This window comes from Pontibacillus sp. ALD_SL1, from assembly GCF_017355605.1.
The window spans coordinates 1,323,616-1,784,988 of record NZ_CP062974.1 but is presented as its reverse complement, the minus strand read 5'-3'; the positions used below and the strand labels follow the sequence as shown (position 1 = coordinate 1,784,988).

Annotated in this window: 467 protein-coding genes, 2 pseudogenes, 2 riboswitches and 1 other annotated feature (2 of these 472 cut by a window edge); of the genes and pseudogenes, 94 read left to right on the top strand and 375 right to left on the bottom strand. The window is 39.6% G+C overall.

The genetic code is table 11. The features are described from left to right. From mutL to smc, 117 genes are all read right to left on the bottom strand, one after another. Positions 1 to 1,286 carry the 5' portion of a DNA mismatch repair endonuclease MutL gene (gene mutL, locus IMZ31_RS08950; RefSeq protein WP_371825497.1) on the bottom strand. 559 nt of this gene lie to the left of the window's left edge, so the window shows 1,286 of its 1,845 coding nt (coding positions 1-1,286); it begins with the start codon at positions 1,284 to 1,286; the stop codon falls past the left edge of the window. Positions 1,287 to 1,320: 34 nt separating this feature from the next. Further along, the gene (mutS, locus tag IMZ31_RS08945) at positions 1,321 to 3,921 is read right to left on the bottom strand and encodes a DNA mismatch repair protein MutS (RefSeq protein WP_207530151.1); all 2,601 of its coding nucleotides are present in this window, start codon (positions 3,919 to 3,921) and stop codon (positions 1,321 to 1,323) included. 181 nt (positions 3,922 to 4,102) lie between these two features. Then, positions 4,103 to 4,663, bottom strand: coding sequence for an outer spore coat protein CotE (gene cotE / locus IMZ31_RS08940; RefSeq protein ID WP_036778884.1), 561 nt, complete (start codon positions 4,661 to 4,663; stop codon positions 4,103 to 4,105). 215 nt (positions 4,664 to 4,878) lie between these two features. Continuing rightward, on the bottom strand, positions 4,879 to 5,307 hold the full coding sequence (locus IMZ31_RS08935) for a YlbF/YmcA family competence regulator (protein ID WP_188649877.1): 429 nt from the start codon (positions 5,305 to 5,307) through the stop codon (positions 4,879 to 4,881). Continuing rightward, complete coding sequence (miaB, locus tag IMZ31_RS08930; protein ID WP_207530150.1) at positions 5,308 to 6,867, bottom strand: tRNA (N6-isopentenyl adenosine(37)-C2)-methylthiotransferase MiaB; 1,560 nt, start codon at positions 6,865 to 6,867, stop codon at positions 5,308 to 5,310. A gap of 157 nt (positions 6,868 to 7,024) precedes the next feature. After that, positions 7,025 to 8,200, bottom strand: coding sequence for a glycine C-acetyltransferase (locus IMZ31_RS08925; protein WP_207530149.1), 1,176 nt, complete (start codon positions 8,198 to 8,200; stop codon positions 7,025 to 7,027). 22 nt (positions 8,201 to 8,222) lie between these two features. After that, a complete protein-coding gene (gene tdh / locus IMZ31_RS08920; RefSeq protein WP_207530148.1) occupies positions 8,223 to 9,263 on the bottom strand; it encodes an L-threonine 3-dehydrogenase in 1,041 nt (346 codons plus the stop codon). Positions 9,264 to 9,418: 155 nt separating this feature from the next. Beyond that, positions 9,419 to 10,345, bottom strand: coding sequence for a dipeptidase (locus IMZ31_RS08915; protein ID WP_207530147.1), 927 nt, complete (start codon positions 10,343 to 10,345; stop codon positions 9,419 to 9,421). A 228-nt stretch (positions 10,346 to 10,573) separates the two neighbouring features. Beyond that, on the bottom strand, positions 10,574 to 10,834 hold the full coding sequence (gene spoVS / locus IMZ31_RS08910; RefSeq protein WP_036778868.1) for a stage V sporulation protein SpoVS: 261 nt from the start codon (positions 10,832 to 10,834) through the stop codon (positions 10,574 to 10,576). Between the two features lie 108 nt (positions 10,835 to 10,942). Beyond that, positions 10,943 to 11,740, bottom strand: a complete 798-nt coding sequence (locus tag IMZ31_RS08905) for a TIGR00282 family metallophosphoesterase (RefSeq protein WP_207530146.1) — start codon at positions 11,738 to 11,740, stop codon at positions 10,943 to 10,945. A gap of 132 nt (positions 11,741 to 11,872) precedes the next feature. Then, the gene (gene rny, locus IMZ31_RS08900) at positions 11,873 to 13,435 is read right to left on the bottom strand and encodes a ribonuclease Y (protein WP_036778863.1); all 1,563 of its coding nucleotides are present in this window, start codon (positions 13,433 to 13,435) and stop codon (positions 11,873 to 11,875) included. Between the two features lie 322 nt (positions 13,436 to 13,757). Continuing rightward, positions 13,758 to 14,795 carry a recombinase RecA gene (gene recA, locus IMZ31_RS08895; RefSeq protein ID WP_207530145.1) on the bottom strand — a complete coding sequence of 346 codons (1,038 nt, stop codon included), beginning with the start codon at positions 14,793 to 14,795 and terminating at the stop codon, positions 13,758 to 13,760. 165 nt (positions 14,796 to 14,960) lie between these two features. Continuing rightward, on the bottom strand, positions 14,961 to 16,211 hold the full coding sequence (locus tag IMZ31_RS08890) for a competence/damage-inducible protein A (protein WP_207530144.1): 1,251 nt from the start codon (positions 16,209 to 16,211) through the stop codon (positions 14,961 to 14,963). Between the two features lies 1 nt (position 16,212). Continuing rightward, entirely contained in the window at positions 16,213 to 16,791 is a 579-nt protein-coding gene (gene pgsA / locus IMZ31_RS08885) for a CDP-diacylglycerol--glycerol-3-phosphate 3-phosphatidyltransferase (protein WP_207530143.1), read from the bottom strand. Between the two features lie 85 nt (positions 16,792 to 16,876). Continuing rightward, a complete protein-coding gene (locus IMZ31_RS08880) occupies positions 16,877 to 17,863 on the bottom strand; it encodes a helix-turn-helix domain-containing protein (RefSeq protein WP_207530142.1) in 987 nt (328 codons plus the stop codon). 18 nt (positions 17,864 to 17,881) lie between these two features. After that, entirely contained in the window at positions 17,882 to 18,673 is a 792-nt protein-coding gene (locus IMZ31_RS08875; RefSeq protein ID WP_036778849.1) for a DUF3388 domain-containing protein, read from the bottom strand. 502 nt (positions 18,674 to 19,175) lie between these two features. Next, positions 19,176 to 19,433, bottom strand: coding sequence for a DUF3243 domain-containing protein (locus IMZ31_RS08870; protein WP_207530141.1), 258 nt, complete (start codon positions 19,431 to 19,433; stop codon positions 19,176 to 19,178). An 83-nt stretch (positions 19,434 to 19,516) separates the two neighbouring features. Then, positions 19,517 to 20,236: an elongation factor P 5-aminopentanone reductase gene (ymfI, locus tag IMZ31_RS08865; protein WP_207530140.1), complete on the bottom strand. Its 720-nt coding sequence runs from the start codon at positions 20,234 to 20,236 to the stop codon at positions 19,517 to 19,519. Positions 20,237 to 20,247: 11 nt separating this feature from the next. After that, positions 20,248 to 21,537, bottom strand: a complete 1,290-nt coding sequence (gene yfmH / locus IMZ31_RS08860) for an EF-P 5-aminopentanol modification-associated protein YfmH (protein ID WP_207530139.1) — start codon at positions 21,535 to 21,537, stop codon at positions 20,248 to 20,250. Beyond that, positions 21,537 to 22,823 carry an EF-P 5-aminopentanol modification-associated protein YfmF gene (gene yfmF / locus IMZ31_RS08855; protein ID WP_207530138.1) on the bottom strand — a complete coding sequence of 429 codons (1,287 nt, stop codon included), beginning with the start codon at positions 22,821 to 22,823 and terminating at the stop codon, positions 21,537 to 21,539. Before yfmF ends, yfmH begins: the two co-directional genes overlap by 1 nt. Positions 22,824 to 23,017: 194 nt before the next feature. Continuing rightward, positions 23,018 to 24,601, bottom strand: coding sequence for a sodium:solute symporter family protein (locus IMZ31_RS08850; RefSeq protein ID WP_207530137.1), 1,584 nt, complete (start codon positions 24,599 to 24,601; stop codon positions 23,018 to 23,020). Further along, on the bottom strand, positions 24,601 to 24,714 hold the full coding sequence (locus tag IMZ31_RS24745) for a symporter small accessory protein (RefSeq protein WP_371825491.1): 114 nt from the start codon (positions 24,712 to 24,714) through the stop codon (positions 24,601 to 24,603). The genes IMZ31_RS08850 and IMZ31_RS24745 overlap by 1 nt, the downstream gene beginning before the upstream one ends. 279 nt (positions 24,715 to 24,993) lie before the next feature. Then, the gene (locus tag IMZ31_RS08845; RefSeq protein WP_207530136.1) at positions 24,994 to 25,950 is read right to left on the bottom strand and encodes an ABC transporter permease; all 957 of its coding nucleotides are present in this window, start codon (positions 25,948 to 25,950) and stop codon (positions 24,994 to 24,996) included. Continuing rightward, positions 25,951 to 26,997 (bottom strand): ABC transporter permease, encoded by a 1,047-nt coding sequence (locus IMZ31_RS08840; protein ID WP_207530135.1) that lies wholly within the window; start codon positions 26,995 to 26,997, stop codon positions 25,951 to 25,953. After that, entirely contained in the window at positions 26,997 to 28,526 is a 1,530-nt protein-coding gene (locus IMZ31_RS08835) for an ABC transporter ATP-binding protein (protein ID WP_207530134.1), read from the bottom strand. The genes IMZ31_RS08840 and IMZ31_RS08835 overlap by 1 nt, the downstream gene beginning before the upstream one ends. A 221-nt stretch (positions 28,527 to 28,747) precedes the next feature. After that, a complete protein-coding gene (locus IMZ31_RS08830; protein ID WP_207530133.1) occupies positions 28,748 to 29,905 on the bottom strand; it encodes a BMP family lipoprotein in 1,158 nt (385 codons plus the stop codon). Between the two features lie 104 nt (positions 29,906 to 30,009). Continuing rightward, positions 30,010 to 30,735 (bottom strand): GntR family transcriptional regulator, encoded by a 726-nt coding sequence (locus IMZ31_RS08825; protein ID WP_207530131.1) that lies wholly within the window; start codon positions 30,733 to 30,735, stop codon positions 30,010 to 30,012. Between the two features lie 250 nt (positions 30,736 to 30,985). Then, positions 30,986 to 33,319 (bottom strand): DNA translocase FtsK, encoded by a 2,334-nt coding sequence (locus tag IMZ31_RS08820; protein ID WP_207530130.1) that lies wholly within the window; start codon positions 33,317 to 33,319, stop codon positions 30,986 to 30,988. Positions 33,320 to 33,531: 212 nt separating this feature from the next. Then, positions 33,532 to 33,753 carry a YlzJ-like family protein gene (locus IMZ31_RS08815; RefSeq protein ID WP_207530128.1) on the bottom strand — a complete coding sequence of 74 codons (222 nt, stop codon included), beginning with the start codon at positions 33,751 to 33,753 and terminating at the stop codon, positions 33,532 to 33,534. Beyond that, positions 33,750 to 34,493: a ClpP family protease gene (locus IMZ31_RS08810; protein ID WP_036778823.1), complete on the bottom strand. Its 744-nt coding sequence runs from the start codon at positions 34,491 to 34,493 to the stop codon at positions 33,750 to 33,752. The genes IMZ31_RS08815 and IMZ31_RS08810 overlap by 4 nt, the downstream gene beginning before the upstream one ends. Positions 34,494 to 34,960: 467 nt before the next feature. After that, a complete protein-coding gene (dapA, locus tag IMZ31_RS08805) occupies positions 34,961 to 35,836 on the bottom strand; it encodes a 4-hydroxy-tetrahydrodipicolinate synthase (protein ID WP_207530350.1) in 876 nt (291 codons plus the stop codon). Between the two features lie 17 nt (positions 35,837 to 35,853). Next, positions 35,854 to 37,074: an aspartate kinase gene (gene dapG / locus IMZ31_RS08800; protein ID WP_207530127.1), complete on the bottom strand. Its 1,221-nt coding sequence runs from the start codon at positions 37,072 to 37,074 to the stop codon at positions 35,854 to 35,856. A 166-nt stretch (positions 37,075 to 37,240) separates the two neighbouring features. Further along, complete coding sequence (gene asd, locus IMZ31_RS08795; RefSeq protein WP_207530126.1) at positions 37,241 to 38,293, bottom strand: aspartate-semialdehyde dehydrogenase; 1,053 nt, start codon at positions 38,291 to 38,293, stop codon at positions 37,241 to 37,243. A gap of 104 nt (positions 38,294 to 38,397) precedes the next feature. Continuing rightward, positions 38,398 to 38,982: a dipicolinate synthase subunit B gene (gene dpaB / locus IMZ31_RS08790; protein WP_036778812.1), complete on the bottom strand. Its 585-nt coding sequence runs from the start codon at positions 38,980 to 38,982 to the stop codon at positions 38,398 to 38,400. A gap of 2 nt (positions 38,983 to 38,984) precedes the next feature. After that, entirely contained in the window at positions 38,985 to 39,878 is an 894-nt protein-coding gene (gene dpaA, locus IMZ31_RS08785) for a dipicolinic acid synthetase subunit A (protein ID WP_207530349.1), read from the bottom strand. 585 nt (positions 39,879 to 40,463) lie between these two features. Continuing rightward, entirely contained in the window at positions 40,464 to 40,700 is a 237-nt protein-coding gene (locus tag IMZ31_RS08780) for a YlmC/YmxH family sporulation protein (protein WP_036778810.1), read from the bottom strand. A gap of 56 nt (positions 40,701 to 40,756) precedes the next feature. Next, entirely contained in the window at positions 40,757 to 41,977 is a 1,221-nt protein-coding gene (locus tag IMZ31_RS08775; protein WP_207530125.1) for a M16 family metallopeptidase, read from the bottom strand. 40 nt (positions 41,978 to 42,017) lie between these two features. Then, positions 42,018 to 42,974, bottom strand: a complete 957-nt coding sequence (locus IMZ31_RS08770) for a polysaccharide deacetylase family protein (protein ID WP_371825490.1) — start codon at positions 42,972 to 42,974, stop codon at positions 42,018 to 42,020. 450 nt (positions 42,975 to 43,424) lie between these two features. Next, on the bottom strand, positions 43,425 to 45,542 hold the full coding sequence (gene pnp, locus IMZ31_RS08765) for a polyribonucleotide nucleotidyltransferase (protein WP_207530348.1): 2,118 nt from the start codon (positions 45,540 to 45,542) through the stop codon (positions 43,425 to 43,427). 119 nt (positions 45,543 to 45,661) lie between these two features. Beyond that, positions 45,662 to 45,931, bottom strand: coding sequence for a 30S ribosomal protein S15 (gene rpsO / locus IMZ31_RS08760; protein WP_036778804.1), 270 nt, complete (start codon positions 45,929 to 45,931; stop codon positions 45,662 to 45,664). Positions 45,932 to 46,076: 145 nt separating this feature from the next. Next, the gene (gene ribF, locus IMZ31_RS08755; RefSeq protein ID WP_207530123.1) at positions 46,077 to 47,009 is read right to left on the bottom strand and encodes a bifunctional riboflavin kinase/FAD synthetase; all 933 of its coding nucleotides are present in this window, start codon (positions 47,007 to 47,009) and stop codon (positions 46,077 to 46,079) included. Between the two features lie 29 nt (positions 47,010 to 47,038). Next, positions 47,039 to 47,947, bottom strand: coding sequence for a tRNA pseudouridine(55) synthase TruB (gene truB, locus IMZ31_RS08750; protein ID WP_207530122.1), 909 nt, complete (start codon positions 47,945 to 47,947; stop codon positions 47,039 to 47,041). Between the two features lie 163 nt (positions 47,948 to 48,110). Next, the gene (gene rbfA / locus IMZ31_RS08745; RefSeq protein WP_036778795.1) at positions 48,111 to 48,461 is read right to left on the bottom strand and encodes a 30S ribosome-binding factor RbfA; all 351 of its coding nucleotides are present in this window, start codon (positions 48,459 to 48,461) and stop codon (positions 48,111 to 48,113) included. Positions 48,462 to 48,491: 30 nt separating this feature from the next. Continuing rightward, entirely contained in the window at positions 48,492 to 48,770 is a 279-nt protein-coding gene (locus IMZ31_RS08740; RefSeq protein WP_036778792.1) for a DUF503 domain-containing protein, read from the bottom strand. Next, positions 48,767 to 50,926 (bottom strand): translation initiation factor IF-2, encoded by a 2,160-nt coding sequence (gene infB / locus IMZ31_RS08735; RefSeq protein WP_207530121.1) that lies wholly within the window; start codon positions 50,924 to 50,926, stop codon positions 48,767 to 48,769. The genes IMZ31_RS08740 and infB overlap by 4 nt, the downstream gene beginning before the upstream one ends. A gap of 4 nt (positions 50,927 to 50,930) precedes the next feature. After that, positions 50,931 to 51,245: a L7Ae/L30e/S12e/Gadd45 family ribosomal protein gene (locus tag IMZ31_RS08730; protein WP_207530120.1), complete on the bottom strand. Its 315-nt coding sequence runs from the start codon at positions 51,243 to 51,245 to the stop codon at positions 50,931 to 50,933. A 1-nt stretch (position 51,246) separates the two neighbouring features. Beyond that, a complete protein-coding gene (gene rnpM / locus IMZ31_RS08725) occupies positions 51,247 to 51,516 on the bottom strand; it encodes an RNase P modulator RnpM (RefSeq protein WP_207530119.1) in 270 nt (89 codons plus the stop codon). 12 nt (positions 51,517 to 51,528) lie between these two features. After that, complete coding sequence (gene nusA / locus IMZ31_RS08720) at positions 51,529 to 52,635, bottom strand: transcription termination factor NusA (protein ID WP_036778782.1); 1,107 nt, start codon at positions 52,633 to 52,635, stop codon at positions 51,529 to 51,531. Between the two features lie 14 nt (positions 52,636 to 52,649). After that, positions 52,650 to 53,126 carry a ribosome maturation factor RimP gene (rimP, locus tag IMZ31_RS08715; RefSeq protein WP_188649804.1) on the bottom strand — a complete coding sequence of 159 codons (477 nt, stop codon included), beginning with the start codon at positions 53,124 to 53,126 and terminating at the stop codon, positions 52,650 to 52,652. Positions 53,127 to 53,338: 212 nt separating this feature from the next. After that, positions 53,339 to 57,637 carry a PolC-type DNA polymerase III gene (locus IMZ31_RS08710; protein ID WP_207530118.1) on the bottom strand — a complete coding sequence of 1,433 codons (4,299 nt, stop codon included), beginning with the start codon at positions 57,635 to 57,637 and terminating at the stop codon, positions 53,339 to 53,341. A 66-nt stretch (positions 57,638 to 57,703) separates the two neighbouring features. Continuing rightward, the gene (locus IMZ31_RS08705; protein WP_207530117.1) at positions 57,704 to 59,413 is read right to left on the bottom strand and encodes a proline--tRNA ligase; all 1,710 of its coding nucleotides are present in this window, start codon (positions 59,411 to 59,413) and stop codon (positions 57,704 to 57,706) included. Between the two features lie 27 nt (positions 59,414 to 59,440). Beyond that, positions 59,441 to 60,697 carry an RIP metalloprotease RseP gene (gene rseP, locus IMZ31_RS08700; protein WP_207530116.1) on the bottom strand — a complete coding sequence of 419 codons (1,257 nt, stop codon included), beginning with the start codon at positions 60,695 to 60,697 and terminating at the stop codon, positions 59,441 to 59,443. Between the two features lie 16 nt (positions 60,698 to 60,713). Continuing rightward, a complete protein-coding gene (gene dxr / locus IMZ31_RS08695) occupies positions 60,714 to 61,859 on the bottom strand; it encodes a 1-deoxy-D-xylulose-5-phosphate reductoisomerase (RefSeq protein ID WP_207530115.1) in 1,146 nt (381 codons plus the stop codon). A gap of 27 nt (positions 61,860 to 61,886) precedes the next feature. Continuing rightward, the gene (locus IMZ31_RS08690) at positions 61,887 to 62,681 is read right to left on the bottom strand and encodes a phosphatidate cytidylyltransferase (RefSeq protein ID WP_207530114.1); all 795 of its coding nucleotides are present in this window, start codon (positions 62,679 to 62,681) and stop codon (positions 61,887 to 61,889) included. Positions 62,682 to 62,696: 15 nt separating this feature from the next. Beyond that, entirely contained in the window at positions 62,697 to 63,461 is a 765-nt protein-coding gene (locus IMZ31_RS08685; RefSeq protein ID WP_207530113.1) for an undecaprenyl pyrophosphate synthase, read from the bottom strand. 159 nt (positions 63,462 to 63,620) lie between these two features. Further along, positions 63,621 to 64,178 (bottom strand): ribosome recycling factor, encoded by a 558-nt coding sequence (gene frr, locus IMZ31_RS08680; protein ID WP_036778761.1) that lies wholly within the window; start codon positions 64,176 to 64,178, stop codon positions 63,621 to 63,623. A gap of 2 nt (positions 64,179 to 64,180) precedes the next feature. Continuing rightward, positions 64,181 to 64,903, bottom strand: coding sequence for a UMP kinase (gene pyrH / locus IMZ31_RS08675; RefSeq protein WP_036778758.1), 723 nt, complete (start codon positions 64,901 to 64,903; stop codon positions 64,181 to 64,183). An 82-nt stretch (positions 64,904 to 64,985) separates the two neighbouring features. Beyond that, on the bottom strand, positions 64,986 to 65,870 hold the full coding sequence (gene tsf / locus IMZ31_RS08670) for a translation elongation factor Ts (RefSeq protein ID WP_207530112.1): 885 nt from the start codon (positions 65,868 to 65,870) through the stop codon (positions 64,986 to 64,988). 156 nt (positions 65,871 to 66,026) lie between these two features. After that, a complete protein-coding gene (gene rpsB, locus IMZ31_RS08665; RefSeq protein WP_036778753.1) occupies positions 66,027 to 66,758 on the bottom strand; it encodes a 30S ribosomal protein S2 in 732 nt (243 codons plus the stop codon). A 152-nt stretch (positions 66,759 to 66,910) separates the two neighbouring features. Continuing rightward, positions 66,911 to 67,441, bottom strand: a complete 531-nt coding sequence (locus IMZ31_RS08660) for a hypothetical protein (RefSeq protein WP_207530111.1) — start codon at positions 67,439 to 67,441, stop codon at positions 66,911 to 66,913. A 29-nt stretch (positions 67,442 to 67,470) separates the two neighbouring features. Further along, on the bottom strand, positions 67,471 to 68,868 hold the full coding sequence (locus IMZ31_RS08655) for a flagellar assembly protein A (RefSeq protein WP_207530110.1): 1,398 nt from the start codon (positions 68,866 to 68,868) through the stop codon (positions 67,471 to 67,473). A gap of 17 nt (positions 68,869 to 68,885) precedes the next feature. Beyond that, on the bottom strand, positions 68,886 to 69,662 hold the full coding sequence (locus tag IMZ31_RS08650; RefSeq protein ID WP_207530109.1) for a FliA/WhiG family RNA polymerase sigma factor: 777 nt from the start codon (positions 69,660 to 69,662) through the stop codon (positions 68,886 to 68,888). Positions 69,663 to 69,683: 21 nt separating this feature from the next. Then, positions 69,684 to 70,022: a hypothetical protein gene (locus IMZ31_RS08645; RefSeq protein WP_207530108.1), complete on the bottom strand. Its 339-nt coding sequence runs from the start codon at positions 70,020 to 70,022 to the stop codon at positions 69,684 to 69,686. Beyond that, positions 70,022 to 70,507: a chemotaxis protein CheD gene (locus IMZ31_RS08640; protein WP_207530107.1), complete on the bottom strand. Its 486-nt coding sequence runs from the start codon at positions 70,505 to 70,507 to the stop codon at positions 70,022 to 70,024. Before IMZ31_RS08640 ends, IMZ31_RS08645 begins: the two co-directional genes overlap by 1 nt. After that, positions 70,497 to 71,138 (bottom strand): chemotaxis protein CheC, encoded by a 642-nt coding sequence (locus tag IMZ31_RS08635; protein WP_207530106.1) that lies wholly within the window; start codon positions 71,136 to 71,138, stop codon positions 70,497 to 70,499. The genes IMZ31_RS08640 and IMZ31_RS08635 overlap by 11 nt, the downstream gene beginning before the upstream one ends. Before the next feature lie 5 nt (positions 71,139 to 71,143). After that, on the bottom strand, positions 71,144 to 71,611 hold the full coding sequence (locus IMZ31_RS08630) for a chemotaxis protein CheW (protein WP_207530105.1): 468 nt from the start codon (positions 71,609 to 71,611) through the stop codon (positions 71,144 to 71,146). Positions 71,612 to 71,630: 19 nt separating this feature from the next. Continuing rightward, positions 71,631 to 73,724 (bottom strand): chemotaxis protein CheA, encoded by a 2,094-nt coding sequence (locus tag IMZ31_RS08625; RefSeq protein WP_207530104.1) that lies wholly within the window; start codon positions 73,722 to 73,724, stop codon positions 71,631 to 71,633. Between the two features lie 7 nt (positions 73,725 to 73,731). Continuing rightward, positions 73,732 to 74,805: a protein-glutamate methylesterase/protein-glutamine glutaminase gene (locus IMZ31_RS08620; protein ID WP_207530103.1), complete on the bottom strand. Its 1,074-nt coding sequence runs from the start codon at positions 74,803 to 74,805 to the stop codon at positions 73,732 to 73,734. 7 nt (positions 74,806 to 74,812) lie between these two features. Then, complete coding sequence (locus IMZ31_RS08615; RefSeq protein ID WP_207530102.1) at positions 74,813 to 75,670, bottom strand: MinD/ParA family protein; 858 nt, start codon at positions 75,668 to 75,670, stop codon at positions 74,813 to 74,815. Continuing rightward, positions 75,663 to 76,796, bottom strand: coding sequence for a flagellar biosynthesis GTPase FlhF (gene flhF / locus IMZ31_RS08610; protein ID WP_207530101.1), 1,134 nt, complete (start codon positions 76,794 to 76,796; stop codon positions 75,663 to 75,665). The genes IMZ31_RS08615 and flhF overlap by 8 nt, the downstream gene beginning before the upstream one ends. Then, positions 76,793 to 78,826 carry a flagellar biosynthesis protein FlhA gene (flhA, locus tag IMZ31_RS08605; protein WP_207530100.1) on the bottom strand — a complete coding sequence of 678 codons (2,034 nt, stop codon included), beginning with the start codon at positions 78,824 to 78,826 and terminating at the stop codon, positions 76,793 to 76,795. Before flhA ends, flhF begins: the two co-directional genes overlap by 4 nt. A gap of 18 nt (positions 78,827 to 78,844) precedes the next feature. Then, complete coding sequence (gene flhB, locus IMZ31_RS08600; protein ID WP_207530099.1) at positions 78,845 to 79,927, bottom strand: flagellar biosynthesis protein FlhB; 1,083 nt, start codon at positions 79,925 to 79,927, stop codon at positions 78,845 to 78,847. Beyond that, a complete protein-coding gene (gene fliR / locus IMZ31_RS08595; protein WP_207530098.1) occupies positions 79,928 to 80,710 on the bottom strand; it encodes a flagellar biosynthetic protein FliR in 783 nt (260 codons plus the stop codon). A 2-nt stretch (positions 80,711 to 80,712) separates the two neighbouring features. After that, positions 80,713 to 80,982, bottom strand: coding sequence for a flagellar biosynthesis protein FliQ (fliQ, locus tag IMZ31_RS08590; RefSeq protein WP_036778720.1), 270 nt, complete (start codon positions 80,980 to 80,982; stop codon positions 80,713 to 80,715). 21 nt (positions 80,983 to 81,003) lie between these two features. Continuing rightward, positions 81,004 to 81,669, bottom strand: coding sequence for a flagellar type III secretion system pore protein FliP (gene fliP, locus IMZ31_RS08585; RefSeq protein WP_207530097.1), 666 nt, complete (start codon positions 81,667 to 81,669; stop codon positions 81,004 to 81,006). Then, entirely contained in the window at positions 81,662 to 82,339 is a 678-nt protein-coding gene (locus tag IMZ31_RS08580) for a flagellar biosynthetic protein FliO (protein ID WP_207530096.1), read from the bottom strand. The genes fliP and IMZ31_RS08580 overlap by 8 nt, the downstream gene beginning before the upstream one ends. Positions 82,340 to 82,351: 12 nt before the next feature. Beyond that, entirely contained in the window at positions 82,352 to 82,714 is a 363-nt protein-coding gene (locus tag IMZ31_RS08575) for a response regulator (RefSeq protein WP_036778714.1), read from the bottom strand. Between the two features lie 20 nt (positions 82,715 to 82,734). Beyond that, complete coding sequence (gene fliY, locus IMZ31_RS08570) at positions 82,735 to 83,955, bottom strand: flagellar motor switch phosphatase FliY (protein WP_207530095.1); 1,221 nt, start codon at positions 83,953 to 83,955, stop codon at positions 82,735 to 82,737. Further along, positions 83,945 to 84,946, bottom strand: coding sequence for a flagellar motor switch protein FliM (gene fliM, locus IMZ31_RS08565; RefSeq protein ID WP_207530094.1), 1,002 nt, complete (start codon positions 84,944 to 84,946; stop codon positions 83,945 to 83,947). The genes fliY and fliM overlap by 11 nt, the downstream gene beginning before the upstream one ends. A 34-nt stretch (positions 84,947 to 84,980) precedes the next feature. Then, complete coding sequence (fliL, locus tag IMZ31_RS08560) at positions 84,981 to 85,397, bottom strand: flagellar basal body-associated protein FliL (RefSeq protein ID WP_242705682.1); 417 nt, start codon at positions 85,395 to 85,397, stop codon at positions 84,981 to 84,983. A 1-nt stretch (position 85,398) separates the two neighbouring features. Next, positions 85,399 to 85,614: a flagellar FlbD family protein gene (locus tag IMZ31_RS08555; RefSeq protein ID WP_207530093.1), complete on the bottom strand. Its 216-nt coding sequence runs from the start codon at positions 85,612 to 85,614 to the stop codon at positions 85,399 to 85,401. Between the two features lie 59 nt (positions 85,615 to 85,673). Then, positions 85,674 to 86,471 (bottom strand): flagellar basal body rod protein FlgG, encoded by a 798-nt coding sequence (gene flgG, locus IMZ31_RS08550; RefSeq protein ID WP_207530092.1) that lies wholly within the window; start codon positions 86,469 to 86,471, stop codon positions 85,674 to 85,676. A gap of 90 nt (positions 86,472 to 86,561) precedes the next feature. Continuing rightward, positions 86,562 to 86,939 carry a TIGR02530 family flagellar biosynthesis protein gene (locus tag IMZ31_RS08545; protein ID WP_207530091.1) on the bottom strand — a complete coding sequence of 126 codons (378 nt, stop codon included), beginning with the start codon at positions 86,937 to 86,939 and terminating at the stop codon, positions 86,562 to 86,564. A 38-nt stretch (positions 86,940 to 86,977) separates the two neighbouring features. Next, on the bottom strand, positions 86,978 to 87,427 hold the full coding sequence (gene flgD / locus IMZ31_RS08540) for a flagellar hook assembly protein FlgD (RefSeq protein ID WP_207530090.1): 450 nt from the start codon (positions 87,425 to 87,427) through the stop codon (positions 86,978 to 86,980). A gap of 9 nt (positions 87,428 to 87,436) precedes the next feature. Then, positions 87,437 to 88,930 carry a flagellar hook-length control protein FliK gene (locus IMZ31_RS08535; RefSeq protein ID WP_207530089.1) on the bottom strand — a complete coding sequence of 498 codons (1,494 nt, stop codon included), beginning with the start codon at positions 88,928 to 88,930 and terminating at the stop codon, positions 87,437 to 87,439. 34 nt (positions 88,931 to 88,964) lie between these two features. Further along, the gene (locus tag IMZ31_RS08530; protein ID WP_207530088.1) at positions 88,965 to 89,537 is read right to left on the bottom strand and encodes a MotE family protein; all 573 of its coding nucleotides are present in this window, start codon (positions 89,535 to 89,537) and stop codon (positions 88,965 to 88,967) included. A gap of 10 nt (positions 89,538 to 89,547) precedes the next feature. Further along, positions 89,548 to 89,991 carry a flagellar export protein FliJ gene (fliJ, locus tag IMZ31_RS08525; RefSeq protein WP_207530087.1) on the bottom strand — a complete coding sequence of 148 codons (444 nt, stop codon included), beginning with the start codon at positions 89,989 to 89,991 and terminating at the stop codon, positions 89,548 to 89,550. Further along, positions 89,988 to 91,310, bottom strand: coding sequence for a flagellar protein export ATPase FliI (fliI, locus tag IMZ31_RS08520; RefSeq protein WP_305849406.1), 1,323 nt, complete (start codon positions 91,308 to 91,310; stop codon positions 89,988 to 89,990). Before fliI ends, fliJ begins: the two co-directional genes overlap by 4 nt. After that, on the bottom strand, positions 91,311 to 92,069 hold the full coding sequence (gene fliH / locus IMZ31_RS08515) for a flagellar assembly protein FliH (RefSeq protein ID WP_207530086.1): 759 nt from the start codon (positions 92,067 to 92,069) through the stop codon (positions 91,311 to 91,313). Further along, the gene (gene fliG, locus IMZ31_RS08510; RefSeq protein ID WP_207530085.1) at positions 92,062 to 93,075 is read right to left on the bottom strand and encodes a flagellar motor switch protein FliG; all 1,014 of its coding nucleotides are present in this window, start codon (positions 93,073 to 93,075) and stop codon (positions 92,062 to 92,064) included. The genes fliH and fliG overlap by 8 nt, the downstream gene beginning before the upstream one ends. A 12-nt stretch (positions 93,076 to 93,087) precedes the next feature. After that, on the bottom strand, positions 93,088 to 94,692 hold the full coding sequence (fliF, locus tag IMZ31_RS08505; protein WP_207530084.1) for a flagellar basal-body MS-ring/collar protein FliF: 1,605 nt from the start codon (positions 94,690 to 94,692) through the stop codon (positions 93,088 to 93,090). Positions 94,693 to 94,763: 71 nt separating this feature from the next. Beyond that, positions 94,764 to 95,066 carry a flagellar hook-basal body complex protein FliE gene (fliE, locus tag IMZ31_RS08500; protein ID WP_207530083.1) on the bottom strand — a complete coding sequence of 101 codons (303 nt, stop codon included), beginning with the start codon at positions 95,064 to 95,066 and terminating at the stop codon, positions 94,764 to 94,766. 23 nt (positions 95,067 to 95,089) lie between these two features. Continuing rightward, complete coding sequence (flgC, locus tag IMZ31_RS08495) at positions 95,090 to 95,545, bottom strand: flagellar basal body rod protein FlgC (protein WP_207530082.1); 456 nt, start codon at positions 95,543 to 95,545, stop codon at positions 95,090 to 95,092. A 2-nt stretch (positions 95,546 to 95,547) separates the two neighbouring features. Next, positions 95,548 to 95,940: a flagellar basal body rod protein FlgB gene (gene flgB, locus IMZ31_RS08490; protein WP_207530081.1), complete on the bottom strand. Its 393-nt coding sequence runs from the start codon at positions 95,938 to 95,940 to the stop codon at positions 95,548 to 95,550. Positions 95,941 to 96,291: 351 nt separating this feature from the next. Continuing rightward, positions 96,292 to 97,071, bottom strand: a complete 780-nt coding sequence (gene codY / locus IMZ31_RS08485; protein ID WP_036778675.1) for a GTP-sensing pleiotropic transcriptional regulator CodY — start codon at positions 97,069 to 97,071, stop codon at positions 96,292 to 96,294. Positions 97,072 to 97,094: 23 nt separating this feature from the next. Further along, positions 97,095 to 98,489, bottom strand: a complete 1,395-nt coding sequence (hslU, locus tag IMZ31_RS08480) for an ATP-dependent protease ATPase subunit HslU (RefSeq protein ID WP_207530080.1) — start codon at positions 98,487 to 98,489, stop codon at positions 97,095 to 97,097. 15 nt (positions 98,490 to 98,504) lie between these two features. Then, positions 98,505 to 99,080 carry an ATP-dependent protease subunit HslV gene (gene hslV / locus IMZ31_RS08475; RefSeq protein WP_188656004.1) on the bottom strand — a complete coding sequence of 192 codons (576 nt, stop codon included), beginning with the start codon at positions 99,078 to 99,080 and terminating at the stop codon, positions 98,505 to 98,507. Continuing rightward, positions 99,073 to 99,987: a tyrosine recombinase XerC gene (gene xerC / locus IMZ31_RS08470; RefSeq protein ID WP_207530079.1), complete on the bottom strand. Its 915-nt coding sequence runs from the start codon at positions 99,985 to 99,987 to the stop codon at positions 99,073 to 99,075. Before xerC ends, hslV begins: the two co-directional genes overlap by 8 nt. Before the next feature lie 545 nt (positions 99,988 to 100,532). After that, positions 100,533 to 102,614: a type I DNA topoisomerase gene (topA, locus tag IMZ31_RS08465; protein ID WP_207530078.1), complete on the bottom strand. Its 2,082-nt coding sequence runs from the start codon at positions 102,612 to 102,614 to the stop codon at positions 100,533 to 100,535. Between the two features lie 175 nt (positions 102,615 to 102,789). Beyond that, the gene (gene dprA / locus IMZ31_RS08460) at positions 102,790 to 103,437 is read right to left on the bottom strand and encodes a DNA-processing protein DprA (protein WP_242705681.1); all 648 of its coding nucleotides are present in this window, start codon (positions 103,435 to 103,437) and stop codon (positions 102,790 to 102,792) included. A gap of 314 nt (positions 103,438 to 103,751) precedes the next feature. Next, positions 103,752 to 104,654, bottom strand: a complete 903-nt coding sequence (gene sucD / locus IMZ31_RS08455) for a succinate--CoA ligase subunit alpha (RefSeq protein WP_188656008.1) — start codon at positions 104,652 to 104,654, stop codon at positions 103,752 to 103,754. 16 nt (positions 104,655 to 104,670) lie between these two features. Beyond that, positions 104,671 to 105,831: an ADP-forming succinate--CoA ligase subunit beta gene (gene sucC, locus IMZ31_RS08450; RefSeq protein WP_207530076.1), complete on the bottom strand. Its 1,161-nt coding sequence runs from the start codon at positions 105,829 to 105,831 to the stop codon at positions 104,671 to 104,673. Positions 105,832 to 106,161: 330 nt separating this feature from the next. Further along, positions 106,162 to 106,437 carry an EscU/YscU/HrcU family type III secretion system export apparatus switch protein gene (locus IMZ31_RS08445; protein ID WP_207530075.1) on the bottom strand — a complete coding sequence of 92 codons (276 nt, stop codon included), beginning with the start codon at positions 106,435 to 106,437 and terminating at the stop codon, positions 106,162 to 106,164. Then, positions 106,434 to 108,281 carry a hypothetical protein gene (locus IMZ31_RS08440; RefSeq protein ID WP_207530074.1) on the bottom strand — a complete coding sequence of 616 codons (1,848 nt, stop codon included), beginning with the start codon at positions 108,279 to 108,281 and terminating at the stop codon, positions 106,434 to 106,436. The genes IMZ31_RS08445 and IMZ31_RS08440 overlap by 4 nt, the downstream gene beginning before the upstream one ends. 16 nt (positions 108,282 to 108,297) lie before the next feature. After that, positions 108,298 to 109,077 carry a ribonuclease HII gene (locus IMZ31_RS08435; protein ID WP_207530073.1) on the bottom strand — a complete coding sequence of 260 codons (780 nt, stop codon included), beginning with the start codon at positions 109,075 to 109,077 and terminating at the stop codon, positions 108,298 to 108,300. A gap of 113 nt (positions 109,078 to 109,190) precedes the next feature. Beyond that, on the bottom strand, positions 109,191 to 110,045 hold the full coding sequence (gene ylqF, locus IMZ31_RS08430; RefSeq protein WP_207530072.1) for a ribosome biogenesis GTPase YlqF: 855 nt from the start codon (positions 110,043 to 110,045) through the stop codon (positions 109,191 to 109,193). A gap of 15 nt (positions 110,046 to 110,060) precedes the next feature. Next, positions 110,061 to 110,618, bottom strand: a complete 558-nt coding sequence (gene lepB, locus IMZ31_RS08425) for a signal peptidase I (protein WP_207530071.1) — start codon at positions 110,616 to 110,618, stop codon at positions 110,061 to 110,063. Between the two features lie 95 nt (positions 110,619 to 110,713). Further along, positions 110,714 to 111,058 carry a 50S ribosomal protein L19 gene (gene rplS / locus IMZ31_RS08420; protein WP_207530070.1) on the bottom strand — a complete coding sequence of 115 codons (345 nt, stop codon included), beginning with the start codon at positions 111,056 to 111,058 and terminating at the stop codon, positions 110,714 to 110,716. Positions 111,059 to 111,191: 133 nt separating this feature from the next. Further along, positions 111,192 to 111,923, bottom strand: coding sequence for a tRNA (guanosine(37)-N1)-methyltransferase TrmD (gene trmD / locus IMZ31_RS08415; RefSeq protein WP_207530069.1), 732 nt, complete (start codon positions 111,921 to 111,923; stop codon positions 111,192 to 111,194). Continuing rightward, positions 111,923 to 112,444: a ribosome maturation factor RimM gene (rimM, locus tag IMZ31_RS08410; RefSeq protein ID WP_207530068.1), complete on the bottom strand. Its 522-nt coding sequence runs from the start codon at positions 112,442 to 112,444 to the stop codon at positions 111,923 to 111,925. The genes trmD and rimM overlap by 1 nt, the downstream gene beginning before the upstream one ends. A 9-nt stretch (positions 112,445 to 112,453) precedes the next feature. Continuing rightward, the gene (locus IMZ31_RS08405; protein WP_207530067.1) at positions 112,454 to 112,843 is read right to left on the bottom strand and encodes a YlqD family protein; all 390 of its coding nucleotides are present in this window, start codon (positions 112,841 to 112,843) and stop codon (positions 112,454 to 112,456) included. A 122-nt stretch (positions 112,844 to 112,965) separates the two neighbouring features. Beyond that, positions 112,966 to 113,193, bottom strand: a complete 228-nt coding sequence (locus IMZ31_RS08400) for a KH domain-containing protein (RefSeq protein ID WP_207530066.1) — start codon at positions 113,191 to 113,193, stop codon at positions 112,966 to 112,968. 14 nt (positions 113,194 to 113,207) lie between these two features. After that, entirely contained in the window at positions 113,208 to 113,480 is a 273-nt protein-coding gene (rpsP, locus tag IMZ31_RS08395; protein ID WP_036778634.1) for a 30S ribosomal protein S16, read from the bottom strand. A 537-nt stretch (positions 113,481 to 114,017) separates the two neighbouring features. Continuing rightward, positions 114,018 to 115,364 (bottom strand): signal recognition particle protein, encoded by a 1,347-nt coding sequence (ffh, locus tag IMZ31_RS08390; RefSeq protein WP_036778632.1) that lies wholly within the window; start codon positions 115,362 to 115,364, stop codon positions 114,018 to 114,020. Between the two features lie 13 nt (positions 115,365 to 115,377). After that, positions 115,378 to 115,701 carry a putative DNA-binding protein gene (locus IMZ31_RS08385; protein WP_207530065.1) on the bottom strand — a complete coding sequence of 108 codons (324 nt, stop codon included), beginning with the start codon at positions 115,699 to 115,701 and terminating at the stop codon, positions 115,378 to 115,380. 87 nt (positions 115,702 to 115,788) lie between these two features. Then, positions 115,789 to 117,051 carry a signal recognition particle-docking protein FtsY gene (ftsY, locus tag IMZ31_RS08380; protein ID WP_207530064.1) on the bottom strand — a complete coding sequence of 421 codons (1,263 nt, stop codon included), beginning with the start codon at positions 117,049 to 117,051 and terminating at the stop codon, positions 115,789 to 115,791. A gap of 25 nt (positions 117,052 to 117,076) precedes the next feature. Next, positions 117,077 to 120,637: a chromosome segregation protein SMC gene (smc, locus tag IMZ31_RS08375; RefSeq protein ID WP_207530063.1), complete on the bottom strand. Its 3,561-nt coding sequence runs from the start codon at positions 120,635 to 120,637 to the stop codon at positions 117,077 to 117,079. 136 nt (positions 120,638 to 120,773) lie between these two features. On the opposite strand from smc, the gene IMZ31_RS08370 reads away from it, so the two are divergent. After that, on the top strand, positions 120,774 to 121,004 hold the full coding sequence (locus tag IMZ31_RS08370; protein ID WP_036778623.1) for a DUF1128 domain-containing protein: 231 nt from the start codon (positions 120,774 to 120,776) through the stop codon (positions 121,002 to 121,004). 195 nt (positions 121,005 to 121,199) lie between these two features. Here IMZ31_RS08370 and rnc read toward each other — a convergent pair whose 3' ends face one another. The 9 genes from rnc to sdaAB all read right to left on the bottom strand — a co-directional run bounded on the left by rnc (position 121,200) and on the right by sdaAB (position 129,259). After that, positions 121,200 to 121,889, bottom strand: coding sequence for a ribonuclease III (rnc, locus tag IMZ31_RS08365; RefSeq protein WP_207530062.1), 690 nt, complete (start codon positions 121,887 to 121,889; stop codon positions 121,200 to 121,202). Positions 121,890 to 121,969: 80 nt separating this feature from the next. Beyond that, positions 121,970 to 122,200, bottom strand: a complete 231-nt coding sequence (gene acpP / locus IMZ31_RS08360; RefSeq protein ID WP_036778618.1) for an acyl carrier protein — start codon at positions 122,198 to 122,200, stop codon at positions 121,970 to 121,972. An 89-nt stretch (positions 122,201 to 122,289) separates the two neighbouring features. Continuing rightward, positions 122,290 to 123,030: a 3-oxoacyl-[acyl-carrier-protein] reductase gene (gene fabG, locus IMZ31_RS08355; RefSeq protein ID WP_207530061.1), complete on the bottom strand. Its 741-nt coding sequence runs from the start codon at positions 123,028 to 123,030 to the stop codon at positions 122,290 to 122,292. Positions 123,031 to 123,033: 3 nt separating this feature from the next. After that, positions 123,034 to 123,975, bottom strand: a complete 942-nt coding sequence (fabD, locus tag IMZ31_RS08350) for an ACP S-malonyltransferase (RefSeq protein ID WP_207530060.1) — start codon at positions 123,973 to 123,975, stop codon at positions 123,034 to 123,036. Further along, a complete protein-coding gene (gene plsX, locus IMZ31_RS08345; protein ID WP_207530059.1) occupies positions 123,972 to 124,982 on the bottom strand; it encodes a phosphate acyltransferase PlsX in 1,011 nt (336 codons plus the stop codon). The genes fabD and plsX overlap by 4 nt, the downstream gene beginning before the upstream one ends. A gap of 2 nt (positions 124,983 to 124,984) precedes the next feature. Continuing rightward, on the bottom strand, positions 124,985 to 125,560 hold the full coding sequence (gene fapR / locus IMZ31_RS08340) for a transcription factor FapR (protein WP_207530058.1): 576 nt from the start codon (positions 125,558 to 125,560) through the stop codon (positions 124,985 to 124,987). Between the two features lie 78 nt (positions 125,561 to 125,638). Continuing rightward, complete coding sequence (gene recG, locus IMZ31_RS08335; protein ID WP_207530057.1) at positions 125,639 to 127,675, bottom strand: ATP-dependent DNA helicase RecG; 2,037 nt, start codon at positions 127,673 to 127,675, stop codon at positions 125,639 to 125,641. Between the two features lie 5 nt (positions 127,676 to 127,680). Then, entirely contained in the window at positions 127,681 to 128,574 is an 894-nt protein-coding gene (gene sdaAA, locus IMZ31_RS08330; protein WP_207530056.1) for an L-serine ammonia-lyase, iron-sulfur-dependent, subunit alpha, read from the bottom strand. 22 nt (positions 128,575 to 128,596) lie between these two features. Next, positions 128,597 to 129,259: an L-serine ammonia-lyase, iron-sulfur-dependent subunit beta gene (gene sdaAB, locus IMZ31_RS08325; protein WP_207530055.1), complete on the bottom strand. Its 663-nt coding sequence runs from the start codon at positions 129,257 to 129,259 to the stop codon at positions 128,597 to 128,599. Between the two features lie 235 nt (positions 129,260 to 129,494). On the opposite strand from sdaAB, the gene IMZ31_RS08320 reads away from it, so the two are divergent. After that, on the top strand, positions 129,495 to 130,772 hold the full coding sequence (locus tag IMZ31_RS08320; RefSeq protein WP_242705680.1) for an NCS2 family permease: 1,278 nt from the start codon (positions 129,495 to 129,497) through the stop codon (positions 130,770 to 130,772). Positions 130,773 to 131,307: 535 nt separating this feature from the next. Here the strand turns inward: IMZ31_RS08320 and IMZ31_RS08315 are convergent. Together IMZ31_RS08315 and IMZ31_RS08310 are read right to left on the bottom strand one after the other, a co-directional pair. Beyond that, the gene (locus IMZ31_RS08315; protein WP_207530054.1) at positions 131,308 to 132,978 is read right to left on the bottom strand and encodes a DAK2 domain-containing protein; all 1,671 of its coding nucleotides are present in this window, start codon (positions 132,976 to 132,978) and stop codon (positions 131,308 to 131,310) included. A 37-nt stretch (positions 132,979 to 133,015) separates the two neighbouring features. After that, on the bottom strand, positions 133,016 to 133,378 hold the full coding sequence (locus tag IMZ31_RS08310) for an Asp23/Gls24 family envelope stress response protein (protein WP_036778594.1): 363 nt from the start codon (positions 133,376 to 133,378) through the stop codon (positions 133,016 to 133,018). A 301-nt stretch (positions 133,379 to 133,679) separates the two neighbouring features. Here IMZ31_RS08310 and rpmB point away from each other — a divergent pair, with 301 nt between their 5' ends. After that, complete coding sequence (rpmB, locus tag IMZ31_RS08305) at positions 133,680 to 133,868, top strand: 50S ribosomal protein L28 (RefSeq protein WP_036778593.1); 189 nt, start codon at positions 133,680 to 133,682, stop codon at positions 133,866 to 133,868. A 108-nt stretch (positions 133,869 to 133,976) separates the two neighbouring features. Here the strand turns inward: rpmB and spoVM are convergent, their stop codons facing one another. The 16 genes from spoVM to IMZ31_RS08225 form a co-directional block, all read right to left on the bottom strand. Next, complete coding sequence (gene spoVM, locus IMZ31_RS08300; protein ID WP_019376515.1) at positions 133,977 to 134,057, bottom strand: stage V sporulation protein SpoVM; 81 nt, start codon at positions 134,055 to 134,057, stop codon at positions 133,977 to 133,979. A gap of 40 nt (positions 134,058 to 134,097) precedes the next feature. Beyond that, entirely contained in the window at positions 134,098 to 134,766 is a 669-nt protein-coding gene (locus IMZ31_RS08295; RefSeq protein WP_207530053.1) for a thiamine diphosphokinase, read from the bottom strand. Between the two features lie 173 nt (positions 134,767 to 134,939). Continuing rightward, positions 134,940 to 135,593: a ribulose-phosphate 3-epimerase gene (gene rpe / locus IMZ31_RS08290; protein WP_207530052.1), complete on the bottom strand. Its 654-nt coding sequence runs from the start codon at positions 135,591 to 135,593 to the stop codon at positions 134,940 to 134,942. A 3-nt stretch (positions 135,594 to 135,596) separates the two neighbouring features. Further along, positions 135,597 to 136,478, bottom strand: a complete 882-nt coding sequence (gene rsgA, locus IMZ31_RS08285) for a ribosome small subunit-dependent GTPase A (RefSeq protein ID WP_207530051.1) — start codon at positions 136,476 to 136,478, stop codon at positions 135,597 to 135,599. Then, the gene (pknB, locus tag IMZ31_RS08280; RefSeq protein ID WP_207530050.1) at positions 136,479 to 138,512 is read right to left on the bottom strand and encodes a Stk1 family PASTA domain-containing Ser/Thr kinase; all 2,034 of its coding nucleotides are present in this window, start codon (positions 138,510 to 138,512) and stop codon (positions 136,479 to 136,481) included. Next, complete coding sequence (locus IMZ31_RS08275) at positions 138,512 to 139,267, bottom strand: Stp1/IreP family PP2C-type Ser/Thr phosphatase (protein ID WP_207530049.1); 756 nt, start codon at positions 139,265 to 139,267, stop codon at positions 138,512 to 138,514. Before IMZ31_RS08275 ends, pknB begins: the two co-directional genes overlap by 1 nt. 295 nt (positions 139,268 to 139,562) lie before the next feature. Further along, positions 139,563 to 140,912, bottom strand: a complete 1,350-nt coding sequence (gene rsmB / locus IMZ31_RS08270) for a 16S rRNA (cytosine(967)-C(5))-methyltransferase RsmB (RefSeq protein WP_207530048.1) — start codon at positions 140,910 to 140,912, stop codon at positions 139,563 to 139,565. Next, a complete protein-coding gene (gene fmt, locus IMZ31_RS08265; RefSeq protein WP_207530047.1) occupies positions 140,905 to 141,852 on the bottom strand; it encodes a methionyl-tRNA formyltransferase in 948 nt (315 codons plus the stop codon). The genes rsmB and fmt overlap by 8 nt, the downstream gene beginning before the upstream one ends. A gap of 18 nt (positions 141,853 to 141,870) precedes the next feature. Then, complete coding sequence (gene priA, locus IMZ31_RS08260; RefSeq protein ID WP_207530046.1) at positions 141,871 to 144,282, bottom strand: primosomal protein N'; 2,412 nt, start codon at positions 144,280 to 144,282, stop codon at positions 141,871 to 141,873. Beyond that, positions 144,279 to 145,484, bottom strand: coding sequence for a bifunctional phosphopantothenoylcysteine decarboxylase/phosphopantothenate--cysteine ligase CoaBC (coaBC, locus tag IMZ31_RS08255; RefSeq protein WP_207530045.1), 1,206 nt, complete (start codon positions 145,482 to 145,484; stop codon positions 144,279 to 144,281). The genes priA and coaBC overlap by 4 nt, the downstream gene beginning before the upstream one ends. Before the next feature lie 51 nt (positions 145,485 to 145,535). Next, entirely contained in the window at positions 145,536 to 145,736 is a 201-nt protein-coding gene (gene rpoZ, locus IMZ31_RS08250) for a DNA-directed RNA polymerase subunit omega (protein ID WP_084599247.1), read from the bottom strand. Next, the gene (gene gmk, locus IMZ31_RS08245; RefSeq protein ID WP_207530044.1) at positions 145,733 to 146,353 is read right to left on the bottom strand and encodes a guanylate kinase; all 621 of its coding nucleotides are present in this window, start codon (positions 146,351 to 146,353) and stop codon (positions 145,733 to 145,735) included. The genes rpoZ and gmk overlap by 4 nt, the downstream gene beginning before the upstream one ends. Positions 146,354 to 146,363: 10 nt before the next feature. Beyond that, complete coding sequence (gene remA, locus IMZ31_RS08240; RefSeq protein WP_036778562.1) at positions 146,364 to 146,627, bottom strand: extracellular matrix/biofilm regulator RemA; 264 nt, start codon at positions 146,625 to 146,627, stop codon at positions 146,364 to 146,366. A gap of 87 nt (positions 146,628 to 146,714) precedes the next feature. Beyond that, complete coding sequence (locus IMZ31_RS08235) at positions 146,715 to 147,596, bottom strand: YicC/YloC family endoribonuclease (protein ID WP_207530043.1); 882 nt, start codon at positions 147,594 to 147,596, stop codon at positions 146,715 to 146,717. A gap of 126 nt (positions 147,597 to 147,722) precedes the next feature. Continuing rightward, positions 147,723 to 149,015: an NCS2 family permease gene (locus IMZ31_RS08230; protein ID WP_207530042.1), complete on the bottom strand. Its 1,293-nt coding sequence runs from the start codon at positions 149,013 to 149,015 to the stop codon at positions 147,723 to 147,725. A gap of 195 nt (positions 149,016 to 149,210) precedes the next feature. Further along, entirely contained in the window at positions 149,211 to 151,871 is a 2,661-nt protein-coding gene (locus tag IMZ31_RS08225; protein ID WP_207530041.1) for a calcium-translocating P-type ATPase, SERCA-type, read from the bottom strand. A 92-nt stretch (positions 151,872 to 151,963) separates the two neighbouring features. Here IMZ31_RS08225 and IMZ31_RS08220 point away from each other — a divergent pair, with 92 nt between their 5' ends. Further along, positions 151,964 to 153,682, top strand: coding sequence for an Rqc2 family fibronectin-binding protein (locus tag IMZ31_RS08220; RefSeq protein ID WP_207530040.1), 1,719 nt, complete (start codon positions 151,964 to 151,966; stop codon positions 153,680 to 153,682). Positions 153,683 to 153,784: 102 nt separating this feature from the next. On the opposite strand, the gene IMZ31_RS08215 is transcribed toward IMZ31_RS08220, so the two are convergent. The 45 genes from IMZ31_RS08215 to IMZ31_RS07995 all read right to left on the bottom strand — a co-directional run bounded on the left by IMZ31_RS08215 (position 153,785) and on the right by IMZ31_RS07995 (position 202,347). After that, on the bottom strand, positions 153,785 to 154,057 hold the full coding sequence (locus tag IMZ31_RS08215) for a hypothetical protein (RefSeq protein ID WP_207530039.1): 273 nt from the start codon (positions 154,055 to 154,057) through the stop codon (positions 153,785 to 153,787). Between the two features lie 71 nt (positions 154,058 to 154,128). Next, on the bottom strand, positions 154,129 to 154,770 hold the full coding sequence (gene pyrE / locus IMZ31_RS08210) for an orotate phosphoribosyltransferase (RefSeq protein WP_207530038.1): 642 nt from the start codon (positions 154,768 to 154,770) through the stop codon (positions 154,129 to 154,131). Beyond that, entirely contained in the window at positions 154,757 to 155,473 is a 717-nt protein-coding gene (gene pyrF, locus IMZ31_RS08205) for an orotidine-5'-phosphate decarboxylase (protein ID WP_207530037.1), read from the bottom strand. Before pyrF ends, pyrE begins: the two co-directional genes overlap by 14 nt. Further along, complete coding sequence (locus IMZ31_RS08200; RefSeq protein ID WP_207530036.1) at positions 155,445 to 156,380, bottom strand: dihydroorotate dehydrogenase; 936 nt, start codon at positions 156,378 to 156,380, stop codon at positions 155,445 to 155,447. Before IMZ31_RS08200 ends, pyrF begins: the two co-directional genes overlap by 29 nt. Then, positions 156,380 to 157,147 (bottom strand): dihydroorotate dehydrogenase electron transfer subunit, encoded by a 768-nt coding sequence (locus tag IMZ31_RS08195; RefSeq protein ID WP_207530035.1) that lies wholly within the window; start codon positions 157,145 to 157,147, stop codon positions 156,380 to 156,382. The genes IMZ31_RS08200 and IMZ31_RS08195 overlap by 1 nt, the downstream gene beginning before the upstream one ends. Continuing rightward, the gene (gene carB / locus IMZ31_RS08190; RefSeq protein ID WP_207530034.1) at positions 157,141 to 160,353 is read right to left on the bottom strand and encodes a carbamoyl-phosphate synthase large subunit; all 3,213 of its coding nucleotides are present in this window, start codon (positions 160,351 to 160,353) and stop codon (positions 157,141 to 157,143) included. Before carB ends, IMZ31_RS08195 begins: the two co-directional genes overlap by 7 nt. Beyond that, a complete protein-coding gene (locus IMZ31_RS08185; RefSeq protein ID WP_207530033.1) occupies positions 160,332 to 161,438 on the bottom strand; it encodes a carbamoyl phosphate synthase small subunit in 1,107 nt (368 codons plus the stop codon). Before IMZ31_RS08185 ends, carB begins: the two co-directional genes overlap by 22 nt. Further along, entirely contained in the window at positions 161,416 to 162,705 is a 1,290-nt protein-coding gene (locus IMZ31_RS08180; protein WP_207530032.1) for a dihydroorotase, read from the bottom strand. Before IMZ31_RS08180 ends, IMZ31_RS08185 begins: the two co-directional genes overlap by 23 nt. Further along, the gene (locus tag IMZ31_RS08175) at positions 162,665 to 163,591 is read right to left on the bottom strand and encodes an aspartate carbamoyltransferase catalytic subunit (protein ID WP_207530031.1); all 927 of its coding nucleotides are present in this window, start codon (positions 163,589 to 163,591) and stop codon (positions 162,665 to 162,667) included. The genes IMZ31_RS08180 and IMZ31_RS08175 overlap by 41 nt, the downstream gene beginning before the upstream one ends. A gap of 171 nt (positions 163,592 to 163,762) precedes the next feature. Continuing rightward, positions 163,763 to 165,139, bottom strand: a complete 1,377-nt coding sequence (locus IMZ31_RS08170; protein ID WP_207530030.1) for a solute carrier family 23 protein — start codon at positions 165,137 to 165,139, stop codon at positions 163,763 to 163,765. Between the two features lie 159 nt (positions 165,140 to 165,298). Then, entirely contained in the window at positions 165,299 to 165,841 is a 543-nt protein-coding gene (pyrR, locus tag IMZ31_RS08165) for a bifunctional pyr operon transcriptional regulator/uracil phosphoribosyltransferase PyrR (protein WP_207530029.1), read from the bottom strand. A 197-nt stretch (positions 165,842 to 166,038) separates the two neighbouring features. Then, the gene (locus IMZ31_RS08160) at positions 166,039 to 166,944 is read right to left on the bottom strand and encodes an RluA family pseudouridine synthase (RefSeq protein WP_207530028.1); all 906 of its coding nucleotides are present in this window, start codon (positions 166,942 to 166,944) and stop codon (positions 166,039 to 166,041) included. Continuing rightward, entirely contained in the window at positions 166,941 to 167,405 is a 465-nt protein-coding gene (gene lspA, locus IMZ31_RS08155; RefSeq protein ID WP_207530027.1) for a signal peptidase II, read from the bottom strand. The genes IMZ31_RS08160 and lspA overlap by 4 nt, the downstream gene beginning before the upstream one ends. Positions 167,406 to 167,557: 152 nt before the next feature. Beyond that, positions 167,558 to 170,311: an isoleucine--tRNA ligase gene (ileS, locus tag IMZ31_RS08150; protein ID WP_207530026.1), complete on the bottom strand. Its 2,754-nt coding sequence runs from the start codon at positions 170,309 to 170,311 to the stop codon at positions 167,558 to 167,560. 86 nt (positions 170,312 to 170,397) lie between these two features. Beyond that, positions 170,398 to 170,629 (bottom strand) — a binding site (T-box leader). A gap of 49 nt (positions 170,630 to 170,678) precedes the next feature. After that, the gene (locus IMZ31_RS08145) at positions 170,679 to 171,194 is read right to left on the bottom strand and encodes a DivIVA domain-containing protein (protein WP_188654810.1); all 516 of its coding nucleotides are present in this window, start codon (positions 171,192 to 171,194) and stop codon (positions 170,679 to 170,681) included. Positions 171,195 to 171,341: 147 nt separating this feature from the next. Further along, on the bottom strand, positions 171,342 to 172,115 hold the full coding sequence (locus tag IMZ31_RS08140) for a YlmH family RNA-binding protein (protein WP_207530025.1): 774 nt from the start codon (positions 172,113 to 172,115) through the stop codon (positions 171,342 to 171,344). A gap of 112 nt (positions 172,116 to 172,227) precedes the next feature. Beyond that, complete coding sequence (locus IMZ31_RS08135; protein ID WP_188654988.1) at positions 172,228 to 172,494, bottom strand: YggT family protein; 267 nt, start codon at positions 172,492 to 172,494, stop codon at positions 172,228 to 172,230. A gap of 8 nt (positions 172,495 to 172,502) precedes the next feature. Next, positions 172,503 to 172,964 carry a cell division protein SepF gene (locus IMZ31_RS08130; protein ID WP_242705679.1) on the bottom strand — a complete coding sequence of 154 codons (462 nt, stop codon included), beginning with the start codon at positions 172,962 to 172,964 and terminating at the stop codon, positions 172,503 to 172,505. Positions 172,965 to 172,979: 15 nt separating this feature from the next. Next, the gene (locus tag IMZ31_RS08125) at positions 172,980 to 173,660 is read right to left on the bottom strand and encodes a YggS family pyridoxal phosphate-dependent enzyme (RefSeq protein ID WP_207530024.1); all 681 of its coding nucleotides are present in this window, start codon (positions 173,658 to 173,660) and stop codon (positions 172,980 to 172,982) included. Positions 173,661 to 173,678: 18 nt separating this feature from the next. Beyond that, the gene (gene pgeF, locus IMZ31_RS08120) at positions 173,679 to 174,488 is read right to left on the bottom strand and encodes a peptidoglycan editing factor PgeF (RefSeq protein WP_207530023.1); all 810 of its coding nucleotides are present in this window, start codon (positions 174,486 to 174,488) and stop codon (positions 173,679 to 173,681) included. A gap of 75 nt (positions 174,489 to 174,563) precedes the next feature. Next, positions 174,564 to 174,833, bottom strand: coding sequence for a YlmC/YmxH family sporulation protein (locus tag IMZ31_RS08115; protein ID WP_207530022.1), 270 nt, complete (start codon positions 174,831 to 174,833; stop codon positions 174,564 to 174,566). Positions 174,834 to 174,964: 131 nt separating this feature from the next. Then, the gene (gene sigG, locus IMZ31_RS08110) at positions 174,965 to 175,744 is read right to left on the bottom strand and encodes an RNA polymerase sporulation sigma factor SigG (protein WP_036778499.1); all 780 of its coding nucleotides are present in this window, start codon (positions 175,742 to 175,744) and stop codon (positions 174,965 to 174,967) included. 311 nt (positions 175,745 to 176,055) lie between these two features. Further along, the gene (gene sigE, locus IMZ31_RS08105) at positions 176,056 to 176,775 is read right to left on the bottom strand and encodes an RNA polymerase sporulation sigma factor SigE (protein ID WP_036778497.1); all 720 of its coding nucleotides are present in this window, start codon (positions 176,773 to 176,775) and stop codon (positions 176,056 to 176,058) included. Between the two features lie 26 nt (positions 176,776 to 176,801). Next, complete coding sequence (gene spoIIGA / locus IMZ31_RS08100) at positions 176,802 to 177,725, bottom strand: sigma-E processing peptidase SpoIIGA (protein WP_207530021.1); 924 nt, start codon at positions 177,723 to 177,725, stop codon at positions 176,802 to 176,804. Between the two features lie 600 nt (positions 177,726 to 178,325). Beyond that, positions 178,326 to 179,689 (bottom strand): IS3 family transposase gene (locus tag IMZ31_RS08095; protein WP_371825481.1). Its coding sequence is split into 2 segments (ribosomal slippage): positions 178,326 to 179,227 and positions 179,227 to 179,689, totalling 1,365 coding nucleotides; the frame shifts between segments, so codons are not numbered across the junction. 251 nt (positions 179,690 to 179,940) lie between these two features. Next, a complete protein-coding gene (gene ftsZ, locus IMZ31_RS08090) occupies positions 179,941 to 181,110 on the bottom strand; it encodes a cell division protein FtsZ (RefSeq protein WP_207530020.1) in 1,170 nt (389 codons plus the stop codon). 74 nt (positions 181,111 to 181,184) lie between these two features. Beyond that, positions 181,185 to 182,474: a cell division protein FtsA gene (ftsA, locus tag IMZ31_RS08085; RefSeq protein WP_188654824.1), complete on the bottom strand. Its 1,290-nt coding sequence runs from the start codon at positions 182,472 to 182,474 to the stop codon at positions 181,185 to 181,187. 201 nt (positions 182,475 to 182,675) lie between these two features. After that, positions 182,676 to 183,044 carry a small basic family protein gene (locus IMZ31_RS08080; protein ID WP_188654826.1) on the bottom strand — a complete coding sequence of 123 codons (369 nt, stop codon included), beginning with the start codon at positions 183,042 to 183,044 and terminating at the stop codon, positions 182,676 to 182,678. Next, complete coding sequence (locus tag IMZ31_RS08075; RefSeq protein ID WP_207530019.1) at positions 183,044 to 183,763, bottom strand: DUF881 domain-containing protein; 720 nt, start codon at positions 183,761 to 183,763, stop codon at positions 183,044 to 183,046. The genes IMZ31_RS08080 and IMZ31_RS08075 overlap by 1 nt, the downstream gene beginning before the upstream one ends. Positions 183,764 to 183,768: 5 nt before the next feature. Next, the gene (locus IMZ31_RS08070) at positions 183,769 to 184,470 is read right to left on the bottom strand and encodes a DUF881 domain-containing protein (RefSeq protein ID WP_207530018.1); all 702 of its coding nucleotides are present in this window, start codon (positions 184,468 to 184,470) and stop codon (positions 183,769 to 183,771) included. Continuing rightward, entirely contained in the window at positions 184,454 to 185,245 is a 792-nt protein-coding gene (locus IMZ31_RS08065) for a cell division protein FtsQ/DivIB (protein WP_207530017.1), read from the bottom strand. The genes IMZ31_RS08070 and IMZ31_RS08065 overlap by 17 nt, the downstream gene beginning before the upstream one ends. Positions 185,246 to 185,362: 117 nt before the next feature. Next, positions 185,363 to 186,271 carry a UDP-N-acetylmuramate dehydrogenase gene (gene murB / locus IMZ31_RS08060; protein WP_207530016.1) on the bottom strand — a complete coding sequence of 303 codons (909 nt, stop codon included), beginning with the start codon at positions 186,269 to 186,271 and terminating at the stop codon, positions 185,363 to 185,365. A 302-nt stretch (positions 186,272 to 186,573) separates the two neighbouring features. After that, complete coding sequence (spoVE, locus tag IMZ31_RS08055) at positions 186,574 to 187,689, bottom strand: stage V sporulation protein E (RefSeq protein WP_207530015.1); 1,116 nt, start codon at positions 187,687 to 187,689, stop codon at positions 186,574 to 186,576. A 64-nt stretch (positions 187,690 to 187,753) separates the two neighbouring features. Beyond that, entirely contained in the window at positions 187,754 to 189,112 is a 1,359-nt protein-coding gene (murD, locus tag IMZ31_RS08050) for a UDP-N-acetylmuramoyl-L-alanine--D-glutamate ligase (protein WP_371825489.1), read from the bottom strand. After that, entirely contained in the window at positions 189,100 to 190,086 is a 987-nt protein-coding gene (gene mraY, locus IMZ31_RS08045) for a phospho-N-acetylmuramoyl-pentapeptide-transferase (RefSeq protein ID WP_207530013.1), read from the bottom strand. Before mraY ends, murD begins: the two co-directional genes overlap by 13 nt. Positions 190,087 to 190,128: 42 nt before the next feature. Continuing rightward, positions 190,129 to 191,490, bottom strand: coding sequence for a UDP-N-acetylmuramoyl-tripeptide--D-alanyl-D-alanine ligase (murF, locus tag IMZ31_RS08040; RefSeq protein WP_036778443.1), 1,362 nt, complete (start codon positions 191,488 to 191,490; stop codon positions 190,129 to 190,131). Positions 191,491 to 191,507: 17 nt separating this feature from the next. Next, complete coding sequence (locus tag IMZ31_RS08035; RefSeq protein ID WP_207530012.1) at positions 191,508 to 192,974, bottom strand: UDP-N-acetylmuramoyl-L-alanyl-D-glutamate--2,6-diaminopimelate ligase; 1,467 nt, start codon at positions 192,972 to 192,974, stop codon at positions 191,508 to 191,510. 70 nt (positions 192,975 to 193,044) lie between these two features. Continuing rightward, entirely contained in the window at positions 193,045 to 195,003 is a 1,959-nt protein-coding gene (locus tag IMZ31_RS08030) for a stage V sporulation protein D (protein ID WP_207530011.1), read from the bottom strand. A gap of 84 nt (positions 195,004 to 195,087) precedes the next feature. Next, a complete protein-coding gene (locus IMZ31_RS08025) occupies positions 195,088 to 197,355 on the bottom strand; it encodes a penicillin-binding protein (RefSeq protein WP_207530010.1) in 2,268 nt (755 codons plus the stop codon). 15 nt (positions 197,356 to 197,370) lie between these two features. Further along, positions 197,371 to 197,751 carry a cell division protein FtsL gene (ftsL, locus tag IMZ31_RS08020; RefSeq protein WP_036778431.1) on the bottom strand — a complete coding sequence of 127 codons (381 nt, stop codon included), beginning with the start codon at positions 197,749 to 197,751 and terminating at the stop codon, positions 197,371 to 197,373. Beyond that, positions 197,748 to 198,707: a 16S rRNA (cytosine(1402)-N(4))-methyltransferase RsmH gene (rsmH, locus tag IMZ31_RS08015; protein ID WP_188654849.1), complete on the bottom strand. Its 960-nt coding sequence runs from the start codon at positions 198,705 to 198,707 to the stop codon at positions 197,748 to 197,750. The genes ftsL and rsmH overlap by 4 nt, the downstream gene beginning before the upstream one ends. Before the next feature lie 46 nt (positions 198,708 to 198,753). Then, the gene (gene mraZ, locus IMZ31_RS08010; protein ID WP_207530009.1) at positions 198,754 to 199,185 is read right to left on the bottom strand and encodes a division/cell wall cluster transcriptional repressor MraZ; all 432 of its coding nucleotides are present in this window, start codon (positions 199,183 to 199,185) and stop codon (positions 198,754 to 198,756) included. Positions 199,186 to 199,366: 181 nt separating this feature from the next. After that, on the bottom strand, positions 199,367 to 200,992 hold the full coding sequence (bshC, locus tag IMZ31_RS08005) for a bacillithiol biosynthesis cysteine-adding enzyme BshC (protein WP_207530008.1): 1,626 nt from the start codon (positions 200,990 to 200,992) through the stop codon (positions 199,367 to 199,369). Positions 200,993 to 201,076: 84 nt separating this feature from the next. Beyond that, positions 201,077 to 201,460 (bottom strand): DUF3397 domain-containing protein, encoded by a 384-nt coding sequence (locus IMZ31_RS08000; protein ID WP_242705678.1) that lies wholly within the window; start codon positions 201,458 to 201,460, stop codon positions 201,077 to 201,079. After that, positions 201,457 to 202,347, bottom strand: a complete 891-nt coding sequence (locus IMZ31_RS07995; protein ID WP_207530007.1) for a ketopantoate reductase family protein — start codon at positions 202,345 to 202,347, stop codon at positions 201,457 to 201,459. The genes IMZ31_RS08000 and IMZ31_RS07995 overlap by 4 nt, the downstream gene beginning before the upstream one ends. Before the next feature lie 335 nt (positions 202,348 to 202,682). On the opposite strand from IMZ31_RS07995, the gene IMZ31_RS07990 reads away from it, so the two are divergent. Further along, complete coding sequence (locus IMZ31_RS07990; RefSeq protein ID WP_207530343.1) at positions 202,683 to 203,165, top strand: N-acetyltransferase; 483 nt, start codon at positions 202,683 to 202,685, stop codon at positions 203,163 to 203,165. 29 nt (positions 203,166 to 203,194) lie between these two features. Here IMZ31_RS07990 and IMZ31_RS07985 read toward each other — a convergent pair whose 3' ends face one another. The 4 genes from IMZ31_RS07985 to IMZ31_RS07970 all read right to left on the bottom strand — a co-directional run bounded on the left by IMZ31_RS07985 (position 203,195) and on the right by IMZ31_RS07970 (position 206,368). Next, positions 203,195 to 203,674: an RsfA family transcriptional regulator gene (locus IMZ31_RS07985; protein ID WP_207530006.1), complete on the bottom strand. Its 480-nt coding sequence runs from the start codon at positions 203,672 to 203,674 to the stop codon at positions 203,195 to 203,197. Between the two features lie 1,017 nt (positions 203,675 to 204,691). Next, positions 204,692 to 205,453, bottom strand: a complete 762-nt coding sequence (locus IMZ31_RS07980) for an enoyl-CoA hydratase/isomerase family protein (RefSeq protein WP_207530005.1) — start codon at positions 205,451 to 205,453, stop codon at positions 204,692 to 204,694. A gap of 180 nt (positions 205,454 to 205,633) precedes the next feature. Continuing rightward, positions 205,634 to 205,807: a 50S ribosomal protein L32 gene (gene rpmF, locus IMZ31_RS07975; RefSeq protein ID WP_188654864.1), complete on the bottom strand. Its 174-nt coding sequence runs from the start codon at positions 205,805 to 205,807 to the stop codon at positions 205,634 to 205,636. A 48-nt stretch (positions 205,808 to 205,855) separates the two neighbouring features. Then, positions 205,856 to 206,368, bottom strand: a complete 513-nt coding sequence (locus IMZ31_RS07970; protein WP_036780823.1) for a YceD family protein — start codon at positions 206,366 to 206,368, stop codon at positions 205,856 to 205,858. 258 nt (positions 206,369 to 206,626) lie between these two features. Between IMZ31_RS07970 and IMZ31_RS07965 the strand changes: the two genes are divergently transcribed. Together IMZ31_RS07965 and IMZ31_RS07960 are read left to right on the top strand one after the other, a co-directional pair. Then, positions 206,627 to 207,844, top strand: a complete 1,218-nt coding sequence (locus tag IMZ31_RS07965) for a nucleotidyltransferase (RefSeq protein WP_207530004.1) — start codon at positions 206,627 to 206,629, stop codon at positions 207,842 to 207,844. 47 nt (positions 207,845 to 207,891) lie between these two features. After that, positions 207,892 to 208,266, top strand: a complete 375-nt coding sequence (locus tag IMZ31_RS07960; protein ID WP_207530003.1) for a hypothetical protein — start codon at positions 207,892 to 207,894, stop codon at positions 208,264 to 208,266. A 105-nt stretch (positions 208,267 to 208,371) separates the two neighbouring features. Here IMZ31_RS07960 and IMZ31_RS07955 read toward each other — a convergent pair whose 3' ends face one another. Both IMZ31_RS07955 and IMZ31_RS07950 read right to left on the bottom strand, forming a co-directional pair. Continuing rightward, positions 208,372 to 209,400, bottom strand: a complete 1,029-nt coding sequence (locus IMZ31_RS07955) for a SepM family pheromone-processing serine protease (protein WP_207530002.1) — start codon at positions 209,398 to 209,400, stop codon at positions 208,372 to 208,374. After that, on the bottom strand, positions 209,387 to 210,184 hold the full coding sequence (locus IMZ31_RS07950) for a patatin-like phospholipase family protein (RefSeq protein WP_207530001.1): 798 nt from the start codon (positions 210,182 to 210,184) through the stop codon (positions 209,387 to 209,389). Before IMZ31_RS07950 ends, IMZ31_RS07955 begins: the two co-directional genes overlap by 14 nt. Before the next feature lie 167 nt (positions 210,185 to 210,351). Between IMZ31_RS07950 and ylbJ the strand changes: the two genes are divergently transcribed. Further along, the gene (gene ylbJ, locus IMZ31_RS07945) at positions 210,352 to 211,563 is read left to right on the top strand and encodes a sporulation integral membrane protein YlbJ (protein ID WP_207530000.1); all 1,212 of its coding nucleotides are present in this window, start codon (positions 210,352 to 210,354) and stop codon (positions 211,561 to 211,563) included. A 24-nt stretch (positions 211,564 to 211,587) separates the two neighbouring features. Here the strand turns inward: ylbJ and coaD are convergent, their stop codons facing one another. From coaD to IMZ31_RS07930, 3 genes are all read right to left on the bottom strand, one after another. Further along, a complete protein-coding gene (coaD, locus tag IMZ31_RS07940; RefSeq protein WP_207529999.1) occupies positions 211,588 to 212,070 on the bottom strand; it encodes a pantetheine-phosphate adenylyltransferase in 483 nt (160 codons plus the stop codon). Positions 212,071 to 212,082: 12 nt separating this feature from the next. Further along, positions 212,083 to 212,682: a 16S rRNA (guanine(966)-N(2))-methyltransferase RsmD gene (gene rsmD, locus IMZ31_RS07935; RefSeq protein ID WP_207529998.1), complete on the bottom strand. Its 600-nt coding sequence runs from the start codon at positions 212,680 to 212,682 to the stop codon at positions 212,083 to 212,085. Positions 212,683 to 212,958: 276 nt separating this feature from the next. Beyond that, a complete protein-coding gene (locus IMZ31_RS07930) occupies positions 212,959 to 214,380 on the bottom strand; it encodes a stalk domain-containing protein (RefSeq protein ID WP_207529997.1) in 1,422 nt (473 codons plus the stop codon). A gap of 105 nt (positions 214,381 to 214,485) precedes the next feature. Between IMZ31_RS07930 and IMZ31_RS07925 the strand changes: the two genes are divergently transcribed. Continuing rightward, a complete protein-coding gene (locus IMZ31_RS07925; RefSeq protein WP_207529996.1) occupies positions 214,486 to 214,875 on the top strand; it encodes a DUF7147 family protein in 390 nt (129 codons plus the stop codon). A gap of 39 nt (positions 214,876 to 214,914) precedes the next feature. Here the strand turns inward: IMZ31_RS07925 and IMZ31_RS07920 are convergent, their stop codons facing one another. From IMZ31_RS07920 to IMZ31_RS07895, 6 genes are all read right to left on the bottom strand, one after another. Then, the gene (locus IMZ31_RS07920; RefSeq protein ID WP_036780847.1) at positions 214,915 to 215,193 is read right to left on the bottom strand and encodes a YlbG family protein; all 279 of its coding nucleotides are present in this window, start codon (positions 215,191 to 215,193) and stop codon (positions 214,915 to 214,917) included. Between the two features lie 431 nt (positions 215,194 to 215,624). After that, positions 215,625 to 216,065 (bottom strand): YlbF/YmcA family competence regulator, encoded by a 441-nt coding sequence (locus IMZ31_RS07915; RefSeq protein WP_207529995.1) that lies wholly within the window; start codon positions 216,063 to 216,065, stop codon positions 215,625 to 215,627. A 67-nt stretch (positions 216,066 to 216,132) separates the two neighbouring features. Then, positions 216,133 to 216,366: a YlbE-like family protein gene (locus tag IMZ31_RS07910; RefSeq protein ID WP_188654884.1), complete on the bottom strand. Its 234-nt coding sequence runs from the start codon at positions 216,364 to 216,366 to the stop codon at positions 216,133 to 216,135. Between the two features lie 11 nt (positions 216,367 to 216,377). Next, entirely contained in the window at positions 216,378 to 216,806 is a 429-nt protein-coding gene (locus IMZ31_RS07905; protein WP_207529994.1) for a YlbD family protein, read from the bottom strand. Between the two features lie 72 nt (positions 216,807 to 216,878). Next, a complete protein-coding gene (locus IMZ31_RS07900; protein ID WP_207529993.1) occupies positions 216,879 to 217,949 on the bottom strand; it encodes a CAP domain-containing protein in 1,071 nt (356 codons plus the stop codon). A gap of 116 nt (positions 217,950 to 218,065) precedes the next feature. Continuing rightward, positions 218,066 to 218,494, bottom strand: a complete 429-nt coding sequence (locus IMZ31_RS07895) for a CBS domain-containing protein (RefSeq protein WP_207529992.1) — start codon at positions 218,492 to 218,494, stop codon at positions 218,066 to 218,068. A 494-nt stretch (positions 218,495 to 218,988) separates the two neighbouring features. Here IMZ31_RS07895 and IMZ31_RS07890 point away from each other — a divergent pair. Beyond that, positions 218,989 to 219,354, top strand: a pseudogene (locus tag IMZ31_RS07890) (YugN family protein); the annotation flags it as partial. Positions 219,355 to 219,540: 186 nt separating this feature from the next. Here the strand turns inward: IMZ31_RS07890 and mscL are convergent. Continuing rightward, a pseudogene (gene mscL / locus IMZ31_RS07885) lies at positions 219,541 to 219,921 on the bottom strand (large conductance mechanosensitive channel protein MscL); the annotation flags it as partial. Between the two features lie 144 nt (positions 219,922 to 220,065). Between mscL and ytvI the strand changes: the two are divergent. Further along, positions 220,066 to 221,124 (top strand): sporulation integral membrane protein YtvI, encoded by a 1,059-nt coding sequence (gene ytvI / locus IMZ31_RS07880; RefSeq protein ID WP_207530342.1) that lies wholly within the window; start codon positions 220,066 to 220,068, stop codon positions 221,122 to 221,124. Positions 221,125 to 221,177: 53 nt separating this feature from the next. On the opposite strand, the gene IMZ31_RS07875 is transcribed toward ytvI, so the two are convergent. The 8 genes from IMZ31_RS07875 to cyoE form a co-directional block, all read right to left on the bottom strand. After that, positions 221,178 to 221,693 (bottom strand): GNAT family N-acetyltransferase, encoded by a 516-nt coding sequence (locus IMZ31_RS07875; RefSeq protein ID WP_207529989.1) that lies wholly within the window; start codon positions 221,691 to 221,693, stop codon positions 221,178 to 221,180. A 370-nt stretch (positions 221,694 to 222,063) separates the two neighbouring features. Then, the gene (locus IMZ31_RS07870; protein WP_207529988.1) at positions 222,064 to 222,525 is read right to left on the bottom strand and encodes a DUF420 domain-containing protein; all 462 of its coding nucleotides are present in this window, start codon (positions 222,523 to 222,525) and stop codon (positions 222,064 to 222,066) included. 80 nt (positions 222,526 to 222,605) lie between these two features. After that, positions 222,606 to 223,496: a cytochrome c oxidase assembly factor CtaG gene (ctaG, locus tag IMZ31_RS07865; RefSeq protein WP_207529987.1), complete on the bottom strand. Its 891-nt coding sequence runs from the start codon at positions 223,494 to 223,496 to the stop codon at positions 222,606 to 222,608. 171 nt (positions 223,497 to 223,667) lie between these two features. Further along, entirely contained in the window at positions 223,668 to 223,985 is a 318-nt protein-coding gene (gene ctaF / locus IMZ31_RS07860; protein ID WP_207529986.1) for a cytochrome c oxidase subunit IVB, read from the bottom strand. A 3-nt stretch (positions 223,986 to 223,988) separates the two neighbouring features. Then, the gene (locus IMZ31_RS07855) at positions 223,989 to 224,627 is read right to left on the bottom strand and encodes a cytochrome (ubi)quinol oxidase subunit III (RefSeq protein ID WP_207529985.1); all 639 of its coding nucleotides are present in this window, start codon (positions 224,625 to 224,627) and stop codon (positions 223,989 to 223,991) included. Further along, positions 224,624 to 226,483, bottom strand: coding sequence for a cytochrome c oxidase subunit I (ctaD, locus tag IMZ31_RS07850; RefSeq protein WP_207529984.1), 1,860 nt, complete (start codon positions 226,481 to 226,483; stop codon positions 224,624 to 224,626). Before ctaD ends, IMZ31_RS07855 begins: the two co-directional genes overlap by 4 nt. 24 nt (positions 226,484 to 226,507) lie before the next feature. Further along, complete coding sequence (coxB, locus tag IMZ31_RS07845; RefSeq protein WP_207529983.1) at positions 226,508 to 227,599, bottom strand: cytochrome c oxidase subunit II; 1,092 nt, start codon at positions 227,597 to 227,599, stop codon at positions 226,508 to 226,510. An 86-nt stretch (positions 227,600 to 227,685) separates the two neighbouring features. After that, entirely contained in the window at positions 227,686 to 228,627 is a 942-nt protein-coding gene (cyoE, locus tag IMZ31_RS07840) for a heme o synthase (protein ID WP_207529982.1), read from the bottom strand. Between the two features lie 697 nt (positions 228,628 to 229,324). On the opposite strand from cyoE, the gene IMZ31_RS07835 reads away from it, so the two are divergent. Beyond that, the gene (locus IMZ31_RS07835) at positions 229,325 to 230,254 is read left to right on the top strand and encodes a COX15/CtaA family protein (RefSeq protein ID WP_207529981.1); all 930 of its coding nucleotides are present in this window, start codon (positions 229,325 to 229,327) and stop codon (positions 230,252 to 230,254) included. Between the two features lie 42 nt (positions 230,255 to 230,296). Here IMZ31_RS07835 and IMZ31_RS07830 read toward each other — a convergent pair whose 3' ends face one another. The 5 genes from IMZ31_RS07830 to glsA all read right to left on the bottom strand — a co-directional run bounded on the left by IMZ31_RS07830 (position 230,297) and on the right by glsA (position 237,297). Continuing rightward, positions 230,297 to 230,692, bottom strand: a complete 396-nt coding sequence (locus IMZ31_RS07830) for a VOC family protein (protein WP_207529980.1) — start codon at positions 230,690 to 230,692, stop codon at positions 230,297 to 230,299. Positions 230,693 to 230,806: 114 nt separating this feature from the next. After that, a complete protein-coding gene (gene pyc / locus IMZ31_RS07825; RefSeq protein ID WP_207529979.1) occupies positions 230,807 to 234,250 on the bottom strand; it encodes a pyruvate carboxylase in 3,444 nt (1,147 codons plus the stop codon). Beyond that, entirely contained in the window at positions 234,217 to 235,464 is a 1,248-nt protein-coding gene (ftsW, locus tag IMZ31_RS07820) for a putative lipid II flippase FtsW (protein WP_207529978.1), read from the bottom strand. Before ftsW ends, pyc begins: the two co-directional genes overlap by 34 nt. 212 nt (positions 235,465 to 235,676) lie before the next feature. Next, positions 235,677 to 235,958: an Fpa/YlaN family protein gene (locus IMZ31_RS07815; protein WP_036780890.1), complete on the bottom strand. Its 282-nt coding sequence runs from the start codon at positions 235,956 to 235,958 to the stop codon at positions 235,677 to 235,679. A gap of 406 nt (positions 235,959 to 236,364) precedes the next feature. Then, positions 236,365 to 237,297, bottom strand: a complete 933-nt coding sequence (glsA, locus tag IMZ31_RS07810; protein WP_207529977.1) for a glutaminase A — start codon at positions 237,295 to 237,297, stop codon at positions 236,365 to 236,367. Between the two features lie 82 nt (positions 237,298 to 237,379). On the opposite strand from glsA, the gene IMZ31_RS07805 reads away from it, so the two are divergent. After that, positions 237,380 to 237,871, top strand: coding sequence for a molybdopterin-binding protein (locus IMZ31_RS07805; protein WP_207529976.1), 492 nt, complete (start codon positions 237,380 to 237,382; stop codon positions 237,869 to 237,871). A gap of 47 nt (positions 237,872 to 237,918) precedes the next feature. Here the strand turns inward: IMZ31_RS07805 and IMZ31_RS07800 are convergent, their stop codons facing one another. Continuing rightward, on the bottom strand, positions 237,919 to 239,247 hold the full coding sequence (locus IMZ31_RS07800) for a PhoH family protein (RefSeq protein ID WP_207529975.1): 1,329 nt from the start codon (positions 239,245 to 239,247) through the stop codon (positions 237,919 to 237,921). A 121-nt stretch (positions 239,248 to 239,368) separates the two neighbouring features. On the opposite strand from IMZ31_RS07800, the gene IMZ31_RS07795 reads away from it, so the two are divergent. Then, complete coding sequence (locus IMZ31_RS07795) at positions 239,369 to 239,974, top strand: YhcN/YlaJ family sporulation lipoprotein (protein WP_242705676.1); 606 nt, start codon at positions 239,369 to 239,371, stop codon at positions 239,972 to 239,974. 3 nt (positions 239,975 to 239,977) lie between these two features. On the opposite strand, the gene IMZ31_RS07790 is transcribed toward IMZ31_RS07795, so the two are convergent. Continuing rightward, the gene (locus tag IMZ31_RS07790) at positions 239,978 to 240,319 is read right to left on the bottom strand and encodes a hypothetical protein (protein WP_242705675.1); all 342 of its coding nucleotides are present in this window, start codon (positions 240,317 to 240,319) and stop codon (positions 239,978 to 239,980) included. Positions 240,320 to 240,455: 136 nt separating this feature from the next. Here IMZ31_RS07790 and IMZ31_RS07785 point away from each other — a divergent pair, with 136 nt between their 5' ends. Then, positions 240,456 to 240,659 carry a YlaI family protein gene (locus IMZ31_RS07785; RefSeq protein ID WP_084599348.1) on the top strand — a complete coding sequence of 68 codons (204 nt, stop codon included), beginning with the start codon at positions 240,456 to 240,458 and terminating at the stop codon, positions 240,657 to 240,659. A 36-nt stretch (positions 240,660 to 240,695) separates the two neighbouring features. Here the strand turns inward: IMZ31_RS07785 and IMZ31_RS07780 are convergent, their stop codons facing one another. After that, positions 240,696 to 241,076, bottom strand: a complete 381-nt coding sequence (locus IMZ31_RS07780; protein ID WP_036780904.1) for a YlaH-like family protein — start codon at positions 241,074 to 241,076, stop codon at positions 240,696 to 240,698. Positions 241,077 to 241,224: 148 nt separating this feature from the next. Here IMZ31_RS07780 and IMZ31_RS07775 point away from each other — a divergent pair, with 148 nt between their 5' ends. Next, positions 241,225 to 241,407, top strand: coding sequence for a DUF5325 family protein (locus IMZ31_RS07775; RefSeq protein ID WP_207529974.1), 183 nt, complete (start codon positions 241,225 to 241,227; stop codon positions 241,405 to 241,407). Between the two features lie 37 nt (positions 241,408 to 241,444). Here the strand turns inward: IMZ31_RS07775 and IMZ31_RS07770 are convergent, their stop codons facing one another. The 3 genes from IMZ31_RS07770 to IMZ31_RS07760 form a co-directional block, all read right to left on the bottom strand. Then, on the bottom strand, positions 241,445 to 242,014 hold the full coding sequence (locus tag IMZ31_RS07770) for a YczE/YyaS/YitT family protein (protein ID WP_207529973.1): 570 nt from the start codon (positions 242,012 to 242,014) through the stop codon (positions 241,445 to 241,447). Between the two features lie 73 nt (positions 242,015 to 242,087). Next, positions 242,088 to 242,891, bottom strand: a complete 804-nt coding sequence (locus IMZ31_RS07765; protein WP_207529972.1) for an inositol monophosphatase family protein — start codon at positions 242,889 to 242,891, stop codon at positions 242,088 to 242,090. 303 nt (positions 242,892 to 243,194) lie between these two features. Next, positions 243,195 to 243,383, bottom strand: a complete 189-nt coding sequence (locus IMZ31_RS07760) for a hypothetical protein (protein WP_207529971.1) — start codon at positions 243,381 to 243,383, stop codon at positions 243,195 to 243,197. A 190-nt stretch (positions 243,384 to 243,573) separates the two neighbouring features. Between IMZ31_RS07760 and IMZ31_RS07755 the strand changes: the two genes are divergently transcribed. Beyond that, a complete protein-coding gene (locus tag IMZ31_RS07755) occupies positions 243,574 to 244,209 on the top strand; it encodes a YktB family protein (RefSeq protein ID WP_207529970.1) in 636 nt (211 codons plus the stop codon). Positions 244,210 to 244,406: 197 nt separating this feature from the next. Further along, entirely contained in the window at positions 244,407 to 246,233 is a 1,827-nt protein-coding gene (gene typA, locus IMZ31_RS07750; protein ID WP_207529969.1) for a translational GTPase TypA, read from the top strand. A gap of 191 nt (positions 246,234 to 246,424) precedes the next feature. On the opposite strand, the gene IMZ31_RS07745 is transcribed toward typA, so the two are convergent. Then, entirely contained in the window at positions 246,425 to 246,703 is a 279-nt protein-coding gene (locus IMZ31_RS07745) for a UPF0223 family protein (RefSeq protein ID WP_207529968.1), read from the bottom strand. A gap of 11 nt (positions 246,704 to 246,714) precedes the next feature. Beyond that, positions 246,715 to 247,671, bottom strand: a complete 957-nt coding sequence (locus tag IMZ31_RS07740) for an NAD(P)H-dependent flavin oxidoreductase (protein ID WP_207529967.1) — start codon at positions 247,669 to 247,671, stop codon at positions 246,715 to 246,717. Positions 247,672 to 247,808: 137 nt separating this feature from the next. Here IMZ31_RS07740 and IMZ31_RS07735 point away from each other — a divergent pair, with 137 nt between their 5' ends. Then, positions 247,809 to 249,281, top strand: coding sequence for an aminotransferase class I/II-fold pyridoxal phosphate-dependent enzyme (locus tag IMZ31_RS07735; RefSeq protein ID WP_207529966.1), 1,473 nt, complete (start codon positions 247,809 to 247,811; stop codon positions 249,279 to 249,281). A 106-nt stretch (positions 249,282 to 249,387) separates the two neighbouring features. Here IMZ31_RS07735 and IMZ31_RS07730 read toward each other — a convergent pair whose 3' ends face one another. Both IMZ31_RS07730 and IMZ31_RS07725 read right to left on the bottom strand, forming a co-directional pair. Beyond that, entirely contained in the window at positions 249,388 to 249,495 is a 108-nt protein-coding gene (locus tag IMZ31_RS07730) for a GapA-binding peptide SR1P (RefSeq protein ID WP_188654949.1), read from the bottom strand. Positions 249,496 to 249,818: 323 nt separating this feature from the next. Further along, positions 249,819 to 250,730: a polysaccharide deacetylase family protein gene (locus IMZ31_RS07725; protein ID WP_207529965.1), complete on the bottom strand. Its 912-nt coding sequence runs from the start codon at positions 250,728 to 250,730 to the stop codon at positions 249,819 to 249,821. Positions 250,731 to 250,880: 150 nt separating this feature from the next. Between IMZ31_RS07725 and IMZ31_RS07720 the strand changes: the two genes are divergently transcribed. Together IMZ31_RS07720 and IMZ31_RS07715 are read left to right on the top strand one after the other, a co-directional pair. Beyond that, on the top strand, positions 250,881 to 251,942 hold the full coding sequence (locus tag IMZ31_RS07720; RefSeq protein WP_207529964.1) for an FUSC family protein: 1,062 nt from the start codon (positions 250,881 to 250,883) through the stop codon (positions 251,940 to 251,942). 75 nt (positions 251,943 to 252,017) lie between these two features. Continuing rightward, entirely contained in the window at positions 252,018 to 253,562 is a 1,545-nt protein-coding gene (locus tag IMZ31_RS07715) for a glycine betaine uptake BCCT transporter (protein WP_207529963.1), read from the top strand. Between the two features lie 60 nt (positions 253,563 to 253,622). Here the strand turns inward: IMZ31_RS07715 and IMZ31_RS07710 are convergent, their stop codons facing one another. Then, positions 253,623 to 253,874 (bottom strand): hypothetical protein, encoded by a 252-nt coding sequence (locus tag IMZ31_RS07710; RefSeq protein WP_207529962.1) that lies wholly within the window; start codon positions 253,872 to 253,874, stop codon positions 253,623 to 253,625. A gap of 159 nt (positions 253,875 to 254,033) precedes the next feature. Here IMZ31_RS07710 and IMZ31_RS07705 point away from each other — a divergent pair, with 159 nt between their 5' ends. Continuing rightward, entirely contained in the window at positions 254,034 to 254,429 is a 396-nt protein-coding gene (locus IMZ31_RS07705; protein WP_207529961.1) for a hypothetical protein, read from the top strand. Positions 254,430 to 255,070: 641 nt separating this feature from the next. Here IMZ31_RS07705 and lpdA read toward each other — a convergent pair. The 5 genes from lpdA to IMZ31_RS07680 form a co-directional block, all read right to left on the bottom strand. After that, positions 255,071 to 256,477, bottom strand: a complete 1,407-nt coding sequence (gene lpdA / locus IMZ31_RS07700; protein WP_207529960.1) for a dihydrolipoyl dehydrogenase — start codon at positions 256,475 to 256,477, stop codon at positions 255,071 to 255,073. A 4-nt stretch (positions 256,478 to 256,481) separates the two neighbouring features. Continuing rightward, positions 256,482 to 257,777 (bottom strand): dihydrolipoamide acetyltransferase family protein, encoded by a 1,296-nt coding sequence (locus tag IMZ31_RS07695; RefSeq protein ID WP_207529959.1) that lies wholly within the window; start codon positions 257,775 to 257,777, stop codon positions 256,482 to 256,484. Between the two features lie 27 nt (positions 257,778 to 257,804). Beyond that, positions 257,805 to 258,782, bottom strand: coding sequence for an alpha-ketoacid dehydrogenase subunit beta (locus tag IMZ31_RS07690; RefSeq protein WP_207529958.1), 978 nt, complete (start codon positions 258,780 to 258,782; stop codon positions 257,805 to 257,807). A gap of 3 nt (positions 258,783 to 258,785) precedes the next feature. Further along, positions 258,786 to 259,865, bottom strand: coding sequence for a pyruvate dehydrogenase (acetyl-transferring) E1 component subunit alpha (pdhA, locus tag IMZ31_RS07685; RefSeq protein WP_036780944.1), 1,080 nt, complete (start codon positions 259,863 to 259,865; stop codon positions 258,786 to 258,788). Positions 259,866 to 260,298: 433 nt separating this feature from the next. Next, entirely contained in the window at positions 260,299 to 261,069 is a 771-nt protein-coding gene (locus IMZ31_RS07680) for a YkyA family protein (protein WP_242705674.1), read from the bottom strand. A 246-nt stretch (positions 261,070 to 261,315) separates the two neighbouring features. Here IMZ31_RS07680 and def point away from each other — a divergent pair, with 246 nt between their 5' ends. Then, positions 261,316 to 261,870, top strand: coding sequence for a peptide deformylase (gene def, locus IMZ31_RS07675; RefSeq protein ID WP_207529957.1), 555 nt, complete (start codon positions 261,316 to 261,318; stop codon positions 261,868 to 261,870). 280 nt (positions 261,871 to 262,150) lie between these two features. Here def and IMZ31_RS07670 read toward each other — a convergent pair whose 3' ends face one another. Together IMZ31_RS07670 and IMZ31_RS07665 are read right to left on the bottom strand one after the other, a co-directional pair. Beyond that, positions 262,151 to 262,933, bottom strand: a complete 783-nt coding sequence (locus IMZ31_RS07670; RefSeq protein ID WP_207529956.1) for a Cof-type HAD-IIB family hydrolase — start codon at positions 262,931 to 262,933, stop codon at positions 262,151 to 262,153. Next, positions 262,908 to 263,816, bottom strand: coding sequence for a DMT family transporter (locus IMZ31_RS07665; protein WP_207529955.1), 909 nt, complete (start codon positions 263,814 to 263,816; stop codon positions 262,908 to 262,910). The genes IMZ31_RS07670 and IMZ31_RS07665 overlap by 26 nt, the downstream gene beginning before the upstream one ends. A gap of 477 nt (positions 263,817 to 264,293) precedes the next feature. On the opposite strand from IMZ31_RS07665, the gene IMZ31_RS07660 reads away from it, so the two are divergent. Both IMZ31_RS07660 and rnjA read left to right on the top strand, forming a co-directional pair. Further along, the gene (locus tag IMZ31_RS07660; RefSeq protein ID WP_207529954.1) at positions 264,294 to 264,503 is read left to right on the top strand and encodes a DNA-dependent RNA polymerase subunit epsilon; all 210 of its coding nucleotides are present in this window, start codon (positions 264,294 to 264,296) and stop codon (positions 264,501 to 264,503) included. Positions 264,504 to 264,506: 3 nt separating this feature from the next. Then, complete coding sequence (rnjA, locus tag IMZ31_RS07655) at positions 264,507 to 266,174, top strand: ribonuclease J1 (protein WP_207529953.1); 1,668 nt, start codon at positions 264,507 to 264,509, stop codon at positions 266,172 to 266,174. A gap of 681 nt (positions 266,175 to 266,855) precedes the next feature. On the opposite strand, the gene IMZ31_RS07650 is transcribed toward rnjA, so the two are convergent. The 6 genes from IMZ31_RS07650 to IMZ31_RS07625 form a co-directional block, all read right to left on the bottom strand. Next, a complete protein-coding gene (locus tag IMZ31_RS07650; protein WP_207529952.1) occupies positions 266,856 to 268,583 on the bottom strand; it encodes a pyruvate oxidase in 1,728 nt (575 codons plus the stop codon). Between the two features lie 121 nt (positions 268,584 to 268,704). Then, positions 268,705 to 269,376, bottom strand: coding sequence for a potassium channel family protein (locus tag IMZ31_RS07645; RefSeq protein ID WP_036780961.1), 672 nt, complete (start codon positions 269,374 to 269,376; stop codon positions 268,705 to 268,707). Positions 269,377 to 269,532: 156 nt separating this feature from the next. Beyond that, a complete protein-coding gene (locus IMZ31_RS07640; RefSeq protein ID WP_207529951.1) occupies positions 269,533 to 270,546 on the bottom strand; it encodes a cytochrome d ubiquinol oxidase subunit II in 1,014 nt (337 codons plus the stop codon). Further along, the gene (locus IMZ31_RS07635) at positions 270,543 to 271,895 is read right to left on the bottom strand and encodes a cytochrome ubiquinol oxidase subunit I (RefSeq protein WP_207529950.1); all 1,353 of its coding nucleotides are present in this window, start codon (positions 271,893 to 271,895) and stop codon (positions 270,543 to 270,545) included. Before IMZ31_RS07635 ends, IMZ31_RS07640 begins: the two co-directional genes overlap by 4 nt. 438 nt (positions 271,896 to 272,333) lie before the next feature. Beyond that, positions 272,334 to 274,163 carry an ABC transporter ATP-binding protein gene (locus tag IMZ31_RS07630; RefSeq protein ID WP_207529949.1) on the bottom strand — a complete coding sequence of 610 codons (1,830 nt, stop codon included), beginning with the start codon at positions 274,161 to 274,163 and terminating at the stop codon, positions 272,334 to 272,336. Positions 274,164 to 274,175: 12 nt separating this feature from the next. Beyond that, positions 274,176 to 275,933, bottom strand: a complete 1,758-nt coding sequence (locus IMZ31_RS07625) for an ABC transporter ATP-binding protein (RefSeq protein ID WP_207529948.1) — start codon at positions 275,931 to 275,933, stop codon at positions 274,176 to 274,178. A 743-nt stretch (positions 275,934 to 276,676) separates the two neighbouring features. Here IMZ31_RS07625 and IMZ31_RS07620 point away from each other — a divergent pair. Next, positions 276,677 to 277,504, top strand: coding sequence for a mechanosensitive ion channel family protein (locus IMZ31_RS07620; protein ID WP_207529947.1), 828 nt, complete (start codon positions 276,677 to 276,679; stop codon positions 277,502 to 277,504). Positions 277,505 to 277,529: 25 nt separating this feature from the next. Here IMZ31_RS07620 and IMZ31_RS07615 read toward each other — a convergent pair whose 3' ends face one another. The 8 genes from IMZ31_RS07615 to IMZ31_RS24640 all read right to left on the bottom strand — a co-directional run bounded on the left by IMZ31_RS07615 (position 277,530) and on the right by IMZ31_RS24640 (position 284,031). Then, the gene (locus IMZ31_RS07615) at positions 277,530 to 278,819 is read right to left on the bottom strand and encodes a hemolysin family protein (protein WP_371825488.1); all 1,290 of its coding nucleotides are present in this window, start codon (positions 278,817 to 278,819) and stop codon (positions 277,530 to 277,532) included. Positions 278,820 to 278,943: 124 nt separating this feature from the next. After that, positions 278,944 to 279,192, bottom strand: coding sequence for a YkuS family protein (locus IMZ31_RS07610; protein WP_188656206.1), 249 nt, complete (start codon positions 279,190 to 279,192; stop codon positions 278,944 to 278,946). A gap of 83 nt (positions 279,193 to 279,275) precedes the next feature. Further along, positions 279,276 to 280,391 (bottom strand): N-acetyldiaminopimelate deacetylase, encoded by a 1,116-nt coding sequence (locus IMZ31_RS07605; RefSeq protein ID WP_207529946.1) that lies wholly within the window; start codon positions 280,389 to 280,391, stop codon positions 279,276 to 279,278. A 57-nt stretch (positions 280,392 to 280,448) separates the two neighbouring features. Then, positions 280,449 to 281,168, bottom strand: a complete 720-nt coding sequence (gene dapD, locus IMZ31_RS07600) for a 2,3,4,5-tetrahydropyridine-2,6-dicarboxylate N-acetyltransferase (protein ID WP_207529945.1) — start codon at positions 281,166 to 281,168, stop codon at positions 280,449 to 280,451. Positions 281,169 to 281,239: 71 nt separating this feature from the next. After that, positions 281,240 to 282,670, bottom strand: coding sequence for an MDR family MFS transporter (locus IMZ31_RS07595; RefSeq protein WP_207530337.1), 1,431 nt, complete (start codon positions 282,668 to 282,670; stop codon positions 281,240 to 281,242). Between the two features lie 128 nt (positions 282,671 to 282,798). Then, positions 282,799 to 283,248 (bottom strand): cyclic-di-AMP-binding protein CbpB, encoded by a 450-nt coding sequence (gene cbpB, locus IMZ31_RS07590; RefSeq protein ID WP_036780983.1) that lies wholly within the window; start codon positions 283,246 to 283,248, stop codon positions 282,799 to 282,801. A 110-nt stretch (positions 283,249 to 283,358) separates the two neighbouring features. Further along, positions 283,359 to 283,829, bottom strand: coding sequence for a DUF3993 domain-containing protein (locus tag IMZ31_RS07585; protein ID WP_207529944.1), 471 nt, complete (start codon positions 283,827 to 283,829; stop codon positions 283,359 to 283,361). A gap of 76 nt (positions 283,830 to 283,905) precedes the next feature. Then, positions 283,906 to 284,031, bottom strand: coding sequence for a hypothetical protein (locus IMZ31_RS24640; RefSeq protein ID WP_256438026.1), 126 nt, complete (start codon positions 284,029 to 284,031; stop codon positions 283,906 to 283,908). Positions 284,032 to 284,317: 286 nt separating this feature from the next. Here IMZ31_RS24640 and IMZ31_RS07580 point away from each other — a divergent pair, with 286 nt between their 5' ends. The 4 genes from IMZ31_RS07580 to IMZ31_RS07565 all read left to right on the top strand — a co-directional run bounded on the left by IMZ31_RS07580 (position 284,318) and on the right by IMZ31_RS07565 (position 288,011). Further along, on the top strand, positions 284,318 to 284,623 hold the full coding sequence (locus IMZ31_RS07580) for an ArsR/SmtB family transcription factor (RefSeq protein ID WP_207529943.1): 306 nt from the start codon (positions 284,318 to 284,320) through the stop codon (positions 284,621 to 284,623). A 15-nt stretch (positions 284,624 to 284,638) separates the two neighbouring features. After that, on the top strand, positions 284,639 to 285,547 hold the full coding sequence (locus IMZ31_RS07575) for a cation diffusion facilitator family transporter (protein ID WP_207529942.1): 909 nt from the start codon (positions 284,639 to 284,641) through the stop codon (positions 285,545 to 285,547). 277 nt (positions 285,548 to 285,824) lie between these two features. Further along, positions 285,825 to 286,067, top strand: coding sequence for a hypothetical protein (locus tag IMZ31_RS07570; RefSeq protein ID WP_207529941.1), 243 nt, complete (start codon positions 285,825 to 285,827; stop codon positions 286,065 to 286,067). Then, the gene (locus IMZ31_RS07565) at positions 286,068 to 288,011 is read left to right on the top strand and encodes an insertion element protein (RefSeq protein ID WP_207529940.1); all 1,944 of its coding nucleotides are present in this window, start codon (positions 286,068 to 286,070) and stop codon (positions 288,009 to 288,011) included. Positions 288,012 to 288,251: 240 nt separating this feature from the next. Here the strand turns inward: IMZ31_RS07565 and IMZ31_RS07560 are convergent, their stop codons facing one another. Beyond that, positions 288,252 to 289,193 (bottom strand): DUF2268 domain-containing putative Zn-dependent protease, encoded by a 942-nt coding sequence (locus IMZ31_RS07560; RefSeq protein ID WP_207529939.1) that lies wholly within the window; start codon positions 289,191 to 289,193, stop codon positions 288,252 to 288,254. Positions 289,194 to 289,427: 234 nt separating this feature from the next. Here IMZ31_RS07560 and IMZ31_RS07555 point away from each other — a divergent pair, with 234 nt between their 5' ends. Then, positions 289,428 to 290,267 carry a tyrosine-type recombinase/integrase gene (locus IMZ31_RS07555; RefSeq protein WP_207529938.1) on the top strand — a complete coding sequence of 280 codons (840 nt, stop codon included), beginning with the start codon at positions 289,428 to 289,430 and terminating at the stop codon, positions 290,265 to 290,267. Between the two features lie 47 nt (positions 290,268 to 290,314). On the opposite strand, the gene IMZ31_RS07550 is transcribed toward IMZ31_RS07555, so the two are convergent. The 4 genes from IMZ31_RS07550 to IMZ31_RS07535 form a co-directional block, all read right to left on the bottom strand. Next, positions 290,315 to 290,539, bottom strand: a complete 225-nt coding sequence (locus IMZ31_RS07550; RefSeq protein WP_207529937.1) for a hypothetical protein — start codon at positions 290,537 to 290,539, stop codon at positions 290,315 to 290,317. A gap of 213 nt (positions 290,540 to 290,752) precedes the next feature. After that, a complete protein-coding gene (locus IMZ31_RS07545) occupies positions 290,753 to 291,469 on the bottom strand; it encodes a cytochrome c biogenesis CcdA family protein (RefSeq protein ID WP_207529936.1) in 717 nt (238 codons plus the stop codon). Positions 291,470 to 292,017: 548 nt separating this feature from the next. Continuing rightward, positions 292,018 to 293,232 carry an EAL domain-containing protein gene (locus IMZ31_RS07540; RefSeq protein WP_207529935.1) on the bottom strand — a complete coding sequence of 405 codons (1,215 nt, stop codon included), beginning with the start codon at positions 293,230 to 293,232 and terminating at the stop codon, positions 292,018 to 292,020. Between the two features lie 148 nt (positions 293,233 to 293,380). Continuing rightward, on the bottom strand, positions 293,381 to 293,785 hold the full coding sequence (locus IMZ31_RS07535; protein WP_207529934.1) for a hypothetical protein: 405 nt from the start codon (positions 293,783 to 293,785) through the stop codon (positions 293,381 to 293,383). Positions 293,786 to 293,967: 182 nt separating this feature from the next. Between IMZ31_RS07535 and IMZ31_RS07530 the strand changes: the two genes are divergently transcribed. After that, complete coding sequence (locus IMZ31_RS07530; protein WP_207529933.1) at positions 293,968 to 294,603, top strand: PAQR family membrane homeostasis protein TrhA; 636 nt, start codon at positions 293,968 to 293,970, stop codon at positions 294,601 to 294,603. A gap of 80 nt (positions 294,604 to 294,683) precedes the next feature. Here IMZ31_RS07530 and fadH read toward each other — a convergent pair whose 3' ends face one another. Beyond that, a complete protein-coding gene (fadH, locus tag IMZ31_RS07525; RefSeq protein ID WP_207529932.1) occupies positions 294,684 to 295,451 on the bottom strand; it encodes a 2,4-dienoyl-CoA reductase in 768 nt (255 codons plus the stop codon). Positions 295,452 to 295,631: 180 nt separating this feature from the next. On the opposite strand from fadH, the gene IMZ31_RS07520 reads away from it, so the two are divergent. The 5 genes from IMZ31_RS07520 to IMZ31_RS07500 all read left to right on the top strand — a co-directional run bounded on the left by IMZ31_RS07520 (position 295,632) and on the right by IMZ31_RS07500 (position 298,656). Continuing rightward, the gene (locus IMZ31_RS07520; RefSeq protein WP_242705673.1) at positions 295,632 to 296,501 is read left to right on the top strand and encodes a metallophosphoesterase; all 870 of its coding nucleotides are present in this window, start codon (positions 295,632 to 295,634) and stop codon (positions 296,499 to 296,501) included. A 342-nt stretch (positions 296,502 to 296,843) separates the two neighbouring features. Then, positions 296,844 to 297,077, top strand: coding sequence for a hypothetical protein (locus IMZ31_RS07515; protein ID WP_207529931.1), 234 nt, complete (start codon positions 296,844 to 296,846; stop codon positions 297,075 to 297,077). 99 nt (positions 297,078 to 297,176) lie between these two features. After that, a complete protein-coding gene (locus IMZ31_RS07510) occupies positions 297,177 to 297,788 on the top strand; it encodes an SCO family protein (RefSeq protein ID WP_207529930.1) in 612 nt (203 codons plus the stop codon). A 108-nt stretch (positions 297,789 to 297,896) separates the two neighbouring features. Further along, positions 297,897 to 298,391 (top strand): YkyB family protein, encoded by a 495-nt coding sequence (locus IMZ31_RS07505; RefSeq protein WP_242705672.1) that lies wholly within the window; start codon positions 297,897 to 297,899, stop codon positions 298,389 to 298,391. A 64-nt stretch (positions 298,392 to 298,455) separates the two neighbouring features. Further along, the gene (locus tag IMZ31_RS07500) at positions 298,456 to 298,656 is read left to right on the top strand and encodes a hypothetical protein (RefSeq protein WP_036781009.1); all 201 of its coding nucleotides are present in this window, start codon (positions 298,456 to 298,458) and stop codon (positions 298,654 to 298,656) included. Positions 298,657 to 298,704: 48 nt separating this feature from the next. Here the strand turns inward: IMZ31_RS07500 and IMZ31_RS07495 are convergent, their stop codons facing one another. From IMZ31_RS07495 to IMZ31_RS07480, 4 genes are all read right to left on the bottom strand, one after another. Further along, positions 298,705 to 299,613, bottom strand: a complete 909-nt coding sequence (locus IMZ31_RS07495; protein WP_207529928.1) for a chemotaxis protein — start codon at positions 299,611 to 299,613, stop codon at positions 298,705 to 298,707. Between the two features lie 212 nt (positions 299,614 to 299,825). After that, positions 299,826 to 299,999, bottom strand: a complete 174-nt coding sequence (locus IMZ31_RS07490) for a PLDc N-terminal domain-containing protein (RefSeq protein ID WP_371825496.1) — start codon at positions 299,997 to 299,999, stop codon at positions 299,826 to 299,828. A 167-nt stretch (positions 300,000 to 300,166) separates the two neighbouring features. Then, positions 300,167 to 300,556, bottom strand: a complete 390-nt coding sequence (locus IMZ31_RS07485; protein ID WP_207529926.1) for a hypothetical protein — start codon at positions 300,554 to 300,556, stop codon at positions 300,167 to 300,169. 185 nt (positions 300,557 to 300,741) lie between these two features. Further along, positions 300,742 to 301,620, bottom strand: coding sequence for a patatin-like phospholipase family protein (locus IMZ31_RS07480; RefSeq protein ID WP_207529925.1), 879 nt, complete (start codon positions 301,618 to 301,620; stop codon positions 300,742 to 300,744). Positions 301,621 to 301,861: 241 nt separating this feature from the next. Here IMZ31_RS07480 and IMZ31_RS07475 point away from each other — a divergent pair, with 241 nt between their 5' ends. Further along, positions 301,862 to 303,025 (top strand): aminotransferase A, encoded by a 1,164-nt coding sequence (locus IMZ31_RS07475; protein WP_207529924.1) that lies wholly within the window; start codon positions 301,862 to 301,864, stop codon positions 303,023 to 303,025. 40 nt (positions 303,026 to 303,065) lie between these two features. Continuing rightward, positions 303,066 to 303,191, top strand: coding sequence for a DUF6254 family protein (locus IMZ31_RS24440; RefSeq protein ID WP_232299495.1), 126 nt, complete (start codon positions 303,066 to 303,068; stop codon positions 303,189 to 303,191). 7 nt (positions 303,192 to 303,198) lie between these two features. Here the strand turns inward: IMZ31_RS24440 and IMZ31_RS07470 are convergent, their stop codons facing one another. Continuing rightward, positions 303,199 to 303,390, bottom strand: a complete 192-nt coding sequence (locus tag IMZ31_RS07470) for an aspartyl-phosphate phosphatase Spo0E family protein (protein WP_242705671.1) — start codon at positions 303,388 to 303,390, stop codon at positions 303,199 to 303,201. A 544-nt stretch (positions 303,391 to 303,934) separates the two neighbouring features. On the opposite strand from IMZ31_RS07470, the gene IMZ31_RS07465 reads away from it, so the two are divergent. The 5 genes from IMZ31_RS07465 (at position 303,935) to IMZ31_RS07445 (ending at position 308,418) form a co-directional block, all read left to right on the top strand. Next, the gene (locus IMZ31_RS07465; RefSeq protein WP_207529923.1) at positions 303,935 to 304,276 is read left to right on the top strand and encodes a PilZ domain-containing protein; all 342 of its coding nucleotides are present in this window, start codon (positions 303,935 to 303,937) and stop codon (positions 304,274 to 304,276) included. 66 nt (positions 304,277 to 304,342) lie between these two features. Continuing rightward, positions 304,343 to 304,867: a signal peptidase I gene (gene lepB, locus IMZ31_RS07460; protein ID WP_242705670.1), complete on the top strand. Its 525-nt coding sequence runs from the start codon at positions 304,343 to 304,345 to the stop codon at positions 304,865 to 304,867. A gap of 408 nt (positions 304,868 to 305,275) precedes the next feature. Next, positions 305,276 to 306,430, top strand: coding sequence for a zinc ribbon domain-containing protein (locus IMZ31_RS07455; RefSeq protein ID WP_207529922.1), 1,155 nt, complete (start codon positions 305,276 to 305,278; stop codon positions 306,428 to 306,430). A 20-nt stretch (positions 306,431 to 306,450) separates the two neighbouring features. Beyond that, the gene (locus tag IMZ31_RS07450; RefSeq protein WP_207529921.1) at positions 306,451 to 307,629 is read left to right on the top strand and encodes a S1C family serine protease; all 1,179 of its coding nucleotides are present in this window, start codon (positions 306,451 to 306,453) and stop codon (positions 307,627 to 307,629) included. Between the two features lie 276 nt (positions 307,630 to 307,905). Next, a complete protein-coding gene (locus tag IMZ31_RS07445; RefSeq protein ID WP_207529920.1) occupies positions 307,906 to 308,418 on the top strand; it encodes a DoxX family protein in 513 nt (170 codons plus the stop codon). A 21-nt stretch (positions 308,419 to 308,439) separates the two neighbouring features. On the opposite strand, the gene IMZ31_RS07440 is transcribed toward IMZ31_RS07445, so the two are convergent. Both IMZ31_RS07440 and IMZ31_RS07435 read right to left on the bottom strand, forming a co-directional pair. Next, positions 308,440 to 308,970: a hypothetical protein gene (locus IMZ31_RS07440; protein WP_207529919.1), complete on the bottom strand. Its 531-nt coding sequence runs from the start codon at positions 308,968 to 308,970 to the stop codon at positions 308,440 to 308,442. Between the two features lie 21 nt (positions 308,971 to 308,991). Continuing rightward, positions 308,992 to 310,683: a sensor domain-containing protein gene (locus tag IMZ31_RS07435; RefSeq protein ID WP_207529918.1), complete on the bottom strand. Its 1,692-nt coding sequence runs from the start codon at positions 310,681 to 310,683 to the stop codon at positions 308,992 to 308,994. A gap of 231 nt (positions 310,684 to 310,914) precedes the next feature. Between IMZ31_RS07435 and IMZ31_RS07430 the strand changes: the two genes are divergently transcribed. Genes IMZ31_RS07430 through IMZ31_RS07415 form a run of 4 tightly spaced genes read left to right on the top strand, consistent with a single transcriptional unit; the run spans position 310,915 to position 314,907 of the window. Beyond that, entirely contained in the window at positions 310,915 to 311,661 is a 747-nt protein-coding gene (locus IMZ31_RS07430) for a carotenoid biosynthesis protein (protein WP_242705669.1), read from the top strand. Further along, complete coding sequence (locus tag IMZ31_RS07425) at positions 311,658 to 312,314, top strand: lysophospholipid acyltransferase family protein (RefSeq protein ID WP_207529917.1); 657 nt, start codon at positions 311,658 to 311,660, stop codon at positions 312,312 to 312,314. Before IMZ31_RS07430 ends, IMZ31_RS07425 begins: the two co-directional genes overlap by 4 nt. Before the next feature lie 14 nt (positions 312,315 to 312,328). Then, positions 312,329 to 313,441 (top strand): glycosyltransferase family 2 protein, encoded by a 1,113-nt coding sequence (locus IMZ31_RS07420; RefSeq protein ID WP_207529916.1) that lies wholly within the window; start codon positions 312,329 to 312,331, stop codon positions 313,439 to 313,441. Then, positions 313,438 to 314,907 carry a phytoene desaturase family protein gene (locus tag IMZ31_RS07415; protein ID WP_207529915.1) on the top strand — a complete coding sequence of 490 codons (1,470 nt, stop codon included), beginning with the start codon at positions 313,438 to 313,440 and terminating at the stop codon, positions 314,905 to 314,907. Before IMZ31_RS07420 ends, IMZ31_RS07415 begins: the two co-directional genes overlap by 4 nt. A gap of 30 nt (positions 314,908 to 314,937) precedes the next feature. Here IMZ31_RS07415 and IMZ31_RS07410 read toward each other — a convergent pair whose 3' ends face one another. The 3 genes from IMZ31_RS07410 to IMZ31_RS07400 are packed head-to-tail and all read right to left on the bottom strand — an operon-like array spanning position 314,938 to position 318,754. Further along, positions 314,938 to 315,786: a phytoene/squalene synthase family protein gene (locus IMZ31_RS07410; protein ID WP_207529914.1), complete on the bottom strand. Its 849-nt coding sequence runs from the start codon at positions 315,784 to 315,786 to the stop codon at positions 314,938 to 314,940. Then, positions 315,783 to 317,270: a phytoene desaturase family protein gene (locus tag IMZ31_RS07405; protein WP_207529913.1), complete on the bottom strand. Its 1,488-nt coding sequence runs from the start codon at positions 317,268 to 317,270 to the stop codon at positions 315,783 to 315,785. The genes IMZ31_RS07410 and IMZ31_RS07405 overlap by 4 nt, the downstream gene beginning before the upstream one ends. After that, positions 317,267 to 318,754, bottom strand: a complete 1,488-nt coding sequence (locus IMZ31_RS07400; protein ID WP_207529912.1) for a phytoene desaturase family protein — start codon at positions 318,752 to 318,754, stop codon at positions 317,267 to 317,269. Before IMZ31_RS07400 ends, IMZ31_RS07405 begins: the two co-directional genes overlap by 4 nt. Positions 318,755 to 318,957: 203 nt before the next feature. On the opposite strand from IMZ31_RS07400, the gene IMZ31_RS07395 reads away from it, so the two are divergent. Both IMZ31_RS07395 and IMZ31_RS07390 read left to right on the top strand, forming a co-directional pair. After that, positions 318,958 to 320,694: a B12-binding domain-containing radical SAM protein gene (locus IMZ31_RS07395; RefSeq protein WP_207529911.1), complete on the top strand. Its 1,737-nt coding sequence runs from the start codon at positions 318,958 to 318,960 to the stop codon at positions 320,692 to 320,694. 437 nt (positions 320,695 to 321,131) lie between these two features. Next, positions 321,132 to 321,242 (top strand): YjcZ family sporulation protein, encoded by a 111-nt coding sequence (locus IMZ31_RS07390; RefSeq protein ID WP_084599356.1) that lies wholly within the window; start codon positions 321,132 to 321,134, stop codon positions 321,240 to 321,242. 54 nt (positions 321,243 to 321,296) lie between these two features. On the opposite strand, the gene IMZ31_RS07385 is transcribed toward IMZ31_RS07390, so the two are convergent. The 4 genes from IMZ31_RS07385 to IMZ31_RS07370 all read right to left on the bottom strand — a co-directional run bounded on the left by IMZ31_RS07385 (position 321,297) and on the right by IMZ31_RS07370 (position 326,408). Next, positions 321,297 to 323,273, bottom strand: a complete 1,977-nt coding sequence (locus IMZ31_RS07385; RefSeq protein ID WP_207529910.1) for an EAL domain-containing protein — start codon at positions 323,271 to 323,273, stop codon at positions 321,297 to 321,299. A 46-nt stretch (positions 323,274 to 323,319) separates the two neighbouring features. Further along, on the bottom strand, positions 323,320 to 324,684 hold the full coding sequence (locus tag IMZ31_RS07380; RefSeq protein ID WP_207529909.1) for a TrkH family potassium uptake protein: 1,365 nt from the start codon (positions 324,682 to 324,684) through the stop codon (positions 323,320 to 323,322). Positions 324,685 to 325,122: 438 nt separating this feature from the next. Further along, a complete protein-coding gene (locus IMZ31_RS07375; RefSeq protein WP_207529908.1) occupies positions 325,123 to 325,560 on the bottom strand; it encodes a YwpF-like family protein in 438 nt (145 codons plus the stop codon). Between the two features lie 299 nt (positions 325,561 to 325,859). Then, a complete protein-coding gene (locus tag IMZ31_RS07370; RefSeq protein WP_207529907.1) occupies positions 325,860 to 326,408 on the bottom strand; it encodes an HD domain-containing protein in 549 nt (182 codons plus the stop codon). 169 nt (positions 326,409 to 326,577) lie between these two features. Between IMZ31_RS07370 and IMZ31_RS07365 the strand changes: the two genes are divergently transcribed. From IMZ31_RS07365 to IMZ31_RS07355, 3 genes are all read left to right on the top strand, one after another. Continuing rightward, complete coding sequence (locus IMZ31_RS07365) at positions 326,578 to 327,333, top strand: SDR family NAD(P)-dependent oxidoreductase (RefSeq protein WP_207529906.1); 756 nt, start codon at positions 326,578 to 326,580, stop codon at positions 327,331 to 327,333. A 230-nt stretch (positions 327,334 to 327,563) separates the two neighbouring features. Continuing rightward, positions 327,564 to 327,887: a hypothetical protein gene (locus IMZ31_RS07360; protein ID WP_207529905.1), complete on the top strand. Its 324-nt coding sequence runs from the start codon at positions 327,564 to 327,566 to the stop codon at positions 327,885 to 327,887. Between the two features lie 76 nt (positions 327,888 to 327,963). Continuing rightward, the gene (locus IMZ31_RS07355; protein WP_207529904.1) at positions 327,964 to 328,587 is read left to right on the top strand and encodes a DedA family protein; all 624 of its coding nucleotides are present in this window, start codon (positions 327,964 to 327,966) and stop codon (positions 328,585 to 328,587) included. Between the two features lie 62 nt (positions 328,588 to 328,649). On the opposite strand, the gene IMZ31_RS07350 is transcribed toward IMZ31_RS07355, so the two are convergent. The 5 genes from IMZ31_RS07350 to IMZ31_RS07330 form a co-directional block, all read right to left on the bottom strand. Continuing rightward, a complete protein-coding gene (locus IMZ31_RS07350) occupies positions 328,650 to 329,174 on the bottom strand; it encodes a hypothetical protein (protein WP_207529903.1) in 525 nt (174 codons plus the stop codon). Positions 329,175 to 329,415: 241 nt separating this feature from the next. Beyond that, the gene (locus tag IMZ31_RS07345; protein WP_207529902.1) at positions 329,416 to 329,571 is read right to left on the bottom strand and encodes a hypothetical protein; all 156 of its coding nucleotides are present in this window, start codon (positions 329,569 to 329,571) and stop codon (positions 329,416 to 329,418) included. A 222-nt stretch (positions 329,572 to 329,793) separates the two neighbouring features. Beyond that, positions 329,794 to 330,744: a magnesium/cobalt transporter CorA gene (corA, locus tag IMZ31_RS07340; RefSeq protein ID WP_207529901.1), complete on the bottom strand. Its 951-nt coding sequence runs from the start codon at positions 330,742 to 330,744 to the stop codon at positions 329,794 to 329,796. Positions 330,745 to 330,760: 16 nt separating this feature from the next. Next, positions 330,761 to 331,252, bottom strand: coding sequence for a GNAT family N-acetyltransferase (locus IMZ31_RS07335; protein ID WP_207529900.1), 492 nt, complete (start codon positions 331,250 to 331,252; stop codon positions 330,761 to 330,763). Positions 331,253 to 331,462: 210 nt separating this feature from the next. Continuing rightward, positions 331,463 to 332,176, bottom strand: coding sequence for a VOC family protein (locus IMZ31_RS07330; RefSeq protein WP_207529899.1), 714 nt, complete (start codon positions 332,174 to 332,176; stop codon positions 331,463 to 331,465). A gap of 173 nt (positions 332,177 to 332,349) precedes the next feature. Here IMZ31_RS07330 and IMZ31_RS07325 point away from each other — a divergent pair, with 173 nt between their 5' ends. Next, positions 332,350 to 332,844, top strand: a complete 495-nt coding sequence (locus IMZ31_RS07325; RefSeq protein ID WP_207529898.1) for a DUF2512 family protein — start codon at positions 332,350 to 332,352, stop codon at positions 332,842 to 332,844. A gap of 49 nt (positions 332,845 to 332,893) precedes the next feature. Here IMZ31_RS07325 and IMZ31_RS07320 read toward each other — a convergent pair whose 3' ends face one another. From IMZ31_RS07320 to IMZ31_RS07295, 6 genes are all read right to left on the bottom strand, one after another. After that, positions 332,894 to 333,811: an MBL fold metallo-hydrolase gene (locus IMZ31_RS07320; protein ID WP_207529897.1), complete on the bottom strand. Its 918-nt coding sequence runs from the start codon at positions 333,809 to 333,811 to the stop codon at positions 332,894 to 332,896. A 430-nt stretch (positions 333,812 to 334,241) separates the two neighbouring features. Continuing rightward, on the bottom strand, positions 334,242 to 334,541 hold the full coding sequence (locus IMZ31_RS07315; RefSeq protein ID WP_036781081.1) for a rhodanese-like domain-containing protein: 300 nt from the start codon (positions 334,539 to 334,541) through the stop codon (positions 334,242 to 334,244). 19 nt (positions 334,542 to 334,560) lie between these two features. Then, positions 334,561 to 334,929, bottom strand: a complete 369-nt coding sequence (locus tag IMZ31_RS07310) for a rhodanese-like domain-containing protein (RefSeq protein WP_242705668.1) — start codon at positions 334,927 to 334,929, stop codon at positions 334,561 to 334,563. Between the two features lie 77 nt (positions 334,930 to 335,006). Continuing rightward, on the bottom strand, positions 335,007 to 335,573 hold the full coding sequence (locus IMZ31_RS07305) for a class I SAM-dependent methyltransferase (RefSeq protein WP_207529896.1): 567 nt from the start codon (positions 335,571 to 335,573) through the stop codon (positions 335,007 to 335,009). Positions 335,574 to 335,784: 211 nt separating this feature from the next. Further along, the gene (locus IMZ31_RS07300; protein WP_207529895.1) at positions 335,785 to 336,564 is read right to left on the bottom strand and encodes an ABC transporter permease; all 780 of its coding nucleotides are present in this window, start codon (positions 336,562 to 336,564) and stop codon (positions 335,785 to 335,787) included. Continuing rightward, positions 336,557 to 337,576 (bottom strand): ATP-binding cassette domain-containing protein, encoded by a 1,020-nt coding sequence (locus tag IMZ31_RS07295; RefSeq protein ID WP_242705667.1) that lies wholly within the window; start codon positions 337,574 to 337,576, stop codon positions 336,557 to 336,559. The genes IMZ31_RS07300 and IMZ31_RS07295 overlap by 8 nt, the downstream gene beginning before the upstream one ends. Before the next feature lie 133 nt (positions 337,577 to 337,709). Between IMZ31_RS07295 and IMZ31_RS07290 the strand changes: the two genes are divergently transcribed. Further along, complete coding sequence (locus tag IMZ31_RS07290; RefSeq protein ID WP_207529894.1) at positions 337,710 to 337,940, top strand: hypothetical protein; 231 nt, start codon at positions 337,710 to 337,712, stop codon at positions 337,938 to 337,940. A 34-nt stretch (positions 337,941 to 337,974) separates the two neighbouring features. Here IMZ31_RS07290 and IMZ31_RS07285 read toward each other — a convergent pair whose 3' ends face one another. Then, positions 337,975 to 338,331, bottom strand: a complete 357-nt coding sequence (locus IMZ31_RS07285) for a hypothetical protein (RefSeq protein WP_207529893.1) — start codon at positions 338,329 to 338,331, stop codon at positions 337,975 to 337,977. A gap of 509 nt (positions 338,332 to 338,840) precedes the next feature. Here IMZ31_RS07285 and nfsA point away from each other — a divergent pair. Together nfsA and IMZ31_RS07275 are read left to right on the top strand one after the other, a co-directional pair. Beyond that, on the top strand, positions 338,841 to 339,581 hold the full coding sequence (gene nfsA, locus IMZ31_RS07280) for an oxygen-insensitive NADPH nitroreductase (protein ID WP_207529892.1): 741 nt from the start codon (positions 338,841 to 338,843) through the stop codon (positions 339,579 to 339,581). A gap of 66 nt (positions 339,582 to 339,647) precedes the next feature. Next, on the top strand, positions 339,648 to 340,379 hold the full coding sequence (locus IMZ31_RS07275; protein ID WP_207529891.1) for an NAD-dependent protein deacylase: 732 nt from the start codon (positions 339,648 to 339,650) through the stop codon (positions 340,377 to 340,379). A 75-nt stretch (positions 340,380 to 340,454) separates the two neighbouring features. Here the strand turns inward: IMZ31_RS07275 and IMZ31_RS07270 are convergent, their stop codons facing one another. From IMZ31_RS07270 to IMZ31_RS07260, 3 genes are all read right to left on the bottom strand, one after another. After that, a complete protein-coding gene (locus IMZ31_RS07270) occupies positions 340,455 to 341,678 on the bottom strand; it encodes a cation:proton antiporter (protein ID WP_207529890.1) in 1,224 nt (407 codons plus the stop codon). Between the two features lie 205 nt (positions 341,679 to 341,883). Then, the gene (locus IMZ31_RS07265; RefSeq protein WP_242705666.1) at positions 341,884 to 344,259 is read right to left on the bottom strand and encodes a penicillin acylase family protein; all 2,376 of its coding nucleotides are present in this window, start codon (positions 344,257 to 344,259) and stop codon (positions 341,884 to 341,886) included. A gap of 100 nt (positions 344,260 to 344,359) precedes the next feature. After that, positions 344,360 to 344,896: a hypothetical protein gene (locus IMZ31_RS07260; protein WP_207529888.1), complete on the bottom strand. Its 537-nt coding sequence runs from the start codon at positions 344,894 to 344,896 to the stop codon at positions 344,360 to 344,362. Positions 344,897 to 345,050: 154 nt separating this feature from the next. Here IMZ31_RS07260 and IMZ31_RS07255 point away from each other — a divergent pair, with 154 nt between their 5' ends. From IMZ31_RS07255 to IMZ31_RS07245, 3 genes are all read left to right on the top strand, one after another. Further along, the gene (locus tag IMZ31_RS07255) at positions 345,051 to 345,644 is read left to right on the top strand and encodes a TetR/AcrR family transcriptional regulator (protein WP_207529887.1); all 594 of its coding nucleotides are present in this window, start codon (positions 345,051 to 345,053) and stop codon (positions 345,642 to 345,644) included. Continuing rightward, entirely contained in the window at positions 345,637 to 346,074 is a 438-nt protein-coding gene (locus IMZ31_RS07250; protein WP_207529886.1) for an OsmC family protein, read from the top strand. The genes IMZ31_RS07255 and IMZ31_RS07250 overlap by 8 nt, the downstream gene beginning before the upstream one ends. Before the next feature lie 145 nt (positions 346,075 to 346,219). After that, positions 346,220 to 347,218 (top strand): aldo/keto reductase, encoded by a 999-nt coding sequence (locus tag IMZ31_RS07245; protein ID WP_207529885.1) that lies wholly within the window; start codon positions 346,220 to 346,222, stop codon positions 347,216 to 347,218. A gap of 60 nt (positions 347,219 to 347,278) precedes the next feature. Here IMZ31_RS07245 and IMZ31_RS24635 read toward each other — a convergent pair whose 3' ends face one another. The 4 genes from IMZ31_RS24635 to IMZ31_RS07230 form a co-directional block, all read right to left on the bottom strand. Then, positions 347,279 to 347,407: a hypothetical protein gene (locus tag IMZ31_RS24635; protein WP_256438025.1), complete on the bottom strand. Its 129-nt coding sequence runs from the start codon at positions 347,405 to 347,407 to the stop codon at positions 347,279 to 347,281. Positions 347,408 to 347,529: 122 nt separating this feature from the next. Continuing rightward, complete coding sequence (locus tag IMZ31_RS07240) at positions 347,530 to 348,864, bottom strand: FAD-dependent oxidoreductase (protein ID WP_207529884.1); 1,335 nt, start codon at positions 348,862 to 348,864, stop codon at positions 347,530 to 347,532. 144 nt (positions 348,865 to 349,008) lie between these two features. Continuing rightward, positions 349,009 to 350,028 (bottom strand): NADP-dependent oxidoreductase, encoded by a 1,020-nt coding sequence (locus IMZ31_RS07235; RefSeq protein WP_207529883.1) that lies wholly within the window; start codon positions 350,026 to 350,028, stop codon positions 349,009 to 349,011. 231 nt (positions 350,029 to 350,259) lie between these two features. Further along, the gene (locus tag IMZ31_RS07230; RefSeq protein ID WP_207529882.1) at positions 350,260 to 350,790 is read right to left on the bottom strand and encodes a DNA topology modulation protein; all 531 of its coding nucleotides are present in this window, start codon (positions 350,788 to 350,790) and stop codon (positions 350,260 to 350,262) included. A 186-nt stretch (positions 350,791 to 350,976) separates the two neighbouring features. On the opposite strand from IMZ31_RS07230, the gene IMZ31_RS07225 reads away from it, so the two are divergent. The 3 genes from IMZ31_RS07225 (at position 350,977) to IMZ31_RS07215 (ending at position 353,133) form a co-directional block, all read left to right on the top strand. Further along, the gene (locus IMZ31_RS07225; RefSeq protein WP_207529881.1) at positions 350,977 to 351,858 is read left to right on the top strand and encodes a LysR family transcriptional regulator; all 882 of its coding nucleotides are present in this window, start codon (positions 350,977 to 350,979) and stop codon (positions 351,856 to 351,858) included. 169 nt (positions 351,859 to 352,027) lie between these two features. Next, positions 352,028 to 352,453, top strand: a complete 426-nt coding sequence (locus tag IMZ31_RS07220; protein WP_207529880.1) for a CidA/LrgA family protein — start codon at positions 352,028 to 352,030, stop codon at positions 352,451 to 352,453. Then, on the top strand, positions 352,450 to 353,133 hold the full coding sequence (locus IMZ31_RS07215; protein ID WP_207529879.1) for an LrgB family protein: 684 nt from the start codon (positions 352,450 to 352,452) through the stop codon (positions 353,131 to 353,133). Before IMZ31_RS07220 ends, IMZ31_RS07215 begins: the two co-directional genes overlap by 4 nt. Before the next feature lie 62 nt (positions 353,134 to 353,195). On the opposite strand, the gene IMZ31_RS07210 is transcribed toward IMZ31_RS07215, so the two are convergent. Continuing rightward, positions 353,196 to 354,680, bottom strand: coding sequence for a BCCT family transporter (locus IMZ31_RS07210; RefSeq protein ID WP_305849404.1), 1,485 nt, complete (start codon positions 354,678 to 354,680; stop codon positions 353,196 to 353,198). Between the two features lie 283 nt (positions 354,681 to 354,963). On the opposite strand from IMZ31_RS07210, the gene IMZ31_RS07205 reads away from it, so the two are divergent. Then, on the top strand, positions 354,964 to 355,206 hold the full coding sequence (locus IMZ31_RS07205; RefSeq protein ID WP_207529878.1) for a hypothetical protein: 243 nt from the start codon (positions 354,964 to 354,966) through the stop codon (positions 355,204 to 355,206). 26 nt (positions 355,207 to 355,232) lie between these two features. Here IMZ31_RS07205 and IMZ31_RS07200 read toward each other — a convergent pair whose 3' ends face one another. From IMZ31_RS07200 to IMZ31_RS07190, 3 genes are read right to left on the bottom strand one after another with little or no spacing between them, the layout of a single operon-like run. After that, entirely contained in the window at positions 355,233 to 355,715 is a 483-nt protein-coding gene (locus IMZ31_RS07200) for a YtxH domain-containing protein (RefSeq protein WP_207529877.1), read from the bottom strand. Positions 355,716 to 355,739: 24 nt separating this feature from the next. Further along, positions 355,740 to 356,189 carry a DUF948 domain-containing protein gene (locus IMZ31_RS07195; RefSeq protein ID WP_207529876.1) on the bottom strand — a complete coding sequence of 150 codons (450 nt, stop codon included), beginning with the start codon at positions 356,187 to 356,189 and terminating at the stop codon, positions 355,740 to 355,742. Between the two features lie 23 nt (positions 356,190 to 356,212). Further along, a complete protein-coding gene (locus IMZ31_RS07190) occupies positions 356,213 to 356,632 on the bottom strand; it encodes a DUF948 domain-containing protein (RefSeq protein ID WP_207529875.1) in 420 nt (139 codons plus the stop codon). Between the two features lie 135 nt (positions 356,633 to 356,767). Between IMZ31_RS07190 and IMZ31_RS07185 the strand changes: the two genes are divergently transcribed. Further along, on the top strand, positions 356,768 to 357,613 hold the full coding sequence (locus IMZ31_RS07185; RefSeq protein WP_207529874.1) for a YihY/virulence factor BrkB family protein: 846 nt from the start codon (positions 356,768 to 356,770) through the stop codon (positions 357,611 to 357,613). An 80-nt stretch (positions 357,614 to 357,693) separates the two neighbouring features. Here the strand turns inward: IMZ31_RS07185 and IMZ31_RS07180 are convergent, their stop codons facing one another. Then, positions 357,694 to 358,122 carry a DoxX family protein gene (locus tag IMZ31_RS07180; RefSeq protein WP_207529873.1) on the bottom strand — a complete coding sequence of 143 codons (429 nt, stop codon included), beginning with the start codon at positions 358,120 to 358,122 and terminating at the stop codon, positions 357,694 to 357,696. Between the two features lie 168 nt (positions 358,123 to 358,290). Between IMZ31_RS07180 and IMZ31_RS07175 the strand changes: the two genes are divergently transcribed. Continuing rightward, a complete protein-coding gene (locus IMZ31_RS07175) occupies positions 358,291 to 358,620 on the top strand; it encodes a winged helix-turn-helix transcriptional regulator (protein ID WP_207529872.1) in 330 nt (109 codons plus the stop codon). 101 nt (positions 358,621 to 358,721) lie between these two features. Here the strand turns inward: IMZ31_RS07175 and IMZ31_RS07170 are convergent, their stop codons facing one another. The 6 genes from IMZ31_RS07170 to IMZ31_RS07145 form a co-directional block, all read right to left on the bottom strand. Beyond that, on the bottom strand, positions 358,722 to 360,065 hold the full coding sequence (locus IMZ31_RS07170) for a copper amine oxidase (protein ID WP_207529871.1): 1,344 nt from the start codon (positions 360,063 to 360,065) through the stop codon (positions 358,722 to 358,724). Positions 360,066 to 360,150: 85 nt separating this feature from the next. Beyond that, on the bottom strand, positions 360,151 to 360,465 hold the full coding sequence (locus IMZ31_RS07165; RefSeq protein ID WP_207529870.1) for a hypothetical protein: 315 nt from the start codon (positions 360,463 to 360,465) through the stop codon (positions 360,151 to 360,153). Positions 360,466 to 360,558: 93 nt separating this feature from the next. After that, on the bottom strand, positions 360,559 to 361,323 hold the full coding sequence (locus IMZ31_RS07160; protein WP_207529869.1) for an anti-sigma factor: 765 nt from the start codon (positions 361,321 to 361,323) through the stop codon (positions 360,559 to 360,561). Continuing rightward, on the bottom strand, positions 361,316 to 361,885 hold the full coding sequence (locus IMZ31_RS07155) for an RNA polymerase sigma factor (RefSeq protein WP_188655687.1): 570 nt from the start codon (positions 361,883 to 361,885) through the stop codon (positions 361,316 to 361,318). Before IMZ31_RS07155 ends, IMZ31_RS07160 begins: the two co-directional genes overlap by 8 nt. 182 nt (positions 361,886 to 362,067) lie before the next feature. Next, positions 362,068 to 363,243, bottom strand: a complete 1,176-nt coding sequence (locus IMZ31_RS07150; RefSeq protein ID WP_207529868.1) for a metal ABC transporter solute-binding protein, Zn/Mn family — start codon at positions 363,241 to 363,243, stop codon at positions 362,068 to 362,070. 130 nt (positions 363,244 to 363,373) lie between these two features. Then, complete coding sequence (locus tag IMZ31_RS07145) at positions 363,374 to 363,787, bottom strand: Fur family transcriptional regulator (protein ID WP_207529867.1); 414 nt, start codon at positions 363,785 to 363,787, stop codon at positions 363,374 to 363,376. Between the two features lie 246 nt (positions 363,788 to 364,033). Here IMZ31_RS07145 and IMZ31_RS07140 point away from each other — a divergent pair, with 246 nt between their 5' ends. After that, the gene (locus IMZ31_RS07140) at positions 364,034 to 365,017 is read left to right on the top strand and encodes a permease (protein ID WP_207529866.1); all 984 of its coding nucleotides are present in this window, start codon (positions 364,034 to 364,036) and stop codon (positions 365,015 to 365,017) included. Between the two features lie 14 nt (positions 365,018 to 365,031). Beyond that, positions 365,032 to 365,940: a TIGR03943 family putative permease subunit gene (locus tag IMZ31_RS07135; protein WP_207529865.1), complete on the top strand. Its 909-nt coding sequence runs from the start codon at positions 365,032 to 365,034 to the stop codon at positions 365,938 to 365,940. 34 nt (positions 365,941 to 365,974) lie between these two features. Here the strand turns inward: IMZ31_RS07135 and IMZ31_RS07130 are convergent, their stop codons facing one another. The 9 genes from IMZ31_RS07130 to IMZ31_RS07090 form a co-directional block, all read right to left on the bottom strand. Continuing rightward, positions 365,975 to 366,775 carry an SDR family NAD(P)-dependent oxidoreductase gene (locus tag IMZ31_RS07130; protein WP_207529864.1) on the bottom strand — a complete coding sequence of 267 codons (801 nt, stop codon included), beginning with the start codon at positions 366,773 to 366,775 and terminating at the stop codon, positions 365,975 to 365,977. A 152-nt stretch (positions 366,776 to 366,927) separates the two neighbouring features. Continuing rightward, positions 366,928 to 367,164, bottom strand: a complete 237-nt coding sequence (locus tag IMZ31_RS07125) for a hypothetical protein (RefSeq protein ID WP_207529863.1) — start codon at positions 367,162 to 367,164, stop codon at positions 366,928 to 366,930. A gap of 148 nt (positions 367,165 to 367,312) precedes the next feature. Next, on the bottom strand, positions 367,313 to 368,530 hold the full coding sequence (locus tag IMZ31_RS07120) for an MFS transporter (RefSeq protein ID WP_207529862.1): 1,218 nt from the start codon (positions 368,528 to 368,530) through the stop codon (positions 367,313 to 367,315). A 165-nt stretch (positions 368,531 to 368,695) separates the two neighbouring features. After that, a complete protein-coding gene (locus tag IMZ31_RS07115) occupies positions 368,696 to 369,277 on the bottom strand; it encodes a DUF2087 domain-containing protein (protein WP_207529861.1) in 582 nt (193 codons plus the stop codon). A 167-nt stretch (positions 369,278 to 369,444) separates the two neighbouring features. After that, positions 369,445 to 370,206, bottom strand: coding sequence for a sporulation protein (locus IMZ31_RS07110; RefSeq protein WP_207529860.1), 762 nt, complete (start codon positions 370,204 to 370,206; stop codon positions 369,445 to 369,447). Between the two features lie 154 nt (positions 370,207 to 370,360). Then, positions 370,361 to 371,794 (bottom strand): hypothetical protein, encoded by a 1,434-nt coding sequence (locus IMZ31_RS07105; protein ID WP_207529859.1) that lies wholly within the window; start codon positions 371,792 to 371,794, stop codon positions 370,361 to 370,363. 934 nt (positions 371,795 to 372,728) lie between these two features. Further along, on the bottom strand, positions 372,729 to 373,469 hold the full coding sequence (locus IMZ31_RS07100) for a LytR/AlgR family response regulator transcription factor (RefSeq protein WP_207529858.1): 741 nt from the start codon (positions 373,467 to 373,469) through the stop codon (positions 372,729 to 372,731). Between the two features lie 164 nt (positions 373,470 to 373,633). Further along, positions 373,634 to 376,582 carry an ATP-binding protein gene (locus IMZ31_RS07095; RefSeq protein ID WP_207529857.1) on the bottom strand — a complete coding sequence of 983 codons (2,949 nt, stop codon included), beginning with the start codon at positions 376,580 to 376,582 and terminating at the stop codon, positions 373,634 to 373,636. 256 nt (positions 376,583 to 376,838) lie between these two features. Then, positions 376,839 to 377,822 carry an NADPH:quinone oxidoreductase family protein gene (locus IMZ31_RS07090; protein WP_207529856.1) on the bottom strand — a complete coding sequence of 328 codons (984 nt, stop codon included), beginning with the start codon at positions 377,820 to 377,822 and terminating at the stop codon, positions 376,839 to 376,841. 144 nt (positions 377,823 to 377,966) lie between these two features. On the opposite strand from IMZ31_RS07090, the gene IMZ31_RS07085 reads away from it, so the two are divergent. Next, the gene (locus tag IMZ31_RS07085; protein ID WP_207529855.1) at positions 377,967 to 378,554 is read left to right on the top strand and encodes a TetR/AcrR family transcriptional regulator; all 588 of its coding nucleotides are present in this window, start codon (positions 377,967 to 377,969) and stop codon (positions 378,552 to 378,554) included. An 18-nt stretch (positions 378,555 to 378,572) separates the two neighbouring features. Here IMZ31_RS07085 and IMZ31_RS07080 read toward each other — a convergent pair whose 3' ends face one another. Continuing rightward, positions 378,573 to 379,229 (bottom strand): methanogen output domain 1-containing protein, encoded by a 657-nt coding sequence (locus IMZ31_RS07080; RefSeq protein WP_207529854.1) that lies wholly within the window; start codon positions 379,227 to 379,229, stop codon positions 378,573 to 378,575. A gap of 296 nt (positions 379,230 to 379,525) precedes the next feature. Then, positions 379,526 to 380,116 (bottom strand): energy-coupled thiamine transporter ThiT, encoded by a 591-nt coding sequence (gene thiT / locus IMZ31_RS07075; RefSeq protein ID WP_207529853.1) that lies wholly within the window; start codon positions 380,114 to 380,116, stop codon positions 379,526 to 379,528. Between the two features lie 87 nt (positions 380,117 to 380,203). Then, positions 380,204 to 380,304, bottom strand: a riboswitch (TPP riboswitch). Between the two features lie 401 nt (positions 380,305 to 380,705). On the opposite strand from thiT, the gene IMZ31_RS07070 reads away from it, so the two are divergent. Beyond that, positions 380,706 to 381,824, top strand: coding sequence for a S8 family peptidase (locus tag IMZ31_RS07070; protein ID WP_207529852.1), 1,119 nt, complete (start codon positions 380,706 to 380,708; stop codon positions 381,822 to 381,824). Between the two features lie 688 nt (positions 381,825 to 382,512). Beyond that, positions 382,513 to 383,709: an MFS transporter gene (locus IMZ31_RS07065; protein WP_207529851.1), complete on the top strand. Its 1,197-nt coding sequence runs from the start codon at positions 382,513 to 382,515 to the stop codon at positions 383,707 to 383,709. 80 nt (positions 383,710 to 383,789) lie between these two features. Here IMZ31_RS07065 and IMZ31_RS24630 read toward each other — a convergent pair whose 3' ends face one another. The 3 genes from IMZ31_RS24630 to IMZ31_RS07055 form a co-directional block, all read right to left on the bottom strand. Next, a complete protein-coding gene (locus IMZ31_RS24630; RefSeq protein WP_256438024.1) occupies positions 383,790 to 383,921 on the bottom strand; it encodes a hypothetical protein in 132 nt (43 codons plus the stop codon). A 17-nt stretch (positions 383,922 to 383,938) separates the two neighbouring features. Continuing rightward, positions 383,939 to 385,300, bottom strand: a complete 1,362-nt coding sequence (locus tag IMZ31_RS07060; protein WP_207529850.1) for a helix-turn-helix domain-containing protein — start codon at positions 385,298 to 385,300, stop codon at positions 383,939 to 383,941. Between the two features lie 386 nt (positions 385,301 to 385,686). Further along, positions 385,687 to 386,589: a C40 family peptidase gene (locus tag IMZ31_RS07055; RefSeq protein ID WP_207529849.1), complete on the bottom strand. Its 903-nt coding sequence runs from the start codon at positions 386,587 to 386,589 to the stop codon at positions 385,687 to 385,689. Between the two features lie 391 nt (positions 386,590 to 386,980). Continuing rightward, positions 386,981 to 387,088, top strand: a riboswitch (SAM riboswitch). A gap of 116 nt (positions 387,089 to 387,204) precedes the next feature. Here IMZ31_RS07055 and IMZ31_RS07050 point away from each other — a divergent pair. Then, on the top strand, positions 387,205 to 388,494 hold the full coding sequence (locus tag IMZ31_RS07050) for a Na+/H+ antiporter NhaC family protein (RefSeq protein ID WP_207529848.1): 1,290 nt from the start codon (positions 387,205 to 387,207) through the stop codon (positions 388,492 to 388,494). 182 nt (positions 388,495 to 388,676) lie between these two features. Here IMZ31_RS07050 and IMZ31_RS07045 read toward each other — a convergent pair whose 3' ends face one another. The 7 genes from IMZ31_RS07045 to IMZ31_RS07015 all read right to left on the bottom strand — a co-directional run bounded on the left by IMZ31_RS07045 (position 388,677) and on the right by IMZ31_RS07015 (position 397,008). Beyond that, entirely contained in the window at positions 388,677 to 389,540 is an 864-nt protein-coding gene (locus tag IMZ31_RS07045; protein ID WP_207529847.1) for an ABC transporter permease, read from the bottom strand. Then, on the bottom strand, positions 389,524 to 390,465 hold the full coding sequence (locus IMZ31_RS07040) for an ABC transporter ATP-binding protein (protein WP_207529846.1): 942 nt from the start codon (positions 390,463 to 390,465) through the stop codon (positions 389,524 to 389,526). The genes IMZ31_RS07045 and IMZ31_RS07040 overlap by 17 nt, the downstream gene beginning before the upstream one ends. A 59-nt stretch (positions 390,466 to 390,524) precedes the next feature. Next, complete coding sequence (locus tag IMZ31_RS07035; RefSeq protein WP_207529845.1) at positions 390,525 to 391,721, bottom strand: anti-sigma factor family protein; 1,197 nt, start codon at positions 391,719 to 391,721, stop codon at positions 390,525 to 390,527. After that, positions 391,708 to 392,268 carry an RNA polymerase sigma factor SigX gene (locus tag IMZ31_RS07030; RefSeq protein ID WP_207530329.1) on the bottom strand — a complete coding sequence of 187 codons (561 nt, stop codon included), beginning with the start codon at positions 392,266 to 392,268 and terminating at the stop codon, positions 391,708 to 391,710. Before IMZ31_RS07030 ends, IMZ31_RS07035 begins: the two co-directional genes overlap by 14 nt. Positions 392,269 to 392,548: 280 nt before the next feature. Next, positions 392,549 to 393,424: a DUF1028 domain-containing protein gene (locus IMZ31_RS07025; protein WP_207529844.1), complete on the bottom strand. Its 876-nt coding sequence runs from the start codon at positions 393,422 to 393,424 to the stop codon at positions 392,549 to 392,551. A gap of 195 nt (positions 393,425 to 393,619) precedes the next feature. Continuing rightward, positions 393,620 to 395,296 carry a BCCT family transporter gene (locus tag IMZ31_RS07020; RefSeq protein ID WP_207529843.1) on the bottom strand — a complete coding sequence of 559 codons (1,677 nt, stop codon included), beginning with the start codon at positions 395,294 to 395,296 and terminating at the stop codon, positions 393,620 to 393,622. A gap of 74 nt (positions 395,297 to 395,370) precedes the next feature. Then, positions 395,371 to 397,008, bottom strand: coding sequence for a BCCT family transporter (locus IMZ31_RS07015; protein ID WP_207529842.1), 1,638 nt, complete (start codon positions 397,006 to 397,008; stop codon positions 395,371 to 395,373). 297 nt (positions 397,009 to 397,305) lie between these two features. On the opposite strand from IMZ31_RS07015, the gene IMZ31_RS07010 reads away from it, so the two are divergent. After that, positions 397,306 to 397,845: a 3D domain-containing protein gene (locus IMZ31_RS07010; protein WP_207529841.1), complete on the top strand. Its 540-nt coding sequence runs from the start codon at positions 397,306 to 397,308 to the stop codon at positions 397,843 to 397,845. Between the two features lie 83 nt (positions 397,846 to 397,928). Beyond that, the gene (locus IMZ31_RS07005; protein WP_207529840.1) at positions 397,929 to 398,132 is read left to right on the top strand and encodes a hypothetical protein; all 204 of its coding nucleotides are present in this window, start codon (positions 397,929 to 397,931) and stop codon (positions 398,130 to 398,132) included. A 113-nt stretch (positions 398,133 to 398,245) separates the two neighbouring features. Here IMZ31_RS07005 and IMZ31_RS07000 read toward each other — a convergent pair whose 3' ends face one another. Both IMZ31_RS07000 and IMZ31_RS06995 read right to left on the bottom strand, forming a co-directional pair. Beyond that, entirely contained in the window at positions 398,246 to 399,346 is a 1,101-nt protein-coding gene (locus tag IMZ31_RS07000; protein ID WP_207529839.1) for a M24 family metallopeptidase, read from the bottom strand. Positions 399,347 to 399,360: 14 nt separating this feature from the next. Further along, entirely contained in the window at positions 399,361 to 400,767 is a 1,407-nt protein-coding gene (locus IMZ31_RS06995; RefSeq protein ID WP_207529838.1) for a sodium:solute symporter family protein, read from the bottom strand. Between the two features lie 738 nt (positions 400,768 to 401,505). Here IMZ31_RS06995 and IMZ31_RS06990 point away from each other — a divergent pair. Continuing rightward, on the top strand, positions 401,506 to 402,069 hold the full coding sequence (locus IMZ31_RS06990; protein ID WP_242705664.1) for a 3D domain-containing protein: 564 nt from the start codon (positions 401,506 to 401,508) through the stop codon (positions 402,067 to 402,069). A 266-nt stretch (positions 402,070 to 402,335) separates the two neighbouring features. Here the strand turns inward: IMZ31_RS06990 and IMZ31_RS06985 are convergent, their stop codons facing one another. Continuing rightward, positions 402,336 to 402,491, bottom strand: a complete 156-nt coding sequence (locus tag IMZ31_RS06985) for a hypothetical protein (RefSeq protein ID WP_207529837.1) — start codon at positions 402,489 to 402,491, stop codon at positions 402,336 to 402,338. Between the two features lie 382 nt (positions 402,492 to 402,873). Next, positions 402,874 to 403,296: a pyridoxamine 5'-phosphate oxidase family protein gene (locus tag IMZ31_RS06980; protein WP_207529836.1), complete on the bottom strand. Its 423-nt coding sequence runs from the start codon at positions 403,294 to 403,296 to the stop codon at positions 402,874 to 402,876. Positions 403,297 to 403,438: 142 nt separating this feature from the next. Between IMZ31_RS06980 and IMZ31_RS06975 the strand changes: the two genes are divergently transcribed. Together IMZ31_RS06975 and IMZ31_RS06970 are read left to right on the top strand one after the other, a co-directional pair. After that, positions 403,439 to 403,972 (top strand): ferritin-like domain-containing protein, encoded by a 534-nt coding sequence (locus IMZ31_RS06975; RefSeq protein ID WP_207529835.1) that lies wholly within the window; start codon positions 403,439 to 403,441, stop codon positions 403,970 to 403,972. A 417-nt stretch (positions 403,973 to 404,389) separates the two neighbouring features. After that, positions 404,390 to 404,752, top strand: coding sequence for a response regulator (locus tag IMZ31_RS06970; protein ID WP_207529834.1), 363 nt, complete (start codon positions 404,390 to 404,392; stop codon positions 404,750 to 404,752). 45 nt (positions 404,753 to 404,797) lie between these two features. On the opposite strand, the gene pgmB is transcribed toward IMZ31_RS06970, so the two are convergent. From pgmB to IMZ31_RS06955, 3 genes are all read right to left on the bottom strand, one after another. Continuing rightward, positions 404,798 to 405,466, bottom strand: a complete 669-nt coding sequence (gene pgmB, locus IMZ31_RS06965) for a beta-phosphoglucomutase (RefSeq protein ID WP_207529833.1) — start codon at positions 405,464 to 405,466, stop codon at positions 404,798 to 404,800. A 173-nt stretch (positions 405,467 to 405,639) separates the two neighbouring features. Next, a complete protein-coding gene (locus IMZ31_RS06960; protein ID WP_207529832.1) occupies positions 405,640 to 405,816 on the bottom strand; it encodes a hypothetical protein in 177 nt (58 codons plus the stop codon). Positions 405,817 to 405,913: 97 nt separating this feature from the next. Then, positions 405,914 to 406,306 carry a secondary thiamine-phosphate synthase enzyme YjbQ gene (locus tag IMZ31_RS06955; RefSeq protein WP_207529831.1) on the bottom strand — a complete coding sequence of 131 codons (393 nt, stop codon included), beginning with the start codon at positions 406,304 to 406,306 and terminating at the stop codon, positions 405,914 to 405,916. Positions 406,307 to 406,501: 195 nt separating this feature from the next. On the opposite strand from IMZ31_RS06955, the gene IMZ31_RS06950 reads away from it, so the two are divergent. Further along, positions 406,502 to 407,743 (top strand): YeeE/YedE family protein, encoded by a 1,242-nt coding sequence (locus IMZ31_RS06950; RefSeq protein WP_207529830.1) that lies wholly within the window; start codon positions 406,502 to 406,504, stop codon positions 407,741 to 407,743. 146 nt (positions 407,744 to 407,889) lie between these two features. After that, positions 407,890 to 408,378: a zinc-binding dehydrogenase gene (locus IMZ31_RS06945; protein ID WP_207529829.1), complete on the top strand. Its 489-nt coding sequence runs from the start codon at positions 407,890 to 407,892 to the stop codon at positions 408,376 to 408,378. Positions 408,379 to 408,418: 40 nt separating this feature from the next. On the opposite strand, the gene IMZ31_RS06940 is transcribed toward IMZ31_RS06945, so the two are convergent. From IMZ31_RS06940 to IMZ31_RS06910, 7 genes are all read right to left on the bottom strand, one after another. Then, positions 408,419 to 409,267 (bottom strand): SDR family oxidoreductase, encoded by an 849-nt coding sequence (locus IMZ31_RS06940; protein WP_207529828.1) that lies wholly within the window; start codon positions 409,265 to 409,267, stop codon positions 408,419 to 408,421. A 302-nt stretch (positions 409,268 to 409,569) separates the two neighbouring features. Next, the gene (locus tag IMZ31_RS06935) at positions 409,570 to 410,571 is read right to left on the bottom strand and encodes a hypothetical protein (protein WP_207529827.1); all 1,002 of its coding nucleotides are present in this window, start codon (positions 410,569 to 410,571) and stop codon (positions 409,570 to 409,572) included. Positions 410,572 to 410,635: 64 nt separating this feature from the next. Then, positions 410,636 to 410,839: a zinc ribbon domain-containing protein gene (locus tag IMZ31_RS06930; protein WP_036781246.1), complete on the bottom strand. Its 204-nt coding sequence runs from the start codon at positions 410,837 to 410,839 to the stop codon at positions 410,636 to 410,638. A 122-nt stretch (positions 410,840 to 410,961) separates the two neighbouring features. After that, on the bottom strand, positions 410,962 to 412,062 hold the full coding sequence (ddlA, locus tag IMZ31_RS06925; protein WP_207529826.1) for a D-alanine--D-alanine ligase: 1,101 nt from the start codon (positions 412,060 to 412,062) through the stop codon (positions 410,962 to 410,964). Between the two features lie 79 nt (positions 412,063 to 412,141). Then, positions 412,142 to 412,753, bottom strand: a complete 612-nt coding sequence (locus IMZ31_RS06920) for a trimeric intracellular cation channel family protein (RefSeq protein ID WP_207529825.1) — start codon at positions 412,751 to 412,753, stop codon at positions 412,142 to 412,144. A 123-nt stretch (positions 412,754 to 412,876) separates the two neighbouring features. After that, complete coding sequence (locus IMZ31_RS06915; RefSeq protein WP_207529824.1) at positions 412,877 to 414,058, bottom strand: MFS transporter; 1,182 nt, start codon at positions 414,056 to 414,058, stop codon at positions 412,877 to 412,879. A 13-nt stretch (positions 414,059 to 414,071) separates the two neighbouring features. Continuing rightward, positions 414,072 to 414,836: a class I SAM-dependent methyltransferase gene (locus IMZ31_RS06910; RefSeq protein WP_242705663.1), complete on the bottom strand. Its 765-nt coding sequence runs from the start codon at positions 414,834 to 414,836 to the stop codon at positions 414,072 to 414,074. 114 nt (positions 414,837 to 414,950) lie between these two features. On the opposite strand from IMZ31_RS06910, the gene IMZ31_RS06905 reads away from it, so the two are divergent. Further along, positions 414,951 to 415,802, top strand: coding sequence for a LysR family transcriptional regulator (locus tag IMZ31_RS06905; protein ID WP_207529822.1), 852 nt, complete (start codon positions 414,951 to 414,953; stop codon positions 415,800 to 415,802). 129 nt (positions 415,803 to 415,931) lie between these two features. Here the strand turns inward: IMZ31_RS06905 and IMZ31_RS06900 are convergent, their stop codons facing one another. Then, positions 415,932 to 416,588, bottom strand: a complete 657-nt coding sequence (locus tag IMZ31_RS06900; protein ID WP_207529821.1) for a peroxiredoxin — start codon at positions 416,586 to 416,588, stop codon at positions 415,932 to 415,934. Positions 416,589 to 416,777: 189 nt separating this feature from the next. On the opposite strand from IMZ31_RS06900, the gene IMZ31_RS06895 reads away from it, so the two are divergent. Then, the gene (locus IMZ31_RS06895) at positions 416,778 to 416,948 is read left to right on the top strand and encodes a hypothetical protein (protein WP_207529820.1); all 171 of its coding nucleotides are present in this window, start codon (positions 416,778 to 416,780) and stop codon (positions 416,946 to 416,948) included. Positions 416,949 to 417,071: 123 nt separating this feature from the next. On the opposite strand, the gene IMZ31_RS06890 is transcribed toward IMZ31_RS06895, so the two are convergent. Further along, complete coding sequence (locus IMZ31_RS06890; RefSeq protein WP_207529819.1) at positions 417,072 to 417,941, bottom strand: 5'-3' exonuclease; 870 nt, start codon at positions 417,939 to 417,941, stop codon at positions 417,072 to 417,074. Between the two features lie 149 nt (positions 417,942 to 418,090). On the opposite strand from IMZ31_RS06890, the gene IMZ31_RS06885 reads away from it, so the two are divergent. Beyond that, positions 418,091 to 418,285, top strand: coding sequence for a hypothetical protein (locus IMZ31_RS06885; protein WP_207529818.1), 195 nt, complete (start codon positions 418,091 to 418,093; stop codon positions 418,283 to 418,285). A 215-nt stretch (positions 418,286 to 418,500) separates the two neighbouring features. On the opposite strand, the gene IMZ31_RS06880 is transcribed toward IMZ31_RS06885, so the two are convergent. The 8 genes from IMZ31_RS06880 to IMZ31_RS06845 form a co-directional block, all read right to left on the bottom strand. Next, a complete protein-coding gene (locus IMZ31_RS06880) occupies positions 418,501 to 419,487 on the bottom strand; it encodes an agmatinase family protein (RefSeq protein ID WP_207530327.1) in 987 nt (328 codons plus the stop codon). Beyond that, positions 419,487 to 420,758, bottom strand: a complete 1,272-nt coding sequence (gene hutI / locus IMZ31_RS06875; RefSeq protein WP_207529817.1) for an imidazolonepropionase — start codon at positions 420,756 to 420,758, stop codon at positions 419,487 to 419,489. Before hutI ends, IMZ31_RS06880 begins: the two co-directional genes overlap by 1 nt. A gap of 14 nt (positions 420,759 to 420,772) precedes the next feature. Then, positions 420,773 to 422,440: a urocanate hydratase gene (gene hutU, locus IMZ31_RS06870; protein ID WP_371825487.1), complete on the bottom strand. Its 1,668-nt coding sequence runs from the start codon at positions 422,438 to 422,440 to the stop codon at positions 420,773 to 420,775. A gap of 158 nt (positions 422,441 to 422,598) precedes the next feature. Then, entirely contained in the window at positions 422,599 to 424,083 is a 1,485-nt protein-coding gene (locus IMZ31_RS06865) for a helix-turn-helix domain-containing protein (RefSeq protein WP_207529815.1), read from the bottom strand. Between the two features lie 15 nt (positions 424,084 to 424,098). Further along, positions 424,099 to 424,623 (bottom strand): hypothetical protein, encoded by a 525-nt coding sequence (locus IMZ31_RS06860; RefSeq protein WP_207529814.1) that lies wholly within the window; start codon positions 424,621 to 424,623, stop codon positions 424,099 to 424,101. A 25-nt stretch (positions 424,624 to 424,648) separates the two neighbouring features. After that, on the bottom strand, positions 424,649 to 425,152 hold the full coding sequence (locus IMZ31_RS06855; RefSeq protein ID WP_207529813.1) for a hypothetical protein: 504 nt from the start codon (positions 425,150 to 425,152) through the stop codon (positions 424,649 to 424,651). A 34-nt stretch (positions 425,153 to 425,186) separates the two neighbouring features. After that, positions 425,187 to 426,002, bottom strand: a complete 816-nt coding sequence (locus tag IMZ31_RS06850) for an alpha/beta fold hydrolase (protein WP_207529812.1) — start codon at positions 426,000 to 426,002, stop codon at positions 425,187 to 425,189. Positions 426,003 to 426,010: 8 nt separating this feature from the next. Beyond that, a complete protein-coding gene (locus tag IMZ31_RS06845) occupies positions 426,011 to 426,832 on the bottom strand; it encodes an AAC(3) family N-acetyltransferase (protein ID WP_207529811.1) in 822 nt (273 codons plus the stop codon). 247 nt (positions 426,833 to 427,079) lie between these two features. Here IMZ31_RS06845 and IMZ31_RS06840 point away from each other — a divergent pair, with 247 nt between their 5' ends. Next, positions 427,080 to 427,775 (top strand): phosphatase PAP2 family protein, encoded by a 696-nt coding sequence (locus tag IMZ31_RS06840; protein ID WP_207529810.1) that lies wholly within the window; start codon positions 427,080 to 427,082, stop codon positions 427,773 to 427,775. A 41-nt stretch (positions 427,776 to 427,816) separates the two neighbouring features. Here the strand turns inward: IMZ31_RS06840 and IMZ31_RS06835 are convergent, their stop codons facing one another. The 3 genes from IMZ31_RS06835 to IMZ31_RS06825 form a co-directional block, all read right to left on the bottom strand. After that, positions 427,817 to 428,515, bottom strand: a complete 699-nt coding sequence (locus IMZ31_RS06835) for a TVP38/TMEM64 family protein (RefSeq protein ID WP_207529809.1) — start codon at positions 428,513 to 428,515, stop codon at positions 427,817 to 427,819. Positions 428,516 to 428,595: 80 nt separating this feature from the next. Beyond that, a complete protein-coding gene (locus IMZ31_RS06830; protein WP_207529808.1) occupies positions 428,596 to 428,910 on the bottom strand; it encodes an MGMT family protein in 315 nt (104 codons plus the stop codon). A gap of 180 nt (positions 428,911 to 429,090) precedes the next feature. Further along, a complete protein-coding gene (locus IMZ31_RS06825) occupies positions 429,091 to 429,912 on the bottom strand; it encodes an SDR family oxidoreductase (protein WP_207529807.1) in 822 nt (273 codons plus the stop codon). A 169-nt stretch (positions 429,913 to 430,081) separates the two neighbouring features. Between IMZ31_RS06825 and IMZ31_RS06820 the strand changes: the two genes are divergently transcribed. Then, positions 430,082 to 431,605, top strand: a complete 1,524-nt coding sequence (locus tag IMZ31_RS06820; protein WP_371825486.1) for an HD domain-containing phosphohydrolase — start codon at positions 430,082 to 430,084, stop codon at positions 431,603 to 431,605. An 85-nt stretch (positions 431,606 to 431,690) separates the two neighbouring features. On the opposite strand, the gene IMZ31_RS06815 is transcribed toward IMZ31_RS06820, so the two are convergent. After that, positions 431,691 to 431,951, bottom strand: a complete 261-nt coding sequence (locus IMZ31_RS06815) for an alpha/beta-type small acid-soluble spore protein (RefSeq protein WP_207529806.1) — start codon at positions 431,949 to 431,951, stop codon at positions 431,691 to 431,693. Positions 431,952 to 432,097: 146 nt separating this feature from the next. Here IMZ31_RS06815 and IMZ31_RS06810 point away from each other — a divergent pair, with 146 nt between their 5' ends. Beyond that, on the top strand, positions 432,098 to 433,012 hold the full coding sequence (locus IMZ31_RS06810; protein ID WP_207529805.1) for a S8 family peptidase: 915 nt from the start codon (positions 432,098 to 432,100) through the stop codon (positions 433,010 to 433,012). A gap of 225 nt (positions 433,013 to 433,237) precedes the next feature. Here IMZ31_RS06810 and IMZ31_RS06805 read toward each other — a convergent pair whose 3' ends face one another. The 6 genes from IMZ31_RS06805 to dapF all read right to left on the bottom strand — a co-directional run bounded on the left by IMZ31_RS06805 (position 433,238) and on the right by dapF (position 438,165). Then, the gene (locus IMZ31_RS06805) at positions 433,238 to 435,178 is read right to left on the bottom strand and encodes an aconitate hydratase (RefSeq protein ID WP_207529804.1); all 1,941 of its coding nucleotides are present in this window, start codon (positions 435,176 to 435,178) and stop codon (positions 433,238 to 433,240) included. A gap of 184 nt (positions 435,179 to 435,362) precedes the next feature. Next, positions 435,363 to 435,779 carry a hypothetical protein gene (locus tag IMZ31_RS06800; protein ID WP_207529803.1) on the bottom strand — a complete coding sequence of 139 codons (417 nt, stop codon included), beginning with the start codon at positions 435,777 to 435,779 and terminating at the stop codon, positions 435,363 to 435,365. Positions 435,780 to 435,889: 110 nt separating this feature from the next. Further along, complete coding sequence (locus IMZ31_RS06795) at positions 435,890 to 436,258, bottom strand: hypothetical protein (RefSeq protein WP_207529802.1); 369 nt, start codon at positions 436,256 to 436,258, stop codon at positions 435,890 to 435,892. Between the two features lie 282 nt (positions 436,259 to 436,540). Next, complete coding sequence (locus IMZ31_RS06790; protein ID WP_207529801.1) at positions 436,541 to 436,765, bottom strand: DUF3892 domain-containing protein; 225 nt, start codon at positions 436,763 to 436,765, stop codon at positions 436,541 to 436,543. Between the two features lie 43 nt (positions 436,766 to 436,808). Beyond that, complete coding sequence (locus IMZ31_RS06785; protein ID WP_207529800.1) at positions 436,809 to 437,090, bottom strand: hypothetical protein; 282 nt, start codon at positions 437,088 to 437,090, stop codon at positions 436,809 to 436,811. 103 nt (positions 437,091 to 437,193) lie between these two features. Then, entirely contained in the window at positions 437,194 to 438,165 is a 972-nt protein-coding gene (gene dapF / locus IMZ31_RS06780) for a diaminopimelate epimerase (RefSeq protein ID WP_207529799.1), read from the bottom strand. A 269-nt stretch (positions 438,166 to 438,434) separates the two neighbouring features. On the opposite strand from dapF, the gene ytzI reads away from it, so the two are divergent. Then, positions 438,435 to 438,602, top strand: a complete 168-nt coding sequence (gene ytzI, locus IMZ31_RS06775) for a YtzI protein (RefSeq protein ID WP_207529798.1) — start codon at positions 438,435 to 438,437, stop codon at positions 438,600 to 438,602. Positions 438,603 to 438,728: 126 nt separating this feature from the next. Then, positions 438,729 to 439,424, top strand: a complete 696-nt coding sequence (gene rpiA / locus IMZ31_RS06770) for a ribose 5-phosphate isomerase A (RefSeq protein ID WP_207529797.1) — start codon at positions 438,729 to 438,731, stop codon at positions 439,422 to 439,424. A 42-nt stretch (positions 439,425 to 439,466) separates the two neighbouring features. On the opposite strand, the gene IMZ31_RS06765 is transcribed toward rpiA, so the two are convergent. The 5 genes from IMZ31_RS06765 to ggt form a co-directional block, all read right to left on the bottom strand. Next, the gene (locus IMZ31_RS06765; protein ID WP_207529796.1) at positions 439,467 to 439,889 is read right to left on the bottom strand and encodes an Hsp20/alpha crystallin family protein; all 423 of its coding nucleotides are present in this window, start codon (positions 439,887 to 439,889) and stop codon (positions 439,467 to 439,469) included. A gap of 128 nt (positions 439,890 to 440,017) precedes the next feature. Then, on the bottom strand, positions 440,018 to 440,680 hold the full coding sequence (locus IMZ31_RS06760; RefSeq protein ID WP_207529795.1) for a DsbA family protein: 663 nt from the start codon (positions 440,678 to 440,680) through the stop codon (positions 440,018 to 440,020). Positions 440,681 to 440,855: 175 nt separating this feature from the next. Beyond that, positions 440,856 to 441,386, bottom strand: a complete 531-nt coding sequence (locus IMZ31_RS06755) for a chromate transporter (RefSeq protein WP_207529794.1) — start codon at positions 441,384 to 441,386, stop codon at positions 440,856 to 440,858. Next, positions 441,383 to 441,934, bottom strand: a complete 552-nt coding sequence (locus IMZ31_RS06750) for a chromate transporter (RefSeq protein ID WP_207529793.1) — start codon at positions 441,932 to 441,934, stop codon at positions 441,383 to 441,385. The genes IMZ31_RS06755 and IMZ31_RS06750 overlap by 4 nt, the downstream gene beginning before the upstream one ends. Before the next feature lie 327 nt (positions 441,935 to 442,261). After that, a complete protein-coding gene (ggt, locus tag IMZ31_RS06745; protein ID WP_207529792.1) occupies positions 442,262 to 443,872 on the bottom strand; it encodes a gamma-glutamyltransferase in 1,611 nt (536 codons plus the stop codon). Positions 443,873 to 444,086: 214 nt separating this feature from the next. On the opposite strand from ggt, the gene IMZ31_RS06740 reads away from it, so the two are divergent. Together IMZ31_RS06740 and IMZ31_RS06735 are read left to right on the top strand one after the other, a co-directional pair. Next, on the top strand, positions 444,087 to 444,602 hold the full coding sequence (locus tag IMZ31_RS06740; RefSeq protein WP_207529791.1) for a ribonuclease H-like YkuK family protein: 516 nt from the start codon (positions 444,087 to 444,089) through the stop codon (positions 444,600 to 444,602). A gap of 30 nt (positions 444,603 to 444,632) precedes the next feature. Next, the gene (locus tag IMZ31_RS06735) at positions 444,633 to 445,142 is read left to right on the top strand and encodes a LiaF transmembrane domain-containing protein (protein ID WP_207529790.1); all 510 of its coding nucleotides are present in this window, start codon (positions 444,633 to 444,635) and stop codon (positions 445,140 to 445,142) included. Between the two features lie 84 nt (positions 445,143 to 445,226). Here IMZ31_RS06735 and IMZ31_RS06730 read toward each other — a convergent pair whose 3' ends face one another. After that, a complete protein-coding gene (locus tag IMZ31_RS06730; protein ID WP_207529789.1) occupies positions 445,227 to 446,117 on the bottom strand; it encodes a vanadium-dependent haloperoxidase in 891 nt (296 codons plus the stop codon). Between the two features lie 367 nt (positions 446,118 to 446,484). On the opposite strand from IMZ31_RS06730, the gene IMZ31_RS06725 reads away from it, so the two are divergent. Continuing rightward, the gene (locus IMZ31_RS06725) at positions 446,485 to 447,405 is read left to right on the top strand and encodes a DUF1002 domain-containing protein (protein WP_207529788.1); all 921 of its coding nucleotides are present in this window, start codon (positions 446,485 to 446,487) and stop codon (positions 447,403 to 447,405) included. A gap of 83 nt (positions 447,406 to 447,488) precedes the next feature. Here the strand turns inward: IMZ31_RS06725 and IMZ31_RS06720 are convergent, their stop codons facing one another. The 6 genes from IMZ31_RS06720 to IMZ31_RS06695 form a co-directional block, all read right to left on the bottom strand. Further along, positions 447,489 to 447,839 carry a cupin domain-containing protein gene (locus tag IMZ31_RS06720; RefSeq protein ID WP_207529787.1) on the bottom strand — a complete coding sequence of 117 codons (351 nt, stop codon included), beginning with the start codon at positions 447,837 to 447,839 and terminating at the stop codon, positions 447,489 to 447,491. Positions 447,840 to 447,851: 12 nt separating this feature from the next. After that, on the bottom strand, positions 447,852 to 448,880 hold the full coding sequence (locus IMZ31_RS06715; protein WP_207529786.1) for a serine hydrolase domain-containing protein: 1,029 nt from the start codon (positions 448,878 to 448,880) through the stop codon (positions 447,852 to 447,854). Positions 448,881 to 449,083: 203 nt separating this feature from the next. Next, a complete protein-coding gene (locus IMZ31_RS06710) occupies positions 449,084 to 450,094 on the bottom strand; it encodes a FecCD family ABC transporter permease (RefSeq protein WP_207529785.1) in 1,011 nt (336 codons plus the stop codon). Then, positions 450,091 to 451,095, bottom strand: coding sequence for a FecCD family ABC transporter permease (locus tag IMZ31_RS06705; RefSeq protein ID WP_371825495.1), 1,005 nt, complete (start codon positions 451,093 to 451,095; stop codon positions 450,091 to 450,093). The genes IMZ31_RS06710 and IMZ31_RS06705 overlap by 4 nt, the downstream gene beginning before the upstream one ends. A gap of 58 nt (positions 451,096 to 451,153) precedes the next feature. Next, on the bottom strand, positions 451,154 to 452,083 hold the full coding sequence (locus tag IMZ31_RS06700) for an iron-hydroxamate ABC transporter substrate-binding protein (protein ID WP_207529784.1): 930 nt from the start codon (positions 452,081 to 452,083) through the stop codon (positions 451,154 to 451,156). Beyond that, positions 452,034 to 452,879: an ABC transporter ATP-binding protein gene (locus tag IMZ31_RS06695; RefSeq protein WP_207529783.1), complete on the bottom strand. Its 846-nt coding sequence runs from the start codon at positions 452,877 to 452,879 to the stop codon at positions 452,034 to 452,036. Before IMZ31_RS06695 ends, IMZ31_RS06700 begins: the two co-directional genes overlap by 50 nt. A gap of 134 nt (positions 452,880 to 453,013) precedes the next feature. On the opposite strand from IMZ31_RS06695, the gene IMZ31_RS06690 reads away from it, so the two are divergent. After that, positions 453,014 to 454,060 (top strand): NAD(P)/FAD-dependent oxidoreductase, encoded by a 1,047-nt coding sequence (locus tag IMZ31_RS06690; RefSeq protein WP_207529782.1) that lies wholly within the window; start codon positions 453,014 to 453,016, stop codon positions 454,058 to 454,060. A 385-nt stretch (positions 454,061 to 454,445) separates the two neighbouring features. Here IMZ31_RS06690 and IMZ31_RS06685 read toward each other — a convergent pair whose 3' ends face one another. From IMZ31_RS06685 to IMZ31_RS06675, 3 genes are all read right to left on the bottom strand, one after another. Then, positions 454,446 to 455,063 carry an NUDIX hydrolase gene (locus tag IMZ31_RS06685; RefSeq protein WP_207529781.1) on the bottom strand — a complete coding sequence of 206 codons (618 nt, stop codon included), beginning with the start codon at positions 455,061 to 455,063 and terminating at the stop codon, positions 454,446 to 454,448. Positions 455,064 to 455,164: 101 nt separating this feature from the next. After that, the gene (locus tag IMZ31_RS06680; protein ID WP_036781358.1) at positions 455,165 to 455,413 is read right to left on the bottom strand and encodes a hypothetical protein; all 249 of its coding nucleotides are present in this window, start codon (positions 455,411 to 455,413) and stop codon (positions 455,165 to 455,167) included. Between the two features lie 129 nt (positions 455,414 to 455,542). After that, complete coding sequence (locus IMZ31_RS06675) at positions 455,543 to 455,848, bottom strand: hypothetical protein (protein ID WP_207529780.1); 306 nt, start codon at positions 455,846 to 455,848, stop codon at positions 455,543 to 455,545. A gap of 153 nt (positions 455,849 to 456,001) precedes the next feature. On the opposite strand from IMZ31_RS06675, the gene IMZ31_RS06670 reads away from it, so the two are divergent. Beyond that, positions 456,002 to 456,478, top strand: a complete 477-nt coding sequence (locus tag IMZ31_RS06670) for a DUF2975 domain-containing protein (protein ID WP_207529779.1) — start codon at positions 456,002 to 456,004, stop codon at positions 456,476 to 456,478. Positions 456,479 to 456,489: 11 nt separating this feature from the next. Further along, on the top strand, positions 456,490 to 456,711 hold the full coding sequence (locus tag IMZ31_RS06665) for a helix-turn-helix domain-containing protein (RefSeq protein WP_207529778.1): 222 nt from the start codon (positions 456,490 to 456,492) through the stop codon (positions 456,709 to 456,711). 44 nt (positions 456,712 to 456,755) lie between these two features. Here the strand turns inward: IMZ31_RS06665 and IMZ31_RS06660 are convergent, their stop codons facing one another. Beyond that, complete coding sequence (locus IMZ31_RS06660) at positions 456,756 to 457,298, bottom strand: histidine phosphatase family protein (protein ID WP_207529777.1); 543 nt, start codon at positions 457,296 to 457,298, stop codon at positions 456,756 to 456,758. 391 nt (positions 457,299 to 457,689) lie between these two features. Beyond that, positions 457,690 to 458,271, bottom strand: coding sequence for a cell wall hydrolase (locus IMZ31_RS06655; RefSeq protein ID WP_207529776.1), 582 nt, complete (start codon positions 458,269 to 458,271; stop codon positions 457,690 to 457,692). 175 nt (positions 458,272 to 458,446) lie between these two features. Between IMZ31_RS06655 and IMZ31_RS06650 the strand changes: the two genes are divergently transcribed. Next, a complete protein-coding gene (locus tag IMZ31_RS06650; protein ID WP_242705662.1) occupies positions 458,447 to 458,689 on the top strand; it encodes a YuzF family protein in 243 nt (80 codons plus the stop codon). A gap of 309 nt (positions 458,690 to 458,998) precedes the next feature. Here the strand turns inward: IMZ31_RS06650 and IMZ31_RS06645 are convergent, their stop codons facing one another. The 3 genes from IMZ31_RS06645 to IMZ31_RS06635 all read right to left on the bottom strand — a co-directional run. After that, a complete protein-coding gene (locus IMZ31_RS06645; protein ID WP_207529775.1) occupies positions 458,999 to 460,117 on the bottom strand; it encodes an MFS transporter in 1,119 nt (372 codons plus the stop codon). 167 nt (positions 460,118 to 460,284) lie between these two features. Continuing rightward, entirely contained in the window at positions 460,285 to 460,830 is a 546-nt protein-coding gene (locus tag IMZ31_RS06640; RefSeq protein WP_207529774.1) for a TetR/AcrR family transcriptional regulator, read from the bottom strand. A gap of 186 nt (positions 460,831 to 461,016) precedes the next feature. Then, a protein-coding gene (locus tag IMZ31_RS06635; protein ID WP_207529773.1) for a YdeI/OmpD-associated family protein crosses the window boundary here: on the bottom strand, positions 461,017 to 461,373 show its 3' portion. It continues 297 nt past the right edge of the window; the window shows 357 of its 654 coding nt (coding positions 298-654); the start codon falls outside the window, past its right edge; the stop codon is at positions 461,017 to 461,019.

The following is a 461,373-nucleotide window of genomic DNA, read 5'->3' as shown; positions in this document are numbered from 1 at the left end:
ATTGGATAAAGAATGGGTACGCGATGTGTTGGCTCTACCACAACTTCTTTTTCCTCCTGCTCTTTTTCTATTGGTTCAGGCTCTAGTGAATCTGTTTCAAGGTCAGGTGTTGTTGCCTTTTTACCCACCTCTGCATAATCAGAAGTTTTACTTTCTTTCATCCACTCTGGTTCTTCTCGTGTAGAATCAGATTTCACAGGAGCCACAGGTGGTTCTGACACAAAGGGAGTAGGTCGTTCTTCAAAAGAAAAGCTTCCTTGAACAGAAGAATCTTTTTCTTTCGCTCGCTTTGGCTTCTGTTCAACTTCTGGTATAAGAGTCTCCTTTCTGAAAACACTCGTAACAGCTTCCTGTACGGCGTCGAAAAGCTCTTTTTCTTTACTGAAACGAACTTCTAATTTAGCTGGATGAACGTTTACGTCCACCAAATAAGGGTCCATTTCAATTTGCAGAACTACAAGGGGATACCGTCCGATTGGGAGGAGAGTATGATACCCTTGCAAAACGGCTTTATTAACAGCTGGGTTTCTTATATACCGGCCATTTACGATTGTAGACATGTAGTTCCTTGACGCTCTTGTAATCTCAGGCTTAGCTATATAGCCAGTAATGGTAAAGTCCAACGTTTTTGCTTCAATGGGAATCATTTTTTTAGCTGTAGACATACCATAAATTTGAGAGATCACTTGAAGAATATCTCCTCTTCCAGTCGTTTGGAACAACCGCTTCCCGTTATGATAACACTCAAAGCGGACTTCTGGGTGAGATAGAGCCATACGGTTCATAACATCTGTAATGTGTCCAAGTTCCGTATGAATGGTTTTCATATACTTTAGTCTTGCTGGGGTATTAAAAAAGAGCTCATCAACCGTAATTTCTGTACCTTGTCTGGCATCGCTTTTATCTTTATCTTTTAAAGCTCCGCCCTCTAAATAAAGTTTCGTTCCAGCTTCTTTACCTGTTGATGTTTTAACAGTTAAACGACTGACAGCTGCAATACTAGCTAGGGCTTCTCCTCGGAAACCAAGTGTTTTCACGCGAAAAAGCTCATTCTCGTGTGTAATTTTACTAGTAGCATGACGTAAGAAAGCTCGTTCACTATCTTCCTCGCTCATGCCTTTTCCATTATCCATGATCTTAATTTTGGAGAGACCGGCTTCCTCTAGTTCCACCTTCACCCAAGTACTTCCTGCGTCAATGCTATTCTCAACTAGTTCTTTAACGACCGATGAGGGACGTTCTACTACTTCACCTGCTGCAATTTTATTCGCTAAAGTGTCAGGCATTTGATGAATAGTCGCCACTTGACCTCCCCCTTTCTTATTTCTTCAATTGCTTTTGTAACGTGTAAAGATGATTCATCGCTTCAATGGGATTTAATTCTAAAAGATCGAGCTCTGATAATTGCTTTAACACCTGATCTTGAGCAGAACTTTTTTCAGGCTGCTGTTTTGTTTCTTTAACCGAAACTGGCTCTTCCTTGAATAAAGATAACTGCTCATCTGGTTCGTTTGCCAATGTCTGTTTTAATGGTGCTTTATGCCCTTCATCAGAAGAACCTTCCAAATGAGCGAGAATTTCGTTAGCACGATTGATTAGCCCTTCAGGCAAGTCCGCAAGTTGAGCTACGTGAATGCCGTAACTCTGATCTGCCGCTCCGTCTTGAATTTGGTGAAGGAATACCACACGACCATTGTATTCTTCCGCACGGACATGAACATTTTTTAAATGGTTAAGTTGTTCGTCAAGAGCTGTCAGCTCGTGGTAGTGCGTTGAAAACATGGTTTTAGCATGAATATGGTTGTGAATATGCTCAACAATAGCTTGAGCTAGAGCCATACCATCATATGTGCTCGTCCCTCTTCCGATTTCATCGAGCAAAATCAAACTTTTATCTGTAGCACGCGTTAAAGCATGTTTAGCTTCTAGCATTTCCACCATGAACGTACTTTGTCCAGAAACAAGATCGTCGGCTGCACCGATCCTTGTAAAGATCTGATCAAAGATTGGAAGTCTTGCAGATTCGCATGGGACAAAGCAACCAATTTGCGCCATTATTGCCGTTAATGCCAGTTGTCGCATATACGTACTTTTACCACTCATGTTTGGACCAGTTATGAGTAAGATATCTGTCTCTTCAGGCATATCTACATCATTTGGAACAAACGTATCATTTTGCATAACTTTCTCAACTACCGGGTGACGGCCTTTTTCAATGGACACTTCTCTCCCGTCAACAATAGAAGGTCTAGTGTACTGGTACTCTTCACTGACTGTCGCAAACCCTTGTAACACGTCTATTGCGCTAATTTGTTCTGCAAGAATTTGCAATGGGCGAATAAAGTTTTTCACCTGATCCCGAACTTCTATAAATAAATCATATTCAAGTTCAACACTTTTCTCTTGAGCTTCAAGAATGAGTGTCTCTTTTTCCTTTAATTCAGGTGTAATATACCTCTCAGCATTGGCAAGTGTCTGCTTTCGCTCGTATCGCCCTTCAGGAAGAAGGTGGATATTAGCTTTAGTCACTTCAAGGTAATAACCAAATACACGGTTATATCCTATTTTCAGCTTGCTAATACCGGTTTCCTGTCTCTCTTTCTGTTCGAGTTGGGCAATCCATTGCTTCCCGTTTCTGGCCGCATCACGGTAATCGTCTAACTGGCCATTGTAGCCGTCTTTTATAAGCCCACCTTCTTTCACTGTAATAGGTGGTGCATCCATAATTGCTTTCTCTAAAAGGTCATGAACATCATCTAAGGGTTGGAGTTGTTCAGATAGTTCTTTTAATTCAGGTTTACCAAATGAAGCAAGTAATGACTTTATTTCCGGTACACGGCCAATTGATTGCTTCAGTTGAACAAGATCACGCGCATTTACATTTCCATAAGCAACTCTACCAGCTAGACGTTCTAGGTCATACACTGACTTTAATGACTCTCTGAGCGTTTCTCTTTCAAAGAATTGCTCCATAAAGCCTTCTACCTGGTTGTAGCGTTCTTCAATGCTTTCCTTACGAAGTAACGGACGCTCGACCCATTTCTTAAGTGTACGCGCTCCCATGGATGTGACTGTTTTATCGAGCACCCAAAGAAGACTCCCTTTCTTTCCTTGCTTACGGATCGTTTCCATAAGTTCGAGATTACGTTTTGAGTACATATCGAGTGTCATATATTCTTTAAGCTGGATTTGGTATACAGGCTTAAGATGGTCAAGTGATCGCTTCTGAGTGTCTTGGATATAGTTAAATAATTGACCGAACCCAGTAATCAGACGCTCATCTTGCAAGTTTTCTACAAGAGATTGAAAGCTTTTAGGAATGGCATTCTCTTCTTGTTTTGAAATCGTTACACCAAGACGGTCTTGCAAGGCTTTTTGATTTTCTTCATCATAATTTGGTGGGACGATAATTTCTTTTACAGGGCGATTAAACAATTCACTTAGCACACCGTCAAATCCATCTTCTAATAAAGCAATACTGTTTTCTCCGGTTGTTAAATCGTTATAAGCTACTACATACGTCTGTTGATTAAAGGGCGTAATAGAAGCCAAGTAATTATTCTCATCTTCAGAAAGCATCGCTCCCTCCATCACGGTACCGGGAGTTACAAGTTGAACAACTTCTCGTTTCACTACCCCTTTTGCTGTTTTTGGGTCTTCCACTTGTTCACATATTGCTACTTTATATCCTTTTTCAATTAATGTTTTTATATAATTTGCTGAAGAGTGGTAAGGAACTCCGCACATTGGAATGTTCCCTCCATCACGACTTGTTAATGTAATTTCTAATTCCTGAGCGGCTTTCGTTGCATCTTCATTAAACAACTCATAAAAATCGCCTAAACGGAAAAATAAAAAGGCATCTTGATATTGCGCCTTAATTTGCATATATTGCTGCATCATTGGTGTTTGCTTTGCCATAAAGAATCCTCCACGAACGAATTTCAATTACATCACATTATAGCATATCAAGAACCATTCTAACGACCGAATCATACTGGAAACCGAATACTATTCCGCTGTAAAGGACAGAAGGGTGTCTGACACCCTTCTGTCCTTTACAGCAAAAAAGACCTGACACTTGTCAGGTCTTCTTCGAGCGTTATTCTTCTTCGTCTTGTGCGAGAAAATCTGGATTAACATGTGAAAAATCATCACTTGAGACATCATATCCCCAGTCATCTTCATCACATACACAGCCATCTGGGTCGACTTTAACACAGATTTTTGTCTCACCTATGACTTCGACAATGAATTCCCGCTCAACATCAACGATAATTTTATGTCCTTGGTGCGCAATGCGTGCTTCTAAACAGTTTGGTTGTTGCACGACACGAGCAATGACCTCAAAGTCACAGTCAAGACAGTTTTCATCCTTAATGGATAAAGGCACCTTATCACAGTAATGTACTTTCTCTGTAACGACTTCTGTCTTTGTATTATCGCTGTACGAATACCATACATTGATTTCGTAACTACCAGAAACCTCAACGTAATCGCCCTTTTTCTTTGCATTATAAATGTGGTTAATTACCCAGCATCCTAGAATGCTTGTTGGGCGATGAGATGGTGTTACAGTATTTGTGTCCTGGATAAACTTCCTACCCTTTCCACATACCGCTTTTGTAATAATCTCACGATACTCCTGATCAAATAACGACATGAGAGCCCAACCTCCTCCTTCTTTGTTCACTCACATACTATGCGAGACATTAGCCCGAAGTGCACAGATCATAAAGATAAATCAATAATCATGGCAGGTTGAAACTTTAGTTCCTACTTCATTCTATGCAAGAGCCTAGAAAAATGTACGAAAAGTTTTATAAGCAATAAAAAAGAGCACTCTCTTTCTTCGAGAGTACTCTTTCACCTCATTCATTAATGATCACAAGAACCACCTGATTGGACTGCAGAACCTGTTGTACCTTCCAACAAATCGCCACCTGTGTCACGAATAATTTGGTTTGTGACTTCATTAGCGATCGTATTCGTCACACTTTGCAAGAAGTCATTAACGGATGATTGCGTTTGTTTGAATTCTTCCACAACCGGAATTGCATCTAATTCGGCTTGAAGACGATCAATTTCTTTCTCTACTTTCTTCTGAGCTTCTGTTTTTTCATAGTATTGAAAGTTCACAGCTTGCTTTTGAAGAGATTTAATACGACTGATATATTCCTGAACCTTTTTATTTTCATTTAACTTTGCTTCCACTTGCTTAAAACGCTCAATTTCTGGCGTTTCTACGATTTTATGCGCTAGGCTTTGAGCTTGTTGAATGACTTCACTACGAGTATATGTTGACATTTATTTCACCTCTGCTGCTTCGACCATTTCTCCGTCCAGCGACCATGTTTTGGCTTTTGTCACCCTAACAGGGACAATTTGACCAATAATGGATTTTGGACCACGGAAATTCACGAGCTTATTTTTATCTGTATGCCCAGCAAGTACATCAGGGTTATTCTTACTCTCCCCTTCTACTAACACATGGACAATTTGATTTTCATACTTCTTCATTGCTTGAGCGGATTGATGATTAATAACAGCATTCAGCCGCTGTAAGCGCTCTTTTTTCACTTCCATAGGAACGTTATCCTGCATCTTCGCTGCTGGAGTTCCTTCTCTTGGAGAGTAAATGAACGTATAAGCACCTTCAAATCCAACTTCTTCAACGAGACTTAACGTTTCCTGAAACTGATCTTCAGTTTCGTTAGGGAATCCGACAATAATATCAGTAGTCATCGTTGCATTTGGCATTGCTACTCGAATCTTATCTACGAGTTCAAGATAGCGTTCGCGTGTATATTTACGCGCCATGATCTTAAGAACTTCTGAACTTCCAGATTGAACAGGTAAATGGATATGATCGAGTAAGTTTCCACCTTGAGCTAATACTTCAATCAATCGGTCGTCAAAATCACGAGGGTGAGAGGTTGTGAAGCGTACTCGTGGAATATCGATCTTATGGATCTCATTCATTAAGTCACCAAGACCGTATGTCATATCCTCGAAATCTTTCCCGTAAGCATTCACATTTTGACCAAGTAAAGTGACTTCTTTATACCCTTGAGCCGCCAATTGACGCACTTCCTGAATAATATCCTCAGGGCGACGACTTCGTTCTTTGCCTCGTGTGTATGGAACAATACAGTATGTGCAGAACTTATCACAACCATACATAATGTTCACCCACGCTTTTATATTTCCTTTACGTTGTCTTGGAAGGTTTTCTACAATGTCTCCTTCTTTTGACCATACTTCAACGACCATTTCTTTCCCAAATAGCGCTTCTTTCACTAAGTATGGAAGACGATGGATATTATGTGTACCAAATATTAAGTCTATGAATTGGTGCTTTTGTAAAATACGATTTACGACGGACTCTTCCTGGGACATGCACCCACATACACCCAAAAGCAAGTCTGGTTTCTCACGCTTCAAGGATTTTAAGTGGCCAATCTCACCAAACACTTTGTTCTCAGCGTTTTCTCGGATTGCACACGTGTTAAGTAAAATGATATCCGCTTCTTTTTGATCACTTGTAGATTCATAGCCCATATCTGTTAAAATACCAGCCATTACTTCTGTATCGTGTTCATTCATTTGACATCCATATGTTCGAATAAGGAATTTCTTACCGTTCCCTAATCCTTTTAAATCTTCAGGAATGTCAAAATCATAATGAACACTTACATCTTCTTTTCCGCGTTTCTTTGCGCTTTTTAAAGAAGGGGGTTGATAAGTCGTTTCAAAATATTTAGCAAAGTCTTCTGTTGTCTTTTCTTTTAAAGGTTTATCCTGAGCAGGCTTGTCTCGTTCAGGTTGTTGAATGGAACTCATTTCTTTTCGTTGCTGTTCATTCATTCAGAGAACTCCTTTCACACTGTCTCTAATTGTAATATTATATCAGTCTCTGACCTTAAAATAAAAGAAAATTTAGTGAACATATGTAGAAAAGAATAAGAAAAAGGCCTATCCCTTTACAGGAACGGCCTTTTCACAAAGAATCGTTTGTTACAGCTTACAAAATGCCAAGCGTTTTTCCAGCCCGTTCGAATGCATTGAGTGCTTCCTGCAGTTCTTCTTTTGAATGTTCAGCTGTTACAATCGTACGAATTCGCCCTTTACCTTTAGGAACAGTAGGGAACACAATTCCTTGAGCAAAGACACCCTCATTAAATAATTCATCTGAGAATTTATGCGTTAACGCGTCATCACCAATCATAACGGGAGTAACTGGGGTTTCACTAATCCCTGTATCAAACCCAAGTTCTTTCAAACCATCTTTAAAGAATTTCGTATTATCCCAAAGCTTTTGAATTAACTCTGGTTCCTCTAGCAAAACATCAATTGCTGCATCACACGCCGCCGTTACAGCAGGGGGATGAGATGTACTAAATAAAAATGGTCGTCCTTTATGGATTAAATATTCTTTTAATGTTTGGGAGGTAGCTACATAACCCCCAAGGACACCAATAGCCTTGCTTAAAGTTCCTACTTGGATATGTACTCTACCATCTAATCCAAAATGGTTTACAGTACCTCTTCCATTCTCACCAAGCACACCACTAGCGTGAGCATCATCCACCATAATAAGTGCATCATACTTCTCAGCAAGCTCTACAATTTCTGTTAAAGGAGCAATATTTCCATCCATAGAGAATACACCATCTGTTACAACAAGTCGTGTACGGTATTCACTTGATTCTTTCAACTTGGCTTCAAGTGACTCCATATCTACATGCTTGTAGATCTTTCTTGCAGCTTTCGTTAAACGAATGCCGTCAATAATAGAAGCATGATTCAATTCATCTGAAATGACAACATCCTGGTCATTCAACATAGAAGATAATACGCCTTGGTTTGTTGTGAAACCAGATTGAAAAACAAGAGCTGCTTCCGTATGTTTAAACTTGGCTAATTTACGTTCGTACTCTTCATGCATCGAAAGTGTGCCAGCGATTGTACGAACTGATCCAGTTCCAACACCATACTCTTTAACCGCATCTTCAGCAGCTTGCTTAAGCCTAGGATGTGAGGTTAACCCAAGATAGTTGTTAGAAGACAGTTGGATAACATCTTTCCCTTTAATCGTTACACGAGAGCCTTGTGCAGATTCGAGCGGAATCAGTTCTCTGAACGTCCCTTGGTCTTTCATTTCCTCTAGTTCTGTTTGTAAATGTTCAAAACCTTTCATAACGTAAAAACCTCCTAAATTATTATGGATGTAATACAACTTTGCCGCATTTACCTTCATTCATTAACTCAAACCCCTTACGGAAATCTTCAAGAGGTAAGTGGTGAGTAAGAATCGGCGTTACATCAACTTGCTTAGATTGCAAGAGTCTAGAAACCTGTTGCCATGTTTCAAACATTTTCCTACCCGTAATTCCTTGCACTTGAATGCCTTTAAATACCACATCATTTGTAATATCAATGTGAACAGGTTGTACAGGCAAGCTTAAAATTGAGACCCTGCCACCGTTTGTTATCATTTTAAATCCCTGATCCATAGCAACTGGATGCCCACTCATTTCACAAACAACATCTACACCATGCCCATTAGTAAGGTCTTTTGCACGTTTAACAGGGTCCTCATTTCCGGAATGGATGGTTATGCTTGCTCCCATTTTTTCGGCTAGTTCTAACCGATAAGGGTTTACATCAAATGCTAATACGAGTGAGGCACCTGCAGCTTTAGCTACGCCAACAGCCATGAGACCTATTGGACCACACCCAATGATTGCTACCGTTTTCCCAGCAACGTCTCCATTTAAAACAGTATGTACAGCATTCCCCATAGGCTCTTGAATAGAGGCCATATCTACTGGCATATCGTCAGGGTTTTTCCACATATTCTCTTCAGGTAAAGCAACATATTCTGCAAAACACCCTTGAGTATCGACTCCAATAATCTTAGTGTTTTCACAAATGTGGAATTGGCCTGTTAAACATTGTGGGCATTGATGACATACGATATGCGTTTCTGCACTAACATAATCTCCTACTTGTACCTTCGTTACTTTTTCTCCAACCTCGACAACTTCTCCTGCAAATTCATGCCCAAATACATATGGTGGATTAACACGACTCTTCGACCATTCATCCCAATTATAAATATGGACATCCGTCCCGCAAATAGACGTTGCTTTCACTTTTATTAGAACATCTAAATCTCCAACTGCCGGGATCTCTACTTCTGCTAATTCAGCTCCCGGTCCCCTTTTACTCTTTTTTATTGCCTTCATTTTTCCATTCATGATGAACAACATCTCCTTATTGAAACTCCCTTTAATACTATTAATACCATAAAAATAGCCATTAATCTAGTATCAATTTTAATGTTGTCCTCCTGATAAGGACAAATGAACACCGTTAGAAAACGTTTTCAAAATTTATATATTTAACATCATTTTCACTTCCTCGGGAACTTTCGTATGAAATTTTCATAACAGACCCTTCTCACTATATCTTGCGGGAATTGATTAACAACAATTTGCGATAGGAAAGATTCATAATCTGTATAATCTTCAAGACCTGTAACCACTTTATCTGTCCCATCAAAGTCAGACCCGAAACCCAGGGAGCACTCACCGCCAAGGTTAATAATATGTTTCATATGACGAATAACATCTTTCCTATATGCCTCTAAAGTTAAGTTTAGAAATTCCGTTACATACGTTACACCTATAAAGGCTTCCCTCTCTATTAACGCTCTTAATTGAGCATCGTTTAAGTTTCTCGGGTGTGCAGCAACAGCATATGCATTTGAATGACTTGCCATTAGGAAGTCAGCAACTTGCAAGGTATCCCAAAAACCTTTATAAGAAATATGAGATACGTCTGTCCATATCTGCTCTTTATTTAAATAGCGAATGACATCTCTACCGAAATCCGTCAAACCCGCTCCTCTTGTCTCGCCTATCCCATCTGCAACCGCATTTCCTTGATTCCACGTTAAACCAACTGCCCTCACCCCTAACTGAACAAGTGCCTTAAGACGACTCAATTGATCCCCTATGGGGTGACAGCCTTCAAGCGTTAAGACAGCACCTCTTTCATTAGGCCCTAAAGAAAGAAGATCATCTTGATCTTTTATCCAGACAATCTTTTCATAAGGATCTACTATACGTTCTTTAAATAATTGAACCATCTCTAAAGCTACGTCAAACTGGCTAGCATGAGAGACTGTTTCAGGAACAAATATAGCAAAGCATTGCACCTTAACCGGAGAAGCCATCCATTTCTCATAATTCACTTGTAAATCAGAACTATTAAAGAAAGAACGTTCAGGTTTTTCCCACAACTTCCATAACACATCACAATGAGCATCAATAATCATGGTGTACCTCCTTGTTGTCCTACTATTTATCAAACTCGTAAAAGATCTATAATATCAAAAAAAGTAAACTATAAAAAAAGGCCCCTTAAGAGGATTCTAATTCAATCACTAGATTGATCTAGATTCATACCTAAGTGAGCCCTATTTATATAAACTAGTAGGAAAAATCGTTTCAAGCATATAAAAGGGGTGTCCCAAAAAAGAATAGGGGACACCCTGTTTATTCAATTACCTTGGCTCAACAATGAGTTTAATAGCCGTACGTTCTTCCTCGTCAATCATGATATCCGTAAAGGCAGGGATACAAATCAGATCAACACCACTCGGAGCAACGAATCCTCGAGCGATTGCTACCGCTTTCACGGCCTGGTTAAGGGCACCAGCTCCGATAGCCTGAATTTCTGCTGAGCCGCGTTCTCTTAGCACGTTCGCAAGTGCACCTGCTACAGAATTAGGGTTAGATTTTGCTGAAACTTTTAATATTTCCACTACTAGTTCCTCCTTCGTAACCTAAGATTCTTCCATTTCTACTATATTCATGGAGTTGAAAAGTTATTCCCTCCTATTATGAACGAATTTTTCTAAAAATTCAAATAATCAGCTAAAAAATGGATGATCATCGTTAATTAGAATTCGTTCAACTTTACGTGCTTTTCCGGAGGAGGCATCCACATCAACAAGGAATGCACTTAGTTGTGTTCTTCCCGTTTTTGGAACTTCAAAACGTACTGGTAAATTTGTAAGAAATTTCTTGATGACCGCTTCTTTGTCCGTACCTAAAATCTCATCATATGGACCCGTCATTCCTACGTCCGTTATATAAGCTGTGCCATCAGATAGAATACGGTCATCTGCGGTCTGAACGTGAGTATGTGTTCCTACCACCGCACTTACGCGACCATTTAAATACCAAGCTAGTGCTTGCTTCTCAGAAGTTGCTTCAGCATGAAAATCTACAAATATAAGGTCTGTTCGTTTCTTAGCCTGCTTAACTAATTCATCCGCTTTTTTAAACGGATCATCTAAGGGTTGCATAAAGGTTCTGCCTTGCAAGTTAATAATAGCTAACTCTACACCATTATCTTTTACAAACATAATACCATCCCCAGGCGTTCCTTCAGGGAAATTAGCTGGGCGAATCATCTTATCAGCATCATCAATGAAATCAAAAATTTCTTTTTTATCCCAAGCGTGATTCCCTAATGTAACAGCTTGAGCTCCAAGTTCAAGAAACTTTTGATAGATCTTATGATTAATTCCTTTACCAGAAGCAGCGTTTTCCCCATTAATAATAGTGAAGTGTGGTTGGTAAGAGTTTTTTAATTTAGGTAAGTAATCTTCTACCATTTGGCGGCCCGGTGAGCCTACTACGTCTCCAACGAATAATATTTTCATGTTTAGTCCCTCTCTTATTTCGTTTCATTCAGTGATACACAGTCATGTTGGAAGTTCAAATGACTTAGTGGCTGTTTTTAGTATTATACATAGGTTTAGACATAAAATAAAGCGACCCTTTGGGTCGCTTTATTATTTTGCATATTCAACCGCTCTTGTTTCACGAACAACGGTTACTTTTATATGACCTGGGTAATCTAACTCACCTTCAATACGATTTCTTATATCTCTAGCAAGTTGAACGGACTTCAAGTCATCGATTTCTTCCGGCTTCACCATAATACGAACTTCTCGTCCTGCTTGAATGGCAAAGGATTTCTCAACGCCATCATAGGACTCAGAAATCTCTTCAAGCTTTTCTAAGCGCTTAATATAATTCTCTAATGTTTCACTTCTCGCTCCTGGTCTCGCTGCAGATAAGGCGTCTGCTGCTGCTACAAGAACAGAAATAACAGAAGTAGGTTCCTCGTCACCATGGTGTGAAGCGATCGCATTAATGACGGTATCATTTTCTTTATATTTCTTCGCTAATTCTACACCAATTTCTACGTGACTACCTTCTACTTCGTGGTCAATCGCTTTACCAATATCATGTAACAGTCCTGCACGTCGAGCTAACGTTTCGTCTTCACCTAGCTCCGCAGCTAAAAGTCCTGATAAGTATGCGACCTCTGTAGAGTGCTTCAATACGTTTTGACCGTAGCTTGTACGATACTTCAAACGACCTAATATCTTAACAAGGTCTGGGTGTAACCCGTGAACGCCCACTTCAAACGTGGTTTGTTCACCAACTTCCCTTATAAATTCATCTACTTCACGACGTGATTTTTCGACCATTTCTTCGATTCGCGCTGGGTGAATTCGTCCATCTTGAACAAGTTTTTCTAGCGCATTACGCGCGATTTCTCTTCTAACCGGATCAAATCCAGAAAGAATCACAGCTTCTGGAGTATCATCAATAATAAGATCAATTCCAGTAAGTGTTTCAAGAGTACGGATATTACGCCCTTCACGACCAATGATACGACCTTTCATCTCATCGTTCGGTAAGTTTACAACGGAAACCGTTGTTTCAGCAACGTGGTCAGCAGCACAACGTTGAAGAGCAAGAGAAAGGATATTCTTCGCTTTCTTGTCCGCTTCTTCTTTGGCGCGGTTTTCTGCCTCTTTGATCATAAGTGCTGATTCGTGAGCAACTTCTTGTTCAACACGCTCTAAAATAACCTGCTTTGCTTGATCTGTTGTGTATCCGGAAATACGTTCAAGCTCAGTTTGTTGCTGCTTTCTCATCTCATCCACTTTGCTTTCCGTTTCTTCAATTTGTTGTTGTTTTTCAGTTAATGAATCTTCTTTCTTTTCTAACGTCAGTTCGCGCTTATCAAGCGTTTCACTTTTTCGATCCAGATTCTCTTCCTTTTGCATCAAACGGCTTTCTTGCTTTTGAAGCTCTGTGCGTCGTTCGCGAATTTCTTTTTCAGCTTCTTGACGAAGTTGATGATTCTCTTCTTTTGCTTCAAGCAGCGCTTCCTTCTTGGCTGCATCCGCATTACGATGACCTTCTTCAACAATTTGTTTCGCCAAATCTTCGGCACTAGAAATTTTCGCTTCCGCAATGGACTTCCGAACCCAATAACCAACAACATAAGCGATGATGACGAAAAGCAAAATGAGGATGATTGTGATTAAGTTATCCATACCATTCACCTCCTCTTGCTTTTTCCCTTTTTACCATACATGTTTGTCGGCATGTACATGTTTGTTTCATTTTCATTTTCGTTTTTAAAGATTCAAAACATTTTGTATAAAGTTAAGAAAAATGAAAATTATACATATTAATTCTAAGCTTGACGAGGGTTATTGTCAAGGAAGCGTCCAATTTCTCCCTCTATTTCATTCATTCTCTTACATATTCACCAAACCACGTATCAATATAACCCTTTATACGTATAGAACTGCATAACATTATGTAGGAAAAAATCCTGCAACATTTGCAGGATTTTAGGTTTAGCAATATCTATTAAACATCTAAAGTATCCTGATTCCCATTTTCTTTGGAACCTTCAGGATCATCATACATGTCATAATGCTGACGAATCTTCGTATTAATTTCATCATAGCGGTCAGGATTTTCTTTAAGATATCCTTTTGCATTTTCACGGCCTTGCCCCATACGTTCGTCGTTATAGGAATACCAAGACCCACTCTTCGTTATAATATCGAGGTCAGTACCAATGTCGATGAGCTCACCTTCTTTAGAGATCCCTTCACCATACATGATATCAACTTCTGCTTGCCTAAATGGAGGAGCTACCTTATTCTTAACGACTTTAATTTTTGTTTTATTACCAACCATTTCATTTCCTTGCTTAAGCGTTTCAGCACGGCGCACTTCTAAACGGACAGAAGAATAGAACTTTAGCGCGCGTCCACCAGGAGTTGTTTCAGGATTACCGAACATAACTCCAACTTTTTCACGTATTTGGTTGATAAACATAGCTGTTGTTTTCGATTTATTAATAGCACCGCCAAGTTTACGAAGCGCTTGAGACATAAGTCGGGCTTGAAGACCAACGTGAGAGTCTCCCATTTCCCCTTCAATCTCAGCTTTAGGCACTAATGCTGCCACAGAGTCAATGACGATTATATCAATCGCGCCGCTTCGTACAAGAGCTTCTGCGATTTCAAGTGCTTGTTCTCCTGTATCAGGTTGAGATAGTAACAGATTCTCAATATCAACACCTAATGCACGGGCATAAACCGGATCGAGAGCGTGCTCAGCGTCAATAAATGCCGCTTGACCACCTTGACGTTGTGCTTCTGCAATAGCGTGAAGCGCAACCGTTGTTTTACCAGAAGACTCTGGTCCATAAACCTCTACGATACGACCGCGAGGGTAACCACCTACACCTAGAGCTACATCAAGAGCTAAAGAACCACTTGGCACTGTATTTACCTTCATTTCGGCTTGCTCGCCCAATTTCATGATTGAACCTTTACCGAATTGCTTTTCTATTTGACGTAAAGCCATATCTAACGCTTGTTTACGATCGCTCACTTTGTTTCCCCCTTACGAATTAACTATACCTATCATAACGCGTTTTTAATCATTTGCCAACAAAAATGCGAATAAATGTTCCCTGTTTTTAATGAGACGTTCTCCCTTAAAAATGAAATATCCTATTATGGAAACAAAATTTTAAGGGAGAACACATTGTTGTTTTCACGATTTTAATAAATTATATAAAAGTTCATACCCTTTTTTAACACTTCGGTGTCTAATCATATCACGATCACCATTAAAGTGAAAACATTTAACGATTGGTTGGTTTTCATCTACATAAATTCCAATATAAACCGTACCTACTTCTTGACCTTCTGAAGGATCAGGACCTGCTACACCTGTGAAACTAATCCCTATATCACTGTTAAGTTTCTCTGATACATTCACAGCCATTGACATAGCACAAGCTTCTGATATCGCTCCGTATTCACCTAGAATAAGCTCTGGTATATCTAAAAGACTTTTCTTAGACTCATTAGAATAAGATACGATCCCACCTTTACATACAGAGGAAGCTCCTTCAAATGAAATAAGGGTGTCCGTGAAACGTCCACCGGTTATGCTTTCGGCGGCACTTATTGTAAGTTCTTTTTCTCGCAGTAACTGCATCACCTTAGATTGAATCGTATCTTGATCGGTGCCATAGCAGTACTTTCCAATCCGTTTTTTAATTTCTTGTTCTGCTTCCTCTATAAGCGACACAGCTTTTTCCTCAGAATCAGATCTTGCTGTAAGACGTAGCCCCACTTCCCCCGCACTGGCTAAAGGGGCTATTGTAGGATTAGATTGTCCCTCAATTAAATCTTTCAGGTCATGCTCAAGCTGGGATTCCCCAATTCCAATAAAACGCAACATGCGAGATTGGATCGTTTGATTAATTTTGAAATATTTCTCTATATATTTAAAACCATCATCTTCTAAAATGGCTTTCATTTCTCTAGGTACACCAGGAAGGAACACCCATAATTTCTGGCCTTGTTGAACAACAAACCCAGGAGCCATACCTACACGATTATGAAGCAGATCTCCTCCCTCGATAATTCGTGCTTGACGCTTATTGTTCGGCGTCATTTGTTGGTTGTTTCGAGCGTAGTATGCTTCAATTGAAGCTAATGCCTCATCGTCTTGTATAATGTCTTTTCCCATGACGTTGGCCGCTGCCTCACGAGTCAGATCATCGTCAGTAGGTCCTAATCCTCCGGTAATGATAATAAGGTCAGAACGTTCTGCTGATTCTTTAAACTGAGCTTCGAGTCTGCTTAAATTATCACCTACAACCGTATGATAAAATACGCCAACACCTCTGTTTGCTAATTCTTGTGAAATCCATTGTGCATTTGAATTCACAATTTGCCCTAGAAGCAATTCTGTTCCGACTGCGACAATTTCACCTTTAACAAGTTGTGTCATATTATTTAGATCCTTTCATTACATGCCAGTTTTTCATAAAGTACTCAACACCTGACACCACTGTAATAATCATAGCCAAATACAAAGCTATGGTTCCAAATGGAAAGCCGATATAAGAAAACGGGAAATTATGAAGGAGTAGAGCTGAAGCTGCAATAATTTGAATCCACGTTTTCAACTTACCCATTTGCCCTGCAGCAAGTACAATACCTTCCCCAGCTGCAACTAAACGTAATCCTGTAACTGCGAATTCACGACTTATAATTAAAATAACAATCCACGCTGCAGCTAAGTCTAATTCAACTAATGATATCAGAGCAGCTGACACAAGTAATTTATCTGCTAACGGATCAAGAAATTTCCCCAAGTTGGTTACTAGGTCATATTTTCGAGCATAATAGCCATCGATCCAATCCGTGACAGAAGCTACGATAAATAAAATGGCTGCTATCAGATGAGAAACTGGCAGCTCATTTTCACCTATGTTCAGTGTACCCCAGTTAAAAGGAACCGATAATAGGATCATAAAAATAGGAATCATTAAAATTCTTGAGATAGTAATTTTATTCGGGATATTCATGTACACTAGACCTCCAATAGTCTCTCTTAATCAAATATAAAATACAAGAAGGGAGCCCCATCGTCAAGATGACTCCCTTCTGGTGTTATTCTGCTGAAGCTTTTATGATACGAATTTTTTGAACGTCTTGTTCATCTGGAGAGATCGGATATTTAAGAGACTCTCCGTTTACTTTAAGGCTAACCCCAGGCGTTCTTCCGATGTTAATGGTCACTTCTTTTTGATTCTTAAGATCAACTTCTTGACCATCTTTAATTGCGTTCTCCATAAAAATAATTTTTCCAGAAGCATCTTTAATATCTACGTAACTCGTAGAGCCATTTACAGTAGAGAACGTTATTTTTAGCTCTTCGGCATTTTGAAGTTCATATACAGAAATAGGGGTCACACCATTTTGAGTGGATTCCCCTTTTTCTTTTAACACGAGTTGTTTCTTAGGCTCTTCTTTCGTTTCATCTTCTTGATTGTCTTCTTTTTGATTAGATTCATTGGACTCATCCTCTTTTGACTGATCATTGGATGAATCATCACTCTCTTCTTTCTCATTTGAGTCAGGTTGATCAGAGCTCACCTTATCATCATCTTCTGGTGAATTGCCATTACTTTCAGAACGTTCATACGTATCTACAGGCTCGTCCGATTGCTGTGTCGGGTTGTCATTGTTATTACTTGACCCCATTGTTTTCTGATAGAACACTAAGGCAACAACAAGAATACCAACAATTAATAGTATGATGGTCAGCTTTGGTAAGAATGACATAAATGCAGAATTCCTACCAGAGGGAGATTCATCCTTTTGTCGTTGCAGTCTTGTATACTGTATATATTCTTCTTCACTAGAAGAAGGGAGTTCACTTTTGTGTTCTTCCATTAGGGATTCAGGGTCCAAGCCTACTGCTTCTGCATATTGACGAATGAAAGCTCTTGTGTAGAACTTACCAGGCATAATGCTGAAATTCCCTTTTTCAATAGCTTGTAAATAACGAGTTTGGATCTTTGTTTCTTGTTGCACATCATCAAGAGTCATGTTTTGCGACTCTCTAGCTTCCTTTAATCTAGCACCTATTTCCATTGCATAACACCTTCCATCTTAAAAATCAAACATGGAAAAGCCGTCTTTTTGATCTAAGTCTGGCTTGTCGACTGTTTCATATGTAATTTCTTCGTTCTCGTCATTCCTAAGCTCAAGAATATAATCAAAATCGTCCAGTTTGTATTCAGTTTCTCGTACTAACATATCAGGATGTTCTACTACTTTTGTAGCTGGTAAACGCATGATTTCGCGAACTAATTGCCAGTGCCTTTCATTGGCACGACGAGTAGAAACAATCCCATCCAGGATATAGACATTATCAGATGAATATTCATCTTCGATTAATTGACTTCGAATTGTTTGCTTCAACAAGGTACTTGACACAAACAACCATTTTTTATTTGCTGAAACGCTAGCTGCTACAATCGACTCTGTCTTTCCAACCCTTGGCATACCCCGTATTCCGATAAGCTTATGTTCATCTTTCTTAAAAAGCTCTGCCATAAAATCTACTAACAACCCAAGGTCTTCTCGAACAAAACGAAACGTCTTCTTATCATCAATATCACTATGTATATACCTTCCATGCCTCACCGCTAGGCGGTCACGCAATTTGGGGCGGCGAAACTTCGTGATACTAATCGTGTCCATCGTTTCAAGTATGGATCTTAAACGATTAATTTGCTCATCATTTTTACAAAGCAGAAGCATGCCACGTCTGGAATCCTCAACACCATTAATGGTAATAATATTAATTGAAAGCATCCCCAACAAAGAGGATATATCTCCTAGTAAACCTGGTCTATTTACTTGGATTTCATATTCCAAGTACCATTCCTTCTTTTCCATATCACAACTCCTTCCCATCCTAATCTCTCTTCTATAAGATCAGGTCTAATTACCCGATAGATCCATAAACTTTTCCAATTGAAGTTTTTTGAATACTACTACTATCATAAATGATTTTCAAATATTAGAAAAGGATATAATGTCTTGATTTCAGAAACGTTTTATTATACACACTTATTCTTATACGTACCCAAACACTCTACTCATGAATCATTTCGCTTATTGTTTTTTCCAAAAGGCTATGTTTAAGTTAAATGTTGTTATTTCCTATAATAGGTTTCATCAAGAATAGGACAGTAATCGCGAATAACTGAAACTGAGACATATTCGTGAGGAAAGGGTGTCTGAGGAACGACTCACTTTTCCACGTGAGGACCCAAACGGCGCGGGGCCGTTAAGAGGGTTTATATGGAACACCAACAGAGCCTTCCAAAAAAGGTATTCATTGAAGAAATTAAGTTCTAAAGTACGAAAAAAATAAGAGGGGGACATCCCCCTCTTATTACTTCGTACCGTTATTGTGGACCAACTTAACCATCATGTTTGCAATGGCATGTTGTTCTTCTTTAGAAGCAACACTCCATAGATCGCGAAGAACCGCTTCTTGATCATTTTTTGCATCCACTTGGTTCGCTAAGTAATCGCCTACCTCATAAGCCATTTCTGATACGGCACGGTCATCTAAACCATCGCCTTCAGCTTGATGAAGACGATCACCTAAAAAGTCTTTCCAAGAATCCCAGTTATCTAATACAGACATGGTTATTCCTCCTTCATATGACTCGAACTTACACTATTATCATTTGTGTAGAAGGAGAGAATTATTCATCCGCTTAACAAAAATCAACCATTCCAAGCCCCATTTACATTTAGCATTTGACCTTGTATATAAGAGGAACCAGCTCCAACTAAGAACTCAACAGCATCAGCAACATCTCGAGGTTCTCCTAGCCTTCCTATTGGTATTTCCTCTTTAATTTCAGCGAGATCTTCACTTGAAAATTGTTCATTCATTTCCGTTTGAATAAAGCCTGGTCGTATACCATTTACATATACACCTGAGGGCCCAACTTCTTTTGCCAGAGCTTTTACAAAGCTATCCTGAGCTCCCTTAACAGAAGAGTACACCACCTCACAGCTTGCACCCACTTCCCCCCAGATAGAGGAGATAATAACAATGTGACCTTTTCTTTGCTTAATCATATGTGGAAGGAGGCGTTGAGAAATAAGCCATGGGGATTTTATATGAACCGATAACAAATCATCCATCTCATTAGATGATACATCTTGGAAAAGTTTGACCAAGCTCGTTCCACTAGCAAATACTAATGTATCCACTGGGAACACGACGCTCTCCATCATTTCATTAATACTAGGCTCATTACGAAGATCACACTGTACGGTTTGTAGTACCGTCCCTTCAGGAAGTGTTTTACACAAATGTTCAATTGCATGTTTATTTTTTTGATAATGTAAAATAAGGCTGTAGCCAGATTGAGCAAGCTTTTTAGCAATAGCTTGCCCAATCCCTCCACTAGCCCCTAATAAAAAACATGTCTTCATACTAAATTCCCTTACGCTTCAGAAGGACGAACTTCACAAACAGCAATGCGGTTTTCTGAAATCCAATTCTGTATATGATTCATTACATCTTTTTTTGTTAATTTTTCAATTTCAGGAAGAACTTGAAACAAATCAATTCCTAAATGACGGTATTGAACGAAAGTAGTGGCAATAAACTCAAGAGAGTTCATTGAACGTAAGAACTGCCCAATTCGCTTCTTCTTCATACGCTCAAACTCTTCATCAGTAAGTTCACGTTCTTTCAATTCATGAAGCATTTCTTTAACCCTCTTTTGAAACTTTTCTGGTTCTCGAGTATTCCCGCCTAAAATGGTGAAACCGAACGTCTTATGAAGATGTGTTTCGAAAGAGAAGCTATCATCAACAAGATCTTCTTTATAAAGCTTTTCAAAGTATTCTCCACTTTTAGAGAAGAAGTGATCTAAAACCATGCTCTTAATCATATCCGTTTGTAAGAATGTATCTTTCGTTAAGCTTGAAGTGTCCTCTTTCACACCCACTAAGCATTTCGATACAGATACGGGCATCTCAATTACTTTATGCTTATTAGCAACCTCTTTGGGCTCACTTGGATAAGAGCGCTTAATATCTTCTGGAGGCGCGAAAGATTTCGAACTCTGGTTGTCTTCTATCTGCTTCATCATTGTTTCAGGGTCAAAGTTACCTGCTAAGAAAAAGGTCATATTTGATGGATGATAGAACGTTTCATAGCAAGTATACAAGTCCTCTTTCGTAATGTTCTGAATCGAATCAACAGTACCAGCTATATCAATTTTGACAGGATGCTCTTCAAAAAGACTCTGAATGGTACCAAAGAAAGATCTCCAATCTGGCTGATCATCATACATACGAATCTCTTGAGCAATTATGCCTTTTTCCTTTTCAACAGACTCATCTGAAAAATAAGGGTTCTGAACAAAATCTAAAAGAGTTTGAACATTTTCTGAGATCTGACTTGTTGCTGAAAATAAGTAAGCTGTACTTGTAAAAGATGTGAACGCGTTCGGTGAAGCACCTTGCTTTGAAAAGTCCTGGAACACGTCGCGGTCTTCTTTTTCAAAAAGTTTGTGTTCTAAAAAGTGAGCAATACCTTCTGGTACAGTCACTTGCTCATCCTTACCAAGCGGTGTAAAAGTCTGATCTATAGAGCCATATTCAGTTGTAAAAACAGCAAATGTCTTAGCCATTTCTCGTTTAGGCAGTAAATAAACCTCTAAGCCGTTCTCAAGCTTTTTAGAATACAGTGTTTCTTGTATTTGATCATAGTTAGTCGTCTTCATTATTCATTTCCCCCTTCTTCTTTCGTTAAGAAGTAGACGGTGTCTAGCGCTACTTTCTTCGCTACCTGTAAAACATCTTCGTGAGTAACACGCTCAACGTTTTCAATTATCTCATTAGGTGTCACCGTCGATCCAGACAGCACCTGATGATACATTAATTCGATTAAGCCATGTTGGCTGTCCATCGTTTCTCTTAGTTGGTTAACAACAAGTTGCTTTGTTTCTTCAACATCTTCTTCAGAAAACTCCCCTGCTTTCATGGCGTCCATTTGCTTTTCAATAATATCTTTGGCTTGTTCATAATCGTTAGGATCAATACCTGAAAAGACAAGTAAAAGACCTTTATGACTCTCAAATCGAGAAGCGGCATAATAAGCCAGACTATGCTTCTCACGAACATTCATAAACAATTTCGAAGACGGAAAACCACCAAAAATACCATTAAAGACTTGTAAAGCATAATAATCTTTATCACCATATCGAATTGAAGTCCGATAGCCAAGATGAAGCTTCCCTTGTTGAATGTTTTGACGTTCAACAATTTCCTTTACTTCCGAAGGTGCATCTTGTTGAGTCGTTCCGTTTTCCGAACGTTTCGGGGTAGACTCTCTCTTAATCGTTTCTTGAACAAGTTGCTGAACCTCATTAGCGTCTAAGTTCCCTTGTACGTACACATCCATATCATCATTTGATAACATATCTTTGTAATATGCATATAAGTTCTCTGCAGTAATGTCAGTAAGGTCTTCTTCGTAACCGTGAACATGGAAACGGTAAGATTCTTCTTTACACATTTCATCAATAAGGCGAGTGTTTGCGTAACTCATTTTATCATCTTTCAATGACTTAATCTTTTGAGTTAGAGTCTGCTTCTCACGATCAACGATTGTATTATCAAGCGCTTCACCTTCTACCTTAGGATGGAAGATGATTTCATTTATAAGAGCTAACCCTTGCTTTAATAAAGATTCATCCCCTGAGAGCATTTCATCATTTGGAATCTCCATCCTGAAAGTCATTACGTGATCTTCTCCTTTTTTAGAAGAATCTACGCTTAGTACAGCACCGTAAAGACTATCTAAAGCTGTGCGAAAGGCTCGAGCAGAAGGATAGTTGTTTGTGGCTTGTTGTAACACATAAGGTAAAAGAGCCCTCTTTGTGATGACCTCTCGACTCAGAGGTGACTTCAATTTAACAGCAATGGTATTCGTTTTATATTTTTTCGTAGGGATCATATGTAAATGATATCCCTCTTGTTTGAACACTTGTTCTTCAATGGTTGACATCAAACTTCCTCCTTCGTGAGTCACACTATTTATGGTTAGCTTATCTTAATGTATGAAAAACTATCCAATAGTTTAAGTATTCTTTGATTGTAACGTGTTTTCTTTTAGAATGCGAATAAAGAGAAGTATTACACTAAATACAAAGACGCTACCCTCCCCTCATAGAATAAACCAAAGGAGAAGGTAACGCCCTATTACTTTACAACGGATTTAGATTGAGACTGTACACTTGCATCTTTCTGCCGATCCAATAAACTGACAGTCACGAATACGAGTGCTGATAAGGGTAACGCGTAGAATAAAGGATCAATATGTGTCCATGGAAACGCAAGTAAAGCATCTTTCCCAAATAACGCTTGTGATAAACCAAGGACTCCCGACTCTTTTACATGAAGAAACAGAAACCCTAGTATACTAACAGCGAATCCTGTAATGATGCTGAAGATCGCTCCATTTTTAGAAGCCCTTTTCCAAAATAGTGCTCCCATTAATGTAGGAAGAAACCCAGCTGCACATATCCCAAACCAAAATGCAGTTGCTCTAGCAATAACCCCTCCTGGTAATACGTAGGCTAGCCCAATAGCAGCTAACATTCCCACAATCACCCCTAAGCGAGTCATACCTTGACCATTCCTTCCCCATTTCACTCCAATGGACTTCATAATATCTTCCCCAAATGCTGAGGCTTGTAAATGCACAAGAGAGCTAATCGTTGAAATGGTTGCGGACAACAAGGTGAGGGTAAATAAGTAAATGAACCATTCAGGCATCAGACTATTGATAAATTTAGGTATAACTAAATCAGAATTTCCTTCTGCTGCAGTAATCGATAATTGGCCTGCCGTTTCCATGAAATACACATTGCTTAGCGGACCAATTATAAAAGCTGCACCAGTCATAAAGAAAATAAATATCCCACCAATTAAAACAGAACGGTATAAGGCTTTGTCATCTTTAACCGTCATACAGCGCATCATAAGCTGCGGCTGCGCTAGAACACCAATTCCAACACCCATAATAATTGTGCTTACAAGGGTCCACCACAAAGGACTTCCAAGCACAGGCATACTCGTCCACCCTTGATGTCCCCCTGATGCGAGAGATTCAGGGACCATATCTTTTAACGCAGTTAACGCTGCATGCCCATCAACCACACCTCCCACAGCCTGATAGGTAACCACTAGAAACACTACCATACCAATAAGCATAATCACTGCACCAAAGGCATCAGTGTACATAACTGCCTTAATGCCCCCACTTATAACATATAAAGCTATAATTGCAGCCAAAATGAAGAGGGAAAGGTTAAAGTTTAAAGACAATGATTCTTGCAGAAAGCGACCTCCCCCAATCAACACGATACTTGTATAAGCTGGCATGAATATAAAAATCATAGCGCCCGCAAAGATCGTAATAAATTTAGACCCATAACGCTTTCCTAATAATGAAGGAAATGTGGATGCATCTAGTTCAATGGATAACCTTCTAATTCGGGTACCAAAAACTGCGAATGCCACGAAAATCCCTAGTACAATATTTAAAAATGCTAACCAGAGAAGCCCCATACCAAAAATGGATCCAACTCCCCCAAAACCAACTAGCGCAGATGTACTAATAAATGTTGCCCCATAAGATAGCGCCATTACAACTGGGTTAATATTTCTTCCACCAAGTAAGTAATCAGATTCTGTTACTGTCTTTTTATAACCATAATAAGCTAACCCTGACATAATCCCAATATAGACTATACAAAGTGGGATTAAGATAGACATCGTCATCAGCTATTCCCCCCTTTATTCCACATCATTGCGCCGTAAACCACACACCCAATTGTTGAAAGTACGGTCAAAATCCAGATTACAGCAATAGATACACTTTCCATGCCAAGCATAGATATCTCCCCCTCCCCTTAAAAGAAAACGCTTTCAATTTAACGCCTGATATTTTTTCTGAATTTTCACATATTAATGTACCATAAGCTCTCATGCTTTAAAAATACTCAAAACATCGCCGACCTATATGAAATATGTATAGAAAATCTTGTTGACCCATATCAAAAGCCTCTTCATATGAAAGGGAGGGGGGGGGAATAGAGAGGAATAATAAAAGCCCCCAATGATGATCATTGGGGGCTTCATTAACGCACATCTAACTCTATAAGACTAAGAGATTATCGACTACCTTTTATGTAAGGTGTGCCGATTGCTTTAGGAGCTTCAGCTCGTCCTATAAAGCCAGCCAGCGCTAGAATTGTAAGTACATAAGGAGCAATTAACAAGAAGACTGGTGGAATGCTCTCTAATAAAGGAATTCCAGCTGCTACATCACTCAAACTCTGTGCGAAACCAAAGAAAAAGGCTGCACCCATAGCTCCTAATGGATGCCATTTACCAAAGATCATAGCCGCAAGCGCCATAAACCCTTGACCACTTATCGTAGCACCTGAGAAGTTACCTGTAATGGTTAAGGCAAAGACTCCTCCACCAAGACCTGCTAATATACCTGATAAGATCACACCAATATAGCGTGTGCGATACACATTAATGCCATTTGTATCAGCTGCCATTGGATGTTCCCCAACTGAACGAAGTCGAAGCCCAAATGGTGTTTTAAAGATAACAAACCACACTACAAAAGCTAGAATTACCGCCACATAAGACGTAACATGGTGCGTAAAGAACATTTCTCCAATAATAGGGATATCACTCAAGAGAGGAATATCTTTTGTATATATTGGTTGTGATACTTGTCCAGTTTGACCCGCGCCATATAATTCTTGTACTAAAAATAGGGATACTCCTAATGCAAGGAAGTTAATGGCTACACCACTCACTACCTGGTCCGCACGAAAAGAAACGGATGCTACTGCATGGATGATCGCAAATAATCCAGATATAATTGCAGCTAGCAAAAGAGAAGCATAAGGTGTAAAACCTCCAAGCGTATCTGCCATCATTAAATTTGTGACGATTGCTGTAAACGCCCCCATAACCATTAGACCTTCAAGACCAATGTTTACAACGCCTGCACGTTCACTGAATACCCCGCCAAGAGCTGTTAAAATGAGAGGGGCAGCATAGAAAATCGTTACCGGAATAATCGCTAGTAAAATATCAATGATATTCATTTATTTCCCCTCCCTTTTAACGCGCGTTAAAGCCCAACGAATAATATAACCTGATGCAACAAAGAAGATAATTAAAGCGACTATGATATCTACTAACTCTTTAGGAATGTTTGCCACAAGCGGCATACTTCCCGCTCCGTTTTTAAGAGTTCCAAATAAGAAAGCTCCAAACACAGAACCAAGTGCAGTATTACCACCAAGTAACGCTACGGCGATCCCATCAAAACCAATGTTTGTAAAACTAGATTGAACAAACATGTTCCCGTATGTACCGAGACCTTGCATAGCACCAGCAACTCCTGCAAATGAACCAGAGATTAAGAATGAGTAAACAATATTACGGTTTACGTTCATACCTGCGTAATTGGAAGCATTTTGATTAAAGCCTACAGACCGAAGCTCATATCCTTTTGTAGTTTTTTCCAATATAAACCACATGACAAACGCAAGTGCTAAAGCAATGACCGCTCCCCAGTGAAGACGAGAGCCTGTCCAATTATAAAACATCTGAGAAGATAACGATGCCGTATCAGCTACACGATCTGTACTATCCAAACGATCTGTTAAAACATTTCGAATTAATGCGTTACATGTGTAAAGAGCAATGTAGTTCATCATAATGGATACAATAACTTCATGAACACCAAATTTAGCTTTAAGAAACCCTGGAACAAATCCCCATAAAGCTCCTGCTACACCTGCTGATAAAATGGCAAGTGGAAGGTGAATAATCATAGGTGCTTCAAACGAAATCCCCACCCACACAGAAGCTAACCAGCCTACAAATACTTGTCCTTCTACACCAATATTAAATAGACCTGTTCTAAAAGCAAATGCAACAGCAATACCAGATAAAATTAGAGGCGCTACTTTAACAATTGTCTCACCTGTAAAATATGAGTTCCCAAAAGCTCCTTCATACAATGCACCGTACCCTTCAATAGGATTGTAGCCAAAGCTCAGCATTATAATGGCTCCAGCTAATAACCCTAGAATGACAGAGATGATTGGTATTAAAACATTAATAAATCGTTGATTACTAAGCATTAGCTTTCACCTGCTTTCTTTTCAACTTGGCTTCCGGCCATTAACAACCCTAACTCTTGTTCAGTCGTATCCTCTGGTTTTACGTTAGCTACGATTTGACCGTCAAACATAATGGCAATCCGGTCACTCACATTTAAGATTTCTTCAAGTTCAAACGATAAGAGTAATACAGCCCTACCTTTATCACGTTCTTCAATTAACTTCCCGTGAATAAACTCAATAGCCCCAACGTCCAAGCCACGAGTAGGTTGTGCCGCAATTAGCAAATCGGGTGACCGATCTACTTCACGTCCGATAATGGCTTTTTGTTGATTTCCTCCAGATAATGCACGAGCTGGTGTGTGTTCACTCGGAGTCCGAACATCATATTCCTGAATAAGTTTATTTGCCTGCTTATAAATCTCTTTATAATTTAAAATCCCCATTGATGAGTATGGCTTTTTATAGTAGTTTTGCAAAACCATATTCTCACCTATCGGAAAATCAAGAACAAGTCCAAATTTATGCCTGTCCTGAGGTATGTGTGCTACCCCTGATTCTGTCACTTTTCGTGGTGTGAAATGAGTAATGGTTTCATTGTTTAATAGAATTGAGCCAGATTCGACTTTTCTAAGTCCAGCTACTGCTTCAATAAGCTCACTCTGACCATTTCCGTCAACACCAGCTATCCCAACGATTTCACCCGCTTTAACATCCAGGTGCAACCCTTTAACCATTTCGGCTCCTCTTGCATCTTTGACGCGAAGATCAGAAATCTTAAGGACTTCTTCTTTGGGGTGTGCTGGTGTCTTCTGTGTGCTGAAGCTAACTTCACGCCCCACCATAAGTGACGCAAGTTCTGTTGTAGACGTTTCATTGACATTTACTGTACCAATACCCTGCCCTTTTCGAATAACAGTACAACGATCGCACACTTCCATAATCTCTTTTAGCTTATGTGTAATTAATATAATAGATTTCCCTTCTTGAATGAGGGTTCTCATAATATCAATTAATTCATGAATTTCCTGCGGTGTAAGAACAGCTGTAGGTTCATCAAGGATGAGAATATCAGCCCCTCGGTATAGTGTTTTTAAAATCTCAACCCTTTGTTGCATTCCTACAGATATATCTTTGATCTTCGCTGTTGGATCAACTTTAAGTCCGTAGCGCTCTGAAATCTCTTGCACTTCAGCTTCAGCCTTCTTGATATCGACTGTCCCGGATTTCTTGGGTTCAGAGCCTAAAATAATATTTTCTGTTACGCTAAACGTATCAACGAGCATAAAGTGCTGGTGCACCATTCCAATACCCAAGTCGTTGGCAATATTAGGATTGGTAATCTTCACCGGCTTCCCATTAACCCGTATTTCCCCTTTCTCAGGCTGGTATAATCCAAATAACACGTTCATTAATGTTGATTTACCAGCTCCATTTTCCCCCAGTAAAGCATGAATTTCGCCTTTTTCCACTTGTAAATTAATGTTATCGTTGGCTACTATCCCAGGAAATTCTTTACGAATATTTAACATTTCAATAACATAGTCCACTTTATTCACTCCCCCACTTCCATTAGAAAACACGATATCCTAACAAATGAATACCGGGTTCTTACTCCCTTTGTTAAGAAAAGCAAAACAAAGGATAAAATCAGCAAATGAAAAAGACCGGCTGCAAAGAGATCCTTTTCATTTGATGATTTTTTTACCAAGAAGGCACAAAAGAGGCTGCCTTACGAGAAAAGATCAGCCTCTTCCGCCCTGACTATTACCTACAAGTTTTCAAGGTAAGTCGCAAGCTCGTCACGATCTTGCGGAACTTCTACTTCACCACTTGTAATTTTTTCTTTCCATTCTTGTACAGCTTGTTTAATTTCATCAGTGTATGCTTCTTCATTTGTTTCAGCAACGCTTACTGCGTCATCACTAAGACCGTATGCAATCTGCTCTCCACCTGGAAACTCGCCATTCATTGCTTGCTCAGCAACATCCGCTACAGCAATGTCAACGCGTTTGATCATTGAAGTGAATGTTACGTTGTTGTCACCAACCTGACCTTCTTCATACTGGTCACGGTCTACACCGATTACCCATACATCTTCTTCAGGGTTGCTTTGTTTAATGTCTTTCGCTTGGTTGAATACACCAACACCTGTACCACCGGAAGCATGGTAGATAATATCGATACCGCTGTTATACATGTTACTAGCGATTGATTTACCTTTTGCTGGTTGATCAAAACCACCCGCATACTGTACTTCTACTTCGATATCTGGATTTACAGATTTTGCTCCTGCTTCAAATCCTGCTTCAAATTTGTTGATAAGGAAACCGTCTACACCACCAACAAATCCGATCTTGTCTGTTTTGGTTTTCTTAGCTGCAGCAACACCTACAAGGAACGAACCTTGGTGTTCTTTGAACGTGATACTAGCAACGTTCGGCTGCTCTACAACATCATCCACAATTGAGAATTGAGTGTCTGGATTTTGCTTTGCTACATTCTCAATGTCATCGTGTAGCTTATAACCAATACCATAAATTAAGTTATACCCTTGTTGTACAAGGCGATTTAAGTTTGGAGCGTAGTCTGTCGCTTCATTTGACTGTAAGTATGTGTACCCATTTCCCTCTTCTAATCCGTTATCATTACCAAATTTCTTAAGGCCTTCCCACGCTGATTGGTTAAACGATTTGTCGTCTACCCCACCAACATCAGTAACCATAGCTACTGAGAAATCACTATCGCTACCAGATGCATTCTCTGAGGAACCATCTTCTGAGCTTGTATCAGTTTCTTCTGTATCTTCATTGTCAGAACCACTATCAGAATCTGTAGAAGCATCATCTGATGAACCACACGCAGCTAGAATCATGCCAAGCGCTAGTAGTAACGCTAATAGTAAAATACGACTTTGTTTCAAATTCATTACCCCCTAAGAATTTAAAAAGATTAATAGATTAAAGACACTTCATACGACCTGCTTCCGCTTAGGCCCACCACCTCCTTAAAATTCCATCAAAATGTAAGCCCTTACACTCTTTTTCGCAATACATGGAATCCAAACGTATCTGGTCTGAAATAGTTACTCGAATACAGAACTGGCTCGTCATCGGTTGTATAATGCATCTGCTTTAATAAAAGAAGGGGTTGGTCAGGATCACAATTTAATATTGTTGAAATACGCTCCTGGTACCCGACTGGTTCAATAAAAGTGACCGCATAACTTACTACTTTTTCACTGTATTCCTCTAATAACTGAAACATTGAATCTTCTTTGTGTACGTGCTCTAAAGGGATTAATCCTTTTGGGATTTTATCCACACAATAGACTACAGGTTCCTCATCCGCTGTTCTGACTCTTTCGACTTTTGCTAATTTTTCGACATGGAATGGATAAAATTTTTTAACGTCCTCTTCAGTAGCTTCCAAAATCTCGGTAGACAAATATTGACTCCCAGGTTTCATGCCACCTCTTTCGATCATTTCCGTGACACTAAACAATTCTTCAATACCTGATGAAAAGATTGGTTTAGCATTCACAAAAGTTCCTACACCGTGACGTCTTGTTACAATATTCTCTTCTTCTAATATTCTTAAAGCCTCACGTAATGTAGCTCTCGAAACACCTAGTAACTTGGACAACTGAAACTCAGAAGGAAGCTTCTCCCTCTCTTTATAGGTTCCGTTCTCGATATCTTTCTTAATTTGATCAATGACTTGTAAATATAAATGGCGTGTATCTGTTCTTATACTCATGTGTAGTTCACTCCAAGCGTTTTCTCTTATAAGAGATCTGACATCTGACGTTCGACTCATCATATTCGAGATTAATATAACACTTTTATGAGTATAAATAAATAGAATTCTACTATTTTTATCAAAATATCCTCATTTCTGACATTAATTAGTTAGCTTCCATTCACCCCTTTCACTGGCATACATGAACGTAAGCGATTTCTCAATACTGTATGACATAAAAAAAAGAAAGACACATTGGTGTCTTTCTTTATGAAGATATTTCCTCTGATGATTGTGAAGCAAGAACCTCTCTTGGCTTACTCCCCTCATAAGGCCCTACAATTTTGCGATCTTCCATAGCATCAATCAATCTTGCTGCACGAGTATAACCTATTCGAAATCTTCGTTGTAACATTGAAACGCTAGCACTTTGCATTTCTAAAACTAAGGATACAGCCTCATCATATAAATCATCGTCCACCTCTTGTTTTACTTCACTTTCTTCTTCAGGGATCATCTCTTCCTCATATTGAGCTTTCTGTTGTTCTACACAATGGTTTACAATACGTTCTACTTCTTCATCTGATAAGAACGCCCCTTGAACCCGGGTAGGTTTTGAAGAACCTACAGGGATGAATAACATATCCCCTCGCCCAAGCAATTTCTCAGCTCCACCTGAGTCTAAAATCGTCCGTGAATCAGTTTGGGAAGATACGCTAAATGCAATCCTAGATGGGATGTTGGCTTTAATAACACCTGTAATAACATCAACAGATGGACGCTGCGTAGCAATAATAAGATGAATGCCTGCAGCACGCGCCATTTGGGCTAGACGCGTAATAGCATCTTCCACCTCATTTGATGCAACCATCATTAAGTCTGCAAGCTCATCAACTAGAACTACAATGTAAGGGAGTTGGGGCTGAGAATCCTCACTTTCAGCATTATGTTTCCTTATATGTTCATTGTAACCTTCAATATTTCTCGTAGCCGTATCTGAAAACAGCTCATATCTTCTTTCCATTTCAGAAACTACTTTTTTCAACGCCCGGGATGCTTTCTTTGGATCTGTAACAACGGGAGCTAAAAGGTGCGGGATACCGTTATAAACATTCAGCTCTACTTTCTTCGGATCAATCATCATCATTTTTACTTCATGTGGTTTGGCTCTCATTAAAATACTGGTAATAATGCCATTAATACACACACTCTTACCACTTCCTGTAGCACCTGCTACTAATAAGTGAGGCATCTTATTTAACTCAGACACAATGGCATCACCTGAAATATCTCTTCCAAGTCCAAATAATAGTTTAGAATCTGCTTGACTCTGATGAGGCTCTATAACCTCTCTCAAGCTAACCATGGCGACTTCTTGATTTGGAACTTCGATTCCTACCGCTGACTTGCCTGGAATCGGGGCTTCTATACGAATATCTTTAGCCGCTAAAGCAAGTGCGAGGTCATCATGTAAGTTTACGATCTTACTTACTTTCACACCAACATCAGGATATACCTCGTACTTCGTCACGGATGGGCCTACATGGACCTTTGTTACTTTAGCTTTCACACCAAAACTATGGAACGTTTGTTCAAGTTTCTTTACCGTAGCTTGTATTTTTGAACGTTCTTGTTGCTGCGTGTTTTGAGTCGGTTCTGCTAATAAGTCTAACGAAGGCAACTGATAATCGACGTTTTCCATTTCTGTGAGAGGTAGAGTTTCAGCCAAACCTTCCTCGTCTCCATGAACTTCTTGAGCGCTCTGAGCTGTTGATTTCTTTTCAGAAGGCTTTTCTTGTTTATATGCATTGTCCGTAAAATCTTGGATAATTGGAGAAGAGAGTCCCTCCTCTGATTCTCGCTCAGATTCTGGTTGTTTGCCTTGTTTACTTCCATTTCCATACTCAATCGGAGCTTCTTCCTGATCTTCCTTCTCATCTTTATCTTTTTGACGTTTCTCTTTATATTGCTCTCTTTGTTCTTTCACAGAAGACCACTGATGACCCATAAACTCTTTCCCTTTACCAAGTATGCTTCTTAAAAGGTCTCCTAAAGAAATTTCAGTTAAGAATAAAATTCCTACAATCATGGCAAAGACTGAAACAATCTTGGCCCCTGTTGGTGCAAACAAATAGTAGGTGAACGCAAATAAACTTCCGCCGATTAACCCGCCTCCTAATTGAGATGAGGAAATAGTCCCTTGGGTATAGGCTTGGTAGTGATTCCACGTCACCTTTAAAATAGATGGCTCCACGTTATCTTTCATCACTGCTTCAAATGTTTGAACATGCGTTAAGAGGAGTATGGCTGCAAACAAAATATAAAAGCCTATAAACCGTTTATGTATAAACATAGGCCATTTTCGTTGCACCATTAAGTAAATTCCCACTACAAATAGAAAAATAGAAACAATAAAGTACCATATTCCAAAGAAGAATTGGAATAAGTGTTCTAAACTGTTCGGAATCGCTCCACCGGAAATTGCGCTGGCACCACTGCCGAAAACTGATAAGAATATAAATAACAGACCAATAAGTTCAAATTTTACTTGGTCTTTTACCTGTGTTTTCTTTTGCTTCTTTTTTTGACGTTTTTTTGCCATTCGCTCACCATCTTTCAAGCAAGTATAGTAAATTGCTCAATTAAATGAGCAATCTCCATCTCTTAGCTACTATAATATTTCTAAAAAGAGAACAAGAAATCCTGCAACATAAACTGTTACAGGATGTCCATACCAAAGTATGCCTCGTTTGGATAGGCAATCCTTCAGACCCTATTATAGCATAAAAAGAAGCGAACAAATATACCCATTCCTTAGGTACTTAGGCCGTTTGTCAGAATCGTCCCGGGCAAATATTGTTGATTTAAATAATCCTGAGGATCTGTAGATAACAATTGAACGAGTTGATAAGATCCGTCATCAAGCTGTTCAACTCTACACATTTTTCCGTCTATTGTCATTGTTTGATGTTTCTCGTAGCTAGATAGATCATCTTCGATAATGTCATAGTCACTTAAAGGAGTGTAGTGGATCATTGGATCACCTGCTGATCTTGCTGTTTATTTTCACCAATTAACTCATTCAGTTTCTTCATAGCGTGGCTAACCCCGCCAACTGCATCAATCAAACCACATTCTACTGCATCATCTCCGATGACATTAGTTCCTATATCACGAGTTAAATTTCCCTTTGCAAACATTAAGTCTTTAAACTTCTCTTCTGTTACGTTTGAGTGATGTGTAACAAAGTTAATAACGCGCTCTTGCATTTTATCTAAATACTCAAATGTCTGTGGCACACCAATTACGAGTCCTGTTAATCGAATAGGATGAATAGTCATTGTAGCTGTCTCTGCTATAAAAGAATAATCTGTCGCCACCGCAATTGGTACTCCAATAGAGTGTCCTCCTCCAAGGACAATGGAAACAGAAGGCTTTGATAAGGAAGCAATCATCTCAGAAATGGCAAGACCTGCTTCTACATCCCCTCCAACGGTGTTTAACAACACAATGACACCTTCAATCTTAGGGTTTTGTTCAATAGCAATAATTTGAGGTATTAAGTGTTCGTATTTTGTAGTTTTATTTTTAGGAGGGAGTTGTACATGTCCCTCTACTTGACCAATAATAGGTAAAATGTGAATGTTTGAGTCTGGTGCTTGTGGTACATTGGATTGACCTAATTGTTGAATTTTTTGCATTAATGAAGACTGTGAATTTTGATCTTGCTCTTGCTCCTGGTCCTGGCCCTTTTTTGTCGTTTCTTCTTTTCCCATAATTACTCGCTCCTTTCATCATTATTCCTAGTATGAGCGAACTGAAAAAGAAGCATGCACCTTTTACAAAATACACTTATTAAACCAGCATGATTTATAAAAAATTCTCTAAATAGGTTGCCATTTTTAGTAATTGGCTCTGTTAGTTTTAAGGTTTTGTTCCATATAAGCCCCCTTATACGGAAGAAAGAGGTCGACGAGATCCCGCAGGGTGGTTTTCCCGAGGAAGCTCGACAGCTCGCCCGCGGAAAGCGAGTGGTTCCCAAGACACCCCGAGCTCTCAACAAAATAACGGCCCCATTTACACTAAAATATCTCAGCTTCGAGTCTTCAACAATCCTGCCCTTTTCTTGAAGAAAGCTCTTAGTAATAAATAACAACGCTAAAACTTTAACAGTGACTAATGATATGTAAATCATATAATACAAAATAAAAGCTCCCTGATTAGTAAATCAGGGAGCTTAACATTATTTAAAAGGATCTAGAGCTTTAGACAGTGTGCTTCTCTCTTCTGCAGATAAAGGAATAAGTGGAAGGCGCACTCCGCCTACATCTAATCCTTTCATTTGAAGAGCTGTCTTAACAGGTGTTGGAGATGGTGCCATGAAGCAGGCATTCATCACAGGGAGTAGCTTTTGATGAAGTTTAGCTGCTTTACGAGAATCTCCTTCTCGCAATTCACGGATCATCTCTTGCATTTCATTACCAATAACATGAGCAGATACCGAAACGATTCCATTTGCGCCAACAGCAACTGAAGGGAGGGTAAGACTATCCTCACCACTATAAACGCTGAAATCGTCATCTGTATTAGAGATTAATTCTGTCATGGCGTCTAAATCACCACTAGCATCTTTAACAGATACAATATTTTCAATTCTAGACAAACGAGTAATCGTATCTATATCCATATTAACAACAGAACGTCCAGGGATGTTATATAGCATTACTGGTAGAGACGTTTCTTTAGCAATTGTACTAAAATGCTGAAAGAGCCCTTCTTGGCTTGGTTTGTTGTAATAAGGAGCGACTAACATAATACCATCTACGCCAGTCTGTTCTGCCTTTTTCGTTAATTCAATGGAAGCATGTGTATTGTTGCTTCCCGTTCCTGCAATTACTGGAACCCGGTTGTCAACGACGCTAACAACATGTTCACACAAAGCAACCTTTTCTTCTGATGTTAACGTAGGTGATTCGCCTGTAGTCCCAGCAATAACAAGACCGTCAGATCCATTTTCAATTAAGTAGTTGACGAGTTGTGTTGTCTTATCTAGATCTAGATTCCCGCGATTGTCAAATGGCGTCACCATAGCCGTCAATACATTTCCAAAGTTCATAATAATGCTCCTTTCTTTAATTATTCGTCTAATTGTAGCTGAAATGTTTTATGAAGGGCATTAACAGCTTGCTTTAGATCTTCATCTTTCACAAGTACCCAAATGGTCGTATGACTATCTGCAGATTGCAAGATTTGAACCCCTGCAGAGGTTAGTGTATGAACAATTTTAGCCGCGATACCAGGTACTCCAGTTATTCCAGCCCCAACAGTAGAGACTTTTGCACAATTATGAGTAATTTCTGGTTCATAACCTAGCGCTTCTAAAATATCTCGTGCTTTAGATGTGTACATATCCGGAATCGTGTATACAACTCCCTTAGGGGAAATATTAATAAAGTCCACAGATATACCTGCTTCAGCCATTGATTTAAATACCTCAGACTGGAGCTGGTAAGGCTCATCTTTAGCAAAAACTTTAATTTGCGCAATTCCAGACAAATGAGCAATTCCTGTTACCGGACGATCCGGGATGTCTTTGCCTCTTCCATCATGTCTAGATTGCGTGACGAGTGTACCGAAATCATCTGAATATGTCGAGCGTACTCGAATTGGCACTTTTGCTTGCATAGCTATTTCGACTGCTCTAGGATGGATGACTTTTGCTCCTTGATAAGCCAAGTTAACAATTTCATTATAAGTCATAACCTTGAGAGGTCTTGCCGTCTCAACGATCCTTGGATCAGCAGTCATAATACCTTCTACATCTGTAAAAATATCAATATATTCAGCATCTAATGCAGCCCCAAGTGCTGCTGCGGAAGTATCGCTTCCACCACGGCCAATTGTAGTAACGTCACCAGATTCCGTTTGGCCCTGGAATCCAGCTACAACGGCAACATCTGAATACTGGAGTTCCTGCATGATGCGCTCGGGATTCATTGCCCGAATCTTTGCTTCGGTAAAATCATTACTCGTCACAAAACCAGCCTGAGCACCTGTTAAAGCAACAGAGCTTACGCCAGCGTTTTGCAATTCATTAGAGAAAACGACTGAAGAAATGACTTCGCCGCAAGAAGTTAATAAATCTTGTTCTCTTTTCGATGAGTTTGTGTTTGGGAAATCGATAAGACCTAAAAGGCTATCTGTTGCATAAGGATCCCCTTTGCGTCCCATTGCCGATACGACAACGACGACTTTATAGCCCTCAGTACGCGCCTTTTGAACATGGGCAATAGCCTTCTCTCGACTCTCTTCGTCTTTTACCGAAGTGCCTCCAAACTTTTGAACTAAAATCTTCATAAGGACACCTCTAATTATCTTTTCTTGTTGTTTAAATTACCCTATTACCACTACCAGGTAATAAAAGCTGCTCCAAGGAAACGATTATTGCTCAAAAAGAATCAGACGGCAGTCAACGGATGTTCACTACGCTGCCTGCCGTCTTCACAATGAATCTACTAAATACTTACTTTGAAAGCCACTCGTTTTGAACTAGACTTTCTGCAATCTGTACAGAGTTCCATGCAGCACCCTTAAGTAGGTTATCAGAAACAACCCACATATGGAAGCCACGAGGCTGATCCAAGTCTTTACGAATACGACCTACAAATACATCACGTTTACCTGTTGCATTTAAAGGTGTAGGGTAAACTTGATTACTAGGATCATCTTCTAAAACTAATCCAGGAGCATTGGCAACCGCTTCTTTTAAAGCCTCAACTGTTACATTATCCGTTTCTACTTCAATATAAACACTTTCGGCATGTGAAGTAAAGAACGGAAGCCTTACGCAAGTTGCCGCTACAGGTAATTCGTTCATATGCATTATTTTTTTCGTTTCATTAATCATTTTCATTTCTTCAAATGTATATCCATTTTCTTGGAATTTATCAATTTGAGGGAGTGCATTAAAAGCGATTGGATAATGATGCTCATCCCCACCAACTGGTAGGACTTCAGCTTTCATTTCTTCACCGTTCAAATAGGCTTCTGTTTGAGCTCTTAACTCGTCATTTGCTGGATTTCCTGCACCAGAAACAGCCTGGTAAGTTGATACAATAACACGGTTTAACCCGTATGAGCTTCGAATTGGCTCAAGTGCTGCCACCATTTGGATGGTTGAACAGTTCGGGTTTGCGATAATACCATTATGGTTAGCAAGGTCCCCCTCATTCACTTCAGGTACGACAAGAGGTACGTCGGCATCCATTCGGTATGCACTCGTATTATCGACAACGACAGCACCTCGTTTAACTGCTTCAGGTGCTAAAGATTTAGAAATTGAGCCCCCTGCTGAGAATAGAGCAATATCTACTCCTTCAAAGCTTTCCGGTGTTGCTTCTTGCACAATAATTTCTTTATCTTGAAAGCGCACGCGTTTACCAGCAGAGCGCTTGGATGATAACAACGTTAAGGTTTCAATTGGGAAATTACGATCGGCTAATGTTTCGATCATCTTTTCTCCTACTGCCCCTGTTGCTCCGACAACTGCTACATGATATTTTTTATTTTCGACCATAGTATGTTCTCCCTTCGTCCTTACGTTTTCTTCCTATATCTACATAAAAAGATTACTTTATATTCTATCACAACCTCAAATCTTCAAGATACCTATTTCTATCGTCATCTCTCAATTATTACTGGCTGAACTTGCTTAAATTCAAGAGCTGCTTCAATAGTCTCTACAAGTGAGTCCATACGCGCAACCATAGAATTTGGTTTTTTAACCGGATCATCCTGACCATAAGGTACAAAGAAGATATTCTTTGTTGCCATTAGTCTCATTAAATTGACCCCATTTAGTCCTAGTGCATCATTCGTTGAAATGGCTAATACGACTGGACTTTGATTCCGAAGAGTCGCTTTGGCTGCCATCAATACAGGACTATCTGTTAATGCATTTGCCATTTTGCTCATTGAGTTTCCAGTTAACGGAGCGATAACCATACAATCTAGTGGGCGTTTTGGTCCGAGGGGTTCCGCTTCAGGAATAGTCGAGATTAACTTTTCACCTGTGATCTCTTCGATCTTCTTTAAATGTTCTGCTGCTTCCCCAAAATACGTATCAGTCTTCTGCACCGTATAGGACACTACAGGCACCACCGTAGCACCTAAATCCATCAGTTTCTGCATTTGCGGAAAAACCTCTGAATACGTACAATGTGAACCTGTTAAACCAAAACCAATTGTTTTCCCCTTAAGTGACATATTTACGAACTCCCTTCACCTAGTTTTTCTATAATAATTTGAGTGACCACATTCGCCAAAATATTTCCCGCTGTCTTTGGTGCAACGATTCCAGGCAATCCTGGAGCTAGAAGTGCTTTCACACCTCGTTTTTCTGCATAACGAAAATCGGTACCGCCTGGTTTAGATGCCAAATCGATGATTAACGTGTGTGTCGGCATCGTTTGGATTACACTTGCTGTTACAACATGAGCAGGAATTGTATTGATGACAATATCGCTGTCCTGTGTATGTTCTTTAATATCTTTCATTGGAAATGGGATGAGTCCCATTTCGGATATACGTGCTAGATCCTCTGATTTTCTCGCTCCCACTTTGACTTTCGCTCCTAAAGATGCAAACACACGCGCTACACTCATCCCAACGCGACCAAGACCAAGTACAGTCACCTTCGAAGAGTGGATTGTGAAATCAGTGTGTTGAATCGCCATCATAATGGTTCCTTCTACGGTTGGAATAGAATTGTAGATGGCAACGTCATTGCGGTCGAATAAAGGAATGAGCGTTCGCTTTGTTTCATCTGTAATGCCTGTTAAATATTTATTAGTAATCCCAGTAAAGATCAGACAGTGCTTAGGTGTCTTCTCTAACCATTCCTTCGTTACGGAAAGAGATTGATTTGAAAATATTGTATCGATTTTCCCGTCTGGGTTTGTTCCTGGCACAGGTAGAATGACCGCATCAAGCCTGCCAGGATCCACTTCATCAAAATCGACTTGCTTCGCCCCTGTAAAGCCATGATCCAGTTGATCGAAACCTGTAAGAATTAAGGTCGCATCCCATTCACTTAGTCTGCGAATAACCTCCAATTGCCTCGCATCTCCACCTAGAATTCCAATTGTATATCCAGTTAGCATTCCATTCACCTCGCCTTGCATGGAATAATATCTCTTGATTCCCTCCTATCCTATGAGGGGTGAAATCGAATGGTGAATGTCTTATGTAAATCATCTTTCCTTCCCTTTCCTCAAAGGAATAGTATTCCGCATAAGCCCCCTTATGTGGAATACTTGAAGCTGAGATGTTTAAGCTGGAAAGGACCGTTATGTTTGATGAGTGGTAGGGCTAGCTCGGGGACAACTAGGTTAACGGTCCCGGAATCACACCAAGTAATCTTGCTTCTTCTCGCATGGCTTGTTTCCGTTCAGACTAATGTGGCAAAGGTGGGCCTGGAAACTGCGAGACTCCCGTGGGCAGAAGAGCCAGTCTAGTTCCCCACAGGAAAGCGAGTGGTTTCCAGGCCCGCCTTACACTCAATTAAAGCTAACGGGAACATTCTCTCAGCTTCGAGTCTTCAACAATTCTGCCCTATTGTTGAATAGTACAATAATCAATCGTTTTAGAGAAAAGAGTAGGGGTTTAGAGTAGAAGAATTAAAAAACCGCTCTGAGTTATATAACTCAGAGCGGTTTATGGGCTATTCATATGGGGATAGCTGCATTTTATTCTTTTGGATCAATGATAATCATGTCATCCCCGATTTTTTGAATATCGGACCAGTGAAGTTTTATTTCAGCTCCTTCTTTTTTCATTCCAAACCATTTGTAATTAGGAATAATGAAAGAATGGATATTTCCAGTGTTCGGATCGATTTCTAAATCCGTTTGCCCTAACACACCGAGTCTAGATCCGTGTCTTACATCTACAATCTCTTTCCCGCTAAGTTCACGATATCTCATAGTCATCGCTCCTTTATAAAACTCTATGAAGGAAAGGAACGTCGTATGAACACCATCTACTCTTCAATCGGTGAAATAATAGAAGAAGATTGATTTCCAGTGAATACAGCCTTTAAGACATGGTCTACAGATTCGTGCGTTACGCTATCAATTTGAGCCACCATTTCATCTAGTGTTCGGTGACGGCCTAACATAAGTTCATTTTTACCATTTCGACTCATTCGGCTATTGGTGCTCTCAAGCCCTAGCATGATACTTCCTTTTAGCTGCTCTTTACTGTTTTCAAGCTCTTTATTGGATAATCCATCACGAATAAATTCATTTACCGTGGTATCGATTGTTTCTTGAAGCACTCCTAATTGATCTTTACCTGTACCACCATAAATCGTTAAGAGACCACTGTCTGCGTGAGAACTGTGGTAAGAAAAGATGGAATAAGCTAACCCTCGTTGCTCACGAACTTCCTGGAACAACCTAGAGCTCATGCTTCCCCCTAAAACATTATTCAAAACAACTAAGCTAAATACGCGGTCATCTCCGATTGGAAGACCGTCATATCCTAAGCAAAGATGAGCCTGTTCTGTATCCTTTTTCCGACGAATGGCACCTGTTTGAAAAGCAGGTTTAGTAAATGGATCTGGACTACGTTGACTCGTATAGCCTCCAAAGCGATCTTCTACGTCTTTAAAGAATGATTCGTCAACATTTCCTGCTACTGAAACGACTACATTACCCGGAATATATTGCTGATCCATATAAGACCTGATGGATTCTGGTGTAAATGACTTTAGCGTTTCTTCTGTACCTAGTATTGGATAACCTAATGGATGGTTGCCATATGTAGCCTGGGCCAATAAATCGTGGACGATATCATCAGGTGTATCTTCATACATTTTAATTTCTTCAAGAACTACTTTCTTCTCACGATCCATTTCTGTTTCATCAAACGTAGAGTTAAAGAACATGTCTGATAATATATCAAGAGCTTTCTTGGCATGTGTATCCAATACTTTTGCATAGTAGCACGTATACTCTTTTGAGGTAAACGCATTAACTTGTCCGCCAATCGAATCAAAACTCTCAGCTATTTCACGAGCAGAACGTGTTTTTGTGCCTTTAAAGAACATGTGCTCAATAAAATGAGAGATTCCGTTGTTTTGTTCATTTTCATTTCTAGATCCCGTTTTCACCCATACTCCAATGGTAACAGAGCGGACGTTCGAGATTTCCTCCAATACGATTCTAAGCCCGTTGGAGCAGGTATATTTTTTAACCAAAGGTCATCCTCCTAAAATTAGTGCTTAATCGATGAGTATATTACTTTAAGCGTTTCTCATCTAACATCTTGGTGACTGTATCTATTGTATAGCCTTTTTGTTTAATTTTCAAAATAAGGTCGTTTAATCCATTTTGCACAGATGTTGTAGGGTGCATGAGCACAAATGAGCCACCTTCTAACTTACTCATAACTCTTCCAATCATAACTTCTGGAGCAGGCTTTTTCCAATCTATTGTGTCAACCGTCCACAAGATCGTCTCCATTCCTAGAAGGTCAGCCTGTTCAACCACTTCATCTGTCCAACTACCACTTGGAGGAGCAAACCATTTTGGTTTTTCCCCTGTGATAGCTTGGAGGATATCGTTCGTTTGCTTAATTTGTTTTTGTATTTCATTTCTAGATATTTTCGCCATGTCAGGATGGTTGTATGCATGGTTACCAATTTCATGACCCTCATCTTGAATCATCTCGACAAGATCTACATTCTTATTGGCCCATTTTCCTTCAATAAAAAAGGTAGCTTTCACTTTATTCTTTTTAAGTATGTTTAAGATATCAGGAATATATTCTTCTCCCCAGGAAACGTTGATATTTAAAGAGACCATTTGTTTGTCAGGGTGACCTCTAAAGATGGGTGCTGCAGGTAGATCGTTAAGAGAGACTTCTGGTTTAGTTTGTTTATATACGAGTAACGATTCATCAAACTTCCCCTTCTTCTTCATCTTTTTATAAGATTTGTCGATGTCTACCTCAAGACCGTTTAACCCAGGCATCTTCTTCCACACATCATGAATGACCGCATCCTCTGCAGGTTTCCCATATTCACGAGCCTTCTCTTCAATTTCCTTATAAAGCGCATCCTCCGTATTCGCAACAGGTGTCGCTTGATCCTTCATACTCGTCAAATAAGAAGAGGAATAAGGATTCTCAAACGCCTTATAAGAAACCAGCACCATACAAACAAACACCACAATCGGCACAAACCGCCTCATCACCACCACTCCCCTCTACCACAACCTATGTGAAGAAAGGACAAGGTAGAACAGAAAAGCGCAGGCGGGGTGCCCAGGGCCGTACGGATAAGCAAGATGGCGGAAATAAGCGTAGCTTATTGTAGTCAGATTGCTTATCTCGCTAGGCCCTCCCCGCCGGAGCTAGACATCACAGAAAAGCGCAAGGGGCTTCATAATAAAAGAGGAAGCTCGACTAAAACCGTCACGTCCTGTGACAACGTCGAGCGACCCCACATCGTGTGGGGCCGGATAAGCAAGCTACTGTAAGTCTGCGCAGCAGACTGGAGGTAGATTGCTTATCTCACTAGCCTCTAGCCCCTGGAGCTGGACACCCGAAAAGCACAATCACAACCTCATAAAACCAACATCTAAAATGAATCAAATAATTATGTATAAAAAAAGAAACTGGCTCGCCAGCTCCTTTTTGCTATACTACTCTGTAGTTTCTTGTTGTTTCTTTTCTTCAATGATGACGTCTTTGTGAGATAGGTTAACACGACCTTGATTGTCGATTTCTTTAACCTTAACCTTCAACTGATCTCCAATTGCTACAACGTCTTCTACTTTACCTACTCGTTCTTCAGCTAGTTGAGAAATGTGCACTAAGCCGTCTTTCCCTTTAAATAGCTCAACAAAAGCACCAAATTTCTCGATACGTTTAACAGTACCAAGGTACGTTTCTCCAACTTCAACTTCTCGAACCAAGTCTTCGATGATCTGTTTTGCATTACGGTTCGCTGCTGCATCTGTAGATGAGATGAAGATTTTACCGTCTTGCTCGATATCGATTTTAACACCTGTTTCTTCGATAATCTTGTTGATTTGTTTACCACTTGGTCCAATAACGTCACGAATCTTATCAGGCTTAATCGCCATTGTAAGAATTTTCGGAGCGTATGCAGAAAGCTCTTCACGTGGCTGTTCGATTGTCGCGATCATGCTATCAAGGATTTCTTTACGTCCAGCTTTCGCTTGTGTAAGTGCATCCTCTAGAATTGAGCGAGATAGACCTTCAATCTTAATATCCATTTGTAGAGCAGTTACACCTTTTTCTGTACCTGCCACTTTAAAGTCCATATCTCCAAGGAAGTCTTCCATACCTTGAATATCAGTAAGAACTGTATAATCTTCGCCTGATTTCACAAGACCCATCGCAATACCAGCTACAGGTGCTTTAATCGGAACACCAGCATCCATCATTGCAAGTGTACTTGCACAAATACTTGCTTGTGACGTTGAACCATTAGATTCTAATACTTCTGACACAAGACGTACCGTATAAGGGAAGTCCTCTTCTGATGGTACCACTTTCTCAAGAGCACGCTCACCTAATGCACCGTGGCCGATTTCACGACGACCTGGTCCACGCATTGGGCCTGTTTCACCAACACTAAAGTGAGGGAAGTTGTAGTGGTGCATAAAGCGTTTCGATTCTTCTAAATCGAGACCATCAAGAATTTGAACATCACCTAAAGCACCAAGTGTACAAATGCTTAAGGCTTGAGTTTGTCCACGAGTAAACAATCCAGAACCGTGTGTACGAGGTAAGACTCCTACACGAGAAGACAATGAACGAATTTCTTCCGGTTTACGCCCGTCTGGACGGATCTTTTCTTTCGTGATTAAGCGACGAACTTCTTCTTTGACGATTTTATCAAGAACAGATTTGACTTGACTAATCTTTTCGCTCTCAGCCTCAGCTTCTTCGTATTCAGCAACCACGTTGTTCTTAACTTCTGTGATCGCTTCATCACGAGCATGCTTTTCTTCTGTCTGAATTGCTTTTACTAGTGCGTCTTTTGCTTTGCCTTCAACTTCTGCAACGATATCTGCATCAAGTTCAAACAGCGTTATCTCACGTTTAGCTTTTCCAACTGCTTCTACTACTTCTTCTTGGAAAGCAACAAGGCGCTTGATTTCTTCATGACCATACATAATTGCTTCTAACATGACTTCTTCAGGTACTTCATCCGCTCCTGCTTCTACCATGTTTACAGCATCTTTTGTACCAGCTACTGTTAGTTGAATGTCGCTTTTCTCTTGTTGTTCAATCGTTGGGTTGATGATAAACTCTCCATCAACACGACCTACAATTACACCTGCGATTGGACCGCTAAATGGAAGGTCCGAAATAGACAATGCAAGGGATGATCCTAACATTGCTGCCATTTCTGAAGAACAATCCTGATCCACACTCATTACTGTACTAATTACTTGTACTTCATTACGAAAGCCGTCAGGGAAAAGAGGACGGATTGGGCGGTCGATTAGACGTGAAGCAAGAACTGCTTTCTCACTTGGACGTCCTTCACGCTTAATAAATCCACCTGGAATTTTACCTACAGCATATAATCTCTCTTCGTAATTTACAGTAAGAGGGAAAAACGGCAAGTCTTTTGGCTCTTTAGATCCTGTTGCGGTTGCTAAAACAGATGTGTCTCCGTATTGCACCATACATGCTCCACTTGCTTGTTTAGCTAACTCTCCAATATCAATACGTAAAGGGCGGCCAGCAATTTCGGTGGAGAAAACTTGTTTTTCTTCTGCCATTTGTATGTTAACACCTCTCATACTCGATCTTATATTCTCATTCTTATTGTGCATAAGATTCCTCTTATGTATTAATTTTAGCTATAGAAAAAGCGGGAAATCATCCCGCTTTTTACTACTTAACGACGTAGGCCTAGTTCTTTAATTAATTCACGGTAACGAGTTACATCTTTGTTACGTAAATAGTTTAAAAGGTTACGACGTTTACCTACCATTTTTAGAAGACCACGACGAGAGTGGTGATCTTGCTTATGAGTACGTAAATGCTCGTTTAATTTTGTAATCTTTTCAGTAAGGACAGCGATTTGAACCTCAGCGGATCCAGTATCGTTTTCATGTGTCTTGAACTTACTAATGATTTCATTCTTACGTTCTTGTGTGATAGCCATCCTATTCACCTCCTAAAATTTTATCGAACCCCTATCCCCTAGCAAGCGTCGGTGATTTCGACTTGCCAAGCGATGGTTCCTGTGCATGCAGCACAACTATTAATGTACATGTTTTTAAGGAAAAATGCAAGGGGAAGCGGGAATTCTAAGCAAAAAAGTTACGAATTTCGGCTTCATCTTTCTGAAGTTGATCGATTAGATGATCCACTCCATTAAATTTCACTTCATCCCTGATGAATGCATGCCATTCTACTTCTAACTCTTCCCCATATAAGTCCGCCTCAAAATCAAATAGGTTAATTTCAACAGAGAGTACTTTTGTGTCTTGGAAGGTTGGTTTATACCCTATATTCGCCATGCCATAGTATGAAGAGTTATTGTGGACAACTCTTACAGCATATACTCCTACTTTAGGAAGCAAATAGTCTAGAGAGACAGAGAGGTTTGCAGTAGGGAAACCAATCGTACGCCCTCTTTGATCCCCTGTAACAACGGTGCCCCGAATTTGATAGGGGCGTCCAAGCAGCTCATTAGCTAAAGAAATGTTCCCTTCCCTAATTGATTCTCTGATTAACGTAGAACTTATTTTTTTCTCATGCTCTGTCACTTTAGATACAACCGTTTGAGATAACTGTTCTCCTCCGTGCGTAGGGAGGGTATCCATAGTTCCTTTCCCCATTCGTCCATATGTGAAATCAAAACCTGCTACAACGTGAGACACATGTAAACCAATAAAATAGTGATTCACAAAATCCTGAGGTAATAAACCTGCTAAATCTTTGTTAAACTCAACAAGATATACACGATCAATCCCTAAATCTTCAAAGACCTTAATTTTATCCTCTAGAGGAGTAATGTATTTCACATGCTGGGTTTCTTTCTTCAAAACAACAGACGGATGAGGATGAAAGGTCATAACAGCACTGGTTCGACCTGTTTCATCAGCTATTTGCTTAGCTGTACGAATGACCTCCTGATGTCCGCGATGAACCCCATCAAAATAACCTACAGCTAGTACAGTATCAGGCAGGTCTTGATACTTGAATGTATGGGGATGTTGTAGTTCATAAATTTCCATTTCCTCTCACCCTCTTTTCCTTACACGTTTCATTCGTATTGAAAAACTCGGACTGGCTTTATTAAATGTGGTTTCTTTGGGTGTACTTGATAAATCGCAAGTAATTTGCCTTCTTGACTAACCATACAGAATGGATTTGTTTCTGGCAATATAGAAGGCTTAGGAAAAACCATACCGTGGTAGACCTGATCTTCTTTTCCAGCTTCGACAAGAAGATTTCCAAGATGACGCACACCTCTCTCTAAAGGCTGCAAGAGTTGATTAAGATTTTGCTCATCTCTTGCTTCTTCTATCTGTTCAAATGTGAATGACTCACTTGTTGTAAACGAACCAGAAGCAGTACGGACCAAGGAGGACATATGAGAAGGGTATCCGAGCTCTTTACCAATGTCCACACAAAGAGTACGGATATAGGTACCTTTTGAGCATGTAATATCAATGGTAAAAGAAGCTTTCCCGTTATGATAAGATACCTCTTCAGATGTTAGATTTATATCATAGATCTGAACTGTTCTTTCAGGTCTTTCTACTTCCAATCCTTCTCTAGCATATTCATACAATCGCTTGCCACCTACTCGTACAGCAGAATACATAGGGGGAACTTGGGTGATTGTACCCGTAAATGATTCTATCACATTTCTAATTTCATTCATGTTTAATTCATCTACCGTTTTTTCAGAGATGACAGAGCCGGTTTGATCTTCTGTTTCGGTAGCTGTACCTAAGGTTACTTCAGCTTTATATACTTTTTCAGACTCCGTTACATAAGAAGAAATTTTGGTTGCCATGCCAACACACATTGGAAGGACTCCTTCTACATCCGGGTCAAGAGTGCCAGTATGGCCCACCTTTTTAGTTCTTAATATACCTCTCATTTTCATCACACAATCGTGTGATGTCATGCCTTTTGGTTTCCATAAAGGGATGATCCCATCCATCATAAAAGCCCCCTCATCTTATTACTATAGTATGTATGGGTTTTACAAATAAAAAGAGTGCCCCTTAAAGGGACAGTCCCCCTTGCGTGTATACTTTATCATACAATCCTGTATGCCACACTTCAGGGGAGCAGCCCCCTTGTGGGACACCCTCTACCAGATTTTATTCGTTTGTATCATTTAAATCTTGCAGAATTGTTTCAATACGATTTCCGTACTCAACAGCTTCATCAAATTCAAACATAATTTCTGGTGTTTTACGAAGGCGAATTCGTCGTCCGATTTCGGAGCGAATAAATCCTTTCGCTTTAGCTAAGCCGATTAGTGTATCTTGCTTCTGTTTATCATCACCTAAAACGGAGATATACACTTTAGCTTGCTGTAAGTCACCTGTTACTTTCACTTCTGTGACTGTGACAAATCCAATGCGAGGGTCCTTAATCTTACGACTAATAATATCTCCCATTTCTTTTTTCATTTGTTCACCGACACGGTTTGCTCTTAAATCACTCATTAATTTTCACCTCTTTATTCTGAGGGAGGGCTACAACCATTCCAAATTTGTTGTGGTACGTTCAATTTCTGGAAAAGAGTCGATCATCGCTAACACTCGATTGATCTCTTTTTCAGCCTGAACTTTGTCACTAGAAATCGTGACAAAGCCAAGGCCTGTTCGTTGCCAAACATCTTGATGATCCAATTCTGCTACAGCAACATTATACTCATTATGAGCTCTTGTTAAGATTCGGCGCAATACTGAACGTTTTTCTTTTAAAGAATGAGCATCATAAATGAGGCATTCTACCTCAACGGAAGCGATCATTTACGTTCGATCTCCTGCATTTCGAAGGCTTCAATGATGTCACCTTCACGGATATCATTGTAGTTTTTGATTGTTATACCACATTCATACCCTTTTTGAACGGTCTTGGCATCATCTTTATAACGTTTAAGTGCATCAATTTCGCCTTCGTATTGGACAATACCATCACGGATGAGACGAACGCCACCTTCGCGTTTAATAACACCTTCTGTTACATAGCTCCCGGCAATCGTTCCAACTTTAGAAACTTTAAAGATTTCACGAACCTCTGCTTGACCTACAATTTTCTCTTCAAATTCTGGGTCTAAGAGACCTTTCATAGCACTTTCAATTTCTTCCATCACCTTATAGATAATGCGATGAAGTCGAATATCTACATCTTCAGTTTCTGCTGTACGCTTAGCGTTTACATCAGGACGAACGTTAAATCCGATTACCACTGCGTTAGAAGCAGATGCAAGGATGATGTCTGATTCTGTAATTGCACCTACACCAGTGTGAATGATCTTAACCTTTGCACCCTCTACATCAATTTGTTGTAAAGAAGAAGCAAGAGCTTCTGCAGAACCTTGTACGTCTGCTTTAATAATGATGTTAATTTCTTTTATGTCACCTTGTTTAATTTGTTCGAATAAATCATCAAGGCTTACTTTTGCTTTTTCACCGCGGTTTTCTTCGATCATACGCTGTTGACGAGCTTCCCCAACTTGACGGGCTTTCTTCTCATCATCAAACGCTACGAAGCGATCTCCTGCTTGAGGAACACCGTTTAGTCCAGTAATCTCAACTGGGGTAGATGGTGGAGCCACTTTCACACGACGTCCTAAATCATTTACCATCGCACGGACACGTCCAAACGTATTACCAACAACAATTGGGTCTCCTACGTTTAACGTACCATTTTGCACAAGTAATGTTGCCACAGAACCGCGACCTTTATCTAATTCTGCTTCAATAACAGTACCCATCGCCAGGCGATTTGGATTTGCTTTTAATTCTTCTACTTCTGAAACGAGCACGATCATTTCTAGAAGATCATCGATTCCTTCCCCTTTAACGGCTGAAAGTTCAACGAAGATCGTCTCCCCACCGTACTCTTCAGGAACTAAGTTATATTCCATAAGCTCCTGTTTCACACGATCTGGATTCGCACCCTCTTTGTCCATCTTATTAACAGCTACAATAATAGGAACTTCTGCAGCTTGAGCGTGGTTAATTGCTTCTTTAGTTTGAGGCATAACTCCATCGTCTGCTGCCACGACTAATATTGCAATATCCGTTACTTGAGCACCACGAGAACGCATACTTGTGAACGCTGCGTGACCAGGAGTATCAAGGAACGTAATTTTCTTATCATTTTCTTCAACTTGATACGCACCAATGTGCTGTGTGATTCCTCCAGCTTCCCCTGCTGTTACTTTCGTTTTACGAATGGAATCAAGAAGTGTTGTTTTACCATGGTCAACGTGTCCCATGATTGTTACGACAGATGGACGTTCTACTAGGTCAGCAGGATCGTCATCAGCAATGTAGTTTTCAAAGTCTGTCTCGTCTACTACAATCTCTTCTTCAGCTTTCACACCATATTCATCACAAATTAACTCAATTGTATCAGCGTCTAAATCCTGGTTCTTTGTAGCCATTACGCCAGAGAACATTAACTTCTTAATAATTTCAGAAGACTCTCTGGATAACTTTTCAGCTAGCTCTGATACCTGCAAACTACCAGTGTACGTAATTTTTTCTGGTAGTTGTGGCTTCTTAGCTTGAGGGCGCTGTTGTTGATTGTTACGGTTTTGACCGCCACGGTTGTTTCGCTTGTTATTTTGGTTTTGCTTTTTGTTATTATTTTTAGTGTTTTTATTCATACGATTATCCTGATCTTTCTCACGTTTTTTCTGACCACCACTTTGTTGGTTACTAGATGGCTTCGCAGAACCTTGTGAGTTATTTTGTTTCTTTTCTGCTCCCTTTGCTTGAGGGTTCTGGTCACTTTTTCCTTTATTGTACACACCATCAAGACGAGTTTTCGTATCGTCTGAAATAGTGGACATATGGTTTGAGACCTCTATATTCATGTTTTGTAATTTCGTTAATACATCTTTACTAGTTACATTTTTCTCTTTGGCATATTCATAAACACGCATTTTCGTCATACGTTCACCCCCGAATAGATTCATCGAGCATCGATGTGATTTTCGTTGCGAAACCACGATCGGTTATAGCCAAGGCTACTCTGCCTGATTTCCCTATTGCACCGGATAATGTCTCCCTATCCACAACTTCCCGATAAGGGACCTTATAGAAGCTACATTTATCCTCTAGCTTCTTTTTAGTGTTTATCCCCGTGTCATTTGCTATTAAAACCAGGCAGGCTCGTTTTCGTTGTATATCACGAACGATGGCTTCTTCACCTAAAGTACATTTACCGGCTCGAAATGCAAGTCCAATCATATTGAGGAATTTCTGATTCATATTAATCCTCTTGTACCATTTCTAGAAGCTGATCATATAGTTCCTGATCTACTTTGGCCTTTAAATGATGGGACAAAATACTTTTTTCTCGAGCTGTTTTAATGACTTTTGCATCCTTAGTTAAATAAGCACCTCGGCCGTTCTTCTTTCCGGTTTCATCAATAAAAACTTCCCCGTCTTTATTTCTTACGACACGAATTAGCTGTTGTTTAGGTAGCATTTCTTTGGTAACTACGCATTTTCTTAATGGTGTTTTTTTGTTCTTAGCCATTTCGAGTCCCCCTTATTCGAATAGATCTTCGTCTACTTCAGAATAAGCGTCCTCTTGATGTTCACCAGGAGTAATCGTGCCGTCTTCTAAAGCATCTGATTCACTCTTGATGTCAATTTTCCATCCAGTCAATTTAGCAGCAAGACGTGCATTTTGTCCACGCTTACCGATTGCTAATGAAAGTTGATGATCCGGTACAACGACTGTTGTTGCTTTTTCTTCTTCATCCACTAATACCTCTACCACTTTGGCAGGGCTTAAGGCATTTGACACGAATACAACAGGATCTTCTGACCACTGCACGATATCAATCTTTTCACCTTTTAACTCATTCACAATTGCTTGTACCCTTTGACCACGTTGTCCTACACAAGAACCAACCGGATCGATTTCTGGGTCTGGAGCATGAACAGAAATCTTAGAACGATCTCCTGCTTCACGAGATACAGATTTAATTTCTACTGTTCCATCATAAATTTCAGGTACTTCCATCTCAAACAAACGTTTAAGAAGACCTGGATGTGAACGTGACACATAAATATGAGGCCCTTTGTTTGTGTTTTCAACTTTAGTAACAAATACTTTTATACGATCATGTACATGATATTCTTCTGTAGGCATTTGTTCACCAACAGGAAGACGGGCTTCAACTTTACCAAGATTAATGTAAGTAAATCGTGCGTCTTTACGTTGAATAATCCCTGTCATAACATCTTCTTCACGATCAACATATTCACTAAAGATTACACCGCGCTCAGCTTCGCGTACACGTTGAGTGACAACCTGTTTTGCAGCTTGTGCTGCAATACGACCAAAGTCCTTCGGTGTTACTTCAATTTCGATTACATCATCGATATCATAGTTTGGATCGATTTTTTTAGCTTCATCTAGAGAAATTTCTTGTTGTGGGTCCATAGACTCTTCAACAACAAGTTTTCGGGCATAAACATGCATGCCTCCACTCACTTCATCAAGATCAACACGAACATTCGTGGCTGATTTAAAATTCTTTTTATAAGCAGAAATAAGTGCTGCTTCTAATGCTTCCATTAGAAGGTCTTTGTCTATTCCTTTTTCTTTCTCTAAGTAATGAATGGCATCAAAAAGCTCACTACTCACCGTTTCTTCCCCCTTTAATTAAAACTGACAGCTAACCTTGCTTTAGCAATGTTGTCAAACGGTATTTCATATGTTTTCTTACGTGTTTTGATTGTTACTTCTACAGAAGCTGTATCATTTTCAAAGGATAGTAAGCGTCCTTCGAATTCTTGTTCACCATCAATATGTTCGGATACTTTTATATTCACATTATGGTTTACGAATTTTTCAAAATCTTTTCTCTTCTTTAATGGGCGCTCAGCACCAGGTGATGATACTTCTAAAAAGTAAGGGAAGGTAATGGGATCTTGAGCATCAAGTTTCTCGCTTAATTGCTCGCTAACCTGGCCGCATTCTTCAATATCAACCCCACCCTCTTTATCAACGTAAACTCGTAGAAAGTAGTTTTTCCCTTCTTGTTGAAACTCAATGTCTACAAGTTCAAGGTTCATGTCTTCAAGGATTGGTTGAATGAGTTCTTCAGTTATTTCCGTAACATTCTGGCTTCCCAATGGAATTCCCTCCTTTTTATTATTGCTAGCTAGATAAGCCGATACGCTAAAATTCCCTGCTGAGACAGCAGGGAATTCGTTCGGCGGTCAAATTCGGAAGTAATACGAAAGAGTGGGTTGCCCCACTCTTTTACTCTCATACGTATCTTCTGTCATACCAACAAAAATATACCACACACAAGAAATTTTAGCAAGCCGTGGTTCATAAACAGTTAGAACAAGGATAACTGGTTTTTATCCGGTAGTCCCTCTAAGCATCCATGCTCATCTAAATATTCTAAAACAGTTTTAGAAATGCGGCTTCGCTCTCGGAGATCTTCTTTTGATAAGAACTCTCCGTCTTCTCGTGCTTTTACAATATTAATTGCGGCATTTGTTCCTAATCCATCAATAGAGTTAAATGGCGGTATTAATGTATTCCCATCTACAATAAATTCGCTAGCTGCAGAGCGATACAAGTCTACTTTTTGGAAAGAGAATCCACGCTCTTGCATTTCAAGAGATAATTCTAAGACTGTTAACAAACTCTTTTCTTTAGGAGTTGCGTCTAACCCTTTACCATTAATCTCTTTAATACGCGTTCGGACAGCCTCTGACCCTTTCACCATCGTGTCAATATCAAAGTCACTAGCACGCACCGTATTATAAGCAGCATAGAAGTAAATTGGATGATGGACCTTGAAATAAGCGATACGAACAGCCATAAGAACATAAGCGGCTGCGTGTGCTTTCGGGAACATATACTTAATCTTTTTACAAGATTCAATGTACCAATCTGGCACACCGTGCTTCTTCATTTCGTCGATCCATTCAGGCTTCAAGCCGCGTCCTTTACGAACAAATTCCATTATTGTAAAGGCTGTAGGAGCTTCTAGTCCTTTGTGCATTAAATACACCATAATGTCGTCACGACATCCAATTACTTCAGAAAGTGTACATATACCATCGCTGATAAGCTGATCGGCATTATTCAGCCAAACATCTGTACCGTGTGATAGGCCAGAAATAATGACAAGTTCTGCGAATGTAGAAGGCTTTGTATCCTCTAACATTTGACGAACGAATCGAGTACCAAACTCAGGTACACCAAGTGTTCCTGTTTTACACATAATTTGATCTGGTTCTACTCCTAAAACTTGCGGGCCGCTAAAGATCTTCATCACTTCTTCATCATCTGTCGGGATCGTTTTAGGATCAATACCACTTAAGTCTTGAAGCATCCTGATCACTGTTGGGTCATCGTGTCCAAGAATATCAAGTTTTAAGAGATTATCATGGATGGAGTGGAAGTCAAAGTGTGTTGTCATCCACTCAGATGACTGGTCGTCTGCTGGATACTGAATAGGTGTGAAATCATAGATATCCTGATCATCAGGAACAACAATAATTCCTCCAGGGTGTTGTCCAGTTGTTCGCTTCACTCCAGTACACCCCTGCACCAATCGGTCTACTTCAGCACCTTTATATTGAATTTCATGGTCACCTGCGTAGCCTTTAACAAACCCGTATGCAGTTTTCTCAGCAACTGTACCTATTGTACCCGCACGGAAAACTTTATCTTCACCAAATAAAACCTTTGTATAATTGTGTGCTCTTGGCTGGTATTCTCCTGAGAAGTTTAAGTCGATATCTGGCACCTTATCCCCTTTAAATCCTAGGAACGTTTCAAATGGAATATCCTGCCCATCTTTCTTATACGCTACACCACAGTCAGGACAGTCTTTCTCTGGTAAATCGAAACCAGAACCTACTGATCCGTCTGTAAAGAATTCAGATTTCTGACATTCATTACAGACATAGTGAGGTGGTAAGGGGTTTACTTCAGTGATATCAGTCATTGTGGCTACGAAAGAAGAACCAACTGACCCACGAGAACCAACCAGATAGCCATCGTCTAAAGATTTCGTTACAAGTTTCTGTGAGATTAAATAGATGACAGCAAAACCGTTTCCGATAATACTATCAAGTTCTTTTTCGATTCGTTTTTCAACAAGCTCAGGGATCGGATCACCATAAATACTTCTAGCTTTATTGTAGGTCATTTCCCGCATCTCATCATTAGCACCATCAATATTTGGCGTGTACAGATCGTCTTTAACCGGTTTAATTTCTTCAATTGAATCTGCTATCTGCTGTGAATTCGTTACAACTACCCGTTTTGCAGTTTCTTCATCTAAGAAAGAGAAATCATCTAGCATTTCATTTGTGGTTTTAAAATGTACATCAGGTTGAGTTTGTCGGTTAAGGGGATTACCACTTTGTGAAGCAATTAGGATTTTTCGATAAATCTTTTCATGCTCATCGACATAGTGAGTATTTCCTGTAGCGACAACCGGTTTCTCTAATCGATCTGCCATGTTGATTAAGTTCTTTAAGATATCGTATAAATGAGCTTCATTTCTTATAAGGTCTTTTTCAATTAAATGGTAATAGTTTGAAGGAGGCTGTACCTCAATATAGTCATAAAACTCAGCCACTTTCTCCGCTTCATCTTGTGACTTCTGCATCATTGCTTCAAATACTTCACCTTTATCACACCCGCTACCAATAAGGACTCCTTCCCTATACTTTTTCAGTACGGACCTTGGAATACGAGGAACACGGTAAAAATAATTCACAAGTGACATGGACACAAGCTTGTAAATGTTTTTTAGACCTGTTGGATTTTGCGCTAACAAAATGGCATGAGAAGGTCTGGAACGTTGGTATGCGTTTCCTTCTCCCATGTATTTGTTTAAATCCAAGTGATTTGTAATGTCTTTTTTACGAGCTTCCTTCAATAATTTCCACAGCAAGTATCCAGTCGCTTCAGCGTCATAAATTGCCCTGTGGTGCTGAGTCAGTTCAATATCAAATTGCTTACAAAGTGTATTAAGGCGGTGGTTCTTAAGTTGCGGAACAACGAGTCTTGCGAGCTCTAACGTATCAATAACAGGATTCGATGCTTTTTCATATCCAATCTTTTTGAGCCCTGCATTTAAGAATCCCATATCAAAGCTTGCGTTATGAGCGACTAATATAGAATCACCCATCCATTCATGAAAATCTTTAATGACATCATCAGGGTCTGGCGCATCTTTTACCATGTCGTCTGTAATCCCCGTCAGATCAGTCGTAGTTTGACTTAAAGGTTCATGAGGGTTAGCGAAGGATTCAAATCGGTCAATAATTTCGCCTTCTTTAATCTTAACAGCCGCTAATTCAATAACCGTATCATAAATAGCTGACAAACCTGTTGTCTCCACGTCAAATACAACATATTCATCTGTTGCTAAGTCTCGGTCTTGTTCTTCATAAGCAATAGGTACACCGTCGTCTACAATATTGGCTTCCAATCCGTAAAGGACTTTAACACCATTCTTGCTCCCTGCTGCATAGGCTTCTGGGTATGATTGGACAACAGCGTGGTCGGTAATTGCGACAGCTTTATGTCCCCATTTAGCCGCTTGTTCAACTAAACGTGAAGCTGATACCGTAGAATCCATTTGACTCATCGTCGTGTGGGCATGGAGTTCTACTCGCTTCTCCCCTTCTGGAGCTTCATCTTTACGCACGATAGGCTTAACTTCATTAATATCTGAGCCCATCATTGTTAATTCGTTCGTATAGTTATCGGTCTGAACGCGACCTTTAGCCTTAATCCACATGCCTTTTTTCAAACGCTGGAACTTCTCTTCATCATCATCTCTTCGAGAGAACATTTTCACCTGAATAGAATCTGTGTAGTCGGTCATTTTAGCCATAAGCAAATGACGACCTGAACGAAGCTCTCTTATTTCAACATCAAAGACATACCCTTGAATGACCATCGTGTTTTCTTCTTCTTGAATGGATTCGATTTTTTCAGGAACATCTTTAATGTTATAACCAATGAGAAGTGGACCTTCATGAAGAACTTCATCATCATCTTTATCCTTAGCACGTTGTTCTTTCTCCTGGATTGCCTTTTGAACAATGTTTTTATCCTCTTGCTTCTTCTGCTCCTTAAACTGTTCTAAGGCTTCCTCTGAAGAACTTACTTCAACCGTAAGAACATATAGTGATGCCCCCACGCGATTACAGAAAGCTTGGAATGGTTCGCTTAAGCGACGTTTCAAGGCATGAGCTTCTGCATCATTACGTGCGTGCAAAATAAGCTTATTTCCATCAATTTTAGGACGCTGCTCATGTAATAAGTCCTTATAAGCAGGTGATAGATCAGGTATTGATTTGATAAAGTGAAGCCAGTAATCACAAATACCATCTTCATCAAGCTTCTTCTCATCTGTTTCAATTGACCATGTAATGGTTGCAATATGATGAAAAGCTTCATAAAGTTTCGTCGTAAAAACAGCATAAACATCTGGTGGTAACACTTTAGGGATATAAAAGTAAAAGTGCCACTCTTTTGTTGGCTTATGCACTGATAATTTCGTTAACCTGCTATCTTGAAAGTGTTCGTTCACAAGATCCTCTGGCATTTCGATTTGCTTTAGGAGCAACTGCATTTTTTCTATCTGTGAAAGGTCCATGCTACATATCCTCCCCTTCATAAGCAAAGAGAGGTACCTTCGCTGACGAAGGTACCTATTTTCCACTTACAATTCTTTTAGTAATGCTTTAATATGATCAACTAGTTCATCTTCATGTACTTCAGACTGTTCACCGCTTGAGCGAATCTTACTTTCTACGACCCCTTCATCCGCTCGCTTACCTACTGTAATACGAAGTGGAATTCCAATCAAATCGCTATCAGCAAACTTCACACCTGCACGCTCTTTACGATCATCATATAATACTTCAATACCCTCTTCTTTTAGAGTAGTATATAGGCGCTCCGCTAATTCTCTTTGTTCATCTTTTTTTACATTTAGTGCTAAAAGATGAACTTGATAAGGAGCAACTTGTTTTGGCCATGTAATACCTGAATCATCATGATACTGTTCTACAATTGAAGCTAACGTGCGTGATACTCCAATTCCGTAACAACCCATAATGAGTGTTTGGTTCTTTCCGTTTTCATCAAGGAAGTTAGCCCCCATTTTTTCTGCATAGAACTGACCAAGCTTGAATACATGTCCTACTTCAATTCCTTTTGCAAATTGAATGGTTCCTTCACCATCTGGAGATGGATCTCCTTCTTGTATAAAACGAAGGTCCGCGTAATGGGTAATCTCAAAGTCTTCACCAGGTGTAACATTTGTGTAATGGAAACCATCTTCATTGGCTCCGCAAGTCGCATTAGCAAGACTTTTAACGGCATAATCTGCCACAATGTCGATCGTTTCAGAAACACCAACAGGACCTAAGGAGCCAAAGCCTGCACCAATGGCGGCTTTCACTTCTTCTTCTGAGGCTAAGTCGATTAAGCTGGCATCGTAAAGATTCTTTAGCTTAACGTCGTTCACTTCATGATCCCCACGTGTAAGGACCATGACTAATTTTTCATCGTCAATTTTAAACATAATGGCTTTCATACCTTCTGCAAGAGAATGTCCAAGTGCATTAGCAGCTTCGGCCATCGTTTTACAGTTTGGGGTAGCAACTTTTTCTCTTTCTTTCGGTTGCTCTGTTGTAGCTTCATACGTATCTACAACTGGAGCCATTTCAATATTTGCTGCATAACTACTTTTATCTGAATAAGCGATTGTGTCTTCACCAACTTCAGATAAAACCATAAATTCGTGTGTATCCTTACCACCCATAGCACCTGAATCGGCAATAACAGCACGGAAGTTTAAACCAAGACGAGTGAAGATGTTCGTATAAGCCTGAAACATTCGTTCATAAGCTTGATCAAGACTTTCATTAGAACTATGGAAGGAATACGCATCCTTCATTAAGAATTCTCTTCCGCGAAGCAACCCAAAACGAGGGCGTTTTTCATCTCGGAACTTGGATTGAATTTGATAAACCGTTAATGGTAATTGTTTATAACTCTTCACTTCATCACGAATAATAGCTGTTACTTCTTCTTCATGAGTTGCACCGAGAGCAAATTCGCGATTGTGACGGTCGTTCAATCGCATTAATTCAGGACCAAATGTGTTCCAGCGCCCTGTTTCTTTCCAGTGCTCAGATGGTTGAAGCGCCGTCATATTCATTTCAAGGCCGCCCGCATTTTCCATTTCTTCTCGAACAATCGCTTCTACTTTTCGTAATACTTTCGTACCTGCTGGTAAAAAGGAATATATACCAGAAGCTACTTTTCGGATGAAACCGGCACGAACTAGTAGTTGATGACTTTTAATCTCTGCATCAGCAGGATTTTCACGTAGTGTAGGTAAGAGCATTTCACTCTGTTTCATCCTCATTCACCTCGTCTCTCTATTTACTTATAAAAATAATCTTTGGATATCGTTCCAGGTTACAACAATCATGAGTAACATTAGAAGAGCAAATCCAATGAAGTGTACAATAGCTTCTTTTTGGGGTTCAATTGGTTTACCTCTCACCGCTTCGACACCTACGAATAGTAAACGTCCTCCGTCAAGGGCCGGTAGAGGTACAAGGTTAATAATCCCAAGATTAATACTTAACATAGCAATCCATGGCAAGTAATTCGCCCAACTCATACTAACGACTTCATCAGTTGCATTGTAAATACCTACAGGACCTGATAGCTGATCAATTGATAATTGACCGGTAACCAACTTCCCGAGGTTTGTCAAAATCATTGTAGTGATTTCATACGTTTTCGTAAACCCGTATGTCGCTAATGTAGTGAAAGATTTTTCTTTGGGCTGGAAAACTCCTATTTTCCCAACTTCTTCACCACCGCGTTCCATGACTCCTGTTTTTACGGGAACGGTCAAACTTTCTCCATCTCGAACAATCGATAGTTCTACTGTTTCATTAGGTTTTCCTTGTAAGACCTCTACAAATTCAACCCAAGTCCCTACGTTTTCCCCATTAACAGAAGTAACTTTATCTCCTTGTTGTAGCCCCGCTTCTTGAGCAGGCCCATCCTCTGTTAGCTTACCTAGGGTAGAATCATTAGAAGGTACCCCTTGAATCATAGCTAGAAGATAAAAGATGATGATGGCGAGCAGAAAGTTCATCATTGGACCAGCAAATAATTGCATGGCACGTTGAGAAACTGTCTTTGAGGCAAATTGACGATCATAAGGTGCAATCTGCGTTTCTTTCTCATCCATCACAAACATAGCATCCGGTTCAACTTCAAATAGAAGCTTTTCATCTTCATCAAGCTCATACCCTTGAATCATCAACTTATGATCTAAGTCAGCTTGTTCGACTTCAATAACTCTCGCATTTGGATATTTAGACTTATTGTTCACGATAATTCGATTTACCTTGCCCGATTGACCAAATTCGAGACCAATATGATGGCCTGGCTTCAAGTCGACTATTTCAGGATCCTCTCCTGCTACACGTACATATCCACCAATAGGTAATAAACGAATTGTGTATAGTGTTTCATCTTTCATAAATGAAAAGATTTTTGGACCAAATCCAATTGCAAATTCACGAGCCAACATGCCTGCACGCTTAGCGAATATTAGGTGACCCAGTTCATGAACAAATACAAGCAATCCAAACATGAATATAAATGCTAATACAGTTGGCAAAAATAGCACCTACCTTTTACTTTACGTATGATATGATTCTTGTTCGTGTTTCTTGATCAACCGCTACGATCGTGTCAAGAGAGGGCTTAGAGATTACCTCATGCTCTTCTAATGCACGTTCAATTAACGCTTCAATCGTTAGGAATGAAATCTCGCCTTTTAGGAAAAGTGCTACAGCTTGTTCATTTGCAGCGTTTAATACAGTAGGCATTGTTCCTCCCGCTCTTCCAGCCTCATAAGCCATTCGTAAGCAAGGAAAGCGATCGAAATCCATTTCTTCAAAGTGAAGTTTTCCTATTTCTACTAAGTTTAACGTTTTCGTTTCTTGCATTTCAAGTCGATTAGGAAAAGTTAACGCATATTGAATCGGAACACGCATATCAGGAGTGCCTAATTGAGCGATCACACTTTTATCCTTGAATTCAACCATAGAATGAATGACGCTTTCGCGATGTTGAATGACATCAATATCGTCATAAGAAATATCGAAAAGCCAATGAGCTTCTATTACCTCTAAGCCTTTGTTCATCATAGTGGCGGAATCAATCGTAATCTTAGCTCCCATGCTCCAGTTAGGGTGATTTAAAGCATCTTCTACTGTTACACCTTCAAGGTCAGAACGGGACTTATCACGAAAGCTCCCACCAGATGCTGTGAGAGTGATCTTGTTAACATCCTTACGATTCTCTCCGTTTAAACATTGATAAATAGCAGAATGTTCGCTATCTACTGGTAGGATATCAACTTGATTTCTCTTAGCTGCTTCCATAACTAGATGACCAGCTGTAACAAGCGTCTCCTTATTGGCAAGAGCAACTTGTTTATGTGATTCAATTGCTCCAAGCGTGGCTTCAAGCCCTACACTTCCCATAATAGCGTTTACCAATACGTCTACACGATTATGAGTTGCAATTTCCTTCATGCCCTTAGACCCTGTTAAGATTTCTGCTTGTACATTTTGTTCGATAAGCTTTGTTTTGGTTTCTTCATCTTGAACAACTATGATAGCAGGATTAAATTCTTTGATTAAAGGTAAAGCTTTTTCTACGTTTCGTCCAAATGCCATCGCAAATAGCTTGAATTCTTCCGGATGATTGCGTATAACGTCAGTGGTCTGAATCCCAATTGATCCAGTTGACCCTAACAAAGCTATATGTTTCATTCCTCACGCTCCTATGCTAATTTAATCCTATGATATAAATTGGATAAAATGCAGAATGGGAAGCACAAAAATTAAGCTATCAAAGCGATCAAGTACTCCTCCATGACCTGGCAACAACTTTCCTGAGTCTTTAACTGAATAATGTCGCTTGTAGGCTGACTCAACTAAGTCTCCAATTTGGCCAAATACAGCAATTAGAACAGCTCCGGCAATAATGACGAACATTGATTTGTCAAGTGGCGCTAACAGGTGGAAAATAACAGCTACCACACAAGCTAACAAAATCCCTCCAAGAGAGCCTTCAATTGTTTTCTTAGGACTGATTTGAGGCCATAACTTGCGTTTCCCCATTGCTTTACCAAAGAAGAAAGCTCCAGTATCGGTTGCCCAGATCAGCAATAATGTGAAAAAGACATAATGAACACCGAACTCATCCACATTTCTAGTCATAATTAGATAGTAAAATCCCATCCCTACATATACAGCAGAAAGCAGTAAGAATCCTGCTTCGTCAAAAGTAAACTTGTTTTTAACAAGAACTGTGTAACCTAAGAGAATAAACACAGCTAGTAATGTGAATTCTGCCTTGGTCATGTCAATGATCCCTGAGAATGTTTCTTCAGGAGCTAACAGCACCCATAAATGGACAAAAGATACGACCCCTGGAAATGAAATAGGGGAGATTCGTCTCATTCTCATAAGTTCAGCAAGACCAATTGTAGCAAAACCATATATAAGAATGACAAACGGAAGTTGCCCAAAAAAGAATATAGGAATGATTAACAAACCAAATATAATCGCCGTAACGATTCGTTGTTTCATAACAATTTCAACACCTTATACCCCTCCATAACGTCGCTTGCGCTGTTGGTAATCATGGAGAGCTTTTTCGAATTGACCTTCATCAAAGTCAGGCCATAATACTTCTGTAAACCAAAATTCAGCATAGGCAAGTTGCCACAGTAGATAGTTGCTCAATCGCTGTTCTCCACTCGTTCGAATTAACAAATCAGGGTCTGGCAACTGGTGTGTGTAAAGATGTGAGGCGATCATCTCTTCTGAAATAGTAGATGGATGTTCCTTTTCATCTATGACTTGCTGAGTTACCTGACGTACGGCTTGAACGATTTCATCACGCCCGCCATAGTTAAGGGCAAAATTTAATATAAGTCCTGTATTGCCTTCGGTTTGTTTCTTAGCGTTTTCTACAGCTTTCTTCGTATGTGGAGGTAGCTTATCAATATGCCCGATGGTCTCTACCCTCACATTATTCTCCATTAATTCTGGTAAATATGTGTTGAGGAACTCATCAGGTAATTTCATTATAAATTCTACTTCGTTTTTGGGACGTTTCCAATTCTCTGTAGAGAAGGCATACAACGTTAGGACGCCAACGTTCAAGTCTGTTGCGCGACGAACGATTTTTTTGACAACATCCATTCCCTCTTTATGACCAGCCACGCGAGGTAAGCCTCGCTTTTTTGCCCATCTTCCATTCCCGTCCATAATAATGGCAACGTGCCTAGGAATATTAGTACGGTCGAGTTGTATTGATTCTGTCGGTGTCATCTTCTTTTTAAAAAAAGGAAGTTTTAGTACCATGCGAGATCCTCCATTTGGGGGGCGTTAATTGTATATGTATAGAAAAATGAGGCTTTCGCTTATTAGCGAAAGCCAATCATCTGCACACCTTGACTAGCCCAAAAATGAAAAACCCCCTTCTAACAAGAGGGTTCATCATTCATTGTACAAGGAAATACATTAAACTTCCATGATTTCTTCTTCTTTAGTCTTAGCAACTTTGTCGATCTCTGCAATGTTTTTATCTGTTTCTTTTTGCACATCATCTTGATAGCTGCGAAGTTCGTCTTCTGTAATGTCTCCATCTTTCTCAAGCTTCTTCAGTTGATCGTTAGAGTCACGACGAACATTACGTACTTGAACTTTTGCTTCTTCTGTATATTTCTTTACAACTTTAACAAGGTCTTTACGACGTTGTTCATTTAAAGCCGGGATGTTAATACGTACAATATTACCATCACTAGATGGCGAAAGACCAAGATCCGCTTTTTGGATTGCTTTTTCAATCTCACTGATTGATGACTTATCAAACGGTGTAATAACTAACATGCGTGCTTCAGGAGCAGAAATTGTTGATAGTTGATTTAGTGGTACAACTGCACCATAGTAATCTACTTTTACACCATCGAGGATAGAAGGATTCGCACGACCCGCTCGTACGGTAGCTAATTGACGTGTAAATGCACGCACCGCTTCCTCCATTTGTTCTTTTGTTTGCTGTAATACTGTTTTAGGCATATTTATTTCCCCCTCACAATAGTTCCAATTTGATCGCCTAGAACGGCTTTTTTAATATTACCTTCTTCTGTAATCGAGAATACAAGAAGTGGGATGTCGTTGTCCATACATAACGAAGAAGCAGTAGAATCCATCACGCCTAATCCTTCATTAAGAACATCAAGATAGGATAACTCATCATACTTTTTCGCATCTTTATTTTGTTTAGGATCGTCATTATAGACGCCATCCACGTTGTTCTTAGCCATTAAAATGACATCTGCTTCAATTTCAGCAGCGCGTAATGCGGCTGTAGTATCTGTTGAGAAATAAGGATTACCTGTACCGGCAGCAAAGATCACTACTCGTTTTTTCTCAAGATGACGAATAGCTTTACGACGAATATAAGGTTCAGCTACTTGTCGCATTTCAATAGACGTTTGAACGCGCGTAGGAATACCAATATTCTCAAGGCTATCTTGCATCGCTAACGAATTCATAACAGTTGCTAGCATTCCCATATAGTCAGCAGTTGCACGGTCCATGCCAACTTCACTTCCTACTTTTCCACGCCAGATGTTTCCGCCACCAACAACGACCGCAACTTCAACACCTAATTCTGAAATTTCTTTAACTTGGCGTGCCACGGATTGAATGACAGCTGGGTCTAACCCATATCCTTCTGCACCACTTAACGCTTCCCCACTCAACTTTAATACAACACGACGATAGTGAGCTGTTGTCATAATAACCTCCATATCACATTTATGTAAGCTTTTGAAAATAGGGAACACCACGTGTCCCCTATTCCACTAAAGCTATCATGTTTTATTTATTTACTTGGTTCATTACTTCTTCAGCGAAGTTTTCTTCTTTCTTCTCCATGCCTTCGCCAACTTCGTAACGTACAAAGCCTTTAATGGAAGCACCTTTTTCAGATACATATTGTTTAACTTTTTGGTCTGGGTCTTTAACAAATGCTTGCTCAGTAAAAACGATACCTTCGTAGAATTTGTTAAGACGACCTTCAACCATTTTTTCAACGATATGTTCAGGTTTACCTTCGTTTAGCGCTTCTTTCTTAAGAACTTCGCGCTCCGCGTTTACTTCTTCTTCTGGAACTTCATCACGTGTTACATAGCGAGGGTTAACTGCTGCAGCGTGCATCGCAACGTCTTTAGCAACCGTTTCATCCGTTGTACCTTCAAGAACAGAAAGTACGCCAATGCGACCTCCCATGTGAGTGTAAGCGCCAAATGCATCGTTATCACCTTTAGTGATAATTTCAAAACGACGAAGAGAGATTTTCTCACCGATTTTAGCTACTTGAGAAGTGATGTAGTCTTGAAGAGTGTCGCCTTCACCATGAAGTGGTTGCTCAAGTGCCGCTTCTACAGTTGCTGGTTGTTGTTTCACAAGATGCTGGCCAAGTTCAGAAAGCATTGCTTTAAACTGGTCGTTCTTCGTAACGAAGTCTGTTTCTGCGTTCAGTTCGAAGATAACAGCAGTGTTACCGTCTACTTTGATAGAAGCAGAACCTTCTGCAGCGATACGGTCTGCTTTTTTCGCAGCCTTAGACATACCTTTTTCACGTAACCACTCAACTGCTTTTTCCATGTCACCATCAGTTTCAGTAAGGGCTTTTTTACAATCCATCATACCCGCGCCCGTTTGTTCGCGTAGTTCTTTAACTTGTTTTGCTGTTACAGCCATTATAAAATCCTCCTTAAATGTTCAATATTATGTTTCAAAGAAAAGCAATAACAATTTGCGCCGTATTGCTTGTCATAAAAACGAAAACATTATGCTATCTTTTCTTTAAAAAAGGTGATAAAAGGTTAATCCCTCTTATCACCTTTCAAACCTTCTTTATTCAGCAGCTGTTTCTGCTTCTTCAGCTTGAACTTCTTCAGTTTCTTCGCCTTGTTTAGCTTCAAGAACAGCGTCTGCCATCTTAGAAGTAAGAAGTTTTACAGCGCGAATTGCGTCATCGTTCGCAGGGATAACGTAGTCGATTTCGTCTGGATCACAGTTTGTGTCAACGATACCAACAATCGGAATGTTTAGTTTGTGAGCTTCCGCTACAGCGATACGCTCTTTACGCGGGTCGATAATGAACATTACGTCTGGAAGACTTTCCATATTTTTAATACCGCCAAGGAATTTAACAAGACGTTCTTTTTCTTTAAGAAGTTCTACAACTTCTTTCTTAGGAAGTACGTCGAATGTACCGTCTTCTTCCATACGCTCGATGTCTTTAAGACGAGCAATACGTTTACGGATTGTTTGGAAGTTCGTAAGTGTTCCACCTAACCAACGTTGGTTGATGTAGTACTGACCAGCACGAGTTGCTTCTTCCTTAACGGATTCTTGTGCTTGCTTCTTCGTACCAACGAAAAGGACGTTACCGCCGTTCGCTGCTACTTCCTTAACGTAGTTAAATGCTTCGTCAACCTTTTTAACTGTTTTCTGAAGGTCGATGATGTAGATGCCGTTACGCTCCGTGAAGATATATTTCTTCATCTTTGGATTCCAACGACGAGTTTGGTGTCCGAAATGAACACCAGCTTCTAAAAGCTGTTTCATAGAAATTACTGACATGATGTTGCCTCCTAATGGTTATTTGTTATCCTCCGCCTGTATCATCTTCATTGCGGAACTCTAGAATAGAGCACCAACCGCATGAATCGACAAGCGTGTGTACTAACACCAAAAATAAATATATCATACGACATCATTCCAAGCAAGAATAATTATGACATTCTTGAGTGGAATTTCAGTGTAAGTTCAATTTCTGTTGTACCACGGTCTAACTGTTTGGCAATTTCCTCAACCGTTGCACCTTCATTATACATTTGAAACACTGATGATTCAATTGATGGCTGGTAGTGATCTCGTTCATCTGGAACTGGAGGTTGATAAGAATGAGTCTCAATTTCATTACCCCACTCTTGTTGGATGACCTCACGTCCCTCCACTTGATTAGTAGAACGATTTATATTCTTTCTTGAGTTCAAATTATGAGGAACATCCTCTAAAGGTACCTCTTGCGTCTTGACCTTTTCACCATTGTCACCGTTTTCTTCAAGTTTATTCAATAGCTGCACATTTTCTTCTTTAATTTCTAGTAAATATGCAGTAAAAGTATCTTCTATTTCTTTAGCTATCTGTTCTTGACGTTTTTCTAGTTCCTTCGCTTTCGATACTCTTAGAGATAAAATCACAATGGCTACTAGAAGAATTCCATGCAACAAAAAGCTAATGGCGAGTAAATATGGTATCATAATTTTCCTTTCTTCACCTACACAGACCCTTAAGATTGAGGTTGACCCTCCATAGATTGTATAGATACTTCCCCATCTTTAAATGTAGCTCTTGCTTTGGTGTAATTTCTACTTTCTCTACGTTGATATTTTCCAAAGGCAATAGTGACATAAGCAAATAATGTACCGTGAGTCAATAAATAAGCTTGATCTCCATCTTCGTAATCAGGTACGAGAGCCGCTAATTCCTTTTGCACGATTTGAAGCCTCGTATATGTTTGCTCATATGAGTTTCGCTGTCGCAATAAGGTTATGCGTTCCTTACTGCTTAGTCCAGAGTTTTCTTGTTTTAGAAGTAATTTATCTCCGATAATTGAGAGCTTATGTAAGGTGTCCATTAATTGTTCCTTTTCAAGTTCAAGTTCCTGCTGCGTCTCTAAAAGCTTCTTATTTGAACCAACATAGATTTGAGTAGGTGTATTCATTTTATTACCGACATCTTTCGCTTCAATAGAAGAACCTGCAGAAAGGGCTCCACCTATGATGTTTCCTTTTTGACAATAGATATGTTTTCTTGCTATTACGTCACTATGTAATACAGAGTTTTCAACGAATAAATTACGCCCTGCTTCAATCTTTCCCTGATTTATATAGCCACACTTTATATCTACTCCAGCCATCACACTACCTTTTCCATGCCCTGCAATTCCCTCTGATATGTAAACTGATCCTCCTGCTTCAACGGTGGATCCTTCAAGCAGGCCATAAATCGTAACGTCTCCTGTTGCTTTAATGGTGTAACCCGTAGGTACGTTTCCGCGAATCACCACACTCCCTACAAACTCTATATTGCCCGTCCTCATGGATACATCCCCATGAACCTCATAAAGAGGGTATACATGAACACTTCTGTCACCTACTGATAGTTGACCATCTGAAGTTGCGTACATCCTTGATTCACTCTTTTTCCATTCTACATTTTGCCCTGGTCGTAATAGTACAGAACGCCCGGGTTTAGGGGAGATTTTTTCACCAGTAACGGTTTTGCCAGCCGTTCCTTTTGTCGGTTCGAGAATCGTTAATAAGCAATCCCCAGCGTGAACAGAAGGAATTTTAATTACATCGCGAAAATTCACTTTTTCATCCGAAGAAAATGTACGAGACAACTCTTTCTCGTATCGTATCTTACCATCAGCACCATCCTGAGGAGGTAATCCTTCAGCAATTATCAAAGGGAATTCATCCTCTTTGGCTCCAGATGAAATTACTTCAAGATTGCCTTCTTCAAGTCCCCACGTAATATCGTGTGAATTTAATGTTTCTATAAGATCGCCTTTAGAAAAGGAGAGCTCTAAATGGTATTCTTTCTTCAATGAAAGAGTCGCTAACATTTTATCTGAATCGATTTGTACAGTGAAATATTCTGGAAATTTCTCAATAACCCCCATTAAAAGCCCCCCCTCGTTTACATACTTATTGTATCTTTAAGAACCTTCCTTAATTTAAATAGAGCACGTGCATGAATTTGAGAAATACGAGAAGTAGTTAAACTCATTACTTGCCCAATCTCTGTTAAGGTTAGCTCTTCTTGATAGAATAAACTCACTACTAATTGTTCTTTATCATTTAACTTTTTTATCCCTATTGCTAAGTCGCGATAATTCTCTTCTTTTATAACTTGGTCATGTGGGGTGATGGTGTTTTGATCCGGCAATGAATAACCAATCCCCTCTTTATGCTCATCTTTTGTATCTTTTGGTTTTTCTTCAATAGATAAGAGGTTTGCAAAGACTGTGTCTTTAACGATCGAATCGACTTCCTGCTCTGGCATCCCCAAATGATCTGCAACTTCCTTTGATGTTACTTCTCTTTGCAAGAACTGCTCTAAATGTTCTGCTGTTTGCTCTATGCGCTTTGATTTATCACGAATAGAACGAGGCAACCAATCTTCTTTCCTGAGACCATCCATAATGGAACCTCTTATACGAAATGAAGCATATGTGTCAAATTTTAAATCGCGTGTTACATCAAATTTTTCAAGAGCATCATAAAGCCCGATTAACCCCAGACTTCGAATATCCTCCTTATGAACACTTTGAGGCAGATGAGCAGCAATTCGTTGCACATGGTACATGACAAGGTGCATATATCGCTTCACAAGCTCATCTCCTGATTCTATATCTCGTTCCTTGTGCCATTTCTCCCATAATTGTTCTTCATGAGGAGCCGAATTGTTGTTCATATATACCCTCCTCGCTATTACCTATTGGTCTTCATTTAATAAAGCCCTAACCATGTCTGAGGTTTGCTTGGCTTCCTCTTCTGATAATTGACTTTCAATTCCTTGGTCTTGCTCACTTGTTTTTTGGAATTTCACTTCTGACTTGTCTTCTTCCCAAGTTTCTCCATCTTGTCTCCCTACTGAGACAATAGAAACTCCTATTGCTTTTCGGAAAAGATACATAAATATATAGAAGAAAGTAAATACAACCCCTACTTTTATAGAGGTAGTTGGTACTGTATTTTGAGGAAAAGATAAACCTAAGGTTAGTAAAGCTCCGACACTTGCAAAAAGTACATTCCATAAGACTGAACCTACCATTAAATTTCTGTCACACCTTTATTTACAGTTCTTATTTGTAACGTACCATTTGAAGGGTTAAATTCAATGGTGCGACCATTGCTCCCCCCACAATCCTCTGCTGCAACAGCAATTCCGTAATATTCCAACTGTTTCTTAACAGCTTCCAAGTTTCTAGGGCCGATCCGCATCATGTCATTACTTGAGAACTGAAACATTTGAGCCCCACCTGCAAGCTTTGCTTTAAAAGATTTCCCGCCTTCTTGCCTTAACAGCTCCATCAAAACAGGAATAGCGGTGTCTGCATACTTAGCTAGCTTTATTTGATCTCCTTTAGCCAGTCCAGAATCAGGAAGCATTACATGCGCCATTCCCCCTAATTTTGCGCGCAGATCATAAATTACAACTCCAATGCACGAACCTAACCCAGATGTGCGGATTACGCCTGGATCGTGAACAATATTTAAATCAGCTATCCCGACCTTCACAACATGTTCACGCTTCATCTGTTGGGACTCCCAGTGAAGTGAAAATCGTATCAAACGAAGGGGGATCCGGAAGAAGGAAGAAGTGACCTTTCATCTCCTCCCCCTGATTTACTTCATCTACAAACGTCGTATCAATAACAATGGCATAATCATTGACTTGTGAAAGTTCTAGAAGTCCATAACTAAGAATGGCCCCTACCATATCAATTGCAATAGAGGGCACAGATGGATAAAGAGATAAACTTGTAAAATCCGACATGGAAGATAAATAAGATCCTGACAAAATATTCCCCAATTCTTGTACGGAAGATAAAGCAAGTTCTGAATAAGGAGGTGTATTGAAATCAAAAGTTTCATCACCTGTCATGTATCTTACAAAACGATTAGCTTGTGTTGGAGACATAATAAAGAACATGTTCCCCGGGGCATCGCCTTCAACCCGAAGGAATACAGATACAACCATCCGTTCAGCCCCTCCCACAATATCCATGACTTCATCAAAATCCATGACACGGACAGAAGGTACCTTCATGTCAATCTTTCGTTGTAAAAGTTTCGATAATGCTGTGGCAGCATTTCCTGCGCCTATGTTTCCAATCTCTTTTAAAACATCTAAATGATATGAAGTAAAACGATTGTCAAGTTTCATTCAAATTAACCTTCTATAGATTGCAATTGCTTCATTTCCAGATCTGACAAGACTTCCTCTAAATCCAGTAGAATGAGCAGTCTGCGCTCCAATTTCGCTACACCACTTATGTAGTCAGCATCTAGTGTGCCAACAACTTCAGGGGGAGGCTCAATAGTTCCACCTGGAATATCTATCACGTCATTAGCAGCATCAACCACAAGGCCCACTTCCATCTCCTCAAGGTGGACAATGATAATACGTGTACGATCATCATAAGTTGATTCCTCAATATCAAACCGTTCTCTCAGATCTATAATTGGTGTTACAACTCCTCTTAAATTCATAACCCCTTTAACAAAAGAAGCAGTACGAGGAACTCGAGTTATCGGCTGCATCCTCTCTATAGATCCCACCCGGCTTACAGGGACCCCATATTCTTCATTATTCAATTGAAACACAATAACTTTTAAATCCTGAGTATGATCTTCCATATCTCCACTTCCCCCTTTTCTATTTAATTAGTGCATTACTGTCGATAATAAGAGCTACCTGTCCGTCTCCTAATATAGTAGCACCTGAAATAGCAAATACGTTCTGAAGATAGTTACCGAGAGATTTAAGCACAACTTCTTGTTGACCAATAAATGAATCTACAACAAGACCAGCCATTTTGTCTCCTTTACGTATAATTACAATAGAATAATAATCACCTTTGTCTACTTCCCGTGGTACCTCAAAAACATCTTCAAGAGATACTAGCGGAACCACGTTGCCTCGAAAATCGATGACTTGTTTGTTGTGAGCATGCATGATGTCTTCTTTCTTAACGATTGCAGTTTCAATAATCGACGAAAGTGGTACAGCATACTTCTCTTGTTGAACCTCAACAAGCATAACTGAAATAATTGATAATGTAAGTGGCAATTGAATGGAGAAAGTTGATCCCTTATCCGGAACAGAATCTATTGTGATCGAACCCCCTAGTGATTCAATCGTATTCTTTACTACATCTAACCCTACACCGCGGCCAGATACATCTGAGATTTCGTCTGCAGTAGAAAATCCACTAGACATGATATAATCAAATACCTGTTGGTCGGACAAACCAGAAGCTTGTTCATTTGTAACAAGTCCATTATTAATAGCTTTTTGAAGCACCTTATCTCGGTTAATCCCTCCACCATCGTCAGAGATTTCTATGAAAACATGATTGCCACTATGGTAGGCTTGTAGCTTTAGGTTTCCTTCTTCTGGTTTCCCCTTTGCTACACGACTCTCAGGTGTTTCAATTCCATGATCTAACGAATTTCTGATTAGATGAACAAGCGGGTCCCCAATTTCGTCAATTACAGTGCGGTCGAGCTCGGTTTCGGCTCCTTCAACAACTAGATTCACCTTCTTATTCAAATCCCTCGCCAATTGACGAACCATTCTAGGAAAACGGTTAAATACTTGCTCAACCGGCACCATGCGCATATTTAAGATGATGCTTTGCAAATCTCCTGATATACGAGACATACGTTCTACCGTTTCCTGCAGTTCTGAATGGTTTAAATCTGTTGAAATCTGCTCTAAACGCCCTCTGTCAATGACAAGCTCTTCGAACAGGTTCATTAAAACATCTAGTCGATCGATATTGACCCGAATTGTTTTGCTTTGCGCTGCCTTTTGTGGAGACTCTTGAGTTTTTGACTCTTCTGGTGATTCTATCTTTTCTTTCACAGCAACGGCTATACGTTCTTTGTCATCAGGTTGTTGTTTGGACTCATCCTTAGAATCATCCTTATATGGGGATGTGGCTAGACTCCCTGTCTCTGTAGTAGAAACATAGTCGTCAGCTGTTACTTTCTTAATTACAACCGAATCAACCTCAGAAACTTTTAGTATACGAGCTTGAATATCTTCTTCATCATGTGTTGAAAGAAGCAAAACCTTAAATTGAAGGTCGAAATTTTCTTCCTCCAACTGATCAACTGTCGGTGCTGATTGAGCTACTTCCCCAATTTGTTCTAACACTTCAAACACCATATACACACGCGCACCTTTTAACATGCAATCTTTGGTGAGTGAAACCGTGATTTCATAATTTGTAAATCCTTGTTCAGCAGATTCCATTAAAACCGTACGTTGAAACTCGTCTAAGTTCAGTTCATTTGAAATTTCACTAGTCGTTTCTTCTTTTGATTTAAGGGCAATTTGTTCGTGTTGTACCTTAGCAGGAGCTTCACCTTCCTCAATACGTTCAAGCTTAACGACAACTTGTTGAACATCCCTTGCTCCTTGGCCTCCGGTAGCAATGTCTCCAACCATTGCTTCAAGATCATCCACTGCATCAAAAATAATATCTAATAAATCGCTGTCTACTTGAATTTTGCTATTACGAATGAGATCAAGAACATTTTCCATCTTATGGGTTAAGTTGGCCAAATCCTGATAGTTCATTGTAGCCGACATTCCTTTTAGAGTATGGGCAGCTCGAAAAATCTCGCTTACTATAGTCAGATCTTCTGGGCTCTTCTCTAACTTTAATAATGAATCATTTACAGTTTGTAAGTGTTCTTTACTTTCTTCAATAAAAACTTCTAAATATTGGCTCATTTCCATATAACCTTCACCTCTTGTGTCCGCCCACTCTTTTCATGAGGGCTAGACTGATCTCGTTTACATGTACAACTTCATCTACTAAATGGGTTAGAATGGCTGCTTTAGGCATTCCAAAAACAATGGATGATTTCTCTGATTCTGCGATAACTGCTACAGAATTGTTTGATTTCTTTAATTGCTCTAACCCTAATGCTCCGTCTGACCCCATACCTGTCATGATTACGGCGATCATATTAATTGAATTTATACGAGCGATCGAACCAAACAATACGTCTACTGACGGTCTATGTCCTTTTGTTGCATCTGTCTGATCTAGGTGAATGATTAAATTTGTTTGGTACCGAATCTTCATGTGGTAATTTCCTGGTGCTATGTATGCTACTCCACCTTGCAAAGTTTCCTGATCTTCCGCTTCTTTGACGGAGATCTCACACAACCTGTCAAGTCTTTGAGCAAGAGACTTAGTAAAGCCAGGAGGCATATGTTGAACAATAACAATTGGAGCTGGATAGTCTTTGGGTAAAGCAGTCAACACTTGCTGAAGAGCTCTTGGACCACCAGTAGAAGTACCAATTGCAATCAAATCCTGCTTACCCTTTGAATAAACAAACCGTTTTGCATCAATCGTCTCAGATGAAGCAATTATAGGGGAAACCACTGACTTATTAACTTCATTAAGGTTGGCCTTTGATGCAGCAATCACTTTTCCTACAATTTTTTCTGCTATGGAATCGATGTTTAATGATATAGGCCCAGAAGGCTTCTCTATGAAATCGACCGCCCCATATTCCATGGCTTTTAATGTATTTTCTCCACCACGAGTCGTCATACTAGATAACATCACTACTGGAAGTGGGTGCGCTCTCATAATTTCTTTCAAACAGGTCAGGCCATCCATTTTAGGCATTTCTACATCGAGCGTTATGATGTCAGGAGATAATTCTTTCACCTTTTTAAGGCCCTCTTCTCCATTCCTTGCTGTTCCAACTACAGTTATTCGATGATCTGCTTCTAAAATTTCCCCTATCATTTTTCTCATAAAGGCAGAGTCATCAACGACCAATACTCGAATGGTGTTCATATAGGATCTACCTTTCTAATAAAGAGTGCTTTAACCGGGACAAAAATGAACGTTTAGGATTTACCGTTAGTCGATCTCCTAAATAGTTAAGAGCGATTTCATTTATCGCTTTACTTACTTGAGCTTTATCATTATATAACGTATAAGGGACTTGAGCTGTCACAGCTTTTACGACCGTTCGATCATCTGGAAGGATTCCAAGAGGATAAACGGTTCGGTTCAAGAATTTTCCTGCTACAGTTTGTAAACGTTTGAGTGTTTCTTCACCGGACTTATTTGAAAAGGAACGGTTGACAACTACTCGAATTGGTAGTTCACTCGTTCTTTGGTGGATATGCTTCATCATGGCATATGCATCTGTTAATGATGTAGGTTCAGGAGTCGTTACAACAATACACTCGTTACTCGCAAGAATGAAATGGACCCCTTCATGCGTGATACCTGCTCCCATGTCAAACAGAATATAATCATAACTCTGCATAAGTTTCTCTAATTGATCAAAAAAGTAATCTATACGCCCGTCATTAAAGGTGAATATCGTAGAAAGCCCTGACCCTCCTGCAATATAGGAAAGAGATTTGGGCCCTTTTTCAATGATGTCAAAAATGGATAAATTGTTTTCAAACATTTCTACAATCGATCTCTTAGGAGTAAGACCTAATAGAATATCGATGTTTCCCATTCCAATATCAAGATCAAACAGCAAGACTCGTTTCCCCTTATCTGCTAAAGTCAGACCGAAGTTGAGAGCAAAATTTGACTTCCCTACGCCCCCTTTACCACTTGTAACAGCAATCGTTTTAGCTTCCTTAGATGATTTGATATGTTTTAATTTCTCTCTCAAGTTAGAGGCTTGATCATTCATAAGTCAGCCCTCCCACTAATTTTGAGACAATTGATTTAGAGGAGGCTTCTCTTATATCATCCGGAACGTTTTGACCATCGGTTAGATAAGCAACGCCAATATTATATTTCATCATCATATTGACCATGGCACCATAATGAGACGTTTCATCGACTTTAGTAAAAATCAATCGTTTAAGGGGAACACTATTAAACTGTTTATAAATCTCCTCAATGTCTTTCGCCTTACTTGTAATAGATAAAACTAGATAAGTTTCTAACTCTTCTTCAAAATCAACTGTTTCCTTTAATTCTTGAACATATTTCTCATCTTTAAAATTCCGCCCCGCTGTGTCAACCAACACAATATCGTAGTCAGAAAATTTTTCTTTGGCTTTCTTATAATCATCAAGGTTATAAGCAACTTCTATTGGAACATCTAATATTTTTGCATATGTTTTTAATTGATCAATCGCTGCTATACGATACGTGTCAGTAGTGATGAAAGCTACTCGTTTTTGATGGCTTAACACACTTTCTGCAGCAATTTTAGCAAGCGATGTTGTTTTCCCTACTCCTGTAGGTCCAACGAGATGGATGTACTTTTTATTAAAGTCAATACCTCCAAAAGGTATTCCTTCTAATTCTGAACAAAGACGCTCTTTTACCCACTCTTTTGCAGTTGCAATGTCAACGTCCCCCTTTGCAACGTAATAATGTTCGACTAATGGGTCAATAAGACTTTTCGCAATTCTTTCAGCTACTTCTTGATCAATCAGCTGGGTATATAGTTTTTGTAACACACCTGGATACACCAGCGGGCTGCTTGTTGATTGAGTCTTCATTAATTTCTTAAGCTCTTGTAATTCATCGTACACATTTTGACTTTGATCGGTACGTATGTCTTTTGATGAGCTACCTTGTGAGGATCTTTGCATAGGTTGCATTGTATAAGTTTGTTCTGAATCACGCTTTGGTTCTGGGTCTATAGCTGCCACAACTTCTATAGACTTTTTCTTAAACATTCCAAGAAACCCTCCGTTATGAATTTCTTTGGAATTAAGAATTACGGCCTCTGACCCTAATTCATTTCGAACCTGCTTCATTACTTCTGGCATCGTTGGGGCACGATATTTTTTTACCTTCACGCTACATTCACCTCCCCTACACTTTGTACCTCTACACTAGGTTCTAATTCGTTGTAAGAAAGAACGGCTACCTGAGGTAGGAATCGTTCTAATAACTGCTTCACATACATTCTTGTAGCAGGCGAACATAATACAATCGGAGTCTCTTCCTGCAAGGAAAGCTGCTCAACCTGACTAGCAACCGATTGAACAATTTGCTGTTGGGTTTCAGGATCTAAAGCCAAATAGCTACCATGTTCTGTTTGTTGAACATGTTCAGCTATAGTTTTTTCCACTTTTCCTGAAACGGTAATGACTTTTAGTCCATTCGGGCCAGTAGAATATTGTTGAGTGATTTGAGTTGATAACGACTGTCTGGCATACTCAGCAAGAAGTTCTGTATCATTCGTCATCTTCCCAAAGTCCGCCAATGTTTCAAAAATGACAGGAAGATTTTTAATCGATACATTTTCTCTTAATAACTTCCCTAATACTTTTTGCACTTCCCCTACAGATAATGGCTCTGGTGTTACTTCGTCAACTAAGATAGGATACGACTCTTTCAAATGATCAATAAGCTGTTTCGTCTCCTGCCTTCCTAATAACTGGTGAGCATACTGCTTAATGACTTCTGTTATATGTGTAGATACAACAGATGGTGGGTCTACCACCGTGTAGCCAAACATTTCAGCATCTTCTTTCGTTTCCTCAGCTATCCATTTAGCTGGTAAGCCGAAAGCGGGTTCTTGTGTATCAATCCCCTCTACACTCTCGTCCTCAACGCCTGGACTCATAGCTAAATAATGATCAAGAAGAAGCTCTCCCTTTGCCACTTCATTCCCTTTTATTTTTAGACGATATTCATTAGGATTTAGCTGAATGTTGTCTCTAATTCTAACAACAGGGATAACTAAGCCGAGTTCAATTGCTAACTGTCGCCTGATCATTACGATTCTATCTAGTAAATCTCCTCCTTGATTTGTATCTGCCAAGGGAATAAGAGCATAGCCAAATTCAAATTCAATAGGATCAGTTGAAATCAAGCTAACGACATTCTCAGGTGACTTCATGTCAGAACTCTCTTGCTCTGTCTCTTCTTCTAAATCAGGTTCTTGGTCTTGGGCTTCCTCTCTTGAGAGCCACCAACCCCCAAATGCCAATACACCCGATATGAAGGTTGTAATTAGAATCGGTATCGGTGTGAGCCCGAGCATAAAGATTGTTGCAGACGCAATGTATAAAAGTTTCGGGTACCTTAATAGCTGTGTGGAAACATCTGTTCCAAGATTCCCTTCTGAAGCAACACGTGTGACGACAATCCCTGTTGCAGTAGATATAAGCAAAGCGGGAATTTGACTCACAAGCCCATCTCCTACAGTTAATCTCATATATGTATCAATAGCTTCAGAGAAGCCATACCCTTTTTGAGTCATTCCGATAATCAGTCCGAAAATGATATTAATTAATACTATAATAATTCCAGCGATGGCGTCACCTTTTACAAACTTACTTGCACCATCCATCGCCCCATAAAAATCGGCTTCATTTTCAATTTTTTCTCGGCGATTTTTTGCTTGTTGCTCGGAAATTAATCCCGCATTCAAGTCAGCATCAATACTCATCTGCTTACCTGGCATCGCATCTAGTGTAAATCGTGCAGCAACTTCTGACACACGTTCAGCCCCTTTTGTTATGACCAGGAATTGAATGATTACAAGGATAGCAAAGATTACAAAACCAACTAGTGCGCTGTTTCCCGTAACAAATGTACCAAACGTTGCAACAACGCCTCCAGCCTCTGCATTTGCTAATATGGAACGCGTTGTAGAAACGTTTAACCCCAACCTAAACAAAGTGAGCAATAATAAAAGGGATGGAAAAATGGAAAACTGTAATGCTTCAGTCGTGTTCATTGCCACTAAAATGACAATGAGAGCTAATGTAATATTAATGAGTATAAAGATACTTAAGAGTACAGGAGGCATTGGAATGACTAACATAACGATGATAAGTATAACGCCAACCAATACCGATAAATCTCTAATGGCCATGCATTTCTCTCCCTACAATTACGCTTTCTTCTGAAGTTTATATACGTAAGCTAATATTTCAGCAACCGCTTGGTAAAATTCTTCACCTATGGGTTGGTCAATTTCTGACTGATCATACAATGCTCTTGCTAACGGTCGATTTTCAACAGTAGTAACGTCATTTGCATGCGCAATCTCTTTTATTTTTAAAGCGACATAATCGACACCCTTAGCAACAACATAAGGGGCTTGAGCTTTCTCCTCATCATATTTAATCGCAATGGCGAAGTGTGTAGGGTTTGTAATGACAACATCCGCTTCTGGCACTTCACTCATCATTCGCTGCTGTGACATCTGACGCTGCCGTTCTTTTATCTTTGATTTAATTTGAGGATCCCCTTCAATGTTTTTATGCTCATCTTTCAAGTCTTGCTTTGACATCCGAATATTCTTTTCATAGTCATAGCGCTGATAAATATAATCAATGGTAGATAACAGTAAAAGCAAAAGAGAAGCAGCAAGTCCCATAATGACTGTTGTTTGACCGAAGAAACTAACGGCGCTTTCTACACTTTTTTGAGACATTTCTAAAAGATCGCCCCGTCTCATCCATAACACTGTAAATGTTACAGTCCCGATAAAACCAATCTTGAGCAAAGACTTAAGTAGTTCTACTAATGCACGAGCCGCAAAAATCTTTTTCGCCCCTTGAATAGGGTTTAACTTTTTCAAGTCCATTTTCAATGGTTCTCCTGTGAAAAGAAAACCAATTTGCAAAAAATTTGCAGCTAATCCCGCAACAATAGCCGCTCCCATCAAAGGAGCTACGGTAAGAGCCATTTCCATCGTAACCTGGAGTAACATCTGATGGACTGTTTGCTCTGTTACTTCCCAAGTTATGTACTCTTGGAAGGTATGTCTGTATAAACTTGTGAACCTGTCCCTTAAAAAACCGCCAATTACGAACATCATTAAAAATACCGCAAAAAGAAGCAGAGCAGTGTTCACATCTTGACTTTTGGCAACCTGACCTTTTTTACGAGAGTCTTCACGTTTTTTCGGTGTTGCTTTCTCCGTTTTTTCACCAGAAAAATATTGCAGATCTAATTGTAACTTCTGCATTTAAGACCCTCCCATCAGTGCCATTAAATCCCTCATTGAGACAAGCATTAAATCAAATAAATTCTCTACTAAGATCGAAAACATACCAAATGAAATAATAATGACTACAAAACTTACAAATATTTTTAAAGGTAAGCCCACAACGAAAACGTTCAATTGGGGAACCGTACGAGCAATAATGCCTAAAGCGACGTCAACCAAGAATAGGCATCCGACAACAGGCATTGCCATCTGGAAAGCTACTATAAACATTTTATTAAAAGTAAATAGAACAAATTCAGCAATAGAACCTTCGCCAAAAGGTATAACTACTTGTTCCATAGGAATCACTTCATAGCTGTAAAAAACACCATCAATTAATAGGTGATGACCATTTACAGCTAGTAAAAATAATAGTGTAAATGTATATAGATACTGCCCAATTAAAGGGCTTTGAACGCCGGTCTGGGGATCGATTACATTTGCAATTGCAAACCCCATTTGAAAGTCAATGAATCCTCCCGCTATTTGAATGGCTGATAAGATCAGGTAAGCAATGAAACCCACTAATAATCCAACCATGGCCTCTTTCAAAATTAGGAGAATAAATGTTCCATCTAATAGAATAATTGGTACATCAATTGTGAAATACATTAATAAAGCCAGAAACACACTAAATCCTATTTTATGCTGAGTAGGCATATTCCGATACGAAAACAGAGGAAGAGTAACAAAAAAGGCTGTGACTCGCATGAATATTAATAAAAATCCAGGCACTTTCGCTAGGTCAATTAAATTAACCATTCCTACCCTACAAACTGGTTCAAGTTCTCAAAAATAGTGGCTGTAAATTCTACCATTCTTGTTAACATCCATGGACCAAAGAAAACAAGTCCACCCATTACAGCTACAATTTTCGGAATAAAGGCAAGTGTCTGTTCTTGAATTTGTGTGGTGGCCTGGAATATAGAAACAAGTAAACCCACGGATAACGCCAATATGAGCAATGGTCCTGTAATGGTAAGCACGGTTACTACACCTTTTTCAGCTAGTGAAATAACAAACTGACTATTCATCTATTGATCTCCCTTCCTTTCTTAAAATCCTTCTAAAAGTGACTGCATAATGAGATACCAACCATCCACAAGAACAAAAAGCAAAATCTTAAACGGAAGTGAAATCATTACAGGAGGTAACATCATCATCCCCATTGACATAAGGATACTTGCCACAGCCATATCAATCACGAGGAAGGGAACAAAAATCATAAACCCCATTTGAAAAGCGGTTTTTAACTCACTAATAGCAAAGGCCGGAACCATAGTAGTTAAGGGGATATCCTGTACACTTTCTGGTTTTTCCATTTGAGCATAGTTCATAAATAAAGCAAGGTCTTTCTCCCTTGTGTGTTTTGCCATAAACTCTTTCATTGGTTCACTAGCATTCTGATAAGCTTCTTCTAAAGAAATATCTTCATTAAACAAAGGAGTGAGGGCTTCTTCATTCACTTCTTGTAGTGTTGGCGCCATCACAAAGAAAGACAAAAACAAGGCTAATCCTACTAATACTTGGTTTGGAGGCATTTGTTGTGTTGCCAGTGATGTACGAACAAATGATAGAACAATAATAATTCTTGTAAAACTTGTCATAAGAACTAAAATTCCAGGAGCTATAGAGAGAACTGTTAGTACCAATAGAAGCTTTACGGATGTGGCTACGTTTGCTGGATCTGAGTCTGCAAATAGATTTATAAATTCATTCATTTGAATCCTCTTTCTTTTTCTTTTCCGCTTCTATAAGTTGCTGTCTCCGTTCCTTCAAAGAAGAAAGTTCTGATTGAAATAGTTTTTGAAACGATTGATTTTGATAGCTTCCATTATGGTTTGCCTCTTTTTTCTTCTGTGGCAACAGCTGCTTTAACATCGATGGTGAAAAGCTTTCAGAATCCGCTTCATTGTTCTTCGTTAATTCTTTTATCGTACTCTCATCGGTAATCTCTGTTACTAGCTCCACGTTCTCTCCTACACCAATTGCGTAGAATTGTTGTCCAATACGAACAATTTGTAAAGACTTTTGCTGACCTAAAGGCACTCCTCCCATATTTTCCAAAGCTCTAGAAGGGTGTATGCTTTTATTTCGTTTGTTCATAAACTTCAATAACATATAGATTAAGAAGATAATGAAAGCAAGAGCCAGTATAATCTTTATTAAATCTAAAATAATCGAACTCTCAGAGGAAGCAGGTGAAGAAGAGGTGTTTTGTTCTTCCTCTTCTCCTTTTTCTTTAGATGAATCGTAATCCCCACATCCTTCAAGGTTTGGATTTTCTATGCATGTTTCTACACTTGGTTGTGCAGATAAATTCATTGATGTTGGCCACAATACCGTAATGATGACGAGGGTACTCACCCAAATAAATAACTGCTTAGTCATACTTCCTCCTTGTTAAGCTAATGCTTTATTAATTGCTTCAAGTACTCGGTCTGCTTGGAATGGTTTTACAATGAAGTCTTTTGCTCCTGCTTGAATGGCATCAATAACCATCGCTTGCTGCCCCATTGCAGAGCACATAATAATCTTAGCATCAGCATTCATCCCTTTAATTTCTTTAAGGGCAGAGATTCCATCCATTTCAGGCATTGTGATATCCATCGTGATAAGATCTGGTTGCAGCTCTTTATATTTATCCACTGCTTCACTTCCGTCTTGAGCTTCTCCTACTACCTCAAATCCGTTCTTCGTCAAAATGTCTTTAATCATCATTCTCATAAATGCTGCATCGTCTACAATTAAAATTTTACTGGCCATAAAAATCCTCCTAATAATTACTATTGTAATTTTCTCAATCGCTCTTGCTGACTAAGTATCTCAGTTACCCGAACACCAAAGTTTTCATCAATAACAACCACTTCACCTTGTGCAATAGGTTTGTCATTAACAAGTATATCAACTGGTTCACCTGCTAATTTATCAAGCTCTACTATCGAACCAGATGAGAGTTCAAGAATGTCTTTAATTGTCCGCTTCGTACGTCCTAATTCTACTGTGACTTTTAGCGGTATATCCATAAGCATATCAAGATTACGTTTTTCTTGTTGTTGAAGAGCTGTTGGTTCAAACTGACTAAACACTGCTTGTTGAACCTGACTTGAATCCTCCTGGCTCATCCCTCCCATATATTGTGTTTCTCTTGGGGAAGGAGTCTCTTGCGACTGAGTCGTATAGTGAGTAGAAGATTGAGGGTGTGAAGCATCTTCATGAGTCTGCTGATATGCAGCTGAATGGGAAGAACTATCTTTATCTATCTCACTAGCAGGATTAGATTCTTGGTGTGTTTCTGTTTGCTCTAAGATATCATCCTCTTCAGAAGGAGGATTTAACAATTGATCTACCAATTCCCTAGCAAAGTCAATTGGCAACACTTGCATAATTCTAGAATCTATTAAGTCTCCAACTTTAATTTGAAAACTAACATTAACTAAATCTTCATCAGGTATTTGTTCTGTACCTTCTCCTTCTTTTACATGAAGCAGGTCAATACTTGGTGGAGAAATATCTACTCGCTTATTAAATACCGTAGACATACTTGTTGCAGCCGAACCCATCATTTGATTCATCGCTTCTTGCACGGCACTAAGATGGATTTCATTCATTTCTTCAGAAGGTGAAGTCCCATCCCCACCGAGCATCAAGTCTGCGATAATCGCTGCATCACTTTGCTGAATAACCAGTAAGTTCATGCCTGAAAACCCTTCTGTATATTCGACCTGAATCGCAACATTCGGTTCAGGAAATTCATCCACCAAATTGGATCGTTTAATGATGGAGATTGTTGGTGTTGTTATGTCCACCTTTTGCATTAACAGGCTTGATAAAGCAGTGGCAGAGCTACCAAATGATATATTTCCAATCTCCCCCAGCGCATCTTGCTCTAATGAACTTAAATATTCCTCGGTTGAGGGTTGTGCGTTATTCATATTATTTGTATCAGCAGTCCCATTTAATAGAGCATCTATCTCATCTTGGGACAGCATATCGTCACTCATCATCTTCGTCCCCCCCTTGGTATTCGTCTAATATTTGCACAGCTACTTTCTTTTTAATTTGTCCAGGCTGTGCTAAGAACTTCGTTTCTTCGTCTACTTGTATTCTTAATGGATCATCAATCAGTTGGTCTAACTGAATCACATCATCTTTCGATAGATGATAAAGTTCGTCTACTGTGATTTTAGACTCACCTAGTATGGCTTTGACATCCACTTCAGCTTTTTCAATCGTTTTGGAAAGTGACTGATACTCCTCAGTGCTTGTCTCTTGAGGTGTCTGTGTTTGCATCCAGTAGTGAACAGATAACTTCGGTATTATGGGTTCTAATACTACATGCGGAATGCAAATATTAATCATTCCCGAGGATTCACCAATCTCTGTGTTCAACGATATAACAACCACTGTTTCATTTGGTGAAACCATCTGAAGGAATTGGGGATTCACTTCAAATTCTTCCAATTCTGGGTTGATGTCCACTACAGAACTCCATGCCTCTTGAAGATTATCAATTGCCTTCTCAAAAAGTTGGGACATGATATTGGTTTCTATTTCAGTTAAACTTTCAACTTTGTTTACGCTGACACCTTTACCACCTAAGACGCGGTCAAGCATGGCGTAGGCAATGTTGGGATTCGCCTCAAGTAAGATCCTCCCATCTAGAGGTTCTACTGAAAACACGTTCAATATTGTCATTTTTGGAATAGACCTAATAAACTCTTCATAAGGAATTTGATCAACCGAAGCAACAGAAATTTGAATGTACGTTCTTAACTGCGCTGAGAAATACGTTGTTAATAGTCGCGCGAAATTCTCATGAATTCTGCCTAAGCTTCTTATCTGATCTTTCGAAAACCTTAAGGCTCTTTTAAAGTCGTACACGCGTACTTTTCTTTCTTTCTCTTCCTTTTTTAAATCATCTGCATCCATTTCCCCTGTCGAGATTGCGGATAACAATGCATCAATCTCATTTTGAGAAAGAACTTCTTCTGCCAAAACGTCACCTCCAATCAGGTGCTCTTCATTTTTATTATTGCAATACTTTCTTAATGGTGTAGACTTCCGTCACGACACCCTCTGTCATAAGTTCGTTCAAGCGGGTTTTAAGTGTTCCTTCTAAATTTTCTACACCTGATTTAAATTCTTCTTCATTCATAGGAGATAATTGCTTAATTAAGATATTTTTTAATTGGAAGTCCCGTTTTTCTAATTCTTCTTTAGCGTCTTTACTATCTGTTACGATCCTAAATTGAATACGAACAAAGCGATCATTTTGTAAATCAGTTGTAAGTTCATCTGTTTCAATCGAATATTCTCTTAATTCGTCAATTGTTGGTTCATCACTTGCTTGAGTACTAGAATTCAAGACTAAGATAAGCGCAACGACTCCTCCTACAGTGATTACCACAAGACTGATTACCATTGCTTTTAGAATTTTCGGGTTCAAGTTATGATCCCTCCTTTTGATTTGCGCTAATAGTAGCTAGTCCAATCTGTCTGTAGAACTGTTTGGTTAACGTAATAACTTCCTCTTCTTTCTCACGAACAAGGAGCTTCCGACCATTCGTTAATGTAATGGTGGTATCTGGATAAGCTTGAATTTGTTCTATGTAAATTGCATTCACTGTAAACGAATCACCATTTAATCGAGTTAATGAAATCATTATGTATGAGGAAGACGCACATTACGTCTTCCTACCTCCCTTTTTTGGAAAATCAGAGCTTAACGCTTCAGATTAACAAGTTCTTGAAGAATCTCATCAGACGTTGTGATAATACGTGTATTTGCCTGAAAGCCTCGCTGAGCTGTTATCATTTCCGTAAATTCTTCTGCAAGGTCAACGTTAGACATCTCAAGAGACCCAGATACTAGAGAACCAGTGCCATTTGCCCCAGGTTGAGAGAGATTTGCTGCAGCTCCAGAGTTTGTAGTGGCTCTGTAAGCATTGCTTCCAACTTTCTCGAGTCCACCTGGGTTTGAAAATTTCATTAATCCTACCGGTCCAGCTGTTTGGGGGGTAGCATTACCAGGAGTAATATAACTTACCGTTCCATTTGACTGTATACTGAAACTCTCAGCATTTGGAGGGATATTGATCGTTGCACCTTGATCATTAGATAAATACATTCCTTCATTGTTGACAATATCTCCGCTATCATCTAAGTAAAAGTTACCAGCCCTTGTGTAGTAGCTCTCATTGCCATCTCTAACTTGAAACATTCCATCCCCTTCTATCGATAGATCAAGAGGTCGATTAGTAGTTTGGCGATTTCCTTGGGTGTAGATATTATCGATTGAACCAAGTTGTGATCCAAGACCAACTTGAGAAGGGTTTTTACCACCCAATCCGCCTGCTGGTGCTTCTGCAGGGGACACACTTTGACTCATCATATCCTGGAACGTCACGCGGCCTTTTTTGTAACCGGAGGTGTTCACATTTGCAATATTATTCCCAATCGTATCTAACTTCGTTTGCATACCTTTCATTCCTGAAATACCAGCGTACATTGAACGTAACATGTAACATCCATCCCTTTCGGTTTTTAGTAGTACAATTAACCTCACTGCATCATTCAGTCCGCAGCGATCAGGCCTCCCGCAGGTCCAGCCCTAGTCTTCCATAACGATCGTTCCGTTTATATTCGTGAAAATTTGTGACTGTGCTTCTTGTTTATTCATTGCTGTAATAACAGTATTGTTTTTTGTACTCACAACAAGCGCCTTATCTTTCATAAGAATAAGTGAATCAGTAACCCCTTTTTGGTTAGCTTCCCGCATACGTTCCTCCATCTTTGCCCACTCTGTTTCAGATATGTAAAGATTTCTCTCTTTCAATCGTAGTTGGGCATGTTTACTCAACTTAATACTGGATAGTTCTTGCTGTAGCACACTCTTAAAAGAGGCATTTCCATTTTTAGAAGGTGTTCTCTTCGTGCTTGAGATAGTTAACGGAGGATGAGATTGTAACGGGTGGATTCTTGGATCCATGTTACCTCCTTCTTTCCTGATAATATTCGTTTCTACATTTAGTCCGGCTGGTCAGCAACCCTCATGATCTGATCTGTAGATATCTTCTCACCATTGCGAAGTTCTAGCTCTACAGTATTTTGTTTTTTCGTAACTGCCAAAACTTCACTCGTTTCCGCTCCTGTTACGGTTCCATTTTCATTTTTAGTTTTGTAGGAAACCTGCTTCCCTATCATAGAGCTATATTTCACAACTGGTGCAAAATTCTGGGCTTGTGTTAACTTTTCGATGGCTGTAGACATATTTGTCATTTGTTCAAGAGTTGAAAAGCTAGTCATTTGAGAGATGAATTCTTTATCTTTCATAGGACTAGTCGGATCTTGGTTTTGAAGCTGGGTCATTAATATCTTCAAAAAATCATCTTTTCCTAACATGCTATTACTACCAGCATCGACTGATCTCGTTTGTTGCTGTGACTTTAAATAAAGAGAGGGATCAATAGTTGTCATCGTTATCACCTACACCTTTTCATTCATTAATACATCATGAAAACTTAGCGATTCATCATCTTCTTCACTCGCAGTTTCGGTAGACTGCTCATGTTGCCTGTCCTTTTCCTGCTGTTGATCTTCATCTTTCTCAAAAGTAAATGACTGATCTGTTTGAGTTGTGAGATCTTGCTTCTCTATTTGGACCTGACTCGGTGTGAACATATGACGAAGCTGATTCAGATTCCCTTCTAGCATTTCTTTTGCAGCTTGGGTACTTACCATGATCTTTACCATCATTTCACCATTTTGTTGAGTCATTTTCACCATCATGTCGCCTAGAGAACCTGGGTTCAATTTTATAGAAAGTTGGGACCCTACTTTGTTCATATTAAAACGGCTTCGGTTCATGATCTTTTGGAACTCTTCAATTAATTGTTTCGGCATACTTTGATCACTCTGTCTATTGGGGCTTAACTTTATTACCATTTGTTCTTGCTTTGTCATCATTCCATCACCAGTTGAGGAAAAACCAATCGTTTTTAAGGAAGGTTCTTTTTTAGTTTCAGAAAATTCCCCAAGGCGTGACCATGAGTTCTCCATCCACTTACCAAATTCTGTTGATGTTACTTTTGCATTTTGACTATATTTATTATTTAATGATAGATTTGATCGCCTTCTTAAGTTCATCAATGCTTGTTCAAAGCTTGCAAAAGCCTTTGGTGATGTTGTATCTTGCTTTAGTTGTTGCAATAGTTGCTTTACTTCAGTTGAAGCTTGGCTGCTTTTCTCTATTTTTATTAATTGTTCCGCTATAGAATATAGTTCCTTCATTTGTTTAGATATTTGTAGCGAAGTATGTTCTTTATTTCCTGTCATAACTGTCGATAAATTTTGTAGCAATCTCTTAAGATCAGTGGCTACCTTTTCAACATTACCGCTTACAGAAAGATTTGACTCACCAGGTTCTGCCGCATTTCTTGAGTAAGTTATTGATTGAGGCATACTTAATGACATAGCTGATAGCTGTTCTTGAACATCGTTTTGACTTAGCTTTGGTTCTAGAATGCTTTTTAAATCTGAAAGCCATCCCTGAAGCACTTCTAATTTTTCACCCATGTTGTTGTCTACAAAACTGTCAGCCTCATTTACTAGAGCTTTTTCAATAGAGTTTATAAAGCTCTTTATATTATCATTATTAGATAACGTTCTCATCTGTGAAGGAACATTGCCTTGATTTAACGCTGAGACTCCTTCAGGAAGAGATTCAACGAGCGCTTTGAGATGATCAATGACTTCTTTTAATTCCTTTCCCATTTCAGAAAGCTTCACTTCTTTGTTCAAAAGTACTTTAAGTTGCTTTTGTAAAGTTTGTAGCTCCTGATTGTTTGAGGAAGCTTCACCAAGTAAAGACTGCAACTTGTTTGCAAAACCCTGCTCAGATGTAGCATTAGCTGTTAAAGGATTATTCCCACTTTTAACAGTCGCCCCTCTTTGTTGTAGAAAAGCTACACTTCCATTCATGACTTCACCTCCTTTCAAAGTTTCATAAAGTAACTTATCTATTCATAAGTGCGCTTGTTAAGTTAGCTGCTTGTTCTGGATTTAGTGCTGCTAAAACTTTGCCTCGCTCATCGCTAGGTAGCTTTTCTAAAAGATCAACAGATGCTGCTTGATCAAGCTGTGACACAATAGCTGCAGCTTGTTCTGGATCCATGTTTTTGAAGGAAGAAGACAGATCTGTCAAAATTTCTTCTTTATTCTTATCAGAAACCTTTTTATCCTTTACCTCTTTCGCCAATTGATTAATTTCATTATTTAGTTCTTCAATTTTTTGATCTTTTACAGTGAGTTGGGACTTTAGTTCATCAAGTTGAGCATTTTGGTCTTCAATTGTTGCCTTTAATTCCACAGTTTGACCATCTGATTCTTCTTTATTTTCAGTATTTAGTAATGACGATACTTGTGGTACATCATTAGCAAACTGCTTTGTTTTCTCAAATATATTGACACCTGCTACAGTCATAATAATAAGGGCTACAGTAACAGCTAAGATTAGTGGAATTAGGATTACAAACACAAACCATTGAACTTTACTTGATTTTTGTTTTGGCTTTTCAGATATAGCCACGACCTTACACCTAATTTCCTTGATTAATATATTGTTGGACTGATATTTCATCCATCATTTTTTTATCAAAAGTTACTCGCTCTAACTCTCTTTGTTCAACCTTTTGATTGATTAACAATTCATACTTCTTGTATTCAATATGTGATTCTGAGAGTTCCATTTGTTTATGCTCCATTTCACTTCGTGCTTCCTTGACTTGAAGTTGAAGCTGTTCTATCTGTATAGATAGCTGCCCTACATAGGTGTGATAGCTATTTAAATCCGTAATGCTCAATCCATTTTGTATAGATGATTGAAAAGCAGCTTCCTTGTTTTCTTTTTTCTTTAATAATTCATAAAGGCGGGTTGCCACGTACTCAAATTGATCCATGGAATCTTGATAATTTTTTTGAGCGACGTGTTTATCTTTTTCTTTTAAATCTAATAGCTTATGAAATGTACTTAAGCTTGTCATCCTTGACCACCTCGACCTACTAATTGAATAAGTTGTTCAACGGCCTCAACATTTCGTACCGGCTCATGAGTCCCTTGTTTTAAGAAAGAAATAAGTTTTGGATGGTATTGAATAGCTTCATCTACTTCTTTTGAACTTCCTTTTCGGTAAGCGCCAATTTGAATAAGTTCTTGGTTTTCCTCATAGGTTGCTAGAAGATTTCTCATCCTTACAGCTGCGTCTAGATGTTCTGATTCTGCCACATGATTCATAACACGACTAATTGATTTTAATACATTGATAGCTGGGAACTGACCTTGTTCGGCTAATTTCCGATCTAGTACAAAGTGTCCGTCAAGTATACCTCTTACCGTGTCGGCGATCGGTTCGTTCATATCATCTCCATCTACTAGAACCGTGTAAAAGGCTGTAATAGATCCAAACGCATTCGTCCCTGTCCGCTCAAGAAGTTTCGGCAAAATTGCAAATACGGAAGGAGTGTACCCTTTCGTTGTAGGAGGTTCACCTGTTGCGAGTCCGACCTCCCTCTGGGCCATTGCCACTCTTGTAACAGAATCCATCATAAGGTTTACATCGTAACCTAAATCACGGAAGTATTCACTAATTGCTGTAGCGGTGTAAGCCCCTTTAATTCTCATCAGAGCAGGTTGATCAGATGTAGCAACTACTACAATAGATTTCTTTAAGCCTTCTTCACCGAGGTCCCTTTCGATAAATTCTCTTACCTCACGACCACGTTCACCGATTAAAGCAATCACATTAATGTCAGCTCCACTGTTTCTGGCAATCATCCCCATCAAAGTACTCTTCCCAACACCACTACCTGCGAATATGCCTACACGCTGCCCTTTCCCTACCGTCAGTAATGTATCGATAGAGCGAACCCCTACTTGGATAGGCTCTTCAATTGGAGGTCTGGATAATGGGTTTGGAGGTGATTGATCAGTTGGATAAGGTCTTAACCCCTTTAAGGAAGCTGATTCATACATCGATCTACCGAGGGAATCCAGAACTTGCCCTACCATCCCCCTACCTACTTTCACTTGAAGAGGCTCACCTGTAGCTTCTACTAAACAACCAGGAGCAATGTCGGTAATTTCTGAGTAGGGCATAAGAAGAACTTTTTCCTCAGAAAAACCTACGACCTCAGCGAGTATCGTCTCACCTTTTTTAGGACTTGAATGAATGACACAAACCTCTCCAACACTCGCTTCAGGGCCTTTTGATTCAATCATTAAACCAACGACCCTTACAATTTTTCCATATCGTTTATATGTATCAAGTTCATTAATAGCATCCATTAAATGACTTACATTCACCTATTTGCCCTCCTCGAGTAAACGAAACAACTTTGTACGCAGCTCTTCTAATTGACTATCAATGCTCACATCTACTCTTCCATAGGATGATTCTAGATAGCATTGGAAAGGCTTTAAGTTTGTTTTCGGGTAAATGGAAAGTTCAGCCTGGTGATCCAATATAAGTTGTAGTTCAGATTTTTGTTCTAAAACTTGTTCATATTGATCAGGATGTACATATACTTGGAGCTGGTCTCCATTATTCCCTTCTTCAATTACAGCTCTCACAATAGGCAAATAACTTTCTGGATTATCTACTAGCGTTTGGTTCATAATCTTAGATGCTGCTTTCATACTTAAATGAAGGATAGCATCTTCGCTATTTTCAACTTTAGAGCGGTAATCCATGTTAGCTTGGTTTATTGTTTCTTGTGCTTTCTGAATAAGCTCCTCATACTGCCGGAAAGCCTCTTGTTCTCCCGATTCAAATCCTTCTTTAAATGCCAACTTCTTTGTTGATTCTATTAACTCATCCTTTTCAGTTTCCCAATCGTTTCGAAGAGATTTAATTTTTTCTTCTGTTTCTTTTAAAAGACGGTCAGATTTCTCTTTGGCATCACGAAGTATTTGATCAGCATAATCTATTTTCTCATTAGCTTCTTGAATGAGTGATGATGCTAGATTTGAAGATTGGTCAGAAGAAGTGCACCCAGATCCATGCGTTTCAGGACGTATCGGTTTTATTCCAATTACACGACCAGTTTTGTTTTGGTTATACAATGATATCGTCACCTCCGCCGCGTGCGATGACAATCTCTCCAACTTCTTCCAATCTCCTAATAATGGAAACGATGCGAGTTTGAGATTCTTCAACGTCACGCAAGCGAACGGGTCCCATATATTCCATTTCTTCTTGGAATGTTTCGCTCATGCGAGAAGACATGTTCTTAAAGACAACTTCTTTTACTTCTTCGCTAGCAACTTTTAATGAAAGCATCAAGTCTTCATTATCTGCATCACGAATAACTCGCTGAATGGCTCGGTTGTCAAGCGTAACGATATCTTCAAAGACAAACATGCGCTTCTTGATTTCTTCAGCCAGTTCAGGATCTTGAATTTCTAATGAATCTAGAATCGTTCGTTCTGTGCTTCGATCTACACCATTTAATACATTGACGACAGCTTCTATTCCACCCGTTTGGGTATAATCTTGTGTAACAGTAGCCGAAAGCTTTCTTTCAAGAATTTGCTCGACTTCATTGATTACTTCAGGAGAAGTAGAATCCATGATGGCAATTCTTCTTGCAATGTCTGCTTGCATTTCTTGTGGAAGCTCGGACAGAATTTGAGCTGATTGATCTGAGTCTAAATATGACAAAATTAGCGCAATCGTTTGAGGGTGCTCATTTTGTATAAAATTTAATATTTGAGAAGGATCTGCCTTTCTCGCAAAATCAAATGGTTTAACCTGAAGGGATGAGGTTAACCGATTAATAATAGCAGAAGCTTCCTTGTCTCCAAGTGCCTTTTCCAAAACCGTTTTAGCATAGCCAATTCCACCTTGTGAAATGTAATCTTGCGCTAAGGCAATTTGGTGGAATTGATCTAGTATCTCTTCTTTTTGATCAGGTTCAACTTTTTTGACAGACGAAATTTCTAATGTCAGCTTCTCTATCTCTTCTTCCGTCAAATGTTTATAAACTTGCGCTGAAACATCCGGACCTAAAGATATGAGGAGAGCGGCTGCTTTTTGTCTGCCTGATAATCCTTGTTTATGCTTTGCCATATATACTCACTCCTAATCTTCGGCGATCCATGAACGTAATAACTTAGCAAAGTCTTCTGGTTTCTCTTTCGCCATACGTTCTAGCTGTTTGCGTCGCACAGAACTTTCTGTTTCTTCTGGTTCTTCCATAGCAGGAACCTCAACCGGAGTTCGCTCTCGCTCAACGTACTCTTCTGTCAGGTCTTCCTTTTTACGACCTTTTCTAAATAACGTCCAAATTAAGCTTGCAATAACTACAAGTAAAATACCTCCCGTAACGTAAGCCCACACAGGTATAACGGGCGATGTTTCAGGATTAAATTGTGGTTTTCCGTTAAATTCTTGAAAAACAATTGAAACTTTGTTCTCTGGCTCAACAGGACCGTATTCCTCATCAATACTTGTTGTAACTATTGAGCTTAGAATAGATGTAATACTCTCCGATAATGTAGCCTGTTCTGCTGTTGATAGTTGCTGAATAGCCCCATCTTGGTTAGCCTCTTTATTCTGATCGACAGCTACTTGAATACCCAGGTCCCTAACTTTGTAAGGGGATTCGACTATGTTACGTTGTATTCGATTAAACTCATTATTAATCGTTTCTTTCATCATTTCATAGTCACCGTTTCCTGCCTCTCCATCTTCACCTTGATAAGCAGGAACATCACCATCAGGAGTAACCGTTCCACCAGCATTCACATCACCAGGATCACCTGTATAGGTTTCTGTAATACGTTCAACGCTAACAGGAAGACCTTCTTCTCCCTCTTCAGTTGGCTGTACAAGATTTTCAGTCCGGTTTTCTTGTGTGAAGTCTACATCAGCTGTGACAGATACCATAACCTTATCTTGTCCCATCATCATGCCAAGCATCTGTTGGACGCGCCTTTGAATGTCACTTTGTATATCATCTTTAACCGTTTGTTGGTATTCATACGATTGACCCGAGGCTATTGAACCAGATTTTTTTGGGTCAAAATACTTAAAGTTTTGATCCATGATGGCGATATTATCAGTAGGGAGATTTGGGATCGCTTTAGAAACAAGATGATATAACGATTGTATTTGATCTTCTTTTAGTTGGTAGCCCTGATTTACGTTGACGACGATTGAGGCTGAAGCAGTTTGCTCCTGCTCACCAACAAAGATCTTTTCTTTGGGCATGTTTATCATAACCTTAGCGTTCTCAATCCCCTCAATTTGTTTCATTAAAGAGGATAATTCTGTTTGCATGGCATCTAGTTTCATAACGTCAAACTCATTATCTGTCATTCCCCAAGAAGTATTATCGCTGAAAAAACCATAATCAATGCTACCACTATCAGGAAGACCTTGAGCAGCCAAGTCAACGAGTAAACCATCTACAGTTGCTTCTGGGACCATAACTGTTGTACCTTGATTTCCCAGTTCATATTTCACCCCTCTAGCATCAAGCTCCTCTTTTATTTGCCCTACTTCTTGCACTGATAAATCATTATATAGAGGAACCAATCTTGGATTAGAGGCAAAAAGGCTAGCTCCAACGATAAGCGCTAATAAACCAATAACAGCACCCACCATGATGCTTTTCTGAGGCAAGCTGCGCCCCTTCCAAAATTCGCTAGTCTTGTATTTATAATCTTGTAGCTTTTCTCTCATAATAGCCCCCGTGCTGAACATCATCTAAATCATTTAGTACCTTTCGTTCTATGTAATGATGTTTGATTAAGTTATACTTGCATTCTCATTATTTCCTTGTAAGCATCGATCGCTTTCCCTTGCACTTCAACAGCAGTCTGTAAGGTAATACTAGCTTTTTTAGAAGCAATCATTACATCGTGAAGATTATCAATCTCGCCTTTAGCAAGTTGTTCTGTTTTAATATTGGATTCAACCTGCGCATTGTTCACAGTTTTTATTGCATTTTTTAAGCTATTCGCAAAAGCCGATTGCGCTTCTTGTGGTGAAATTTTCTTCATATCCTGAGAAGTCTGTAAGGGTGCTTGACTAGCTTGTAATACTACGGGTTCCATTCTTAACCCCTCCCTGTCATTTGTTATCGACCGATCTCTAAGGCTTTCATCAACATGCTCTTACTAGCATTTACAGCTGTTACATTTGCTTCGTATGACCTGGTAGCACTCATTAGATCTACCATTTCTTTTAACGGGTCCACGTTTGGCATAGCAACATACCCATTTTCATCAGCGTCTGGATGATCCGGGTTATGCACCATTTTAAAGGGAGATTCATCCTCCTTTATTTCAGACACCTTAACACCCTCCGCCGGAGTATTACTTGATCCCATTGCCTTTTGTAAATGGGATTGAAATGTTTCTCTTTTAGGTTGAAACTCTACCATTTTTCTTCTATAAGGTTCCCATTGTCCATCTTCGGTTTGCGTTGCCCTAGTTGTCTCTGCATTTGAGAGGTTAGATGAAATAACATCCATTCTAAGGCGTTGAGCTGTTAAAGCACTAGCACTTGCATTAAACGAATTAAATATCCCCAACGTTATCTTCCTCCCTTAATAACAGACTCTAAACTTCTGAATTTACCATTCAATCGATCAACCAATGCTTGGTAATAAATTTGGTTCTTAGCGAGATCAGACATTTCCTGATCTATATCCACGTTATTTCCATTGTGATTATATTGCGTACTTCCGTTTGAAGTTATTGAAAAACGGGAAGTATTAGTGGAAGAAAAGGGTATATGTTTACTATTAGTCCGTTTAGCATCAATTGAGCTCATTTGCTGACTGAAGACATCTTTAAACTTTACATCTTTAGCTTTGTAATTAGGTGTGTCAACATTAGCAATATTATTACTTATTGTTTTGTTCTTAAGTGAAGCATAGTCCATAGATTTCTCTAGGGTTTGGATTGTACCACCGAACATCGTCATCTGAATCCCTCCTTTTTTTTAGAAAAATAAGTATCCAGACCTACATAATGCTAATTGTAAGAAAACGTCGAATTTTTGTCCATAAGATGTATTCCCTATTTATACATGATTTGTCATGGAAAATGGGATATCATTGGTTATTTAGTCCTTATATGTAGTGAAAAAGACCCAACTAGAGGTTATTCATCATATTTTTGACTTTTATTCTCCACATCTATGTTCCATTATGACATAGCTGCGAATGAAAGAAAATGTCGAAAAAGGTAATTTAACTATTTCTAAACAATTTATGTGGTTGCATACAAAAAAACCCATCCCCCTAGGGGGATGGGTTTTTTGGGGTAAGTTCCCTTAGTTTAAACGCATATTCTGCAATTCGACAAGAAATTTGTCGTTTAGTACTTTAATATACGTTCCTTTCATTCCTAGAGAGCGTGACTCAATAACGCCTGCACTTTCTAATTTACGGAGAGCATTAACAATCACTGAACGTGTAATCCCAACACGGTCAGCAATTTTACTCGCCACAAGTAACCCTTCATTTCCTTCTAACTCTTCAAAGATGTGTTCAATTGCTTCTAACTCACTATAAGATAAAGAACTAATCGCCATCTGTACAACAGCTTTGCTTCTAGCTTCCACTTCGATCTCTTCTGTTTTCTCGTGAAGGATTTCCATACCTACCACAGTAGCACCATACTCACCTAGCAAAAGATCATCGTCGTTGAAACTTTCAGTTAATCGGCTAAGAATAAGAGTACCGATTCTCTCACCACCACCGATAATAGGTACAACAGTCGTCAACCCTTGTTGGAATAATTCACGGTTCTCAACTGGAAATGCAGTAAGTGGGTGATCAATGTCCAGGTTTGGAGTTGTTTCATTGATAGAGAATAAGTTTTGAGTATACTCTTCTGGGAACTGACGCTCAGCTAACATACTTTTCATGCGGTCGTTTTCAATTTCCTGCTTAATAGCGAAACCTAACAGTTTACCTCTTCGACTTACGATATATGTGTTTGCTCCAATCGCATCACGAAGCGTCTCGGACATATCGTTAAAGTTGACGGATTTACCTGTAGTTTTTTGCAGCATTGAGTTAATATTGCGTGCTCGATCTAATAATTTCATATTGATCCTCCTAATCAGTGTGTCTATAAAATAAATTGACTTAAGTCTTTATTCTTGGCAATCGATGCTAATTTGTCATCTACATAAGCTTTAGTGATTTCAATGGTTTCCATGTGAACATCTGGAGCTTCAAAGGAAAGATCCTCTAATAGCTTCTCTAGAATAGTGTGCAATCTACGTGCACCGATGTTATCTGTTTCCTGATTCACTTCAAATGCTACTTCTGCTAATCTGGTAACAGCTTCGTCAGAAAATTCCACATTTATACCTTCTGTTTCAAGTAAAGCTTTATATTGCTTCAATAGTGCATTTGATGGTTCAGTGAGAATGTTCACAAAATCTTCTACAGTCAGTTTCTCAAGCTCTACGCGAATTGGAAAACGTCCTTGTAATTCAGGAATTAAATCTGAAGGCTTAGACATATGGAATGCACCCGCTGCCACAAATAGAATATGGTCCGTTTTTACAGGGCCATGTTTTGTAACAACTGTAGACCCTTCTACGATAGGTAAAATATCTCGTTGCACGCCCTCTCTTGAGACATTCCCAGACGACTGTTCATTTCCACCAGCTACTTTATCAATTTCATCTACAAAGATCATTCCATTTTGCTCTACGCGTTCTATTGCATCTTGAGATACTTCGTCCATATCAATTAGCTTTTGAGCTTCATCTTGGGTAAGCACTTTACGAGCATCCTTTACAGAAAGTCGGCGTTTTTTGGACTTTTTCGGCATGAATTGACTAAAGGCATCTTGCATATTCATGCCCATCTGTTCCATACCCGAGCCTTGCAACATATCAAACATGGAAGATTGTTGCTCTTCAACTTCTATCGTAATCATAGTCTCTTCTAGCTCACCCATTGCAAGCTTGTGAGAAGCTTGCTTTCTTTTTTGCTCTACATTCTGCTCTTCTGAACGATCTTCGTTCTGCTGTGTGTCTTCTTGACCAGAGAAAAACATCTCTAATGGGTTTTTAAAATTATTTTGCTTTTTCTTTTTAGGTACCAAATATTCAACAATACGTTGGTTCGCGCGCTCTTCAGCTTTCCCTTTCACTTGTTCCATTTTTTCTTCTTTCACCATACGGACAGCTGTCTCCATAAGGTCTCTTACCATGGATTCAACGTCACGACCCACATAACCTACTTCAGTAAATTTCGTAGCTTCAACCTTCACAAATGGAGCACCAACAAGCTTCGCTAATCTACGAGCAATCTCTGTTTTACCTACCCCTGTTGGACCCATCATTAATATATTTTTAGGTACAATTTCGTCTTTTAACTTATCATCCAATTGCATGCGTCGATAGCGATTACGCAAAGCGACCGCTACAGCTTTTTTGGCATTATTTTGACCAATGATATATTGATCTAAGCGTTCAACTATTTGTCTAGGCGTTAAGTTTTCACTCATCGATAAAGACCTCCCTTAGTCCTCCAGCGATTCTAATACGATTTCATTATTGGTATACACACATATTTCTCCTGCAATTTCTAGAGCTGCTTGCGCAATTTCTGTTGCGTTTTTCTCCGGAGAGTAGCGTTTTAAAGCACGGCCTGCACTTAACGCATAGTGCCCTCCAGATCCAATTGCAATTACACCATCATCAGGTTCGATGACTTCACCAGTACCCGAAACAAGAAATAGGTCGTCTTTGTTCATCACAATTAACATCGCCTCAAGCTTTCGAAGGACTTTATCACTCCGCCACTCTTTAGCAAGCTCTACAGCTGCACGTGCCAAGTTTCCATTATAGGCTTCAAGCTTTGCTTCGAATTTCTCAAATAACGTAAAAGCATCAGCTACAGAGCCTGCAAATCCTGCTAGGACTTGCCCTTTAAATAACCTACGAACCTTCTTTGCTTTATGTTTCATTACAACTGCATTTCCAAATGTAACTTGCCCATCTCCGCTCATTGCACATTGTCCATTATGTTGAACGGCAAAAATCGTTGTTGCGTGAAATTGTTGTTCCAAAAACTCCACCTCATTCCATTTATTCATCCTTGCCTGCTCTTGGATGGCTATTCATGTATACGTTTTTCAAATGATCTTTGGTTACGTGTGTATATATTTGAGTAGAGGTTAGGTGCTCATGTCCTAATAATTCCTGTACGGAACGTAAATCTGCCCCTTCATTTAACATATGAGTAGCAAACGTATGCCTAAGCATATGAGGATGGACATGAATAGTCATAGCTGCCTTTTCTACCATTTTATTCAGGACTAACCGAACTCCCCGGTCAGTTAACGGAGATCCTTTTGCGTTAAGCCAGATTGCTCCAGTGTCTATTCCGGATTTCTGTAATAACGAGTTTCTTCCATTATAAATGTAATGTTTTAAAGCATCTCTTGCAAAGCTCCCGAAAGGAATGTAACGTTCCTTCCTACCTTTACCTCGAACCAGAACCGTACCAAGCTCAAGATCTATATCAGATAACTCACACGTTACACATTCACTTATACGCATTCCTGTAGCATAAAGAAGCTCTAAAATAGCTTGATTTCTTTGGCCTAAAGGTTCTTCAATATTACTCACATGAAATAACTTATCCAACTCTTCTTCATATAAGAATGAAGGAATCGGATTTTCCTGCTTTGGCAAAGAAACATGTAAGAAAGGATTTGACTCTACAAGCCCTTCCCTTTCTAAGAAGCGATAAAACGATCGTAAGCTTGAAAGCTTTCTCGAAACCGACCTTCGAGAAAGTTGCTGGTCATAGAGCTCTGTTAAAAAGACTCTAATAATGGGATAATCCACTTCCTCCCAACTTAGATCTCCTTCTCTTTGCAGGAATGCTTTAAAGGAATGGAGATCACTTTGGTAAAAGTGGATCGTATATGATGAAGCGTTCTTTTCAATTTGTAAGTACTCCGTGAATAAGTTTATTTGACGTTGATTATCATCCATCAGCTCACCTCACATAAGGCGCTTAAATATTAACACAGATAATATACCATATGCAATGAATTTTACTTAATTGTAACAAAATTCTGAATTGTTCTTAAACCTTTGTCAATTATCATTGCTAGCATATCCATGACTAAGAGCAAATATACTAATTTCTGTCAAGTATATTCCCTTACCACTCAACGATTATAGCTTGATGACCTACTAGTGTCAATTAAAATTATTTTAAGTATTTTTTAACAGTTTGTAAGGAAGGAATAGAATTACAAAAAATTCTATTAAAAGATCTATTATAATCATAAGACTCTTATGTGGAAGGCTGGAAGTTGCTATATTTTAGCCGGGAGGTCCGTTGTGTTTGATGAGTGTTGGGCTTGCTCGGGGACAACTCGCTTTCCAGGCCCACCTTACACTCAACTAAAGCTAACGAAACATTCTCTCAGTTTCGAGTATTCCATATTGCTGCCCTTATCTGGAATCGTTTATTCGGAGAGTATACGAATATTGCTCATAAATAAAAGCATAAGGGGATAGCCCCCTTATGCTTATTGCTGAAGTTCTTCTTTATAGTCACACTCAGAACACTGCACTTGTGTTCCTTTTTTAGCTTTCTTCTCTACTAACATAGATTCACATTTCGGACATGGGCGACTGATTGGTTTATCCCATGAAATAAACTCACATTCTGGGTAACGATCACAGCCATAGAACGTGCGTTTCTTTTTACTTTTACGTTCAACGACGTTCCCCTCTTTACATCGAGGGCATTTAACACCAATTTCTTTTAATATTGGCTTCGTATTACGGCAATCTGGGAAATTTGAACAAGCAAGGAACTTACCATAGCGGCCCATTTTGTAAACCATTTCATGACCACATTCTTCGCAGTCAATTCCTGCAGGTTCATCTTTAATTTCGATCTCTTCCATTTCTTTCTCAGCAGTTGTTAAACGCTTTTCAAAGTCTTGATAAAAGTCATCGATAATTTGAACCCATTCTTTGTTGCCCTCTTCAACTGCATCTAGATTTCCTTCCATTTGTACAGTGAAATCGACGTTAATGATTTCAGGGAAATACTCTTTCAATAATTCAATCACGATTTCCCCTAATTCAGTAGGTACAAATCGCTTATTATCTAAACTCACATATCCTCTTCTTTGGATTGTATCAAGGGTAGGAGCGTATGTGGATGGACGTCCAATTCCCATCTCCTCTAATGTACGTACAAGACGAGCTTCTGTGTAACGCGGTGGAGGCTGAGTGAAGTGCTGATTCGGTTGAATGGTCTCTGCTTTAACTGTAGTGCCCTCTTCCAAATCTGGCAACATCTTATCTTCTTCTTTCTTATTATCATCGTTGCCTTCAACATATACTTTCATAAACCCTTTAAATTTAACTTTAGAACCGGTAGCTCTAAACTCTACGCCTTGATTTAACAAGTGAACGGTCATGGTATCAAGAACAGCAGGAGACATTTGGCTAGCAACAAAACGCTCCCAGATTAATTTATACAAGCGATACTGATCTCTAGACAAATATTCTTTCATTGCCTTTGGAGTACGTAGAGAGGAAGTTGGACGAATCGCTTCGTGTGCATCTTGAGCATTTTGCGATTTCTGTGATTTCTTTTGACTACCTGATCCAAGATAATCTTTTCCATACTGCTCTTCAATATATCCAGCAGCTTCATCCTTAGCTGTTTGGGAGATACGAGTTGAGTCTGTACGCATATAAGTAATCAAACCAACTGTACCCTCTTTTTTACTAAGTTGAATTCCTTCATATAATTGTTGAGCCATCATCATTGTTTTCTTAGCACGGAAATTTAATTTTCGCGCTGCTTCTTGTTGTAAAGATGATGTTGTGAATGGTGAAGCAGGGTTACGGCGACGTTCTCTTTTGTTTACTTTATCAACATTGAAGTCTTCCTCGTTCATTTTAGAAAGAATCCTATCAACATCTTCTCTAGATCCTAGTTTTTGTTTTTTACCATCTATGCCATAAAAAGAACCTTCAAACTGTTCATTATCTTTCATAAAGTTCCCATCAATGGACCAATACTCTTCAGGTTCGAAATTTTTAATTTCATTTTCCCGGTCCATAATCATTTTTACAGCTACCGACTGTACTCGTCCTGCACTAAGACCTTTTTTGACTTTTTTCCATAATAACGGGCTGATGTTGTAACCAACTAATCGATCTAGAACTCTTCTAGCTTGCTGCGCGTTTACAAGATCCATATCAATTGTACGAGGATGCTTAAACGATTCCTTAATTGCATCTTTCGTAATCTCATTAAATACTACACGACATTGAGATGTCTCATCCATATTTAAGCTATGAGCTAAGTGCCAGGCAATCGCTTCCCCTTCTCTATCGGGGTCGGCTGCGAGATAGACTTTCTTTGCTTTCTTAGCAGCTGTTTTGATTTCTTTCAATACAGGCCCTTTGCCTCGAATAGTAATGTATTTCGGGGTATATCCTTCTTCTACATTTACACCCATTTGACTTTTGGGTAAGTCAATAACATGCCCCATTGACGCTTTTACGGTATACTTTTTTCCTAAGTATTTCTCTATTGTTTTTGCTTTTGCTGGTGATTCTACGATAACTAGATAATCTGCCATATAGTATCCTCCTAGATGAGGTTATTCTTTATTTTATTCATTTTATGTGTAAACGTTTGTTTTTAAATTAAATCTTCCCTATTATTAAATACTTCTTATTCATTTGTCAAACAAATTATAGAAACAAAACCAATAGTGAAACGGAAAAATATTGATTTTATGACAGCTTTCGACACTATTTTCTCTTTTGAACTTCCCATTCTTCTACTATATCATAGGCATTTTGTACTAATTTCGCGCCATCTTGGATCATCTTGTTACATCCACCGGAAAAATCATCCAATATAGAGCCAGGGATTGCAAAAACTTCTCTTCCTTGTTCTAAAGCTTGATCTACTGTTATTAACGTACCGCTTCGTTCTTTAGCTTCCACAACTAAGGTGCCAAAACTTAAGCCGCTTATAATTCTATTTCGTTCAGGGAAATGCCACTTTCTTGGGGGGATATGAGGAGCATATTCTGATAAGAGAAGATGTTTATGAGCTAATGTCTCCATTAGTCGCTTGTTTGCTTTAGGATAACAATATTGAAAACCAAACCCTAATATAGCTATGGTCTTTCCACCCAACTCTTCGGTCAGCTCATGAGCAAAGGAATCAATCCCTTCAGCCATCCCGCTTACTATAACAAATTCTTCATTTAATAATGGAGGAAGTACCTTCTTCACAGAAGCCAAGGCAAGATTTGAACACTTTCTAGTTCCTACTATACTTAAGTATGAATTCTTTCCCAACAGCTTAACATCCCCCTTTGCGTAGAGAAGTAAAGGAGCATCAGGAATGCTTCTTAATGAACTAGGGTAATTAGGATGCCAAAATGGCATTAAATCACATTCTGATAAATTTGTGAGGAGCTGCTTTCGGTTAGAGTCAGAGTGGAGGTGAGTAAGAAAAGTAGAAGCTCTTTTTGGGGAAAGTTTAAAATTTGAAGTAAGTTCTTTTGAGGAGAGTGAAAAAACAAACTCAAGAGAAGGATCAAACTGAAGAAATTGCCTTAGCAAAACACGACTTGCTCCTTTTGTTTGATGTAGAAGAGCTAACCTTAAAGTTCTTGCTTCCAAGCGTACACGTCCCTTCATTTCATATATGAGATCGTTTAAAAAGGTGCTCCTACAACTAGGAGCACCTTCCTAAAATCTTAATGGGTTTTACATTTATCGTAGATATTGTTTTCTTTTAACACGTTTATGAGCGTTTCCCCCATAACTGCAGGAGTTTCAGCCACTTGTATGCCACACTCGTTCATTACTTTAATCTTTTCCTCTGCTGTTCCTTTACCGCCTGAAATAATGGCACCTGCGTGTCCCATACGTTTACCAGGAGGGGCTGTGCGACCTCCAATAAAGCCAACGACAGGTTTATCCATGTTGTCTTTAACAAATTGGGCAGCTTCTTCTTCAGCTGTTCCACCTATTTCACCAATCATAATAACTCCATAGGTGTCAGGATCATCCTGGAAAGCTTGCAAGACATCGATAAAATCAGTGCCATTCACTGGGTCTCCACCAATCCCTACAGCTGTAGACTGACCAATACCGGCCTCTGAAAGTTGGTGTACGGCTTCATATGTTAATGTTCCACTTCTAGAAACAACGCCGATATGTCCTTTTTTGTGAATGTATCCTGGCATAATACCAATCTTACATTCTTCTGGGGTAATAACACCTGGACAGTTCGGTCCTACTAAGCGTGTTTTCTTCCCTTCCATATAACGCTTCACTTTTACCATGTCAATAACAGGGATATGCTCTGTAATACAGATTACAAGATCAAGCTCAGCATCAACAGCTTCCATAATTGCATCAGCAGCAAATGCGGCTGGTACGTATACAACAGATGCCGTTGCGCCTGTTTCTTCAACAGCTTCTTCAACAGTGTTGAACACAGGGACTCCCTCTACTTCAGTACCACCTTTTTTCGGCGTTACGCCGCCTACGATTTGGGTACCGTATTCAAGCATTTGTTTCGTATGGAAAAGGGCAGTAGACCCTGTAATACCTTGTACAATGACTTTTGTATCTTTATTAATATATACACTCATTTTTGTCCGTCCTTTCTTATTTTACTAATTCTACGATTTTCTGTGCTGCTTCGGCCATAGATTCGGATGCAACAATGTTTAGGCCTGACTCATCAAGGATTTTCTTACCTTGTTCTACGTTTGTTCCTTCAAGACGAACAACAAGTGGAATTTCAAGACCAACTTCTTTCGTTGCCGCAACGACACCTTCTGCGATGACGTCACACTTCATAATTCCGCCGAAGATATTAACGAGAATCCCTTTCACACTGTTGTCGGACAAAATGATTTTGAAAGCTTCTGTTACCTTTTCTGTAGTAGCGCCTCCCCCAACGTCAAGGAAGTTAGCGGGTTCTCCGCCGTAGTGCTTAATCGTGTCCATTGTCGCCATCGCAAGACCAGCACCGTTAACCATACAGCCAATATTACCATCTAAAGCAATATAGCTTAGGTCATATTGAGAAGCTTCGATTTCTTTTGGATCTTCTTCATCTAAATCACGAAGTTCAAATACATCTTTTTGGCGATATAAAGCGTTATCATCAAAGTTTAACTTCGCATCAAGCGCCATGACTTGGCCGTCTCCTGTCGTCACAAGCGGGTTAATCTCTGCAATAGAGCAATCTTTTTCAACAAATACTTGATAAAGACCCATCATAAATTTAACCGCTTTCCCTAGAAGTTCGTCTGGAATATTGATATTAAATGCCAAACGACGTGCTTGATAAGGCATTAAACCCGTAACAGGATCAATTACTTCTTTGAAGATTTTCTCTGGTGTTTCAGCTGCTACTTCTTCAATTTCAGTACCGCCTTCTTCTGAAGCCATCATCGTTACACGAGAAGTGGCACGGTCTAATACAATACCAACGTAATATTCTTTTTGAATATCACAGCCTTCTTCAATGAGTAAGCGCTTAACTTCTTTCCCTTGAGGACCCGTTTGATGAGTCACAAGCTGTTTGCCCAAAATTTCCTCAGCATATGTACGGACTTCATCTATATTTTTGGCTACTTTAACACCACCAGCATTTCCGCGGCCCCCTGCATGGATTTGTGCTTTTACTACAGATACATCTGTACTTAAGCCTTTAGCGGCTTCTACAGCTTCGTCTACAGTAAATGCAACTGTTCCGCTTGGAACGGCAACGCCGTAGCTACGTAAAATTTCTTTCCCTTGATACTCATGAATGTTCATCTTCCATCCTCCCATCAAATTGTCACTGCATGACCATTGTATAAAAAATATGTGTGAATTGTCTACAAATTCATCTAGTATCTCCAAAAAAATTAAGAATATACCGACAAAATCCGCTATTATCTCGAGTTTTAAGCTAAAAAAAATATCATCATAAAAATATCAATCTTTATAAGTACATTGATGTACGACGTACGATCATTAGAATAGCAGACACGATCCTCAGAGGATGCTTACAATAAAAAAGCACTTACAATCAGTTTTTGATCTAAGTGCTTAGTAGTCGTTTGTTAAGATTTAAATGTGTTAGGTAACGGAAGCAGTAAACCTTCAAGACTTCATTTGTTTATCGAGCTGATAAACATAAGCAAATACTTCGGCAACGGCTTGATACAATTCTTCCGGTATCTTTTCATTAATATCAAGCTCTCCTAATAGCTTTACAAGAGTGGGGTCTTCTTGTATAGGAACTCGGTAATCATTTGCTTTATTAATAATGTTCGCAGCAATATCACCTTTTCCCTTAGCGACAACTTTTGGGGCGTTGAATTGCTCTTCATCATAACTTAACGCAACTGCTTCTCTTTTTTGGTTAGATTCGCTCATATTGTCTGATCAAACCCTCCTGTATTTCGAGTCGGTGTATTTGTTTTATTTGTAGCGGTTTCAGAAGAATCTTTAAGATTAATTTCCTTATGTCGAACAGTAGATAGCTTATAATTCAATTGTTCTAAACCTTTTTCTAATGATGGCTTAAGCACTTGTATAAGACCTTCAACTCCACTTTTTTCAGTAAATAGGGTAAGTTGGACAATACGTTGTTGGATTCTCATATCAATAACCGTCTCTTTAAGAGAATGAAGATCAAGGTAAAATAGAATGTGACAATAGTCTGGATCAATTTCGCCATTTTCTTTCTTGTTCCCCTCTACATCCATTGTCACATCTTGCTCAATCCCAAACCATTCTCCTGGCATCTGTACGTTAAATTGGATGGATTGCTCGGATTCTTGCATCATAATTGGAGCAGCATTAAGATGATTCAACACTCTTTGCAAACGTTCTACTATAGGAGAGAGGGGGTCTTGCATAGCTTGGAGGATACTTCCTTTTAAAGATAAGGATGGGGCTTCTCCTTTTTCTGCTAGTTGATATTCATAATTAATTCCACTGAGTTGAGTATAAGCTTTTAACTTCACTAAAAATTGATCTTTCATAGACATAGCCATTTCATTCGGTTCTTGTAACCCATGCCTTAGCCATTCTATGAGCTTTACAGATTCCCCTTTAGAGAGTTGCTGATTCATAACTTGATTTAAAGTGTTTGTAACTTCTTTCAAAGAAGAGCGATTTTCGTTCAGTACTTTAGTTGGATTTGAACTTCCTATAAGGTACTCGAGAGCTTTTAAAGACTGTTGTGATGCTCCTTGATTCGTTAATGCCACTTTAAGAGATGACCACACCCCTGACCCTTTCAGTGATTCAGTAAGTTGGTTCAAGGCTTGTTCAAGCTTGGGTGGCATATGCTCAGCCACGTTCCCTTGTTTATCTGTTAATTTATTTAATATAGATGAAAACTGATGGATTACTGACTTTGTACCTTTTGAAACAGGAAGTTGCTGCTCTAACAACCTAGCCAACTGATTTTTCAACTTGTCAGAATCATTAATAGGTAGCTGATCTTGAAGTTGAGATAACGACATTTGGTTAGATACATGTCCACTTCGCTTCAAGAGTTGTAAAGCGTTTTTTTGTTCCCCTATAGGAGCGTTCATAAGTGTTCTCATGATTGCCTGATCTAGCGGTAAGCTAGAGCCTCCTCTTCCAAGAGTTTGTTGTAACTGATGACCAAGAGAGGCTTGGGATTGATTCGCAACGTTTTCTACACCATTTAATGCAGATTGAAGAGAGGCCGTCAATGAAGATGGATCTGTGTATCTAGTGTATAAAGCGTGAAACACTGATGATTTAATTGGCAGATTTCTTGAAAACATGTCTAGTAACACCTGAGATGCTCTTGAACGAGAACCTGACTGCTCTATTATTTGTAGGGCTTCTTTAAGATCTTGTCTTGTAAATGGAATATTCTTTTGGATCAGTTCACTCACGAAGTTCATTTGGCTTTTAGAGGGACTAGAGATGCCTAATTGTTGAAGCACTTGTGGTGAAGATTGAAGCGTTTTCCCATTCTCCTCTTCTATCACTCTCAAGCGGAGCATGGGTTTTGTCTGTTGAACTTGAAATACATACCTTTCATTTACAGAAAGGGACGCTTCTAGCTGCGCATTCATTTGACTTCCACCAATCTGAATTAGCGCTCTTGCTTGAGGATATAACTTTAATACTTTACCACCGACAAGACTACCTTGTTGAAGTGATTGCGATTGTTGATTCAGAGCAGCTGATGACCGAAGTTGGTTGAGCAATTGAGGAGTCGTTAAGGATGACATACTCTCCCCCCTCCCTTTATTGGTATGTTAAAGAAGCTTCCTTTACCGGTGCAAACGACCTCCTGTGATACGGCGTGACTCCATATTGTTTTAAAGCTTGAAGATGATTTTTCGTTCCATAACCAGCGTTCTGGTTAAATTCGTACGCCGGATAAGATTGATGAAGATCATTCATATAACGATCTCTTGTAACTTTTGCGAGCACACTCGCAGCTGCGATAGAAATGCTTCGCTGATCTCCTTTAGGGAAGGCATCTACTGGTGCATTTGTATGTGTTAGAGGAAGAGCATCAATTAACAGTTGATCGGGCTCTTTGCTTAACTGAGCAATTGCTCTATGCATAGCTAATTTAGTAGCTTCATAGATGTTAATATCATCAATCGTTTCACTTGTGACAATTCCAATTCCATATGAAATAGAATGAGCTTTTATATAGTCAAAGAACGTGTCCTTTTGGCTTTCTGAAAGTGCTTTTGAATCATATAATCCTTCTAAATAGAATGTATCAGGTAAAATCACTGCCGCCGCTACTACTGGACCCGCTATAGGCCCTCGACCCGCCTCATCAATTCCAGCGATTAGCTTTTTCCCTTTTCCCTTGTAGGCATTCTCATAAGTTTTCATAGCTTCAAATTGATCTTTGAGCGCTTGTTTTCTTGCTAATTGTTTGTGATATTGTTTAACCAACTTTTGTACACCTTTACGCTCATCAGATTCTAAACCTTGTAATTCTTTTGGTGTACATCCTGTTACAAAAAGTTTTTCCTTTATCTCTGCAATGGTTTCTTTACTCATGATTGTCCTCGCTTCTTCTTTTATCGGTTATCTATCTATATCTGTTAAGAATGGATTTGTTATTTTCCCATACAAAAAGCTGACCCTCAACATGAGAAAGTCAGCCTTATCTTTTATTGTATCATATCTGGTGTTTCCAAAGTAACTCTGCCAATCTTAGCTGAACGAAGATCTCGAATAATGACCTCAGCCACTTTGTCATAATTAATATTTCCACCGCTCTCTAAGCAGCCTCTCTTCGTACCGATATGATCAAATACTTCACCCATATCATCCACGTCAGCAGTCACTCCGAAGCGTTCTTGCAAAAGGCTTGGATAATGTTCTTGTAAAAAGCGAATGAAGAAAGCTGCCACGTCTGGAATAGGTAAAATATTATCTTTAATCGTACCAATCGTAGCCAGTCGATAGCCCACGATTTCCTCTTCAAATTTCGGCCAAAGTATTCCTGGCGTATCTAGAAGCTCGAAGTCTTTTTTCACTTTAATCCATTGTTGAGCCGTCGTAACGCCTGGCCGATCACCCGTTTTAGTAATCTTCTTTTTCGCCAAACGGTTAATAAGCGTTGACTTCCCAACATTCGGAATTCCAATAATCATAGCTCGAGCGGGACGAGGGCGTACTCCTTTTTTCTTTAGGCGTTCAAGCTTTTCTTGACCCATGTCTTTAGCTTTTTGAATAACATACTGTACGTCTTTTGGATCATCCACATTTACTGCTATTGCCTCGATGTCTTGCTCTTTATACCAACTAATCCACTTATTCGTAACCCCGTCATCAGCTAAGTCTCTCTTCATAAGAAGAACCATCTTAGGCTTTTGTTGAAGCACTTGATGAAGCATTGGGTTTTGTGAAGAGTATGGTGCACGTGCATCTACTAATTCAATGACAAAGTCAACAAGCTTTAATTTCTCTTCTACTTGTCGTTTGGCTTTAGCCATATGGCCTGGAAACCATTGAATCGTCATAGTCATCATCCTTTATCAATCTACAAAACCAAACCGTTCCATTGGCCAATAAATAAACCTGGTTTCCCCTACTATCCTCTCTAGTGGGATCAGCCCAAGCATACGGCTATCAGTTGAGTTATTTCGGTTATCCCCAAGTAATAGAACATGCCCTTCAGGAATGGTTTCATAGTTCCCTTTTATATCTTGTAATCGAAAATCAAACGTGTAGGATTGATTCTCTGAAAGTCGGTCTAATCTTTCTTTTAAGAACGTTTCCTCTACAGGTTCTCCGTTCACATATAAAGTATCATCCCGGTATTCAATGTGATCGCCCGGGAGGCCAATTACTCGTTTAATATAATCTTTCGTTTCTGTTGCATGAAACACAACGACATCAAAACGTTCTGGTTTTCCAATAGTGTAACTAAATTTATTCACAATCATGTGGTCACCATTTTCTAGCGTCGGAAGCATAGATGGCCCGTCCACTACGATTGGAGCAAATAAAAATACGCGGATGACAATTGCTAAAATGGCTGCAACGATCAACGCTTTTATCCAATCAAGCCATTCATTTCTTTTCTTCGTCATCCAGCTTCCCTCCACTATGTAAACAACATCTGTTATAAGTCATTATAGAACAAAAAGGAGCCTGTCTAAACAAGCTCCTTTCTTTCGTGTTCATCTTAGCGAATTTCTTTAATGCGTGCAGCTTTACCACGTAGGTTACGTAGGTAGTAAAGTTTAGCACGACGTACTTTACCACGACGAACAACTTCAAGTTTATCAACGCGTGGAGAATGTACTGGGAACGTACGCTCAACACCAACGCCAGAAGAAATTTTACGTACAGTGAATGTTTCGGAGATGCCTCCGCCACGGCGCTTAATTACAACACCTTCAAACACCTGAATACGTTCGCGGCTTCCCTCAACAACTTTAACGTGAACTTTTACAGTGTCACCAGCTTTGAAACGTGGAAGATCCTCGCGTAGCTGTTCTTTAGTAATTTCTTGGATTAGATTTTGCATCCTGTTTCACTCCTTCTTCACCAATGCTCTTACCTGGATTTACCTGGTAGCGGAACATCGTAATTAGACTTAAGCTCAACGCCTAAGCACAAGTTTTAATATAGCATAATTACAACAATGATGCAATATGCTTTTAATCATCCTGCCATTCATTTATCCATTGTTTTTCTTGATCGGTTAATGAGCGTTGTTCAATGAGATCTTTACGCCTCTCATAGGTTCTCTTTAAAGACTGTTTATGTCTCCATTCATCAATCTTTGCATGATTGCCTGAGAATAACACCTCAGGTACTTGCATGCTACGGAAATCACGAGGCCTCGTGTAGTGAGGGTGTTCTAATAACCCATTTGAGAAGGAATCTTCAGGTGCTGATGATGCGTTCCCTAGTACACCAGGCAACAAGCGTACGACACTATCCATGACAACCATAGCCCCTAGCTCACCACCGGTTAACACATAATCCCCTATAGAGATCTCATCTGTTACAACATGCTCCCGAATTCGCTCATCATAACCTTCATAATGGCCACATAAGAAGATTAAATGATCTTCCTGAGCTAACTCTTCTGCCTTAGCTTGAGAGTGAGGCTCCCCTTGTGGGCACATAAGAATGACTCTTGGCTTTTTCCCTTGCTTATCTTTAATGGCATCTACTGCGTCAAAGATCGGCTGAGGAGATAAAACCATACCAGCTCCCCCTCCGTAAGGGGTGTCATCCACCTTTAAATGTTTACTTTCGGTATAATCTCGAAAGTTAACAGTCTCATATGAAAATGCATCTAAGTCTTGAGCTTTTTTCATAATAGATGTATTGAGTACCCCACTGAACATTTCAGGGAACAAAGTCAAAATATCAATATGCATTAGTCTAGCAGCCCTTCCATAGGTTCAATTGTAATCGTTTTGTTGTGGATGTCTATTTCTTTTACAACTTGTTCGATATAAGGAATTAAGGCATCCTTTTTCTGAGGACGCTTTACGACCCAAACATCATTTCCACCAGGACTTAAAATTTCTTTCACGGTTCCCACAACATCCTCTTCAGTTGTTTGAACGGAACAACCGATAATCTCATGGTAATAAAATTCTCCTTCATCCAGAGGAGTTTGTTGCTCTTTCGTGATCGCTAATGTACCACCTTTTAACGATTCAACCTCATTTAATGAACTATACTCCTCAAAATGAAGAAGGTGAAAGGATTTATGCATACGATGACCTTTAATCGTTAATAGAAGGGGTTCTTCTTGCTTTGACTGCGGAACCCAGTATACTTCATTTCCTGGTTCAAAACGGTCTTCAAAATCTGTAACTTGAATTACGCGAATTTCACCGCGTACGCCGTGTGTGTTCACAACCTTACCTATTGTATATAATTCTTTATCCATTCACATCACCTATTTATCAATCCGGATTACTTTACCATCTTGAACAACAATCGCGCCCTGGTTCATTTGTTCGTCCCATATATCCCCTACTTTTAGGTCTACAATGGATTCTACTTCCCCATCTTCTATTTCACTGCCTAATGGTAGGATTTCTAGTTGTTCGAGTTGATATTCAAGCCACCGAATTTTTTCTTTTCTTTTATCGATTTCTCGATTAAAACGCTTTGCTACTTCTTCACGAGAGACATTTTGTTTTACTTCAATTTTTCTTTTTTCAAAGGAAAGTTGCTGACACTCTTCATCAAGTCTCGCTTTCCTTGTTTCAAACTCTTGCTGCAGTGTCTCTTTACTTGTTTCTGTAAGAACTCGTTTTACTGATACACGTTTGATGATATTCATCATATTCGCTCCTATAATCGTAAACGACTCTTCCATACATAAAGTGATTTGGTTATAAGAAGAGCAAGTTACATGAAAAAGTTTAACCTAGTAAAAAAGGGAAAGGTGGCCCCTCTCCCTTTTTACATAATATCTAAATAAATTCGCTTCTTGGAATTCGATCCTGCCGCATATACAACCGTTCGGATGGCCTTAGCCACTCGTCCGTGTCTACCAATTACCTTGCCGACATCATCTTTGTGAACAGATAAGTGATACGTAAGTTTACGCTCTTCTTCTTGCTCTGTAACGGCAACATCATCTGGATGATCAACTAGTGGACGTACAATGGTTTCAATTAAGGCTTTCACGTTATCACACTACTTTACTTTTGAGTTTTTTGTGCGTGAAACTTTTCCATAAGACCTTGTGTTGAGAACAAGTTGCGAACTGTGTCAGATGGCTTAGCACCTTCTGTCATCCAGTTAAGAGCTTTTTCTTCATTTACAGTAACCTCTGTTGGGTTAGCTGTTGGGTTGTACGTTCCGATCTCTTCGATGAAACGACCATCACGTGGGGAACGAGAATCTGCTACTACTATACGATAGAATGGGTTACGCTTAGAACCCATGCGCTTTAGGCGAATTTTTACTGCCATATTAAATACCTCCATATTTTCAAATGCTTATTTTTACTTAACACAATTTTAGATTTTAGCAGAGAACTGCGAGTGTGTAAAGGGGTTTTGCATTACATATTAATAAAAGTGTAAGCGAGAGATAAAAAGCGGAAACAGTTTGGTCAGAACCGTACGGGGGCCCACACGAGGTGGGTCAGTTCGACGTTGCCACAGGACGTGGCGGCCTTAGTCGAACTCCACCTGCTTATTTGAGCCAATATAACACCTTTAATGAACTTTGTCTCTATTAAGCCTTGTTATTAAACCGCTTCGACCACAGTCCAGCTCCAACGGTTAGGGCCTAGCGCGATAAGCAACCTACCTGCAGTGGCTAATCGCCACTTCCGGCATTTTGCTTATCCGTACGGCCCTGTTCACCCCGCCTGCGCTTTTCCAGATGTCCAGCTCCGGCGGGGAGGAGCTAGCGCGATAAGCAATCGACTTGCAGTGACTAACGTCACTTCCAGTCGCTTGCTTATCCGTACGCTCCTGTTCACCCCGCCTGCGCTTTTCGTTTTACATAAACGGTAATTTAAATCCGCCGCCTTTACCTTTTTTACCTTTTTGATTCGTCATCTGCTTCATCATTTTCTTCATGTCGTTGAACTGTTTTAATAAACGGTTCACTTCGGATACGTTTCGGCCGGAGCCTTTGGCAATTCGTTTTTTACGACTTGCGTTCATAATACTTGGATCGTTTCGTTCGGCTTTGGTCATGGATTGAATGATTGCTTCGATGTGATTTAATTGCTTCTCATCTATGTTAGCATTCTTCAAACCTTTCATTTTATCAGCGCCTGGGATCATGCCGATTAGTTCATCGAGTGGTCCCATATTACGAACTTGGCCCATTTGTTCTAAGAAGTCGTCCAATGTGAAGGAGGCGTCGCGCATTTTTTGCTCAAGCTCTTTCGCCTGGTCTTCATTCACTTCAGATTGGGCTTTTTCAATTAACGTTAGCACGTCTCCCATCCCTAAGATACGAGATGCCATGCGTTCAGGGTGGAACGCTTCTAGCTGATCAAGTTTCTCACCCATACCGGCAAACTTAATTGGTTTGTCTGTTACAGCTTTGATTGATAGCGCAGCACCACCACGGGTGTCACCATCTAACTTAGTTAGGACTACTCCACTAACGTCTAGCTGCTCATTAAAGGATTCTGCTACGTTGACAGCATCTTGACCTGTCATCGCATCAACAACTAGGAAAACTTCATCTGGATTCACGTTTGAGTGAATTTCTTTCAACTCACCCATAAGATTCTCGTCAATATGAAGACGACCAGCTGTATCAATAATAACATAGTCATTATGATTCTCTTTTGCTTGAGCAATTGCTTCATTAGCAATGTCTACTGGGTTTGCCTCTGTTCCTTTTGAGAAAACAGGCATATTAAGCTGAGTACCAAGCGTCTCTAACTGGTTAATTGCAGCAGGACGGTAAACGTCAGCTGCTACTAATAAAGGATTCCTATTGTGGTTTTTCCGAAGATGATTAGCAAGTTTACCTGTAGTGGTTGTTTTACCAGCACCTTGAAGACCTACCATCATAATAACTGTTGGTGGGCGATTGGCCACAGCAATTTTGCTCTGGTCTCCTCCCATAAGATCAGTTAACTCTTCTTTCACAACTTTAATCACTTGTTGACCTGGAGTTAAACTCTGCATAACTTCTTGTCCAACCGCACGTTCTTTTACGCGTTTCACAAAGTCTTTTACAACTTTGAAGTTAACGTCCGCTTCAAGAAGCGCAAGGCGGACTTCACGGGTCATTTCTTTTACATCTGCTTCGGTTACCTTACCTTTGCCTTTGATCTTTTGGATCGAATTCTGCAGTCGGTCGGCTAAACCTTCGAATGCCATATAAGCCGCCCTCCTAATCTAAGTTCTCAAGGGTCTCAATGATTTCTAACGCGTCATCAGACCCTTTCTGAACGGAATCTTTCAATTGCTTCAACAACCTTTGTCGCTTTTCAAAACGATCGTATAAGTCTAACTTCTGTTCGTATTCTTCAAGCATAGTTTCTGTTCGTTTAATATTGTCATATACAGCCTGACGACTTACATTGAATGTTTCAGAGATCTCCCCTAAAGAATAATCTTCAAGGTAATAGTACTCCATATAACTTCGCTGTTTATCTGTCAGTAATTCTTGGTAAAAATCAAACAAATAGTTCATGCGTGTTGTTTTCTCAAGCAAAGTAAGCACTCCTTGTTAAGTGAAATGCCTTTACATATACAAATAGTACAAAATAAAGGTGTGATCTGTCAAGTTTATCCCGATGAATTATTCTTGTTCTGACTCTTCAAGCATATCAGCAAATAGGCCATAAACGAAAGCATGGGCATCAAAGGATTGAAGATCTGTCACCTTTTCGCCTAGTCCTACGAACTTAACTGGTATATCTAATTCATTCCGTATCGCCATAACAATACCACCTTTAGCGGTACCATCAAGCTTTGTCAGCACAATACCGGAAACATTCGTCGCTTCCGAGAAGGTCTTTGCTTGACTCAAGGCATTTTGGCCTGTAGTGGCATCAAGAACAAGTAACGATTCATGAGGAGCACCTGGTATTTCACGTTCAATTACACGCTTTACTTTGGATAGTTCGTTCATTAAGTTAACTTTGTTTTGCAGACGACCAGCTGTGTCACACAATAGTACATCTGCTCCCTTAGATTTCGCCGACTGAATGCCATCATAAATAACTGCAGCCGGGTCACTTCCTTCACTATGACGAATAACAGGCACACCCACACGATCACCCCACACTTCAAGCTGCTCAATCGCACCTGCGCGGAATGTATCACCTGCAGCCATAACAACATTCTTTCCTTGTTGTTTAAGTCTGTGAGCCATCTTACCAATTGTTGTTGTTTTCCCTACACCATTTACCCCAACGAAAAGGAGAACAGTAAGCCCGTCTTGATTAAACGTAATCTCTTCAATTTCTTCGTCATCATTTCCATAATAGATGTCGACAAGTTTTTCTGAAATGACTTCTCGCACCTCACGGGTATCTTTAATGTTCCGGCGCTTCACTTCCATCTTTAATTCATCGATTAAATGCATAACTGTGTTTACACCAACATCAGCAGAAATAAGGATTTCTTCTAGTTCTTCGAAGAAATCTTCATCAACTGTACGATAACGTGCAACAAGGTCATTTACTTTAGTTGCAAAAGAGTTACGAGTTTTCTCTAACCCCTTTTTAAACTTCGTTGAAATGCTCTCTTTTTCTTCTACTTCTTCTGCTATTTCTTCTTGTACTTCTTCATGTACTTCTTGTTGTACTTCTTGTTCTTCTACAGGGGTTGCTTCAACAACCTCTTCCTCTTTAGGTTGTTCTTCAACAACCTCTTCAGAAGTTGTCTCAGTGAAGTCTTCTTTTACTTCATCTTCTTCGGTCGAGGTAGAAAGTTCTTGTTGCTCATCTTTATCAGGGTCGTCTTTAAGATTGTCTACGTCTTCTCTTTTACTAGAATCGTCCTGTACATGCTCATCTTCTTTTACAAATTTCTCTTTTAACTTCTTAAAAAATCCCATTTTACCTACTTCCTTTCTAAGAACGTTATATTAATTCCTTAGTCTCTTCCAAACGAACAGAGACAAGTTTTGAGACACCAGACTCTTGCATCGTTACCCCATATAAGACATCCGATTCTTCCATCGTCCCTTTTCTGTGAGTGATGACAATAAACTGTGTTTTAGCACTAAAACGTTTTAAATATTGAGCAAACCGGGTTACATTTGCTTCATCAAGTGCTGCTTCTACTTCATCGAGTACACAGAATGGAACAGGGCGCACTTGAAGGATTGCAAACAGAAGAGCGATTGCTGTTAGTGCACGTTCTCCACCAGATAACAACCCTAAATGCTGCAACTTCTTACCTGGAGGTTGTGCTACAATTTCAATCCCTGTCTCTAAAATATTGTCAGGGTCAGTCATTCTAAGGTCAGCCCTGCCACCTCCAAAGAGATCTTTAAAGACATGAGTGAACTCTTCCCGGATTTGAACGAACGTACTCTCAAAGCGACGCTCCATCTCTCCATCCATCTCGGAAATCACACCAAACAACGTATCTTTCGCCTCTAGCAAGTCTGTTTGCTGATCTGTTAAGAAGGTGTGACGTTCTTTAATGCGATCATATTCTTCAATGGCCCCTATATTAACGGTACCTAATTCATCAATAGCCAGACGAATAAGCTTTACTTGTCTCTTCGTGGCATCGATATCTTCTACTTCAGGGTAAGTCGCTTTTGCCTTCTCGTAAGAAAGCATATATTCGGTCCTGAGGTGTTCAAGTCGATTTTCAAGCTCCACATCAAGACGGTTGGCTTTAACCTCTTTATCCTGGATGTCTTGTACCAAGGATTGGTACACCCGTTTGTTCTCTTTTAACTCAACCTCGATTTCATTTATCTTTTGAGAGCGGTTGGTGCGCTCCTCACGCCTAGTTCGTATTAGTTCGCTATTTGTTTCTTTTTGATTTCGTTTTGCTTCAATTTGAGCGTCAATCTCTTCTTCTGTTTCTTTAGACTCAGCAATATCTTTTAACTGGTCAAGCTGAGATTGTTGTTCTTGCTTGGAAGACTGAACTTCTTCTAATTGAACGAGAAGAGCTTCTGTTTTTTCCTGCTGGTTTTTCACTTGTGTTTGCTGCTCTGCATGTTCAATTTGCAATTGATTTAATTCTTGTTGAAGTTGATCATAACTTGCTTTTTGAGTCGTTTGCTGCTCTGTTAGCTGATCAATATCTTTCTGAATGATGATTAGATTCTCTTCAATCGTTTCTAGTTCAGTTGTTAATTTCTTATTCCGCTCTTGTAGAGAAGATCGGTCATCATCAAATTGAGCTTTGTCTTGGTCATAAAGGGAGAGCTGATCGTTTAAATTTTGTTCTTGTAATTCAAGTTCCCTCAAGCGTCCCCTGCTTGCTTGTTCTTCAAGCCTTGATGATTCAAGTTGCTGTTGTAAAGTCGAGCGTTTTTCTTTCTTCTCTTTAATTTTCTCTTTTAAGTCCTTAACTGTTTGCTCATATTGTGCGCTTCTTTGCTCAAATTGAGTTAACTTTTCTTGTAACTCCTGTAGCTCTTGGTCTCTTGTAAACAGCGACTGGTTACTCTTTTTCTGCGCGCCACCTGTCATGGAACCACCAGGGTTTACTACATCCCCTTCCAATGTCACAACGCGGAAACGCCTTCCAGTTGCTTTTGCGATCTCATTGGCATCCTTTAATGACTCTGCTATGATTACATGTCCCATAAGGTGTTGAATGGCTTTAGAGAAGTGCTCTTCATATTGCACGAGCTCAGAAGCTACCCCAACAAAACCATTTATTCCTTTAGCTATATTTAACTTTTCTGAAGGAATATATTTTGGTTGGATCGTAGGTAGTGGCAAGAACGTAGCTCTACCTCTGTTCGTTTGTTTTAACCAGTTAATAGTCTTACGAGCAGTAGCTTCATCTTCCATCACAACATGCTGTGCGGCTCCACCAAGCGTCGTTTCAATAGCTGTCACATAATTTTTCGGGATATCAATGAGTTCAGCAACGGCACCTTTAACGCCTTTTAGTTCACCAGACTCACGTGCTTTTAAGACTTCTTTTACCCCTTGGAAAAAACCTGCAAAATCTTCTTTTAAGTCTTCAAGCATTTCTTTTTTAGAACGTAATTTCTCTAAATGTTGATAGCCCTGATAAAGTTTAGATTGCTTCTCCTGATATTCCTTCTCCTCATGTTCAAGCTCTGTCTTAACACGGTTTAAGCTTTGCTCTTGTTCTGTTCGTTTAGCTGTAACCGTCTCAAGTTCTTGTTCTAAAGTGCCTTTTTGTTTTTGGATAGCATCGCGGTCATCAATAAGGTCTTTAAATTTCCCTTCAAGACGAGTCGTTCTCACATCAAACTGCTCTAGTTGTTGGCTTACAGACTGACGTTCGTTACGTTTGGCAGCCTGCTCATTAAGCTGTTCAATATAATCACTCTTTAAGCTTTCTATTTTTTCTTCCTGATTGCTATCCAATTGATTCAATTGTTCCCAAACCTTGTTTAACTTTTCTTTAGTCGTATTCGCTTGGGATGTGACACGATCTAACTTAGACTGCTCTTCGTCGTATTGTCCTTGAACAGTTTCTTCACGATCCTGAAGTTTGGTAACATCCTCTTCCAGTTTGGAGCGGTTTTCGGTGTAGTGTTTCTGACGTTCACTAAATAACTCTTTCTTTCCTTCTAGGTTTTCAAGCTCCTGTGTCAAAACTAATAAAGCTTCTTGCAACTCTTCAATAGAGTCATCTAAGGCCTTCATTTCGTTTCGCTCTTCTTCCACATTTGCTTCTTGATTAGAAGTGAGCACACGCAATTCTTGTTCCCGAGCTTTTTGAGTTTCTAAATCTTTCAACAATGCTTCCCAATCTGCGTGTATAGTCTCAATTTCTGCTACCATTAGAGAAACTTCATAATTCTCAAGCTCTTCTTTCTTCTCGAGGTAGTCTTTTGCAATAGCCGCTTGTTCTTTTAACGGCTCTAATTGCCCTTCTATCTCATAAATAATATCTTCTACCCGGTTCAAGTTTTCTTGTGTTTCTGCTAATTTGTACTCGGCTTTTTGTTTACGCTTCTTATATTTAAGAACACCAGCAGCCTCTTCAAAGATGGCCCTGCGCTCTTCGGCTTTTGAGCTTAAAATCTCTTCTACTTTTCCCTGTGAGATAATAGAGAAAGCTTCCCTACCTAGGCCGGAATCCATAAACAAGTCAATGATATCTTTTAAACGACATGCTTGTTTATTAATTAGAAACTCACTTTCTCCAGACCTATACACTCTTCGCGTGACGGAAACTTCCTGATAATCAAGAGGAAGTGTGTGGTCTTCATTATCGAGCGTTAATGTAACTTCTGCAAAATTAAGCGGTTTACGGGAATCACTACCCTGAAAAATAATATCCTCCATTTTAGAGCCACGAAGAGATCTAGCTGATTGCTCACCTAGCACCCATCTTATGGCATCTGTGATATTACTTTTCCCGCTTCCGTTCGGACCTACTACTGAGGTGACGCCTGGCACAAAATCTACAGTAATCCGTTCGGCAAACGATTTAAATCCTACTGTATCTAAACGTTTGAGGAACATGTTAACTTCCTCCTATGTAAAACTATTTTTTGTATTTCTGCGATGAATAATTTCAATTTCAACTCATTTATTTTATCATAAACTATAAGGTGTTAGAAGAAAGCATTCTAGTAATGAAAAAAGAGGAGAGAGATTTATGGATTTAAATACCCCAACAAATGATAATTTAGTGTTTATGATCAACACACTAGCCGAGCAGCTTCAAGTTGTTAACCGAGGTTTAATGGACCCTGAAGACTACGACATCAAGCATTATGAAGATATCAAAGACATGTACGACATGGTTCAAATGAAAAAAGGACAACTTAGCGTCTCAGAGCTCCAAGCTGTTGTTGGAGAACTAGGTAAATACCGCGTTAAAGCATAACGTTTAAGACAAGCCTATTCACATAGGCTTGTCTTTTTTGTTGTATGAACAGCCCCATAGCGTCAGCATAACGTCGGTTATATTGCACTCGCATATGGCCTATTCTCGCTAGTCCCCACCTCACGCTCAATATCGCCCAAATAAAACATTCTCTAGGCAGATAGAAAAAGCTGCTAGCGGGAGCCAGCAGCTTTTTTACACCTCTATATCGAAAGCATCAAGTGCTTCCTTAGCAGCATTTTGTTCTGCTTCTTTTTTCGTTCGACCAATGCCAATTCCAGAACGGTCACCTTGTATGAAAACATGTGCGATAAATTCACGATTATGAGCTGGGCCTCTTTCTTCCACAATCTCATATTCTATAACGCCATTACGTTCTCTTTGAACCACTTCTTGTAATTGACTTTTATAATCCATCGCATGCGAAAAAGCACCTTTATGAATTTTAGGATAGACAAACTCTTCAAGAAATCGAATAACAGTCTGGAAGCCTTGATCCAAATAAATAGCTCCGATAAACGCTTCAAATACGTCTGCTAACAGAGCAGGACGCTCACGACCACCTGTCATTTCTTCTCCTTTGCCTAAGAAGATCAGGTCACTGAAATGTAAATCATTTGCGAAACGAACGAGTGATGCTTCACAAACAATTGAAGCGCGATATTTCGTTAATTCGCCTTCAGTCATCTCTGGATGCTTACGGTATAGATATTGCGATATTGCTAATTCTAGTACAGCATCCCCTAAAAATTCTAATCGTTCATTGTCGTCATATTCTCGGGTGCGATGCTCATTCACATAGGATGAATGGGTGAAAGCCTGCTCTAATAACTTTTTACTCTCAAAGCTTATCCCAATTCTATCTTGAAATTTCGTGAAATCCACTGTCTCATGCCACCTATTCTTATTATTAGAATTACATACAGAGAAAGTCTCGCATCTTGCGAGACTTTCTACCTTTATTGTTACTTGCTGTTTATGTAATTCACAGCATCGCCAACTGTCTCAATTTTCTCTGCATCTTCATCAGAGATCTCCATGTCGAACTCATCTTCAAGTTCCATAACAAGCTCAACCACATCTAGTGAGTCTGCTTCTAGGTCATCTTTAAAGGAAGCTTCCATGGTTACTTTTGAGTCGTCTACATCTAGACGTTCAACAACTATGCCTTTTACTCGTTCAAATACATCTGCCATCGTTGTTCACCTCCCTTCAGTAATTATAGAAGATTTCACATTAAAATACTAGGTCATGAGAAGATTTTATCTGTGGATCTTTATAAAAATTACATGACCATGCCGCCATCTACATGAAGAGTTTGACCCGTCATATAGTTGGCATCGTCAGACGCTAAGAAGCGTACGACTTTTGCGATATCTTCACCTTGTCCTAAACGGGACAATGGAATCATCGATTGCATACTCTCAACTTGTTCGTCTGTCAGTTCATCTGTCATATCCGTTTCAATAAATCCAGGTGCAACGGCATTGACAAGAATATTACGAGCAGCTAATTCTTTAGCAGAGGTCTTGGTTAATCCGATCACACCTGCTTTAGCGGCTACATAGTTAGCTTGTCCAGGGTTTCCACTAACGCCAACAACAGACGCTATATTAATAATTTTCCCGCCTTTTTGCTTCATCATCGGACGTGTTACAGCCTTCGTTGTCAAGAAGACACCTTTAAGGTTCGTATCTATAACTTGGTCAAACTCCTCTTCCTTCATTCGCATAAGAAGGTTATCACGGGTAATACCTGCGTTATTGATTAATAGATCAATACGACCAAACGTTTCAGTAACCTGTTTAACCATTGCTTTTACTTCTTCTTCTGATGAGACATTTGCCTGGATCTTAATGCCCTCTGCTCCTAAAGAAGTAATTTCATCTACAACGTCTTGAGCCTTCTGTTCGCTGCCTGCATAGTTCACAGCTACTCTAGCCCCTTGTCTTGCAAGCTCTAAAGCAATAGCACGACCAATTCCGCGAGATGCACCAGTTACAAGGGCCACTTTCCCTTCAAGCATATGTTAGTCCTCCTTATACCATTCCAGAAATGCTTCTAAGCTTTCTGGGTCTTGGATGTTAAATGTTTTCATTCGTCGATTAACTTTACGAATCAAGCCGCTTAAGACTTTTCCATTTCCAACCTCCACAAAGGCATCGATGTCTTGGTCCATCATGTAACGAATGGTTTCTTCAAAACGAACCGGAGAATAAAGTTGTTCGACTAAAGAATTAAAAATTTGATCTTTGTCTTGAACAGGTTCTGCTGTTACATTGGCAACCACCGGAACTTCAGCCTCTTGTAAGGAAACACCTTTTAGTTCTGACTCAAATTGCTCACTTGCAGGTTTCATTAGACGAGAGTGGAAAGGACCACTTACATTAAGAGGGAGGGCACGCTTTGCACCTTCTTCTTTCAAACGTTCACACGCTTGATCTACGCCTTCTTTTGAACCTGAAATAACAATTTGACCTGGGCAGTTATAATTCGCAACCTCCACAACTTGCCCTTGGTCCCGAATTGCTGAAGTTACATGTTCGATTCTTTCAATATCTAACCCGAGTACAGCAGCCATGGAACCTTGACCAGCTGGGACCGCTTCTTCCATAAGCTGACCACGCTTTTGTACTAAAGACAATGCTTCTTCTTGTGACATTGTCCCGGCAGCTACATGAGCGCTATACTCACCTAAACTATGTCCTGCAACAAGTTCAGGTTTGATGCCTTCATCTTTAAGTAATTGAGCAATCGATGTACTAAGTAGAAGAAGAGCGGGTTGAGCATTCTCTGTCTTCGTTAGCGTTTCCTCTGGCCCTTCTAACATGTATTGGCTGAGAGAAACACCTAAGCGATCGTCCGCTTTAGCGAACTGCTCTCTTACACTTTCATATTGATCATAGAACGCCTTTCCCATACCAACTTCTTGAGAACCTTGTCCTGGAAAGACAAAAGCTATTCTTTTCATTGATCATCATCCTTATCCCAGTCCATATTTTGAACCGTTTCTTGTATAGCTTGATTTACCTCATGGTCAACCATGTGACAAGCTTGTTTAATAGCGTTATATACTGCACGAGCATCAGAAGAACCATGAGCTTTTATAACAGGTGCGGCAAGACCAAATAATCCAGCTCCACCATATTCAGAATAATCTAGCTTACTCTTTAACCCACGTAGATTTTCTTTAGCCATACTAGCAGCCAACTTAGTCTTCCAATTTGTCATAAATGTATCTTTAATCATAGCAAACATAGACATAGCTGTGCCCTCTATTGTTTTAAGGGTTACATTCCCAGTAAAACCATCCGCCACAACAACATCCGCTACACCATTCAGCAAATCGCGCGCTTCCACATTTCCTACAAAATTAATCGGTGCGCCTTGCAATTGCTTGAATGTCTTCTTAACAAGATCATTCCCTTTTCCGTCTTCTGTACCAACATTTAAAAGACCAACTCTAGGGGAATTTATGCCACGCACTTGCTCTGCATAAACAGATCCCATCACGGCGTATTGTACTAGGTGGTTCGGTTTTGCATCAACATTCGCCCCTACGTCTAGTAGTAAAAAACCTTTTCCATCTACTGTAGGAAGCGTTGGACTAAGCGCAGGGCGTTCAATTCCCTCAATACGTCCAACAACGAACAAGCCAGCACTCATAAGCGCCCCTGTGTTGCCAGCAGAGACACAAGCATCCGCACGTCCTTCTTTAACTTCTTTCGCCATCAATACCATTGAAGCATTTTTCTTACGACGAACCGCACGAACCGGTTCGTCTTCTGAAGTAATCATTTCATCTGTATGTACGACCTTAATGGCTGAGTAGTCTTCGTTCATGTGTGAACGAATCTTGTCCTCTTGGCCAAATAAGGTGATTTCTAGGTTCTCTATATTTTTTACCGCTTCTATTGCGCCTAATACGATTTCTTTAGGAGCATGGTCTCCTCCCATTGCATCGACTGCTAATCTCATGGTTAGGCCTCTCCTTTTTCATCATTTGAACGATACATGACAAAGACACCAGAAAAAACAGTCTCTTGGTCAACCACACTTTCTACTTCTACAATGGTACGACCTTTGTCATCGTTCCCTTTAACTTGTGCCTTTGCTACAACGCGTTCCCCTTCTTTTACCTGACGTGTAAATCGAATTTCAGACTTAGCCGTCAGAGCAAGTTCATCATTAATAACAGCCACAGCCAAAGAGTTTGCCTGTGCAAACAAGTGATGACCTCTGGCGATTCTGTTACGAGAGAATACGTGTTCATCTTTTATATCTAATATCGAGATTGCTTTATGATCTAACTCCAAATCAACCACCTCACCAATAACCTCCTCTAGAGGCAGGGCTTTAACCGTTTCATTCCATTGGTAGGTAGCGACCGACTTAATTCGTTCACGAAGTTCAGGAATTGATAGTTCCATTCGATCCAAACGTATTGTTTGGATACTAACCCCATATTTCTTGGCTAATTCCTCATCTGTAATGAACGGAGTCATCTTAATCGTTTCCTTGAGGCGCTGCTGACGCTCTTTCTTCGATAACTTCATCTATACACACCGTCCAATTATGACTAGGTACTAATAGTAATATATAATACCTCCCTATCTTATGCAAGGATTGTTTCTTTAATCCAAAACTTCTCCTTTTAGAATAGGATCATTCATTAAGATGTTAAACAGCGGCTGGAGGGATGGGTCTTTCTTAAAATGATCCTCTTCAATCATTTTCTGCGCATCTTGACGAGCGGTTTCTAAAGCTCGATAATCATGCACCATATCTGCAACTTTAAACTCTGGAACGCCACTTTGCTTCCTTCCAAAAAAATCACCAGGGCCACGAAGTTTAAGGTCATGCTCAGACAATTCAAATCCATTTGTGGTTTCACTCATAATCCTCATACGCTCTTTACCTACATCTCCTTTTGGATCAGCAAGTAAAATACAGTAACTTTGATGGCTGCCTCTCCCAACACGACCTCTTAACTGATGAAGTTGTGACAAACCAAAACGATCAGCATCGTATATAAGCATTACCGTTGCGTTGGGAACGTTCACACCCACCTCTACAACCGTTGTAGACACTAATACTTGCACTTCGTTATTGGCATACTGCTTCATCACTTCATCTTTTTCCTCAGATGTTAAGCGACCGTGCATCAATCCCACTTTTATAGATGAAGGGAAATAAGCAGTAAGCTGATGATAAGTATCTACAGCATTCTGAATGTCAAGCTTGTCGGATTCTTCAATTAACGGGCTAATTACATACGCCTGACGACCTTCTTCGACTTCATTTTGGATAAATGTTAAAACACGATCTAACATTTGATCTTTCACCCAATAAGTCTCAACAGCTTTGCGCCCAGCTGGCATTTCATCAATTACAGAAACATCCATATCACCAAAAGCTGTAATAGCTAGAGTTCTAGGGATTGGTGTTGCGGTCATAAAGAGCACATCAGGTATCAAGCCTTTGTCACGAAGCGTTCGGCGCTGCTCTACACCAAAACGGTGCTGTTCATCTATAATGGCTAGTCCGAGATCACTAAAGATAACTTCATCTTGAATTAACGCATGTGTTCCTATGATAATATCGGCCTCATGGTTCGCAATTTTTTCTAGGACTTCTTTACGACGCTTTCCTTTAACGCTACCTGTTAAAAGGACAACATTGGCCTTATCTCCAAACAAATCTTGCAACGATTCATGATGTTGCTCCGCAAGAATTTCCGTAGGAACCATTAGAGAACCCTGTTTCCCTGAAGTAATAGTTGCATATAAAGCTATAGCTGCTACCGCAGTTTTACCAGATCCTACATCCCCTTGAAGCAAACGGTTCATTCGGTAAGGAGAGCTCATATCTTTTAAGATTTCTTTTAGACTTTTGGACTGCGCCCCTGTCAACGCAAAAGGTAAGTCATTTGTAAATTGAGTAACGGACTCTTTATCAAAGCTTTGTGCATTACCGGTCGTAGCTTCTCGTTTAATTTTTCGGAGGAGCTGCATTTTCAATTGGAATAACAAGAATTCTTCGTATATAAAACGACGTTTTGCATGCTTTAACACGACCCGGCTTTCCGGGAAATGCATGCCATATAGTGCTTTAGAACGTTCCGGTAACTTATATGCTTCCAAATAAGAAGAAGGCAAAACCTCTTCTATGTAAGAACCATAATGATCTACTGCAGTTCTCATCCACTTTTTAAACGTTGGCATTTTCATATTCCCTTTTAAAGAGTAGACCGGTTGAATTGGTGTGTTTGATTTTGCTCTACCTTTATAATAATGACTTACCGTAATCTGCAAACGATGCTGGTCCCACTTGCCTGTAACAGTAACCGTATCACCTGGTTGAAGCTGTTTCTTAGCAAAAGCACGATTAAACATAACTGCTTTCACAGCAAATTGTTCCACTTGTAACGTAATGGTTAAGCGTGATTTCTTCTTTCCAAAAAAGGTGAGGGAAGGTTCACCTACAACCTCCCCTTCAATAGTAGCTTTTTCATCGTGTACAAGTTCGGTCAACGGCTTTACCTCGTGAACATCATAACGAAACGGAAAATAAAAAAGAAAATCTTCAATCGTGAATATTCCCATTTCATTTAGCGTTTCTCCAGTTTTCTCACCAACTCCTGACAATTGTAAAACCGATTGTTGTAGCACTTGTCTCACTCACTTTTTAAATTTATTCCATATACTTTCGCTTCTAGCTCTCGTCCTGTCGGTGTAGCCGCTAAACCACCTTGAGCTGTCTCTCTAAGAGCAACAGGCATTGTTTGACCAATCTTATACATAGCATCAATAACTTCATCACACGGGATGCGACTTGTTACACCAGCAAGAGCCATATCTGCTGCAACCACTGCATTAGAAGCTCCCATCGCATTTCGTTTCACACACGGAACTTCCACAAGGCCTGCAACAGGATCACACACCAACCCTAGCATATTTTTAAGAGTAATCGCCATTGCTTCAGCTGATTGCGCAGGTGTACCTCCTGCCATTTCTACGATCGCAGCAGCTGCCATACCTGCAGCTGATCCCACTTCTGCTTGACAACCTCCAGCAGCACCTGAGATGGATGCATTGTTTGCAACTACAAATCCAAATGCACCTGAAGTAAATAAATATCTTACCATTTGCTCACGCGTTGGGTTTAATTGGTTTTTCACAGCGAATAGTGTACCAGGTACACATCCCGCACTCCCTGCTGTAGGTGTTGCACATATGGTTCCCATCGCCGCATTCACTTCATTCGTAGCTACCGCTTTACTTACTGCATCCATTAACAAGTTACCCGAAAGCGGGGTGTGGTTTTTCATATAGTTTTGAATGAGTACAGCATCTCCACCCGTTAAACCTGAGTGGGACTTAACCCCTTGCAGCCCTTCCTCTACTGCGTTTTCCATCACCTTAAGGTTTTCTTCCATTTGTCCAAAAACCTCTTCACGAGATCGCTCACGAACCGCCATCTCCTGACGAATCATTAACTCTGATATAGATACTCCTTCACTTTCACAACGCTCTATTAACTCCGCTACATTACGAAATAAGATTTTCATGTATGATTCCTCCCCTATTCTGTTAATCTACAACTTTCGCTACTTGCAAGATATGATCACAACTTTCAAGTTCTCTTAAAAGGTCATCACTAACATTTTGGTCTACCTCAATAACCATAAGGGCTTCTTTGCCCATTTCTTTTCTCGAAACTTCCATATGCCCAATGTTTATCTCATGCTTGGCAAGCGTTTGAGTGACAGAGGCAATAGAACCAAATCGGTCGTTATGCATAACCAAAATAGCGGGGTGATTACCTGAAAGACGTAACTCAAATCCATTTAGTTCAGTAATTTCCGCTTTTCCTCCACCGATTGATATACCAACTAATTCAAGATCCCCATCATCATCCCCGATCCTTACCCGAGCCGTGTTGGGATGATCTGTATGAGCATCTTCCTCTTCAAACTGAACTTTAATTCCTTTTTCTTTTGCCAAATCAAGCGATGTGCTAATTCTAGTATCCCACGTTTCAAAATCAAGCACGCCACCTACAATGGCAACATCTGTACCATGACCTTTATACGTTTTCGCAAATGATCCATACAAATGGACGGTTACCCACTTAGGCTCCCTACCAAATAACGTACGAGCTACTCTTCCTATACGAGCAGCACCTGCTGTATGTGAACTAGACGGCCCAATCATAACCGGACCAATAATATCAAAAACAGATTTAAACTTCACTGTTACCACCATCCTATCCATTTATAATGATCATCTATTTCCTTTATACACGTAATTGTAAGCGCATTCAACAAGTAAGAGTGTTTTCGATCAACTCTTTTATTATAACAAAGATAAAGAAAAACGAGTATGAAGAGTAGTTGATAAAATTCACAGACTTCCCTATAATAAAACTTTGTGGATTATGTTCGGCATAATCGGGTGGGAGAGGGCAATTTTATACTGAGGGTTTTATATGAAACAACGTAACCCTGATTCACAAGGAGCAAAGACATCCCTGAAAACAGAGATGATGGCAGGGTTAATCGGATATTTAACGACTGTATACATTGTGGCAGTTAATGGTTCGATTCTTAGCGAAGCCGGTATCAGCTACCAAGCTGGTATGATCGCTACCATTTTAGCTAGCTTTGTGGGGTGCTTAATGATCGGTTTTTGGGCAAACGCTCCTATGGTATTAATACCAGGAATGGGCGTTAACGCCTTGTTCGCCTATTCAATCGTACAAGGTGGAGGGCTTTCTTTCCAGGAAGGATTAGGCGTTGTTCTTGTATCGTCAATCCTTTTTATCGTTATTGCTCTAACCAAATTAGGCTCATGGCTCCAAGAAGCTATACCTGACTCGTTAAAGCACGCCATTACGGTTGGACTAGGTCTATTTCTTACGTTTATTGGGCTTGAGAAAGGCGGCTTAATTACGCGCGGGGAACATTCTTTGATTGAACTAGGGCATTTCACTTCCCCAACCGTGCTTGTTAGTCTACTAACTTTGGCGGTAGGCATATTCCTATTCATTAAAAATGTTCCTGGTCATTTTCTGTTAACCATGGGAACTGGAACGGCGTTAGCCTATCTGTTCGGAATTCTAGATGGAGGCATAACCAGCATTGCATTAGACGCACAGTGGGTTTTCATCCCATCTTTCAGCGCAGTAGACGAACTCGCCTTTTGGTTAGGTGTATTTCCGTTAACGATTGTACTCGTCTTTGAGAACATGGGGCTCATCAACGGTCAGCTATCTATGGTGGGAGACATGAGTAAGTTTAAGCGCTCCTTCCAGTCCACAGCTTTTTCAAGCCTAACATGCGCTTTCTTCGGCACATCGCCAACCGTGTCCTCGGCAGAAAGCGCAGCAACGATTGCCTCAAATGGTCGTACAGGTAAAGCAGCCATCACTACAGGCGTATTGTTTTTGCTCACCCTTGGACTAATCCCGTTTATATCATGGATTCCTTCCATGGCGATTAGCCCTATATTGATTATTGTAGGGGCCCTTATGGTACAAAACATTCGCCATATTGCCTTTGACGATTTATCAGAAGCAATGCCCGCTTTCTTAATCATTGTAATGATTCCGTTCACAAACAGCATTGCTGATGGAATGGCCTTTGGCTTTATCGCTTACCCCATTGTTAAAATGGCAAGTGGTCAAAAAAGCAAAGTCACCCTTCCTGTAATGGTGATCGCAGGCATGTTCCTAACTGAATTCATCATTAAAGCATTAGGGTTGTAACCCTATCCTTTCAGATGTAAATTAGAGCATTGGACTGTTATACAGTCCAATGCTCTTTTTGTATGTAGATTTGGATTGAAGACAATGTCTATTTGCTACGAATGGAGAATTGCTCCCGCCAATTTTAATGGAGCGTAAGGTGGACCTGGAAATCACTCGCTTTCCGCGGGCGAGCTGACGAGCTTCCTCGTTCGCTTCGCTCTCTGCGGGATCTCGTCTACCTCTTTCTCCCGCAGGAGTCTCGCAATTTCCAGGTCCACCTTCGCCAAATAGAGCAGAGGCGGGAGCACCCATATATGGTAGGCGGGACTAAAAACAAGAACGATACTGTTCCGTTTGCCCAACAATCATAACCTAGCCTATTTAAAGTAACGGACCACCATTTCTAGATCCCTCAATTTCTAGTCTTCAGTATTCTTACCCTAAAGAAATATCAACATTAACCTATAACAAATGAATAAGAAAAGCAGTTCAATTAAGGGGGAAAAGCTTCTTTGTCCTCCAAAATTGAACTGCTTTCGTTACATACACCTTACTATTCCACTGAGAAAATAAAAGAATAGATTGGCTGGTTACCTTTATGAACTTCTACTTCAAGATCTTCAAAGTTTTCTTCTAAGAAGCTCTCAAGAGCCTCAACCTCTTCTGTCGTAGCGTCTTCACCCTGAAGAATGGTTAAGATCTCATCTTCTTCTTCATCAATCATGTCTTGAAGAAGTTGTTTCGCTGCTTCAAGTTTGTCTTGATGAGTGGAAGAAATGCTACTTTCTAGAATCCCCATAAAGTTCCCTTTTTCAATCGTCATTCCATCAATTTGAGTATCACGTACAGCATATGTTAGCTGACCTGTCTTTACAGCTGCAGCGGCTTCTTTCATACCTTCCTGATTCTCTTCAATCGATTGTTCAGGGTGGAATGAAAGTAGTGCACTCATACCTTGAGGAACTGTTTTTGTAGGAACCACAACAACGTGATCCTCTGCTAATTCTGCAGCTTGTTCAGCAGCCATGACTATGTTTTTATTATTTGGCAATACGATAATTTGTTTCGCATTCGCTTCCTGAATCGCGTTTGTAATGTCCTGAGTACTTGGGTTCATCGTTTGCCCGCCCTCGATTACAACTGTAGCTCCAAGGCTTTCAAACATCTCTTTAATGCCACTTCCCATTGCAACAGTTACAATAGCAAATTCAGCTTTTTCTTTCTTTGCAGGCTTTTCTTTCTTCTGTTCGCCTACAATGGATGTGTGCTGTTCACGCATATTTTCAATCTTCATATTAACCAAACTACCATAGCGCTGACCTAGTGTTAGCGCTTTACCAGGCGTCTCAGCATGGACGTGCACTTTAATGAGCTCGTCGTCTGATACGACAAGTAAAGAATCTCCAAGCTCACTTAGGTCCTCTCTGAAAGCATCTTCATCATATGGGTTTTGAGCTAGTTTATCTTCTTCGAACTTCACCATAAATTCTGTACAGTATCCAAACTCTATTTCATCGGTGCTCATGAAGTCTTGAGCGAGTTTATGGTGTTCAGCATTAACCATATCATCCATACTTGGACCGGCTTCATTCGTAGCAGGTAACTCTTCGCCTTTTAAGTTAGCCAAGAACCCTTCATAAATCGTAACAAGACCTTGACCTCCACTATCAACCACTCCAACCTCTTTCAGGACTGGTAGCAGTTCTGGAGTGCGTTTCAATGATGATTTTGCATTCTTAATCATTTCTTCCATGAAAACAACAATATCTTCTTCCTGGTCAGCAATCTTGTTAGCAGCTTCAGCGGAATCTTTAGCCACAGTAAGAATTGTGCCTTCAACAGGTTTCATTACTGCTTTATAAGCAGTTTTAACACCCTGGTTCATTGCCTCAGCAAAATCAGTTGTTGTAATCGTTTCTTTATCCTCAATAGCCTTTGAGAAACCTCTAAAGAGTTGTGATAAGATTACACCTGAATTACCGCGCGCGCCCATCAACAACCCCTTAGCTAAGCTTTTAGCTACTTCACCTACGTGGTCTGCTTGTACATTTCTTACTTCATTCGCTCCTGATGTCATTGATAAATTCATATTCGTACCTGTATCACCATCTGGAACAGGGAATACATTAAGAGCGTCGATCATATTCGCATTGTTTGTTAAATGGGTTGCTCCTGCGAGCACCATTTGCGCAAACGTTGCTCCATCTAACGTCCTTATCGTCACTCCGACTTCCTCCTTCGTCATCCACTAACTTGTCTGATTAATCATTTGCCACACGTACACCCTGAACATAAATATTCACAGAGTCTACGGACAAGCCAACTGTTTTATTTAATGTATACTTCACTTGTGATTGTACATTAGAGGCAACCTCCGAGATCTTCGTCCCATAGCTTACGATAATATACATATCAATATGTGTTTCTTCTTCTTCTTGACGGACAATGACGCCGCGTGCGAAATTCTCTTTACGCAATATTTCTGTAAGACCGTCTTTGATTTGATTTTTTGAGGCCATTCCTACAATTCCGTAGCATTCTACAGCTGCACCGCCAGCTACAGTTGCAATCACTTCATTCGTAATGGTTACGTGACCAAAGTTCGTATTTAAATCAATGGACATATTGGATCCTCCTTCGTTCTCTTCCATACTTATCGTCATTTTACTATAACGAGCTTGAATTTAAAAGTGTGGTTGATGGAAGAAACGCGACACATTCTCTACAATCGAACACTTTCATTGACTAATTCGCATAAAAGCTTGTGAAAACCCCATTTAACAATGGACGAAAACAATTTATCTGTCAAGTGACTTTTCTTGATATATTTCGTCAAACTTGTTGAAATCTTAACGACGGTATGATAAATTAAATAAGTATTTGATGATATACATGAAAGCTTTAGTGCAAGTAGGAGGGAAAATTATGAGTCGTAAATGTGCTGTTACAGGCCGTAAAACAACTACTGGAAACAACCGTTCACACGCTATGAACGCTAGTAAACGTCAATTTAAATCTAACGTACAAAAAGTACGTGTTATGATCGACGGTAAACCTCAAAAGGTTTACGTTTCAACACGTGCTCTTAAATCCGGTAAAATTCAACGCGTTTAATCGCTAACCATTTTACCATACAAAAAAAGCACCCTTTGGGGTGCTTTTTTTGTATCCAAAGATAAGAAATTACTACAAATGAGAACGTGTGTTAGACGTCGTACGCCTTTAGTCTTTTTTGAAGGTACCTATGATGACGCGCACGAAACCACCAATGAAGCGTGGGAGTTTAATGGTATAAAATTTCAACTGGTCCCCCTCCTCTAACATACAATGACCTTTAATAGCCTTAGGATTTCCTAGTTTCACTTAGTACATCTCGGCTCTTTATTAGTAATAGTATGCCATGCTCAAATGAAAAAGTACCTTTTTCTGAAATAAGCTTATTCGACACACACAACGTAGACCCCCATGGGACAAAGGCATTTTCTAAAGGATAATAAAAGCCTTCAAGCGTTAGCCCCCGAACCTCAGGAGTAAATGGAATGAAGGAAATGTTCGGATAACCAGGGTCAAACTGCACTTCGTGGTGCCCGGGTGATTTACACTCAACCCAATTCCCCTTATCAATAATCACCCCTTTAATCCCTTGCGCTTCTAGTGGAGCTAGAATTTGCAAGTTTGTTAAAGCATGATCCAACCTTCCTCCTGTGACACCAAAGAAGTAAATAACTTCTGGATTCAACGTCAAAGCCGTCCTTACAGCAATTTCTAAATCAGTTTCATCCTTTTCAGCCGGATGCTTTGTAAACTCCTTTGTACAACGCTTAATCTTTTCTAATTGTTCTTCAGTAACAGAATCAAAATCCCCTACAGCAAAGTCTGGGGAGATCCCATCGTCTACAAGGGTGATAGCACCATGATCAGCCCCAATCCATGTAATCTCTTCTTCTTTGTATTGCATTAATGAGGGAATGTGCTCACTTGGCCCTCCCCCAACTATTGCGATCCCTTTCATCATTTCACCCTTTCTACATTCTATGAAAAAAGGCTGATCCCATTCCTAAAGGGTCAGCCTTTTTGTTATCCAGAAAATTAAAAACGGTTAGTTGATAGAACTCATCGAAAGCGAAGAGTCTATTTCCTATTGAGATCCGACGCACTGTGTGCTACTCTCTCTGCTATTTAAAGCTACACGCGAGTAGCTAATAACGATTGAATAGCTTCTCCTCGGTCCTCTTTATTAAAGACAGCACTTCCCGCAACAAGAACGTCTGCTCCTGCTTCTACACATGTTTGAGCTGTACCTTCTTTAACTCCACCATCAACTTCGATCTCAAAGTTATATCCAAACTCTTCCCTCAAGTTTGCCACCTCTTTGATTTTAGGAACAACATTTTCAATAAATTGCTGCCCCCCAAACCCAGGATTAACAGTCATAAGAAGAACTAAATCCACATCAGGCAATACAGACTTGATCATCTCTACCGGTGTAGCAGGGTTTATGACTACACCTGCTTTTACACCAGCTGATTTAATCAACTGAATTGTTCTATGAAGGTGAGGGCACGCTTCTTGATGAACTGAAATAATATCTGCTCCAGCAGAAGCGAACTGCGGAATGTACTGATCTGGATTTTCAATCATTAAGTGAACATCAAGCGGTAAGTTAGTATGTGGTTTAATTGCATCAACAATAAGTGGTCCAATCGTGATGTTCGGAACAAAATGACCATCCATCACGTCCACGTGGACATATTCAGCGCCGCCTTGTTCAATATCTTTTATTTCTTCTCCTAACTTAGCAAAGTCAGCAGACAATATAGATGGAGCAATTTTTGTCATAGATTAATACCTCGGCTTTCTGTTTTGTATTTCTTCTAAAAACTGCAAGTAATGTTCATATCTATAAGAAGGAATCTCCCCTTCTTCTACCGCAGCTTTAACCGCGCACTTTGGTTCTTTGTTGTGTAAGCATCCTCTAAATTTACAGTACTCTCCGTGCTCACGCATTTCAGGAAAACAATCCGGAAGTTCATCATATTCTAGGTCTTGAAATTCAAGAGAACTAAAACCAGGCGTATCCGCAATAAGCCCTCCGTACATTTCAATGAGCTCCACGTGACGTGTTGTATGCTTCCCTCGACCAAGGCTTTTTGAAATGTCATTCGTTTCAAGGTCTAAATGAGGCTTTAGGGCGTTTAACATTGAAGACTTTCCTACACCAGATTGTCCAGCAATAACGGTGGTTTTCCTTTCAAGGTAAGGCGTAATTCCCAATAGACCATCCTCTTCTTTTGAAGAGCCCACAATCACTGTGTACCCCAATTTCTCATAGTCTTCCTTGTATGACTCCAATTTCTCAAGCTCCTCATCATCGACAAGGTCTGTCTTCGTTAATACAATCATTGGTGTAATATTTTTCGATTCGATCAAGACTAGAAATCGATCCATTAAAATCGTACGAAACTCAGGCTCTACAACTGATGCTACAATCATCGCTTGATCAATATTCGCTATAGGTGGTCGAACTAACTCATTTTTTCTTTCGTCAATTTCAAGGATATATCCTTCTTCATTCTCATCCATCTCAAAAGATACGTTGTCACCTACAAGCGGAGTGATTTTCCTCTTACGGAAATTCCCTCGCCCTTTACACGGATAAACAGAATTTCCATCCTGAACGTAATAAAAACCACTAAGCGCTTTTACAATCTTACCCTTTAACATCTATTCAGCTTCACCTTCTTCATATGGTACCTCTTCTTCTTTCACCGTCTCACCATCTACCTCTACCCTGTAGTAAGCAGTTGAACCTTGTTTCACTCGAAGGGGTATGGTGAATTCTTTTGTCTGATTTATGGTTTCGTCTATATAAGGAGTATCCACATCTTCATTTTCATCATCAATATAAATTTTAACCGTTTTTTCAATAGGTTCTTGTTGATCCGCGTTTTCTTCCCCAATGTTATCTTGAGGTTGCTCATCTTCTTGAGATTCATTTTGTTCGACTTCAACGGTGTATTTTCTACTAATAGTTCTATAAGTTGGGGGTTCCTGACCTTTAGAGACCCATACCCTCATATTCGACCCTATATCCACTTCTTCATTGGCAGTTGGCTGCTGACGAATAATTCGACCTTTGGGAACTGATGAATTAAACTCTTGTCCAGCTTCTTCGAGCGAAAAGTTATTTCCTAAAGTTGACTCTGCTTCTGGAATCGTGCTCCCGGTGACATCTGGTACATCCACTTGTTCAGGACCACTACTAACCACCAACACAACAGACGTTTCTTCCGGAAGGACCATATCTCCAGCTCCTGGAGTAAGATTGGAGATGATTATCCCTTCTTGAACGTCAGATGAATTCTCTCGGTTAAGATAAACTTTCTTATACCCTTTCTCTTCCAATTCTTTCTTAACTTTCTCGAAAGAAGCCCCGGCATAATCCTTAAACTCCTCTTTTTTCTTACCAAGACTTGAGAAAACGGTAATTTCTGAACCTTCTTTCACAGTGGATCCTTCTTCAGGATTGGTTCTAATGACTTTTCCTTCTTCTACTTCAGAGGAATTAATAGCCTCGCGATTTACTTTCAAGTTAAGCTCCATTAACTGACTAAGCGCTTCCTCATACTCTAGTCCTCTTACATCAATCACTTCTACATCATCAGGAATCATAAGGGCAGGAATAAGAAATAACGCCAAAGCACCTGCTCCAATTAACGTAAATAAAATCCCAAAAACCCATCCTTTCCACTTCCGCTTCTTTTTAGGCGTTGGTGGCTGTTCGGGGTCAGTGTTAACCTCCGTATGATCCGTCTGATGTATAATCGTATCATCTGTACGCTCAGAGTTATAAGCATCATTCGTTATAATCGGTATTGCTTTCGTTACTTCTTCATCATCATCCAAAGGAACGGTAAATTTCGCTTCATCTTGCCTTTCGGGCAAAAGAGCAGTATCTAAGTCTTCATCGATTTCAGATATGTCATCATAACGATGAAATGGATCTTTGGCTGTTGCTTTTAATACAATATTTTCTACACTTTGAGGTACTTGTGGATTCCATCTTTTCATAGAAGGAGTCTCACTTTGAAGATGCTTCAAAGCAATAGACACAGGTGACTGACCCGAAAATGGAAGTCGTCCAGTCAACATCTCAAATAAAACAATTCCAATCGAATATATGTCTGATTTCTTAGTTGCCATACCTCCCCTAGCTTGTTCAGGAGATAAGTAGTGCACAGAACCTAATACTGAATTGGTTTGGGTTAAGGACGTAGCACTTAAAGCCATAGCAATCCCGAAATCAGTTACTTTCACTTGTTTATATTCATCAATCAATATGTTTTGAGGTTTAATATCCCTGTGCACGATATGGTTATCATGGGCATGTGTGATGGCTGCTGTAATTTGCTTAGTAATATCAAGTGATTCTTGAACATCTAGTGGTCCGTATGACTGTATGTATTGTTTTAAAGTCATTCCATCAACATATTCCATGACCATGTAGTAAATGTGTTCTTCTTCTCCGACATCGTATATATTTACAATGTTCGGATGAGACAAGCTTGTAGCCGAATGAGCTTCTCTTCGAAACCTTGCAATAAATTCATCATCATTTGCGTATTCCAAGCGAAGTACTTTAATTGCCACATCTCGGTTTAAAATCGTATCACGGCCTAGGTATACATTGGCCATTCCTCCGCCACCAATGGTTTCCCGGATTTCATAGCGGTCATTTAAAAGGTGTCCCTTAAGCATTAAGACACACCCTCTTCCGTCGGCGCATCATGATGAACGAGCACTAACGAAATGTTATCTTCTCCCCCACGCTCATTCGCAATGGTGACAAGTTTTTCAGCAGCTTTTTCAAGCGGGAGTGGCTCTTGAACGAATTCAACCAGTTCATCTTCCATCATTTTATTCGATAAACCATCTGAACAAAGTAATAACTTATCATCTTCTTCCCAGATCACCGTATTAATATCCACACTCGTTTCAGACTCTGTTCCAAGTGCCTTTAATAATACATTCTTCCTAGGGTGATGTTCAGCATCTTCACGGGTAATCTGACCAGCTCTTACAAGTTCATTCACCAACGAATGATCTTCAGTTACTTGCTTAAAACCGAATTCATTTGACAAATAACAGCGACTATCGCCTATATGAGCTACAGATACAAATTCCTCTGTACAAATGGCGGCTACAATCGTTGTTCCCATTCCCTGGCATTCTTCATGGTTCAAGGCATACTGAAATAATTCTTGATTAACATTTTTAATCGTATTCTTAAGCCAATCCTCTGCCTCTTCTGCTGTTTGAATAGGATGAGCGTCAAGCCACTTATTATGTAAAGAGGTCGTCGCTATATTACTCGCTACGTCTCCTGCTCGATGTCCACCCATCCCATCTGCTACAACTGCTAACACTTGATTGTTTCGGTTAAAGAAAATTCCCCCAGAGTCCTCATTATGGCTACGAACCTGTCCTTTGTCCGTCAAAAAATAACCATTCAAGGGTTTCACCTCGCCTCTTATTTAAGCTGAATGTGATAATAACTAAATGATAAATCGATTGACCATTCATTCTCTTTGGAAACGGCATTCTTATCTATCACTATAATAGGAACATGCCCTATTATAAAAGAACAGACCCCAATGTTCTATTTTGTACAATGGGGTTATGTTGCTCTTACTCTAAATTCACGTAAAGTGTCTTAAAAAACGGTTATCGTTCACAAGATCCAAAAAATCATTCTCTTAAGAAAATGTTCTATCTAAACAAAGTCAAATAAGAACATCCAAAACACTTTTATCCTTTACGCTTTAATCTTGTTAAGAAGAAACCATCTGTATCAAAGTCTTGTGGAAATAGTTGAAGACCCCACTCACTTAGACCTGGTAGATTTTTACAATCTTCAGGTAGATCGTTAAAGAAGTCCTTGTCCACTTCAAATTCCTGATGGCTACTTAAGAAATCTTGTATAACTTCTTCATTTTCTTGGCGGTCTACTGTACATGTACTATATACTAGTGTACCATTTTTTTTCATTAATGAACTGACTGATTCAAGCAACTCTTTCTGTATAGTTGAGAGAGAAGCAATATCATCTTCAGTTTTGGAGTACTTAATGTCTGGTTTACCCCTGACTACACCAAGGCCAGAACAAGGAGCATCTAATAATACACGGTCAAATGTTTCAGCACCGATTAACTCAGGCAGGTGCCTTGCATCAGCTTGTGCAGTTGAAATATTCGTTAAACCTAGCTGTTCCGCCTTCTCTGCTACAAGCTTTACCTTTTTCTTGTGAAGATCAAAAGAAGCAACTTGCCCAGTGTTATTCATCTTCTCAGCAATATGGGTTGACTTTCCGCCTGGTGCGCTACAAGAATCCAGAACATGCAATCCTTCCTGAAGCCCCATCATCTCAGCCACGAGCATTGAACTTTCGTCCTGAACGGTTATCCCGCCTTCTTTAAAGATGCTATGACGAAGGATGTTACCTGAAAAGATGATAATTCCTTGTGGTGACAAAGCAGAGGCTTCTACATCAAAACCATCCTCTTGTAACGTCTCCATCACCTGACTCCGTGTATAGCGAGTCGTATTAACTCGAACAGACATTGTTGGTCGCTCAAGGTTCTTATGACACATTCTCGCCGTTTCTTCAAGACCATACATATTACTCCAGCGTTCTACCATCCATTTTGGATGACTTGTCTCTACTGCTACACGCTCAACAGGGTCCTCGATCTCATCAAGGGAAGGTACTCCATTACGTTGCAGGTTACGTAGCACACCATTTACCATAGATACAATGCCTTTATGTCCTCGCTTTTTTGCAATTTCTACTGCTTCATGAATAATAGCGTGATCAGGCACACGTTCTAAGTAAACCATCTGATAACTTGACATATAAAGTAGCCAAAGTACCCAAGGCTTTAACTTCTTCTTATTCTTAACAAAGGGTGTGATGTAGTAATCTAAAGTATCTTTGCGCTGCACGGTTCCGTAAACAATCTCTGTAAGTAGAGAGGTGTCACGGTCTGACAACCCTCTCTTTTCTATGGTTTGATTAATTAAGAGGTGGCTATACCCTCCGTTTTCACCAACGCGAGTAACAATATCTAGTGCTGCATTTCTTAAGGCCATCTCACTCATTAGCTTCACCTAAGACATAGCCCACTTTAAGAGACTGACCAGCTCCACGTAAGAAATCGCCAGCAGCCATTCGCTTTTTCCCTGATGGTTGAATATCCGTTAACTTAATACCATTACCATCTCCACAAGTAACAACAAATCCATCTTCATCTAAACGAACAACTTCTCCGGGGCTTCCTTTAAAGGAGTCTTGTACTTTCACTCCCCACCATACTTTCAATGGTTTATTATTCCATGTTGTAAAAGCAACAGGCCAAGGGTGTAAACCGCGAATATGGTTATAAACCGTTTGTGCGTCATTATTCCAATCAATTCGCTCTTGCTCTCGCTTAATATTAGAAGCGAAGGTTACTTTACTTTCTTCTTGCTTAACGGGAGTAATAGCACCATTAAGTAAATCAGGTAATGTGTCATGTAAAAGAGCTGCACCGACTTCTGAAAGTTTATCGTGAAGGGTTCCAACATGATCTTCTTCTTCAATCGATACACGACGTTGACTCAGGATATCCCCTGCGTCTAATGCTTCTACCATATACATAATTGTAATCCCGGTTTCTTTCTTCCCTTGAAGGATTGAATAATGAATGGGCGCTCCTCCTCTAAGTTCTGGAAGGATGGAGGCATGTACGTTTATACACCCGTACTCAGGCACCTCTAATAATTCTTTTGGGAGGATTTGACCAAATGCAGCTGTGACAATTAGGTCGGGATGGTATTCTAAAACATCCTCATACTCATGCTTAATTTTCTCTGGTTGCAATACCGGAATGTCGTGACGGTTCGCCTCAACTTTAACCGGAGGTGGTGTCATCTCTCTCTTTCGACCTTTAGGGCGATCTGGTTGGGTGACAACTGCCACCACATTATATTGATCTTTAATTAATTGTTGTAAAACAGGTACGGCAAAATCAGGCGTCCCCATAAAAACGATACGCTTCATATCAACATATCTCCTTTCTTACATTAGCTGGTACGGTTGAAAATCGATTGTGAGCTGCAAATCCTTTTGTTGAATAGCGTCCTCATGTATTTGAAATAGTCGATTCATGACCTTGTGTAATGTAGGTTCATTTCTGTATTTTATCATGCATTGATACCGATATCTATCTTTGATCCGGGTGAGCGGTGATGGTGTCGGTCCTAAAATAATGGCCTGGTCCGAAAGATGATCACGTAAAAACTGTACAACTTTCTGTGTAACATCCATTGTGTACAAATGATTTGGATGGGAAACAGTGAGCAATGTTAAAAAGTAGTACGGAGGGTACCGGAACGTTTTCCGCATCTTCATTTCTTTCTTATAAAACGACTCGAAATCGTACTGACTCGCCATCTCAATGCTGTAATGTTCAGGAGTATAACTTTGTACAATTACCTCACCAGGCAATGTATGCCTACCAGCTCGCCCACTAACTTGAGTTAAAAGTTGAAACGTCTTCTCAGATGACCGGAAATCCGGGAGGTGCAATAGCGAATCTGCTGCTAACACACCAACAAGCGTAACATTGCCAAAGTCGAGTCCTTTCGCAATCATCTGTGTACCTAGTAATATATCCGCTTCTTTCTCTGCAAATTTCGTCAAAAGTCTCTCGTGTGCGCCCTTACGACGTGTGGTATCTACATCCATTCGTATGATTCTTGCATCTGGAATAAGTTGGTTAAGAGACTCTTCCACTTTCTGAGTTCCTGTACCAAAGTAACGAATCGTGTCGCTCTCACAGCTTGGACAAGTGGTAGGCATTGATTCCTCATGAGAACAATAATGACACTTCAATCGCTCTGCTTTTCGATGATACGTCAAAGCAATATCACAGTGAGGGCATTCTTTCACTTCACCACAGTCGCGGCACATAACGAAAGTTGAGTAACCCCGTCTATTCAGAAACAGCACAACTTGTTCTCCCTTTTGAATACGATCTTCAATTTTCTCTCGAAGTTGTATAGAAAACATGGATCTGTTCCCTGCATGTAATTCCTTTCTCATATCAACAAGTTCCACTTCAGGCATACTCGCATTGTTCATTCGTTTTTTTAATGTAAGAAGTTTATAGACGTCTTTTTGTGCTCTTGCAAAAGACTCAAGTGTTGGTGTGGCACTGCCAAGTACAACAGGGCAGTGATGATATTTCCCACGTTCGATCGCTACATCCCGTGCATGGTACCTTGGGTAGTCTTCTTGTTTATAACTGGATTCATGTTCTTCATCAATGATGATAATCCCAATATTCTCAAAAGGAGCAAAGATTGCAGAACGAGCACCAACTACAACCTGCACTTCCTTTCGTTGAATTTTTCTCCATTCGTCAAACTTTTCTCCAGCAGATAGGGCACTATGTAATACAGCGACTCTTGACCCAAAGCGTCCTTTAAATCGCTCCACCATTTGTGGGGTAAGAGCAATTTCAGGCACTAGCACAATAGCTTCCCTTCCATCATCGAGTACTTGTTGGATAGATTGGAGATACACTTCCGTTTTACCACTTCCGGTTACGCCATGAAGAAGGAAAGGAACATGGCGCTTCTCTTCAATGGAAGCAAGAACAGGCTCGATTGCCTCTTGTTGTTCTTCTGTTAACGGAAATGGTGAAGTACGCTCATATTCTCGTTGTTGATAAGGATCCCGGTAAACTTCTTTATAAACAGTTTTTAAAATTTCTTTGTCAAGTAAGGGTTTCAAGGATGCTCTTGTCGTTTTTAGCTCTTCTAATAATTTCTTCTGTAAAGCTTCATCTGGATATTCAATAAAATAGGCCAGAATCAAGCGTTGTTTCTTAGCCTGTTTGGGCGTGTCATGATAGATCTCTTCTAAGCGGTGTGGAGGAATATTCGGAACGATATAGGTTTCTTTTTTCTTCGTTTCCTTTCCTTTCACTTTATAATGAACCTCTACTAATCCTTCATGGATGCGCTTTTGGATTTGGGAGTAGGACAAAGAAGAAGCTTCAATCTCCTCATATGGTATAACACCCCGTCCAGCGAACAAACTCTCTAGATCTTCTGTTAATTCTTCATGTTCAGCTAGCAGCCACAGCTCTTTCTCATATTTGGCTTTGAGTAGTTGTGGTAGCATAGCCTGATAGGCAGAAACGTAAAAACAAAGCGTTGTCTCTGAAATCCACCTTCCTAGTTGAATAAGCTCATGAGTTAAGACAGGGGTCAAATCCATAACGTCTTGAATTTTTTTCAATCGTGTAAAGCTTGTTTGGTCTGTAACTTCTAATACAAAACCCATGATTTTACGAGGACCAAATGGAATAATGACCCTCATACCCGGAGATACAACGCCTAATAAAGAGTCAGGTATTTTATAATCAAATGGTCTGTTTGTTTGGCTTGTAGGTACATCCACTATAACTCGAGCTATGTTCACGTACGACCATCCTTCAGCTCATTAGCTACTTGTATGAGAATCTGATAAGCCACATCTTCTTTAGACTGAAGAGGCAGATTCCATTCCAAACCATCTTTATTCAGATAAGTAACAACATTTGTATCAGTTCCGAAACCAGCACCTGCTTCAGAAACATTATTTACAACGATGGCGTCTGCATTCTTCTTAACTAGTTTTTGCTTTGCATAAGTAATCGGTTCAGTCGTTTCAGCCGCAAACCCGACTACAAACTGATTCGTTTTAACCTTACCAATTTCACCTAATATATCTGTTGTTCGCGCCATCTCGATTGATAAAGAACCCTCTTTCTTCTTCATCTTTTGGTCTAACGGGTTTGCAGGACGATAATCTGCTACGGCAGCTGTTTTAATGATAATATCCGATTTCGGAAGCTCTCTCATAACGGCTTCATACATATCATGAGCAGACTCCGTTTGGATGACCTCAACTCCAATAGGCGCATCAATGGAAACTGGACCTGAAATAAGTGTAACGTCAGCACCTAGCTCCTTGGCTTTCCTGGCAAAAGCATACCCCATTTTCCCTGTTGAGAAGTTTGTGAAAAATCGAACTGGATCAACCCGTTCTCTAGTTGGGCCAGCCGTAACAACCACACGTTCCCCTTTTAATGGAAGGAAAGGGCTCACTTGTTCCTCTAACACGGAAACGATCGTTTCAGGTTCTTCTAATCGACCTTTCCCCACATAACCGCAAGCCAAATACCCTTCACCAGGCTCTATGAATTGGTAACCATAGGCTTCTAGTCTTTTTAAGTTCTCTTGTACGGCAGGATGGGCGTACATATGAACATTCATTGCAGGCGCTATATAAACAGGCGCTTCACTAGCCAATAGTGTCGTTGTGAGCATATCATCTGCGATTCCATTTGCGACTTTACCTAAAAGATTTGCAGTAGCAGGAGCAAGAACAATTAAATCAGCCCAGTCCGCTACATCAATATGTGATATTTGTTCAGGGATTTTTTCATCAAATGTATCTGTGTAAACCGGGTTTCGTGATAAAGCTTGAAACGTTAGCGGCGTAACAAACTCTTGGGCACTACTTGTCATAATGACAGTAACGTCAGCCCCAGCCTGAACAAGTTTGCTCGTTAAGGCACAAGCTTTATAAGCAGCGATCCCACCTGAAACACCTAGGACGACTTTCTTTCCTTTTAACATGATTATCCCATCCTTCCCATCTACATAAAAATAACAACCTTGGTAAGGTTGTTATTCTTCGTGTTTATAATGCAATTTGCCTTCTTTGATTTCCTCAAGCGCAATGCCGACGTATTTTTTTGAGTCAAATGAGTCAATTAAATACTTGTTCGTTTCTTGCATTTGACGAGCTCTGCGAGCAGATATTGTTACTAGGGTATACTTAGAATTAATGGTTTCCATTAGGGAATCGATGGACGGTTCTAACATCATGATTCATCACGCTCCAATGCTTGTTTATATTGTTTTGCTACACGGTCACGTTTGCAGTGTTCACTTCTGACAATGGATTGAACCGTATCTACCGCACGGTCAATTTGATCATTTACAACAACATAATCATAATAATCCATCATTTCAATTTCCTCTTTAGCCGCTGCTAAACGATTTCGTACTAATTCTTCTGTTTCAGTCCCACGACTAATAATTCGATCTTTAAGCTCTTCAAGACTTGGTGGGATCAAGAATACGAATACACCTTGCGGAAAGTTTTCTTTAACTTGTAAAGCCCCTTGAACTTCGATCTCAAGAAAAACATCGTTCCCTGATTCTAATTGTTGCTCCACATAATCTTTAGGTGTTCCATAATAATTTCCCACATATTGAGCATATTCAATCAACTTTTTATTCTCAATTAGTGTTTCAAATTCTTCTTTGCTTTTAAAGAAATAATCGACTCCATCTACTTCCCCTTCACGAGGGTTTCGTGTCGTCATAGAGATGGAGTATCTTAGGTCTGTATCTTTTTCAAAAAGAGACTTCCTTACTGTCCCCTTTCCAACTCCGGAAGGACCGGACAAAATAAATAAAATCCCTTTCTCATCTATCACAATAAAGCTCCTACCCTTCTTCTGACATATCGTCATGACTTGTGACACGTCCACCTACAGTTTCAGGCTGAACTGCCGATAAAACGACATGATCGCTGTCAGTTATAATTACCGCACGCGTCCTGCGGCCGTATGTAGCATCTACCAATTTATTATTATCCCGAGCAACGGTTATAATCCTTTTTATTGGTGCTGATTCTGGTGACACGATGGAAATGATACGATTTGCGGAAACTACGTTACCAAACCCGATATTGATTAGTCGTAAGCTCAATGTGGCTCCTCCTTCATCATCTAAAACCATTCAAGATTGTATATGAATACTATAATTATATGAAAAATTTTATGATAAACTCAATCATTATTCAACATTTTGTACTTGTTCTTTTATTTTTTCTATTTCGCTCTTTAATAATACTACCCATTCACTAATTTTTGAATCAGTTGATTTAGAGCCAATAGTATTCGTTTCCCTATTCATTTCTTGAACGATAAAATCAAGCTTACGTCCAATGGACTCGTTTAACTCTAATGTTGTAAAAAACTGTTCTGCATGACTATACAAACGAGTAATTTCCTCTGCAATATCACCTTTTTCAGCTAATATACCAACTTCATGGAGGAGTCGTGAATCCTCTCTAGGGAGGGCGGCTTGAGCATATTCTTCAATTTTCGCTTTTATACGCTCTCTCGTCTCATCAACAACGATTGGTCTTCGGCTTTTTAAATCATCCACAATTGAAAGAACCGTTTCTACGCGGTTTCTTAAATCTTGACGTAATGCATCCCCTTCTTGCACTCGCATAGATAGTACGTGCTCACTTGCTTCATCTATACAAGAAAGAATCATTGATTCCATACGATCTTCGTGTTCCTCTAACTCTTGAATAGTAAACAGATCTTCTAGCTTCGTCAAGACATTTATCGAAATTTCTTCAACCAATTCATATCGAGCCTTAGCTTCTCGAAGCTGCTTTATGTATTGATCTAGCAAGTCCCAGTCCGTTTTTACATTGCGTTTAGTTAAAGCATTTCCTTCAACTGTGATAAACACTTCAACTCGTCCTCTTGCGAAAGAAGACTGCAACCTTTTTTTTACTTTTTCTTCAAGGTAAAGGAGAGACCTTGGCATTTTTGGGGAAATGTCTAAAAAACGGTGATTCACAGCTTTAAGTTCTACCGTTACCGTTGTATCATCTAATGTTTTACTGCTTCTCCCATATCCAGTCATGCTTCTAACCATATCCATCACACCTATTATTACAAGATTATACCCATTTTAACATAACCCAGTCAGGATAAAAGAACTTGTACGTCATCAAAACAAAAACTGCCCTTTTTAAAGGGCAGTTCCTATGACAATTGACTATTAGTGAGCAGGGAAAAACACGAGTTGAATAGCAAATAATATTCCAAACAAGTATAGTAACCAAGAAACTTCTTTCCCTTTTCCGCTTACTACTTTTAGTAATGGGTAAGTGATAAAGCCCATTGCAATCCCTGTTGCAATACTAGAAGTAAGGGGCATCGTTAAAATGATAATGAAACTTGGAAATGCTTCGTCGAAACTCTTCCAATCAACACGAGACAACCCTTCCATCATAAAGCACCCTACAATAATTAGTACTGGTGCCGTTATAGCTGATACTCCAGAAATAGCTTGAATAAATGGAGAGAAGAACATAGAAAGGAAAAATAACCCTGCTATAACGAGAGAAGTTAGACCCGTACGCCCGCCTGCTGCGACGCCTGATGTTGATTCTACGTAAGCAGTAGATGGACTTGATCCAAATGTAGAACCTACCGTTGTTGCAATTGCATCTGCCATCAAAGCTGATTTAGCCTTAGGTAACTTTCCGTCCTTCATGAATCCAGCTTGTTCCGCCACACCCACAAGCGTACCTGTAGTATCAAAGATGGTTACCAATAAGAAAGCAAATACAACAGCGTAAAGACCTTCTGTAAATACTCCCGCTATATCCATTTCAAAGAATACCGGAGCCGGAGGCATTGAAACAACGCCGTTAAACGTAAGCTGACCTGTGAAGAAGGCAATAATCGCTGTAATAACAATTCCATAAAATAGAGCGCCCTTCACATTTCGAGCCATTAAGATTAGCGTAATAAACAATCCAGCTATTGATAAAAGCGTATTAGGGGCTTGAAGGTCACCGAGTGTTAAGAGCCCAGCTTCTCCTCCATCGACAATAATACCGCTAAATTGCAAACCTAAAAAGGCAATAAACAAGCCAATTCCTGATGTTATACCAAACTTTAATGAGTTCGGAATCGCTTCGATTAATTTCTCACGTAATCTTGTGAAACTGAGTAAAAGGAAGATCACACCCGCAATGAAAACCGCTCCAAACACAATGCTATAGGATAACCCATATTTCGTCACTACAGTAACAAAGTAAGCATTTAATCCCATTCCAGGAGCAATAGCAATTGGGTAGTTAGCTAATAATGCCATGAGAAGAGTACCTACAAGGGCTGAGATAATAGTTGCCATAAACACTTGTCCAGATGGTACCCCGGCATTTCCGAGTATAACCGGATTGACAAATATAATATAAACCATTGTTAGGAATGTTGTAATTCCTGCGTTGATTTCTGTTTTGATTGTCGTTTGGTTCTCTTGTAATTTAAAAAAACGATTCAACTACTTTCACCTGCTTTTCACGAATGATAATAACAAACATTGATAATAATATTCGTTTTTAGGATATATTTCAATACTAAATAACAATTTATTTAAGAAATTTATTAGTAAAGTGAGTATTAAGCTACATTTACAAAGACATTAGAAAACAAAAAAGCATCCTTCAATTGAAGAATGCTTGTAAAAGTACTACATTTATTTTTCAGAAAATCCCCATAGAATCGTCGGAACTGCACCTAATCCTGTTATAAAGATCCAATCTCGTAATGGCACGTCCATGGTATGGAATACAGGATGTAGAGGATCGTAGTAAATTACGACTAACATTAATAGGAGCGAAGATAGGACGGCACCAATTAAATAAATGTTTGAAAAAGGATTTCTGGCAAATATGGATCGTTCACTCCGACAATCAAATACGTGGATGAGCTGCGCAACTACTAACGTACTAAACGCAATTGTCTGGGCATATAACAATCTTTCCGGATCCCCTTGATACGCCATTATAAAAGCTATAAGAGTCACGATCCCAATCATAAACCCTCTTGATATAATTTTGAATCCTAACCCTCTGGCGAAGATCCCCTCTTTCGGATTTCTAGGGGCTCGCTTCATTACATCCCCCTCTGACCGATCAAGCCCAAGCGCCATAGCTGGTAATCCATCTGTTACGAGGTTCACCCATAGAATTTGAACTGGTACTAAAGGTAAAGGTAGAGCAAGTAGCATTGCAAGAAGCATGACCAATATTTCGCCTACATTGGAAGCTAATAAATACCGAATGAATTTCCTTATATTCTCGTAGATATTTCGTCCTTCTTGAATAGCTGACCGGATTGTAGCGAAATTATCATCAAGAAGGACTAATGAAGACGCCTCTTTTGCGACATCTGTTCCACTTTGTCCCATTGATATACCTATGTCACTCGCCTTAATGGCAGGTGCATCATTGACCCCATCCCCTGTCATAGCAACTACGTGCCCTTGCTTTTGAAAAGCTTGTACGATTCGCAATTTATGTTGAGGGGTAACTCGGGCAAAGACGTACGTTTCTTCTATTATTGACTCCAATTGATCGTCATTCATTGTTGAAAGTTTCGATCCTTCTATAACTCGGCCATTATCTGGCATTAATTCTAAGTCCCTCGCTATTGCTCGAGCAGTCATCGCATGATCGCCCGTAATCATAACGGTCTTTATCCCTGCTTGATGACACTCTTCAATGGCTCGCTTTACTTCTTTTCGAGGAGGATCAATAATACCTGTAATGCCGATAAAAGTTAAATCTTTTTCTAATTCGAAGTCGTTGTAAGATTGACCTTTTTTAAGTGGTTTACAACAAATTGCAATAGTGCGTAACGCCTGATCCGCCATATCACCAATCTTTAATTCAACCAACTGTGTATCCTCTTGCTTTAATGGCCGTTTGCCCATAGATGAATAAATCGATGTGCTTCTTGGTAACAAAACATCTGGTGCACCTTTCACAATAACCAAGCGTTCACCATTTTGATGCTCAACAACTACAGACATGCGCTTACGATCTGAGTCAAAAGGAATTTCATATGTTATTTCCCATTCTGCTAAATTTTCTTCTGTAATCCCTGCTTTCTTGCCCACCACTCGTAAAGCGCCCTCAGTTGGGTCCCCGTTTACAACATACCGATCTTCCTTACGCAAAACTCTAGCATGATTACATAACGAACCATAAAGAAGCATGCGACTTACTCCGGGGATGTCTTTTACGTTTACTTCATCCTTTCTTCCATCAAAGAAAGCTCCATACGGATCATATCCTTCTCCAGTCACGTAAAAATGTTCATCTATTGTACTTACTTGCTTCACAGTCATTTGGTTTTCAGTCATTGTTCCCGTCTTGTCTGAACAGATGACAGAAGCACAGCCAAGTGTCTCAACAGCCGATAACTTTCTTACTATAGCCTTTTTCTTAATCATACGCTGAACACCTAGCGACAAAGCTACTGTTACAATTGCAGGTAACCCTTCTGGTATCGCCGCCACTGCCAAAGAAACACCAGCTAAAAACATTTCATACAATAGGTGACCACGGTATACACCTGCTATTACTACAAATGCTGTTAATAGAAGAGCAGTCACAATTAAAATCTTTCCTAATTCAGCTAGTTTTCTTTCAAGTGGAGTAGGCATACGATTAGTTTGGACGAGTAAAGAAGCGATTTGACCCATGGCCGTTTTCATCCCTGTTCCCACAACCACTCCAACTCCACTTCCCCTTGTAGCTAGAGTACCTGAGAAAACCATGTTACCTTGATCTCCTAATTCAACCTTTCCTTCTTTTAATTCATTCGTATGCTTTAATACAGGTAGTGATTCTCCAGTTAAAGAAGACTCTTCTACTTCAAGGCCTGATGCAGTGATTAAACGAAGGTCAGCGCTAATTCGATCTCCGCTCGTAACTTTAACAATATCTCCGACTACGAGCTCACGTGAATGCACCTTTTCCCAGTTTCCATCCCTCAAAACTTCTGCATGTGGTGCGGACAACTCCTTAAGCTTTGCTAGTGATTTCTCAGCCTTTTGCTCCTGAAAGAAACCAAGCAAAGCGTTAACAAATACAATTGCCATAATGGCAATCGCGTCCACATACTCCCCAAGTAATCCAGAAATAAGCGTTGCAGCCAAAAGAACAATAACCATAAAATCTTGAAATTGGCGGAAGAATAATAACAGGACGCTGACCGACTTTCCTTCTTCTAGTTCATTATGGCCTAGTTTCTTTAGACGTTCCTCTGCTTGCTTAGAAGAAAGGCCCAAGTTCATATCTACATCTAGCTTTCGTGCTAGATTCTCCAAATTATATTGATACCAATTCACGTAACATTCCTCCTGAACCTGAGAGTCTATGGTATATCTATTCAGACTCGTCCAAAAAAATGCTATAATCGGTATATTGTGAGGTGATTACCATGTCTTTTGATGGCGTTGTCACCCGGGCAGTCACACACGAATTAATGGATTCGTTAACTCCCGGACGAATTATGAAGATCTATCAGCCAACGCAAACCGAACTTATTGTCACTATTCGAAGCCAAGGGAAGAATCACTCTGTCTTGCTTTCAGCACACCCTTCCTACGCTAGAATGCACATGACAAAAGATACGTATCAAAATCCAAAAGAACCGCCAATGTTTTGTATGCTACTCCGCAAGCACCTTGTCGGTGGATTTATTGAATCCATCGAGCAGCTTGAAATGGAGCGCGTTATTCAAATAAAAGTCCGTGGAAAAGACGAAATTGGTGATGAAAGAACTAAAACCCTAGTGATGGAAATCATGGGTAAGCATAGTAATATTATTTTAGTTGATCAGGAGCGAGGCATGATCTTAGATAGTATAAAACACGTGTCTCCTTCTCAAAGCAGTTACCGAACAGTACTGCCTGGTCATTCGTACCGTAGACCCCCTGATCAAGGAAAAACGAACCCAATCACATTAGATCCTAAAGATTTTGTGAAGAAACTAGACTTTAATTCTGGTCGTATGGACAAACAAATCATGAGCATTCTTATGGGCTTTTCACCTATGATTGCTACAGAGATCAGCTATCGCGCTCGCCTAGGTTCTGCTACTACCTATCAAGAAACGTTCAGCCGTGTACAGTCTCAACTTATTCATCATGACTACACGCCTCAGTTATTAAGAGGAAAGAAAGAACACTTTTATGTTCTTCCACTTGAATCAATGGAGGCTGAAAAAGAGACGTATAACACAGTGAGCGAACTTCTTGATGCTTACTATAGTGGTAAAGCAGAACGAGACCGCGTCAAGCAACAAGCAGGCGATCTAGCTCGCTTCATGAAAAACGAACGAGATAAGAACATCCGTAAAATCAAAAAACACGAAGAGACTCTTCAAAAAGCTGAAAAAGCAGATGAATACCAGCGACAAGGCGAACTGCTGACCGCTCATATTCATCTTGTTAAACAAGGTGATAAATCCGTGACGGTTGTCGATTATTACGATCCGGAGCAAGGCGAACGCACAATCGAGTTAAACCCTAACAAAACACCAAGCGAAAACGCGCAAAGTTACTTTGCGACGTATTCTAAGATGAAGAAATCGAAAGAGGTTGTTCAAAAAGAGATTCAAAAAGCAGAGGAGGAAATTGCTTATTTCGACCAACTGATTCAACAAATCGAATCAGCTCGCGAAGAAGACGTCGAAGAAATTCGAGAAGAATTGCGAGAAGAAGGCTATATGAAGGCAAAACCGCAACAGAAGAAGAAAAAGAAACCTCAAGCACCTAAGCCAGAAACATATTTTTCTTCCGATGGGACGACAATTCTAGTCGGGAAAAACAATAAGCAAAATGAATATGTAACAACACGCATGGCAAACCGAAATGACTATTGGTTACACACCAAAGACATTCCGGGCTCACACGTGGTCATTCGAAGTGAAGACCCTAGTGAAGAAACCCTGCAAGAAGCAGCTTTACTTGCAGCTTATTTCAGTAAATCAAAAGCTTCTTCATCGGTGCCAGTCGACTACACGTTGATTCGTCACGTGAAAAAACCAAACGGTGCAAAACCTGGTTTTGTAACGTATGACAACCAGAAAACCCTATTTGTAACACCTGAAGAAGCAGCCATTCGCGACCTCAAAAACAACGAAGCAAAAGATTAAAAAAACTCGATCTTGCCCTTGCAAGATCGAGTTTTTCGCATCAAGGGGCTTATATGGAACTGATATGATCAACAACGAACATTAACAAAGCCTTTAAATATATTAAAATAACCAGAAAATCGCCACAAATAGGACGATGGCACCTAGGTAAGTGAAACTAGCATACAGCCACTCCATTTTTTGCTCTCTCCCAATTAACGAGGCGTTCAGCACACCAAATAAGGTAAGAGAAATAATCAGACTGAGAAAAGCTTTTAGATTTATAATAGGAGCGGCCATCGATACGAATATCCAAAAATAAAGATATAAGTAGCATGTGAATACTCCAAGCACTGCGTTACCAATCATTACTGTGGCTTGTTTTTTAAAAGACATGAACTCACGACCTTCATACGTTTGTACATTTGACATGATTGTACAACGGAAGGTTCGTACTAGCAATGCCCTTAAGCTTGGTAATTATATGAAAAGGCTTCTGGGTCTTGATTCCACTCTTTTAGGCGACTGTAGCTCTCGGGAGTCATTTTACCTTGTTCTTTCATCACCTCTAGTAATATAGGAAATGTCGTAAGAGAGTGATACTCAAAAGATGCTTCCTTAAAAGCCTGTTCTGCTTTCTTAAGTTCATATGAAAACAGAGCCTGTACACCTACGACCACAACACCAGCTTCTTGTAAAGCTTGTGCTGAAGCGATCGAACTTTTTCCGGTAGATATAAGATCTTCAATGACAACCGCCTTCTGTCCCCTTTTAATTTCACCTTCAATTCTATTCCCTTTTCCATGCCCTTTTGCTTTATCACGAACATATACCATCGGTAACCCAAGTACGTCCGCTACCCATGCAGCGTGCGGGATACCGGCCGTTGCGCATCCGGCTATAACTTCGACATCAGGGTATTTCACTTGTATATGTTCTGCTAAGGAATGAGCAATCTCTTTTCTCAAAGATACATCACTCATTACAAGCCTATTATCACAGTAGACTGGTGATAGAATACCGGATGTCCATTTAAAAGGTACATCTGGGCTAAATTGTAGTGCCTCTATTTCAAATAGTCGCTTTGCAATTTGTTTATCGGTTAACATACGACCACTCCTTTTCGAATAATTGATACATTTTTTGTGGTTCGTCTGCTTTCGTAACTCCTCTACCGACAACGATAGAATCCACACCAAGGTCTCTCGCTCGATTTGGTGTCACTACACGTTTCTGATCATGATCGTCATTATCTTCTAATCGAATCCCTGGACAGAGGAGATGGAAAGAATCGGGCAATTCTTGGCGTATTGCTCTTACTTCATGTGCAGAACAGACTACACCATTTGCTCCAGCATCATAAGCCATTTGAGCATAATTCACGACAGTCTCTTCCAGTGTCATTTGTATCCCAAGTTCTTCTTGCAACATTTGTTCTGTTATAGACGTTAATTGAGTGACTGCTAAGAGAAGCGGGGGATTCTCTCCTTCCCTTGTTCCTTCAAGGACTCCCTCTTTAGCTGCCCGAATCATTTCACTGCCTCCTGCTGCATGAACATTTACAACATCCACACGTAAAGAAGCAAGATTTCTCATAGCTGATCTTACTGTGTTCGGGATATCATGAAGCTTTAAATCAAGAAAAACTGGATGCCCTTTTTCTTTTAAAGCTCTCACAATTTCAGCCCCCTCTTTGTAGTACAATTCCATGCCTACTTTTACAGGGACGCCTTCAAGTTCGTAATCACGAATAAAGTCAAGTGCATCAGTTCCAGATGGAAAGTCAAGTGCCAGATAAAGAGGTTTCTTCATGTTTAAAGCTCCTTCCAATGCACGCATGTACAGAATCATAGCCATAGCTTTCAAGGAGCTCTGGTAATTGTTCAATTAGCTCAGGACAAATGAGTGGATTTTGGAAATTAGCCGTCCCTACTGCTACTGCACTTGCTCCTGCTAATAAAAATTCGAGTACATCTTCCACGCATGTAACCCCGCCCATACCAATCACAGGAATAGATACAGCCTGACTTACTTGATAGACCATGCGAATGGCTACAGGTTTAATAGAAGGACCTGATAAACCACCTGTCCCATTTGCAAGTATAGGGCGTCCTGTCCCTAGATCTAGCTTCATTCCGACAAGAGTGTTTATCATAGATAGTCCATCTGCACCGGCCTCTTCTACTGCCTTCGCCATCTCTACGATATCGCCTGTATTGGGGGACAATTTTACGTAAACCGGAACTTCACTAACTCTCTTCACTGCTCTTGTTAAAGAAGCCGCTAGTGTAGGATCTGTCCCAAATTGAATTCCGCCTTCTTTCACATTAGGACACGATATATTTAGTTCAAGAGCATTTACTCTATGATGGGCCCCGAGCGCTCTAGCTACTTCTACATATTCCTCTTCAGTACTACCAGCTACATTAGCAAGTACCGGAGTTTCATATTGTTCAAGAAATTTGAGTTCTTCTTCCATAATACGCTTAACACCTGGATTTTGAAGGCCAATCGCATTTAGCATTCCTCCTGATGTTTCAGCAACTCTTGGAGTTGAATTCCCATACCTTCCCTCATTAGTCGCTGCTTTGATGGTAATGGCACCAAGCTCATTTAAATCATAAAATTCACTAAATTCTCGTCCAAATCCGAAACAGCCTGATGCAGGCAAGATTGGGTTTTTTAACTCTAAACCAGGTAAAGAGACTCGTAAGTCCATTACAACACCACCTCTCCAGCAGGGAATACAGGACCATCTTGACAGATTTTCCTATAGCCTTTCGAATCATCAGGGTCACTGGTTTCACACACGCAAGCAAAACACGCCCCCACTCCACAGCCCATTCGTTCCTCGAGCGAGATAAACCCAGGGATCGTAAATGTCTCTGAGACTCCTTTGAGCATTGGCTTAGGTCCACAAGAGAAGTACTGTGTTACATCTTGATCAAGCTCACCGATTAAGTCCGTGACGCGCCCTTTATAGCCGTGACTTCCATCGTCAGTAGTAATCCAAGTTTCCCCCAGCTGACGAAATGCATCTTCATAAAAGACTCCATCTTTACCTTGAAAACCCAGAACAGAAGTGACGGTGTTTCCTTGTTGAACAAGCTCTCGACCAAGGTAGTACAAGGGAGGTACACCTACACCACCACCGATTAGAACAATATGCTCGTTACGAATCCCCTCTATCGGAAAGCCTGTTCCACGCGGGCCAATAACATCAACCGTTTCCCCTATTTTCCTTTCCGAAAGCCACTTTGTACCTTTGCCAACAATCTTATAGATAACCGTGACTATATGATGATCTACATTCGCAATAGACAATGGTCTTCTTAAGACATGTGAAGTCCCATCTCCAACTTTAATGTGTAGAAACTGGCCTGGTTGCTTCATCGATTTGACGAAGCGACCAGTAAGTTTCATTTCGAATGTGTTAGAAGCAATCCATTTATTCTGGAGTACGTGCATGTCGTCCTTCTTTAACATGGTACACTCACCTTTTGTTGTTTCGTCTTTGGCATGGACTGCGCTGTAAAGGTCATTGATTCAATCACTCTTAGTATCGCTGAAGCAGTATCTAAAGATGTCATACATGGAAGGCCATGCTCTACCGCTTCACGGCGAATGCGGAAACCATCTTTTCGTGGTTGTTTGCCTGTTGTTAGCGTATTAATAACCATGTGAACTTGCCCTCTTTGGACTACATCTAGAACGGTTTGTTCTTCTGAACCAATTTTAGCGACTTTTGTGACAGGAAGCCCTTCTTCCTCAAGCGTTGATCCAGTACCTTCAGTAGCATATAGTTCAAATCCAAGCTGATGGAAGCGAGTTGCAAGTTCTAAAAGCTCTTCTTTATCTTTATCTGCTACTGTCATCAAGACAGCTCCATTCCGAGGCACTTCAATTCCCGATGCTGTTAATCCTTTATATAGTGCTTTTTCGAGTGTGACATCACGACCAAGCACTTCACCAGTTGATTTCATTTCAGGCCCAAGATATGTGTCTACACTTCGAAGCTTCTCGAACGAGAAGACTGGCACCTTCACAAAGACTTCATTTGGTTCAGGTAAAACCCCGTCAGAATAGCCAAGCTCTTTTAAGCTTGTTCCTATGATAAGTTCAGTGGCAAGCTTCGCCATTGTTACACCGGTAATTTTACTTAAAAAAGGGACTGTACGACTTGCTCTTGGATTTACTTCGAGTACGTATACTTCGTCATTATGAAGCACAAGCTGAATGTTGATTAAGCCCACAATGCCAAGTTCTCGTGCAATTCGCGTTGTATACTCTACACATTTTTCTTTAATATCTTCGCTTATACGTTGTGTTGGATAGACTGCAATGGAGTCGCCGGAGTGAACACCTGCTCGCTCTATATGTTCCATTATACCTGGTATAACAACGGTTTCTCCGTCACTGATGGCATCCACTTCGATTTCAATCCCAGTCATGTACGTATCGATTAGGACAGGATGATCTTTGTGTACTTTTACAGCTTCTTCAATATAGCGTTCAAATTCAGACTGGTCGTACACAATTTCCATTGCACGCCCTCCAAGGACGTATGATGGGCGCACAACTAGTGGGAAGCCCAGCGTTTCAGATGCTTGCATCGCTTCCTCCGCTGTAGTGGCACAAATACCCTTTGGCTGCGGAATGCCAAGTTTAGAAAGGGTATATTCAAATTTGTCACGATCCTCTGAGCGATCAATAGCCTCTAAAGAGGTTCCTAAAATATTGACGCCTCTTCTAGCTAATCCGTCTGCTAGATTAATAGCCGTCTGCCCTCCAAACTGAACAATAACACCCAATGGTTGTTCTAATTCGACCACATGCATGACATCTTCTAGTGTTAGCGGCTCAAAGTAAAGCTTGTCAGAAATACTGAAATCTGTTGAAACCGTCTCAGGGTTGTTATTCATGATAATCGCTTCATATCCCGCTTCTTTTAGTGCCAGTACGGAATGGACAGTCGCATAGTCGAATTCAACTCCCTGTCCAATCCGGATCGGTCCAGAGCCAAGTACAAGGATCTTCTCCCGCTCCGAGTGAACAGATTCATTCTCCGTTTCATATGTGCTGTAGAAATAAGGTGTGGTGGATTCAAACTCAGCTGCACATGTGTCTACCATCTTATATACTGGAACAATACTTTCATTGGTGCGGTACGTGTATACTTCATCTTCTGTTACATTCCATAAGCGTGCCAACGCAGTGTCTGAAAAGCCTTTTTCTTTAGCGATTTTAAGAAGATCCCTATCCCACGCCTTATTTTCTAATCGATTCTCTAACTGAACAATCCCTTCGAACTTCTCCACAAAGAAAGGATCTATTTTGGTGTGGCGGACGATCTCTTCAGTGGTCATTCCTCTACGTAAAGCTTCTGCAATGATAAACAGCCGCTCATCATCTGCTTTAATAAGTCGTTCTATCATTTCTTCTTGGGTTAAATGCGTAATCTCCTTTAAGTACAACTCTTCTGTTCCAATTTCTAGCGAGCGAACCGCTTTAAGTATAGACTCTTCAAAGTTACGACCAATAGCCATAACTTCCCCTGTCGCTTTCATTTGCGTACCGAGAATACGATGTCCTTTAATAAATTTATCAAACGGCCATCTTGGTATTTTGGATACCACATAGTCTAAAGCTGGTTCAAACAAAGCATAAGATGTTTCTGTCACAGGGTTCTTAATTTCATCAAGAGTTAGTCCAACAGCAATCTTTGCAGCAATTTTGGCAATTGGATATCCCGTTGCTTTTGATGCAAGAGCTGATGATCGACTTACCCTTGGGTTGACCTCAATGATGTAATAGTCAAAGCTGTTTGGATCTAATGCTAGTTGAACGTTACAGCCCCCTTCAATCTCTAGGGCTCTGATAATTTTTAATGAAACGTTCCGAAGCATTTGGTATTCACGGTCACTGAGAGTCTGACTCGGAGCTACTACGATTGAATCGCCTGTATGAATTCCGACCGCGTCGACATTTTCCATATTACAGACCACAATGGCGTGGTCGTTATGGTCTCGCATCACTTCATATTCTATTTCTTTAAAGCCTGCAATATTTTTTTCAATTAGACACTGATTGACAGGCGATAGCTGAAGTCCAGAATGAGCAATGGTTTTAAGGTCTTCCCTTGAGTAACACATTCCTCCACCTGCTCCTCCCATTGTGTAGGCAGGGCGAACAATGACAGGATATCCAATCTCTTCAGCGAATTGAAAGCAATCGTCTACCGTACTGACAATCGTACTTTCTGGAACTGGCTCATTTAACTCATACATCAAGGAACGGAACTTCTCCCGATCTTCAGCTTGCTGGATGGCTTCTAGGGATGTGCCTAGTAACTCAACATTAAAATCTTTTAAGATTCCAGCCTCTTCTAGTTGCACAGCCATATTCAGACCCGTTTGACCTCCAAGTGTAGGTAGAAGGGCATCTGGTTTCTCTTTACGAATAATTTTTGCTAGGAATTCTACAGTTAAAGGCTCCATGTATACTTCATCCGCTATCGTTTCATCTGTCATTATCGTAGCCGGATTGGAGTTTGCAAGAATGACTTCATAGCCTTCTTCTCTTAGCGACTGGCATGCCTGCGTACCCGAATAATCGAACTCCGCTGCTTGACCTATGATGATTGGACCGGATCCAATCACCAATATTTTGTTTATATCTGTACGCTTTGGCATACAACTCGCTCCCTTCTCTTATCTCGTTTCACAATAGATAGGAATTCATCAAATAATCCGTTTGAATCTTCTGGTCCTGGTGCACTCTCGGGGTGATACTGTACAGAAAAGGCTGTATATTTGGGATGAAAAAGCCCCTCTACACTCTCATCATTTAAAGCGTACTGACTAATTTGTAAGTCTGTAGCCTCAACCGATGCTTCTTCCACAGCATACCCGTGGTTTTGACTAGTCATATACACTCGACCCGTTGCTATATCTTTTACTGGATGGTTCGAACCTCTGTGACCAAACTTCATCTTGACCGTATCCGCCCCGCACGCTAAAGCAAAGAGTTGATGTCCAAGGCAGATGCCAAACAGAGGAAGTTTCCCGAGCACCCCCTGAATCATTTCTACAGCTTCAGGTACATCTTTTGGATCTCCTGGTCCATTAGAAAGCATGACGCCGTCTGGCTTTAGTTTTAATATATCTTCAGCAGTGGTGCTATATGGAACAACCGTTACATGACAGTTACGCTTTGTGAATTCTCTTAAGATCCCATGTTTCATACCGTAATCAACAAGTACAATTCGTTCTCCCCGACCTGGTACCACATATGGCTTAACGGTTGAAACACGTTGAACCTGATCTGTGGGGAAACTCTCATTTTCTAGTGCTGCTAGCACTTCTTTAGGAGATTGTTCAATCGAAGCAAAAGCGCCCTTCATTGTTCCATACTGGCGGATCTTCTTCGTTAACATCCGGGTGTCTATACCACTAATTCCAGGAATATCTCTTGCCTTTAAATAAGCATCTAGTGTTTCTTCAGAGCGGAAGTTACTCGGATGATAGCACGCTTCTTTCACAACAAGTCCGCTTACAAATGGATTAATCGTTTCGAAATCTTCTCGATTAATACCGTAATTTCCTATTAAAGGGTACGTTAACGTTATGATTTGTCCGCAGTAAGATGGGTCAGAAAGAATTTCCTGGTACCCTGTCATCCCTGTATTGAATACGACCTCACCGCTTGTAAGGTTTTCACTTCCAAGGGCTTCTCCGATAAATACTGTTCCATCTTCAAGAATAAGTTGTCGTTTCATGTGTTTCTACCCCTTTCCAAATCACTTCTCCATCAACCATTGTTAGAACGGGTCTACCCGTTACTTGCCACCCACTAAAAGGAGTGTTCTTCCCTTTTGATGCAAAATCTTCTGTATTCACCTCTGCCGTTGCCTTAAGATCTAAAAGCACCAAGTCAGCAGGTGCTCCTTCTAGAAGTGTGCCATACGGCAATCCAAACACTCTAGCCGGCTTATGGCTGATCCAGTTTACCAACTGTTGCAATGTCCACCGCCCTGTTTTTACAAAATGGGTGAATAACAAGGAGAATGCCGTTTCGAGCCCAACGATACCGAAAGGGGCACTTAAAAATCCGCCTTCTTTCTCTTCGTCTGTATGAGGAGCGTGATCCGTAGCGATAAAGTCAATTGTCCCATCTTCTAACCCTTCAATAAGCGCAAGTTGATCTTCTTGGGCACGAAGCGGAGGGTTCATTTTAAACAGGGCATCATCCCCCGGAATATCTTCTTCTGTTAGCAAAAGGTGGTGAGGGGTAACTTCTGCTGTTACGTGGATTCCAGCCCGTTTGGCATCTCGAATCACACGCACCGATTCTTTCGTGCTTACGTGACAGACATGGTAGTGACATCCTGTGGCTTCTGCAAGCAAGACATCACGAGCAATTTGAACAGATTCACAGATTGAAGGGATACCTGGAAGTCCCAGTTCTCTGCTCCTCTCCCCTTGGTGCATAACGCCCCCGTGAATTAGGGAGTTGTCTTCACAATGAGCTACCACGGACATATTCAGGGAAGCGGCTCTCTTCATTGCCTCAAGCATCATCCCAGCAGACTGAACACCTACTCCATCATCTGTAAATGCAAACGCTCCATTTTCCTTTAAAACTCTCATATCTGTTAACTCTTGCCCCAGCTGCCTTGTTGTAATCGATGCGTAAGGCAAGACACGAACACTTGCTTTTGTTTTGATTTTTTCCTGCAGCGCTTTTAAATGTTCCTCGCTATCAGGGACAGGCCTGGTATTTGGCATGGCACAAACTGTCGTGAATCCTCCACGAGCAGCTGCGTTTGTACCGGTTTCAATCGTTTCTTTCTCTTCTCCACCAGGTTCACGCAGATGGATGTGAACGTCCACAAAGCCAGGAGCCACTACGCATCCTTTACCATCTATCATTCTGTCTACAGCTAGTTCTTCTGAAGTAAACCCTTTAATGGTCTTTCCATCAACGATTAGATTGGTCAATTCATTATTGTGTAAGTTGTGTACATTTTTGATTAGTGTATGCATGTGTTTTACCCCCTTCTTGTAATGCCGCTCGCAGCATGGCCATACGCACATAAACCCCGTTTTCCATTTGAGCAAAAATGCGTGAGCGCTCCCCTTCAACCAGTTCACTCTCAATCTCTACTCCCCTGTTCACTGGTGCCGGATGCAAGATAATACTATGTGATTTCATTTTCTGTTCCCGATCTGACGTTAAACCGTACTGTTGTAAGTATAGAGACTGATTGCCTTTTTGATTGTGTCGCTCATTTTGAATACGTAAGAGCATAAGAGCATCTGCTTGTTGCACCGCCTCATCTGTTTCTAGATAAGGAAAATCAAGTGTATTGTCTTTCCACTCTTTAGGCCCTGATAAGCTGACTTTCGCCCCTAAATGACTCAGTGCGTATGCATTTGAACGCGCTACTCGACTGTGTTTGACATCTCCTGATATGACCACATGCACATCTTTAAAGGTTCCAAACTCTTCATAGATGGTGTAGAGGTCTAACAAACACTGTGAAGGATGTTCACCTTTACCATCACCGCCGTTTAAGATCGGGATTGATACCCCGTTGACCAGCTCATGATAATAACCTTCTTTCGGGTGACGGATAACCACCGCAGAAGCACCTAGAGATTCAGCTGTTCGAACAGTATCGTAAAGGGATTCGCCTTTTTGAACACTCGAACTCTCTGGAGAAAAATCCAGAACGTCTAACCCTAATCGCTTCTCTGCGACTTCAAAGCTCATCTTTGTTCTTGTGCTAGGTTCAAAGAATAAGTTTGCTACAAAGGTTGGTTTAGCTCGGAAAGATTGAACTTTTCCATCTTTCATCCCTTTTGCTTGTTTTAGCAAGTTATAAATCTCTTCGTTCGTGAAATCATTCATCGTAAGAATGTGTTTCATGCTACTCTCCCCTTTCTGGTTTTAGAAAAGGTATAAAAAAACCAGCACCCTGTGATAAGGATGCTGGTTAAACTGGGTCCGTGATTTTATAAAAAAGCGCACGAAACACAGATCGAACCTTTTCACCCTTTGAAACCTCTCTGGACTTCTTTAAAAAGTGTTGATGTCGATTCAAGCAGCTGAGTCATCTGACTTTTCAGCTTGTTCATCTTCTGTTTTGAACATGTTTCCATTTCCGTAGGCGGATTCTTTGCCTGGCAGTGCCAAGTTTAAGAGTACCCCGACTAGTGTTGCTAATGCCATAGAAGAAACTGCAAAACCATTAAATTGAAGTTTCGCTCCACCCACTCCAATAACTAAGATGACTGAGGAAATGATTAAGTTTCGTTTGTCTCCAAGATCAATGTTATTATCAATCAGCATCCGCAGTCCACTTGAAGCGATAATTCCAAACAGAAGGATGGATACCCCGCCCATAACCGCTGATGGGACTGCACCGATCACTTCTGTAACGATGCCAATGAATCCGAAGAAAATGGCTGTTACGGCCGCTCCACCGATGACGAAGACGCTAAATACTTTTGTAATGGCCAAGACTCCAATGTTTTCTCCATATGTTGTATTAGGTGGTCCTCCTAAAAAGGATGCAATCATAGTAGCTAAACCGTCTCCTGCAATAGAGCGATGAAGGCCTGGTTTGTCTAGGAAGTTTTGACCGACGACTTTTGAGAGAACCATTTGATCTCCTATATGCTCAGCAATGGTCACAAATGCAATGGGTACCATAATTAGTGCTATTTCTGCAATCGGCACTGATCCTGGTGAGAAATCTCTAAATGGTAATGTAAAGTCTGGCATTTGGAACAAGCTTCCTAAAAAGCTTAGAACTCCTGTTGCTGATGTGATCTCATTCCATTCAGCTTGTATTCCACTAGTGTCAACTACACCTTGCGTTAATGCGAACAAGTACCCGCCTGTTATTCCAAAGAGCACTGGAATGATACTCATAAATCCTTTAAAGAACAAAGAGGCAATTATGGTTAAAGTTAATGTAACAGCCGCGATTGTCATGTAAGTTAATGAGTAATTCCCATCACTATCGTTCATCGCCATGTCCACCGCAGTAGAGGCTAGCCCTAGTCCGATTACGATGATGACAGGACCTACCACTACAGGTGGAAGAATTTTCATGATCCATTTCGTTCCGAACAGCTTAATAAGCATGGAAACTCCGCCGTATACAAGTCCAGCCATAAAGCTTCCAATCATAATACCCGGAACCCCTGCTGCTTGATCTGCAGCTATGATGGGAGGGATAAACGCAAAGCTTGAACCAAGATAAGCAGGTATTCTCCCCTTTGTAATCGCTAGGTAAGCGAGTGTCCCTACGCCGCTCGATACTAAAGCAACGGCTGGAGATAATCCAGTAAGAAATGGTACTAAGATTGTAGCCCCAAACATGGCAAACAAATGTTGTAAACTTAAAGCAATCCACTTAGGCAAGTTCGGTACTTCTCTTACGCCTAAATTCACTTGGTTCTTCTTCATTTATGATCCTCCTCTTGTATGAGCATGCTTTGATTTCTTTCCATAAAAAAACCTCTTTGCGAAAGCTCGCAAAGAGGTAGACGTGTCCTATAGATACACGTTGCCTAGTCATTGCGACCTTTCGAGCCTCACAGGACTTCATTTAAAGGTCTTCTATTTTTACTTCGTATAAATACTTACTTCATCCACTTCATCTGATTCCAACAACTGAACACCGATGACTTCTTCTTGAGATGTTGGCACATTTTTGCCTACATAATCCGCTCGAATTGGTAATTCACGATGGCCTCTGTCTACTAGAACAGCAAGTTGAACTTGGGCTGGTCGACCATAATCCATGATGGCATCCATAGCTGCCCGCACTGTTCTTCCTGTGTAGAGAACATCATCGACAAGAATGACTTTCTTACCGGCAAGGTCTGTTTCAACATGTGTTCCTTTAATAGTAGGATCTTCATTGTCCTCGGATTTCGTTAGATCATCTCTGTAAAGCGTGATGTCCACTTCACCAATCGGCACTTCGATCCCTTCTATTTGCGAGATCTTTTCAGCTAAACGCTTCGCTAGTGGGACACCTCTTGTTTTTATTCCAACAAGCACAAGACCCTTACCCCCTTTATTCTTTTCAAGGATTTCGTGGGCAACTCTTGTAAGTCCGCGTCGTATGGCTGCTTCATCTAGTACGAGTGCTTTCTTCTCCATGCTGTCTTATTCCCTCCTGTTTTCACGAGGTACGAAAAAATCCCCTTCTACCGCGGTAGAAGGGGATTTAGATAGACGTATACCCAACTAAGGACATAACTGTCTCGTTCATCCGTACCCTTCTCAGCCTCACGGGACTGTTTTAAAGGTCTTTATTCTAGTTCCCAATTATTCCATAGGACATTTATTCCGTCAACCTATTTATTCAAATACTCTAAAACTTGTTTGAGCTCCTCTGGGAGGTCGGAATCAAAGTGAAGCCATTCTCCTGTGGAAGGATGCTCAAATCCTAACTCTTTCGCGTGAAGAGCTTGTCCATTTAAATCAAGCGTTCGACGTGGACCATACTTTGGATCCCCGATGATTGGATGCTCTATATAATTCATGTGAACACGAATTTGGTGAGTACGCCCTGTTTCTAGAACACATTCGACAAGTGTATGTTCTTCAAAGCGGTCTAACACTTTAAAGTGTGTGACAGCATCTTTGCCACCTTCTACAACGCCCATCTTTTGGCGGTCTTTTGGATCACGCGCGATTGGAGCATCAATGGTCCCATATTCATGATGGATCACACCTTGAACTAGCGCTACATATTTACGTTCCACTGTTTTATTCGAAAGCTGTTCCGCTAAAGATGTATGAGCTTTATCGTTCTTTGCAACCATTAAAAGTCCGCTTGTATCTTTATCTATACGATGAACAATACCTGGGCGCATGACTCCATTAATACCTGATAAATCTTGACAATGATGTAATAGAGCATTTACAAGTGTACCGCCACTATGGCCCGCTGAAGGATGTACGACCATCCCTTTAGGTTTGTTCACTACAATCACATCTTCGTCTTCATATACGACGTTAACAGGAATGTCTTCTGGCATTACTTCCATTGGTTCTGGTTCTGGAATATCCCAGGATAAGACATCTCCTTCTTGACATTTATAGTTACTCTTCTGGTGCGCACCGTTAACCGTTACGAATTGATCCTTCACCCATGCTTGTACTTGAGCACGAGATGCATCTTCGCTTAAAGATGTTAATACTTTATCTAATCTCTCATTATGTTCTTCTTGTGTTATATGATGGGTGTTTAAACTCATTTTGTGCTTCCTTTCTTCCGTTCATCTAAAATTGTAGCTATAAAGACAAGCCCTACTCCGACAACAAGCGCAGAATCAGCTACGTTAAAAATAGGGAAATCATAGCTACCAATGTAAACATCAAGGAAATCTACGACTTCTTTCCTAAAGATCCGGTCGATAAAATTCCCAACAGCACCGCCTAAAATCAACCCAAGAGATATTCCAAGCAAGGGGTTATCTTTTGTATACTTTTGAATGTAATAAATCACAAAAGCAATCACGAATACTGTAATGATATAGAAAAACCAAAACTGTCCTTCTAGCATCCCCCATGCCGCTCCTTTGTTACGGTGAGACGTAATATAAAAAACATCTTCAATTACAGGGATACTTTCTAGCAATTTCATTTGTGTATCAATTATCCATTTCGTCAGTTGATCAATAAGTATGATCACAATCGCCAAAACGTAATACCACAAAACATGTTCCTCCGTTCTACACAAACTATTCCTTTAGCATTTTACCACACTTCTAAGAAACGTGCGCGAAAATCATTTCCCGCTAATAAAGTTTAAGGGGTAATGAAAAACCTGCCTCCGCCAAATGGCGAAGACAGGCAGTAAACGAATTCTTATGCTTTGTAGTGCTCTTCAACAACAGAAGCACAGCGTGGGCAAAGTTCTGGATGAGCTTCGCTTTCTCCGATTTCTTCTGAGACAACCCAGCAGCGCTGGCATTTCTCACCTGGGTGAGCTTTCACAAGAACAGATACGTGATCATATTCTTTAGCTTCTGCTGCTGTATCAGCAACTGTAGCTCCTGATACAATCAATAGTTGTTCTAAATGATCGACACTTTCTAGAAGCTGTTTTGTTTGTTCATCTTTAGGGACAACCGTCACATGTGCTTCTAGAGATTTACCAATTACTTTGTCAGCACGTGCTTCTTCTAGTGCTTTTAAGACATCGTCACGAACGCCCATGAAGTGATCCCACTTTGCTTTAAGAGCTTCATGATCTTTAACTTCTTGAACTTCCGGAAGATCCGTTAATTGAACACTCGACTCTTCTACGCCAGGAATGTGTTGGTACACCTCATCTGCTGTGTGAGAAAGGATTGGCGATAGAAGCTTCGTAAGAGACATAACCATTTCATAGTAAACCGTTTGAATACTACGACGACGGGCATCGTCTTTTGCTTCAATGTAAAGAATATCTTTTGCAAAGTCTAAGTAGAACGAGCTCAAATCGATCGTACAGAAGTTATGAACTGCATGATAGATGGTAGAGAACTCATATTCATCATAAGCCTTACGCACTGTGCTTGTTAGCTCTTGTAAGCGTAGGAACATATAACGGTCAACTTCTTGAAGATTCTCTTGCTCTACATAATTTGTCTTTGGATCAAAGTCATGTAAGTTTCCTAGCAAGAAACGGAATGTATTACGAATCTTACGATAAACTTCTGATACTTGTTTCAAGATATCGTCTGATATACGTACGTCTGATTGATAGTCTGCACTCGCAACCCATAGACGAAGGATATCTGCACCAAGCTGCTTCATCACTTTATCTGGAACAACTACATTCCCTACAGATTTACTCATTTTACGGCCTTGGCCATCAAGAGCGAAGCCATGGCTAAGAATACCTTTAAATGGTGCTTTTCCTGTTACAGCAACAGCTGTAGAAAGAGAAGAGTTGAACCAACCACGATACTGATCAGAACCTTCTAAGTAAAGGTCTGCCGGACGAGCAAGTTCATCACGTTCATGAAGAACAGCCTGATGAGAAGAGCCACTGTCGAACCAAACATCCATGATATCTTGTTCTTTCGTAAACGTCCCATTAGGGCTGTGCTCTGATGTGAAGCCTTCAGGAAGCAAGTCTTTTGCTTCACGCTCAAACCAAACGTTTGATCCGTGTTCACGGAACAAGTCTGAAACGTGTTGAATGGTCTCTTCTGTAATAATTGGAGTATTGTCTTCACCGTAAAATACAGGAATAGGAACACCCCACGCACGTTGGCGGGAAATACACCAGTCTTCACGGTCACGAACCATGTTGTAAAGGCGTGTTTCGCCCCATGCAGGCGTCCACTTCGTTTGTTTGATTTCTTCTAGAATATCTTCACGGAAATCTTTAATAGAAGCGAACCACTGGCTTGTCGCACGGAAAATTGTTGGTTTCTTCGTACGCCAGTCATGTGGATAAGAGTGCGTGATAAACGTTAAGTCTAATAAAGCCCCTACTTCTTTTAACTTTTCTGTGATGTCTTTATTCGCTGCATCATAGAACAAACCTTCATATCCAGGTGCCTCATCTGTGAAGTACCCTTTTTCATCAACTGGACAAAGGACTTCAAGTCCATATTGTTTACCTACCCAGAAGTCATCTTCCCCGTGTCCTGGTGCTGTGTGTACACAACCAGTACCAGCGTCTGTCGTAACGTGGTCACCTAGCACGACAAGAGAAGAGCGATCATAAAGGGGGTGCTGTGCTTCTACTCGTTCAAGTTCGCTTCCTTTATATGTCTTAACGATTTCTGGATTTGACCATTCAAGAGCTTCTGCAACTTCATCAATTAATTTCTCAGCAATGATATACTTACCACTATCTACTTTCACTTTCACATAATTCAATTCAGGATGAACGGCAATACCTTGGTTAGCCGGGATCGTCCAAGGTGTAGTAGTCCAGATTACAAACGTTTCATCTCCTTCTAAAACCCCGTTCGTTTCTTTAACATCAAATCCGACGTAAATAGAAGCAGATCGTTTGTCTTGATACTCAATTTCCGCTTCAGCTAATGCGGATTCAGATGAAGGACTCCAGTAAACTGGTTTTTTACCCTTATAGATATAACCCTTATTTGCCATAGTTCCAAAGACTTCGATCTGGGCAGCTTCGTAATCTTTATTCAACGTAATATATGGGTGATCCCAGTCACCGCGTACACCAAGTTGCTTGAATTGATGACGCTGGTTATCAACTTGTTTTAACGCATATTCAGCACATTTTTCACGAAATTCAGCGACCGTCATCTTCTTACGGTTAACTTTCTTTTTCGCTAGTGCTTGCTCAATCGGAAGGCCATGCGTATCCCAACCTGGTACGTAAGGCGCATGAAATCCTGCCATAGATTTATAACGTACAATAAAATCTTTCAATACTTTATTTAGCGCGTGACCCATGTGAAGATCACCATTGGCGTATGGAGGGCCATCATGAAGTACAAATAACGGGCGTCCTTGTGTACGCTCTTGTACCTTTTCATAAATGTTCATCTCTTCCCATTGTTGTTGCATTTTAGGCTCACGATTCGGAAGGTTCCCTCGCATAGGAAACTCCGTTTTAGGCATGAGCAAGGTGTCTTTATAGTTCATTAAACCGTTCCTCCTTCATAAGTTCAGCATAGTCAATTTGCTATAGACTGATACCTCTAAAAAAACAAAAAAGACCCTCTCATCCCAGAAGGGACGAGAAGGTCTCGCGGTACCACCCTTATAGATTAAAAGACATATGACGTCTTTAAAAATCCACTCTAGCATTCGTAACGTGAATGAAACGCCTCTATTTACAAACAAGATCAATAGAGGTACTCGAGGGTGATCTTCCAAAATAACATCTTACTCAGGCTTCCACCATCCCTGATTCGCTTGTGTAGATTATTTATTTCGTACTGTCCCTGTCACCATATGTGTATATAGATATAGTTCTGTTAATGAATTATATGTAAAAATAGCTTAAGCGTCAAGAATTATTTTCGGCTAGCTCTTTTTCATATTCTGTTTCTTCTTCGATCTCCTCATTGAACAGTTCATCCCAGTCATCAGTTTCTAACATGTCAAGCTGTGCTTCTACCATCATCTTTAGACGGGTACGGAACACTTTAGCTTGTTTTTTCAGTTCTTCAACTTCTAATGAGATTCGGCGAGATTTCGATAATGCTTCATTTATGATACGATCAGCATTTTTCTCAGCTTCTTTTAAGATAAGCTTCGATTCTTTGTTTGCGTGCCCCTTCACTTCTTCTGCTGTCTCCTGAGCCACAAGAATAGATTTATTCAACGTTTCTTCTATATTACTAAAGTGACCAAGCTTTTCTTCCAGCTGGCTTACTTTTTCCTCTAAGTTCTTCTTTTCACGAATAACTGATTCATAGTCTTTAATAACCTGATCAAGAAATTCATTGACCTCGTCTTCATCATATCCTCTAAACCCACGCGTAAACTCTTTGTTATGGATGTCTAATGGTGTAAGTGCCACTAGGGCCACCTCCTTTTATAAATAAATATACACATTTCTTCAGTAAGCTATAAATTCGACAAAACCTCACTAAATCCTTCTCATTTCCACAAGTATTCATGTAAATTTATCGAAAAAAGAGAGAATCATCTTTTTGCCCTCTACTTATTATTTTAACACAGCCGTCACAATTCGCCATTTATCTTTTTTTGTTTTACCCTCAATTTCTTTTACAACGCTACGACCTTTCCCTCTCAGTGATATAAGGTCCCCCGTTTCCAAAGTAAAAGAGGGATCTTCTACTGTGCGAAAGTTTACTTTAACGGCTCCCTTATCAATAAATAAACCAGCTTTTTGCCTTGAAATGTTGTAGATCTCTTTCACCATAACATCTAAACGGAGAGATGATACAGTTCCAGATTGCTCTTGCCACTCTTCTTGTGTTTCAAGAACTTCTCCTAAGGGACGTTCTTCAAACAAAACCCCAGCTTTTTTAATACCTGTCATATTCATCTTAACGTAATCTGCAATTTCACTTGCTAGAAGAATTTGAATATGGGTATCCGTTACGATTAAGTCTCCCAACTTATTACGTTTAATACCAAGAGACATAAAAGCTCCAAGCACATCCCTATGCTCAAGTGTAACGAACTTACTTGGATAACTAGCTTCTAATAAAGTCACACCAAACTCTTCATCCAGGGGATTCTCATAAAACGGGGCTAATATAAGGCGTTTACGTTCTGCCGTTTCATATCCCCCAAAATCCCTTAATACAAAATCTTCGTTATTACCAATAATAGAACGAAATATGTATTGCTCTCTTGGGTCAAGAAAGTCACTTACTTTCCTTTCATAGCGAGAAGCTACTTCGTCCTGCCATGATAGCACTTGGTCGATAAAGGGTTGTTCTTCTTTACGGAAATGCTGATAGATGTCCATCACATTCACCTACTTGATCTATAAAATAAGGATGTCTAACGAAAACTTCCTCTCTAATCATTAAGAGAAAAGCCCTCTTTAGACATCCCATAATCGGTTCATTTCTTATGGATTATACTAAAATATTATACAATACGGGTAAGCCGTATAGCTGAGCAATATTTAAAGCAAAAATCGCTACGATAGGCGAAATATCAATCATTCCAAGTGGAGGAATAATCTTTCGAAACGGCTCCAAATACGGCTCGCAAATCGCACTTAAAAATCGACCAATTGAAGAATCTCGTGCACCCGGGAACCAGGACATTAAAATGTAACCGATAAGCGCATAAAAATATGCTGAAAGCGCAAAGCTTAAAAATTCAAAAATGATCCCTATCAAATTGTCTACCACCTTTTCTCGTATTCGTCATCACTAGCAAACATTTCTGAAATGTTGCCAGAGACATCTACATTATCAGGCGTGCACAAAAAGGTTTGTGAGCCTAGCTTTTGCATATCCCCACCTATAGCATAAACGGTTCCACTTAAAAAATCTACAATACGTTTTGCCTGATGATGATCTACTCGCTGCAAATTAATGACAACCGCTTTACGATTGACTAGATTATCAGCAATCTCTTGTGCCTCATTATACGTTCTTGGCTCAAGCAGAACAACTTTTGAAGCAGGTTGTACACTTTTTAAACTGACTACATTTTGTTTTTTCTCTTCTTTCGTCTGAGCATCACGTTGCTTCGGATGATTTCTCTGGTCCACTTCTTCCTCATCAGCATCCACATATTCGTATTCGTATTCATATTCATCTTCTAAAGCGAAAATTTTCTTAACACTTTTCATGAATCCCATGATTTTTCACCTCTTTTATTGATCCTCACGACCGACTAACTTTGAGCCAATGCGTACATGGGTTGCTCCTTCTTCAATGGCAATCTGATAATCGTTGCTCATCCCCATTGATAATCCATGGCAAGGAGCATGGTCCCAACCTTTTCTCTCTACCTCTTCTTTTATTTCGCGTAGGTGGCGAAAAGTAGAACGTAACCGTTCTTCGTCTTCCGTATGAGGCGCCATCGTCATTAGTCCTTCTACTAGGATATTGTCATAGTTTGACAAACGTTCAATAAACGAAAGAACCTCATCAGGCGACAAACCGTGTTTGGACTCTTCACCACTAACATTAACCTGAACGAAACAAGAAATTTTTTGTTTAGCTCGCTTATGAATTTCTTTAGCTAAAGAAAGTCTGTCCAAGGAATGTATGGTCGTTATAGTATCAATAACATCTTTAACTTTTCTAGATTGTAAAGAACCGATAAAGTGCCATTTTGCTTCTGAGCCCATGGCATCAAATTTTTCTTGTAAACCTTCAGAACGGTTCTCACCTAAGTGTGTGATACCGGCATCTACTGCTTTTTTAGCACGTTCAATAGATACGTATTTTGTCACTGCTATGACCGTAACATCCGAGGAGTTCCTCCCGCTTCTTTCACAGGCTTGTTTGATCTCTTCTGTCACAGTCTCGACATTTTTCTTGATGTCCACGAAAAAATGTCTCCTTTCTTACTTTTTAAACCCAATAAAACCTAACATTCTACCGGTCTTGCCCTCATCTCTTCTATGGGAGAAGAATAAATGGCTATTTTGATATGTACAATATTCAGATACTTCAATATGGTCTTCTTTTATACCTGCTTGCATGAGTAATTCCTTGTGCATCTGCTGAAGTGACAATAAATACTTTCCATTTCCTTGCTCAATTACTGTCGGTTCAGAGCGAAATTGTTCAGGAATCTGATCTACCACAGCATCATCTACTTCGTATGCATCCCCGCCTATTGAGGGTCCTACTGCAACTCGAATGTGTCTTCTGTCGGCACCATACTTTTCTAAAGCTTCGATCATCTTAGGTCCCATGCTGGCTACGGTTCCTCGCCAACCAGCATGAGCAATACCAATCCAGTTATGTACTGGGTCAAAGAAAAATAATGGTACGCAATCCGCATAAAAAGCAGTAAGTAATACGTTAGGTTCGTTCGTAATTAGGCCATCACAATCCGGGATAGCGGTTTCCCTTGAAGTTGCACCTTTCCCTAAATCTTTCTTTGTAACACGTTTAATTTCTGTCTTATGAACTTGTTCCCCACCTACCCAGGATTCGAGTGGGAAATCCAATAATTGGGCCAGCGATTCTCTATTTTTTCTAATCGTATCTTGTTGATCAGGAACGTGCCAAGCCAGGTTGAACGAATCAAACGGAGCCTCTCCTGTACCGCCTATACGTGTCGTAAGCCCTACAGTCAATTCAGGATGAGGATACGTCCACTTCGTTAACTCCATATAAGAAGGATGTGTATGATGAAAGCTCTCCATGCTTCTTACCTCCAAAAAAATAATGGTTTCGTATATTTTATCACATTCTGTAGGAAAATTCTTGAGTGAATCCGCTTATTCTGGCTTTTCCGGGGGATATAATTCAGGACGTGTCACATTTTTAACTAATATAACATCTTCTCCTATAGTTAAGATCGAAGACCAAGGGATAACTAGCTCTTCATCTTTTCCAAATAACCCCATCATCTTTCCCTTTGTCCCAACTACGATTGCAAGAAGCTTCCCTCTATCTACATCAATTTCTAAGTCAGTCATATGACCAATTTTTTGACCATTCTCTACAGAAATAATTTCCTTTACTTGTAAATCAGATATCGTCACCATTCATGACACCACCTTTGTAGCTATTTTATGCTCAAGATGGCTTAATCTTCACCAGAATATATATTCAATAACCTTTAAATTAGACAACAGAAAAGGTCTAAGTACATTTCATGCGTACTTAGACCCATCCATTAGTCATACATTTGTTTGTTCATTTCCTTGATTGCAGCCTTTTCGAGACGAGAGACTTGAGCCTGGGAGATCCCAATTTCATCGGCAACTTCCATTTGCGTTTTTCCTTGGAAAAATCGCTTATTCAAAATCATTTTTTCTCGGTCGTTTAATCTTCTCATACCCTCTTGTAAGGCAATCTCATCAATCCAAATCGAATCCTTGTTTTTCTCATCACTTAACTGATCCATAACAAATATCGGGTCCCCACCATCATTATAAATGGGTTCGAATAATGAAACTGGATCTTGAATTGCATCAAGAGCAAACACAACATCGGAATGGGGAACTCCCATCTCCTCAGCAATCTCCATTGGTGTTGGTTCTTTAGACGTCTTACTCATGAGCTTCTCTCGTACTTGTAAAGCTTTATAAGCGATATCTCTCAACGAGCGAGAAACACGAATAGGATTATTATCCCTTAAGTAACGTCTAATTTCTCCAATAATCATTGGTACAGCATAGGTTGAGAATTTTACATTTTGACCCAAATCAAAATTATCAATGGATTTCATTAGTCCAATACAACCAACTTGGAAAAGGTCATCCACGTATTCTCCTCGATTGTTAAAGCGCTGAATAACACTCAGCACAAGACGTAAGTTCCCATTTACCAACACTTCTCTGGCACTTTCGTCTCCTGCTTGCATTTGCGTAAATAACTTACGCATTTCATCATTTTTAAGTACCGGTAATTTTGATGTATCGACTCCGCAAATTTCAACTTTATGTCGTGTCAAATCTATACCCTCCTCAGTGGAGCTGCTGTCAAAAAACAGTATCTCCTGGCGAGGGAAATTTATGCACGAGTGTCTTTTCATGTGTGGAAGCCTAACAGCTTTCTTACATGAGAATTAGCTATAAATCGCTAAAAAAAGAAGAACTAAAAAAATTTACAGTTCTTCTATTTTCACCGCATAAATCCATATCTTATGTATGGAAATAATGGAATATATGTAGTTGGATATCCATATAATCTTGAGTGGTAAACAAAGTTACAAAAAAAGAGACGAAAATGAACTCAATCATTTTCGTCTAATACATTATTCTTCTACACCATTTTATTAAACTCTTTCTTTAAACGACGAATAATTTTCTTCTCTAATCTTGAGATGTAGGACTGTGATATCCCTAACATATCAGCAACGTCTTTTTGTGTTCGCTCTTCTTCTCCGACTAGACCAAATCGTAATCCCATAATTTGCTTTTCTCTATCATTCAGTTGCTCTAAAGCTTTTAGCAACAATTTCTTATCAACGCTTGCTTCTAAATCTTTTGTAATAATATCCTCATCCGTTCCCAACACATCTGATAACAGCAATTCGTTTCCATCCCAATCAATGTTTAGTGGCTCATCAAATGAAACTTCACTGCGAATCTTATTATTTCTTCTTAAGTACATAAGAATCTCATTTTCTATACACCTAGAAGCATACGTAGCTAATTTAATCTTCTTTTCAGGGTTAAAGGTATTCACTGCTTTGATCAGTCCTATGGTTCCAATACTAATTAAGTCCTCGATATTAATTCCTGTATTTTCGAACTTGCGAGCTATATAAACCACTAACCTTAAATTTCGTTCAATTAAGATGGCTCTCGCAGCTTGATCCCCTTTCGTAAGCTTTTGCAAGAGTTCTGCTTCTTCTTCTTTACTAAGCGGTGGTGGAAGAGCCTCGTTTCCCCCAATGTAGTACACTTCGTCCGTTTTCCAGCCTAATTTGTATAAAAGTTTATACCACCATAATTGAACCTTAAGCTTCCATTTCCTCATAGTTCTCCTCCCCTTTTGTAAAACATTTATGCAGAGTCAACAGCAATTGACTTTAGTAAATGTGGATGTAACAAACATTGATAGCTTTCATCTGGTGAAAGTTGTCCAAATTGAATGCCAATCAGGACGCGATCTACCGTAATTGGATTATCTTCAATCGTTAGACGAATCCAGTCTGGTTTTAAGACAAGCATAAACTGACTCGCACCTCCCACCCCCTGATAAGGCACAATTCGAAATTTATCCGTCCATCCCTCAGGAATAAGTTCAAAATCAAGGGTTTGTTGAACTTTATGGATATTCTCCCACTCCTCTTCTTTAAACCACTCCTTCATAACTGCCTCATCACATATAATGACAGGTTGCTTCGTAATTGGATCAACAAGCTGATTTCCACTATCTACAAAAGATAAAAGTTGTTGTACGTGGTTATTGACCGAGATAGAAACAGGTAGAATTTCATCGTACTTAATTTTTTGGACAATAAGCTGGTCCATTCTACGTTTGGAGAAAATCCAAACAATAGGGAAACCGATTAGAACAAACAACCAGCTGACTCCGTCTCCAAACCCTGTTTGATACGTAACAATGACTCCACTCGAAACAAAGATCTGCTCATTTAAGAAGTAATAGAGTCCAAATAGCCCTCCACCAATCGAAAACGTCACAAAGTAGAATAAGAAAAGCCTTCTAGCAAACACTCGTACATTTCGGTAACCAAAAGAAGTGAATATAATAAGTAGTGAGAAAAGGCCTTTTCCAGCTGGCGTAGCCCATAAGGAAGATGGATAGAATAAGTTCAGCGGAACTAACAACGAAGCCACAACAGCACCAAGTGCTAATCGATACCGAGGGCTTCGTGACTTGGATAAACTATGTGTAAGAAGTAAAATCATCCAGTCTAGGAAAAAGTTCAGAAGCCAAACAGCATCCAAATAAATGGTCAACATTTCATCCCTTTCTCTTAGGAATTTCATCTGTTGCAATTTAGTATAGAAGAGATAGATAAAGAAGTCTGTCACATTATGAGAGGAAGTTAAAACTTATTTTTATAGATTTAAGCAGGTTTTGTCGGAAGGTTTTTGTGAATGAGAAGCATACATCTATTTAATACCTTTTACACTATTTGAAGAAAGTAATACTAGACTATTATCATGTGTGTATTCGTGAATAGGACAGGATTGTCGAAGACTCGAAGCTGAGAGAATGTTTCCGTTTGCTTTAATTGAGTGTAAGGTGGGCCTGGAAACCACTCGCTTTCCTGTGGGGAGCTGGTGAGCCTCCTCAGCCGGCACGCCGGCTTCCGGGGTCTCACCTATACTCTTCTGCCCACGGGAGTCTCGCAGTTTCCAGGCCCACCTTTACCATATAAGGGTGAACGAAAACATGCTAAATAGGGTGACTTCATCCCTCCTGATGCGACCTACGGGGCCGTTCACCTCTTTAAAACCGGGGCTTGCTCGGGGACTGCGAGACTCCCGCGGGGGAAGGAGCCTAGGGAAGACCCCACAGAGAGCGTGAACTTGCCCCATAAATTTGGACACAAATTCTTAAACTGCTTCTAGTATTTTTTGGCGATATTTGGTAGGGCTTTGCCCGTTTAATCTCTCTTTAATTCGTTTTGTATTGTAATAATGAATATACGTATCCATTTGTCTTTCAAAGTCTTTCATATTTTCAAATGACTTTCTATAGAGGAATTCAGCCTTAAAGATACCAAAGAAGTTCTCCATTACAGCGTTGTCATGACAGTTCCCTTTACGCGACATACTTTGGACAACGCCTTCTCGTTGTAAACGGCGTACAAATTGGGGCATTTGATAATGCCATCCTTGATCAGAGTGTAAGAGGAGATCATCGGATTCAGAAAGGGACTCAAAAGCGCTCTCCAACATGGTTTCCACAAGGGCATACGTCGGTCTGTATCCCCATGTATACGTTATGATTTCACCATTAAATAAATCTTGAACGGGAGAAAGATAAATCTTCTGTCCGAACAGCTTGAACTCTGTGATGTCAGTTGCCCACTTCTCATTTGGTTTTTCAGCCTTAAATTCGCGGTTTAACACGTTATCAGAAACCGTTCCTACTTTACCGCCATAGGAATAATATTTGCGTGCACGAACCTCGCATTTAAGATTGTCTTCCTTCATAATCCGAAAGACTTTTTTAGGGTTAACGAGATAGTTTCTATTTCGAAGTTCCATGTGGACGCGACGGTAGCCGTACAGACCATCATGTTCCTCAAAAATTTCATGAATCTCGGTTCTGATCTCCTCATCTGGATCTGTTTCATTCATCACCTTAACCTGATAATAAAACGTACTACGCGGGAGCCCGGCTATTTTACACAAGCGATCGGCAGAGTAGCCTTGTTTACGCCTCAGTTCGTCGATCGCTTCTACTTTGAATCGTTTCGAATGTTTCGGGTGTCGTGTTTTTGAACTAAGGCTCTCAACTTTTTTAAATAAGCAATTTCCATGTGAAGGAGTTCGTTTTCTTCCTGTAAATCCTCATAGCTCTTAGGCTGTTCGTTTTGAGAATCATGCTTCTTGTTAGTCATTTCTGGTTGCCCCTTTCCAGACCGATCAAGGGCTTCAGCTCCTCCTTTATCCCACTTCTTTTTCCACCTGGCGACCATTGAGTAGTCTGGGATTCGGAAGAGGGCTGAGGCCTCTCGAATGGAGTAATTCATGGTTTCGATAAATTGAATCACCCTCATTTTAAAATCTGGAGAGTAGCTTGGATAGACGGGAATAAATGCTTTTTCTTCATGATATTTGTAAAGTTTGACCCAGTAACGGATGACAGAATCATCCACGCCCACTCGGCCGGCTAACTGTCTGTAGCTCGTACCTCCATCTAAATATCTTTGAACCACATCGTGTTTAATGTATGGAGTAAATTTTTTCATTTTCTCACCTCATATTCTCGGATCAACTGTGTCCAAAAATATGGGGCAAGCTCAGCGACAGCGAACGAGGAGGCTTCCCAGCTCCCCGCAGGAAAGCGAGTTGTCCCCGAGCAAGCTCAAGCACTCATAATCGTAACGGCCCTTTTGACACTAAAGTGTCTCAGCTTAGAGTCTTCCATATACATCAAATACTATTAGAAAGCCTGATCAAAAATAAAAAGCCTACAGCAATATGCTGTAGGCTTCCTTCGTTATTGTCTTCTGTTTCGGTTACGGTTTCTCAAGAATGTCGGGATATCAAGCGTATCCTCTTCTTGTTGAGGCTTGTAACTTGGAGAAGATTGTTGTTGCTGCTGAGGTTGACTTGAAGCAGGGGCTTCTCGGCGTGGCTCAGGACGTTTTTTCTCTTGTTGAGGCTGCTGATTATTCAAACCAGGACGTGCCTGTGGTTTATTGCCTTGTAATTGACTTTCATCAAATCCAGTCGCGATGACTGTTACTACAATTTCATCTTTTAGATTCTCATTAATAACAGAACCAAAGATAACGTTTACTTCTTGATCCGCTGCAGACGTTACAATATCGGCTGCTTCTTGTACTTCATAAAGACTTAGATTTGCTCCACCTGTAATATTCATAAGAACACCATGAGCGCCATCTATGGATGTTTCAAGTAATGGTGAGGAAATAGCTTTCTTAGCGGCTTCTGCGGCTCGACTCTCTCCTGTAGCAATACCAATTCCCATAAGGGCAGACCCTTTATCAGCCATAATCGTTTTCACATCGGCAAAGTCTACGTTTATGAGACCAGGTACAGCAATTAAGTCTGAGATACCTTGTACACCTTGACGTAAAACGTTATCCGCTTCACGGAATGCTTCTAGCATAGGTGTGTTTTTATCCACAATCTCAAGAAGGCGATCATTTGGAATAACGATAAGAGTGTCTACGTTACTCTTTAATGAGTCAATACCTCCAGTAGCTTGTGTAGAGCGTTTACGTCCTTCGAAAGTGAATGGACGTGTAACAACACCAACTGTTAAGGCACCCAATTCTTTTGCGACCTGAGCGATGACAGGAGCAGCACCAGTACCAGTACCGCCGCCCATTCCTGCAGTAACGAAGACCATATCCGCACCTTGTAGGGCTTCCTCTAACTGTTCTTTACTTTCTTCAGCTGCTTTGCGACCAACTTCAGGATTCGCTCCAGCGCCTAAACCTCGTGTTAACTTATTACCTATTTGCATTTTTACTTCAGCTTTAGATAAGTTTAATGCTTGTGCATCGGTGTTGACCGCAATAAACTCAACACCTTGTACTCCATGCTCAATCATTCGGTTTACAGCGTTACTACCGCCTCCACCTACACCAATAACTTTTATGGTGGCTAATTGGTCCGTGCTCGTATCAAACTCTAACATTTTCCGTTCCTCCCACTTTGCAAGATTCCAAGATTCTGTATCTAGTACGATTTAAACTTCGATAGGATGGATGTTTAATCGAAGAAATATTTAATTAAATTTGCAACTTTTGATTCTTTTTGTTTCTTTGGTTCAGGTTGATGATCAGACTGACTTGGTTGTTTCTTTTGTTTCTTTACTTTCGGTTGTTCTGTTTCTTCTACAGTAACCGAAGGGAAAAGTTCTTTGCCTTGTATTTTCGCATTATGATAGGCAAATTGCAATATACCTACTCCTGAAGTAAATTGCGGTTCGCGTACCCCAATATAATCAGGTATTGCAATTCGAACGTTTGTTTGGAAGCAATCCTGAGCTAAATCTGCACAACCTGGCATCCCTACTAATCCACCAGTTAAGACATATCCACCTGGCAATTCACGATAACCCATGCGTCTTAGTTCACGCTCAGCGTATGCATAAATCTCTTCTAATCGTGCTTCAATCATATCAGATATCTGTAACTGATTAAATGATTGTTTCCGGTCACTACCAATTATAGAAACCTCAAATGTTTCCTCTTCTTGAGCATCATCAAAGAAGGCATGACCGTAATTTAGTTTTACATCTTCAGCTTCTTCTGTTGATGTTCTCATACCGATTGACAAGTCTTTTGTGACATTATCGCCACCTAATGAAATAACACTTGTATCTTGCAAGAACCCTTGTTCAAAAACAGAAATAGTCGTGCAACCGCCACCAATATCAAGAAGAGCAACACCAAGATTTTTCTCATCTTTAGATAAAGCAACAGCTCCAGAAGCTAACGGTTGTAAACATATATCGAGAACTTCTAAGTTAGCGCGTTCTACGCACTTCAAGATGTTATGTAGAACCGTCTTTGAACAAGTTATAATGGTTCCTTCCATTTCAAGACGAACACCAATCATACCGCGAGGATCTGTAATTTCATCTAATCCATCCACAATAAATTGCTTAGGAATAACGTCTACAATTTCACGTTCTGGCGGTACGGAAATGACCTGGGCTGCATCAATTACACGTGCAATATCTTCATTTCCAATTTCACGGTTTTCGCTCTGCACAGCTACAACACCATGACATGGCTGAAGTTGTATGTGGCTACCATTAATACCAACAACCACCCGGTTAATTTGCATCCCTACCATTCTTTCTGCCTGTTCTACAGCATTTCGTATGGATTGGACCGTTTGATCTATGTCTACAATGGCACCTTTTTTCATCCCATTAGAGGCTGCTGTGCCAACACCTATAATATTTAACGAATCATTCATTACTTCGCCTATGATTACTTTGATTTTTGATGTACCTATATCAAGGCTGACAAGTATATCATTGTTGTTCAAATCCAAGGCACCTCCTAAACTAAGGCATCTGATTAGTTCACATGTTACCGAATGTTCTCTTTAATCGCAATTCATTTCCGGCTACTTCTGTTAATTTAATCTTTTTGTAAAAGAAAGCCCAAAATGCTTTATACTCATCCGATTCAATATGAACCATCAGAAACTATTTACCTTATTCAACAAAAATAAGATAATTTCCTTTTATTTTCTTTCGTTTTTTTCAATTTCCTTCTTATTACTCCTACGGTCTACTATGTAGCGTCGGATAATGGCTATATTTTGAAATAACCTAACTCCAAATGCAAATACTGCTGCTAAATACAAATCGACACCCAATTGGACCCCAAGAAAAGCTAAGAAGGCTGCTAATATAACATTAAAGAAGAAACCAGAAACAAAAACAGCTTGGTCAAACTTCTTTTCCAAATGTGCCCTGATTCCTCCAAGTAAAGTATCAAATGCTGCTAACACGGCTATAGACAAATAGTTTGCATACTCTTCAGGAACTCTAATGTCAGATATAAAACCTAAACTAATGCCTACAATTAAAAACAATATCGGTAACCACATTATGTTTCACCTGTTTCTGTAGCATCTTCCGTTTCAAGATATTGAAGGTCTGGGGTTTGTTCATACTCTGGCAGAGTCAATTTCTTCCTTATTTCCATCGATACAGATAGATTCTCAATTACAAACATTTCAAGTGAATCACTTACTTCCATATAATTAAGCAGTTTCTCTGGATCCTCAGCCAAAACTTTAATTTTTAGAGGGAGCGGAGGAACTGGATGGTTATTAACGTAAGTCGTACCATTTACATCCCGAATAGGTGATAGATTAGTAATTCTTTCCTGCCCAATGGAAATGTCTTTAGCACCATAAGTATTTAACTCATTAATAAGCTGATGTAGTAGGGATGGCGACACAGTAGGATAGGTTTCTGCATACTCCAAATCCTGAAAGATTGGCTCTACTGTAAGGATTACTCCAGCCCCTTTTACTTCTGTAAGACCAGCTTTTAACTTTAAATTATTAAGAGATTTATTAAGTGTTTCTACCTTCTCGAAGTTTGATTGACCTTCATATTGAGCAATCATCTTATTTAAGTCTCGCTCTTTAGCTAACAATTCTTGCTGCGTTTTTTGTTGCTTCTGTAACTCGGTCCTAACTTCCCATAAATCACGAGTATCCCTAACTTTAGGTTCTTGAGTTGTCTGGAATTGTATGGCAACCATAAAGCCGACTAAAGCAAATACGAAGGAGAAAATGATTTTACTGCGAATGTTCATTTCAATCACCTTTCTCCTGTAAGGCGAGCATCCATATTGATGATGTCTTTCTTTTGAGTGGTAACTTCTACATTATCACTTAGTAGTTGGTCAACTACTCCACCTTTTAACGTTAAGCTAGGCATTAGAACATCAGGATTTCCGATTGCCGTAATGACAAACGGCGCAGGATGTTGAACACCATCAACAGAAACGACGGGTCCTACACAAGCTATATATGAATCTCGATATAGCCTTTGCCCATTAATAGCAATAGCATTTGCTCCTGCTGATAGCAATTCGTTTACAACTTTATGAATGTGACTATCGTGTACGATATATTGATTGACATTTTCTTCTGATGGTATGTAATCTGCATCTTTTAGCTGAATTTCAACACCTGTACCTTTAACCGGAAGTTCCCCTGTTAATTTTTGAAGCGTTTTTTTGTCTTGCACATAGTCACTTACTGTTTGTTCTTGATTGGCCAATTGATCTTCCATCTTTTGAATCTCAGACTTTTTCTTTTCGATGTCTTCTCGAATAGATTGATTTTCTTTTTCAATGTTAATCAATTGTTGCCTGTAATAATAATCTTTCTCAAGTTGTTTGTCAGTAAGCTGGTAGACTTGTGGACCCTGGTTGGTTTGTTGGTAACTAAACGCAACCAAGAATCCTGATACGAATAACACAAGGGAGAAAATGACGTGTCTACCGGTTAGCCTCATCGCTCTCTTCCCCTTCTTTCTCTTGTTGTGGATATTCTTCGAAATAAGCACCAACATCGATATGAATAATCCCTCTTTGTCCTGGTTCTAGCTGTGCAATAATAGAAGGATATGATCGCATGTTCTGAGAAAAATTCCGAATCGAAGCCTCCACTTCAAATCCATCGTTCATGTATAAATGAATTTTGTAAGGATTCTTATCACTTGGTGTCCACTGTACCTCCGAAATTAACTGAGTAACACTTGAAGGTAACTGTTGTAGTTCTCTTGTCATTTCTTCTAAATAAGATTGACGCTCGAATCCAAGTAATAAAGGAGCATCACCATGAGGGTTCTTTAATTTCTGATCAGTCAATTCCTCACCCGTTTCTAAAATCGGGTAATAGGAACCTTCTCTTTCTACATACCCTACTCTCTGGTATTCCTCAATCTTCATTTCAACAGTGGAAGGGAAATGCTTGTCAACTTGAACCGCACTTATTTCTTCATGTTGTTCAATCTTTTTGGCTAAAGCTTCTCGATCTACTTTCCAGTAATTATCTTCTCCTGGAGTTAATCCACTTAAGGAGAGAATCATGTCCCGATCAACATGATCGTTCCCTGTTACCTCAACAGACTTTACTTCACTCAATGAAGATTGCAAGTAAATGATGATCGCAATAAGCAAAAAGAAAAAAGACAAGTACATAATCAAGCGTCGATTCGACTTCTTTCTTCTGGATTCTTTTAGTTTCGGTATCCGATCTTCAATAGAAACGATTTTCTTTTCAGCCATGGAAAATTCCCCTGCCCGGTGTTTTCAATTACATAAGGAAACGGCATACGAGATGCCGCTATTATGCATAGGAAAATTATATCACAAATCACTTGATTTTTCGTGATTTTTCTGTATCTATGTGCCAACAATTTCTACTTCTGTATGCAAATCCACACGATACCTCTCAGCAATCGTTTTCTGAATGTGAAAAATTAATGCCAAAACGTCTTCATAAGAAGCATCTCGAGTATTAACGATAAAGTTTCCGTGTAACTCAGAAATTTTAGCCCCGCCTATTTGATATCCCTTTAAACCAGCTTCTTCGACTAGTTTTCCTGCGTAAGTTGGAAGAGGGTTTCTGAATATACTTCCAGCACAAGGGTCCCGCCAAGGTTGCGTTTCTCTACGGTAATCTTTGTAATTCTTCATTTCAGACATTAATACTTCCTTGTTTTCCGGTTCCAATTGAAATTCAGCCTCTACACATATACCCGGCTTTTCAGTTTGTAAAACCGATGTACGATAAGAGAATTTCATTTCATCTTTTGTTAGCCATTTTAATTGTCCATCAATAGTTAACACACGAGCTTTTGTTAAAATTTGAGAAATATCTGCACCGTGTGCACCAGCGTTCATGTAAACAGCTCCTCCTACACTACCTGGGATTCCTCCTGCAAACGTTAAGCCTCTAAGTCCTTTACGACTCAATACTGTTGCTAACTTAATGATTGGATAACCTGCAGCCACTCGAATCCTGTTTCCTTCAAGTTCATGTAATTCATCGAAATTAGTACCTAGCTTTATAACGGCCCCTCTGATCCCTTCATCAGGAATTAATAAATTCGAACCGCGGCCAATAACACGATAAGTTACACCATGTTCATGTAAGACATCTAATGTATGCTTTAAACCCTCTACTGAATAAGGCTCTATGAATAAATCAGCTGGACCACCAATCTTAATCGTTGTATGTTTACTTAAAGGTTCATGTAGTGATACTTTTCCTACCTGTTGTTTTTCTAGAATGGTTAGAATTTCTTGCATCAATCTTCCTCCTTACAACGACTGACTCCATCACTGCCTTATCAAACTAGCTATTCATACTTGTTAGGTTTACTATACATTCTACATCATTATCCAACAGATGTGACAGTTCTATAAAAAATTATGAACGATACACGATTCGGCTCGTTCCCCTATAAATTGGGGGTCGTAGGTGTAGTGGATAAGAAACATTTCAAGAGGTACAATGAAACCTTTTCGACATATATAACTTTATTAATATAGTTACTTAAAGAGGCATCAAATTGCATAAAAAAAGCCATCCCTCTTGGATGGCTTTCATGTTATAGCTTAGCGTAACGACTAATGTTTAGCAAGATCCCTACAGAACAGAGTGTCAAGGTTAATGAGGAACCTCCATAACTTAAGAATGGTAAGGTGATCCCTGTAACTGGCATTAATCCTGTTACTACACTAATATTAATCATGACTTGAATTGTGATCATTCCAACGATCCCTAATGCCAGTAAGCTACCGAAAGTATCTGGTGCGCTTAAAGCAACCCTTATGCCTCGCCACAAGAGCAGGAAAAACAATAATAATACTAGAGTCCCCCCAATAAATCCGAGTTCTTCGGCAAGTATAGCAAAGATAAAATCCGTTTGAGGTTCCGGGAGGTAATAAAATTTCTGTAAACTCTGTCCGAGCCCAAGACCCATTAGACCACCAGGGCCAATGGCATACAAAGATTGTATAATTTGAAACCCAGCTCCAAGAGGATCTTCCCAAGGATTTAAGAAAGCAGTAATACGCTGCATGCGGTATGGTGCAGAAATAATAAGCCCAGCAAATCCGGCTAATCCCAGTACACCTAGTCCCACAAAATGAGCAATTCGTGCTCCAGAAACAAAAATCATCAGCATACAAGTTCCAACTAATACTACTCCAGTTCCAAGGTCTGGCTGCAACATAATGAACCCGAAGGCTACCATAACAAGTGATAAAGACGGTAGGAAACCCTTCGTGAAAGAAGTAATCTTCTTTTGATGATCAGCCAGATACCTAGCCAAGAAGATGATTAAACCAAGTTTCATAAATTCAGATGGCTGAATACTGAATGCCCCTACTCCAATCCAACTTCTTGCTCCTCCCCTGACCATCCCAACGCCAGGGATTAACACAGCTACAAGTAATATAAAGCAAATAATTAAAAGTGTTTTAGAGCTATTCCTCCATGTAAGGTATGGAATATTCATAAAGCCAAACATTGCTACGATCCCTGCACCTGCGAACAATAATTGACGCTTTGCAAAGAAAAAAGAATCATCAAATTTATAAGTTGCCCATATAGCGGATGCACTATAGACCATAATAACCCCTATTAAGAGTAGTGAGAAAATGGCTATAATGAGCAACAAATCTGGTGCTTTATGCAACTGTTTTGTCCGACTCTGCAACATAAATTGGCCCCCTTGGTTCAAGCAGAACGTTGGGGGCCATATGAAATATAGTAAGACAAGCCCCCTACTCTAATGTATGCACGGCTTTTACAAACATGTTTCCTCTTTCTTCAAAAGTTTTATATTGATCCCAGCTTGCACATGCCGGAGAAAGAAGAATAACATCTTGTTCAGCAGAGATACGATAAGCTTCTTCAGCTGCTTGCTTAACATTATCGACCATAAGTATAGTCTCTATTCCATTTTTAGTTCCAAATTCACGAAGCTTTTCACCTGTTTCCCCAAACACTACCATTGCCTTGACGTGCTTCATTAAAGGGGCTAACTCTTCAAAGGATTGCCCTCGATCTAATCCACCAGCAAGCCAAATGGTTGGCTCAGAAAAGGCATTAAGCGCTTTTTGAGCAGCTAACATATTCGTTGCTTTTGAATCATTAAAGAACCGGCGACCTTTGACATCTTTCACATATTGAAGTCTATGCTCCACTCCTGTGAATGTAGTTAAAACCTTACGAACCCCTTCAATTGTGGCTCCTGCTAATAGGGACGCAGCGATCGCCGCCATCGTATTTTCCAGGTTGTGTTCGCCCTCTAATAGAATATCATCCTGTTTCATAATGAATGTATCCTTATAGAAAATAGAGGTACCATCTGTCCATACCCCTTCAGGTTGTTTAGAAAGAAGGGAAAACGGAATGGTTTGAGCTTGTGTTTTTTGCACAAGTGCACGCACTTCTATGTGATCTGCATTATAAACCGCATAATCTTGAGGGGTCTGATTAGTAACGATTTTTGCTTTTGATTGCCCATAATGTTCCATCGTTTTATGGTAATCCAAATGCGCTTCATACAGATTTAAAAAGACAGATACATTTGGCTTGAACGTTTCAGTTCCAAGTAATTGAAATGAAGACAATTCCATAACCATTGTTTCTTCAGGGATTGTATTTTGAGCAACTTCACAAGATACTTTTCCGATATTCCCTGCAAGAGCGACAGGTTTTTTGCTTCTTTTTAGCATTTCATACACAAGTGTCGTAGTCGTTGTCTTTCCATTAGAACCTGTTATAGCAACAATCGGGCCTTCATGAAGCATATAGGCCAATTCAACCTCAGTTACCACTGGAATCCCTCGTTCTGTCGCAGCTTCAACTATAGGGTTCGTATAAGGTATGCCGGGATTCTTCACAACATAATCTACGTCTTCTAACACACTTAGAGGATGTCCTCCTGTAATAACCTCAATCCCTTCATGATGAAGAGATTGAGCTTGAGGATTTTCGGGGAATGGTTTCTGATCATTAACCCTAACCGATACCCCACTACTGTTAAGAAGTTTAGCGGCAGCTTCCCCAGATTTAGCAAGCCCGAGCACGAGCACTTGATTATAAGGAAATGATGTTAACTTATTCAATTGATCCACACCTCAATATAGACGCCTAGAGCGGCAAATAGTAAACCTACAAGCCAAAACGTTGTTACAACGCGCCATTCTGACCAGCCCATAAGTTCATAATGGTGGTGAAGCGGACTCATTTTGAAGACACGTTTACCAGTTGTCTTGAAAGAAATAACTTGAATAATAACGGATAATGTTTCGAGAACGAATACGCCCCCAATAATGACAAGTAAGATCTCTAACTTTGTTAAAATCGCAATGGCTCCAATAGCACCACCTAATGCCAGGGAACCGGTATCACCCATAAAGACTTTCGCAGGATGGGCATTGAATACAAGAAATCCTAACAAAGAACCAACAATGGCAAGTGTGAATACAGCGATCTCAAACTGAGGAACACCGTGCCAAGCTAAGATTCCAAATGCTCCAAATGCAATTGCAGCCGTACCAGCTAACAAACCATCGAGGCCATCTGTTAAATTAACAGCATTCGATGAGCCTACAAGCATAATTACGATTAGAAGGGCATATCCCCATCCAAGATCAACTTGAAAGTCTGTACCTGGAATTCCGATATAAGTTGGAAAATCATGACGTCTTAAAATAATATAAAAAACAGCTGCAATAAATAATTGACCTACCATTTTTTGTTTGGATGTTAACCCAAGGTTACGTTTCATGGCTACCTTAATAAAGTCATCCAGAAATCCTAGAAGACCATAACCAATTAAAACAAATAACAATAAAAATACTTCAAAGTTCATTGGATCTGGGTTGAACTTCGATGTCATCACCAGCGTAGTAATAGAAACAGCAACAAGGATCATTAAACCACCCATCGTAGGTGTTCCTGATTTTTTCTGGTGAGATTTCGGACCTTCATCTCGAATAGATTGACCAAATTTCAAACGACGTAAGAATGGTATAAATATAGGTGAGATGAGGACGGTAATTAAAAAGGCTATTGCCATAGTGATTAATAGTACTTGTTCGTTCATTGTGCTCCTCCTTTAGATCTGTAAACCGTCCGCTTAAATCTTTTAATCTGTAAATTCTTCTACAAAACTTTCAAAAGCCATTAAGCGAGAAGCTTTTAATAATACAATTGTATCTTGCTGCAACATGGGTTGAACGACTGCAGAAACATCCTCTTTGGTTGAATAAGAATAGACATCCAGATCTTCATGGTGTTTCTTTACTTCCTCTGCAATCACAGCTGATTCATCCCCTACTGTTATAAGAACATCAATGGATGAATCGATTGATGGAGCCACAGAACGATGCATTTCTTCACTTTGAGCCCCTAATTCAAATATATCGCCTAAAATAAGAATCTTGCGCGAATATTGATTTAAATCTTTAATTACCTCAATGGATGCACGCATTGAAGTCGGGGAAGCATTATAGGCATCATTAACAATATGTGCTCCATTCTTCCCTTCTATTAGTTCAAAACGCATCCCTGTTAAAGTCATTTCGTTCAAACCTTGTTGAATGTCAGAAGGGTCCATCCCTAATGCTTTTCCGATTACAATTGCAAAACTGGCATTTTTTACATTGTGCTTCCCTAACAAATGAATCGAGTAAGATTCCCCATCATTTATTGTGAATGTTGTAGTAGATCCGCTCATTTGAATGTTTGATAAGAAACATTCATTCTTTTGATCAAACCCACACGAAACGACACCTTCTCTTGTGTGAAGAGGTGCCAACAATGGTTCATCTCCATCTAACAAGAGTGTGCCCCCATCACGAAGACCTGCAAGTATTTCCGATTTCGCTTGAGCAATTCCCTCTCTAGACCCTAAAAACTCAATGTGAGATTCTCCTATGTTTGTGATGACTGCAAAATCCGGCTCGGCGATAAAGGAAAGGTTCTCAATTTCCCCAAAGTGATTCATACCCATCTCTAATACAAGCACTTCAGTTGAAGCCGGCATAGCAAGGATCGTTAGTGGTAGCCCTATATGATTATTGAAATTCCCATCTGTCTTGTGAGTTTTGAATGATGGAGCTAAAACAGCATCAACAAAATCTTTCGTTGTTGTCTTTCCATTTGAGCCCGTTACCCCGATAACTTTTGGGTTAACTTCTTTTCTGTATACATGGGCTAATTGCTGTAAGCCTATAATTGTATCATCCACAAAAAACAAAGGAAAATCGTTTGGGACATAGGACGGAACATCTATTTTCTCATCCCACAACGCAGCAACGGCCCCTCCTTCAATGGCATCTTTTAAAAACTCATGGCCATCAAAGCGGTCTCCTCGTATTGGAACAAACAAACCTTTATCTGTTTTTTTACGCGTATCGGTAAATACATTTTTTATTTCGATTGATTCAGAGGCAACCCCTCTAGCAGAGGGGAAGTGACGATGAATCCATTCTGTTGTCATCTTCATTAGTAATAATAACTCCTTTATTGTTTGGCCTTAATACACTCAGCCGCTACTTCACGGTCGTCAAAATGATGAGTAACCCCATTTACTTCCTGATATGGTTCGTGACCTTTACCAGCTATTAAAATGACATCTCCGGCACTTGCCTTATCCACGGCGAATTGAATGGCTTCTCTCCGGTTAACAATCGTTGTATGACTATTCTCTTTCACTCCACTTTCCATATCTCGAAGAATGGATTCTGGGTCTTCACTTCTAGGATTATCAGAAGTGAAAATCGCTTCTGTTGCATACTTAACGGCTACTTGGGCCATTAGTGGTCGCTTCGTCTTGTCTCTGTCTCCCCCACAACCTACAACAACGTAGATCTTTTCTTTAGCAAAGGATTGAATGGTTTCCAACACATTCTCTAAAGAATCAGGAGTATGTGCATAATCTACAATAACCCCATATTCTTGACCAGCTAGCACAGGCTCAAAGCGTCCGCTCACACCTTTAGTTGCTGATAACGCTTCTTGAATGGTGTTCAGTTCTACTCCAGATACCCATGCTGCACTTGCAGCCGCTAACATATTATATACGCTGAACTTCCCGATTAAAGGACTATGAATCTCTTTCTCTCCAGTGGGAGTGCAAAGGGTAAAGGTGGTGCCACTCGCAGATAGGTTTACGTTTTTCGCTGTTACATCTGCTTCTTGGTTGATGCTATATGTAAGAACTTCTTGAGAAGTACTTTTACAAAACGCTTCATAATATGGATCGTCTTTATTCACTACTCCAAATTTTGGTTTATTAGAATCATAACCATTTCCAAGTTGAGCAAAAAGAAGTGACTTGGCACGCAAGTAATCATCCATATCTTTGTGATAGTCCAGATGATCCTGACTTAAATTGGTGAATACAGCAATATCGAAATCCGCCCCATGAACTCTCCCTAAATCAAGCGCGTGAGAAGATACCTCCATAACAGCAGTATCCACACCTTCATTCGCCATTTCTCCAAAATGCTTCTGTAAAAACAACGAATCAGGTGTAGTGTTTTTCACTTCGTATTCCTTGTCACCAATTTTCATTTGGATTGTACCGATCAAGCCGGTCTTCTTATTTTGATGTTTAAATATAGATTCTACTAAATAAGATGTAGACGTCTTACCGTTGGTACCTGTAATCCCAATTAATCTGAATTGTTGTGTAGGATTTTGATAATAACTGTTTGCTAATTTAGCCATTGCTTTTGATGTATCACTTACAAGGATGACCGGTACGGACACATCTAAAGGGCGCTCTGCTACAATTACAGCAGCACCATTCTCCTCCGCTTGTTTAGCAAAATCATGCCCATCTACTGTAAAACCATTTATACAAATAAATAAATGACCAGGGTCAACAAGTCTTGAATCCATTTCTATTCCAGTGACCGTTACATTGTTGATGTCCTTTGTAGTTTGATAGACGCTTAATGTCTGTAGTAATTGACTTAACTTCATGTAAGGACTCCTTACTATTAGATTTTCAACGTATATTATAGCAGACAAGACCCTGGTTCGCGATTGTTCTTTAGTGAGAATGATCAGATTGACCTTCTTGAGGAGCCTCCTCTGCTAAAAATAGTCGAATTTTAGAACCCTCTTCTACCTTAGTTCCTGCTTTTGGAGCTTGATCTACGATATAATTACCCGTTCCGCTCGTTTCAATAGAGAGGTTCACCATATATTGAGTTAATTCCTTCTTTTCAAGTCCAATTAAATCCGGAATCTCAACTAGAGGCTGATCTGGCCATTGGACTTCTTTCTCTAAACCATCCGTCCTAGGTTCCACCCCCATGGCACGAAGGCTGTCACCCATAATGTTTCCAACAATAGGAGCAGCTACTACACCACCAAATTGCACTGTGTTCTTCGGATTATCGATAGCTAAATATACCACAAGTTCCGGGTCATCAGCAGGTGCAAATCCTATAAATGAAACAATATGATTGTCTGTCATATATTTTCCATCTGGGCCTACTTTTTGAGCTGTCCCTGTTTTACCTCCGACCCTGTACCCTTCTACATAAGCCCCTTTTCCTGTTCCAAGCGCCACAACACTCTCAAGAGCCTCTCTTACTTTAGCTGATGTATCTTCAGATATAACACGTTTTTTCAAAGTTGGTTCTGCTTGATCAACAGCCTCACCGGTGATTGGGTTAATCCATTCTTTAGCGATGTATGGTTCATATAAATACCCACCATTTACTGCTGCAGCTACAGCTGTTACTTGTTGGATCGGTGTTACAGAAACCCCTTGGCCAAAAGCAGTCGTTGCTAACTCTACAGGTCCTACTCGCTCTTCTTTGAACAAGATCCCATTCCCTTCACCTTGAAGATCAATGCCTGTTTTCGTGCCAAATCCGAAATCTTTAATATAGCTAAATAAACGTTCTTTACCTAGTTCCTGACCTAACGTTACAAACCCTGGGTTACAAGAGTTCTGGACAACTTCTAAATAGCTCTGACTTCCATGCCCTCCCCTTTTCCAACAACGAAGCCTCGCTCCATCTACTTCAATAGAGCCACTGTCATGAAAATGATCCTCTTCCAGATCTACAAGGCCCTCTTCTAAAGAAGACGCAAGCGTGATGATTTTAAAGGTAGACCCTGGTTCATAAGAACTCCATATCGGAAGGTTACGGTTGTACACTTCTTGAGGTACATTTTGATAGTCTTCCGGATCAAACGTAGGTCGACTAGACATCGCTAGTATCTCTCCAGTATCTGGATTCATAGCAATCGCAATTGCCCCATCAGGATTATATTTGGCTTCTGCGTTATCAAGCTCCCGTTCAATAATCGTTTGTACTCGATCATCAATGGTAAGCTTTAAGTTATACCCGTCTTTTGGTGGTTCGTAAACATCAGCTATATTAGGAAGACGTCCCCCTTTGGCATCAGAGTAGAAAGAAAGCTGACCTTCTTCTCCTTTCAGCTGCTCGTCATAATACAATTCAAGCCCCATTAATCCTTGGTTATCAATGCCGCTAAAACCCAGTACATGGGAAAGATACTCCCCTTTTGGATAATGACGCTTAAAATCTTCTGCAATGTAGACACCATCTAAATTCAATGCACGTATAGCATCTGCTTGCTCTTCAGAGATTTTACGACCTTCCGGATGTAATCGTTCAATCATACTCACTTTTGTTACGTGTTGGTATGCCTTATCTATAGGCATATCCAGCACTTTGGCTAGTTTTTCTGCTGTCTTTTGAGGCTCTTTAATTTGTCTTGGAACAACCATAACAGATGGAGCCGAAACGTTTTCTGCTAAAACGACCCCGTTCCGATCTAAAATATCTCCTCTTTCAGGTTCAAAAGGAATATCTCGGCTCCATAAATTTTTTGCCTTGTCCATTAATTGGTCTCCCATGACAAATTGCACATACCCTAAGCGGGTTATAATAATAGCTAGTACAACTCCTGCCAAAAGAAAGACAGTGACCAATCGTTTTCGTAACGTCACATTGGATACTCGTTTCATGGTACATCTCCTTTACGTCCATGGTATGCTTGTATCCATTTTATGAGTTCAGAAAATCGATTAGAACACTGTCTTTGTCACCGTTTATTGTTCCTCATCTGAAGTATTTTCTTCATCCTTTGCTTCTTCTGAGGATCCTTGTTCTTCTTTTTGCTGCATTGATCGCTCTGTTTGTTCCTCGAGCGACTTGTCAGAAGGTTCTTCATTCGGACCAGTTAGTTCCACAACGAGATACCCTCCTTCTTGTATGGAAGCCCCCGGAGTAACACTTTGCTTCCGAACAAAACCATTTCCAATTGAATCCACACTAACGTCCATTACATCTCCAAAGGTAAGCACATCTCGAAGCGCCCAACCTGACATGTCAGGCATTTTAGTTGAATCTGATGTAACTAAGAAAATCTTCTCATTGGATATGACCTTCGTTCCTCCATGTGGGAACATCTCTTTCACTTCACTTCCATCTCCTAGTACTACAGGGGTCAATCCATCCTTTGTTAGTGCTTGTTTTGCTTTGTCGATAGAGTCTCCTGTGTAATCCTTAAGAGACTTCGATTCTACAGAAAGCTCTTCTTTATTTTCAGTAGGTTTGATGTTCATATAGTGCAGACTATTTTCCATCACTGTTTTGAAAATATAAGAACTTGGTTCAGCTTCATATTCAGTTGCTTCAAGGTCTGGTTGTTTCACTGATACATACATCATAAGCTCAGGATCTTCCTTAGGGGCCATGCCAAGGAAAGATAAATAATAGTTCCCGTGACCACCTAAATATCCTCCACTTTCAGGATTTGGTATCTGAGCTGTACCAGTCTTACCTGCAACTGAGTAATTAGCAAGATTATAGAAGTTCACCCCTGTACCGTGTTCACCTGTTACTACATTCCCCATCAATTCCCGCATCTTTTTAGCAGTATCTTCACTGATCGGTTCTCCGGCTACTTTAGGCTCCTTCTTCTCTAAAACATCCCCTGATGAAGGGTCTGTTACTTGGGAGACCACGTAAGGTTGCATCATTTTCCCATTATTAGCTACAGAAGTGGCAGCTTTCATTTGTTGAATTGGCGTAAATGTTGATCCTTGTCCAAATGCCGTTGTAATGACTTCGCTGTCCCATTTGTATACAATCTGTCCTGCTTGCTCTCCAGGAAGGTCAATCCCTGTCTTTTGGTCAAGGCCGAACGCTTGTAAATAGTCCATATACGTTTCAGGACCCATCTGTTCCCAAACTAATTTGGCAGCAGCTACGTTTGAGGATCGTTCAAAGCCTTCATCATAATCGATGATCCCCCACCCATCACGTTTGTGGTCACTAATATAATTGCCAGCCTCATTGTACACATATCTACCTGACTTATACGTATCAGATCCGTTATACACACCTTCTTCCATAGCCGCAGCGTATGTGAAGATCTTCATTGTAGAACCAGGTTCATATGGAGAGGCAATAACATCGTTGTACCAATTGCCAATATCTTGTCTTTCATTTGGGTTAAAGCTTGGCCTGTTCCCCATTGCCAATACTTCCCCTGTCTTAGGATCCATAACTATGGCTGTTATTTTCTTAGGACTATATTCCTTCACAACGTGATTCATTGCATCTTCAAGGAATGTCTGGATTTTTTGATCGATCGTCAGCGTGACATTAGCACCGTCTTCTGGTTTCTCAAAAACTTCTTCAGGGTTTAGTAGTTTCATATTATATTTGTCTCGCTTGTAAGAAATGGATCCGTTTGTCTCGGATAAATAATCATCCATCTGTTCTTCAATTCCCATCATGCCATTGATCTCTTCACTATCTCCTTGGTTTTGTGCGAAGCCAAGTACGTGTGATGCGAACATGCCATTAGGGTAGTACCGCTTCGCCTGTTGCTTAAAGCGTATACCTGGCAGGTCCAATCCCTCTATCTTCTCACGGGTTTCCTGAGATAGATAACGTCCGTTTGCTCCAAATTCAACTTGGAAAGGATCTTCTTTCGTTAGCCGCTCATATACATAAGACTCTTCTAAACCTAAAATAGGAGCCAGTTGTTCAGCCGTTTTTTCCGGGTTCTCAACATGTAATGGCTCCTTTGAATCTTTTGAATATTCTTCATCAATAATGGCATATACACTATAAGTCGGACGGTCGTAAGCGAGCGTCATTCCATTACGATCAATAATCTTCCCTCGATCAGCCTCGATTGTATAGGAACTCGTTCGCTTTTGATCAGCCCAATCTTGTAGCGATACCCCTTCAATTTCACCTGTCGCCTGAATATAAGCGAAACGGCCGAATATAATCATGAAGACCAACATAAATCCAAGCATGTAGAGCTTCGCCATTCGGTGAGTTGTTCGATTTTTCTTCATAAATCCCTCGTCCCCTTATTCGTTACCGGAAACTGATTTAGCTTGTTTAACTTTTGATTGACGGATTTCAAGACCGTTTTCCTTCGCGATCTCCATGATACGCTCAGGGTTTGATAATTCTTTAATTTTGTATTGAAGATTTTCATTCTCAAGCTGCTGTTTGTTTATGTCTGTGTCCAAATGTTGAACATCACGATTAATTTGATCAATCGATGATGAATAAGAAACCACGACTACACTAAAAAGGATCGCTAGACTGCTTACTACTGTGTATAAGAATTTTTCACCAGGTGTAATCCATCTCTTTTTATGTACCTGGACTTTAACCTGCTTTTGACTCTGGCTTTGCTCTGTTGTTTCATGTTGGTGCAATTGTTTCGCTTTTTCTGCACTCATTCATTATTCCACCCTTCCCATGGACGTATTTTCTTAGCAACTCTTAATTTCGCAGATCGAGCTCTTCGGTTTTCTTCTAATTCTTCTTCACTTGGAATGATTGGCTTTCGGTTCACTAATTCAAACGGAGGCTTTTGGTCCTCAGGAATAATTGGAATGCTTTTAGGTAGCGGTGGATTACTACTCCACTCTTTAAACGTTTGTTTACATATACGATCTTCTAAAGAGTGGAAGGTAATAACAGCTATTCTGCCTTCCATTGCTACCATTTCAGCCGCTTGTTTTAAAGCGTCTTCAAAAGCTCCTAACTCATCATTTACAGCAATGCGCACTGCCTGAAAAATCCGCTTTGCTGGATGACCACCTTTCCTTCTGGCCGGAGCTGGAATCGCCTCTTTAATAATGTCCACTAGCTGTGTAGTAGTTTCAATTGGCGCTTCCTCACGTTTCTTCTCAATACCTCGGGCAATTTGTTTGGAGAATTTCTCTTCTCCATACTTAAAGAAAATTCGGACAAGGTCATTATAATCCCACTCGTTAATGACTTCATAAGCGCTAAGTGGCTGTTCCCTGTTCATCCGCATATCTAAACGTGCATCCTGATGATAACTAAATCCTCGCTCATCTTCGTCAAGCTGCGGAGAAGATACCCCTAAGTCAAAAACAATGCCATCTACTTCTTCAATTCCAAGGTCCAAAAGAGATTGTTTCAATTCCCTGAAATTCGCATGTACAAAAGTAATTCGGTCTTCGTAGGGAGCTAAACGTTCTTTTGCAGCGCTCAAGGCTACCTCATCCTGATCAAAAGCAATAAGCCGACCTTCTTCACTTAATTGAGATGCTATACGCTCACTATGTCCCCCACCACCGAGTGTACAATCGACATAAATACCATTCGGTTCTACATTTAATCCAGTGACGGTTTCTTCCTTCAATACTGTAATATGGTCAAACATACTTTCATTCCTTTTTTGTTAGATTCTCTTGTTGTTATATTATTTGCTAAATATCAAAATCCATCATGTTCTCGGCGATTTCCGCAAAAGAATCTTCAGATTCCTCAAAATACGTCTCCCAATCTTCTTTAGCCCAAAACTCAACTCGATTAGAAACGCCAATAACTATACATTCTTTTTCCAGTGCTGCATACGTCCTCAAAGGGGCAGGAATATTAATTCTTCCTTGCTTGTCTACTTCACACTCAACTGCACCTGAAAAGAAAAATCGAGTAAACGCTCTAGCATCTTTCTTTGTTAGTGGGAGCTTCTTTAACTTCTCTTCGATGACGTTCCACTCGGAAAGCGGGTATGCGAATACGCATTTATCAAGGCCTCGTGTAATGACAAACTTCTCTCCTAAGTCTTCACGAAACTTAGAAGGCACGATAATTCGGCCTTTTGCATCTATATTGTGCTGATATTCTCCCATAAACATATAGATAGCCCCACTTTCTCACACAAGCGTACCACATCCCACCACTTTCCTCCACTTTAACTTAAATATTCTTTGGGAACAAAAAAAATCCTGCCTTTTTGGGCAGGAATTTTTTATAATTTAATTATTTTGTGAAAAGTCTTTGTGAATTTTAATACGAAAAGGTGAACACTTTACGTTCCTACATAAAGATGACGTGGTGAGCTTTCTTCCAATCATATTGCACACTCAAGAGTTGCTTTGGAAGATCAGGTCCATAATCATTCACAAAAGGAAGTATATTCCACACCCTCTCTTGCAATCCACCTTCTGGGTGTAAACGTAAATCAATTTGATCAAACACTTCTAACTCTCTACTGTGCTTTTCTTCTAGCCCTTGAGCCATTCGCTCTTGAAGAAACTCCACGTCTCTAAACAAATGGAATAAATTCTTCTCCGCTAATTGACCAATATCATCTCTAATTTCATGAGCTTTTTCTTTCAAAGGACGATGCGCTCTTTCAATCGCCCGTTTCACTTCATCTGCCAACTCTTCAACAGGAGGATAGCTTTGCATTGCAATCCATTTACTTTTATCTTCAGTGACCCCTTCATTTACAGCTTTTTCTACATCAATCAAGTGACGACGAAGCCATTTTTCATTTTTTCGATCCAGCAGTGTCAAGGATAAACGAGGCATCACCGGAGGCATTTGTATATCAAGTGATTCAAACACTGACTTAAGCGCTGACCAATATCCAACCTCTCCGGGACCTGCGATAAAGGAAAGAGAAGGAAGTACAAGGTCTTGCATAAGAGGACGTGTGACTACGTTATTGCTAAGAAGATGAGGCTCAGTTTCAGCAATATGCATAAGCTCTTCTTCACTCAAACAACATTCACCTTTCTTACCTCGCCAATACCCTTCTTCGTCCTTCATTAATAGCGTTCGTTCCCCGTTCCATTTATAGAATAGATGACCGTCATCAACTTCCGCCTCAAGGTTAACGGAGTAGCCTTGCTGTGCTGTCTGATGTAGCGATCGCACAACGCCTTCACTGATTTCAAACTGCTTCTTTATCATTTCTTGGAAATAGCTACTCTCAAGACGTCGGAGGTCTTCATCCTGGGCGTCAATTAGAACAAGTCCTTCCTCACTGAAGAAGTAATGTGTAATTCGTGCAAAAAGATCAACAAACGTTGTCGATTCTTTTATCTCGCTCCTGAATAGATCATAGATACGATTCGTGTATTCACTCTCATGTAAACCCGCAAATAAACGATCAAGCCATGATTGTATGGCTTCTTCATCCAGTTCCATTTCTGATATGGCTTCTTTTTTCAATTGTTTTTGAAGAATTTTATGTTTTTTCATTCGCGGGGATTGCGGCATGTATATGTGGTTGATCTCATCAAAATCATGATCCTCACCCGCAATCCAGAAAACAGGGAGTACAGGACGGCCAAGGGCGTTTTCTTGTTCTTTAGCCATAATAATAATCGATATCATCTTATGAATCGTGTACAACGGACCAGTAAGTAAACCCGCTTGTTGGCCACCAACCACAACGACACTTTCAGGGTTTCTTAAGCGTTCAATATTTGTAAATGTTGCTTCGCCTGCTCCCCATTTTTTATTAACCACCTGAAGATGATTAGCCAACTCTTCCCTTTGGAATGTGCGACTATCAAGTTCTTGCACGCGTTTTTCATATTCTTCTTGTATATATGGGTTATAATGAAATTTATTTAATAGCTCCTGCTCCTGAGCACGATAATGTTGGATGAATTTATTCTGTGATGGTAATGCAATTGGTTGGATCCGCATGGATAACCTTCTCCTTTTTCAGTATGATCTATGTATTCCCCTCGTATTGTATCGAAAAGATGAAGGGATTTCACTCAAAAGGCATCACAAAGTCATAAGTCGATAGGCTAGTCCGTAAATCGTTAGACTTATGTGCAAACTTACAAAGAGCAAAAAGCTAAAACGCCAAAATCCTTTAAATGCCTTCTTAAATACAATCTCTTCTTTAACTTTCCATTGGAGAAAAACAAAAAGACTCAGTAATAGTATGAGCAAAATGAAAACATAGCTAATAAAGGATCGCTCAAAAAGAACAAATAACGCTGCCGGTACAGCTAAAACATAAATCAAAGTCATACTATTCACCGTTACATGCAATGACTTCTTCTTATTCTTCACCGTTTTTCTCACAATCATATAAACAATTATTGTAAGCGGTATCGGTAGTGTAATAAAAACAGCTGCCAAGTATGCCACTATTTGATTCACTCATATCCCCTCCTATTCATTTGTTGCATGGCTTGTACTCCTTCATAAACAAATGTGGTATAAGGGAGTTCGTAATTAGCCCTTTTTAACAAATAACCTGAAATCCCTTCAATTTCTGTTCTTCTACCATTCTTAATATCTTCGAGCATAGAAGAGTGATTATCTTTTGTTTGCAGCGCAACCTTCTTAACTCTGTCCAAGTGATACTCAACACCAGCCTTGCCAAGTACATTGCACGCCTCTTCACATAATTTTTTTGCAATGCGGAACAGGTTGGGATTACTCACAACCTCTCCATTAACAACCATAAAAATAGACGTTAACGGATTAATAACAGCATTAATGACTAACTTATCTGACATTACTTCAAACCAATCATTTTCTAATTTATATGGAAAGTGACTTGAGTCTAGCTCTTCTTTATAAATAATTAGATCTTCTTTCTTCATAGTTATACTCGCTATTCGAGTAATACCTACTCCAGTATGAGCTACAGTCCGATCACTCAACTTCCTTGCTCCATGCTCTATAACTCCAATAGCCGTTGGATTTACCATTTCATTTATGTCTTCAATATGTCCCATCCCATTTTGCAGGAACAAAAGAGGGGCAACGATTTCATTTGTCTTCACTACCTCCACAATCTTTTTTACATGAGTTTGCTTAGTAGCAACAATGATTAAATCGAAGGAACCACGTAAATCCATAACATTTTTTACATGAATATCATACACCATGGATTCACCCTCTAGCTGAATGCCTTTATTACGGATGAGTTCCATTTGTTGCTCCCTCCTCACAAAGAGGGTTACTTCATGTCCAGCTTCCTGTGTTCTGATGGCATAAAGCAAACCAATTGCCCCTGCCCCAACTACTGCCACTTTCATTACTCCACCTACTTACGTTCATCTATTCTTATCTTTATACAATAAGAGGTTAAATTCCTCCTATATGCCCATTTTAGCAAAAATTTTAATGATGTAGTCCTTAGAAAATAGCTTACTTCTCATGTAGGCCAAATGAGATGATACATTTTATTATGATTGTGCAAGATTAGGCCGTAAAAGGAAGGAAGTCTTTAACAATGGAATAAAACTCGTAGCGAAAAATCACACCATACCAAAAACATTAACTCTTAAAAGAACAACAATCATTTTATTCAGAAAATTTTTATATTATAATAGAGAAGAGCAATTAAGGTTTTAAGGGGGATTTTATAATGATGGATACCATACAAGTTCAAAAACTAGTGGTTAATTTTAAAACGTTAGAAGAATTTAAGCGATTTAAAGAATACGGAAATCAAGAACTCTCTATGCTAGAAGACCTGCAAAGTAACATAATCGAAAATGACAGCGTTTCACCATTTTACGGCGTTTATTATGGAAACGCTTTAGTAGCTCGAATGAGTCTCTATCAAGTTTCTTCTCGATACGATGACTACTTTGAGCCTCCTCAAGATTACTTGGAACTTTGGAAGCTTGAAGTCTTACCCGATTACCGAAGTAAAGGGTATGGGAAGAAACTTGTAGACTTCGCGAAAAGTTTCCAACTACCAATTAAAACAAATCCTCGTATTAACTCTCACGGTTTCTGGGAGAAGATGGGGTTTCAAAAAGCAAAATATGATATGGAGCGAGATTTAGGCGAAAATCCTTTAATTTGGACCCCTACAGGAGTATCAGAGAAGACACCTTCATCATAATAAAGAAAAAAGGCTGATCACTATGGTGATCAGCCTTTTTCTTTCGGTATTTGCACCCACTGCCAAAGTTTCCCCATTTCTTCCCATGCTTGATGATATCGTTTTACCTGATCTTTTAATTTCTGATTTTCTTCGTAGAGCTTAGAAACATCTTGGTGTGAAGATTCAGACTTATTTCCAGAAACATTTTGTCTCATCGTTTCTAAAAAAGAGATCGCATCATCTATGGAGAAAGTGGAGGTGATAGAATCCTCCGCAAAAGCTACCTCTTCCTTTTCTGCCCCGCCTCTTTTTCTTTCTTCTTTCGCCAATTGAATCCCTTTTGCATATCGTTTACGAACAGTAGCATTCCAACGAAACCCACAAGCAGCCGAAGTGCGAGAGAGTTTCTTTGCCACCTCCTCAAACGCCTCCAACTGCGTTTTCCCAAGCCGTATATAACGGAGAACCGTTTCAGCTAGTAAAACATCCTCATCCTGTGTCCAAGCATCCTGCCTCGTAGCATTCATTCTATCCCTCCTATCACGTGTAATAAAAATGTATGCAACTAATAGGAGAGATAGACTAGGGAATTAAGAAAAGCACAGGCGGGGTGGTCAAGGGCGTACGGATAAGCAAGATGGCGGAAGTGACGTTAGTCACTGCAGTCAGCTTGCTTATCTCGCTAGCCCTTCCCCGCCGGAGCTAGACAACATGAAAAACACAAGAGCAATCAAGAGATATCAGAGGAAGTTCAGCTAAAACCGTCACGTCCTGTGACAACGCTGAACTGACCCACATCCTGTGGGCCCGCATAAGCAAGCTGACGAAAGTACGCGCAGCGTACTGCAGTCAGCTTGCTTATGACGCTAGGGTCTAGGAGCCGGAGCTAGACATCAAAGAAAAGCGCAGGCGGGGTGACCAGGGCCGTACGGATAAGACAGCTTTTCGGAAGAGGCGATAGCCTCTGTAGAAAAGATGACTTATCTCGCTAGGCCCTCCCCGCCGGAGCTAGACATTAAGAAAAGCGCAGGCGGGGTGGTCAAGGGCGTACGGATAAGCAAGATGGCGGAAGTGACGTTAGTCACTGCAGGCAGCTTGCTTATCTCGCTAGCCCTTCCCCGCCGGAGCTAGACATTAAGAAAAGCGCAGGCGGGGTGGTCAAGGGCGTACGGATAAGCAAGATGGCGGAAGTGACGTTAGTCACTGCAGGCAGCTCGCTTATCTCGCTAGCCCTTCCCCGCCGGAGATAGACATTAAGAAAAGCGCAGGCGGGGTGGTCAAGGGCGTACGGATAAGCAAGATGGCGGAAGTGACGTTAGTCACTGCAGGCAGCTTGCTTATCTCGCTAGCCCTTCCCCGCCGGAGCTAGACAACATGAAAAGCCCAAGCGGGGTGACCAGGGTCGTACAGAAAAGATAACTGATCTCACTGTAACAAATAAGACTGTTGCACACATTGGCGCAACAGTCCTTTATAGGTCATCTTAGAGATAAATGATTTGTTTTTCATATTAACAAAAATTCAAACGAGACCAGAAATATGGATCAGGACTTTTGATAACCCTGAACCGCTTCTTGGTGTAGTTCATTTCCCCAGAGATTCGAGCAACGTCTTACCTCATCATCCATATCAGCTGAAAGGGATATAGGGATTTGTTGCTTCACATACTGTTGCTTGAAATGTTTCACTTGATCGATATTCTTACTTAAGAACGGTTGAAGAATATTGTCAATGTCTTCTGCTATTGTCTCTTCGCGAATTGTACCTTGTAGCCATCCTGTGTGAATCGCCTCTTCTGTATCATAAACGCGGGACTGTACAAGCATTTCATAAGCCTTTAAAGGTTGAATTCTTTGATAAAGTAACGCACCGCCACCCCAACCAGGCGAAATCCCTAAATTCCCTTGTACAAAACCGATTGTGGAGTCCTCAGCAGCATACCTAAAATCACAGGCAGTGGCTAATTCACAACCTCCCCCTCGCGCATGCCCATTTAATAAAGCAATAGTAGGCACCGGAAAGCGAGACAGTTCATAAAGCACCTCTTTCATAGGATAAAGGGCACTAAAAGCTTCTTGAGAAGACAAACCCGCATGAAAGTCATTGAGGTCTCCTCCTGCGCAAAAGGCTTGATCACCTGCTCCAGTAATGACTAATGCTTTTATATCAAGATCTCGCGCCTCCCTTAAAAGCCTTTGAAGCTCCTCAATCATTTCTGAAGAAAGGGCATTACGTCGCTCAGGGCGGTGAAGAGTTATCATACCATAACCTTGCTCATATAAATCCCACTTCACATATTCACTCATGTTGTTCCCTCTTTTCTATTCTTTCTACTTTTATTTTACCAAACTATTTAAGTAAGTGTGGACTTTACTAGCACATATCTCATTTAAAAAGCTAAACTAACTCTAATTGACTCTACATAAATACCATTATAGGGCACAAAAAAAGAGCGTCTCTATGAGACACTCTCCTTTCAGAACGGTTTATTGTTCAACAACTTGTTTACCATTGTACTGTCCGCAAGATTTGCAAACATGGTGTTGTTTAGTGTATTCACCGCAGTTTTGGCATTCTACCATTCCTGGTACGTGAAGTTTCTTGTGAGTACGACGTTGGTTTTTAACCTTTTTTGAAGTTCTACGCTTTGGTACTGCCATGTGTTACACCTCCTTCATGCACGATCCAGATTGTATGTGATGGATCTCTTACTCTTTGTTATCATCTAAAAATTGTTGAAGCTTTGCAAGGCGAGGATCCACCTTTTCTTCTTGCTTCTCCTCTGTGACCAACTGCCAGCCATGCCCCTCAGAAAGAGCATCCTCTAGCACCTCGTCATCAGCGAACACTTGCAAAGGAACTTCCAATATTACATTTTCCTTGATATAAGGCGTTAAGTCAAGAACTTCTCCAGCAATTTCATGGATCTCATCTTCACCTTCTTGGTGATAAGGAGATAGCGAGAAGACTTCTACCGCATCAAAGGAAAACGGATACTTCACATCCGCTAATGTACGAGCACATGGGAGCGTCATCGTACCAGAGACAGAGAAACGAAACGTAACCGTATCTCCATTACGAGTAGCTTCACCCTTTACGTGTACATCAGGTATGGATCGGATGTCATTAGGCATTTCTTCTAGTTCAGAAATGTCAACGTGATCATCAAACGTTACCGGTTCTAGATCAGCTGCTTTTAATTTTTGTAAAGCAAATTTCATTCTAATCACCTCAAGGCAACAAGAGTTATTTTAAAAGGAAATAGACAATTTGTCAACATTTTTTCTTTACAGCAATATCGCCTTTTATCATTTCGCTTTTATAGTCTTCTCACTATGCCACATCTTAACCCGCGACGCAAGTAAGACCATACAAATTGCCTCCTTTATATTGATTTCGCTTCCCTATTTCGTTAGTTTATAATCATAGTAACTCCAAGCACCTGAACGGAAAATATCTGATGAAAGAGGTTTAACGCAATGAAATCGTGTGGACTTATTGTTGAGTATAATCCTTTCCACTTCGGTCACCAATATCATCTTAAGCAGTCTAAAGAAGCATCTGGTGCTGATTGCATGATTGCAGTAATGAGTGGAAATTTCCTTCAAAGAGGAGAGCCAGCTATCATAGACAAGTGGCATCGAACTCAAATTGCCTTATCTCAAGGGGTCGATATCGTTTTAGAACTCCCCTACGTTTTTGCAGTACAAAATAGCGATTTATTTGCAAAAGGTGCTGTATTCACTCTTCATGAAATCGGTATAGACAACATTTGCTTTGGAAGCGAACAAGGTGATATCACTCCTTTTACAAAGGCATATGATCAATTAAATAAGCAACAGGAGTATTATAAAGAATCTCTCCACCATTTTTTAGACCAGGGTTATTCATTTCCAGAGGCTAGCCGACATGCATACAAAGCAATTGGTTTGTCAGAGGATTCCATTGACTTAACTCAGCCAAATAATATACTAGGCTTTGGTTACACGAAAACGATTCTTGATTACAAATTACCGATTAACCCTATAACGATACAACGTTCAAAAAGCGGTTATCATGATGAAACGATCACCCATAAAATTGCGAGCGCAACGAGTATACGGAAGTCCATTCTCAAGCAACAAGAGATGACTCAAGAAGCTGAAGGAGCTCTGCCACCTTCTTCAATAAACATATTAAAAGAATATGAGCATAAAGCAAATGGATGGCATTACTGGGATCGGTATTTCCCGTTACTACACTATAAACTAACCACCCTTTCACCAGAAGAGATCAGAACATTTCACGGTGTTGAAGAAGGACTTGAATATCGATTAAAGCATACAATAAAAGAAGCCACTACATTTGAAGAGTGGATGAATTTACTTAAGACGAAACGCTATACATGGACGCGACTTCAACGGACGATCACTCATATTCTTACAAACACAAAAAAAGATGAAATTCTTCCACTACATGAACTTGATCAAGTGCCATACGTACGTTTATTAGGAATGTCAGAGACGGGTCGTACGTATATTAAGGAACAAAAGAAAAAAATGAACGTACCTATCCTGACAAATATGCAGTCAGGAGAACATGAATTTGTTACAATAGAGGAGCGTTCTGTGGACGCCTATTTGTCTTGTTTGCCAATGGACCAAAAAAAATCCTTACGAAAAAGAGAGATAGGACCACCTGTAATGCCACATTTGTGAAACTTTTCTAATAGACATATCGTCTAAAAATTAAAGGGGGAATGAGGTTGCGCAATCTGTTACGATGGTTCAGCATTACATTCCTTGCGCTGTTCATTTTTGTAGGTTCTATTGGATTCGCATTTAAAGACACCTTATTTCAAGAGGGTAATCCAATCCCCGTGATCAGCGGCATCGTACAGCTTAAATTTGGCGACAAACCTTATGTGCAGATTGATACTGAATCAGAGACCTATATTACACCACACACCCCTGTGGAGGGCGATTATTACTACATCGTCAAGACCTTTATGGGAGAGAGAGGGTTTGCTTTCCTAGAACAAAAAGGAACGGATCTAATTTTCTCTAAAGGAGAAAACAAGACAATCGTGGAAACACGGATGTATACTTCTGATTACTACATTTTTTCAATCGGCCAGTAGCGCCACGACATAGCGAAGAAAGCTGGACCTCAGATATTGGCCTTTAAACAAAGTTAAAAAGGGCTCCAAATTGTATTCTGTACAATTTGGAGCCCTTTCTAGCCTTTATTCTTCTGTTTTAGGATCTAAGTCCTTTAAATATTGCAACGCTTCCTCAAAGGTGTCTACAGGCACAATTTTCATGTCTGTCCCAATATCTTCAGCAGTCTTTTTAGCAACCTCGTAGTTAGAACCCTCTTTTCCACCTTCATTTGGAGCGAAAAAGATTTCAATCCCTTCTTCGTCAGAAGCTACGACTTTTTTATCAATTCCACCAATACGCCCTACTTTACCTTCATATGATATTTCTCCTGTACCAGCCACTTGATAACCTTTTGTAATGTCGCTTTCTGTTAATTGATCATAAATTTCTAATGAAAACATAAGTCCCGCACTAGGCCCTCCAATTTCTCCACTCTTGAAGTTTACTGGAGGATCTACTTTAACACTGCGATCGGTCACAAGCCCGATCCCCATAATAGCTCGTTCCTCTTCAGGATGTTTTTGTAACGATACTGTTTTTGTCATTCTCTTATCTTTTCGTTCAAACGTTACTTCTACGCTATCCCCTACTTTAAGTGGCGCTATTAAATCAATAAGTTCTTCTGACTTTTTAATCTCTTTACCGTTAACTTCTATAATACGATCCCCAATTTGAAGCTTCCCTTCTGCCGGCATATCTTGACCTACGCTCATAACGTAAACACCATCATAATTAATCGTAATATCTTTACCCGCAGCTTGATAAGCAACAACTTGGGCAGCTTCCTGAGACGATTCCATAACCTGAAGTTGTGCATGGTGATACTCATTTTGACTAACTCCTTCAGGTAGGATATCTTCAATGTCATAGATTTCATGGTAAGGAAGAATTTTAGCAATTACATAACGAATCGGCGTTGCAGGCCCACCGCTAACGGTAACGAGGTGCATTTCTCCATCACTGTTGAATCCATCTTGAACTTGTACTACTGGATTTAAGTCATCAGCCGATCCAGGCTGATAAATGTAATACGGCAAGCGGTACTGAGCCAAGAAAAAGGCAAGTACCACTACTACCGCAAATACTATAAAATACCTTTTATTCTGCTTCATGGTCGGGCTCCTTCCAATTCTCTATATACGTTCGAATCGCCGCAATGTGGCGATTCGCTTCTTTCTCTCCCTCATTTACGATCTCGACTGTATCCGTAAAGGCCCTAGAACTAAACTTCTTCACATCCGGTTTCAACATAAAATCAGCATCAAGATCAATTTGGCTGAGCAATTCATCTTGCATGATCTCTATACTTTGAATAATTACGTCATAGATGGATTGAACATCATTACTGCCATCAAAGTGTGCACAATCAACTCCAATTACAATGTCAGCGCCCATCTCTCTTGCTACAGAAACCGGAACCCGGTCAACAACCCCTCCGTCAATCAATAAACGGTCTCTAATCTTTACAGGAACAAAAATGCCAGGGATGGAGATGCTTGCTCTAACAGCATCTGCTGTATTGCCTTCTTTAAAAATAACTTTCTCACCCGTATGTAAATCCGTTGCAATGACGGAGAACGGGATATCTAAATCCTCAATATTCTTTCTGTACGTAAATAAGCTTATGTACTCTTTAATACGCTTACCTTGAATGAAACCCATTTTTGGAACGGTAAAATCTAAATAATACTTACGCTTGAACGTTTTAGCTAATTTATATAGCTGTTCCATATCCTGCCCAGCACAATACAAAGATCCAACGAGTGCTCCCATGCTACTTCCCGCAATTAGATCAACTGGTATACCCGCATCCTTTAGCGCCTTTAATACACCTAGATGGGCAAACCCTCTCGCACCTCCAGAACCTAAGGCCAATCCAATAACAGGTCTCTTCACCCTAAGACCTCCCTTTTTCTCGCCATTCTTTTCTTATTTTATGGCATAAATCCTCTTCTCATGAGCGTATAGTGATATAGAAACGCTTGTACTGTATGTATATGTTATGAACATTTTACTATTTCCAAAAATAGAAGTACAGTCGGTCAATTTGTAGGGGGCTTTATATGAAATCACAAATTAAATCATTAGCACTCGCGTTATTGGCATTATTTATTGCTTTGTCGCTAATTCGCTTCCCTGATCAAGCTCTTGAAGCATCCATCCGGGGATTAAATATGTGGTGGGAAATTGTGTTCCCCTCCCTGCTCCCATTTTTCATTACGGCTGAACTTTTAATCGGATTCGGAGTTGTTCGTTTCATAGGGATTCTTTTTGAACCAATTATGAGACCAATCTTCAGAGTTCCTGGAGTTGGAAGTTTCGTATGGGCAATGGGCATGGCTAGCGGGTACCCATCTGGCGCAAAGTTAACAGCCAGATTAAGGCAAGAGAAGCAACTTACGAAAATAGAGGCTGAGCGACTTGTTTCTTTCACTAATGCTTCTAACCCACTGTTTATATTTGGAGCAGTTTCTGTAGGATTCTTTCACGATCCTACCTTAGGAATTTTACTAGCAGCAAGCCATTACTTAGGAAATACCTTGGTAGGCATATGCATGCGTTTTTATGGTCGAGAGCAAACCCCTACACGAGATCGTTCTAGAGACAGGATCACTTTAAAGAAGGCTTTCCTAGCCCTTCATCAAACACGCTTGGAAGAACCTCGCCCATTTGGTAAGTTTTTTGGAGATGCTGTTTTATCCTCTATCCAAACTTTACTTATGATCGGTGGATTTATCATCATGTTTTCTGTGTTTAATAAGCTATTATTTTTAGTAGGAATCACACCTATTATTGCCGGGGCAATAGGTATACTATTCCAGATGATTACACTACCGCAAGAATTGACCCTCCCGTTTATTTCCGGTTTGTTTGAAATTACGCTGGGCTCTCAAATGACGGCTCAAGCTGAAAACTCAGTTCTATTACAACAAGTTATTTGTGTCAGTTTTATATTAGCTTTTAACGGTTTTTCTGTACAAGCACAAGTAGCTAGTATATTAGCGGATACAGACATCCGATTTCGTCCTTATTTCCTTGCGCGCATTCTTCATGGTCTTTTTGCTGCTGGTTTAAGTGTACTACTGTTTGTCCCCCTCTATGTTGAGCGGCAAGCATTTGAATCCGACGAATCACCTGTTTGGCTCAGATTAAGTAAACATGAAACATTCTGGTCAGAACTTTTTGAGAAACTTGTAACCATAGGTCCAATCATGACTATAGCTTCCTTAGCTATTGCCAGTCTTATTCTGTATCGAAGAATGATAAAAAAATAGCCCAACTAACTTATTGTTAGGGGGCTATTTCATATATTTAGCTTTTAAGGCTTCTTCTATTTGAGGAGGTACCAACTCAGAGACATCTCCATGATATTTGGACACTTCTTTCACGATGCTTGAACTTAAGAATGAGTATTGATTATTTGTCATGACAAAAAACGTTTCAATAGAGTCATTCAGTTTTCGGTTCATGGCAGTGATTTGCATCTCATATTCAAAATCACTGACAGCTCTTAGCCCTCTTAGTACAACATTAGCACCTTTTTCTTCAGCATAATCAATTAGTAAACCACTACTAGAGTCTACAGTTACATTATCAAGATGACTCGTAACCTCTTGTATCATTTCTATACGCTCATCAACAGAAAATAGCGGAGATTTAGCACGGTTATGAAACACCGCTACAGTTACGTGATCAAAAATCTTTGCTCCACGCTCTATAATATCAAGGTGACCATATGTAATCGGGTCAAAACTTCCAGGACAAATTGCTAATGTTGCCATCAAAATCCTCCTCTATTCTTGTTTATAAAGACTTATGGAAATAATGCTTGAATAGGTTTCATGACGAAAGCGTTTAAAAGGACCAAGTGAGTCAGGTAAAGATTGTTCGGAAGAATGTTCACAAACGATGGTTGTCCCCTCATGAACTACGGAATGCTCAAGCATAGAATCAATAAGCTCTTGGTATGAGAATTTATCATAAGGAGGATCTAGGAATACAAGGTCAAAACGTAACCCTCTTTTCCCTGCTGCTTTTATCGCTCTGTAAGCATCATTCTTATAGACTTCTGCATGATCTTCTAACTTAAGAGTCTTCAAATTATCATAAATCGTCGCAACAGCTTTTGGGTGCTTATCAACGAAGATCGATTTATCCATACCTCTACTTAATGACTCAATGCCTAGGCCGCCACTTCCAGCAAATAAGTCAAGGCATACCCCTCCATCAAAATAAGGGCCTATCATTTGAAATAATGCTTCTTTTACTTTGTCTGTCGTCGGACGCGTCAACCGATGAGGAACCGGTTGAAGCTGTCGACCTTTATGTTCTCCTGCTATTACGCGCATAAAGTCAACACCTTTCTCTAACCATTTCGTACATAATCCTACCATAAACGTTCACAAAGAGAAAATCACACATTTCCACCTTTCCCCTCAACCTTTTTTCAACCTTCTTAATTTTATTTTAAATTGAGGTGTATAAATGGAATTAAAACCGCTCATACTGTCTAAGGAACGGTTAGGGTTCCTCCTAATCGTTCCCGAAGACGGAGAAGACTTACGTTCCCCATAAGTTCTTCCTCCGGTTTCTCCTCTCCCTTTGCCTTTTTGATTTGATGTGAATTAAATCAAAAAAGGTGCCTGCAGACAAATGTCTGCAGGCTTTTTTTATTCATTAATATAAAGAGCTTGATTCCCTTCTTGAACATCTAGCCTTAATAGATCCTTCATATAGCGCTCTTGAATATAAACATCTTTGTTAACTTGAATCAGTACCTCACTAGCTATACCGAATGACTCTTCGTTTTCAATAAAGGTTTGTTTATTAAGAGAGAACCTCCAGGTATCATCTGCTTTTTTTACTATATAAACATTTTCACTAGGAATACCTGTTACATCCATATCAATTAATGTAGCTAAACCTCCAAGAGGATAGAAACGTTCTCCATTAATCTTAATTGGTCTCCAGCTAACCTTTACTGGATTACTATTTACGACAATTTCTTTTGTCTCATAAAAATACAAAGGAATATAAGGCGTCTCAAGAGACATGTTCTCTCGAAAGAACGATGTTTCGAGCCCTTTTACTTTTCCGAGCATATTATCTAAGTAGGTTGGAATTGAAGTTTCTTCTTCCTTTGAGAGTGACGTTAAAAACTTCTCACTCTCTTTTTCTGTTAACTGTTCTGTTAAGGCCGTTTTTATTTTCTTACCTTTTTCCGTATTAGGACTTGTGTTAGCAGCATAAGCTACTACAGAATCTATTAGCCAGTTCATCTCTTCAGGAACACTAGAACCTGCAGTAAGTAGGGAGTAATACCAAGATTCTTTGAAAGTGTGTAGGTTCAGTGAAGAAACGTGTATAAACCCTTTTCGAGATGGTTTGGATTTACTCCCTACCATCACGATAAGGGGTTCGTCAGATACTTGTTCATACATATTTTGAATTTGCTCTAAAGTCTTTTCAGGTAAACGATTTTTAGAGTAATACGTGATAAGACCTTTTTCCTGTTCTGTATAACCTTCTGCTGCAATAGGATAAAGTGGAAAGTAAGCTACTTTCCCTTCTTCCCACTGATAAAAATCAATATGATCTTTTTTAATTTGTGCAACTTCTAAGTAAGAGCTCAACCAAAGCCATTTGGAAGGTTGTTTCTCTGTAACAGATACTTCCATATCCATGGGCACTAGGGAATCACTTCTTTCTAGCCCAATGAACCATACTCCAGAAACCCAACCCTCATCTTCAAAAGGTAGCTCATATGTGAAGTGAAGCTCTTTATTTGCGGAAACTGTAACAATAGTAGAGGATTTTTCTAACAGACATGGCTTCCCCTCCTCATAGACACAGTCTACGTTCTTGATACCTTCTGGAATTCTTAATGAATAAGTCCCTTCTCTAACATCTGTAAAAGACTGTTCTACATAAGCACTAGCACCTTCATGGGTTACTCGTATATTTGCATTCGGGGAAGATGCACTAGCATCAGCCTCTTGATCACCATACGTATACATACTCCACTGGTATAAGGTAAGGAGTGTCAGTAAGAATATTAGTGGGATTATGTAAAGTAAAGATTTCCTAATCATAGTTTGTAACTCCTCAGTATTTCAAGCGGTATACAATAAAATCTATCCATCCTCTTTATTTTTTGCTACAGTATCATAAGAGATGATCATGAAAGAGGTGGCAATATGATTCAGCGTTTTATTGAACTAGGTCAAGGGTATTCCGATTTATACGAATTACTTACATTAAGCAGATGTATGCCTGAGCGTATCCAACATCTGATGGCCTTTCACACTACCACAGGAGAAGAAAAGCGCACTTCCCTCGTTGTTGTTATGAAACCTACAACTCCAGGAGATTTTCAACCGCTTTATATTTGTCGTGAAGGGATTCCTTATCCACACGACATTCCTAATAAACGATACGATTTGTTCCAAAGTCTAGCTAAAGATCTTCAAAAGGACATTATTGAACTCACGGTTCAGCCTAGTCATATTTTTGGTGAGCGCGAACTATTTTATCAGCACCTTATAGGCATACTTCGAATGAACCGCTACATTGCTCCTATGAGTTGAGCATTAAAAAGAGCACGGGACCATCATCCCATGCTCTTTTTATATACTGCCGTATTTATAATCATATTCTTTTGCTTTATCCGGTTTTGAATTTTCATATTCTGTTCGAATAAAAGGCTTGTAAGAAGGCTCTACCTTCTGTATATAATGAAGTTTAGAAAGCTTAGTCATAACGTCTTCTATTTCGTCCTGATTGACGTATAAAAGAGCATACTTATGTTTTTTCGATGCATGTACTAAATGACCATAACGTTTAATCTGGCGGATATTTTTCATATGTTGGAACCATATGACCAATCCTTGTCTCTTTGTAAACATAGGGCATCCTCTTTCATAAATGGTTTTAAATTAGTTTAGCAAATATTGCGAAAAGGTTCAATCGCAGAATAAATATCTTTTATAACCAGGGGGTAATGAAAATGACAGATGTAGAAAAAGCCTAGCATCTATTCATGTTGACATTAAATCAAGACCCGTGCACTCATACATGCTATAAAAAGATTATTGCAGGGATTCCTTTTGTATATGTAACACCTTCTTCTCCCCAGGTTGAAAGAAAGATGATTGAAAGAAGCCTTAAAAAGGCAGCGGCTTCTGCTATGAAAGGAAAACGCCTCACCCTCTCTATGAGCTTCGTGAGAGAGCATGAGGCGCTATATGTGTATCGAGTCCGCTTCCTTGTTCCTCAGCAAAAAATGTTTTGTTGCGGAAACATGTGCATAGACTGTATTCGATTCCAGTAATATTGGTTAAGAGCAGCCACAACCGCCGCCACTACCGCAACCACAACCGCCGCCTGTATCTTGAAATACCGCTCCGTCTTTTGGAACTTTAATTTGCGGACTTATGCTTCCGGCAATGATTTGGCTAAGTTCATCAAGTAACTTCTGAAGTTCACGTTCGGCTACCTTATAAGCGGCTACATAGTCATTCATATCCATATCACGCTTTTTCTGACGTACAGCCTTCATAATTTGGTTGTAATCAGGATGATATCGACCGAACCTCTCAACCTCTTCATACTGTATTTTACTATCTTGAAAAGCACGAATCAGGCGCTGCGCCTCTCGATCCCGCTCCATATCTTGTTTAGCTTGGAGGTATCTTTCATATACATCTGAACCTGATACCAACTTTCCTAACTGTTCACTTTGATCCAGAATTTCAACTGTCTCCGAAGTAGCTAGCAAGTAAATCACCTCCACTTGCTATTTTACCAAATTCTTTTAGAAAAACGAAATATTTATGAACATTTTTTTACTCTTTCATCGCCTGAGCCATTTGCATAAGCATTTGGACCATTTGTAACTGATTCGTCATTCTCTCCATTTTCTGAGAAGCCGTTTTTCCAAAGAAATATTTTGCTTCCTCTTCCATGTTAGGCAGAACCCCAGGATCACGCGTGATTTTACGGTACCATTTGGGATTTTGCCGAATAAAATTGATTAAATCAGGTCGATTGTTTAAATATTGATAAACACCTGGTTGCACAAAATCCCTCCTTAATCACGCCCAAATCCAAATGGCGATTTTTTAGTTGCGTTTCCTTTAGTAGGGGTGGTCTTCTTCATCTCTTGGAACTGCCCTACAAGATTTTGTATATTTGATATGGCTCCATTTAATTGTTGAATATGACCTTGAACTTTGTTTAAATCCACATTTTCAATCATATTCATAAACTGGCCCATCATCTCTTTGTTGTTTGTAGAATCTTTATCTTCTTTCCCACCTGTTTCTTGATTACTTGCTTTTTCTTGTTCATTTTCCTCGGTAAACTGATTCCAATAAGGGTCATCTTCACCTAATAGTACCCACTTTTCGTAGTAAGGTTGCCAACTCTCTCGATTATCACGAACATGCTTGATTAACTTGGGGTAACGTCCAGTAAATTCTTTAAACTCCGCAACAGACGGATGTAGGTTTGAACTCATTCTGTACCACCTCACATTTAGATCTTTCTTTACAAGTAGTATATGAGTGACAGAAGTGTCATGTGCATTTGCCTAGTAGGGTAGTTCGAGAAAATTCTGAGTATAATAGTATCGATACACACCTACACCAAGGTGTGTGTAGCTTTCATTCAATAATGCTTCCCTGTGTCCTTCACTATTCAACCATCCCTCTACAACTGAAGGGGCATCTGGGTACTGAGCTGCAATATTTTCTCCAGCTGAAGCATATTGTATCTTACTCTTTCGTAAACGTTCTTCCAGACCGTCTCCATCAAGCGAGATATGGGAAAAATAATTCTGGACAGACATATCTTTACTATGTCTGAAAGCAACCCCAGCAGTTAATTCATCCCACACTAATCCTTCTTTACCAAACCGGCTGCGAATCTGGTTTGATATTGCATGGATTTGTTTCTCCATCCCATATTCAATTGCTGTCCAATCTTCGTCCATGATTAGAGGAAGTTCAGGCAGTTGCCCAGAATAAGAGACGTTGTAAGGACGGTGTAAAAGAAGAGTATGATTTGTTAACAAACGAACAGATGACAATTTGTTTGTAATGAAATCAAAGTACAACTGCATAACTACAGAGTCATCTAATTTAACAAGGGGTCGTTGAATGTAGTCCTCATTTGTTAAAGTAAAAAGAAAAGATCCCTCTCCTGTTACTACTTCGACTTCCTCTTTCAAGGACAGAATCCCTTCAATCTCTTTTCTTGTTTGTCCGATCTTAATAGATTCGAGTACCAAAGAGGGACCAATACCATAGACAGATACTACTTTGTTTTGCTTCATACCAATTTGGTAATAGTTTTCACCATCTCCATATATCCACCACTTATATCCATAAGGGGTGGGATCCTTTCGTTCGGCCTTTCCTAATAAAGATTCTATTTCTCTGGCCGTTTTACCAATGAGATCATTTAAAGGAATAGAAGAAATCTGACCGTTAACTTCAAGAGAAGTATGCACTGGAACTGCTAGGCTTTCCTCATTATTTCCTTTCATTTCTGAGGACGGAGCTATGGATATTTGTGGCTCCTCTTTATTTTCGCTAAACCCTATTATATACGCACCAATGATAAGTGATAAAAAGAAACTAATTGTAAGGGCTCTCTTCAAGCTTTCACGCTCCCTTTATACTTGATAGTCTAGTATAATAGCAAACAAGCTAAAATATGATATAAATCATAGAACAAAAAAGCCCCCTCTACCTTAGAGGGGGCTTTAGAAACGTATTAATGAAGTTCTGGACGCTCAGAAATTTCTTCTAATGCATGACCCGCTGCTTCATTGGATTTTTGATCTAATGACAGATCTCCAAGAGAAACAATACCTACAAGCTTCCCATTTTCAACTATAGGCAAACGACGAATTTGTTTATCTGCCATTAAATCTCCAGCTTCTGTAACGGACGTTTCCGGTGTTACAGAAACCATGTGGTCACTCATAACTTTTTTGATTGCTGTTGAACCCGCATGCTTTCCTGCATAACCTCTAATAACAAGGTCACGGTCTGTAACCATCCCTAAAAGGTTTTGTTGATTATCACATACAGGAATTGACCCTACATTACGTTCCTTCATTTTAACCGCTGCCTCATAAAGAGTGTCATCTGATGTGCAACATGCTACATCTGTTGTCATAATATCTCGAACTGATTTCATCCAAATCTCCTCCGTTCGTAGTATTCTTGGATGCCTCATTAATCATCCCACGCTTTAATGTGTCCTAAATTAAATTTTTCTTGCATGATACATGGAGGGATTTGATTTTTATCATAAGTTATTCAATAAAAGGGTGGTCTTCCCGAGGAGGCTTTAAAAAGAAAGAGGAAGTTCGACTAAAACCGTCACGTCAATAGCCAACGTCGAACGACCCCATCTCGTGTGGGGCCCGCCCGCGGAAAGCAAGTCGTTCCCCCAGCACTCAACAAACAAAACGGCCCTATCTACATTAAAGTGCCTCATCTTCGAGTCTTCCGCATAAGAGGGGTATAAGGAAGATTTATATCGCCAAGACAATTATTTTACATAGGTGAAATACAAACAAATGAATGTCAACTTACTTTTTATAGGTAAATAATTGCAAGTTGGGCGACTTTTTTATATGATTAAGTAAGAACACGTTTACATAAAGACATGATGCGAGGTGGAAACACATGAGAATTGAAGGTAAAGGTATCGAAGGCGCAATCGTGGAACTGAGAAAGTTAGACCACTTAATGGACAAAGCCGGATTTGTCAGAGGCGGACAATGGGACTACGAACGAGTAACTTACGATTATAAAATCAACACGGCTACCAAAGGGGAAACCTATTATCTACGCGTACAAGGGTATGCTCTAGAAGGAGACGTAGATAAAAATAATGCTACTATGCAACTGCTAACTCCTCTCTTAGGCAAACACTATTATCCTCACGGCGTAGAATACGGAGACGGAGAAGATTTTCCTGATACGCTTGTAGACAAAAGTAACAAAGTATTAGATCGCGTCAAAGACATGATTGACGAATTCCAAAATGAACACCTGCTTGACCGCGCTAAGAAGCTAATTGATCAATATCAATTTGACGGCGCGAAAGAGATGCTTGAAAAATACCAGAAGAATAATTAAGGGTATAGACTGTTAACGATTAGAATCGTTAGCAGTCTTTTCCTTATGCTCTTGAATATGAATAATAGGTGCTTTCTTTACTCCTCCCTTATTTTCTGTCTGTTCTTTAATGATATCCCTTATATCACCTAATATTTGATCCGTCGTTTCTTTCTGAAACTGAACTTGACCTTTAGATTCCCCTTTAAGCTTTAAGATCACTTTAAGAAATAAGAAAATAGCAAATGTAATGATAAAAAAGTCGACTGCGGACTGAAGGAATGCGCCATACTGGATGTATACGGTTCCTTTCCCTAAGGTAAATTGTATGTGCAGTGCTTGGAGGTTTACACCACCCATTAATAAACCAACAATAGGCATCACAATGTCGTCTACGAGTGACTCAATAATTTTCCCGAATGCTCCTCCAATGACAACAGCAATAGATAGGTCAAGAACATTTCCTTTTGTAGCAAAGGTTTTAAATTGTTTCCACATGGACGCTCCCCCTTCTCGTTCCATCGTATGTATGTTTACAATAAGACATGTATCCTATTTAAGTTTTTTAACTGTTCAAAAGAATATGTTCATGCTATATTTTCATTATGAGAGTGTTGATTGAAAGGAGCTTCTGAAAGCAAATTGTTCCGTTATATGAGTAAAAAACATTGGATCCTGATTTTCCTAACCATTATCTTAATCATTGGGGCATATTTTATATTGCCTGTATCCCTGCCACTTTTACTGGCATTCTTTACAGCGTTATTCTTAAACCCATTGGTACGATGGTTGCAGTACAAATTTCGCTTTAAGCGAAAACTATCCGTGATTATTGTCTACATTACATTTTTAATTATTGTGGGACTAGTAGGGTCCCTATTAGTAACAAAAGCCGTTACACAGGTTATAAACGTTGCCAACAACGCTCCTGTCTATTTTGAACAAGTGGAAGATTTCTTTGATGAGAGAGCAAAAGACACAAATCAATTTGTTGAACGCTTCCCGACAACTGTTGTTGAAGAAGTGAGTGGCACTTTAAAAGATAAGTTTGATACATATACAAGCGAATATAAAGTGGACGACCAGTTAAAGAAAATAGGGAATTTCCTGGCTGAAATTCCAAACTATTTAGTTAGTTTCATAGTGTATTTAATCGCTCTGTTCTTATTTATGTTAGAGATACCAAAGCTAAAAGCGAAAGCTTACGATCATATGACATCTAAGACTGCTGAGAAAGTACGCTTTATGAACAGTCGTCTTTCTTATGTTGTGTTTGGATTTCTAAAAGCTCAATTTTTAGTCAGTATCATTATCTTTGTCGTATCCTTAATAGGATTGCTTTATATTTCTCCAAAAGTTGCTATCCTTATGTCTCTGATTATTTGGGCAATAGATTTTATCCCTATTATTGGTTCCATTGCTGTACTTGGACCTTGGGCGCTTTACGCTTTTATTGTCGGTGACATTGCTATGGGAACACAGCTTTCTATATTAGCTATTGTCCTTTTAGCAATTCGACGAACTGTAGAACCAAAAGTTATGGGACGTCACATTGGCCTCTCTCCTTTAGCTACACTGATTGCGATGTACCTTGGATTAAAACTAATTGGTGTATTAGGTTTCTTTATTGGTCCTTTCATTGTAATTGCCTTTAATTCAGCGAAAGAAGCTGGAATCATTAAGTTTAACTATAAGATATAAATAAAAAGGTGTTATGGCGCTTTAGTAAGAGCCATAACACCTTTTTATATTTTCTATTTTTGCCAAGAGGTTTTTTTATGAGTTTCAAAAACAATCAAACCATCTTCTTCGCCTGTACGTTTAAATCCATTTGCTTCAAGTACCTTACAAGAAGGAACGTTTTGCGCTGTACATGTCGCTGCAATCGTATCTACTCCTTCTTGAGAAAACGCCCAGTTAACCATAGAATCTATCGCTTCCTTTGCGTACCCTTGATTACGATGAATATTGGAGATGAAATATCCAATTTCCACCACCCCATCAATAGGCTTCCCTTTAAAGCCTATATCACCTATGACCATATCTTTATGTTTATGTAAAATGATCCAAGGACCAAATCCATATTCATCACGATCGTTTTCTAGAGCTTCTACATAAATAGGGAGCATTGCCTTTAGCCCATCATCCGGCCATAAAGAATCGTATTTAACACTGAGCCAGTCTGGGTAGCTCTCTGGGCTAACCATCAGCTGCTGAGCCTGTGAGATCGTTATAGGCGTCATCATTAAACGCTGATTTTCTATATTCATTGTGTAGCCACCTTTCATTTAAAAGTAATCGGAAATCATTCAGGTCCATTATGTATGTAACTGCTTCTTCCTTTACTACACTTACCTTTTATCTCAATAAGTTAAACCAAATCACTTGCCTTTTACTCATATTATTTTAAACAGAGACCTAGCCTTACCTACTTTTCTTTTTTAAATTAACGCTCGTTTCATGTTTGTTGATGTTGTTTAACCTCTTCTACATAAGACTTCTTATATGGAATACTCTATGTTAAGGTACTTCACCAGGAAAGGACCGCTACGTTTATGGTCAACTGCCTTTATCAAAGAAACCTATGTCTTCTAACATAAAAAACCTTCTACCTATTTAATAATAGATAGAAGGTACCCACTAAAAACCAAGGATAGCTTTTAACATGCTGGTTGTTTCTCCACCACTATAAATGACATAAAGAAGCAAGTATACGGCAACCCCTGTTATTGCAGTAAAGAACCAAATTACGCTTGTAATTGGTCCAAGTTTGCGGTGTTTAGTAATGTTCCGTTTAAAGGCTAAAACGAGTGTAACAATACCAAAAACTCCACCAGTTGTGGCCAAAATGATATGGAAAATCAAAAACAGCGTATAGTAGATTTTTATATCATCTGGTCCTCCAAAGCTAGTGTTGCCCACAAAAATCGTTCTTGAAAGATAGATAATAAAAAATGTAAGCGCACTTACTGCTCCTGCAATCATAACTCTCTTGTGCGCCACAACATTACCCTTCGCAATGAGCACCCAGCCAATAGCGATAAAAATCGCACTGATTACGATAAAGGCTGTGCTAATCGTAGGTAAAACTGGTAACATCATCGATTCCCCCCATACTCCTCTAATAAAACAATTCTCTATTATGTAAGAAAAAACTCCTCTCTCTCGAAGAGGAGTTACACTTAGTTCGACTCACTTGGTAACGGATCAATGTTGGTACTCTCTTTATTAAACCAAGAGAAGAAGATGATCGCCAGAATCGTTCCATATACAATTTCTTGTGTTATTTTCATAATAATACCGCCTGTAGCTTGATCTTCACGAACAGACATTGGTGAAAAAATCTCAGGACCACCTAAGGATAGTCCTTCTAACACACCAGGTGGAACACAAAGCTTCATAGCTTCAGCCCAAGACGAAGGATCGCTATATGTGCTATACAGAGAAGTCTCCGCAAAAATAATAAGACCACAAGCTGGTGTTATTAAGACTCCATTAGCAAAGATGAAACCAATTTTTAGTAATGGTGACAACGTATCTAATTTTTCTAACGGTGCAAAAATAGGTAGCCAAACTAGAAATGCAGTCACAAGTATAACCGTCGTAACGACCGCATGTGCCATTGTATTTGATTTAGTAAAATCAAATACGACAGGTATGTGATATAAAGAGAACAACCCATTAAATAGCAGCAAAGCAATAAGTGGCTTTGCTAAAAGATACAGTACATTTTTCAAAATTGGAACAGAGAATAACTTCTCCCATATCCATGAAGGTAACCCTTTGATAATTAAGATGGGAAACAATAAATAATATAAAGCCATTTGCAACATATGTGCTGTAAATAAAATATGTCCTAATAAATCTACAGGAGAACCTTTAATAATATAAAGAAGTACTAAACCTGTATAAAACATGACTTGTTGCGCATTAGTAGGCTTTTCATATTGTCCAAAACGCTTCCTTAATGGACCTGTTAGCAGAAAATACAACACGCCCAAAGTTACGACAAACAAGAAGTAATAAGGACTCCACAGAGCTCTAAAACCAAATATTTGTATTTCTAACCACATTTATCTCACTCCATGTATCTGTCTTAGGTGTACAACCTATTACCATTATACCGTATTTTTCACCGAAAACCCACGTCGTTCCTCACAGAAGAGTGACAAGTGTTTGACAAATTTCTAATTTCAAAAAATAAAAAAAGTTGGAGAGGAATCCCCTCTCCAACCTCCTTTTCTTTACCACCAAACAATTGTAACCATTGCTAGGACCGTTAGAAGTGCTACAAATATTCCAGAGTATAAAAATAGCGCTGGTAAGCCGTGTCCTTTGTGGCTCATATGCATAAAGTAGTAAAGCTGGAACCCAACTTGTACGCACGCTAGCAGAATAATGACTGGTATCGTAAACATTGGATTATATTCCGCAATAACCATTCCAAACGAAACGAGCGTAAAGATAATCATTAAAGCAAACGTAATGAGTTGGTACTTCATTTCTTCTTTGTTTTTTTGTTTATAAAACTCATAGCTAGTGGAATTGGTGTTTTTCGCCATAAATTAGCCCCCCAATTTTCCCATTAGGTATACTACCGTAAAGATGAATACCCAAACAACATCGATAAAGTGCCAGTACAAGCTTGCAATGTAAAACTTCGGTGCATTGTATAAGTTAAGGCCTCGTTTAGAGTTACGTACCATAAGCGTAACGATCCATAGTAGCCCAAACAGTACGTGCCCTCCATGGAAACCAACGAGAGCATAGAATGCAGAACCAAAAGCATCAGATGTAAAAGTATGCTCTTCATGCATAATATACTCGTAAAACTCGTAAATTTCTAAGCCAAGGAACGTTAAACCTAGAGCAACCGTAATCCCTAGCCATAATTGCATCTTACCAAAGTCTAAATTTTTCATATGGTAAATCGCATAAACACTTGTTAATGAGCTGGTCAATAGAATAACCGTCATAATAAAGACGAGTTCAAGACCAAATAATTCTGCTGGACCTGGGCCATTCGTGTTAGACTCAGGTCCGTTTAAAGCTAAATACGTTCCGAACAAACTTGCAAATAATACTGTTTCTCCTCCTAGGAAAAACCAAAACCCTAAGAATTTATTTTTCCCCTCGAGGGTGGCTTTTTCAGGTTCGTGCGGGCTTTGCCCTGGTTTTAGTCTTTGTAGTTGATCGCTACTCATTCAGAACCAGCCCCCTTTTCTAGGTCTTCTTTATGAATGTGATAGCCGAGGTCATCTTTAACAGATCTTACGAACATAGATCCAAGAGTTATGAGCATACCGGCGATACCTACGATTAACCAGTTCTTGTCATCAACTTGGTAAATGAAACCGAAACCAGCAATAAATAGACCAAGGGACATTACAAACGGAATAAAGGAATTATTCGGCATGTGAATATCTCCAAGAGGTTCTGCTGGAGTCATTTTTCCATTACCTTGACGCTTTTCAATCCATAACGGATCAAGTCCACGTACAAGCGGTGTTTGCGTGAAGTTATAAAACGGTGGTGGTGATGGAATAGACCATTCTAGTGTACGACCATCCCAAGGGTCACCGCTAACTTTCTCACCTTTCACAGACGTTACGATTACGTTGATAAGGAAAATGACAGCACCAATGGCCATTAAGAAGGCACCAATTGTACTTACTAAGTTTCCTAAATCGAGATCCTGGTTCGGCAAGAACTTCCAATAACGACGAGGCATTCCCATTAAACCTAGGAAGTGCTGAATAAAGAATGTTAAATGGAATCCTATAAAGAACGGCCAGAATGCAAGCTTTCCTAATTTCTCGCTTAACATCGTTCCGAAGAATTTAGGCCACCAATAGTGCAGACCTGCGAATACTCCGAACACTACTCCACCTACAATTACATAGTGGAAGTGCGCAACAACAAAATACGTATCATGGTACTGGTAGTCAGCAGCAGCTGCTGCAAGCATTACCCCACCAAATCCTCCAAGCGTGAAGGATGGGATAAACGCTACAGTCCAAAGCATCGCTGTTGTCATTCGAATGCTTCCGCCCCACATAGTAAAGATCCAGTTAAAGATTTTAATACCAGTAGGGACAGCAATAGCCATTGTAGCAATAGCGAAAATAGAGTTCGCTACTGGACCTAAACCAGTTGTGAACATATGGTGTGCCCAAACCATGAACCCTAAAAAGCCGATTAAGACTACAGCGAAAACCATTGCAGAGTAACCAAATAAACGTTTTTTAGAGAACGTTGAAATTATATCACTAAACAAACCAAAAATCGGCAAGACCAAAATGTATACTTCTGGGTGCCCAAAGATCCAGAATAAGTGTTCCCAAATGACATGGTTTCCTCCCATTTGAGGATCAAAGAAATTCGCACCAAACATACGATCAAACATCATAAGGAACAGCCCAACTGTTAAAGCTGGGAATGCAAAAAGAATAAGTACACTTGTTACAAATGCAGTCCACGTGAAAAGTGGCATACGCATATATGTCATACCTGGCGCACGCATGTTTACAATTGTTACCAGGAAGTTAATTCCTCCAATTAGCGTACCTGCACCAGAAATTTGAAGACCCATTACGTAGTAATCGACACCATGACCTGGTGAAGTCGTTGACAATGGTGCATAAGCTGTCCAACCTGCGTCAGGTGCACCTCCTGTAAACCATGAAACATTAAGTAAAACGCCTCCAAAGAAAAAGAGCCAAAAACCTAATGAGTTTAAAAATGGAAATGCAACGTCACGCGCTCCGATCTGTAAAGGAACAGCAATGTTCATCAATGCAAAGATTAATGGCATTGCAGCTAAGAAGATCATGGTTGTTCCGTGCATCGTAATCAGCTGGTTATAAAGACCAGCAGAGACAAAATCATTGTCAGGCACAGCAAGCTGGATTCGAATCAGCATTGCTTCTAGTCCACCCGCAAGGAAGAAAATACCACCAGCGACTAAATAAAGAATCGCAATTTTTTTGTGATCCACTGTGGTCAAGTAATCCCATAGGGTAGCGCCAAAGCCTTTCTTTTGCGCAGTAGCTGTACTCACGCTACGACCTCCCTTTTCTCTCTATTATTGTGCTTCAGCATCCTCAGGTGTAATTTCTGTAGGATTAAGCTGTAGTAAGTAGTCAGCCAGTTGTTCCGCTTCCTCTGAAGTTAACGGATTATCGGCATCAGTATTCCCGTATTTACCTGTCATCTTATTACCTGGTTTGATATCTTCTGGGTGTTGTAGCCAATCAATAAGGTTTTGCTTGTTGTTGTCTAATATACCAGCAATTTTCACACGAGAACCAAAGTTTGTTAGATTAGGTCCTGCTGCAGCTGGAGAAGATCCAATCGCATGACAAGCGATACAGCCTTTACTATTAAATAACTCTTTACCGGCTTGGGCCGATTCAGATTCAGGTGTAGCGTCAGGATTTACGTTTTTCATCTCTTCTACCCATTGGTCAAACTCTTCAGGGCTAACCGCTACTACTTTAAAGCTCATTAGAGAGTGTGAAGGACCGCATAGCTCCGCACACTTACCGTAATAAACGCCCTCTTCATAAGCATTAATCCACATTTCATTGACGTTTCCAGTACCAGGGTTTGTGTCCATCTTTCCTGAAATTGATGGCACCCAGAACGAGTGGATAACGTCACTAGCTGCTAATTTTAAGTATACGCGTTCCCCAGTAGGGATATAGAGATCTTGACTAGCTTGAACTTCAAGACCGTTATAATTATAATGCCACCAATACTGTTTTCCTGTCACTTCAATCGTAACAGCATCTTCTTTGTCCTCTTCTGCTGGAGTTGTATCAGCCAGCATAAATGTCTTTTGAACAGTTGGTACAGCCAAAACTATCAGTAGTAAAATTGGAACCACTGTCCATAACAGTTCAAGAAACTTGTTCCCTTCTGTTTGCTTCGGAATATAGTCTTGATTGTCCTCCTTCTGACGATAGCGAATCAAAACGAAGAAATAAAGCGCCATAACTATGACCCCTACTACGACCATTATGATAACGCTTAACATCATAAGATCATAAATGACATCCGCACCTTCACCCTTGGGTTCTAGAGCTGTCAGATTAGGCAGCCCACAACCGGTCAAGGTCAGCAACATGATGCCAAAAAGGAACAGAACGCGAGACTTTCCCATCCATCCTTTCATTAAAGATACCTCTCTTTCTCTTTGTAATATTGCAAATTTTTATTATTAAGAATCAGGAAAACTCGTTAAGAGTTTTCCTGATCAACTTAAAAAGGGTTAGGCAATGTAACAACAATCATCGCTACAAATAGAATGGTCAAATAGTTTAAAGAGTAAACAAACATCCATGTTGCCCATTTCATATCATCCTTCATGAAGAAGCCTGCTACCCCTATGGCAAACCATCCGACGCTAAGTAAAGCGGCGATTACCATGAAGACTGTCCCTAAAGAATGAAGATAAAATGGAAATGGTAATAAACATGCTGTATATATTACAATTTGGCGTTTCGTGATAGAGAATCCATGAACGACAGGTAGCATTGGTATGCCTGCCTTGCGATACTCTTCTGTTTTCTTCATGGCAAGGGCCAAGAAGTGAGGTGTTTGCCAAATAAACATGACGAAAAATAATCCCCACGCTACTGGGTGTAAACCAGGGTCAATCGCTGCCCATCCTATTAAAGGTGGAACAGCACCTGAAAAACTACCAATAACCGTGTTTAATGTGTACCTTCTTTTTGACCACATTGTGTAAAGAACAACATAGGTAAACCATCCAAAAGCACCGATTAAAGCAGCTACCCACGTGGTAAATAGTAAAAAGAGTAGTCCTAGTGATGTTACACTAACACCCATTATTAGGATGTGTTTTAATGATATTGTTCCTGTTACCGTTGGCCGGCTTTGGGTACGAGACATTACTTTATCTATATCCCGGTCGTAGTAATTGTTAATAATACAACCACCAGCAATAACAAAAGTAATTCCGATCATAGACATTAAGAATGCTTGCCAATGATCAAAAAAGGATGCCTCGGTGAAATGTACCGCTAGCCAAAAGCCAGCAAATGCAGTCATTAGGTTTGAATTTATAATCCCTATCTTAATCAAAGAAAGGATGTCAGCCCATAAGGATGAAGTAGTTTCATCTCTGGCTGAACGATTCATCACTTGTGATGTTGACTCAACAGTTCTTGGATTGTTCATCGCTCTTCGTATTCCTCCTTCAACCTTCCCTCACAATTCGTTCATATTCTACTTAGTATAAACAAACTCCTAACATTTTAAAGGAGGGCGTGTTGTAAAAAACTTTTATGAACGTGCAGATTCTAAACATTCCATCCTATTGTATCATGGAATAGATTTTCTATCTATTTAATCAGAGATATTTTAAGTTGTGAAATATCTGTGAACACCCCTATAATCAGACATAGATGACGTGATTTCATATGAGGAGCAGAGAGCATTTATGGTTGGGTAAGAATTGTAAGTATCGGAACAAATCCCCTATTTATTTCTAGCAAACAACCGTTTACATTGCAAGCACTTTTTTGACATTTGCTGTGAAAAATTAATTCTATTCTATTCCTAATAGACCAATTAGCAACGTAGAAGCTGAACTGAACTAAAGTGAGGTAAAGGTAACACTTGGGAGTTCATGAGAATTGATGATTACTAATCGATCGGAGATAAAGGAAGCCTACTAGTTGTCCGACAAACCTCTCCCCCCTTACTAAACATGTGTATTACACAAGTCAAACGCTTTATAATTTCCTACACTTTAAAAATCATGGTAACATAGAGTTTGTGTCGATTTGGTGAACATTACGTTCGATAATTGCACTTATTTTTTTGTTTATATTAATATAGATATGTTCCACTAAATATACAGAGAGGTGGAGAAATGATTAAATTATTAAAATGGCTTTCCGTTCTATCGTCTCTTGGAATGCTATTTGTCCTAATAGGTGGGGCGCTAGTAACGAAAACAGAGTCAGGTATGGGTTGTGGAAAAAGCTGGCCGTTATGTCATGGTCAAATTATCCCAACTAACATTACTCCAGAGCTTATTATAGAAATGGCTCACCGTCTTGTTTCCGGAGGCGTTGGATTATTTGTATTAGTGTTATCCATCCTAGCATGGAGATATATAGGACATATCCGAGAAACAAAGTTACTTGCATTTTTATCTATTTTCTTCTTGGTTGCTCAAGGGCTTATTGGAGCAGCTGCAGTTAAATTTGGACAATCAGATTTTGTGTTAGCAATGCATTTTGGTATCTCATTGATTTCGTTCGCGTCCATTTTCTTATTAACCCTATTGATTTTTGAGATTGATAGAAAATTTGATGCAGATTCTCTTTATATTGATCGAAGTTTGCGCATTCAATTTTATAGTTTAGCTATTTACACATTGGCGGTGGTTTATACAGGAGCACTTGTTCGTCACGTTGGAGCAAGCGTCGTATGTACTGGCTGGCCATTTTGTGATAATAATAGCCCTTTGCAACTTGGATCCTTTAATATGCATGAGTGGGTCCAAATGGGACATCGTTTAGCAGCTGGTTTAATATTTGTTTGGGCGGCTTATTTGTTCGTCAGAATTAGGAAGCAATATCAGTCAAATGGAGTAATGAGAACAGGCTGGAATCTTGCATTTCTTCTTATGGCTCTTCAGGTGTTCTTAGGCGCAATGATAATTGTTACACAACTTAATCTGTTTATTGCCCTTTTACACGCCCTCGTGATAGCATGCTTCTTTAGCTTGTTAACTTACTTTATTTTGTTATCTTCTAGAAGTGCAAAATATGATAAAACTAAAAATAATAATTAGTTGGAACGAAAAAGACCATAGAGAGATCTCTCTACGGTCTTTTTAATGTTCTGTGACAATTTGCCAACGTACGCCAAAACGGTCTTCTAGCCTTCCAAACATAGCTCCCCAAAACATTTTCTCAAAAGGCATAAACACACGTCCTTCTTCAGAAAGCCTCCTAAATACTTCCCTAGCCTCTTCTTCTTCCTTAAATTCAAGCGTAAGGTCCATTTGATTTCCGGAGATCGTTTTCCCTTCTATTCGATCCGCCATAAAGAAGTGCTGTCCTTTCGCTTTGAGCGCAAGATGCATCACATTGTCCTTTATCTCACTTGGCATATCAGGTGCCTCTTCAAACGTCTGAATGCTTACAACTTCTCCATCTAACGCATACGTATAAAAATCTGCTTGCTCCCTTGCATCATCACAAAAGAAATATGGATAAAATACAGCCATTGTACCCCTCCTTGATATTGATTATACCTGAATTCACTCTAGAATCACCCATAAAAAGCGCTTAGAGTATTTGGCTCTAAGCGCTTTGAATGCTAGTCTTCACTGTGTACCACGTTATTCGAACTCGATTAACAAATCACCTACATGAATTGCTTCTCCATTTTTAACGTAAATGTCTTTGATTTTCCCATCAAATGGTGCCTGAACCGTAGTTTCCATCTTCATCGCTTCAGTAATCATAAGATGGTCTCCTTTATTAACCGTTTCACCTTTATTCGAGATAACACTTACAACTGTACCAGGCATCGTAGCCCCTATGTGTTTTGGATTTTGCTTATCCACTTGAGGACGTGCCTCTACAGATGCTTTAATATTTTGGTCTTTGATAACGACTTCGCGAGGTTGGCCATTCAATTCAAAGTAAACCACTCTTGTAGCATCTGGCTGTGCTTCACCAATAGAAACAAGTTTAACAATTAACGTTTTCCCTTGTTCGATCTCTACTTCAATTTCTTCGCCAAGACGCATTCCATAGAAGAATGTCAATGTATCTAACACAGACATGTCCCCGTATTGCTCATAGAATTGATGATAATCCATAAACACCTTTGGATAAAGTGCATAGCTAATCATATCAAAACTCGTCACCTGACGATCTAGTTTTTGGAAGAGGTTTTCTTTTAGGTCTTTAAAATCAACAGGTTCTAGTAGTTCACCCGGACGAACGGATAAAGGTTCCTTCCCTTTTAGAATAATGCGTTGAAGCTCTTGAGGGAAGCCTTGGTATGGTTGGCCTAAATACCCTTGGAAGAATTCAAGGACAGAATCAGGAAAATCAATCGATTCACCTTTTTCATAAACATCATCTTCAGTTAGATCATTCTGTACCATAAAGAGTGCCATATCTCCAACTACCTTGGAAGAAGGAGTTACTTTAACAATATCACCAAACATATCATTTACTCTGCGATACATATGTTTCACTTCGTCCCAACGTGATTCAAGCCCAACAGCCTTTGCTTGCTGTTGAAGGTTACTGTATTGTCCGCCTGGCATTTCGTGTTGATAAACTTCTGAGTGGGGTGCCATCATGCCACTTTCGAAATCTTGATAATACTTTCGAATATCATGCCAGTAGTGCCCCAGTTCTTCGTAAGCTTGCACATCAACATTTGGCTTTCTCTCATTACCCTCTAAAGCGTAATATAGACTACTCGCACTTGGTTGAGAAGTTAAACCAGCCATCGTACTTGCAGCAACGTCAACTACATCTACACCCGCTTCTATAGCACGTGCGTAAGTGAAGATTCCATTTCCACTTGTATCATGGGTATGAAGGTGAATCGGTATATTTATCGTCTCTTTTAACGCTGAGACTAATTGATATGCTGCTTCAGGCTTCATAACTCCTGCCATATCCTTAATAGCTAAGATATGGGCGCCAGCATCTTCTAGTTCTTTGGCTAAATTCGTATAGTAAGCCAAGTCATATTTAGGACGGGATGGATCTAAAATGTCTCCTGTATAACACATAGCAGCTTCAGCGATTTTCCCTGTGTCTCTAACAGCTTCAATAGCTAACTTCATTCCTTCCACCCAGTTTAAGCTGTCAAAGATACGGAAGACATCAATGCCTGCTTGAGCACTCTTTTCAACGAATTCCTTAATTACATTGTCAGGATAGTTCTTATACCCAACCGCGTTACTAGCACGAAGTAGCATTTGGAATAACATATTCGGCATTTTCTCACGCATAGTCAACAAGCGCTTCCAAGGATCTTCCTTCAAGAATCGGTAGGATACATCAAAGGTTGCTCCTCCCCACATCTCTACAGAAAATAGATTAGGGAGTAATCGTGCTGTAGGTTCTGCAATATGCTCCAAGTCCTTACCCCTAACACGAGTAGCTAATAAAGACTGATGGGCATCTCTGAAGGTAGTATCCGTATATAATACTTCTTTTCTATTCTTTAGCCATTCAGCCACTGCTTCTGGCCCTTGTTCATCAAGTAATTGTTTTGTGCCAGCCGGAATAGGTTCAGAATGTTTCACTACTGGCTCTCTAGGTTTAGGCAAAGCAGGTTTCTTCCTGTGAGAAGTTCCTTCAAAACCATTAACCGTTGTAGCTCCAATATAGGAGAGCATTTTTGTCCCTCTGTCTTTCCTTTTCGGGAATACAAATAACTCAGGTGACTGGTCAATAAAGGTTGTATTGTACTCCCCTGACAAGAAATTATTGTGCAGAATAACATTCTCAAGGAAAGGAATATTTGTTTTAATCCCTCTTATCCTGAATTCTCGCAAGTTACGCACCATCTTATGAGCGGCCTGATCGAAACTCAGTGCCCATGTAGAAACCTTCACAAGCAATGAATCGTAATAAGGTGAGATGACAGCACCTTGAAACCCATTTCCTGCATCTAAACGAACTCCAAATCCACCTCCAGATCGGTACGCCATAATCTTCCCTGTATCAGGCATAAAGTTATTAAGAGGATCTTCTGTTGTTACACGAGATTGAATGGCAAAGCCATGTGTACGAATATCTTCTTGCTTAGGAATACTAATTGGCTTATCAAACAAGTTATATCCTTCAGCAATCATAATTTGAGCTTGCACAATATCAATACCGGTAATTAATTCCGTAATCGTGTGTTCTACCTGGACACGGGGGTTTACTTCGATGAAATAGAATTCATCCCCTGAAACAAGAAACTCAACTGTTCCTGCATTTAAGTACGTGACATTGTTCATTAATTTAACAGCAGCTTCACACATCTGTTCACGGATATCGTTATGTAAGGAAACGCTAGGAGCGACCTCCACAACCTTTTGGTGACGTCTTTGAACCGAACAATCTCGTTCATATAAATGCACGACATTACCATCGGCGTCCCCTAAAATCTGGACTTCAATATGTTTTGGATTTTCAACTAACTTCTCAACGTAAACATCATCGTTACCAAATGCCGCTTTCGCTTCCGATTTGGCACGATCATATCCATCCTGGAGGGCAGCCTCACTACGAACGATGCGCATTCCACGTCCGCCACCACCAAGGGCTGCTTTAATCATGATTGGATAACCATGTTTTCGACCGAAGGCTTTTACTTCTTCGATATCTGCTACAGGTCCATCTGTTCCAGGAATAACTGGAATGTCTGCTTGAACAGCTTGATATCTCGCTTTTACCTTATCGCCAAACATATTTAAATGTTCACTTGTTGGCCCGATGAATGTAAGTCCCTCTTCTTCACATCTTCTGGCAAAATGAATGTTCTCAGATAAGAATCCATAACCAGGGTGGATGGCATCTACACCAACACTCTTCGCTATTTCAATAATTCCTTCAATATCCAGATAGGCGTCAATTGGCTTCTTTCCTTCACCAACAATGTAAGCCTCATCGGCTTTATAACGATGATAAGAACCGCTGTCTTCCTTTGAATACACCGCTACTGTTCTTATATCAAGTTCTGTACATGCACGAAATACTCTTATAGCAATTTCGCCTCGATTGGCAACTAATACCTTATTGATCTTCTTTCGTTCACCCATTGTCTTCCTCCCCTAGCTTTTCTTTGTTGCTGTATTGTAGGCGCATTTGTACTAGACCTGTCCTCATCAGTGACATTCTTGTTGTAAACCTTCGGCTGGTCTTCTAGACGCACCTGTCTAGCTATATTATTTAAAATCCCCATAGAGGCCAATAAGACCACTAAAGAAGAACCTCCATAACTTAAAAATGGCAATGGTACCCCCGTTATAGGAAGAAGGCCACTTACAGCCCCCAGGTTAATAATTGTTTGAATACCAACCATTGAGGAAATCCCAATTGCCAAAAGACTCCCGAATGCATCTTTACACTGTCTTGCGATAAACAATCCTCGAAGAACGATGACTGTCAAAAGTCCGATACCGAGTAATACACCTAATAAACCTAACTCTTCAGCGATTACTGCCATAATAAAATCTGTATGTGGTTCAAGCAGATAACCTAGTTTTTGAACACCTTGTCCAAGACCATCACCACTTATACCACCTGTCCCAATCGCAATATACGACTGTATTAAATGATAACCATCATCAGCCGGATCTGAAAAGGGTTCATAAGCTCCTGTAAAACGAGCTACACGCTCTGAATCCGTCACAACGGACGTTAATATGAAGATGGTAATCAAAGCTCCACCAAGAACCGCTAACATGCTTATTATTTTCGGGTGAATACCAGCACTCAAAAAAATTGTTGCTGCAATGAGCGCGATGATGGAAGCCGTCCCCACATCCGGTTGCCAGATGATCAACCCAAGAATTAGGAACGTAATAAATAATGGTGGTATAACACCTCTTCTAAAGCTCGATAACCGATCTTGCTTTTTGGCGAGTGCGGAGGCAAGGTACATAATTAAGCCTACCTTCGCTAACTCTGCCGGCTGAACTCGGATAGGACCTAATACCAGCCAGGAATAAGCACCATTTACATAATCCCCAAGCGGAGACCAGACTAACGCAAGCAATATGGCAACGCCGATCAAGATTAACGGCATCCATTTCTGATACTTCTGATAGGGTATACTAATTGTTGTTATAAATGCAATCAACCCTAAACCACACCAAATTAATTGCTTGTTCAGATAATGATCTGGAGAGTATCCCCACTTTGCAACGGCATAAACCATTGATGCACTATAAATCATAACGACTCCAAAAGCTGTTAAGATCAACGGTGTAAAGATTAAAGTGAAATCAAAGTTTTTCCATAATTTTTTCATAGTTGTCCATCCTTATGTAATTGGTTTTGATCCCTTATATTTTTTTACTAGATTAAAGCATCAAATTCCTTCTTTGCAAGAAAAATATTATCATCAACTATCATACTTTCTCCTTATGAATGGTATACATCACTCCTTTTTCCCACTACTCATTGCCTAGATAGTAAAAAAACTCAAATGTTCACCAGAGGGGTGAAATTTGAGTTTATCTGTCAGGACTTTTGAGAGGCTTCATGTAGAGCATTCATTTCTTGCTCTAAGTTTTCGAGAAGCTTCTTGCCATCCTCTTCCCTTATTAAATTCAAGCGGACAGCGAAATCAATCTCTCGTGATAGTCCGAACATTTGGGTATCTAGAACCTCTTCATATAGAGGACACTGCGGCATGGTTAGGTTATCCATCTGAACTTTGATGAGTTTTGCTATTTTATCCGCATCAGCCTTAAGAAGGGCGTAGGCTTGTTGGCGATGATCGATCGCTACTTCTGATGACACGTTAATCCCCTCCGATTAAAACAGACTTTCTTTTATTTATATTATAGGTTAAGGGACAAAAATGCAAGGAAAGTTCAGAAAGATAACTACGTTTTTACTTTATTTTAGGCTCTGTTAATTTTGGATACTTACTTCACATATAAGTTCCATTAACAGAAGACTTGAAGCTTAGCCACTTTTGTGTAGATAGGGCCGTTACGCTTGTTGAGTGCTTGGGGTGTCTGGGGAGACCCCGGAAAGCGCGTAGCGATTGAGGAGGCTCCTCAGCTCGCCGCGGAAAGCGAGTGATTTCCCGAACCACCTTACAATCAATTAAAGCAAACGGAAACGTCCTCTCAGCTTCGAGCCTTCAACATTCCTGCCCTATCTTGATTAAATAACAACAGTAAACTTAACAAAGACTTTCTTAAAAGATTGATAGCTCTAACCGACTAGAGAGCATTTCTAACAAGTGCATGCCAACGACACTATTCCCTTTTTCATCAAGAGCAGGACCAAAGACTGCAATTCCTCCAAAGTCTTTCACAGAACCCATTACAGCACCAGACACTCCACTTTTAGCTGGTATACCTACTCGGATAGCAAACGAGCCAGAAGCATCATACATGCCACAGGTTACCATGAAGGTTTTACATATTCTTGCTAGCTGTCTTGGTATGATTTGACGACCTGATTCAATGTCTTTTCCTTCGTTCGCAAAAACCGCTCCAATACGAGCCAGTTGCTTAATGTTTACTTCAATAGCGCATTGCTTAGTATAGGTATCTAACAGCTCTTCAATTGAACCTTCAATAACGTGATGTTGTTTCATAAAGAATGCAAGTGATCTATTTAAATAAGCTGTTTCATATTCTGAATTTGCGATCTCTTGGTCGTATTGAATACTGTGATCATTGGCCAGTTCATGAACGAATGCTAACAAACGTCCAACCTTTTCATCAGGTGTAGTTCCTTCAATCATATTTGTAACAGCTAAAGCACCTGCATTAATCATTGGATTTAGAGGTTTAGAGGGGTTCGTTGTTTCAAGCTTAGCTATAGAATGGAATGGATCACCGCTTGGTTCTTTTCCTACTCTGGCAAATACATAATCTTCTCCTTGATCCATTAAAGCTAAAGCTAATGCTAACACTTTAGATATGCTTTGTATCGTAAATGTGTTCTCGACTTTACCCGCCCCAACACATTCTCCATCCATGTGGTAAACCCCAATTGCAATATTCTCACGATCTTGCTTTTCTAGAGCTGGAATATAGTCAGCGACTTTACCTAATTGAGTAAAAGCACTAACGTGTTCAATCCATTCATCCACCATTTCCTGAGTTACTTTTTTCTGCATTTGAAAACCTCCTTAGTGCATGATTGGTTTAAGTTCGTTATACTAGGTTCAGAATCTTTTTACAACGAAGGGTGGTCTACCATTGATCATACAATTAACCGGAAACGTAAACTATAGCATTACACTAGACCCTACTGTTTGGATTTTCGATGATCGCAAAGTATCTTTTGAGGAAGCGTTCACATTTCAAACGACACCAGAAGCAACTGAAGAAGATGAAATACGAAAAGCATCTGAGTTCTGGGATCGTGAAGTTTATCAACAAAAACTTGATCCTCCTGTAAATAAAAGCATCTCCAAATACGATAAGAAAAAAATACTAGAGGGTACTTATGTTATGCCCATTCATCATTTTTTAAAAAATGCCGAGATCAAAGATGAAGCAAAAAATGCTTTACTTGTAACTGAATCTGGTGACACTACGATTACCCTAGACGAATTAAACCAGTCCCTCTTTTTATTTTCACAAGATGGCAAGCCATTAAACCAGGAAGGGCCTGTTCATGTGTATTTTCAAGATGGTTCAAATAGGGACAAGCCTGTAAAAGGCGTCAAAAAAATTGTGATTGACTAATATGTAAATGAATAACCCCCGGTCATATATATGATCGGGGGTTATTACTATAAGAAATCTGCTGACAACTGAGCTAAAGGAGAACGTTCACCTTTTACAAGCTTCACGTGCCCACTTAAGTTTTGATCCTTAAATTTTTCCACTACGTGAATAAGACCGTTATTGAATTCATCTAAATAAGGATGGTCTATTTGATGAGGATCTCCTAAAAGGACAACCTTACTTCCCTCACCTATCCTAGTAAGTATTGTTTTCACTTCATGTTTGGTAAGATTCTGGGCTTCATCTATTAGGATTAGCTGTTCAGGAATGCTTCTCCCTCTTATATAGGTGAGCGCTTCAACTTGTATTGAACCGATACCGGATAAAATTTGATCAAGTTCACCCGGTTTTTTTACATCAAACAAATACTCCAAGTTATCGTAAATCGGTTGCATCCAAGGCCTTAACTTCTCTTCTTTCTCCCCCGGAAGATAGCCTAAATCTTTCCCAAGTGGCACAATTGGGCGGGCTACAAGAAGTTTCTTATAGAAACCGTAATCTTCAATTTGCATAAGTCCTGCTGCTAAAGCAAGTAGAGTCTTACCTGTACCAGCTTTCCCAATCATGGTAACCAAAGGAATATCCCGTCTTAACAATAACTCCAAAGCCATGACCTGTTGAGCGTTCCTTGGGCGAATCCCCCATGCTTGTTCATTTTGGAATCTGCACTTCTGTAGAAGACCTTCATGATGTCTTACAATACCAATAGCAGAGTGAGAAGGGTTAGCCCTGTTTTTTAAAATCATAAATTCATTTGGATGTAGGGATGCTAACAACTCTTTTGATAGAGCTAATTCCCCCGTTTGGAAAAATAAATTAATTTCATCTTCATTTACATAAAGTTCCTTAAACCCATTTAGAATTGTGTCTTCATTGACGGCTCTTTCACTAAGAAAGTCTTCAGCAACAAGTCCAATAGCATCTGCCTTAATTCGCATCAACATATCTTTTGAAACTAAAACAACTTGTCTCCCTACGCTTTTATCCGTCTCCTCAAGATGCAAATTTAGCGTCACCGCTAAGATACGATTATCATTTGTACGTTCCATAAAGACTTCTTCTAGCTTCGTAAATGACCTGTGATTCAATTCCACACGAAGTGTACCACCACTCTCAAGTTTCACTCCTTCGTGTAACTTGCCCGTTAACCTCAAACGATCCATAATTCTTGAAACTTCTCTTGCATTCCGCCCAACTTCATCCATATTTCTTTTTTTTGAATCCACTTCTTCCAGTACTATGGCTGGAATAACGACCTCATTATGACCAAAAGTGTAAATTGATCGTGGGTCTTGTAACAACACGTTTGTATCTAACACATAAATTTTTTCCATTCAGCCGCCTCCTGAGAATTGGTCTACATTGTTTGGCAAGGCTTCCTACTTCCACTATATGCTTGTATGTATAAAGTTAGACGAACTTCAAAATATAACAACAAATAAAGGAGTGAGAACTGTGAAATATATCGTTATAATTGGTTTAGCTATTGCTTTAACGGCTTGTCAATCAAATGAACAGGAAAGCCTGCCACAACAAGAGAATCAAAGCCCAACTATCCAAGTCCAAGATTCTGATCCTGCTCCAAAAGAGAAGATGAGCAATCGAAAGCGTTCTAAACATTTAGCCAGGGTCGCTAATGAGGTGCCTGATGTGCATAAGGCAACCGCTGTTGTCGCAGGTCAATATGTAGTCGTCGCAATAGATGTGGATAAATCTCTAGATCGATCCCACGTTGGGTCAATTAAGTATTCTGTAGCTGAAGCTTTAAAGAAAGATCCATACGGGAAAGATGCAATTGTTATAGCTGATGCTGATGGCTATGAACGCGTTAAACAAATGGGTAAAAAAATAAGACAAGGACATCCGATCCAAGGAATTACTGATGAACTTTCTGCTATTGTAGGAAGGTATATGCCAGAAGTTCCAGTTCCAGAAAATCAACCAACAGAGCCGGATCAAGACAAACGAAAATTACCCACTGAACAGAAAAATGAACTTGAAGAAATTCAAGACGAACAATCAAATGATTATAAAGACAAAAAAACACCTAAATCTGATTAAGATTTAGGTGTTTTGCTTTTCTAGATCCTTTTCTTCCTCTTGCAATTCATTATAATATTGAACCCCAAACTGTGAGCCTTCATCTACCATCTTCGTGTTTTCCGTGTGATCGAATTCAGGTACACCTGCTTTTTCAACAGGAAGGTCCTCTTGGTTGTCTTTTTGAATGGAGTTTTGTACAGTTGTTGATAAAGATTTAGCTCGTTCTTTCAAATCATTTCTTCTTTTTTCATCTTTAAGTACGTACATTGCAGCTCCTGCACTAGCAGCTCCAACTGCAGAATAAATCCAACGTTTCTTCATCGTATCATCCCTTTCATTTAGTTCTAGTAAATCTTTTCCCATAATAAGTTATCTCTAAACAAACTAATTTAACTTCCAAGTTTCCCACTTCTTACAAATTTTCGAACATCTATTAGTACATAAGACACGAACATGTTATAATACAAAAGCAAAGAGAGAAATAATTGAGGTGAAACCGATGCGTGTAAAATGTGTATTATGCGATGATGTCCATTCGATCGACGGAAACTCTTTGCAAGCGAAACGTATGCGTAACAAACGAATCAATACGTATATGTGCCCAACCTGCAACGATCGAATTGGAGAAAAGACAAATGCTAGAAAAGCAACAGGCAATTTTAATCTATACAGAGAACCAAAGAATGATGAAAGTTTAATATAAAGAAAAGGCCTGCACGTTGTGCAGGCCTTTTTCTATTTATGAGGCTTCTGTTTTTCTTCCTTTTCGTTCATTGTGTAAACGCACTCTGTAAATTCCTAATACAAGCGATGATACAAAAAGTCCTTCTGCAATTGGCAGGGACAAACCAAGTGGTACTGTTAAAATTGTACATCCGGCAGCTAAAACAACGTAGATCACCGCAGATTTCAGAACTGGTAACTTTTTAGCGAATCCTAATTTATAAGTTACGATCGCTAAGCCTAGAATAATTAAGTATAAAAATAAAACGCTTCGAATAGCAAGCGCTACTTCATCATCATTATTCAGATTGATTTCTCCACCTAACCCACTAAAAAGAAAGCTGGCTACTGGCGATAGATCATTAGGAATTTGAAGAATATTACTCGCTTCATTCATTGGTGCTTCCCCCTATTACTCGTAACATAGATCTATATCTATCATACTAAAACTTCTGACTACCCGCTACCCTCTTATTGGATTCGTTTTCAAAAGGAGTAAAATACGGTAAACTAATTACTAGCATGCACACAAGAGGTGAACATATATGAAAAATTTAAACATCCCACTATTTCTTCTAGCACTGTTAGCCGTGTTTTGTTTTATGTTAGTGGGGGTAGCTATAGGATACCGTTCTGTAATCTTTTCTCTAATATTTCTTTTGTTAGGATTTTCAGTTATGGGCTTTGGCTTCGTGGTTAAACGTAAACAGCGTAACCAAGAAGCTTAAATTATTTACTACATGTCAGCAAAAGCTCAAGTCACCCCTAAACGTCAGGAGTAACTTGAGCTTTTGTAATGCGGCTTAAGCCTTTATCAAAAATAGTAACAGAAGGCCCTATTAGAAGAATAGCAACCCCAGTCCCAACCCCCACAGGCCCTCCTATTAACAAGGATATCCCTAAAAGGATTAGGCTTACAACGGTTTTAGACATTCCCAAACTAAAGCCTGTCAACTTCCTGACAACAAACATCGACCCATCCACAGGATTATAAGCAAATTTACTACGTACATAAATCGCCACACCAAGCCCTAAGAGTAGGATACCAGCTATAAGGAAACTATATGCTAAACCCCTGCTATCAACTTCCATTGAACCAAAAACGCCATGAAGCCAAAAATCTATCCCTATACCGGTTACCACTGCTGTTCCAAGAGCGAGAAGGTCTGGTTTCTTACGTATTAAAATTGCATTTATACAAACGAGTAAGAATCCATTAATGACCTCCCAAGTGCCAGTAGTTAATCCAACGGCATCAGACAACCCCACGTTTAGAGAGTCAAAAGGCATCGTGCCTAGATTAGCTATAATTGTGAGGCTAATTCCAAGAGTCATGATTCATAATCCTATTAAGTAATAGAGTATTCTATTCACCTAGAACCCTCCTCTATGAAAAATGTTTCCAGTATTACTTTAGTTCGATATGTTTATCTATGATTTCTCGATGAATAGCACGATTAGAAGCTATTATAGAATTAGTCGTTAACATGTTCACTTCTGTTCCATCCGCTTTTGTAGTAATGCCCCCTACTTCATTTAAGAGCACGATTCCAGCAGCTACATCCCAAGGTGCAAGGCGCATCGTCACGTAGGCATCCATATTCCCTTCAACGACATAGGCGAACTCTAATGCAGCTGATCCATAGGAACGTGTTCCTCTTACTTTTCTGATAAGCTCTTGCATTCCAACTTTATCTACACGAGGATTTTCTGTAGCCCAAAAGGCATTTAAACCAACAATTGACTTTTCCAATACGATATCAGATGAAAGAGGAGAAAGCTTGTGATCATTTTTGTAAGCTCCTTCACCACGCTTACTCTGATATAGTACATCTCCCATGACATCGTAAATAAAGCCTATTTCTCCTATACCGTCTTTATATATCCCAACAGAAATAGCAAAGTTTTGTTTTTGATGGACGAAATTCATGGTTCCATCAATTGGGTCCACAATCCAAACGATGCCATTCAAGTCCTTTAGGTCATCCCCAAACCCTTCTTCCCCAAGCACGCGATGATCAGGATAAGTTTCTCGTATCTTCTTAGCAAAGAACTGCTCTGTATTCTGATCAATCTCAGTAACAAGATCATCCGGGGTAGATTTCGTCTCTATTACAAATGGTTCGTGCATTTTCGCTCGAATTCGTTCTCCTGCTTCTAAAATCCACTGTTTGGCTTGTTCAAAAATCAGTTGCTTTTGTTGATCATTCATGCGAGTCGAACTCCTTCTATTAGTTAGGTTGCTTCCTATGGTATCAAAATATTGGTATTCCTTCATCTTTTTCACTCTTCATGTGATGCATTCAAATGAGATCATTCAGCAGAGATCACCTTGCTCATTTCCCCCATAAAAGTAACACTGGCCTTCTATACACCTTTAGCCAATTATTCATCACGTTAGGAGTTTTCGAATCTCTCCTTAACCGGGTCATTAGGTTTTAAGGTATCCACATCTATGCGGCGGAGGATTACAAGGCGTAAAAAAGAACGAGCTATGAACTCGTTCTCAGTATAGCTATGAAATCAGATGAACCCATTCTCTCCTTAATTGCTCTAAACGCTCTTTGGACTCTCTCACCTGAATTTTATCTTGTTCTTCCATCGCTTCAAATAATGTCATTAATTCATAATCAATTTCCATTTTTACAACAGGTAACCTCTCCATCACTTCCCTCTTACGCAAGCTATCCATTACTCGTTTCATTTGCGACTCCTCCTAGAGAGCTCTTTTAGTATATATATGTGAATACCTTCAAATCTGACAAATGTTTTATTACTTTTATTTAACCAAATAACGCCCGATTTAAACCTCAACTGTGCAGTTAGGCGCCTTGGTAAGATCTATGATAGAATTTTATAGTATAACGTTTGGAATGAAAGAAAGGAGTTTATATATGACACAATTTAACGGATTTACTAAAGAAGATTTTGACGTCTTTAAAATTGATGGACTGGAAGATCGTATGAGCGCATTGAAGAGTCAGGTTTCACCGAAATTAGAATCAATTGCCGAAGAGCTTGCACCTGCTTTAACAGCTTTAACAGGAGACGAGATGCATGTTCATGTGGCCAAACACGCCAGAAGAACAACCAACCCACCAAATGACACATGGGCTGCACTTGCAAGTAGCAAAAGAGGCTATAAGAAACTTCCGCACTTCCAAATCGGGTTATGGGAAAGCCACTTTTTTATTTGGTTTGCTATGATTTATGAAAGTCCAATTAAACAAGACTATGCTCAAGTACTTAAGAAACATCAAGAAGAAGTTCGGGATCATATACCTGCTGATTTTGTTTGGTCAAAGGATCATACTAAACCTGGTGCAATACCTAATAAAGATTTAAACGAAGATGAATTCACACAACTGTTGGATCGATTACAATCTGTAAAAAAAGCTGAAATTCTTTGTGGTATCCACATCGACCGTAATGATGTTATCCTTAAAGATCGGGATGCGTTTTTGAATAAATGTGAAGAAACATTCAACACCCTATCTTACTTATACCAGCTAACAAAAGAGATCGGTTAATGGTTTAAAAGGGTGAAAAGTTGTCAAAACTATTGTTTAGTTTATTAGAAAACGCCTTCCACAGGCGTTTTTTCATGCTTGTAATGGATTAAACTTATGTAAATTATCACGCTAAACACAATTAACACCGTGATATATGTTATAATAACTTAGTTCAATGAGAACGCCATTCGAACTATAGAGGAGAGTATTAAGGAATGAACGTAAGACAAGACCTTAGAAATATTGCAATTATCGCCCACGTTGACCACGGTAAAACAACATTAGTTGACCAAATGCTTCACTACTCTGGTACATTCCGTGATAATGAACACGTAGACGATCGTGCAATGGATTCCAACGATCTTGAGAAAGAGCGCGGAATCACAATTTTAGCGAAAAACACAGCTATTTCATATAACGATACGCACATTAACATTTTAGATACACCTGGCCACGCCGACTTTGGCGGTGAAGTGGAACGGATTATGAAGATGGTAGACGGTGTACTACTTGTTGTTGATGCCTATGAAGGGTGTATGCCTCAAACTCGCTTCGTTCTTAAGAAAGCGCTAGAGCAAAAATTAACACCGGTGGTTGTATTAAATAAAATCGACCGTCCAAATGCCCGTCCTGAAGAAGTCGTTGATGAAGTATTAGATCTATTCATCGAATTAGGCGCAGACGAAGATCAACTGGAATTCCCTGTTGTATATGCATCTGCACTTCAAGGAACATCAGGAGTAGAGCCAGAAGATCAACAAGAAACAATGGATCCAATCTTCACAACGATTATGGACAACATCCCAGCTCCAGTAGACAACTCTGAAGAAGGACTACAATTCCAGATCACCTTACTGGACTATAACGAATATGTAGGTCGTATCGGTGTTGGACGTGTCTTCCGCGGAAGTATTGCTGTTGGACAGCCTGTTTCCCTAATGAAGAAAGATGGTTCTGTTCAAAACTTCCGCATCTCGAAGCTGTATGGCTTCATTGGCCTGAAACGAGTTGAAATTCAAGAAGCGAAAGCAGGTGACATTGTCGCTGTTGCTGGTCTTGAAGGAATTAACGTCGGAGAAACAGTAACGAGTCAAGATGCACCAGAAGCGTTACCAATCCCTCGTATTGATGAACCTACTCTACAAATGACGTTCTTAGTAAACAACAGTCCATTTGCAGGTAAAGAAGGTAAATTCATCACTGCGCGTAAAATTGAAGAACGCCTTTTAACACAACTAGAAACAGACGTTAGTTTACGCGTTCAAGAAACTGAATCTCCGGATAAATGGGTCGTAAGTGGTCGTGGTGAGCTTCACTTATCCATCCTGATTGAGAACATGCGCCGTGAAGGTTACGAGCTACAGATCTCAAAACCACAGGTAATTATCAAGGAAGTTGACGGAGTGAAATGCGAACCAATGGAACGCGTGCAAGTAGACGTACCAGAGGATTACCAAGGTACGGTTATGGAATCCCTTGGTTATCGTAAAGGCGAAATGTTAGACATGATGAACGATGGTAATGGTCAAGTTCGCTTAGAGTTCAAAGTTCCTTCCCGTGGCTTAATTGGTTATGCAACTGAATTTATGTCTCAAACGCGTGGTTACGGTATCCTTAACCATACATTTGATGGCTATGAGCCTGTTGTAGAAGGTACAGTTGGCGGGCGTCGTCGCGGAGTACTTGTTGCTCTTGAGAACGGTAAAGCCTCCACATACGGTATTATGCAACTTGAAGACCGTGGTACGATCTTTGTTGAACCAACTACAGACGTATACGCAGGTATGATCGTTGGTGAGCACAACCGCGAGAACGACTTAACGGTTAACATCACTAAGGAAAAACACCTTACAAACATCCGTTCAGCTAACAAAGACCAAACGAATACAATCAAAGGTGTCCGTAAAATGACCCTTGAAGAAGCGATCCAATACCTTGACGATGACGAGTTCTGTGAAGTTACACCAGAAAACGTACGTCTGCGTAAGAAGATCCTTAACAAAAATGAACGTGAAAAAGACGCTAAAAAAGGTAAGCAATAAGCTTTAATAAAAAGGCTGTTCCTATTAAGGAACAGCCTTTTTTCTCTTTTGAAACATCTATATACATTACCAGGCTAAAGCGTGCCTGACACCCTTCAATGCTTTAAATGATTAGCGTTAACCAATTTAAACATTAAAAATGACTGAATCCAGAAATGGATTCAGTCATTTTACTACCTGAAGACTAATAATCAAATTTTTACTATATCACCGTCTGAAGCATTACGAGCTGCCTTTACCGTTTTATATAGAGAGTACCCTGATTGTTGCTCAAAATCTGATCCTAGAGTCTTCTCTTCACTCTTTGAAGGGACGATTTGCTTGAAACGAGTATATGCAAGCATCAGATCTTCCCTCTTAACTCCTGACTCGTTTGCTTTCTCTACCAAGTTATAAAAGTTAACAACATCAATAATCTCTTCAGTACTCCAGTGTTCTGTATCTAATGGATAGTTATAATCAGCACTCATGATTTCTCTCCTTATCTGTTCCACGTTGTTCGAATCTGGTCTGCTTCAGCTACTATTCTTTGTATTAACATTTCTACAGTAGGTATATCTTCTATTCTCCCTACCACTTGTCCAGCCCAGCCAAATCCTTTTTTGTGGTTTCCTTCATAAATATATTTTTTGTTTGCTTCCCCGTCGATATACGATTTTAACACGCTTATACCTGGGTCGTCTTGTTCTAATTTTAGAATTTCTTCTGTCCAAGGATTTAGTAAAGCTCTTGCAGGGGTTCCAAGAGACCGTTTAATGACTACAGTTGCTTGTTCGTCTCCATCAATAATAGCTTGTTTATATGAGGGATGAGCATGGCGGCATTCCTGTGTTGCAATAAACCGAGTTCCCATCTCAATTCCTTCGGCTCCAAGAGCAAGCGCAGCCATGAACCCCCTTCCGTCTCCAATACCACCTGATGCGATAACTGGTATGGAAACCGCATCAACAACCTGAGGAGTTAGAACCATTGTTCCTACATCGTCCCTTCCAAGGTGTCCTCCTCCTTCTTGTCCTACCACCATCACGGCATCGGCGCCTAACGCTTCCGCTTTAACAGCTTGACGCTTTGCCGCAACTAGAACAAGTGTCTTGATGGAATGAGGTTTCACCATATCTAAAACCGGTTTAGGATTTCCACCTGTAACAGATATTACGGGTACCTGTTCATCTATTGCTACTTGAACCATATCTTCAAAAGGTCTTCCATGTTGTCCAATAGCAAAATTCACGCCAAATGGTTTCTCTGTTTTTTGTTTCACCTTATGTATTTCTTCCCTTAAAGCTTCCGGTGACGATAAACTCATCGCTGTGATTTGACCAAGTCCTCCTGCATTTGAAACAGCTGAGGCAAGATCTGAATAGGCTAAATAAGCTAACCCCCCTTGAACGATCGGGTACCTTACATTCAGTAAACGTGTGACACGAGTCTCATACATTCTCTCTACCTCCTTATTTAAATATTCAATCTTTTTTTATCGTATCAGAAAATGATTTTTTGTGTGAGTATCTAGCTTTTCTTCCTCTCTTTTGCTATACTTTCTTTGCTTTACTAAATGATTAAGAGGTGTTGTACTTGTCTCAACAGCGCACGCCCTTGTTTACAGGGCTATTAGAACATGCGAATCAAAAACCTGTTCAATTCCACATCCCAGGTCATAAGACAGGAAAAGGGATGGATGAAGAATTCAGAAAATTCATAGGAGATCAGGCACTATCGATTGATTTAATTAATATAAGCCCATTGGATGATCTTCACCATCCACATGGCATGATTAAAGAAGCCCAAAATCTTGCTGCAGAAGCATTTGGAGCCGATCATACATTCTTCTCTGTTCAAGGAACAAGTGGAGCCATCATGGCCATGATCATGTCGGTTTGTCATCCTGGTGATAAAATTGTCGTCCCGAGAAATGTTCATAAATCTGTGACATCAGCCATTATATTCTCAGGAGCTACTCCTGTCTTTATCCATCCAGAATTAGATGAGAATTTAGGTATCTCTCATGGAATCACACCAGAAGCCGTCCAAAAAGCCCTGGCCGCAAACCCTGATGCTAAGGGAGTATTCGTCATTAACCCTACTTATTTCGGTATATCAGCTGACTTAAAGAAAATAGTTGAGATTGCCCATTCATACGATGTCCCAGTTTTAGTAGACGAAGCTCACGGAGTGCATATTCATTTTCACGAGGAATTACCTCTTTCTGCCATGCAAGCCGGAGCAGATATGGCAGCGACTAGTGTACACAAATTAGGCGGATCTTTAACCCAAAGCTCTGTTTTAAACTTAAAATCTCGCTACGTAACGCCTGAGCGTGTTCAATCTGTTCTTTCTATGCTGACTACTACATCTACATCTTATATTTTGTTAGCTTCTTTAGATGCTGCCAGAAAGCATTTGGCGATTAATGGACGTACTCTGATTGAAGATACGATTAAGCTTGCTGAAAAAACGAGAAAACAAATCAACAATATTTCTCACCTTCTATGTGTTGGAGATGAAATTCTTGGGAGTAACGCAACGTACGATTACGATCCAACGAAACTCATCATATCGGTTAAGCAATTGGGGATCACGGGATATGACGTAGAGGTTTGGCTTAGAGAACGCTTTAACATAGAAGTAGAGCTCTCCGACTTATATAACATCCTTTGCATAGTCACACCCGGGGATACAGAAGAAGAAGCAAGCATCTTAGTCCATGCATTACAAATACTTTCAGAAGAATTTGCAGTAAAGAATAAAGATGAAGAACCGTTGCAGGTAGAAGTTCCAGATATCCCGGTACTTGCACTATCACCGAGAGATGCTTTTTATGCGGACACAGAAATTGTTTCCTTAAATCATTCTATTGGAAGAATTAGCGCCGAGTTTGTTATGGTCTATCCCCCAGGTATCCCAATATGGCTCCCAGGTGAAATTATTACAAAAGAAAACATTCAATATATCCACTCCAATATGGATGCTGGCTTACCTGTTCAAGGACCAGAAGATGAAACGCTTGAAACCATTCGTGTAATTAAAGAACATAAAGCGTTTCGATAAGCGAGTAAAACAAATCTCGATAAAAATGAGCAGAGGACGAAATCTTTAGATTTCATCCTCTGCTCTCTTTATGTGTTTTGCTTATGTTCTTCTAGAACCCTCTTAATTATTCTTCTTCATTACAAGTCGTGCACGTTCCATAAAGAGTTGATACCTTCTCATCCTCATAGTGATCAATGATCCCCTGACAATCCTGACAAACGATAGTACCCATTGAATATCCAACTCCTTTGTTAGCGTTTTCATTTAACTTAATTACATTATAGTATGACATATAAAAGATTTCAACCCTTAATTAGTATGTCATATTATAATTTGGGCAATACTATTAAATTAAGTAAATCTCCCCTCCTTCACAGTGGTAATTAAGCTAAAACACGCCTTACTTACTAATCTATACGCTGTATGTGCACTAAATATAGCTTGTCTGGTAAAAAACGTTCTTCTTTTAAAGTAAATAAGTGGAATATAAGGGGGCCTTATATGTATGAAAGCAAAAAGAAAGAAGCCTTCTTGAGAAGACTTCTGTTGGATATGTTATTCACCTAGTGTCTGAATTTCAGCAGGGTCTACAAAATCATATCCTTTATCTCTTAGACCTTGAACTATATCTCCAAGGGCTGCTGATGTCCATTTACGATCATGCATAAGCAAGTTGGATCCATTTCCAAGTAGCGGAGTATTCACCATAATATCTGTAATGGATTCTTTAGTCATATAATCAGCCTTAAAATCATATCCGTAGCTCCAGTTCATCTGAACCATTCCTTCTTCCTCAACCACTTGAAGGGCATAGTCAGTGTTTACTCCGTGTGGTGCACGGAAGAACTTTGGTCGTTCACCGATAATCTCTTCAATTTTGTCACTAAGACTAATGATTTCTTCTCGTTGCTTTTCCTGACTAACTTCGTCAAGCTTCTGGTGAGTATAGGTGTGGTTCCCTATTTCAAAACCCATTTCATGAATTTGTTTAACTATTTCTTTCTTTTCTTTCGATTCAATAAAATGGCCATTCACAAAGAAAATCGCAGGCACATTTTGTTCTTTAAGGGTTTTGGCCATTTCTAAACCATGTTCATCAGGGGTATCATCAATTGTAAGGAGAACAACTTGTTTGTTTACATTCTCTTTCCCTTCTAAAGGAACAACAGATGAAACGCCATTAATTTTATACTTTGGTTCAACAGGCTCTTCTGTAGCTACTTCCTCTTCATTCTGAGCTGAGTCTGTTACTTCTTCAGAGGAAGTATCATCTTCTTCTGGTGTTTCGCCTTCTTCTTTGTTCTCAATGTTTTCATCTGAGCTCTCATCATCTGTGTTCATTGTTTCTTCTTCCTGATTTACTTGTTCAGTCGATTCATCTTCTGTTTTTCCGGTTGTTTCATCTTGAGCACAAGCGGCTAAACTAAAGATGGAAACAAGTAATACGACAATAATCCATTTTTTCAATTTTGCTTCCCCCTATATTATGTAATAACATGGTGCACATTACCATTATAATAAAGACATTACCCATATCCTATTGTTTTTTAACAAAAACATTTAATAAAATAAAGAATAGGACTTTGTTCCTTCAATAAATTTGACAAGGTGAGATCAATGGTATCTTTATTAAAAAAATTCAATTTCCTAGGTAGCCGAACCCTTAAGACAGGTATTTCTGTCTTTGTAACAGCTTTTATATGTTTGTTATTTGATTTACCCGTAACCTTTGCAGTCATCACGGCCATTGTAACGATTGAAAACACTGCTGCAGATTCCATAAAAAAAGCGCTTGTTCGATTCCCTGCTTCTGCAATTGGAGCTTTACTAGCGGCATTAGCGTTTGGTCTACTTGGGCAAAATGCTCTAACATTTGCTTTAGCAGCAACCTTGACCATTGCCGTTTGTTACAGACTTAAGCTCTATGATGGTATATTAGTTGCAACTATAACGGCTGTTGCCATGATTCCTGATTTTGATAGCAATTACATTTTGTCCTTTTTCACAAGACTAGGAACAACATCAATTGGCATAGTTGTCTCAAGCCTTGTGAACTTTTTCTTGCTTCCTCCGGATTATTCTAAAATGATCTATAGAAATGTAGAAAATCTATTTTGCCAAGCAGCAGATATCTTAGATCATACACTTCAAACATGTATGGACAAGCAATCTGAAGAAAGTAAACGTATGCAGCGTGCATATAGACAACTAACCTTTAAATTGGAGAAGACGTATCAGCTTTCTCAATTCCAGCGTGAAGAATGGAAGTACCATAAGCATTCTACACAAGACATGCAAGCCTTCCAGTACGCACAAAAGAAATTAAACACATTACAACAAATTGTTTACCATTTAGGGAACCTACAGTACGTTAACTTAAATGTGAATGCCTTTAGTAAAGATGAAAAATCCCTAATCTTAAGTATCATTTCTTCGATGGCGGAAATATTAAGAACACCATCACATGAAATGACAGATGAACACTTCAAACAAATCGAAGCATTAGACAAAGAATTCTGGCACTGGAAAGAAGAGCATATTGAGCAAAACTCGAAGTACCGCCACCATTTCCCACCCCAGACAATCGTCATATATGAGCTACTTTGTCTACATGACGTATTAGAGGAACTAGAGGAAATTTCACGTGATAAATATACTCTAATACAGCTTCAGGAATAATTATGTTTGGAATAGCTCATCAGGTCATTCCTTGCCTAAATAAGCAAGGTATCCTGAAAGGAATGAGAAGCTTCAATGAAAAACGTAACAAAGGTATTTTTCCTTTCTATTGGTGTAGCCATTTTATTCATCATTTGGGGAGTAATCCCGAAAGAAACACTACCCAATTACAACTTAAATACTGTCACAAGTAACATTCAAGGATTTTTAGTGGAGAAGTTTGGTTGGTTTTACTTGTTGTCTTCAACAGGATTTCTGATCTTTGCTATTTTCCTTATATTTTCTAAGTATGGGAATATTAAGCTTGGAAAAGACACAGATGAACCAGAATACCCGTATATAACTTGGTTCGCTATGCTATTTAGCGCAGGAATGGGGATTGGACTAATTTTCTGGGGAGCAGCTGAACCTATAGCCCATTTCCATAATCCTCCCCTCGCTGAGTCCCAAACCCCAGCAGCAGCAAGAGAAGCACTTCGATACAGCTTCTTCCATTGGGGACTCCATCCATGGGGTATTTATGCAATCATTGCACTAGCTTTGGCTTATTTCCAATTCAGAAAAGAAGCTCCTGGACTGATCAGCTCTATTTTAACGCCTTTACTAGGAGAAAAACGTACTAGCGGAGCTATTGGAACACTTGTCGATTTTATAGCAGTGTTTGCTACTATTTTCGGCGTAGCTACTTCTCTTGGATTTGGAGCGAAACAAATTTCTGGAGGAGTCACGTTTTTAATTGACGGTTTAGAAGATACGTTTATGGTTCAGCTAATCATCATTTTAATCGTTACGTTTCTTTACATGATTTCGGCTCAAACGGGTCTGAATAAAGGGATTAAATATTTAAGTAACACTAATATCGTATTAGCGATTGCTTTAATGCTATTCCTCTTATTTGCAGGGCCTACAAACTTTATCATGGACTTATTTACCACCACATTTGGCAGTTATTTACAAAACTTGCCCTCTATGAGCTTTAAACTTAGCCCTTTTGAACAAAACTCATGGACTCAAGACTGGACAATCTTTTACTGGGCTTGGTGGATTGCATGGGCGCCATTTGTAGGGACATTTATCGCACGAGTTTCAAAAGGTCGCACCGTTCGCGAATTTATACTTGGGGTTTTGCTTGTGCCGACTATATTCGGTGCCTTATGGTTCTCAGTGTTCGGTGGAACAGCAATCAACTTAGAGTTTTTTGAAGATGCTAAGATACAAGAGCTAGTAGCGGAGAACGGTTCAGAGGTGGCTTTATTCAGTGTACTTGATCAAGTACCCATTGGAGGAGTTATGTCTGTTATAGCCATCTTACTCATTAGCACATTTTTTATTACATCAGCTGACTCGGCAACATTCGTGCTTGGAATGCAGACCACTAATGGAGACCTTAACCCATCTAATAAAGTGAAATTTATTTGGGGAATTGTACAATCTACTGCAGCAGCTGTCTTACTTTGGCAAGGAGGCTTAGGTGCCTTACAAACAGCTGCCATTATAGCTGCGTTTCCTTTTGCAATGATTATGATTTTAATGGTTTTCTCTCTTCTAAAATCATTTAAAGAAGAGGCACAACGTTACCCTTTAACGAGACAGAAAAGAAAACCAAAACAAGAGAATTAACCTGAAACGACACAACGCTTAGAGTCTTAACTCTAAGCGTTTTTATTTTATTATTCAACTTCATAGTAGTGTAATCCAAGAATATAGCACATGTCCTCCCGTTATTAAGGCAAAGCTCGCTATTACGTGTGGTAAGCTTTCTTTTTTAGAGAAATGGTACCTCTTCAGAAGCTGTGTTATGACGACTAGAAATAAACCAAACAATATAGCTTGAAACATCCAATGGTCTTTCCTTGAAATATGAATGACAAGTAAATAACCACTCCAAAAGATAAAGAGCACATTATATAAATACCAATACTTCCTACTCAATTCTACCCCCCCTACTCGGACATGCTTTATTACAGTATATGTTTCAGACATGTAGAGTATTTTTCATTTATGTAACATTTAGATAACATTAGGAGTATACGAGAAAATGTCTGATACAATGAACACAATAATATAGCAAGTAGGTAGGTGAAGCATGTTTTGAGTATGAAGTGGCTTCCATTGGCATTTTTATTAGTCCTATTCACCGGATCATGTACGGACCAACAAGATGCTTCCGTGGATGTATATAAAATGAACCCAACAGAAGATTATGAAGTTTTCTTCTACTCGAATAAGGCTACAATTGAGCTAGAAGAAGAATATATTAACGCACTCTTAGAATTAAAGTTATCAAATGATAGCTCTACGTCTCCTCTTACTCTGACGAAAACCCGGTCTACAACAGAAGCTAAAGAGAGAAAAACAATCCATCAATATCCAGCATTAGTCATACAAAGAGAAGGAAGTACAATGGCAACCATTTCTGGTAAGAAAGCAAAGCATGACATTCTAAAGGTTATAAACGATTCCATACAAAAGCTCCCATCCTCCTAAAACGTTACCACATCGGTAACGTTTTTTTGCCCTGATGGTATTTAATCTCATATATTGCCCCCTTGGCCCCCTTATGTGGAAGGCTTGAAGCTGAGATATTTTAGCTTGGTAAAGGGCCGTTACGATTATGAGGCTTGGGCTTGCTCGGGGACAACTCGCTTTCCTGCGGGGAGCTGGGAAGCCTCCTCGTTCGCTGTCGCTCTCTGTGGGGTCTTCCCTAGGCTCCTTACCCCGCGGGAGTCTCGCAGTCCCCGAGCAAGCCCTGGCTCTAAAGAGATGAACGGCCCCGTAGGTCGCATGAGAGGGTCTGAAGTCACCCTATATAGCATGTTTTCGTTCACCCTTACATGGTAAAGGTGGGTCTGGAAACTGCGAGACTCCCGTGGGCAGAAGAGCCTAGGTGAGACCCCGGAAGCCGGCGTGCCGGTTGAGGAGGCTCACCAGCTCCCCACAGGAAAGCGAGTGGTTTCCAGGCCCACCTTATGCTCAATTGAAGTTAACGAAAACATTCTCTCAGCTTCGAGTCTTCAAGATTACTGCCCTATTCTTGAATAACCATACCATATAAGTCAGACCAACAACATTAAATTGAACATAAAAAATCCCCTGATCGTACGATCAGGGGATTTTGATAGGAAAGATTAAACAGTGTGAATTGGTTTACCTAGAGCTACTTCTGCAGCTTCCATAGAGATCTCACCAAGAGTTGGGTGAGCATGGATTGTAAGAGCTAAGTCTTCTGCAGTCATGCCAGATTCGATCGCTAAACCTAGTTCAGCAATCATGTCACTAGCGTTTGCACCAGCGATTTGAGCACCAATAACAAGACCGTCGTCTTTACGAGTTACTAGCTTCAAGAAGCCATCTGTGTTGTTAAGAGAAAGCGCACGGCCATTCGCAGCGAATGGGAACTTAGCCGCTTTCACTTCGTAACCAGCATCTTTTGCTTCTTGTTCAGTGTAACCAACGCTTGCAAGTTCTGGCTCAGAGAATACAACAGCTGGGATGCCGTGGTAATCAATTTCAGAAGCAAGGCCACTAATTGCTTCAGCCGCGATCTTACCTTCGTAAGATGCTTTGTGAGCAAGTGGAGGTCCAGCAACGATATCGCCAATTGCATAGATGTTGTCCACATTAGAGCGACACTGTTTGTCGATCTTGATTAGGCCTTTATCATCCATTTCTACACCAGCTTGTTCTAAACCAAGCTCGTCTGTGTTAGGCTTACGACCTACTGTTACAAGAACGTAATCTGCATCAACTTTTTGAGTTTCACCTTTAGCTTCGTAACTTACTGTTACGCCACTATCTGTTTCCTCAACACCTTGAGCCATAGCGTTTGTAACAATGTTAACACCTTTGTTCTTAAGGTTCTTTTTAACAAGCTGACGCATTTGTTTTTCGAAACCTAAAAGGATGTCATCTTGACCTTCAAGGATTGTTACTTCTGTACCGAAGTTTGCATATGCAGTACCAAGTTCAGTACCGATATACCCACCACCGATAACAACCATTTTCTCAGGAATCTCATCTAGGTTAAGAGCACCTGTTGAATGGATTACACGATCACTGTATTTGAACGTAGGAAGCTCGATTGGGCGAGAACCTGTCGCGATAATACAGTTGTTAAACGTGTACGTTTGAGCATTCTTTTCGTCCATAACACGTACAGTGTTTTTGTCTACAAAGAATACTTCACCTTTTACGATGTCTACTTTGTTCCCTTTAAGAAGGCTTTCAACGCCGCTAGTCAGTTTGTTTACAACTTGGCCTTTCCACTCTTGGACTTTAGAGAAGTCAACAGAAACGTTTTCAGTTGTAATCCCCATTTCGTCAGCACCTTGAGCGTGCTCGTAGCGGTGACCAGCTTGGATTAGTGCTTTAGATGGGATACACCCAACGTTTAAACAAACACCACCAAGATTACCTTTGTCTACAATTGTTACGTTTTGACCTTCTTGAGCGGCACGGATGGCAGCTACATAGCCACCAGGTCCAGCGCCGACAACAAGCGTGTCAAGTTCGATTGGAAAATCTCCTACTACCATACGATTACGCCTCCATCATGATTAGTTGTGGATCGTTCAGTAAACGTTTGATTTGGTTCATTGCGTTCTGTGCAGTCGCACCATCAATTAGACGGTGGTCGAAGCTTAGAGATAAAGCAAGAACCGGAGCTACGACTACTTCGCCATCTTTAACAACTGGTTTCTCTGCAATACGGCCGATGCCAAGGATTGCAACTTCTGGGTGGTTGATAACAGGAGTAAACCACTGACCACCAGCAGAACCAATGTTAGTGATTGTACAAGAAGCGCCTTTCATCTCCTCACCTGATAGTTTACCATCACGTGCTTTTCCTGCCAATTCATTGATTTCAGAAGAAATGCCAAAGATTGACTTACGATCAGCATCTTTAACAACTGGTACAACAAGACCTTTATCAGTGTCTGCAGCAATACCAATGTTGTAGTAGTGCTTGTGTACGATTTCTTGAGTTTCATCATCCAGAGAAGTATTAAGGATTGGATACTTCTTAAGGGTAGAAACTAGAGCACGTACAACGTATGGAAGGTACGTAAGTTTGATATCTTGATCCGCAGCAACTTGTTTAAACTTCTTACGGTGAGCAACTAGCTCAGTTACGTCTACTTCGTCCATAAGTGTAACGTGAGGAGCTGTTTGCTTAGAGTTAACCATTGCTTTAGAAATCGCTTTACGCATACCGCTCATCTTCTCACGAGATTCTGGGTATTCACCTTGAGGTGCAGCTTGCGTTTGAGTTTGTGCCTCTTCTTGAGCTGGAGCTTCATCAGCTTGTGCTTCAGCTGCTTCAGAAGTTTGACCACCGTTTAGGTAAGCATCAATGTCTTCTTTAAGAATACGGCTATTCTTACCAGACCCAGATACTTTTGCAATGTTCACGTTGTTTTCACGTGCATATTTACGAACAGATGGCATTGCAATAACGCGCTTGTCGCTTGCTTCGTCATCTTGTGCAGCTGGTTCTTGCTCTTGGTCATTTTGAGTAGATTCTTCTTTAGGAGCTTCTTCTTGCTTCTCCTCTTCTTTAGAATCTTCATCAGAACCACCAGTATTGTCTTCATAACCAGGTGCGTCAAATGTGATAATAACCGTACCTACAGTTGTAACTTCACCTTCGTCAACGTGAACGTCTGTAACCGTACCATCAACTGGAGAAGGGATTTCTACTACTGCTTTATCGTTTTGGACTTCGCAAAGAACATCGTCTTCTTTAACTTCGTCACCTTTTTTTACAAACCATTTTGCAATTTCGCCTTCGTGGATACCTTCACCGATATCCGGTAGCTTAAATTCGTAAGCCACTATGATTCCCTCCTATCGTAAGTTGGATTAAAAGTTCATTACTGTGTTTACTTTTTCAAGGATGTCGTTATGGTTTGGTAACCAAACTTCCTCAGCTGAAGAGAATGGATATACTGTATCAGGTGCTGCTACACGTAGAACTGGAGCTTCTAGGTGTAAGATTGCACGTTCTTGAATTTCAGAAGCAACGTGTGCAACAATACCCGCTTGCTTTTGAGCTTCTTGAATAACTACAACACGGTTCGTTTTCTCTACGGATTCGATAATTGTTTCATAATCTACTGGGCTTACTGTACGTAAGTCAATTACTTCAGCATCTACACCGTCTTTTTCTAACTGTTCTGCAGCTTTAAGAGCAGAGTGAACCATAGCACCATATGCTACTAATGTTACATCTTTACCTTCACGCTTAACGTCTGCTTTGCCTAATTCAATCGTGTACTCTTCTTCAGGTACCTCGCCACGGAATGAACGGTAAAGTTTCATGTGCTCTAGGAAGATAACCGGATCGTTGTCACGGATAGACTGGATAAGAAGTCCTTTCGCATCGTATGGAGTAGATGGGATAACAACTTTAAGTCCAGGCTGTTGTGCCATAAGTCCTTCTAGAGAGTCTGCGTGTAGTTCAGGTGTGTGTACACCACCACCGAAAGGAGAACGTACTGTTACAGGCATGTTGTAGGAATTACCAGAACGGTAACGGTAACGTGCCATTTGACCGCTGATAGCGTCCATTACTTCAAATACGAAACCAAAGAACTGAATCTCAGGTACCGGACGGAAACCTTGAAGCGCTAGACCAATTGCCATACCACCAATACCAGACTCAGCTAGTGGTGTGTCAAATACGCGATCTTCGCCATAATCAGCTTGAAGGCCTTCAGTCGCACGGAATACACCGCCGTTTTGACCAACGTCTTCACCGAAGATTAGCACGTTTTCATCATTTTTAAGCTCTGTGCGCATTGCATCAGTAATAGCTTGGATCATTGTCATTTGTGCCATGGCTTACTTCGACTCCTTTTCTTTATATTCTTCCATTTGATCTTGTAGGTTCTGTGGAAGTTCTTCGTGCATAAGAGAAATTAGGTCAGTAACCTTTTGTTTAGGTTGCTCATCTGCTTTCTTAATCGCAGCTTTAATTTCTTCTTTAGCGTTTTCGATTACTTCATTCTCTTTATCTTCAGACCATAGGCCTTTAGCTTCTAAGAATTTACGGAAACGAACTAATGGGTCTTTCTTTTCCCATTCGTTTTCTTCATCTTCAACACGGTAGCGAGTTGGGTCGTCCCCTGCCATCGTGTGTGGACCATAACGGTAAGTTAACGTCTCGATTAGAGTCGGGCCTTCACCATTAATTGCACGCTCACGAGCATCTTGAGTAGCTTTGTAAACTGCAAGAACGTCCATGCCGTCTACTTGTACGCCATCGATACCAGCTGCAACAGCTTTTTGAGCAATAGTTTGCGCAGCAGACTGCTTTTCAACTGGAACAGAGATTGCATAACGGTTGTTTTGTACGATGAAGATCGCAGGAGCACCAAAGGCACCAGCAAAGTTCATACCTTCATAGAAGTCACCTTGAGATGCGCCACCGTCACCAGTGTACGTTACAGCAACATTTTTCTTACCGCGTTTCTTCATACCAAGTGCTACACCAGCTGTTTGTGTGATTTGAGCACCGATAATGATTTGTGGGCTTACTGCGTTAACTTCGCCCATTTGGTTACCGTGGAAGTGACCACGAGAGAATAGGAATGCTTGGTATAGTGGAAGGCCATGCCAGATTAACTGAGGCACATCACGATATCCTGGTAGTAAGAAATCTTCTTTCTCCATAGCAAAATGACTTCCTAGTTGAGAAGCCTCCTGTCCAGCTGTTGGAGCGTAGAATCCTAAGCGTCCTTGACGGTTCAAAGCAATTGAGCGTTGGTCAAGAATACGAGTATACACCATACGGCGCATTAACTCTTGTAAGTCTTCATCAGAAAGATCAGGCATAGCGTCTTGGTTAACAACTTCGCCGTCTTCGTTTAAGATTTGAAACGTTTCAAATTGGTTTTCAACATTTTCGATAGTGCGTTTCAAAGTTCTTCACCTCTTCCTTTCTTATCCATATTAAATTTACTTTTATTAGCTTTCCCAAAAGCAAAAAAAATGTGTACCGAATTTGCTCTTATAATGTTTACCCTCACTTTGAGGAACATAATCGTTTTATAGCAGCTTATATAAGTATCTGTTTCATACGTCTGGCAAAAAGTAATGGTACAACTTTTTCAACACTTAGTAGTTTAGCTTATGAAGAACTATTTCGTCAAACACTTTGTTCCCACTAACGAATAATTCGTTCCCATCCTTCAAATAGATTAGTCACACCCAAATGCTCCCAAATCTGTATTAGTGCAATTTTAACGCTGTATCAGTAACAGCTGACGAATTGGATCCAAGCGTTCATTCATACCTCTTCCATCAAGGGCATATCCGAGCATCAAATAAAAATAAGCTGTCCTTATAGGACAGCTTATTCTTCGTCATTATTCTGATCTTCTTCTGATTGCTCTTCATTCGTTTCTGAACTTCCATCTTCTTCTGATGAAGAATCACCTGAAGAGTCTGTTTGGTCTTCCTCTGAAGACTCGTCAAAATCAATGTTTAATTCTGCAGCTTCATAGAACTCTCTTTTGAGGTCATTGTACTCTTTAGTAAGTTTATTAAAGCTTTCATTCTTCTCAATGACAGCCTCGTAACTCTTGTTAATCTTATCTACTTGTTCCTCTAACTTCTCTTGAGTCAATTCTTTGTCTTGGAACATATTATAAAGTTCTTTATCAAGTTCATTAGATTTCTCATATGCTTTATAAAGTTCCTGATATGCGTCAAATCGTTTATTAAATGCTTCTACTAGTTCATTCGCTTTTTCTTTTGCTTCCTCAGACTCCAAATCCTCAATGAGGGGTTTTACATTATCGAATTCCTCTTTAGCTGATTCAATGCTTTCTTTCTCAACTTCAAGCTTTTCCTGACGTTTCTTCACAATCTCTAATGCTTCTTGAGATAATTCTTCAATTTTCTCAAATTCTTTCATCCCAAGATTGATAATTTCGTTATAAAGTTCCGTTTCTTGTTGTTCTAATTGAACAAGTGGGTCTTGCTGATCCTTGAATGTATCTTCTAATGTCACAGCTTGCTCTAGATGGTCGTACATTTGTTCAGCAGCAGACGGACCATTATTACACGCAGTGAGAAGGACAGCAGATAGTACCAGTACAGAGATTAATTTTCCTAAGCGCAATGTCTATTTCCTCCTTAAGGCGTTTCATTCTTCCAAATTGGAAGAATCTTCACCAGTATATCATATATATCCAACAAAAAGTTACAAAACTGTTACATATATGCATACCTTGTAACAGATTGTTCCATACGTACTTTATGCAATTGAAAAGCAAACATGCCCAGATGATGCCAAATATTCCATACCTGCTTCTTTATGTGGTACACTATACATTATGAACAAGCTAGAAAGGATTGTGTAAATCTTATGATTACTATGGATGATATCGTTCGTGAAGGACACCCGGTCCTACGCGAAGTAGCAGATGAGGTCACATTACCTCCTACCGAAGAAGAGCAACAAACATTAGAAAAAATGCTTCAATTTATAAAAAACAGTCAAGATGATGAACTTGCTGCTCAATATAATTTGCGCCCTGGCGTCGGTATTGCAGCACCTCAAATTAATGTTAGCAAACGCATGTTGGCTGTTCACTTTACTGATTTTGACGATAAAGTGTATAGCTATGGATTATTTAATCCTCGTATTGTTAGTCATTCGGTTGAAAAAGCTTACTTATCCTCCGGAGAAGGTTGTTTATCGGTAGACCGTGATGTACCAGGGTATGTTCCTCGTTATGCTCGAATTACTGTTAAAGGGACAGATCTTGAAGGGAATGAAGTTAAACTTCGCCTTCGTGGCATGGCAGCTATTGTTTTCCAACATGAAATTGATCATTTAAATGGTGTAATGTTTTACGATCATATCAATAGTGATAACCCATTCCAAGAGCCAGAAAACGCTTCAGTGATCGATTCTTAATAAGCTTGGATCCTAAAGTAACCTACCACTTTAAACCAAAAACGAAATCACCGTTTAATAGCCATAAGAGAAACGTTCTGGGACACCCAGGACGTTTTTTTTATTTCTCTTCTATTTCATTACCTACTTTTTATAATAATCCCCTACTCTTTTAAGTAATAAACCCTCATTGAATCTCATTATAAACAAGTCAGAAATTACCCCCCCGGTATACTACAGAAGGCGAAATCAACACGATTTCGCCTGTGAATATAATCATTAACCTGTAGAGTCACGTAAGTTAGTCATCTTTCAATAGCCCTACTAAACGAAAACCATGCGAAAGTCCATTGTCAGAAACATCTTTTGTCACATAGTTTGCTACTGCTTTGATTTCGTCTGAAGCATTCCCCATTGCAATGCCATTTGCAACAAAACCTAGCATTTCACGGTCATTCAATCCATCTCCAAAAGCATATGTATTGTGTTGTTCCACACCTAACTTCTTCATAAAATGTTTAATCCCTTCTGCTTTAGACCCACCTCGAGGAATTACATCTATTGAATAATCGTGCCAACGTATAAAGTCCAACTGACGTGGTTGTTCTTTGTATTGTCCCTCTTCACCATGCTGGCAAAACAGTAAAGCTTGATAAATGGATTTGCCTTTATAGTAATGGGGATCGATTTCAGGATAAGATAACTTCAAGCTTCCAATACTCTCTGAAATATGATTGTGTTCCCCAACAGATGCCCTCATACCTTCTTCATTAAGAAAGACCATTTGGTGTCCAGTTTCATTGGCCTGAGTATATAAGGCCTCTAAATCTTCTTCTAACAAAGGGTTTTCATATATGACTCTCCCATCATGTACGACATACTGACCGTTAAAACTTATATATGAATGAATGCCTAGTTCATCCCTAAGATCAGCAAACATAAAAGGAGCTCGTCCTGTAGCAATGGCTACTTCCACTCCCTCAGCTTGGAGGCGAGCGATGGACTTCTTTGTCTCCTCTGGGATTTCTTTATTGTGATCCACTATTGTTCCATCAATATCAAGAAACACGAGTTTGTTGCTCATGTTGTTTCCCCCTTTTTGATTTCTTCGTTTCTTGAGCTAAATATACTCCTATAAGGATAAGAGCTAGCCCAAATATCATGCGAATGGAAAGTGTTTCGCTTAAGATTACAGATCCCCAAACTAATGCAGAAACGGGCACAAGATACGTTACCATAGTTGCAAATTCAGCAGAACCTTTTTGAATTAAATAATAAAATATATATATGCCTACGCCAGAACCAAATACACCCAAGCCGATTAAAGCACCAAATATAGAAGGATCTGATACTAAGCTCCAATTAATCGTACCACTCATCTCAGCAAAAATGAATGCATATAGAGATGCCAGGGTTAACGTCACGGCTGCAACTGTTATTGAAGATACCTCATGCAAATACCTTTTTATGTATTGAGAGGAGAAACCGTAACAAATAGCAGCAGCAATCATAGTAGCTATACCTGTCATGCCGTTATTAAACAAACTCAAATTACCAAGGTCTGCAAGAATAATTATCCCTATAAAACCAACCATAATTCCAAGCCATTGCTTCCCTCTTATTCTAATTCCAAAGCACAGCAAACCGATTATTCCTGTCCATATAGGTGTTGTTGCATTTAACACAGATGCTAAACTGGAGGAAATATTGGTTTCACTTAAGGCTATGAGCCCCCAAGGTAGAGCATTATTTGTCAGACCGACTAATAGCAAGGACCCCCAGGGAAGTTTAGATAATTGATGCTTCCCATTCCAGATATAAATCCCCCATAATACAGCAGCACCAAATATACAGCGCCAGAACACAACTTCCCAAACCATCATCGACGAAACCAAAATCTTAATAAATAAAAACGATGTACCCCAAATGAGAGAAAGTGCTACTAAACCTACATAAAGTCTCTTCAAATAACCCCTTCTTTCCTAAACCCTTTATAATGTATAGGAATTTCCATCCAAATTCAATAAGGACTAAAAATTCTAAAAAAAACACCCTTAAAGAACTATTTTGTGGAGCATACTACAAGAAAGAATAAGAAAAAGTAAAATTCTCTTTAACCTATCTATTCATTTCTAGCTTAAAAGGTACTATACTAGAGATAAGAGGGATATGGTCGGCAATACGTTTTTTTACAGCTTTTCTTCGTATAAGGAAAGGAGTTGTATGACATAATGTTAAAACGTTTGAAGAAAAAGCTTAAAAATCGTTGGAAAGATATCTTGAGTCGAAAATTGTATGCTTAAGCTTTCACTTTATGATGCGGTGGATTACTACAATCTCTTAGCTATAACATTCTATTGTTACCATATAGGTGCAAAACGTGCTATTATATTTACAGGACAAGAATACGGAAATTACTAGGAAGTTAGGAGAGATTTATAATTATGATCTTTAAAGTATTATTTCAAGAAAGGGCTGAAGAAGCTCCTGTTCGAGAACGAACCAAGAGTCTCTATGTAGAAGCAAATACAGAACGTGAAGTACGAACAAAACTGGCCGATCGCAATATCAATATCGAATATGTTCAAGGGTTAAATGAAGACCACTTAGCATATGAAAAACAATCTGAAGATTTCGAAGTGGAGAACATATAACCTATGAAGTTTGTTAAAAACGACCAAACCGCTGTATTTGCACTAGGCGGTCTAGGTGAGATCGGTAAAAATACGTACGGCGTTCAGTTCCAGGATGAGATCATTTTGATCGATGCAGGAATTAAGTTTCCTGAAGATGAACTACTTGGAATTGATTACGTCATCCCAGACTACACTTACTTAGTGCAAAACCAAGATAAAATTAAAGGGTTATTCATTACCCACGGCCACGAAGACCACATAGGCGGGATTCCTTATTTGCTTCGCGAATTAAACATCCCGATCTACGGTGGCAAATTAGCGATCGGATTAATTAAGAACAAATTAGAAGAGCATGGTCTTTTACGAAATGCGAAACTTCATACGATCCAAGAAGATGAAGTCGTTAAATTCCGTAAAACGTCTGTGACATTCTTCCGTACAACTCACAGTATTCCTGACTCCTATGGTATCGTTGTAAAAACCCCTCCAGGGAACGTTGTTCACACTGGAGACTTCAAGTTCGACTTCACACCAGTGGGCGAACCTGCAAACTTGCAAAAGATGGCTGAGATCGGAAAAGAAGGTGTACTTTGCCTTCTATCTGACAGTACAAACAGTGAAATCCCTGATTTCACACTTTCTGAAAGTCGCGTAGGTGAAAGCATTAACGATATCTTTACCAAAGTAAAAGGTCGTGTAATCTTTGCAACCTTCGCTTCTAACATCCACAGACTACAACAAGTTGTGGAAGCATCCGTTCAACATAATCGTAAAGTAGCCGTTTTTGGACGCAGTATGGAAGCCTCTATCAGTATTGGTATTGAATTAGGCTATATTAACGCTCCAAAAGATACGTTCGTTGAACCATCACAAATCAATCGTCTTCCAGCACATGAAGTCACGATCCTTTGTACTGGTTCTCAAGGTGAGCCAATGGCTGCCCTATCTCGTATCGCCAACGGCACACACCGCCAAATTCAAATTATGCCAGGAGACACTGTAGTATTCTCCTCTTCCCCTATACCAGGGAACACCGTAAGTGTAAGCCGCGTTATTAACATGTTATATCGTGCTGGTGCAGAAGTTATTCATGGTTCATTAAACGACATCCATACCTCTGGTCATGGTGGTCAGCAAGAGCAAAAACTTATGCTACGTTTAATTCAACCAAAATTCTTCATGCCAATCCACGGAGAGTTCCGGATGCAGAAACAGCACGCTAAATTAGCTCAAGAAATCGGAATGGACCCAAGTGATTGCTTTATCGCAGACAACGGTGATGTCCTTGCCCTTGGTAAAGATAATGCTATGATTGCTGGTAAAATTCCATCTGGCTCCATCTATGTAGATGGTAGCGGTATCGGTGACATTGGTAACATTGTTCTCCGCGATCGCCGCATCCTTTCTGAAGAAGGACTTGTGATTGTCGTTGTAAGCATTAACATGAAAGAATTCAAAATTGCTTCAGGACCTGACATCATATCCCGCGGGTTCGTATACATGAGAGAATCAGAAGACCTTATTAACGAAGCTCAAAAAATTGTTTCCAAGCATCTTGATAAAGTTATGGAACGACGCACAACTCAGTGGTCTGAGATTAAGAACGAAATCACAGACACCATCGCTCCATTCCTTTACGAGAAAACAAAACGTAAACCAATGGTTTTACCTATTATCATGGAAGTGTAAGACCCCCTCTTAACGGTTTACCTTATACGAATTATAAAACAATATGTCATACAACAAGCCCCCATCCATTAGGATGGGGGCTTCCTTTTTCCTTATAGTTATTTTTCTATTATAGGATTGTTGAAGACTCGTGGCTAAGACACTTTTATGTGTGTGGGAGCCGTTATGTTTATTGAGAGTTAGGGGTGTCTGGGGAACGACTCGCTTTCCACGGGCGAGCTGTCGAGCCTCCTCACTCACTTCGTTCGCTCCGGGGTCTCGTCGACCTCTTTCTCCCGTAGGAGTCTCCCCGTTCCCCAGACACCCCTGGCTATATTTTATCTAACGGCCTCTCTGCTTGAGCGTTATGGTGTACTCTTGAACTACAACTACATATGGCCTGTTTCCGTTTCTCCCAACACGGATAGGTGGGCCTGGAAACTGCGAGACTCCCGTGGGCAGAAGAGCCTAGGTGAGACCCCGGAGACCGGCTTTGCCGGTTGAGGAGGCTCACCAGCTCCCCACAGGAAAGCGAGTGGTTTCAAGGCCCACCATACGCTCATTTAAAGTTAACGGAAACACTCACACAGCTTCGAGCGTTACGTATAAGGGGGCTTATATGGTAGAAGAAACCAACAACAAATATGTACAGAGCCAATCAAAAAACGAGTGTGGAACTGTATGTTCCACACTCGAAAAGATTTAGTTAAACAATCGCTTCGTTGCTGTCTTCAATGGTGGTAATTCAATCTTACCACTTTCAAAGAACTCTTTAATTAAATACTCTGTATAATGAACCGCTTGCTCATATCCAATATTACCCGGAAGTGGCGCTTGGTCTTCTATAGCTACATCAATAATGGCAGGTTTGTCTGAGAGGAAGGCTTTTTGCATTGCGCCTTCAAGGTCTTCCCTTTTCTCAACACGATAACCTTCTCCTCCGCAGCTTTCTGCAAATTTAGCGAAGTCCATATCGCCTAGTTCCGTTGCATAATGAAGATGTCCCATAGCTTCCTGCTCATATTGAATCATACCGATCTTACTATTGTTTAAAACAATGACTTTAAGGGGTAATTTGTATTTTACCGCTGTTATAAAGTCCTGCATGTTCATAGCAAATCCTCCATCACCACATACAGCAATAGACTGGCGATTAGGATAGGCGAGTTGTCCGGCGATTGCACCCGGCAATCCACACCCCATTGTGGCTAACCAACCTGATATCACCATCTTTTGGCGAACCATAGAGAGATATCTTGCTACCCACACAGTCACGTTCCCTACGTCACTTGAAATAATCGCGTCTTCAGGCATAATTTTCTCTAATTCATACATAACTTGAGGCCCGTTAATTGGATCGGTGTTTGCACGCTTTTGCATTTGCATACTTACACGCCACTCATCCATCTGTTTTTGATATTTTTCAAGATGTTCATGATTATCCTTTGTTTCTATATGATCATTCAACCATTGAAGTGTATCTTTAGTGCTACCTGCAAGGCCAATTTGGACAGGATAGTGTTTGCCGATTTTACTTGGATCGATATCAATTTGTATGGCCTTTGTATCTTTCGGGAGAAAATCACGATAAGGGAATGATGTACCAATCATTAAAAGCAAGTCTGCATCTTTCATCGCATTATAGGCTGGTTGTGTTCCAATTTGACCATGTTGCCCCATGCAAAGGGGATGGTTGTCTGGAATTACCCCTTTTGCTAATAACGATAGAATGACAGGAGAATGAATCGTCTCTGCAAACTTCACTAATTCCTCCTGTGCATGAGCGGCACCTTTACCCGCTAAGATAACAGGTTTCTCTGCTGCGGCAATTGCCTCTTTTGCTTCGATTAGGGAATTCTCAGACGGAAAGACTTCTGTTTTTGCATAGACAGATGATGTTAATTTCTCTTCATATTTTTGCTTAACAGCTGATAGATCATCTGGAATGACAAGAACAGATACTCCGTTGTTTACATATGCTTCTCTTAACGCTTGATTGACTAAGTCTGGGAGCTGTTGTGCACTTTGCACACGTTTATTAAATACAGCAACACCATCAAACATACGTTCTAGATTTTCTTCTTGGAAAGCTCCAGTTCCTACTTCTTCACTTGGAACCTGGCCAACAAGAGCTAGTACTGGAGCACTGTCAGATTTTGCATCATAAAGACCATTTACTAGGTGTGTAGCACCCGGGCCACCAATTGATAAACAAACGCCAACTTTCCCTGTTAACTTCGCATAGGATGAAGCCGCAAGTGCACCGACTTCTTCATGTCGAACTTGAATAAATTGTAGTTCATCTTGACGATTGCGGAAATCATCCATAAGTTCATTTATCGAATCTCCAGGCATCCCATAAATATGGTCGATTCCCCAGTCATCTATAAGTAAGTTGGTAATAATTTCTCCAGTTCTTTTTTCGAACATAGCGATTCATCCTTTCTAAGTACAATACTTTATTGCTATGCCCGTTCTGAGCCAGAAAAAAACTTTTTTATGATAGAAAAAAGACAGCACTCTAAATGAGAGCGCTGTCTTCTTAAAATTTTTATTCATCATCTTCTACTACTAAGTTTTTCTCAAAACGAGAAATATCTTTATCTTCTCCAATAATAATGAGTACATCTTCTTCTAAAATTACTTCTGATGCTAGTGGAGAGACATTGATTTCTTTATTTCTCTTTATGCCGACTACGTTACATCCGTACCGAGCACGAATGTCCAAGTCTACTAAAGTTTTTCCAATCATTTTCTTTCCGGCTTTAACTTCTACAACCGAATGATCATCTGATAATTCTAAGTAGTCAAGAACGTTGTTTGAAATAATATTATGTGCAATTCGTTTACCCATATCTCGTTCCGGGTGAACAACTTGGTCAGCACCGATCTTATTTAACACTTTTTCGTGATAATCATTTTGGGCTTTAACGGTAATCTTCTTAATACCTAACTCCTTTAACATTAGTGTAGTAAGAATACTAGCTTGCTGATTATCACCAATGGCTACAATGACATGGTCAATATTTCGAATTCCTAATTCTTTTAGGACATTTTCATCTGTAGAGTCCGCAATGACAGCATGGGAGGCGATATCTTTGTATTCATTCACCTTATCTTCATCAAGGTCTATAGCCAAAACTTCCATTCCTTCGCGGCTTAATTCTTTACATATACTACCGCCAAATCGGCCCAGACCGATAACTGCATATTCTTTCTTCATGCCTGTTCCCCCATTCTTTCACATTTACCTTACATCATATTATCATAGATCTATTTGATATGGAAAGTTCATCTTATATAAAACAAGTACAGCTCACAAAAGTGAACTCACCCCATAAATAAAGAGGCGCTCTTGTTTAGAACACCTCTCATAAAATTATTTTTTCCCTTTTACATATTCTGCATCAAATAAAAACATACGCATTAAAAGAATAAGAGAAGGAATAAGAAGAAGCAAACCTGCAATAAATACGATTACAAGCGCAAGACCCATTGCTTCATTCGTAACAGAACTCTCAATCGTAATAAACGGTTCCAACAGATATGGTAAGTGCCCAGCTCCGTAACCAAAGAAGGCAAAGAAAAACTGGAACATAACAAATATAAATGCTAGACCATAACGTTTTTGTTGATAAACAAGCAGTAAAGCACCTAAAAAGAATGCCACACTAAGACCAAACATCCACCATAAGTCAAGCATATTCTCAAAATGTCGAGCGTTATGCTGACTCATAGCTATAAATGTAGTCAAACTAGCGATAATAGTCGGTGATCCCCAGAAAAGTGTATATTTTCTCATTAATTCAAGAGCAGGCTGATCATTAGCTTTTGACGCATAGTAAGTTAAGAAGGCTGCACTAATAAACAAGACGGACACAATGGCAAGGAATACAACGCTCCATGAATAAGGACTCGTTAAAAGCTCACCCGTTAATAGGCGTACTCCATTTTCGGTTTCTTCGATAAAGCCTCCTTCTGATATGGTCATGGCTGTGCTTAATGAAGCTGGAATCAATAAGCCTGTTGCCCCATATAAAAACATAAAGAAATTACTTTTCTTAGACCCATAGTTTTCAAATGCGTAAAAGGATCCTCGAATTGCAATTAATACGATAGCAATACTTCCTGGTATGAGTAAAGACTGCCCAAAGTAATAGGCGGAATCCGGAAAGAAGCCGACAAGACCGACGAAAAAGAAAACAAAAAACACGTTTGTTACTTCCCATACCGGCGAAAGATACCTGCTGATTAACTGATTAATAATATGGTCTTGCTTTGTCGTTTTGGCGTAGTAAGCAAAGAAGCCTGCGCCAAAGTCAACAGATGCCACGATTAAATAGCCATATAAAAAGATCCACAGGACCGTAATCCCTATCATTTCATAACTCATTTTTGACCTCCTCGCTTCGCTACATCTGGATATTTTTTCTCTAACTCTAGCTCTGCGGGATTATTCTTAAACATTTTACGTAATACAGATATAGCTCCTCCTCCAAGTACAATGTATAAGCCAAGGAATAGTATAAACATCCAGCCTACGTGAGGAGAGGTAGTCGCTCCTTCTGCCACCTTCATAAATCCTCTTAATATCCAAGGTTGACGGCCTACTTCCGCAAAGATCCAACCAAATTCAATAGCAAGCATTGCACCAGGTCCATTTATGACAATAAGCCATAGGAGCCATTTATTATTCTCATTCCACTTCTTAAGTTTTGAGAACAACAAGTATAAGAAGGAAACGCCTAAAGCGTACATTCCAAGCATAACCATAAGGTCAAACATGTAATGAATCCATAGTGGAGGTGTTTCATCTTCTGGAAACTCATTTAAACCCGTAACTTCACTGTCGAATGATCCATGAGCAAGGAAGCTTAGTGCATTAGGAAGACGAAGTGCATTTTCCACCTCATTATTTTCATTCAACGTTCCAAATACGATTAAATCTGCATTCTTCTCTGTCTCAAAGTGCCACTCCGCTGCAGCTAATTTTTCTGGCTGTTCATTTGCTAGGAATTTAGCTGAAAGGTCTCCGGCAATAGCTGTTGTAATAGCAAAAATAAACGTAGCTACCATCGTAAGTTTTAAGGCTTTCTTATGATAATCAGAAGCATTCTTCTTCAAGATCGCAAAAGCTGCTATAGCTGCTAAAATCGCAGCAGAGGTTAAGTAGCTTGAAGATACGACGTGAAACACTTTCGTTGGTGTTGCGGGATTAAACATAGCTGCTAATGGGTCCACATTCGTAAGCGTTCGACCTTCAAGGTCGAATCCTTGTGGTGTATTCATAAACGCATTCACAGTGGTAATAAAGAAAGCAGACATTGTAGCACCGATTACAACTGGTATGGAGAGTAACCAGTGGTAAATTGGATTTTTGAAACGGTCCCATGTATACAAATAGATTCCTAAAAATATAGCTTCAAAGAAAAATGCAAATGTCTCCATAAATAAAGGAAGTGCTATGACATTTCCAGCAAACTGCATAAATTTAGGCCATAACAAAGAAAGCTGTAGCCCTATTGCAGTACCTGTTACAACCCCTACCGCAACAGTAATGGTAAAACCACGCGCCCACCTTCTCGCAAGCAATGTGTAATTAGCATCCTTCTTCTTAATACCTATAAACTCAGCTATTGAGATCATGACTGGGATCCCAACACCTACTGTGGCAAATATTATATGGAAAACCAGAGTTAAACTCGTTAACATCCGGCTCATCATGGTACTATCTAATTCCATTGATTATGACCTCCCCTATATAAGTAAAGTTCATTATTCAAACGTTTTATTATTTCATTACTCTATTTCCAACGTAATAACAGTATAAACCCTCTAACTAGTCCGTTGGGAATGAACGAATGACAGTTTTGTGACATATTTCACAAACTCAATTAAATAAAAAAGGCTTCTCTATAATGTTTCTATTCATCCAAGTAATTAGCAATTCCCTGCCTTCTAAATTGCTTTATACGCATTATAACGATCCATCATTATTCTTTTCAAAAAATATGCCCACACTCAAATGAGAAGGTTTTCGAAAGACGAAAAGCTGGTTAAATCAAATGTTACCTTTTCAACAAAATGCATTCTAGATCTGACCCAGTTTTAGAAATTAAAACCAATTAAGCACAAATAAACCTCTAACTTTTTTTATAAAGTTAGAGGTTTTTTAAGTGGTTACATAGCATCAAGCATTTGGAATTGAGTCTTCACTAAATCAAAGTACTCTCCTTTTTGCTCCATCAACTCACTATGATTTCCTTGTTCTAAAATCCTGCCGTGTTCAAGGACTATGATATTATCAGCGTCACGAATCGTAGACAAGCGGTGAGCGATAATAATTGCCGTTCTACCTTTTAATAAACGGTTTAACGCTTCTTGAATTTTCACTTCTGTTTCTGTATCTATTGATGAAGTCGCTTCATCTAATATTAATATTTTTGGATTAGCCAGCAATGCCCTGGCGAAGGATAACAGTTGACGTTCCCCGGCTGAGAGAATATTTCCCCTTTCCTCTACCTCCGTCTCATAACCATTTGCAAGTCGTTGAATAAAGTCATCAGCCCCGACTACTTTAGCAGACTCCATAACTTCTTCATCTGTAGCATCCGGACGGCCAAATCGAATATTCTCCATAATTGTTCCTGAAAATATGAATGTATCTTGTAGAACAACACTAATTTGTTGTCGGACACTATTTAATTTAACATCTCTCAAATCGTGCCCGTCTATTTTAACTGATCCGTTCGTAGGGTCATAAAAACGACTAATCAGATTGGCAATTGTTGATTTACCGCTGCCAGTATGACCAACAAGAGCTACTGTCTGACCTTGCTTAATTTCTAAAGAAATATCATGTAAAGCAACGCGATCTTCGTCATAAGAGAAACGGACATGATCAAAATCAATGTGCCCTTTCATATCTTTCAATTCAATCGCATCTTTACGCTCTTCAACGTTAGGCTCTTCGTCCAAAAATTCAAATATACGCTCTGAAGCAGCCATCGCCATCAAAAGCTGGTTATACATTTGACCAAGTCTTGAAATTGGTTCCCAAAACATACCTAAGAAAGTCGAGAACGTAACAAAAGTACCTACTGTTATTTGCCCATTAATAATAAGGAACGCACCATACGAAATAAGAATAACCGTTCCGACTGCATTACTCATTTCTACAAACGGACGGAACAACGCACTTTTCTTAGTTGCATTACGCCAGGATTCAAAATTGTCACTATTGACCCCATCAAAATACTCTGTATTCTCTTTCTCCTGAGAGAATGACTGAGTTATCCGAATCCCTTGTATACTTTCATTTAAATGGGAATTTAAACGAGACTGCTGAATGCGAACATCTTGCCAGGACCTGCGAATATTTCTTCTGAGTTTTGTTGAGATAAAGAACATAATCGGCAGGATGACCATAATGGCTAGCGCAAGCTTAGGACTCAATACTAGCAGAATGACAACAATACCAATTAACGTTACGACGTCCATTAACAAATTGATAATTCCGTTGGTGAAGAGTTCTTGTAGTGAGTTAATATCGTTCATAATTCGAACGAGAATCGAACCCGCTGATCGGTTATCAAAAAATTTATGACTCAAGCGTTGTACGTGGGAGAACAAATGCTTACGCAGGTCGTATATGACATTCTGCCCTAAAATATTCACCCACCTAATTCGTAACGTGTTCCCTACATAGCTCAGTACGTATAGAATGGAGATTCCAACAACAAGTTGAATTAATAGATTAGAATCTTCTCCTTTAATAGCCATATCAATCGCAACTTTACCAATTAAAACTGGCACTATAAGCCTTACGATGGTGGAAACGAGCATTGCTATGATAGCAGCTGGTAACAGCCGTTTAGAATAAGGCTTTACATATTGAAGCATTCTAGCCATTTGCTTCCAGTTAAATTGCTTCTCAATTGCCTGGTCTTGTGTATATTTGAACCGTTGTAAATGAGGACTCTTATATTCTTGCTTTGGTGCTTTCGCCATCTTTCTCCCCCCTTAGCCTTGACTTGAAGCTTGCAATATAGCTTCTTTATCTTGATATTGTATATCGTAGATGCGCTGGTACGGACCTCCGTTGTCTAACAACTCTTCATGAACACCGCGCTCTACAATTCGACCATCTTCTAGAACTAAAATCTCATCCGCGTGTTTTAAAGATGAGATCCGGTGAGCAATGATAAATGTTGTACGACCTTCCATTACTTCTTTTAATGCTTTTTGGATTTGTAGTTCTGTTTCCATATCAACTGCCGATGTTGCATCATCAAGCACTAGAATACTAGGATCAATCAAGATCGCACGAGCAATGGCAACGCGCTGCTTTTGACCACCCGATAGACCCATGCCTCGTTCACCTAACAAAGTATCGTAACCTTTCGGCATTTCGAGAATAAAGTCATGTGCTTGTGCTCTTTTAGCTGCATCAATAATGTCTTCCATTGAAGCTTCTGGATTTCCGTACGCAATATTCTCTTTAATCGTTGTAGAGAATAAGAAAGATTCTTGTAAAACAAATCCGATATTACTTCTTAATTCTTTCAAACCATAATTTTGAACAGGCTTCCCGTCCACTAAAACTTGACCTTTTTCAGGCTCATAAAAACGAGTAATTAGCTGAGTAATACTCGTTTTCCCAGAGCCAGTGGCTCCAATTAAGCCAATTGTTTTTCCAGGTGGAGCGTCAAAACTTATATCTTTCAACGCTGAATCATCATCTTCTTCATAAGAAAGCGTAACGTCTTTAAACGTCACATGGCCGTTCAAACGTTTTTGACGAATGGCTTCCGGGATCTCTTGAATGTCTTCTGTTGCTTCAAGGATCTCTAATAAGCGTTCTCCTGAAGCTTTTGATTGAGAAAATAAATTAATTACGAACCCAAAGTTCATAAGCGGCCCTAGAATGTACCAAATCAGGTTAAAGAAAGCCACCAACACACCAATTGTTACCTCACCCTGGATATACAAATACCCACCAAAACCTAATAAAGCTACAACGCTAATATTCCCTATAAACTCCATAAGCGGGAAATACTTAGCCCAAATATTTGACGTAGAAAGATAGTTCTGACGATAGTCATCATTTTTATCTGTAAAACGCCCTACTTCAAAATCTTCTCGTGACAATGATTTCACCGTATTCATTCCACTAATATTCTCTTGAACACGTGTATTCAACCGACCAAATGCTTTACGAATCCCTCTAAAGGCGGGGTGTACTCTTTTGTCAAACCGGTAGACTACTACTGCCAAGAACGGCATAGAGGCCATCGTAACTAATGCAAGGGGTATAGAATAATAGAACATCACGCTCAAACTAATGACAATTAAGGAAACAATCCTAATAAATTCTGCAAACCCAAACGATAAAAAGAAACGAAACGCTTCCACATCAGCTGTCAGACGAGACATTAAATCTCCCGTACGAGCATTGTCATAATAACGAAATGGTAAGCGCTGAAGCTTTTTATAAAGACCATCTCGAAGGGTGTAAACAGATTTAATTCCAAATAAATCCCCTAAGTATTGTTGAATATAAGTTGCTATTCCCTTTAGAATCATAAGCCCAAAGAATATAGCTGCTAAATATGGTATAAGATTATAACGTCCTGGATCTACGACATCATCAATCGTGTACTTCAATACAATGGGATAGACCACCGTTACCCCTGTTACAATAAGCAGAAATAATAAGGATATAAAGAAATACCGCTTGAATGGTAAATAATACATTTTTAGCTTTTTAAATGTATCCAAAACGACCCCTCCTTTTAATGTAAAATTTTTCACGTACATATAAATATATCGAGTTCCGAAATAAATTTCTACCCATTTGACTTATTTTTTTGAAAATTTTTATTTCTAACCCTCTCCCCCTGATATTCCATTAAAGGGCAGGATTGTTGAAGACTCGAAGGTGAGAGAATGTTTTCGTTAACTTCAATTGAGCATAAGGTGGGCCTGGAAACCATATTAGGGTAAACGTAAACATGCCATATAGGGTGACTTCAGAGCTCCTGATGCGACCTGCGAGGCCGTTCACCTCTTTAAAGCCAGGGCTTGCTCGGGGACTGCGAGACTCCCGCGGGAAAAGGAGCCTATCTAGTTCTGGAGTGGAGGACCTAGCGTGATAAGTCATCTTTTTTCCAAAGGCTAAACGCCTTTTCCAAAAAGCTGTCTTATCCGTACGGTCCTAAGCACCACTCCTGCACTTTTAATCTAGGAAAGACCCCACAGAGAGCGCAAGCGAACGAGGAGGCTTCCCAGCTCCCCGCAGGAAAGCGAGTTGTCCCCGAGCAAGCCCAAGCACTCATAATCGTAACGGCCCTTTCCATACTAAAATGTCTAAGCTTCAAGTGTTCCATATAAGGGGGCTTATATGGAACATCCTTACTGTATGCGCTTCTATAAACATTTTCTATTTGATGGAATCTATCACCTTAAGGTATGATAGAAAACGTATTGAAAAATTGTACTGTTTATGTCGAAAGGAGTATACGATGTCTGATTTTTTAAATGATATTGACTTTGTCAACATCGCAACAATTGCACTAAAAATTGTACTTGTTTTACTGGTCTACTTAATTATTTCGCCGATTGGGAAGAAGCTTATTCAGCGTTCTCTTTATAAAGCGGGAAATAACCAAAAGCTAACTGAAGCTAGAGCGAAAACGTTAGAAAAGCTCATGCTTAATATTTACTCTTATTTATTAGGTTTCATCCTTATTGCAACGATTTTTGGACTTCTAAGTATTGACCTTGCTCCCTTAATTGCCGGGGCTGGTATTATTGGTTTGGCTATCGGCTTTGGTGCTCAAGGTCTTGTTAGTGACGTTGTTACTGGTTTCTTCCTATTGTTAGAGAAACAAGTTGAGGTGGATGAGTATGTAACAGCTGGTGGAATGAATGGTGTTGTGGAAGAGATTGGTCTTCGTACAACGAAGATTAGAAGCTTTGACGGGACATTAAACTTTGTGCCGAACCGTCACATCTCTACGGTTAGTAACCATTCTCGCGGGAATATGCGCGCGCTTGTTGATATTGGTATTGCCTACGATGAGAACATTGATGAAGCTATGCAGGTACTACAAAATGTATGTGATGAATTCGCTCAAAATGATGAGCGTTTCAAAGACGGTCCAAACGTACTGGGTGTTCAGAGCCTTGGCTCTTCTGATGTTGTCCTCCGAGTTCTTGGACAAACGGAAAACATGCAGCAATGGGCTGTTGAGCGTGACTTACGAAAACGCATGAAAGAAGCATTTGATGAAGCAGGAATTGAAATTCCATTCCCACATCAAGTTTATATTGAGAAAAAAGAAAGCTAATACAAAGAGGGAATGAGCAAAATACTCATTCCCTTTCTATTTTCCATAACTCTATTTTTTGGATATGAGAATCTTCCATTTCCTTGACTTTCAAACGATAGCCGCTTACATCAATCTCCGTACCTTCTACTGCATTAATATTTTGAGTTAAAAACCAACCAGATATTGTGTCTACTTCATCATGATCAAGTTCAAGGTCAAAATAATCGTTTACATCTTGAATGGCCATTTTCCCATCTAACAATTTATGTCCATTTTCAAGCGTATCGATAGGTAATTCTTCTTCGTAATCGAATTCATCACGAATCTCACCAACAATTTCTTCTAAAATATCTTCTACCGTTACAATACCAGATGTTCCACCATATTCATCAACAAGAACAGCTAAGTGAATATGGTCTTTTTGCATCTTTAGCAACAAATCCCTAAGGGGCACATTTTCGAAGATTTTCGGTACAGGTCTTACATAAGATAAAATGTCACTTGAATCGTCGCAATCATCATAAAACAGTTCTTTCATATGAATCACACCGACAATATCATCTTTATCTTCATTGATAACAGGGTATCTAGTGTACCGCTCGTCACGCATGATTTCCATATTATCTTTCATCGTATCATTTATATCTACAACGACTACTTCTGTTCGAGGCACCATAATCTCCCTGGCAGTCCTATTATCAAATTCAAAAATGCGGTCTACATACTTGTATTCCGTTTGTGTAATTTCACCTTGTTCATAACTTTCCGACAAAATATGTCTTAACTCATCTTCTGAATGCACTTCATCTGATTCATTCGCTGAAGCAAAACCAAGCATCCTTGTTAATACATTTGCACTTCCATTTAACAACCATATAAATGGGAACATGATCTTATAAAACCATATAAGCGGCTTAGCTATAACTAGTGTTACTGCTTCTGCTTTTTGAATGGCAATCGTCTTTGGGGCCAGTTCACCTAGAACAACGTGTAAGAATGTAATAATGAAGAAAGCAATCGCAAATGAGATCGTATGACTTAACGCCTCAGGAACAGGGGATTGTTCAATTAAAGGGTGTAATAGCTTGTCAACAGTGGGCTCACCTAACCACCCAAGACCTAGTGAGGTTATGGTGATACCCAGTTGACAGGCAGATAAATAATCATCTAAACGGTCTAATAAATGAAGAACAGATTCTGCTTTTTTGTCGCCTTCTTTAACTCTCGATTCGATCTTAGACCTCCGTACTTTGACAATGGCAAACTCGCTAATAACAAAAAAAGCAGTTAAAACAATAAGTAGGGCTACTAAAAATAAATTTAATGTAATCATCAGAACTCTCCCTTTACAGCACCAATCTCCTATCACGAATTTCTACCCTTAGAATTTAAGAGGAAAACGCAACGTCCAATAAGGAAAAAAAATAGCTGAACCACAATAGTGGCTCAGCTATTCCTTATTGTTGCTGGCCGCGAGAGTCTACAGCTTGGCAAACTTCATCTGCTGTCATCCCGTTCGCATTAATAACGGATCCTTGCATAGCTGCATCAGCCATGCCCATTACATTTTTATCTTGACCGGAAATAACACAGCAGTCACAGCCTTGTGTATCCTGCTCACTTTTCAATTCAACAATATCGTGACCTTTTGATTGTAAAGCTTCACGTACGTCAGAAAGGGTACCTTCTACACCAATTCGTGCCAAAGTAACCCACCTCCTTTTTAGTTAGGAACGAGTCCTTCAAGGAGTAGTGTATCCACATTAAGTTTGGGTATACGTATTGCTTTTTACAGAGATCTGATAGTCCGTTCTACAACATTAACCCCTACTTCTAGTGCTTCTTCTTTTGGCTTTAAACTTCCATTATGAAGGCCATATTCAGAATCAACACCAAGCCAAAACATAAAGCCAGGGATTTCTTTTAACATATAACCAAAGTCTTCTCCTGTCATGGCTGCTTTCGACTCGACAAACGCATATCCCAGATCCTCGACGATTCTCTGGAATGGTTGCATGAAGGTTCCGTCATTTTTAACTTGATAATAATTAGAACCATAATCAATTGAAATTTCACATTCGTGGCTATGTTCAATCCCTTTAGCTAAACCTTCAATTTTATTCTTTAAGAGATTCATGGTATCAGCTTTAAACGTTCGCATTGTTCCTTCTAAGCGAGCTGTTTCCGCAATACCATTTTGTACTGTTCCCCCTGTAATCTTCCCGATTGTCACAACAGCAGAATCAAGAGGATCAACAGCTCGGGACACAATGGACTGAGCTTGTACCGTATACTGACTTGCAGCAAGAACCATATCTCTCGTTAAATGCGGATACGCAGCGTGGCCACCTTTTCCTTTAAAGTCAATGTACAACTCGCTTGTATTTGCGAATAGCAAACCTTCTTTAGTGGCCACAGTGCCTACTGGGTGTTCAGGAGCAATATGTAAGGCAAAGATTTCATCTGGCCACCATGCTTTCATCTCTTTACTTTGAAGCATGGGTAATGCGCCCCCTGGATTCTCCTCTGCAGGTTGGAATAGAAATAAAACATTTTCACGGGCTGGAGATTGCGCTAATCGTGTAAGCGTTCCAAGCGCAATTGTCATATGGAAGTCGTGACCACAAGCGTGCATCTGGCCTTCGTGAGTCGAAGCAAAGCTATAACCTGTTTCTTCTACAATTGGAAGTCCATCAATGTCAGCTCGGTAGGCAATCGTCTTTGAAGGGTCTGTCCCTTGCACTCTAACGAGTAGTCCTGTACGCCACTTTCTAACTTCAATATAATCTTGCGGTAATTCTTCAATAAATTGGAGTAGGTACTCTTGAGTCTTCTTTTCTTGAAAACCTAGTTCAGGTATCTTATGAAGATCTCTGCGAACCTTTTGTAAAGCTTCACTATTCATCTCTTGTCACCTCTTTAAAAATGAGGCTCTCCCTAAGGAGAACCTCATAAAAGTTCATTAATTATCTAGTTTGCGCAATTCTTGCTTAATTTCTGTTTTCCCTTTAGTTTGCTCATCAATTTCTTTGATGACTTTAGCAGGTGTGCCTGCGACAACTGTATTTGGAGGAACATCTTGCGTTACGATTGAACCTGCTGCTACAACAGATCCTTTACCAACTGTTACACCCTCTAAAATGACAGCGTTAGCACCAACTACTACTTCATCTTCTACTACAACTGGTTTAGCAGAAGGTGGTTCAATAACACCCGCTAATACAGCGCCTGCACCGATGTGGCAGTTCTTACCGACTGTAGCACGTCCACCAAGCACAACATTCATGTCGATCATTGTGCCTTCGCCTACTACAGAACCAATATTAATGGCAGCGCCAAGCATAATAACGGCTCCGTCACCAATTTCAACCTGATCACGTATGATTGCACCAGGCTCAATACGAGCATTTACGTTCTTAAGATCAAGTGTTGGAATCGCAGAGTTACGACGATCATTTTCAATCACGTAATCTGCAATAGAACCTTTGTTACTTTCAAGTGCAGGTTCAACATCTTTCCACTCACCGAATAGAACACCTGTTTCATTATCCACAAAGGCTTTAACCGTTTCGCCAAAATCAATTGACTTCAGGTTCTCTCCTTTAACATATACTTTCACTGGTGTAGATTTCTTACTATTTGAAATAAACGAAATAATTTCGTTTGCATCCATCATTTCCATGGCTGCTCCTCCTTTATGTAGTACAACGTTATTTCACTACTTTATCAGACTCAAGAGGGGGTGACAAGGCATTAGGTTTTTTCACCTTTTGGCAAAAATAATATCAATACTAGAGCGATAATTGCCAAAACCAATATGCCTAAATATACTTGGTGTAACCCGAGTGTTAGAGCCTCTTTCAGCGCAACTTGTGTACTAGATGACAAACTAGCTCTTCCTTCTCTGTCTAGCAGTTGGTTAACCGTATCAAGTGTGACCGATTCGTCTAACTGTTTCTCTCGAATCGTCGTCTGAATGACACTATTTAGCACCCCTCCAAGAATTGCAGCCCCAATTGCACTCCCAATACTTCTCATAAACATATTAGAGGCCGTTGCGATCCCTCTTGTCTTCCAGTCAACTGTACTTTGAATAGAGACAATAAATGAAGTAGTTGACATTCCCATACCTATTCCAATGAAGAACGAGCCTAACGCTGCCCAGATAGGACCCTTGTCAGGAGATAAAAGGAAGAAGAAGATTCCTCCAACAACCAATGCTCCCCCTCCAATTAGAGAAGTTGCACGGAATCCGATTTTCAGCAGCAAGCGACCTGCAATCATAGAGGAAATAGGCCATCCAATGGACATTGTGGTGAGCGTAAAACCAGCAACGGTTGCCGACATCCCCATAACTCCTTGCACGAAAGCCGGAAGATAGCTTGATACACCTATTAGAATAATCCCCGTAATAAGAGATGTTACATTTGCAATCGTAATAGAGCGGTATTCCCATATAGAAAATGGCATCATTGGATCAAGCGCACGCTTTTCTTGAATATAAAAACCGACCAAGCATATGCCAAAGATCAGTAATAACCCTAGAGCAAACGGAGATTGCCAAGGTATACCTATCCCCCCTTCTACTAGAAGGACCATTAAGGATGATATCCCGATCATCAGTATAGCTGAACCTGCAAAGTCAATTGAATGGTTCTTTTTCTCTACATTCTCATGGAAGAACCATACTACTCCAATTATAGCTAATATCCCCAAAGGAAGGTTCATCCAAAACACGTAACGCCAACTTAAATAGTCTACAAAAAAACCACCAAGAGCAGGACCTGTTACAGCTGATATCCCCCATACACTTGAAAGATATCCCTGTATTTGGGCTCGTTCCTCTTTGGTATAAAGATCTCCTACAATCGTAGATGCGATGGGCATAAGTGCTCCTGCTCCGATTCCTTGTAGAAAACGAAATACGATCAGAGTAGTCATTGAAGTAGCAAAGCCACATAGCAAGGAGCCCGTTAAAAATAAGCTTATTCCAATTAAGAATATAGGCTTTCTCCCAAACAAATCAGAAAGTTTCCCAAAAATTAAAACCGTGCTGGCATTTGTTAATAAGTAAGCTGAAAACACCCAACTATATAGAGAAAACCCTCCAAGCGCTGCGACAATACTCGGCATTGCTGTAGAGACAATTGTAGCTTCTATCGCTGCCAAAAACATCCCTAGCATAATAGAAGCGAGTACGAAGGGTCTTTTAGACTTCTTCTGGTTTGGGGCCACCGATGTATGCGCTTCCAAACAACCCACCTCCTATCTATAAAAACAGAGGCGTCCTCAAAGAGAACACCTCTTACATGCTACATTTTATTGTTATAAGTGTGAAAGTGTTTGTTTAATGGTTTTAAGATGGCTCTTCTTGTTAGAATTCCGTCGAAATACCCATTCTCGTCAGCTACACATACGAATGGATGGTTGACTACTTCCCCTAACGCTTTCGAAAAACTATCCTCTTTCTTTAAACACGGAATATCTGTATTCATAACTTCTTCTACGCGTACTGAAGATAGTTTGTCGAGCTCAAATTGCTCTACTCCTAGCATATTTTCAATAATAATTGTTTTACTAATGGTTCCTTGTAATCTGTATTTTGCATCTAGAACTGGAACAGCAGAATATCCTGATTTCACAAGAACTAATAGCGCGTGTTCAAGAGGGTTTCCTCCTTGAACGTGAGCTACAATCTCTGAGGGAATCATTAATTCTCCTACATAATATTTCTCTAATTCTTCTCTTTGCAAACTAATCATACGTTCGTACACTCCTTCTTGTTCACACACGGAGGAGTAAGCAATTGTTATATGCTCTATAAATCCCGAAGAATATTATAACACAATCTATAAGAAAACGATAACATAACTTACACCTCTTTATCCCAATCGAGCTTTGAGATCCGCCATCCTTCACCCGTTTTGGAAATCGTAATGATTCTTCTAATTTCACTCTCACCTAAGAGCTCGGTTACTTCCTTCTTTTCTTCTTTAATAATAATTTGATGTTTTTGCTTTTTTATTACTGAGAAATTTCCTATATCCTTTGGAATTACGTAAGGCGAAAAGTCAGTTGTGCCAAATTGAAACATTTCTCCATCCATAATAAGATGCTCTGTAAAGACCGTCATCATGCTCTCTTTGGTAAACAACTTGATAAAAGAACTTCGGATCTCACTATAAGTAGACTGTCTCGAAGCATGTTCTGACTGAACTTGATGGGCTTCTTTGAGAATCTGTTGCCATTCGACGTTTCTGTCTTGACCTGCTTGTACCGTTTTAAAGGACAAAAATACAATCGCAAGCATAAGAACAAATCCGAACAATAACGACTTTCTCATACCCCATCCCCCTTTAATGTAAACAAGGGCGTACCTGATTTAATAAATTCATCCTACCAGGGCACGCCCCTAAGACTTACTTTTTCTCTTGTGAATTGTTATGGACCTCAATTTTAATTGGCTTTAAATCAACATGGCCACAAGCAGGACATTGCTTATTCTCAGTAGACAACACACAACATCGATCACACTGATAATGCATAGACATACCTCTCTTTTCTTTATCTTTATTCTATCAATATACAGTATGCAGGAAAGATAGTTTCGTTCGTAAAATCCCCCCAATGGTAGACAAGCATCCCTAACCTTTGTATAAGAACGAACCACATATTGGAGATACTTGGCGAAGAAGCGCTGATCACAATTATGATTTAAATTTTTCAGCATATTTTGCTTGTTTTTGGGGAAACAATACGATAGATTCAATGATTTAGCTTTAGAAGTTAATATGAATATATGATCATATATCCATATATAGGGGGATGTGCATGAGTAACCATGATTATGATTTGCATGAGGAGACGCTCAATAAAACAACTCAAACATTTAAAGCACTATCAGATCCAACAAGATTACGCATTTTGCATTTGTTATTTCACAAGGAATGTTCTGTTAATGAGATAGCAGAAACTTTAGACCTGCAACAATCCACCGTTTCTCACCAGCTACGCTATTTAAAACAGCAACGTCTCATCAAATATAGAAGGCATAAGACAACATATTATTACTCGCCTGAGGATTATCACGTATTCCATTTATTAAACCAGGCAATTGAACACGCAAAACACATATAAACAGGAGGTACACTCATGGGGCATTCTCACGACCACGGACATGACCACACACACGGAGCTAATAAAACAGCTTTATTATGGAGCTTTATTCTTATATTTGGATTTATGATAGTTGAAGTAATAGGCGGTCTTATAACCAACAGCCTGGCTCTTCTATCCGATGCTGGCCACATGTTAAGTGATGCCGCAGCACTAGGATTAAGTTTAGTGGCGTTTAAAATTGGAGAAAGATCAGCAAGCAACGCAAAAACGTATGGATATAAACGATTCGAAATTTTAGCAGCATTTTTAAACGGGGTAACCTTAATCGTCATTTCCCTTTATATATTTTGGGAAGCTTACCAACGCTTTCTAGATCCACCAAACGTCAGTATGGGAATGATGATTGTTGCCTTTATTGGTCTAGTTGTTAATATACTTGTAGCTTGGATCTTAATGAGAGGAGATACAGAGGAAAATCTAAATCTTCGTAGCGCCTTCTTGCACGTTTTAGGAGATCTGCTTGGTTCTGTTGGTGCTATTATCGCTGGACTTCTTATTTATTTCTTTAACTGGAATATTGCAGACCCAATCGCAAGTGTGCTTGTAGCCTTACTTATTATAACGAGCGGTTACCGCGTGGCAAAAGATTCTTTCCATGTATTAATGGAAGGTAAGCCAAAAGGAATTGATGTAGAACAACTGCATAACTCCCTAAAGGGATTACCTAATGTTGTAGATGTTCACGATTTACACGTGTGGTCCATTACAAGCGAATTTCCTGCTTTAAGTTGTCACATTGTAGTCGATCACGATTGTGAACGAGACCTTTTACTACAAAAAGCCGTTGGTTTATTAAAAACCGACTATCACATTACCCACTCCACTATTCAAATAGAGGGTCAGTCAGTTCTTCCGCATGAGGATGGTGACTGTTGTAATTAATAAAAAAAGAGCTTGGATCACCAATAACGGGTTCGGTTTTGGAGCACAAACAATAGAATAACACACCAAATAGAGGTCCAATTCGCATAGGAATTGGACCTCTTGTTTTTCCTGATATTAAAGGGTTTTTGCTATATTCGCATGCAGATTCGCACTATATTTCGCAATACAATTCGCAGGAGTCTGCTAGCCAACAGACTCCTGTGAATTGGGGTGCTAAAACGTATGCGAATTGGTTATACTAATCTTAGTGCGAAATTAATAGGAGCGGTGATAAATGAAGTTTATTAAACCGAAGAACTTAAACTCAGAAAACGTTGATTGGTTGATATCTGAACGGGCTAGGGCAGTCGTGAAAAGTTATGCTGAGTACACGGAACATACCGAAAGCGAAATTGTGAATGAATTCCTCCTAAATATCCTGGAGGATGAAGATTTTATTGAGTGGATTGATAGCAAACGAAACAATCGCAGACTCATTCAACAGCTTGATATAGAAGATAGGGTTGTGGCGAAGTAAATGGCAACCTTCAAACGTCTCGCTACCAAAGAAGATAACGTAATGAACATTCTTTCTCCTCTTACCATTGCTGAAATTGAAAACCGAAACAGAGATTATCAACGACTGACTCCCAAGCAATTTGGTACAAGGCATAGTGAGTTATTGTATCAGCCTATTCGATTTAGGTTACATGGAATCGAACACCAAATTCAATACAACCATTGCGGGAATCCATATTGCTTATGGCACGGAACATCTCAAGTGAAGTTCGAGACCAAAAGAAAATCCAGCCGATATCGTTTAACAGGATCAGGGACAGAAAAATCCATTAAATGCAATGATGCTCCCACTGGATATAAAGGCGGGGCTGTACTAGGATGTTATACCAACACTCTATCCAACTGGTCAATAGCAGAAGAAATTGAACGATTAGTTCGTATCAATTCTGTTCGAGAGCAAGAGCCACATTATACCTTCCATAAAGAGGACTGCGCCGTTTATGGGACCACACCTTCTCATAACCCGAAAGAATTCTATAAAAGAGGTACCAGCAAAGCGAAATCAAAACGCTATCAATGTAAAACATGTAAGAAATTCACAAACGTCCTGCCCAAAGGGAGGCAAGCTATCACTTATCACCAACAAAGGAGCGACATATTGCCCTTGTTTATGAGGTTGTTATTAAGCAGAGTTCCGATCACAAGAACTTGCGAGATCTTAGAGATAGGGAGAGGCACCTACTATGACAAGCTGGAATTTCTCTATCGCAGATGCTTGGAATTCTTAGAAAGACACGAAACAAAGCAACTTCAAAAGAAGGTGTTTACGGAGGCGTGGATTAATACTGATAAGATGACCTACTTTCTTAACAACGTTCGTCAAAAAGGTATGGGCGGAAGTCATTATAGTGATGTAGAAGAAAGTCAATTTCCTACAAATGTGGTAGTATCATCTGACGTTCATAGTCGGTATGTTTTCCGTTCGGATGTAGCTTATGATTGGACGATATCACTTGGAGACGTAGCGTTAGACACAGTGTTACAAAAAGAGGACCATCTCAATGAATTTGCGAAAAAGAACGCTCGATTCCCAAGGTATTCTCACTTTCCGCAGCCACCGACAACCAATGATACCCAGGATGATGCACAATTTCGTGCTGAGATGTCCAGGTTTGACCGTAGATCTCAATACATGGACGGACTCCAAGTAGGGGCTACTTACACCACCATCGCTCATCTGTGGCTCATCAAACAGCTTGTAAATGCTCAAGAATGGCGATTCGTTACAGATGATGACTCATCTATCGCAACGTCGATAAACCGTGTCTTCGCAAAAGAGATAAAACAATCGGATGCCCATCATTTTCTCTGCCAAGCAGATAAAACAAAAACAAGAAAGCAAGCTCGTGAAGAATTTGTTGAGGCTAGATTGGATTTGCTGGATTGGGGGAGCAAACGAGACTACGATACAAACTCTTTGAAGAAACTTGCGTTTTTACAACTAGAAGAATTGTTTCAACACCACTGTTTTCATAAAGAGGTAACGACATTGACGGGCACACATTTTGAATTCGCTGATAATCCTATTCAACATCCGCTAGCCACCATAGATAAAGGTAGACGCTGGGTTGACTGCAAGACAAATCTTTCTGCTTTGGAACCAAAAGAAATTGCCAACATGATAATGAACGTCAATGATAACGCCACCAACACTTTTATACAGCAGATACGCAGACGTCTATCTATTCTTGAAAGACCGCTCACGACAGCACGTGGTGATGGCAAGAGCTATATTTACTCCAATTTTAATCCCAAGTACGCTCAAATGGCGATGACGATCCTAAGGACCTATTACAACTTCTGTTTCAAAACTCGCGTAGGAAAGGATTTATTAACGCCTGCTCAGCGTCTTGGTATTGCTCAAAAGCAATATACGATAAACAACATAATATATATGCAGTAGGCACAAAAAAAGACCGAATGATTGCTCAATCGGTCTTTTTGGCTTAGGTACTATCTTATTCAACTAAAGCACCCGATAGTTGAATAAGGAATTACTTTCATCGGTATTGCCCCACTAAATTTCCAAACCTTTAAATGACTACGCCTTTTCCAGCTAAATTCGCATCAAAATGTAGTTCATTTTGTAGCACAACATAATGTTTTGTACTCCTACCGTACTACTTAGGTAACTCTCAGCTTGTTATTGGTAATTATCTATATAGTTGCCATCATTGAAAATCTCTAGGGCTTTAATAGGTGTCCACTCTTCTGGTGTAAGATCTGGGTGTAATTTGAGGTATGATTGGACCATCTTATACCCCTCACTATAACCGTAAGAAGAAGGCAGTCCATTGCCACCCATGGATATTTCTAAAGCCCTATTTAGATTTACTGTATGAAGATCATTTTCGATTTTTTCCCAATACTCTTTTTTATAATTTTCATCTATTGGGGTGTGGTCAATATCAGGATATGCCAACTTTTCAAACATGACGGCTTTCCCTTCAAAAACGATATTGTCTAAAACTGTGAATCGCTTATAGTTCTTTAAGTATTTCTCCGTCCAAACACTATGATGGTATTCGTGGGAAATTGCTGCTTTAGTTAAATTATCATCATAATATTGGTTGTATAGAACTATGATTTTCCCAGCTCCAACTGTAAGCATAGGTACAGTTGTATTGGTAGTCGGAAATACACAAACTGTTGTTTCCTTTTCAGTTGGAAGAAGATTAGATGATTTGATTAACGCTTGCTTTATGGTTTCCTCAACTTGTTTTTCCTCAAACTCTTCACTCAGTGTAGTCAGAGGGGTGTAAACACTTGGTGTCGAATAAAGGATGGAATCCGCCATATACTGATATTCCGCATTCGCAAAACAATCTTGGTATACGGGATCAATGACCACTTCTTTGTACACATCCAACTCGGAACGTTCGGTGTTCTTTTCTATTTTTTCTCTTAAACCTTCAAAAAGCTTATCGGCTCTCACAATTTTAAACTCTTGATTTGTTTGAGGGTTTTCAAATGATAAAACAAGACTATCTTTCCCCTCTTCTTTTCCACCCGCTACTGCTTCTCCCTCATTCGTTTGTGAACAAGCACATAAAAGAAGTAGCGTTAGTGCAGTAGCTAATCCCATAATTCTCGTATTTATTAAAAAGACCTCCCTTATTTAAATTCCTTCGCTTTAAAAATTCTATTATCACGATGCACCTTAATTAAAAGGACAGTTCTTCTTTCACTAAACTGCTTGATTTATTTATTAATCATATCCGAACTTATTTTAACATTAAATCCCATATTATAGGTTGAAATTTCTGAATTCCAACAGATTAGGACATCCTTAAAACAAAAAGTATTGGAAGTGATTATTATGTTGTTATCCGAAGCTGCCAAGTCTTATGAACAAGAGAAAAGGATTGAAGGATTTTCGTCACAAACACTTAGGGCATATGAACTTCAAATGAAATTGCTTATAGATTATTTTGGGGATATTCAAATTAACGAGATTACTACAAGTGGTCTAAAACAATATTTGGCTGATTTAAGCGTAGACTTAAAACCATCTAGTTTAGCTCATCGAATCCGATTTATAAAATCTGTATTCCGTTGGTCACATGAAGAAGGAATCATTAACAGTAATCCCGCAAGACAGATCAAAGAACCTAAAGTAGGAAAACGAATTCCGAAGTTTTTAACAGAACGAGAAATTGAACATTTGCGTGACGCATGTTATTCCTCTATGGAAAAAGCCTTATTTGAATTTATGTTTTCAACTGGTTGTCGTATAGGGGAAATTGTAAACCTTGATCGCAACAGTAATAATTGGGGAAGTACTTCAGCAATTGTTAGGGGGAAAGGAGATAAAGAAAGAGAAGTATATTTTAACGTCAGGTGTGACATTTGGCTTAAAAAGTATGTAGAAGAAAGAGAAGATAATGATCCTGCCATTTTTGTGACAGAACGTTCTCCACACCGAATGAGTATTGCACAAATGCGTTACGTTATAAAACGAATCTCAAAACGTGCTGGTATAAATAAAACGATCCACCCACATCAATTAAGGCATAGTTATGCCACCCACCTTTTAAATAATGGTGCGCCTCTTGAGATCATCCAAAGCTTGCTGGGACATGAGAAGAGTGAAACAACAAGGATATATGCTCAACTAAGTGGGAGGATCAGACAAGAGTTTTATAACAAATATTTTTAAGAAAGAGCAACGTCTTTTGACGTTGCTCTTTTTCACTTTAGCACCCTTTAGTTGAATATCCAATCCCCTGTAATTTGGAAAATCATTATTACCACAACTATGGCAGGACCAACAATAAATACTCCTTGTAAAAAAGACCTCAATATATCCGAAACTAAAGAAGGTCCCTTACTTTCACCTTTCTCATTATCTATTTTTTCATTTATATCTTGTAATGAATTATTGATATTTTTTAGTTCATTCAAAATTTGATCTTCTGTGTTTTTTTCCACATACATCCACTCCCCAATATACCTAAGTTACACTAACCTGCTCGTTTGAATTGCATATTTTTTCATTAATTCATATTTCTTATTTTCAGTTCACCACAAAATTCTCACAAGCCCCTATTGAAATGCACGAATTATTCTATATAACGCGCAGAGAACCAATCACTATCCTTTTTCGGTTGTGGATTTTTTGCTGGTTACTCTACTATTAGGGAGTTAAAACCCTCGGTATCCGCCGAATAAGTTCGTTAACCATAGACCCAAAGCAGATAATTGATCAAAATATAAAGCAACTCCGACGATGATCATAAAGAAACCACTTATTTTCATAATTTTGTCGGAATATTTCAACAACCAGTTTGCTTTTCCAATAAAAAAAGACATGACTAAGAATGGTATTGCAAACCCCAAAGTATAGGAGAAAGTATATAAAATCCCTTTTTCTGGATTACTTGCAGACATAGATAATACGGAAGTTAGGATAGGTCCAATACAAGGTGTCCATCCTGCTGCAAAAAAAATCCCTACAAATAAAGATCCTATGTATCCCCCAGGTTTTTTCGCTAATTTTATTACTCTTTTTTCCTTCAACATGGATACAGGCTGAAATATTCCAGTTAAGAAAAACCCCATTGTAACGATAAATATTGCGCCAAGCATTCGTATCAAATCTTGATACTCATAAAAAATATCTCCAATCAAGGTGAAAGCTGAACCTAAGATAAAAAACACAATGGATAATCCGAGGACGAACATTAAAGTGTGAAGCATAACTTTGTTTTTTATTTTCACCGATTGATCTTTCCTATTTGAAATTTCTTTTACTGATAAACCTGTAATAAAAGATAAATAGGATGGATATAAGGGAAATACGCAGGGAGATATAAAAGATAAAATGCCTGCCCCAAATACTAACATGATGCTTAATTCCATTCTGCACTCTCCTTAAAAATCCAAAATACCTATTAAACTAACCTGCCCGTTAGTTTAAGTACATTCCTTCACAAACTTACGTTTCGTATATTCATTTTAACATAAAATCCCATAAACCTTCATCAAAATCATAAATCATCTCGCAAAAACGCACAGATAACAAATATCTGTGCGTTTTCGGGTGTGAATTGAGTTACGATTGTCTTGCTATTTAAGGTGTGAAAACGACTGTGAATTTAACTTTTGTACTCCAAAACCGAACCCGTTAGATCACCAAGCTCTTTTTTATATACATAATTTGTCCCCTCAATATAAGCCCCCTTATATGTAATACTCGAAGTTGAGAGAATGTTTCCGTTTGCCCAGATTCAGGATAAGGTGGTTCGGGAAATTACTCGCTTTCCGCGGCGAGCTGGGAAGCGAGTTGTTCCCCAGACACCCCTAGCACTTTCCAAGGTAACGGCCCTACCCTTACAAATGTGCCTCAGCTTCGAGTCTTCAAGAGTACTGCCTTATTCTTGAATCCCCCCATTAAAGAAACTAGTTTTTTAAATCAGCAGCGATTCATGGTCGTAAATATAGGCATATTTAATATCAATAAATATGTAATGATGGTCAGAGAGTGGAAAGCTGAAGGTCCGGATCATTTCTCTTGTTTCGATATCAGAATATAAATCAGATAACCTTCCTTTATTCCATAGCCTCATTTGGACCATATTCTCAAGAAAGTAAGGACGAAACGCCCAGTTTGTTCCTAATATATCGGTTTCCTTTTTCCATGTTTCTTCACGCTTTCTAAAGTTAGATGAGATTTGACGACCATTGCTGTCGCAAACATACATACGGAAACTTTCTTCATCAAAATACCTTATTATCTTTTCAAGAAAAGAGTCCACTCTCTTTGGACCGTCCCAATGGTCCAACAGTCCTCTTATTCGTTGATCCCACTTTAGTACGTGGGCAAGCCTTTCTTCTATCAAGTTCTTCTCCCGTTTAATAAACCCGTCTACGTGCTCTTTAATAAGTGGCTGTTGACTAAAGGGCTCAAGAAATGAAAAAGAAGGCCGAGCTAAATAAAATCCTTGATAGTAACGCCCGCCATGCTTCCAAGCATAATACAATTGATAAGCATCTTCGATATTCTCAAATATAAGTGCTGCTCCAATTCTTCTAGCAAGCATAGAAAGAGAATAAATGATATCTTGATAACCGCTTGAATCTACACCTGATAGTATCTTAGAATCGACTTTAAGAATATGGGGCTCCAACTGCCGCAACCTGTCTAAGTTAGAGCTTTTAGCACCGACATGGTCAACAGCAATTTGTATGCCGTATGTTTTGTAATAAAGCAATAAATGATTTAACATTTCAAAGTCTTCATCAAAATCATGCTCTGTAATCTCAAGAACAATACGACTCATATCAAACCCTTTTTCTTCATAGTGGTGTAAAGCTGTAAGTAATGGCTCTCCACTCTCAAGCATAAGTTGTTTTGCATTACGGTTAATAAATAAATTGCCTTTCATATCGTGTTCTACCATATCTTCAATAGCAAGATGAAGAATATGTTGATCAACCTCTAATTTAAAATCTTCTGGTACTTGGGCATCATGGAAGAACCCCCCCAAACTAACCCATTCCCCTTCATGCCAATATCTCCCTAATACTTCGTATCCGATAATATCATGCTTTACGGCAGAGAATACAGGCTGGTACACAGGTTTGACTCTTTCTAAGTGACTAACTACATCTAATGGATCCACGCGCGCATCCCTCCTGGTTATCTCAATATATTTACTATAGACGCTTACTTTATTGTACTATTTTATCGGAATTATGTGAAAAGAGATAGGTGCATTTACGAGATTCCATTAAAAAAGACCAGAAATGAAACTGGCCCTTTTACTTTTATTAATTTTCTTTTTTATAACTAGATTTGTCTTTACGTTTATGATCAAGGTGTCTCTCGAAGTTTTTATCAAATTTTTGTAAAATCGCTTGTTTCTTCTTTTCTGTCATCCACTCTTCATCCACTTTTTTCTGTAATGATTCTTCATGCTTGTTCTTTAAAGACTGTTTTACTTCTTCAGGCGTCTTCCCACCTTTTATGATAATCTCCCTTAATGTGTGACCCTCTTGTCGATACTTATTAAACTCTTCTTTTGTAAGCCCTAATTCTTCAATGAGAGCTTGTTTTGCCTCTGTTCTGTGATGATGTTTATGACAATCCTCTTTATCATCATAAGCATAAATAGAAGGGGTTACAACAAGTACCACCATCACGGTAGCAACAATATAAGTAATCCATTTTTTCATACGCTTTTCACTCCTCTTTGTAGTACTTTTTAGTGTTTCCCATTATTTATTTTAATTGTATATTTATTGAGATTTTCTAATCTTCATCAACTAAACTAAATAAAGAATTGAGAAACATTTGGTAGAAATGGTTAAAAAGCGTTATAATTAAAGAAATTATATTAATGAGGTAGGTTCTGAATGTGGAAACACATACGTATACAAAGCGCGAAGAGATTGTGAATGCGGTCACACACGGGGTTGGAGTCTTATTAAGTATTGCTGCTTTAGTCCTCTTAGTCGTTAATGCCTCTATGAATGGAAATCCGTGGCACATTGTATCTGTATCTATCTATGGAGCAACGATGATCTTCTTGTACCTCTCTTCAACAATGGTACACGGAATGCCAGAAGGAAAATGGAAAGATTTATTTGAAATCTTTGATCATGCTGCGATCTACCTATTTATTGCAGGCACGTACACTCCTTTATTACTCGTCGTATTACGAGGTACACTTGGTTGGACCTTGTTCGGTATTGTATGGGGAATAGCAATTTTCGGAGTCGTGTTTAAAGTTTTCTTTGTTAAGAAATTTGTTGTTTTATCTACTGTCTTTTACGTATTAATGGGTTGGATTATTGTTCTCGCTTGGAATCCTCTTGCTACAAAACTTGCTTTTGGGGGATTAGTTCTCTTGGTTGTCGGAGGCGTCCTTTATTCTGTCGGGACAATCTTTTATGTATGGAGAAGCTTTACTTTCCACCACGCTGTGTGGCATTTATTCGTACTCGCCGGATCAGCGATGCATTTCTTCACCATTTTCTTTTATGTCATATAAAAAAGGCAACTCCGCGGAGTTGCCTTTTTTACGTACTCCCTTATTCTCACCTTACGTAACAAAAGCACAGAGTCGTAGAATTAAAATGGGAACTTATTTAACCACTGACCACCGTCTAATGTAACTACTTCCCCATTCATGTAAGAAGCTTTATCTGAAAGAATGAAATGAGCTAACTCCGCTATTTCTTCAGGTTGTCCAAGACGTTTTAGAGGAACTGACTCCAAAGTACGCTTGGCTGCTTCTTCTGACTCAAATAACTTATCAGCTCCTCCAGTACGTTCAATAGGACCAGGTGCAATAGCATTCGTTCGAATACCGTATTTATAGCCCCACTCAACAGCCAGTGTACGCGTCATCGAAAGAACACCCGATTTTGCAGCTGCAGAATGTATAACTCCGGCTCCAGCATCCCATGCATATGTAGCGACCATATTTAAAATGTTTCCTTTTATTCCTTCTTTCATCCAGTAGTCCCCTGCGGCACGACAGCAATAAAACGTTCCATTTAGTACAATATCAATAACCGAGTTCCATCCATTAACGGACAACTTCTCAGCCGGACATATAAAATTCCCTGCAGCATTATTAACTAAATGATGGAGACCTCCATATGTATCAACGGTCTCTTCTACCATTCGTTCTACATCCTCAGGTTTTCTTACATCCATCACTATCGTATGTACAGAACCTTCTGCGCTGTGCATAATCTCACTCTTTGCTTGGTCTAACCGTTCCTGATTACGTCCAGTAATGACGACATTGGCTCCTTCATTGGCAAATTTTTGAGCCATGTATTTCCCCATCCCGCTTGATCCACCTGTGACAATAACGACCTCGTCTTTCATGAGCTATTCCTCCTTTTTGTATGAATTCTTTACAAACTGTTGAAAACCCTTTCAAAGTTGTGTAATTTTTCATTTTCATTTCATCTTAGGAAATCTACCAATTTAAATAAACTTACATGCTATAATGCTACTATCCCTACTCAAGGGATAAACAGATTCGTAAAAAGGCGTGAACAACATATGTCAAAACCTATTACTCGTCGAACATTCATGAAGCGCCTTTTTGGTAGCGTTTTAAGCTTGTTCGGAATTGGTGGAGGGACTTATTATTATGCTAGACATATTGAGCCTTCCATGCTTACAGTTCAAGAAGAGGTTATTGAATCCTCTCGTATACCATCCTCTTTCCATAACAAAAAGATCTTACAATTCAGTGATACTCATATTGGTTTTCATTACGATCTTGGACAGTTCGAAAAACTAGTAACATCCATTCAGTCGCAAAAACCTGATTTATTACTATTTACCGGTGACCTAATTGACGCTCCAGACGAAGTGCCAACTCTTACATTTGAGAAAATAGCAACTATATTAAGCAGATTGGATGCTCCAATGGGAAAATTTTGGATTTATGGGAATCACGATCACGGGGGCTATGGAACAGAAGTAATAGCCGATACAATGAAGAAAGCTGGCTTTCAACTGCTCCAAAATAGTCAGGCCCTTATCGAAGAGCAGGGTGATCAAATCCTATTAGCCGGCCTTGATGACGTTATGCTCGGAAGACCAAATATTTCTAACGCGCTACAAGGAAGAGAAAAAAACTTTTTCACTCTTCTTCTTTGTCACGAACCAGATTACGCAGAATCCGTTAAACAATATGAAGTAGATGTACAGCTTTCAGGACATAGTCACGGTGGTCAAGTACAAATCCCCTTCATTGGACACCTTATTACTCCCCCATTCGCTGAACGCTATGTTGAAGGCTGGTACAAAACAGGAAATTATCCACTATCTATATACGTTAGTCGTGGTATTGGTACCACTCGTGAGCCATATAGATTCCTATGCCGCCCTGAATATACCATTCATACGCTTAAACAAACTTAGACTACTTTCACACGAAAGTAGTCTTTTTCCGTTTCTCACAATATGGAAAGGTGGGTATGGAAACTGCGAGACTCCCGTGGGCAGAAGAGCCAGTTTAGTTCCAGCGTGGAGGCTCACCAGCTCCCCACAGGAAAGCGAGTTTTTCCATACCCATCTTACACTCTAATAAAGCAAACGGAAACATCCTCACGCCTTCGAGCCTTTTGGATATCGGAGCTTATGTGGAAGACTTGAAAATTCAATGTTAAATATTAATGAATCCGCTACTTAAAAGGACAGACTCAACATCACCCACATTCACATAGACTGATTAAAGAGTCTATAGTGAAAGGAGAGTCACCTATGCATCAATACCCACCTATTTATCATCAAGGAATGTACAGAACTGTACCTTACGGAAATCAAAGGGACCAGCGCTTTGTCGGACCTTTTATACCATTTTTAACAGGGTTAGCCGTTGCTCCACTATTTTACGGTGCATTCAGACCACCATACCCTTATCCACCATATCCATATTATCCCCCATACGGATGTCGCCCATATGCTTGCCCTCCTTATTACAGACCATATCTTTAACCTTTAAAATCGTTTCACGAAATGTTCATAGCTTCCATTCTAAGCTTCATGTTAAACTATTCTTTAGGTAGAAACTTGAAGCAAAATGGGGGATATGACATGAAACGAGGGTTTATAGGTATTGGGTTCCTTTTAATAATTCTTTTATTAACGGCCTGTTCAAATTCAAAAGGGTATGAAGGAGATTACTCTTATGATATCAAAGAATTTGAGTTTACTAATCAGGACGGGGAAACCGTTTCTAAGGAAGATTTAGAAGGGGATTTTTGGGTAGCAAACTTTATTTTTACGAATTGCACAAGTGCTTGCCCCCCTATGACGAATAATATGGCAAGATTACAAACGATGGTGGAAGAGGCTGGGCTTGAGAATCAGGTTCGCTTTGTCTCTTTTTCAATCGATCCAGAATATGATTCACCTAAAGTTTTGAAAGATTACGCTAATAAATTTCAGGCTGACTTTTCCAATTGGGATTTTTTAACTGGTTATGAGCCTGAAACGATTAAAGAGTTCGCCTTAAAATCCTTCAAAGCTCCTGTTGAGAAGTTACCTTTAAAAGACGCCCCTGAAGGTCAGCCTGATTATGACTTTATGCATTCTTCTCGCATGTATATTATCACGCCTGAAGGCAACGCCATAAAAGGGTATATTGGAACAGACATAAATAATATGGAACCTTTATTCGAGGATTTAAAGGGTTATATTAATTAACTTAAGATGAGGGTCTCTTCTTCCAAAGAGCTCTCATCATTTTTTAAATTTGCTTTTTCGGACCACCTTTTGTACGATGGTAATAGTTATGACAAAGGAGGAAGTTTTTTGAAAAATGATGTAAAACATTCTTCTACAAAGGAAATTGCGGAAGCTATATATGTCGTTAACCGCCACGCCAAAACGGCGCCAGATCCCAGACATTTGTATACACTTAAGAAAAAAGCGATTCAGCAACTAATCGCCCAAAAACATGCGAAAAAGATCGGCCTCCACTATTCCGACCACCCGAAATATAGCCATCAGCACTCCACTCTTTTGGTACAAGTTGCTAATTATTATTTCCATATTCCCCCTCGAAAAGAAGACTTCCAAGCGCTTAAGCACTTAGGTAACATCGATCAATCCTATCGAAACCCAAAACCAAGTCTTTCTTTATCAAAGGCAAAAAAAGTGCTTTATCGCTATCTAAATTGGGAGGAAGACAGCAAAATAACAGCGGAACAAAGAAACAAAAGACATACAAAGTCTCCATACAATAATCCTCACTATGCACCTTGGGGTCAACTTGTTTCTTGGGAGCAAAAGGACAGACGAAGATAACAGCCTATTGAAAGGTTTCAATTTCTCCCAGGGAAGGAATTCCTACCATAAGGAGGGATGGAACGTGAGCGAGATGAAGAATTTCATGTATGAGCTCAATCAATTTATGAAATGGTCTGAAGAAATGAAGGATGCCTATGAACGTCTTAGTGAAGAGGAACAGTTGCTTGTAAATAAGCATACCCCTTTCACAGAAACTCCAAGGCAGTTAAATAAAGAAGTTACAAAGTGGTATGAAAGTATGCACGAAAAGGTCTCGTATTAATAGGCAAAAATAATCCATAAAAAAATCGGCTACTATAGCCGATTTTTTTTATAAGATCAATTGATCGATCTTCTTAACAAGTTCTACAATTTCAGGCTTTGAAATTTGGTCGTTCGCTCCCACCATTTCCCCTTTATGCCTCAAGTCATCCGTAATAAGAGAAGAAAAAATAATGACAGGAAGATGCTGCATAGAAGGATCTTCTTTAACTTGCTTGGTAAAGTGGTGCCCGTCCATACGCGGCATCTCGATATCCGTTATGATAAGTTGGTATTCGTCTTCCACAGCTTTCCCCTCATTAATAACACTATAAAGATGATCCACTGCTTCTTTACCATCCTCAAATAAATGAACATTTTCATAACCTGCTTCCCCCAATGTTTCTTCTAACATTGCCCTTAACATCGCAGAATCTTCAGCTATCAATATACGCTTTTGGGAACGTTCGCGTACACCTAAAGTCTTCATTTGATCCATGTTTATGCTTGATTCAGGGTTAATATCTGCCACCATCTTCTCAAAATCAAGCATGAGAAGCATTTCACCTTCCCTTTTAATAACACCAGTTATTTGAGTCTCTAAACCTTGATACATCTTACCAGGCTTCTCTATATTCTCCCATGATATACGATGAATTTGTGTAACGGTATGTACGTGAAAGACAATTTTCGTTTTATTGAATTCAGCCAGGATAAACTTATCTAACTCTGGTTGGTCCGATGTTGGAAATCCTAACGCATGAGCTACATCAACTACCGGAACGACCTCACCCCTAATTTCAATAATACCTTCTACTGAATGATGAGCATGAGGTATTTTCGTTACTTGCATAGGATTAAGTATTTCTTTTACCTTTATTACATTAATTCCAAACTTATTTTGCCCGACCCCAAACTCAACAACCTCTAACTCATTTGTTCCACTTTCTAATAAAATACCATTATCATATGAATCCATGCTGAAAACCTCCCTAAAAATGGCTTACACTTCTCTATTATAGAAGGTACCCCTATATTTTCATAGGTTTTTAGTACTAAATTATTCCTCCAAAGAAGGAATTCCCACCTAAACAAGTGTTCATCATTAAGAGATCCCCTGAAACTAGCACAACAAAAAAGACGAAACCCTTGTAGAGTTTCGTCTTAATACGTATTTATCATTAAGAGGTCTTAATCATTGCGGATAAAGAAATAGACAATAAGTCCAATGAAAGGAAAAATAATCGTTAGAATTAATACGATAATAGCGTACTCTTTACTTTTCCCTTTACGTTGAGCATCTCTATATGCCCAAATACTTGTAACAATATTTAATATAAATAAAGCTATAACTATAAACGCCATGATACCGACAAATAATCCAGCAATACCTAGGCCTGTTGCAGCTCCTAGCATGTCATCTCCTCCTTTTCATCACCTATATATGTACGCATTACTCGGGTAATAAGTTTCACTTATTTTGTACCCCGTACACCATATCATTCAAACAAAAAGAAGGAAACTTAAAATCTTTACACACCTTTGGGCTTTTGTTTTTTAGATTGCTTCACAAATTTTATGACACGTTCAATAGCGTAGGAACAAATAACAAAACCACCAAAACATATTAAAGCAAATGCTCCATTGGCTACATCCCTTACCTCAACGTCTCCAGTTTCACTAGCTCCCTGGTACACTTCATAAAATGTTAGTATAAACAATACGATTAGACCTGCAACCATATAGCTTAACAACCTATCCCATTTTAATAAGATCATCCAGTATATAATAGGACGAACTATATTGTAGAATAAAATGATTAAAATCATCCCGAAAAAAAAGTGCAAATGGAGATCCGTGATTCCAAGAGGGGCTAATTGAGCCTCTTTTATAAGCCAATTAAACGTTAAAAATCCTTCCACTCCCATCCCTCCTACCCGTATTTAGTACAAGTATCGTCAGTAGTTAAAACAGATATACCTATAACCAAGCAAGAAGGGTGTTTTCTCTTTGAGAATAGAACGAAGCGTGATTTATTGTAGATTTAACAGCGATTCTAATTAGATTCACAAATTCATCGTTATACGTTGATACAGAATTACTAATTTTATATTGAAACAGGGCTCTTAGACGGTTCAAGAAAACGGATCAAATCGTCGTATTGCTCTTTTGCCTCTTCATACCCTTGTTCATATAAGCAATGTAGCTTGTTCCGATTTCGTTCAATTCGGCTCACAGCAAGCGGTTTTTTGGGCTGTATGATAAAGGCTGTTCCTTGTTCCACTAAGTCATCTACCTTCTCTACGGTGTCATTATAGCGTAGATGTCTACTCTCTAAAGCGTGCGTTAAATTGGGATAGCCCTTAAATTTTTGTTTTACCAACCAAGAAAACTTCATTTTCTCCTTACGATACCCCGGATTACGCGTCGAGATGACGACATGCTTGGTGTTTCCATCTTGTATAGAAGCAGATATAGGTATAGGGTCAGCAATACCACCATCAAGAAGCTGTTTACCCTCATGTGAGATCATTGGAGCAATAAAAGGCAAGGAACTTGAAGCACGAATAAGAGAAATTAAAGTAGGTCCATCTTCAAAAAAGTCATAGTAAGTAGGCAGGCCAGTATGAACATCTGTCGTTCCGACAACGAATTTCGTTTGCTTAGAATAGTGAAAGAACCCTTCATAGTCAAATGGAACAAGTTCATTTGGAAGCTTATTAAAGATAAAGTCCATCCCAAACAATTCTCGCTTGGTAATAGCTCTTTTATAAGATATGTACTCAGGATGACCACCATACTCTACCAAAACTTTATAATTACGTCCCTTTTGTCTGGCTACATAAGAAGTACCATTACAAGCCCCTGCTGATGCCCCGACGACATAAGGGAAATGAAGCTCCTCATCTAGAAAGAAATCTAATACACCAGCTGTATAAGCACCTCTCATGCCTCCACCTTCTAACACAAGTCCAGTTCCATTCATTCTATGCCTCCCCTTTCCTCATTCATATGATGTACTTATTATAACAACAACTCTTGATATAATAAAAAAATCCACGTTCCTAAATGTATAGACGATGTCAGCCGTATTAAGCAAATGTCTCCCTCAAATTCTACAAGGTCTATACAACCTAATTTCCTTCAAACAATAAAAACATGTTAAGATGGTTATTAAAACGTCACCGCTATGGATGACGTGTAGATGATAACCGGAGGTGACAACAGTGCATCATTTAATAAATCCGCACTTACAATCCATACAGATATCAGGAATTCGCAAATTTTTTAATATGGTTTCTGGGAAAGAAGGTGTTGTCTCATTAACAATTGGACAACCAGATTTCCCAACACCTCAGCATATTAAGCAAGCTGGAATTGAAGCCATCAATGACAATCAAACATCGTATACCCACAATGCAGGTATGTTGCCACTTCGAAAAGCTATATCTGAATTTGCTAAACAAGAATACGGTCTTTCCTATCAACCGGATACCGAAATTATTACAACTGTAGGTGCTTCACAAGCTATTGACCTTACGTTTCGAACGATCCTAACACCTGGAGATGAAGTCATTCTTCCAGCTCCTGTTTACCCAGGCTATGAACCATGTATTCGTCTTGCTGGCGGAATTCCAGTCCATGCTGATACAACTCATACCGACTTCAAATTAACGGTTGATACGTTAGAAAAATATATTACGGACCAAACAAAATGCGTAGTATTACCTTATCCGTCTAACCCTACAGGTGCAACACTTACAATAGAAGAAGTAAAAGCACTTGCTACATTTTTGAAAGAAAAAGAAATATTCGTGCTCTCAGATGAAATCTATAGCCAGTTAACATACGATGAACCACACACTTCCATTGCAACTCAAGAAGGAATGAAGGAAAAAACCATTGTCATTAACGGGGTATCTAAATCGCATTCTATGACCGGTTGGCGTATTGGTTATACATTAGCTCCTGTTTGGCTTTCTAAAGAAATGTTAAAGGTGCATCAGTATAATGTATCTTGCCCAACTTCGATTAGCCAACACGCTGCCCTAGCAGCAATTGAAGGTGGTAAAGCAGATACAGAAGCAATGCGTGCAGAATATAAAGAACGGTTAGACTATGTATACCAGCGCCTTACAGATATGGGTGTACCTTGCACGAAGCCAGGTGGAGCATTTTATCTATTCCCTTATTTCCCTGGACTTGAAAAAAGTTCATTTGACTTAGGTGTAGACTTAGTTGAAGAAGCAAAATTAGCCCTTGTCCCTGGTGACGCTTTTTCTACACATGGCCAAGGCTATATGCGCATATCTTATGCCTATAATATTGATACCTTGAAAGAGGGATTAGATCGATTAGAGGCATACTTGACTAAATCCACCCTCATATAACCGTAAAACTGAGGCATCCTATATATGAGGTGATTAGAAGATGAGTCATCAAAAACGACGAAAAGAGCGTGCTTTACGTCAACGAAAAGAGAAGCAAAACCCTCATGGTAAAGTAAAAAGCTTCGAGGAACTAAGTGAAGAAAAAGACCAAAAAACAAACCAGTAGGCTTAGCCTACTGGTTTGTTATATGATTTCTACTTTTACCCTGTTGATGATATAGGTTTAATAACTCGTCCAATTGCTGGCTAAGTCTTAGTGATTCCTCACATGTAAAGCCTTTGGCCTCTGCTACTACGATCATTCTGTGCCGCAACCATTCAATCCGCTCTAATAATTGACCTTTTGTTAATAAGCAAGCAACCACATTCCCCACCCTCTCCACCAACCTATATATCCTTAAATCAAGTATGTAAACGTCAAATAGATGTGTTTTATCTGTGTATTCACAATACTTTCACAAAACATATAAAGTGCTAAATTAAATAATTTAAAGAACTGATTTATTATCTTAATCACATACAACATTTCATCCCAATACATAACATATTGATGAAAATAACAACAGAAACACCATATATTGTATCTGAACTCATTATGCCAAACAAATGATCCCCTGTAAAGCTGATCGCAAAATAAGACAAAAATTCCTATAAACTCCTTTTTGAGTTCTCACCCTACTTACAAATATCGACAAATATTCCTATTGCTATTTTTATAGAATCTTTTTATAATTTGTTTAGTTTTGGTATTATAATCAAATTATAAAAAGAAAAGTTGGAGCAGCAACATATAAAATTTCCAAAATTCATACCGAACAATGAGCGTACTTCTTAAATGAACAACAAAGCATTCTTCTAAGCTTATGCTGTTAAGAATGCTTTTCCATTTTAACTTCAGGGAGAGATTCGATGTACTTTAAAAGAAATGAACCATTTCGCTACACGTTTGGTACCCCAGTTATGGGCCAATTGAAAAATCCTACAAATGAAGAAGAAGTCGAAATGAAGATATGGGATATTAGTCAGCAAGGAATGCGAGTTGAACCATTAGAATCGTTAGACTTGAAGCCTGAAGAAACGGTTCATATTTTCTTCACCCTCCTTGATCAGGAATTCTCTGCAGTCGGCACGATTAGGTGGAACAAATCCATCGCCGGTATACCACAAACAGGTATTGACCTAGACACAGACAGTACATGGCGCAACAAATTAGTACAAACATTAAAACAATATGCTAAAAAACATATCTAGACTTATCCTAATCTATGATACGATAGACAAAGAAGAGCTCATCAGGAGACGAAAGGAAGATCACACTTGAAGAATAAAATTCTAAAAGAAATATTGGACTGGACAAAAGCCATTGGGTTCGCCCTTGTACTGGCGTTTGCAATTCGACACTTTGTCTTTGCCACATCTATTGTAGAGGGCACAAGCATGGACCCTACTTTAGAAGATGGAGAACGTGTAATGTATAATAAATTCGTCTACTTGGTCGGCGAACCAGAACGTGGAGATATTGTGATTATCCAACGCCCAACTAAAAATTATGTCAAACGTATCATCGGTTTACCAGGGGATACGGTTGAAGTAAGTGAAGACCACTCTTTATATGTAAATGGCAAAGAAGTAGAACAAGATTATCTAAATAAACAGGCAATTCAAGGAACTTTTCCTTTTTCCGAAAAGGAAGTTCCAGAAGATGAATACTTTGTCATGGGAGATAATCGGATTGTTTCTAAGGACAGCCGTAATGGACTTGGATTTATTAATCATGATGAAGTTATCGGTCGATCGGAACTTGTCATTTTCCCATTCGATGAATTGAACTGGACACGCTAATACTATCCTTAAAAGGAGACCCGTTTTTACGGGTCTCCTTTTTTTAGAAAGAAACAAGATTAAACTGTAACAACTCCAAATAAAAAAAGCCCCTATAATAAAGGGACCTTTGTTTATTTTAACCATGATCAAAAATGCAAAAACCAATATTCACTAGTAGGATCACTAAGGAAACAATCCCAAATACGACTTGAAACATTTCACCCATTAAGTCCACCCCCTAATATGTACATTCATCTGTATTTTATCAGAAAATGCCACAAAATATTTACTTTTTATAAACAAAAATGTGTCAGCTCCCCTTGAAATTCTCCCTATAATTTATTTCCAAAAATATGGGTGCTTCTTCCAAAAGGATTATGATAAACTACTAGTATCCACATTACATGCTCGAAAGATGGTGAAACTATGGCTTATTGTCCTTATTGTGGAACAAGAATAAATAGCGATGAGATCTATTGTGTCTCTTGCGGTAAATCTGTTCCTGAAGATATACATACAAGGTCTAAAGAGTATAAGAAAAGCTTTAACACATGGTGGATTCTCCCCTTGTCTGTTCTTCTTTTTAGTATTACTTTTACAGGCGGCTCTTATTGGTTCATTGATCACCGATCTACTAAAGCAGAAGAAAAACTAGAAAAAGGGGAAGAATTGGCATTAGAAGGAAATTATGAATCTGCTACAAAGTATTTTAATGATGCTCTAAGACTCACATATAAATTCCCTGCTGCCAATCAGAATAAACAATATATGGATCTTGCTATACAAATAGATTCCCTCATAAAGGATGCCAAATATTATATAGCAAATGAGCAATTTCAAGAAGCTTTAAAGACGGTTGAGAAAGCTGAAGGGAAACTAAACAACATGGACGGGGAGTTAATTCAAAAGCTTATAGAAGATATTGTGACGATTCGAAATAAAGCAAAAGTAGCTCAAATTAAAGCCAACATTAATCAGGATCCCTCTATATCAAATCTGAAAAGTGTTTTATGGCAAATTGAAGCTATACAAAATGAGAAAGCTCAGACTATGGCCAACACTATACAAGAACAAATTATCTCTCATGCATTCTCAAATGCCAACGAAGCTTTAAAACAAAATCAATTCTCTATAGCTCGAAGCTATGTAGAAGAAGGTCTACGCTATGCACCAGAAAGCCAGAAACTTCAAAGCTTTAAAACAACGGTTGAGAAAGAGAAAGCAGCATTTGAAACGGCACAGCAAAATCGGATTGAACAAGCTATGAATGCAGCCGAAGAAGAACATAAGAAGAATAAAAATGATGCTGTCGAAATTGTTAAAATCGAAAAGAACCTAAATAAACAAGACAACCTTGTTGTAAACGGAAAAATTAAAAGTGTAGCAACTGTCCCGATCACTTCCGTTTCACTCTCTTATAATTTGATAAATAAAGATGGAATAATAGTCGATAAGAACGAAGTCTATATCTACCCAGACACATTATATCCTGACGAGGTGGGGCAATTTGAATTCACTCACTACGATGTACAAAAAGCTCTACAAGTGAAAATTAACAAAGTGAAGTGGTTCTTGAATTAACACAGAATAAGGATGAGACTATGGAAAAAAACAGCAAAAGACTTCCAATTACCTTTACATTTTTCATTGTTGCTATTGCAGCTATAGCCCTCGTTTCCATCTATAAAACAACATATAAAGACCCTATAAAAAAGCAAAGTGCACTGGCTCAGGAAGTCAACGGGAGTGAACAGTTAAGACAAATTGATTTAAAGACACTCATTCACGAGGCTGAGAAAAGTGTCGTCCAAATCGAAGCGTCAGATGAAACGGAATCAAGTATCGGCTCAGGATTCGTATTTAACGAGAAGGGTGACGTCGTTACGAATGCTCATGTAGTTAAAGGTTATGACTCTGTTTTCATTAAAACTACAGACGCCAGGATGTATCCTGCTGCTGTGATCGGAGTAGGTACAGAAAAAGATATTGCCCTTTTGCGTGTTCCTCAACTATCTAACCGATCTCCTATGAATATGGACTTAAAGGAAATTGGTGAAATCGGTGATGATATCATTGCCGTAGGGAGTCCACTTGGATTGCAAAACACGGTCACAATGGGTACAATTTCTGGAACAGATCGAGAATTCACTATTAATGATTTCACTTATCATGATGCTTATCAGATTTCCGCACCGATAACTCATGGGAATAGCGGCGGACCTCTCATCCACAAAAAAACAGGGAAAGTCCTCGCAATTAACTCAGCAGGGACTGAGCAAGGAGCTATTGGGTTCAGCCTTCCGTTGCAAAACGTTAAAGACCAGTTAGATAAGTGGTCAAAGGATGCTGACTCGAAAGATCTAACATATGAAAGCTTTTCAGAAAATCGCAATCTTACTGAGTCACAATTAAAAGAAGACGCTAAGTATTTAGTTCATTACTTCCATGAGAGTCTTTTAATGCGTGATTATATTAGTGCATACTCTATGCTTGGAAGTGCATGGCAATCTAAACAATCCTATCAAGAGTTCCGAGATCAATACATTCATACTATAGATATTGATTTGTCTGACCTATCTCTAAACGTGAATGCAAAGAATCAGGTCAAAGTAACCCTTGAAGCTAAAGAAACCGTTCATAAGAAAAGCCTAGACAATAATCAAGATAACGACAACCAGGAACGTATAACTAAAACGTACGTTGTCACATTCCTTATTGGCTATGAAAATGACCAATTAAAATTATTGAGAGGGAGTAAAGAGCAATCATCGGCACAATAAAATGACTACTCAAGCCTTTAAAGTAGAAAAGGGGATCCCCTTTTCTACTTTTCTATCTCCCCACTTCCCTAAACCATAATAGAGGATTGTTACTTCCTGTCACACATTAGCCATAAAACATTGAACAGTTTGTGAACCAATTCACAAACTGGTTCATTTCAGCTATTTTGATGATATATTATAAGTGTAAAGAAAACATCACTCACAAACAGCCGGCACATCCTGAGTGACCAAAAAAATAAATGGTACTTCTATTGTACCCAAGGAGTGGTTCTTATGTTTAACAAAGTATTGCGTGAGAACAATATTGTAGCTGCACTATTGACTATTATCCGAGTATATTTAGGATACACATGGTTTATGGCAGGTATACACAAATTGACTGGTCCAGGTTTTGACGCCAACGGTTACTTACAAGGGGCTGTGGGAAAAGCAAGTGGTGAACATCCTGCTGTTCAAGGCTGGTGGGCCGCTTTTCTAGATACGATTGCTATTCCTAATAGCGGATTGTTTACTTTCCTTGTTATGTGGGGAGAAATTCTTGTCGGGGCTGCTCTTATTCTAGGTATCTTTACTACATTCGCTGCACTTATGGGAATTACAATGAATTTCGCCTTCTTATTAAGTGGAACAACTAGCACAAACCCCCAAATGGTGATCTTAACCATCTTCATCCTTGTTGCTGGATACAACGCTGGAAAGTATGGATTAGATCGTTACGTCATTCCATTCCTACGTAAAAATGTAGATAAGAAAATACATCACAAAACTGCTGAAGCATACCGTTAATATAAAAAAGGCGCAAGGTCATCAGACTGACCTCGCGCCTTTTATATGGACGATCCAGTAAGGAGCCGCTTCATCCTCGACATAGACTCCTATTGTGTAAACATTTGGTTGTGTCACATAACCCTCAAGAGAAACAGTGTTGAGTTCCTTACTCTGATTAATGTCGATAGGCACATCCATTGGGGTATATAAGAGAATAGGTTCTATTGTGCCTTTGTAATCAAGGCACCTATGTAAAACGTCTCCATACCTAGCTTTCACAACGACCGGTTGTGTAGAAGGATTTAAATGAAGGAGTTGAAAGTACGTTTCTCCTGTAGGAGGCTCCCTTAAGGGGATGGTAAATAATGACACAGCTATTGATTCCATGAAAGGATGGATAATGTGAAATAAAGGCTCACAGTCTCCCTTCTCCCCTTCTCCTCTAATGAGTTGATACTCTCCACTTTTAAGGTATAGGTCTGGTGTGAGATCTACTTCCTGATTGGTGACATTTAGAATAACTGAAGATACGTAATCATGATCCATTGTTATTTCTTTATATCCAGCCATAGAGCTCCCCCGTTCATAATGTTAGCTATTAAACCAAGATGAGAACATATATCCGGTACTCCCTTTTTGTTTAGCAGAATATAAAGCCTGATCCGCTTTCTTCAACAATTCAGCTTCACTTGTTGCATCAAGAGGGGCCATAGCAATACCGATACTAAAGCTGAAATGAATGAGTTGACCCTCAACAGCGATAGGCTCTTTCATCTTATCAATTACACGAGTAGCAATTTTCTCTAGTTGTTGCTGTGTTTCAATATCAGGAAGTAGAATAGCAAATTCATCTCCGCCTATTCGAGAGACAAGATCTTCTTCCCTCACTATAGATAAAAGTCTACTAGATAACGAAACTAACAATTCATCACCTACATCGTGCCCTAGCGTATCATTAACTTTCTTAAAGCCATTCCCATCCAAATACATAAGTCCAAATTGATAATCATCAGACCGTTTTACTCGAGCCATCGCTTTATGAAGGAATTCTTCAAATACCCTTCTATTCGTAAGTCCGGTTAAATAATCTGTATAAGCCATTTCTTTTAATGACATTTCTGCTTCTTTTCTCTTCGTAATATCCCTAGCTGTGAAGATGACCTTTGCCACACTCCCCTCCTGATCAGAAACCGGTTTTACGTTTGCTTCCATCCAGATTAACGCATTAGAGGATGATCGGGGCATACGATATTCAATTCGTTCCCCTTTTTTAGAACGGATAGAATCATCGATTGCAGACCTTACATCTTCTCGGTCTTCTGAGTATACATACTCATACAAGTTGCCTCCAATCATACGAAATGGACCAATGCCAAGTACAATTTCATGTGACGGAGATGCATAAGTAATCGTTCCATCACATTCTAACATCTGAATCAGATCTTGGGTGTTATTTGCGATCAATCGATACCGCTCCTGAGATTCCACTAGTGCTTGCTTTGCCATCTTCTCCTTCGTAATATCTTGTATGAATGCTACAACGGCAACTTGATTTCCGGACTCGTTCGGTAGTGTTGTGAAGTTTGTAGATATCCACACAGCTGATCCGTCTTTTCTTTTCCACTTTGAAGAAAATCGAGAAATGTTTTTCCCCTCGTTTAACAGTTTGAAATGAGATCGAATTGACTTCGTTAGTTGAGGTTGTAAACTTTCTAAACTCACATTCAATAACTCTTCTTTACTATAACCAAACATTTGATAAAAGGCATGATTGACGTTAAGAATATGTTGATTCATATCAAACATAACTAGTGCTTCTTCAGTGTTATCAATATAGGATCGAAACAGACGATCTACATGACGAACTTCACTCGTCTTAATTGACAAGTGACTCAGATTCCTCGTGATCCCGATTATATGGGTAAGCGTATTATCTTTATTGTGAACTGGGTATAAAAAAGTTTCGGCCTTGAATTGCCCATTTGGTAAGATAACGTAATCTGAATAGGTAACAGATTTATGAGTGATAAAGGCTTGATCGTATTTTTTTTGCAAAAAGTTCGCATCTTCCTCATTCATACAATCCTGAATGGAAGAGCCTATGTAAAATGGTGAAAGTCTGGCTATGTCCATAGCCGCTTCATTTAAATATTCGTAGAGGTACTGTTGTTGTGTTTCCTTCCTTTTTACTTTCATAATAAATACACCGTCTGTTAGGACTTCAGCAAATTGTTTAAGTGTCTGAAGCTGAGCAGTGTGAAAGTTTTGAAGGAATTTTTCCATGCAAATCCCTCGCTCTATTCAATCCTTTTTCTTTGAAAGTCTCATATTAATAGTATCATAAATCTTATTAAGCCTGATAGACAATAACCCTATAAGCCCCCAGATTATCAGAAAAGCATAATTATTCTACAGAATCAGTGTTTTATAATACAATCAAGTAAACATACCTATATCATGTATATGTTAAAAATAAACGATCATGAAGTGTTTAGGTTGAAAGGAGAAATAGATTTGGTTTGGATTTTTCGCTTTTTTGTATTTTGGTACGTTTGTGGGTTTCTCCTGCTTACCTTTGATTTAATTCCCCCAGCACTTGAATGGGCTAACGCTGTCTTTTTAATCGTGGCAGGATTAATAGGTGGAATTTACTTCGTTAAACGCTTTGGAGTAACAATTGGTTTCTTATACAGCTTATTTATTGTGATTTTTTCTATAGCTGTTGAGCATTACGGGGTTCAATATAATTTGTGGTTCGGAAGTTATCATTATGAACAGGATTTCGGGCCAATGGTGAGTGGTGTTCCCATCTCCATCGGCTTTGCGTGGCTAATGGTAATTGCTGGTTCACATGAGATTGCTAGAGTTCTATCTCCACAAGGGAAATATTTCTTTATTTCGTTCTTATTAATTGGAAGTGCCCTCGCTGTATCTATTGATCTTATTTTAGATCCAGTTGCTTTCCATGTAAAAGAGTATTGGATCTGGGATGAACCGGGTATGTATTATAGCATCCCTTTTTCAAATTTCACGGGCTGGTTTTTCTTGAGCTTATTCTTTCACTTGATTGGATATTCAGTTATGAGAAAAAGCCAAACAAATCCTCAATGGGGACATCGTATGTTTCTAGTGTTTGAGGGTGTACAAGGAATGTTTGTTTGGCTTGCCATTATTGGAAACCTTTGGCTTGCAGCTACATTAGTAGGATTCATTATGGTCATCACCATCAGACTGTACATACAGAAAAGGAGATTACTATGATACCAGCAAATAAAAGCTCTTTTTGGGAATGGGGATTTCATCTTGTATTGAAAAGGATGTTCAAATCTCAATTTAACAACCTATTTTATGAAGGAACACTTCCCACTTCAGCGAAACATACGCTGTTTCTCGTCAATCATAGCACTTGGTGGGATCCACTGATTATTTTCCTTTTAAACAAACACTTATTCAAAGCAAATGGATATGGCATGATGCATGAAGAAGGGTTAAAGTCGTTTCCGATTTTCAGAAAGATAGGTACCTTTTCTATTAATCGTTCAAACCCAAAAGATATTATTGCCTCTTTAAATTATGCCAAAGATCGTATTGACGAGGGAAAAGCAGTCTGGATTTTCCCCCAAGGAGATGAGCGTCCGTTAGAACAACGCCCCCTCCAATTTCAAACGGGAGCCTCTTATATTATTGAAAAAAGCGAGAAGATACAAATTATTCCTGTTTCACTGTACTATGCTTTCGAACAACAGAGAAAGCCAAATATTTATGTTAGTATTGGTCAAGATCTGTGGTCAGAAGTTAACCCAAAACAAGACCGACATAATCGTACACAGTGCCTCGAGAACGCATGTACGGATCAATTAGACCATTTGAAGAAACAAGTAATGGAGAAGACTTCTTTCTATAAACTTTTTTAAAGGGGGCCATACATATGTCAATTTACTTATGGGGAATCATTGGCTTAGAAGCCATCTGCCTCCTATGGATTTTATTAAATAGTACTTTTATAAAGCCATTAGCAAATCCTTCAGACGCTGCTTCCAATCCAACTGTTTCCTTATTGATCCCGATGAGGAATGAAGAACGTAATATAAAAGAACTCGTACAGTCTTTACAATCATTAACCTATCCATCATTTGAGTGCATTTTATTAGATGATCAATCAACAGACCAAACGAAAAAGTTTACAGTTGAAGCAATCAAAAATGATGAGCGTTTTTCTCTTATCGTAGGGAAGTCCCTACCAGAAGATTGGAATGGGAAAGTTCATGCCTGTCACCAGCTCAGCCAAAATGCACAAGGAGAAGTTCTTCTGTTTATTGATGCGGATGTGAGGTTAGCTCCTGACACCATTGAAAGGACCGTTGCAACATTTGATAAAGAACAAGCTGGTATGATAAGTGGATTCCCCCATTACGCGGATAGAAGCCACTTATCCCAATTCCTTGTAACGCTTCAACACTTCGTTGTGTACGCCCATCTTCCAATCTCCATAGCGAACACAACCAACCACCCTTCCTTCACTGCAGCTTGTGGAGGTTTTATCGGTTTTACTAGAAAAGCATACGATGCAATTGGAGGGCATGAAGCTGTCTCCTCTTCCCTTTTAGAAGATGTTCACTTAGCTCGTGAAACAAAAAAGAGCGGCCATACAATGAAGCTTATGAACATTTCATCATATGTAAGTTGTTATATGTATGAATCTCTAAAAGAAGCGATCGAAGGATTTACGAAAAATATCTTTATTGGAATTAACAAATCGGTGGGACTAGCTTTATTACTGATCACTTGGTACATTTCGTTGTATATGTTGCCTGTAGGCTTATTGATCTTCAGTATAACAAGTGGACAAGCTCTTTATGCGATCCCCTTAATACTAACCGTTCTTCAGAAAGGGTTCGTAGATTACAAGAATAAGACACCTTTAGTGTATTGTCTCTTGATGCCTTTCTCGGCTCTACTCTTTGTGTTCGTCTTAACTCGTTCTATGTACACATCAATAAAAGGAAAAGCTTACACATGGAAAGGAAGGTCTTACTCATGAAAAACATTTCAATCGTAGGAGGAGGTTTAGGTGGTCTATCCGCTGCTATTCATCTTGCTGCTGAAGGGCATCACGTTAAAGTATTTGAGAAAAACGAACATTTCGGTGGAAAGATGAAATCAATAGATATTGATCGTTATCATTTTGATTTTGGTCCTAATACCATCACAATGCCGCAGGTCTTTTTAGAAACGATTCGTAGGGCTGGTCTAATTCCCGAAGAGTATATTACTTTTGAAAAAATTGAACACCATACACGTAATGCTTTCCCAGATGGGTTCGTATTAGATTTCTCTTCCTCTTCTACTTTCATGAAAAATCAACTCAAACGATTAGATCCCAAAGGAGCTTCTCGATATGACGAGTTCCTTAAGACAATTGAATCCTTGTATCAATTGTCTCATAAACATTTTTTACATCGCACCTTTAATAGTTGGAAAGATTATTTATCTCCATCATTAGGTAAAGCATTATTAAAAGTACGACCAAACCAAACGATGCACGATTTCTTCCATACATACTTCGAAAACCCGAAAACCATTCAGGCACTTGACAGGTATGCGACCTATATTGGATCTAATCCATATATCGCACCTGCAACATTCGCTATGATTGCTCACCTGGAGCTTACAGATGGCGTTTATTATGTATCAGGTGGGAATACACGAATTGCTGAGGTCCTAGTAAAAGCAGCTGAACATGTAGGCGTAGAGTTACACAATCACACAAAGGTAAATAAAATCATCACTTCAAAAGGAAGAGCAACTGGTCTACAAATGGAATCTGGAGAATATGTAGAAGCTGATGAGATTGTTGTAAATGGGGATTTATTAAAAGCTTATCCTGACCTCGTAGGCGAACAAGATCGCCCAAACTTTCCTAATAAGAAAGTAAGAGGTTTCGAACCTTCCATTTCAGGATTCGTTATTTTAGCAGGTCTTGATGGAAAAGTGGATCAACTCCATCACCATCACCTCTTCTTCTCTACAAACTATAAGAAGGAGTTTACACAACTTCAAAGTGGAGATTATGCAGACGATCCTACTATTTATATTTGCACCTCCTCAAAGAGTGATCCAACTGTCTCCCCTGATGGAGATAACTGTTTTATTTTAGTGAATGCCCCAGCAACCAGCAAGGATAAAGAGCCCATCGATCCTGAAGCCTACAAACAACTTATTTATAACAAATTAGAGCGCTTCGGTATTCCAATAAAAGATAAAGTAAAGGTTGAACAAATTTATACACCTGAGGATATACGAGTTGATTTCGGAGCTTTTAGAGGTTCTATATACGGCCCTGCAGCTAATAAGAAGCTAGACGCCTTCCTTCGTCCTTTCAATCGTTCACAGGACCTTGAAAACGTTTGGTTTGCAGGCGGAAGCACCCATCCAGGAGGCGGGAGTCCCATGGTCGTATTAAGCGGTCGTAATGTAGCAAGAGCCATTCATAATAAACAGGTATAATAACAATAAAGGCGTAAACCATATGGTGGTTTACGCCTTCATTAATTGGATATCAGATAAGATATCTTTTTTCGCTTGATCACTAACATAATTACGTTCAGTAAAGACTTGATAGTAATTATCACGGATAGATGGTAGGATTGCTCTGTAAAGGTAGGCAGCACCTTTGACAGGTGTCCTTGAATATAGAGGGTATTCATGAATACTCATTAGAGATGATTCATAATATTTCTCAGCCTTATCGGCCAAGTCCTCCCATAATTGTATGAAGGCATCGTTACGTTCATGGTTACGTAATTCCTCATGAGAATAGCCATAAGTATCTAAAAGTGTCTTAGGGATATATATTCGCTCTCTTTCTATATCTTCCCCTACGTCTCTTAATATATTTGTTAACTGCATCCCTTTACCAAGGTCAATAGCACCTTGCCTTAGTTCAGCTTCTTTCCCTGGTGCTAAAACAGGTAGTAGCATAAGTCCAACTGTACTCGCTACTTGATAACAATAAAGGAGCAGTTCCTCCTCAGTTTCTATTATGTGAGAATCAATGTCTTTACGCTGACCATCTATCATTTCTTGAAAATAAACCGGGTCCATAGAAAAGGATGAAAAAACATCCTCTAACGCAATCCACATAGGGTCATTTCCTGGTATTTCACCTTCCAAAAAGCTGTGAAAATTCATTTCAAATGCATCTAATTCTTCTTTAGGTGCACTTCCCTCATCTACAATGTCATCAACTTTACGACAAAATGCGTAGATCGCCCATACGGCTCTTTTTTGTTTTTTTGGCAACAAAGAGAAGGCTTTTGAGAACGTTTTAGAATGTGTTTCTATAATCTTCTTACAATGAGAATATGCATTGTTTATATGTCTCAACCCTCGACCACCTCACTTACGTTGTAGTATACCATATGATGGTCCTTTAGGTAATCTGATAGAAGTTTCGCTCCTTGCATGACAATTGGAACACCACCACCTGGATGAATGGATGCGCCTACTGCATATACATTGTCCACTTCATAAGGTTTAAGCTGAGGACGAAAAACGCCTGATTGGAATAGTGTAGGTGCAATTCCAAAGCTGCCTCCTCCAAATAACCCTTCCCTCATCGACTCTTGTGGCGTTTTTACTTTAATCCATTCGATATGCTCACGCAATTCTTCGTATCCTCTAGCTTCAAGTAGATCTAATACCTTCTCAGTAAACGATTCCTTATTATTGTCCCAGTCTAATTCTTCTCCAGAAGGAACAGGTACAAGTGTATATAATACCCCTTTCCCCTCAGGTGCAAGGGAATCATCTACTAAGGAAGGGTGAAAGGTATAAATAGAAGGATCATCTGGCAACTTCTTATGTTGGAATACGTCAGACATGTGCTGGTCAAAATCATTGCTCATGATGAATTTATGAATGGATGGTTGGTCATAGTTACGATCTAATCCCATATAAACCAAAAAACAGCCGGAGGAAGGTGTATAGGTACGGTTCAGCTTCTTTTCTTTCGGTAAGAGGTTATCCATAATCGGAAAGTCACCATTTAATACAACATCATCAAAAGATTCCCACTCTCCATTTACAACAATTCCATCACAGTGATTATTTTGTACACCTATATGTTCTACTGAGCTATTAGCCTGTAATGTAACACCTCGCTCAGACAATTTTTGAAGTAAAATGTCTACTAAACTAGCATATCCACCTTTTAAATACCATATACCATGTTCATGTTCACTGTAAGATACAAGAGAATACAGTGCCGGAGATTCTCCAGGGTGACCACCTATATAAAGGGTCTGAAGTGCGTAGGTATTTTGAAGCTGTTCACTCTTAAAGTAACTTTTCATCATTTTCTTTACATGTTGATACGCTCTAAGTTTTACGAGCATCTGAATGTTTTTAGGTGTGAAGAACTGACGCTTCTTTACAAATTGTTGTTCAAGAAAATGCTGCTGCCCCATGTGAAATCTCCACTTCATATCTTGGATAAACCGCTCAAAGCCTTCTCCATCCCCAGGAAAAAGTCGTTCAATTTCTTCTTTTTGTTTTTCAATATCACGGAATTTAAGCATTTGTTCACCATTTGTATAATTAACAGAATATAAAGGGTCACAAGCAACCAGAGGAATTTCCTCTCTTGATAACCCTCCTTCTTCAAGAATTGAAAGAAGCATTTCCGGCAAAAGAACAATCGTAGGACCTTCATCTACTTTATATCCCCCATGCTCAACAAATTGGAGGCGTCCCCCAAAGTGATCCTTTTGTTCGTATACGGTAATATCATAACGTTCGTCTTTAGATAGTAATAGGGCTGTTACAAGACCTCCTACTCCTCCTCCAACAATACCTATCTTTCGCTTCATGCTTGCTTCACCTCCCCTGTTTCTGATAACCAGTTAGCTGTAATTCGAGCAGATTCTAATATCGTTGGCAACCCGCTCCCAGGATGAGTCCCTCCTCCTACAATCCAGCAATGGTCTAATTCATTAAAGCGATTGTGGGGTCTGAAATACATCATCTGAGATAACTGATGGCCTAAATTAAATGTTGCTCCGCGGTAAACGTTATAATCTTGTTCCCAACCTTTAGGTGTTAAGATCTTCTCTTCCTCAATTAGATCTTCTGAAATGGTAATACCACCTTTATCTTTTAACACATCCAAGACTAAGTTTCTGAATGTGCCTTTTTCTTGGTCCCAATCAATTTCTGAGAAATTATTAGGCACAGGTGCTAAGACATATAGGGCTGTCTTCCCTTTCGGAGCTAATGTTGGATCTGTAACGGATGCGTTGTGAACATAGATTGAGGGGTCTTCTGATAGATCAAGAGATTTAGTCACCTCTTCGACATTCTTTCTGTAATCATCTGAAAAGATAATGCTATGATGTGGAAGATCTACCTCTCCATCTATTCCTAAGTACATCATGAAAGTTGAGCAACTATATTTTTTCTTTTCGAGCTTTTCACTTTTATATTTCTTTAAGTAAGTTTGATCCACCAGCTGATCCATTGCTTGAGCAAAATCCGCATTCACGATAACCTCATCTGTATGAATTTCTTCTCCATCTTCTAGTTGTACTCCAGTTACGGTTTTCCCGTTCGTTAGTAACTTTGATACACCTCTATTTAAATGAATTTGACCTCCGTATTCTTGAACGACTTTTGCCATAGAATTCGAGATTTGATTCACGCCTCCGATAGGATGAAATACTCCATACTCATGTTCCATATAAGAGAGTATTGAAAATGCACCAGGACACTCCCACGGAGACATTCCTAAGTATTTCGCTTGAAATGTGAAAGCGAGTTTTAACCGTTCATCTTTAAAATATTGAGATAATACTCCATGAAGAGACTTCCCTAATGCTAAATGAGGAAGCGCCTTTAGCGTTCTGGGACGAACATAATCTATAAGACGGTGATGACGATTTTGAAGCATGGGCATTAAAGCGTTCATGCGTTTTCTAGTCTCATTCATAAACCGGTGGTACCCCTCTTCACTACCAGGGAATTGCTCGCTCAGTTCTTGAGTCATGCGATCAGGATCCCTGTACATCGTAACCTTTTGATCTTCAAATATAAGGTCATACATAGGGTCAAGCTCGATTAGATCCATATAATCATGGAGGTCACGACCTGCCGCTTCAAATAACTCTTCTAAAATATGTGGCATACTGAAAAACGTTGGCCCTACATCAAATTGATATTCTCCTAATGTTAATTTTGAATTTCTTCCCCCGATGACACTGTTTTTTTCAAACACATGAACATCATATCCTTTGGCTGCCAGCAACATAGCTGAGGCTAATCCCCCTGGCCCGGCACCAATCACGGCCACTTTCTTCATATTCTCACCCACCGTTATACATTTATTGTACATTAATTATACAACTAGTTCCCTCAGACCGCAATTCTAAACTATTTAACATTAAAAGTTGGGCTTTTTCTTTTAATACTTGTACAATCTTTGGTTAGCTCACGACCTCTCTCCCTTCCTCAGGTTAATTATGGTAAAATTTGAATAGGAAAATTTTAAGGAGTGTTCGTGTAATGAAAGTAGTGGTTTCAACTTTAAATGCGAAATATATTCATACGTCCCTTTCCATACGATATTTAAAAGCAGCGGCTGAGCCTGATTATAATGTGCTCATAAGAGAATTCACCATTAATGATCCCGCCCTATCCATTGCAAGTGCGATCTATGCTGAGAGCCCTGACGTTGTTGGATTTAGCTGTTACATTTGGAATATAGAAGAAACCATTCCAGTTCTATCGATACTAAAAAAAGTGTTACCAAATGTAACGATTATTCTTGGAGGGCCTGAGGTAAGTTACGATAGCAACTATTGGATAGAACGAATTCCAGAAGTTGATATTATTGTCCGAGGTGAAGGTGAACAAACCTTTAAAAAAGTATTGAATGCTCTGGAGGCTAGAGAGGGGGTCCACTCTATACATGGCCTTACTTACAGAGAGAAAGGAATGACCATTAAAGAAACAGGACCAGCACCTAAATTCCCTTTAAATGAAATCCCTTCCCCCTTTCGGTTTGAAGAAGACAAAAAAGAATTATCAAATCGTATAACTTATGTAGAAACAAGCCGAGGCTGTCCATTTACATGCCAGTTCTGCCTTTCATCAATTGAGTTTGGCGTTCGCTACTTTGATATTAATCGAATGAAAGACGAAATCACCTATTTAATGGACAATGGAGCGAAGACTATAAAATTTTTAGACCGAACATTTAATATAAACCGAAAATATGCCCTTGAAATGTTCGATTTTCTTATTAACCACCATCGACCTGGCACAGTTTTTCAATTTGAAATCACAGCCGATATTATGAGGCCTGAGGTATTAACATTTATCAACGAAAATGCTCCAGCTGGACTCTTTCGATTTGAGATTGGGGTGCAATCTACTAATGAACAAACAAATGAATTAATAAAGAGAAAACAGAATTTCAAGAAACTTAAACGAACGATTACTATGGTTAAAGAAGGCAGGAAAGTTGTTCAACACCTTGACCTTATTGCTGGGTTACCCGAGGAAGACTATACCTCCTTTAAACAGACTTTCAACGATGTATTCGCTATGAAACCAGAAGAGCTACAATTAGGCTTCTTAAAAATGTTGAGAGGAACTGGGCTAAGAAACGACGCTCATAAGTGGGGGTATCAATTTATGGATAACGCCCCATATGAGATGCTTTCAAACCATGTATTATCGTTTTCAGAAGTATCAGCGATTAAACGGGTTGAAGATATACTAGAGAAATATTGGAATAAACACTTTATGGATCATACTGTTGATTACCTTACAAAGGAAGTGTTTGAAAGTCCGTTTGATTTCTTCCAATCCTTCGGTGAATACTGGCACCTTCAAAATTGGGACAAGATTGGCCATCAATTAACAGATTTATTTAGACGTCTATACCAATTCTTACAAGAAGTAGCACCTCGGCACTTAGCCATTATCAAAGGTTTAATGAACTTGGATTACTACGGGAACTTCAATCAGAAACCAAGGACTACTTGGCACAGTGATCAGTGGAGTAAACAAGAGAAGCAGGCTATGTATGACTCAATATGGAATGAGTACAATTATGGTGAGAAAGGGTACACAAAACGTGATCTCCATAAGCATTCCATGATCGACGCTGTTCCCTTTAATGTACAACATTATTTAAACACAGGAAAGATTGAAGAGACCCCTGATATATTAATGGCTTTATACAGTCCGAGTGATCAAAAAGTATCCTTCTCATTTGCCTCTTCAAGCAACTAGCTAATCGGTTGTTTCTTAGAAAATTTGTTAGAGATTAGTAAAGTTGAGACTCATAAATGGAGATAGGTCCGCCCTCGTTTGCGGTTAAAGCAGGCTTGGTGACCACTCGCTTTCCTGCGGGGATCTGGGAAGCCTCCTCCTTCGCTGACGCTCCGTCCGGGGTCGTCCCTAGACTCCTTACCCCGCGGGAGAGAGAGCTAGACGAGATCCCGGAGAGAGCGCAAGCGAACGAGGAAGCTCGACAGCTCGCCCGCGGAAAGCGAGTGATTTCACGGCCCATCTTACGATCCAGTAAAACAAACGGAAACGTTCTCTCAGTTTCGAACCTTCAGTATAGGGAGGTGTAGATGAAAAAACAAATACATATAACTAGGCACTCGTCTATACCAAATCAGCTCTCATCACATATACATATAACTAGATAGGAGGTGATTTGGATGTATTGTTGCGGATATGGCCAAGGCGGCTATGGCTACGGAGGCAGTTTTGCGTTAATTGTTGTACTATTCATCCTTTTAATCATCGTTGGTGCAGCTTTTTATTGCTAACCTCTTATAAGATTAAAACGAAAAAGGCAGCCCACTCTGGACTGCCTTTTTTCATTACACGGTCTGCTTTTGAAACATTTCGTTAAGATCAGTAGGTGGAAGTGGCTTACTGTAGAAGAACCCTTGCATCTCATCACACCGTTCGTTTTTAAGAAATGTAAGTTGCTCTTCTGTCTCCACCCCTTCTGCAATTACTTTCATATCTAATGAATGGGACATATGGATAATCGACTTTACAATGGCTTCATTTTGTTTACGATTTTGAATAAACACCTTATCGATCTTTAGTTTATTAACTGGAAATCTGCTTAAATATTTCAAAGACGAGTACCCTGTTCCAAAGTCATCAATAGATACATACACACCTAAATCCCTTAAGCCTTCTAGCGTTTGTATAATATCTTCTTCATTACTCATTGCCATACTTTCTGTAATCTCTAACTCCAAATGGGAAGGGTGAAGGCCCGTTTTGTTCAATATCAATGCCACACGTTCTACAAGATCACTTTGATGAAATTGTTTAGCTGACAGGTTGACCCCTACGATTATTGGATCATATCCCTCATCTTGCCATTGTTTGTTTTGACGACATGCCTCATACATAACCCAATCCCCAATCTCTAATATGAGGCCTGTTTTTTCAGCAAGAGGGATAAACGTTCCTGGAGATATAAAGCCTTCTTTCGGATGATTCCAGCGTAGCAAAGCCTCTACCCCTACTATTCTTCCTGTTACAATATTCTTCTGAGGCTGATAATGGAGTTCAAATTGACCCTCTTTCAGTGCTTTGCGTAGTTCTGTTTCCATTGTCAAAATGGTCTTAAAATCCTTGGATATAGAGGACTCAAACATTTTGTAATCATTTCTATAGTGTTCTTTAATCACATTCATTGCTGAATCAGCATGCTTAATCAATTCATTTGCATCTTGACCGTCATCTGGATACAAGCTGATACCAATACTAACAGAGGTAAACAATTCAAAATCATCAATATGAATGGGTTCTTGGAACTGGTTAATGATTTCCTGTGCTAACGCCTCTGCTTCTTCTTTCGTTTTTACATAACGTTGCAGAATGAGAAATTCATCTCCTCCCATTCTTGCAAGAAACGTATGTTCATTTTGTAAATACTTTAAACGGCGGGCACACGATTGAAGTAATTTGTCTCCAAACACGTACCCCATCGTGTCATTAATTTGTTTAAAATAATCAATATCCATAAAATAAACAGCAAACATTTCCCCGCTTGTTTGAGCCTGATTGATAACATCCATAAGTTCCTGAAGAAAATATGTACGATTTGGTAAATTTGTTAACTCATCAAAATAAGCCATAAATTCAATCCGCTGTTCGTTCTCAACGCGTTCTGTAATATCACGAATGACAGCACCTCGAAGGATCTTATTGTCATATGGATACGGGTGAGCCATAACTTCGAGATGAATTCGCTTACCACTTTTGGTTACAGCAGCGATCTCATAAGGTTTATTTGGGATTATGTCTATTTTTTCTTTTAAGGTTCTAGAATATTGAGGGTCCACGATATCAAACACACTTTTATGTAGGAGCTCTTCACTTTCATAACCTAAGATTTCAGCAAAGGTATCATCACATTCTACAATAACCCCATTATCATGAAGGACCATTCCTTCAAGACTAGAATCCATAAACTGACCAATCTGTTGCCTCAATTCTTTAATTCGATCATAAAAGGATGAATCTTGAAGGGTTAAACAATAAAGCTTCTTATTATCGCAGTTGAGCCCAAGTACTTTCACGCTCAGTTGGCGCCCTGATCCGTCAACAACTTTCATCAACCTTTGTACATCTTCATCTACTATCAATTGATCAAAGTCAAAATAAGAATAGATAGAAGTTGGTTGCACAACAGAAATATTCAGGAGATCCTTAGCTGGTTGGTTCCACTCCACTATCTCACCACCCTCATCCACAAAAAGAAGAGCATCCTGGAGATGATCCAGGAGCTTCTTATGGATAGGAAGGGATGAGTGATCACATGGGTTCGACATGTCTTATTCCTCCCAAAACTAAACCTTGCAAACTATAGGTTTTGGTCTATCCAATAATAATGCGTTCCGTTGGATAGTGATAATTGCCTTTTTTCTTTTCTTTCTTAAAGGTGAACAGGAACGACAAGATTCCAATTCTTCCGATAAACATCAGAGCCATTAAAACAATTTTGCTTACAGTAGTTAAATAAGGTGTAATCCCTAAAGAAAGTCCGGTAGTTCCGAATGCAGAACTCACTTCAAAGAAAATTTGGGTTAAACTGAAATCCTCGGCAATTGTTAAAATGACTACACCGACAAAGACTGAAATGGATGCAAACATTGTCACCACAACGGCCTTAATGAGATCATCATCATGCACTTCTCTTCTAAATATGCGTATGCGCTGCTGACCTCTAGCATAAGTAAGCAAGAATATAATAACTAACGCAAAAGAAGTTGTTCGTATTCCCCCACCTACACTACTTGGAGATGCTCCTATAATCATCAGAACAGACATGAAAATGTGAGTTTGCTCTGTGAACATATTAACATCCATTGTAGAGAGACCAGCACTACGAGTCGTAACAGATTGAAACAGTGCATAAAACAAAACCTCATGCCAAGGTTTACCTGCAAAGAAGTAATTCGTTTCAAGCAATATGATCACTAACGTCCCTACGATAATTAGAGCAAGGAACGTGAAGGTCGTTAACTTTGTAAACAATGAAAATCGCATAAACTTTCGCTCTTCGTTAGAAGCAAACAAATGCTCTCGCACTTCAATGAGAACAGGGAACCCGATCGCCCCTAGTACAATTAACCCCATATGAATAAATTGGACGAAATAATCATCCTTGTAGGGAATAAGAGATTGTCCTGTTATATCAAAGCCCGCATTTGTTGTGGCACTTATTGAGGCAAAAAACCCTTGATAAAATGCTTCATACCAGGTGGGAAAATACTGCATAAAGTATACTCCCAGAATAATAAAGCCTAGAAATTCTATGACAAATATTAAAAATAAAATTTGTTTAATTAAACGAACCATGCCTTGGAAAGTAGTTTGGTTATGATCCGTCATGATTAGCCTTCGCTCTTTAAGCCCAATTTTCTTCCCTAACAAGATCCAAATCATCGTACCCAATGTCATGATGCCAATACCACCAAACTGAAGTACAAAAGCGAGTAAAAATACGCCCGTTACACTAAACGTTTCCGAGATATTTACAACAGTGAGTCCTGTAACCGCCACCGCACTTACAGCAGTGAACACGAGATCAATAAATGATATCGTAACTCCCTCCTGGTGAGCAACGGGAAGCCCTAACAAAATACAAGCCGTTAAGACAGCAAATCCATAGAACAGAACAATGATTTGAACGGGAGATAAATTATTAAGCCAGCGTAAGCTATGATGCCTAATCCACATTCAAATTTCTCCTTTTCTTACAAGAATCCTTACTAAACCATCATTTTATACCATTATACCAATACGAAAAGGAGAATTCTTTCTTTATATCGGTTCATTTGTTGGTTTTTGAAGGATTCCCATTCTTTTTTAAAACATATTTAGTTTTTACTACTTTCCTATTTATTATAATCTGAAGAGATAAAACATCTTACTCCCTAAGGAAAGAGCAACTATTATTTTAGCGTTTTTGTGCTCTACATCAAGTGTCTAAGAGTAAATTTTAATTTTCAGAACTCATGTCAAACCGAACACTTAGCAATGTATATGTACAAGAAGTTTTCTTTCTCGCAAAAATTAACTTACCTAACCTCAATCGGCTTACCAGAGCAAATTTAATTCAATAGTTTCAAAGACGACAAAAAATACCCACTCATTTTAGTGGGTATCCCAGTTCACTTATACAGAGTTCTCGGCTTCAGCTTTTTCTACTCTATTTTTAAATTCTTCAAGAAGCTCCTCTCCTTGAAATCCCTCTTCGATTAAGCGACGAAGCATATGTTCGACTTGATCTTTTTTATGATCAACGATATTCCCCATGAAAAGTACATTAAAATGTTCACCAATTTCATTTACATCCAGTACTTTAACTAAGAAAACAGCAGGATGGTTTGAGCTCTTGGTGATTTTAGCTTCTAACACCATTTCCTCTTCATTCTGTCGAAAACGTAAGAATTCATCAAGGTATTGTTTGTCTAAATAAGCTTCGATAATCCAACGGTTCTGTTCGTCTTCACGGTTTATAATTAAACCATCAATAAGTGGTATAGACCTTTTCTGAAAATCTTCACCACTTTCTTTAAGAATGTTTAATTTAATCAACTTGAACGTCTTCAATAAAAGCCCCCCCCTCTTGTTAAATCTAAAGTAAATGTTATGTAAAACGAATAGTTTAGGCGAATCTACATTCTCTTACATGTAACATAACAAACATTCCACATTATTTCCATAGGCAGGTGTGTTCCTTAATAAGTTTGATCTACCCACTCATGTGGAGTATTAGGGGAGTATGAACTTTGTACTCCCTCTGGCTTATTACTCTTGTCTACACCTCTTAACCAAGCACGTTTATCGAATACCTTTTCATATCGAGTAAATAAAAAGATGCCCAAGGTTGCGGAGCATCTCTTTTTGTCTTAACTTGATTGTTCACGAGGGATATTTTGTTTGGCAGAAACGACATCGATTTTTTGGTCCAATTGATGAAGCTCTTGAATCGCTTCGCTGATCTCCATTTGTTTGTAATGGTGCATCCCTTTAGGTTGTTCATCTTTATTATCAGCTAGGGTCACTACTTCTTGAAGTGGCGTTTGTTTCCCATCTAACGTAAACGGCAGGTAGGAATCTGTATGAAGAAGGATTGCCACCGATATTTGCTTAGCAGCTACCCGATCTTCTCCTAGTCTTATCAATAGCTTATGAGCGCGTTCTGCACCCTTTATGGCGTGAATATCGTTTTGACGGTAGTCATCATAATCCCATTCGCCATCATTGGTGTACCATTCATAATGTCCTATATCATGAAGAAGCGCTGCTTTAGAAGCCTGATCCACATCTACGCCTCGTTCAAGCGCAATTTCAAAGGCATAATTTGCGGCCGTTACCGCATGATGGACACCTGAGCGACGAAGGTATTTCCGAGTGATATGATGTTTAAATAGATCTACTAATGTTACGTTCCTCATCGTAATCCCTCCGATTGTTTTCAGAATAATATACCACACGTTTTTCGTACAAACAATCCTTCTTATATTCTTTACCTTATTAATCATCTGATAAACAAAATACTTCGTTTAAGGGAGACTCCGTGATGGTATTATAGGAATGTAGTAGTTAGGACGAGGAGATGAAAACGTGGAGTATTATTTTAAAAAAGATACAGTCATCATTACAGGAGCTAGTCATGGAATTGGAAAGTCTTTAGCTCATGCATATGTAAAAGAGGACGCGACTGTGATTTTAATTGATAATGACAAAGGCAATGGGGAGAAGCTTGTAAATGAAATTTGTGACACGGAAGGAAAAGCCGCATATTATTTTTGTGACGTACGGGATGAGTCCTCAGTAAGATCTTGCTTTGCCTCTATTTTAGAAGATGGATATTCTCCTACCATATTAATTAATAATGCCGGAGTAAGTCGGTTTACAAATTTCTTCGACATGTCTTTATCTGAATGGGATGATGTTCAAGCCACAAACTTACGAAGTATCTTTTTACTATCTCAGATTACAGCAACGTATTGGAGAGATCATGGCATTCATGGAAGAATTGTAAACATGGCTTCTACAAGAGCAATGATGGCAGAACCACATTCTGAAGCATACGGGGCTTCAAAGGGAGGAATATTAGCATTAACCTATACCATGGCGATGTCCCTTAGTGATTATCAAATTAGAGTGAATGCGATTAGTCCAGGCTGGATTCAAACAACACACTATGATGAACTTCGAGATATTGACCATAATCAACACCCATCCAAACGAGTTGGTCACCCAGATGATATCTCAAAAGCTTGTTTTTACCTTACAGATAAAGATAACACCTTCGTAACAGGAGAGAACCTTGTCGTTGATGGTGGGATGACGAGAAAAATGATCTATGAACACTAACAGAACCCGAAGTATACGGGTTCTGTTTTTAGTTTGGGTCTGTTACAAGTCGAGACATTTTAGCCGGGAGAGGCCTTTACGTTTATGAGTACTTGGGCTTGCTGAGGTCAACTCGCTTTCCACTCCCCTACAAAGCTAAAATGAGCCTTAAGACCGTTTTTACGTTTCATTATTGAGGAGGAGGGTATTCGATATGTAAGAAAAGAAAAAAACAAGTAGAGGTGAAAACCTTGGAGCAGCTTACATCGTACCAAGTACAATTTAAACAACAAATTGAAATGGAAGAAGTTATGAACATTCATCATTTTATAGTAGATAGCTCTTATGATTTATACTTATACCAAGACCATTTGATTGCAGACGTTAGTAATCTTCCTAAGTTATTGTCGTTCTTTTTCTATTATAATACTGATCGTCCTCTGGTTATGATTATCGATGGAAAAGACGTACAGTATGCCTATCAAAAAATCATGAACATTTGCGAGGAACCTATTGAAAATTGTGTTGTACGCCGATTTCATGAAGCCAACCGTGATCAGACTATTCTGGTCTAACGAAAAAAGGGTTGCAATCATTACATGATTGCAACCCTACATGTTTCGTATAAATCAATTTCAGAAAGGACTGCCTATGCTTGATTTTATTGTAAGCACATTAAAGGACTGGGGATTATTCGGGCTTTTATTGAGCTTATCGATTGAAGCATCTTCTCTTCCCTTTCCTGGTGGGTTAGTTGTATTAGCTTATGGTTATTTACTAAAAGCTTCTGCTTTAACAAGCTTAGGAATAGCGCTTCTTGCAGGAGGAGTCTACACATTATTCAGCTATATCCCTTATGTCATAGGGTATAAACTTGAAGGAAAATTACAAAATTGGTTTAAAAGTGATAAGTTAGAAAAAGCCGAGCGTTGGTTTAGTCGGTGTGGAGAATGGACCATCGCACTCTCACGACCACTAGGATTGGGAAATTACGTTTCCTATTTTTCAGGTATTAGTCACGTAAAACCGGTCCGATTTGGATTTATCACTTTTATTGGCATTACACCGTATATTTATATCATGCTTCTTGTAGGAAGAATGGGAAACTTGTCATCAATTAAAAATACAATAACAGGTCTTCAGCAATATGTTTATCTTGCAGTTGCTTTTGCACTCATTATGTTCCTCGCATATAAAATCATACAACGTAAAAAAGCAAAATCATGTGATACTTCTCCATTGCAGACAACATCTACGAAAGAAGAAACCAATTAAAAATTAAAAGGGACAGGAGCTGCTTTATCCTTAGGGGTAAAGCAGCTCCTGTCCCTTTTGTTCTAATGGGTATGAGAGTGTTCAATCCCAACGGAAGGTATAGGTAAAACTTGAATCAATACTCCTAAAACTAACATGCATATTGCAATACTAAGAGGGTTGTACAACCATTTGATTAGAGGATGCGAAACACCCAGGTCATATATTAATAGCAAGCCAAAGGCGAAGGTACTCATGGTCATCACTTTGAAAAGCACATTCCACTCTGAAACAGGAAGCATCCCACTTAGCATCCCCCCCATCATTCCTCCCATAATCGCTTGCATGCTACTATGTATGATTCGTGCAGAACTTGGATACTGAAAAAAGAATGGGAGAAGTAGCCCGATCGCCGATGCGATTCCCATAGACATTAATAAATTTTGAGTTAAAAAGTATATAGTCATTCCATAATAGATACTCGCAAACATAACAACAGCATGGACAGTTCGCTCTTTATGTTCCTTATTGCTAATTCGATGTAAAAAGGATAAAACACATATACCAAGGACCATTATTATCCAAACGATTCCAAGAGCCGCTTTCATTCATGTCCCTCCCCCCTCATTACTATATGAGAGCACAACAAGAAACATGTCCATGGCCATCTGTATCATAGGACGAACTTCTTTTCGCGTATAATACTTTAAAGAAAGACAGAAAGAAGGGATCCTTATGGATTGGAAATTATATGCTTTCATACTTGGTACCACCGTTAGTGAGCATTGGTACTACTCAAGAATCCCTAAAGTCTATTATTTTTCTACGAAGAAGACCATCTAGCATACCTTATCCCTTCAAAACATTCAATGCACTTGCTAAACAGCGTTGTATCCATGTTGATGTTGATTTTAATTTATATTTCATGGGATCAGGATGGATAGCTACTTTTTCAGGCTTTCTCTTGTCTATAAGATCACGAATTTCCATTTCAGTTAAGATCACAAAGACCACTTCCTTATTAAGAAATTTCCATCTCTAGCTTTGATGGTAATTCTAATTATAAGGAGGTGGAGCATTCTTTTTAACGGCACAAGGCATGAATGTTTATCATCCTGCAGGCTGAAATGTTTCTACTTCTACAGACGAAAGCTTAGAATTCCTAAAGTTCAAACCATCACTAAAAAGCATGTGCCCCATAGAGGGAGCACATGCTTTTACCTTTTGCTAATCAAACCAGCCTTTCCGTTTAAACCACAGAAACATTAAAATCGCTATAACAGACATAATAAATAACACAACGAAATAGGCGTACCTTTCATCTAGTTCTGGCATATAGGAAAAGTTCATTCCATACACCCCTACAATAAACGTTAAAGGCATAAAGATCGTTGATATCACAGTTAGTATTTGCATTGTACGATTCGTTTCATGTGAATTTAGAGACATATAACTGTCTCGGATATCCTGAGTCATTTCTCGATTTGATTCAATCAGCTCAGATACCTTCAAAAGATGATCATAAATGTCTGAAAAATACTCTTTCCTCTCACGAACCCCATCGAGCCTGTGAGAACTTAAAATCCTATACATTAAGTCTCTCATCGGATGGACCGTTTGACGCATTGTTAATAAGTCTGCCCTTGTATCAAATAACTGCTCAAGCAACGTTTCCATAGATAATTCTTTTGTATTATCTTCTATATCATTAATATGATCCTCAATAGCATAAACGATTGGAAAATAATTATCGACTACCTTGTCAAAGATCTGGTGAAGCACGTGAAACTCATCCCAAACGTTGAACGACCGTTCTCTTAAAAGTCGATTCCAGACTTGTTCAAGCTCAGGACAGACATGCTTGTGATAGGTAACAATGTATCCATCTCCATTAAACAAATCCACTTCTTCTTTCTCAAGCGTCTTAGCGTTAAGAGCATGCATAACAAAAAAAGTATGATCATCATAATAATCCAGTTTTGGCCGCTGTAAATTATGTATACAATCTTCAATCGCCAAAGGGTGAAATTGGAACACTGTATCCAATTTCTGCGTTTCAGTAGGTGTCGGTTCTGAGAAGTCCACCCAGTACCACATGATTCCATCCTCTGTGAGCTGCTCTAATGGCAAATCTTTATGTAATTGCTGGTCTTTTGTGATCGCTATAGTTCTGATCATATTGACCTTTCCTCTCCTAATCGATTCCTATCCATTGATATAATTTCACATTTTGCCATTCATCAAACTTATTTCCGACTTCTTTTAAAGTACCTACATGAGAAAATTGGTATTTATCATGTAATCGTTCACTTGCTTCGTTCCCTTCTGTAATAAGTGAAATAATGGAATGGAATTGATAATCTCTCGCTTTCTCCAACAATGCCTTCATTAACCCGTGCCCAACTCCATATCCTCTGAAATTCCGGTTCACATATAAAGAAAGTTCTGCCGTCGTTTGATAGGCAAGCTTGTCATTATAAGGAGATAAATAACCATAGCCCGCAACCTCGCCTTCCCATTCTGCGACAAGAATTGGATAGATGCCATGAAGGTTTGCAAACCACTTTTCTTTATCAGCCAAAGACTTCTCCTCTAGATCAAAGATCGCTGTTGTATGAGTGATTGCATCGTTTTCAATTTCTTTTATAAAGGGTAGATCCTTTGCTTCTGCGTTTCGTATCCACATCAATTGGTCACCTGCCTTTTGTTCATCTTATCACAGCAGGTTAAAAAAGAAGACCCTAAATAACCTTCAATTGTCACCGTGAATATCATCAAGTAGGATACTATTCCTACGTAAAGTTAAAGGGCTTTATTCCCTGGGAAATCGGTTATTCTTCAGATCCAGTTCTTTAATAACACACAAAAAGGAGCTAATCGTAATAGCCCCTTTTCGTTATGAGATAAATTGCACCTGAATCTTGTGTCCTTCCTGGTCTTTAAAATAGAACGATTCCCCAGGGGTGCCTTCTTCTATTTCTACCCCAGACTGCTGAAGGGATTTTAAATCCTCTTCAAGGTTTGTGGAACCTAAAGTAAACGGATGCTCAATCACGTTATGAAGATCACTTGGAATCTCAACAAGTGTAATACCCAAATGATCGAGCGTTAAGGCACGCATTTCTCCATACATTGGAGTATTGAAAGAAAAGTCATACAACTGCTCCACATTTAAATGAGTCTTATACCAAAAAGAAGCGTCCTCTAAACTTTTTACTGGCAGGAAATATCCTCCTAATTTAGTGACAGGATTTTTTGCTTTTGCTTCTTCTTCCCACCCAACAATTCCAATTTGTATATTATTCGGATCTGTCACCTCGTAACAAAGCATGTCAAAGAAGTCATCAATGTCTGTTAATTTTGCCCCTTTTAAGAATAAATCTCTATGTAGATATTGCGGTTCGTATACATTAATATTAAACGGACTAAACGGATATTCTTGTGTCACATTACTTTTATAAAAAACTAAATCGGCGCCTTCAGCAAATGAAATGGTTACTTCTTCTTGATCCCCTTTAGCCTCTAGCTGTAAATGATTTTTATACCATTCTTTGGTTTCTTGTAAGTTTTTACACGGTATACGTATTGAGTTAAGTTGTTTTATCGCCATACTATTTCACCTCTCCAGTTTTCTTACCCACTTTTTCACTTGATAAACCGTTTAATTTCAATTTAAATTTAACTGAATTTTATAACAATTATACACCTTTACAAGATAAAAGAAAACCACTATGGAAATGAATCGTATATTACGCATGTCTTTCGAAAAAACTATAAGTGGAGGTGTTCAAACTGGAACATATTAAAGCGCTTGGGATCAAGTGGGTTATTTTAATTGCTGCTGTTTTTCCAGTCTATGGGGTAATTGCTGGGGCTTCCTTAATAAATGTATTTCTTATCACATTTGTATTACTTGGAGTAACTTATGTAATTGGAGATTTATTCATACTAAAGCGATTTGGGCTTATAATTACTTCAATCGTAGACCTTGTCTTAACGTTTAGTATCCTATATCTATTTGGAAATGTAATCAATGGAATAACTACACAAACTGTACTACCTGCTATTGCAGGAGCTGGGTTCATTGTTGCATTTGAAACGTTCTTCCATATCTACATGGAAAATCGCGTATTACACCTTGGACCACATGTCTATGATAAACGTCGCCAATTACTCGTGCCAAAGAAATTACGAGTAGAAGCATCTGAAGAATTATTCCCATATGAAGCGCAACGGAAAGAGGCGCAAGAAGAAGATACTCATCGCCCCGAAGAATAAGCAGCCAGTTTTTCCTGGCTGCTGTTTTTTTAATGATGTCTATATGCTTTTAGCACCCATACTCTAGCATGAGTATTTCTTCACTTGTCACGTTTATTTCACCTTTATTTACAGCTTGAATTCTTTCACTATGAACTGAATTGTGTATTTCTGTTTTCTTTCCTTCGGCTGATACCCACCCTTTTTCGTTTAATTGTTTATAGGACAACATACGATCACTAAGAATAGTTCCCTTACCCTCATACAAATTTGCTTCCTCATTTAAAGTAAAAATATAGTGCTGGTCCACAATAAAAGTAACAAAACGATCGCTTTGTGAAATTTTTATAGGGATATTGGTATTCCCTATCTTCGGTACATGACTTTTGCTAATTGGTTCATAAGGTAAAGAGATGCTTTCCTCTAGTTCGGGTAACCAATACGTTTCTTCCACTTCTTCTGCTAAAGTTGGCCCGCCAGAAATATGTGTATCATGTAGACATGTGTCTACAATATGCCTGAAGGTAAAGGCCTTATCTTCAACGAAATCTAAGTATGGCTGTATCCAAACGTCTGGATTAAGTAGAAGGATCTCAGCTTCGCTAACAATCATATAAGAAAGATGCCCTGTGCTTGGGCGTACAAATTGGTAAACTTCTCCTCCGTCTGTAAGCTCACCAATTTGAACCGATTCGATATACATTGCCCATTCCTTCATACCGCCTTTAACATAATACATTTCAATGCCTAGCTGTTGCTCAAGTGTAGTAACTTTATTAAAAGACGTTTCTTCATCTTCCCCTATAAGAATGGCTTCGAGTTTTTCATTCATGATTCGTTTATCGTTAAGACCTTCCTCGATACTTAGCATTTCTACTGGGAAAGATAACTCTCTTGAGTACGTGTTGTTACGAGCGTCAATCAATACAAATTGCCGCTCTTCTCGACATCGCTTATACAATTGACGCGAAGTTAATGATTGAGCCATAGTACCCCTCCATCTTCTGTTTTCTTCTTCTTATTTTGGCAGTGGTAATCATTTCTATACCACTAGAATTGGACCTACATAGCTCAATGGTATTTCTACTCCTAAAGGGACTGCGAGACTCCCGAGGGAAAAGAAGTCACTCTAGTTCCTGCGTGGACGATCTAGCATGACAAGTCATCTTTTTTATAAAGGCTAAACGCCTTCTCCAAAAAGCTGCCTTATTTTAAGATCCTAGGCACCACGCCTGCACTTTTCAATCTAAGGAAGACACCGCAGAGAGCGAAAGGGGCTTATATGGCGCAAATAAATCTATCCATTAACAAAGACTCGTTAAAATAGACAAAAAAAGCGAAACCCTATAGGGTTTCGCTTTTAGCTTGAGGTTGTTTAATAAAGCATTAGATACCTTTATTGACTAAAAGGCTCTTGCTTATTTGTCAACGCTGCCTTCCCATGCAAGCATGCCGCCATCCATGTTGATGACATTGTAGCCGTTCTCTTCTAAGAACGCTGTAGCTTTACCACTACGTCCTCCAGAACGACAAACCATTACATATTCTGTGTCTTTATCTAACTCATCTTTACGTTCATCAAGAGAACCTAGAGGAATATGCTTTGCTCCTGGAATTTTTCCTTCTTCAACCTCTTCAGGCTCACGCACGTCAACAATGTTAATTGTTTCGTTACCTTCTACTTTTTTACGAACTTCTTCTGGTGTAATGTTTTTCATCATTAATTCCTCCTTAGTATTAGTTCCAGGCGTTTAAACCGCCACGAATATTTGTAATGTGTGTAAATCCTTGTTTTTTTAACAATCGAGCTGCCGCCATACTGCGTGTACCACTTTGACATAGTAACACGACTTCTTTAGACGAATCCAACTCGCTTGAAGCTGATTTCAAGGATTGAAGAGGGATATTAGTGAACCCTCTGATTTGATTTCTATTATACTCCCCAGGGGTACGAACATCAACGAATTGATCTGACTTCTTTTTGCTCTGTAATTTTTCCTGAGCTTCTTTCGGAGTAATCTGTTGCACACCCTTTGGTGGGATCATTGTTTTAACGATAAAATAGATCGCTACTCCAACTAGCAGAACTGTTATAATTGTATCCAAAGAATCCTCCCCTTAACCTCTTATTAACCCCTATGGGTATATTTTAATGGGTGGGGAGGTATACGTCAATCCCCATATTAATTTGTTGCAACGATATAGTACACTTCGTTGTTTAGATGGCCAACTTCAACGTCAAAACCTTCTTCTGCCACTTTTTCAGCCAGTTCATTAGATGCAATTCGATGTGCTTTAGGTGGTCCTTGTTCTCCTTCAACCTTTTCCCAGTCTAAAATGAGAAGGCGACTGTTTTCCATTAAAATGCGATGAACTTCCGTTAATGTTTGATGAAGATCAGGAACTTCATGCAATACAAATGCCGCTACTGCTCGGTGGAATGATGCATCCGGAAGGTTTAAAGCGTCTAGGCTACTCTCCATACGCTCTATATTCGTAATGCCTTCTCCTTCAGCCCTTGAAGCGAGCAGTTCTAACATTTCAAATTGAAGATCTACTGCCGTAACGCGATCCTTTGTTCCTCTAGCAATAGGTAAGGTTAAATAGCCATTACCAGCACCTAAATCGGCTACTTTCTCTTCACCTGATAACTGAAGTAATTCTAAGACCTTTTCAACAGGTACTGTTTCTTGACGACTTGGGTCCACTAGCTTTTCCGCTTTTTTTGGGTCAAATACCTCTCCCGCCATGCTGATGCACTCCTTTTTATCTAAATTAAATTATATTCCGTTCACTACTGTAATCTTACCAATTTAGAAGAAAAGCTAAACATAGACCCTGACATAGGTTTTTGAAATAAAGGGTTTGGGATATGTAAAAAAGATGTCTTGTCTCGCTCGGCCAGGAATTATAGAGATGGACGAACCCACGGTTCACATCAAGAGATCTTATTCCTTCCCCTTACCCTCTGCTGACTGCTTTTTTTGCTGATAAAGCAGCAAATGTTATTGTAATAGCGCACACAATCGTGATGGCTATAATCCCTTTAGCAATACCCCAGAACTCCCAACCTTCTATTAAAACCGTTCGCATACTTTCAAAAATATACGTAGTCGGGTTAATGGTTGCCGCTACCTTTAACCAAGAAGATTCAATGAGCTCATAAGGAACAAACGTTGTACTTAAAAATATTAAAGGAAAAAAGATTAGGGTACCTGCTTGTGCAGCTTGAGCATTTTTTGTCTTGAGAGCTACCCCTGCTGAATACCCCGCAAAAGCAAGCCCCCAACCAACAGCTAATAACAAAACAACGAGCACCCCTAAAAAGCCCGTAGCTACTTCCAGCCCCATTATAAAAGCAACGATAAGAATTAGTATGGTCTGAACGAATAATTGCAACATTCCTGCAATAATAGGACCAAGAACGATAGAGAGTCTAGAAGCAGGTGTAAGCAGGAGCCTTGAAAAGAAACCATTCTCAATATCCTTCACGATTCCTTGACCCGCTCCTCCAGCACCACCAATCGCTGCTGAAACTACAGAAACCGGCAATATAAACGCTAAATAATTCGCTCCTTCAAACGCAGGAAGCTGTGATATACCACTCAATCCGCTATCGTAGACGAGAAGGAAGAAAGTCGAAATTAGTAAATTAGGAATAAAGGAAAATGGGCTCCGAAGGGTGGTTAAAACACTTCGCTTGGACAATACCCAAATATCTTTTAATAAGCCATTACCCATGTTCAATCTCTCCTCTCTTCTGTTCTCCTTCTGCCGTGATTTTTAGGAAAATATCATCAAGAGTAGGTGTATTGACATTAATGGTTTGAGCGGTCAAATTTTGCTGATCTAATAATCGAACAATCTCCATTAGTCGCTTGGTACCATCTTGAACGTATATATTCAATTCAGTAGATCTCTTCACAGTATCAGCACCATGCATATGTTGGGTGATGGCAACTTTTGCCTTTTCAGCCTCTCTCTCATTTCCGAAAGTCATTGCAATAATATCGTTTCCGATTTGGGCTTTTAACTCCTGAGGAGTACCAGTTGCTACGATTTCTCCATCATCAATAATTGAGATACGGTCTGCTAACGTATCTGCTTCTTCTAAGTATTGCGTGGTGAGAAAGATTGTTGTTCCCTCTTCTTTGTTTAACCTCTCTAAGTAGTCCCATATACTCTTACGGTTAGAAGGATCCAGTCCTGTAGTTGGTTCATCCAGAAAAAGAATTTTGGGCTTATTCACTAATGTCAAAGCAAGGTCCAATCTCCTTCTCATCCCTCCTGAGTAATTTCCACAAATTCGGTCAGCAGCTTCTTTAAGCTGAACCACTTCCAGTAATTCATTTGTTCTTAACTTAGCTTGTTGGTTGGTAAATCCAAATATTCTACATTGAAGATGCAACATCTCTCTACCAGTTAAACTTGGATCAATCCCTGTTTCTTGAAGGGCCACACCAATATGCTCCCGTACCCCCTTAGGATTTGTTAGTACGTCCTGCTCTGCAACATACACCTTTCCTGCAGATGGGCTAATGAGTGTTGTAACGATTTGCACCGTTGTTGATTTCCCTGCACCGTTAGGTCCTAAGAAGGCAAAAAACTCTCCTTCTTCAACCGCAAAACTTACATCTTTTACCGCTTGAACATTTCCTTTTTTAAAGGTTTTTGACAAATGTTCAACATAAATCGTTCCTTTTACCATATCCATTAGCTCCTTTCCTGACTTACGTACTATATTCCATCTCACTCTCTACTTTCCTCCTTTAAAAAAGATCAAGCTTGAATAAGATTCTAATTTTAATTCATGAAGATGTTTAAGAGGTAGTTAGTAAGGGTATATTCAATAAGATGGTTAACATAATGAAAGGATTTGAACATACATGGAAAGCTTATTACAATTCTATATATACATAGCTGTAGTCATTAACGGTTTTATCGGAGTAGTTAGCTATAAAAAAAGCCAGCACCAATTTGTGTTCGCTACCGGCTTCACTCATATCATTTTAAGCATACCTTTATCTTGGACGTTTGGACCTCTCGTGTTTGCGATTGGAACAACTCAAGTCTTTTACGGTATTATTCACACACAATCTCGAAAAACAGCAGAATAAAAAAGGGTGCCCTCCTCTTTGGACACCCACCCCCTTAATTATTTGACTTTCTTACACGCTTCTCAATAAACCAACAAAGGTCCTCTACGGTTTTAAAGTATTGAAATTCTTCTCCATCAGGAACTTCATCCAAGCCTCCGCCTGGCAAATCCCAATAATTCATTAATTCACCAAACGAAGATCGAAATCGGTCACTTTCCCCTTGGAAAACGTAAGAGAGTGGAGTTTTGGTATTAATATTCTCAACCGGCTTCTCATACTCTTTCTGTAAGTTTTCATTTACGTACTTCACTACTGTTAAATAAATCTCGTAAATGACCCCTTTATTGCCCGCAGACTTCTTTAAATCTTTTCTCGCTCGTCTAGTTTGAAAATCGATCAATTCCCCCATGAGTTATCCACACCTTTTTTAAGAACTAAGCAAAAGTGTACAGTTTTAGTGACAAGCGTCAGAACTATAACAACTCCTATACAATGTTTAAACAATTATTCTACGAATCTTGCAATATTATATAACTACTAATGTTATTCCAATAAAGCTATAATGGTACTGATACTTAACATTTAGAAGAGGGTACTGAGTGAAGAATCTGCAGATGATTTGTTTCCAAGAGGCCTATAGGAAACGCGTGCTATAAGGAAGTAATTGATGTTGTATATTCTATCCTAACACAAAGCAGGACACTTTTAACCACTATACCATTTGTTTCCTATATTATGTAACCCGTCTCACAATAATATTTGTGTTTTCTTAATATAGATTTTACTATTCGCCTGAAATAATATTTTTACACTAATTGTTCCTTCACTAAAATTGAGAACAATCATATTTTTTGAAGAATTGATTCAAGAAAAGGTACCATAACAAGTACAAAACGTATAGTGAAGGAGATCTAATCTATGAATCAAACACTAGAAACTCTATTGCAACATCGTTCAATTCGATCATTTACGAACACAGCGTTAACAGAAGAGCAAATTAATACAATTGTGCAAGCTGCTCAAATGGCTTCAACTTCTAGTTATATGCAAGCGTATTCGATTATCGGTGTTACAGATCTAGAGAAAAAGAAAGAATTAGCAGATATAACGGGACAGTCATACGTTAAAGACAACGGACACCTCTTTATCTTTTGCGCTGACTTATACAGACACCAAATTCTTGCCTCTGATTTACAAAAACAAGACATGATTCAAAATATCGAGAATACAGAGCACTTTCTTGTTTCTTCTATTGATGCTTCACTTGCTGCTCAAAACGGAGCTATTGCAGCAGAATCAATGGGGCTTGGGATGTGCTACATCGGAAGTATTAGAAATAACATTGAGCGAGTAGACCAACTATTACAATTACCAGAACACGTAATCCCATTATTTGGTATGGTTGTGGGTTATCCAAATAAGCAAACTGAGCAAAAACCTCGCCTACCAAAGCAAGCTGTTTATCATGTGAATTCCTATAATAAGGATCAGTCAGATGACCTACGTTCCTTTGATCACACGATAAAAGAATATTATGAGAGCCGTAAGCAAAATGCGCGGTTGGACTCATGGACAGATCAAATGATTCGACGTTTCAGTCATCCTATGAGAATGGATGTTAGTGATTTCGTGCAATCCAAAGGTTTAAACAAGCGTTAATTTGCTCTTTGGTCTGACTGATTGTGTTTGCTACAATAGTACAAAAGCATTAAAGGATAGGATACGATGGATCAACTTATACAAGAAATAAACCAAGCAAATCATATTACCGTATTGACAGGTGCAGGTGTAAGTACAGCGAGTGGAATCCCTGATTTTCGCTCTACAAATGGAATTTGGACAGAAGACGGTTCACGGGAATACTTTATGTCTAATCAGTATTTTCACTTAGACCCGGATGATTTTTGGAAGAAGTATAAGGAGATTTTTCAACTTAAACTTCTTCATAACTATGAACCAAATGAAGTACATGGTTTCATTCATAGTCTAGAGGAAGAAGGGAAGAAAGTTGCTGTTATCACCCAGAATGTAGATGGATTACATCAACAAGCAGGGTCCTCTAACGTTATTGAGTATCATGGTTCTTTAACGACATCAACTTGTCCTGCTTGTGGAGATTCTTATGATATGGATCATATTAACAATACTGTAGTTCCCCGCTGTGAACGAGAGACATGTGAGGCTATATTGAAACCTGATATTGTTTTATTTGGAGATCCCATTACAGAACACGACCGAGCTGAAGCGATTATTGACCAAACCGATCTTGTACTTGTTCTAGGAACTTCTCTTTTGGTAATGCCGTTTAACTTCTTGCCTGAGTATGCATATTCTAGAAAGATCCCAACGGCACTTATTAATCGAGAAGCTACTCCAAAAGACCGCTTATTTCACTATGTCATTCACGATGATTTGATTAGCCGTTTACAACAGATCAAGACTCAATTAGCTAATTAATATGGAAGCCTTGAAGCTACTTTAACAGAACCCAATAAAACAAGCCGCTTGCGTTTGCAAGTGGCTTGTTTATTATTAAGAAGCTTCTTTAGCCATATTAAATTTCTTAATAAGAGGCTTAATGGATAGGCCTTGAACCACTAAAGAGAAGAGAACGACTGAGAATGTAAGAAGCAATATGTCTTCACGCCCTGAGAAATCAGATGGGAGACTAAGAGCTAATGCAATGGATAAGCTGCCTCGAAGACCAGCCCAGTTCACAAGGAATCGCTCTTTCTGAGTCAGGTGTGAAATATAACTAGTTGCTGTATAAATCGCTATCGCTCGGCCAACTAAAACAATAACGATTGCCAACGCAATAATGCCCCACTTCCCTGTAAAATCAATCTCACGAATTTCAATTCCCACCATCAAAAAGATAATGGAATTAGCCAGCAAGGTAATCGTGTCCCAAAAGGTATTAATATTAACCTTAGTCTCTTCTGACATTCCTATTTTCTTCCCATAGCTACCAAACAGAAGTCCACCAATTACTACCGCAATAACACCTGAAACTTTAAAGTGTTCGGCTATGAAGTAACTTCCGAAGAACAAGAGCATAGAAAGGGCAATTTCAAGCGGATAATCATCAAAAATACGAATGACCTGCGAAAAGATAAACCCGATTACTAAGCCAACGAGCGCTCCTCCAATGGCAAATTTCAAGAATAAAAAGACTCCACTACCAATCCCTGCTGCGCCCATATCCATATAACTTAACAAATAGATAGAGGAAATTTTAAACAGCACTACTGCAATCCCGTCATTAAATAAAGATTCACCTTCCATAATGGTGGACATTTTCTCTGGCACTCCAAGATCTTTAAATATTGAGATTACACTAATTGGATCAGTCGCACTCATAAGAGCTGCAAATGTAAAGGCTACTACAATCGGCAAGCCTAGTAGAAAATAAACGCTAAATCCAATCACTACAAAGGATATAAAGGTCCCTAAAAAGGCAAGCGATAGAACCAACTTTTTCATTCCGTATAAATGGTGAAATGGCATTTTGAGTGTTGCATCACCTAATAAGATAGGTAAGAAAAGCGAAATAATAATCGCCTGAAATACTGAGGACTGAGTTATGTAGGATTCTGCTTCTTCGATGAAGGGAATCTCAGTCATCCCTAATAATACTCCAACAAGTACAAGTGCAATTGAATAAGGCTCTTTGATGAGCTTAGCAATCCCTATCACGGTGATTGAAATCGCCAGTAATACTAATATCTGTATAAATACTTCATGAAACCCATGCATTGACCTAGCCTCCATCCACTTCTAAAATTCATGTCTTTGTTGTATTTAGCTTTACCTTACTAATAAATCTGATGCACACTCATTAGAAGAATCCCCTTCCAACACAAATCCATAACTTTCCATACATTGAATTTGCAATCAAATGACAAAACTTACCTCTATAAAACAAAAAAATAAGCTGACTCAAATTGAGTCAGCTTGTTTCTTACGGAGTAAGGGTCAACGTTTCCCCCTCAGGCTTATTTAGACTCGTATCATGATAGTTCCCGTTTACCCAGTCATCACGTTGGTCATGATACCAAGGACTTCTAAAGTGACCAGTCTGACCAGGCCCCACAATATGTGAAGCTGTAGTAAAGTCAGTTCCATCTAAGACAAACCGCCACGAAGCACCGTGGTTTACTAGACCACTTTCTTCCTCATAACTTGCTGCCATAACCGTTACCTGACTTCCACCCACGGGTATTGGATCTTCACTGTTAAAAAACCTTTCTAGGAATGAAACAGAAGAGAGAGGATGTTCAAAAGAGACCTTGTGGTAATCTCCCCACGCCCACTTCTTTAGATCTTCTCCGTATTGCTTCGTTAAAGCAGCGACTGTTTGTGTAAGTGTCTCTTGTATTAGATTTTGTAACCCTCCTTGCTCTTCTATCCATACTGTTTCTTTACCTTCATTGGCCTTCCTAAGCAATTCATCTGTCGTTTGACCCTTCCCTTTAAATAAACGATCCATTGATTCTGGAATGTCAGAATACAGTTGTTCCATGATCATGTTCATCCAAGTATGAAATACAAGAGGCTGAGGTGCGCCTACTTCGTCAACATAGTCCCAATCTTTTAACAAGTTGACCGCTTCTGTCTCCATTTCTGACCATCTTTTCGATCCTACATACTCTAGGAACAATGGGACGAACTCACGAGCTTGGAGATTCACTTGATCCATTTGCAGATCTTTCATGTCTTCTTTTGTAAAATCACTTCTTGTTTGAAGTACCTCCTCAATACGCATATAACGATAAGGTTGAGCCCAATTATTAGAAATGTGATAAGGATATTGTTCTCCAACAACTTTGTTGTTTGCAGTTGCTATGAACCCTTTATCAGGATTTATGACTGTTGGTAATTCATCAAATGGAATAAATCCTCTCCATTCATTTTCTTCCTTCCAACCTTCAAGAGGCATCAAGGCGTCCGATCCGTTTTCATAAATTGGAATTTTACCATTTGCTTTATAAGCAATCGTTCCATCCTTACTGGCAAACACAAAGTTTTGGGCAGGGACGAGAAATTTTTCTAATCCATTCTCAAATTCAGTCCAATTGGAAGCTTGATTGATCTCAAGAATTGCCTCAAGCTCAGTTGTTGCATCGAGAGCTGTCCATCTTAAAGATAGAACCGTATCCTCACCACTACTTTCCGCAAATTCAGACAGAACGGGACCATGTCTCGTCTCAACTACTTCATATTCAACAGGTTCTTCATCTTTTACTTCAATCGTTTCTTTAAAAATCCTCGCTTTTTCATACCTTCCCTCAAACAAAAATTCATTCTTATTATCTGGGTTCCTCTTTTCCAAATAGAGCTGTTGTACATCAGGCCCTGTATTGGTTACCCCCCATGCTATATCTTTGTTATGTCCTAAAATAATACCCGGAATGCCTGCAAAAATGACACCACTCACTTGATAGCCAGGAGAATCTAACTTCATCTGCAACCACACCGATGGAGTTGCTAAGCCTAAATGTGGATCATCTGCTAACAAAGGTTCTCCTGATTTTGTTTTACTTCCGCTCACTACCCAGTTGTTACTGCCATTGAACGCATGTGGAAAAACCGCACTCTTAAAGCTTGAGTCGATATCCAGTTCATCGTCTTTAATGATTGTTGGCGCTTCTTCTGGATAGCTAGAAAATAATTCATAGGCTTTCTCTTGTGGATAGTTCTGAAGCAAATAATAATGAAAAGCCTGCCTCTCCCAATGGCCCCCAAGATCAAACGCCATGTATTTTCCAATCGTTAAAGAATCAATAGGAGTCCATGCTTCTGGAGCTGCCCCCATTAAGGTAAATTCAATAGGAAGTGCGCGATTGTTCTTTGCCTGTTTAATATAAGCATTCACCCCATCTGCGTACCATTCCATTACTTGCTTAGCTTCATCCGAGTATTCATTATAAGACGTTGCAGCCGCTCTCCTAAGTCCTAGTGTGCGGAAGTATTTATCTTGATCTAAAGCTTTTATACCTGCGACTTCACTTAACGTACCAGAAGCTTGTCTCCTAGCCATATCCATTTGAAACAAGCGTTCCTGTGCTTGAATATACCCTTGAGCCATAAACAAGTCTTTACTGTTACTTGCCTCAATATGAGGTACTCCGCTTTCGTCCCGAGTTACGTTGACAGGCGCTTTTAATCCCGTAATTTTGATACTCCCATTCGTTTGAGGTATACTCCTGTCGATGTAACCGTTTACAAAAATAAGCAGCCCAACTCCTGCTGTAATAAGGAATGCAACTAGCATCAAACTTATTTTTTGCCACCTTTTTAAATGCCTTCTATTTTCATATTGTGTTACGGTTTCCATGCTTTCCCCTCCCATATCTATATTATAATACGAATTTTCAGATAATTGTACAATGGCATATAGAAAGCCTTAACGGTCGAGTCGTTAAGGCGTTTTTCACTTATTGTAATGAGCTCAGCAAAATCTCCCACTCTTCTACAGAAAACGTTTCGTTTGTTGATACAGCATAAACGTTTTCACCATTTTCCCAAATCACATAGTCTGCTTTCCCTTTTTCAATATTCATATGGAACACTTGTCCATTCACCATGAGTTCTGTCATATCCGTTGATTGTGATGAGATGACTTCATCACTCGCAAATTTAGGTCCTTGTTCAAACGTCATTTTACCATCGGGATAACGTATGAAAGTCTGCCTTGTCAGAAAAGATTCCTCACCTATTTTTTTGTAACCCATACTGATTCGTTCGAAGGAGTCTGGTAATACGTTAAATGTAGAGACAGATGTGCTTACTTGCTCTTCAAGTTCTCTAACTGTATCTACGTACGTGATGGCTTCAGGGAAAGCAACGGTCTCCTGAGAAAATGATCCGTCTGGCACAATCAAATCTTCCGCCCGCATAAGACCAATCCAACTCAGTATAATAAAGAAAAGTAAACACAAAATAAGAACGGATCCTTGAGACACTTTAACCATTGTAGAAACCTCCTCATAAAGCTAGTACTACTCTATTCAATAATAATTGAATTTATGAAAAAGTTTGTCTAAGCACATTTATTGTGAACATCCCCTTTATCATTTATTGTATAAGCATACCAACTGGTTGGTTTTGAAAGGAAGGGTTTTCTATATGAATAAAGGTTCCTTGGCAAAAGAAGAAATTGTATCGGTTGCTGCCGATGTAATCCGATCGAAAGGATACCAATCCACTTCCATAAATGATATTTTAGTCAGTTCAGGAATTGGGAAAGGAAAGTTCTTTCACCATTTTAAAACGAAACATGACCTCGGTATCGCCGTTGTCGATCGCTATATTGACACATGGAAAACGAGAATGATCGAAGAGATTCTTCAAGGGGATTTACCTGCTAAGACAAGGATTTTTCATATGCTTGAAGAAACCCTTGGATCTTTCCAAGATTCAAATGTAAAAAAAGGGTGTCCGTTTGGAAATTTAGCAATCGAAATGAGCGAACATGACGCTTCTTTTCGTGAACGAATCGCTTCCTTTTTCCATGAATGGGCTATGGTCCTTAGTGAAACATTAAAAGATGCAGGCCTCATCCCCGATGACCGCGCCTATGATTATGCAGAGCATATCATTAGCTCTATTGAAGGCGCGATCCTCATAGCGAAGGTTAAGCAGACATCTAAACCGATTGAAAACACTATTTCGATTTTAAAAAATACGTTATTACATCAAAGGAGTATTTCACATGAGTAATGTTCAAATGAGAGTTAAAGCAACAGCAAAAGGTACAAAGGTAGAAGCAACAGCTAAAAAACACACAATTATTATCGATGAGCCTAAACAGCAAGGCGGAACGGACGAAGGGGCTAATCCACTTGAAACGTTATTAGCTGCTTTAGCTGGGTGTGAAAATGCTGTAGCAAACATGGTGGCAAGTGAAATGGACTTTGACTTGCAGGCAATAGAATTCGAAATTCGTGGAGAATTAGACCCTCGCGGTATGATGGGAACAGAAGGCGTACGTCGTCACTTCCAAACTGTGACTGTTAATGCTCAAATTAAAACAAGCGAGTCTGATGACCGTATTCAAGAATTAAAAGATAAAACAGATGACCGTTGTCCTGTATTCCAAACCTTATACAACGCCGATGTTGATATGATTACAAACTGGACAAAAGCTTAAATTAGGAAAAAGACCTCTCTTATAATGAAAAGAGAGGTCTTTTTTTCATGCATCTGAAAAACCTATTTAAATGATTAGCCTATATAGGATGCGGGTAAACTTCGCATGAGAGTAGCTAAAGCTACTAACCTATGGAGGTGAAACAATGGAAAATATGCAAGTCAGCAATACAGGAATTGAAACTTCACGCATTGGTCTAGGTACATGGGCCATTGGTGGTTGGATGTGGGGTGGAACTGATGAAAACCAATCTATTAAAACGATCCACGCTGCTTTAGATAAAGGCATTAAACTCATTGACACCGCTCCAGTATATGGTTTCGGTCGTTCTGAAGAAATTGTCGGCAAAGCCGTTCAACAATATGGTGGCCGTGATAATATTACACTAGCAACGAAAGTAGCATTGAACTGGAAAGACGAACAAGTTTTTCGTGATGCGTCTAAACAACGCATCCATAAAGAGATTGACGATTCCCTACGTCGACTTCAGACTGACTATATCGACATTTATCAAGTTCATTGGCCAGACCCTACTGTGCCAATTGAAGAAACAGCGGAGGCGCTTTACTACTTATATAAGCAAGGTAAAATCCGTGCCATTGGGGTAAGCAACTTCACTCCAGAGCAAATGGATACCTTCCGTGAAGCCGCACCAATTCATACGGTACAACCTCCATACAATATGTTTGAGCGAGGAATTGAAGAAAATATTCTGCCGTATGTTCAAGAACACGGTCTTCATACGTTACTATACGGAAGCTTATGCCGAGGGTTATTAACAGGAAAGATGACAAAGGATTCACAATTTAATGGTGATGACCTTCGTAATAATGACCCTAAATTCCAGCAGCCTCGTTACGAGCAGTACCTAAATGCGGTGACGGAGCTCGACCAGTTAGCTCAAGATCGGTTCGACAAACGCATTATTCACCTGGCCCTTCGATTTATTTTAGATCAGCCTGGCACAGGAACAGCCTTATGGGGTGGACGTAAGCCAGAACAAATGGACCCAATTGATGATGTAATGGACTTTAAGGTAGATGAAGAAACACAAAAAGACATTGACGAAATACTCGTTAAAAACATTAAAGATCCAGTAGGTCCTGAGTTTATGGCTCCTCCTACTAGAAGAGAGATCGAATAAATAATTTCCCCGTCTTGATAGACGGGGGATTTTTATGTGTACCAAGTTCCTAGAATTTTTTCATTGTATATCAAATGTAACTTCAAAATCACTTAAGTAGTGAAGGGAATCCATTTCTGTTGTGTGAAGATAAATGTCTTTTTCAGCAGGGAAATCGTAAAACGTTTGCTTAAACGTGTTGTCATCCACACGTGTTTCAACGCGATTCTCTTTATATCTGTTGTTTTCACTGTCCTCTATCCAAGACGTACTTGCCTGGATCGGGAAATAAAAAGCGATTCATAAGTAAATTATGAATCGCTCCTTTCTAGTCAGGCTCTTCTAGCAGCTTGCTGGATCGGGTCCCACACACTGTTAAAAGGAGGGGCATAGGATAGATCTAAGTCTAGGAGTTCGTCCACCGTCATGGAGTGATATAACGCAGTTGCTAATACATCAATACGCTTATCAACTCCTTCTCCTCCAATAATTTGAGCGCCTAATAAGGCACGTGTTTTATCATTGTATACTAGCTTAACTTTCATTGGATCTTCTTTTGAGTAATACCCAGCAGCATGAGTAGAATCAATCGTGACTGAGGTATAAGGAAAATGAATCGCCCCAGCCTCATGTTCAGATAATCCCGTTTTACCAAGAGCAGCATCAAAGAACTTGATGATTGAGGAACCTACAATCCCCTTAAATGGTGTAGGGGTATTAATCATATTTAATCCAGCCACTCTTCCTTGCTTATTAGCATGTGTTCCAAGAGGGATATAATCTGGACGCTGTTTCACTCGGTGATACTGTGTAGCACAGTCACCAGCAGCATAAATGTCCTTAATCGTACTTTCCATATAAGCATTCACTTCAATGGCTCCATCGACACTTGTGAAGATTCCCGTTCCTTGCAAGAACGATGTATTTGGCGTAACCCCGACAGCTACTAAAACGAGATCTGACGGGTGTTCTCCTTGGTCGGTCACAACACATCTGACACGACCATTATTATGTGTCTTAAAGCCCTCTACCGATTCTTTAAATGTAAGCTTCACATTTTGTTTCTCTGCTTGCTCATGGATCAGCCCACTCATGTCCTCATCGAAAATCTTAGCAAGACGCTCACCACGCTCGATAATTTGAACATTTTTCCCAATATCACAGAGGGTTTCGGCCATCTCAAGACCAATGTAACCTCCTCCGATAATGGTCACATTCTGCACATCATCATTTATGTAATTCATTATTTGCTCCGCATCAGGGATCGTCTTTAATGTGAAGATCCCGTCAGACTCGATTCCTTCCCACGGAGGACAATTTGGACTAGCTCCTGTCGCTACGAGAAGTCGGTCATAATGATCTTCAAAACGTTCCCCAGTGTGATGATTGGTTCCATATACCATTTTTTTCTCACAATCAACTTTTGTTACTTCATGTAGCGTATGTGTCTTAATTCCGTATTTCTCTTGAAACGTCTCTGGTGTTCTAGCAATAAGGTCATCTGTTGAATCGACGATGCCATTAAAGGTATAAGGCAATCCGCATTGGCCATACGAATAGGTTTCACCTTTCTCATAGGTTACGATTTCATTTCCTTCACTGTTTCGTACAATTTGCATGGCGGCACTCATTCCAGCCGCATCTCCCCCGATGATAATGTATTTCATCGTAACACCTCTCTTTTTCATGTATACTAGTATGTTCCTCTATTACCATTCCCATAAACCCAATGTGGTATAGCTATTTGCATAATTTTGTCTTGGTCAATCCTACAAAAAACCCTGCTCTTTATGAGCAGGGTTTGGGTTGTATTAGTATTTAGGGTCAGCGATTTTTACTAATTGTTTTCCTAGGTTTTTCCCTTGGAATAGTCCGAAGAATGCGTCTGGAATGTTTTCAAAGCCATCTGTTATCGTTTCTTCATATTTAAGATTGCCTTCAGAGAGCCATTTGGCAAGGTCTTGAACACCTTCGCCAAAGCGGTCTGCGTAGTCTCCCACGATAAAGGCCTGAAGCTTAGCGCGGGATTTGAGTAGTTTGGTTTGAACGCGTGGGCCTAAGTCGCCATCTGTGCGGTTATACGATGAGATCGCTCCGCAAAGAGGGATTCTGGCAAAAGAGTTTAAGAGGTTTAGAACAGCGTCTGAAATCTCTCCACCTACGTTATCGAAGTAAACGTCAACGCCATTTGGGCACAGTCCTGAGAGAGCTTCTTGTATATCATCGACTGTTTTATAGTTAATGCCTGCGTCGAATCCTAGTTCTTCTGTGATATAGTTTACCTTCTCATCAGAACCAGCAATACCAACTACGTCGGCTCCTTTAAGCTTTGCGATTTGACCAACGATCATACCAACCGCACCGGCAGCACCTGATACAACAACTGTTTCCCCATCTTTTGGTTCACCAATATCAAGTAAGCCAAAATATGCGGTTAAGCCTGTCATTCCTAATACGCCAAGGTATGCAGACAATGGAGCTTGTTCACCATCTATTTGGCGTACCTGACTTGCAGGGACAGTATTGTAATAGCGCCAACCAAGGAAGCCTGTTACTTTGTCCCCTACTGAGAAATGATTGTCTTCAGATTCAACTACTTCACCTACAACCGTACCGTTAATGGTTTCATTTAAAGGAAATGGTTGAGTGTAGGATTTCTGATCACTCATACGTCCTCGCATATAAGGATCTACAGAAATATATAAGCTCCGAACAACTACTTCTCCTTTTTGTGGAGATTTGATTTCTACATCTTCATAAGTGAAATTTTCATGTGTGGGCATCCCTTCAGGACGCTTCGCAAGAACGATTTGTTGATTTTCTTTTGTCATAGTAAAAATGCTCCTTCCATTTAGCACCTTGAATATTCAAAATAGCAAATCACTACATCAAAGATCAACTTATTCGACTTTCGGTACGAGTATTGATAGCCGTCCCCCTTGGATTTAGTGCTTCTTATTGCCTTACATATCAAGTCATTCACTAGAAACTAGATTCTTAAACGTTTGAGTTCTTTCACTAGAACTTTGATAGTAGAGGAAAACTAGTCGGGGTCAACACTGTTAAAGTGTTGATCCGTGTTGTATTATCTGGACATTCTTAAGGAAATGATCTGATTCTTTAGTAGATCTCAATATATGTATGGCCTTCTGTGGGGATGCTTTATGAAGTCGCTCCTTCAACTTTGGTCGTTTATCCTGATTAAAGTTCCAAACGTATTTCATAAACTCCCAGTCTAACTTTTCCTCACAACCTTCTCCCATATCTGGCCTTGTTCGGTTCCGGTTCATTGCGTACCTTTTTAATATCCTATAAAGGCACACTTCTCTAGGTAGGTCTAGCCAAATAACCGTATCAGCCTTCTCCAAGCGAACAGGAAGAGTGGCTCCAAAGTTTCCATCTATAATCCATGAATCCTGATTCATAACTTCCTGCTGCAAGGATATAAACTCTTCACGCTCTCTCATAACCCAACCTGGTAACCAAAATAATTGATCTAAATGATACACCTCTTTATTTAAAACCCTACCTAGATGCTTTGAAAAGGTAGACTTTCCAGCCCCAGGGCACCCCACTACCATCACACGTTTCATATAGCTCCCTCCCCCATTGTAATAGTTTACCATATTGAAGGGTGTCAGACACCCTTCATCACTTTAGTGGGAGAACGCGTGCCAGACACCCTTTACTGAAGTAAAGGGTGTCTGGCACGCGTTGTTGCTTTACTTCAGTGCAGTGAATAACTATAATGGGTTCATGTTTAGATTAGGGGGGATCGTATGGATAGTCGTCATTTAAGGTATTTCGTAGAAGTGGCACGTGTTAAGAGTTTCACGAAAGCATCTCATTCGCTGAAACTTTCGCAGCCAGCTTTGAGTAAAATGATCCGAAACCTTGAAGAAGAATTAGACGTAACGCTAATTGACCGTTCAAAGAAACAAATTACATTGACAGATTCCGGAGAACTTGTTTACACCCAGGCTCAGCGTGTGCTTAGTATGATGGATGATTTAACGAGTTCCCTATATGATATGGTACACTTGAAAAAAGGTACGATTGAACTTGGCTTACCTCCGTTAATTGGAACGCTTTTCTTCCCTGAACTTATCGCCGGGTTTCGCCAAAGATTCCCAGGCATCTCTATAAAGATCACTGAATATGGCGCTAAAAAAATTGAAAAAATTCTTGAAGAAGGACATGTCGATGTGGCTGTAGCTGTTGCGCCTATAGATGAAACCGTATTTAAAGCTTACCCCTTCAATGAAGAAACAATGGATGTTGTATTACCAACTGACCATAAGTTAGCTAAGAAAGATTCAGTTGAGCTAGCAGAACTAGCTCATGAAAAGTTCATCTTGTTTCAAGAAGATTTCGCCATGCACGATATTATACAAACCTACTGCCAGTCTGTAGGATTTACACCTGAGATTGAGCTAGAGAGTTCTCAATGGGACTTTATTGTAGAAATGGTGAAAGCTCACATAGGAATTGCTATTATGCCTAAGTCCATATGTGAAAAGATTAATTCTACTGAAGTGAAAAATATTCCAGTAGTGAACCCATGCGTTCCGTGGACATTATCCATGATCGTCAAACGAGATCGCTACTTACCTTATGCAGCAAGGGAGTTTATACAATTTATCCATGAATCAAAACCATAACTTTTATTTATAATTCAAATAAGAAATATGTATTTTCATTATGAACATAGCCATCATATAATGAATACACGTCAACATCATGAAGAAAACAGCTCCCAACCTGTCTTTTTCATGAAAGGTTCTCCCAAACCTTTGACTCCCAAAAGCTTTCAAAATTAAAAGATCGTTCATGAAAAGAGCCCTTCCCAAGGCTCTTTTCGTATGTTCAGGGGGTGTAAGCATTTACAAAACGTTTCTAAAGCTTGTCTTACAGTTTTTACTCATCAATGTTTTTTTCTTTTTAGGAATAGCCGTCCAGCAGCTTACACAGTTTCCGATACCAGGAAGCATCTTTGGATTACTATTTCTTTTTATAGCTCTTTATTTTGGTTGGGTAAAATTAGAATGGGTAGATGAAGCCGGTAAATGGCTCTTGGCAGAACTTCTATTATTCTTCATTCCTGCAGCAGTTGGGATTGTTCAATATCCTGAAATGGCTGGGTGGAATGGATTCCAGATACTCATTATTATTATGATCAGCACTATCTTAGTGATGGGAATTACCGGCATTGTGGCGGATTTTCTTTCTAAACGAAGAAAGGAAGATTCAAATTGATTTACCTAATTGCAACAGTACTCATTTATATTGTGAGTAAACGTATATATAAACAATATCCAAAAGCATATTTAACACCATTACTTGTTGTTCCAGTTGTATTGGTGACCGCATTGGTCGTACTCGATATCCCTTTTCAGAACTACGAAAAAGGAACAAGTGTCATCAGTTACTTTTTAGGACCAGCGACAGTCGCGTTTGCAATACCTATTTATAAACACTTTGAGCTAATTAAGAAGTTTATGGTTGAGATCTTATCAAGCATCGTAGCTGGCTCTGTCGTAGCTGTGTTATCGTCCTTTTTCTTAGGGTATTTCATTCATTTAAGTGGAAGTTTTATGACAAGCATTATGCCTAGATCAATTACGACACCAATTGCAATGGAAGTTTCTAAAACAATCGGAGGAGTACCAGCATTAACAGCCGCTTTTGTTGTAGCAACCGGAATTATTGGATCGATTGTGGGCCCCCATGTCATAAGGTTGTTCTCCTTAAAATCCCCTGTTGCTCGCGGAGTTTCTTTCGGAGTGGCCGCGCATGGTGCAGGAACATCGAAAGCATTTGAATTTGGTGATCAGGAAGGAACGTTCTCAAGCCTTTCCATGATTATAGCAGCAGGTGTAACCCTTGTATGGGGGAACACATGGATTCCTCACTTCCAACATTTATTTATTCAATAACATCAAAAAAAAGGACCAGGGCGCTTTGATATGCACCCTGGTCCTTTTATTTATCCTTTAAACTACTTCTTCCCTGCCTTAAGATCGGCTGAGAATGATTTGAGAAGTCCCCACACCATAACAAGTAATATGATCGTGAGTGGTAATCCAGTAATAATCGTTGCGGCTTGCAGACCATCTACTCCACCTGACCACATTAGGATTGCTGCAATAGCTACCATTACAATACCCCATGCAAATTTGACGAAGAATGGCGGATTTAGACTACCATTGTGCGTCTGCATTCCAAGTACAAATGTAGCTGAGTCTGCTGAAGTAACGAAGAATGTAAGGATTAGTAAAACCGATACCCCAGACAGAATAAAGCTAAAGTTCATTTGTTCAAATACATAGAATAAAGCTGTCTCTAAGTTTTGACCTGCCACATCAATTCCCATGATATGATCGTAGTAAATACCTGCACTACCGAAGACGCCAAACCATAAAGCACAAACAATTGATGGTGCTATAATAACTGCTACAAGGAATTCTCTTACTGAACGACCTCTTGAAACACGGGCAATAAATGTACTAACAAACGGTGTCCAAGAAATCCACCATGCCCAGTAGAAGATTGTCCAGCCTTTTACCCAGTCATTATTCTCTTGTTGGAATGGAGAGAACCTAAGCCCCATACTAGGCAGGTTCTGTACATAGGATCCAAACGTAGCAGAGAACGTTTCCAACATAAACTGGGTTGGTCCAAGGAATAAAAAGGCAAAGAATAGGGTTACGGCTAAAATTAGGTTCGCATTACTTAAATAGCGAATTCCTTTTGATAAGCCACTTGCTGCTGATGTGATAAATAAAACAGTTGTTATGGCCATAATGATAAGCTGCACACCAAAATTATTTGGAACATCAAATAAGAAGTTCAAACCTCCATTAATTTGCGATGCACCTATACCAAGTGATATGGCTACTCCAAATAATGTTGCAAAAACAGCGATGATGTCGACTACCATCCCTATAGGGCCGTTTGCACGATCACCAATGACTGGTCGTAACGTAACACTCATTAACCCTGGCATGTCTTTCTTAAATTTATAATAAGCAAGTGCCAGAGCTACGATCGCGTAAATTGCCCAGGCATGAAAGCCCCAATGGAGATACGTATATCGTAAACCTACCTTTGCTGATTCAATAGTATTTGCCTCCCCAAAAGGAGGTGTCGAATAGTGAGATACCGGCTCTGAAACACCATAAAATAGTAGCCCGATTCCCATACCAGCACTAAAGAGCATAGCAAACCAAGTTGATGTACTATATTCTGGTTTTTCTCCTTCTTTCCCTAATTTAATCTTCCCGTATTTACTGAATGCGATAACAAGAGAAATGACAAAGAAGAACGTTGTGGCGAATTGATAGAACCATCCAAATTGATCAAGCACAAAACTTTTACCCGCACTCATGACATTGAACATTTGATCAGGTAATATAGCTCCCCATAGTACGAATGCGATACCTATTGATAATGAAATCCAAAACATTTTCGTGAAACTCTTCACGTGTTTTCCTCCTCTTTTTAATAGACGCCCCATTATTCTCCGGGCGCAGGAGAGTTTATGTAACTTAGAAACTCTTTGTCCTCTCCCATAGATTCTTTCTACTAATTAATCCCTTTTATTAATCTTTTTAAACCTCTACCTTACTAGAACACACTCCACCGCCTTATTCAGGGGAAAATGATAAAATATCCCTTTTTTCGACTCATTTCGCCCTTTCACTAGTTATTTATGTTACAATAATGCCCCAGAAAATTCAAATAAATATATGGAATAGGTGAACACCATGAGATTATCACGTTGGAGTTTCGACCGTAAGAATAGGATTCGCGGATATTTCGACAAATTTCCAAATTCCACGATCTATTTCAAAAGAATTAAACGATATTATAGTGTATACTCCTTGGACTGGTGTCAGGAAGATCCTATGGTTACAATGGAAGATCGTGAAGAGATGCAGCAACTTTTAAATAAAGAGATTGGCAGACTAGAAGCTTATGAAAACAGAAAATCGCGAGAACATTTATAAATATTCTCGCGATTTGGTATTTTAGCTTATAGTGCTCTGTTATCTGTAGACTGTGGAGTCTGAATAGTTGATGTAGTCGGAGCTGTTTGCTCTTCTTCGTATGAGTTTGTTAATTCTTCTTTTGCTTCCGCTGCTTTCTCACCTACATCTTTTAACTCTTCCCCTGTCTCTTTTACAGTAGAGACAATTTCTTCTGATTCTTCTTTCACATCTTGCATTTGTTTCGCTAAATCTTTACCTTGGTCATTAATAATGTTCTGGATTTGATTGACTGCTTCTTTTGTTGCTGAAGCAGTACGTTGGATGCGGTCCACTAGGTCATCTTTTGTTCCTTGTGGGTCTTCTTTTACTGTTGATACATAACTGCTTACAGAATCCTTCGTAGAGGAAGACTTCTCTTTAAGAGAGTTGCGTGTGTCACGATTCATAAGTGTAACCGCTCCACCTACTAGAGCTCCGATCGCCATATAAAATGTAACTTTACCTAATCCACTTTTTTGATTTGCCATATTCATTCTCCTTTGTGTAATTATTTATTTTTGGTTTGTGTGATCTAGTGCATCTTTCATTGCTTTTTTGCGCTTGGTTAAGAAATAACTAAACGCAATCGCTCCATATAGTCCGCGTAGGTTTTCTTCATTCACAACGGTTCTACCGTCTTTAGTATTCTTCTTTAACGAAGAAGTCATATCGACTAAGGAAGAGGTTAACTTTCTAGAAGACTCTCCAACATCGCCGATTATGTAAAACAAGGGACTAAGCGTGCGAATCTTTTCATTTACATCTGCTAACGTATCTTTACTTTGACCTAACACTTCTGCTGTTTGGTTCATTACTCCGTCTAATTGTTCAGGCAATTTCTTTACCGTTTCGTCTACGCCATTTAGTACATGAGCTAAGTTATTCAAGGTACGTGCTACAAAAATCGAAATAATAGCGAAAGCGATTCCGATAATGAGTACTCCAATTCCTACTAACGTCAAACTTACTCACCTTCTTTCCAATTTTAGTGTGTCTCTTGCTTGGTTATCTTCCACTTTTGATAAAGAGACAGAGCTGTCGTACCCCAATGATAAGCTTCCGTCATTTTAACGGAGTGGTCGGCTGTGTATGTCCTAAGCGTACTTGGGACCCCATCAATAGACCGATTTAGTTGAATAAGGGAAGAACCTAAACCATGTAAAGACTGAAAAACCGGTTGAAGGGCATCCGTTTTCTCCTTTACATCATCAACAATGAGATGCGTTTCCTGAACCATCTCTTCTGTTTCTTGTGTAATCCCATGAAGCTGTTGCTCCACTTCAGATAATGTGTTCCCTAAATCATTCATTGACCTTGAAACTGACGATAATAGTTTAGCAATGTAGATCGACAGTAGAGCAAATGAAATGGAAACGATTAGTATTCCAATATAAAGATAAATCATCTTCCCCGTCCTCCCTTCTCTACGTTTTACCACAACACAATCTAATCAAAACACATTCTTTACATCTTGACGATTAAAAAGTTTCCCAAAAGGGGAAGGAATGTACATAAACAGATAAAACGGGAGGGTTTTTCATTGAAATCAATCATTAGTTATGTAAAAGAGTTAAAGAACAAGTTTCAAGAAAATAATATCCCCATACTTGCTGCAGCACAAGCCTATTACTATTTATTAGCAATCGTTCCGCTACTTATACTAATGCTCTCTATTCTTCCTTACTTACAGATAGATCCTCAACAAGCTATTGAATTTATGGGAAGTATGATACCAGATGAGACGATGAGTATATTTAGAGAGCAGATCATCAGTTTAGTCGATTCCCCTAAGGGAGGGTTATTAACAGTTGGTATTATTGGTACGCTTTGGTCTGCATCCTCAGGAGTAATGGCATTCATTAATTCAGCGAATCTTGCATATGAAGTTGAGGAAACGAGATCTTTCATTAAGGTCCGTTTATTATCGATCGTCCTTACATTAGGTATGATTGTAGCCATTGCTGTAGCACTAGTACTGCCTGTGTTTGGTGATCTTATCATTCAAGGGATCAACCAAGCTTTAAATCTACCTGGACAATCCGTCATTATCTTCCAGCTTCTGAGATGGGCGATTGGGATTGTTGTAATGACAGGAATTTTAATGGCTTTATATCATTTTGCACCGAACAAAACCTATCCATTTAAACACATACTTCCAGGCGCTATGATCACTGCGATCTTATGGCAACTTATTTCCCTTGCTTTCTCCTTCTATGTTAGTAACTTTGGAAGCTATTCAGCCACTTACGGTAGCTTAGGAGGGATCATTATCTTATTATTATGGTTCTTCCTTACTGGACTTATCCTTATGATTGGCGCAGAAATAAACGTTCTTTACCATAAAAGACACGCAAAATCTTCCACCGATTCTACTTTTTCAGCATAAAAATAGCCCGGTCCTAAATCGTATACACACTTAGGGGTCGGGCTAGCTTTTTTCTAAATTACCTTGCTGTCTATATTCACTTATACTTCCGGACATTTATAACACTCATCTGACTGAAATGTAATATTCTCAATCGCAAAGGGTGTCTTTCCATCTAGTGCAAGAAATGTCGCAATAGATAAAAGAGCCAAATCAAGCTCAAACCCTGCCATAAGACTGTTGCCCAAAAATCCAATCATTAATTTTAGTTGTGTAATAGAAAGTAACATAATTACTGCAATGATGGATGCAGTAATTCGAACTTTAAACCCAATCATTAGCAAGAGCCCCCCTGCTACTTCTATAATACCAAATGAATATAACAAAGACATGGGGATCGTTACTGTTTCAAGAGCAACAGATGTGTTTCCCATTCCTATTTTAAATTTCGTAAGGCCATGTATGAAGACTGTAAACCCTAAAAAGAGGCGTAACAGTAAAATGCCAAATTGATGTCGTTTCTGGTTCATTCCTATCATCCTTTCTATAATCAGACATACTTCTCTCACTTGAAGTTACTTTATGTAACTAATTATAATCATGTAACCTTAATACGACAAGTAATTTGTTTACGGTATGCAATCAGGTTACGGAAGAACAAAAGTTATGTTACACTAAAAAGGAAGGAGAGATCGACTGTGGAAGACTCTAGTTTATGTCCAAAGTTTGAAAAAGCTGTCGGGATCATTAGTCAGCGGTGGAATGCACTTATTATATATCAATTATTATCCGGTCCTCAGCGAAACCATGAGATTAAAGACGCAATTGGAATTAGCGGCCGCTTATTATCTGAGCGACTAAAAGATTTAGAAGCCGAAGACATCATTCACCGAGAAGTTTACGCCGAAACACCTGTAAGGATCGAATATTCCTTAACAGATAAAGGACATTCTCTTAAACCATTAATGAAAGATATTAAAGCATGGGCAGATGAATGGATTGATAACCCTACTCACAAACGTTGTTAGTCCTAATCCTCCCTTTTTACTTATGCAAATTAAAAGAAGAGGTCGAAATCCTAGTTTAGGATTTCGACCTCTTTTTTTGTTCAACTATAGAGGAGTTCCTCTTATTGGTTATAGGATTGCTTACGTGCAAAGACTGCTGTACCAGCTAGCATCGCTAACACAGATAGGATAATCCAAGTGAAGTTGTTTGACTGCTCTGCTCCACCCATTCCCGTATCTGGCATTTCTGAAGGCATTTCAGAACTAAATTTCTCTGGGTGTTGATTTACGAACCCTGATGATAAAGCTTTTGCTGCTCCGAACATGTGGCCATAAGATTCACGAAGTGTTTCATAAGCCATATCATAATCTTCTTGTGCATACTGATCAAACGTAGTAATCAAGTAGTCAACGTGGCTCTGTAGATTCTTTGCTAGAGTTTCAGATTTCAACTCTCCTTCTGTTGCTTTCTCTAGGAACATGGAGAAATCCTGACGATACTGATCAAGAGCTTCTAATGCTTTTTGTTTCATCTCCTCATCATCAGCACCGGTAGCTTTTACATAGTCTACAAAGTGGCCGATATGGTTCGTCCACATTTTCTTAAACTCCTGACCTGCTTCTTCACCATAAATGGAGCTAATGGCTGCTGCAAGATCATCTGTGTTATGGCTTAAAGCTTGTGTAGATGCTTTGAAGTCTTCTGATCCATCAATACCATTTTGCATAGCCATCATAGCCAAACCTGCGTGTTCGCTCATGAGATGGTTTAAGTTTGAGCGCAAATCAGCCGCTGGTGTTACAGCCTTCGTCTCATTGAATTGATCCGGGAACTGATCGACAATTGCACTCGTTAGTCCTTTACTTACTCCGTACATGTGTTCAATCGCTTTACGTTCATATTCGTAAGCTTTTTCATAATCGCCAGCTACGTAGCTATCAAAAGCTCCGATAAGTTGGTTAACATGCATCTGTAGTCCATCTGCAAGTTTTCCTGCTTTCAAGCGTTCATCTGTTGCATTTTCTAAGAACTGGGAGAAGTCTTTGCGGTATTCAGTTAATTCCTGAAGAGCTGCTTCTTTAGCTTCAGCGTCTTCGTTGCCTGTAGCTTTTACATAATCAACGAAGTAACCAATATGATCTGACCAAATCTGTTTAAATTGTTTACCTGCTTCTTCACCATACACAGAAGCAATCGCTTTTGATAAACCTTCTGTATTACTGCTAAGGGCATTTGCCGATGCCTCAAAATCCTCTGCCCCTTCAGCCCCTTTTCTCATCGTTTCAACAGCCAGGTAAGCGTGCTCACTTAAAAGGCGATCCAAGGAAGCACGTAATTCAACAGCTTCTGTCGTGACAGTTGGTTTTGCTGAGCTGTGATCATCCGCGCTCACAATACTTGCTGTTGTCGGAAGTAATAAAGAGAAACTTAAAGGTACAGTTACAAGTGCTTTTTTCATGTTCATGGAAAGATCCACTCCTCTTTGTTTTTGTTTATTCACTAAGCTATCGAGGAGGATCTTTATTTGGATCACCATTTTTTTAAAAAATTTATAATGCCCCTTCAAAGAGTGGAGCCAGGACTGTATAGATGGAGATCACGAACACAACATAAAACGTTTTGGAGCCAATCCTTCCCTTAAGAAGTTCATGACTCTCCCCTTTACTTCGATGTGTAATAATCGAATAGAGACAAAACAAAGATAAAGAGATTCCAAACCAAACTTTCCCTATATTACCCATATAAGAAATACCAGCTTGTTCATAAGCAAAACTAAGACCATATTCACTTATAAAAAATCCGATCACAATAAATACCAATAGTTCTGCTATAGTAACCAAATACCCTTTCAATACTTTCAACATGAAAACCTCCCCCATTTCTCCTTTCAGCTTAACACTTATTCCATTTAATTCCAAAAAAGACCTGAACCAATTTTGGTCCAGGTCTTCTTTTCTTTATAGCTTCGAGGACAAAACGATGTCTCCTTGAGGTGTTTCACTTGTTGCGTCAGGCTCTTTCGTAATGGCGATTGTGTCAAAATCCCCTTGATCTTTTAGGTTCTCTAGTGAAAATGCTACAGCTCCTTCACCATTTTGATTGGTCACAAAGCTACCTGCTCTGTATGGGGTCTTTCCATTGATTAGCCATACTTGATAAACTTCTTCTCCTTGTAACTGCTTCAGCTGTTCCGCTTCTACAACAAGCGTCATATCTTCTTGTTGTTTAATTATAGAGGCAGAGGCAGATCCTTCTTGCTGCCCAGATAACGTGACTTTATTCGTTACCTCGTCTATGCTGTCCACCACAGTACCGGTATCTTTATCCTCTTCATTGAATAGAGTGTAAACATTTCCTGACACGGATAATAGTAATCCAGCTGCTAATAACGCTGTCCATGGTTTTCTAGCACGCTTCTCTTGTTTGCGAGTCGTGAGCGATGCTCCTTTATCGTCTTCATAAGATTGTTCCAATTCATCACGTACAGAATCCGCTTCCGTTTGTTCTTCCTCAAACACACTCTTAAGCACCCTGTTCTTCATGCCTTCAGGTGGTTCTACTGGCTCTGCAGCGTATGGAAGGTCTTCCATAATGCTGCCCATCTCTTCAACTTCTTCACGACATTCAGAGCATTCTTTCAAATGATCTTCAAATGCTCGTTTTTCTTCTTCATTAAGCTCGCCGCTTATATAATCAATTAGACGATCACATTGTTCAGGCATCACTCACACCCCCTTTCTCTTCGATGATGGCCAGTTCTTTTTTCAGACGTTTTAAAGCTAACCTAATTCGACTCTTTACCGTCCCTAAAGATATATCTAAATGTTCAGCGATCCGCTGCTGTGTCAATCCTTTAAAATAAAATAGCATGACGATTTTCTTTTGTTCTTTGGGAAGATGCTTCATAGCTTCCCTAATCATACTCCCTCTTTCCTTCCATTCCACGAGATCCTCAACAGAAGGTTCTTTCTCATTTGGTGCATCCCACTCTTCATCTAATGCATAGTTTTGATTTTCCTTTTTACGTAACACATCAATCGCTGTATACCTGGCAATCGTAATAATCCATGATGAAAATTTCCCTTTTGTTTCATCATATGTTGCCTTTTGAGTCCATATTTTTATGAACACTTCTTGCATAACTTCCTCTGACATCTCCTTTTGCCCACATGTCTTATAGGCAAAGGAGTAAAGCAACTTCTCGTATTTATCATAAATCTTCTCAAGCGCATGTTTATCGCCTGTTAAGACCTTTTGATAAAGATCATAGTCCCGCTCCTTCATACCATTCTCCTTTTACGATCAATAATACCAATATCATAGCATACTAAGGGGAGGCAATGAGAACTCGACAAGATGGGAGTTATAAAGAAATCGTTCTGTGTGCCTTTTTAGATCACCTTTAAACGTAAAAAAAAGCCACCACTATGGTGACTTTAATGTTGAAACTATTAAACTCAAGTATTTTATTTATTTAATACTTCTAATAACACTTCTAAATTATGATTCATTAAGCTAAAGTAATCCTCACCTGCATTAAGGTCATCTTCAGTAAGAACCGATAAATTGTGGATTCGTTTTATGTCAGCGTCGATTTCTTTTTGAATAACAGACGCAACTTTTGGTGTAACGTTTTGTTCGAAAAGAATGTTATCAATGTTATTTTTTTGTGATTTTTTTATAATACTTTCTAATTGCTTCTGAGATGGCTCATTGGTTGGAGACAACCCTGAAATAGCTATCTGCTCGAGCCCATATGCTTTTTCCCAATAGCCATACGCTGCGTGTGAAACAAGAATTTTGTTTGATTCAGCTGCTTCAAGTTTTGAATGGAATGTTTGATCTAATTCCATTAAATCCTGCTTTAATTGATCAAAGTTTTTTTCAAAATCTTCTTTAGCCTCCGGATTTAATTCTACCAGTTGATCTTTAATATTCTCTGCTAACGTAATAGCTCGAACAGGATCTAGCCAAACATGCGGATCCTGATCACCATGGTTATGACCAACATGTTCTTCTGATTGGTCATTATGACTCCCACTCTCATTAGCTTCTTCTTCATGAGCGTGGTCCTCATGGGATTCTTCTCCTTCTTCATGAGCATGGTCCTCGTGAGATTCTTTTCCTTCTTCATGAGCGTGATCCTCGTGAGATTCTTCTCCTTCTTCATGAGCGTGGTCCTCGTGAGGTTCTTCCCCTTCTTCATGAGCGTGGTCTTCGTGGGATTCTTCTTCCCCCTCGTCCGAGTGATCATGGACATGGGTTAATAGCTCAACACCTTCTGAAGCTTCTAGAATTTCAACGCCTTCTCCTCCGATTGCTTCAGAGATTTTCGTCGCATAGGCTTCTAAGTTTGCCCCGTTATAAATAAATGCGTCGGCTTCAGCAAGTTCGACCATCATTTTGGTAGTAGGCTCAAATGTATGTGGGTTAGCCCCTGCCGGTAAAATAGACTCCACTTCAACGTGTTCTCCACCAATTCGCTCAGCAAAATCTTGCAATGGGAATAACGTCGTATAGATTGTTAGTTTATTAGATTCTTCTGATGCAAGGCTAGATGCGCTCTGATCTTCTGCATTTCCACAAGCTACAAGCCCGAGCAACAGTAAAATCGAGCCCAACATTAGAATTCGTATTTTCATCATTGTCCCCTCCAAATGAGTTATGTATAAGTACAAAACACATTCTATCGTAACGATTACGTTTTGTAAATAGTAATCGTTACGTTTTATTCACCAAAAAAAGACAGGGTCTTTATCCAAAAGACCCTGTTTAATGACATGCTGGGCACTTACCATACACTTCAAACTTATGATTTTCAATTTGGTGATCCGGTAAAGATAATGCTACATCTTCAACAGGACACAAATGAATAGCGCTAGTTTTCCCACAAGTTGTACAAATAAAATGGTGGTGGTGATCACTTGTATCACAATGGAAACGAAATTGTTTTTCACCGTCAAAAGTCGTCGTTTCCAAAATGCCAATATCAGCTAGTGTATATAGATTTCGGTAAACCGTATCATAACTCGCACCAGGAAAATCCTCACTGAATTCTTCCCATAACTGCTTCACAGAAACATAAATATCATCGTGTTGATCTAGCAAAGTCAATAGTCTCTCTCGCTGTTTCGTATGCTTGTAACCATGCTCTTTTAAAACCTTTAATGCTCTAGTGGAATTCATTCTATCATTCCTTTATCTGTCTTCTTCTTACATTATAGTAAATCTAACGCTTTCTGTACATTTTTTAAGAATTTACTCTGCAGTAGAACAGGGATTACAATATTCCTCATCTCATTTACTGTAGTTACACACACCCATTCAAGCAGTTTACATGTAAAACTCTTAAAAAAAGGTATACACATCGATTAGATTTAATAGTATAGTATTAAATGATAATGATTACGATCTAGGAGGTGTTTGATCTACATGATTTCTCAAAAATTCTCAACATTGATAGGATACATATTGTTACTTTTATTTTTCACTCTCTTTTTATTCGGTGATTTGTTCCCGATTCCTGAAAGATTCTCACCGTCTGAAAATATATTAAATGTGAATACGATTTTCTTGAGTATTGTGTTAGAAGCTATTCCGTTTATTCTGTTAGGGGTATTTGTCTCGTCCCTTATTCAACTCTTTGTGAAAGAAGAGCATCTAAACCGATTTATTCCTCGCAATCCAATACTTGCCCTTGCACCAGCAGTCGCAATTGGCGTAATTTTCCCTGTTTGCGAGTGCGCAATCGTACCTATTGTCAGAAGACTAATTGCTAAAGGGATGCCCATGCATGTCGGGATGGTCGTTCTTGTTTCCGCTCCCGTCTTAAACCCAATTGTGTACCTGTCTACCTACCATGCTTTTCAGTCCACCCCTTCTATTGCTTACGCCAGGATGGGACTAGCCTTTGTAATCGCACTGCTTATTGGTTTGTTGATGTACCTTTTGTATGAGCGTGCCAATCCTTTAAAAGAAAATAAAAGTAAAGTTGAACACCACCACCACTCAAGGAACCGATTCAAAGAAATGTTTGATCATGCTAGTGATGAATTTTTTGATATGGGGAAGTTTTTAATAATCGGGGCATTCTTAGCAGCCCTTGTGCAAACTTTTATGGACCGGGATACTCTGGCTGCCATAGGTAACGGAGTATATACAGGACCAGCTGCAATGATGGGAATGGCGTATATTTTATCCTTATGTTCTGAAGCAGATGCATTTGTAGCCTCTTCGTTTCAGTCATTTGCGACTCCAGCCTCTTTGCTAGCCTTTCTTGTGTACGGTCCTATGATAGACTTAAAGAATACAATCCTTCTCTTCGCCTATTTCAGAGCGAGATTTGTAGCTTCACTCGTATTCGTAATAACGTTAACTACCTTTAGCATCATTATGATCTACCAAAACTTCTTTTAAGGAGGCTAATCTTTATGAAACGTCACCATCATATTTTTATTAGAAGTGTGATTTTACTCGGCTTTACGTTACTACTATTTAAATTAATGGTTACAGGCAATATTTATAATTACATCGCTCCTAAAATGCTTCCTTACTTTTATTTCGCTTTAATCGTTTTTATGATCCTTGGTGGTAGGCAATTTTTGAGAGGAGACCGGGAAAAAGAAGCAGCATGCGGATGCAATCATGAGCATACTTATTCAACGTCAACAATTAAATCTTTAAGTATCTACCTGTTATTTATTATTCCTGTAATAAGTGGATTTTTATTTTCAGAACATACCCTGGGGGCTTCTGTCGCTAAGAAAAAAGGGTATCAGTTTGCTCAAATAGAAGAAACAACAGAATCTAGAGTTGAAGTCCCAACTGAGAACAATCAGCAAGAGGGCGTGAAACAACCAGAAGTTCCAGCTGAACCAGACGAAACATCTCTAGAAAATAGCGTAATTACGCCCAAAGACATGTATCCAGACCGATACAAAGAAATGAGTACAGAAGAGAAGATCGTGTTAAATGACGATAATTATATCAGTACGATTAACCTTTTAGAGGAAGAACCTGAAACATTTGCAGGTAAATCGATTGTGATTCGAGGATTTGTATACAGGGAACCTAATTTCCCCTCTTCAAGAATTGTTGTAGGCCGTTTTGGAGTAAGCTGTTGTGTAGCCGATGCTGGTATCTATGGCATTATGGCAGAAGGAAAGCAAGTCCTTAATTACAATGAAGATACATGGATTGAAGTGCATGGAACCGTTCAAACGGCTATGTTCAATGACTGGCAATTGCCTATTATCGAACTCTCCTCAATCCATGAGATCAAGAAACCTAAGCAAACTTATGTTTACGAAGATATTGATTACAGTAATTTAGAACAATAAAAGAAGCCTTGGAAGTAATCTTCCAAGGCTTTTATTATCTCATCACCCCTCCACCTGATATCTTTAATGACTCTCCTACAATATTCTCTGAAGCTTCAGTAAGTAAGAAAAGAATTGAGTTGGCTACTTCTTCAGGTTGAGTTATACGTCCTGAAGGTAACCCTTGTTCTGCGAACTCCAACTGTTCCTCAAAACCTCTTCCTTCCCGTTCACCTATAGAAGCAATGGAGTTCCTCCCCATTTCTGTATCAACGAAACCAGGACACACAGCGTTCACTCGTATCTTATGTTGAATCGCTTCATGAGCAAACGATTGAGTAAAAGCAGTTATTGCAAATTTCGACCCACTATAAGCTGTATTTCCGTAGGTACCTCTTAAACCAGATAAAGAGGAAAGGTTCACAATGGCCCCTTTTTGATGTTGTTTCATTTCTTGATATACCGATTGTGTAAATAAAACGGTGGAGAAGAAATTTAGTTCTATCGTTGAACGAAGCTCTTCTTCTGAAAGATCTTCCAAGGCTCCACCACCTGTTTTTCCAGCTGAATTAACAAGCCCATATACAGGTCCAATTTCCTTAATAGCCTCACGAACAATTCGTTCCCTATCTTCTTCTTTATTTATATCAGCTGATACACTTAATACATGAGCACGACCATCGAGTGCGATGCATTCATCTTTCAGTTGATAGAGCTTTTCAGAATCTCGTCCTGTAATTGTAATCGTAGCACCAGCTTGTACCGCTGCTTTTGCTGTCTCATATCCGATCCCACCTGTAGCTCCTGTAATAATAATATGCTTCCCTAGCAAGGCGTCTTCTGCGAATATGGCCATACTTCCCCTCCTCGTTCTTTTATCTACCTTTTATCCTATTTATCGAATGATTAAACGCTTGGCTTACTAAACAATCGGAACGATCCCATTCACACAATGCCAAACAAAAAAAGCTGTCTCTAAAGTGTGCACAGCTTTAGAGACAGCTCTGGTTAATATGAATAAAGGTACTTCTTCTCATGTGGAGAGGAAGTTGAGGAGGGCAGCATCAATTCTTGATCCATTGAGACAATTTGAAATGAATAACGTTCGTAGCTTCCTAATTCTTTGAGTTCATTCACAAAGCATTTGGCGGCTCCAAAATCATTAAAAACGAGATCCTGGTTGTCAGTACTCTGAAATGTAATCTTCGTCATCTGATTATAATATGCAATAACTTTGAATCTCATGGGAAGTCGCCTCCTCAAAGGTGAACGTTTTCTACCTTTTCATCTATTATCCGCCAAAATTTCTGAAAATTCAATACGGATATCAATATTCTTAGAGACTTAATACAATCAGACATAATTCGACAAAGTTCTTTTTCAGCCAAATCCTTTATCTAGGGGCATTAATTTCGTTTACTCTGCCTTCCTCCAACTGTGATTTCCCATACACTGCCCATCCACCTATAGCCGCCACTCCTACGAAGGTGATACCCGCTACTATGCCTAATGTGGTAGGTGAATAATAAGTCAGCAGTAATCCGGCCCCAAACATAGACAGACCCATAACGACATTAGTTACCATATCAAACAAAGAATAAACAGCACTTTGGTGTTGACTAGATAATTGTTTCATAACCATTGTGTCCATCGCACCTTTCCCCACACCTCCACTTAAAGAAACAAGAATAAAGAGGAAGATGGCATAATAAAACCCGTTAACCTGGCTAAGGAACACTTGGAAAATCCCTTCAGTCAAAATCGCCCCCACTGCAACAGGCATTAGATATTTAAATCGCGCTACCGGCACCCACATACTTAATACAAGCCCAACGCCTAAGGCTCCATAAAATACACCTATCCCTACATCTCCCATTTGGAATCTCTGATAAGCGTACACACTAATAAGAACATTAAATATACCATCTGCCATTGATATGCAAGCGTCTATGAAAAATATCCTACGTAATAGTGGATGTCTCATAGTAATCTCCCAGCCTTTTTGAATAACAGCAGGAACGGCTTTTATCGATGACCTAAACTTCGACTTCTCTTCATAAACTTGCAACAGAATTAAAGCAGCAAAAAGGAATGTAAATGCATTTACAACGAATACAAGTTGTGGACTGAACAGATATGAAACAACCCCTCCCCCTGCAGAACCTAAAATAAGAACAATCCCTAACAAAACTTGTTCTAACTTATTTACGTTTAACATGTCGTCTCGTTTAATATGACGTGACAAATATGTACGTCGAACGGGCTGGTAAACTGCTTCTGAAGCAGCTAACAGAAATAAAATGGTATAGACGATCCAAAGATCTTGACGACTTTCGACCAATAAGAGAGAAAGTGCAAAGAATATACGCACTATGTCTGTGCCCACCATAATTCTCCTTAACGAAACCACTGTAGCAAGCCATGCCCCAACCGGTGAGAAAAATAAATAAGGGACAATACGGATCGCTAGCGCCCCACCCACGGCGACTCCTGACCCTGTAATTGTCAAAACCATTGTTAAAACAGCCACTTGATTAAATCGATCACCAATTCCATTAATAATTCCTGCAGCAAATAATTTTCTATAAGGAGAATGAGATGTTGAAATCATAAAATTACCTCCTCACCTTATTAATTAGATATTCATCAAATTAGTTAAGTGTAAACAATCTCTAGCATTTAAGTAGGCTTTATCCTATATAAGATCTTTATAGCCAAACTGATTAGATACTAATCAAATTAGTTATCTAAAAGAAAGAGTGTCTAACTGACACTCTTAAAATTCTATCGGCCACATTTCTTTAGGGTTAAGTTCATACTGGTTGTTTTCTCTATACATAAAATGATTCATCACCCATTCACGGCGAATGGTTGCGTAGTCTTCATGATACTGCTTAATGTACTCATTTATTTCTTTTTCCTCATACAGTTTCCCTGTCTCTATACCTCTAATCATATAAGACAGTACGACGAGCTTCTTCTTCCTTTGACTTGGAATTTGCTTAAGCGTACCATCTGTCGCAAAGAAGTTTTTCACAATTGATAACTTATCTTTATCTTCTACACTCATTTCAGGACGCACATTTGTCACCTCCCCAAGTTGTAAAATAGCGTTAGCACTATATTCCAATTTCTTTTGATCTAAGTAAAAATAGATCGTATTCTTATCTCTTCTTTGATACACAATCCCAATTTGTTTCAATTTCGCTACGTGATGAGTAATCGTTGGTGGTTTTAAGCCTAACTTGTTGGCAATTGCCTGACCATGGAGTGGGCCTTGTTTAAGAAGTGAAATAATACGAATTCTTGTTGGATCCCCCACCACTTTATGAAAGTTGACCACTTTGTCTAATTGCATTTACAGACCTCCAAATTCGATGAATATCTAATTAGATAGTAAACTAAACTCCAAGTTTTGTAAATGGGAAATACGTTTTTCATTCTCGAAACGAAAAAACGGGTAACGAGTAGGATGACATAAAAAAAGGAAAGCCATTGGCTTACCTTTATCCCTGAATTAATCGTTTACTTAGCAAATCTCGCAATCACTTGTTCTAACTGACTTGCAACAGATCGTTCTCCTTTTGCAATATCAGCATTGGTTAGGCGTGTACGAACATGACTCTCGTCAGCGTCAAGTGCTTCTGCTAATAAACCTCCTAAACCTTTAGCACGGCGGTCTACTTCTAGAAGAAGTTCTACACCGTCTTCTTGTGGGAAGAATACTACTTCTAACTCATCAAGATCGCCGCGGAAACGTCCTCCTGGCAAGAACTCAAATTCTTGTACAATTTGACGGTGACGCGCCTCTTCCATCTCTACTTTACGTAAAGAGAACCCAAGCTCATGTTGAAGAGCCGTTAAAATGGTCTGGACAGATTCAGATGGATCCACATGAATAAAATCACGGTCCTGAGGATCTAAAGCCATTGGAATATCAAGACCTGTCTGGAACCAGATCGGAAGGCGCCCAAAACTTGCAGGAGTATTTAAAGGAAGCTTAAAGGAGAAATCAATTTCTTTGTCCTCTCCTTCCTTCAATGTAAAGGATTCTGTGATGTTGAAGCTGTGAATAATCTCTTCTTCACGTACTTTTCGATCATCCTTTTCTTTCACAACTTCTGTCATTAAAAACAAATTGATGCGATCAATTTGTTGCTCTGCATTTCCGCCTTTCATCACAACCTTACCTCGCACCTCTTCACCAGCTGAAAAGCGTTCTTTCTCTAACTGTGTATCTACTTTCGCAGCCCCTACACCAATACTCGCCATAATCTTTTTAAACATCGTTATCATTCCTTTCTTCTTTATTGCTTCATACCTTTTATACGTTTCATTATTTCAATATGTTTCATCAATTACTAAGATATTTTTATTTTAACATTCATAAAGATGTAAGGTCACAAAAAAAAGGTGAACATATGTCCACCTGTATGAATGTTTACAAAAATAGTATACCAAACACTGTTGCAGCTATTAGGCCAATTATGACTGGAAGAAAGTTTCTCCGTACAAGTTCCATTACTGAGACACCACAAAAACCAGCAATTGCAATGACGGATGACCAAGCTATAATCGTTCCTCCACCAGTCCAAATTGATCCCATTTGACCGATGGCCGCAAGTGTTCCTGCATCCAATCCTGAAGAAGCCATCGCTCCTGCAAGAGCCCCCGTTAGAGGTAAACCGGAAAACCCTGATCCATCAAGCCCCGTTATAATTCCAATTAACAGGATACTAAAAGCTACTAGAATCGAGCTTTGAGGCAAAATATCCTGACTTGATTGTACAAGATCAAACAAAAATGCTGGAGGCGAAGCATCACCAAGAGACAATATAGTACCAGAAAAGTCTGAGCTTCCTAAAAAGAAAAATCCAGCAATCGGAATAACAGGTCCCATAGCCTTAAATGCAAATACAAACCCATCTGTTATATGCTCAGTAATATAGTCAAGTGAATGGTGACGTCCAAAGGCTACAGTCGCTAGTAAAAGTAGGATAACAGCTACTCCGCCAATAAAAGCCGCGCCGTCTCCTCCTTCTAATCCTCCCATTCGCCCTGAATTCAATTTCGTTGTAATCATGAAGACCATCACGCCTAGCATAGATAAAGGAACCAGTACAGCAAATAGTTTACTCCACATACCTATTTCGTTGCTCTTTGCTTCCCTTGTCGATTCAGTCCCTGCCCCTAAGCCTTGCAAAGATCGCAATTCTACTTCGTTTCGCTGATCAAGTGGCGATCTTATGCTAGAACGGTAGAATAAATATGTCATACCTAGAGCAATCACACCTGTAATAATCGATAATATAAACGCTTTGTCTACGACTTCGCTTGTTTCTATACCTGCTGAGGCTGCTGAGAGTCCAGGTGCAACTTGCATAATGTAATCAGATGACAGGGCCATCCCCTGCCCTGCAAGAGCAACAGCCATGGCTGCTAACATAGCAGGTAATCCAGCTCGAACGGCAGCAGGTACTAGAAGGGCACAGATTAAAGGAACTGCTGGTGTTGGCCAGAAGAATAAAGATATAACATAAGTAACAGCTGCTAACACGAAGTAAGCGATGTGCCCATTTGTCATGACTTTTTGAATCGGGGTAATCATCCTTCGATCAGCCCCTAAATCACTTAATGCCTGCAGTAAAGCAACCATAAACGTAATAATTAAGAAGATATTAAATAGCTCTTTCGCTGCTACAAGATTTGCATTAAAGACAGACGTAAAGCCACCTATTATCCCCCCCTTATATACCCAGGCAATTAAAAACGTACCAAGTAGAGTCGGTAACACAACCCCTTTTCTTAACATCATCGTGGCAATGATAACGATCGTTATGATCCCATACATCCAATGCGTAACGGTTAATTCCACTTCAGGATCACCACCCTTTTCTTCTACACATTCTGTGTGTGCTATTACACTATGCACGAATGCCCAGAGTGGTGTGTGATCCTATAAAAGCATTAGAAAAAGGCTGTGCAAATGCACAGCCTTTTTCTTCTTTGTCTCTATATATCGTCGTCTCTTTTTAGCCAATCCAAACGTGTTTTCTCTAGTTATCTCTTTTTCTTGGAAAGGTGAGCTCACTCTTACCAAAAGTGATGACCCACCTAAACGGCCTATGTGGGTAAGATCAAGTATTCAATTGAGTATGTTTCCCCGATCGGTCCTTACGAATCGTTGATGGTGGTTTTCGAAAGAACCCTATACTCAAATCAAATCAGGTAATTGAAATCATTAAATAAGTAACTCTCTATTTACCTCTCATTGATCTTGTTTATAATGTATCAGTTTATTCCTTTTAATTCAAAATAAAAATGGTACTTTAGACCAATTCTTACCCCCTTTAAGACATTTAGAAGAGCATTTCAAACAAAAAAAAAGACCATTTAATGCAATATTTAATAAAAAATTGACATATGTCCTAGACGGATTAAAAATTTTTGAGTATAAGGAGTACATTTCTACACAAAAGGATCTGTAAAGTTTAATGTTGTTATTTTTTAGAACACGCTTCTTCTAAAAAATAAGACAGTAATTTTGAAGACTCGAAGCCGCGACACTTCATTGTGTATGGGGCCGTTACGTTTATTGGATGAACAGCCCCTCATCATGGTTGCATTAAAGCCCCACTTACTAGATGTGGCTCGCTACCGTCTCTCCCCACCTTACGCTCCATAAAAGTTGACGGGAGCGTATCTCTATTCATAGCAAAACGTAATCATCTTGAATTCAAGTCTTCCATAAAAGTGAGCTTATATAGAAAAACCAAAAAGCCCGTCTGATCACAACGAGCTTTAAACCATTACAAAAAGTCATTCATCATATTTTGAATGCGTTGAATGTTTTGCTTTGATATTTGAGCTGGCTCTTCATATCCATGAAAGAAAACCAAATAACTTTTCCCTGATGTTTGAATCCTCGAAATTCGTTCTAAATTGATGATGAAAGACCTGTGAGACTGGACGAATTTGTTATCTAAATACTCCATGAAATATTCAAGTGTTTCAGGGGAGGAATACTGTTCATAAGACGTATGTATAACTGCTTTTCTGTCACTTTTCTCTATAAATAAAATGTCATCCACCTGGACATAGTACAGTGAACGATTAAAGCGGATCGGGATTCGTTGATATTCCTTTGATTTCGTTTCTTGCTTTTCAGTATTAAGCTGGCGCAATACTTTCTTTGCCCTTTCTAAAGATAGGAGCAAACGGTTCATTTGAATAGGCTTCATAACATAATCAACCGCATTTAAATTAAAAGCCTCTACCGCAAATGTGTCGTACGCTGTAGTAAAAATAAACTGAAGGTCTGCATTTACTTCTTTACAAGCTCGGATTGCTTCATTTCCCTTTTGTTTTGGCATTTCAATGTCACATAGAACTAGGTCAGGTTCAGAGACAATCACTTTCTCAACAAGCTGTTCCCCGTCTGTTGCTTCATCGATGATTTCAAATGCATCACCAGCAATCTTCTCAACCATTTGCCTTAGCAACTTACGCGAGGCATCTTGATCATCGGCTATTAATACTCGATACTTCATTCTTCACATCATCCTAATAAGACTAGTTTCCTAATAATTAGTATACGATAAAGCTACCATTTTGTTTAGGTAAATACAAAAATTTAATGAAGATAAATAAACGACGACATATAACTAATTCACGAAAAAAAGCAGCTGAGGTAGACTACTCAGCTGCTTTTCCTTTAATCAGATTGTTTAAATAAATTAGTTTCAACCATTTTCATAAACTTCCCTACTTGAATCGGCTTCGTCAAATAATCGTCAAACCCAGCCGCTAATCCTTTCTCAATGTCTCGAGGCATAGCGTTTGCACTAATGGCTATTACAGGAATATCACGCGTTTCATGCATGTCCTTTAGACGCGAGAGAACGGTGAAACCATCTATACCTGGTAAATTAAGATCAATTAATATAAGGTTAGGCTCATGAGCTTGTGCTAGATCAATTCCCATCTCACCTGTAGTAGATGAAATTAATTCAATTTGCTCGTATGTTTCCATTATGCGCCTGACTAAATTTAAGTTAGCCGGGTTGTCTTCTATATACAACACTTTTTTCTGTTCTGCAAACTGTATTGGAACGTTATCTCGTTGATCATACCATTGACCTGATAAACGATCAGGTTTATTCACAAGCGGAAGTTCAATCCAAAAGGTACTCCCTTTACCTGATTCACTTGTTAAAGAAATTGAACCATCCATTAAGGATACTAGCTGCTTCGATAACGTTAATCCAATCCCAGTCCCTTCTACAATATCATTACTTGGAACGCGAGTGAACGGCTCGAAAATACTGTCCATTTCCTCCTCACCAATTCCAATACCTGTATCTATAACTGAGAAAGAAACCTTATCATTGTGAACATGACAAGTGAATGTAATTTCTCCACCTTCATGATTATACTTTACAGCGTTTGACATTAAATTTAGAAGAACTTGCTTTAGTCTTGTTCGATCAGCAAACACAAATTGGTTGTGACAAGCACTTTCTTCTACGATGAGTTTAATATCCCGCTTTTTAGCAAGTGGCTGTGTGATGCTAACAACTTCATTAATCACAGGTGAAACCTCGACTGGCTCAATGGAAATCGACATCTTACCTGACTCCACTCGAGCTAAATCTAAGATATCATTGATAATGGTTAACAAATGATTTCCTGCTTTTATAATTTCCTCAACACTCTCATCTTGAGTAGGGCTCAACTGATGATCACTGTCATATTGTAAAAGCTGAGCAAATCCTAATATTGCATTCATAGGCGTTCTCAATTCATGACTCATACTAGATAAGAAATCCGATTTAGCTTGACTTGCACGCTCGGCTTCTTCTTTTGCATCCCGGAGAGATTTCTCCATTTCCTTTAATGGGGTGATATCTCGAGCGGTTAAGACAAAATGTTGAAATTCACCAGATGATTCAATAATCGGAGCAATCCTCCCTTGGAACCACCTCGTGCCAGTTAAAGTCTCAATAACATATTCAATATTTTCTGCTTTCCCTGTTTCGTTTACGTAGTCGATCGTTTCCATAAATAGATTGGCCTCTTCTTCAGAGAAAACTTGACCGATCGTTGTCTGCAGAAGTTCGTTTTTTGGCTTAGAGAGCTTTCCTTCATCGTTTGTCCATACGTTGAGATAGGTACCCTTTCGGTCCAACTGCATAATGACATCATCAATAGACATAACAAGCGCTCGAAGATCTCCTTCCTTAGAACGAATCTCATCTTGTGCTTCTTTTAAAGCTTTATTAGAAAGCCCTAAATTTTGCCCCATTTCAATTATGCTTTTAGACGTTTCATCTAACTCGTCAATATCAAAGGCTCGCCTTCTTTGGAAATAGTTCCCTTCCCCTATTTCCTTCACCATTTGATTCATCTCTACAAGAGGCTTGGATATGGTTTGACTAACTTTATGAGAATTCCGGTACAATACGATGAAGAAAAAGATATAGAAGAAAATTAAACCCAAAATCATTAGGGCACCAATTTTCACTAACTTCTCATTCATCGTGTAGACATCTTTAAAAATAGAAGACTCATCTACAAAAATTAAAAAGCGCCAACCTGTCCCTTCGACGGTCGACCAAGCTGCAAATTTCTTCTCACCTTCCCATTCCAGAGTCTTCAACCCATTTTCCTGCCCAACTAACACCGTTGCAAGTGGCTTTGCATAAGGATGTTTTAACATATTGAATGTATTTGGCTTATAGATGTCTCCAGCATTTGAACCATCATGTTCCTGATCCTCAAGTGCTTCTAACTCTAATAATTCCTCCCCGTCCTCAGATAAGGCTAAAATCTCAGCATCATCTTGTACAAGCACCCCCACTCCTTGCCAAGGAAGATCGAGGTCTTCGATTTTATCTCCTATTGTACCTATGGTTATATCGATTCCTACGACACCTTCTAGTTGATCCTTGTTGTACACAGGTGCAATAGAAGAGAAGATCCATCCATTACCAGCCGGATCCCAATAAGCAGGCGTCCATAACTGCTCCCGATTCTGATTGTGGTCCTCGTCAGCTCTATAATAAAAATTATATTTTGTAATATCTAGGTCAGAAGGGAATTCTTCCATTTCATCTACGAATGGATAGATGATATTAAGGGAGTCAGATGTATTAAAATAAATAGAGGAGGCTAATGGCTGCGAGTTATAAATGTTCTCCATTAACTCTTGGCTTTTGAGTAACTGAGCCAGCTTCTCACGCTCTTGCCCCTTTCTTGTACTATAGAAAATCGAAGCCCCACCGTCCGGCTGATCATGATCAGTATACAGTACTCCTTCTTCCGTTTCCTTCATTCTATTGGAATCTATTTGATCGATATCGTCCAATGTGGAGGGTTGTTGAAATGTTTCTTTTATTTCTTCTTGAAATAACTTCGTTGCATTTGAAATAGACCGAACTTGATTAGAGATGATCTCCGCTTCCCTTGAAGCGGATTCTCTCATGTCTTCTTCTGCCTCACTTTTTATCATGTCGATCATTTCATTCTTTGACCATTCGCTCGCTACAAAGTAGATCCCAACAAATGCTAGTTCCACTACTAGCAAAGGGATCAAAGCGACTTTCAAAAAGTTTTGCCAGACCCACCTTGTCAAAGGATATGTCGTATGTTGCTTAAACTTCATCACCTTAAACTCCTTATTTCATTTATGTAACTCAATAACTACACTACTAAAATTTAACTCTTATGATATACAGTCTTTTCCTATTGTAAGGCCTTTTTATCTCGCGGACGAGTTTTCTTTCTACCATTCAACCTTACTTTTTATAGCTACAGGAACACTTGAAGACTTTTCAAGCAAAAAACAGTACTTCCCACTACATTATACTATTTAAAGACACAAAAGAAGCCCTTCTGTTATAGAAGGGCTTCTCATCATGTTACATTTTCACAATCGTACGACCTTTTACTTTGTTCTGTAATATATCAGTAAGCGATTGAGGAAGTTCGTCTAAAGTAATTTCATTCTCTATTTCGTTCATTTGATCTGGCTTTAAGTCAGTAGCAAGGCGATCCCATACTTGCTTACGCATATCCATTGGACAATAGACAGAGTCAATTCCCAATAAATCAACGCCTCGAAGTATGAATGGCATAACCGTTGTCGGAACTTCTACACCTGCTGTTAAGCCACTTACTGCAACAGAACCTCCATATTGAACAGAAGCTAACACACTTGCTAATGGTTTGCCTCCCACAGGGTCTATAGCTGCTGCCCATTTTTGCGATTGGAGAGGGCGCACTTTCTCAGGTGTTACCTCTTCACGAGAGATAATTTCTGTAGCTCCTATTGTACGTAAATAATCGTGTTCAGACTCTTTACCTGTGGAGGCAACTACGTGATACCCTTTTTTCGAAAGCATGGCCACTGCCATACTACCTACGCCACCAGTAGCTCCACTAACAAGTACAGGACCATCTTCAGGAGTTAATCCATTTTGTTCTAAACGGTGAACAGATAAAGCTGCTGTGAAGCCGGCTGTACCAAATGTCATGGCTTCACGAAGAGATAGACCATCTGGCAAAGGTACAACCCAATCAGCGGGAACACGTGCGTATTCACTAAATCCACCATCATGAGAAACACCTAATTCATAACTTGTTACAATTACCTCGTCTCCTTCTTTATAACGTTCATCATTAGAAGACGTAACTGTACCTGCAAGGTCAATTCCAGGGACGATTGGATAATCTTGTACCACTTTCGCTTTATGGTTTGTAGCTAATCCATCTTTATAGTTTACACTTGAATAGGCTACCTGAATGGTCACATCACCTTCTGGAAGCTCTGATTCTTGTCGTTCTATTACATTCGTTGTAACTTGATCTTGTTCTTTTGTAGCTAATAAAGCGCGGAATGTCATATTCTAATTCCTCCTCTTAATAGAGTAATCTTTGCTTCTGGCTCATTTTTTATTCTGACTGGTCAAAATATAAATGTCAATTAATTTGTCCCACCGGTATAATTTTTATACAATAGAGGTACTATAGACAATTCGGAGGCTGACATGAAAAAAAGAGAGCAACAACGAAAAGAACAATTGCTTCAGGCAACATTTGAAGCGATAGCAGATAAAGGGTATAGCGCAGTTACACTTCAGGACATCTCAAATTATGCTGGCGTAAGCAAAGGCGTAACCAATTACTACTTTAAAAATAAAGAAGATGTCTTTGCTCACCTATTAGAATGGCTAACCAATAAGATCTATCAAAAAGAAGCAAATGCGGTACAAGATGCTCATACGGCAGATGATATGTTATCAGCCTATGTGAACGCTGTATTCGTTGGGCCGAGGGAGAATGACCGATTTTACAAAGTATATCTGGATTTTCTCTCTTACGTTCCTAAAATACCCCGTTTTCAAGAAATCAATCAGCGGTTTTACAACAATTGTTTTGCTATTGGGCAATCTATTATTTCTAAAGGGAAAAGTGAAGGAAAGTTTCTTAATGTAGACACTGAAAAGGGAGCTAAAGCGATTAGGAGCCTAATTGATGGGTGTATTATACAATGGGTAATGAGTGGGGATCATAGTCTGCATAAGATGTATAAAGACTTATGCTATGAATCCATTACAAATATGCTTAAAGATTAGACAATAGAAGAGACTCCCTTATCGGAAGTCTCTTTTGCTCTTTCTTTCTTGCATGCGAACTTGCGAACGAAGATCTTCGATTTCTGAAACGAGGTCTGCAATCATCTCGTCGCTCTTACGTAACTCTTCTCCCAACATTTTAATCGTTTCCTCTTCCCACTGGAACGGATCTCCATTTTCTGGAGTGACGGGTAAATTATAATACTCCTCTCCTCCGTGCTCTTCGTTCTGATTCAAGTGAACTACGACACGGCAGTGATCGTCTCCAACAGCAATCCGTTTATCGAGTTTGACTTTTGAGTATCCAAAATGCCTTGAAGCGATTCCTCCGATAACACTAGATGTCATCTGACACAAGTGAGGAGCATCCTTCACCATATCCCCAAATGGACATTGAGTTCCTTTAACAACGATTCTTTCAGGTGTTACTTCTTCTATTTCAAATTGTCCACCGATATCATTCTTAATGGCAAGAATTACATTGACATATTGATCGACAGACCATGTAGATTTAGCATCTACATAATGGCCTTCCATCCATTCTCCTGTCCGTATTCCTAGTTGTTTTATATATTCTTCGGCACGATCACCTATTGCTTTTTCATGTAATGTTGCGTACTGAGTAAGAAGTTTAGAGAGAAATGTTTGCGCCGTTAGTGTTTGGTTTTGACTCATTTGTTAATTTCCCCCTTTTAAGATATATTCCACATACACCTTTACCCTTTTTATGAATTTATGAACCTTTTTCCAAGAATTATTTATAAACTTTTCTTTAAATCTACTTTCATCTATTTTCAAATAAGATTCTTCTTAATTTCCCTAAACTAATGACGCTCGTAAACGAAGCCCTTTCAAGGCTAGTTCTTCCTCAATCAAACCACTTTCAAACTCTATATTGAAACAAAAAACGTGCCGCAGGTGGGATTCTCCCCTGCGACACGTAATGAACTAACAGTTATATTTTATAATATTTAGGCAGATTTAATGGATTGGGATCCGCCGAAATGTAGTAACTTCGGCTGTTTGTATAAGATAATATTTAATATCACAGCGCTGATAATGAAAGATGGGAGCATATAGCCGATGTTATAGGTTAAGGAATAAATCCAAGCAGGTGTACCTTTTGGTGCGAATGAAGAGAAGAATACTATCCCACCTACAAAGTGGCTCATGAATCGAAGGCCACTACCAATAAGCGTTCCCAAAATGATGTAAATCGTAAACGCTTTTGCATGCCCCTCACGAACAGCTTTTAGAGCTGGTTTTGAGAACAAACCTGCCACTCCTACAACAGCATATGCAAGAGGATAGTCCATTACATACTGCACAGGATGAACGATAAAGGGATTAATCAAGGAGTTAAATACACCTACTAAGAGACCTGTCATTAAGCCTCCTTTTAGCCCCCAACGGTAAGCCATAAAGAAAATCGGCACCATAGAAAAAGCGATGGATCCCCCTTGTACCCATAACGGAATCGTTAAAAAGGGTAAACTAAGAACCGCACCTAATGCAGCAAACATGGCAATCTCAACTAAAAATAAAATCGGACTACGTTTCATCTTAAATCTCCTCCCTAAAGATAAATTTACACACAAAAAAAGCAATGCAAGGGAGAGCTTTAAGATGGATAGTCCTTTTGCATTGCGCCATCACTAAAGCCACATCCCTACGCTAGTACTAACTAACAGGTTCAGAGGGTCAGAACAATTTGTTCAATCTCAGCCATAAGGCTCCCCTTGTGGTCTTCTTACTTATGCTTTTTTCGTTAATCCCATTATAGGTGAATAAATCACCGTACTCAAGTCATCTACCAAAAGTTCTTCTACTTTATCCAATATTTTCTTTTTATATATGGTATACTAAGAAATGGATAGCCTATCATTTATTCATTTTTTTCTCAAACTGCTACTACAAACATCCGTTCTATACTCCTTTTTCCCTTCCACTTGCGAAACCCCCCCTAAATCTACTTATAACCATGTGTCTTTTTACCTAATTTTCGAGAAAACTTCTTATTTTCCTCGTATTCTCTTGATCTATCACACTCATATGTCTCAAAGATTTTTACTATGGCTTCGTATTACAATAGAATCAACTACTTAAGGAGGGATTCTATTGAAACGTTTTTAAATCGTTATACTTAGTTTCATGTTCATCTTATCTTTATCTATTGGGCCGATCGCAACTTCGGCACAACCATCAGAGAAACCTCAGGATTACTTAATAGGTTTTAAGACAGGGGTAGATAAGCAAGAAGCATCTAACATTAAACAGTTAGGCGGAAAAGTTAAGCACCAATTCAAGTACATGAATGTCGTACAGGCTAAACTTCCTTCTAAAGCTGTAGAGGCCCTTCAAAAGAATCCAAATGTTACTTATATTGAAGAAGATGCAAGTGTACAAGCTTACGGTCAAACAACTCCATGGGGCATTCCAGCCATTAACGCTGATGATGTTCAAGCAAGTGGCAATTCTGGAAGCGGTATTAAAGTAGCTGTTTTAGACAGCGGCATAAGCGCTAGTCATGAAGATTTACAAGTTGCAGGTGGTGCAAGCTTCGTAGATAGTGAGCCTGATCCATTCAATGATGGAAATGGCCACGGTACCCACGTAGCTGGAACGATTGCTGGTGTTAACAATACTCTTGGAGTACTTGGTGTAGCTCCATCAGCTGAGCTTTACGCTGTTAAGGTATTAAGCAGTAGCGGTAGCGGTTCTTATAGTGGGATCGCAAAAGGTGTAGAGTGGGCAATTGACAATAATATTGATGTTGTCAATATGAGTTTAGGCGGAAGCCGCGGCTCGACTACACTACAACAAGCAATGGATAACGCTTATCAGCAAGGTGTTTTGTTAATTGCTGCAGCTGGTAACGAAGGATCAAAAGGCAAAAAGAACACAATTGGCTATCCTGCCAAATACACATCCGTTGTTGCTGTTGGTGCTGTAGATGAAGGCCTAAACCGTGCTTCATTCTCTTCAGTTGGAGAGGAATTAGAAGTAATGGCTCCAGGTGCAGATATTCTTAGCACACTTCCAGGTAACACATACGGCTCTTATAACGGAACGTCTATGGCGTCTCCTCACGTAGCCGGAGCTGCAGCACTCATCTTAGCAGAGGACAGTTCTCTCACAAATCAAGAAGTGCGCAGCTTATTAAATAGCACGACAACGCCTCTAGGCGATGCTTTCTACTACGGTAATGGATTAATTAACGTACAGGAAGCAATCAACGCAGCTACTACTACTTTTGCAGTAGCACAATAAATGAACTTTCCCCTTCGTCCCCGGGCCCTCCCGGGGAATTTTTTTGTCTTTTTGCTTTAAGGTTAAATGTTGTTATATCTTTAAGATTAGGGCTGGATTGTTGAAGACTCGAAACTGAGAGAATGTTTTCGTTAACTTCAATTGAGCATAAGGTGGGCCTGGAAACCACTCGCTTTCCTGTGGGGAGCTGGTGAGCCTCCTCAGCCGGCACGCCGGCTTCCGGGGTCTCACCTAGGCTCTTCTGCCCACGGGAGTCTCGCAGTTTCCAGGCCCACCTTTACCATATTAGGGTAAACGAAAACATGCCATATAGGGTGACTTCAGAGCTCCTGATGCGACCTGCGAGGCCGTTCACCTCTATAAAGCCAGGGCTTGCTCGGGGACTGCGAGACTCCCGCGGGAAAAGGAGCCTAGGGAAGACCCCACAGAGAGCGCAAGCGAACGAGGAGGCTTCCCAGCTCCCCGCAGGAAAGCGAGTTGTCCCCGAGCTAGCCCAACCACTCATCAAACATAACGGTCCTTTCCGGCTTAAACATCTCAGCTTCAAGTCTTCCACCTAAGGGGGGGGCTTATATGGAACCCTTTAAAAGCATATACCTTTACAAAGATTCTTGATAAGCCTATGATGTTCCTTGGTGTTTAAAATCGAGATTCCATCAGGAAACGAAGCACCATAGGAGGACTTATTATGACACAAACAAAATTACCAATATGGACGAAAAGCTTCCTTTTCATTTCCTTAAGCAATTTCTTTTTATTCCTAACCTTTTATGCTCTGTTAACCACTTTACCGATTTTTGTGACAGATGATCTACAAGGAACAGAAGCACAAGCAGGTTTAATTGTTACATTGTTTTTACTATCGGCTATCCTTGTAAGACCTTTTTCCGGAAAACTTTTAGAAGACTTCGGAAAGAAAAAAATGCTTCTAATAAGTCTTTTACTATTTATGTTGACTACATTCGTTTATGTAGCAGCAACTAGTTTTTACTTATTATTAGCTTTGCGATTCTTTCACGGTATTTGGTTCGCCATTGCCACTACAGCAGCTGGTGCAATTGCTGCAGACATTATACCTGATAGCCGACGCGGAGAAGGACTTGGGTATTTTGCTATGTCGATGAATCTTGCCGTTGTTGCAGGTCCTTTTTTGGCTTTATCGCTTTTAAATTGGATCTCATTCTCAACACTCTTTATTGTACTTGGTGCCCTTTTAGCTGGAGCTCTTCTATTCACTAGCTTTGTAGCTGCTCCCGTTATGAAAGAAACTTCCAAGAGGAAGAAAATAACCCTTCATGATTTATTTGAAATAAATGCTTTACCCATTGCATTAGTAGGAAGTTTACTAGCTTTCACCTACTCTAGTGTTATTTCTTATATTTCTATTTATACGAAATCTCTTGGATTACTAGAAGCAGCAAGTTTTTTCTTTGCTGTATTTGCTGTTGCGATGCTCATTTCGAGACCGTTCGTCGGGCGCATCTTTGACTCTAGAGGTCCAAGCATTGTCATCTATCCGTCTCTAGGCCTCTTTGCTTTAGGTTTATTTAATTTAAGTATGACAACTTCTCCCTTTATGCTCTTGCTGTCAGCTACACTAATCGGTCTTGGCTACGGGAGTCTTGTGCCTTGTTTCCAAACGTTAGCTATTCAATCTGCTGATCAACACCGAAGCGGCCATGCAACAGCGACATTCTTTACACTCTTTGATATAGGAATTGCAACTGGATCTTATGTTTTGGGAGTCGTAGTCTCCCTACTAGGATATAAACCGTTATATTTTGTGATGGGTCTGTTTGTGTTTATTGTTATGTATCTTTACAAAGTCATGAATAACAGAAAAACAACTTCAATTAACTCAAGATCAACCGTTCACTCTTCCTAACGAGGATGGTTTTGAGCAAAATACCTCCTCCAATACAAATCAAAATCCCCTGGCTCATAAGAGCCAGGGGATTTTTAGTATTAAATATCTGTTAATTCAATTGTTGTTGGTTCTGGTTCTTCATCAAGTGATAATTGACTTGTTGTGAAGCCTCCCAATGCCGAAAATGCAATTGCCCCTACTGCTAAAGCTGAAATCATCCATTTTTTCATACTTCCCCACTCTCCCTCTACGTAATTGATAATTTTTTATATGATTCATTAGCTAGAGTTAGATAGTAACAAGCATCCTTATACCTTTTGTGTTTTTGTAAGCACTCAGCCAACAGTTCACAATAAAGTCCGATATAGAACTGATTCTCGTTATCGATAAAATAAGGAATGACTGTTTCTTTTAAATAATGCTCCAGACTAATGAGATCCTCAAGAACTCGGTATTTATATACCTGAAAATAATAGCGTAGAATTTGGAAATCGTTCTGTTGTTGGATCATAATTAATCCTCGATCGATCCATTCCAACGCCCTGCCTCGTTCACTTAACTCAAAAAGCGATTCCACAATGGAGGCAATACTTGTTAGCTTTCCTTTTACGTTATGATCATCTTTAAACACTAAACTCTTTTCAAAATAATCAATTGCTTTTTCATGATGCTTGAGAGCTGCATGAAGAGCTCCGAGGTTATGGTAAGCAATCCCTTTTAAGTAAGAACTCTGCAAGTTTCCCGCTGCCTTTACCGCCAGCTGAAAGCACTGTTCCGCTTGTTCAAACTGGTGAATCCGCTTATAGCAAATCCCAAGTAAAATCTGACAATCTCCACTTCTTTTAAAATCGAATTGAATCGTGTATAAATTTAACGCTAATCTTGCGTAATGAAGGGACAGAGTCACATTTTGAAGAGATGATTCATTAATGGCTGTTATAAAGTACAAATCAGCTCGTTCACTATCACTTAGCGTATTTTGGTGAACAAGTGCTAACGCCTTCTTATAATATTGCTGAGCCTCTCGATATCTCTCTTGCATATTATGATAAAGGCCAGAGAACTTTATATAATAGTACTGATGTTTTTCCTCAAACAAATCTTGCATTCTCTCTAACTTGTCTAATAAGACCGGCACTTCTGCAAAATGACGCATCAACAAATGATAGCGAACCTCATACAACTTAAACAAAGCTAGTATACTAGGAGTTGAGAGTGTGCTCAATTTTTGCTTTAACTTTACATATAACTCTGTTGCCTGGTCCGTTTCTCTTTGCATGATAACGGTATACCATTCGTGTAGTTCTTGCTCGAGTAACTCCTCATCTACGCCTTCTTCTAGTACTTCGACTGGAATATCCAGGCGATGTAAGAGCAGTTGAACAATTTCCTCACTTGATTTCGTAAGCCCATTTTCGATTTTACTTAAGTAAGAAATCGAACAAATACCTTGAGCCGTTTCTTCAAGAGTACGATTTTGGTTTAACCGATGTAACTTGATTGTTTTGCCCACTTCAGACCCTTTTAAGATTTGAATCAACTCACTCTCTACTGAAGCATCCTCCTTTGCTAGAGTGTATGCTTCAAATGTTGAGACTACCCCTCTCACATCCATTTTCTCGTTTGGGAAAGTCTATCTATCAATATAGCCAAAAAGGCTGTATTACATCTGCATTTTTTCCCAAACATATTTGGAATATGGGATGTAAGTTACATTCATCATAATCAAAAATTAGAAATATATCAATATTCTGATAATTTTAGGTACTAGAGGACTAGTTCTTATGGCTCAAACCTTATTTTTGCTAAGTTCATTTGACCTATTAAATGATGGTAAACGTATATTAAGCTATGTTCTATAACTAAAATTGCGTAATGATTGATCTCTACGAGTTTATAGCACCATTAACCTGGGTATTAATAGAATAAATCATAAAAAAACCCCTTTGGTTTTTGAAACCAAAGAGGATATATAACCGTACGTGTAAGATAGACTTACTGTTGGTGTTGATAAAGTGTGTCATATAAAGTTGAAGAAAAATCAGCGCGAGATACATTTTCTGCGGAATAGCTTTTTACACTTTGATCCTTTTCAATACCTGATGCTTCAAACGAATTTAAAACCATCGTAGTCATTTCACTAAATGTGATCGTTTCGTTTGGTTTAAATTCACCGTTTAAGAAGCCATTAATAATGTCTAGCTCTTTCATAGCTGCTATATCATTAGCAAATTGATGATTAGGATCTACATCTGGGAATGTTGTTTTATCAGAAGCTTCATGCTCAATGATTCTGTTAAATAAAGCAGCTGCTTGCCCTCTAGTAACATCTTGGTTAGGTTTAAATGTACCATCATGGTATCCTTTTATAATCTCACTACTAACTAAAGCTTTGATCGCTTCATAAGCAACATGATTTTCATCCACATCTGCAAATAAACTGTCTACATTATTTAACCCTGCTACACGACGTGCCGTAGAAAACTTAGGACCCCAGTACGGATTGCTAAGAGAGACAATATCAATCCCCTTGCTAGAGGTAGCACTAATAAACTTATTATTACCCACATAAATTCCGACATGCGAGATGCCTGCTTTATATGTGTTCTCAAAGAATACTAGGTCTCCTGGCTTCATATTGCTTTTACTAACTGCTTGTCCTACTGTGGCTTGACTTCCAGTTGTACGAGGGATTGAGATACCCACTTTGTTAAAGACATACTGTGTATATCCAGAACAGTCAAATCCACTAGGGCTTTGACCACCAAATACATAAGGTACTCCCATATGATTCTTAGCTACACTTAACAAATCATCTTGACTAGCCGCCCCAGCTACTGATGCACCACTAAACGTAAACATTACAGCCATTCCACAAGCTACAATTTTCTTCAACATATTCCCCACTCCATTTTCTTCTAGTATCGTCTGTTTTTTCTTCTACGACTATTCTACCAAAAGTTTGTTTGTCATAAAGTTACGTTTATATTACAATTTGTTTTCAAAAAAGACATATTTTTTATAATAATACAACAAGATCCCTTCATTACTTCATTTTTACTGTAATAGGTAAATATAGGGATTATAAGAAAATGAAACTTTCGTACAAGATTTAAACATACGTATACTTAGGGAGTTGTTCCCAAAAAGTTTACTTTTCTCACAACACGAGTCTCTTCATTCACTCTTCACCAACCTATCAACACCTCATTTTTTCTTCATTCATTGACAATAAACCACGTTATAAGTAAACTTAGGTACTGCATGTAAAACAAAAAGTGAATACTCCTTCTTATCACGAGAGGCGGAGGGACTGGCCCTACGATGTCTCGGCAGCGGGCTCATTGCAAATGAGTGCTGTGCCAAATCCAGCAAGGTTACACTTGATAGATGAGAAGAGGAGCTCTAAATATAAAGCCCTCTTCTGATTAAGAAGAGGGCTTTTTTAATGATACATGGCTAGTGTTTTCCATTACACAAGAATTTAAACAAGCAAGAAAGAGGTGCAGCAACATGAATATAAACAAAGGGAATCCACTTGCTCTATTACCCTTACTCATTTTCTTAGTTATCTTTGTAGGATCTGGCATAGTAACAGGTGATTTCTATTATATTTCAATCTTAATCCCAGCCCTAATTGCAGCGATTGTTGCAATTCTACAAAATCGTAAGAAGCCAACCTTCGAAAAAGTGGAGCAATTTGCAAAAGGTGCAGGCCATCCTGACATCATGATTATGGTCTTCATATTCATATTAGCCGGTGCGTTCTCATCGGTGGCAAGCAGCATTGGTGCCGTAGAATCTACAGTAAACCTGGCATTAACTTATCTTCCTGAAAACTTAATCATTGTTGGAGTCTTCATTATTGCTGGCTTCATTTCACTTTCTATGGGAACATCGGTTGGCACAATAAGTGCACTTGCACCAATTGCTGTCGGTATTAGTGCCGAAACAGACTTTTCTGCAGCCTTATCACTTGCAGCTGTTGTTGGTGGTGCAATGTTTGGTGATAACCTATCCATCATTTCTGATACGACAATTGCGGCGGTTCGAACACAGAAAACTGAAATGAAAGACAAGTTCAAAGCCAACTTCTTCATCGTTCTCCCTGCAGCTATTGCGACTATTATATTGTTAATCGTGATCACTTCAGGCGGAACATCGTCTGTTGATGCAGATAGCTTCAACTGGTTAAAAGTGATTCCTTATGTCGGAGTTTTAGTGGGTGCGTTAGCAGGACTGAATGTGATGGCCGTGCTCATTGGAGGTATTCTTTTATCAGGAATAATTGGAGGAATTAGTGGTGATTATTCTCTTGATGCCTTTATGTCTAACATAACATCAGGAATTAACTCCATGTCGGAATTAATTTTCCTTACAATAATAATTGGCGGAATCGTAGCTATGATTCAACACAATGGCGGCATTCAATTCCTTCTCCATACCCTTACAAAAGGAATTCGCTCTAAACGTGGTGCCGAAGGAAGTATCGCCGGTCTTGTAGCCACTACAAACTTAGCTACAGCAAATAATACAATTGCTATAATTACGACTGGACAATTGGCAAAGAACATTGCTGACGAGTATGAGATTGATTCCAGAAAGTCTGCAAGTTTACTAGATATATTCTCTTGTACAATCCAAGGCTTAATCCCATATGGAGCGCAATTATTAACAGCAGCCCAAATCGGTAGCCTATCGCCAATAGAATTACTACCGTATTCTTTCTATCCTATATTAATTGCAATCTCAGGTCTCATAGCAATTGCAATTGGGTTCCCACGCTTTAAAAAATCTGCGTAAAATTACTAAAAATGACGGGATACATGTATCCCGTCATTTTTTTATCCCTTTAGAACTATAAGAAAGGGTCAACACCTAACAATTGCCCTGCCAATGTCTCTCGCTTTGTAAATACAAATAATAAAAACAAAAAGAAAATCGTAAATAATGAAATGGTCCACCACTTCCCCATGTGCCCCCCCCTATACATCACGCTTCCGGAATAATGTAATCGCTACTGCAAGCGCAATACATCCGTACATAATGGTATAAAGAATCATCACATTATTAGGAGCTGATGCACTTGCAAACATCCCTTGCTGAGCAAGGCTGACGGGATTATCTGCTGTATCAAATAAGAATACCGTCATTTTTCGGTACATGGCGTCTACAGGAAAAATAAGGCTTGAGATAATTCCAATATTCACAAGTGCCCCCTTTTCCATTATGGTTCCAATTTGCTCAACAAATCCTCCAATGAAGGCAGATCCGTATAGGATGATTAACACGATCCCTGCATTTAGGGTTGTCATTCTACTACTTAACATGACACCTAATGTCACTAAAACTAGAGGTTGTAACATATACGTTGATACAGCACTTGCAATCTGGCTAATTGAGAAATCAAGGGATACAACTTCGCCCCCTATGCCTTGGTGCAAAATGATGATACCCGCAAACAATAAAGCCGCGTAAGCAATCAACAGACCTCCAAGTCCGATGACTTTACCTAAAAGAAATTGTGTACGAGTTATGGGGCGCATTAGCCACGTATCTATTTGATGACTATCTATTTCACTAGCAATTGCACTGACACTAGATAAAATAGAGAGCAAAGCAACAATGAACGAAGAGAAATAAAGTCCAACACTAAGTAATTGTGATGAGAACAGCTGCTGTTGCATCATTTGGTCTACCGTTGAGGCCCCAAAACTTTCCCAGTCTTTCACTGCATAGTGAATCGCTACGCCATATAAAATAAGGAAGACCGCTGTCATAATCATCGTAATAAGGAAAATCCGTTTGGATACAATCTCTTTAAATGTTAACTTAGCGATGGTCCACATAACGCTGCTCCTTTTCATTCACCCAGTACATAAACACATCTTCTAAATGAGGAATGACGGGTGTTACTTCATAAATAGGAAGCTTGTGACTCGCCAAGAAATCGACAAGTCTTGGAATATCCTCTTCCCTTTTCAATTGGTATAAGGCTTTAGAACGGTCATTAACGGCTTCCTTGTTTTCTACATTACGAACAAAGTCAGGAAAATCATGATTGGTTAATCCAGCTGTAGCCGAGGACATAATTTCAACCTGTGCTTCCACCATCATCAGTTCCCGCCATTTTCCCTGAACGATCATTTCACTCTTATGCACAATAGAAACATGATCACAAACTGACTCCACCTCATTAAGCAAGTGGCTATTTAGGAAAATGGTTTTTCCTTGATCTTTTAAATGAAGCATCAAGTCACGGACATCTTTCCTTCCAATTGGGTCAAGAGCTGAAGTGGGTTCGTCTAAGAAAATCAGTTTTGGATCATTAATAAGCGCACAAGCAAGTCCAATACGCTGAGACATTCCTTTTGAATACCCTTTAATCTTTTCTTTATCACGCCCTGTCATGCCAACGAGGTCAATCACTTCTTCAATTCGTTTCTTCCTTTCACGAATTGGCACCTTACACAGTTCTGCATGACTTTCAAGTAGTTTACGACCTGTAAGCCAATCTGGATATCGAAACAACTCTGGTAGATAACCTACCTTTTCTCTTGATTTAGGAGTGCCAATCGGCTCACCTAAAATTCGCCCCTCTCCACTTGTTGGATTAAGTAAACCTAACATCGTTCGCACAAATGTACTCTTACCAGCACCATTCGGACCAAGGAATCCATAAACCATGCCCTCTTGGATCTCTAAGGACACATCACGTATACCAGCCTGGCCATTGTAGGTTTTCGTTAATCCATTAGCTTCCATTACATTCATAAAAGACTCCCCTCTCTACAGAAACGCACAAAATGGGCTGCTGGAGCAGCCCTTTACTATTATTGTGCTAATTCGTTGGCGATTGATTTTAGTTCTTGATTCGTTAGTCTAGATTTTTCAATACCTTTTTGGCCATGTACCGTAAAGGAATCTACTACATGGATGTGTTCTCCTTCTTGCCACATAATTGTAGCCACTTGATCGCTACTCATCATATATCCCTTATTGCCTGCAATGGTCAACTCTTCTACCTTCTCACCCTCATTTTCAATGTAAGGAAGAGGCAGGGTTTCTTCGATGCTCTGTATTTGTTGAATTTGACGTTTCACATTATATGGCACAAACGGAAGCTCCAATAAAGTATTCTTCAACTCTTCAACCGAAGTACCTTCAGGGACCGTAAAGGTGGGAGCGTCTATATTCGAATAACTTATTTGGTTCTCTCCTCGTTTAAAATCGAAATTGTTCGATTCACCAACGTGTAACGAGAACGTTTTCCCATCCAATGCTTCATCAAATTGTTGTACCACACCGAACTGCGTTAACAGATTATTGGCTTTCGTTACATCTAGATTAAAGCTCATCGTATATCCGGGATCAATATTCAAGCTTTCAAATGTAAATGAATCGATTTCCGGAACATCATACCCCGCTTCCACCGCTTCTTGCACTCGGTTAAATCGAGATTGTTCACTATAACTGTTAAAGTCAGTTGTCCTATCTGAAATTCCTATTTCACCAAGCCCCTTCAATTCATAGGTTCCTTCTTCTTCTCTGCTTAACCAACGGTCGACTTCGTTCATATCCTCTTGTGTCAATTTAACCATTTCAACCTGATTGACGCGGAACATAGAAAGAAATTGATCGGCAGCAACTTGAACTTGCGGGAAAGCAAGAGATCCAAAAATTGTAGCCGCTGCTACTCCAGAAGCAATAAAACGTTTGGTCTTCGTAGTCAATTTAAACACTCCTTTTTGTTTTTGTGGTTTTTCACTATTTTGGGTTACGATTGGGTCTTTCTTCACTTTATTCTCTTGAATCTTATTTTCAAATGAACGCCAGGCGGCATCTACATCGATGTCGGCATTTGGTCCTTGAAAGGAGAATTCGATTTCAGATTCAAGTGCTTGTAACTCTTCTAATTCTCCACGACAAGAAGCACAAGTCTCTAGATGTTGCATGACAACTTTTTTCTCCTCACGGGTAAGCTCATCATCTAGGTAAGCTTGTAACGTTCCATTTTCAATACATGCCATCCCGGTCATCTCCTTTCATCTCTGAGTATACATTTTTGAACCGCTTCTTCGCCCTGGCGATCAACGTACCAACGGACGTACGCTCAACGTTTGCTGTTTGAGCAATCTCTCCATACTTAAAGCCTGAAAATTTCATCATCAGTAACAGTTGATCCCGTTCATTTAATTGAGCTAGCGCATCTTTTACTTCTTGGCGGTGTTCCTTTTCCATATAAGCTTCTTCTACGGAAGCCATAATGTCATGACTATATTCTGCTTGTTTCTCAGCTTTCTTCATCTGTCGTTTTTCAGTTCGTATGTAGTTGTAAGATAAACGAACAGCGACTTTCATAAGCCAAGCAGGAATAGATTCGATCTCTTCCTTTTCAGAATGATAAAGTTTCAGAAATACTTCTTGAGCAATTTCTTCTGCTGTTTGCTGATCGTGTACAATCGTAATAATTTTACGGACGATATTTGGGTAGTACTGTTTAAATAAGTGTTGAAACTGAGCTCCTGTTGGCTCCGTTTCATTTGAGTAATTGGAATCGAACAAATTTGCTCTCACCTCCAAAGCGGCCCCTCCTTTCGAACAGCTTTCATAGTAGAGACACCGGATTTATGGTTTTTGTGACAGGTATAAAGATAAAAATTAAAAGAATTTCCTTTTTATGTACAATTTCATACGTCCTTATTCATTATAGTTCAAAAGGGTAGAGGCTCGAGCCACTAAATCGAGCTTAGGCTCTCATAACCCAATAACCCACGGCCGCGGTCCACCCCCCTCACTATGACCCACAAAAAAACTCCACCCCCTTTTTTCAAAAAGGGGTAGAGTCACTATAGCCTTATAATTGCTTGTGTTTCATAAAATCAAGAACCTCTAAGTCAAGTTTACCATGTTCAAGGGCTCGTTCCTCGAAGTTCTCTCTGTGGAGGAATGAAGTAAATGCTTTATACATAATGGATTCTACAACATTGACAGTAGGGAGGTATCCGAGTCTTTTCAAATGAAATAAGAGCTCTTGCTTAACTTCTCCTTCAATTAAGGCCACATTTTCTTCTTTCGTAGCCCCAAAGTAAAGTTGCTGAAGGTGATAGATTCTCACTAGCTCATGAATGGGTTCTTCATGCTCATCTACCCGAAGATCAATGAAACGGTCATTAAATCCACCATAACCTCCATTTTCTTTAACGACAAGAAGAGCTGCAGATTGCTTCCCACGCTTATCCCCACCAGCCATCTGTCCAGCTTGGAGCGCCTGTAGCAGGCGATCAGCCAAAGACCCTTTACCTGATTCGAAGGCAGAAGCCATCTCGGTTACGGTTTCTTCATTGACCAATATGTTTCCTTGAACGGCAAAATTCGATCCTGTTAAGCCTCCTGCCCATTCATAACAAGCGTCACCTGTATAGTTAGCTGACTTTCCCTCTGCATTCACGATTCCAACCTGACGCATTCCCCTTTCAGGATCAGCTTCCGTTAATTGTTTTACCACTTCATCAGGAGCAAAGCCTTCTTCTAATAAGCGAAGCCCTTCAGGCCCAAAAGAAGGATTAGCTAAGGATTGGGTAGCAACAGCGCCTACACCCGCTTTTGCCCAGGGAACAACAGAGCCAGAACCTAAGAACTTAGACTGAACGGCAACTCCTAGCTCACCTGTTTCAGGATCGTATCCAACAATCGAAAACGTTGCAACTATAGGATTAGAAACTCTGTTCATTTTACTTCTCCCCTTCTCGTACCATAAATTAATCTAACTATAATAAAAAAAATACTTTTATAGCAAGCATTATTTTTTAAGTATTATGTAAATTCCTAGCCTTGTTCATTCATTCTTAAACATATGCCTTCGGTTATCCTTTACATCTTCATATATAAAAGCCTGGAGCAAACTTGCTTCAGGCTTTGTTTATTATTAATCCTTCGTGTCATCTTGATGGTCCTTATCTTTTTCCTCATCCTCAAAATGAGCATCGATTGGACCTTTTTGTTTTTGTTCTCTTTTCTTCTTCCGCTTCAAGCGCTGAACAATTTTCTTATAATTCAACGAAAACGTCTTTGGTTCATAATGTTCAGAAGCTCGAATGTCTTCAGATGACGCTCGCATAAAGGACCATGCTAGCATAATCATGATAAATAATAGCGGGAACCCACCAACTATGGCGGCTGTTTGTAATGTTCCTAGTCCGCCAAGGAACATTAACACAAGTGGCATGAGACATAGAGCAAATGCCCAGAAGAGGCGATTCCATCGTAAAGGCTCGTCTTCTACTTCTTTTTGAACAACCGATGCCAGAATGTAGGAACTTGAATCAAATGTCGTTGCTAAGAATATAATCGCTAAGATGGTAAAGATAAAGATCATAAACCATGCTAGTGGTAGTTGACCAATAATCTCAATAATCGCTTTTGGCGCACCATCATTATTCAATACATTGATGACATCAAACTCCCCTGTAAGTTGCATATGCAGGCCGTAATTTCCTATGATACCAAAGAACAGTATACTTCCAATCGTTCCATAAATGATGGTCCCAAGAATCATTTGGCGTATAGAACGACCTCTTGAGATCTTCGCTACAAATAAACCAACGAAGGGTGCATACACAAGCCACCATGCCCAGTAAAAAACAGTCCATGACTCAGGGAAACTGGTTTGTTCATATGGCCCGAGCGCATTATATGGCTCTGTCCATGTACTCATATGAAAGAAGTTGTCAAGCAATAAACCAAGACTATTTGTAGTCGTTTCTGCCATAAACCTCGTAGGACCAAACATAAACACAAAAGCTAATAGAAAGATCGACAACCATAAATTAAGATCACTTAGAACCTTGATTCCTTTTTTCAACCCACTATACGCACTGATTGCAAAGATAAGCGTAACAATCGCCAGGATCGCTGTCTTCATGAGCATATTAACAGGAATCCCTGTTAATTCATTAATTCCTTCAGCAATCATTGGAGTACCTAAAGCCAACGTAGTTCCTGCTCCACCTAACAATCCAAACATAAATAAGATATCAATTGCCGTCCCTACAGGACCGTTAGCAAGGTTTCCTATAAGTGGCCTTGTGGCTTCACTAACTTTTAGCACAGGTTTTTTGCGAACATAGTAAAAGTAAGCCATTGGGAGTGCAGGGAGAGTATAAATCGCCCATGCAATCGGTCCCCAATGAAATATTCCATACGTACTTGCCCAGGCGATGGCTTCTTGTGTTCCTGGTTCAACACCGAACGGAGGGCCTTGATAATAATATGCCCATTCAATCGTACCCCAGTACAGAATACTTGATCCTATCCCAGCGCAGAACAACATACCCGCCCAAGAAAAGTTATTAAATTCAGGCTTCTCCCCTGCATCACCTAATTTCACACGCCCATTGTCACTAAACGCAACATAGATAAGAAAGAAGAAAATGCCTAACCCAACGAGTAAGTACAATACACCAAAATTAGTTGTTACAAATGTATTAGCCTGATTAACGTACTCAGCTCCCTTTTCCGGGAATAGAACCAGGGGAATCGTAACTAATAATAATAGTAGAAAGGCCCCTAAAAAAGTAGGCCAATCCATTATTCCTTTTTTCATGGTTGTGTCTCCTTTGATGTTAGACTTCCAAACTTAGGATGCTCTGGGTATGAACCTTTCATGCGGATATCCATTTACTCCTCACGGTCCTTTTCCACATGCGTTTCATCTGGGCCTTTTTTCTTCTTCTTTTTCTTTCTAGCCCTTTTTACATCTTCAAAGTCAATATGGATGGCTTTTGGTTCATATTCACCTGCATCTTTAATATCACCAGTTGAAGCCCTCATAAAGGAGATTGCAAGCAAAATCATAATAAATATGAGCGGAAATCCTCCCACAATACTTGCGGTTTGCAGCGCAGATAATCCCCCTAGGAACATAAGAACAAGCGGCATAAGGCATAGTGCAAAGGCCCAGAATAAGCGGTTCCATCGTAGCGGCTCCCCTTCTACCTCATTTTGAACAACAGAAGCTAGAATGTAAGAGCTTGAATCAAATGTAGTAGCTAAGAAGATTACAGACAGAATGGTGAACAAAGCAACCATGACGAATGATAATGGTAATGTACCTATTACATCGATAATCGCTTTAGCTGGTTCATTATTTTCAAGAACAGAAATTACGTCAAACTTTCCGGTTAACTGCATGTGTAAACCGTAGTTTCCTATGACTCCAAAGAATAGAATACTCCCCGTAGAACCGTACGCAATCGTTCCGAGCACCATTTGCTTTAGCGTACGTCCTCTAGAAATTTTGGCAACAAATAAACCGACAAATGGCGCATACACAAGCCACCATGCCCAGTAGAAAATCGTCCAACTCTCTGGAAAACCTGTTCGTTCATAAGGGCCTAAGCTGTTATAAGGCTCTGTCCACGTGCTCATTCTGAAGAAGTTATCGAATATTAATCCAATACTATTTAGCGTTGTTTCAGCTATAAACTGAGTAGGGCCAAAAACGAAGACAAAAGCAATTAGGAAAATCGATCCCCATAAGTTTATGTCACTTAACACTTTGATCCCTTTATTTAACCCCACATAGGCGCTGATAGCGAAGATCGTCGTACACACTAGTAATACAATCGTTTTAACAAACAAGCTTACTTGAAGACCAAATAAATTTTCTAGGCCATAAGCAATCATTGGCGTTCCAAGAGCAAGCGTGGTTGCTGCTCCTCCTATCAACCCAAACATAAATAAAATATCAATCAGATTCCCAATAGGCGTATCTGCCAACTTACCGATTACAGGTCTTGTGGCTTCACTAATCTTCAATACTGGCTTCTTCCGCACATAATAGAAATAGGCAATCGTTAAAGCTGGTAACGAATACATTCCCCATGCAATAGGACCCCAGTGAAACATTCCATAAGAGCTTGCCCATAAAACCGCTTCTTCTGTCCCTTTTTCTATACCAAATGGTGGGCTCTGATAGTAATAAGCCCATTCAATTGTGGACCAATACAAAATACTTGCTCCAATACCTGCACAGAAAATCATCCCCGCCCATGAGAAGTTATTAAACTCAGGCTCCTCATCCATGTCCCCTAGTTTGATTTTGCCTTTCTCACTAAAAGAGACATAAAGCATAAAGAATAAGATTCCAAGACCTGCTATTAGGTAGACAACTCCAAGGCGCCTGGTCATAAATTCATTAGCTATATTGACAACCTTGTTGCCTGATTCCGGAAAGACAACTAGTGGAACAGAAACTGCCAATAATAAAACAAGTGCACCAATAAACGTTGGCCAATCAATTTGCTTAAATTTCATGTTCACGATCTCCTTCTTGTACCTGTTTGCCTTTATCTTGAGCGAAGGAGGTTTTTTTATTCTCTTTCTAAACGAGAACGAAAATCATTCTCATTATTTTCGCTAACGCGGGTTTACACATACCTGCTACCGTGTTACCTTATCATGTGGAAGGAAAGACATCTTAATTATTCAACATTTAAACGAAAACGAGTGGAACGAATAGATTTGCGCATTTGCATAAAAAAAGCCATTTGCCCCCCAAGGTGAACATGGCTTTTTTTCATGCCTCCCAATGAATTTTAAGGAGGAACTTATATGAATACCATCATCAAGTCATTGATAGCGCCTCTTATCGCTTTTGGAATCTTTGCATTTGGATTACCTTCTGTACACGCTGATGAAAAAGCAAACGTCGAGGAGAAACAAACCGATCTACAAGAGGAAAGTGCTGTTAATGGCGCTTCTCTTCCTATAAAGAAAATAGAAGTAGACAAGAAGAAGACCGAATTTGCCCTTTATGATACAACAGAGCAAGAAGAGCAATCACCTTCAAACGTCGAACGCACCGTTCACGTTGAGGCTACAGCTTATACTGCTCACTGTGATGGCTGCAGTGGCATTACAAAGACGGGAATCAATTTACTTGAAAACCCTAATAAGAAAGTCATTGCTGTAGACCCAGATGTTATTCCATTAGGATCAGAGGTTTACGTTGAAGGCTATGGTCGTGCAATCGCTGGTGACATCGGCAGTGCGATCCAGGGTAACCGTATTGACTTATATATGAAGGATCATAACGATGCTATGGACTACGGACGTCGTCAAGATATAAAAGTAGAGATTCTATCCTCTTAATAAAAAGCTCCCTAGAAAGGGAGCTTTTTTATGATACATATTTCTATTGATGAGATCCATCCTACTATATAGGAGGTGCTACCATGAGTGATCACCAGAAAGATACAAATCAACCGACATTCGATGAGTTGAGTGACCGTTTTATTGGAGAAGCAACTGAGGAGCCTTCCCTCTCTATGAAGACTAACTTAGATCCAAAAGATGTCACCAAAGACAACCCATATTTCAATGAAAAGAAAAAGCACACGCCAGAAGAAATCGAATCATTTAAGAAATTCTTTCAGTAAAAATTCAAAGCAAGAAACAAAGTAAAAAGACGACCGCTAAGGAAAGATAAGGACTTCTTTCCTAAAACATCTTACACGCACAAAAAATCCCGTCACTATGGACGGGATTTTTTTTAATCAATGATTTGAAGCTCTTTAGGAAATTTCGTCAATGTTTCATAACCATTTTCAGTAATGAGCACATCATCTTCTATTCGAACCCCACCTACTGCAGGGTCATAGATACCAGGTTCGATGGTGTACGTCATCCCCACTTTCAGTTCATCTTCATTTAGATGACTCATGGATGGGAATTCGTGCACGTTGATCCCAAGTCCATGTCCGATACGGTGAGGGAATAAGTGGCCGAATCCTGCTTTTTCAATGACATCACGAGCAATTTGATCCAAGTCTCCGATTCTAGTCCCCGGCTTACTGATGTTAAGAGACGCAAGCTGAGCTTCTAGAACTGTTTCGTAGATACTTCGTTGTTGGTCAGATACGGCGCCATATAAAAAGGTTCTTGTTATATCCGATGTGTATCCTTCTAATACCACCCCTAAATCAAATAGAACAAAGTCGCCTTTTTGCAGTGTACGATCTCCAGGATTTCCGTGTGGCTGACCCGATTTCTCTCCGAAAAGAACCATTGTAGAAAAAGACATTTCACGAATACCTTTTTTCTTTAATTCATATTCGATTTTAGCGAGTACTTCCATCTCGGTTACGCCTTCACGTAACGCTTCAACGCCTACTTTAACCCCATAGTCAGCCATTTCAGCTGCCCGTCGCATGATGTTTATTTCGTTTTCATCTTTTACAACACGCATGAGGTTAATCGCCTCTTCAACAGATCGCGATGTAGCATCTGGGAATAGACTTAGAAGAGCTTGGCTTCTATTAAACGTTAAAACCTCTTGTTCAAAAGCGATCCGTTCAACCGATTTTAGTGAGCGTTTTAGAAGAGCAGCTCTCACCATCTCCCATGGGTCCTCATGGTCGGCATAGCCAAGTACTTCATACGGCCATCCAGCATCTTTCACTTGGTCTCTTTCCATACCTGGAACGATAAAGAGTGGTTCAGCTTCCTGGAATACAAAGAGACCCATTAGCCTCTCATGCGGATCTGTATGGAAATCCGTTAGATAAAATACATTTTCTGTAGAGTTGAAGAAAGTAACATCTACTGACTCTTTCTCCATCCACTCTGTTAATTGTTGTAAGCGTTGCTTCATTCTTTTCACTCTCCCTAAGCTGATTTTGCAAGGTCAGATGAATGCCTCTCTGTACTTAGAGTAACGATGATTAAGAATAGAATCGCTACCGGTACAGCAATGACTACACTGTTAAGGTCAAATGGCTTTTGCAAGACAACTTCCCAAACCAGTGTTGATGTTACCCCGGCGAGCATGGATGAAATACCACCGGCAGCTGTTACACGCTTCCAGAAGAACACCGCTAGAACCGCTGGTGTTATACCTGCTCCATATACGGTGTAGGCATACATTTGTACAGCTAGAACACTTGGGAAGTACGTAATAATGACAAATGCCAGAATTCCTAATAGAACAATAAAGCCTTTTGTAATACGCAGTTGCTTCTCATCAGACGCTTTAGGATTGATATAGTTTCTGTATATATCATACGTTAGATTGGTCGCTGCTGAAAGTAAATAAGAGTTCCCTGTTGTAATAATGAAGGAAGCTGCTGCAGCAAGTAAAATTCCCCCGATTGCTAAAGGCATCACCGTGGTGGTTGCCATTAGTGCCATTCCTGGATCAATTCCAGGGAATAGTGATCTAGAAGCAAATGCGATAAGAGAAATAGCAGGTGAAATAACGATCATCGCTATTAGCCAACCAATTTGAGCTTTTTTAGAGGATTGATCACTCTTAGATGAAGCCAATCGTTGGTACATATTCTGATCACCTAATAATAAGAAAAGAGACGGAAGCAAGTAACCGAGTAATTGGATTGTTGATAGCCCACCTGTATTGCTCATATGAGATTCAGGTACATTTTGAACAATCTCTTCCCAACCACCAGCTATGATAAAGATTGTCGGTACCGTAATGAGTAAACCGCCTACCATAAGAAATCCACTTAACGCATCCGTTTGTGATACAGAACGTAAGCCTCCAATCATGGCTAAGAAGATAATTAGAGCAGCACCAATCATGGTACCTGTTTCAACCGTCATACCTGTTGTCAGGTTTAAAATGAAACCGAAACCTTTCATCTGATAAGAAACGATTCCTACATAAGCTAGAATAATAATGACGCTCGCTATATTACGTGCAGACTTTCCATATTTCGCTTCCAAGATTCCCGATACGGTATATTTACCAAACGCACGGATTTTCGGAGCTACGATATAAAGCATAATGATACCAAATAGTGTAGGAACCATTAACATAAAGGATGGAATAATCCCATAGCTAAATGCCATGGACGTTTCTCCTCCTGAGATACTTCCACTTCCGGTCCAGGTAGCGAGAAGTGTTCCCATTAATACGAAAGGCCCCAGACTCTTACCTGCGAGGACGAAATCCTCTGTTCCAGACACTTTCTTCGACATGAATACCCCAATTCCTATCATAAGAAGGGCATATAATCCAATAAACCATAGTAATGTTGGATCTTGTTGTAGTTCCATAAGTTTAGTTTCCTCTCCTGCTTGATCATTTTGATTTGACTAAATTCTGTTAGCTTTAAGCGTATACTTACGCGCGCTACTTATGTGAACTGAGTGGAAATAAAGAATTGCTGTTTTCCGATCCGGATCTGTAGAAAACAAAACGAAGATTAATAATTAGAGGGATCAGGTTAAACTAACCTAATCAAAGTGGTACTCTTGCTTATGTCTTCGCTTCACATAAGAACAATTGTTAATAAATCTACCATAATTTTTTGAAAAGCAAAAATGCCTTTATAACAGCGTTTTTTAATGATTTTAGACCATTTTTAAGACTTCCCATTTATTTACACCACTGTTCATTTCATTCATTATGCACACTTCAGAAGTTTTTTTATTGATATAAATATTCTGAATTATACTCTGTTACCCTAAATATAAATGATCTAAATTACCTATAAATCACAAAAGCATACGGGTCTTATTTACTATAAAATAAAACTTAATTTAACACTAATTCCCGCATCTAACCCTGCTCACCCATTTTTTCATTAAACTCTGTTTACTTTTCATCATAATATTTTCAGGTTATGAGCTTGTTCAAGGATATGGGCAATATTGAAGCCACAACTTAAGGCAATTTCTGTTACAAAACTGACATGATTGACACGGGTTTGACTTATAAATGTCATCGTTCTTTAATGGGGTTTTAGAACTAGACCTGCTATACTCATCTCAGATACTAAAGGAGGATGATTGATGATGAAAAACATCATGACGACAGCGGTCTTGTTCCTCATTGCCTTTGGATTTATAGGTATTCTCATTTCAAATCATCAAGTTGTACAAGCTCAGTCTGCAGAGATAAAAGAAAAAAACAAAGAAGATCATAGCCTACTTTATCAAGATCATGACATAAATAAACAAATCACTTTGCAAAAGAAAAAAGGAGTTTCAAGGTTCCTACAAACTTCGGCAGAAACACATACCCCTTCAAAAAAGGGAAAAGCCATTGAACCAAAAAAGGCATACACCAAAGAGATTACAGTAGAAGCAACAGCTTACACAGCTCATTGTGAAGGTTGCAGCGGCATAACTAGAACTGGAATTAACTTATTAAAAAATCCAAATTTAAAAGTCATTGCCGTTGATCCAAGTGTAATTCCATTGGGTACAAAAGTTTATATAGAAGGGTATGGAACAGCAGTAGCAGGGGATATCGGAAGTGCAATCAAAGGAAACCGAATCGATATTTATATGAAAGATAAAGAGGATGCTTTAGATTACGGAAGAAGAACAATCAAGATTAAAATCATATCTTAACTTTCTGGGAGGACACTTTTGTTCTCCCTTTTACATTTTTAGCGGTAACTTAACCTAATACGCTCAGAGACTCACTAAAAGAGCACATAAAAAAGCACCCTTCTCTTGAACGGTGGTCTGATCAAACAAAGTATGTAAAAGAAAGTGCCTGCTTGATCTTATACTGGTATAACGAGCAAGATGTAACTTTCTATGAATCGGGTTCATCGCTACACAGGCACTTCTTTAGTTTTCGTAAGCATGAATGTAGAATCCTTCCTTATGGGTTACTTATTTTTCTTTTTCTTTTTTGCTCTGGCTCCCATCTTTCCTTTTTTAGCAGCGTTTGTGTTCTGAGTTGTAGTGTTGCTTGCTGTTAGCTCCTGGCTGTTTTGATAGTCTTTCTCGAATAGCTCGCGAGCTTTTGAAAACATGATGGTCATAGTGTGACCCTCCTTAATAATTTCTTACAAAAGCATTTCCCTGCATTTCCAGAGCTAAAACTTCCGTTTACAATTTTCATTGTACTCCCTGAAACCTGCATTTGTAAATGATAAAACTACATTTTTATTAATAATCATTTTAAACTGTACAGATTAAATTACATGTATAACCTGATTTTTTTAACCCTCTTTTTTACTGTCATTTCAATGGTTTTAGATACTTTCTCAATTCGTAATATTTTTGTCATAAATCGGTGAGTCTATTCTCAATTAGAAGAACCTTTTTGTGCATTAAAGTATTAAAATAACTACGATAAATTGTCTTCTTTTTATATAAAATTAAAAGAACCTGGCATCCAAATTATGTCAGGTTCTTCCATTTTTATAATTGAATCGTTAGCGGGTCTTCCCCTTCTACATTCATTAAGCGAATTTGCGTTGGTTGAATATCTAAGACGATATAATCTGGATCCTCAGGTCCTTTAAACCAATGCTTCATGTATTCATTCCATAACTTTTCTTTTAACTCTTTTGAATCATTAATAACCGCCTTACCCTCTACCTCGATATACGGGTCTTCAAACCCTTTCCCATCATAGCCTAGCAAGATGTGCACATAAGGATTTTGTTCGATTTCATCAGCTTTGTGCGTATCCTTGTCCGTTGCTGTATAAAGGTGCAAGTCTTCATTATGGAATGTCATATAACGTGAATGCGGTTTATTTTGTTGGACCGTAGCAAGGGTACCAACTTTATGATGCTCCAGAACCTCTAGAATTTTATCTTTCACTTGTTGTTCATTCATTTTCTCAGGACTCCCTTCATCATTGTTTCTTAGCTAGTGTTCCTGATTTTAAGTTAATTTAAACAAGTCAGTTGGCTATTCTGGTATGATTTAAACCATTTAGAACACCCTAATACCAAATGATGAACGAAGGAGTGTAAAAATGAAATTTCTATTATCACGTCGGTTCAGAATTGGCTTGATTGTGTTTAGTTTTATTTTATTCCTAGCTAGTTCTTTTATAAATGCTCAAACGATCCCCGAGGACTATGGAGCTAAGGGAGCATTAAAAGACCCTCGATTAACTTACGAAAAAGCTTTAGAGTATGCCATTGAAGACGAATACTTAGCCCAAGAACGGTACAATAAAGTGATCCAGAAATATGGACAAGTCTTCCCTTTCCCAAAAATTCAAGCAGCAGAAAAAAAACATATTGAGGCACTTACACGGCTTTATAATAAAGCAAACCTGAGTATTCCAGAAAATCAAGCAAAACAATATACTGTTATGCCTGCCTCTATTAAAGTAGCCCTTCAACAAGCCGTACAAGCTGAAATCGATAACATCGCTATGTATAACCGATTTTTAGAAATTAAGAATTTACCTCCAAATGCAACGAAAATTTTCACCAATTTACGAGACGCTTCAAAGAAACATCTCGTAGCTTTTAACTTCGGGCTCTCTCAGCAGCAATAACGAAGAGGACAAACTTATTATGAAGTTTGTCCTCTTTTTATTCTAATGCTTTATTAAGTCGGTGTTGATCTTTTATCTGTTCCGTATAAGCCCCTTATATGGAATACTCAAAATCGAGTTAAATGGGTGTGGGATCAATACAGTATAACGATTTTGTTTGCTTTAGTAAGAGAAAGATGAACCATTGAAAACACTCGCTTTCCTGCGGATGAACTCCAGAGCTTCCTCAGTCGTTTCACTCCCTGCGGGATCTCCCCCCTCTTTTAAGATGTGGTTGAAAAACTTAAACCACATAAGGAATATAGAAGAAAAAACATTTTTTGTCACATTTTGTCGAATTCATGGTATAGTTATATCAGGAAAAGCATAGGGCTTATGCTCTATTAACTATTTAATTTAATGATGGAGGATGTTTACATGTATAGTGTCATGTTAGTTGATGATTCAAAGCTCACCCGGTCTTTTTTAAAGGACCAGCTTACTAACTCTAACTATCATGTTATAGCCGAGGCTGCTGATGGTCTTGAAGCTATAGAGTTATTCCGATTACATAAACCGGATGTAACGGTTTTAGATATTATAATCCCCTATTACTGTGGAATGAGCTGTTTACGTAAGATGTTAGAAATAGATCCAAAGAGCTCAATTATTATGTGTTCATCTATGGGACAACAGTATCACATTCAACAATCGCTCTGCCTTGGAGCTAAGGATTATATTGTGAAACCTCATTTTAATTCCTTAAAACCTGTTCTAGACAATGTAATCTCTTCTATATAAAAAGAGCTTGGAATCCCAAGCTCTTTTGTTTGTATGAAAAAAGATTCACTTTTCTTGTCTTTGTCTATATTGAGCTCTTACTTTTTCTAGAGTTAGAAACGATGTTTGGCTAATTGTCCAATCAGCTGCGCTTAAGTAAGAAGATGTTCCTACCCCAATAGAAAACATTTGAGTTGATAGAATCGCCTCGAGTCCTGCCTCTCCATCCTCTATAGCCACGCAGTCTTTGTATGCAACACCTAACCGATCTGCTGCTGTAACGAAAATTTCAGGGTGTGGCTTTCCATTCTTTAAGGCTTTTGGATCCATTATCACATCAAAATATGAAAATAAACCCAACTGATGCAGCACAAAATCTGCATTTGAACTAGCAGAAGCCAAAGCCATTGGAATGCTTTCATTTGCTAAATCCTGAATGAAAGCTTTCATACCAGGCATCAAGTCATCTTCTGTAAGTTGAGCAATTAATTGTTGGTAGTTCCTGTTCCTCCATTCACCAAGCTCTATCATCTCTTCATGAGAAAAAGACTGATTGGAACGCTCCACTAACATTTGAACTAATTCCATTCGAGGCCTTCCTTGATAAGCGAGGTTATCCTCTTCTGTAAAAGAAATGCCGAGCTTATCAGCAACGGGTAGTGTCGCTTTATGATAAAGTGGGACCGTGTTTACAATCACACCATCTAGGTCAAAGATTACTGCTTTAAATGTCATACATGAAACTCCTTTACTCCCAATGACTAATCTTGAAGAAGCGTACAGTAACTTTGATAAAAACGCAAGAAAAACATGAGCCATGCATATAAGTTACGCATGGCTCATGTTTAACAGTATATAATTTCTTGTATCGTTCAGGTCACTTTAAAAATCAGCACAGTTATATAGATTTAGGGTAAATACTTAAGTAGATCCGCTATAGCAATAGTAGTAGATTCATCATGTACAGCTGATTCGTTTGTAAGGTCCATAATGTCTACAGCACTTAGGACGGTCTTTTTGAAGGGGAACAGAATCATTACAGATAGGAACATAAAACATACTCCGACTCTGAGCATTTCTTTCATACATAACCCTCCTCCTCATCCTTTATATATTTATTGCCCCTAATATACTACGATAAAACCTTTAATCTAATTATCATTTAAATACACAACTAAAGAATTACAAAATTTTTGCAACGTACTTACGCTGTCTAGGTCCATCAAATTCGCAAAAATACACTCCTTGCCAAGTACCAAGGACTAGCTCTCCACCTGAAATGATCACCATTTCAGAAGAACCTACTGTGCTTGTTTTTAAATGCGAAGCTGTATTGCCTTCCCCGTGAAGATCTTCCGCATGTTCCCAAGGATACACTTCATCTAACCTTCTAAGAAAATCAATTTTCACATCCGGATCTGCATTTTCGTTCACTGTAATCCCTGCTGTTGTATGTAAAGAAGAAACTACAAGTACTCCTTCTTTAACTCCAGATGCTTTAACAAAGTTGTTCAGTTCGCTTGTAATATCAACCATCTGATCATGTTCAGTCGTTTTTACTGTAAATGTCTTCATCCAATATCACTCCTTATTCTTTATGTAACCGTTCTCCCCAAAAAGAAACCTCAAATTATAGTTACTAACTACCGATAGAAAACATCAGGAAGTAGGGCTATAAGTTTTTATGATTTACAAACACATTCATTCATATTATTATACGTAAAGGATTTAATTCATAGTAAATAGATAAGAATTGAGGTGTATTTAAAAATGGAAACAATGACAGCTAAGAGTCGTCCTTTCACAACCGTGACTTCTACACTAAACCCAGTTCAAAAGCCACTTGTGACGCTAGGACTACTTGTTTCTATCATTCTATTCATAACTTCTGTATCAATTGGAGGATGGGCACAAGGTGTTCTCTATATTGTTGGAATGGCGCTTGGATTAACGCTATTACACGCCCGTTTCGGGTTTACGTCAGCTTTTAGACGATTAACATCAGTCGGGAACGTTCAAGGGCTGCAAGCGCATATGGTAATGCTTGCAGTAGCTACGACCTTGTTTGCTATTATACTGGCTACAGGCTTTAGTTTTACTGGAGTTACACCTTCAGGTTATGTCTTCCCTGTTGGGATGAGCGTTATCTTCGGCTCGTTTCTATTTGGTATCGGGATGCAGCTTGGGAACGGCTGTGCATCAGGTACGCTTTATAATGTCGGAGGCGGAAAAGCTTCTTTATTTATTACCTTAATAGGATTTATCGCTGGCTCAGCACTTGGCGCGTATCACCTTCCTTGGTGGACAAGCGAAGCAATGCCATCTCTCCCTGCTATCTCACTAGCTGAATCTACCGGTTTTGGCTATTTTGGAGGCTGGTTATTTCAAATTATCCTTTTTGCAGGAATTTACGGACTTACCGTACGCTACGCTCGTAAGAAAAACCCACCGCAAATGAAACCACTCCCAACCGTAAAGGGATGGAAAAAACTTGTGCGAGGTTCATGGCCTTTACTTGTAGCGGCCATTGTATTAGCAATCTTAAATGCCATTACACTTTCTGTCCGTGGTAACCCTTGGGGGATTACCTCAGCCTTTGCCCTTTGGGGTTCAAAAGCTCTTATGGCTATTGGAGTAGATGTAAGTAGCTGGGGGTATTGGGCTGGTAAAACAGATCAACTCACCAATAGCGTCTTCCTTGACTCAACAAGCGTCATGAACTTCGGAATAATCATTGGGGCCTTCATTGCAGCAGCTGCACAAGGTTCCTTTAAACCACAACGCTTTAAACCTGGCATCTTCTTCGCTTCCTTAGTAGGTGGCATTATGATGGGATACGGCGCACGACTTGCTTTCGGCTGTAATATTGGTGCTTACTTTGGAGGCATTGCATCAATGAGCCTACATGGTTGGGTATGGATGATTATGGCGCTTGCAGGAACCTTCCTAGCATTGTTCATTAGACCTCTCTTTGGATTGAAGAACCCAAACCCTAAAGATTCTATGTGTTAATGGGAGTGAGCTAAATCGTTAAGCGGTTTAGCTCACTATTAGGCTCTTTTAAAGTTTAATGTTGTTATTCTTTATAACAAGCTTGTTCAAGAGTAGGGTAGAATTGTTGAAGTCCCGAGCTGAGAGAATGTTTCCATTAGCTTTAATTGAGTGTAAGGTGGGCCTGGAAACCACTCGCTTTCCTGCGGGGAGCTGGTAAGCCTCTTCAGCCAGCAAGCCGGCTTCCGATTTTAATCCACGCTGGCGCTGGTGGTGTTGGTGGTTTTGCAATCCAACTGGCAAAACAAGCTGGATTAACGGTTATAACAACTGCTTCTGCCTCAAATCATGAATTTGTTCAATCATTAGGAGCAGATTATGCTATTGATTATAAGCAAGAAGACTTTGTAAAGAAAACATTTGAACTTACTCAAGGGAAAGGTGTTCATGCTGTTCTTGATACGGTAGGGCGCGAGAATGCAACACGTTCACTTGATACCCTTCGTTTCAACGGTCATCAAGAAATGTTCCAACTTATTGAAAATGGTTCAATTTCAACAGTACTTGATAAAGTTGTGCCATTAGAAAAAGTCCCCCAAGCACTAATTGATCTATCAAAGCGTCACGTAACAGGAAAAGTTGTCGCATCTATTTAATAGTAAAAGGCCAGTCTCTTATAGAAGAGACTGGCCTTCCTTATATTTGTTTTAATTTCTTTAAAATTATTCTCTCTAATGCGCTCCATGGTAAAATAGATTTAGCCTTCACCATTCCTTTAACCCCTTTACCGACTGGATAACGTAAATGCCTAATCGTCTTCTTATCAGCTAACTCTGATATGAGATCAGCTACCTCTTGAGGATCACCGAGCGAATCTTCTCCATCTTTTAATTCTTGTTCAATGCGTTCCATGTAATCGAAATAAGGAGAATCTTTCTTCAGCGACTGCTCCGTTACAACTCTTCCAGAGGTCCAAATGTTCGTTCGATAAGACCCGGGCTCAACCAATGCCACATCGATCCCAAACGGCTTCACCTCTAGACGCAAACTTTCACTATACCCTTCTAGTGCGTATTTAGAAGAAACATAGGGTGATAAACCAGGGAATCCAAACAATCCGCTAATGCTGCTCACATTAATGACCTTCCCAAACCTCTGCTGTCTCATAAGAGGCAAGACCTTTTGTGTGACTGCCATTACGCCAAATACATTCGTCTCAAACTGTTCTCGGTATTCACTCATTTGAATTTCTTCACTAAAACCACCAAGGGCATATCCGGCATTATTAACAAGAACATCACACCGCCCTATTTTCTCTATATAATACTGAAAGTCTCGAATCGAGTTTTCTTTCGTTACATCTAAAGGAACAGGGATGATTTGTTTATACCACGTTTCACCTTCAAAAGGTTCAAACACTGACATCTTGCTAACATTTCTCATTGCAGCAAGCACGACAAATCCTTGTTTAGCTAGATTGACCACCGTCAAAGAACCAAACCCACCCGAAGCTCCAGTTACAACAGCCACCTTTGATTGAACCATAATCACCAATCCTTTCTAATATTTAAAGTGCAGGCGTGGTGCCTAGGACCGTACGGATAAGACAGCTTTTTGGAAAAGGCGATTAGCCTTTGGAAAAAAGATGACTTATCTCGCTAGGTCCTCCACGCCGGAACTGGATAGTCTCCCCAGCTCCCCGCAGGAAAGCGAGTTGTCCCAAAAGCCTGCCCAAGCACACTTTACAGTAACGGACACACAAACTTAGCTGCAAGTACAAAAATCCTGCTATTATGTTCAGCAAGAATAGAAAAAGAGGTTGTTCTACCAACCTCTTTTTCTCTCATTTACGGATTCATCATATCTGTAACTTTACTTGTCTTCTTATCTACGTAATACCACCCTATAGTCGCAGTATGCGAGGTCCCGTCTTGTTCAACGAGTTCGTATACGTGAACAAGGTATTTACCGCTCTCTTCATGGTCAACTTGCACTTTAACACGGTCATTATTAGATTTAATATCTAAGTGGTTTCTTACAGCTTGAATTGCTTGTTCTTTAGCTGCTTGATTCGTCTCTGAAGTCTCTTCTTGTTCATAAGCGGTTTGAATATCATCTACGACCCATTGAGTTCCGTCATGAACCACAACAAACTTCACTTTGCTACTTCCTTCCATCTCATCTGTTTGAGTCTGTATGACATGAGATGTAGTATCATTTATGCGCTTAATCGATACAGGGTGGTCTGGGTTTAAGAAACTCGGAGCGCTTGATGGGACGACGTAAAGCTTCTCGTTTTCTTGCCGTATGTAGTACGACATAAAATCATCAGTCAGTGATTGTGACATAGCCGTTTTAAACTCTTTCTCAATTTCCTGAAGAGACGAATAATCTTTGATCATTAAGTTATCATCTGTATTTTTTATGACATCGAAGAAGACTTGTTTATATTCATTGACAACAGCTTTGGCTTCTTGCTCCGTTAAGTCTGCAGGAACTTGTTTTTGGTCTATCTCATCTTTCGGTTGATCCGACTGATTGTCACTATCCGTTTTGGATGTTTCTTTTTCATCATTTTTCTCCTGCTCTTTTTCTACTGCGTTATCTTCTGAAGCTTCTTTGTCAGCTTTTTCTATTTCTTTTGAAGCATCATCATCTGATTTCTTTTCGGGCTCCTCTTTTTCTTTTTCCAAATCTTTGTCGGCTTCTTTGTTGCTGTCTTCTTGTGTTTCTTCTTGCTCCATCTCTTGTGAAGGATTCTCTTTTGTCTCTTTTTCTTGGTTAGCATCAGATGTGCACCCGGCTAAGATCATCATTAAGGCTAAGCTTGTTGCCCAAATATGTTTCATTTTCCATTCTCCCTTTACCTTGTCTTTAAATAAAAAAGCGAGGCGAGATCATCGCCTCGTTCCTTTATCCGAAGAAGAAGTCTAGTATGTTTCCACCTGCTGACGCTTCTTTATTATAAAATTCAGAGTAACCACAGTTCTTGCAGTACACGACTAAGAATTTGTTATTCTGAACATCAAACATTTTCGCAAGTCCAGCTCCTGTCATGGCTACTTCTTTCTTACCTGCATCTGTACTTCCGCATTTAATACAACCTTTATCACTCATGTAGCTGCACTCCTTCATTTAGTTTAATCTACTTGTCTGTACGAATACATCCTTCAATGGTTTCAACTTTTGGATAAATAAATAGAAAAAGCCTCAAGGAAGGATCCCTCAAGGCTACTTCATTAAATTGAACTCTTTAAATTACTATCGCGATGATGACGATCCATTGCAAGCTGAAGCAGTTGATTAATAAGTTCAGGATAAGAAACACCGCTTAAGTCCCACAGTTTAGGATACATACTGATCTTTGTAAAACCTGGTAATGTATTCACCTCGTTAACGACAAGCGAGCCATTCTCCTTCAAGAAGAAATCAACACGTGCTAACCCTTCGCATTCTAGAGCCTGAAACGCATCTACAGCCGCTTCACATACTCTCTCAGTTGTATGGTCATCAAGCTTTGCAGGTAATTCTAACAGTGCTCCACTCTCGCTAATATACTTCGTCTCATAAGAGTAGAAATCATCTCCCTGTGGTAGGATCTCACCTGGTACAGAGGCTTTAGGATGATCATTACCTAACACCGCTACTTCAATCTCTCGACCATTAACGGCTTCTTCAATAATTAGTTTCGTGTCATATTGAAAAGCTTCTTCAATTGCTTCGTAAAATTCTTTCTCATTACGCACCTTACTTACACCAACAGATGAGCCTTGATTGGCAGGTTTCACAAACATTGGTAAACCTAAGCGCTCTTCTACAGCTTCAAATGAGATGTCTGGCTGTTGTGGTTGTTTATACGTAACCCAGTCTGCTACTTTAATATCTGCATCACGAAGCAGACGCTTCGCTATATCCTTATCCATGCATAGTGCTGAACTAAGTACATTAGGTCCTACATAAGGGATGTTTGCAATGCGAAGCATCCCTTGCATGCTTCCGTCCTCACCGAGCGTACCATGTACAATTGGGAATACGACATCAAGTTCTCCAAGGCTTTCCACTGTGGATGTGCGGATTAGCTGATCATGATCTTGTCCTGGTACAAGTGCAATGCCTTCATTTGTTTTATTCAAAGCAATATTTGCCGGGTCTTCTTCGTTCAATAAATAGTGGCTTGGCTCACTCAGGTGCCATTGGCCATTTTTATCGATTCCGATAAGCGTTACATCATATTTGTCTTTGTCGATGGCATCAACGATATTTTTTGCAGATTGTAAGGATACTTCATGTTCTGAGGATTTTCCTCCGAAGATTACCCCAACGTTTAGTTTGTCACTCATCAAAATCGCTCCCTTTTTAAAAATTTCTTACGTTTATTCTATTCCCTGGACTCATCAGTTATGTAACACTGCTCTTCTATTATAGCCTATATAGGTCCCTGAACATGAGATGCCAGTTCAAATGATAAGAAAGCAAGCGGAACATAGCAGTCGCTCCAAAAAGCACATACAGTTGGACCGTACTCTCATAGTCAATAATTCCAATTGCTAATAGCACACCCGCCATCATAGCCCAGACCGCATAAATCTCTTTATGTAATACCATTGGTCTTCTTTGAGCTAATACATCACGCGCAACTCCGCCACCAACGCCTGTAATAATAGCTGAAAATACAACAGCACCAAACGGGAGATCCGCTTCAAGTGCAAACATCGCACCTTGAACGGCGAAAGCAGATAGTCCAATCGCATCTAAATAGACGTTCCATCTGTCCCAAAACATGACCCAGCTTTTTGGAAAGAAATAGACAATTGCAATGGTTCCAAGAGCCACATATAGAAACATACCCTGTTCCCACACATGTACAACATCAATTTGTAAAAATAAATTTCGAGCTATACCACCAACAAACGGAGGTGCAAGGCCCAAAATGAAAACACCAAAAATATCATATCGCTCACTTAAGGCTACAATCGCGCCACTAAAGGCAAATGCAGCAACTGCGATTACATTTACAATCTCCCAAGCCATCTACCTAAATCTCCTTCCACAAACGTACCTCAATCATAGAAAAACCAGCATAAAAATTCAATAAAAACTTTTTATGATGGCTTTGTTAATGTTCGTGTTGATTTTCACTCCATATAAGCCTCCTTATATGGAAGACTCGAATTCAACATGGCGTGACTGAGAAATGGAGAAGATCGTTACAAATATAACAGGAAGCAACAAGGCAAAAAACACATAGTGAGCCCCAAAACTACCAGCTAGCCACCCTAATAAAGGACCGCTGATGACGACAGAGCCTTGATTAAATAGCATCCGAAAGCCCGCCATTCTTCCATGGTATTTAGAATCTGTTACGAGCTGCTGAACGGTTTGTAGCAATACTCGGATCCAAGTTGTTCCTATCCCAATACTGCAAACACCGATAAAAGCCCCCACTGTGACCGAAGAAGATGCCAGAATCGATAGACCTGCTCCCATAACAAGGAAGGAAATCATTGTTATATAAGACCTGAACCTTCTTAAGAGCCAGGCACCCGCAAAACTAGCAATAGCTCCCCCAACCGATAAAGAAGCATCAAGCCAACCATAGACGAGTGCAGAAGCTTCAAGAACCTCACTGGCATAAACCGATAAGAAAGCAATCGTTGAATGGAAAACCGTCTGACCCACAAACATGATAACAAATAACCTTTTTAACAAAGCGTGATTACGGAGATAGATGACCCCTTCTTTAAAGTCCTCCCACCCCGATTTTTTAGACTTTTTGCTAGTTCCTTCTATTGATGGCACCAATATGATTGCGATTAAAGCTAAACCATATGCACCACCGTTCCAGATAAGAGCACTACTTGCTCCGATCCATCCTGTTAACATTCCACCACTGGTTGCTCCCGTCATACTTCCTATAATGGCAAAGGAAGCTGATAGAGAATAAACACGGGGGAGTTCTTCATGACCAAATTGTTCAGCAACGAACGCTTGAATAGCTGGCCTCAGCAAAGACCCCATCGCTTGTAACAACATATGAAAGATAAAGATCACAGGAACCGCTAACTCTTCGCCCGCAACACTTCCACCCATTATAAGAACAGCAGCCATAGATAGAAGTAATGACACGATAATAAGGAATTTTCGATTGAATCGATCAACGATGACTCCAAATAACATATTTAATAGCATACCAGGAAGGAAACCTAAACTGACAAGAAGGCCTGTATAAAAGGCATCTTCTGTAGCTTTGTATAAATACCACGTAATAATGACAAAATACATGGCTCTCCCAAATTCCGCCACGAAATAAGATAGATAGATTTTGCCTTTTACCATGCCAGCCCCTCCTTTACTCTTTAGTACAAAGCACCATCCACTCATCAATAGCAAAGGATAGGAGTCTATTTTCTTTCACTTTCATTTGAAAATACTCTTTTATCTCTTGCTCCGCACCAACCATCATTTGATGAATTTCCTCTCTCTCAATCTCATCTTCTATCATGCGACTCACCCATTCATGATAAGGGAGCGTTTTCTTCCTTAACGACTGCTTCTGGATTTGAAAATGGGAATGATTCATGAGCGTTTTCCATTCTGATATGGGAAGCGCTCGCTGGTGACTACAGTCTCTCTTCTTTTCAAATGTATTATAAAAGTCCGCTACCTTGTGGTGTTCAGAAGAAACATTATCGATAAGAACAAAAGCTCCTCCTGCCTTTAAAACACGCGCTACTTCTTGAATGAATCGATCAGGGTTAGGAAAATGATGGGCTGCAATACGGCATGTGACAATATCAAAAGATTCATCTAAAAACGGCAACTCTTCTGCATCGGCCAATACGGCATCAACATTGTCATGTGTTTCTAAAAAATTCGCTGCAGCCTGTAGCATTGGTTTAGTGAGATCACTAACCACAATACTTTTCACATGCGGAGCTAGTGCGTGAGCGACATGCCCCCCTCCTGTTGCGATATCAAGTACCTTCTCTATCTTTTGAGGCTGCAGCCATTCCACCATCTTCTGGAGATCTTCCCCTGTTGCATGAGTGGTACTTGTGACATAGCGGTTTGCATGCTTCCCAAACTGTTCTTGCACATTTCGTTTCGTATTCATCATGATTCCTCCTTTGTCATCTACTTTTACTATATTCAATTTATCGCAATAGGAATAATACTAAGTTATAATAAAAAGCAATAACGAGCACTTATCACTCTAGGAGGTGAATCTATGAAGCTAGAAGATTATGAATTGATCATTCATCTATCCACAATCGGCACCGTCCGAGGTACAGCCAAGCACTTATATGTTTCTCAACCCGCCATCACCCAGCGTCTCCGCTATATAGAGTCGTACTTTCAACATCCGTTATTTATACGAACATCAAAGAAGCTTTTGCTAACACCCATTGGAGAACAAATTGTAGAACACGCACAAGAAGTAATGGAGAAGGAAACTGAACTTCAAACCGTTCTTCAATCGTATGGCGATCAAATTTCCGGAACGTTGTCCATCGGAGCTTCTTCTATTGTAAGTCAGCAATTTTTACCGAGCTTACTTGAAACATACACCTCCCTTTATCCAGATGTAAAAATTGATTTGGTAACAGGATTAAGCGAAGATCTTAGAAATCCCAACCAGAACTTCCATGTCCGCCTTATTCGCGGTAAATCGATGAAAGATGGAGAGAACATTCACTTATTGAGCGACCCCCTATACCTTTATGACACAAAGCCGTTTACCTCTGGTAAAGAACGCCCTCTTATTGCGTTCAAAAGCGATTCAACGTTCCATAATCTAGTAGACGAGTGGTTCCTATCTCATCCCTCTTTTAAACCCATCAAGAGTATTCAAGTGGACCAAATTGAAACGTGTAAGCAGTTTATGAAGAAAGGGCTAGGGATGGCCGTTCTCCCAAAAAGTGTCGTCTCTGAAGAACTTCATCAGTATCCACACCTACCGTTGACTCTTGACAATGAACCACTCAGCAGGGAAACGTGGCTGTGTTTTCAAAAAAGTGTCCGTAATCTCCCTCAGGTGGACCGATTTATCCAACTCGTTCAAGACTCAGACTTTACATAAACTAAAAAGACTAGAGTTGATGATTGAAACAATTAAAAAGGCAGCCCCTTTTTGGGGAGCTGCCTTTTTAAATTGAATATGCGATTTTCGATAAAGCGAAACTACATAACCTTTAACTGCCTCAAAACATTAAAGTTCTTTCTTAGAAATATACCAATCAATGTATTCTATGCCTTCTTCTTGCGCTCGTTTTGCTGCATCTTCTTGTGTTTTAGGTGGTGAAACGACTGCTTTGTCCCCTTCTGTCCAGTTAGCAGGTGTTGAAACACCATGCTCATCTGTCGTTTGCAGAGCTTTTACAAGGCGAAGAATTTCTTGCATGTTACGACCAGTAGTTAATGGATAGTAGATAATGGAGCGAATCTTTTGTTTATCATCAATTACGAATACAGCACGACTCGTTTCCACTTGACTTTCACCTGGCATAATCATGCCATATTTCATAGCCACCTGCTTATCCAGATCAGCTATTACCGGGAACTCGATCTGCGTATTAAAGTTTTCTTCAATGCTTCTGATCCAAGCTATGTGAGAAGGGACACTATCCACACTTAAGCCGAGCAGTTCTGTGTTCATTTCTTTTAATTCTGGATAAATCTCTTGAAAAGCTACAAATTCTGTTGTACATACGGGAGTAAAGTCAGATGGGTGCGAGAATAGAACAACCCATTTTCCTTTATAATCTTCAAGACTCAGGTTCCCCTGACTCGTAGCCGCCTGGAAAGATGGCGCCTCATCGCCAATCCTTGGCATCATATACGTTTGTTCTTGATTTTCTTTTTCCATACATGGAAACCTCCTTTACTATGATTACAACCACTGTACTCATACCTCATCAAGGATTCCTTAAACCTATTCCACCAAATATAAACAATTATACCCATACACCTATAAGCATTATTCAATGATAACTTTCATTTACGAGGGATTTCCATTACACTGAACCTATACAACTAAGAGAAAGGTCGTTTCAATATGAAATCTACTACTCGTTTTGTCTGGACACTCGCCCTAGCTTTTTTATTAGGGATTATTACATCAGCTTTTGAATCCCCATTTTGGGTTAATGTAGTCGGAGTGATTATGATCGTTATAGTGATGTCGTTTATTTCGAATCGGTTGAATAATAAAGAACAACGCGACTGAAAAGGCTCCCCAGCTAGCCGCGGAAAGCGAGTAATTTCCAAAATCGCCTTACGATCAACCGAAGCAAACGGGAACATTATAAAAAACGAGTATGAAATCTCCAAGATTTCATACTCGTTTTGTTTACGGATTGATTAATCGATTGATATTTTTAAACTCAAGCTCATTAAATTTATTATGCATGAGGTCTTCGTTAATGGAGAGTACAGCTTCTTCAAGAGAGCATGTGACGTCTACTTCGCAATGGATACGGGCTAGTTTTCTAGATAAGTGAAGCATTTCTAGGTCTTGTTCGATCTTTGTTCGCTGTGCTTTGGTTAGGGTGTCGAGATTTTCAAGAAGTCCTTCGATTGTCTCGTGCTTTTGTAATAATTTTAACGCTGTTTTCTCACCAATTCCTTTGACACCAGGGTAGTTATCGCTACTATCTCCCATAAGTGCTTTTAGATCAATCATTTGCTGAGGTGAGATCCCTTTTTCATCGTAAAACGTTCCATGTTCATATTCTGCAAAGTTGCCGTACCCTTTCTTCATAAGAATGACTTTTACGTTATCCTTTAGAAGTTGTAACGTGTCTTGGTCTCCGGTTAGAATAAGCACTTCATTCTCTTCACTATATACGTTAGCGAGCGTGCCCATTAAGTCATCAGCCTCGTAGCCTGTAATACCTACATTCGGAATGTCCATTGAGGCGGTAACTTCTTTTACAAGCTCAAACTGTGGAATCAATTCAACAGGAGCCTCACCTCTATTTGCTTTATATTCTGGATATAAATCATTACGGAACGTATGACTCCCCATATCCCAACAACAAATGACGTGACTTGGTTTATATTCATTCTTCGCTGCAAATAAGTGCTTCACAAATCCGTAGACGGCATTGGTCGGCATTCCTTTACTATTGACCATGTAATATCCACTCATTGCAGTCGCATAAAAGGCTCTAAACAATAACGCCATTCCATCTACGAGCAATACTTTGTTCTTTTCCATGTGACCGTACTCCTTCTACTCATTTCTAATTAACTAGTATAACAAAAAATATGTTCTTGCGGACAAGTACGTAGTGGAAATGATCCTGACATAATTCTCCCTTTCTAATCATATTTTACAGTAACATCAAGAAAGAAGGAGGGGGTTTGTTGAGAGTTCCTGTCATACCAGTCCTTCTGTTTGCTATCTATGTATCGTTGCTTGGAAACCATATTGTGCAAAGTTTTTTTAACCAAAGTGTAGCTCCGCAAGAAGAACAGCAACTGTTCCCTTATTTATGGGATGATGATAAGAAAATGCAAGATCAAGAACCTGAAGAAGGTTCTTTTTTTATGCTTTTTTAGAGGGGAGATCTATATTTCTAGTACATGGAATATTGGAATCATTTGGAGTGTCTTGTATACTTCTAAAGAATCTTCCTTTACGAAAGGATGAAAGTAAATGTGGTCTACGAGACGAGTTTTGTTCATTTTTTCTTTCCTCATTAAAGCGTGCCAGACACCCTTTCTTGCTCTAAAGCACTGACGGGTGTCTGGCACGCTTTCGTAGTTTAAAGCATTCACGCTTCCCTCATGCTTAGGCCTGTTAGGAAGGAGAGCATGGTGTGGACGGCGGCTTTGACGGTGAAGTCGCCAATGTCTTTTGTAGGATCGAGACAGACGATGTCCATAGCTTGAACGTGGGGTGAGCTGCCTGCTAGTGTGACCGCTTCGAACAGTTCATCCGTTCGCATACCTCCTGGAGTTGAGGCTGGTGCTGCAGGTCCTTGCGTCATATCGAGGACATCCATGTCGATCGTCATATATATCGTATCGACTTTTTTAGAAAGCTCCGTAATGGCTTCATTGACGACAGACTCCAGCCCTATTTTCCTTGCTTCTCTCATCGTCACATACTGTAATCCAACTTTATCAGCATATGTTTTTAATGATTTGGCATTAAAAAATCCGTGCAATCCAATGTTGTAAATATCTTCTCCTTTAACCGTTCCGCTCTCAATTAAGTTCCTAACAGGAGTGCCATTCGCTGGTCCATACGTCCCGAGATCCCTTAAGTCAAAATGAGTATCAAGTTGAAGTAAGCCAATTCGTTTATGAGGTTCAGCTCGTTTTATCCCTTTTATAAGCATAGCTGTAATGGAATGATCTCCCCCAAGGGTCAAAGCGGTCGTATGAGGGTGAATTTTTCGCCCCGATTCCATAGCTTCTACAATGTGCCTGTGACATGTTTCAATATCCGTAACATGTTGCCTCGTATCACCAAGGTCGACAACCGTTAACGCGGTTAGGTCTATATCGTAATCAATATTATAGGTTGAAAACGACTTCCAGGCTCTCCGCATAGCGTCGGGATTTTCACTTGCAGCAGAAGCACTAATTGAAGACCTGCTAAGTGGTACCCCGAGAAGTGTCACATCAACATTGGACCAGTCCATATCCCCTTCTTCAGGAATCGTACGGATCCATTCATGAACTTTAGGGTCTTCATTTACAGACCTGTTCCACTTAAAAGACGGACGCTCAAGCTGAGGATACGGGTAGTTCATCATACGAGGGCACCCCCTTTCACAACCACCTTCCCAGCTTTAATGACGGTATCTGTATGATTCACTCCATAGCGATACTGCAATTGCATAAAGTTAGGCGTATTATGAATGACAACATCTGCTTTCCTTCCTTCAGAGAGACTTCCTGCTACGTTTCCGCGACGAATGGCATACGCAGCGTTCACTGTTGCTGCATTTAACACTTCAGCAGGAGTCATTCCCATCTTCAAGCAGCCGAGGTTCATAATAAAAGGAAGAGAAACCGTCGGAGAAGAGCCTGGATTGCAATCAGTCGACAGTGCTACAGGTACCCCAGCGTCAATCATACCGCGACCATTTGCACTATCAGCCATTAAGAAAAAGGCAGTACCAGGTAATAACACACCCATTACCCCGCGCTCAGCCATCATCCTTACCCCTTCATCAGAGGCACGAAGTAAATGATCAGCCGATATGGCTCCTACTTCAGCGGCTAGTTCAGCTCCTTTGTATGGTTCAATCTCATCTGCATGTATTTTAGGGTGTAGACCATATGCCTTGCCGGCTTCTAAAATGCGCTTCGATTGTTCCGGCGTAAAGACACCACGTTCACAGAATACATCGTTAAACTCAGCAAGTCCGGATTCAGCCACCTTCGGAATCATATGATCAATGACGAGATCCACAAAGGCATCTGTATCCTCTTTGTATTCGGGTGGTACAACATGAGCTCCCATAAACGTACGAACGATATCAATTGGATGATCCTTGTGTAGCTCCGAAGCCACTTGAAGCTGCCGCATTTCCACTTCAAGGTTCATTCCATAGCCACTCTTAGCTTCAACAGTTGTCACCCCATGCAAAAGAAATTGATTGAGTCGTTCATAGCTCTCCTTATATAGTTCTTCTTCTGTCGCTTCTCTTGTTGCTCTTGTAGTGGCGTGGATACCCCCACCTGCATTCATAATTTCCATATACGTTTTTCCATTTAAGCGCATATCAAATTCATTCTCTCTTGTCCCTGAGTGAACAAGGTGCGTATGAGGATCAACAAGACCTGGTGTAACGAGTTTGCCTCGTGCGTCGATTACGTCCGCTTCTTCCACACGGCTACCGAACTCCTCCACCAACTGTGTATCAGTACCGACACGTTTAATGACTCCTTCTTCGATCCACACACTTCCGTCCTCGATTACATTCAGGGCATTCATTGCCTCTTGAGTGAGTGGGTCTCCTTGATCGTTCTGACCTGCAATTACTTGGCTAGCATGTCGAATAAAAATCGGTTTCATATCCTTTCCTCCTTCTATTGATCTAGCATTGGAATGTGTATACCTTTATCTCTTGCCGTTTGTTTAGCCAGGGCGTATCCAGCGTCTGCATGCCTTGCTATGCCCATGCCAGGGTCTGTAGTTAACACCCGTTCTAATCTTGCTTCTGCGTCTTTCGTTCCATCAGCAACAATGACCATACCTGCGTGGATGGAATACCCCATTCCTACGCCACCACCATGATGAACGGATACCCAGCTGGCGCCCCCTACGCTATTGATCATCGCATTTAAAATTGGCCAATCTGCTACAGCATCACTGCCATCTTTCATCCCTTCTGTTTCCCTGTTAGGGGAAGCTACAGATCCTGAATCTAAATGATCTCGACCTATCACAATCGGGGCTTTTAGTTCTCCATTCCTAACCATATCGTTAATGATTTTGCCAAATCGAGCTCGTTCGCCGTATCCAAGCCAACAAATCCTTGATGGCAAGCCTTGAAACTGAATCTTCTCCCGGGCCATTTTAATCCAATTACACAAGTGTTTATTGTCACTGAACTCTCGTAAAATCACTTCATCTGTTTTATAAATATCTTCAGGATCCCCAGATAATGCCACCCACCTGAAAGGACCTTTCCCTTCACAAAATTGGGGACGAATATAAGCAGGAACAAAGCCAGGGAAGTCAAAGGCATTCTCTACACCCTCCTCTTTTGCCACTTGCCTAATGTTGTTTCCATAATCGAATGTTATGGCTCCCTTTTGCTGCATCTGAAGCATTGCTCTCACATGTTTCGCCATCGCTTTCTTAGAAGCCGCCATGTATGTCTTTGGATTCTCCTTACGCCAGGAGTTTGCTTTTTCAAGGGATGTATGTTCTGGTACGTATCCATTTAACGGATCATGAGCCGATGTTTGATCCGTGAGAACATCTGGTATAAATGAACGGTCAAGCATAGTAGGTAGGATTTCACATGCATTACCTAGCAAGCCAATGGAAAGGGCTTCCCCTTTATTTTTGGCATCCTGCGCTAGTTGAATTGCTTCATCCAATGTTTCAACCATTGTATCGACATAACCTGTATCAAGGCGTTTTTGAATTCTTGAGCGATCCACTTCAATGGCAATACAGACACCACCGTTCAGCGTCACAGCCAAAGGTTGGGCACCCCCCATACCACCAAGACCTGCTGTCACCGTAATGGATCCTTTCAAGGATCCACCGAAATGTTGCTTAGCCGCTTCAGCGAACGTTTCATACGTCCCCTGCACAATGCCCTGACTCCCAATATAGATCCAACTGCCAGCTGTCATTTGGCCATACATCATGAGCCCCTTTTGGTCTAGTTCATGAAAATGGTCCCAATTTGCCCAGGCTGGCACTAGGTTAGAATTCGCAAGCAAAACGCGAGGCGCGTCTTTATGGGACGTAAAGACGGCCACTGGTTTTCCTGATTGAATGAGCATCGTTTCATCGTTCTCTAAGTTTTGAAGCGTTTTCACTATAGCGTTAAATGACTCTTGATTTCTGGCAGCCTTCCCAATCCCTCCGTACACCACGAGATCTTCCGGGCGCTCTGCTACTTCTGGGTCTAAATTGTTTAAGAGCATTCTTAGAGCCGCTTCTTGAATCCACCCTTTTGTATGAAGCGTTGATCCTGTTGGACTTTTGATGGGCTGATTTCCTTTTAATCGTTCCATTGTAATCATCCTTTTTTCACTTAATTTTCTGTCTAATTACACTATATCGAATGAAAAAGATCGTTAGAATGTCGAAAAAACATAAAAAAATACACATACATTAGGTGTATGTGCATCTCATTCGACCATCTCACCCAATCAATGATCGATTAATTGGATTATGATCTCAATTTTTGATTACGGTATGTACTAGGGCTCACCCCTGTTGCTTCTTTGAATTTCCGGCTAAAATGATTGGCCTGAGAAAACCCTACATGTTCAGCAATCTGCTGAATCGGTTCTTTTGAGGATTCTAACAAAACTTTTGCTTCCTTCATACGAATGCGTAACAAGATCTCTCGATAAGACCGCTCTTTTCGGTCCTTTATTAACGTACTGATATATGACGGATTACGATTCACCGATTGAGCCACTTCCACAAGCGATAAACTCGGGTTAGCAAAGTGTGTCTTCATATAACTAAGGCAACCCTCTACCACATCGTAATGATCAATCTCCTTTTCTTCTACCTCCTCCACAACCAAACTCATAAACAACAGCATATCTTGCACAATCTTATAGAGAAGACGGTGATGAAGAATGGATTCAAACACACCTTGATATCGCTCTTCTAATAGATCGTCCTCATCAAGATGATGAGTCTTCATATAACGCCTTACCTGAGCTAGTATGCTCGTTAGACGAGTTTTTAACAATCCAGGATCAGGATATGGAGGTGTAATATGAAGAAATGAACCATACATCCAATCTTTCATGCCTCTTTGATCCTTCTTCTTAAGCATATTTTCCCATTCGGCTTGCTCACTTGGACTAAGAAATGGATCTAAATATCGCCAATTTACTGGTTCTTCAAGAGCCATCACGTGACGAAATCCTTTATAAAAAAAGAGTTCAACTCCCTTCTTCACATCCTGATACTGGTGATAGATACTATTCTCGTTAAGCGCAGTTGCTGGTAAGGAAATCCCAATGGAGCCTTCCGAGCTATCATGCCAATCCCTTAAAAAACGCCTGGCTTCATCGATAACAAGATTCCGATCCGAGGAAGGGTAAAGGCAGATGATTCGATCGCTTAGTGGCAATACCGTAACCGGATACTGAAAAGGGTAGGATTGGAGCGAGTGGTGTAGAGGCTTTAGAACACGTGAATACTCAGGTTGTACTAAGAAAAGGCTTAGATTTTCGTTCAAAGCAGGGGAATCTTTTACAAAGAGAGCATGATAAAGAAAGTGATGATCGTCAAGCTTTTCAACACTTGATTCTTTCGAACGTTGAGACTCTATATCTACTAAACTTTTCTTTAGTATACTCTGTAGTTGCATAGGCGATAAAGGTTTCATAAGTAGCTTCTCGACCTGAAGCTCGATCCCTTCCATCGCCCGTGCAAAAGTCGCTTCTGTTGTAGTAGCGACCACCTTCTTCACGTAGTCCGCAAGACGCCATTTTATATCACTAAACGAATTCTCGTTCATCATATCAAGTTCGAGTATGAGGACGTGCGGGCGTTCAGACTCTATTATACTTAAGGTTTCTTCTAATGTACTTGCTAGTAACACAGAAGAGAAGGGCAAAGAAGACGACGCGACTAGCCATCGTATTCCAAGTCTTTCGGTTTCATCTCGATCCGCAATTAACAGCTTCATCGACTTCCCTCCCTCTTATTTTTGTTTTTGAATGTGCCCTAAAATCTCGTTATATTGAAAAGACCATTTGGGATAAGTGCGAATAGACCTTGAGAATGCATGATCCACATATCCTTCTTTGCGCTTTACAACAGGAGATTCATATATGGTTCCAAACGGATCATTGTAATAGATTACAAGCTCGAGCTCATTAACATTTGAATCAGACATATCTTCTTGAAGCGGTATATCGAGATTTATTGTGAAAACGCCGGCCTTTGAAGTGATAAATTGCTTCGGAGCAGCTTTCTCTATGCGCTCTCTGCCCTCCCATTTTCCTAACAAATACACTACAGGCGCTACAGAATTTCCATAAGCATGGCATGTAACCTGTATATGTAGGTGGTTATCCCCCTCTTCAACCTCGTAATTTTCTACGATGATCACTGGTTTCCCATCTTTAACTGTCGCCATTTTCACTCGATAGTAAATATACCAAAATAGGATGATTATAAGCGAGACTACTAAGAGAAATAAAAACACATTCATTTGTATCGTCACTAGTTTCCTCCCTCCCCCTTTGACCTTAAGGTGTCATTAAAGCCCCACTCAAGGTGACAACATCTGTTTCAATAGATAAAAAGGTTTCGTCTTGAATCGATCCCAAATCACTCGTAGCTTCTCCTTTCTCTAAAGTGAATGGGAAACTTTGTCCGGATTGAACGAATGTACCTGAGATTGTTTCTCCCTCAACAGTTCCGTCAAATGTCATTGGCGTACCGGACAATGGCATTTGGAATTTAACCCCACTTCCATTTAACTCAATATTTTCTAAATCGAAGTCTTCAATTTGTTGCTTAGGTATATCAATTGTTCCATTTAGTTTTTCATCCTTTTTAAATTCGACAATAATTTGAAGTGCTCCATCCGGAACTTCAATCTCACCATTCCATGTACCTACTACCTCTTCTGCTTTAACGGTCCCCTCATTACTCTCAGGTGTTAATTCTTCTTTTTTGTCCTCATCAGAACAAGCCACCAGAATAACGAGCATTACCCCTAATGCCATAACAAAAAACTTTTTCAACATGGTTCTCCTCTCCCTTCTTCTATTCAATTTACTATTATTTAATCTCCATAAATTCTCTTAATAAGTGATTCATCATCTCGGGACATTCAATAAAACTCCAGTGCCCACATTCATCTAATCGGATCACCTGAGCTTTGGGAATAACGTTTTTCACTGTTTTCAAAACTTTCTCAGGTGAAAGAAGGTCATGACTTCCTTGGACAATCCGAATAGGAATCGATTGTAGTTCATGAGCAAATGGCCTAAGGTTGTAATGCTTTATGATATCTTTACCGATCTGTTCATTCGCCTGTTGATTAAAAGCCATCGATTTTTTTCTTTTTAAAGAAGCCCCCTCATAAACGTAATAAGGCTCAATTAAATCCATAACTTGATCTGAATTTCCCTTTCGCTCATGATAGAGAAACTTTAAACGATCCTGAACATTCATACGTCTGATTAACTGTTTAGGAAATTCCTTATATCCCCTGGCGTCTACACCAATTGCTGCTGTTAAGAATAGTTTCTTAACACGCGTGGGATACATGCTGGCGTATTGTAATGCGAGTATGGAGCCCCAGGACTCACCGACTAGCGTTACTTGTCCATATCCCCACACCTTGCGTAACGCTTCAAGCGTTTCTACTTCTTCTTTCATGCTGTATTCGTTATCAGAAGGGGCATCAGAACGACCACACCCTTTTTGATCATACAACAGAAGGTGATAGTCCTCAGCTAATGGTTCTATATGCGGAAGAAAGACTCTATGACTTGCACCTGGTCCTCCGTGCAAGAATACAATCGGCTCTCCTGAACCAAACTGTTTCGTATAAATATTACACCCTCGCACATGTTCAAATTGTTTTAACACTTCATGATTCACTCCTCATATTTCTGGTCATAAGCATGAAGCCACCCGACTGCAAAATCTACACCTTGCTTCATAGAGAATAGCTTCGACTCCGCTGACCCTATATACCCTTTAGTGACGGAAATATGCTCTTCTAAGCTATTACCAATTTCTTCGAACAACTCCTCACGAAAGACGATATCTTCATAGACTTCCCAAACCCGCTCCCCTTGAACCATAATGGGAGCACCTTTACGTACTTTGGTCTGATTAGGTATACGATACTCAGCCAGGTGAAAGGCTGTTGCTGTATCATACCCTGTTCCGATAAAGAGGATATGAGCGTCTTCATCATACAACTTTCCAAGTGGGGAACGTTCCCCTAAACCATTATGTAAAGAATGGTCTGAAAGAAAAGTATCCGCTCGATTTCCCCAAGCTATAAAAGATACAGCAGGATGATCACTTCGTTTCACACCAGGAAACGTTCGAAAGAGTTCTACTATCCCACCCATCCCTGACGTCGGAGTGATGACGGGGTCATAAGCAGGCATCGTATCTCTAATCTTTTGCCACCACTCTTCAGGTACCGGTGGATTTTCCCATTCAGATGGATCGGATAAATTAGGAGACTGAGATGGCATGACAATAGTGCCTTTATCGGTAACAACATCCATTAATGCTTGAACGACCGCTACCGCCCCACCATTTGTCCAACCGATTTCAGATAAGGACGAATGGACAAGAATCGTCATCCCCTCTTTAATTCCCATTTCAATCAAATTCTTCTTTATTGTCTCCCTTGTTCTTGGTTCTTTCGTGCGTTCAATAATGATTTGTTCCTTAGACATATCGCTTTCTCCTCTTTATTGAAATCTCCATTATTTTCTCACAATTCACTCATTTTAAAAAGAAGCTCTGTTAAAGTATTCTCTCAGTTTCGAGTATTTAATATTGCTACGCTTTTCTATCAGCGCTAAATAGGAAGATTCCCGTTATCTTCTTCCATAGAATATAGGACTGTTTACAAGCTATTGAAAAGGGTAAAACATTAGGAAAAGCCAAATATAAACACGTTTATAATAGGAGGTTAGCAACTTGATATTCCAAGGAACCAAACCATCAGATTTCTCGAAGAAATCACTTATTATTCTTTTAATAGGATTTGTCACGATTGGCATGGCCGTTTATTTATTTGCTGAATTAGCTGAGCAAGTTATTGCAGAAGAGAAGTTTGCCTTTGACCAAATGGTTACAGATTGGGTACGAGACATTCAAGCTCCATGGCTTGGCACAATGTTCGGCTGGATTACAGAACTCGGCTCTGTCATGCTACTTACTGTAGCATCTATCTTATTTGCTTTATTCATTTATTTCTTCACCAAAAAGAGTCGGTGGGTTATCGTTTATTTCGCTATCAATATGCTTGGCATTAGTCTACTTACGAAAGTCTTAAAACTTCTATTTGAAAGACAACGACCTGAAGTATTGCAGCAATATGACGGTACAGGGTTTAGCTTCCCAAGCGGACATACCACTGGATCTATGGTGTTCTACGGCTTCATGATCTATATGGTTTCAACTACAAAGTGGAAAAAGTCCATTCGTTATGTATTGAATACCATTTTAGGTCTATTAATCTTTCTAATCGGATTTAGCCGGGTATATCTTGGAGTCCATTTCCCAACAGATATACTAGCAGGATTCGCTTTCGGAATTTCCTGGCTGTTTGTTTGTATCTACGGATTAGAATTAACCCTTTGGCGTCAGAGGAGACGAAAAAAGAAAACATAAAAAAGACGACACTCTATTTCTTCTTAGAGTGTCGTTTTTTTCTATGAGCTTTGTTTTAAATCCCTAATCTCTGATTTAAGTTGATCTACGTCATACTTCTTCCCAACTGATTTCTTAATGATAAGTCCAAGAGAGACCATAACAAGTAGGATAATACCTAAAACAATTAGATTTTCTGTTTTTAAGGAAAGAAGACTTGAACCGAAGAAGCCAAACATCATTGAGCCTGGTATCGTTCCGACCAATGTAGCAAGCAAGAGCTTTAACAAGTTCACTTTCGTTTTCGCACAGAGGTAAGTGATAAAATCAAAATTTAGGCCTGGTATTAAACGAATAAATAGTACAGATTTAAAACCATGTTCCTCCAGGTCATTTTTTAATGCCTTCAGGTTCACTTGGCCTTCCTCTTTCATATGCAGTTCTTTAAAGAAATATTTCATAGCAATAAAAGATGTAAGAGCCCCAAATGTGGTGCCCAAAATAATATAGATAGTCCCATTAATAGAACCAAACATGATTCCACATGAGATCGCGATAATGGATAGCGGCACTAGTGTAAATGGGCGCACCGCAAAGATTAATAAAAAGATAAAAGGTGCCCAAAAGCCAAATTGATCTACCCAATCTTTAATTTGCTTCGGCTTAATTTGAAACACATAATGATTTAAAGCTACCATAACCCCTGCTGCAATAAGTACGATACTAATTTGAATTACAACGCTTTTCACTTTAGGATGCATAAGAATCGACCTTTCTTTTTATACGAGTTAATAAGGGCGTATAATTCTTATCCCCTAGTGAAATACATGTTAAACCGCTGCTACTCCCTCTTATCAAAGTTATAACGATACCTAGAGAGAGAAACTTTCCCGTTTTGAACCTGAACTCCTTCCTCTTCTAGTGTATCTCTTTGGGTAAAAGAAGCCTCTTCCCCTCCAACCACAATCTCACCTTTAACATTCACAACTCTATGCCATGGTAGATTTTCTTTATGACTCATGGAGTGGAGAATCCGAGCCACTTGGCGAGCAGCTCTTGGGTTTCCAGCTACTTTGGCAATTTGCCCGTAGCTCATGACTTGACCTTTTGGAATTGCTTTTATGATCTTAATAACTTCTTTAGTGAAAGGTTGCATGATACTCCCTCCTTTTTTATACCTCAGTCTAACTCAATTGATGCATCCTTTAAGTAAGATCCTTCAGTTAGACTGCTTTACTATTTTTTGATATGTAATTTTTAGTAAAGCCCAACTAATCCTCATTATAACTTAAAGAAAAGGCAGCTCTATAACGAGCTGCCTTTTCTTTCTAAGTGCTTATTTTGTCCCTTTTTTCCAACTTTCATCTATAAGCATCTTTCCTGGCCATGTGTAAGCTAGAAGGCCACCGTCAGCTGTAATATCCTCACCCGTTACGTAAGAAGCATCATCAGAAGCTAAGAAAAGGGCTACTGAAGCCATTTCACTTGGATCACCTAAGCGTCCCATAGGGGTAACCCACTTCTGTGCTTCGCGGAACTCTTGCCCTTCTTCTTCATTCTTAGAACCTGCTAATTTATCAACTAGAGGTGTTTCAATGGTTCCAGGCGATATTGAGTTTACGCGAATTCCTTCACGAGCATAGTCGATCGCCATGGCTCTGGTGAAGTTCGTAATACCCCCTTTAGCCGCATTATAACCAGAGCGGTCTAAATCAGCAGCTTGTCCTGACATTGAAGAAGTATTTATAATCGAACCTCCTTCCTCCAGCATAAGCGGAATCAGAAACTTACTCGCTAAGAAGGTCCCACGCAGATCTACATTTATAATTCGGTCAAATAGTTCCACCGGATATTCATGTACCTTTCCACCTTCTTGATCAACACCTGCATTGTTGAAAAGGATATCAATTTTTTTATACTTCTCTTCAACTTGTTTAGCGAATGTCTGGACACTTTCAACGTCTGAAACGTCTAAGTAATAAGCTTCAGCATCTCCTCCATTCTCTCGAATTTGCGTTACTGTTCTGTCCAGCCCATCCTGGTCCACATCAGCACAAATTACTGTAGCGCCTTCTTCTGAAAAGCGCTCAGCTGTCGCTTGACCAATTCCAGTTGCAGCGCCTGTGATCACAGCAATTTTATCTTGTAACCTAGCCACAATAAAACCTCCTGTTTATAATCTATTCTTCTATTCCTTATATTAATATTTTTAAAACTTTTTAATAATCTAGACGAGTGACATAATGACCTCTTTCAATAAAACCTTCCTTTAGAGGTTTTATTTGGTATAATAGAACTACATATATTCTGGAGGAGGCTTCTCAACCTTGTTCCAATCGTTTCAACGCAAAATGCTCTTAAACTATTTAATTGGCTCCTTCATCGCTGTTTTTGGCGTGGGGAGTATGTTTATATTTCATACATTAGACCTCACATCAGTAGAGATGAATTACTTACTATTTATAATGAGTGTTTCCGTCATCATCATGCTTTACAGCGAATTCTTACTTTATTACAAACACGTCTATCCCATTCGCAAGATTTTTACTAGCCGGCATAATACAACTCAGGCTGATTTACAACTCGCCTATAGAACAGCACATCGCTTTCCTTTATTAACCGTACAACGTATATTAGGTCCGCATTTACTCGGTTTTTCAATTCCTGTCTCTATTCTAGCTTTTGTTCTTATTAGCTTAGGAGTCCTGAATCTACCAATCTATTACATCGCATTAGCGTGGTGTGGTGCAATCCTCATCGCACTTATGCATGCAATGATTGAATTCTTTTTAACCTATCGCTCTATTCGTCCGATCATCCAATACATTACATCTGAGAGTATGAAGCGTTACGGTATGACTTTAAAGATCGACCCAAGGAATCAAGTTAGTATACGCGCGAAACTCTTAGCTAGCGCTGTTTTTACTGCGCTATTTCCCGTTCTTTTATTTATATTAGCTTCTCAAATTCGCCTTGTTGAAAATGAAGGCCAGATGCTTTCTAACTACTGGAGTTGGGCTTCAATCATTGTTGTAGTCGTTCTCATTGTTTCTTTATCTGGTGCGATCTTATTATTTAAAAATATCCAGCACCCTATTGTGGAACTAGAGGAACGCTTTGATTCAGTTTTTGAAGGGGATTTCCAATCAATGGATAACTTATACGATGACGAGTTCTCTCATCTGGTAAACGGGTTTAATCATATGGTTGAGGGCATAAAAGAACGCGATAAACAGAATGAACATCTAATTGAAAGTTTCTTTACGGTGTTTGCAGCTACTTTAGATGCAAGAGACCCTTATACAGCTGGACATTCTGAACGAGTAGCCGACTATTCAGTACGAATTGCAAAACGGGCCGGTTTTTCTGATGAAAGAATAGAGTTGTTGAGGAAATCAGCACTTCTCCACGACATTGGAAAGATCGGTGTTCGTGATTACGTTCTTCTAAAAGAAGGCAAGCTAACGGAGGAAGAATTCTCTAAGATCCAAGAACATCCGGTAATTGGCTATAGTATTTTAAAACAAGTCGGTTTGCCAGATGATCTTCTCCCTATTTTACCAGGCGTCAGGTCTCATCATGAACGTTATGATGGGAAAGGATATCCGGATCAATTAGCGGGTGAAGACATTCCTGTATTTGGACGGTTAATGGCTGTAGCTGATGCGTTTGACGCCATGACCTCGGATCGTCCGTACCGTACGGGAATGCCAATTGAAAAAGCGATGTCAATTATTGAGGAAGGCAGTGGAACTCAGTGGGATCCTTACTTTGCCTCTTTATTCTTAGAAGAGGTAAATTCTACTATGGCTCTTAATGAAATAGCGGCATCCAAAACCATTCATTCATAATCATTCACGAAGCTATAGAGATAAAGCATGGAATCCATAAAGGATTCCATGCTTTTTGTTTAATTAAAAAAACTGTTTAGAACTGCTATTTCTTTTGTTGATCATTTATTTGTTGCTGAGCCATCTTAACCAACTCTTGCACCATTTTACCACCCATATTACCCCCGACTTTTCCTGCTTCTTTAGAGGTTAAGTCTCCATTATATCCTTTATTTAACGTTACACCTTGTTCACGAGCTACTTCATATTTCGCTTCATTTGGATCATTTGATTTAGATAACTGAGCTTTTAATTGATCTAGACCTTGTCTTGCTTCAGGTACCAATAACTTATTACGACGAGCCATTTGTTAGCCCCCTTTCTTCCTTGGTATGCCTCTTTCACCTTAATCTATTCAAGTGAATGCTTACAACTTATGGCAGGGGGAATGAAGCACATATTATTCCCTTTTGAATGTAATACAGTAGGACCAATACAAAGGGGAATTAAGATATGTCAAACATGAAACTCATACCATTTCACCTGCAAGAATTATTAGAGCTACAAGACGAAGCTCCAAGAGGCATCGAGATGATTGGGGCTGACACATTGTGGCAAGAGGGAATCGAAGGGGAAGGTTCTGTTGTGGCCGTTATTGACTCTGGTTGCCAAATTGATCACCCTGATTTAGAGAATTCCATTATCGACTGGCATAATTTTACGAAGGGAAGCCGCAGAAATGTTACTGATGAAAACGGGCACGGAACACATGTAGCTGGAACGATTGCAGCTTCCTTGAATCGAAAAGGAGTTGCGGGTGTAGCTCCAAAATCAAAGTTACTGATCTTGAAAGCATTTGATGCTAACGGGGAAACATCTTATCAAACCATCATTCAAGCCATTCAGTACGCAACTAGATGGAGAGGACCAAGAGGTGAAAAGGTTCGAATTATTTCCATGTCTTTCGGTGGAAGCAGAGACTACTCTTTACTTCATAAAGCTATAAAGCGTGCAGTCGAACAAGATATTCTGATTGTGTGTGCTGCTGGTAATCAAGGCGATGGCAATGCCAGAACCTCAGAACAGATGTATCCAGGCTTTTATAAAGAAGTCGTGCAAGTAGGGGCTGTTGACTATGAGGGACAGATGGCCGATTTCACCAACACAAATGATGAAATTGATCTTGTGGCACCTGGTGTAGATATTATCTCCACCTATCCTAGAAATCAATATGCCAAACTCTCCGGCACTTCTATGGCCACACCACACGTAGCAGGCGCCGCAGCGCTTTTACTCGAAAAAGGAAATAAGGAATTTGAACGTACACTTACAGAACCAGAACTTTATGCTTTATTAGTGAAGCATACACGAGACCTAGGCCTCTCTAAAAGTATTGAAGGAAATGGGTTAATTGATTTACGTCAATAAGGAGGGCATTTCCCTCCTCTTTCAATGTTTGCGGGGTATGCTTTTGTTGATATAACTTGTTTTCTATTTCCCAGGCAATGTTTCGACAATATTTACGATATGGTACTAAAAATGGTCAATACATGCCCTTCTATATTTATATACTTTACACAGTCTCTGAAAATTTTATCCCCTTACCATTAAAAAGAGACAGCCCCCTGCCAAGAGCTGTCTCTTTTCTTATATTTAGGCTTTTTCTTTCGTCCAGTTAATAAGTCCACCCTTTAGCATCATATCAACTTGACGACTTGATAATGTGTGTCGTAATTGAACTTCTTGATTCTTATCTTTAAGTTTTGCAGTAATGGTTTCTCCATTCTTCATAGCTTCTCGCAATCCACTAAACTGAATGACATCTCCTTGCTCGATTTTCTCCGCTTCAGTACTTTCTGCAAATGTTAAAGGAAGTACCCCAAAGTTCACAAGATTTTGCCAATGGATGCGGGCAAAGTCTTGAACAATGGCTACTCGAAGACCTAGATAACGTGGAGCTAGAGCTGCGTGTTCCCGACTTGAACCTTGTCCATAGTTGTATCCTCCAACAATGGCATGACCACTTTGTTCTTTCGTGTCCATCGCTCGGTTGTAGTATGTGTCGTCTACAATTTCGAAAGTGAATTTACTGATCTCAGGAAGATTACTGCGGTACGGAAGAACGCGAGCACCACCAGCAAGAATTTCATCAGTCGAAATGTTATCTCCCATCTTCAGTAAGATCGGTAGCTCAAGCTGATCTGGTAACTCGTCCATCTCAGGAATAGAAGCAATATTTGGACCTTTCACAAGTTCTACCTTCTTCGCCTCATCTTCTGGCAATGGATACTCCAGTAAGCTTGTATCCACTGTAGGATGGGCTGGCTCTTCAACTTTAGGGTATTCTCCTAAGTCTCGTGGATCGACAATCTTTCCATACAATGCAGAAGCTGCTGCTGTTTCCGGTCCACAAAGGAACACACTGTCTTCTTTGGTACCAGAACGACCTGGGAAGTTACGCGGCGTTGTACGAAGGCTATTTCGTCCAGTCGCCGGTGCTTGTCCCATACCAATACATCCGTTACAACCTGCCTGGTGTAAACGGCCACCACTAGATAAAAGGCTTGCGATATGGTTATCTTTTACTAAGTCCTGAAGCATTTGACGAGAAGTTGGATTAAGATCAAACGATACGCCATTTGCAACGGACTTTCCTTTTACAATCTCTGCAGCTATAGCAAAATCACGGTATCCTGGATTAGCTGAGGAACCTATATAAGATTGATAGATTGGCTCTCCTGCAACTTCACGGACAGGGACCACGTTACCAGGGCTTGAAGGTTTAGCGATTAGAGGTTCAAGTTCTGACAAGTTAATCGTTTCGTGCACGTCATAGTCAGCGTCCTTGTCAGCCACAAGCTCAATCCAGTCTTCTTCCCGCTCTTGACGTTTTAAGTAATCTTTCACAACATCATCGGAAGGGAATACTGTGCCTGTCGCCCCTAGCTCTGCTCCCATGTTTGCAATAACGTGGCGATCCATAGCAGATAACTCTTTTAAACCTGGTCCATAGTATTCAATTACTTTTCCTACTCCGCCTTTTACATCATGGCGACGAAGCATCTCAAGAATAACGTCCTTTGCACCTACCCAGTCAGGAAGTTCTCCCTTTACATACACTCCCCAAACTTCAGGCATCTTAACGTAAAATGGTTCACCTGCTATGGCCATGGCTACGTCAATTCCGCCTGCTCCCATCGCAAGCATACCCATACAGCCATTCGCACAAGTGTGAGAATCTGAACCAAGTAGCGTTTGTCCTGGTTTTGCCAGGCGCTGCATGTGAACCGGGTGACTGACACCATTTCCAGGACGGCTGAAATGTAGCCCAAATCGCTGTGCTGCACTTTCTAAGAATAAGTGGTCATCCGGATTCTTACTATCTTCTTGAATTAAGTTATGATCCACATATTGTGCTGATGCTTCCGTCTTACGATAGTCAAGCCCCATCGCTTCAAGTTCAAGCATGACCATCGTTCCTGTAGCATCCTGGGTTAACGTTTGATCAATCTTTAGCCCGATCTCGTCACCAGGCTTCATTTCTCCCTTTACAAGATGATCCTGAATTAACTTCTGGGTTACATTGTATCCCATCATTGGCCTCCTTCATGTACTTGTCCCTTTTCTTCTCAATTTTCTATTTATTCTTTACCCTGTAATCGATACCATCAATCTATTGTTTACTGTAAAATTACAATTTTTGTACAATCGTGGTGTGCTTTATGTTGACCACAAAGAGGCAACAAAAAAAAAGACCCTTTAAGGGGTCTTCTATAAATTATGATTCTGCTGTTTGTCTCCCATTTACAACCTCATTGATTAGTGAATCCAAAAAATCAAACATGAAAGCCGGAGACTTGTTCTTAATCCTTTCTCCGATTTCAGTCACTTCAATCCCTTCAACTTGATCCACTTCCCTCAAAAAGCTACGCAGCCCATCAATAGTCGGAATACTTAAAGCATACTGTACGATGTCCTCCATCAACTGACTTCTGAATGCATGACGATCCAGATGGTCTCCTATGGATTGATAAAGAAGTTGAAGGTGCTCTAGCGTAAGAGACACCATCTTTTGATTCTCACCCTTTCCAATAGCAATCTGATAATCACCGTTAAAGGAAAAGGTTATATGTAATGAGTTATGTATGGAATCCGTGTAGTCTTCGAACACTCTAGTGAATGCCTCCAGCTGCATCTTTCCCACCTCTTCTTTCTTTATATATGAATCTTGATTGCTTTTGCTTTCTAACAGTCTAAGTCGTTCAGACAAGCACCAAAAAACTGCTTCCATCCGAAAGCAGCTTCTTAATTATTGTACCATTTTACTTTTTGACGTAATACTTCAAGTACAATTTCATCGAACAATGTCCACCAAACGTGCATTCCGCTACTCTCTGGATGGAGAGCTTGAAAGTACTTAGAACCTCGTATCAACACGATATTATTATGAGCTTTTGCTTTTTTCCAAAACTGCCATTCTTTCAGAATCCAAGACCATACTTCGTCCTCGTCTTGTTTCCAGTCGAACCGCATTAACTCATATAAGCCCTCCGCTTTCATCGGGTCCCAATTTTTCACTTTAGGTTCTTTTAATGCATCGTGTTTTTCAGCATAATTGACTAGCTCTTCATCAAACCGCGCACTTAACATTTGAATAAAAGAGATCCGCTCCACCTATGTCACCCTCTTTCGATGTCCCTGCTATTTGAAATCATTACCTCAACAGTACGTTCTCCCAAATAATATCCCTATTTTAACTGATAATAAAACCTATTACCAAAAAAAGCAACCCCCTTCAAAAAATCCCATTGTATCAATGCTCAAACGTTTATCACTTTAACGCACTAAACGGCGCCAGACACCCTTTAACGCATTAAAGTACTACACGGTGCCAGACACCCTTTAGTTCTTTACTACGCAAAAAACCTCTGGCTTTTGGCCAGAGGTTTTGGTTCTTTAAAATAGTGGTAAATTAGCTAAATTGTTTGTTGGATCGCCGTCTGGTTCGCTTCGCAGATGTTCTTCGCTGTCCTTGCCACGAATTAAATTCACATGCTCTAGCATGCCATCGCGAGCCATTTGTTGGGCTTCTTTATACCCAACTACCTGACCTGATGATAATTTCATCTCTACGATCGAACCCTGGTCATTTTTTCGGACTGCTACGATTTTCTCACTCATCTACATCGCCTCCTACACATAGTATGAGGCAATACGCACGACTTTATGAATCCTTTACAAATGGAGACTTCTCTTCGACTGGGATAAATTTTGTGAAGTACGCTCCTAACAGAATAAAAATAAGTGTAAGCACCCAGCTCACGATCCCGAGAGATTCCATATGAGCGGCAATCAAATTGACTACAGCCACCGCATACAAACTGATTGAGGTTAAGTAACTCTTAAATCCCCCAACCTTCCCATATTTCCTTTTGCGTCGAATAGCTCGAAAAATTGTAATAACAATACTTATGATAAGTGCGACCCATATTAAAGTTGTAATCATAACAACGCTCCATATAATCATAATTTCTTGCTCATTATATCATTGCACCTGTTCATTTTGCATGAAAAAGCCTCCCGTTTAAATGGGGAGGGCTATTTTCTCATTATAACGTAATTTGCTCCTGTGCGTATGACTGCATTTTAGCATAGGCATGGTTCTCTGCTTCAAACAGCGTACGATCCTTTACTTCTTTAATTTCACTCGATGCTTCATCTAGCTGAATCGTTGATGAATAAACATAAGTAGCATTTCCACGAAGTTTAATAACATAATCATCTCCATTTTTTAAAGCCGTGCAAATAACGAAACCGCCACGGTTAAAAACGAAGATTTCTTCATTCAATTGATTCATCTCTACAATGACCGTTGTAAGTGCAGAGGCAGACATTGCTGTTCCACATGCATTTGTTAGCCCAACACCGCGCTCGTAGGTGCGTACAAAAATTTTCTGATCACCAAGTGGTTGAACATAACTCACATTAACTCCATTTGGAAGAAGTTCTTTATCCTGATTGGCTACTTTTCCTAACCAAGAGAGATTTTCATCATGCACTTCAGGCACGACTGTTATTAGATGAGGATTGGGTACACTTAAAGCAGTAAATGTTAAATCTTTAGATAAAGTAGGGATTGGCTGCTCAATATGAATCTGATGCGATGACTGTAAAGGCAATGAAGATGTTTCAAAGGATACAGGCTCAATGTTTACTTCAAAGGAAGGAATGTCTTCATACATTTCCTCTCGCTTCACAACAGGTAAATTCGCTTCTGGAGTTTCAATCACAATTTCATCTTTCCCTAATTTCTCTGTCACGTAACGAGCTACACAACGCAGACCATTTCCACACATTTCAGCTTCTGATCCGTCCGGGTTAAACATACGCATTTGAGCTTCTGCTACATCACTATTTAACACAAAAAGGATGCCATCAGCGCCAACAATCCCTTCTCGATTGCATAACGCTTTGGCAATCTTTACCCGATCTTCTTCACCAAAGGAATAAGCTCCTGTCATTTCATCTATTAATACAAAATCATTATTTGACCCATGGCACTTCAAAATCTCAATATTCAATCCAAAACACTCCTTCACAGTTAACTACATTACCTCTCATTCTCCCCTTTTCTCAGCTAATTTTCAAGAGAAGCCACCTGAACTTTATCTAAACTTTACAGCACTAAAGGGTGTCTGACACCCACTCTTTCTCTAAAGCATTAAAGCGTGCCTGGCACGCGTTGCTTCTTTACAGCGCTAAAGCGATTGGTATTTCATTCGTAGTTAGGGTGTGATACAATGGAAGTGTTTTCATAGTTTTCGAGATTATGTATAAGGAGGTCATGTCGGTGGTAGGAGTAATTGTTATCTGCCTTATCATCATGATCGCTGTATTAGCCCTTACAATGGCCACGATCTCAGCTGGCTATAATCATACAGAAACCGTAGATCCGTTACCAGACAATCCTTATGAGGACCACAGTAATCATGACACGACTCATAAAACTGCTGAATAACGCTTCGCCTCCTTTATAGTAAGAAGGCGATTTTTTAATCTTCACTAACATTTCCCTCTAAGATTCGTAATTCAGGAATGAAACACTAAGGTTTAGGGAAAACCACCCAAAAAAGGAGGAATCCCTATGCCCTGGCATAATTCACTTGCAAGCGATCTTCAATGGTCAAGCGAGATTTCAAATAAGGATGCAAAGCAACAAGTAGCCAATAGAATGGCTGAACGTGTAAAAGACGGTGACGTCATCGGCGTAGGATCAGGATCAACAGCTTTTTTAGCTATTCAATCCATTGCGCGAAAGATTAAAGACCAACAATTGTCTGTCCAAGCGATCCCCACTTCACACGAAGTCGCCTTAACATGTAGTATTCTCGGTATACCTACCACTTCTCTTGCATCCGCCAAACCTGACTGGGCTTTTGATGGAGCAGATGAAGTCGACCCTATCCATCACCTTATAAAGGGACGCGGTGGTGCCATGTTTCATGAGAAGCTTGTAATCGCAAGCAGCAGCGAAACCTACATCCTTGTTGATGAGTCTAAATTCGTTGACGTATTAGGCTCAAAACACCCCGTTCCACTTGAGGTGGACTCAAGAGCCATCCATTTAGTTGAATCTCGTTTAGAGGAACTCCCTGTAGAATCCGTCTCCCTAAGAATGGCCAAATCAAAAGATGGCCCTGTTCTAACAGAAGCCGGCAACGTCATTTTAGATGTTCACTTCACTACCATCGCACCTGACTTAGAGTCCACTCTCAAAAAGCTACCGGGGGTAATCGAGTCAGGCCTATTTCAACAATACAAAGTCAACATTTTATCCTGACGAAAAAAGCGCTTTGCTCTGAAACGGGCAAAGCGCTTTTCACTATTCAATCTCAATCTTTTTACCTCTTCTTTTTGGAAAAGATACTCCTAAGATACCGTCTTGATGTTTAGCTTTCATATCACGGACAATAATATTATCCGGAAGTGAGATATTCCTTTCAAAATGGGTTTGTGAACGCCTGAAATAGCCCGTTGTTGATTCAGAAATGGATTCATTATGATCTACTGCAATGCGCAAACTTTGGTCATACAGTTCAATATCAATATTTTCTTTCGCTACACCAGGAAGCTCTACCCACACTGTAAATCTTGACTTCGTATCGTCTATCTTTACCCCAGACCCACCTTGAAACGATTCTGTAAAGAAATCATCAATCGCATCTAAAAAAGAACGGTTGGGGTTAATCTGAAACAGCTCATCGAACATACTCTTTCCGCGAGCTGGTTTATTCGATTGACCCATAACTAAACTCCTCCCTGCAAAGCTCTATGCTTCAGCCTATGCACAAGAAAGAAAAGTGACTAGACACTTGCCCAAGAATCCCACAAAAAAAGAGCACCTTATCAAGATGCCCTCCTAAACGTATATCTCTATTTTTCTTCAGCCGCTTCCTCAACAGCTTTTTCTAATTCTTCAAAAGTGCCACCTTCGAAAATCTCTCCATCTACAACAAGTGTTGGCGTTGATGTAACACCTAGATCAGAAACGATCTCCTTATCTGATGATAAAGCTTCTTCACCAGCCCCATCTTCATAGGCCGACATAACCGATTCAACTTTTGAGTCATCTTCCACAACTGTGCTTAAAGCATCTTTAAGGTATTCATTAGTGAAAGTACCTGCTTCTTGAACCCTCTCACTCATAAGGTGTTCATGAAACTTAAAAAATGTGTCGTTGCCTAATTCTTGATAGACAACTTCAGCAAATTTTGCTGCTTTATCAGAGTCACCAATAAAAGCGTGGTTAACTAAGTAAAGTTTAGCTTTCCCTGTATCCACTAACTTCTGTTTAATTTCCGGAATGGCTGCTTCCTGATAATCATGGCAGTGCGGACATAAATAGTCATAAAACTCAATCATCGTTACAGGAGCATCTTCTTCGCCAATGTATGGTTGATTTTCATAAGAGATGGATTCTGCGCTATTATCTGACATTTGTCGATCGATGAATACTATAAGAACGACCGCTACTATGACAATTCCGATCATCCAATAAATCCAAGCGTTGCTGCTTTTTTGTTTTGTCTTCGCCATGTTTCCTCACCCTTCTTGGTTTCACGATTCTATTGAATATGTATTTTTTAATTCTACACTCGAGGCTATTATAGGAACACTTTTCTCTAAGAGTCAAGATATCATACTTCTGGGGATTGTGAGAAAGCGAGCAGCACTCGAATCCCCGCTACCTTTTCAACAATTGTGTGACACTTCATCCCATGAATAATGCGCCATATAAAAGCGATCCTGCAATCACGAAAGCCGGGTGGACTTTCACCCTCTCAAGTAACACGTAACTAAGAGCGATTAAAAGAATCGTATGAAAGGTTCCTCCCCCTTCAAAGGATGTAACGAAAAAGCGAAAAGCAATGACTCCAAGCAATACAGCAATCGTTGGACGCACATAAAGAGTCATACGTTTTACTTTTGGAGAATCTTTGTATTTGTACAATAAGCCAAGCAAGGCAATCATTAAGATGAGCGACGGGGCCACAGCTGCAAACACTCCTACAGTGGCTCCTATAACACCACCTACCTCAAAGCCAATATACCCTGCCATCTTTGTCGCAATTGGACCTGGCAACGCATTCCCCATCGCCAGTACCTCACTAAACTCATTGACGGTTAACCATCCATAGCGGCCGACAACTTCGTTTTCAACAAGAGGAATCGACGCCGGGCCACCACCATAACCGAGAATTCCAGGAATAAAGAAGGCTAAAAAGATCTCCCAGTAGATCATTGCGCATCCCCCGCTTTCTTATCTTTCTTAAAGATCGCTACTAGGAGGAGTGCTGCAATAATAATTCCAGGATGAACACCTGCTGCTTCCATTAGGAGTCCAGTCACAACAGCCATTACAAGCGTCACAGTCCAACCAAGACCACTTTTTGATTTCTTTAAAAACTGCCACGTTAACACCGCTAACATGACACCAACAACCGGCACAACGGCCTCTGTCATTCCCTGCACCCAAGCTTGGTCCTTTATAGAAGAGATGGATGTTAACAAAACAATCATAAGAACAATCGTTGGTACCATCACAGCTAAAGTAGCGTTTAGCATCCCACGAACGCCTTGAACCCGGTAGCCAATGTAACCTGCTAACTTTGTTGCAACAGGCCCTGGAAGGGTGTTCGCCAGTGCTAAGAGATCCGAGAACTCATCCTCATTCATCCAATTATACTTATCAACCACTTCCTTATGCACAAGCGGAATCGACGCCGGTCCACCGCCATAACCTAAAATACCTACTCGAAAAAATGCCAGAAATAGATGCACTGCTTTCATAGTTAGTTCCTTTCTATACTTAATCTTTCTAGTCTTTAAAATGAGATAACTTTTCCGTTAACGTTTGTGGAGTGTAAGGTGGGGGACTGCGAGACTCCCGCGGGACAAGGAGCCTAGGGGAGACCCCACAGAGAGCGATAGCGAACGAGGAGGCTCCCCAGCTCCCCGCAGGAAAGCGAGTGGTCCCCCAGCAAGTCCGAGCGCCTTTTGCCGTAACGGACTATGCTAAATTTATCTCAGCTTCTGCTTCCAGTCTTCCACATAACCCTCCATATATGGAAGACTTAAAAAACAAAAGAAGAGGCACAAGGATGCCCCTTCACTAGTTTACCAGGCTGCGATCGTTCCGTCAGTTCTTGCTTCTGTTCCACCTTGCAGGACGCCGGTGTCTGGGTTCCGCCATATAATCTGCCCACGTCCAAATCCACCGCCATCTAGTGCGACCTTAATGTGGTGCCCTTTACGCGCCAGTATTTGAGCAATGGCATTCGGGAATTGAGGTTCTACCATAACCGTCTTGCCTTCCATCCACTGCCAACGCGGTGCATCTAAAGCTGCTTGAGGATTGAGGTGGAAGTCAATTGTATTCATGACGACTTGAAGGTGTCCTTGAGGCTGCATAAAGCCACCCATTACACCAAATGGTCCAACCGGCTCATCTCCTTTTGTGAGGAAACCTGGGATAATGGTGTGATACGTTCGCTTTCCACCTTTTAAGGCATTATCGTGTTCAGGATCCATGGAAAAGTTATGTCCTCTGTTTTGAAGGGCAATCCCTGTCCCTGGTACAACTAAACCAGATCCAAAGCCCATGTAGTTACTCTGAATGAAGGATACCATATTGCCTTCGTTGTCCGCTGTTGCTAGATACACCGTTCCCCCTTTTGGAGGAGTTCCAGATTCTGGGGTGATCGCTTCCTCACCTATCAGCTTTCGTCGTTCATCCGCATACGCTTTTGATAATAAATCTTCAACGGAAACTGACATTTCTTTCTCTTCTGTAACGTACTTCTGAGTATCTACGAATGCAAGCTTCATGGCCTCTATCATTTTATGATACGTCTCAGCAGATTCTTTTTCTCTAAAATCATAATCTTCGAGTGTACGAAGCGCCATAAGTGCAGCTAACCCCTGCCCATTCGGCGGGATCTCCCAAACGTCATATCCTTTGTAATGGACCTTAATCGGCTGTACCCACTCTGGTGAGAACGCTTCTAAGTCCTCTTTTCTTAAGAACCCATCATGCTCTTTTGAAAATTGATCGATTTTATCAGCTATTTCCCCGTGATAAAAACTTTCTGCTTCTGTCTCTGCGATCGATCGAAGCGTTTCAGCATGTCCTTTAGACTTCCACACCTCACCAATCTCAGGAGCTTTCCCGTCAGGAGCAAAAGTATCAAACCAATATGTAAATTCTTCATCTGTTAACGTTTCTTTAAATTTCTTATACGCGCCTTGCCAAAACTTCCCGAGAACCGGAGAGATTGGAAAGCCTTCTTCTGCGTATTCAATTGCTGGTTGAATGACCTCTTTAAAAGGCAATTTCCCGAAGCGCTTTGAAAGCTCCGCCCAACCTGCAGGCACACCTGGAACTGTTACAGGAATAAAGCCAAAAGCAGGGATTTCTTCGTACCCCTTCTCTTTAACAGCATCAATGGATAGACTCTTAGGGGCTGGTCCGCTCGCATTTAGTCCATGTAGTTCCCCTTTCGTCCATACAAGGGCAAACGCATCTCCACCAATTCCATTTGATGTCGGTTCAACCACCGTCAAACACGCCGCTGTAGCGATTGCTGCGTCAATGGCGTTACCACCTTGTTTCATAATATCTAGTCCAGCTTGCGCTGCTAAAGGCTGTGACGTAGCTACCATTCCGTTTTGAGCGAATGTCGTCATTCGTTGTGATCCATATGGATAATGATTATAATCTGTACTCATTGTAAACCCCACCTATCCCCATTCTAGTAAACATTCTATTTCTCATTATAAAGACTCTTCTGACAATTTTCTATATATTTGGACATATTATTTAGATAAACGAAATAATGAATATCTACAATTGTGTTAAGAATCTGCTTTGGTGCACATGTCCTTCAAAATTCGAATATACTATAAATAGCACCGACAAAACTTAATTTGAGGTGAAAAGATTATGGAATACTCCACCTTTTACAACCAATCTAAGCAACACATGACTGCAGAAGACGTTCTTCAATCTATCGAATCCTTTATCGCACAAGACCCCGCCAATCAGTATCGCTTGTCCATAGGTACAGACTCCCACGTACACAAAAGCCACACCCGCTTCATCACAGCGATTCATATCCACCGAATCGGTAAAGGAGCCTGGGGAGCTCTAAGGAATCACACCGTCTCCAGAAAAATCATGAGTTTAAAAGAAAAAATATCTATTGAAACATGGCTAAGTCAAGAAATCGCCTTTCACTTTACACCTGAATACTTAGCAGGTCTCGGACAAATCTTAGCCCCCTATGAGAAGGAGGGCGCTGCTCTTCAATTTGAAATTCATCTCGACATTGGGACAAAAGGCCGTAGTAAAGAGCTCATCAAAGACATGACGGAACGCATCGATGCGATGGGGATTAATGTTAAAATTAAACCAGATGCCTATGCCGCTTCAAGTTACGCCAATCGGTATACAAAATAACCCTACCTTTCTAGTAAAGGAGCGATCTGAATGAAAACAAAACCCGTCAACGCTATTACAGGCTTGATCTTTGTGATAACTGGCATTTTCATTCTCCTTGCAAACTTAGAAATCATTCCAATGCCAAGCGCGTCTGAAGCTTGGCCCGCTTTTATCTTACTCCCTGCAGTCGGCTTTCACGCCGGATTTTTCTTGTCAGGACAAAAAAGGGAATTAGCCGGTCTACTTGTACCCGGTGGCATTCTGCTTGTCATCAGTCTATTATTCTTTTTTGAAACAGCAACAGGCTTTACTTATTCAGCGTACACATGGCCTGTCTATTTACTAGCCCCTGCTTTTGGATTGTTTGAACTTTGGTACTTTGGCAAACGTGAGAAGGGACTCCTAATCCCCATTAGCATCCTTACTGGTATTGCAGTCTTTTCATGGGGTGAAATGCTCATGTCTGCAGTTGGACGATTATGGCCTGTTATCTTTATCATCATCGGATTGTACTTACTATTTGGGAGAAGAAAGACGAAGGGGATTGACAAGGTTTAGCTGACCATGTCACATGAACGAAAACGCATGGTATTTCACATTAGAAATGCCATGCGTTTTCTTTTTATATAAATTGAACTTAGGTTAAAAGAAGAGTTTTGGTTTAGAAGTCTTGTTCTCCCTCTTGTGAGAATTTGTTTGATTCTCTACTAATGAATCACATGGAGCATTGAAATCAAAAAGAATCGCTTGTTCGTAAGGAGGCGGAAGTAGTTTAGCTCCCCTGTTCTCCCGGTAATGAATGTCCACAGGGTTCTCTTCTGAGTCATAGTCCTGCTGAAGCTCATTTACGACAATTTGACCGATTTGTCTTCCAAGTCTTAAGCCCTCGTCATTATCAATCGGAAAATGAACACCTGCATATAACCTGGATGTTGCACACTCTTCTGCTAATTCACGAAGGCGACGTTTTTCTGCTGGAAAGAAGTAACTAAGAATCACTTCAGCTGTCCCGGCTACGGCAGCATGACCTGATGGGTAGGATGGGTGCCTTGGTGTACAAATGACCGTAACAAGTTCATCATCTAGTTGGTTTGGACGAGCCACAAGCCACTTAAATTTTAAGTGCCAAGCGACTACAAACGCATCATTTATTCCAGCTTGAAGGGCAGCTAATATTCTCCCAGCTCGCGGCGCTTCTACACCATACGTATCAATCAGAATGTCTGCAATTGGTGTCCATTGTTTCGTTGCAGGACCTCTAGACCAATAATAGGCTATATCTTCTTCCTCAGGCGTGAGTTCAGACAGTGTTCGTTTCACTCTGTTTAATTGAGCATCCCAATTAATGGTGTTGGGATGACGGATATCTAATACGATTGGTTTTCCATCTGTTGTTGAAAAGCCACCTTCATTATTATGCTTCACGTAATAGGTGCTCCATGACCCAGAGTGAGGTGTTTCGGGGTTAAGAGGTGGGTGATTTTCACCAGCATAGGGCAATTCTGTCCATAGCTCATAACCATGTTTATTCATTTTGATCCTCACCTTTTCCATAGTTTCTTATAATTAATTTATGGGTGAACGGTAAAAGTGTATAGTTCAGTGGCCCACTTCTTAATAAGTTTAAAGGACAAATATAAAGGTCAACCATTGAATAAAATGGAAATTCAAGCTAAAGTAATTCATATAGGAAGCATGTAGCCTCAAAGCTCCATGCTTCTTTGCATTCATTTCGTAACGGACGTTCTTCTTACAGAGTTTATCCCGAATCCTTTATACAAAAAAGGATTTCCTCGAGTTTTGTCGTAATGAGCATATATGTTCTGATTCTAATACGAAGATCGGAACGTACATTGAAAAGGTAGATAAAAAAGGAATGAAAAGAAAAGGTGTGTGGAATATGAAACGATGGTTATCATTCATTGCAGCAATTTTCCTATTATGTGTAAGTCTAACCCCAGCCGTATCCGCTTCTACATCAAATGGCGAGGGGATTAATGAGAAGTTAGGCGTGCCCATTGTGGTTTACGGAGAAACGCTGACTGATGCTCAGGAAGAAGAAGTAAGAAATCAATTAGATGTAGAAAATCGCGATTCAGTTGACGAATATAGTGTAAACGGTCAGGATATCGCCAATTACATTGGTGGCAATCCCAATTCAAGGATGTATTCTTCTGTCAAAATTACTCCTGAAGAAGAAGGAACAGGGTTAACAGTCAATCTAGTAACACCTGATAACATTACGCAGGTTACGAAAGAAATGTATAAAAACGCCCTTTTAACAGCAGGCGTATCAGATGCCACTGTTGATGTGGCGTCCCCCGTTAAAGTAAGTGGACATTCTGCCTTAACTGGGATTTATAAAGCATATGATGAAAAAGGAGTTAAGTTAGACTCAGATCGAATGAAGGTCGCTAGTGAGGAACTGGATGTAGCTACTAAACTTGCAGAAGAGTCTGGGATTAGTAAAGAAGAAGTGAGTCAGCTCATCTCTCAAATTAAGAAAGAAATCGCAGAACAAAACCCTGCGACAAGAGAAGAAGTCGAAAGAATCGTTCAAAACCAGTTGGATTCACTTAACATCAACTTAAACCCTGAAGACGTTGAACTGTTAACCAACCTCTTTGATCAAATTCGCTCACTCAATATTAATTTCGATGAACTTCAAAAGCAGTTAGAAGATATTACTGCAAGTGCGAAGGAACTATTAAATGACGAAGGATTTTGGAACAGCGTAGCAAATTTCTTTGAAAAGATCTTAAATGCTATTAGTGATCTAATTAGCTCGTTAATTAATGGAATCAGAAATATTTTTGCCTAAGGAAAAGGACGCTTATATAAGCGTCCTTTTTTCATTATCTACTTTTCACTAGATTGTATGCAAAACTTTCAATCTCCTGAATATTATTGCGATGCCATCAAAGAAGGCGTAACCCCATCCCCTTCAATGACAAGGGCGATTAACCCATTTTCTGTACGGGTTTCATGCTTCTCCCCTTTCAACCAAAACACAGCTTCTCCTTCAGAAATCGTAATATATTCCCGCTCTTCTCCACAAACCGTTCCTTCCCCTTTTACAACAAGAAGGAGTTGGTTCACAACAGCCGGATGATACCCAATTTTTCCTCCCTCTGGTAGATGCATGCACGTCACATGTGTCTTTTCCTCTGTCACTACTACCTTAGACATAATGAAGTCTGAACCGAATTCTGTAATCGGCTTCCCTACCTTCTCATCGAACCGAAACCACTCCATACCTATCCCGCCTTAATCGATTAGTGTGTCTTCCACCGCTTTCATCACATCATACGCATCATCACTATGGTTAGATGGCACAGCGATTACAATATTAGCATTCGGATAATAAGCCGAGTGAAAGCTTACACCAGGGTCATAACCCATGACATGGTATTTATATAGTTGATCTTCCTTCTTATGAATCCATAACCCATATCCATAGTAAACGTCTTTCCTCACATCCACATGGGGGGTAAACATTTCGTGCTGCGTTTCTTCCTCTAAAAGTGTACCGCCTAAAAGAGCTTTCCAAAGTCTGCCCATATCAGGTGCGGTTACGTATGCCCCTCCATCAGCTCCCCCCATAACAGGAATGGAATACTGATTGGTTTTCCATGAGCCATCATCTAATTCCACATAGCCATAAGCCACATTACTTGGGAGCTGATCGAGAGCAAAGTACCCAGAACTCATCATTCCAGCTGGTTTAAATACGTGCTCTTCTATGTATTCCTGAAATTTCATACCTGTCTGAGCTTCTACTACAAGTCCAAGTATGATATATCCCGCATTGTTATAATGAAAATCGTCACCGGGCTGAAATTTCATTCTCCCTTTTTCAAACATTGGTAAGAAATCACTGCAATTCCTGAGTGTATACATCGGAACAGTCTTCCATAGTGCTTCGAAATCATCCATTTCATCTTCATCAAAATAATCAGGAATGCCCGATGTATGAGTGAGTAAATGATGGATGGTAATTCCCTCATCAAAGGTCGGAAAAGATTGATCAACGCAATTAGATAGTTTTGAATAAAACGAAATAGCTCCTTTATCCACAAGCTGACAGATTGCGATAGCCGTAAACAACTTACACCCAGATGCGATCCCGAACCGAGTGTCAATCGTGTTTTTCCTTTCTTCTGACCGGTCGGCATCCCCACCTGCTGCTTCAAATAAGACTTCGTTCTTTTGCTCTATATAGATCGATCCAGAGAAATGTGTCCGTAACATCTGATCCTCAAGCTTCTGCCGGATCGCAATAGCTGATCGATTCATAGTAATCCGCACCCCTTTTTACATTTATGTACAATATTTCCTTCTAAATTTATTTCAAGCTTAACAGAGAATATCCTTTATTTTCTAGAATAATGGGCTGGCCTAAATTTGAAATTGTTACTTCTACAATAAGTATGTTCAATAGAAGGAATGTAATAAGGTGGTATATAAAATAAAACAGCCTCGTTAAGTACGAGACTGTTTTATGTCTTCCGAATAAGAAGATATATAAAGTAAGGAGCTCCAATAAGAGCGGTCATAATACCTGCTGGAATCCCCTCAGGGTCCAACACATTTCGTCCCACTGTATCAGCAATTAATAAAAGGAGCCCTCCCAAAAGAATTGAAATGGGAATATAGCTTTGTGCTCTTGGTCCAATGAGAGCTTTTGCTAAATGAGGAGCTAATAGACCGATAAAGGCGATTCCACCTGTCACCGAGACTGAAGCTGCTGCAAGAGCAACCGCTGCGATTAGAAGCGTGGCTCGCTCTTTCTCAATGGAGACCCCTGCTCCGATCGCAATAGGTTCACTTAAGCTTAATAAATTCATACGATTCGCCTTGTAAAGTGTATACGGAATAAGGATCACAAGCCATGGAAGTAAAGCTAGAACAAATGGCCAGTCCGTCCCCCATATGTTTCCCGCTAACCAGTTGGCTATAAAATCGACTTTCTGTCGTTCAGCGGAGGAAATCAGAATGATCATAGATCCTGATAAAGCCATGGCAAATCCAATTCCGACAAGGACTAAACGAACCGGCTGAAATCCCACATGCTTTTGATACGAGAAGAAATAAATAAGAGCTGAAGTAACAATCGCACCAAGAAAACCAACAGCCGGAATCATGTATACAAATGTGTCTACTTGTACCGGAAAGAACAAGAAGTATACGGCTATTCCAAGCCCAGCACCTGCGTTAATACCAATAATTCCAGGGTCAGCGAGGTCATTTCTCGTAATACTTTGCAAGATCGCACCCGATAAAGCAAGGGCCATTCCTGCCAACACGGTGATGACAATCCTCGGAAGTCGAACAGAGAAAATCACAAATGATTCTTTAAAAGTCCCATCGCCCATTAGTGTAGGAAGAATTCGATCAAAGGACACCGAAGAGTATCCAAGACCTGTTGCTACAAATGCAGTACCAATCATGAAAAACGAAAGGAAAGCTACTAGTAGACGTTGTTTTCGTACAAGTTTTGGATGAATCATGAGAATACCCCCCCTCCCCTTTTTACAATATATAAGAAGAAAGGCAGTCCAAGTAACGCAATAATGGCGGCTACAGGCGTTTCATAGGGAGCGTTAATCGTCCGTCCTACCGTGTCAGCTATGAGCATAAACGCCGCTCCAACGAAAACGGATATGGGAATAATAAACCTATAATCCGTTCCTACCATCGCTCTGACGATGTGTGGAATCATAAGCCCGATAAACACCATATTCCCAACCAATGCAACAGCTGAGCCAGCTAGTATAATCACAACGGTAAAGAGGGCTAATTTAATTAACGTTACTTTCTGACCTAAGCCAACCGCTAGTTCTTCGTTCAGACTTAAAATGGTGAGCTGCTTCGATAAGATGAGAGCTACCAAGACTCCTATAACAATAAAAGGAATAATGAGTTGAAGCTGACTCCATGAGGTCCCCATTAAACCACCTGCAGTCCACATCGTAATATCTTTTGAAACGTGAAAATATAAGCCAATAAATTCTCCAATGGCTGTAAGGAAAGCCGACACCGCAGCTCCTGCCAACACAATTCGAAATGGAGAGAAGCCACCTCTTTTCATAGAGCCAATCCCCATAACAAGGCCAGCACCAATCGCTGCACCTATAAAGCAAGCGATTGTGATCCAGATGTAATTTGCCCCCGGTAGTAACGCAAGTGCAATCGCTAGTGTCATATTCGCGCCCGAGGTTAATCCAAGAAGGCCTGGATCGGCAAGAGGATTTTTCGTAAGGCCTTGCATGATCGCACCTGAAACCGCAAGAGCTGCACCTACTACAATGGCTCCTACTTCACGAGGGATGCGAATTTCCGACAAGAGGAGCGTTGATTCATTCTCTACATCTGTCATGAATGTCATCCATATGTCTTTAAAGGAAAGGTCAGCTGCCCCTAAGCGTAAAGCCAACAGGAAGGACAAAACACAAAGGACGATCCCGATCATTAGTTGAATTGGAAACGAGAGTTTTTTCATTGTCATCATCTTTCTTAAATTGGTATTTATGTAAAAAAGAGGATCATATGATGATCCTCTTTTTCTGTTATTCACCTAGGAAGGCTTCTTTAAAGTAATCAAGTTGGTAATCTAGCGAGTTTGCATCATTAAAGTAGAAAGCTTTCGCATCTACTTCAAAGACTTGATCGTTCTTTACAGCCGAAATGTTTTGATACGTTTTCGTTTCTTGGAATGAGTTATCCTGTTCACTGTTCTTACTAAAAATTACGTAATCTCCTGCATACTCTGGAAGTACTTCAGGTGAGATCGCGTAGTAACCTGGTTCAAGCGCCATTTCTTTAACTTTCTCAGGCATTTTCAGATCCATTGCTTGGTAAAGAATTTCTGTACCGCGTGCCCAGTTATCGCCGAATACGTAGATTTGCTTGTCGAACTTCTCAATAACAGAAACCGTTGCGTCTTCACCAATCTTATCTTTAATCTTCTCTCCTGCTTCTTTCGCGCGCTTCTCGAAATCTTCTACCCATTCACGTGCTTGTTCTTCTTTGTTTACGAGTTTACCAATCTCGATATGCTGCTCTAGGTAACCCGCTTTTCCGTATGTGTATGTAACTGTTGGAGCAATATCCTTTAACTTTTCAATATTCTTAGTAGACGATAATCCAATGATAAGATCAGGATCTAGTTCAATAATTTTCTCAAGATTATCAGCTGTTACAGCTTCTACTCCTTCAAGATCATCTTGGAATCTAGGGTTATTCTTTGACCATGAGTCTACACCGACCATGTTGACATCAAGGTTGATTAAGTCTCCTGCATATGAAGATAACACGACAACACGTTCAGGGTCTTTCGGAACTTCTACAGGTCCATTTTCCGATTCGTATGTAAAGGTTTCTGAACCTGTCTCCTCTTTCTTCGTTGTGTCTTCTTCTGTATTCCCTCCTGCACTATTGGAGCAAGCACTAAGAACAAGCGCTAGCATAAGAAGCAGTGTGATTTGAATCTTCTTCATTTTGTTGTTCTCCCTTCCATAAGTTGTATGTTACACACATTGGTTTATTTGTTCTCGGATCGCGTCCTATGTCTGCATCAATACTAAATACATCTCTGAGCACATCACGCTGAATGACGTCTTCCGGGCTCCCAGCCTTCACAATTTCCCCATCTTTCATAGCGACAATATAATCTGCAAAACGAGCCGCCTGATTCAAGTCATGAAGAACCATTACAATCGTCCGCCCTTCTTCCTGGTTCAGCTTCTGCAGTAGCTCTAGCACTTCAAGCTGGTGAGCCATATCAAGATATGTGGTCGGCTCATCAAGGAAAATCATATCCGTTTCCTGAGCCAGTGACATCGCAATCCAAACCCGTTGACGCTGTCCACCTGATAAGGAATCAACTGCCTGGTATTTAAATTCCGCTGTGCCTGTCACTTCAAGTGCCCACTCGATCACTTCCATATCTCGCTTTGTTAAGCGACCGAAACCTTTTTGGTAAGGGAATCGACCATAAGATACAAGCTCACCTACCGTTAACCCACTAGCACCTTCAGGATTTTGGGGCAAAATAGCGAGCTTCCGAGCGAGTTCTTTCGTATTCTGTCGTGTGATTGATTCACCATCCAATATAATCGAACCGGATTGATGGGAAAGAATACGGGTCATCGCTTTTAAGAGCGTCGACTTCCCACAGCCATTCGAACCAATGATGGTGGTTATTTGTTGATCAGGGATCTCCACGTGCAAATCCTTCACGATTGTCTTCTCCCCGTACCCTACGTTCACGTTCTCAGTAAAAAGGCGAGTCATATGTACCCTCCTGATTTCAAAATTGTGCACAATTTATGTTGATAATGATTATCACTAGCAGTACAATGTAAACTATAATGCGAATGAGAATCGATGTCAACTAGAAGTTTGTTTTTATAAAAGGAGTGGAACACATGCATAATGAAGAATGCTTTGACGTAACGATTATCGGTGGTGGCCCTGCTGGTTTATACTCCGCGTTCTATAGCGGGTTGCGGGAACTGAAAACGAAAATTATTGAGTTCCAACCTCAGCTTGGTGGCAAGGTTCATGTCTACCCTGAGAAAATTGTGTGGGACGTAGGAGGCTTGCTCCCTACTCCTGGTGAGAAACTTATTGAGAGTATAGTAGAGCAAGGTCTTTCTTTTGATCCTGAGGTTGTTTTAGGAGAAAAGGTAGAATCAGTACAGAAAAACGAGGAAGGTATATTTGAACTAACCGTTTCTTCTGGAGCCGTTCATTACTCCAAAACAGTCATTGTTGCTGTAGGGAGCGGAATCTTACAGCCGCAAAAGCTTCAGATTGAAGGTGCTGAACGCTTTGAAGTTTCGAACCTCCACTACACCATTCAATCTTTAAAAGAATTTAAAGATAAAACCGTTCTTATTTCAGGCGGCGGTAATTCAGCCATCGATTGGGCGAACGAACTGACTCCAATTGCGAAGAAGGTGTACGTATCTTACCGCAAAGGAGAACTAAAAGGACACGAGGCCCAAGTATCTCAACTGCTTGAAAGTTCAGCAACTTGTTTGTTACATACAGAGATTACGAAACTATGTACAGATGATGGACATCACATTGATACAGTGGAGCTTGTTAACCATAAAAGCGGTGACGCTATCTCGATAGATGTGGATGAAGTTCTCATCAATCATGGCTTCGACCAGGATGCATCCCTTCTTGATCATAGCCCCCTCCCTGTTGAGCGAAAAGATCATTATTTTATTGCAGGGAATGAAAATAGTGAGTCCTCAATACCAGGAATGTATGCAGCAGGAGATATATTAGCTCACGACGGGAAGCTGAATCTCATTGCAGGCGCTTTCCAGGACGCTGCCAATGCTGTGAATAAAGCGAAGCAATACATTGAACCAAACGCGACGGCTAAGGCGATGGTGTCTTCTCATAATGCGATTTTTAAGGAAAAGAATAAGAATATTGTGGAGAGTCTTGTGAAGTAGCTAGGGGACCTTGTTATATGGCTTGGCAGAAGTGGATGAGTGGCTCGAGCAGTGGCGGATGAGTGGCTCATGTTACGAGTTTCTGACTCAAGTCCGCGTCACACCCGCGGACGAGTGGCTCAAGTTATGAGTTTCTGACTCAAGTCCAGTCCATTATGGCTCTACTTTTTAAGAAAACGGCTCATGTTTGATTTTTTACGACTCAAGATTACCATTTCTGGCTCGTGTTGAACTTTATTGGCTCATGATTCGCTATACTGGCTCATGTTTTCGTAATTCCGGCTCAAGCTGAGGGGTTCCGACTCCGAGTTCTCCTCCACGCACCGAGTAAGCGACTCAAACTAAAACAGGTCCAACAAAAAAAGACCCGGCCTCATACCAGGTCTTATCGAATCATATGAATGAACGAACGCAGCACACGAGCTGTTAATCCCCAGATGACACGGTCGTTATACTGATAAAAATATTCTTCATACTTCCGTGCTTGCCACTCGTAATCTTCGCCATTGCTAATTAAGTGATAAGGGAAGTCTGGATCAGGTTTGATCTCCATTTGAACATAGTGCACGGTCGGATCATGTTCTAAAAAGTATTGAAGAGGAACGGTAAATACTTCAGCTACTTCATCTGGATTTGGCTCTAGCTCTTTTTCTTCACAGTGGAGCAAGCCAACATACGCTTCAATCTTCATACCAAATGGCGAGATCATTTGACCAAAGGAATAGACATCGGTCATGGCACCAGGACGAACGCCAAGCTCCTCCGATGCTTCTCGAACAGCCGTATGCAATGGACCTTGATCATCCCGATCCATTTTTCCGCCCGGGAAACAAACTTCACCAGGCTGCCGTCTCATTGTATGAGAACGTACTTCAAACATAAGGTGGAGTTCATTTTCTTTTTCTATAATGGGTAAAAACAATGAGTACTTTTTCATTGATTCTTCCCCGATAATAGTTGGGATGTGTTGTTCTAATTTGTCTTGTATGGTTTTCAAGTTCATGAAATCCCCCCTTTCCCTACATTTCTACTATAGCAGGTTTGAATGGATTCCCCATTCTTCACGCTTAAAACAAAAGGTGAAAGCCCTTTGGCTTTCACCTTTTATAAAGCGATGACAACCACAAATGTTGCCGCTACAAGTCCAAGAATAGTGCCTGTCACTTTTCTTCCGCCGCTTCCCTTAAAGAAACTTGCGACGAGTACGAAGTAAAGAATAGTGGCTGATGCACTGAATATCAATCCTTCAACGATATAATGCATTTTGTAATGGTTAAAATACGCTGCAAAATAAAGCAACCAAGATACGATGGCCACGCCACCAATGATATACAGAAATGTACGATCCTTCATGTAAATGTCCTCATTTCTTCTCTAAGCTACTTCCGTTATTTTACCCATTTTCTTCACAAATGTCCATTCTCGTTCGTTTTTGGACAGTTTATTCACCTGGCCTCGTGTTATAAGCTACATCTCTGACTATCAATAATAGTGCTCTCTCGAGGTTTCTTCAAACACCTTCCAGTGCCCATTCATTACAGAAGAGTTATATCTCATAACAATGAAGTATCTCATAAGATCGCCGTCTTTTGTTTGGATCAAGTATGTATCAGACCCTCTGTAATCTATATCTACAATCTCTAACCCTTTAAATTTACGATCTGAAGAAATAAAGGATTTTACAGCACGTTTCTCGTTAAATTCAGAAAGTACGTTATAAGGACTAAATATAGTAAGCCCCATGACAAGGAACAACAACATGACGCCTGCAAAAAATTTTTTCTTCATAAAGCCCTCCCTTTGCTATCCGTGCACCCAATCAAAATTTAATTTCCAAAAATCTCTAAACAACATATATTTATTATAAACAGATAATAATTTATTGTAAATCAATAAATAAAACCTTATAATTAGAGCATCATACATAAAAAGAGGTGCATTATGAAACGAGGAACGACGTTTTTTTTAAAAGTTTCCCTTATCCTGTTTGGGGTGATTGTAGTTTCTTTAAGTTTATTCGCTCTTCCCCTGTTAGCTTCAGAAGCAGCACAATCTTATCCGGAGTTCAGCCATTTGCAGTATCCTGTATTAATCGGGATTAATTTAACGGTTGTTCCCTTTTTAATGGCTCTTTATCAGGCGTATCAACTTTTACAACTAATTGAAGAGAAAACAGCCTTCTCTGAGCGAGCTGTTGAATTACTTCGGAAGATTAAATACGATGCCCTTATTATTTTAGGAATGTACATTGCAGGAATGGTTATACTCATCACTCAAAGCGCTCTACAACCTGGCATTATCTTGATGTGGCTTGCCATCATCTTTGCCTGCCTAATTATTTCTGTCTTCTCCACCGTCTTGCAAGAATTGCTACAAAGTGCTGTAGATATAAAATCAGAAAACGACCTAACAGTTTGAGGTGAAATGACATGGCGATTATTATTAACATCGATGTAATGCTAGCGAAGCGAAAGATGAGTGTTACGGAGCTTTCTGAGCGGGTCGGAATCACAATGGCGAATATGTCCATACTAAAAAACGGGAAAGCCAAGGCTATCCGCGTAACAACGCTTGATGCAATTTGTAAAGCACTTGATTGTCAGCCTGGTGACATTTTGGAGTACAAGGAAGATGAAGAGGAAGCGGAATAAAACAAGAGCCACTCTATATAGAGTGGCTCTTGTTTTATTTTAATTCAATCCTCCACCCATATTCGTTCTACTGTTCTACTAAAAGGTTTGATCCGATACACGTCTGGGTTACTCAATCTCTTCCACTCTTCAAATCCAAAGCTTTGGTCGAATTCCCCTAATATCAGCGACATCAAGTTTCCATGTGTGACAAGAATAATAATCCTCCCTTCACCCTGAAGCACCTCTTCTAAAACAGACATAGCCCGCTCCGATGCTATACGACTAGACTCGCCTCCTTCATAAGCAAGCTCCTTGTCAGAGTATGTACGTTCTAACTTTTCTAACCAGTCTGTGAGAGGTTCACTACTCAAATGTCGTTCTTCAAGTCTCGCGTCTTCTTCTAAAGCTACTCGTTTCTCTCGCCCAAGAGGATGGATTGACTGAATCGCTGGTTTATAGGGGCTAGTGAGAATTCGATCAATTTCTTTATCTTGAAAAAACACCTGTAACTTCTCCGCTTGGGCCATTCCTTCTTTTGTTAGCGAAGCTTCTGGCTCCTGCCCTTCAGCTTTACAATGTCGGATGATATAAACTTCCTTATTCACGCCTTTGCACCTCCAAAATTTCCTACTACATACTTCTATGCTTTCATACGATTACCTGCAAGAACATACTTTTTCTGACAAAAATTGTAGTACCTTTTACTCCAATCGAAAGCAGAAGAGTAATGGATATTTAATTCAACAAGCTGTTGTAGCCATGAAATCTACCCTGGAGGCTTTAGCTGATGATACGTTAGAATCCACTGACGCTTCCTTCTGGGATACGCTACCTGAAAGCAATTATTCTGGAGAATAAACCATATCAAAACGAGCCCTTATGAGTAAGGGCTCGTTTTACTTTTCCTCACTCGACTTGTCACCATTTTCCTTATTTCACCTTTCAATAATATAAAAAAGCAAGCACTCATTAGGGAGTGCTTGCTCTATTCATCTACTATTTCATGAATACGTGATCACCAATAACCGTAGTAACCTCTCTTTGACTTAAATAGTCACTTTGTGCTTTATCAGGGTTATAGAAAAAGAGAGAGTCATTGTCATAGCCTTGATAATCAAGAGCTTCTTCAACAGCACGCTTTGATTCAGCGCTAGCTGGCTCTTTAATGGTTCCATTTAATACAGGAGAAAACTGAATCCCATCGTGTATGACACTATGAATGGAATTAGGGAATAGATCACTTTCAACACGGTTCAAGACAACCGTTGCAACAGCTACTTTCCCCGCATAGCTCTCACCCTTAGCCTCTGCTTCAACAAGACGACTCAATAAATCTCTTTCATAGTCGTTAGGAACGACAGGAAGCTTCAACTGTTCTCCAGGATGAATAGTAGATTCACCCTTCTCATTCATCTCCTGAAGTTGTTTGTAAGATACTCCATATTTCGTTGCGATTGTATATATAGATTCGCCTTTTTGGACGTTATGAGTGTTGGCATGAGCTTCACTTTGGCCTGGGAATGAAAATGCGAAAATTGAACAAGTAATAGTTGCAATAATTCCTAATTTCTTTAACACGTTGTATCGACCTCCAAGTTGCTGTTTTCTGATATTAAGGTAACACAAGAGTTCACTTGTTTTCACTATTAATTGTTGCCACTACTGGAAGAGATAGCCGAAGATAGCAATGATGGGAACACCTAGCCCACAAGTTGCATAGTGTATATGGACATTTGCCTAAGGAGGAAATAGAATGTATTATCACCACACAGGCTGGCGCGAAGGGTGGATGGACCCACAATACCAGACATTAGTTGACCCATTTGTCATTCAGCGCCTTCAATCCGTAGTGGGAAGTGAATTAATCATTGAAACAACAAAAGATACGACAAGAGGAACCTTAACAGAAGTACAGCCCGATCATATTGTACTTCAGATCGGAGATTCAACATTTTTCATACGTATTCAACAAATCGTCTCGATTATGCCTCTATAACTGCAGAATCTGTAATGGAAACAATCTAGCATATTACACGTAACCCCAAAAGGCCTCTAACTAAGAGTTCAAAGCCTTTTTTGTTGCGTATGCTAGTTGGTCTGCTTACTCTAAAATTCTAACCACGGTCCGTTTATCTATATATGATTAGGGCTGGCTGGAGGACTGCGGGAATAGGAGGCTTCCCAGCTCCTCGCAGGAAAGCGAGTGGTCCTCCATCCAGCCCAAGCACTTTTACCGTAACGGACCACCCCCAATACAAAGACATTACTAAAGACGCCCCCTATGAATAGGGAGCGTCCCATCGAGTTATGCCGTGCGTAAGAAAGAAGCCACAATTGAAACGATGCCATAAATACCAAATGTTAACGCATATCCTATACCGCCTACTAATCCACCTGCAAGAATGGAACCAATCACTTGGCCGATGGATAGCATTAAGAATGGAACTCCTATGCCTAAAGAAGCGTTTGATGAGAAGACACGGATCCCCCATACGATGAGCAATCCCATCATAAACAAGTTTGCAATACCGAATAAAGCCGCTGCTGTATAGGCCAAGAACAGATCACCAGGTGCCACGGCAAGCAAAATAGGAGCAATACCCATCATGACGCCAAATATCGTATAGGCCGCTTGCAAACCAATCTTCTCAATAACGGCACCCCCAAGGCCACTTAATGTGCCAAATAGACCAATTACAATCCAGAATAGAGAGAGTTCTAGATTGGTATAGTCACCTGAAACCTCGATATAAGAACGAGAGAATGTCCAGAAGCAAGCGCTAGAAGCTCCCATTAAGATTGATCCTATTACAATAGAAGGACTTCCTTTTAAAGCACTAAGCGACAAGCGTCCTTGTTCAAATCGAAGTGAAGATTCCTCTTTCGGAATGATTTTGTAGTTCCAGATTAATACGATTAAGGCAATGGCTGCATAGATTAAATACGTCATGCGCCAATGCGGTGTAAGCAGGATCGCTGCCATTCCTGTCACCACAATTCCAATACTCGTACCGGAGTTAATCCATGTGTTGGCTTTACCTTGTAAAGGTTCTTTAATCCATAAGGCAATAGCTGCCCCATAAGGCGGAGACACGAGCCCCGTACTGCCCCCAGCCAGTAAGACCCCGAGCGCAAGCGTCCACTCTGATCTTGCGCCGCTTATAATAAGTAGTCCAAACAAAGCAAACGAACCAGCGAGCAAGATCATTTGTCTTGGACCTTTTCTTGAAGTCATTACAGTCGAATAGAGAATGGTAAAACAGTACGCGAGATAAAATAAAGAAGATATAATACCAGATACTAGATCTGACATGCCAAAGGCGGCATGAATGTTTGGCAGCAATAAGCCATAGCTATAACGGGCTAGTCCGTACGTGACCGCGATCATCGTTACGCCAGGAAAAACGAGTTTCGTAAATTTCATTATTCATTCCCACCTTTTCATGAAATTTAGATAGAACGTTCTTTCTACTTTGTGTAAAAAAAGATACGCTCACCGGTTGGGCAAGCAGATCGTCGCAGTCACGCTTTGTTTCTATTTTGGCTTATGAGCTTATACGAAAAACGGTACCCAAGGTTCGGATGCCGTTTTTAGTGATAGGTCTCTAGTAATCGTTTTGTCATGGTTATGGCGTGTGCGGTTGCTTGCTCCGAATTTGTTATCTGTGTCATCGAGGTCGCACCTTCTAAAATCAATAAGAATTGATAAGAGAAATCTTTATGTTCCTTGATTCCTATGCTTTCCCCAAGTTCTTCAAAAAAACGGAGTAGCTTTGCTTTATGATCACGGGCAATTTGAGCGATCTCAGGATTTGTTTCTGCATATACTTCAATTGCTCTTAAAAACATACAACCCTGAGGAGATACGTCACTCAAAAATCGTCCGTGCTGTTCTGCTAATGCAATAAAAGGGGTTTCCGTGTGTTGATTAACCGTATCCATGTAAGCCCAATACCGCTCCTCCCGGTGTCGAATCGACTCCTCTACTAACTTATCTTTTGATGAGAAGTGATTGTACAGCGTCATGGTAGCGACATTGGCTTCTTGAATAATTTGCTTCAGACCAACACCGTGAAATCCGTAATCGTAAAATAATTGTTCGGCTACGTTTAAAAGTTGTTTCCTCTTCTTACTCAATGGCAAACCTCCAGTTTAGATAGAACGTTCATTCTACTTTAAAGTTAGCACGATAGGTGTGCTACGTCAAAGGAAAATGACATTACTTTTATAAAAAAAAGAGCCCTCTAAAAAGAGTGGACTCTCTTCTCTAACAACCATTGTTTTTATCTCACCCTTACAACCACTAGAAGTATACACTAGTAGTTACTTTTGATCTCTCCTATATAAGTCAAGGGACTTATAACCTTTTGATAATACTTCAATCATTTTTTCCACTCTTTTATCTCTTGTCTGCTGCTGTTTTGCTGAATAAATTTGTCGGGCCCAATCTCTTTGATACCCTGGAGTTAAATCTTCGAATTGACTCAAAACTTCTGGTTGATTAGAGAGCAAGGCTTTAACATCCTCAATGCGGTCCTCGTAATCTGCAACACATTGACTAGGAGAGTTTTTTGCCTTTGCTTTTTTCTTCTCTTTTTTTAAACCCACGATTGTGTAGTCTTCATCCATACTCACCAAGCGAGAAAACTTTATATTTGTGTCTGGAATATAACGATCCTC

Bases quoted from the DNA above. Each gene is read 5' to 3' on its own strand.
- mutS (WP_207530151.1), bottom strand. From the start codon at position 3,921: ATGGCAAAGCAAACACCAATGATGCAGCAATATATGCAAATTAAGGCG.
- cotE (WP_036778884.1), bottom strand. From the start codon at position 4,663: ATGTCGTTATTTGATCAGGAGTATCGTGAGATTATTACAAAAGCGGTA.
- IMZ31_RS08935 (WP_188649877.1), bottom strand. From the start codon at position 5,307: ATGTCAACATATACTCGTAGTGAAGTCATTCAACAAGCTCAAAGCCTA.
- miaB (WP_207530150.1), bottom strand. From the start codon at position 6,867: ATGAATGAACAGCAACGAAAAGAAATGAGTTCCATTCAACAACCTGAA.
- IMZ31_RS08925 (WP_207530149.1), bottom strand. From the start codon at position 8,200: ATGAAAGGTTTTGAACATTTACAAACAGAACTAGAGGAAATGAAAGAC.
- tdh (WP_207530148.1), bottom strand. From the start codon at position 9,263: ATGAATGGAAAAATGAAGGCAATAAAAAAGAGTAAAAGGGGACCGGGA.
- IMZ31_RS08915 (WP_207530147.1), bottom strand. From the start codon at position 10,345: ATGATTATTGATGCTCATTGTGATGTGTTATGGAAGTTGTGGGAAAAA.
- IMZ31_RS08905 (WP_207530146.1), bottom strand. From the start codon at position 11,740: ATGAAAATATTATTCGTTGGAGACGTAGTAGGCTCACCGGGCCGCCAA.
- rny (WP_036778863.1), bottom strand. From the start codon at position 13,435: ATGGATAACTTAATCACAATCATCCTCATTTTGCTTTTCGTCATCATC.
- IMZ31_RS08890 (WP_207530144.1), bottom strand. From the start codon at position 16,211: ATGACACAACTTGTTAAAGGTGAAATTGTCGCAGTCGGAACAGAATTG.
- pgsA (WP_207530143.1), bottom strand. From the start codon at position 16,791: ATGAATATCCCGAATAAAATTACTATCTCAAGAATTTTAATGATTCCT.
- IMZ31_RS08880 (WP_207530142.1), bottom strand. From the start codon at position 17,863: ATGGAAATAGGTGCTAGATTAAAGGAAGCTAGAGAGTCGCAAAACATG.
- IMZ31_RS08875 (WP_036778849.1), bottom strand. From the start codon at position 18,673: ATGGAAAAGAAGGAATGGTACTTGGAATATGAAATCCAAGTAAATAGA.
- IMZ31_RS08870 (WP_207530141.1), bottom strand. From the start codon at position 19,433: ATGTCTGTATTAGATAACTGGGATTCTTGGAAAGACTTTTTAGGTGAT.
- ymfI (WP_207530140.1), bottom strand. From the start codon at position 20,236: ATGAAGACATGTTTTTTATTAGGGGCTAGTGGAGGGATTGGGCAAGCT.
- yfmH (WP_207530139.1), bottom strand. From the start codon at position 21,537: ATGAAGACGACTAACTATGATCAAATACAAGAAACACTGTATTCTAAA.
- yfmF (WP_207530138.1), bottom strand. From the start codon at position 22,823: ATGTCAACCATTGAAGAACAAGTGTTCAAACAAGAGGGATATCATTTA.
- IMZ31_RS08850 (WP_207530137.1), bottom strand. From the start codon at position 24,601: ATGACGATGTCTATCTTAATCCCACTTTGTATAGTCTATATTGGGATT.
- IMZ31_RS24745 (WP_371825491.1), bottom strand. From the start codon at position 24,714: ATGCTTGGCATGGAAAGTGTATCTATTGCTGTAATCTGGATTTTGACC.
- IMZ31_RS08845 (WP_207530136.1), bottom strand. From the start codon at position 25,950: ATGAATATCATTGATATTTTACTAGCGATTATTCCGGTAACGATTTTC.
- IMZ31_RS08840 (WP_207530135.1), bottom strand. From the start codon at position 26,997: ATGCTTAGTAATCAACGATTTATTAATGTTTTAATACCAATCATCTCT.
- IMZ31_RS08830 (WP_207530133.1), bottom strand. From the start codon at position 29,905: ATGAATTTGAAACAAAGTCGTATTTTACTATTAGCGTTACTACTAGCG.
- IMZ31_RS08825 (WP_207530131.1), bottom strand. From the start codon at position 30,735: ATGAGTATAAGAACAGATACACGCCATTTATATTTACAAGTCATTGAT.
- IMZ31_RS08820 (WP_207530130.1), bottom strand. From the start codon at position 33,319: ATGGCAAAAAAACGTCAAAAAAAGAAGCAAAAGAAAACACAGGTAAAA.
- IMZ31_RS08815 (WP_207530128.1), bottom strand. From the start codon at position 33,753: ATGATCCACTACACTCCTTTAAGTGACTATGACATTATCGAAGATGAT.
- IMZ31_RS08810 (WP_036778823.1), bottom strand. From the start codon at position 34,493: ATGGGAAAAGAAGAAACGACAAAAAAGGGCCAGGACCAGGAGCAAGAG.
- dapG (WP_207530127.1), bottom strand. From the start codon at position 37,074: ATGAAGATTTTAGTTCAAAAGTTTGGAGGCACTTCGGTAAAAGACGAA.
- asd (WP_207530126.1), bottom strand. From the start codon at position 38,293: ATGGTCGAAAATAAAAAATATCATGTAGCAGTTGTCGGAGCAACAGGG.
- dpaB (WP_036778812.1), bottom strand. From the start codon at position 38,982: ATGTCACTTAAGGGGAAAACAATTGGTTTTGGTTTAACAGGTTCACAT.
- dpaA (WP_207530349.1), bottom strand. From the start codon at position 39,878: ATGCTAACTGGATATACAATTGGAATTCTAGGTGGAGATGCGAGGCAA.
- IMZ31_RS08780 (WP_036778810.1), bottom strand. From the start codon at position 40,700: ATGAGATATCGTGAACTTAGCGGGAAAGAGATTGTAGATGTAAGACAC.
- pnp (WP_207530348.1), bottom strand. From the start codon at position 45,542: ATGGCAGAAGAAAAACAAGTTTTCTCCACCGAAATTGCTGGCCGCCCT.
- rpsO (WP_036778804.1), bottom strand. From the start codon at position 45,931: ATGGCTATCACACAAGAACGTAAGAATGAAATCATTAGTAAGTTCAAG.
- ribF (WP_207530123.1), bottom strand. From the start codon at position 47,009: ATGGAAATTTATGAACTACAACATCCCCATACATTCAAGTATCAAGAC.
- truB (WP_207530122.1), bottom strand. From the start codon at position 47,947: ATGGATGGGATCATCCCTTTATGGAAACCAAAAGGCATGACATCACAC.
- rbfA (WP_036778795.1), bottom strand. From the start codon at position 48,461: ATGAGTGATTTAAGAGCAAACCGTGTCGGTGAACAAATGAAAAAAGAA.
- IMZ31_RS08740 (WP_036778792.1), bottom strand. From the start codon at position 48,770: ATGATCGCTTCCGTTGAGGTAGAATGCCTCATTTATGATGCTCATTCT.
- infB (WP_207530121.1), bottom strand. From the start codon at position 50,926: ATGACGAAAATGCGTGTTTATGAATATGCCAAAGAGAAAAATGTAACT.
- IMZ31_RS08730 (WP_207530120.1), bottom strand. From the start codon at position 51,245: ATGAATCAGAAATTCCTCAATATGATTGGACTTGCATTTCGAGCCGGT.
- rnpM (WP_207530119.1), bottom strand. From the start codon at position 51,516: ATGGCTAAGAACAAAAAAACACCATTAAGAAAATGCGTAGTTACCAAA.
- IMZ31_RS08710 (WP_207530118.1), bottom strand. From the start codon at position 57,637: ATGGACCTTTCACAGATAGAAAAAATGCAGTTGCTCCTAAAGCAAATC.
- IMZ31_RS08705 (WP_207530117.1), bottom strand. From the start codon at position 59,413: ATGAAACAGAGTGAAATGCTCTTACCTACACTACGTGAAAATCCTGCT.
- dxr (WP_207530115.1), bottom strand. From the start codon at position 61,859: ATGAAACATATAGCTTTGTTAGGGTCAACTGGATCAATTGGGATTCAG.
- IMZ31_RS08690 (WP_207530114.1), bottom strand. From the start codon at position 62,681: ATGAAACAACGAATCGTTACGGCGATTATATTTGGTTTGTTAATCATT.
- IMZ31_RS08685 (WP_207530113.1), bottom strand. From the start codon at position 63,461: ATGGTACTAAAACTTCCTTTTTTTAAAAAGAAGATGACACCGACAGAA.
- frr (WP_036778761.1), bottom strand. From the start codon at position 64,178: ATGCCTAAAACAGTATTACAGCAAACAAAAGAACAAATGGAGGAAGCG.
- pyrH (WP_036778758.1), bottom strand. From the start codon at position 64,903: ATGACAACAGCTCACTATCGTCGTGTTGTATTAAAGTTGAGTGGGGAA.
- tsf (WP_207530112.1), bottom strand. From the start codon at position 65,870: ATGGCTGTAACAGCAAAACAAGTTAAAGAACTACGCGAACAAACGGGC.
- rpsB (WP_036778753.1), bottom strand. From the start codon at position 66,758: ATGTCAGTAATTTCTATGAAACAGCTTTTAGAAGCTGGTGTTCATTTC.
- IMZ31_RS08660 (WP_207530111.1), bottom strand. From the start codon at position 67,441: ATGATACCATATTTACTCGCCATTAGCTTTTTGTTGCATGGAATTCTT.
- IMZ31_RS08655 (WP_207530110.1), bottom strand. From the start codon at position 68,868: ATGGGGGTTATTGAGAAATTTCCAGAATATTTCACTGTACAAATCGAT.
- IMZ31_RS08650 (WP_207530109.1), bottom strand. From the start codon at position 69,662: ATGAACAACAATTCGGCTCCTCATGAAGAACAATTATGGGAGAAATGG.
- IMZ31_RS08645 (WP_207530108.1), bottom strand. From the start codon at position 70,022: ATGGTAGGTTCAGTCTTATGGAATGTACTTTTTGCAAGTGTCGGAGCT.
- IMZ31_RS08640 (WP_207530107.1), bottom strand. From the start codon at position 70,507: ATGAAGCGTGAACATGTTGTGAAGGTCGGGATAGCTGATTTAAATATT.
- IMZ31_RS08635 (WP_207530106.1), bottom strand. From the start codon at position 71,138: ATGAAACTTGACAATCGTTTTACTTCATATCATTTAGATGTTTTAAAA.
- IMZ31_RS08630 (WP_207530105.1), bottom strand. From the start codon at position 71,611: ATGGAAGATCATACTCAGGATTTAAAAGTTATTGTGTTTCAATTGAAT.
- IMZ31_RS08625 (WP_207530104.1), bottom strand. From the start codon at position 73,724: ATGGAAATGAGCCAATATTTAGAAGTTTTTATTGAAGAAAGTAAAGAA.
- IMZ31_RS08620 (WP_207530103.1), bottom strand. From the start codon at position 74,805: ATGAACACCATTCGAGTATTGGTCGTTGATGACTCTGCCTTTATGAGA.
- IMZ31_RS08615 (WP_207530102.1), bottom strand. From the start codon at position 75,670: ATGAATGATCAAGCCTCTAACTTGAGAGAGAAATTAAAACATATCAAA.
- flhA (WP_207530100.1), bottom strand. From the start codon at position 78,826: ATGGCCATTAGAGATTTATCGGTATTGGTTGGCGTTATACTTATCATC.
- flhB (WP_207530099.1), bottom strand. From the start codon at position 79,927: ATGCAGAAGTTACAATTAGATCTGCAATATTTTTCTGGTGAAAAAACG.
- fliR (WP_207530098.1), bottom strand. From the start codon at position 80,710: ATGGTTAATTTAATTGACCTAGCGAAAGTGCCTGGATTTTTATTAATA.
- fliQ (WP_036778720.1), bottom strand. From the start codon at position 80,982: ATGAATAGTCAGTTTGTTATTTCACTAGCTGAAAAAGGTGTAGTAACC.
- fliP (WP_207530097.1), bottom strand. From the start codon at position 81,669: ATGAATGAATTTATAAATCTATTTGCAGACTCAGATCCAGCAAACGTA.
- IMZ31_RS08580 (WP_207530096.1), bottom strand. From the start codon at position 82,339: ATGACTAAGCAGTTATTTATTTGGGTGAGTACCCTCGTCATCATTACG.
- IMZ31_RS08575 (WP_036778714.1), bottom strand. From the start codon at position 82,714: ATGGCCAGTAAAATTTTAATTGTAGACGATGCAGCATTTATGAGAATG.
- fliY (WP_207530095.1), bottom strand. From the start codon at position 83,955: ATGATGAGTGACGATATGCTGTCCCAAGATGAGATAGATGCTCTATTA.
- IMZ31_RS08555 (WP_207530093.1), bottom strand. From the start codon at position 85,614: ATGATTTCATTAACTCGATTAAATGGTGATTCGTTTACAGTGAATGCA.
- flgG (WP_207530092.1), bottom strand. From the start codon at position 86,471: ATGTTACGTTCAATGTACGCTGGTATTTCAGGAATGAAAGGTATGCAA.
- IMZ31_RS08545 (WP_207530091.1), bottom strand. From the start codon at position 86,939: ATGGATCCAAGAATCCACCCGTTACAATCTCATCCTCCGTTAACTATC.
- flgD (WP_207530090.1), bottom strand. From the start codon at position 87,427: ATGACAACTATTGATCCCTCTCTTTATTTAAAGTCACAGCAACAAACG.
- IMZ31_RS08535 (WP_207530089.1), bottom strand. From the start codon at position 88,930: ATGAATGGAAGTGTAGCTTTTCTACAACAAAGAGGGGCGACTGTTAAA.
- fliJ (WP_207530087.1), bottom strand. From the start codon at position 89,991: ATGACAAGCTTAAGTACATTTCATAAGCTATTAGATTTAAAAGAAAAA.
- fliG (WP_207530085.1), bottom strand. From the start codon at position 93,075: ATGGCAAAGCATAAACAAGGATTATCAGGCAGACAAAAAGCAGCCGCT.
- fliF (WP_207530084.1), bottom strand. From the start codon at position 94,692: ATGAGAGAAAAGCTACAAGATTATAAATACAAGACTAGCGAATTTTGG.
- fliE (WP_207530083.1), bottom strand. From the start codon at position 95,066: ATGGAACCCGTAGTATTACAAGCTAGTCAAGCACCCTTACAGACTTCT.
- flgB (WP_207530081.1), bottom strand. From the start codon at position 95,940: ATGACGATGTTCGGTGGTACAATCCAAACCCTAGAGAAATCTATGGAC.
- codY (WP_036778675.1), bottom strand. From the start codon at position 97,071: ATGAAATTATTAGATCGAGCACGCAATATTAACTCAATGCTGCAAAAA.
- hslU (WP_207530080.1), bottom strand. From the start codon at position 98,489: ATGAGTGAAAACTTAACGCCTAGACAAATAGTTGAACGCTTAGATCAA.
- hslV (WP_188656004.1), bottom strand. From the start codon at position 99,080: ATGAATAAATGGAATGAGGTGGAGTTTTTGGAACAACAATTTCACGCA.
- xerC (WP_207530079.1), bottom strand. From the start codon at position 99,987: ATGGATGATAATCAACGTCAAATAAACTTATTCACGGAGTACTTACAA.
- topA (WP_207530078.1), bottom strand. From the start codon at position 102,614: ATGGCAGATTATCTAGTTATCGTAGAATCACCAGCAAAAGCAAAAACA.
- dprA (WP_242705681.1), bottom strand. From the start codon at position 103,437: ATGCCATTTTGGCATCCTAATTACCCTAGTTCATTAAGAAGCATTCCT.
- sucD (WP_188656008.1), bottom strand. From the start codon at position 104,654: ATGAGTGTATATATTAATAAAGATACAAAAGTCATTGTACAAGGTATT.
- sucC (WP_207530076.1), bottom strand. From the start codon at position 105,831: ATGAACATTCATGAGTATCAAGGGAAAGAAATTTTACGTAGCTACGGC.
- IMZ31_RS08445 (WP_207530075.1), bottom strand. From the start codon at position 106,437: ATGAGCGAATCTAACCAAAAAAGAGAAGCAGTTGCGTTAAGTTATGAT.
- IMZ31_RS08440 (WP_207530074.1), bottom strand. From the start codon at position 108,281: ATGTCATCCTTAACGACTCCTCAATTGCTCAACCAACTTCGGTCATCA.
- IMZ31_RS08435 (WP_207530073.1), bottom strand. From the start codon at position 109,077: ATGAGTAAAGAAACCATTGCAGAGATAAAGGAAAAACTTTTTGTAACA.
- ylqF (WP_207530072.1), bottom strand. From the start codon at position 110,045: ATGACGATTCAATGGTTTCCAGGCCATATGGCTAAAGCCAAACGACAA.
- lepB (WP_207530071.1), bottom strand. From the start codon at position 110,618: ATGACGAAGAAAAGAAATGAATGGCTTGATTGGATAAAAGCGTTGATC.
- rplS (WP_207530070.1), bottom strand. From the start codon at position 111,058: ATGCAAAATCTAATCCAAGAAATTACTAAAGAACAGCTACGCGAGGAT.
- trmD (WP_207530069.1), bottom strand. From the start codon at position 111,923: ATGCATATTGATATTTTGACTTTGTTCCCTGAAATGTTCAGTGGGGTA.
- rimM (WP_207530068.1), bottom strand. From the start codon at position 112,444: ATGGATAAAGAATTATATACAATAGGTAAGGTTGTGAACACACACGGC.
- IMZ31_RS08405 (WP_207530067.1), bottom strand. From the start codon at position 112,843: ATGAATATCATCAAACGTGTATCAGTAAAACGAGTTCTTACAGAAACA.
- rpsP (WP_036778634.1), bottom strand. From the start codon at position 113,480: ATGGCAGTAAAAATTCGCCTAAAGCGCATGGGTTCTAAGCGTAACCCA.
- ffh (WP_036778632.1), bottom strand. From the start codon at position 115,364: ATGGCATTCGAAGGTTTAGCCGACCGACTGCAGAATTCGATCCAAAAG.
- ftsY (WP_207530064.1), bottom strand. From the start codon at position 117,051: ATGGGATTTTTTAAGAAGTTAAAAGAGAAATTTGTAAAAGAAGATGAG.
- smc (WP_207530063.1), bottom strand. From the start codon at position 120,637: ATGTTCCTCAAACGTTTAGATACAGTAGGATTTAAATCGTTTGCCGAA.
- IMZ31_RS08370 (WP_036778623.1), top strand. From the start codon at position 120,774: ATGGATTTAAATACCCCAACAAATGATAATTTAGTGTTTATGATCAAC.
- acpP (WP_036778618.1), bottom strand. From the start codon at position 122,200: ATGGCAGATGTATTTGAACGAGTAAAAGGCATAGTTGTTGAACGTCTA.
- fabG (WP_207530061.1), bottom strand. From the start codon at position 123,030: ATGCTTGAAGGGAAAGTGGCCCTTGTAACTGGTGCATCTCGCGGAATT.
- fabD (WP_207530060.1), bottom strand. From the start codon at position 123,975: ATGAAAAGAATAGCTTTTGTCTTTCCAGGACAAGGTTCTCAAGAAGTT.
- plsX (WP_207530059.1), bottom strand. From the start codon at position 124,982: ATGAGATTAGCAGTCGATGCAATGGGAGGAGACCATGCTCCTAAAGAA.
- fapR (WP_207530058.1), bottom strand. From the start codon at position 125,560: ATGAAGTTATCGAAGAAAGAGCGTCAGCAGCGCCTCAAGGAAACGATT.
- sdaAA (WP_207530056.1), bottom strand. From the start codon at position 128,574: ATGAAAATCTTATTTCGTAATGTAGCGGAGTTAATAGAGCGTTGTGAA.
- IMZ31_RS08320 (WP_242705680.1), top strand. From the start codon at position 129,495: ATGAAACAACGTAACCCTGATTCACAAGGAGCAAAGACATCCCTGAAA.
- IMZ31_RS08310 (WP_036778594.1), bottom strand. From the start codon at position 133,378: ATGTCCATTGATTTAAATACGAACTTTGGTCACGTAACCATTACGAAT.
- rpmB (WP_036778593.1), top strand. From the start codon at position 133,680: ATGAGTCGTAAATGTGCTGTTACAGGCCGTAAAACAACTACTGGAAAC.
- IMZ31_RS08295 (WP_207530053.1), bottom strand. From the start codon at position 134,766: ATGAAAGGGATCGCAATAGTTGGGGGAGGGCCAAGTGAGCACATTCCC.
- rpe (WP_207530052.1), bottom strand. From the start codon at position 135,593: ATGACAAAAATTGCTCCATCTATATTGTCTGCTGACTTTGCTAAGTTA.
- rsgA (WP_207530051.1), bottom strand. From the start codon at position 136,478: ATGTTAAAGGGTAAGATTGTAAAAGCGCTTAGTGGTTTTTATTACGTT.
- pknB (WP_207530050.1), bottom strand. From the start codon at position 138,512: ATGCTTAAGGGACACCTTTTAAATGACCGCTATGAAATCCGGGAAACC.
- rsmB (WP_207530048.1), bottom strand. From the start codon at position 140,912: ATGAGTGAGATGGCCTTAAGAAATGCAGCACTAGATATTGTTACTCGC.
- fmt (WP_207530047.1), bottom strand. From the start codon at position 141,852: ATGAAGCGTATCGTTTTTATGGGGACGCCTGATTTTGCCGTACCTGTT.
- coaBC (WP_207530045.1), bottom strand. From the start codon at position 145,484: ATGTTAAAAGGAAAGAAAGTCGTCCTAGGTGTTTCAGGTGGGATCGCT.
- rpoZ (WP_084599247.1), bottom strand. From the start codon at position 145,736: ATGATGTTAGAACCGTCCATCGATTCCCTAATGGAAACCATTAATTCT.
- IMZ31_RS08235 (WP_207530043.1), bottom strand. From the start codon at position 147,596: ATGGTTAGAAGCATGACTGGATATGGGAGAAGCAGTAAAACATTAGAT.
- IMZ31_RS08220 (WP_207530040.1), top strand. From the start codon at position 151,964: ATGTCTTTTGATGGCGTTGTCACCCGGGCAGTCACACACGAATTAATG.
- IMZ31_RS08215 (WP_207530039.1), bottom strand. From the start codon at position 154,057: ATGTCTTTTAAAAAACAAGCCACAGTAATGATTGGTAACGCAGTGCTT.
- pyrE (WP_207530038.1), bottom strand. From the start codon at position 154,770: ATGTTAACCGATAAACAAATTGCAAAGCGACTATTTGAAATAGAGGCA.
- pyrF (WP_207530037.1), bottom strand. From the start codon at position 155,473: ATGAAGAAACCTCTTTATCTGGCACTTGACTTTCCATCTGGAACTGAT.
- IMZ31_RS08200 (WP_207530036.1), bottom strand. From the start codon at position 156,380: ATGGACTTACGAGTCTCTTTACCTGGTTTAGAGTTAAAAAACCCAATC.
- IMZ31_RS08195 (WP_207530035.1), bottom strand. From the start codon at position 157,147: ATGTTAAAGAAGGACGACATGCACGTACTCCAGAATAAATGGATTGCT.
- carB (WP_207530034.1), bottom strand. From the start codon at position 160,353: ATGCCAAAGCGTACAGATATAAACAAAATATTGGTGATTGGATCCGGT.
- IMZ31_RS08185 (WP_207530033.1), bottom strand. From the start codon at position 161,438: ATGAAACGACAACTTATTCTTGAAGATGGAACAGTATTTATCGGAGAA.
- IMZ31_RS08180 (WP_207530032.1), bottom strand. From the start codon at position 162,705: ATGCATACACTAATCAAAAATGTACACAACTTACACAATAATGAATTG.
- IMZ31_RS08175 (WP_207530031.1), bottom strand. From the start codon at position 163,591: ATGAAACACATTCTTACGATGAATGATTTCACGAACGAAGAGATTTAT.
- IMZ31_RS08170 (WP_207530030.1), bottom strand. From the start codon at position 165,139: ATGAAGAAGAACCAAGTGAATTTAGGCGTAAGAGAAGTACCGAACTTG.
- pyrR (WP_207530029.1), bottom strand. From the start codon at position 165,841: ATGGAGAAGAAAGCACTCGTACTAGATGAAGCAGCCATACGACGCGGA.
- IMZ31_RS08160 (WP_207530028.1), bottom strand. From the start codon at position 166,944: ATGAGTTTAAACACCCATCATATAACACAAGAAGAACATAATGAGAGA.
- ileS (WP_207530026.1), bottom strand. From the start codon at position 170,311: ATGAACTATAAAGACACCTTGCTCATGCCTAAAACGGAGTTTCCTATG.
- IMZ31_RS08140 (WP_207530025.1), bottom strand. From the start codon at position 172,115: ATGGACATCTATCAGCATTTCCGTAAAGAAGAACAACCCTTTATCGAC.
- IMZ31_RS08130 (WP_242705679.1), bottom strand. From the start codon at position 172,964: ATGGGATTCATGAAAAGTGTTAAGAAAATTTTCGCTTTAGAAGATGAA.
- pgeF (WP_207530023.1), bottom strand. From the start codon at position 174,488: ATGGAGAGCTTTCATCATACACATCCTTCTTATATGGAGTTAACGAAG.
- IMZ31_RS08115 (WP_207530022.1), bottom strand. From the start codon at position 174,833: ATGGTGACGATATCTGATTTACAAGTAAAGGAAATTATTTCTGTAGAG.
- sigE (WP_036778497.1), bottom strand. From the start codon at position 176,775: ATGAGGAAATGGAAGCTTAAGGTTCAATTATGGTGGTATAAACTTTTA.
- spoIIGA (WP_207530021.1), bottom strand. From the start codon at position 177,725: ATGTTGACCATTTATTTGGATGCTGTTTGGCTTCTGAACTTTTTCCTA.
- ftsZ (WP_207530020.1), bottom strand. From the start codon at position 181,110: ATGTTAGAGTTTGATACGAGCACGGACCAATTAGCCACCATAAAAGTT.
- IMZ31_RS08080 (WP_188654826.1), bottom strand. From the start codon at position 183,044: ATGTGGTTACCGATATTGTTTTTAATTGTAGGCATTAGTTTAGGTTTT.
- IMZ31_RS08075 (WP_207530019.1), bottom strand. From the start codon at position 183,763: ATGAACATTCGCAGTAAAATCATTTTCTCCTTCGTATTTGCTTTAGTC.
- IMZ31_RS08070 (WP_207530018.1), bottom strand. From the start codon at position 184,470: ATGAGGCTAACCGGTAGACACGTCATTTTCTCCCTTGTGTTATTCGTA.
- IMZ31_RS08065 (WP_207530017.1), bottom strand. From the start codon at position 185,245: ATGGCTGAAAAGAAAATCGTTTCTATTGAAGATCGGATACCGAAACTA.
- murB (WP_207530016.1), bottom strand. From the start codon at position 186,271: ATGCAAGAAATTCTAACCATTCTAGAAAAACAACAGGTAGGAAAAGTA.
- spoVE (WP_207530015.1), bottom strand. From the start codon at position 187,689: ATGTTGCAGAGTCGGACAAAACAGTTGCATAAAGCACCAGATTTGTTG.
- mraY (WP_207530013.1), bottom strand. From the start codon at position 190,086: ATGAACGAACAAGTACTATTAATCACTATGGCAATAGCCTTTTTAATT.
- murF (WP_036778443.1), bottom strand. From the start codon at position 191,490: ATGAAGATGACAACAGAATGGATTCATCGTCACTTCCCCTCTGCTAGA.
- IMZ31_RS08035 (WP_207530012.1), bottom strand. From the start codon at position 192,974: ATGAAGTTAAGTCAATTACTACAGACATTAAGCGTCTATCAAACTACA.
- IMZ31_RS08030 (WP_207530011.1), bottom strand. From the start codon at position 195,003: ATGAAACGAGTATCCAATGTGACGTTACGAAAACGATTGGTCACTGTC.
- IMZ31_RS08025 (WP_207530010.1), bottom strand. From the start codon at position 197,355: ATGAAGAAAAATCGAACAACTCACCGAATGGCGAAGCTCTACATGCTT.
- ftsL (WP_036778431.1), bottom strand. From the start codon at position 197,751: ATGAGTGCAGAAAAAGCGAAACAATTGCACCAACATGAAACAACAGAG.
- rsmH (WP_188654849.1), bottom strand. From the start codon at position 198,707: ATGTTTGACCATATTACAGTATTGAAGGAAGAAACCGTCACTGGATTA.
- mraZ (WP_207530009.1), bottom strand. From the start codon at position 199,185: ATGTTTATGGGAGAATATCAGCACAATATAGATGCAAAAGGCCGAATT.
- bshC (WP_207530008.1), bottom strand. From the start codon at position 200,992: ATGCGGATCCAACCAATTGCATTACCATCACAGAATAAATTCATCCAA.
- IMZ31_RS07995 (WP_207530007.1), bottom strand. From the start codon at position 202,347: ATGAAAGTGGCAGTAGTTGGGGCAGGGGCAATTGGTTTGCTTTATGCC.
- IMZ31_RS07990 (WP_207530343.1), top strand. From the start codon at position 202,683: ATGGATACCATACAAGTTCAAAAACTAGTGGTTAATTTTAAAACGTTA.
- IMZ31_RS07985 (WP_207530006.1), bottom strand. From the start codon at position 203,674: ATGAATGCTACGAGGCAGGATGCTTGGACACAGGATGAGGATGTTTTA.
- IMZ31_RS07980 (WP_207530005.1), bottom strand. From the start codon at position 205,453: ATGAGTGAATATGTGAAGTGGGATTTATATGAGCAAGGTTATGGTATG.
- rpmF (WP_188654864.1), bottom strand. From the start codon at position 205,807: ATGGCAGTACCAAAGCGTAGAACTTCAAAAAAGGTTAAAAACCAACGT.
- IMZ31_RS07970 (WP_036780823.1), bottom strand. From the start codon at position 206,368: ATGAAATTTGCTTTACAAAAATTAAAAGCAGCTGATCTAGAACCGGTA.
- IMZ31_RS07965 (WP_207530004.1), top strand. From the start codon at position 206,627: ATGAAATCGTGTGGACTTATTGTTGAGTATAATCCTTTCCACTTCGGT.
- IMZ31_RS07955 (WP_207530002.1), bottom strand. From the start codon at position 209,400: ATGAAGCAGAATAAAAGGTATTTTATAGTATTTGCGGTAGTAGTGGTA.
- ylbJ (WP_207530000.1), top strand. From the start codon at position 210,352: ATGAAATCACAAATTAAATCATTAGCACTCGCGTTATTGGCATTATTT.
- coaD (WP_207529999.1), bottom strand. From the start codon at position 212,070: ATGGCAACATTAGCAATTTGTCCTGGAAGTTTTGACCCGATTACATAT.
- rsmD (WP_207529998.1), bottom strand. From the start codon at position 212,682: ATGGTAGGATTATGTACGAAATGGTTAGAGAAAGGTGTTGACTTTATG.
- IMZ31_RS07930 (WP_207529997.1), bottom strand. From the start codon at position 214,380: ATGATTAGGAAATCTTTACTTTACATAATCCCACTAATATTCTTACTG.
- IMZ31_RS07925 (WP_207529996.1), top strand. From the start codon at position 214,486: ATGATTCAGCGTTTTATTGAACTAGGTCAAGGGTATTCCGATTTATAC.
- IMZ31_RS07920 (WP_036780847.1), bottom strand. From the start codon at position 215,193: ATGTTTACAAAGAGACAAGGATTGGTCATATGGTTCCAACATATGAAA.
- IMZ31_RS07905 (WP_207529994.1), bottom strand. From the start codon at position 216,806: ATGAGTTCAAACCTACATCCGTCTGTTGCGGAGTTTAAAGAATTTACT.
- IMZ31_RS07895 (WP_207529992.1), bottom strand. From the start codon at position 218,494: ATGAAATCAGTTCGAGATATTATGACAACAGATGTAGCATGTTGCACA.
- IMZ31_RS07875 (WP_207529989.1), bottom strand. From the start codon at position 221,693: ATGAATATAGAAAATCAGCGTTTAATGATGACGCCTATAACGATCTCA.
- IMZ31_RS07870 (WP_207529988.1), bottom strand. From the start codon at position 222,525: ATGATGTTACCAGTTTTACCTACGATTAGCACAGCCTTTATCGTAATC.
- ctaG (WP_207529987.1), bottom strand. From the start codon at position 223,496: ATGTGGTTAGAAATACAAATATTTGGTTTTAGAGCTCTGTGGAGTCCT.
- ctaF (WP_207529986.1), bottom strand. From the start codon at position 223,985: ATGGCGAAAAACACCAATTCCACTAGCTATGAGTTTTATAAACAAAAA.
- IMZ31_RS07855 (WP_207529985.1), bottom strand. From the start codon at position 224,627: ATGAGTAGCGATCAACTACAAAGACTAAAACCAGGGCAAAGCCCGCAC.
- coxB (WP_207529983.1), bottom strand. From the start codon at position 227,599: ATGAAAGGATGGATGGGAAAGTCTCGCGTTCTGTTCCTTTTTGGCATC.
- cyoE (WP_207529982.1), bottom strand. From the start codon at position 228,627: ATGAACAATCCAAGAACTGTTGAGTCAACATCACAAGTGATGAATCGT.
- IMZ31_RS07835 (WP_207529981.1), top strand. From the start codon at position 229,325: ATGATTAAATTATTAAAATGGCTTTCCGTTCTATCGTCTCTTGGAATG.
- IMZ31_RS07830 (WP_207529980.1), bottom strand. From the start codon at position 230,692: ATGGCTGTATTTTATCCATATTTCTTTTGTGATGATGCAAGGGAGCAA.
- pyc (WP_207529979.1), bottom strand. From the start codon at position 234,250: ATGGGTGAACGAAAGAAGATCAATAAGGTATTAGTTGCCAATCGAGGC.
- ftsW (WP_207529978.1), bottom strand. From the start codon at position 235,464: ATGAAAAAATTATGGAAAAACTTTGATTTCACTTTAATCTTTACACCG.
- glsA (WP_207529977.1), bottom strand. From the start codon at position 237,297: ATGCAGAAAAAAGTAACTCAGGAAATGGTGGATGAATGGATTGAACAC.
- IMZ31_RS07800 (WP_207529975.1), bottom strand. From the start codon at position 239,247: ATGGAAAAAATTTATGTGTTAGATACAAACGTGTTGTTACAAGACCCA.
- IMZ31_RS07790 (WP_242705675.1), bottom strand. From the start codon at position 240,319: ATGGGAAAAGATTTACTAGAACTAAATGAAAGGGATGATACGATGAAG.
- IMZ31_RS07785 (WP_084599348.1), top strand. From the start codon at position 240,456: ATGCGTGTAAAATGTGTATTATGCGATGATGTCCATTCGATCGACGGA.
- IMZ31_RS07780 (WP_036780904.1), bottom strand. From the start codon at position 241,076: ATGAATGAAGCGAGTAATATTCTTCAAATTCCTAATGATCTATCGCCA.
- IMZ31_RS07775 (WP_207529974.1), top strand. From the start codon at position 241,225: ATGAAAAATTTAAACATCCCACTATTTCTTCTAGCACTGTTAGCCGTG.
- IMZ31_RS07770 (WP_207529973.1), bottom strand. From the start codon at position 242,014: ATGACTCTTGGAATTAGCCTCACAATTATAGCTAATCTAGGCACGATG.
- IMZ31_RS07765 (WP_207529972.1), bottom strand. From the start codon at position 242,891: ATGAATGATCAACAAAAGCAACTGATTTTTGAACAAGCCAAACAGTGG.
- IMZ31_RS07760 (WP_207529971.1), bottom strand. From the start codon at position 243,383: ATGAAACGAGTAATGGATAGCTTGCGTAAGAGGGAAGTGATGGAGAGG.
- IMZ31_RS07755 (WP_207529970.1), top strand. From the start codon at position 243,574: ATGACACAATTTAACGGATTTACTAAAGAAGATTTTGACGTCTTTAAA.
- typA (WP_207529969.1), top strand. From the start codon at position 244,407: ATGAACGTAAGACAAGACCTTAGAAATATTGCAATTATCGCCCACGTT.
- IMZ31_RS07745 (WP_207529968.1), bottom strand. From the start codon at position 246,703: ATGAGTGCTGATTATAACTATCCATTAGATACAGAACACTGGAGTACT.
- IMZ31_RS07740 (WP_207529967.1), bottom strand. From the start codon at position 247,671: ATGTATGAGACTCGTGTCACACGTTTACTGAATGTAAGGTACCCGATC.
- IMZ31_RS07730 (WP_188654949.1), bottom strand. From the start codon at position 249,495: ATGGGTACTATCGTTTGTCAGGATTGTCAGGGGATCATTGATCACTAT.
- IMZ31_RS07720 (WP_207529964.1), top strand. From the start codon at position 250,881: ATGGTATCTTTATTAAAAAAATTCAATTTCCTAGGTAGCCGAACCCTT.
- IMZ31_RS07715 (WP_207529963.1), top strand. From the start codon at position 252,018: ATGAAAAACGTAACAAAGGTATTTTTCCTTTCTATTGGTGTAGCCATT.
- lpdA (WP_207529960.1), bottom strand. From the start codon at position 256,477: ATGGTAGTAGGAGATTTTCCAATCGAACTTGACACGCTTGTTGTCGGC.
- IMZ31_RS07690 (WP_207529958.1), bottom strand. From the start codon at position 258,782: ATGGCACAAATGACAATGATCCAAGCTATTACTGATGCAATGCGCACA.
- def (WP_207529957.1), top strand. From the start codon at position 261,316: ATGATTACTATGGATGATATCGTTCGTGAAGGACACCCGGTCCTACGC.
- IMZ31_RS07670 (WP_207529956.1), bottom strand. From the start codon at position 262,933: ATGAGCAACAAACTCGTGTTTCTTGATATTGATGGAACAATAGTGGAT.
- IMZ31_RS07660 (WP_207529954.1), top strand. From the start codon at position 264,294: ATGATCTTTAAAGTATTATTTCAAGAAAGGGCTGAAGAAGCTCCTGTT.
- rnjA (WP_207529953.1), top strand. From the start codon at position 264,507: ATGAAGTTTGTTAAAAACGACCAAACCGCTGTATTTGCACTAGGCGGT.
- IMZ31_RS07650 (WP_207529952.1), bottom strand. From the start codon at position 268,583: ATGTTCGAAAAAAGAACTGGAGAAATTATTACCAACTTACTTATAGAT.
- IMZ31_RS07645 (WP_036780961.1), bottom strand. From the start codon at position 269,376: ATGAAGAAAGAATATGCAGTTATCGGTCTGGGCCGATTTGGCGGTAGT.
- IMZ31_RS07640 (WP_207529951.1), bottom strand. From the start codon at position 270,546: ATGAGTTATGAAATGATAGGGATTACGGTCCTGTGGATCTTTTTATAT.
- IMZ31_RS07635 (WP_207529950.1), bottom strand. From the start codon at position 271,895: ATGGAATTAGATAGTACCATGATGAGCCGGATGTTAACGAGTTTAACT.
- IMZ31_RS07630 (WP_207529949.1), bottom strand. From the start codon at position 274,163: ATGGCGAAAGCACCAAAGCAAGAATATAAGAGTCCTCATTTACAACGG.
- IMZ31_RS07620 (WP_207529947.1), top strand. From the start codon at position 276,677: ATGTCTGATTTTTTAAATGATATTGACTTTGTCAACATCGCAACAATT.
- IMZ31_RS07615 (WP_371825488.1), bottom strand. From the start codon at position 278,819: ATGATTACATTAAATTTATTTTTAGTAGCCCTACTTATTGTTTTAACT.
- IMZ31_RS07605 (WP_207529946.1), bottom strand. From the start codon at position 280,391: ATGAATAGTGAAGCTTTACAAAAGGTTCGCAGAGATCTTCATAAGATA.
- dapD (WP_207529945.1), bottom strand. From the start codon at position 281,168: ATGGAAATGATGGATGCAAACGAAATTATTTCGTTTATTTCAAATAGT.
- IMZ31_RS07595 (WP_207530337.1), bottom strand. From the start codon at position 282,670: ATGCTAGGGATGTTTTTGGCAGCGATAGAAGCTACAATTGTCTCTACA.
- cbpB (WP_036780983.1), bottom strand. From the start codon at position 283,248: ATGATTAGTTTGCAAAGAGAAGAATTAGAGAAATATTATGTAGGAGAA.
- IMZ31_RS07585 (WP_207529944.1), bottom strand. From the start codon at position 283,829: ATGAGAAAGTCGTTATTGTTCGGATTTGTTCTTATGCTTGCGATTGTA.
- IMZ31_RS24640 (WP_256438026.1), bottom strand. From the start codon at position 284,031: ATGCATTATCAGTGTGATCGATGTTGTGTGTTGTCTACTGAGAATAAG.
- IMZ31_RS07580 (WP_207529943.1), top strand. From the start codon at position 284,318: ATGAGTAACCATGATTATGATTTGCATGAGGAGACGCTCAATAAAACA.
- IMZ31_RS07575 (WP_207529942.1), top strand. From the start codon at position 284,639: ATGGGGCATTCTCACGACCACGGACATGACCACACACACGGAGCTAAT.
- IMZ31_RS07570 (WP_207529941.1), top strand. From the start codon at position 285,825: ATGAAGTTTATTAAACCGAAGAACTTAAACTCAGAAAACGTTGATTGG.
- IMZ31_RS07565 (WP_207529940.1), top strand. From the start codon at position 286,068: ATGGCAACCTTCAAACGTCTCGCTACCAAAGAAGATAACGTAATGAAC.
- IMZ31_RS07560 (WP_207529939.1), bottom strand. From the start codon at position 289,193: ATGGGATTAGCTACTGCACTAACGCTACTTCTTTTATGTGCTTGTTCA.
- IMZ31_RS07555 (WP_207529938.1), top strand. From the start codon at position 289,428: ATGTTGTTATCCGAAGCTGCCAAGTCTTATGAACAAGAGAAAAGGATT.
- IMZ31_RS07545 (WP_207529936.1), bottom strand. From the start codon at position 291,469: ATGGAATTAAGCATCATGTTAGTATTTGGGGCAGGCATTTTATCTTTT.
- IMZ31_RS07535 (WP_207529934.1), bottom strand. From the start codon at position 293,785: ATGAAAAAATGGATTACTTATATTGTTGCTACCGTGATGGTGGTACTT.
- fadH (WP_207529932.1), bottom strand. From the start codon at position 295,451: ATGAAAGACGAGGTCGTTATTGTCACAGGTGGATCAAGCGGGATGGGG.
- IMZ31_RS07520 (WP_242705673.1), top strand. From the start codon at position 295,632: ATGTCAAAACCTATTACTCGTCGAACATTCATGAAGCGCCTTTTTGGT.
- IMZ31_RS07515 (WP_207529931.1), top strand. From the start codon at position 296,844: ATGCATCAATACCCACCTATTTATCATCAAGGAATGTACAGAACTGTA.
- IMZ31_RS07510 (WP_207529930.1), top strand. From the start codon at position 297,177: ATGAAACGAGGGTTTATAGGTATTGGGTTCCTTTTAATAATTCTTTTA.
- IMZ31_RS07495 (WP_207529928.1), bottom strand. From the start codon at position 299,613: ATGGATTCATATGATAATGGTATTTTATTAGAAAGTGGAACAAATGAG.
- IMZ31_RS07490 (WP_371825496.1), bottom strand. From the start codon at position 299,999: ATGGCGTTTATAGTTATAGCTTTATTTATATTAAATATTGTTACAAGT.
- IMZ31_RS07480 (WP_207529925.1), bottom strand. From the start codon at position 301,620: ATGAATGGAACTGGACTTGTGTTAGAAGGTGGAGGCATGAGAGGTGCT.
- IMZ31_RS24440 (WP_232299495.1), top strand. From the start codon at position 303,066: ATGAGTCATCAAAAACGACGAAAAGAGCGTGCTTTACGTCAACGAAAA.
- IMZ31_RS07465 (WP_207529923.1), top strand. From the start codon at position 303,935: ATGTACTTTAAAAGAAATGAACCATTTCGCTACACGTTTGGTACCCCA.
- IMZ31_RS07455 (WP_207529922.1), top strand. From the start codon at position 305,276: ATGGCTTATTGTCCTTATTGTGGAACAAGAATAAATAGCGATGAGATC.
- IMZ31_RS07450 (WP_207529921.1), top strand. From the start codon at position 306,451: ATGGAAAAAAACAGCAAAAGACTTCCAATTACCTTTACATTTTTCATT.
- IMZ31_RS07445 (WP_207529920.1), top strand. From the start codon at position 307,906: ATGTTTAACAAAGTATTGCGTGAGAACAATATTGTAGCTGCACTATTG.
- IMZ31_RS07440 (WP_207529919.1), bottom strand. From the start codon at position 308,970: ATGGCTGGATATAAAGAAATAACAATGGATCATGATTACGTATCTTCA.
- IMZ31_RS07435 (WP_207529918.1), bottom strand. From the start codon at position 310,683: ATGGAAAAATTCCTTCAAAACTTTCACACTGCTCAGCTTCAGACACTT.
- IMZ31_RS07425 (WP_207529917.1), top strand. From the start codon at position 311,658: ATGATACCAGCAAATAAAAGCTCTTTTTGGGAATGGGGATTTCATCTT.
- IMZ31_RS07420 (WP_207529916.1), top strand. From the start codon at position 312,329: ATGTCAATTTACTTATGGGGAATCATTGGCTTAGAAGCCATCTGCCTC.
- IMZ31_RS07415 (WP_207529915.1), top strand. From the start codon at position 313,438: ATGAAAAACATTTCAATCGTAGGAGGAGGTTTAGGTGGTCTATCCGCT.
- IMZ31_RS07405 (WP_207529913.1), bottom strand. From the start codon at position 317,270: ATGAAGCGAAAGATAGGTATTGTTGGAGGAGGAGTAGGAGGTCTTGTA.
- IMZ31_RS07400 (WP_207529912.1), bottom strand. From the start codon at position 318,754: ATGAAGAAAGTGGCCGTGATTGGTGCCGGGCCAGGGGGATTAGCCTCA.
- IMZ31_RS07395 (WP_207529911.1), top strand. From the start codon at position 318,958: ATGAAAGTAGTGGTTTCAACTTTAAATGCGAAATATATTCATACGTCC.
- IMZ31_RS07390 (WP_084599356.1), top strand. From the start codon at position 321,132: ATGTATTGTTGCGGATATGGCCAAGGCGGCTATGGCTACGGAGGCAGT.
- IMZ31_RS07385 (WP_207529910.1), bottom strand. From the start codon at position 323,273: ATGTCGAACCCATGTGATCACTCATCCCTTCCTATCCATAAGAAGCTC.
- IMZ31_RS07380 (WP_207529909.1), bottom strand. From the start codon at position 324,684: ATGTGGATTAGGCATCATAGCTTACGCTGGCTTAATAATTTATCTCCC.
- IMZ31_RS07370 (WP_207529907.1), bottom strand. From the start codon at position 326,408: ATGAGGAACGTAACATTAGTAGATCTATTTAAACATCATATCACTCGG.
- IMZ31_RS07355 (WP_207529904.1), top strand. From the start codon at position 327,964: ATGCTTGATTTTATTGTAAGCACATTAAAGGACTGGGGATTATTCGGG.
- IMZ31_RS07350 (WP_207529903.1), bottom strand. From the start codon at position 329,174: ATGAAAGCGGCTCTTGGAATCGTTTGGATAATAATGGTCCTTGGTATA.
- corA (WP_207529901.1), bottom strand. From the start codon at position 330,744: ATGATCAGAACTATAGCGATCACAAAAGACCAGCAATTACATAAAGAT.
- IMZ31_RS07335 (WP_207529900.1), bottom strand. From the start codon at position 331,252: ATGTGGATACGAAACGCAGAAGCAAAGGATCTACCCTTTATAAAAGAA.
- IMZ31_RS07330 (WP_207529899.1), bottom strand. From the start codon at position 332,176: ATGGCGATAAAACAACTTAACTCAATACGTATACCGTGTAAAAACTTA.
- IMZ31_RS07320 (WP_207529897.1), bottom strand. From the start codon at position 333,811: ATGGCTCAATCATTAACTTCGCGTCAATTGTATAAGCGATGTCGAGAA.
- IMZ31_RS07315 (WP_036781081.1), bottom strand. From the start codon at position 334,541: ATGAAAAACATTACACCAGAAGAAGTTCGTAAAAAAGTAGAAGGTAAC.
- IMZ31_RS07305 (WP_207529896.1), bottom strand. From the start codon at position 335,573: ATGGCGGGAGAGGTATTTGACCCAAAAAAAGCGGAAAAGCTAGTGGAC.
- IMZ31_RS07300 (WP_207529895.1), bottom strand. From the start codon at position 336,564: ATGGGTAATGGCTTATTAAAAGATATTTGGGTATTGTCCAAGCGAAGT.
- IMZ31_RS07290 (WP_207529894.1), top strand. From the start codon at position 337,710: ATGGAAAGCTTATTACAATTCTATATATACATAGCTGTAGTCATTAAC.
- IMZ31_RS07285 (WP_207529893.1), bottom strand. From the start codon at position 338,331: ATGGGGGAATTGATCGATTTTCAAACTAGACGAGCGAGAAAAGATTTA.
- nfsA (WP_207529892.1), top strand. From the start codon at position 338,841: ATGAATCAAACACTAGAAACTCTATTGCAACATCGTTCAATTCGATCA.
- IMZ31_RS07275 (WP_207529891.1), top strand. From the start codon at position 339,648: ATGGATCAACTTATACAAGAAATAAACCAAGCAAATCATATTACCGTA.
- IMZ31_RS07270 (WP_207529890.1), bottom strand. From the start codon at position 341,678: ATGCATGGGTTTCATGAAGTATTTATACAGATATTAGTATTACTGGCG.
- IMZ31_RS07265 (WP_242705666.1), bottom strand. From the start codon at position 344,259: ATGGAAACCGTAACACAATATGAAAATAGAAGGCATTTAAAAAGGTGG.
- IMZ31_RS07260 (WP_207529888.1), bottom strand. From the start codon at position 344,896: ATGGTTAAAGTGTCTCAAGGATCCGTTCTTATTTTGTGTTTACTTTTC.
- IMZ31_RS07255 (WP_207529887.1), top strand. From the start codon at position 345,051: ATGAATAAAGGTTCCTTGGCAAAAGAAGAAATTGTATCGGTTGCTGCC.
- IMZ31_RS07250 (WP_207529886.1), top strand. From the start codon at position 345,637: ATGAGTAATGTTCAAATGAGAGTTAAAGCAACAGCAAAAGGTACAAAG.
- IMZ31_RS07245 (WP_207529885.1), top strand. From the start codon at position 346,220: ATGGAAAATATGCAAGTCAGCAATACAGGAATTGAAACTTCACGCATT.
- IMZ31_RS07240 (WP_207529884.1), bottom strand. From the start codon at position 348,864: ATGAAATACATTATCATCGGGGGAGATGCGGCTGGAATGAGTGCCGCC.
- IMZ31_RS07235 (WP_207529883.1), bottom strand. From the start codon at position 350,028: ATGACAAAAGAAAATCAACAAATCGTTCTTGCGAAGCGTCCTGAAGGG.
- IMZ31_RS07230 (WP_207529882.1), bottom strand. From the start codon at position 350,790: ATGAAACGTGTGATGGTAGTGGGGTGCCCTGGGGCTGGAAAGTCTACC.
- IMZ31_RS07225 (WP_207529881.1), top strand. From the start codon at position 350,977: ATGGATAGTCGTCATTTAAGGTATTTCGTAGAAGTGGCACGTGTTAAG.
- IMZ31_RS07220 (WP_207529880.1), top strand. From the start codon at position 352,028: ATGAAAAGAGCCCTTCCCAAGGCTCTTTTCGTATGTTCAGGGGGTGTA.
- IMZ31_RS07205 (WP_207529878.1), top strand. From the start codon at position 354,964: ATGAGATTATCACGTTGGAGTTTCGACCGTAAGAATAGGATTCGCGGA.
- IMZ31_RS07200 (WP_207529877.1), bottom strand. From the start codon at position 355,715: ATGGCAAATCAAAAAAGTGGATTAGGTAAAGTTACATTTTATATGGCG.
- IMZ31_RS07190 (WP_207529875.1), bottom strand. From the start codon at position 356,632: ATGATTTATCTTTATATTGGAATACTAATCGTTTCCATTTCATTTGCT.
- IMZ31_RS07180 (WP_207529873.1), bottom strand. From the start codon at position 358,122: ATGAACCAGAAACGACATCAATTTGGCATTTTACTGTTACGCCTCTTT.
- IMZ31_RS07170 (WP_207529871.1), bottom strand. From the start codon at position 360,065: ATGAACATGAAAAAAGCACTTGTAACTGTACCTTTAAGTTTCTCTTTA.
- IMZ31_RS07165 (WP_207529870.1), bottom strand. From the start codon at position 360,465: ATGTTGAAAGTATTGAAAGGGTATTTGGTTACTATAGCAGAACTATTG.
- IMZ31_RS07160 (WP_207529869.1), bottom strand. From the start codon at position 361,323: ATGCCTGAACAATGTGATCGTCTAATTGATTATATAAGCGGCGAGCTT.
- IMZ31_RS07155 (WP_188655687.1), bottom strand. From the start codon at position 361,885: ATGAAGGAGCGGGACTATGATCTTTATCAAAAGGTCTTAACAGGCGAT.
- IMZ31_RS07150 (WP_207529868.1), bottom strand. From the start codon at position 363,243: ATGAAAATACGAATTCTAATGTTGGGCTCGATTTTACTGTTGCTCGGG.
- IMZ31_RS07145 (WP_207529867.1), bottom strand. From the start codon at position 363,787: ATGAATTCCACTAGAGCATTAAAGGTTTTAAAAGAGCATGGTTACAAG.
- IMZ31_RS07140 (WP_207529866.1), top strand. From the start codon at position 364,034: ATGATTTCTCAAAAATTCTCAACATTGATAGGATACATATTGTTACTT.
- IMZ31_RS07135 (WP_207529865.1), top strand. From the start codon at position 365,032: ATGAAACGTCACCATCATATTTTTATTAGAAGTGTGATTTTACTCGGC.
- IMZ31_RS07130 (WP_207529864.1), bottom strand. From the start codon at position 366,775: ATGGCCATATTCGCAGAAGACGCCTTGCTAGGGAAGCATATTATTATT.
- IMZ31_RS07125 (WP_207529863.1), bottom strand. From the start codon at position 367,164: ATGAGATTCAAAGTTATTGCATATTATAATCAGATGACGAAGATTACA.
- IMZ31_RS07120 (WP_207529862.1), bottom strand. From the start codon at position 368,530: ATGATTTCAACATCTCATTCTCCTTATAGAAAATTATTTGCTGCAGGA.
- IMZ31_RS07115 (WP_207529861.1), bottom strand. From the start codon at position 369,277: ATGCAATTAGACAAAGTGGTCAACTTTCATAAAGTGGTGGGGGATCCA.
- IMZ31_RS07110 (WP_207529860.1), bottom strand. From the start codon at position 370,206: ATGTTTAAAAAGATTATGGCGAGTATTGGTGTAGGGGCTGCGAAAGTA.
- IMZ31_RS07100 (WP_207529858.1), bottom strand. From the start codon at position 373,469: ATGAAGTATCGAGTATTAATAGCCGATGATCAAGATGCCTCGCGTAAG.
- IMZ31_RS07095 (WP_207529857.1), bottom strand. From the start codon at position 376,582: ATGAAGTTTAAGCAACATACGACATATCCTTTGACAAGGTGGGTCTGG.
- IMZ31_RS07090 (WP_207529856.1), bottom strand. From the start codon at position 377,822: ATGACATTCCGCGCTTTATTAGCTACAAAAGAACAAGATCAAGTTACA.
- IMZ31_RS07085 (WP_207529855.1), top strand. From the start codon at position 377,967: ATGAAAAAAAGAGAGCAACAACGAAAAGAACAATTGCTTCAGGCAACA.
- IMZ31_RS07080 (WP_207529854.1), bottom strand. From the start codon at position 379,229: ATGAGTCAAAACCAAACACTAACGGCGCAAACATTTCTCTCTAAACTT.
- thiT (WP_207529853.1), bottom strand. From the start codon at position 380,116: ATGAAACGTAGTCCGATTTTATTTTTAGTTGAGATTGCCATGTTTGCT.
- IMZ31_RS07070 (WP_207529852.1), top strand. From the start codon at position 380,706: ATGTTCATCTTATCTTTATCTATTGGGCCGATCGCAACTTCGGCACAA.
- IMZ31_RS07065 (WP_207529851.1), top strand. From the start codon at position 382,513: ATGACACAAACAAAATTACCAATATGGACGAAAAGCTTCCTTTTCATT.
- IMZ31_RS24630 (WP_256438024.1), bottom strand. From the start codon at position 383,921: ATGAAAAAATGGATGATTTCAGCTTTAGCAGTAGGGGCAATTGCATTT.
- IMZ31_RS07055 (WP_207529849.1), bottom strand. From the start codon at position 386,589: ATGTTGAAGAAAATTGTAGCTTGTGGAATGGCTGTAATGTTTACGTTT.
- IMZ31_RS07050 (WP_207529848.1), top strand. From the start codon at position 387,205: ATGAATATAAACAAAGGGAATCCACTTGCTCTATTACCCTTACTCATT.
- IMZ31_RS07045 (WP_207529847.1), bottom strand. From the start codon at position 389,540: ATGTGGACCATCGCTAAGTTAACATTTAAAGAGATTGTATCCAAACGG.
- IMZ31_RS07040 (WP_207529846.1), bottom strand. From the start codon at position 390,465: ATGAATGTAATGGAAGCTAATGGATTAACGAAAACCTACAATGGCCAG.
- IMZ31_RS07035 (WP_207529845.1), bottom strand. From the start codon at position 391,721: ATGGCATGTATTGAAAATGGAACGTTACAAGCTTACCTAGATGATGAG.
- IMZ31_RS07025 (WP_207529844.1), bottom strand. From the start codon at position 393,424: ATGAACAGAGTTTCTAATCCTATAGTTGCAACGTTTTCGATTGTTGGA.
- IMZ31_RS07020 (WP_207529843.1), bottom strand. From the start codon at position 395,296: ATGAAAAAAGGAATAATGGATTGGCCTACTTTTTTAGGGGCCTTTCTA.
- IMZ31_RS07015 (WP_207529842.1), bottom strand. From the start codon at position 397,008: ATGAAATTTAAGCAAATTGATTGGCCAACGTTTATTGGTGCACTTGTT.
- IMZ31_RS07010 (WP_207529841.1), top strand. From the start codon at position 397,306: ATGAATACCATCATCAAGTCATTGATAGCGCCTCTTATCGCTTTTGGA.
- IMZ31_RS07005 (WP_207529840.1), top strand. From the start codon at position 397,929: ATGAGTGATCACCAGAAAGATACAAATCAACCGACATTCGATGAGTTG.
- IMZ31_RS07000 (WP_207529839.1), bottom strand. From the start codon at position 399,346: ATGAAGCAACGCTTACAACAATTAACAGAGTGGATGGAGAAAGAGTCA.
- IMZ31_RS06995 (WP_207529838.1), bottom strand. From the start codon at position 400,767: ATGGAACTACAACAAGATCCAACATTACTATGGTTTATTGGATTATAT.
- IMZ31_RS06990 (WP_242705664.1), top strand. From the start codon at position 401,506: ATGATGAAAAACATCATGACGACAGCGGTCTTGTTCCTCATTGCCTTT.
- IMZ31_RS06985 (WP_207529837.1), bottom strand. From the start codon at position 402,491: ATGACCATCATGTTTTCAAAAGCTCGCGAGCTATTCGAGAAAGACTAT.
- IMZ31_RS06980 (WP_207529836.1), bottom strand. From the start codon at position 403,296: ATGAATGAACAACAAGTGAAAGATAAAATTCTAGAGGTTCTGGAGCAT.
- IMZ31_RS06975 (WP_207529835.1), top strand. From the start codon at position 403,439: ATGAAATTTCTATTATCACGTCGGTTCAGAATTGGCTTGATTGTGTTT.
- IMZ31_RS06970 (WP_207529834.1), top strand. From the start codon at position 404,390: ATGTATAGTGTCATGTTAGTTGATGATTCAAAGCTCACCCGGTCTTTT.
- pgmB (WP_207529833.1), bottom strand. From the start codon at position 405,466: ATGACATTTAAAGCAGTAATCTTTGACCTAGATGGTGTGATTGTAAAC.
- IMZ31_RS06960 (WP_207529832.1), bottom strand. From the start codon at position 405,816: ATGAAAGAAATGCTCAGAGTCGGAGTATGTTTTATGTTCCTATCTGTA.
- IMZ31_RS06955 (WP_207529831.1), bottom strand. From the start codon at position 406,306: ATGAAGACATTTACAGTAAAAACGACTGAACATGATCAGATGGTTGAT.
- IMZ31_RS06950 (WP_207529830.1), top strand. From the start codon at position 406,502: ATGGAAACAATGACAGCTAAGAGTCGTCCTTTCACAACCGTGACTTCT.
- IMZ31_RS06940 (WP_207529828.1), bottom strand. From the start codon at position 409,267: ATGGTTCAATCAAAGGTGGCTGTTGTAACTGGAGCTTCGGGTGGGTTT.
- IMZ31_RS06935 (WP_207529827.1), bottom strand. From the start codon at position 410,571: ATGAAACATATTTGGGCAACAAGCTTAGCCTTAATGATGATCTTAGCC.
- IMZ31_RS06930 (WP_036781246.1), bottom strand. From the start codon at position 410,839: ATGAGTGATAAAGGTTGTATTAAATGCGGAAGTACAGATGCAGGTAAG.
- ddlA (WP_207529826.1), bottom strand. From the start codon at position 412,062: ATGAGTGACAAACTAAACGTTGGGGTAATCTTCGGAGGAAAATCCTCA.
- IMZ31_RS06920 (WP_207529825.1), bottom strand. From the start codon at position 412,753: ATGGCTTGGGAGATTGTAAATGTAATCGCAGTTGCTGCATTTGCCTTT.
- IMZ31_RS06915 (WP_207529824.1), bottom strand. From the start codon at position 414,058: ATGGTAAAAGGCAAAATCTATCTATCTTATTTCGTGGCGGAATTTGGG.
- IMZ31_RS06910 (WP_242705663.1), bottom strand. From the start codon at position 414,836: ATGAATACGAAACGAAATGTGCAAGAACAGTTTGGGAAGCATGCAAAC.
- IMZ31_RS06905 (WP_207529822.1), top strand. From the start codon at position 414,951: ATGAAGCTAGAAGATTATGAATTGATCATTCATCTATCCACAATCGGC.
- IMZ31_RS06900 (WP_207529821.1), bottom strand. From the start codon at position 416,588: ATGGAAAAAGAAAATCAAGAACAAACGTATATGATGCCAAGGATTGGC.
- IMZ31_RS06895 (WP_207529820.1), top strand. From the start codon at position 416,778: ATGAAATCTACTACTCGTTTTGTCTGGACACTCGCCCTAGCTTTTTTA.
- IMZ31_RS06890 (WP_207529819.1), bottom strand. From the start codon at position 417,941: ATGGAAAAGAACAAAGTATTGCTCGTAGATGGAATGGCGTTATTGTTT.
- IMZ31_RS06880 (WP_207530327.1), bottom strand. From the start codon at position 419,487: ATGAACTACCCGTATCCTCAGCTTGAGCGTCCGTCTTTTAAGTGGAAC.
- hutI (WP_207529817.1), bottom strand. From the start codon at position 420,758: ATGAAACCGATTTTTATTCGACATGCTAGCCAAGTAATTGCAGGTCAG.
- hutU (WP_371825487.1), bottom strand. From the start codon at position 422,440: ATGGAACGATTAAAAGGAAATCAGCCCATCAAAAGTCCAACAGGATCA.
- IMZ31_RS06865 (WP_207529815.1), bottom strand. From the start codon at position 424,083: ATGAAGCTGTTAATTGCGGATCGAGATGAAACCGAAAGACTTGGAATA.
- IMZ31_RS06855 (WP_207529813.1), bottom strand. From the start codon at position 425,152: ATGTTGAAAAAGTTTTTTGTTATGGCATTAGGGGTAATGCTCGTTATT.
- IMZ31_RS06845 (WP_207529811.1), bottom strand. From the start codon at position 426,832: ATGTCTAAGGAACAAATCATTATTGAACGCACGAAAGAACCAAGAACA.
- IMZ31_RS06835 (WP_207529809.1), bottom strand. From the start codon at position 428,515: ATGCATCCTAAAGTGAAAAGCGTTGTAATTCAAATTAGTATCGTACTT.
- IMZ31_RS06830 (WP_207529808.1), bottom strand. From the start codon at position 428,910: ATGCAACCTTTCACTAAAGAAGTTATTAAGATCATAAAAGCAATTCCA.
- IMZ31_RS06815 (WP_207529806.1), bottom strand. From the start codon at position 431,951: ATGGCTCGTCGTAATAAGTTATTGGTACCTGAAGCAAGACAAGGTCTA.
- IMZ31_RS06810 (WP_207529805.1), top strand. From the start codon at position 432,098: ATGTCAAACATGAAACTCATACCATTTCACCTGCAAGAATTATTAGAG.
- IMZ31_RS06805 (WP_207529804.1), bottom strand. From the start codon at position 435,178: ATGGGATACAATGTAACCCAGAAGTTAATTCAGGATCATCTTGTAAAG.
- IMZ31_RS06800 (WP_207529803.1), bottom strand. From the start codon at position 435,779: ATGCAGCTGGAGGCATTCACTAGAGTGTTCGAAGACTACACGGATTCC.
- IMZ31_RS06790 (WP_207529801.1), bottom strand. From the start codon at position 436,765: ATGAGTGAGAAAATCGTAGCAGTCCGAAAAAATGACCAGGGTTCGATC.
- IMZ31_RS06785 (WP_207529800.1), bottom strand. From the start codon at position 437,090: ATGATTACAACTTTAATATGGGTCGCACTTATCATAAGTATTGTTATT.
- rpiA (WP_207529797.1), top strand. From the start codon at position 438,729: ATGCCCTGGCATAATTCACTTGCAAGCGATCTTCAATGGTCAAGCGAG.
- IMZ31_RS06765 (WP_207529796.1), bottom strand. From the start codon at position 439,889: ATGGGTCAATCGAATAAACCAGCTCGCGGAAAGAGTATGTTCGATGAG.
- IMZ31_RS06760 (WP_207529795.1), bottom strand. From the start codon at position 440,680: ATGGCGAAGACAAAACAAAAAAGCAGCAACGCTTGGATTTATTGGATG.
- IMZ31_RS06755 (WP_207529794.1), bottom strand. From the start codon at position 441,386: ATGATCTACTGGGAGATCTTTTTAGCCTTCTTTATTCCTGGAATTCTC.
- IMZ31_RS06750 (WP_207529793.1), bottom strand. From the start codon at position 441,934: ATGAAAGCAGTGCATCTATTTCTGGCATTTTTTCGAGTAGGTATTTTA.
- ggt (WP_207529792.1), bottom strand. From the start codon at position 443,872: ATGAGTACAGATTATAATCATTATCCATATGGATCACAACGAATGACG.
- IMZ31_RS06740 (WP_207529791.1), top strand. From the start codon at position 444,087: ATGGAATACTCCACCTTTTACAACCAATCTAAGCAACACATGACTGCA.
- IMZ31_RS06735 (WP_207529790.1), top strand. From the start codon at position 444,633: ATGAAAACAAAACCCGTCAACGCTATTACAGGCTTGATCTTTGTGATA.
- IMZ31_RS06730 (WP_207529789.1), bottom strand. From the start codon at position 446,117: ATGAATAAACATGGTTATGAGCTATGGACAGAATTGCCCTATGCTGGT.
- IMZ31_RS06725 (WP_207529788.1), top strand. From the start codon at position 446,485: ATGAAACGATGGTTATCATTCATTGCAGCAATTTTCCTATTATGTGTA.
- IMZ31_RS06720 (WP_207529787.1), bottom strand. From the start codon at position 447,839: ATGGAGTGGTTTCGGTTCGATGAGAAGGTAGGGAAGCCGATTACAGAA.
- IMZ31_RS06715 (WP_207529786.1), bottom strand. From the start codon at position 448,880: ATGAATCGATCAGCTATTGCGATCCGGCAGAAGCTTGAGGATCAGATG.
- IMZ31_RS06710 (WP_207529785.1), bottom strand. From the start codon at position 450,094: ATGATTCATCCAAAACTTGTACGAAAACAACGTCTACTAGTAGCTTTC.
- IMZ31_RS06705 (WP_371825495.1), bottom strand. From the start codon at position 451,095: ATGATGACAATGAAAAAACTCTCGTTTCCAATTCAACTAATGATCGGG.
- IMZ31_RS06700 (WP_207529784.1), bottom strand. From the start codon at position 452,083: ATGAAGAAGATTCAAATCACACTGCTTCTTATGCTAGCGCTTGTTCTT.
- IMZ31_RS06695 (WP_207529783.1), bottom strand. From the start codon at position 452,879: ATGACTCGCCTTTTTACTGAGAACGTGAACGTAGGGTACGGGGAGAAG.
- IMZ31_RS06690 (WP_207529782.1), top strand. From the start codon at position 453,014: ATGCATAATGAAGAATGCTTTGACGTAACGATTATCGGTGGTGGCCCT.
- IMZ31_RS06685 (WP_207529781.1), bottom strand. From the start codon at position 455,063: ATGAACTTGAAAACCATACAAGACAAATTAGAACAACACATCCCAACT.
- IMZ31_RS06680 (WP_036781358.1), bottom strand. From the start codon at position 455,413: ATGAAGGATCGTACATTTCTGTATATCATTGGTGGCGTGGCCATCGTA.
- IMZ31_RS06675 (WP_207529780.1), bottom strand. From the start codon at position 455,848: ATGAAGAAAAAATTTTTTGCAGGCGTCATGTTGTTGTTCCTTGTCATG.
- IMZ31_RS06670 (WP_207529779.1), top strand. From the start codon at position 456,002: ATGAAACGAGGAACGACGTTTTTTTTAAAAGTTTCCCTTATCCTGTTT.
- IMZ31_RS06665 (WP_207529778.1), top strand. From the start codon at position 456,490: ATGGCGATTATTATTAACATCGATGTAATGCTAGCGAAGCGAAAGATG.
- IMZ31_RS06650 (WP_242705662.1), top strand. From the start codon at position 458,447: ATGTATTATCACCACACAGGCTGGCGCGAAGGGTGGATGGACCCACAA.
- IMZ31_RS06645 (WP_207529775.1), bottom strand. From the start codon at position 460,117: ATGAAATTTACGAAACTCGTTTTTCCTGGCGTAACGATGATCGCGGTC.